Source organism: Paenibacillus sp. Y568 (genome assembly GCF_059445545.1).
This window is the reverse complement of record NZ_JCAIUM010000001.1, coordinates 57,672-519,044: the sequence shown is the minus strand read 5'-3', so window position 1 is coordinate 519,044 and position 461,373 is coordinate 57,672. Positions and strand designations below refer to the sequence as shown.

At 40.9% G+C, this 461,373-nt stretch carries 460 protein-coding genes, 4 tRNA genes, 2 pseudogenes, 4 riboswitches and 4 other annotated features (2 of these 474 running past the window's edge); of the genes and pseudogenes, 391 read left to right on the top strand and 75 right to left on the bottom strand.

Annotated features, from left to right (window positions below):
* Positions 1 to 51, bottom strand: partial view of a YhcN/YlaJ family sporulation lipoprotein gene (locus tag AC1D7X_RS02555; RefSeq protein WP_495474592.1) — the 5' end (the start) only. It extends 498 nt beyond the left edge of the window; the window shows 51 of its 549 coding nt (coding positions 1–51); it begins with the start codon at positions 49 to 51; its stop codon lies beyond the left edge, outside the window.
* Between the two features lie 116 nt (positions 52 to 167).
* On the opposite strand from AC1D7X_RS02555, the gene AC1D7X_RS02550 reads away from it, so the two are divergent.
* A complete protein-coding gene (locus AC1D7X_RS02550; RefSeq protein ID WP_495454208.1) occupies positions 168 to 1,499 on the top strand; it encodes a PhoH family protein in 1,332 nt (443 codons plus the stop codon).
* A gap of 278 nt (positions 1,500 to 1,777) precedes the next feature.
* Positions 1,778 to 3,058, top strand: a complete 1,281-nt coding sequence (locus AC1D7X_RS02545) for an extracellular solute-binding protein (RefSeq protein WP_495454209.1) — start codon at positions 1,778 to 1,780, stop codon at positions 3,056 to 3,058.
* Between the two features lie 2 nt (positions 3,059 to 3,060).
* Here the strand turns inward: AC1D7X_RS02545 and AC1D7X_RS02540 are convergent, their stop codons facing one another.
* Both AC1D7X_RS02540 and AC1D7X_RS02535 read right to left on the bottom strand, forming a co-directional pair.
* Positions 3,061 to 4,161, bottom strand: coding sequence for a coiled-coil domain-containing protein (locus AC1D7X_RS02540; protein ID WP_495454210.1), 1,101 nt, complete (start codon positions 4,159 to 4,161; stop codon positions 3,061 to 3,063).
* A gap of 173 nt (positions 4,162 to 4,334) precedes the next feature.
* On the bottom strand, positions 4,335 to 4,571 hold the full coding sequence (locus AC1D7X_RS02535) for a DUF2626 family protein (RefSeq protein ID WP_495454211.1): 237 nt from the start codon (positions 4,569 to 4,571) through the stop codon (positions 4,335 to 4,337).
* 337 nt (positions 4,572 to 4,908) lie between these two features.
* Here AC1D7X_RS02535 and AC1D7X_RS02530 point away from each other — a divergent pair, with 337 nt between their 5' ends.
* From AC1D7X_RS02530 to AC1D7X_RS02345, 38 genes are all read left to right on the top strand, one after another.
* Positions 4,909 to 5,559, top strand: a complete 651-nt coding sequence (locus tag AC1D7X_RS02530) for an RsfA family transcriptional regulator (protein ID WP_495454212.1) — start codon at positions 4,909 to 4,911, stop codon at positions 5,557 to 5,559.
* A gap of 132 nt (positions 5,560 to 5,691) precedes the next feature.
* A complete protein-coding gene (locus tag AC1D7X_RS02525; RefSeq protein ID WP_495474591.1) occupies positions 5,692 to 6,672 on the top strand; it encodes a ketopantoate reductase family protein in 981 nt (326 codons plus the stop codon).
* A 2-nt stretch (positions 6,673 to 6,674) separates the two neighbouring features.
* Complete coding sequence (locus AC1D7X_RS02520; RefSeq protein WP_495454214.1) at positions 6,675 to 7,061, top strand: DUF3397 domain-containing protein; 387 nt, start codon at positions 6,675 to 6,677, stop codon at positions 7,059 to 7,061.
* A gap of 158 nt (positions 7,062 to 7,219) precedes the next feature.
* Positions 7,220 to 8,893, top strand: a complete 1,674-nt coding sequence (locus AC1D7X_RS02515; RefSeq protein WP_495454215.1) for a peptide ABC transporter substrate-binding protein — start codon at positions 7,220 to 7,222, stop codon at positions 8,891 to 8,893.
* A 196-nt stretch (positions 8,894 to 9,089) separates the two neighbouring features.
* Positions 9,090 to 10,022: an ABC transporter permease gene (locus AC1D7X_RS02510; RefSeq protein ID WP_495454216.1), complete on the top strand. Its 933-nt coding sequence runs from the start codon at positions 9,090 to 9,092 to the stop codon at positions 10,020 to 10,022.
* 9 nt (positions 10,023 to 10,031) lie between these two features.
* On the top strand, positions 10,032 to 10,976 hold the full coding sequence (locus tag AC1D7X_RS02505; protein WP_495454718.1) for an ABC transporter permease: 945 nt from the start codon (positions 10,032 to 10,034) through the stop codon (positions 10,974 to 10,976).
* A gap of 11 nt (positions 10,977 to 10,987) precedes the next feature.
* Positions 10,988 to 11,983 (top strand): ABC transporter ATP-binding protein, encoded by a 996-nt coding sequence (locus AC1D7X_RS02500; RefSeq protein ID WP_495454217.1) that lies wholly within the window; start codon positions 10,988 to 10,990, stop codon positions 11,981 to 11,983.
* Positions 11,980 to 12,915: an ABC transporter ATP-binding protein gene (locus tag AC1D7X_RS02495; protein ID WP_495454218.1), complete on the top strand. Its 936-nt coding sequence runs from the start codon at positions 11,980 to 11,982 to the stop codon at positions 12,913 to 12,915. Before AC1D7X_RS02500 ends, AC1D7X_RS02495 begins: the two co-directional genes overlap by 4 nt.
* Before the next feature lie 174 nt (positions 12,916 to 13,089).
* Complete coding sequence (bshC, locus tag AC1D7X_RS02490) at positions 13,090 to 14,724, top strand: bacillithiol biosynthesis cysteine-adding enzyme BshC (RefSeq protein ID WP_495474590.1); 1,635 nt, start codon at positions 13,090 to 13,092, stop codon at positions 14,722 to 14,724.
* Between the two features lie 21 nt (positions 14,725 to 14,745).
* The gene (locus AC1D7X_RS02485) at positions 14,746 to 16,014 is read left to right on the top strand and encodes an adenosylhomocysteinase (protein ID WP_495474589.1); all 1,269 of its coding nucleotides are present in this window, start codon (positions 14,746 to 14,748) and stop codon (positions 16,012 to 16,014) included.
* 194 nt (positions 16,015 to 16,208) lie between these two features.
* The gene (mraZ, locus tag AC1D7X_RS02480) at positions 16,209 to 16,646 is read left to right on the top strand and encodes a division/cell wall cluster transcriptional repressor MraZ (protein WP_495454221.1); all 438 of its coding nucleotides are present in this window, start codon (positions 16,209 to 16,211) and stop codon (positions 16,644 to 16,646) included.
* Between the two features lie 20 nt (positions 16,647 to 16,666).
* Positions 16,667 to 17,617: a 16S rRNA (cytosine(1402)-N(4))-methyltransferase RsmH gene (gene rsmH / locus AC1D7X_RS02475; protein ID WP_495454222.1), complete on the top strand. Its 951-nt coding sequence runs from the start codon at positions 16,667 to 16,669 to the stop codon at positions 17,615 to 17,617.
* Positions 17,618 to 17,671: 54 nt separating this feature from the next.
* A complete protein-coding gene (locus AC1D7X_RS02470; protein WP_495454223.1) occupies positions 17,672 to 18,061 on the top strand; it encodes a hypothetical protein in 390 nt (129 codons plus the stop codon).
* A 49-nt stretch (positions 18,062 to 18,110) separates the two neighbouring features.
* The gene (locus tag AC1D7X_RS02465) at positions 18,111 to 20,351 is read left to right on the top strand and encodes a penicillin-binding transpeptidase domain-containing protein (protein ID WP_495474588.1); all 2,241 of its coding nucleotides are present in this window, start codon (positions 18,111 to 18,113) and stop codon (positions 20,349 to 20,351) included.
* A 99-nt stretch (positions 20,352 to 20,450) separates the two neighbouring features.
* On the top strand, positions 20,451 to 22,406 hold the full coding sequence (locus AC1D7X_RS02460; RefSeq protein ID WP_495474587.1) for a stage V sporulation protein D: 1,956 nt from the start codon (positions 20,451 to 20,453) through the stop codon (positions 22,404 to 22,406).
* A 54-nt stretch (positions 22,407 to 22,460) separates the two neighbouring features.
* A complete protein-coding gene (locus AC1D7X_RS02455) occupies positions 22,461 to 23,945 on the top strand; it encodes a UDP-N-acetylmuramoyl-L-alanyl-D-glutamate--2,6-diaminopimelate ligase (RefSeq protein ID WP_495474586.1) in 1,485 nt (494 codons plus the stop codon).
* Positions 23,946 to 23,947: 2 nt separating this feature from the next.
* A complete protein-coding gene (locus AC1D7X_RS02450; RefSeq protein WP_495474629.1) occupies positions 23,948 to 25,339 on the top strand; it encodes a UDP-N-acetylmuramoyl-tripeptide--D-alanyl-D-alanine ligase in 1,392 nt (463 codons plus the stop codon).
* Positions 25,340 to 25,367: 28 nt separating this feature from the next.
* Entirely contained in the window at positions 25,368 to 26,333 is a 966-nt protein-coding gene (mraY, locus tag AC1D7X_RS02445; protein ID WP_495454227.1) for a phospho-N-acetylmuramoyl-pentapeptide-transferase, read from the top strand.
* 2 nt (positions 26,334 to 26,335) lie between these two features.
* On the top strand, positions 26,336 to 27,757 hold the full coding sequence (murD, locus tag AC1D7X_RS02440) for a UDP-N-acetylmuramoyl-L-alanine--D-glutamate ligase (protein WP_495474585.1): 1,422 nt from the start codon (positions 26,336 to 26,338) through the stop codon (positions 27,755 to 27,757).
* 51 nt (positions 27,758 to 27,808) lie between these two features.
* Complete coding sequence (spoVE, locus tag AC1D7X_RS02435; RefSeq protein ID WP_495454229.1) at positions 27,809 to 28,906, top strand: stage V sporulation protein E; 1,098 nt, start codon at positions 27,809 to 27,811, stop codon at positions 28,904 to 28,906.
* Between the two features lie 5 nt (positions 28,907 to 28,911).
* Positions 28,912 to 30,021, top strand: coding sequence for an undecaprenyldiphospho-muramoylpentapeptide beta-N-acetylglucosaminyltransferase (gene murG / locus AC1D7X_RS02430; protein ID WP_495474584.1), 1,110 nt, complete (start codon positions 28,912 to 28,914; stop codon positions 30,019 to 30,021).
* Between the two features lie 159 nt (positions 30,022 to 30,180).
* Positions 30,181 to 31,086 carry a UDP-N-acetylmuramate dehydrogenase gene (gene murB / locus AC1D7X_RS02425; protein WP_495454231.1) on the top strand — a complete coding sequence of 302 codons (906 nt, stop codon included), beginning with the start codon at positions 30,181 to 30,183 and terminating at the stop codon, positions 31,084 to 31,086.
* A 16-nt stretch (positions 31,087 to 31,102) separates the two neighbouring features.
* Positions 31,103 to 32,386, top strand: a complete 1,284-nt coding sequence (gene murA, locus AC1D7X_RS02420; RefSeq protein ID WP_495454232.1) for a UDP-N-acetylglucosamine 1-carboxyvinyltransferase — start codon at positions 31,103 to 31,105, stop codon at positions 32,384 to 32,386.
* 59 nt (positions 32,387 to 32,445) lie between these two features.
* Positions 32,446 to 33,216, top strand: a complete 771-nt coding sequence (locus AC1D7X_RS02415) for a cell division protein FtsQ/DivIB (RefSeq protein ID WP_495474583.1) — start codon at positions 32,446 to 32,448, stop codon at positions 33,214 to 33,216.
* A 194-nt stretch (positions 33,217 to 33,410) separates the two neighbouring features.
* Positions 33,411 to 34,676, top strand: a complete 1,266-nt coding sequence (gene ftsA / locus AC1D7X_RS02410) for a cell division protein FtsA (RefSeq protein WP_495454234.1) — start codon at positions 33,411 to 33,413, stop codon at positions 34,674 to 34,676.
* 58 nt (positions 34,677 to 34,734) lie between these two features.
* Entirely contained in the window at positions 34,735 to 35,856 is a 1,122-nt protein-coding gene (ftsZ, locus tag AC1D7X_RS02405; protein ID WP_495474582.1) for a cell division protein FtsZ, read from the top strand.
* 279 nt (positions 35,857 to 36,135) lie between these two features.
* Positions 36,136 to 37,119, top strand: coding sequence for a sigma-E processing peptidase SpoIIGA (spoIIGA, locus tag AC1D7X_RS02400; protein ID WP_495454236.1), 984 nt, complete (start codon positions 36,136 to 36,138; stop codon positions 37,117 to 37,119).
* A gap of 150 nt (positions 37,120 to 37,269) precedes the next feature.
* Positions 37,270 to 37,992, top strand: coding sequence for an RNA polymerase sporulation sigma factor SigE (gene sigE / locus AC1D7X_RS02395; protein WP_495454237.1), 723 nt, complete (start codon positions 37,270 to 37,272; stop codon positions 37,990 to 37,992).
* Between the two features lie 103 nt (positions 37,993 to 38,095).
* Positions 38,096 to 38,878, top strand: a complete 783-nt coding sequence (sigG, locus tag AC1D7X_RS02390) for an RNA polymerase sporulation sigma factor SigG (RefSeq protein ID WP_495454238.1) — start codon at positions 38,096 to 38,098, stop codon at positions 38,876 to 38,878.
* 282 nt (positions 38,879 to 39,160) lie between these two features.
* Positions 39,161 to 39,490: a YlmC/YmxH family sporulation protein gene (locus AC1D7X_RS02385; protein WP_495454239.1), complete on the top strand. Its 330-nt coding sequence runs from the start codon at positions 39,161 to 39,163 to the stop codon at positions 39,488 to 39,490.
* Between the two features lie 53 nt (positions 39,491 to 39,543).
* The gene (gene pgeF / locus AC1D7X_RS02380; RefSeq protein ID WP_495454240.1) at positions 39,544 to 40,392 is read left to right on the top strand and encodes a peptidoglycan editing factor PgeF; all 849 of its coding nucleotides are present in this window, start codon (positions 39,544 to 39,546) and stop codon (positions 40,390 to 40,392) included.
* Between the two features lie 30 nt (positions 40,393 to 40,422).
* Entirely contained in the window at positions 40,423 to 41,094 is a 672-nt protein-coding gene (locus tag AC1D7X_RS02375; RefSeq protein WP_495454720.1) for a YggS family pyridoxal phosphate-dependent enzyme, read from the top strand.
* Positions 41,095 to 41,096: 2 nt separating this feature from the next.
* Positions 41,097 to 41,537, top strand: a complete 441-nt coding sequence (locus AC1D7X_RS02370; RefSeq protein WP_495454241.1) for a cell division protein SepF — start codon at positions 41,097 to 41,099, stop codon at positions 41,535 to 41,537.
* A 4-nt stretch (positions 41,538 to 41,541) separates the two neighbouring features.
* Complete coding sequence (locus tag AC1D7X_RS02365; RefSeq protein WP_495454721.1) at positions 41,542 to 41,814, top strand: YggT family protein; 273 nt, start codon at positions 41,542 to 41,544, stop codon at positions 41,812 to 41,814.
* Positions 41,815 to 41,822: 8 nt separating this feature from the next.
* The gene (locus tag AC1D7X_RS02360) at positions 41,823 to 42,605 is read left to right on the top strand and encodes a YlmH family RNA-binding protein (protein ID WP_495454242.1); all 783 of its coding nucleotides are present in this window, start codon (positions 41,823 to 41,825) and stop codon (positions 42,603 to 42,605) included.
* 96 nt (positions 42,606 to 42,701) lie between these two features.
* Entirely contained in the window at positions 42,702 to 43,187 is a 486-nt protein-coding gene (locus tag AC1D7X_RS02355) for a DivIVA domain-containing protein (protein WP_495454243.1), read from the top strand.
* 75 nt (positions 43,188 to 43,262) lie between these two features.
* Positions 43,263 to 43,532: a binding site (T-box leader), on the top strand.
* Positions 43,533 to 44,283: 751 nt separating this feature from the next.
* The gene (gene ileS / locus AC1D7X_RS02350; RefSeq protein WP_495454244.1) at positions 44,284 to 47,373 is read left to right on the top strand and encodes an isoleucine--tRNA ligase; all 3,090 of its coding nucleotides are present in this window, start codon (positions 44,284 to 44,286) and stop codon (positions 47,371 to 47,373) included.
* 153 nt (positions 47,374 to 47,526) lie between these two features.
* Positions 47,527 to 47,847: a DUF5665 domain-containing protein gene (locus AC1D7X_RS02345; RefSeq protein ID WP_495474581.1), complete on the top strand. Its 321-nt coding sequence runs from the start codon at positions 47,527 to 47,529 to the stop codon at positions 47,845 to 47,847.
* Between the two features lie 47 nt (positions 47,848 to 47,894).
* On the opposite strand, the gene AC1D7X_RS02340 is transcribed toward AC1D7X_RS02345, so the two are convergent.
* Positions 47,895 to 48,620, bottom strand: a complete 726-nt coding sequence (locus AC1D7X_RS02340) for a TraR/DksA C4-type zinc finger protein (protein ID WP_495474580.1) — start codon at positions 48,618 to 48,620, stop codon at positions 47,895 to 47,897.
* 247 nt (positions 48,621 to 48,867) lie between these two features.
* Here AC1D7X_RS02340 and lspA point away from each other — a divergent pair, with 247 nt between their 5' ends.
* The 14 genes from lspA to AC1D7X_RS02270 all read left to right on the top strand — a co-directional run bounded on the left by lspA (position 48,868) and on the right by AC1D7X_RS02270 (position 63,289).
* Positions 48,868 to 49,359 carry a signal peptidase II gene (gene lspA / locus AC1D7X_RS02335; RefSeq protein WP_495474579.1) on the top strand — a complete coding sequence of 164 codons (492 nt, stop codon included), beginning with the start codon at positions 48,868 to 48,870 and terminating at the stop codon, positions 49,357 to 49,359.
* A complete protein-coding gene (locus tag AC1D7X_RS02330; RefSeq protein ID WP_495454248.1) occupies positions 49,356 to 50,315 on the top strand; it encodes an RluA family pseudouridine synthase in 960 nt (319 codons plus the stop codon). The genes lspA and AC1D7X_RS02330 overlap by 4 nt, the downstream gene beginning before the upstream one ends.
* Positions 50,316 to 50,408: 93 nt before the next feature.
* Complete coding sequence (locus AC1D7X_RS02325; RefSeq protein WP_495454249.1) at positions 50,409 to 51,662, top strand: LL-diaminopimelate aminotransferase; 1,254 nt, start codon at positions 50,409 to 50,411, stop codon at positions 51,660 to 51,662.
* A 738-nt stretch (positions 51,663 to 52,400) separates the two neighbouring features.
* Positions 52,401 to 52,979 (top strand): bifunctional pyr operon transcriptional regulator/uracil phosphoribosyltransferase PyrR, encoded by a 579-nt coding sequence (pyrR, locus tag AC1D7X_RS02320; protein WP_495474628.1) that lies wholly within the window; start codon positions 52,401 to 52,403, stop codon positions 52,977 to 52,979.
* A 2-nt stretch (positions 52,980 to 52,981) separates the two neighbouring features.
* Positions 52,982 to 53,893: an aspartate carbamoyltransferase catalytic subunit gene (locus AC1D7X_RS02315; RefSeq protein WP_495474578.1), complete on the top strand. Its 912-nt coding sequence runs from the start codon at positions 52,982 to 52,984 to the stop codon at positions 53,891 to 53,893.
* A gap of 104 nt (positions 53,894 to 53,997) precedes the next feature.
* Positions 53,998 to 55,287 carry a dihydroorotase gene (pyrC, locus tag AC1D7X_RS02310; RefSeq protein ID WP_495474577.1) on the top strand — a complete coding sequence of 430 codons (1,290 nt, stop codon included), beginning with the start codon at positions 53,998 to 54,000 and terminating at the stop codon, positions 55,285 to 55,287.
* 86 nt (positions 55,288 to 55,373) lie between these two features.
* Positions 55,374 to 56,513 (top strand): glutamine-hydrolyzing carbamoyl-phosphate synthase small subunit, encoded by a 1,140-nt coding sequence (gene carA, locus AC1D7X_RS02305; RefSeq protein WP_495454252.1) that lies wholly within the window; start codon positions 55,374 to 55,376, stop codon positions 56,511 to 56,513.
* Positions 56,506 to 59,727, top strand: coding sequence for a carbamoyl-phosphate synthase large subunit (carB, locus tag AC1D7X_RS02300; protein WP_495474576.1), 3,222 nt, complete (start codon positions 56,506 to 56,508; stop codon positions 59,725 to 59,727). The genes carA and carB overlap by 8 nt, the downstream gene beginning before the upstream one ends.
* A 15-nt stretch (positions 59,728 to 59,742) precedes the next feature.
* The gene (gene pyrF, locus AC1D7X_RS02295; protein ID WP_495454254.1) at positions 59,743 to 60,483 is read left to right on the top strand and encodes an orotidine-5'-phosphate decarboxylase; all 741 of its coding nucleotides are present in this window, start codon (positions 59,743 to 59,745) and stop codon (positions 60,481 to 60,483) included.
* Entirely contained in the window at positions 60,476 to 61,117 is a 642-nt protein-coding gene (pyrE, locus tag AC1D7X_RS02290) for an orotate phosphoribosyltransferase (protein ID WP_495454255.1), read from the top strand. The genes pyrF and pyrE overlap by 8 nt, the downstream gene beginning before the upstream one ends.
* A gap of 168 nt (positions 61,118 to 61,285) precedes the next feature.
* On the top strand, positions 61,286 to 61,450 hold the full coding sequence (locus AC1D7X_RS02285) for a hypothetical protein (protein WP_495454256.1): 165 nt from the start codon (positions 61,286 to 61,288) through the stop codon (positions 61,448 to 61,450).
* A gap of 74 nt (positions 61,451 to 61,524) precedes the next feature.
* A tRNA-Met gene (locus AC1D7X_RS02280) sits at positions 61,525 to 61,598 on the top strand.
* A gap of 43 nt (positions 61,599 to 61,641) precedes the next feature.
* Positions 61,642 to 61,715, top strand: a tRNA-Ile gene (locus tag AC1D7X_RS02275).
* 116 nt (positions 61,716 to 61,831) lie between these two features.
* Entirely contained in the window at positions 61,832 to 63,289 is a 1,458-nt protein-coding gene (locus tag AC1D7X_RS02270; RefSeq protein ID WP_495454257.1) for a SulP family inorganic anion transporter, read from the top strand.
* Positions 63,290 to 63,450: 161 nt separating this feature from the next.
* Here the strand turns inward: AC1D7X_RS02270 and AC1D7X_RS02265 are convergent, their stop codons facing one another.
* Entirely contained in the window at positions 63,451 to 64,218 is a 768-nt protein-coding gene (locus AC1D7X_RS02265; protein WP_495474575.1) for a YybI family spore inner coat protein, read from the bottom strand.
* Positions 64,219 to 64,428: 210 nt separating this feature from the next.
* On the opposite strand from AC1D7X_RS02265, the gene AC1D7X_RS02260 reads away from it, so the two are divergent.
* The 8 genes from AC1D7X_RS02260 (at position 64,429) to AC1D7X_RS02225 (ending at position 72,258) form a co-directional block, all read left to right on the top strand.
* Complete coding sequence (locus tag AC1D7X_RS02260; protein ID WP_495474574.1) at positions 64,429 to 65,448, top strand: LacI family DNA-binding transcriptional regulator; 1,020 nt, start codon at positions 64,429 to 64,431, stop codon at positions 65,446 to 65,448.
* Between the two features lie 173 nt (positions 65,449 to 65,621).
* Positions 65,622 to 66,545, top strand: coding sequence for an ABC transporter permease (locus AC1D7X_RS02255; RefSeq protein WP_495474627.1), 924 nt, complete (start codon positions 65,622 to 65,624; stop codon positions 66,543 to 66,545).
* 15 nt (positions 66,546 to 66,560) lie between these two features.
* Positions 66,561 to 67,448 carry a carbohydrate ABC transporter permease gene (locus AC1D7X_RS02250; protein WP_495474573.1) on the top strand — a complete coding sequence of 296 codons (888 nt, stop codon included), beginning with the start codon at positions 66,561 to 66,563 and terminating at the stop codon, positions 67,446 to 67,448.
* 134 nt (positions 67,449 to 67,582) lie between these two features.
* Positions 67,583 to 69,223: a type 2 periplasmic-binding domain-containing protein gene (locus tag AC1D7X_RS02245; RefSeq protein WP_495474572.1), complete on the top strand. Its 1,641-nt coding sequence runs from the start codon at positions 67,583 to 67,585 to the stop codon at positions 69,221 to 69,223.
* A gap of 109 nt (positions 69,224 to 69,332) precedes the next feature.
* Positions 69,333 to 70,712, top strand: coding sequence for a glycoside hydrolase family 30 protein (locus AC1D7X_RS02240; RefSeq protein WP_495474571.1), 1,380 nt, complete (start codon positions 69,333 to 69,335; stop codon positions 70,710 to 70,712).
* Between the two features lie 275 nt (positions 70,713 to 70,987).
* A tRNA-Leu gene (locus tag AC1D7X_RS02235) sits at positions 70,988 to 71,073 on the top strand.
* Positions 71,074 to 71,255: 182 nt separating this feature from the next.
* Positions 71,256 to 71,642: a site-specific integrase gene (locus AC1D7X_RS02230; RefSeq protein WP_495474570.1), complete on the top strand. Its 387-nt coding sequence runs from the start codon at positions 71,256 to 71,258 to the stop codon at positions 71,640 to 71,642.
* Between the two features lie 454 nt (positions 71,643 to 72,096).
* Positions 72,097 to 72,258, top strand: a complete 162-nt coding sequence (locus tag AC1D7X_RS02225) for a hypothetical protein (protein WP_495474569.1) — start codon at positions 72,097 to 72,099, stop codon at positions 72,256 to 72,258.
* Here the strand turns inward: AC1D7X_RS02225 and AC1D7X_RS02220 are convergent.
* On the bottom strand, positions 72,249 to 73,394 hold the full coding sequence (locus AC1D7X_RS02220; protein ID WP_495474568.1) for a family 8 glycosyl hydrolase: 1,146 nt from the start codon (positions 73,392 to 73,394) through the stop codon (positions 72,249 to 72,251). The genes AC1D7X_RS02225 and AC1D7X_RS02220 overlap by 10 nt on opposite strands.
* 322 nt (positions 73,395 to 73,716) lie before the next feature.
* On the opposite strand from AC1D7X_RS02220, the gene AC1D7X_RS02215 reads away from it, so the two are divergent.
* From AC1D7X_RS02215 to AC1D7X_RS02200, 4 genes are all read left to right on the top strand, one after another.
* On the top strand, positions 73,717 to 75,144 hold the full coding sequence (locus tag AC1D7X_RS02215) for a family 43 glycosylhydrolase (protein WP_495474626.1): 1,428 nt from the start codon (positions 73,717 to 73,719) through the stop codon (positions 75,142 to 75,144).
* Between the two features lie 156 nt (positions 75,145 to 75,300).
* Entirely contained in the window at positions 75,301 to 77,553 is a 2,253-nt protein-coding gene (locus tag AC1D7X_RS02210; protein ID WP_495474567.1) for a glycoside hydrolase family 95 protein, read from the top strand.
* Positions 77,554 to 77,639: 86 nt separating this feature from the next.
* The gene (locus AC1D7X_RS02205) at positions 77,640 to 79,067 is read left to right on the top strand and encodes a glycoside hydrolase family 43 protein (RefSeq protein ID WP_495474566.1); all 1,428 of its coding nucleotides are present in this window, start codon (positions 77,640 to 77,642) and stop codon (positions 79,065 to 79,067) included.
* A gap of 58 nt (positions 79,068 to 79,125) precedes the next feature.
* Positions 79,126 to 80,598, top strand: coding sequence for a glycoside hydrolase family 43 protein (locus AC1D7X_RS02200; RefSeq protein ID WP_495454723.1), 1,473 nt, complete (start codon positions 79,126 to 79,128; stop codon positions 80,596 to 80,598).
* 141 nt (positions 80,599 to 80,739) lie between these two features.
* Here AC1D7X_RS02200 and AC1D7X_RS02195 read toward each other — a convergent pair whose 3' ends face one another.
* Positions 80,740 to 81,537 (bottom strand): AraC family transcriptional regulator, encoded by a 798-nt coding sequence (locus tag AC1D7X_RS02195; protein WP_495474565.1) that lies wholly within the window; start codon positions 81,535 to 81,537, stop codon positions 80,740 to 80,742.
* Positions 81,538 to 81,887: 350 nt separating this feature from the next.
* Here AC1D7X_RS02195 and AC1D7X_RS02190 point away from each other — a divergent pair, with 350 nt between their 5' ends.
* Entirely contained in the window at positions 81,888 to 83,402 is a 1,515-nt protein-coding gene (locus tag AC1D7X_RS02190; protein ID WP_495474564.1) for a carboxylesterase/lipase family protein, read from the top strand.
* Positions 83,403 to 83,435: 33 nt separating this feature from the next.
* Entirely contained in the window at positions 83,436 to 84,224 is a 789-nt protein-coding gene (locus AC1D7X_RS02185) for an alpha/beta hydrolase (RefSeq protein WP_495474563.1), read from the top strand.
* A 125-nt stretch (positions 84,225 to 84,349) separates the two neighbouring features.
* Here the strand turns inward: AC1D7X_RS02185 and AC1D7X_RS02180 are convergent, their stop codons facing one another.
* The 4 genes from AC1D7X_RS02180 to AC1D7X_RS02165 all read right to left on the bottom strand — a co-directional run bounded on the left by AC1D7X_RS02180 (position 84,350) and on the right by AC1D7X_RS02165 (position 88,806).
* Complete coding sequence (locus AC1D7X_RS02180) at positions 84,350 to 86,119, bottom strand: type 2 periplasmic-binding domain-containing protein (RefSeq protein WP_495474562.1); 1,770 nt, start codon at positions 86,117 to 86,119, stop codon at positions 84,350 to 84,352.
* A 41-nt stretch (positions 86,120 to 86,160) separates the two neighbouring features.
* Entirely contained in the window at positions 86,161 to 87,129 is a 969-nt protein-coding gene (locus AC1D7X_RS02175; RefSeq protein WP_495474561.1) for a carbohydrate ABC transporter permease, read from the bottom strand.
* Complete coding sequence (locus AC1D7X_RS02170; RefSeq protein WP_495474560.1) at positions 87,126 to 88,040, bottom strand: ABC transporter permease subunit; 915 nt, start codon at positions 88,038 to 88,040, stop codon at positions 87,126 to 87,128. Before AC1D7X_RS02170 ends, AC1D7X_RS02175 begins: the two co-directional genes overlap by 4 nt.
* A 409-nt stretch (positions 88,041 to 88,449) precedes the next feature.
* Positions 88,450 to 88,806: a winged helix-turn-helix transcriptional regulator gene (locus AC1D7X_RS02165; protein WP_495474559.1), complete on the bottom strand. Its 357-nt coding sequence runs from the start codon at positions 88,804 to 88,806 to the stop codon at positions 88,450 to 88,452.
* A 178-nt stretch (positions 88,807 to 88,984) separates the two neighbouring features.
* On the opposite strand from AC1D7X_RS02165, the gene nfsA reads away from it, so the two are divergent.
* From nfsA to AC1D7X_RS02150, 3 genes are all read left to right on the top strand, one after another.
* Complete coding sequence (nfsA, locus tag AC1D7X_RS02160) at positions 88,985 to 89,725, top strand: oxygen-insensitive NADPH nitroreductase (RefSeq protein WP_495474558.1); 741 nt, start codon at positions 88,985 to 88,987, stop codon at positions 89,723 to 89,725.
* Positions 89,726 to 89,809: 84 nt separating this feature from the next.
* Positions 89,810 to 90,235, top strand: a complete 426-nt coding sequence (locus AC1D7X_RS02155; protein WP_495474557.1) for a MarR family winged helix-turn-helix transcriptional regulator — start codon at positions 89,810 to 89,812, stop codon at positions 90,233 to 90,235.
* A 75-nt stretch (positions 90,236 to 90,310) separates the two neighbouring features.
* Positions 90,311 to 91,417, top strand: coding sequence for a Gfo/Idh/MocA family protein (locus AC1D7X_RS02150; RefSeq protein WP_495474556.1), 1,107 nt, complete (start codon positions 90,311 to 90,313; stop codon positions 91,415 to 91,417).
* A 90-nt stretch (positions 91,418 to 91,507) separates the two neighbouring features.
* Here the strand turns inward: AC1D7X_RS02150 and AC1D7X_RS02145 are convergent, their stop codons facing one another.
* A complete protein-coding gene (locus AC1D7X_RS02145) occupies positions 91,508 to 91,735 on the bottom strand; it encodes a hypothetical protein (RefSeq protein WP_495454272.1) in 228 nt (75 codons plus the stop codon).
* Positions 91,736 to 91,929: 194 nt separating this feature from the next.
* On the opposite strand from AC1D7X_RS02145, the gene AC1D7X_RS02140 reads away from it, so the two are divergent.
* The 3 genes from AC1D7X_RS02140 to AC1D7X_RS02130 all read left to right on the top strand — a co-directional run bounded on the left by AC1D7X_RS02140 (position 91,930) and on the right by AC1D7X_RS02130 (position 94,138).
* Positions 91,930 to 92,823: a hypothetical protein gene (locus tag AC1D7X_RS02140; RefSeq protein ID WP_495454273.1), complete on the top strand. Its 894-nt coding sequence runs from the start codon at positions 91,930 to 91,932 to the stop codon at positions 92,821 to 92,823.
* A 192-nt stretch (positions 92,824 to 93,015) separates the two neighbouring features.
* A complete protein-coding gene (gene ung / locus AC1D7X_RS02135; protein ID WP_495474555.1) occupies positions 93,016 to 93,684 on the top strand; it encodes a uracil-DNA glycosylase in 669 nt (222 codons plus the stop codon).
* 31 nt (positions 93,685 to 93,715) lie between these two features.
* Entirely contained in the window at positions 93,716 to 94,138 is a 423-nt protein-coding gene (locus AC1D7X_RS02130; RefSeq protein WP_495454275.1) for a hypothetical protein, read from the top strand.
* On the opposite strand, the gene AC1D7X_RS02125 is transcribed toward AC1D7X_RS02130, so the two are convergent.
* Entirely contained in the window at positions 94,139 to 95,221 is a 1,083-nt protein-coding gene (locus tag AC1D7X_RS02125; RefSeq protein ID WP_495474554.1) for an AI-2E family transporter, read from the bottom strand.
* A gap of 184 nt (positions 95,222 to 95,405) precedes the next feature.
* Here AC1D7X_RS02125 and AC1D7X_RS02120 point away from each other — a divergent pair, with 184 nt between their 5' ends.
* Both AC1D7X_RS02120 and AC1D7X_RS02115 read left to right on the top strand, forming a co-directional pair.
* Positions 95,406 to 95,558, top strand: a complete 153-nt coding sequence (locus AC1D7X_RS02120; protein WP_495454277.1) for a hypothetical protein — start codon at positions 95,406 to 95,408, stop codon at positions 95,556 to 95,558.
* Between the two features lie 533 nt (positions 95,559 to 96,091).
* The gene (locus AC1D7X_RS02115; RefSeq protein WP_495474553.1) at positions 96,092 to 97,666 is read left to right on the top strand and encodes an alpha-L-rhamnosidase-related protein; all 1,575 of its coding nucleotides are present in this window, start codon (positions 96,092 to 96,094) and stop codon (positions 97,664 to 97,666) included.
* A 60-nt stretch (positions 97,667 to 97,726) separates the two neighbouring features.
* Here AC1D7X_RS02115 and AC1D7X_RS02110 read toward each other — a convergent pair whose 3' ends face one another.
* Genes AC1D7X_RS02110 through AC1D7X_RS02100 form a run of 3 tightly spaced genes read right to left on the bottom strand, consistent with a single transcriptional unit; the run spans position 97,727 to position 102,095 of the window.
* The gene (locus tag AC1D7X_RS02110) at positions 97,727 to 98,719 is read right to left on the bottom strand and encodes an AraC family transcriptional regulator (protein WP_495474552.1); all 993 of its coding nucleotides are present in this window, start codon (positions 98,717 to 98,719) and stop codon (positions 97,727 to 97,729) included.
* A 3-nt stretch (positions 98,720 to 98,722) separates the two neighbouring features.
* Positions 98,723 to 100,279, bottom strand: coding sequence for a response regulator (locus AC1D7X_RS02105; protein ID WP_495454280.1), 1,557 nt, complete (start codon positions 100,277 to 100,279; stop codon positions 98,723 to 98,725).
* A gap of 22 nt (positions 100,280 to 100,301) precedes the next feature.
* Entirely contained in the window at positions 100,302 to 102,095 is a 1,794-nt protein-coding gene (locus AC1D7X_RS02100) for a sensor histidine kinase (RefSeq protein ID WP_495474551.1), read from the bottom strand.
* A 155-nt stretch (positions 102,096 to 102,250) separates the two neighbouring features.
* Between AC1D7X_RS02100 and AC1D7X_RS02095 the strand changes: the two genes are divergently transcribed.
* From AC1D7X_RS02095 to AC1D7X_RS02010, 18 genes are all read left to right on the top strand, one after another.
* Entirely contained in the window at positions 102,251 to 103,609 is a 1,359-nt protein-coding gene (locus tag AC1D7X_RS02095; RefSeq protein WP_495454282.1) for an ABC transporter substrate-binding protein, read from the top strand.
* Positions 103,610 to 103,711: 102 nt separating this feature from the next.
* Positions 103,712 to 104,578, top strand: a complete 867-nt coding sequence (locus AC1D7X_RS02090) for a carbohydrate ABC transporter permease (RefSeq protein WP_495474550.1) — start codon at positions 103,712 to 103,714, stop codon at positions 104,576 to 104,578.
* Positions 104,575 to 105,477: a carbohydrate ABC transporter permease gene (locus AC1D7X_RS02085; protein ID WP_495454284.1), complete on the top strand. Its 903-nt coding sequence runs from the start codon at positions 104,575 to 104,577 to the stop codon at positions 105,475 to 105,477. Before AC1D7X_RS02090 ends, AC1D7X_RS02085 begins: the two co-directional genes overlap by 4 nt.
* Before the next feature lie 254 nt (positions 105,478 to 105,731).
* On the top strand, positions 105,732 to 106,169 hold the full coding sequence (locus AC1D7X_RS02080) for a NucA/NucB deoxyribonuclease domain-containing protein (RefSeq protein ID WP_495454725.1): 438 nt from the start codon (positions 105,732 to 105,734) through the stop codon (positions 106,167 to 106,169).
* Between the two features lie 94 nt (positions 106,170 to 106,263).
* Complete coding sequence (locus tag AC1D7X_RS02075; protein WP_495454285.1) at positions 106,264 to 106,359, top strand: sporulation protein YjcZ; 96 nt, start codon at positions 106,264 to 106,266, stop codon at positions 106,357 to 106,359.
* Positions 106,360 to 106,575: 216 nt separating this feature from the next.
* Complete coding sequence (locus tag AC1D7X_RS02070; RefSeq protein ID WP_495454286.1) at positions 106,576 to 106,680, top strand: YjcZ family sporulation protein; 105 nt, start codon at positions 106,576 to 106,578, stop codon at positions 106,678 to 106,680.
* A 178-nt stretch (positions 106,681 to 106,858) separates the two neighbouring features.
* The gene (locus AC1D7X_RS02065) at positions 106,859 to 107,053 is read left to right on the top strand and encodes a YjcZ family sporulation protein (protein ID WP_495474549.1); all 195 of its coding nucleotides are present in this window, start codon (positions 106,859 to 106,861) and stop codon (positions 107,051 to 107,053) included.
* A 455-nt stretch (positions 107,054 to 107,508) separates the two neighbouring features.
* A complete protein-coding gene (locus AC1D7X_RS02060) occupies positions 107,509 to 108,420 on the top strand; it encodes a dihydrodipicolinate synthase family protein (protein ID WP_495474548.1) in 912 nt (303 codons plus the stop codon).
* A gap of 5 nt (positions 108,421 to 108,425) precedes the next feature.
* Positions 108,426 to 108,599 (top strand): SGNH/GDSL hydrolase family protein, encoded by a 174-nt coding sequence (locus AC1D7X_RS02055; protein ID WP_495454288.1) that lies wholly within the window; start codon positions 108,426 to 108,428, stop codon positions 108,597 to 108,599.
* The gene (locus AC1D7X_RS02050) at positions 108,545 to 108,664 is read left to right on the top strand and encodes a sugar ABC transporter permease (protein ID WP_495474625.1); all 120 of its coding nucleotides are present in this window, start codon (positions 108,545 to 108,547) and stop codon (positions 108,662 to 108,664) included. Before AC1D7X_RS02055 ends, AC1D7X_RS02050 begins: the two co-directional genes overlap by 55 nt.
* A gap of 29 nt (positions 108,665 to 108,693) precedes the next feature.
* Positions 108,694 to 109,383: an N-acetylmannosamine-6-phosphate 2-epimerase gene (locus AC1D7X_RS02045; RefSeq protein WP_495454728.1), complete on the top strand. Its 690-nt coding sequence runs from the start codon at positions 108,694 to 108,696 to the stop codon at positions 109,381 to 109,383.
* 50 nt (positions 109,384 to 109,433) lie between these two features.
* Complete coding sequence (locus tag AC1D7X_RS02040; RefSeq protein WP_495454289.1) at positions 109,434 to 110,312, top strand: ROK family protein; 879 nt, start codon at positions 109,434 to 109,436, stop codon at positions 110,310 to 110,312.
* A 28-nt stretch (positions 110,313 to 110,340) separates the two neighbouring features.
* Positions 110,341 to 111,195: a MurR/RpiR family transcriptional regulator gene (locus tag AC1D7X_RS02035; RefSeq protein WP_495474547.1), complete on the top strand. Its 855-nt coding sequence runs from the start codon at positions 110,341 to 110,343 to the stop codon at positions 111,193 to 111,195.
* 86 nt (positions 111,196 to 111,281) lie between these two features.
* Complete coding sequence (locus AC1D7X_RS02030) at positions 111,282 to 111,704, top strand: NanQ anomerase/TabA/YiaL family protein (RefSeq protein ID WP_495474546.1); 423 nt, start codon at positions 111,282 to 111,284, stop codon at positions 111,702 to 111,704.
* A 138-nt stretch (positions 111,705 to 111,842) separates the two neighbouring features.
* Complete coding sequence (locus AC1D7X_RS02025; protein WP_495474545.1) at positions 111,843 to 112,760, top strand: glycoside hydrolase family 25 protein; 918 nt, start codon at positions 111,843 to 111,845, stop codon at positions 112,758 to 112,760.
* Between the two features lie 221 nt (positions 112,761 to 112,981).
* On the top strand, positions 112,982 to 113,119 hold the full coding sequence (locus AC1D7X_RS02020) for a YjcZ family sporulation protein (RefSeq protein WP_495454293.1): 138 nt from the start codon (positions 112,982 to 112,984) through the stop codon (positions 113,117 to 113,119).
* A 139-nt stretch (positions 113,120 to 113,258) separates the two neighbouring features.
* Positions 113,259 to 113,669, top strand: a complete 411-nt coding sequence (locus AC1D7X_RS02015) for a GvpU-like protein (protein ID WP_495454294.1) — start codon at positions 113,259 to 113,261, stop codon at positions 113,667 to 113,669.
* Between the two features lie 314 nt (positions 113,670 to 113,983).
* Positions 113,984 to 114,406: a hypothetical protein gene (locus AC1D7X_RS02010; RefSeq protein ID WP_495474544.1), complete on the top strand. Its 423-nt coding sequence runs from the start codon at positions 113,984 to 113,986 to the stop codon at positions 114,404 to 114,406.
* A 121-nt stretch (positions 114,407 to 114,527) separates the two neighbouring features.
* Here AC1D7X_RS02010 and AC1D7X_RS02005 read toward each other — a convergent pair whose 3' ends face one another.
* Positions 114,528 to 114,827 carry a WGxxGxxG family protein gene (locus AC1D7X_RS02005; protein WP_495454296.1) on the bottom strand — a complete coding sequence of 100 codons (300 nt, stop codon included), beginning with the start codon at positions 114,825 to 114,827 and terminating at the stop codon, positions 114,528 to 114,530.
* 602 nt (positions 114,828 to 115,429) lie between these two features.
* Between AC1D7X_RS02005 and AC1D7X_RS02000 the strand changes: the two genes are divergently transcribed.
* Positions 115,430 to 115,921: a restriction endonuclease gene (locus tag AC1D7X_RS02000; protein ID WP_495474543.1), complete on the top strand. Its 492-nt coding sequence runs from the start codon at positions 115,430 to 115,432 to the stop codon at positions 115,919 to 115,921.
* 47 nt (positions 115,922 to 115,968) lie between these two features.
* Positions 115,969 to 116,274, top strand: coding sequence for a GNAT family N-acetyltransferase (locus AC1D7X_RS01995; RefSeq protein ID WP_495474542.1), 306 nt, complete (start codon positions 115,969 to 115,971; stop codon positions 116,272 to 116,274).
* 245 nt (positions 116,275 to 116,519) lie between these two features.
* Here AC1D7X_RS01995 and AC1D7X_RS01990 read toward each other — a convergent pair.
* A tRNA-Val gene (locus tag AC1D7X_RS01990) sits at positions 116,520 to 116,591 on the bottom strand.
* Positions 116,592 to 116,760: 169 nt separating this feature from the next.
* Between AC1D7X_RS01990 and AC1D7X_RS01985 the strand changes: the two genes are divergently transcribed.
* The 3 genes from AC1D7X_RS01985 to AC1D7X_RS01975 all read left to right on the top strand — a co-directional run bounded on the left by AC1D7X_RS01985 (position 116,761) and on the right by AC1D7X_RS01975 (position 118,088).
* Positions 116,761 to 116,955 (top strand): hypothetical protein, encoded by a 195-nt coding sequence (locus tag AC1D7X_RS01985; protein WP_495474541.1) that lies wholly within the window; start codon positions 116,761 to 116,763, stop codon positions 116,953 to 116,955.
* A 336-nt stretch (positions 116,956 to 117,291) separates the two neighbouring features.
* Entirely contained in the window at positions 117,292 to 117,735 is a 444-nt protein-coding gene (locus AC1D7X_RS01980) for a GNAT family N-acetyltransferase (protein WP_495454298.1), read from the top strand.
* A gap of 113 nt (positions 117,736 to 117,848) precedes the next feature.
* The gene (locus tag AC1D7X_RS01975; RefSeq protein ID WP_495454299.1) at positions 117,849 to 118,088 is read left to right on the top strand and encodes a DUF3892 domain-containing protein; all 240 of its coding nucleotides are present in this window, start codon (positions 117,849 to 117,851) and stop codon (positions 118,086 to 118,088) included.
* A 60-nt stretch (positions 118,089 to 118,148) separates the two neighbouring features.
* On the opposite strand, the gene AC1D7X_RS01970 is transcribed toward AC1D7X_RS01975, so the two are convergent.
* Positions 118,149 to 118,886, bottom strand: a complete 738-nt coding sequence (locus AC1D7X_RS01970; RefSeq protein WP_495474540.1) for an MBL fold metallo-hydrolase — start codon at positions 118,884 to 118,886, stop codon at positions 118,149 to 118,151.
* A 164-nt stretch (positions 118,887 to 119,050) separates the two neighbouring features.
* On the opposite strand from AC1D7X_RS01970, the gene AC1D7X_RS01965 reads away from it, so the two are divergent.
* The 3 genes from AC1D7X_RS01965 (at position 119,051) to AC1D7X_RS01955 (ending at position 120,367) form a co-directional block, all read left to right on the top strand.
* Positions 119,051 to 119,251 carry a hypothetical protein gene (locus tag AC1D7X_RS01965; RefSeq protein WP_495454301.1) on the top strand — a complete coding sequence of 67 codons (201 nt, stop codon included), beginning with the start codon at positions 119,051 to 119,053 and terminating at the stop codon, positions 119,249 to 119,251.
* A 135-nt stretch (positions 119,252 to 119,386) separates the two neighbouring features.
* Positions 119,387 to 119,941 (top strand): copper amine oxidase, encoded by a 555-nt coding sequence (locus AC1D7X_RS01960; protein ID WP_495454302.1) that lies wholly within the window; start codon positions 119,387 to 119,389, stop codon positions 119,939 to 119,941.
* A gap of 105 nt (positions 119,942 to 120,046) precedes the next feature.
* On the top strand, positions 120,047 to 120,367 hold the full coding sequence (locus AC1D7X_RS01955; protein ID WP_495454303.1) for a DUF1292 domain-containing protein: 321 nt from the start codon (positions 120,047 to 120,049) through the stop codon (positions 120,365 to 120,367).
* A gap of 67 nt (positions 120,368 to 120,434) precedes the next feature.
* Here the strand turns inward: AC1D7X_RS01955 and AC1D7X_RS01950 are convergent, their stop codons facing one another.
* Complete coding sequence (locus AC1D7X_RS01950; RefSeq protein WP_495454730.1) at positions 120,435 to 121,910, bottom strand: aminotransferase class I/II-fold pyridoxal phosphate-dependent enzyme; 1,476 nt, start codon at positions 121,908 to 121,910, stop codon at positions 120,435 to 120,437.
* Between the two features lie 178 nt (positions 121,911 to 122,088).
* On the opposite strand from AC1D7X_RS01950, the gene AC1D7X_RS01945 reads away from it, so the two are divergent.
* The 3 genes from AC1D7X_RS01945 (at position 122,089) to gnd (ending at position 125,816) form a co-directional block, all read left to right on the top strand.
* Positions 122,089 to 123,390, top strand: a complete 1,302-nt coding sequence (locus tag AC1D7X_RS01945) for an MFS transporter (protein ID WP_495454304.1) — start codon at positions 122,089 to 122,091, stop codon at positions 123,388 to 123,390.
* Between the two features lie 239 nt (positions 123,391 to 123,629).
* Positions 123,630 to 124,226: a YkzI domain-containing protein gene (locus AC1D7X_RS01940; RefSeq protein WP_495454305.1), complete on the top strand. Its 597-nt coding sequence runs from the start codon at positions 123,630 to 123,632 to the stop codon at positions 124,224 to 124,226.
* Positions 124,227 to 124,403: 177 nt separating this feature from the next.
* Positions 124,404 to 125,816 (top strand): NADP-dependent phosphogluconate dehydrogenase, encoded by a 1,413-nt coding sequence (gene gnd, locus AC1D7X_RS01935; RefSeq protein ID WP_495454306.1) that lies wholly within the window; start codon positions 124,404 to 124,406, stop codon positions 125,814 to 125,816.
* Between the two features lie 2 nt (positions 125,817 to 125,818).
* Here gnd and AC1D7X_RS01930 read toward each other — a convergent pair whose 3' ends face one another.
* Positions 125,819 to 126,151: a hypothetical protein gene (locus AC1D7X_RS01930; RefSeq protein WP_495454307.1), complete on the bottom strand. Its 333-nt coding sequence runs from the start codon at positions 126,149 to 126,151 to the stop codon at positions 125,819 to 125,821.
* Positions 126,152 to 126,331: 180 nt separating this feature from the next.
* On the opposite strand from AC1D7X_RS01930, the gene AC1D7X_RS01925 reads away from it, so the two are divergent.
* The 6 genes from AC1D7X_RS01925 (at position 126,332) to AC1D7X_RS01900 (ending at position 132,981) form a co-directional block, all read left to right on the top strand.
* Positions 126,332 to 126,844, top strand: coding sequence for a shikimate kinase (locus tag AC1D7X_RS01925; RefSeq protein ID WP_495454308.1), 513 nt, complete (start codon positions 126,332 to 126,334; stop codon positions 126,842 to 126,844).
* Positions 126,845 to 126,899: 55 nt separating this feature from the next.
* A complete protein-coding gene (aroA, locus tag AC1D7X_RS01920) occupies positions 126,900 to 128,195 on the top strand; it encodes a 3-phosphoshikimate 1-carboxyvinyltransferase (RefSeq protein WP_495454309.1) in 1,296 nt (431 codons plus the stop codon).
* Positions 128,196 to 128,228: 33 nt separating this feature from the next.
* Positions 128,229 to 128,657 (top strand): CoA-binding protein, encoded by a 429-nt coding sequence (locus tag AC1D7X_RS01915; protein WP_495454310.1) that lies wholly within the window; start codon positions 128,229 to 128,231, stop codon positions 128,655 to 128,657.
* 187 nt (positions 128,658 to 128,844) lie between these two features.
* The gene (locus AC1D7X_RS01910) at positions 128,845 to 130,731 is read left to right on the top strand and encodes a glucose PTS transporter subunit IIA (RefSeq protein WP_495454311.1); all 1,887 of its coding nucleotides are present in this window, start codon (positions 128,845 to 128,847) and stop codon (positions 130,729 to 130,731) included.
* On the top strand, positions 130,728 to 132,479 hold the full coding sequence (ptsP, locus tag AC1D7X_RS01905; protein ID WP_495454312.1) for a phosphoenolpyruvate--protein phosphotransferase: 1,752 nt from the start codon (positions 130,728 to 130,730) through the stop codon (positions 132,477 to 132,479). Before AC1D7X_RS01910 ends, ptsP begins: the two co-directional genes overlap by 4 nt.
* Positions 132,480 to 132,516: 37 nt before the next feature.
* Entirely contained in the window at positions 132,517 to 132,981 is a 465-nt protein-coding gene (locus AC1D7X_RS01900; RefSeq protein ID WP_495454313.1) for a 2-thiouracil desulfurase family protein, read from the top strand.
* Positions 132,982 to 133,105: 124 nt separating this feature from the next.
* Here AC1D7X_RS01900 and AC1D7X_RS01895 read toward each other — a convergent pair whose 3' ends face one another.
* The 3 genes from AC1D7X_RS01895 to AC1D7X_RS01885 all read right to left on the bottom strand — a co-directional run bounded on the left by AC1D7X_RS01895 (position 133,106) and on the right by AC1D7X_RS01885 (position 137,101).
* Entirely contained in the window at positions 133,106 to 133,720 is a 615-nt protein-coding gene (locus AC1D7X_RS01895; RefSeq protein WP_495454314.1) for an alpha-amylase family glycosyl hydrolase, read from the bottom strand.
* An 89-nt stretch (positions 133,721 to 133,809) separates the two neighbouring features.
* A complete protein-coding gene (locus AC1D7X_RS01890) occupies positions 133,810 to 136,173 on the bottom strand; it encodes a family 14 glycosylhydrolase (protein ID WP_495474624.1) in 2,364 nt (787 codons plus the stop codon).
* 403 nt (positions 136,174 to 136,576) lie between these two features.
* On the bottom strand, positions 136,577 to 137,101 hold the full coding sequence (locus AC1D7X_RS01885; protein WP_495454315.1) for a type 1 glutamine amidotransferase domain-containing protein: 525 nt from the start codon (positions 137,099 to 137,101) through the stop codon (positions 136,577 to 136,579).
* Between the two features lie 229 nt (positions 137,102 to 137,330).
* On the opposite strand from AC1D7X_RS01885, the gene AC1D7X_RS01880 reads away from it, so the two are divergent.
* The 4 genes from AC1D7X_RS01880 to AC1D7X_RS01865 all read left to right on the top strand — a co-directional run bounded on the left by AC1D7X_RS01880 (position 137,331) and on the right by AC1D7X_RS01865 (position 140,207).
* Positions 137,331 to 137,780, top strand: coding sequence for a hypothetical protein (locus AC1D7X_RS01880; RefSeq protein ID WP_495454316.1), 450 nt, complete (start codon positions 137,331 to 137,333; stop codon positions 137,778 to 137,780).
* Positions 137,781 to 137,867: 87 nt separating this feature from the next.
* Positions 137,868 to 138,206, top strand: a complete 339-nt coding sequence (gene ytxJ, locus AC1D7X_RS01875; RefSeq protein ID WP_495454317.1) for a bacillithiol system redox-active protein YtxJ — start codon at positions 137,868 to 137,870, stop codon at positions 138,204 to 138,206.
* A gap of 104 nt (positions 138,207 to 138,310) precedes the next feature.
* The gene (ccpA, locus tag AC1D7X_RS01870; protein WP_495454732.1) at positions 138,311 to 139,324 is read left to right on the top strand and encodes a catabolite control protein A; all 1,014 of its coding nucleotides are present in this window, start codon (positions 138,311 to 138,313) and stop codon (positions 139,322 to 139,324) included.
* A 190-nt stretch (positions 139,325 to 139,514) separates the two neighbouring features.
* Complete coding sequence (locus AC1D7X_RS01865) at positions 139,515 to 140,207, top strand: 5'-methylthioadenosine/adenosylhomocysteine nucleosidase (protein WP_495454733.1); 693 nt, start codon at positions 139,515 to 139,517, stop codon at positions 140,205 to 140,207.
* A gap of 102 nt (positions 140,208 to 140,309) precedes the next feature.
* Here the strand turns inward: AC1D7X_RS01865 and AC1D7X_RS01860 are convergent, their stop codons facing one another.
* Positions 140,310 to 140,942, bottom strand: coding sequence for a GNAT family N-acetyltransferase (locus AC1D7X_RS01860; RefSeq protein ID WP_495454318.1), 633 nt, complete (start codon positions 140,940 to 140,942; stop codon positions 140,310 to 140,312).
* A gap of 247 nt (positions 140,943 to 141,189) precedes the next feature.
* On the opposite strand from AC1D7X_RS01860, the gene acsA reads away from it, so the two are divergent.
* Positions 141,190 to 142,917 carry an acetate--CoA ligase gene (gene acsA, locus AC1D7X_RS01855; RefSeq protein WP_495454319.1) on the top strand — a complete coding sequence of 576 codons (1,728 nt, stop codon included), beginning with the start codon at positions 141,190 to 141,192 and terminating at the stop codon, positions 142,915 to 142,917.
* 253 nt (positions 142,918 to 143,170) lie between these two features.
* Here acsA and AC1D7X_RS01850 read toward each other — a convergent pair whose 3' ends face one another.
* The 3 genes from AC1D7X_RS01850 to rpsD all read right to left on the bottom strand — a co-directional run bounded on the left by AC1D7X_RS01850 (position 143,171) and on the right by rpsD (position 148,654).
* Entirely contained in the window at positions 143,171 to 146,275 is a 3,105-nt protein-coding gene (locus tag AC1D7X_RS01850) for a transglycosylase domain-containing protein (RefSeq protein WP_495474539.1), read from the bottom strand.
* Positions 146,276 to 146,509: 234 nt separating this feature from the next.
* Positions 146,510 to 147,748: an ISL3 family transposase gene (locus AC1D7X_RS01845; protein WP_495474538.1), complete on the bottom strand. Its 1,239-nt coding sequence runs from the start codon at positions 147,746 to 147,748 to the stop codon at positions 146,510 to 146,512.
* A gap of 306 nt (positions 147,749 to 148,054) precedes the next feature.
* Entirely contained in the window at positions 148,055 to 148,654 is a 600-nt protein-coding gene (gene rpsD, locus AC1D7X_RS01840) for a 30S ribosomal protein S4 (protein WP_495454321.1), read from the bottom strand.
* 475 nt (positions 148,655 to 149,129) lie between these two features.
* Between rpsD and AC1D7X_RS01835 the strand changes: the two genes are divergently transcribed.
* The 5 genes from AC1D7X_RS01835 (at position 149,130) to AC1D7X_RS01815 (ending at position 154,070) form a co-directional block, all read left to right on the top strand.
* Entirely contained in the window at positions 149,130 to 151,097 is a 1,968-nt protein-coding gene (locus tag AC1D7X_RS01835; RefSeq protein ID WP_495474537.1) for a sensor domain-containing diguanylate cyclase, read from the top strand.
* 156 nt (positions 151,098 to 151,253) lie between these two features.
* On the top strand, positions 151,254 to 152,078 hold the full coding sequence (locus AC1D7X_RS01830; RefSeq protein ID WP_495454323.1) for a hypothetical protein: 825 nt from the start codon (positions 151,254 to 151,256) through the stop codon (positions 152,076 to 152,078).
* Between the two features lie 119 nt (positions 152,079 to 152,197).
* Positions 152,198 to 153,313 (top strand): aminopeptidase, encoded by a 1,116-nt coding sequence (locus AC1D7X_RS01825; RefSeq protein WP_495454324.1) that lies wholly within the window; start codon positions 152,198 to 152,200, stop codon positions 153,311 to 153,313.
* 92 nt (positions 153,314 to 153,405) lie between these two features.
* A complete protein-coding gene (locus AC1D7X_RS01820) occupies positions 153,406 to 153,651 on the top strand; it encodes an HPr family phosphocarrier protein (protein WP_495454325.1) in 246 nt (81 codons plus the stop codon).
* Positions 153,652 to 153,782: 131 nt separating this feature from the next.
* Complete coding sequence (locus AC1D7X_RS01815; protein WP_495454326.1) at positions 153,783 to 154,070, top strand: Fpa/YlaN family protein; 288 nt, start codon at positions 153,783 to 153,785, stop codon at positions 154,068 to 154,070.
* Positions 154,071 to 154,180: 110 nt separating this feature from the next.
* On the opposite strand, the gene cax is transcribed toward AC1D7X_RS01815, so the two are convergent.
* Positions 154,181 to 155,251 carry a calcium/proton exchanger gene (gene cax, locus AC1D7X_RS01810; RefSeq protein ID WP_495474536.1) on the bottom strand — a complete coding sequence of 357 codons (1,071 nt, stop codon included), beginning with the start codon at positions 155,249 to 155,251 and terminating at the stop codon, positions 154,181 to 154,183.
* 316 nt (positions 155,252 to 155,567) lie between these two features.
* On the opposite strand from cax, the gene AC1D7X_RS01805 reads away from it, so the two are divergent.
* Complete coding sequence (locus AC1D7X_RS01805; RefSeq protein ID WP_495454328.1) at positions 155,568 to 155,936, top strand: Asp23/Gls24 family envelope stress response protein; 369 nt, start codon at positions 155,568 to 155,570, stop codon at positions 155,934 to 155,936.
* Positions 155,937 to 155,992: 56 nt separating this feature from the next.
* Here AC1D7X_RS01805 and ftsW read toward each other — a convergent pair whose 3' ends face one another.
* Positions 155,993 to 157,225 carry a putative lipid II flippase FtsW gene (gene ftsW / locus AC1D7X_RS01800; RefSeq protein ID WP_495474623.1) on the bottom strand — a complete coding sequence of 411 codons (1,233 nt, stop codon included), beginning with the start codon at positions 157,223 to 157,225 and terminating at the stop codon, positions 155,993 to 155,995.
* A gap of 15 nt (positions 157,226 to 157,240) precedes the next feature.
* Positions 157,241 to 157,588 carry a YugN family protein gene (locus AC1D7X_RS01795; protein WP_495454329.1) on the bottom strand — a complete coding sequence of 116 codons (348 nt, stop codon included), beginning with the start codon at positions 157,586 to 157,588 and terminating at the stop codon, positions 157,241 to 157,243.
* 341 nt (positions 157,589 to 157,929) lie between these two features.
* On the opposite strand from AC1D7X_RS01795, the gene AC1D7X_RS01790 reads away from it, so the two are divergent.
* From AC1D7X_RS01790 to AC1D7X_RS01755, 8 genes are all read left to right on the top strand, one after another.
* Positions 157,930 to 159,117: an amidohydrolase gene (locus AC1D7X_RS01790; protein ID WP_495454735.1), complete on the top strand. Its 1,188-nt coding sequence runs from the start codon at positions 157,930 to 157,932 to the stop codon at positions 159,115 to 159,117.
* A 341-nt stretch (positions 159,118 to 159,458) separates the two neighbouring features.
* Positions 159,459 to 161,120 carry a DNA repair helicase XPB gene (locus AC1D7X_RS01785; protein ID WP_495474535.1) on the top strand — a complete coding sequence of 554 codons (1,662 nt, stop codon included), beginning with the start codon at positions 159,459 to 159,461 and terminating at the stop codon, positions 161,118 to 161,120.
* Between the two features lie 59 nt (positions 161,121 to 161,179).
* On the top strand, positions 161,180 to 162,868 hold the full coding sequence (locus AC1D7X_RS01780; RefSeq protein ID WP_495474534.1) for a helicase-associated domain-containing protein: 1,689 nt from the start codon (positions 161,180 to 161,182) through the stop codon (positions 162,866 to 162,868).
* Between the two features lie 113 nt (positions 162,869 to 162,981).
* On the top strand, positions 162,982 to 163,416 hold the full coding sequence (locus AC1D7X_RS01775; protein ID WP_495474533.1) for a YlbF/YmcA family competence regulator: 435 nt from the start codon (positions 162,982 to 162,984) through the stop codon (positions 163,414 to 163,416).
* Positions 163,417 to 163,449: 33 nt separating this feature from the next.
* Positions 163,450 to 163,713 carry a YlbG family protein gene (locus AC1D7X_RS01770; protein WP_495454333.1) on the top strand — a complete coding sequence of 88 codons (264 nt, stop codon included), beginning with the start codon at positions 163,450 to 163,452 and terminating at the stop codon, positions 163,711 to 163,713.
* 235 nt (positions 163,714 to 163,948) lie between these two features.
* A complete protein-coding gene (locus AC1D7X_RS01765) occupies positions 163,949 to 164,386 on the top strand; it encodes a hypothetical protein (RefSeq protein ID WP_495454334.1) in 438 nt (145 codons plus the stop codon).
* 125 nt (positions 164,387 to 164,511) lie between these two features.
* On the top strand, positions 164,512 to 165,402 hold the full coding sequence (locus AC1D7X_RS01760; protein WP_495454335.1) for a selenium metabolism-associated LysR family transcriptional regulator: 891 nt from the start codon (positions 164,512 to 164,514) through the stop codon (positions 165,400 to 165,402).
* Between the two features lie 39 nt (positions 165,403 to 165,441).
* The gene (locus AC1D7X_RS01755) at positions 165,442 to 166,293 is read left to right on the top strand and encodes a PHP domain-containing protein (RefSeq protein ID WP_495474532.1); all 852 of its coding nucleotides are present in this window, start codon (positions 165,442 to 165,444) and stop codon (positions 166,291 to 166,293) included.
* A 178-nt stretch (positions 166,294 to 166,471) separates the two neighbouring features.
* On the opposite strand, the gene AC1D7X_RS01750 is transcribed toward AC1D7X_RS01755, so the two are convergent.
* Positions 166,472 to 168,238, bottom strand: a complete 1,767-nt coding sequence (locus AC1D7X_RS01750; protein WP_495474531.1) for an Rqc2 family fibronectin-binding protein — start codon at positions 168,236 to 168,238, stop codon at positions 166,472 to 166,474.
* Positions 168,239 to 168,464: 226 nt separating this feature from the next.
* On the opposite strand from AC1D7X_RS01750, the gene AC1D7X_RS01745 reads away from it, so the two are divergent.
* The 19 genes from AC1D7X_RS01745 to spoVM all read left to right on the top strand — a co-directional run bounded on the left by AC1D7X_RS01745 (position 168,465) and on the right by spoVM (position 189,583).
* Positions 168,465 to 171,263, top strand: coding sequence for a calcium-translocating P-type ATPase, SERCA-type (locus AC1D7X_RS01745; protein ID WP_495474530.1), 2,799 nt, complete (start codon positions 168,465 to 168,467; stop codon positions 171,261 to 171,263).
* Positions 171,264 to 171,341: 78 nt separating this feature from the next.
* Positions 171,342 to 172,178: a diaminopimelate epimerase gene (gene dapF, locus AC1D7X_RS01740; protein ID WP_495474529.1), complete on the top strand. Its 837-nt coding sequence runs from the start codon at positions 171,342 to 171,344 to the stop codon at positions 172,176 to 172,178.
* Between the two features lie 213 nt (positions 172,179 to 172,391).
* Complete coding sequence (locus tag AC1D7X_RS01735; RefSeq protein ID WP_495454340.1) at positions 172,392 to 174,266, top strand: bifunctional homocysteine S-methyltransferase/methylenetetrahydrofolate reductase; 1,875 nt, start codon at positions 172,392 to 172,394, stop codon at positions 174,264 to 174,266.
* Between the two features lie 35 nt (positions 174,267 to 174,301).
* A complete protein-coding gene (locus AC1D7X_RS01730; protein ID WP_495454341.1) occupies positions 174,302 to 175,195 on the top strand; it encodes a YicC/YloC family endoribonuclease in 894 nt (297 codons plus the stop codon).
* A 56-nt stretch (positions 175,196 to 175,251) separates the two neighbouring features.
* Entirely contained in the window at positions 175,252 to 175,512 is a 261-nt protein-coding gene (gene remA / locus AC1D7X_RS01725) for an extracellular matrix/biofilm regulator RemA (protein WP_006209218.1), read from the top strand.
* 13 nt (positions 175,513 to 175,525) lie between these two features.
* Positions 175,526 to 176,107: a guanylate kinase gene (gene gmk / locus AC1D7X_RS01720; protein WP_495454342.1), complete on the top strand. Its 582-nt coding sequence runs from the start codon at positions 175,526 to 175,528 to the stop codon at positions 176,105 to 176,107.
* Between the two features lie 45 nt (positions 176,108 to 176,152).
* Entirely contained in the window at positions 176,153 to 176,368 is a 216-nt protein-coding gene (rpoZ, locus tag AC1D7X_RS01715) for a DNA-directed RNA polymerase subunit omega (RefSeq protein ID WP_495454343.1), read from the top strand.
* Between the two features lie 189 nt (positions 176,369 to 176,557).
* Positions 176,558 to 177,790: a bifunctional phosphopantothenoylcysteine decarboxylase/phosphopantothenate--cysteine ligase CoaBC gene (coaBC, locus tag AC1D7X_RS01710; protein WP_495474528.1), complete on the top strand. Its 1,233-nt coding sequence runs from the start codon at positions 176,558 to 176,560 to the stop codon at positions 177,788 to 177,790.
* Complete coding sequence (gene priA, locus AC1D7X_RS01705) at positions 177,787 to 180,330, top strand: primosomal protein N' (protein ID WP_495454345.1); 2,544 nt, start codon at positions 177,787 to 177,789, stop codon at positions 180,328 to 180,330. The genes coaBC and priA overlap by 4 nt, the downstream gene beginning before the upstream one ends.
* Before the next feature lie 68 nt (positions 180,331 to 180,398).
* Positions 180,399 to 180,881, top strand: a complete 483-nt coding sequence (gene def, locus AC1D7X_RS01700; RefSeq protein WP_495454346.1) for a peptide deformylase — start codon at positions 180,399 to 180,401, stop codon at positions 180,879 to 180,881.
* Between the two features lie 7 nt (positions 180,882 to 180,888).
* Complete coding sequence (gene fmt, locus AC1D7X_RS01695) at positions 180,889 to 181,827, top strand: methionyl-tRNA formyltransferase (protein ID WP_495454347.1); 939 nt, start codon at positions 180,889 to 180,891, stop codon at positions 181,825 to 181,827.
* Positions 181,824 to 183,206: a 16S rRNA (cytosine(967)-C(5))-methyltransferase RsmB gene (gene rsmB / locus AC1D7X_RS01690; RefSeq protein ID WP_495454348.1), complete on the top strand. Its 1,383-nt coding sequence runs from the start codon at positions 181,824 to 181,826 to the stop codon at positions 183,204 to 183,206. The genes fmt and rsmB overlap by 4 nt, the downstream gene beginning before the upstream one ends.
* A 153-nt stretch (positions 183,207 to 183,359) precedes the next feature.
* On the top strand, positions 183,360 to 184,400 hold the full coding sequence (gene rlmN / locus AC1D7X_RS01685) for a dual-specificity RNA methyltransferase RlmN (RefSeq protein ID WP_495454349.1): 1,041 nt from the start codon (positions 183,360 to 183,362) through the stop codon (positions 184,398 to 184,400).
* Positions 184,401 to 184,407: 7 nt separating this feature from the next.
* Positions 184,408 to 185,184: a Stp1/IreP family PP2C-type Ser/Thr phosphatase gene (locus tag AC1D7X_RS01680; protein WP_495454350.1), complete on the top strand. Its 777-nt coding sequence runs from the start codon at positions 184,408 to 184,410 to the stop codon at positions 185,182 to 185,184.
* The gene (pknB, locus tag AC1D7X_RS01675; RefSeq protein ID WP_495454351.1) at positions 185,181 to 187,466 is read left to right on the top strand and encodes a Stk1 family PASTA domain-containing Ser/Thr kinase; all 2,286 of its coding nucleotides are present in this window, start codon (positions 185,181 to 185,183) and stop codon (positions 187,464 to 187,466) included. The genes AC1D7X_RS01680 and pknB overlap by 4 nt, the downstream gene beginning before the upstream one ends.
* Before the next feature lie 41 nt (positions 187,467 to 187,507).
* Positions 187,508 to 188,431, top strand: a complete 924-nt coding sequence (gene rsgA / locus AC1D7X_RS01670) for a ribosome small subunit-dependent GTPase A (protein ID WP_495454352.1) — start codon at positions 187,508 to 187,510, stop codon at positions 188,429 to 188,431.
* A gap of 5 nt (positions 188,432 to 188,436) precedes the next feature.
* Positions 188,437 to 189,099, top strand: a complete 663-nt coding sequence (gene rpe, locus AC1D7X_RS01665) for a ribulose-phosphate 3-epimerase (RefSeq protein ID WP_495454353.1) — start codon at positions 188,437 to 188,439, stop codon at positions 189,097 to 189,099.
* A 4-nt stretch (positions 189,100 to 189,103) separates the two neighbouring features.
* Positions 189,104 to 189,352 carry a hypothetical protein gene (locus tag AC1D7X_RS01660; protein WP_495454354.1) on the top strand — a complete coding sequence of 83 codons (249 nt, stop codon included), beginning with the start codon at positions 189,104 to 189,106 and terminating at the stop codon, positions 189,350 to 189,352.
* 150 nt (positions 189,353 to 189,502) lie between these two features.
* A complete protein-coding gene (gene spoVM / locus AC1D7X_RS01655; protein WP_068537489.1) occupies positions 189,503 to 189,583 on the top strand; it encodes a stage V sporulation protein SpoVM in 81 nt (26 codons plus the stop codon).
* A gap of 146 nt (positions 189,584 to 189,729) precedes the next feature.
* Here spoVM and rpmB read toward each other — a convergent pair whose 3' ends face one another.
* Positions 189,730 to 189,918: a 50S ribosomal protein L28 gene (gene rpmB, locus AC1D7X_RS01650; protein WP_495454355.1), complete on the bottom strand. Its 189-nt coding sequence runs from the start codon at positions 189,916 to 189,918 to the stop codon at positions 189,730 to 189,732.
* A 348-nt stretch (positions 189,919 to 190,266) separates the two neighbouring features.
* On the opposite strand from rpmB, the gene AC1D7X_RS01645 reads away from it, so the two are divergent.
* From AC1D7X_RS01645 to AC1D7X_RS01630, 4 genes are all read left to right on the top strand, one after another.
* Positions 190,267 to 192,045, top strand: coding sequence for a DAK2 domain-containing protein (locus tag AC1D7X_RS01645; protein ID WP_495454356.1), 1,779 nt, complete (start codon positions 190,267 to 190,269; stop codon positions 192,043 to 192,045).
* A 29-nt stretch (positions 192,046 to 192,074) separates the two neighbouring features.
* Positions 192,075 to 192,932: a DegV family protein gene (locus AC1D7X_RS01640; RefSeq protein WP_495474527.1), complete on the top strand. Its 858-nt coding sequence runs from the start codon at positions 192,075 to 192,077 to the stop codon at positions 192,930 to 192,932.
* Between the two features lie 21 nt (positions 192,933 to 192,953).
* Positions 192,954 to 195,005: an ATP-dependent DNA helicase RecG gene (gene recG, locus AC1D7X_RS01635; protein WP_495454736.1), complete on the top strand. Its 2,052-nt coding sequence runs from the start codon at positions 192,954 to 192,956 to the stop codon at positions 195,003 to 195,005.
* Between the two features lie 63 nt (positions 195,006 to 195,068).
* Entirely contained in the window at positions 195,069 to 195,356 is a 288-nt protein-coding gene (locus tag AC1D7X_RS01630; protein WP_495454358.1) for a stage VI sporulation protein F, read from the top strand.
* Positions 195,357 to 195,475: 119 nt separating this feature from the next.
* Here AC1D7X_RS01630 and AC1D7X_RS01625 read toward each other — a convergent pair whose 3' ends face one another.
* From AC1D7X_RS01625 to AC1D7X_RS01615, 3 genes are read right to left on the bottom strand one after another with little or no spacing between them, the layout of a single operon-like run.
* On the bottom strand, positions 195,476 to 195,976 hold the full coding sequence (locus tag AC1D7X_RS01625; protein ID WP_495454359.1) for a YhjD family protein: 501 nt from the start codon (positions 195,974 to 195,976) through the stop codon (positions 195,476 to 195,478).
* Positions 195,973 to 197,241, bottom strand: a complete 1,269-nt coding sequence (locus AC1D7X_RS01620; RefSeq protein ID WP_495474526.1) for a DNA polymerase IV — start codon at positions 197,239 to 197,241, stop codon at positions 195,973 to 195,975. The genes AC1D7X_RS01625 and AC1D7X_RS01620 overlap by 4 nt, the downstream gene beginning before the upstream one ends.
* 1 nt (position 197,242) lies before the next feature.
* Positions 197,243 to 197,611 (bottom strand): YhjD family protein, encoded by a 369-nt coding sequence (locus AC1D7X_RS01615; RefSeq protein WP_495454361.1) that lies wholly within the window; start codon positions 197,609 to 197,611, stop codon positions 197,243 to 197,245.
* Positions 197,612 to 197,895: 284 nt separating this feature from the next.
* Positions 197,896 to 197,994, top strand: a riboswitch (purine riboswitch).
* Between the two features lie 78 nt (positions 197,995 to 198,072).
* Here AC1D7X_RS01615 and guaC point away from each other — a divergent pair.
* From guaC to AC1D7X_RS01570, 9 genes are all read left to right on the top strand, one after another.
* Positions 198,073 to 199,056 (top strand): GMP reductase, encoded by a 984-nt coding sequence (guaC, locus tag AC1D7X_RS01610; protein ID WP_495454362.1) that lies wholly within the window; start codon positions 198,073 to 198,075, stop codon positions 199,054 to 199,056.
* A gap of 288 nt (positions 199,057 to 199,344) precedes the next feature.
* Complete coding sequence (locus AC1D7X_RS01605; RefSeq protein WP_495474525.1) at positions 199,345 to 201,117, top strand: sensor histidine kinase; 1,773 nt, start codon at positions 199,345 to 199,347, stop codon at positions 201,115 to 201,117.
* Positions 201,114 to 201,914 carry a response regulator transcription factor gene (locus tag AC1D7X_RS01600; protein WP_495454364.1) on the top strand — a complete coding sequence of 267 codons (801 nt, stop codon included), beginning with the start codon at positions 201,114 to 201,116 and terminating at the stop codon, positions 201,912 to 201,914. Before AC1D7X_RS01605 ends, AC1D7X_RS01600 begins: the two co-directional genes overlap by 4 nt.
* A 265-nt stretch (positions 201,915 to 202,179) precedes the next feature.
* Positions 202,180 to 203,592: an ABC transporter substrate-binding protein gene (locus AC1D7X_RS01595; RefSeq protein WP_495474524.1), complete on the top strand. Its 1,413-nt coding sequence runs from the start codon at positions 202,180 to 202,182 to the stop codon at positions 203,590 to 203,592.
* A gap of 61 nt (positions 203,593 to 203,653) precedes the next feature.
* Positions 203,654 to 204,637 (top strand): carbohydrate ABC transporter permease, encoded by a 984-nt coding sequence (locus AC1D7X_RS01590; RefSeq protein ID WP_495454366.1) that lies wholly within the window; start codon positions 203,654 to 203,656, stop codon positions 204,635 to 204,637.
* Positions 204,627 to 205,481: a carbohydrate ABC transporter permease gene (locus tag AC1D7X_RS01585; protein WP_495454367.1), complete on the top strand. Its 855-nt coding sequence runs from the start codon at positions 204,627 to 204,629 to the stop codon at positions 205,479 to 205,481. Before AC1D7X_RS01590 ends, AC1D7X_RS01585 begins: the two co-directional genes overlap by 11 nt.
* A 364-nt stretch (positions 205,482 to 205,845) precedes the next feature.
* A complete protein-coding gene (locus tag AC1D7X_RS01580; protein ID WP_495474523.1) occupies positions 205,846 to 206,406 on the top strand; it encodes a TetR/AcrR family transcriptional regulator in 561 nt (186 codons plus the stop codon).
* A gap of 32 nt (positions 206,407 to 206,438) precedes the next feature.
* Positions 206,439 to 206,963: a DUF2798 domain-containing protein gene (locus tag AC1D7X_RS01575; RefSeq protein WP_495474522.1), complete on the top strand. Its 525-nt coding sequence runs from the start codon at positions 206,439 to 206,441 to the stop codon at positions 206,961 to 206,963.
* 179 nt (positions 206,964 to 207,142) lie between these two features.
* A complete protein-coding gene (locus AC1D7X_RS01570) occupies positions 207,143 to 207,640 on the top strand; it encodes a Crp/Fnr family transcriptional regulator (protein WP_495454370.1) in 498 nt (165 codons plus the stop codon).
* A gap of 188 nt (positions 207,641 to 207,828) precedes the next feature.
* Here the strand turns inward: AC1D7X_RS01570 and hmpA are convergent, their stop codons facing one another.
* From hmpA to AC1D7X_RS01535, 7 genes are all read right to left on the bottom strand, one after another.
* Entirely contained in the window at positions 207,829 to 209,034 is a 1,206-nt protein-coding gene (hmpA, locus tag AC1D7X_RS01565) for an NO-inducible flavohemoprotein (RefSeq protein ID WP_495474521.1), read from the bottom strand.
* A gap of 229 nt (positions 209,035 to 209,263) precedes the next feature.
* Positions 209,264 to 210,238 (bottom strand): multicopper oxidase domain-containing protein, encoded by a 975-nt coding sequence (locus AC1D7X_RS01560; protein ID WP_495454372.1) that lies wholly within the window; start codon positions 210,236 to 210,238, stop codon positions 209,264 to 209,266.
* Positions 210,239 to 210,290: 52 nt separating this feature from the next.
* Positions 210,291 to 210,584: a metal-sulfur cluster assembly factor gene (locus tag AC1D7X_RS01555; RefSeq protein ID WP_495454373.1), complete on the bottom strand. Its 294-nt coding sequence runs from the start codon at positions 210,582 to 210,584 to the stop codon at positions 210,291 to 210,293.
* Positions 210,585 to 210,605: 21 nt separating this feature from the next.
* Positions 210,606 to 211,850 carry a hypothetical protein gene (locus AC1D7X_RS01550; protein WP_495474520.1) on the bottom strand — a complete coding sequence of 415 codons (1,245 nt, stop codon included), beginning with the start codon at positions 211,848 to 211,850 and terminating at the stop codon, positions 210,606 to 210,608.
* A 15-nt stretch (positions 211,851 to 211,865) separates the two neighbouring features.
* The gene (locus AC1D7X_RS01545) at positions 211,866 to 212,408 is read right to left on the bottom strand and encodes a DUF2249 domain-containing protein (RefSeq protein ID WP_495454375.1); all 543 of its coding nucleotides are present in this window, start codon (positions 212,406 to 212,408) and stop codon (positions 211,866 to 211,868) included.
* A 165-nt stretch (positions 212,409 to 212,573) separates the two neighbouring features.
* Entirely contained in the window at positions 212,574 to 212,906 is a 333-nt protein-coding gene (locus AC1D7X_RS01540; RefSeq protein WP_495454376.1) for a hypothetical protein, read from the bottom strand.
* Positions 212,907 to 212,918: 12 nt separating this feature from the next.
* Positions 212,919 to 213,152 carry a DUF2249 domain-containing protein gene (locus AC1D7X_RS01535; RefSeq protein WP_495454377.1) on the bottom strand — a complete coding sequence of 78 codons (234 nt, stop codon included), beginning with the start codon at positions 213,150 to 213,152 and terminating at the stop codon, positions 212,919 to 212,921.
* 166 nt (positions 213,153 to 213,318) lie between these two features.
* Here AC1D7X_RS01535 and AC1D7X_RS01530 point away from each other — a divergent pair, with 166 nt between their 5' ends.
* Positions 213,319 to 213,687 carry a cupredoxin domain-containing protein gene (locus AC1D7X_RS01530; protein WP_495454378.1) on the top strand — a complete coding sequence of 123 codons (369 nt, stop codon included), beginning with the start codon at positions 213,319 to 213,321 and terminating at the stop codon, positions 213,685 to 213,687.
* A gap of 375 nt (positions 213,688 to 214,062) precedes the next feature.
* Entirely contained in the window at positions 214,063 to 214,758 is a 696-nt protein-coding gene (locus AC1D7X_RS01525) for a YitT family protein (protein WP_495454379.1), read from the top strand.
* A 141-nt stretch (positions 214,759 to 214,899) separates the two neighbouring features.
* On the opposite strand, the gene AC1D7X_RS01520 is transcribed toward AC1D7X_RS01525, so the two are convergent.
* The 3 genes from AC1D7X_RS01520 to AC1D7X_RS01510 form a co-directional block, all read right to left on the bottom strand.
* The gene (locus tag AC1D7X_RS01520) at positions 214,900 to 215,073 is read right to left on the bottom strand and encodes a DUF2188 domain-containing protein (protein ID WP_495474519.1); all 174 of its coding nucleotides are present in this window, start codon (positions 215,071 to 215,073) and stop codon (positions 214,900 to 214,902) included.
* Between the two features lie 154 nt (positions 215,074 to 215,227).
* Positions 215,228 to 216,196 (bottom strand): peptide-methionine (S)-S-oxide reductase MsrA, encoded by a 969-nt coding sequence (msrA, locus tag AC1D7X_RS01515; protein ID WP_495474518.1) that lies wholly within the window; start codon positions 216,194 to 216,196, stop codon positions 215,228 to 215,230.
* 109 nt (positions 216,197 to 216,305) lie between these two features.
* A complete protein-coding gene (locus tag AC1D7X_RS01510; RefSeq protein WP_495474517.1) occupies positions 216,306 to 216,911 on the bottom strand; it encodes a TVP38/TMEM64 family protein in 606 nt (201 codons plus the stop codon).
* Between the two features lie 154 nt (positions 216,912 to 217,065).
* Here AC1D7X_RS01510 and yxiS point away from each other — a divergent pair, with 154 nt between their 5' ends.
* Entirely contained in the window at positions 217,066 to 217,383 is a 318-nt protein-coding gene (gene yxiS / locus AC1D7X_RS01505; RefSeq protein ID WP_495474516.1) for a protein YxiS, read from the top strand.
* A gap of 122 nt (positions 217,384 to 217,505) precedes the next feature.
* Here yxiS and AC1D7X_RS01500 read toward each other — a convergent pair whose 3' ends face one another.
* Positions 217,506 to 218,327 (bottom strand): helix-turn-helix transcriptional regulator, encoded by an 822-nt coding sequence (locus tag AC1D7X_RS01500; RefSeq protein WP_495474515.1) that lies wholly within the window; start codon positions 218,325 to 218,327, stop codon positions 217,506 to 217,508.
* A gap of 269 nt (positions 218,328 to 218,596) precedes the next feature.
* Here AC1D7X_RS01500 and AC1D7X_RS01495 point away from each other — a divergent pair.
* The 10 genes and pseudogenes from AC1D7X_RS01495 to AC1D7X_RS01450 all read left to right on the top strand — a co-directional run.
* Positions 218,597 to 219,538: pseudogene (locus AC1D7X_RS01495) on the top strand (Gfo/Idh/MocA family protein); the annotation flags it as partial.
* Between the two features lie 69 nt (positions 219,539 to 219,607).
* Positions 219,608 to 220,378, top strand: a complete 771-nt coding sequence (locus AC1D7X_RS01490; protein WP_495474514.1) for a sugar phosphate isomerase/epimerase family protein — start codon at positions 219,608 to 219,610, stop codon at positions 220,376 to 220,378.
* Positions 220,371 to 221,453 (top strand): Gfo/Idh/MocA family protein, encoded by a 1,083-nt coding sequence (locus AC1D7X_RS01485; RefSeq protein ID WP_495454387.1) that lies wholly within the window; start codon positions 220,371 to 220,373, stop codon positions 221,451 to 221,453. The genes AC1D7X_RS01490 and AC1D7X_RS01485 overlap by 8 nt, the downstream gene beginning before the upstream one ends.
* Positions 221,454 to 221,486: 33 nt before the next feature.
* Positions 221,487 to 222,455 (top strand): sugar phosphate isomerase/epimerase family protein, encoded by a 969-nt coding sequence (locus tag AC1D7X_RS01480; RefSeq protein ID WP_495454388.1) that lies wholly within the window; start codon positions 221,487 to 221,489, stop codon positions 222,453 to 222,455.
* 305 nt (positions 222,456 to 222,760) lie between these two features.
* A complete protein-coding gene (locus tag AC1D7X_RS01475; RefSeq protein ID WP_495454389.1) occupies positions 222,761 to 223,078 on the top strand; it encodes a winged helix-turn-helix transcriptional regulator in 318 nt (105 codons plus the stop codon).
* 168 nt (positions 223,079 to 223,246) lie between these two features.
* Positions 223,247 to 223,933 carry a hypothetical protein gene (locus AC1D7X_RS01470; RefSeq protein ID WP_495474513.1) on the top strand — a complete coding sequence of 229 codons (687 nt, stop codon included), beginning with the start codon at positions 223,247 to 223,249 and terminating at the stop codon, positions 223,931 to 223,933.
* 103 nt (positions 223,934 to 224,036) lie between these two features.
* A complete protein-coding gene (gene ric / locus AC1D7X_RS01465) occupies positions 224,037 to 224,753 on the top strand; it encodes an iron-sulfur cluster repair di-iron protein (protein ID WP_495454391.1) in 717 nt (238 codons plus the stop codon).
* Positions 224,754 to 225,137: 384 nt separating this feature from the next.
* The gene (gene nirB / locus AC1D7X_RS01460; RefSeq protein ID WP_495474512.1) at positions 225,138 to 227,579 is read left to right on the top strand and encodes a nitrite reductase large subunit NirB; all 2,442 of its coding nucleotides are present in this window, start codon (positions 225,138 to 225,140) and stop codon (positions 227,577 to 227,579) included.
* Between the two features lie 37 nt (positions 227,580 to 227,616).
* Positions 227,617 to 227,943 (top strand): nitrite reductase small subunit NirD, encoded by a 327-nt coding sequence (nirD, locus tag AC1D7X_RS01455; RefSeq protein WP_495454393.1) that lies wholly within the window; start codon positions 227,617 to 227,619, stop codon positions 227,941 to 227,943.
* A gap of 37 nt (positions 227,944 to 227,980) precedes the next feature.
* Positions 227,981 to 228,766 carry a formate/nitrite transporter family protein gene (locus AC1D7X_RS01450; RefSeq protein ID WP_495454737.1) on the top strand — a complete coding sequence of 262 codons (786 nt, stop codon included), beginning with the start codon at positions 227,981 to 227,983 and terminating at the stop codon, positions 228,764 to 228,766.
* Positions 228,767 to 228,955: 189 nt separating this feature from the next.
* Here the strand turns inward: AC1D7X_RS01450 and AC1D7X_RS01445 are convergent, their stop codons facing one another.
* A complete protein-coding gene (locus AC1D7X_RS01445) occupies positions 228,956 to 229,672 on the bottom strand; it encodes a Crp/Fnr family transcriptional regulator (protein ID WP_495454394.1) in 717 nt (238 codons plus the stop codon).
* 390 nt (positions 229,673 to 230,062) lie between these two features.
* On the opposite strand from AC1D7X_RS01445, the gene adhE reads away from it, so the two are divergent.
* The 10 genes from adhE (at position 230,063) to AC1D7X_RS01395 (ending at position 244,715) form a co-directional block, all read left to right on the top strand.
* A complete protein-coding gene (gene adhE / locus AC1D7X_RS01440; RefSeq protein WP_495454395.1) occupies positions 230,063 to 232,675 on the top strand; it encodes a bifunctional acetaldehyde-CoA/alcohol dehydrogenase in 2,613 nt (870 codons plus the stop codon).
* A gap of 270 nt (positions 232,676 to 232,945) precedes the next feature.
* Entirely contained in the window at positions 232,946 to 235,207 is a 2,262-nt protein-coding gene (gene pflB, locus AC1D7X_RS01435; RefSeq protein ID WP_495454396.1) for a formate C-acetyltransferase, read from the top strand.
* A 60-nt stretch (positions 235,208 to 235,267) separates the two neighbouring features.
* On the top strand, positions 235,268 to 236,008 hold the full coding sequence (pflA, locus tag AC1D7X_RS01430) for a pyruvate formate-lyase-activating protein (RefSeq protein ID WP_495454397.1): 741 nt from the start codon (positions 235,268 to 235,270) through the stop codon (positions 236,006 to 236,008).
* 277 nt (positions 236,009 to 236,285) lie between these two features.
* Positions 236,286 to 238,403 (top strand): copper amine oxidase N-terminal domain-containing protein, encoded by a 2,118-nt coding sequence (locus tag AC1D7X_RS01425; RefSeq protein WP_495474511.1) that lies wholly within the window; start codon positions 236,286 to 236,288, stop codon positions 238,401 to 238,403.
* A gap of 224 nt (positions 238,404 to 238,627) precedes the next feature.
* The gene (gene yidD / locus AC1D7X_RS01420) at positions 238,628 to 238,861 is read left to right on the top strand and encodes a membrane protein insertion efficiency factor YidD (RefSeq protein WP_495454738.1); all 234 of its coding nucleotides are present in this window, start codon (positions 238,628 to 238,630) and stop codon (positions 238,859 to 238,861) included.
* A gap of 84 nt (positions 238,862 to 238,945) precedes the next feature.
* Positions 238,946 to 239,213: a binding site (T-box leader), on the top strand.
* 75 nt (positions 239,214 to 239,288) lie between these two features.
* Entirely contained in the window at positions 239,289 to 241,256 is a 1,968-nt protein-coding gene (gene metG / locus AC1D7X_RS01415) for a methionine--tRNA ligase (protein ID WP_495474510.1), read from the top strand.
* A gap of 127 nt (positions 241,257 to 241,383) precedes the next feature.
* Positions 241,384 to 242,364, top strand: coding sequence for a metal ABC transporter solute-binding protein, Zn/Mn family (locus AC1D7X_RS01410; protein WP_495454739.1), 981 nt, complete (start codon positions 241,384 to 241,386; stop codon positions 242,362 to 242,364).
* A gap of 33 nt (positions 242,365 to 242,397) precedes the next feature.
* A complete protein-coding gene (locus AC1D7X_RS01405; protein ID WP_495454400.1) occupies positions 242,398 to 243,156 on the top strand; it encodes a metal ABC transporter ATP-binding protein in 759 nt (252 codons plus the stop codon).
* 27 nt (positions 243,157 to 243,183) lie between these two features.
* The gene (locus tag AC1D7X_RS01400; RefSeq protein ID WP_495454401.1) at positions 243,184 to 243,993 is read left to right on the top strand and encodes a metal ABC transporter permease; all 810 of its coding nucleotides are present in this window, start codon (positions 243,184 to 243,186) and stop codon (positions 243,991 to 243,993) included.
* Between the two features lie 11 nt (positions 243,994 to 244,004).
* Positions 244,005 to 244,715, top strand: a complete 711-nt coding sequence (locus AC1D7X_RS01395; protein WP_495474509.1) for a cytochrome c biogenesis CcdA family protein — start codon at positions 244,005 to 244,007, stop codon at positions 244,713 to 244,715.
* On the opposite strand, the gene splB is transcribed toward AC1D7X_RS01395, so the two are convergent.
* Positions 244,712 to 245,788 (bottom strand): spore photoproduct lyase, encoded by a 1,077-nt coding sequence (gene splB / locus AC1D7X_RS01390; protein WP_495474508.1) that lies wholly within the window; start codon positions 245,786 to 245,788, stop codon positions 244,712 to 244,714. The two genes, AC1D7X_RS01395 and splB, sit on opposite strands and share 4 nt — an antisense overlap.
* Before the next feature lie 235 nt (positions 245,789 to 246,023).
* Between splB and mntR the strand changes: the two genes are divergently transcribed.
* The 3 genes from mntR to AC1D7X_RS01375 all read left to right on the top strand — a co-directional run bounded on the left by mntR (position 246,024) and on the right by AC1D7X_RS01375 (position 249,129).
* Positions 246,024 to 246,449, top strand: coding sequence for a transcriptional regulator MntR (mntR, locus tag AC1D7X_RS01385; protein ID WP_495454404.1), 426 nt, complete (start codon positions 246,024 to 246,026; stop codon positions 246,447 to 246,449).
* An 88-nt stretch (positions 246,450 to 246,537) separates the two neighbouring features.
* Positions 246,538 to 248,127, top strand: a complete 1,590-nt coding sequence (locus tag AC1D7X_RS01380; protein ID WP_495474507.1) for a family 10 glycosylhydrolase — start codon at positions 246,538 to 246,540, stop codon at positions 248,125 to 248,127.
* Positions 248,128 to 248,208: 81 nt separating this feature from the next.
* On the top strand, positions 248,209 to 249,129 hold the full coding sequence (locus AC1D7X_RS01375) for a patatin-like phospholipase family protein (protein WP_495474506.1): 921 nt from the start codon (positions 248,209 to 248,211) through the stop codon (positions 249,127 to 249,129).
* Positions 249,130 to 249,213: 84 nt separating this feature from the next.
* On the opposite strand, the gene AC1D7X_RS01370 is transcribed toward AC1D7X_RS01375, so the two are convergent.
* Together AC1D7X_RS01370 and AC1D7X_RS01365 are read right to left on the bottom strand one after the other, a co-directional pair.
* Entirely contained in the window at positions 249,214 to 249,543 is a 330-nt protein-coding gene (locus tag AC1D7X_RS01370; protein WP_495454407.1) for a hypothetical protein, read from the bottom strand.
* A 7-nt stretch (positions 249,544 to 249,550) separates the two neighbouring features.
* Positions 249,551 to 250,543 (bottom strand): DUF1385 domain-containing protein, encoded by a 993-nt coding sequence (locus AC1D7X_RS01365; RefSeq protein ID WP_495454408.1) that lies wholly within the window; start codon positions 250,541 to 250,543, stop codon positions 249,551 to 249,553.
* A gap of 217 nt (positions 250,544 to 250,760) precedes the next feature.
* Between AC1D7X_RS01365 and AC1D7X_RS01360 the strand changes: the two genes are divergently transcribed.
* The 31 genes from AC1D7X_RS01360 (at position 250,761) to spo0A (ending at position 276,988) form a co-directional block, all read left to right on the top strand.
* On the top strand, positions 250,761 to 251,267 hold the full coding sequence (locus AC1D7X_RS01360; protein WP_495474505.1) for a YqhR family membrane protein: 507 nt from the start codon (positions 250,761 to 250,763) through the stop codon (positions 251,265 to 251,267).
* 81 nt (positions 251,268 to 251,348) lie between these two features.
* Positions 251,349 to 251,795 (top strand): type II 3-dehydroquinate dehydratase, encoded by a 447-nt coding sequence (aroQ, locus tag AC1D7X_RS01355; RefSeq protein ID WP_495454410.1) that lies wholly within the window; start codon positions 251,349 to 251,351, stop codon positions 251,793 to 251,795.
* Positions 251,796 to 251,834: 39 nt separating this feature from the next.
* Positions 251,835 to 252,911, top strand: coding sequence for a M24 family metallopeptidase (locus AC1D7X_RS01350; RefSeq protein ID WP_495474504.1), 1,077 nt, complete (start codon positions 251,835 to 251,837; stop codon positions 252,909 to 252,911).
* A 168-nt stretch (positions 252,912 to 253,079) separates the two neighbouring features.
* Complete coding sequence (gene efp / locus AC1D7X_RS01345; RefSeq protein WP_495454412.1) at positions 253,080 to 253,637, top strand: elongation factor P; 558 nt, start codon at positions 253,080 to 253,082, stop codon at positions 253,635 to 253,637.
* Between the two features lie 173 nt (positions 253,638 to 253,810).
* A complete protein-coding gene (locus AC1D7X_RS01340; protein WP_495474503.1) occupies positions 253,811 to 255,058 on the top strand; it encodes an aspartate kinase in 1,248 nt (415 codons plus the stop codon).
* Positions 255,059 to 255,239: 181 nt separating this feature from the next.
* A complete protein-coding gene (locus AC1D7X_RS01335) occupies positions 255,240 to 255,506 on the top strand; it encodes a YqhV family protein (RefSeq protein ID WP_495454740.1) in 267 nt (88 codons plus the stop codon).
* A gap of 160 nt (positions 255,507 to 255,666) precedes the next feature.
* The gene (spoIIIAA, locus tag AC1D7X_RS01330) at positions 255,667 to 256,665 is read left to right on the top strand and encodes a stage III sporulation protein AA (protein ID WP_495474502.1); all 999 of its coding nucleotides are present in this window, start codon (positions 255,667 to 255,669) and stop codon (positions 256,663 to 256,665) included.
* Positions 256,658 to 257,176, top strand: a complete 519-nt coding sequence (spoIIIAB, locus tag AC1D7X_RS01325; protein ID WP_495454415.1) for a stage III sporulation protein SpoIIIAB — start codon at positions 256,658 to 256,660, stop codon at positions 257,174 to 257,176. Before spoIIIAA ends, spoIIIAB begins: the two co-directional genes overlap by 8 nt.
* 13 nt (positions 257,177 to 257,189) lie before the next feature.
* Positions 257,190 to 257,393 carry a stage III sporulation protein AC gene (gene spoIIIAC / locus AC1D7X_RS01320; RefSeq protein WP_044876328.1) on the top strand — a complete coding sequence of 68 codons (204 nt, stop codon included), beginning with the start codon at positions 257,190 to 257,192 and terminating at the stop codon, positions 257,391 to 257,393.
* Positions 257,394 to 257,402: 9 nt separating this feature from the next.
* The gene (spoIIIAD, locus tag AC1D7X_RS01315) at positions 257,403 to 257,792 is read left to right on the top strand and encodes a stage III sporulation protein AD (protein ID WP_495454416.1); all 390 of its coding nucleotides are present in this window, start codon (positions 257,403 to 257,405) and stop codon (positions 257,790 to 257,792) included.
* Between the two features lie 17 nt (positions 257,793 to 257,809).
* Complete coding sequence (spoIIIAE, locus tag AC1D7X_RS01310; RefSeq protein ID WP_495454417.1) at positions 257,810 to 259,000, top strand: stage III sporulation protein AE; 1,191 nt, start codon at positions 257,810 to 257,812, stop codon at positions 258,998 to 259,000.
* A 15-nt stretch (positions 259,001 to 259,015) separates the two neighbouring features.
* The gene (gene spoIIIAF, locus AC1D7X_RS01305; protein ID WP_495474501.1) at positions 259,016 to 259,768 is read left to right on the top strand and encodes a stage III sporulation protein AF; all 753 of its coding nucleotides are present in this window, start codon (positions 259,016 to 259,018) and stop codon (positions 259,766 to 259,768) included.
* A 15-nt stretch (positions 259,769 to 259,783) separates the two neighbouring features.
* Positions 259,784 to 260,422, top strand: coding sequence for a stage III sporulation protein AG (gene spoIIIAG, locus AC1D7X_RS01300; RefSeq protein WP_495474500.1), 639 nt, complete (start codon positions 259,784 to 259,786; stop codon positions 260,420 to 260,422).
* Positions 260,423 to 260,463: 41 nt separating this feature from the next.
* Positions 260,464 to 261,225 (top strand): SpoIIIAH-like family protein, encoded by a 762-nt coding sequence (locus tag AC1D7X_RS01295; protein ID WP_495454420.1) that lies wholly within the window; start codon positions 260,464 to 260,466, stop codon positions 261,223 to 261,225.
* Between the two features lie 156 nt (positions 261,226 to 261,381).
* Entirely contained in the window at positions 261,382 to 261,879 is a 498-nt protein-coding gene (accB, locus tag AC1D7X_RS01290) for an acetyl-CoA carboxylase biotin carboxyl carrier protein (RefSeq protein WP_495454421.1), read from the top strand.
* A 116-nt stretch (positions 261,880 to 261,995) separates the two neighbouring features.
* Positions 261,996 to 263,339, top strand: a complete 1,344-nt coding sequence (accC, locus tag AC1D7X_RS01285) for an acetyl-CoA carboxylase biotin carboxylase subunit (protein ID WP_495454422.1) — start codon at positions 261,996 to 261,998, stop codon at positions 263,337 to 263,339.
* Between the two features lie 135 nt (positions 263,340 to 263,474).
* Positions 263,475 to 263,882, top strand: a complete 408-nt coding sequence (locus tag AC1D7X_RS01280) for an Asp23/Gls24 family envelope stress response protein (protein WP_495454423.1) — start codon at positions 263,475 to 263,477, stop codon at positions 263,880 to 263,882.
* A gap of 77 nt (positions 263,883 to 263,959) precedes the next feature.
* Positions 263,960 to 264,499, top strand: a complete 540-nt coding sequence (amaP, locus tag AC1D7X_RS01275) for an alkaline shock response membrane anchor protein AmaP (RefSeq protein WP_495454424.1) — start codon at positions 263,960 to 263,962, stop codon at positions 264,497 to 264,499.
* A gap of 14 nt (positions 264,500 to 264,513) precedes the next feature.
* Complete coding sequence (locus tag AC1D7X_RS01270; protein WP_495454425.1) at positions 264,514 to 264,747, top strand: DUF2273 domain-containing protein; 234 nt, start codon at positions 264,514 to 264,516, stop codon at positions 264,745 to 264,747.
* 232 nt (positions 264,748 to 264,979) lie between these two features.
* Complete coding sequence (gene nusB / locus AC1D7X_RS01265) at positions 264,980 to 265,432, top strand: transcription antitermination factor NusB (RefSeq protein ID WP_495454426.1); 453 nt, start codon at positions 264,980 to 264,982, stop codon at positions 265,430 to 265,432.
* 38 nt (positions 265,433 to 265,470) lie between these two features.
* On the top strand, positions 265,471 to 266,328 hold the full coding sequence (gene folD, locus AC1D7X_RS01260; protein ID WP_495454427.1) for a bifunctional methylenetetrahydrofolate dehydrogenase/methenyltetrahydrofolate cyclohydrolase FolD: 858 nt from the start codon (positions 265,471 to 265,473) through the stop codon (positions 266,326 to 266,328).
* Between the two features lie 11 nt (positions 266,329 to 266,339).
* Positions 266,340 to 267,710 carry an exodeoxyribonuclease VII large subunit gene (gene xseA, locus AC1D7X_RS01255; RefSeq protein WP_495474499.1) on the top strand — a complete coding sequence of 457 codons (1,371 nt, stop codon included), beginning with the start codon at positions 266,340 to 266,342 and terminating at the stop codon, positions 267,708 to 267,710.
* A complete protein-coding gene (gene xseB, locus AC1D7X_RS01250) occupies positions 267,694 to 267,954 on the top strand; it encodes an exodeoxyribonuclease VII small subunit (protein WP_495454429.1) in 261 nt (86 codons plus the stop codon). Before xseA ends, xseB begins: the two co-directional genes overlap by 17 nt.
* Positions 267,955 to 267,997: 43 nt before the next feature.
* Entirely contained in the window at positions 267,998 to 268,852 is an 855-nt protein-coding gene (locus tag AC1D7X_RS01245; RefSeq protein ID WP_495474622.1) for a polyprenyl synthetase family protein, read from the top strand.
* Positions 268,853 to 268,973: 121 nt separating this feature from the next.
* On the top strand, positions 268,974 to 270,866 hold the full coding sequence (gene dxs, locus AC1D7X_RS01240; protein ID WP_495454430.1) for a 1-deoxy-D-xylulose-5-phosphate synthase: 1,893 nt from the start codon (positions 268,974 to 268,976) through the stop codon (positions 270,864 to 270,866).
* Between the two features lie 28 nt (positions 270,867 to 270,894).
* Positions 270,895 to 271,737 carry a TlyA family RNA methyltransferase gene (locus AC1D7X_RS01235; RefSeq protein WP_495454431.1) on the top strand — a complete coding sequence of 281 codons (843 nt, stop codon included), beginning with the start codon at positions 270,895 to 270,897 and terminating at the stop codon, positions 271,735 to 271,737.
* An 81-nt stretch (positions 271,738 to 271,818) separates the two neighbouring features.
* Entirely contained in the window at positions 271,819 to 272,301 is a 483-nt protein-coding gene (locus AC1D7X_RS01230; RefSeq protein WP_495474498.1) for a hypothetical protein, read from the top strand.
* A 25-nt stretch (positions 272,302 to 272,326) separates the two neighbouring features.
* Positions 272,327 to 272,776, top strand: a complete 450-nt coding sequence (gene ahrC / locus AC1D7X_RS01225; protein ID WP_495454433.1) for a transcriptional regulator AhrC/ArgR — start codon at positions 272,327 to 272,329, stop codon at positions 272,774 to 272,776.
* A 31-nt stretch (positions 272,777 to 272,807) separates the two neighbouring features.
* Complete coding sequence (recN, locus tag AC1D7X_RS01220) at positions 272,808 to 274,532, top strand: DNA repair protein RecN (RefSeq protein WP_495454434.1); 1,725 nt, start codon at positions 272,808 to 272,810, stop codon at positions 274,530 to 274,532.
* 116 nt (positions 274,533 to 274,648) lie between these two features.
* On the top strand, positions 274,649 to 275,983 hold the full coding sequence (gene spoIVB, locus AC1D7X_RS01215) for a SpoIVB peptidase (RefSeq protein ID WP_495454435.1): 1,335 nt from the start codon (positions 274,649 to 274,651) through the stop codon (positions 275,981 to 275,983).
* 201 nt (positions 275,984 to 276,184) lie between these two features.
* Positions 276,185 to 276,988, top strand: a complete 804-nt coding sequence (gene spo0A, locus AC1D7X_RS01210) for a sporulation transcription factor Spo0A (protein WP_495474497.1) — start codon at positions 276,185 to 276,187, stop codon at positions 276,986 to 276,988.
* 403 nt (positions 276,989 to 277,391) lie between these two features.
* On the opposite strand, the gene AC1D7X_RS01205 is transcribed toward spo0A, so the two are convergent.
* Both AC1D7X_RS01205 and AC1D7X_RS01200 read right to left on the bottom strand, forming a co-directional pair.
* Positions 277,392 to 277,733: a hypothetical protein gene (locus AC1D7X_RS01205; RefSeq protein WP_495454438.1), complete on the bottom strand. Its 342-nt coding sequence runs from the start codon at positions 277,731 to 277,733 to the stop codon at positions 277,392 to 277,394.
* Positions 277,734 to 277,978: 245 nt separating this feature from the next.
* Positions 277,979 to 278,197 carry a hypothetical protein gene (locus AC1D7X_RS01200; protein ID WP_495454439.1) on the bottom strand — a complete coding sequence of 73 codons (219 nt, stop codon included), beginning with the start codon at positions 278,195 to 278,197 and terminating at the stop codon, positions 277,979 to 277,981.
* Between the two features lie 170 nt (positions 278,198 to 278,367).
* Here AC1D7X_RS01200 and AC1D7X_RS01195 point away from each other — a divergent pair, with 170 nt between their 5' ends.
* The 8 genes from AC1D7X_RS01195 (at position 278,368) to AC1D7X_RS01160 (ending at position 287,682) form a co-directional block, all read left to right on the top strand.
* The gene (locus AC1D7X_RS01195; protein WP_495474496.1) at positions 278,368 to 278,613 is read left to right on the top strand and encodes a hypothetical protein; all 246 of its coding nucleotides are present in this window, start codon (positions 278,368 to 278,370) and stop codon (positions 278,611 to 278,613) included.
* 75 nt (positions 278,614 to 278,688) lie between these two features.
* A riboswitch (guanidine-I (ykkC/yxkD leader) is annotated at positions 278,689 to 278,787 on the top strand.
* Between the two features lie 73 nt (positions 278,788 to 278,860).
* Entirely contained in the window at positions 278,861 to 279,202 is a 342-nt protein-coding gene (locus tag AC1D7X_RS01190; protein ID WP_495454441.1) for a DMT family transporter, read from the top strand.
* Positions 279,202 to 279,516, top strand: coding sequence for a DMT family transporter (locus AC1D7X_RS01185; protein ID WP_495454442.1), 315 nt, complete (start codon positions 279,202 to 279,204; stop codon positions 279,514 to 279,516). Before AC1D7X_RS01190 ends, AC1D7X_RS01185 begins: the two co-directional genes overlap by 1 nt.
* Before the next feature lie 151 nt (positions 279,517 to 279,667).
* Positions 279,668 to 281,101 (top strand): SWIM zinc finger family protein, encoded by a 1,434-nt coding sequence (locus AC1D7X_RS01180; RefSeq protein ID WP_495474495.1) that lies wholly within the window; start codon positions 279,668 to 279,670, stop codon positions 281,099 to 281,101.
* Positions 281,102 to 281,128: 27 nt separating this feature from the next.
* Positions 281,129 to 282,991 (top strand): HEAT repeat domain-containing protein, encoded by a 1,863-nt coding sequence (locus AC1D7X_RS01175; protein ID WP_495474494.1) that lies wholly within the window; start codon positions 281,129 to 281,131, stop codon positions 282,989 to 282,991.
* Between the two features lie 31 nt (positions 282,992 to 283,022).
* Positions 283,023 to 284,105 carry an ATP-binding protein gene (locus AC1D7X_RS01170; protein ID WP_495474621.1) on the top strand — a complete coding sequence of 361 codons (1,083 nt, stop codon included), beginning with the start codon at positions 283,023 to 283,025 and terminating at the stop codon, positions 284,103 to 284,105.
* Entirely contained in the window at positions 284,102 to 286,465 is a 2,364-nt protein-coding gene (locus AC1D7X_RS01165; RefSeq protein WP_495474493.1) for a DUF5682 family protein, read from the top strand. Before AC1D7X_RS01170 ends, AC1D7X_RS01165 begins: the two co-directional genes overlap by 4 nt.
* Before the next feature lie 2 nt (positions 286,466 to 286,467).
* Entirely contained in the window at positions 286,468 to 287,682 is a 1,215-nt protein-coding gene (locus AC1D7X_RS01160; RefSeq protein WP_495474492.1) for a VWA domain-containing protein, read from the top strand.
* Positions 287,683 to 287,839: 157 nt separating this feature from the next.
* Here AC1D7X_RS01160 and AC1D7X_RS01155 read toward each other — a convergent pair whose 3' ends face one another.
* Positions 287,840 to 288,064 carry a hypothetical protein gene (locus AC1D7X_RS01155; protein WP_495454446.1) on the bottom strand — a complete coding sequence of 75 codons (225 nt, stop codon included), beginning with the start codon at positions 288,062 to 288,064 and terminating at the stop codon, positions 287,840 to 287,842.
* Positions 288,065 to 288,308: 244 nt separating this feature from the next.
* Between AC1D7X_RS01155 and AC1D7X_RS01150 the strand changes: the two genes are divergently transcribed.
* The 3 genes from AC1D7X_RS01150 to AC1D7X_RS01140 all read left to right on the top strand — a co-directional run bounded on the left by AC1D7X_RS01150 (position 288,309) and on the right by AC1D7X_RS01140 (position 289,779).
* Positions 288,309 to 288,635, top strand: a complete 327-nt coding sequence (locus AC1D7X_RS01150) for a hypothetical protein (RefSeq protein WP_495454447.1) — start codon at positions 288,309 to 288,311, stop codon at positions 288,633 to 288,635.
* Between the two features lie 26 nt (positions 288,636 to 288,661).
* Positions 288,662 to 288,787: a hypothetical protein gene (locus AC1D7X_RS01145; protein ID WP_495454448.1), complete on the top strand. Its 126-nt coding sequence runs from the start codon at positions 288,662 to 288,664 to the stop codon at positions 288,785 to 288,787.
* 161 nt (positions 288,788 to 288,948) lie between these two features.
* Positions 288,949 to 289,779, top strand: coding sequence for a stalk domain-containing protein (locus AC1D7X_RS01140; RefSeq protein ID WP_495474491.1), 831 nt, complete (start codon positions 288,949 to 288,951; stop codon positions 289,777 to 289,779).
* Between the two features lie 20 nt (positions 289,780 to 289,799).
* Here the strand turns inward: AC1D7X_RS01140 and AC1D7X_RS01135 are convergent, their stop codons facing one another.
* Both AC1D7X_RS01135 and AC1D7X_RS01130 read right to left on the bottom strand, forming a co-directional pair.
* Entirely contained in the window at positions 289,800 to 290,531 is a 732-nt protein-coding gene (locus AC1D7X_RS01135) for a ZIP family metal transporter (RefSeq protein WP_495454450.1), read from the bottom strand.
* Positions 290,532 to 290,633: 102 nt separating this feature from the next.
* Positions 290,634 to 291,203 carry a thymidine kinase gene (locus tag AC1D7X_RS01130; RefSeq protein WP_495454451.1) on the bottom strand — a complete coding sequence of 190 codons (570 nt, stop codon included), beginning with the start codon at positions 291,201 to 291,203 and terminating at the stop codon, positions 290,634 to 290,636.
* Positions 291,204 to 291,324: 121 nt separating this feature from the next.
* Here AC1D7X_RS01130 and AC1D7X_RS01125 point away from each other — a divergent pair, with 121 nt between their 5' ends.
* Entirely contained in the window at positions 291,325 to 291,534 is a 210-nt protein-coding gene (locus tag AC1D7X_RS01125; RefSeq protein ID WP_495474490.1) for a hypothetical protein, read from the top strand.
* Between the two features lie 112 nt (positions 291,535 to 291,646).
* The gene (locus tag AC1D7X_RS01120; RefSeq protein ID WP_495474489.1) at positions 291,647 to 291,958 is read left to right on the top strand and encodes a hypothetical protein; all 312 of its coding nucleotides are present in this window, start codon (positions 291,647 to 291,649) and stop codon (positions 291,956 to 291,958) included.
* A gap of 73 nt (positions 291,959 to 292,031) precedes the next feature.
* Here AC1D7X_RS01120 and AC1D7X_RS01115 read toward each other — a convergent pair whose 3' ends face one another.
* On the bottom strand, positions 292,032 to 292,343 hold the full coding sequence (locus tag AC1D7X_RS01115) for a DUF2627 domain-containing protein (RefSeq protein ID WP_495454454.1): 312 nt from the start codon (positions 292,341 to 292,343) through the stop codon (positions 292,032 to 292,034).
* 200 nt (positions 292,344 to 292,543) lie between these two features.
* On the opposite strand from AC1D7X_RS01115, the gene lpdA reads away from it, so the two are divergent.
* From lpdA to lipB, 5 genes are all read left to right on the top strand, one after another.
* Complete coding sequence (gene lpdA, locus AC1D7X_RS01110; protein ID WP_495474488.1) at positions 292,544 to 293,965, top strand: dihydrolipoyl dehydrogenase; 1,422 nt, start codon at positions 292,544 to 292,546, stop codon at positions 293,963 to 293,965.
* Positions 293,966 to 294,134: 169 nt separating this feature from the next.
* Positions 294,135 to 295,169 carry a thiamine pyrophosphate-dependent dehydrogenase E1 component subunit alpha gene (locus AC1D7X_RS01105; RefSeq protein ID WP_495454456.1) on the top strand — a complete coding sequence of 345 codons (1,035 nt, stop codon included), beginning with the start codon at positions 294,135 to 294,137 and terminating at the stop codon, positions 295,167 to 295,169.
* Positions 295,160 to 296,146 carry an alpha-ketoacid dehydrogenase subunit beta gene (locus AC1D7X_RS01100; RefSeq protein WP_495454457.1) on the top strand — a complete coding sequence of 329 codons (987 nt, stop codon included), beginning with the start codon at positions 295,160 to 295,162 and terminating at the stop codon, positions 296,144 to 296,146. Before AC1D7X_RS01105 ends, AC1D7X_RS01100 begins: the two co-directional genes overlap by 10 nt.
* A gap of 20 nt (positions 296,147 to 296,166) precedes the next feature.
* Positions 296,167 to 297,531: a dihydrolipoamide acetyltransferase family protein gene (locus AC1D7X_RS01095; protein WP_495474487.1), complete on the top strand. Its 1,365-nt coding sequence runs from the start codon at positions 296,167 to 296,169 to the stop codon at positions 297,529 to 297,531.
* 54 nt (positions 297,532 to 297,585) lie between these two features.
* On the top strand, positions 297,586 to 298,290 hold the full coding sequence (lipB, locus tag AC1D7X_RS01090; protein ID WP_495474486.1) for a lipoyl(octanoyl) transferase LipB: 705 nt from the start codon (positions 297,586 to 297,588) through the stop codon (positions 298,288 to 298,290).
* A 3-nt stretch (positions 298,291 to 298,293) separates the two neighbouring features.
* Here lipB and prli42 read toward each other — a convergent pair whose 3' ends face one another.
* The gene (gene prli42, locus AC1D7X_RS01085; RefSeq protein ID WP_495454460.1) at positions 298,294 to 298,395 is read right to left on the bottom strand and encodes a stressosome-associated protein Prli42; all 102 of its coding nucleotides are present in this window, start codon (positions 298,393 to 298,395) and stop codon (positions 298,294 to 298,296) included.
* A gap of 97 nt (positions 298,396 to 298,492) precedes the next feature.
* Between prli42 and AC1D7X_RS01080 the strand changes: the two genes are divergently transcribed.
* On the top strand, positions 298,493 to 299,635 hold the full coding sequence (locus tag AC1D7X_RS01080; RefSeq protein ID WP_495474485.1) for a tripeptidase T: 1,143 nt from the start codon (positions 298,493 to 298,495) through the stop codon (positions 299,633 to 299,635).
* A 100-nt stretch (positions 299,636 to 299,735) separates the two neighbouring features.
* Here AC1D7X_RS01080 and AC1D7X_RS01075 read toward each other — a convergent pair whose 3' ends face one another.
* Together AC1D7X_RS01075 and mciZ are read right to left on the bottom strand one after the other, a co-directional pair.
* The gene (locus tag AC1D7X_RS01075) at positions 299,736 to 300,968 is read right to left on the bottom strand and encodes a tetratricopeptide repeat protein (protein ID WP_495474484.1); all 1,233 of its coding nucleotides are present in this window, start codon (positions 300,966 to 300,968) and stop codon (positions 299,736 to 299,738) included.
* Between the two features lie 113 nt (positions 300,969 to 301,081).
* Positions 301,082 to 301,216 (bottom strand): Z-ring formation inhibitor MciZ, encoded by a 135-nt coding sequence (mciZ, locus tag AC1D7X_RS01070; RefSeq protein ID WP_495474483.1) that lies wholly within the window; start codon positions 301,214 to 301,216, stop codon positions 301,082 to 301,084.
* A 95-nt stretch (positions 301,217 to 301,311) separates the two neighbouring features.
* Here mciZ and AC1D7X_RS01065 point away from each other — a divergent pair, with 95 nt between their 5' ends.
* The 22 genes from AC1D7X_RS01065 to AC1D7X_RS00960 all read left to right on the top strand — a co-directional run bounded on the left by AC1D7X_RS01065 (position 301,312) and on the right by AC1D7X_RS00960 (position 322,604).
* Positions 301,312 to 301,887 carry an NUDIX domain-containing protein gene (locus tag AC1D7X_RS01065; RefSeq protein WP_495474482.1) on the top strand — a complete coding sequence of 192 codons (576 nt, stop codon included), beginning with the start codon at positions 301,312 to 301,314 and terminating at the stop codon, positions 301,885 to 301,887.
* Positions 301,884 to 303,098 carry an endonuclease Q family protein gene (locus tag AC1D7X_RS01060; RefSeq protein WP_495474481.1) on the top strand — a complete coding sequence of 405 codons (1,215 nt, stop codon included), beginning with the start codon at positions 301,884 to 301,886 and terminating at the stop codon, positions 303,096 to 303,098. Before AC1D7X_RS01065 ends, AC1D7X_RS01060 begins: the two co-directional genes overlap by 4 nt.
* Before the next feature lie 71 nt (positions 303,099 to 303,169).
* Positions 303,170 to 303,820: a stage II sporulation protein M gene (spoIIM, locus tag AC1D7X_RS01055; RefSeq protein WP_495454466.1), complete on the top strand. Its 651-nt coding sequence runs from the start codon at positions 303,170 to 303,172 to the stop codon at positions 303,818 to 303,820.
* A gap of 81 nt (positions 303,821 to 303,901) precedes the next feature.
* Entirely contained in the window at positions 303,902 to 304,366 is a 465-nt protein-coding gene (gene fur / locus AC1D7X_RS01050; RefSeq protein ID WP_495454467.1) for a ferric iron uptake transcriptional regulator, read from the top strand.
* Between the two features lie 162 nt (positions 304,367 to 304,528).
* Positions 304,529 to 304,765 (top strand): DUF4227 family protein, encoded by a 237-nt coding sequence (locus AC1D7X_RS01045; protein ID WP_495474480.1) that lies wholly within the window; start codon positions 304,529 to 304,531, stop codon positions 304,763 to 304,765.
* A gap of 116 nt (positions 304,766 to 304,881) precedes the next feature.
* Entirely contained in the window at positions 304,882 to 305,796 is a 915-nt protein-coding gene (xerD, locus tag AC1D7X_RS01040; protein WP_495474479.1) for a site-specific tyrosine recombinase XerD, read from the top strand.
* Positions 305,797 to 305,862: 66 nt separating this feature from the next.
* Positions 305,863 to 307,053, top strand: coding sequence for a phosphopentomutase (deoB, locus tag AC1D7X_RS01035; RefSeq protein ID WP_495474478.1), 1,191 nt, complete (start codon positions 305,863 to 305,865; stop codon positions 307,051 to 307,053).
* A gap of 18 nt (positions 307,054 to 307,071) precedes the next feature.
* Positions 307,072 to 307,896: a purine-nucleoside phosphorylase gene (locus AC1D7X_RS01030; protein WP_495474477.1), complete on the top strand. Its 825-nt coding sequence runs from the start codon at positions 307,072 to 307,074 to the stop codon at positions 307,894 to 307,896.
* Between the two features lie 233 nt (positions 307,897 to 308,129).
* A complete protein-coding gene (locus AC1D7X_RS01025) occupies positions 308,130 to 309,299 on the top strand; it encodes a D-alanyl-D-alanine carboxypeptidase family protein (protein WP_495474620.1) in 1,170 nt (389 codons plus the stop codon).
* A 92-nt stretch (positions 309,300 to 309,391) separates the two neighbouring features.
* Entirely contained in the window at positions 309,392 to 309,745 is a 354-nt protein-coding gene (spoIIAA, locus tag AC1D7X_RS01020; protein WP_495454472.1) for an anti-sigma F factor antagonist, read from the top strand.
* Entirely contained in the window at positions 309,742 to 310,203 is a 462-nt protein-coding gene (gene spoIIAB / locus AC1D7X_RS01015; RefSeq protein ID WP_495474476.1) for an anti-sigma F factor, read from the top strand. The genes spoIIAA and spoIIAB overlap by 4 nt, the downstream gene beginning before the upstream one ends.
* A gap of 11 nt (positions 310,204 to 310,214) precedes the next feature.
* Positions 310,215 to 310,970: an RNA polymerase sporulation sigma factor SigF gene (gene sigF / locus AC1D7X_RS01010; protein ID WP_495454474.1), complete on the top strand. Its 756-nt coding sequence runs from the start codon at positions 310,215 to 310,217 to the stop codon at positions 310,968 to 310,970.
* 176 nt (positions 310,971 to 311,146) lie between these two features.
* Positions 311,147 to 311,311: riboswitch (cyclic di-AMP (ydaO/yuaA leader) on the top strand.
* A 125-nt stretch (positions 311,312 to 311,436) separates the two neighbouring features.
* A complete protein-coding gene (locus AC1D7X_RS01005) occupies positions 311,437 to 313,254 on the top strand; it encodes an APC family permease (protein ID WP_495454475.1) in 1,818 nt (605 codons plus the stop codon).
* Between the two features lie 208 nt (positions 313,255 to 313,462).
* On the top strand, positions 313,463 to 313,981 hold the full coding sequence (locus AC1D7X_RS01000) for an RNA polymerase sigma factor (RefSeq protein WP_495474475.1): 519 nt from the start codon (positions 313,463 to 313,465) through the stop codon (positions 313,979 to 313,981).
* Positions 313,965 to 315,614, top strand: coding sequence for a DUF4179 domain-containing protein (locus AC1D7X_RS00995; RefSeq protein ID WP_495474474.1), 1,650 nt, complete (start codon positions 313,965 to 313,967; stop codon positions 315,612 to 315,614). Before AC1D7X_RS01000 ends, AC1D7X_RS00995 begins: the two co-directional genes overlap by 17 nt.
* A 171-nt stretch (positions 315,615 to 315,785) precedes the next feature.
* Entirely contained in the window at positions 315,786 to 316,433 is a 648-nt protein-coding gene (locus tag AC1D7X_RS00990; protein ID WP_495474473.1) for a stage V sporulation protein AA, read from the top strand.
* Complete coding sequence (locus tag AC1D7X_RS00985; RefSeq protein ID WP_495474472.1) at positions 316,430 to 316,852, top strand: stage V sporulation protein AB; 423 nt, start codon at positions 316,430 to 316,432, stop codon at positions 316,850 to 316,852. The genes AC1D7X_RS00990 and AC1D7X_RS00985 overlap by 4 nt, the downstream gene beginning before the upstream one ends.
* 24 nt (positions 316,853 to 316,876) lie before the next feature.
* A complete protein-coding gene (locus tag AC1D7X_RS00980) occupies positions 316,877 to 318,481 on the top strand; it encodes a spore germination protein (protein ID WP_495474471.1) in 1,605 nt (534 codons plus the stop codon).
* Positions 318,482 to 318,602: 121 nt separating this feature from the next.
* Positions 318,603 to 319,934, top strand: coding sequence for a diaminopimelate decarboxylase (gene lysA, locus AC1D7X_RS00975; RefSeq protein ID WP_495474470.1), 1,332 nt, complete (start codon positions 318,603 to 318,605; stop codon positions 319,932 to 319,934).
* Between the two features lie 231 nt (positions 319,935 to 320,165).
* Positions 320,166 to 320,603, top strand: a complete 438-nt coding sequence (locus AC1D7X_RS00970) for a peptidylprolyl isomerase (RefSeq protein ID WP_495474469.1) — start codon at positions 320,166 to 320,168, stop codon at positions 320,601 to 320,603.
* A 74-nt stretch (positions 320,604 to 320,677) separates the two neighbouring features.
* Positions 320,678 to 321,565 carry a hypothetical protein gene (locus tag AC1D7X_RS00965; protein ID WP_495474468.1) on the top strand — a complete coding sequence of 296 codons (888 nt, stop codon included), beginning with the start codon at positions 320,678 to 320,680 and terminating at the stop codon, positions 321,563 to 321,565.
* The gene (locus tag AC1D7X_RS00960; RefSeq protein ID WP_495474467.1) at positions 321,525 to 322,604 is read left to right on the top strand and encodes a S1 family peptidase; all 1,080 of its coding nucleotides are present in this window, start codon (positions 321,525 to 321,527) and stop codon (positions 322,602 to 322,604) included. The genes AC1D7X_RS00965 and AC1D7X_RS00960 overlap by 41 nt, the downstream gene beginning before the upstream one ends.
* Here the strand turns inward: AC1D7X_RS00960 and AC1D7X_RS00955 are convergent.
* The gene (locus tag AC1D7X_RS00955) at positions 322,534 to 322,944 is read right to left on the bottom strand and encodes a hypothetical protein (RefSeq protein WP_495474466.1); all 411 of its coding nucleotides are present in this window, start codon (positions 322,942 to 322,944) and stop codon (positions 322,534 to 322,536) included. The genes AC1D7X_RS00960 and AC1D7X_RS00955 overlap by 71 nt on opposite strands.
* A gap of 203 nt (positions 322,945 to 323,147) precedes the next feature.
* Positions 323,148 to 323,402, bottom strand: a complete 255-nt coding sequence (locus AC1D7X_RS00950; protein WP_495474465.1) for a helix-turn-helix transcriptional regulator — start codon at positions 323,400 to 323,402, stop codon at positions 323,148 to 323,150.
* A gap of 144 nt (positions 323,403 to 323,546) precedes the next feature.
* Between AC1D7X_RS00950 and AC1D7X_RS00945 the strand changes: the two genes are divergently transcribed.
* The 22 genes from AC1D7X_RS00945 to glpK all read left to right on the top strand — a co-directional run bounded on the left by AC1D7X_RS00945 (position 323,547) and on the right by glpK (position 344,433).
* Complete coding sequence (locus tag AC1D7X_RS00945; protein ID WP_495474464.1) at positions 323,547 to 323,729, top strand: hypothetical protein; 183 nt, start codon at positions 323,547 to 323,549, stop codon at positions 323,727 to 323,729.
* A gap of 131 nt (positions 323,730 to 323,860) precedes the next feature.
* Positions 323,861 to 324,256 (top strand): phage holin family protein, encoded by a 396-nt coding sequence (locus tag AC1D7X_RS00940; RefSeq protein WP_495474463.1) that lies wholly within the window; start codon positions 323,861 to 323,863, stop codon positions 324,254 to 324,256.
* Between the two features lie 190 nt (positions 324,257 to 324,446).
* Positions 324,447 to 324,977 (top strand): N-acetylmuramoyl-L-alanine amidase, encoded by a 531-nt coding sequence (locus tag AC1D7X_RS00935; protein WP_495474462.1) that lies wholly within the window; start codon positions 324,447 to 324,449, stop codon positions 324,975 to 324,977.
* Positions 324,978 to 325,099: 122 nt separating this feature from the next.
* Positions 325,100 to 325,363, top strand: coding sequence for a hypothetical protein (locus AC1D7X_RS00930; protein ID WP_495474461.1), 264 nt, complete (start codon positions 325,100 to 325,102; stop codon positions 325,361 to 325,363).
* Positions 325,364 to 325,623: 260 nt separating this feature from the next.
* Positions 325,624 to 325,797, top strand: a riboswitch (FMN riboswitch).
* A 260-nt stretch (positions 325,798 to 326,057) separates the two neighbouring features.
* Positions 326,058 to 327,158 carry a bifunctional diaminohydroxyphosphoribosylaminopyrimidine deaminase/5-amino-6-(5-phosphoribosylamino)uracil reductase RibD gene (gene ribD, locus AC1D7X_RS00925; protein WP_495474460.1) on the top strand — a complete coding sequence of 367 codons (1,101 nt, stop codon included), beginning with the start codon at positions 326,058 to 326,060 and terminating at the stop codon, positions 327,156 to 327,158.
* Positions 327,159 to 327,182: 24 nt separating this feature from the next.
* A complete protein-coding gene (ribE, locus tag AC1D7X_RS00920; protein ID WP_495474459.1) occupies positions 327,183 to 327,848 on the top strand; it encodes a riboflavin synthase in 666 nt (221 codons plus the stop codon).
* Between the two features lie 152 nt (positions 327,849 to 328,000).
* A complete protein-coding gene (locus AC1D7X_RS00915; RefSeq protein WP_495474458.1) occupies positions 328,001 to 329,242 on the top strand; it encodes a bifunctional 3,4-dihydroxy-2-butanone-4-phosphate synthase/GTP cyclohydrolase II in 1,242 nt (413 codons plus the stop codon).
* A gap of 27 nt (positions 329,243 to 329,269) precedes the next feature.
* Positions 329,270 to 329,737 (top strand): 6,7-dimethyl-8-ribityllumazine synthase, encoded by a 468-nt coding sequence (gene ribH, locus AC1D7X_RS00910; protein WP_495454486.1) that lies wholly within the window; start codon positions 329,270 to 329,272, stop codon positions 329,735 to 329,737.
* Between the two features lie 69 nt (positions 329,738 to 329,806).
* Positions 329,807 to 330,604 (top strand): segregation and condensation protein A, encoded by a 798-nt coding sequence (locus AC1D7X_RS00905; protein ID WP_495474457.1) that lies wholly within the window; start codon positions 329,807 to 329,809, stop codon positions 330,602 to 330,604.
* Positions 330,573 to 331,178: an SMC-Scp complex subunit ScpB gene (gene scpB / locus AC1D7X_RS00900; protein ID WP_495454488.1), complete on the top strand. Its 606-nt coding sequence runs from the start codon at positions 330,573 to 330,575 to the stop codon at positions 331,176 to 331,178. Before AC1D7X_RS00905 ends, scpB begins: the two co-directional genes overlap by 32 nt.
* Before the next feature lie 144 nt (positions 331,179 to 331,322).
* On the top strand, positions 331,323 to 332,006 hold the full coding sequence (locus AC1D7X_RS00895) for a DUF2953 domain-containing protein (protein ID WP_495474456.1): 684 nt from the start codon (positions 331,323 to 331,325) through the stop codon (positions 332,004 to 332,006).
* 351 nt (positions 332,007 to 332,357) lie between these two features.
* Positions 332,358 to 332,840, top strand: a complete 483-nt coding sequence (gene ytfJ, locus AC1D7X_RS00890; RefSeq protein WP_495454490.1) for a GerW family sporulation protein — start codon at positions 332,358 to 332,360, stop codon at positions 332,838 to 332,840.
* A gap of 364 nt (positions 332,841 to 333,204) precedes the next feature.
* Positions 333,205 to 334,389, top strand: a complete 1,185-nt coding sequence (locus AC1D7X_RS00885) for a D-alanyl-D-alanine carboxypeptidase family protein (RefSeq protein WP_495474455.1) — start codon at positions 333,205 to 333,207, stop codon at positions 334,387 to 334,389.
* 109 nt (positions 334,390 to 334,498) lie between these two features.
* Positions 334,499 to 335,134: a nucleoside recognition domain-containing protein gene (locus AC1D7X_RS00880; RefSeq protein WP_495454492.1), complete on the top strand. Its 636-nt coding sequence runs from the start codon at positions 334,499 to 334,501 to the stop codon at positions 335,132 to 335,134.
* 6 nt (positions 335,135 to 335,140) lie between these two features.
* Entirely contained in the window at positions 335,141 to 335,674 is a 534-nt protein-coding gene (locus AC1D7X_RS00875) for a spore maturation protein (RefSeq protein ID WP_495454493.1), read from the top strand.
* Between the two features lie 441 nt (positions 335,675 to 336,115).
* Positions 336,116 to 336,856, top strand: coding sequence for a pseudouridine synthase (locus AC1D7X_RS00870; protein WP_495454494.1), 741 nt, complete (start codon positions 336,116 to 336,118; stop codon positions 336,854 to 336,856).
* A gap of 137 nt (positions 336,857 to 336,993) precedes the next feature.
* Positions 336,994 to 337,521, top strand: a complete 528-nt coding sequence (locus AC1D7X_RS00865) for a redoxin domain-containing protein (protein ID WP_495454495.1) — start codon at positions 336,994 to 336,996, stop codon at positions 337,519 to 337,521.
* Positions 337,518 to 339,209 carry a cytochrome c biogenesis protein ResB gene (gene resB, locus AC1D7X_RS00860; protein WP_495454496.1) on the top strand — a complete coding sequence of 564 codons (1,692 nt, stop codon included), beginning with the start codon at positions 337,518 to 337,520 and terminating at the stop codon, positions 339,207 to 339,209. The genes AC1D7X_RS00865 and resB overlap by 4 nt, the downstream gene beginning before the upstream one ends.
* Positions 339,206 to 340,462 carry a cytochrome c biogenesis protein CcsA gene (gene ccsA, locus AC1D7X_RS00855; RefSeq protein ID WP_495454497.1) on the top strand — a complete coding sequence of 419 codons (1,257 nt, stop codon included), beginning with the start codon at positions 339,206 to 339,208 and terminating at the stop codon, positions 340,460 to 340,462. The genes resB and ccsA overlap by 4 nt, the downstream gene beginning before the upstream one ends.
* A 179-nt stretch (positions 340,463 to 340,641) precedes the next feature.
* Positions 340,642 to 341,358 (top strand): response regulator transcription factor, encoded by a 717-nt coding sequence (locus tag AC1D7X_RS00850; RefSeq protein WP_495454498.1) that lies wholly within the window; start codon positions 340,642 to 340,644, stop codon positions 341,356 to 341,358.
* 1 nt (position 341,359) lies between these two features.
* The gene (locus tag AC1D7X_RS00845) at positions 341,360 to 342,796 is read left to right on the top strand and encodes an ATP-binding protein (protein WP_495474454.1); all 1,437 of its coding nucleotides are present in this window, start codon (positions 341,360 to 341,362) and stop codon (positions 342,794 to 342,796) included.
* Positions 342,797 to 342,927: 131 nt separating this feature from the next.
* Positions 342,928 to 344,433, top strand: a complete 1,506-nt coding sequence (gene glpK, locus AC1D7X_RS00840) for a glycerol kinase GlpK (RefSeq protein ID WP_495454500.1) — start codon at positions 342,928 to 342,930, stop codon at positions 344,431 to 344,433.
* Between the two features lie 61 nt (positions 344,434 to 344,494).
* Here glpK and serA read toward each other — a convergent pair whose 3' ends face one another.
* Positions 344,495 to 346,087 (bottom strand): phosphoglycerate dehydrogenase, encoded by a 1,593-nt coding sequence (gene serA, locus AC1D7X_RS00835; RefSeq protein WP_495454501.1) that lies wholly within the window; start codon positions 346,085 to 346,087, stop codon positions 344,495 to 344,497.
* A 198-nt stretch (positions 346,088 to 346,285) separates the two neighbouring features.
* Positions 346,286 to 346,514 (bottom strand) — a binding site (T-box leader).
* 146 nt (positions 346,515 to 346,660) lie between these two features.
* A complete protein-coding gene (locus AC1D7X_RS00830; RefSeq protein ID WP_495454502.1) occupies positions 346,661 to 347,578 on the bottom strand; it encodes a hypothetical protein in 918 nt (305 codons plus the stop codon).
* A 70-nt stretch (positions 347,579 to 347,648) separates the two neighbouring features.
* Between AC1D7X_RS00830 and AC1D7X_RS00825 the strand changes: the two genes are divergently transcribed.
* From AC1D7X_RS00825 to AC1D7X_RS00815, 3 genes are read left to right on the top strand one after another with little or no spacing between them, the layout of a single operon-like run.
* Positions 347,649 to 348,236 carry a CPBP family intramembrane glutamic endopeptidase gene (locus AC1D7X_RS00825; protein ID WP_495454745.1) on the top strand — a complete coding sequence of 196 codons (588 nt, stop codon included), beginning with the start codon at positions 347,649 to 347,651 and terminating at the stop codon, positions 348,234 to 348,236.
* Complete coding sequence (locus AC1D7X_RS00820) at positions 348,229 to 348,597, top strand: hypothetical protein (RefSeq protein ID WP_495454503.1); 369 nt, start codon at positions 348,229 to 348,231, stop codon at positions 348,595 to 348,597. Before AC1D7X_RS00825 ends, AC1D7X_RS00820 begins: the two co-directional genes overlap by 8 nt.
* Complete coding sequence (locus AC1D7X_RS00815; RefSeq protein WP_495454504.1) at positions 348,585 to 349,418, top strand: metallophosphoesterase; 834 nt, start codon at positions 348,585 to 348,587, stop codon at positions 349,416 to 349,418. Before AC1D7X_RS00820 ends, AC1D7X_RS00815 begins: the two co-directional genes overlap by 13 nt.
* A gap of 102 nt (positions 349,419 to 349,520) precedes the next feature.
* Here AC1D7X_RS00815 and AC1D7X_RS00810 read toward each other — a convergent pair whose 3' ends face one another.
* Entirely contained in the window at positions 349,521 to 350,417 is an 897-nt protein-coding gene (locus AC1D7X_RS00810; RefSeq protein WP_495454505.1) for a polysaccharide deacetylase family protein, read from the bottom strand.
* A 92-nt stretch (positions 350,418 to 350,509) separates the two neighbouring features.
* On the opposite strand from AC1D7X_RS00810, the gene AC1D7X_RS00805 reads away from it, so the two are divergent.
* The 69 genes and pseudogenes from AC1D7X_RS00805 (at position 350,510) to AC1D7X_RS00465 (ending at position 413,404) form a co-directional block, all read left to right on the top strand.
* Positions 350,510 to 350,869: a hypothetical protein gene (locus AC1D7X_RS00805; protein WP_495454506.1), complete on the top strand. Its 360-nt coding sequence runs from the start codon at positions 350,510 to 350,512 to the stop codon at positions 350,867 to 350,869.
* A 194-nt stretch (positions 350,870 to 351,063) separates the two neighbouring features.
* Complete coding sequence (locus AC1D7X_RS00800) at positions 351,064 to 351,678, top strand: genetic competence negative regulator (protein WP_495454507.1); 615 nt, start codon at positions 351,064 to 351,066, stop codon at positions 351,676 to 351,678.
* Positions 351,679 to 351,714: 36 nt separating this feature from the next.
* The gene (gene prsW, locus AC1D7X_RS00795) at positions 351,715 to 352,410 is read left to right on the top strand and encodes a glutamic-type intramembrane protease PrsW (protein WP_495454508.1); all 696 of its coding nucleotides are present in this window, start codon (positions 351,715 to 351,717) and stop codon (positions 352,408 to 352,410) included.
* Positions 352,411 to 352,771: 361 nt separating this feature from the next.
* Positions 352,772 to 354,124 carry a germination protein YpeB gene (gene ypeB, locus AC1D7X_RS00790; protein WP_495454509.1) on the top strand — a complete coding sequence of 451 codons (1,353 nt, stop codon included), beginning with the start codon at positions 352,772 to 352,774 and terminating at the stop codon, positions 354,122 to 354,124.
* Positions 354,125 to 354,275: 151 nt separating this feature from the next.
* Positions 354,276 to 354,926: a flagellar brake protein gene (locus AC1D7X_RS00785; RefSeq protein WP_495454510.1), complete on the top strand. Its 651-nt coding sequence runs from the start codon at positions 354,276 to 354,278 to the stop codon at positions 354,924 to 354,926.
* A gap of 72 nt (positions 354,927 to 354,998) precedes the next feature.
* Entirely contained in the window at positions 354,999 to 355,217 is a 219-nt protein-coding gene (locus AC1D7X_RS00780) for a hypothetical protein (RefSeq protein WP_495454511.1), read from the top strand.
* A gap of 110 nt (positions 355,218 to 355,327) precedes the next feature.
* Positions 355,328 to 356,035, top strand: a complete 708-nt coding sequence (gene cmk, locus AC1D7X_RS00775) for a (d)CMP kinase (protein WP_495454512.1) — start codon at positions 355,328 to 355,330, stop codon at positions 356,033 to 356,035.
* Positions 356,032 to 356,622, top strand: coding sequence for a lysophospholipid acyltransferase family protein (locus AC1D7X_RS00770; RefSeq protein WP_495454513.1), 591 nt, complete (start codon positions 356,032 to 356,034; stop codon positions 356,620 to 356,622). Before cmk ends, AC1D7X_RS00770 begins: the two co-directional genes overlap by 4 nt.
* Positions 356,623 to 356,718: 96 nt before the next feature.
* Positions 356,719 to 357,759: pseudogene (gene rpsA, locus AC1D7X_RS00765) on the top strand (30S ribosomal protein S1); the annotation flags it as partial.
* Positions 357,760 to 357,944: 185 nt separating this feature from the next.
* Positions 357,945 to 359,267 (top strand): ribosome biogenesis GTPase Der, encoded by a 1,323-nt coding sequence (der, locus tag AC1D7X_RS00760; protein ID WP_495454514.1) that lies wholly within the window; start codon positions 357,945 to 357,947, stop codon positions 359,265 to 359,267.
* 11 nt (positions 359,268 to 359,278) lie between these two features.
* Complete coding sequence (gene plsY, locus AC1D7X_RS00755) at positions 359,279 to 359,905, top strand: glycerol-3-phosphate 1-O-acyltransferase PlsY (RefSeq protein ID WP_495454515.1); 627 nt, start codon at positions 359,279 to 359,281, stop codon at positions 359,903 to 359,905.
* Positions 359,898 to 360,938: an NAD(P)H-dependent glycerol-3-phosphate dehydrogenase gene (locus AC1D7X_RS00750; protein ID WP_495454516.1), complete on the top strand. Its 1,041-nt coding sequence runs from the start codon at positions 359,898 to 359,900 to the stop codon at positions 360,936 to 360,938. The genes plsY and AC1D7X_RS00750 overlap by 8 nt, the downstream gene beginning before the upstream one ends.
* Before the next feature lie 69 nt (positions 360,939 to 361,007).
* Entirely contained in the window at positions 361,008 to 361,283 is a 276-nt protein-coding gene (locus AC1D7X_RS00745) for a stage VI sporulation protein F (RefSeq protein ID WP_495454517.1), read from the top strand.
* 158 nt (positions 361,284 to 361,441) lie between these two features.
* Positions 361,442 to 361,621 carry a DUF2768 family protein gene (locus AC1D7X_RS00740; protein WP_495474453.1) on the top strand — a complete coding sequence of 60 codons (180 nt, stop codon included), beginning with the start codon at positions 361,442 to 361,444 and terminating at the stop codon, positions 361,619 to 361,621.
* A 46-nt stretch (positions 361,622 to 361,667) separates the two neighbouring features.
* Positions 361,668 to 361,970, top strand: coding sequence for a 2Fe-2S iron-sulfur cluster-binding protein (locus AC1D7X_RS00735; RefSeq protein ID WP_495454519.1), 303 nt, complete (start codon positions 361,668 to 361,670; stop codon positions 361,968 to 361,970).
* Between the two features lie 52 nt (positions 361,971 to 362,022).
* Positions 362,023 to 362,637, top strand: coding sequence for a nucleotidyltransferase family protein (locus AC1D7X_RS00730; protein WP_495454520.1), 615 nt, complete (start codon positions 362,023 to 362,025; stop codon positions 362,635 to 362,637).
* 18 nt (positions 362,638 to 362,655) lie between these two features.
* Positions 362,656 to 363,015: a 2Fe-2S iron-sulfur cluster-binding protein gene (locus tag AC1D7X_RS00725; protein ID WP_495454521.1), complete on the top strand. Its 360-nt coding sequence runs from the start codon at positions 362,656 to 362,658 to the stop codon at positions 363,013 to 363,015.
* A 3-nt stretch (positions 363,016 to 363,018) separates the two neighbouring features.
* Positions 363,019 to 363,780 (top strand): YphF family lipoprotein, encoded by a 762-nt coding sequence (locus tag AC1D7X_RS00720; protein WP_495454522.1) that lies wholly within the window; start codon positions 363,019 to 363,021, stop codon positions 363,778 to 363,780.
* A 393-nt stretch (positions 363,781 to 364,173) separates the two neighbouring features.
* Positions 364,174 to 365,652 (top strand): stage IV sporulation protein A, encoded by a 1,479-nt coding sequence (spoIVA, locus tag AC1D7X_RS00715; RefSeq protein WP_495454523.1) that lies wholly within the window; start codon positions 364,174 to 364,176, stop codon positions 365,650 to 365,652.
* Positions 365,653 to 365,862: 210 nt separating this feature from the next.
* The gene (locus AC1D7X_RS00710) at positions 365,863 to 366,933 is read left to right on the top strand and encodes a sugar ABC transporter substrate-binding protein (protein WP_495454524.1); all 1,071 of its coding nucleotides are present in this window, start codon (positions 365,863 to 365,865) and stop codon (positions 366,931 to 366,933) included.
* 25 nt (positions 366,934 to 366,958) lie between these two features.
* Positions 366,959 to 368,482: a sugar ABC transporter ATP-binding protein gene (locus tag AC1D7X_RS00705; protein WP_495454525.1), complete on the top strand. Its 1,524-nt coding sequence runs from the start codon at positions 366,959 to 366,961 to the stop codon at positions 368,480 to 368,482.
* Complete coding sequence (locus AC1D7X_RS00700; protein ID WP_495454526.1) at positions 368,472 to 369,458, top strand: ABC transporter permease; 987 nt, start codon at positions 368,472 to 368,474, stop codon at positions 369,456 to 369,458. Before AC1D7X_RS00705 ends, AC1D7X_RS00700 begins: the two co-directional genes overlap by 11 nt.
* Positions 369,459 to 369,630: 172 nt before the next feature.
* Positions 369,631 to 369,903: an HU family DNA-binding protein gene (locus AC1D7X_RS00695; protein ID WP_044876428.1), complete on the top strand. Its 273-nt coding sequence runs from the start codon at positions 369,631 to 369,633 to the stop codon at positions 369,901 to 369,903.
* Positions 369,904 to 370,012: 109 nt separating this feature from the next.
* Positions 370,013 to 370,237, top strand: a complete 225-nt coding sequence (mtrB, locus tag AC1D7X_RS00690) for a trp RNA-binding attenuation protein MtrB (RefSeq protein ID WP_495454527.1) — start codon at positions 370,013 to 370,015, stop codon at positions 370,235 to 370,237.
* A 99-nt stretch (positions 370,238 to 370,336) separates the two neighbouring features.
* Positions 370,337 to 370,876: a hypothetical protein gene (locus tag AC1D7X_RS00685; RefSeq protein ID WP_495454528.1), complete on the top strand. Its 540-nt coding sequence runs from the start codon at positions 370,337 to 370,339 to the stop codon at positions 370,874 to 370,876.
* Positions 370,877 to 370,990: 114 nt separating this feature from the next.
* Positions 370,991 to 371,749, top strand: coding sequence for a heptaprenyl diphosphate synthase component 1 (locus AC1D7X_RS00680; RefSeq protein ID WP_495454529.1), 759 nt, complete (start codon positions 370,991 to 370,993; stop codon positions 371,747 to 371,749).
* Positions 371,750 to 371,798: 49 nt separating this feature from the next.
* Positions 371,799 to 372,530, top strand: a complete 732-nt coding sequence (locus AC1D7X_RS00675) for a demethylmenaquinone methyltransferase (RefSeq protein WP_495454746.1) — start codon at positions 371,799 to 371,801, stop codon at positions 372,528 to 372,530.
* The gene (locus AC1D7X_RS00670) at positions 372,523 to 373,395 is read left to right on the top strand and encodes a UbiA-like polyprenyltransferase (protein WP_495454530.1); all 873 of its coding nucleotides are present in this window, start codon (positions 372,523 to 372,525) and stop codon (positions 373,393 to 373,395) included. Before AC1D7X_RS00675 ends, AC1D7X_RS00670 begins: the two co-directional genes overlap by 8 nt.
* Positions 373,392 to 373,997 carry a UbiX family flavin prenyltransferase gene (locus AC1D7X_RS00665; protein ID WP_495474452.1) on the top strand — a complete coding sequence of 202 codons (606 nt, stop codon included), beginning with the start codon at positions 373,392 to 373,394 and terminating at the stop codon, positions 373,995 to 373,997. The genes AC1D7X_RS00670 and AC1D7X_RS00665 overlap by 4 nt, the downstream gene beginning before the upstream one ends.
* Before the next feature lie 2 nt (positions 373,998 to 373,999).
* Positions 374,000 to 374,866 (top strand): menaquinone biosynthetic enzyme MqnA/MqnD family protein, encoded by an 867-nt coding sequence (locus AC1D7X_RS00660; protein ID WP_495474451.1) that lies wholly within the window; start codon positions 374,000 to 374,002, stop codon positions 374,864 to 374,866.
* Positions 374,863 to 375,834 (top strand): polyprenyl synthetase family protein, encoded by a 972-nt coding sequence (locus AC1D7X_RS00655; protein ID WP_495454533.1) that lies wholly within the window; start codon positions 374,863 to 374,865, stop codon positions 375,832 to 375,834. Before AC1D7X_RS00660 ends, AC1D7X_RS00655 begins: the two co-directional genes overlap by 4 nt.
* Before the next feature lie 94 nt (positions 375,835 to 375,928).
* Positions 375,929 to 376,372 carry a nucleoside-diphosphate kinase gene (gene ndk, locus AC1D7X_RS00650; RefSeq protein ID WP_495454534.1) on the top strand — a complete coding sequence of 148 codons (444 nt, stop codon included), beginning with the start codon at positions 375,929 to 375,931 and terminating at the stop codon, positions 376,370 to 376,372.
* Positions 376,363 to 377,196 carry a CheR family methyltransferase gene (locus AC1D7X_RS00645; RefSeq protein WP_495474450.1) on the top strand — a complete coding sequence of 278 codons (834 nt, stop codon included), beginning with the start codon at positions 376,363 to 376,365 and terminating at the stop codon, positions 377,194 to 377,196. Before ndk ends, AC1D7X_RS00645 begins: the two co-directional genes overlap by 10 nt.
* Before the next feature lie 93 nt (positions 377,197 to 377,289).
* Entirely contained in the window at positions 377,290 to 377,454 is a 165-nt protein-coding gene (locus AC1D7X_RS00640; RefSeq protein ID WP_495454536.1) for a hypothetical protein, read from the top strand.
* 176 nt (positions 377,455 to 377,630) lie between these two features.
* Positions 377,631 to 378,800 (top strand): chorismate synthase, encoded by a 1,170-nt coding sequence (gene aroC / locus AC1D7X_RS00635; protein ID WP_495454537.1) that lies wholly within the window; start codon positions 377,631 to 377,633, stop codon positions 378,798 to 378,800.
* A 2-nt stretch (positions 378,801 to 378,802) separates the two neighbouring features.
* Positions 378,803 to 379,909 carry a 3-dehydroquinate synthase gene (gene aroB, locus AC1D7X_RS00630; RefSeq protein ID WP_495454747.1) on the top strand — a complete coding sequence of 369 codons (1,107 nt, stop codon included), beginning with the start codon at positions 378,803 to 378,805 and terminating at the stop codon, positions 379,907 to 379,909.
* Positions 379,902 to 380,276: a chorismate mutase gene (gene aroH / locus AC1D7X_RS00625; RefSeq protein ID WP_495454538.1), complete on the top strand. Its 375-nt coding sequence runs from the start codon at positions 379,902 to 379,904 to the stop codon at positions 380,274 to 380,276. Before aroB ends, aroH begins: the two co-directional genes overlap by 8 nt.
* Positions 380,277 to 380,656: 380 nt before the next feature.
* Complete coding sequence (gene trpE, locus AC1D7X_RS00620; RefSeq protein ID WP_495454539.1) at positions 380,657 to 382,210, top strand: anthranilate synthase component I; 1,554 nt, start codon at positions 380,657 to 380,659, stop codon at positions 382,208 to 382,210.
* A gap of 343 nt (positions 382,211 to 382,553) precedes the next feature.
* Positions 382,554 to 383,594: an anthranilate phosphoribosyltransferase gene (gene trpD, locus AC1D7X_RS00615; protein WP_495454748.1), complete on the top strand. Its 1,041-nt coding sequence runs from the start codon at positions 382,554 to 382,556 to the stop codon at positions 383,592 to 383,594.
* Positions 383,584 to 384,393, top strand: a complete 810-nt coding sequence (gene trpC, locus AC1D7X_RS00610; RefSeq protein ID WP_495454540.1) for an indole-3-glycerol phosphate synthase TrpC — start codon at positions 383,584 to 383,586, stop codon at positions 384,391 to 384,393. The genes trpD and trpC overlap by 11 nt, the downstream gene beginning before the upstream one ends.
* A 1-nt stretch (position 384,394) precedes the next feature.
* Positions 384,395 to 385,087, top strand: a complete 693-nt coding sequence (locus AC1D7X_RS00605) for a phosphoribosylanthranilate isomerase (RefSeq protein WP_495454541.1) — start codon at positions 384,395 to 384,397, stop codon at positions 385,085 to 385,087.
* Positions 385,084 to 386,286: a tryptophan synthase subunit beta gene (gene trpB / locus AC1D7X_RS00600; RefSeq protein WP_495454542.1), complete on the top strand. Its 1,203-nt coding sequence runs from the start codon at positions 385,084 to 385,086 to the stop codon at positions 386,284 to 386,286. The genes AC1D7X_RS00605 and trpB overlap by 4 nt, the downstream gene beginning before the upstream one ends.
* The gene (gene trpA / locus AC1D7X_RS00595; RefSeq protein ID WP_495454543.1) at positions 386,283 to 387,089 is read left to right on the top strand and encodes a tryptophan synthase subunit alpha; all 807 of its coding nucleotides are present in this window, start codon (positions 386,283 to 386,285) and stop codon (positions 387,087 to 387,089) included. Before trpB ends, trpA begins: the two co-directional genes overlap by 4 nt.
* A gap of 27 nt (positions 387,090 to 387,116) precedes the next feature.
* Entirely contained in the window at positions 387,117 to 388,214 is a 1,098-nt protein-coding gene (gene hisC, locus AC1D7X_RS00590; protein ID WP_495454544.1) for a histidinol-phosphate transaminase, read from the top strand.
* Positions 388,215 to 388,245: 31 nt separating this feature from the next.
* Positions 388,246 to 389,343 (top strand): prephenate dehydrogenase, encoded by a 1,098-nt coding sequence (locus AC1D7X_RS00585; RefSeq protein ID WP_495454545.1) that lies wholly within the window; start codon positions 388,246 to 388,248, stop codon positions 389,341 to 389,343.
* 366 nt (positions 389,344 to 389,709) lie between these two features.
* Positions 389,710 to 390,972 (top strand): sensor histidine kinase, encoded by a 1,263-nt coding sequence (locus tag AC1D7X_RS00580; RefSeq protein WP_495474449.1) that lies wholly within the window; start codon positions 389,710 to 389,712, stop codon positions 390,970 to 390,972.
* A complete protein-coding gene (locus AC1D7X_RS00575; protein ID WP_495454547.1) occupies positions 390,969 to 391,622 on the top strand; it encodes a response regulator in 654 nt (217 codons plus the stop codon). Before AC1D7X_RS00580 ends, AC1D7X_RS00575 begins: the two co-directional genes overlap by 4 nt.
* Positions 391,615 to 392,550: a hypothetical protein gene (locus tag AC1D7X_RS00570; RefSeq protein ID WP_495454548.1), complete on the top strand. Its 936-nt coding sequence runs from the start codon at positions 391,615 to 391,617 to the stop codon at positions 392,548 to 392,550. Before AC1D7X_RS00575 ends, AC1D7X_RS00570 begins: the two co-directional genes overlap by 8 nt.
* A 116-nt stretch (positions 392,551 to 392,666) precedes the next feature.
* Complete coding sequence (locus tag AC1D7X_RS00565) at positions 392,667 to 394,178, top strand: nitrate/nitrite transporter (RefSeq protein ID WP_495454549.1); 1,512 nt, start codon at positions 392,667 to 392,669, stop codon at positions 394,176 to 394,178.
* A 48-nt stretch (positions 394,179 to 394,226) separates the two neighbouring features.
* A complete protein-coding gene (locus tag AC1D7X_RS00560) occupies positions 394,227 to 395,495 on the top strand; it encodes a molybdopterin molybdotransferase MoeA (protein ID WP_495474448.1) in 1,269 nt (422 codons plus the stop codon).
* Between the two features lie 15 nt (positions 395,496 to 395,510).
* Positions 395,511 to 396,110, top strand: coding sequence for a molybdopterin-guanine dinucleotide biosynthesis protein B (mobB, locus tag AC1D7X_RS00555; RefSeq protein ID WP_495474447.1), 600 nt, complete (start codon positions 395,511 to 395,513; stop codon positions 396,108 to 396,110).
* A gap of 118 nt (positions 396,111 to 396,228) precedes the next feature.
* Entirely contained in the window at positions 396,229 to 399,909 is a 3,681-nt protein-coding gene (locus AC1D7X_RS00550; protein ID WP_495454552.1) for a nitrate reductase subunit alpha, read from the top strand.
* A complete protein-coding gene (narH, locus tag AC1D7X_RS00545) occupies positions 399,899 to 401,368 on the top strand; it encodes a nitrate reductase subunit beta (RefSeq protein WP_495454553.1) in 1,470 nt (489 codons plus the stop codon). The genes AC1D7X_RS00550 and narH overlap by 11 nt, the downstream gene beginning before the upstream one ends.
* Positions 401,369 to 401,468: 100 nt before the next feature.
* Positions 401,469 to 402,170, top strand: a complete 702-nt coding sequence (gene narJ, locus AC1D7X_RS00540) for a nitrate reductase molybdenum cofactor assembly chaperone (protein WP_495454554.1) — start codon at positions 401,469 to 401,471, stop codon at positions 402,168 to 402,170.
* Positions 402,167 to 402,847, top strand: coding sequence for a respiratory nitrate reductase subunit gamma (gene narI, locus AC1D7X_RS00535; RefSeq protein ID WP_495454555.1), 681 nt, complete (start codon positions 402,167 to 402,169; stop codon positions 402,845 to 402,847). The genes narJ and narI overlap by 4 nt, the downstream gene beginning before the upstream one ends.
* Before the next feature lie 87 nt (positions 402,848 to 402,934).
* Positions 402,935 to 403,942, top strand: a complete 1,008-nt coding sequence (moaA, locus tag AC1D7X_RS00530; RefSeq protein ID WP_495454556.1) for a GTP 3',8-cyclase MoaA — start codon at positions 402,935 to 402,937, stop codon at positions 403,940 to 403,942.
* 22 nt (positions 403,943 to 403,964) lie between these two features.
* A complete protein-coding gene (locus AC1D7X_RS00525; RefSeq protein ID WP_495474446.1) occupies positions 403,965 to 404,705 on the top strand; it encodes a YwiC-like family protein in 741 nt (246 codons plus the stop codon).
* Between the two features lie 273 nt (positions 404,706 to 404,978).
* Entirely contained in the window at positions 404,979 to 405,572 is a 594-nt protein-coding gene (locus AC1D7X_RS00520) for an RNA polymerase sigma factor (RefSeq protein ID WP_495454558.1), read from the top strand.
* Positions 405,569 to 406,171, top strand: coding sequence for an anti-sigma factor (locus tag AC1D7X_RS00515; protein ID WP_495454559.1), 603 nt, complete (start codon positions 405,569 to 405,571; stop codon positions 406,169 to 406,171). Before AC1D7X_RS00520 ends, AC1D7X_RS00515 begins: the two co-directional genes overlap by 4 nt.
* 45 nt (positions 406,172 to 406,216) lie before the next feature.
* The gene (locus AC1D7X_RS00510) at positions 406,217 to 406,810 is read left to right on the top strand and encodes a histidine phosphatase family protein (protein ID WP_495474445.1); all 594 of its coding nucleotides are present in this window, start codon (positions 406,217 to 406,219) and stop codon (positions 406,808 to 406,810) included.
* 205 nt (positions 406,811 to 407,015) lie between these two features.
* Positions 407,016 to 408,164, top strand: a complete 1,149-nt coding sequence (locus AC1D7X_RS00505) for a hypothetical protein (protein WP_495454561.1) — start codon at positions 407,016 to 407,018, stop codon at positions 408,162 to 408,164.
* A gap of 42 nt (positions 408,165 to 408,206) precedes the next feature.
* Positions 408,207 to 408,713 carry a gamma carbonic anhydrase family protein gene (locus AC1D7X_RS00500; RefSeq protein WP_495454562.1) on the top strand — a complete coding sequence of 169 codons (507 nt, stop codon included), beginning with the start codon at positions 408,207 to 408,209 and terminating at the stop codon, positions 408,711 to 408,713.
* 25 nt (positions 408,714 to 408,738) lie between these two features.
* The gene (locus tag AC1D7X_RS00495) at positions 408,739 to 408,918 is read left to right on the top strand and encodes an IDEAL domain-containing protein (RefSeq protein WP_495454563.1); all 180 of its coding nucleotides are present in this window, start codon (positions 408,739 to 408,741) and stop codon (positions 408,916 to 408,918) included.
* Between the two features lie 64 nt (positions 408,919 to 408,982).
* Entirely contained in the window at positions 408,983 to 409,432 is a 450-nt protein-coding gene (locus AC1D7X_RS00490) for a DUF2487 family protein (protein WP_495474444.1), read from the top strand.
* A 168-nt stretch (positions 409,433 to 409,600) separates the two neighbouring features.
* Complete coding sequence (locus AC1D7X_RS00485) at positions 409,601 to 410,146, top strand: QcrA and Rieske domain-containing protein (RefSeq protein WP_495454565.1); 546 nt, start codon at positions 409,601 to 409,603, stop codon at positions 410,144 to 410,146.
* Between the two features lie 15 nt (positions 410,147 to 410,161).
* On the top strand, positions 410,162 to 410,833 hold the full coding sequence (qcrB, locus tag AC1D7X_RS00480) for a menaquinol-cytochrome c reductase cytochrome b subunit (protein ID WP_495454566.1): 672 nt from the start codon (positions 410,162 to 410,164) through the stop codon (positions 410,831 to 410,833).
* 19 nt (positions 410,834 to 410,852) lie between these two features.
* Positions 410,853 to 411,725 (top strand): c-type cytochrome, encoded by an 873-nt coding sequence (locus tag AC1D7X_RS00475; RefSeq protein ID WP_495454567.1) that lies wholly within the window; start codon positions 410,853 to 410,855, stop codon positions 411,723 to 411,725.
* Between the two features lie 130 nt (positions 411,726 to 411,855).
* Entirely contained in the window at positions 411,856 to 412,494 is a 639-nt protein-coding gene (locus AC1D7X_RS00470; protein ID WP_495454568.1) for a DUF1405 domain-containing protein, read from the top strand.
* Between the two features lie 61 nt (positions 412,495 to 412,555).
* Positions 412,556 to 413,404: a sporulation protein YpjB gene (locus AC1D7X_RS00465; protein ID WP_495474443.1), complete on the top strand. Its 849-nt coding sequence runs from the start codon at positions 412,556 to 412,558 to the stop codon at positions 413,402 to 413,404.
* A gap of 57 nt (positions 413,405 to 413,461) precedes the next feature.
* Here the strand turns inward: AC1D7X_RS00465 and AC1D7X_RS00460 are convergent, their stop codons facing one another.
* Positions 413,462 to 414,331 carry a YitT family protein gene (locus tag AC1D7X_RS00460; RefSeq protein WP_495454570.1) on the bottom strand — a complete coding sequence of 290 codons (870 nt, stop codon included), beginning with the start codon at positions 414,329 to 414,331 and terminating at the stop codon, positions 413,462 to 413,464.
* 184 nt (positions 414,332 to 414,515) lie between these two features.
* Here AC1D7X_RS00460 and AC1D7X_RS00455 point away from each other — a divergent pair, with 184 nt between their 5' ends.
* The 22 genes from AC1D7X_RS00455 (at position 414,516) to AC1D7X_RS00350 (ending at position 436,272) form a co-directional block, all read left to right on the top strand.
* Positions 414,516 to 414,845 (top strand): nucleotide pyrophosphohydrolase, encoded by a 330-nt coding sequence (locus tag AC1D7X_RS00455; RefSeq protein WP_495454571.1) that lies wholly within the window; start codon positions 414,516 to 414,518, stop codon positions 414,843 to 414,845.
* 50 nt (positions 414,846 to 414,895) lie between these two features.
* A complete protein-coding gene (locus AC1D7X_RS00450) occupies positions 414,896 to 415,435 on the top strand; it encodes a tetratricopeptide repeat protein (RefSeq protein ID WP_495474442.1) in 540 nt (179 codons plus the stop codon).
* A 21-nt stretch (positions 415,436 to 415,456) separates the two neighbouring features.
* Positions 415,457 to 416,260 (top strand): 4-hydroxy-tetrahydrodipicolinate reductase, encoded by an 804-nt coding sequence (gene dapB, locus AC1D7X_RS00445; protein WP_495454573.1) that lies wholly within the window; start codon positions 415,457 to 415,459, stop codon positions 416,258 to 416,260.
* Positions 416,261 to 416,278: 18 nt separating this feature from the next.
* A complete protein-coding gene (locus tag AC1D7X_RS00440; protein ID WP_495454574.1) occupies positions 416,279 to 416,701 on the top strand; it encodes a methylglyoxal synthase in 423 nt (140 codons plus the stop codon).
* Positions 416,698 to 417,390 (top strand): bacillithiol biosynthesis deacetylase BshB1, encoded by a 693-nt coding sequence (bshB1, locus tag AC1D7X_RS00435; RefSeq protein ID WP_495474441.1) that lies wholly within the window; start codon positions 416,698 to 416,700, stop codon positions 417,388 to 417,390. The genes AC1D7X_RS00440 and bshB1 overlap by 4 nt, the downstream gene beginning before the upstream one ends.
* A 106-nt stretch (positions 417,391 to 417,496) precedes the next feature.
* Positions 417,497 to 418,669, top strand: a complete 1,173-nt coding sequence (gene bshA / locus AC1D7X_RS00430) for an N-acetyl-alpha-D-glucosaminyl L-malate synthase BshA (RefSeq protein ID WP_495454576.1) — start codon at positions 417,497 to 417,499, stop codon at positions 418,667 to 418,669.
* Between the two features lie 63 nt (positions 418,670 to 418,732).
* A complete protein-coding gene (locus AC1D7X_RS00425) occupies positions 418,733 to 420,016 on the top strand; it encodes a CCA tRNA nucleotidyltransferase (protein ID WP_495454577.1) in 1,284 nt (427 codons plus the stop codon).
* A complete protein-coding gene (locus AC1D7X_RS00420) occupies positions 420,009 to 420,980 on the top strand; it encodes a biotin--[acetyl-CoA-carboxylase] ligase (protein WP_495474440.1) in 972 nt (323 codons plus the stop codon). Before AC1D7X_RS00425 ends, AC1D7X_RS00420 begins: the two co-directional genes overlap by 8 nt.
* A 305-nt stretch (positions 420,981 to 421,285) precedes the next feature.
* Positions 421,286 to 422,155, top strand: a complete 870-nt coding sequence (gene panB, locus AC1D7X_RS00415) for a 3-methyl-2-oxobutanoate hydroxymethyltransferase (RefSeq protein WP_495454579.1) — start codon at positions 421,286 to 421,288, stop codon at positions 422,153 to 422,155.
* Positions 422,155 to 423,051, top strand: coding sequence for a pantoate--beta-alanine ligase (gene panC / locus AC1D7X_RS00410; RefSeq protein ID WP_495454749.1), 897 nt, complete (start codon positions 422,155 to 422,157; stop codon positions 423,049 to 423,051). Before panB ends, panC begins: the two co-directional genes overlap by 1 nt.
* The gene (gene panD / locus AC1D7X_RS00405; protein WP_495454580.1) at positions 423,044 to 423,427 is read left to right on the top strand and encodes an aspartate 1-decarboxylase; all 384 of its coding nucleotides are present in this window, start codon (positions 423,044 to 423,046) and stop codon (positions 423,425 to 423,427) included. The genes panC and panD overlap by 8 nt, the downstream gene beginning before the upstream one ends.
* Before the next feature lie 127 nt (positions 423,428 to 423,554).
* Positions 423,555 to 424,184, top strand: a complete 630-nt coding sequence (locus AC1D7X_RS00400; RefSeq protein ID WP_495454750.1) for a tetratricopeptide repeat protein — start codon at positions 423,555 to 423,557, stop codon at positions 424,182 to 424,184.
* 162 nt (positions 424,185 to 424,346) lie between these two features.
* Positions 424,347 to 427,205 carry an ATP-dependent DNA helicase DinG gene (dinG, locus tag AC1D7X_RS00395; protein WP_495474439.1) on the top strand — a complete coding sequence of 953 codons (2,859 nt, stop codon included), beginning with the start codon at positions 424,347 to 424,349 and terminating at the stop codon, positions 427,203 to 427,205.
* A 39-nt stretch (positions 427,206 to 427,244) separates the two neighbouring features.
* A complete protein-coding gene (locus tag AC1D7X_RS00390; protein WP_495454582.1) occupies positions 427,245 to 427,919 on the top strand; it encodes a redox-sensing transcriptional repressor Rex in 675 nt (224 codons plus the stop codon).
* Positions 427,882 to 429,195: an amidohydrolase gene (locus tag AC1D7X_RS00385; protein ID WP_495454583.1), complete on the top strand. Its 1,314-nt coding sequence runs from the start codon at positions 427,882 to 427,884 to the stop codon at positions 429,193 to 429,195. The genes AC1D7X_RS00390 and AC1D7X_RS00385 overlap by 38 nt, the downstream gene beginning before the upstream one ends.
* A 35-nt stretch (positions 429,196 to 429,230) precedes the next feature.
* Complete coding sequence (locus AC1D7X_RS00380) at positions 429,231 to 429,746, top strand: cell wall elongation regulator TseB-like domain-containing protein (RefSeq protein WP_495454584.1); 516 nt, start codon at positions 429,231 to 429,233, stop codon at positions 429,744 to 429,746.
* 233 nt (positions 429,747 to 429,979) lie between these two features.
* Positions 429,980 to 430,510, top strand: coding sequence for a hypothetical protein (locus tag AC1D7X_RS00375; RefSeq protein ID WP_495454585.1), 531 nt, complete (start codon positions 429,980 to 429,982; stop codon positions 430,508 to 430,510).
* Positions 430,503 to 432,005, top strand: coding sequence for an AAA family ATPase (locus tag AC1D7X_RS00370; RefSeq protein WP_495454586.1), 1,503 nt, complete (start codon positions 430,503 to 430,505; stop codon positions 432,003 to 432,005). Before AC1D7X_RS00375 ends, AC1D7X_RS00370 begins: the two co-directional genes overlap by 8 nt.
* Before the next feature lie 136 nt (positions 432,006 to 432,141).
* On the top strand, positions 432,142 to 433,014 hold the full coding sequence (locus tag AC1D7X_RS00365) for a 3-hydroxyacyl-CoA dehydrogenase family protein (RefSeq protein ID WP_495454587.1): 873 nt from the start codon (positions 432,142 to 432,144) through the stop codon (positions 433,012 to 433,014).
* Positions 433,011 to 434,216: an acetate/propionate family kinase gene (locus tag AC1D7X_RS00360; RefSeq protein ID WP_495454588.1), complete on the top strand. Its 1,206-nt coding sequence runs from the start codon at positions 433,011 to 433,013 to the stop codon at positions 434,214 to 434,216. The genes AC1D7X_RS00365 and AC1D7X_RS00360 overlap by 4 nt, the downstream gene beginning before the upstream one ends.
* Positions 434,217 to 434,257: 41 nt before the next feature.
* The gene (gene asnS, locus AC1D7X_RS00355) at positions 434,258 to 435,553 is read left to right on the top strand and encodes an asparagine--tRNA ligase (RefSeq protein ID WP_495474438.1); all 1,296 of its coding nucleotides are present in this window, start codon (positions 434,258 to 434,260) and stop codon (positions 435,551 to 435,553) included.
* A 17-nt stretch (positions 435,554 to 435,570) separates the two neighbouring features.
* A complete protein-coding gene (locus AC1D7X_RS00350; RefSeq protein WP_495474437.1) occupies positions 435,571 to 436,272 on the top strand; it encodes a DnaD domain-containing protein in 702 nt (233 codons plus the stop codon).
* Between the two features lie 187 nt (positions 436,273 to 436,459).
* Here the strand turns inward: AC1D7X_RS00350 and AC1D7X_RS00345 are convergent, their stop codons facing one another.
* Positions 436,460 to 437,260 carry an AAC(3) family N-acetyltransferase gene (locus AC1D7X_RS00345; RefSeq protein WP_495454591.1) on the bottom strand — a complete coding sequence of 267 codons (801 nt, stop codon included), beginning with the start codon at positions 437,258 to 437,260 and terminating at the stop codon, positions 436,460 to 436,462.
* Between the two features lie 333 nt (positions 437,261 to 437,593).
* Between AC1D7X_RS00345 and AC1D7X_RS00340 the strand changes: the two genes are divergently transcribed.
* The 10 genes from AC1D7X_RS00340 (at position 437,594) to AC1D7X_RS00295 (ending at position 447,076) form a co-directional block, all read left to right on the top strand.
* Positions 437,594 to 438,157: a DUF1697 domain-containing protein gene (locus AC1D7X_RS00340; protein ID WP_495454592.1), complete on the top strand. Its 564-nt coding sequence runs from the start codon at positions 437,594 to 437,596 to the stop codon at positions 438,155 to 438,157.
* 49 nt (positions 438,158 to 438,206) lie between these two features.
* Positions 438,207 to 438,469: a binding site (T-box leader), on the top strand.
* Between the two features lie 52 nt (positions 438,470 to 438,521).
* Positions 438,522 to 439,745, top strand: coding sequence for an MFS transporter (locus AC1D7X_RS00335; protein ID WP_495474619.1), 1,224 nt, complete (start codon positions 438,522 to 438,524; stop codon positions 439,743 to 439,745).
* An 89-nt stretch (positions 439,746 to 439,834) separates the two neighbouring features.
* The gene (locus AC1D7X_RS00330) at positions 439,835 to 440,224 is read left to right on the top strand and encodes a hypothetical protein (RefSeq protein ID WP_495474436.1); all 390 of its coding nucleotides are present in this window, start codon (positions 439,835 to 439,837) and stop codon (positions 440,222 to 440,224) included.
* Positions 440,225 to 440,442: 218 nt separating this feature from the next.
* Positions 440,443 to 441,027 carry an RNA polymerase sigma factor gene (locus tag AC1D7X_RS00325; protein ID WP_495474435.1) on the top strand — a complete coding sequence of 195 codons (585 nt, stop codon included), beginning with the start codon at positions 440,443 to 440,445 and terminating at the stop codon, positions 441,025 to 441,027.
* Positions 441,005 to 442,774 carry a DUF4179 domain-containing protein gene (locus AC1D7X_RS00320; RefSeq protein ID WP_495474434.1) on the top strand — a complete coding sequence of 590 codons (1,770 nt, stop codon included), beginning with the start codon at positions 441,005 to 441,007 and terminating at the stop codon, positions 442,772 to 442,774. The genes AC1D7X_RS00325 and AC1D7X_RS00320 overlap by 23 nt, the downstream gene beginning before the upstream one ends.
* A 207-nt stretch (positions 442,775 to 442,981) precedes the next feature.
* On the top strand, positions 442,982 to 443,905 hold the full coding sequence (locus AC1D7X_RS00315) for an EamA family transporter (RefSeq protein ID WP_495474433.1): 924 nt from the start codon (positions 442,982 to 442,984) through the stop codon (positions 443,903 to 443,905).
* Positions 443,906 to 444,052: 147 nt separating this feature from the next.
* The gene (deoD, locus tag AC1D7X_RS00310; RefSeq protein WP_495454597.1) at positions 444,053 to 444,760 is read left to right on the top strand and encodes a purine-nucleoside phosphorylase; all 708 of its coding nucleotides are present in this window, start codon (positions 444,053 to 444,055) and stop codon (positions 444,758 to 444,760) included.
* 158 nt (positions 444,761 to 444,918) lie between these two features.
* Positions 444,919 to 445,467, top strand: a complete 549-nt coding sequence (locus AC1D7X_RS00305; RefSeq protein WP_495474618.1) for an RNA polymerase sigma factor — start codon at positions 444,919 to 444,921, stop codon at positions 445,465 to 445,467.
* Positions 445,464 to 445,919: a hypothetical protein gene (locus AC1D7X_RS00300; protein WP_495474432.1), complete on the top strand. Its 456-nt coding sequence runs from the start codon at positions 445,464 to 445,466 to the stop codon at positions 445,917 to 445,919. The genes AC1D7X_RS00305 and AC1D7X_RS00300 overlap by 4 nt, the downstream gene beginning before the upstream one ends.
* Positions 445,920 to 445,942: 23 nt before the next feature.
* Positions 445,943 to 447,076: a hypothetical protein gene (locus AC1D7X_RS00295; RefSeq protein ID WP_495454599.1), complete on the top strand. Its 1,134-nt coding sequence runs from the start codon at positions 445,943 to 445,945 to the stop codon at positions 447,074 to 447,076.
* Positions 447,077 to 447,292: 216 nt separating this feature from the next.
* Here AC1D7X_RS00295 and mtnB read toward each other — a convergent pair whose 3' ends face one another.
* From mtnB to AC1D7X_RS00260, 7 genes are all read right to left on the bottom strand, one after another.
* The gene (mtnB, locus tag AC1D7X_RS00290) at positions 447,293 to 447,949 is read right to left on the bottom strand and encodes a methylthioribulose 1-phosphate dehydratase (protein ID WP_495474431.1); all 657 of its coding nucleotides are present in this window, start codon (positions 447,947 to 447,949) and stop codon (positions 447,293 to 447,295) included.
* The gene (locus AC1D7X_RS00285; protein WP_495474430.1) at positions 447,946 to 448,629 is read right to left on the bottom strand and encodes a 2-hydroxy-3-keto-5-methylthiopentenyl-1-phosphate phosphatase; all 684 of its coding nucleotides are present in this window, start codon (positions 448,627 to 448,629) and stop codon (positions 447,946 to 447,948) included. The genes mtnB and AC1D7X_RS00285 overlap by 4 nt, the downstream gene beginning before the upstream one ends.
* Complete coding sequence (locus AC1D7X_RS00280) at positions 448,629 to 449,840, bottom strand: 2,3-diketo-5-methylthiopentyl-1-phosphate enolase (RefSeq protein WP_495454602.1); 1,212 nt, start codon at positions 449,838 to 449,840, stop codon at positions 448,629 to 448,631. The genes AC1D7X_RS00285 and AC1D7X_RS00280 overlap by 1 nt, the downstream gene beginning before the upstream one ends.
* Positions 449,841 to 450,698: a pyrroline-5-carboxylate reductase gene (proC, locus tag AC1D7X_RS00275; RefSeq protein ID WP_495454603.1), complete on the bottom strand. Its 858-nt coding sequence runs from the start codon at positions 450,696 to 450,698 to the stop codon at positions 449,841 to 449,843.
* Positions 450,699 to 450,719: 21 nt separating this feature from the next.
* A complete protein-coding gene (locus tag AC1D7X_RS00270; protein ID WP_495474429.1) occupies positions 450,720 to 451,973 on the bottom strand; it encodes a glutamate-5-semialdehyde dehydrogenase in 1,254 nt (417 codons plus the stop codon).
* A 288-nt stretch (positions 451,974 to 452,261) separates the two neighbouring features.
* On the bottom strand, positions 452,262 to 453,365 hold the full coding sequence (gene proB / locus AC1D7X_RS00265) for a glutamate 5-kinase (protein WP_495474428.1): 1,104 nt from the start codon (positions 453,363 to 453,365) through the stop codon (positions 452,262 to 452,264).
* A 329-nt stretch (positions 453,366 to 453,694) separates the two neighbouring features.
* A complete protein-coding gene (locus AC1D7X_RS00260) occupies positions 453,695 to 454,906 on the bottom strand; it encodes a pyridoxal phosphate-dependent aminotransferase (protein WP_495454606.1) in 1,212 nt (403 codons plus the stop codon).
* A 153-nt stretch (positions 454,907 to 455,059) separates the two neighbouring features.
* On the opposite strand from AC1D7X_RS00260, the gene AC1D7X_RS00255 reads away from it, so the two are divergent.
* A complete protein-coding gene (locus tag AC1D7X_RS00255) occupies positions 455,060 to 455,878 on the top strand; it encodes a carbon-nitrogen family hydrolase (RefSeq protein WP_495454607.1) in 819 nt (272 codons plus the stop codon).
* Between the two features lie 16 nt (positions 455,879 to 455,894).
* Here the strand turns inward: AC1D7X_RS00255 and AC1D7X_RS00250 are convergent, their stop codons facing one another.
* Positions 455,895 to 456,806 carry a LysR family transcriptional regulator gene (locus AC1D7X_RS00250; protein ID WP_495454608.1) on the bottom strand — a complete coding sequence of 304 codons (912 nt, stop codon included), beginning with the start codon at positions 456,804 to 456,806 and terminating at the stop codon, positions 455,895 to 455,897.
* A 189-nt stretch (positions 456,807 to 456,995) separates the two neighbouring features.
* Between AC1D7X_RS00250 and leuC the strand changes: the two genes are divergently transcribed.
* The 4 genes from leuC to AC1D7X_RS00230 all read left to right on the top strand — a co-directional run.
* Entirely contained in the window at positions 456,996 to 458,417 is a 1,422-nt protein-coding gene (gene leuC, locus AC1D7X_RS00245; protein WP_495454609.1) for a 3-isopropylmalate dehydratase large subunit, read from the top strand.
* Positions 458,418 to 458,441: 24 nt separating this feature from the next.
* Positions 458,442 to 459,044 carry a 3-isopropylmalate dehydratase small subunit gene (gene leuD / locus AC1D7X_RS00240; protein WP_495474427.1) on the top strand — a complete coding sequence of 201 codons (603 nt, stop codon included), beginning with the start codon at positions 458,442 to 458,444 and terminating at the stop codon, positions 459,042 to 459,044.
* A 308-nt stretch (positions 459,045 to 459,352) separates the two neighbouring features.
* The gene (locus tag AC1D7X_RS00235) at positions 459,353 to 460,825 is read left to right on the top strand and encodes an N-acetylmuramoyl-L-alanine amidase family protein (protein ID WP_495474426.1); all 1,473 of its coding nucleotides are present in this window, start codon (positions 459,353 to 459,355) and stop codon (positions 460,823 to 460,825) included.
* Positions 460,826 to 460,858: 33 nt separating this feature from the next.
* Positions 460,859 to 461,373: the 5' portion of a GerMN domain-containing protein gene (locus AC1D7X_RS00230; protein WP_495454612.1), read on the top strand. The gene runs 37 nt beyond the window's last position; only the first 515 of its 552 coding nucleotides appear in the window; it begins with the start codon at positions 460,859 to 460,861; its stop codon lies off the right edge, out of view.

Sequence of the window (461,373 nt, the reverse complement as noted above, 5' to 3'; positions counted from 1 at the left end):
ACAACTTGTCAAGAGAGACATGGTTAACAGAAAGCATAGACATAATCGCATATGTCATCCGTCCTTTCACGGAATTAGTCATTGCTGAATCTTTAATACGTACCCTTATATTGTCCTGGACGGACAAATTTATGTATCCATAATAAATGCGCTTTGGAGGGGTTACGATGAAGGAGATTTACGTATTGGATACTAATGTGCTACTACACGATCCCAATTCAATCTTTACCTTTGATGAACACCAAGTCATTATTCCTGCTGTTGTTCTAGAAGAGATAGATTCCAAAAAGCGTAATGCAGATGAAATCGGACGAAATGCACGTACGGTGTCAAGGTTACTGGATGGACTAAGAGAGCATGGTCATTTGCACAGTGGTGTTAAACTTGAAAACGGTGGAAGTCTGAAGGTAGAACTTAATCATCGAAGTTTTCTTAAGGTACAAGAAATGTTTGGAGAAATAAATAATGACAATCGAATCCTTGCAGTTGCTCTTAACTATCACTTAGAGGAAGAACAGAATCCCGAACCTTCATCCGTTGTAATTGTAAGTAAGGATGTATTAGTTCGAATCAAGGCAGATGTTCTCGGACTAAATACGCAGGATTATCTTACGGATCGAACCGCAAGTCCAAGTGAGCTGTACACAGGATATTCTACGATTAAAGTCCATCCCTCCATTATTGATGAATTCTATACCTATCGTTTTCTACCCATCAATACGCTTCAGCTATCGTATCCTTTATATCCACATGAATTTGTCATTCTAAAAGATGAAATGGGTACAGGGAAATCAGCATTACTTAAAGTGAATGCTGATTCTACTCGACTTGAACCACTTTTTCTAAGCAATGAACCGGTATGGGGATTAAGTGCACGTAACGCTCAACAACGTATGGCTTTAGAATTGCTCTTAAATGATGATATTCCTTTAGTAACCATCACAGGAAAGGCGGGAACAGGCAAGACACTCGTTGCTCTAGCAGCTGGTCTTTCTAAGGTGGAGGATGAACATAAATATAAGAAACTACTCATTGCGCGTCCAGTTGTGCCCATGGGGAAAGATATCGGGTACCTTCCTGGCGAGAAGGAAGAGAAGTTGAGACCATGGATGCAGCCGATCTACGATAATTTAGAGTTTCTATTTGAGACGAAACGTTCAGGAGATATTGATAAAATCTTAATGGGCTTAGGTAGTATTCAAGTAGAGGCACTAACTTATATACGAGGAAGATCCATACCTGCACAATATATCATTATAGATGAAGCACAGAACCTATCTAGACATGAGGTAAAGACGATTGTTTCTCGCGCAGGTGAGGGAAGTAAAGTTATACTCATGGGCGATCCAGAACAGATAGATCATCCTTATCTAGATGCATCTAGTAACGGCTTGAGTTATATTGTGGAACGATTTAAGGAAGAACAGATTAGTGGTCACATTACGTTAGAAAAGGGTGAACGTTCCAAATTAGCCCAACTAGCAGCTGATTTATTATAAAGGTATTTCCCAAGAAATAATTGGGATATTTTGAACTTGTCACTGGGATGCGGTGCGATTCTAAGTAGAAATGTTCTGAATCAATAAAGGCGAATATCCATTCTATTTGAATGGGGTATTCGCCTTCGTCGTGTGCTTTCTATTTTCCGCTATAAGGATTCCGTTGGATGGTATATTAAATAATTTTCTAAATATTTCCTAAATAAAGGAAGGACAAACATACTACTTATTTGTTAGAATAGGTGCAACTGGGTAAGAGAGGAGATGGAAATCGACAAATGAAAAGGAAGAATTATTGGATACTATTTGCGATTCTACTTCTTTCCTTAACGAGTTTATCTCCAACCTCAGATTTTACTCAGACCAATTCAAAAAATAATAACACCAATACAACCAGTCTCCTGTCTGTGGATTCACCTAATCAAGACAAGAGCGATCAGATATTGAAAATCTCAGTACAGTTGAGTACGAACGAATTCAATAAACTTGAAATACTGAATAAACGTTTTATCCAAAAGACGGGTATACAAGTCGATCTTTCCAACAATCCTAGCGAAAGTGAATATGATGAGAGTTCTATTTCTAAATCTTTGGCTATGGGAGAAGGATCAGATGTTCTATTAATGGAGAGTGATTGGATTAAGGGATTAGCGACTAAAGGTTATTTATTACCCGTTGAATCGTATCTGAAAAGTTCCCCTGGAGGCAGTGTATTACGTTCGTTACTTCCCTTAGTAGAATGGAATGGATATCAATGGGGAATACCATTTGATATGAATCCTAATGTTTTGGTATGGCAACCCAAGGCTTTAGTTGAGATGGAGATAACGGATCCCCCAAGTACAGATGAAGCCTGGGATATTTTATTGAGTAAGCAATTGCAAAGAAAGGGAAAGACTCTACTTGCAATTGATTCGGACGAGCCTTACGCATTGGCTGCATTGATCGGTGGGATGGGGGGGGATATCTTACACCCAGAAGACCATTATTTGAAATGGATTGAACAGTCACTTCCACTTATGAAACTTGTGAATAGTAATAATAAGCAAGAAGTGTTACAGCTTGTCCAAAAAGGCGAAATACCATTGTATCTTACTGAATATTCAGAAACGACATCGTTGAGGAAGGATGGTCTATCGGTAACAATACCAGGTTACTTTTATAGCGAATCACCATCTTTTCTGCGTAGTAGATCATTTGGTGTATCTTCTCAATCTTTATTACCAGAGCAGTCCTCAGAATGGATTGCTTATATGACATCATATGATATTCAGCAGGAATGGTTATATGCTACATATCGTTTACCTTCTTTGAGTGCCATTTATGAAAATTATACAAATGAATCGTTAGACACTCAAATAAAATTAGACTTATTGAATAAGTTAAATAATGGGGATGTAGTGTATGAGCAATTGACAAACAAGGCGCGGACTGATTTGTCCATGCGAGTTAATCAACTGCTCACAGGTCAACTAACAGTTAACCAATTTAAGTTGGAAATAAAAAGTCTAGGCATCGAAATAGACAAATTAGATGAGGGTAATAGTTCTAAGAGTTAGAGTTACATAGACAACTCTAGTGTGACATGAAGAAGGTTCTTAGAAGTCTTTACATCCGTTGCTTTTACAAACGATATTAGTTTTTGTGGATAGAAACCAAGGTCAAATTCTTCTTCAAGAGCGCGACGGGTTGTATCAGGTAACTCAAGATTGTTAAATACTAATTTGGTTACATGAAACATAATTCCATTCTTAGGTTCGTTTACAATGCTATACTTGCCTTCTACTGTTATTGCTAGATTGCCACTTTGCCCTGAGGCAGAGATAAGATCCTCGTCAAAGCGAAAGGAAAATTCATTAAATAGTTCATCCTTAGAACGTAAGAATGTATTTAGTTGATCTTCTGTAATATCAATAGAATACTTTGAACCCTTGGCTCGGATGATCCCTTTAGTGTTCTGAACAAATTCAGGTAAGTCCTTCATTGCTGAAGCTAATGCTCTGAAATGGCGCTTCACTTCGTATAATCCCACGTTCTCCCAATATACAGAAAACTCATTCATCATTTGCTGCATAGCCTCTGGGTCGCTACTTGTTTCAAGACTTCCCTCTATGGATTCTTGAAGAACGATGACTCGTTCTCTTTGATTCATAAGATTACGTTTCATCTCCTCTAATTCATCAGCATTCCGGCTTATTTTCTGTTGTGTTGTTTGTATGTTTGCATACTCGGTTTGATATGTATTTAGAACATCTTGATCATGATTCATAATCAGTTCATAATAACCATAGATCGTCATGAACCCACTTATATTCTTGATGGAGAGAAGAGCCGAGTATAAGAAATCTCTTTCACCCATGTAATATGAACGAACAATCGCTCCAGCACGATCTTGCTTATCCTTTATTTGACTACGCTTTTGAATAAGCTCTATTTCTAATTGTTCCTGCTCTTGCTTCATGGCTGCTTGGCGTTTACTGATGCGCTCTATTTCAGAGTCGATTTCTACAATGGACAGACTCTTCTCAAGCAGTTGACGAGTTCCTTCGTCTAGGGGCACTGTAGGTTCTGCGAAGATCGTCTCGGTAGGACGGATTGAAGAAAAAAATAATAAGGATAATAACATGTACAAGATTGTGAAATGGTGTTTTGATCCCTTCAAGAGTGTTTCCCCTCCTTATGTCACTGGTAACTATATGTATATGTCATCTATTTTAGTTATTATAACTTGTATTTTAACAGAGTCTAGTATTCTTAGAAGTTAAAAACATCAAAAAACGACCTTTTGTCCTTTAGTTGGACTGAAAAGGTCGTTTCGTTTAACTAGGTTTAAAATTAGACTGGCATATCCATGACAAATACGGTCCAGTAACTGAATCCTGTAAATGTCACAATCATGTAGGCCCAAAAGAGAAGAATATACGTTCTCTCGGTAAATTTCAAATAGCCTAATATGACAAAGAAGGCGGTCTGTAGAAAAAATAACAAAGCCATTTCAGTTAAACCACCAGCAAAAGCCATAAGTCCGATTGCTAGTGTGAAAAAGCCCAGAACTCTAAACATACGTCCCATTGTTCATATCCCCTTCCCTATGTACACGCTAACAGTATATATGCTCTATTATAGCGGTTACGGAAATATGTGTAAATAATGAAAACGTAAATATTTTCAAATTTGTGACTAATGTTATAGAAATATATTATGTTCTTTTACGAATATTCTGAATGAATTCTGATTGCTTGTGTATGACAGTGCGATAAATTGGAAATACAAAATAGTATCAAATAGATTCTATGAACTCTATGAGAGGCATAGATATGAATTAAGCAGCTTTTATACCTCATTCATTTCCGGGTTACCCGGTTAAGAAGATGGTTATTTTAGGACGTTGTTAGGAGGGTTCGGTTGCATGACAGCCGTAAGACAGGATGCATGGAGTGTTGATGATGATCTTATTTTGGCAGAAGTAACATTGCGCCATATTCGCGATGGTGGTACACAGTTGTCAGCATTTGAAGAAGTCGGTGAAAAAATCGGAAGAACCTCTGCAGCATGTGGATTTCGCTGGAATAGTTGTGTTCGTAAAAAGTATGATGAAGCAATTAGTATTGCTAAAGCTCAACGTCAGAAACGAAGTTACTACAAGAAACAGCCTTCTGGAGTTGGACTACAGGTTGCAAGTTTAATGAAGGTCGAAGAGGATAGCAATTACTACAAGGTTGAAGGTATAAGTGAAGAAACATTGTCTATGGAGGCAGTAATACGCTTCTTAAGACAGTGGAAGGGAACCGTTCAGGAGAATAGCAGACAGTTAAAAATGCTTGAAAAGGAACTGCGTGAGAAGGATGAAGAAGTAGACCAGCTACGACTCATTAATGAAAGATTGTCTAAGCAAGTTAATGAGGTTCAAACGGACTACCGTGTTGTGAATGATGATTACAAGGCTTTGATTCAAATTATGGATCGTGCAAGACGATTAGCCTTTTTAAATGAAGAAGAGGAAGAAAGTAAGTCGAGATTCAAAATGGATGCGAACGGAAATCTAGAACGTATCGATTAGTATAAACAATTGTCATCAATAAACCCGTACAGAGCGTCTTCACTGCGCTGTGCGGGTTTATTTGTGGTCCATTACATAACGATTAGGATATAATAGATCGCAACGAGCACAACGTGAAATGAGGATGAACACATGATGACAATTGATATTATTGGTGGAGGTTCATTAGGACTACTCTATGGTGGAAAACTAGCATCTACCGGCATTAAGGTGCGCATATGGTGCCGAAGCCAAGAACAAGCTCTATGTATAAGGAATAACGGGCTAATTCTGACTAGCAATGAGGGAGAGAAAGCTGCACATATAACGTCCCATGTAGATGCCGACGTGATAGACAATTTCTTAGATACATGGAGGGAGAGTCCTGCCGATTGGATATTTCTTATGACAAAGCAAAAAGATGTGGAGAATATAGGTGTACACTTCCTTGCAAAATTGGACGGAGATAGAATGATCGATACCAAAGGAATGGTTTGTTTTCAAAATGGAACGGGACATATAAAGTTGTTACAATCATTATTACCTAAATGGCATATCTATTCAGCTATTACAACGGAAGGTGCAAGGAGATTATCTCATCATAAAGTATTTCACGCAGGTAGTGGTGTAACTACTATTGGTCTGAACTCACATGAGGATGTACTACAAAAGAAGAATGTAAGCGACAGTGGGAAAAATTTGGTAAATAAACTAAGAAAAGCAGGATTTGAGTGTGATTTGTCGAATGAAATAAATAAGCAGATTTATCGCAAATTATTAATAAATGCGATCATTAATCCTTTGACTGCTCTGTGGAGGGTCCAGAATGGAGAGTTATTGACAACCTCAACAAGAGTACAGATGATGAGGGACCTTTTCTTAGAAGCCATCACAATATATGAATCGTGTAGCATTTACCTCGAAAATTATATGTGGGAGCAAATTGTAAATGTATGTTTGAGTACTTCAGCTAATACATCATCTATGTTAAAGGACATCCTTGATGGTGTTCCAACGGAAGTGAAATGGATTAATGGAAGTATCGTAGCCATGGCGGAAGAGAATGGATTAACTGCTCAATACCATCGTTCCATGGTTCAGTTAATAGAAGGAATTAGTGCAAAGGAGGAGTGAAGGTGGACCTGCTACGTAATTCTTTTATCGTTTTTAGCATTCTCCCGTTTATTCCATTCGTAGTAGTATATTTTACGTATTGGAAGTGGAAAAATAATAAACGCAATGCCTTACTAATAGCAATGGATATTACGACTGTGTTTCTGATTGTATCTGTTTCCGCTTTATTTAATAATACATTTAATAATAAGTTTGGATTTTATTTAATTCTACTATTGTTATTAATTGCAGTAGGGATGATAGGAGGAGCGCAGAATCGGATTAAAGGAAAGGTAGATATCACCAGAATGGTTCGTGCTGTTTGGAGAATGGCGTTCGTAATTATGACATGTATCTATCTTTTATTTACATTTATCGGTTTATTTAGGTCTATATTGAATTCAATGTAATATAATATGACATATTTGATGTAAAATTCAGTAAAATATAATGATTTTTCTGAAAAAATCATCATTTCGAGGATTGTTTTGTGGATTTTTTTTAGCACTGGTTGTATAATCAATAACTATAATCATTAAACTAAATTATTTTTAGGGGGAAACACCAGATGAGAAAGAAACGTTGGCTAAGTATGCTAACTCTAATCTTACTTGTTAGTACTGTACTCGCAGCTTGCAGCAGTAACAACAATAAAGAAGAGGGCGCATCAAACACATCTACGGAAAAAGCACCGGTAGAAGCAAAAGATCAAGTACTTCATATTAACATGGCTTCAGAACCGCCGACTTTTGATCCTGGACAAGCTCAAGATAGTCAAGCTAACACAGCTCTTAAGTTGATGTATGAAGGACTAGTAAGAGTTGATGAGACAGGTAAAGAAGTTCCAGCTGCTGCAGAATCATGGGAGATCTCTCCAGATGGATTGCAATATATCTTTAAACTTCGTAAAGATGCAGTATGGAGTAATGGTGATCCTGTAACTGCCAAAGATTTCGTATTTGCTTGGCAACGTGTTCTTGATCCAGCTACAACCCCAGCTCCTCCATATGCTTATCAACTAGGTTACATCAAGAACGCAACAGCGTTCAATGCAAAAGAAATCACTGATTTCTCTCAAGTAGGCGTTAAAGCTACAGATGATTATACATTAGAAGTCACATTGAATGATCCTACACCTTATTTCTTAGGTCTGACTTCATTCTACACATTCTTCCCAGTTCATAATTCTGTGAAGGATAACGCAGCTTGGGCTACAGATGTTAAGTCTATGATTACAAATGGTGCTTACACATTGACTAATTGGACTACAGGACAAAAACTTGAATTCACTAAGAACGACAAGTATTGGGATAATGCAAGTATCAAATTAAGCAAAATTGAAGCATCTCTTGTAAACAGTGGTGCATCTGAATTATCAAGCTATAAGAGTGGACAACTCGATTACGCTGGTAAACCGAACGGTTCGATTCCTTCTGATTCTATTCCAAGTGTGAAGAAAGATTTGCCAAATGAATTCGCTGTAAAAGGTGTTGCGAGTACTTATTACTATGAATTTAACGTAACAGCTAAACCATTTGACAATGCTAAAATCCGTAAGGCGTTCGCAATGTCCATTAACCGTCAGGATGTTGTTGAGAAAGTAACGCTTGGAGGAGAACTTCCTGCATTTGGTTATGTACCACCGGGTATTAAAGGTAAAGAAGATGAGTTCCGTAACGAATTTAAAGATAATTATTTCGAAGAAAATATAGAAGAGGCTAAGAAATTACTTGCAGAAGGTATGGCTGAAGAAGGTTATACCACTCTTCCTGAAGTTACTTTGATTTATAACACAGATGAAAATCACAAGAAAATTGCTTTGGCAATTGCTGATATGTGGAAAAACAATCTTGGCGTAGAAGTTAAAACGGAAAGCCTTGAGTGGGGAGTTTTCTTAGAAACTCGTCAAAACTTGAACTATCAAGTAGCTCGTGCTGCTTGGTCAGCTGACTACAATGATCCAATGACCTTTATCGACATGTGGAAAACAGCTGGTGGTAACAATGATTCAGGATTCGCAAATGCATCCTATGATCAATTAGTTAATGATGCATTGAAATCACAAGATAACAGTGTGCGTATGGAAAAAATGTCAGCAGCAGAAAAAATTCTAATTCAAGATGAACAAGTTCTAATGCCGATTTACTATTACACCAACGTATCACTTACTAAAGAAAATGTTAAAGGAATTAATATCGATTACAGTGGTGCAATTGACTTTTCACGTGCTTACTTCGAGTAAGGTAAACATTTGAAGTTGAATAGTTAATTCGGGATGTATATATGGATTCCACATATACATCCCGAATTTTTTATGTAAATTTGATCATTCCAAGGATTTCAATTTTATGCAAATAAAGTGAATAGATTTATTCCTTGTTATATATTAAAATTACTTATTATTATATTATTTGGATTTTTATACGGAGGTGAATGGAATGGTTCGTTATGTTATCAATAAGTTTATGTATATGCTTCTCTCTCTACTAATATTGATATCCGCAACATTCGTTCTAATGCAAGCCATTCCGGGCGATCCTTTTCAGGCTGAGAAGAAGGTATCAGTCGAAATGAAGGCACGTCTGATGGAACAATACGGGTTGGACAAACCATTGTATCAACAGTACTTTAAGTACTTGGGTGATATTGTGACTGGCGATTTCGGAATATCCATGAAGAAGTTAAATCAGGATGTTACCAAAATTATCGGAGATACGTTCCAGGCATCATTGAAACTAGGAGCAGTAGCCATCGTCGTAGCGGTGATTATTGGAGTACTTCTAGGTATGCTTGCTGCATTATATCATCGAAAACTGATCGATAATGTGGCCATGATACTCGCTGTACTTGGGATGGCAGTACCGAGCTTTGTTCTAGCTTCGTTACTGCAGTATTACTTGGCTGAAAAGGCAGGTTGGTTTAACGTAATAGGTTTTGATAAACCGTTAGACTATGTCCTCCCTGTTATGGCACTTGCAGCGCAACCGATTGCATTTATTGCTCGCCTTACAAGATCGAGCATGCTTGAAGTTCTACATGCCGACTACATCAAGACAGCAAAGGCTAAGGGGCTGAACTGGTTTACAATCATGTTTAAGCATGTTATTCGTAACGGAATATTGCCTGTTGTGACTTATGTAGGTCCTATGACTGCTAATATTATTACAGGATCTGTTGTTATTGAACAAATCTTTGGTATTGGTGGAATAGGGAAAGTATTCGTTGAATCAATCACGAACCGTGACTATACGATGATCATGGGTGTAACTATTTTTTATGGTGTCATATTGATGTTAGCGAGATTTATAACAGACATCGCATACGTAATGATTGATCCACGCATTAAACTTAGCGGTGGAAAGGAGAGCTAACTGTTGGATATGAATAATACGAAAGTACCATCAGAAAATGTTGTATTGACGCCGGAAGATTTCCGTAAGATAGGTACCGATGAGAAACAGTCTGAAGTTATTCAACGTGAGAGCATTTCAGCAATGAGAGATGCTTGGCAACGACTGTGTCAGAATAAAATGGCGATGACAGCACTTAGTATTTTGTTTCTAATTGTTATCATGTCTATTATTGGCCCACATCTTACCGAATTTAACTACCGAACTAATGACTTGATTAATACCAACCAGCCTCCATCTTCTTTACATTGGTTCGGTACGGATGAATTAGGTCGAGATATGTTTGTACGTACATGGTCAGGTGCGAGAATCTCGCTTATTGTTGGCTTAGCAGCTGCCCTGATTGACCTTTTTATTGGTGTTATATACGGTGGTACTATGGGCTTCTTCGGAGGACGTATCGATGAAATTATGAATAAATTCTCCGAGATTCTATATTCAATTCCTTATATGCTCGTTACGATTCTATTGTTAGTTGTTCTTGAACCAAGTTTAGGAACTATAATTATAGCGTTGACGATTACAGGTTGGATTAATATGTCTTGGATTGTACGTGGTGAGATGATTCAGTTGAAGAATAGAGAATTCGTATTGGCTTCTCGCTCTATGGGTGCAAGTTCTCCACGTCTTATATTCCGTCATCTTCTTCCAAATGCGGTTGGACCCATTATTGTTACTTTGACTCTATCCGTACCGAGTGCTATTTTCTCAGAAGCTTTTTTAAGTTTCTTGGGTCTTGGTGTACAAGCACCTGTAGCTTCTCTAGGTTCGATGATTAATGATGCTCTTACAGGATGGATGTATTATCCTTGGCGCATGCTTTTCCCAGCTATTCTGATCAGTTTGATCATGCTTTGTTTTAATATTTTCGGTGATGGTCTACGCGATGCACTGGATCCAAAATTAAAGAAATAGGAGGTGGCACCATGGAACCGATTTTACAAGTAAAAGACTTACACGTATCCTTTCATGTAAAAGGCGGAGAAGTTCAGGCTGTTCGCGGCATGAACTTCGAGATTGGTGAGGGTGAGACGGTAGCAATCGTCGGAGAATCTGGTAGTGGTAAAAGCGTTACCGCTCAGACAATCATGCGCCTTATTCCTTCGCCGCCTTCACGTATTAAAAAGGGTGAAATCATCTTCAAAGGTGAGAACCTATTGAAGAAGTCTAATAAACAAATGGAAGCCATTCGTGGTAAAGATATAGGTATGATATTTCAGGATCCGATGTCTTCTCTGAACCCTACTATTAGAGTCGGTAAACAGATTACGGAAGTCATGATTAAGCATCAGAACATGTCCAAGAGTGAAGCTAAGATAAAAGGGATTGAAATGCTGAAACTCGTAGGTATTAAAAATGCTGAAGCACGTTTCAATCAGTACCCACATGAATTCTCAGGTGGTATGCGTCAGCGTGTCATGATTGCAATCGCATTAGCATGCCGTCCTTCACTTCTAATTGCTGATGAACCTACAACGGCTCTGGACGTTACCATTCAAGCACAAATTCTTGATGTTATGAAAGAAATTCAGGAACGTCTTGGAACATCGATTATTCTGATTACGCATGACCTTGGCGTAGTTGCCGGCATGTGTGACAAAGTTATCGTTATGTATGCAGGAGAAGTGGTAGAGACAGGAACTGTAATGGAAATATTTAAGAATCCTCAACATCCGTATACTAAGGGATTGTTACGTTCTATGCCAAGATTGGATCAGAAGAAAGGTGAACCATTGATTCCAATCATTGGAACGCCTCCAGATCTTATCAAGCCACCATTGGGCTGTCCGTTCTGTGCCCGTTGTGATGAAGCAATGAAGATCTGTGAAAGTGTTGACCCAGCAGCAACTGTATTTAGTGAGTCACACATGGCACGCTGTTGGAATTTGCATCCTATGGCTCGGGAGGGACAATCATCATGAGTCAACCTTTAATTCAAGTTAATGGCTTGAAAAAGTATTTTAATGTAGGCAAAGGCAGCGTGCTTAAAGCTGTTGATGATATCAATTTCTCTATTCGTCAAGGCGAAACGTTAGGTATGGTTGGAGAGTCTGGTTGTGGTAAGTCTACAGCAGGTCGTACGATTCTTCGATTATATGAACCTACAGCAGGTAGTGTTAACTTTGGTGGTACTGATATTTATAAACTTCCTCCTAATAAGATGAAGGCGATGCGTCGCGATATGCAGATGATATTTCAGGATCCATATGCTTCACTTAACCCTCGTTTTACGGTATCTGATATTATTGGAGAAGCATTCGATATCCATAAGTTAACGGATAGCCGTAAAGAGCGTAAGAAGAAGATCGAAGAACTACTTGATATGGTTGGTCTAAATCCAGATCATGCTACTCGATATCCACATGAATTCTCCGGAGGACAACGTCAGCGTATCGGAATCGCCCGTGCACTTGCAGTTGATCCGAAGTTTATTATATGTGATGAACCTATCTCGGCACTTGACGTTTCAATTCAGGCACAGATTGTAAATCTACTTAAAGATCTACAAGATCGTATGGGCTTAACCTATTTGTTTATAGCACATGATCTATCTATGGTTAAGCATATTAGTGATCGTGTAGCTGTAATGTATCTAGGAAAAATGGTTGAATTGGCTGACAGTGAAGAGCTGTATAGCAATCCTATTCACCCGTATACGAAGACATTATTGTCTGCTATTCCGATCCCTGATCCGGAGATTGAAGCTAATAAGAAACGTATTATTATGCCAGAAGATCATGACGGACCCATTCACTCTGCAAAAGGATCAAGCGAAAGTGGCAAATTTAACTTGGCTGATTCTAAATTGGTTGAAGTATCTAAGGGTCATTGGGTGGCAACACCTTACGCCTAATGATAGTAAGTTGTATATGATTAAGCCGCCGGCGAAACCGGCGGTCTTTTTTTATGATTAATAACTGGTTATGAACTTTCTTTGACTGATAACAGCATATTAGTTACAATCAAGAAAGAATTTAAGATATAATTCATGGACTTGTTTATAGTGTAAGAATAGGAGGCATACCCGATGAAAGTTGTTTCTGAGCCTCTACAAAGTGGCTCGACTCTGGCAGATGATTATATTCATCATTACGAAAAAGTACTTCCCTTATATGGAGAAGATTATCACTTCGATCAGACTTGGACGGATCGAGCACGGTGGTTAGATGATACAGAAGATGGACGGGTAAACCGCCATGCTCTGGTACAAATATTGAAAGAATATAATGAGAAGCATAATTCTCATGATGCAGTACATACGTCCCTATATATGTTGGAGAAACCCGGAACGCTAGTTGTAACGGGTGGACAACAAAGTGGATTGTTTGTTGGTTCTATGCTTCTTGTATACAAGGCAATTACAATTATTCAAGCCGCGAAAGACGCGGAGAAACGCTTGAATAGACCTGTAGTGCCTGTATTCTGGATAGCTGGTGAAGATCATGACTGGGATGAAGTCAATCATACTTACTTGCTCTCAGGGGATCCACAGCAGGTAAGTAAGCTAAAGATGAATAAATATGCGTCTGTACGTTCATCTGTTAGCTATACCGCTGTATCTTCTGATGAATGGGATAAAGTGATACGCTCGTTCTCAGATACGTTACCAGACAGCGATGTAAAGGCTGACATTCTAGCTCGAATTCAACAAGCGAGTCTTACATCTGATAATTTAAGTGATGCGTTTGCTAAATTATTAGGTGATATGTTTGGAAAGTATGGTCTAGTGTTATTGGATTCAGCAGATCGTAGATTACGTGCGTTAGAATCAACTGTTTTTGAATCTATGATTGAACATAATGATGATCTGGGTCGTGCTTATCGTGCTTCAGCTGATCAGATCACATCATTAGGTTATGAATTGCAGGCAGATGTTGCTGATGATGGTGCTAATTTATTTTATCTTCATGAAGGAAATAGACTTCTTTTAGTGAAACAAGACGGTAAGTTTATGGATCGTAAAGGTTTAGTATCATTCACGAAGGAACAACTGTTAGATATGTTGAAGACATATCCAGACAAATTCAGTAATAATGTATTGACTCGTCCAATTATGCAGGATTCTGTGTTACCAGTTCTTGCATGCGTACTTGGGCAAGGAGAACTGGCATATTGGGCGATTACACGTCAAGCTTTTGAAGTGTTGAATAAGAAAATGCCTATATTGTTACCTCGGATGTCTTTCACCCTTCTAGAAGGTACACAACAGAAATATATGGAGAAGTATGAACTTACATTTCAAGATGTACAGTATCGCTTGCAAGAGCGACGTGAGCAATGGTTATCGGAACAAGACACAATACAGATTGATCAATTGTTCATGGAGACACGGCAAGCTTTTGAACAGATGTATACGCCATTAATTGAACAACTTAGCACGCTTCAGACAGGCTTATATACTTTAGGTCAGAATAATAAAGCGAAAATCAATGAACAGATCTCTTTTCTAGAACAGAAAGCTAAGGATGCTCTAGAACTCCAACATGAGGCAACGCTACGTCAATGGGATCGAATAGGCACCTCACTTTTTCCAATGGGTAAACCACAGGAGAGAGTATTAAATGTATATCATTATTTTAATCGTTATGGGATGTTTTTGATTGAAGATTTATTAGAAGTTGCAAGTCATTATTCAGAGGAACATCGAATTATTCTAATGTAGTCAATTATAAGGAGGATCATTATGAATTCTAAATCTTTAGAGAACAGTATCGTTAGAGATATGCAACTAGCTCCCGAAGGGCACTTAAAAATTGATTGGGTAGAAGCACATATGCCTGTACTTAATCGAATCCGTTCGCAATTTGAGGCGGAGCAACCATTCAAAGGATTGAAAGTGGCTATTTCACTCCATTTAGAAGCCAAAACGGCCTATTTAGCAAAAGTCGTGCAGGCAGGTGGAGCAGAAGTAACGATTGCAGGAAGTAATCCACTGTCTACACAAGATGATGTATGTGCTGCATTGGTAGAAGACGGTGTAACGGTATTGGCGAAACACAATCCTGAGCCTGAGGAATATAAAGAAATGTTGATTCGCTTGCTAGAAACGAAGCCTGATCTTATCATTGATGACGGGGGCGACCTTGTAACGATTCTACATACGGAACGTCCTGATCTACTCGTTAACATTCGTGGGGGTGCTGAGGAGACAACGACTGGGATTATTCGCTTGAAGGCGATGGAGAAAGATCAGATATTGAAGTTACCTATGGTAGCTGTAAATGATGCGTATTGTAAACATTTATTCGATAACCGCTATGGTACAGGGCAATCGGTATTTGATGCCATTAATCGGACGACAAACTTGGTTGTAGCAGGTAAAACAGTCGTTGTTGTAGGTTATGGTTGGTGTGGTAAAGGGGTTGCAATGCGTGCAAAAGGATTAGGCGCAAAAGTGATTGTTACAGAGGTTAATGCGATTCGTGCTGTAGAAGCACATATGGATGGATTCCATGTGATGCCTATGGTCGAAGCAGCGAAGCTAGGAGACTTCTTCATAACCGTGACTGGTAACCGTGATGTTATTACAGGCGAGCATTATGATGTGATGAAGGATGGGGCTATTCTTGCGAATGCTGGACATTTCGATGTCGAAGTGAATAAACCTGAACTTCTTGTTCGCTCAAGCTCTGTTCGGACGGTTCGTCGTAATATTGAAGAATATCAATTTAAAGATGGTCGTAAAATGTATCTCATCGCTGAAGGCCGCCTAGTAAATCTAGGTGCAGGTGATGGACATCCTGCTGAAATTATGGATATGACATTCGCCTTGCAGGCCATGTCACTGAAGTATGTGAATGATAATTATGAGACATTAGGTAAGCAAGTTCTTAATGTTCCTTATGAGATCGATGAACAAGTGGCACGCTTTAAGCTTGAAAGTTTGGGTATTACATTGGATTCGTTAAGTGAAGAACAAGTGGCTTATTTAGATAGTTGGAACGTACACTAACGGTGAGATAGATAATTTAGTAAGCCTCCTCGAAATTTTCTGGGGGGGCTTTTTTTTGTTGTGTGGTTTCTTATAACAATAAAAAAACATGCGCATGAAAGAAGGACTTTGATTTCTAATGGCGAATCTAGTATTGTTAAGTGGTGGAAAGTGGTGCAAAGTGGGGGAAATAGGTTAAAGGAGTGAGTGGGACAATGTTTATGGGGGAGTATCAGCATAGCATTGATGATAAGGGCAGGATGATTATTCCCGCTAAATTCCGCGAACTTTTAGGAACCTCATTTGTTGTTACCCGTGGCTTAGATCATTGTCTCTTTGTTTATCCAATAGAAGAATGGGCAGTGTTAGAACAGAAGCTTAAATCGCTTCCTCTAATGAAATCTGATGCACGTGCTTTCACACGGTTTTTTTTCTCGGGTGCCACCGAATGCGAATGGGACAAACAGGGTAGGGTAAACTTACCGAGTAATCTAAGAGAATATGCTAAATTAGATAAAGAGTGTGTTGTACTTGGTGTATCAAACCGCATGGAAATTTGGAGTAAATCAATTTGGAATGAATATTACAATCAATCCGAAGAAGGATTTAATGACATTGCAGAGAAATTAGTCGATTTTAACTTTGATTTTTAAATAGTCTGGAGGGTTGCAGCTTGTTTCATCACATCACGGTATTAAAAGAAGAAGCGACAGAAGGGCTGCGCATCAAAAGAGACGGCATTTATGTCGACTGTACTTTAGGAGGCGCAGGACATAGCTCTCTGATCGCATCCAAACTTGGAGAATATGGCAGATTAATTGGATTAGATCAAGATGACTGGGCGCTTGAACATGCACAAGAGAAATTAGCTCCCTATAGTGATCGAATATCCTTAGTGAAAACAAACTTTCGTTATTTAGAAGAGGCTTTGAAGGAACTGGCTGTTCCGCAAAAAGATGGAATTCCGCAAGTCGATGGTATCTTATTCGACCTAGGTGTCTCATCACCGCAGTTTGACGAAGGAGAACGGGGATTTAGTTATAATCACGATGCCCCATTGGATATGCGGATGGATCAATCCGCTACACTAACAGCAGACACGATCATTAATACATGGACGGAAAAAGAAATTGCTAGGGTGTTATTCCAATATGGAGAAGAGAAGTTCTCACGCCGCATCGCTAAAATTATTGTTGAAAGACGTGAGAAACAACCCATTCAAACTACAGGGGAATTGGTTGAGATTATTAAAGAAGGTATTCCGGCTGCTGCACGAAGAACAGGCGGACATCCGGCGAAACGGAGCTTTCAAGCGTTGCGAATTGCAGTCAATGATGAACTTGGGGCTTTTGAAGAAGGATTACACCAAGCTGTACGTTGTTTAGCACCTGGAGGTCGAGTGTCTGTTATTACGTTCCATTCCTTGGAGGATCGTATTTGCAAACAAATATTAAGCAGTTATGTTGCGAAGTGTACGTGCCCACCAGATTTCCCAATGTGTGTATGCGGTGGTCATGGTCAGATCAAACTGGTGAATCGTAAACCAATGATTCCAAGTGAATTGGAACTAGAAGAGAACTCTCGCGCAAGATCAGCCAAACTGCGAATCGCGGAGAAATTATAAATTAATTGGATTCATATCAATCAAGCTGGGATGCTCTAGAAGGGATGTGAGAAAATGGCATATACGCGTGGCAATTTAGCAGTAAAACCAAAACCAGAAGAACGCGTTTCTCCTGGTTACCGCGAACAAACTAAAGTCGTTACACGTCGAACATTTATTCCTCTTAAGGAAAAGATGCTCTATTTGTTCACTGTGATCGTATGTGTTGCTATAGCAAGTCTTGTGCTTCAACGCTACGCACATATCTATGATCTCAATAAACAGAGCCAAAGGATGAATTCCCAGATAAAAGCAAACCAGTTGAAAATGGCCCAGTTAGAATTGAAGAAACAAACCCTTAAGGAAACTATTGTTGAAACGGCGCTTAAAGAGGGTTATGTTTTACCATCGGAGCAGAGTATCATACGTGTACCCCGTGTTGCAGGTTCTATAGATGGTGACTGACACCCGGAAACAGATACGGATCTTAAATAGTGGATGTGAGGGTTGACTAATGGTAAAAAGAATAAAACTACGTACACTGCTTATAGGAGGATGTATAACCCTCCTCTTTGCTATTTTAATAACTAAGATTTTCTTCATTCAAGTGGTGAATGGTGATTTCTGGCATGAATATGCCGTGGATCAATGGTCGAAAAAAGATACGATTATCGCTACAAGAGGTACAATTACGGATCGGAACGGTGATGCGCTAGCGATTGAAGCTCCGGCATACACCGTGACGGTAAATCCAAAAGTTATTCATGAGAACGGTAATGAAGACGAGGTAGTGGCAGGGTTAAATGAGATCCTGGGTAAGGATGAAGATGAGTTACTTGAAATAGTGACTGCTACGGATCCTGCTAAGGTTACGGAGAATAATAAGGAAGGTTACTGGTCCAGTCGAGAGGTCCGTACAGAAGGCTTAAAAATCGGTGAAGAAAAAAAAGTACAAGTGAATGCATTAATTAATGAAATAACAGATGAACTCAAGAAGAACAAGAGCAAAGTGGTCGATTCAGGTATTGCGTTGATTAAAGAACAAAAACGATATTATCCTAACAAAAATCTAGCAGCACATATTCTGGGTTATGTAGATCGTGATGGTAAGGCGATATCAGGTCTTGAATCCTATTATAACACTGATCTTAGTGGGATAAATGGATATATAAATTATCAAAGTGATGGGCAGTTAGATAAGCTACCAAATACAGAAGAGGTTTATCAGCCTGCGATCAATGGTAAAAATTTAAAGCTGACGATTGACGATACCATACAGTATTATATTGAAGTTGCTATGAAAGAGGCATATGCGAAATATAATCCAATCAGTATGACGGTTATTGCAGCGGATCCCAACACGATGGAAATTCTAGGGATGGCGAATTTGCCTACGTTCAATCCTAACTCCTATTGGAATGCTGATCCCGAAGATTTTAGAAATCATGCTATTAAATCCTTGTATGAGCCGGGATCTACATTTAAAATAGTTACATTGGCTGGTGCCGTTGAAGAGAAGCTTATCAAGCCGACAGATGTTTATCAATCCGGACAAATTCGAGTCAAGGGTACCAAAACAGTGCTCCATGATCAGCAACGTGCAGGCTGGGGCACTACTATCTCATATTTGGAGGGCGTTAAGCGTTCAAGTAACGTAGCCTTTGTTAAGATGGGTTTTGAAATGCTTGGTAAAGAACGTCTTCTTAACTATATTAATAATTTCGGTTTCGGTAGTAAAACAGGAATCGAGATGGCAGGTGAATCAACTTGGCCAATTAATTTGCCAGGTAATGTAGAAGTGGCAACGGCATCCTATGGTCATGGGGTCTTAGTTACACCTATTCAGCAGATCACAGCGATTTCTGCGATTGCTAACGGTGGCAAACTACTAGAGCCGCATATCATCAAAGAAATTCATAATCCAAATACAGGGAAAACAGATGTTACTAAACCAAAAGTGGTTCGCCAGGTGATATCCGCAGAAACGGCTAAGGAAACAGGAATGTATTTGGAACAGGTTGTTGCCGATCAAGAGATTGGAACTGGACGACATGCATATATTGATGGATATCGAGTAGCAGGTAAAACAGGAACTGCTGTTAAATCTATCAATGGTAAATATGATTATGATAAGTCTGTCGTTTCTTTCATTGGGTATGCGCCAGTGAACGATCCGAAAATTGCTGTCGTTGTCATTATGGATGAGCCGAACGATGCGAATGTAGGTGGGGGAGCAGCGGCTGCACCTGTATTCAAAAAGATTGTATCTCAATCACTTCAGTATATGAATGTTCCAAAAGTGATATCAGATGATGAAAAAAATGATAAACAAGATTCCAAGAAGACTAGTATTGCAGTTACACCTAGATCTAAAGCACCTGGAGTGGTAGGGAAGACGATTGAGGCAGCTAAAAATGAAATGCTTAATACGGGTATTGCCTACGTAACCTTAGGTAAAGGTAATAAAGTCATTCGTCAATACCCACCTAAAGGTACTATTATGAATTCTGGGCAAAGTATCTATCTTTTAACAGAAGAGAGTACTACGATGGGAATACCAGATCTGAAGGGTAAATCTCTAAGAGATGCATTACAGGTATTGACGTTGATGAAATTGGCCGTTAACGTAGAAGGTGAAGGGTATGTCACCGAACAAAAAGTAATAGAATCACAAGGCAAGCGTACAGTCCAATTAACTCTGAAGCCTCCGAATATTCTGGTGGATGATCCAGTTCAAGAAGATGAGAATAAGTAAATAGAGTAGAACAGATAGCTTGTTCTAAGCCCTAGTTATCCTGAATATTCATGATATAACACGTATCGTGAGATCAGGATTAACTAGGGAGGGTATGCGATGAGAGTTTCAAATGTGACGCTGAGACGGAGGCTACTATGGAGCTTGCTGCTCTTTTGCGTCCTATTTATTGCTTTAATGGGCAGACTTGCTTATGTACAACTTGGACAAGGTAAAGAGTTATCTGACAAAGCAGAGGATTTATGGAGAAGACAGCTTCCCTTTACGGCTAAAAGAGGAGAAATATTAGATCGTAATGGCACTGCGTTAGCTTACAATATTAGTTCACCGACCGTTTGGGCCATACCTGTTCAGGTAAAAGAACCTGAGAAGACAGCTGCGGCCTTGTCGCCTCTGATTGGAATGAGTCAGGAGAAGATTCTGGTGAAAATAACTAAAAAGAAATCCATGAATGTTAAATTGCAACCCGGTGGACGTAAAATCACGATGGAGCTCGCTCAGGATATTCGTGATTTAAAGTTGCCGGGTATCATTGTTGCAGAGGACAATAAGAGGTATTATCCTTATGGTGATTTAGCTGCACATATTCTTGGATTCACTGGGATTGATAATCAGGGGATAACGGGTATTGAACAGAAGTATGATGATAAGTTAAAAGGATTCGATGGAAACATATCTTATTTGTCCGATGCAGGTGGTAGGCTAATGCCGGGTTCTTCTGAGAAGTATTCCGAGCCAAAGGACGGTCTTAGTCTTGAACTTACCATTGATAAATCGATCCAATCGATTATGGAACGTGAGTTAGATCAAGCTATGGTTCAGACGCAAGCTAGAGGAGCCTGGTCTATTGCCATGAATCCCAAAACCGGTGAAATTCTTGCTATGGCAAGCCGACCCGGATATGAACCGGCACAGTATAAGGAGTATCCAGCGGAAGTGTATAACCGTAACCTTCCTATATGGATGACTTATGAACCCGGATCCACGTTTAAGATTATTACACTTGCTGCTGCTCTGGAGGAGAATGAAGTAGATTTGGAACATGACACTTTTTTTGATCCTGGATATGTTAAAGTAGGTGGAGCCACGTTAAGATGTTGGAAGAAGGGTGGCCACGGCAGCGAGACTTTTCTTGAAGTAGTAGAGAACTCATGTAACCCTGGTTTCGTAGCATTAGGTCAAAAGCTTGGTAAAGAGACACTATTTAAATATATTCGTAATTTCGGATTCGGTTCTAAGACGGGTATTGATTTGAATGGAGAAGAAAATGGAATACTATTTAAATTGTCTAACGTAGGGCCTGTTGAACTTGCTACTACAGCTTTTGGCCAAGGGGTCTCAGTTACTCCAATACAACAAGTAGCCGCAGTCTCGGCGGCGATAAATGGTGGCAATCTATACAAACCGTATGTATCAAAAGCTTGGATTAATTCTCAGACAAATACGATTGTAGAAGAAACACAACCAGAGCTAGTAAGACGGGTTATCTCAGAAGAAACATCTAAGAAGGTTAGAGAGGCACTCGAAAGTGTCGTAGCCAAAGGAACGGGCCGTCCGGCGTTTATTGATGGTTATCGTGTTGGTGGAAAGACAGGAACAGCACAAATTGTAGTGAACGGTCGTTATTCTGCTACCGAGCATATTGTATCATTTATAGGTTTTGCTCCTGCAGACGATCCTCAAATCGTCGTATACACCGCTGTTGATAACCCTAAAGGGATCCAATTCGGGGGTGTAGTTGCGGCTCCAATTGTACAAAATATACTAGAGGATTCCCTCCATTATATGAAAGTACCTGAACGCAAAGATCAGATCTCCAAAGAATATAAATATGGTGAGACAAAGATCGTCACCGTTCCGGACCTAGTGGGTGCTTCTGTTCAGGATTTATATGAGGAGCTTAATATGAACTTCATGCTCTCTAAATCAGGGAGTGGTACTACGGTTGTAAGTCAGGCTCCTAAACCTGGCAGCAGAGTGGAGCAAGGGTCAACTATTCGCATTTATATGGGTAGTGTGGATTCAGATCAGAACGTTGGAAATAAGGCACCTTAAGGTGCCTGACATTCGCCAAATATGACGATAATTGAAATAAGTGAGGGATTATTGATGAGACTTAATGAATTAGCTTCAACATTAACTATCAAACATATTGTTGGCAGCGGAGATATTACATTGTGTGGGATACAGACAGATTCGCGTAAGGTTAATGAAGGAGACTTGTTTATCTGTTTACCAGGTCACACGGTAGACGGTCATGATTATGCACAGCAAGCAACGGAACGAGGTGCTGTGGCACTTGTTGTAGAACGTCAATTGGATATTGATGTGCCACAAGTTATCGTTAAAGATTGTCGCTACGCTATGGCTGTACTTGCCGATTCTTTCTTTGGATCACCCAGTAAGCAAATGAAGGTTATTGGGATTACTGGAACGAATGGAAAAACAACAACAGCGTATCTAATCGAGAAAATTATGAATGATCATGGTGTGAAGACAGGATTGATTGGAACTATTCAGATGCGTTATGGGGGACGTATATTCCCTATGTCTGGTACTACTCCTGAAGCATTGGAATTACAGCGTTCGTTGCATGATATGGCAGCAAGTGGTACCCGTTGTTGCGTTATGGAAGTATCTTCTCATGCGTTGGAGCAAGGTCGTGTTAAAGGGACGGATTACCGCACAGCTATTTTTACGAACCTTACACAAGATCATTTGGATTATCATCATACGATGGAAGAGTATCGTGCTGCCAAAGGATTGCTCTTTTCTCGTATGGGGAACTCTTTTCAAAGTAATGGAGACAAACGAAAGTTTGCCGTGCTTAATGCAGATGATCCTGCATCGGAATATTTCAAAAACATTACATCGGCAGAAGTCATTACATATGGTCTAGAGGAAGGCGCGGATGTACGTGCGACTCAGATTTCAATTACGGCACAAGGTACCCAATTCCATGTTGACTCTTTTAAAGGAAGCACAGATATCAAACTGAGAATGGTTGGTAAATTTAACGTGTATAATGCTTTGGGTGCGATCACGGCTGCTCTATTAGAAGACGTTCCACTTGATGAAATCAAGCGTAGCCTTGAATCTTTAGCTGGTGTTGATGGTCGCGTTGAAGCTGTGGATGCAGGACAGCCGTTTGCTGTCATTGTTGATTATGCGCATACACCAGATGGACTTGAGAATGTGTTGAAGACGGTGAATGAGTTCGCGGTGGGTCGTGTATTAACTGTATTTGGTTGTGGCGGTGACCGTGATAAGACGAAGCGTCCAATCATGGGTAAAATAGCAGCGAAATATAGTGATGTTGTATTGGTTACTTCTGATAATCCACGGACAGAAGATCCTGAAGCTATTCTAAAAGATATCGAACAAGGACTTATGGAAGATCAAGTAGCCGTAGAAAAATATCAGTTGATCGTAGATCGAAGAATGGCTATTCAAAAGGCTATTGATATGGCAAGCCCTGAAGATGTAGTATTGATTGCGGGGAAAGGTCATGAGACCTATCAAAAAATTGGACACACGACTCATGATTTCGATGATCGTATCGTCGCAAAAGAAGCGATAAGGGGTATACAATAGTGATTAATAAAACATTGGGTGAAATAGCCGTCATGTGTGGCGGAACCCTCAGTCATGAACACGAGTATGATCATTCGATTCAGGGAGTGATCACAGACTCTCGCCATATTGCGGCGGGTTGTTTATTTGTGCCACTTGTGGGAGAACGATTTGATGGTCATACTTATGCAGCAAAGGCGTTGGAAATAGGGGCAGGTGCTACACTCTGGCAAAGGGATCGAGGAGAGTGCCCTAAAGGTAGGGTCATAGTGGTGAATGATACGCTAGAGGCTTTACAATTGCTAGCTAAAGCGTATTTAAAAGAAATAGGTTGTAAGGTTGTTGGTATTACAGGTAGTAACGGGAAAACAACAACGAAAGATATCGTGTCTGCCCTATTAGAGACGACTTACAAAGTGCATAAGACGGCGGGTAACTATAATAATCATATTGGTCTTCCGCTTACCATTCTGCAAATGGATACGGATGTAGACATCGTGGTATTAGAAATGGGTATGAGTGGCCGGGGTGAGATCGAGATCCTATCAGCCATAGGTCAACCAGATGTTGCGATCATCACGAATATTGGGGAATCGCATCTCTTACAGTTAGGATCTCGAAAAGAGATTGCCCGTGCGAAGGTAGAAATTATAAGTGGTATGAAGTCAGGTGGTTTACTTATTTATAATGGTGATGAGCCTCTTATCTCTGAAGCATTAGATGAATTATCTGATAGCAAACCAGAAGGCTTCCACACATTAACGTTTGGGTTGGATTCAACGAATGATGATTATCCAACAGGGATGATGTTTCATGGGAAAGGTATTATTTTCACATCCCACGTCCACAAGGAGTTAGGATTCGATTTACCTCTACTCGGTCGCCATAATGTGGTTAACTGTTTAGCGGGACTTACAGTTGCACGTTATTTCAATATAAGCGAGGACAAGATAAAAGATGGATTATCTCACTTGCAGTTAACGGGTATGCGTATTGAACAATTAGTCTCTACGCGTGGAATTACCGTACTTAATGATGCCTATAATGCTAGTCCGACATCAATGAAGGCAGCGATTGATGTGCTTCATAATGCGAAAGGGTATCGACGGAAAGTTGCAGTGCTCGGGGACATGCTAGAGCTTGGTCCACAAGAAAAAGAATATCATGCTGAAATTGGAAGCTACATGACTACGGATAAAGTAAATATGCTGTATACATACGGACCGTTGTCCTCATGTATAGCGGAGGCAGCAAAGGTCAATCTCACAGAGACTAACGTATTTGCATTTACAGATAAAGCTGCATTGATAACACATCTTGAAGAGCATATTCATCCTAAGGATATTGTACTTGTCAAAGGTTCACGTGGGATGAAGCTTGAAGAAGTTGTGAATGCTCTAATAGAGAAGTGCTAGCAGATCTGATGAACGGAGGGGTGAAACTATGGACATTCAATTATTATTACTAACAATCGGTGTATCCTTTATTCTGGCAGTCATTGCTGCACCTATACTCATTCCTTTGTTGCGTCGTATGAAATTTGGGCAGCAGATACGACAGGATGGGCCTGAGAGTCACTTGATGAAAGCTGGTACACCTACCATGGGTGGAGTTGTAATTTTATTAGCTTTTACATTATCTTATTTAAAATTTTCAGTTGTTAATACGGATTTCTATGTGTTGCTTATTGCAACGCTTGGATTCGGATTGATAGGTTTTCTTGATGATTATATTAAAATTGTCTTTAAGCGATCATTGGGGTTGACACCTCGTCAGAAGTTATTTGGACAATTGCTCTTCTCGGGTATCATATGTTACTTACTTTTTCAAAATGGGCACGATACATCCATTACTATACCTGGTACCTCATGGGGTTGGGACTGGGGCGGTTGGTTCTATTATCCATTCATTATTCTTATGCTTCTCGCTATCAGCAATGCTGTTAACTTTACGGATGGTTTAGATGGATTGTTATCCGGAGTGAGTGCCATCGCTTTCGGAGCTTTTGCTCTAGTAGCTATGCAAGCTACATCACTTCCAGCAGCTTTCTGTGCAGCAGCGATGATCGGTGCCGTGTTAGGCTTCTTAGTGTTTAATGCACATCCTGCTAAAGTATTCATGGGAGATACGGGTTCATTAGGTATCGGGGGAGCTATTGGTGCGATTGCTATCGTCACGAAAAGCGAGCTATTATTCCTTATCATTGGAGGCATATTTGTTATAGAGATGCTCTCTGTAGTTCTACAAATCGGATCTTTTAAACTAAGAGGTAAACGAATTTTCAAAATGAGTCCTATTCATCATCACTTTGAGCTTTCAGGTTGGTCGGAATGGCGGGTTGTTATTACATTTTGGGTTGTGGGACTCGTACTCGCAGGTCTCGGAATTTATATTAACAAGGGGTTGTAATCATGAATCATCCAGACACATACAGAGATAAGCAAGTTGTTGTACTTGGACTTGCAAAGAGTGGTGTGGAAGTTGCAAAAGTTCTTCATCGTATGGGGGCTATTGTAACCGTTAATGACAAAAAGGAGAAAGATCAGTGTCCCGAAGCTTCTGAATTAGACGCTTTGGGAATTTCTGTTATTTGCGGCGGACATCCACCGGATCTTATTCATCCTGGTATTGCCTTAGTTGTGAAGAACCCAGGTATCCCTTACTCTGTGCCACCTCTAGTTAAGGCTATGGAGCTTGAGATTGAGATTGTTACGGAAGTGGAAGTTGCTTATTATCTAAGTAAGGCACCGATCATTGGGATTACCGGTTCGAATGGTAAGACAACAACTACCACGTGGGTAGGTAACATTTTTCGTTCAGCAGGGTTGTCTCCAATCGTAGCAGGTAACATAGGTACACCACTTTGTACGGCTGTACAGAGTGCCTCTGAGGACGACTGGATGGTAGTTGAACTTAGTAGCTTTCAACTCAAAGGAACGAAAGAGTTCCGACCTCAGATCGCTTGTCTTCTAAATGTTGCTGAGACGCATTTAGATTATCATGGTGGCATGGAGGATTATGTCTCTTCAAAAGCTAATCTGTTCATAAACCAACATGAGGAAGATACCGCGATCCTCAATTGGGATGATCCAACGTGTCGCAGTCTTGTACCCCACATGAAGGGGAAGATATTACCTTTTTCTATTAGTGAAGAATTAGTAGAAGGTGTTTATGTTAGCCCTTCATTTATAGCAGATATCGAGGACTCGGTTGCGCGAACAGTTGTATATCGTGATGGAAATGGCATCATTCATGAGATCATCCCTGTAGAGGATATTGGTATTGCAGGACGTTTTAATGTCGGAAATGCACTTGCTGCTTGTGCAATTGCCATAACAGCAGGAGTTCCAATATCTCAACTAGCTACGCCACTTTCTACGTTCCGTGCTGTAGAGCATCGTCTGGAATATGTTAAGGAGATTGAGGGTGTCTCTTACTACAACAATTCCAAAGCAACAAACTCCAAAGCGACAACGATGGCACTTACCTCATTTAAGAACCCAATTGTATTAATAGCGGGTGGATTGGATCGTGGTTCCGACTACATGGAATTGCTAACCGTATTGGGAGAGAAAGTAAAAGCAGTTGTATTACTTGGAGAAACGAAAGAAAAAATAGCAAAAGTTGCCGAACTTGCTGGATTAAAGCTGATTTCACTCGTCGATACTGTTGAGGACTCCGCCTCGACATTGATTACGGCCGTGAAGGAAGCTGCTACATTTGCTGAGCCAGGTGACATTGTTCTATTGTCTCCAGCATGTGCAAGTTGGGATATGTTTACATCATATGAAGAACGCGGACGCATTTTTAAAGAGGCGGTGCATAATCTTTAAGTAGGGGGGATGTGGATAAGCCCCTACTTTCTCTTCAAGAGGTGGCCTTTCATGAATAAAACACGCCCAAGCCCAGATCTTTGGCTCCTATTATGTATTCTTGCTCTACTTACGATTGGCATTGTTATGGTTCAGAGCGCAGGTTCTGTACTTGGTTTCCATGATTATGGAGATTCCTATTATTTTGTTAAACGCCAAGCCATATTTGCTGGCTTAGGCCTCATGGCTATGTTTGTTACAGCCAACGTTGATTATCGATTTTGGTTAAAATATGCCAAGGTGTTTTTATTGATATGTTTTATCCTACTCATCGCTGTACTCATTCCTGGGATCGGTAATGTGCGAGGTGGCGCTCGAAGTTGGCTTGGTATTAGTTCATTTGGTATTCAACCATCCGAGTTCATGAAGCTTGGAATGATTCTATTTCTGGCGAAGTGGTTGAGTCAGGAGAATTTCAATATCACTTCATTCACCAAAGGTCTCCTTCCACCCCTTGGATTAATCGGGACTGCCTTTGCTCTTATTATGATGCAGCCGGACTTGGGGACAGGAACTGTTATGTTTGGAGCGTCACTCATGATCGTATTTACAGCTGGTGCCCGTATGAAACATCTTGGATTGCTTGGCCTTGTTGGTGTTATTGGATTTGCTGGACTTATTCTAGCAGCTCCATATCGTCTGAAACGGATCACGGCTTTTCTTGATCCATGGTCAGATCCTTTAGGAGCGGGATATCAGATTATACAATCCCTTTATGCTATCGGTCCAGGAGGACTTGGTGGCTTAGGCTTAGGCATGAGTCGTCAAAAGTATAGTTATGTACCAGAACCACAGACCGATTTTATCTTTTCTATTTTGGCGGAAGAGCTTGGATTTATTGGTGGAATGATTGTATTACTACTCTTTCTGATACTAGTATGGCGTGGAATGCGGATTGCGATAAACATATCGGATAGTTTTGGTAGTTTACTTGCTGTCGGTATTGTGGGCATGGTTGCTATTCAAGTCATCGTTAATATCGGTGTCGTTATCGGGATGATGCCTGTAACAGGGATTACGCTACCCTTGATCAGTTACGGTGGGTCATCATTGACACTCATGCTTACTGCACTAGGTATACTACTGAATATATCCAGGTTTGCGAGGTGACATGAATGCGAGTGGTTCTATCGGGTGGTGGAACGGGTGGACATATTTATCCTGCGGTTGCCATTGCAAGACAATGTGAAGAGGATGAACCCGGTTCTAAGTTCTTATATATTGGGGGGACTCGTGGTTTAGAGAGTAAGTTAATTCCACAAGAGAAAATTCCATTTAAATCTCTCGATATAACCGGTTTTCGTAGAGCGATATCTATGGATAATCTGAAGACTATGATTCGTTTTGTAAAAGGGGTACAGACCTCTAAGCGATATCTATTAGAGTTCAAACCGGATGTTGTAGTAGGAACAGGCGGATATGTGTGTGGTCCTGTGGTATACGCAGCTGCTAAATTAGGCATTCCATCCATCATCCATGAGCAGAATGCGATTCCCGGATTAACAAACTCATTTTTGAGCCGATATGTGAGCACAGTAGCGGTAAGTTTTGCCAATGTAGAAGCTTCATTTCCTAGGGCTAAACATGTGATCTATACGGGGAACCCAAGAGCTACAACCGTGCGCCACGCCAATAGAAATCGAGGCTTCGCTACGTTAGGAATACCGATGGAAAGTTCGGTTGTTTTAGTCGTAGGAGGAAGTAGGGGAGCAAAGGCAATTAATGATACGATGATTCAAATGTCCCCACTTTTGGATAAATTAAAACATATCCATTTTGTTTATGTTACGGGAGAACCTTATTTTGATCTAACGTTCGAACAGATTCGAAGTAAGTTAGGAAGTATCCCTAATCATCTACATATACTTCCTTATGTACATAATATGCCAGAAGTACTTGCTGCTACTTCTCTTATTGTGAATAGAGCAGGTGCCTCTTTTTTGGCAGAGATCAATTCTCTGGGCATTCCATCGATACTTATTCCTTCACCTAATGTCACCAACAACCATCAGGAGGCTAATGCAAGAATACTTGAGAAAGAAGGGGCATCTCTAGTCATTCTAGAGAAAGAATTGACTGGAGATATACTGTTTCAAAAGATTGAGAGTATTATGGGCAATTTGGATGTTCATAAACAGATGTCAGCATCCTCCCGTAAGTTGGGTAAACCAGATTCAGCTCAAGTCATAGTTGAGGAAATGCGACGTTTGGTTGGAGCTCCTTAAAAGACATTAGCGTTTGTCACACACCTAAGTAGCATGACATAAGATACCCTATAATCGTGATAATCGCCCAAGGACACGGCAAATCATACTATAGACCAAATGTTCTCCTGAATTCATTGAGAAATGTCATATTTGTTTAATGGTAAGGAGGAATTTATTTTGCTGCAATGGACTTCGCTATTATCGAACAATAATGTCGGGGAGATCTTTCTGAATGAACCCATGACAACACATACAACATGGAAAATCGGTGGACCTGCCGACGCCCTCATCGTTCCTGAAACGAGAGAACAATTGCAAAAACTTATTACTCTACTCCATCAGCATGACATTCCATGGATACAGATTGGACGCGGATCCAACATCCTCGTCTCAGACAAGGGTATTCGTGGAGTTGTTATTAAACTTGGTTCTGGGTTTGAGTATGCTGATTTTCAGGAGGAAACCGTAACTGCAGGAGGTGCTTGCTCATTTGTGAAGTTGGGCGTACTTTCAGGCAGACATGGATTAACGGGTCTAGAGTTTGCAGGAGGGATTCCTGGTTCTGTTGGTGGATCCGTATATATGAACGCCGGAGCCCATGGGTCTGATGTATCACGCATAATCAAGTCCGCTGAGATTGTACTGGACACAGGAGAATTGGTATCCTATTCTGCTGAAGAAATGGCTTTTGCTTATCGACACTCTGTTCTGCATCACCGCAAGGGAGTAGTAATAGAAGCTACATTCGGGCTTCATTATGAAGATCGGAGAGAGATTGCGGCCGCGTTAGCAACATTCAAAGATCGCCGTCGTCGTACTCAACCGTTGCAGATGCCCTGTGCAGGAAGTGTGTTCCGTAACCCAACAGGTGATCACGCCGCAAGGCTTATCGAAGCTTCGGGACTTAAGGGATACCGAGTTGGTGGAGCAGAGGTTTCATTGCAGCATGCCAATTTTATTGTGAATACCGGTCAAGCGACAGCAGAGGACGTGCTCACACTTATGCACGAAATTCAGAATAAAGTAAATTCTGATTATGGTATCTCTTTGGTACCAGAAGTGTTAATAGTAGGTGAGCGGTAAATTCGGAGGTGATACATTGGACAAATTGGTGATTGAGGGAGGCAAAGCCCTATCAGGAACCGTGCGTATCCATGGAGCCAAAAATGCCGCATTGCCAATTCTAGCTGCATGTTTGCTGGCTGAAGGTGAAGTTCATTTGCATAATGTCCCATGGCTCTTGGATATTGAAGTCATGATGAGCATCCTGAATCGGCTCGGATGCCAAACACGGCATGAGCAAGAAATGGTCATTGTGGATACGTCGACCGCCAATTCGTTTCATGTACCGGAAGACTTAATGAAACAGATGAGATCATCTATTTTTCTAATGGGGCCTTTGTTAGCTAGGTTTGGTGAAGTAACTTTTTATCAACCTGGAGGATGTGCGATCGGGGAACGAAAGATAGACCTTCATTTACATGGGTTAAGAGCATTGGGTGCAGAGATTGAGGAGAACGATCAACAGATTCTTTGTAAAGCACGCAAACTGGTTGGGGCAGACATCCATTTAGATTTTCCTAGTGTTGGTGCAACGGAGAACATTATGATGGCTGCGGTATTGGCGGAGGGAACGACCACAATTACGAATGCGGCTCGTGAACCTGAAATTCAGGATCTTCAGAACTTCTTGAACCAAATGGGAGCAGGTATTATTGGAGCTGGGACGGATACGATTACGATTCAAGGTGTGAAGAAGCTTAATCCATGCACCTACGAGATTATTCCAGATCGGATCGTAGCAGGAACAGTTATGATTGCGGCCGCTGCCACACGTGGCACTGTAACCTTAACGCATTGTAATCCTACCCATCTTACATCATTAATTCATGTCCTTAAGCGCGCTGGTGTTCAAATTGGTGTATGCAATGATATAATAAGCGTAAGCTGTATGGGTCGTCCTAAAGCAGTGGAACGAATTATTACTTCACCATACCCATCATTTCCAACAGATTTACAATCTCAGGTTATGGTACTGTTAACTTTATCAGATGGATTCAGTGTGATGAAGGAGACAGTATTTGAAGGAAGATTTAAACATGTGGATGAATTGACTGTAATGGGTGCAGATATTTCTATCGATCGTAATTATGCTTTTATACGTGGTGTTCAAAGATTGTATGGGGCAACGGTCGAAGCCACAGATTTGAGGGCAGGAGCCGCGTTAGTGATTGCCGGTTTGGCTGCCCAAGGTAAGACTATTGTGGAGCAGGTGCATCACATTGACCGGGGATATGATCATATTGAACGACTATTCCAGAAGCTTGGAGCAGATATTCAGAGACATTCTCCGGTATCCAAACAGTTAGATTTGGCCAACTAAGGTCCTACTTATCCCCTCTCTTAGAAGAGGGGATAAGAGGCATTTTATGGAGAGTTGATATGTCGAAGACTTCTATACCCGCTCTTAAAAGTAATAAACCCAGAAAAATAAAAACCAGTCGCAAAATTATTTTTATTCTGATGTTCATGTTTTTAGCCCTACTTGCTGTTCTTTATTTTAGATCGCCGATAAGTCGAGTCTCAGATATTCAATTTCAAGGCAATGTATTCACTACAAGTGAGCAGTTACTACAAGCAGGTGACTTAAAAGTAGGTGAGCAATTTTTCGGGGTTTCTGCATCGACTATCGGAAAGAAAATAATGGCTTTGAATTCAATTCAGAATGTTACAGTGGACAAGCAATTCCCAGGTGTCATTCAAATCCAGGTTCAAGAATATCCAACGGTTGCCTATGAGCTAGGAGAAGATGGGTCTCTCAAAGCCATTTTATCCAGTGGCGCTAAAGTTTCTGTGAATTCGAGTGGGGTTGCTGTTGAGAAACCGATATTAACGCAATGGGATTCTGAAGACCCTTTTAAATTAGAGCTTAGTCAAGTTCTGGGTGCTATACCGAATCAATTAACTTCAGATATTTCAGAAATTATGCCATCACCCACTGTGTCTTTCCCAGACCGCATTAAATTATATACACGATCGAGGTTTGAAGTGATTACGGCTGTATCCTTACTTAAGGATAAAGTAGAATACCTCAATCAAGTGATAGAGACGGAAGAACCTGGATTGATTACGATGCTTGAGGCCGATTCCTATGTTCCATTCGTATCCGTAAATAGCGAGACTGATAATGGGGATGGGACTACTAATAACTAAGGAAAAATGCTACAATTAATTTTATAGACAAGCCTGTTTCTTTCCTTTATTTATAATATTAATGAATAAATAGCTGACAATAGTTGGAATGCAAAAAAAATGTTGGAAAAAGAGGAAAAAAAGAAGTCATGTTGAATATGTAAAGAGCGTCTTTTCAAATCGCAATTCATTTTGAAAAACAGGAGGTGCCACAGTTGAGCAACAATGATATCATTGTTAGTTTGGACATCGGTACATCCAAAGTTCGTGCTATTATTGGGGAAGTAAATAATGGAACCTTTAATATTATTGGAGTTGGATCTGCCGACTCAGAAGGAATTCGCAAAGGTGCAATTGTAGATATTGATCAGACCGTACAATCAATCCGCAGCGCAGTGGATCATGCAGAACGTATGGTTGGTATTCAAATATCTGAAGTATATGTCGGTATATCAGGGAATCATATTGGACTTCAATCAAGTCACGGCGTCGTGGCTGTATCGAACGAGGATCGGGAAATTGGAGAAGAAGATATTGAACGTGTGCTTAAAGCTGCTGAAGTCGTTGCTTTGCCTCCAGATCGAGAGATTATTGATGTTGTAGCTAAGCAATACGTTGTAGACGGTCTTGAAGGAATTCAAGATCCACGAGGTATGATCGGCGTTCGTTTGGAAGTTGAGGCAATTATAATTACTGGGGCAAAACCGGCCATACACAATCTTTTACGTTGTGTAGAGAAATCTGGCTTAAAGATCAATGACTTAGTTCTAATGTCTTTGGGTTCGGGTCAAATGTCTTTATCTAAGGATGAAAAGACTATGGGTTCTGTACTTGTTGATATCGGTGCAGGAACAACAAGTATTGCTGTTTTTGAAGGTGGTACTATGGTTGCTACATCTACATTACCTATTGGTGGGGAATACGTTACCAATGATATTGCTTATGGGTTACGAACATTAACAGATCAAGCTGAAAAGGTGAAGTTGAAATACGGATGTGCTTTAGTGGATGATTCCGCTTCAGATGTTATTTTTAAAGTAACTCGAATTGGAAGCAACGTAGAAAAGGAATTCAGTCAACAAGATTTGGCTGCTATTGTTGAACCACGTATTCAAGAAATATTCCATCTCCTTCATCAAGAAGTGAAACGTCTAGGTTACAATGAACTCCCTGGTGGTTATATCTTAACAGGAGGCACTGTTTCTATGCCTGGTGTCCTTCAGGTTGCACAAGCTGAACTGGCCGCTTCTGTAAGAATTGCAGTACCCGATTATATTGGGGTGAGAGACCCAGGATTTACTAGTGGTGTGGGTGTGCTTCATAATGTGATACGTAGCTTTAAAGGGCGTAGTGTCACAACGACTAATAATAAAAAGCAACCAAACCGCAACAACAAAGTGAATCTCGCGTCTAATCAAAGTAAGTCTCAAAAAACCGGGCTAGTAGAGCGTGTGAAAAATATGTTCAGTGAATTTATATAAGGTGTTCATTTAAAAGTGAACGAGCCATCCATGCACAATGAGGGGGAGATGGAATAGTATGTTGGAATTTGATTTTGATATGGAGAGTTTAGCACAAATTAAAGTGATTGGCGTTGGTGGTGGAGGTAGTAACGCGGTCAATCGAATGATTGAGAATGGCGTTCAGGGCGTAGAATTTATTACGGTGAATACAGATGCGCAAGCTCTGCATATGGCGAAATCTGAACATAAGTTACAGATTGGTGATAAGTTAACGAGAGGTTTAGGCGCTGGCGCTAATCCAGAAGTTGGAAAGAAAGCCGCTGATGAATCTCGAGATTTGATCTCGAATACACTTAAGGGTGCAGATATGGTATTCGTCACAGCCGGAATGGGTGGTGGAACGGGTACAGGTGCTGCTCCTGTTATTGCTGAGATCGCAAGAGAGTGTGGAGCACTGACTGTAGGTGTTGTTACACGTCCATTTACTTTTGAAGGGCGGAAACGTTTCTCACAAGCAGAGCTTGGAATTGAGGCTCTTAAGGAGAAAGTCGATACACTGATTGTTATTCCTAACGATCGTCTATTGGAAATTGTTGATAAGAAAACACCGATGTTGGAAGCATTTAGAGAAGTTGATAATGTTCTTCGTCAAGCAGTACAAGGTATATCTGACCTTATTAAAGTACCGGGCCTAATTAACCTTGACTTTGCAGATGTGAAGACTATAATGACGGAGCGTGGATCAGCACTCATGGGTATCGGGATGGCTACGGGTGAGAATCGTGCAGCAGAGGCAGCACGTAAGGCTATTATGAGTCCATTACTCGAGACTTCCATCGAGGGTGCACGTGGCGTCATTATGAATATTACAGGCGGTTCTAATCTTTCATTGTATGAAGTGAATGAAGCTGCAGAAATTGTTACTTCTGCTTCAGATCCAGATGTGAATATGATCTTTGGTGCAATTATTGACGAGAATCTAAAAGATGATATCAAGGTTACTGTAATCGCTACTGGATTTGAGCATAAACAAGCAACGCCGCACGTTCAAATGCGTAAACCAGGAACACCAGAGACAGAGTCTGCCGAGAACCGTAATAACAACAACAACTTGCGTCCATTTGGTAATCAACCGAGTAGTGACCAACTGGATATTCCGACCTTTTTACGGAATAGAACACGCCAGAACAACGAATAATTTGTATGATTATTATTATTATTTTTGAAAGGTCCGTTTTCTTTATAGAAATCGGGCCTTTTTTGTGTGTTCTTCTAATCTACCTCGTTCAAATATGACGAAGCTTCTTCCATAAAATATCCTCTATCGACAAAAAAAATCTACGAATGCTTCCAGGTTTAGACAGACTTTGGAACGTAATCTTTCTATACTAAACACATCTCCCAAAATTAAAATGAAATAGCTTTGAAACCAACGGCTTATATACTCCTAGAATCAAAGCTCAGGCAGGTGAGAGTAGTGGTTGTGTATATCGATCTTATTTTTATTACTAATCTGCTTATTGATGGGACTCTCTTGTGGTTGACTGGCTGGATGCGTAAAATCAAAACGCCATGGTGGCGTATTTCTTTATCAGCCTTGTTAGGTGCCCTTTATGTCATCATGATGTTCGTACCAGAACTTACGTTCATGTATACCTTTCTCATAAAGTTTGGTCTTTCATTATTTATGTTGTGGATCGCTTTTGGATTTGGAAGTCTACAACACTATATGAGGAATATGGGCGCATTTTATATTATTAATTTTGCTGCAGCTGGTGGAATTATTGGCATTCATTATCTGTTGCAAAATTCAAGTGATATCTGGGACGGAATTTGGTATACGACATCTGGAGGGCTTTCTTTTGAACTGAAGATTGGGTTTTGGTTTATGGTTATCGCGTTTATAATCGTTATTTTCTGGTTTAAGATGGTCCAATCTTCAAAGCGTAAGTTAGATAACAGGCATGTATATTTAGCTGAAGTGAAAGTAAGTATTGGTGGTGAAATGGTAAGCTGTACAGGACTGTTAGATACGGGTAATCAATTGTGCGACCCTCTAACACGCATTCCGGTTATGGTGATGGAGGCCTCTTTATGGGCTGAATATTTGCCTGCTTCATGGAGAGATAAACTTGTTGAAGGAGAAGCGGACAAACTAATTATGGAGCTTGGTGAGGAAGGATCGACTTTTCCTTGGCAAGATCGGTTGAGATTGGTTCCATACCGAGGAGTGAATCGAGGCACAGCGTTTATGTTAGCTTTAAAACCGGATTCCGTTGAAATCTGTATGGATGACAGAATAAGTATCTCAACGAGAGTGCTGATTGGACTTGATGGAGGTACACTGTCTGCTGAGAATGCATATAGAGCTATCATTCATCCGGATATGATTGAGGAGGGGAGTTATACCTCAAATACAACGAAGACACCTATAGCATCGCCTCCCCCCCCTGTTAGCTAATATATTAGGTAATTTCAAGATGATGATTGTGAAACATAGTTTTTTTGAAAAACATGAAATTTATGTTCACGAAGATAAGTTCCTATGGAAACTAGTTATATGCTTACGAAGAAAGTTTTCTTACAGAAAACTCTTAGGAGGAAATCATTCATGTTAGTAAAATGGAAATTAGCGGTACAAATACAATATTATCGTGCACTCTTCTTATTTGGACTGAAAAGTGAGGAAATATACTACATAGGAGGAAGCGAGGCTCTACCTCCACCTCTAACGCGGGAAGAAGAGGAATATCTTCTTCAGAGGCTCTCAACGGGCGACGCAGCGATTCGAGCTATGCTCATTGAACGTAATTTGAGACTGGTTGTATATATTGCACGTAAGTTTGAGAATACAGGTATCAACATTGAAGATTTGGTATCTATTGGGGCTATTGGTCTGATCAAGGCTGTGAATACGTTCGATCCGGAGAAAAAAATAAAATTAGCTACGTATGCATCTCGATGTATTGAGAATGAAATTCTGATGTATTTGCGTCGAAACAATAAAATTCGAAGTGAGGTTTCATTTGATGAACCATTAAATATTGATTGGGATGGAAATGAACTATTACTGTCAGATGTACTAGGTACAGAGAATGATACGATTTATCGGAATATTGAAGAACAAGTTGACCGTAAATTATTGCATAAAGCTCTTGATAAATTGACTGAACGTGAGCGTACGATTATGGAACTTCGATTCGGACTACAGGATGGTGAGGAAAAGACACAAAAGGATGTTGCCGATATGTTAGGGATTTCACAATCCTATATTTCTCGATTGGAGAAGAGAATTATTAAACGGTTACGTAAGGAATTTAATAAAATGGTGTAAGTAGATAGATGAACAAAATCTATATTGATTAGTCAACTAGGAATAAAATGAGCCTCTAGGGAGATAATGTACATTAATGTTTCTCCTTGGGAGGTAAATCATCATGACCCGAAACAAAGTTGAAATCTGTGGGGTAGATACTGCAAAACTTCCGGTTCTAACGAATGTGGAAATGCGGGAATTGTTCCATAACTTACAACAAAATAACGAACGTTCAGCTAGGGAAAAGTTAGTAAATGGTAATTTGAGATTGGTACTAAGTGTGATTCAACGGTTTAATAATCGAGGGGAATTCGTCGACGATTTATTTCAGGTAGGTTGTATTGGGCTAATGAAGGCTATTGATAATTTTGATTTATCACAAAATGTAAAATTCTCAACGTATGCGGTACCCATGATTATTGGGGAAATTCGGAGGTATTTACGGGATAACAATCCAATAAGAGTATCACGATCTCTACGTGACATAGCATATAAAGCGCTTCAAGTCCGAGATTCCTTAACGAACCAAAATTGTAGGGAACCTACGATTTTTGAAATTTCTGCGGCACTTAATGTTCCAAAAGAAGATGTAGTTTTTGCGCTTGATGCAATTCAAGATCCTGTATCGTTATTTGAACCCATTTATCATGATGGTGGCGATCCGATATATGTCATGGATCAGATTAGTGACGATAAGAACAAAGATGTCTCATGGATTGAGGAAATTGCCTTAAGAGAAGCTATGCACAGATTAGGACAACGAGAAAAGATGATCCTTTCCAAGCGTTTTTTTGAAGGTAAAACTCAAATGGAAGTTGCAGAGGAGATTGGCATCTCACAGGCCCAAGTATCTAGGTTAGAAAAGTCAGCTATTCAGCAAATGCAAAAACATGTTAAATCATGACAAATAAATCCTTAATCGGATGATAAAAGTACATGAAGAGCGTTCCTAAGGGAGCGCTCTTTTTAAAAAGATAAGAAAGAAATGAATCCACTTCATAATCGCAATGCATCTTGATCGATTTATGTAATTATCAAATGAACCTTTATTCCTTATACTGCTGTTTCAACTTGTTCGAGATTACAATGGGAGATTATATTTGATGAGGGAATGCAATAAAAAAGACATTTTGCCAATTCTCTACATATATTAATCATATAACTTTATTTCTGAAGGTGTGAAGCTATGATTACAGAAAAACAAATGGTGGGGATGATGATGAAGATCTCCGATTTTCAAACTAAGGATGTTATTAATATTGTGGACGGTAAACGATTGGGGCAAATTAGTGATCTAGAGCTTGATTTACGGCAGGGACGGATTGAAGCGATCGTCGTACCGAACTATACCCGATTTATGGGCTTATTTGGTGGCCGTAGCGACCTAATTATTCCTTGGCATAATATTGTGAAAATAGGGTCTGACGTCGTATTGGTCAAGATGGAAGAAATCAAAGAAGCACCTCAAGATAAGGATATAGATCGAAGTGAACGAACGGATCGCCGACCTTATTAAAAGTTTATCAAAGGAAACTAGATATATGATACACTGGATCAGAGGTGAATGATATGGAACCATTCGTTATAAATAATAATCGTAAAGATATGAATCCAGCTTTATTTATGTTGGAACCGTGGAGAATATTCGATAAAATAAGTGTAGGGTTTACTGGTCGACATGGAGGAACTAGCCAAATACCGTATGACAGTTTAAACTGTGCATTCCATGTTGGTGATGATTCGATAGATGTAATAAATAATCGGAATAGCGTATTGAAGATGATAGGTTTTGCAGATCATGCATGGACATGTGGTGAACAAGTTCACAGTAATCATGTGGAGATCGTTCACATTGAAGATAAAGGACGAGGAAGTGTAGATCGATCATCTGCATTTCAGAATACGGATGGATTGCTCACAAATGTACCGGGCATACTATTGACTTCTTTTTATGCGGATTGTGTTCCTTTATATTTCTATGATCCTATTAAACAAGTGGTTGGGCTTGCACATGCGGGCTGGAAAGGAACGGTATCGAAGATAGCCTCAATGATGGTGGACAAGATGATACTAGAGTATGGAAGCAATGTGCATGATATCCGGACAGCTATAGCTCCTTCTATTGGCCCATGTTGTTATGAAGTGGATGATAAAGTGATGCTATCGGTTTACGATTTAGAAAAAGAAATCATGGGTAATAATAACCATCCTGTTTCTTGGTATCTGAATAAAGACGACGGAAAAAGTATGCTAAACTTGAAAGAAATGAATCGACAGATTATGATGAAAGCAGGAATATTGCCGACTCATATCGAATGTACAACATATTGTACAAGTTGCCATAATGATTTGTTCTTCTCTTATCGCAAAGATGGAGGAACGACAGGACGTATGGCTAGCTGGATCGGCATCAAGTGAGGGGCTTTTATTGTGACATTAAAAGATAGAATGAACGATGTAGAGAATCGCATAACAGATGCTTGCATAAGAAGTGGAAGATCACGAGAAGATGTACAAGTTGTTGCTGTTACCAAGTATGTCTCGTTGGAGATGACAGCTGAGGTAATCAATGAAGGACTCCTTCATCTTGGTGAGAATCGTTGGCAGAATGCTGAAGAGAAGTGGAATGCACTAGGTGAACAAGGAATTTGGCATTTCATAGGACATCTTCAGACCAATAAAGTAAAAGACGTCATTGATAAGTTTCAATATATCCACTCACTGGATCGTGTTTCTTTAGCTCAAGAGTTAGAGAAAAAGGCGAGCGCTTTGGATATAGAAGTACAGGTATTTGTTCAAGTTAATATTTCAGGAGAAGACACCAAATATGGTCTATCACCTGAGACAGTGGTTTCTTTTTTTGAAACGATAAAAGCATTCACTCATGTTAAGGTTATTGGGCTAATGACTATGGCTCCATTCGAGGGTCATCCAGAGGATACACGGCCAATATTTCAAGCCTTAAGAGAATTGAGAGATGACCTTAACCGTCAGTCCCTTACACGCGAACCTATCACAGAATTGTCAATGGGGATGTCGAATGATTTCGAAGTCGCGATTGAAGAAGGATCTACCTGGGTTCGTTTAGGATCTATTCTAGTAGGGAAAGAGGAGGGCTAAAGATGGGTGTTATGAATCGCTTTATGAACTTTATGGGTTTACAAGAAGAAGAAGAGGTAATAGAGCGTGAGCCTCTTGCTGATGAAGAGGGGTTCGCAACAACGAGTACAGAGCTACGTAAGAATTCAAGAAATAACGTTGTTAGCATTCACTCACAGAAAAATGTTAAAGTAGTATTATATGAGCCGCGTTCATATGATGAAGCTCAGGATATTGTCGATCATTTACGTTCTCACCGTACGGTTGTAATGAATTTACAACGTGTTCGTAATGATCAAGCGATGCGTATTATCGATTTTGTCAGTGGAACGGTGTATGCTTTAAGTGGAAGTATTTCAAAAGTTGGTGGTAACATATTTCTATGCACCCCAGATACGGTGGAAATCCAAGGAAATATTTCAGAGATTCTAGCTGAAGAGCTAGACTATAACAGAATGAGGTGAGCGAATTTTGACTGAGGTTAATAGTATTATCTCTATGCTTTTCGAGATTTACTTTTACATGATTGTTATTTATGTATTAATGTCATGGCTTCCTAACTTACGTGAGAATTTCATAGGTGAGTTATTAGCTAAATTAGTTGAACCATATTTGTCCGTGTTCCGCCGATTTATTCCGCCGATCATGGGTATGCTTGATATTTCGCCTATTATTGCGTTATTCGTACTACAATTTATCCAAAGTGGGTTGCGGTTTATCATCGACTCAATTTTCTTTTAGGTCTAATTATGCGATTAGATATACAGGATCATTTTCACCCAGATGAACGGGAATTTGTAGACAGGGCTTGGGAATGGGTTGTTAATGCTGGTGAATATCATGAGGTGAAGCTGACAGATTTCATGGATCCTAGGCAATCCTATATATTACAGACATTAGCTAATCGACATTCTGACGTACATATTCGTTTGAATGGCGGTTATGATGGAGCTGAACGATGCCGTGCAATCGTCGCTCCCGATTATCGTGATCTAGATGATGAAGATATGAGGATGGCAGTATTAAGTATTTACTCAGGAGATCAGAAATTTCTTGAACTTGATCATGGTGATTACATGGGTGCCATTCTGAATTTAGGAATTAAGCGAAGTAAGATCGGTGACATCCATGTATTGGATAATGGTTGCCATACGGTCGTAGGGGAAGATATTGCATCTTATCTTCATATGCAGCTTGATCAAGTGCACCGTATTCATGTACAGAGCGAGATTTTACCTCTAGAATTATTGCGGACAAGTAAAGTTACTCTGAATACTATTGATCTCACGGTCGCTTCGTTGCGTCTGGATGGGATTTGTGCCGATGTATATAGACTAAGCCGCAGTAAAATTATCGTACCCATCAAAGCTGGACGCTGTCGCGTGAATTGGAAAATAGAAGAGAATCCCTCTGCGAGTTTAAAAGAAGGAGATATCATTTCACTACAATCCTTTGGACGATTTAAGGTCTTAGAGGAAGGGGGAATGACGAAAAAAGGGCGGTACCGTGTAAAAATCGGAAAATTTATGTAAATATGGCAGGAAATCAATACTTCTTGTCGAATTGAGTTATCCAAGGTCTAATAATGGAATTCAATTTTTGAACTGAAAATTTCAGGAGGTGTAGCCATGCCGTTAACACCATTAGATATACATAACAAGGAATTTGCCCGCAGAATTCGCGGTTATGATGAAGATGAAGTGAATGAATTTTTGGATCAAGTCATTAAAGACTACGAGGGTGTCATTCGGGAGAACAAGGAATTACATAACCAAATATTCGCTCTTCAAGAGAGATTAGATCATTTCATTCATATTGAGGATTCTCTTTCTAAGACCATTATTGTAGCTCAAGAAGCTGCAGATGATGTAAAGAATAATGCTAAAAAAGAATCCCAATTGATTATTAAAGAAGCGGAAAAGAATGCGGATCGGATTGTTAATGAATCTTTATCCAAATCACGGAAGGTTTCGATGGAAGTCGAAGAATTGAAGAAGCAGGCATCTATTTATCGTACTCGCTTCAGGACGCTTGTTGAAGCTCAATTGGAATTACTTAGTATGGATGGATGGGAATCACTGGAGAGTCGCGAGGAAGCAAAGGAAGTTTATTAGGCTTCAGGCGGTTGACTTTTACTGAAAAAGAAGCTATAACTATAGTCATAATCTGATTTCACTTAAATGTATGAAATGAATTTGATGATGGGATAAGTACCATAAGGAACTGTTCTTCAGAGAGTTGGCATTATGCTGAAAGCCAACGTACAGACCTTTAGTGGAAGATCCTCCCGGAGAAGTGAAGCTGAAACGTCATTGACGCGTGTAAGCTAAGCCGGTCTGCCGAACGTTATATCGGCTCCATGCTTTAATATCAGCATGGACTTGAGATGTCGCTTATGAAGTGGTTTATTGATGAGCGGAAATTAGGGTGGTATCGCGAGCTGAAGCCTCGTCCCTTTGGGGATGAGGCTTTTTTTGTGTGTGCTGATCCCCCTAAATCCCCCTTAATAAGGGGGACCCCAGAGGGCCTGCCCTCTGGACACCTGAAAGTTTGGTGGAGAGAGTTAGTAGGCGGAGGGAAGTTACGCTATTCGTGGGAACGGTTCTTCCTCGACTCCCCTTCGGGATCATCTTCGGCCACCTTGCATGTGAAGGGTGCTGTGCCCGCTTCGCCCGGGCTGCACGAACGACGAACAATAGGTAGCGACGGCTCCTGAGTAACTTGTGAGTGAGTGGGATTCCCGCACCTCGACGCCCCTGCGGGTACGTCTTCGGGGTCTTCCACCCTGGCGGAGGAGTTACGCTGGTGCAGGTCAAGAGACGAACGAGTGGTAGCGACGCTCCTGAGTAACTTGTGAGTGAGTGGAAGTCCCGCACCTCGACGCCCCTGCGGGTACGTCTTCGGGGTCTTCCACCCTGATGGAGGAGTTACGCTGGTGCAGGTCAAGAGACGAATGAGGTGCCGCGACGAACGCCTGAGTTACAGTGTAAGAGGGTATGCTACGAACGAAGTAGAGCGTGCCTGATCCTTTGCGAATCGCAAAGGATCAGGAGAAAAAGCGAGGATACGCTCCCAATGAACAAAAAACAGCCGATGTATGTTTTACGACGAAATTTTGGGTGTCCAGAGGGCTAGCCCTTGGAATCCCCCTTAGCAAGGGGGACTTAGGGGGATGGACTCCCTGATATATTTTGAAAGGAATGATCATAGATGAACAGAGTAGACGTTAAAGAGAAAGCTCGTGCGAGAGAACTTCGCATTTTGAAGAAATGGAATGATGAGAATACATTCGCGAGATCGATGCAGAATCGGGAGGATAAGCCGAATTTTGTGTTTTATGAAGGCCCTCCAACTGCCAATGGTAAGCCACATATCGGTCACGTCCTGGGTCGTGTAATCAAGGATTTCGTGGGCCGTTACCAGACGATGAAAGGATATCGTGTTGTACGTAAGGCAGGTTGGGATACTCACGGTCTTCCAGTAGAGCTTGGGGTACAGAAGCAACTTGGTATCACGCATAAGCATGAGATCGAAGAGTACGGCGTTGAAGCTTTTATCAAGAAATGTAAAGAAAGTGTATTCGTATATGAACAGCAATGGCGCGATCTAACGGAAGCGATTGGATATTGGACAGATCTGGATGATCCATACATCACATTAGATAACAAATACATTGAGAGCGTGTGGAACATTCTTGCTACGGTACATGACAAGGATCTACTATATCGTGGTCATCGTGTAAGTCCATATTGTCCGGATTGCCAAACAACGCTTAGTTCGCATGAAGTGGCTCAAGGATATAAAGATGTTAAAGATCTAAGTGCTACGGCTAAGTTTAAGTTACATGATAGTGGTGAGTATGTACTTGCTTGGACAACTACACCTTGGACATTACCTGGACATGTAGCACTTGCAGTGAATCCAGATATGGAATATGCACGAGTGAAGCAGGAAGATGGCGTATACATCGTTGCTAAGAAATTAGTGGAAGATGTTATGAATGGTGAGCATGAGGTTATTGGTACGTTGAAAGGGTCCGATTTGGTAGGTAAAACTTATGATCCACCATTTAAGTACACACAATTAGAGAAATCTAATGTCATTTTGGGTGCAAAATTCGTAACGGATGCAAGTGGTACGGGGATCGTTCACTTAGCTCCAGCTCATGGTGAAGATGACTATAGAGTATGTAAAGAGAATGACATCAGTTTTGTGAATGTTGTGAATCTACAAGGATGTTACGTTGATGAAGTCACAGATTTAGCAGGACGTTTTGTTAAAGATTGTGATGTAGATATTATCAAAATGCTCTCGGAAAGTGGCATGTTATATAGCAAACAGAAATATGAACATAGTTATCCGTTCTGCTGGCGTTGTGATGCTCCGTTGCTTTATTATGCGATGGATAGTTGGTTTATCAAGACAACAGCCATCAAGGATCAATTGATCGCTAATAATAACAATGTGGAATGGTTCCCTGGGCATGTACGTGAAGGACGTTTTGGTAAATTCCTTGAGGATCTAGTGGATTGGAACATCAGTCGTGATCGTTATTGGGGTACGCCGTTAAATATCTGGGTATGTCAAGAGACGGGAGAACAGTTCGCACCACATAGTATTGCTGAGCTTAGAGAACGAGCTATCGGGGATGTTCCTGAGAACTTGGAATTGCATAAACCTTACGTAGATGATGTTAAGGTTCGTAGTTCATGTGGTAAATATGTTATGACTCGTACGCCTGAAGTGATCGATGTATGGTTTGATAGTGGTTCGATGCCTTTTGCTCAACATCATTATCCATTTGAGAACCAGGAGACGTTCGAGGCACAGTTCCCTGCGGATATGATCTGTGAAGGAATTGATCAGACGCGTGGATGGTTCTACAGTCTATTGGCTGTATCCACAATGCTGACTGGGAAAGCTCCATATAAAGCAGTTATGGCGACAGGACACGTTCTTGACGAGCAAGGGCAGAAGATGTCTAAGTCCAAAGGTAACGTTATTGATCCGTGGGAAGTCATTGATGAGTACGGAACGGATGCATTCCGTTGGGCACTGTTGTCTGATAGTGCACCGTGGAATAGTAAACGTTTCTCCAAAGGGATTGTAGGAGAAGCGAAATCCAAGATGGTTGATACATTGGTCAATACGCATGCATTCTTAACGCTGTATGCTGGAATTGATGGTTATAATCCGGCAGAGCATCCATTCCAGCCTTCGAATCACAAGCTTGATCGTTGGATTGTTTCGCGCTTGAATAGTGTGATCAAGACAGTTGATAAAGGCTTGGCTGTAAATGATTTCTTGAATGCTGCGAAAGCCATTGAAGATTTCATTGATGAACTTAGTAACTGGTATATCCGTCGTTCACGTGATCGGTTCTGGGGAAGTGGCCTTACTGCAGATAAACTAGATGCATACCGTACATTAACAGAAGTATTGATCACAACAGCGAAACTTATTGCGCCATTCACACCGATGTTAGCAGAAGATATTTATCTAAATCTTGGTGGTGGAGAAAGTGTTCATCTAGATGACTATCCACAGGCGAATGAATCTCTTATTGATGAGGAGTTAGAACAAGATATGGAGACTGCACGTCGCGTTGTAGAACTTGCACGTAACGTTCGTAATGAGACAGGTATTAAGACACGCCAGCCGTTGTCTGAATTGATTGTATCCATAGACCGTAATTTCGATCTACCTGGGTATGAGGATATTATTAAAGAAGAAATCAATGTGAAGAATATTCGAACACAGAACGATGATAGTGGATTAGTAAACTTCACATTGAAGCTTAACTTGAAGGTTGGCGGCAAGAAATATGGTAAGAATGTAGGCTTCCTTCAGAACTACTTCAAAGAAATGTCTTCGGAAGAAACACGTAAAGCCGTGGAAAGTGGCGTTCTTCATGTCACTTCACCTGAAGGAGAAGAGTTGAATATTACGGCAGACGAATTGCTAGTCGATAAGCATGCTAAGTCTGGGTTCGCATCAGCTTCAGGTTATGGGATTACGGTAGCACTTAATACCGAAATTACACCTGAACTAGAACAGGAAGGCTGGGTACGTGAAGTTGTTCGTGCAGTTCAAGACTATCGTAAAAAGCTCGATCTTCCGATTGAGAAGCGTGTAATCTTAACGCTACATGCTGACGATGAGTTGAAAGCAGCGATTACAGCATTTGATCATGTACTACGTGAGAATGTGTTAGTCAATGAAGTGTTGTACGGTTCTAAGGAATCGATGGAACAAGTTGAGATTGCTGGGAAGTCCGTAGGAATCCATATTGCAGATTAATACGACGACCTTTGGAACATAATAGAAATAACTAAAAAGAAACGAGCCTTAAGCCGAGAATCGGATGAACTAATCCGAACGGGTTAAGGCTCGTTTCTTCTTGAAATATAAGATCGTTATATTAGATCATGAGTTCCAAAAGGAGCGGAAGCTATGACGCAAGGAAGTAAAGATGCTACTTTATCGCAAGACAACGAAGATACTCATACGCTACTTTTAAAAATATCACAGCAACTAGAGCAGTCTCGCATTGCGGATTATACCCAATTATTACATCGGCCCTGGCGATTAATCTGGCTTAATATTTTGGCAGGAAGTGCACGCGGTGTAGGATTTGCCGTCGGTTTTACTTTTTTTGCGGCAACCATTATATATGTGTTACAAGGACTTGGAGCGCTGAACTTACCGATCATAGGAGATTACATTGCTGATATTGTACGTATCGTACAACGTCAACTGGAGCTAGGCTATTAATGTCTTAGAGGTACATTAATAATTAGCTTCAAGTTGATTGAATTGATCTACATAGAAGGGTCATCTTCAAGTGAATTAACGCCTTCACCCGCATCTAAATAGTCGCGATAATGACGATTACGTACAATTCCAATGGGATTCCCTTCAATATCTGCGGCGAGAAAACTTTCATAAGGTTCTACACAACCTTCTATTTCATCATCTGCTTCAATGGCCATTTCATCGTAATTCTCAATATTATTTCCTTCAGCCATAGCGGGTGAATTGGATGTACCCCATCGTTCTACAATTTGCCAAGTATCTTCTCCATCGAATCCATTCTGGTCATCCCGTTCATCCAAGCTGGTTCGACCAAAAGGAGGTGTGAGGAATTCCTCTTCTACAGGTCGATCATCAGAGACATGTTGCCGGGGAGAGTGTTCCTTACAAAAGATAGTTGCGGGAACGGCTTCTAGTCGATCATAGGAAATCTCTTGGTCACAGATGCTACAGCGACCATAAGTTCCGTTGTCAATCCGAGCCAAAGCAGTTTCGATTCTCTCCAATTGAAGATCATCATGCTCCAAAAGGGAGATATCCATTTCACGGTAATAAAGTTCAGTTGCAACGTCAGCAGGATGATTATCAATATTAGATAGTTCTCCGGTTGAGTCACGCATCGAATCTTCAAGACCATGGTGATCGTTCTCTTCGGTACGATTTGCAATGTCATTACGTTCATGTTCTAACTGTTGGCGTAAACCTTGAATTTGGGAAGGTGATAATTGCGTCATGTTGAGGCTCCTTTCTCTTACTTAGGGAGAAACATAATTTATCTTTAATCTCTTACTATAGAATGCGCTTATCTTCATGGTTTTACATAAGGGAAATGTTCTCGGCTTTGGCCCATTATGGACGGTTTTGGACAGCTTATGCTACAATGAACGAGTTATACTACTTTGTTATTTCGATTCACTAATTGCAAATGTTATAGTGAATGGTGAATTGGCAGAAATCATAAGATTGGAGTGACATGTTACTGTGATATACTACATAATCGCGTTTGTTGCTTTTCTGGTGGATCAAGGAACTAAATATTTGATTGCCAGCCGGATGGATATAGGAGAACAGATATCCGTCATTGGCAATTTTTTTCTGATAACATCACACCGCAACCGCGGCGCAGCTTTCGGAATTCTTGAAGATCAAAGGTGGTTCTTTATCGTTATTACGACTATTGTGGTAATCGCGATCATTTGGTACTTAAAGAAAGTGATGAAAACGAATAATAAATTGTTACCCGTAGCACTCAGTCTAGTACTTGGCGGGGCAGTCGGAAATTTTGTTGATCGTGTCATTTCCGGAGAAGTGGTGGATTTCCTACAATTTAATTTCGGTAGTTATGAATTCCCCATTTTCAATGTTGCTGATTCTTGCATAGTGATTGGTGTAGCACTTATTATTTTGGACTCATTGTTTGATATGAAACGAAATCCAGCTAATCCGAATACGGAAGGAAATGAAGAAACGTGAATGACATCAAGACCGGCGAAGACGAAAACTTTAATACAGATTTAGAAATACGTGAGTGGACAGTTGAAGAGAATTTCGCTAAAGAGCGAATTGATAAATATATAACTGAAGTCTGGGAAGAAGAAGTCTCCCGTTCGCAAGTTCAATTATGGATTACGGGTGAGCATGTTAAGGTTAACGGAAATACAGTTAAAGCAAATTACAAACTTGTTGTAGGAGATCTAGTTCAAGTTATTGTTCCTGAACCTGCTCTAGTGGAGCTTGTGGCAGAGGATATCCCTCTTGAGGTTGTTTATGAAGATCGAGATTTAATCGTAGTGAATAAGCCAAGGGGAATGGTCGTTCACCCAGCGCCAGGACATTCTTCTGGAACGTTAGTAAATGCTTTAATGTATCATTGCAAAGACCTATCTGGAATAAATGGAGAATTACGTCCTGGGATTGTACATCGTATTGATAAAGATACTTCAGGACTCATTATGGCAGCCAAAAATGATAAAGCACACGTTTCTCTTGCAGCACAATTAAAGGAACATAGTGTAACTCGTCGTTACATTGCCTTAGTGCATGGTAGTGTGAGTCACGATCAAGGAACGGTGGATGCTCCGATTGGTCGAGATACGGTTGACCGTAAAATGTATACCGTGAAGGAGAAGAACAGTAAGCATGCTGTAACCCATTTCACAGTGAAAGAACGACTAGGGGATTATACGTTGCTGGAACTTCAACTTGAGACAGGACGGACACATCAGATTCGTGTGCATATGAAGTTTATAGGTCATCCATTAGTAGGTGATCCAATCTATGGCCGTAACAAGGGCATTAAATTGAACGGGCAGGCGCTTCATGCAGCAGTATTAGGCTTCATACATCCATCAAGTGGAGAGTATTTGGAGTTCAAAGCAGGCATTCCAGAAGAATTGGAAGAATTACTTACAAGTCTTCGTAGCCGCTAAAAGTACAAATGATTGGAACATTAGTCCATGGCATAAAGCCATGGATTCCTTCATATTTAGGAGAGAATTTGCCCTAATTAGGAGATGAATGAAATGAGTATAAATGAATATCAAGAAACATATATTCAATTGAATTTTGCAGACCGGATTGGTGGAGCCAATTACGGTAAGGACACAGCTATATATAAATTTGAGAAGATTAAGCGTGCCAAGGCTGCTGCTCAGAAAGACTTCCCTGCCATCTCATTAATTGATATGGGTGTAGGAGAACCAGACGAAATGGCGGATGCTGGAATTGTGGCCAAGCTAGCTGAGGAAGCTGCTAAACCAGAGAATAGAGGATATGCGGATAATGGTATTCCTGAATTTAAGGAAGCCGCTGCGAAATACTTGAAAGAAGTATTCCGTGTAGATGGAATCGATCCAATCCATGATATTGTCCATTCGATCGGTTCTAAACCAGCTCTTGCAATGTTGCCATCATGCTTTATTAATCCAGGCGATATTACTATTATGACGGTACCTGGTTACCCAGTGCTTGGTACTCATACTAAATATTTGGGTGGGGAAGTATACACCGTTGAATTAAAGAAAGAGAATCAATTCTTACCTAACTTACATGATATTCCTGAAGACATTGCAAGTCGTGCTAAATTACTGTACTTAAACTACCCGAATAATCCGACAGGTGCTAGTGCGACAGTTGAATTCTTCGAACATGTAGTAGAGTGGGCTAAGAAATTTGATGTCGTTGTTGTTCATGACGCTCCTTATGCTGCCCTGACTTATGATGGTATGAAACCACTTAGCTTCTTGTCGATCCCAGGAGCTAAGGATGTAGGCATAGAACTACACTCATTGTCTAAATCATATAACATGACAGGATGGCGTATTGGATTTGTTGCGGGTAACCCATTGATTGTGAAAGCTTTCAGTGATGTGAAAGATAATAATGATTCGGGTCAGTTTATCGCAATCCAAAAGGCTGCAGCATACGCACTTGCTCGTCCAGAAATTACGGAAGATATTGCTCTTAAATATTCCCGCCGTCATGATTTATTAGTAGATGCTCTGAATGAATTGGGCTTCACAGCAGAGAAACCGAAGGGCTCCTTCTTCTTGTACGTAGAGGCTCCAAAAGGAGTGAAGGGTGGGCAACGATTCACTTCTGGGGAAGATTTCTCTCAATTCCTCATTCGCGAGAAATTGATTTCTACGGTTCCATGGGATGATGCAGGTCATTTTGTGCGGTTCTCAGTAACGTTTATTGCCAATGGTGAGGAACAAGAGAAGCTAGTTATTAGTGAAATTAAACGTCGGTTGAGTGACGTTGAATTTGAATTTTAAATAGTTGAAGGTACCTGGTGATGGCGAGGCCACTGAAAACTTTAGGTTTTATTCTTAAGTGAACATGTAAGATAAAATAGGCGACTTTTCGTTCGATTTATGAACGGAAGGTCGCCTTTTTAAGAATTAATACAATTATTATACAGCCAAACAGGACACCCTTCCTCGAAAATCGAGGAAGGGTGTCCTGAAATGGAGTTCTCATGGCCACATTATAGGAGCGTAGCGAAGGGGGAATTTGAAACTGTAGGAGCGATAGCGACCGCCTTTGTCTCCGGATTTCATCCGCTAACAGCGGTACCATTCAAGAAATATGGAGACAACAGCGGCCGAAAGTTTAAATATTCCTCGTAGCTACAACTGACTCCTTAGATGTATAGGTCTCAAATTCAGTAGGGACTTTTTCAGTGGCCTCGCCGATGGCAGGTGCCTTTTTGTTGTGCTGATAAAGACTGACCTCAGTTGACATCATGATAGGGTTCTGTCATAATCCTTGTAGATGAATAAGCACCTTTAATTCAGTCCCGTGAGACTGGCAAGGATACGTGAACCGAGGTTCACCGCATAGCACTCGTATGTTTTTTTGTGCGAGCTGTTATGAGGTGCCCTCTCATTCAATGAAATTGAATGACTAGTAAACTCCTTGCCACTGGGCAAGGAGTTTTTTATTATGTCACGGGAAATATATTATGTCACGGGAAATATAAAGGAATTCTATTAAAAAAGGGGCAATACATGATGATTAAAGAAGTGCACGTTATTATGGACGAGACAGCAATACGTAGAGCGTTAACGAGAATTGCACATGAAATTCTAGAGAAGAACAAAGGGATAGAAGATTGTATCCTGATTGGGATTAAAACACGAGGGATTTACCTAGCAAAAAGAATAGCAGAACGAATTCAGGAAATTGAAGGAACACCGATTATTTGTGGGGAGCTGGATGTGACATCATATCGTGATGATCGGTTAGAAGTACGTACCCACACGGCACAAGACGGAGAGATCGCTGTGAATCAATTAAAGAACAGCCTGGGAAATGTAAGTATTCATGATAAAAGGATCATATTGTTCGATGATGTTCTGTATACGGGTCGCACGATTCGTGCAGCTATGGATGCTTTGATGGATTGCGGACGACCTCGGATGATTCAGCTTGCGGTGCTAGCGGATCGTGGACATCGAGAATTACCCATACGACCTGACTATATAGGTAAGAACGTACCTACTTCGATTCTAGAAGAGATAGAAGTAGCTTTAACAGAGTTCGACGGGAAAGACGAGGTAACGATCCTACAGTACAGAGAGGAGAGATAGTCATGATGACAGCAACCAACCTCAAAGATCATAGTTTGCTTGGTCTAAAAGATTTAAGTCGTAATGAAATAGAATCGATTCTAGACCGCGCAGCATACTGGGAATCGCAACATGAGAAGGTTATTCCAGTACTGAGTTCACATTTTGTCGCTAATATGTTTTTTGAAAATAGTACGAGAACTAGATTCTCATTTGAAATGGCTGAGAAACGTTTAGGCGCACAGGTTCTGAATTTTGCAGCCGCGGCGTCTAGTGTGGAAAAGGGAGAGTCTATCTATGACACAGTGAGAACACTCGAATCGATGGGAATAGATGCAGGCGTCATTCGAATGAAACCGGATGGTGTACTCCAGAAGTTAGCAGAGACCGTTAAGGTTCCTTTGATTAATGCGGGCGATGGGAATAACGAGCATCCTACACAAGCATTACTTGATTTATATACGATGCGCAAAAAATTTGGTGAGCTAAAAGGTCTGAAGGTATCGATCATCGGAGATATTCGACATAGTCGCGTAGCACGTTCAAATCTATGGGCATTGCAGAAATTTGGAGCTCAAGTTAACTTTTGTGCACCTGAAAGTATGATGGCTCCAGAACTTGAATCGTATGCTCCATATGTCAATATGGATGAGGCGTTACAATCTGATGTCGTGATGATGTTGCGTGTACAGTTGGAACGTCATGCAACAGGAATACTGAAATCGGCTCAGGAGTACAGAGGACTGTATGGTCTGACAGAGGCAAGAGCAGCTAAACTATCCAAGGATACAATGATTATGCACCCAGCACCGGTGAATCGGAATGTTGAGATTGATGATGCTGTTGTAGAAAGTGCCCAATCCTTTATTTTTCCTCAAATGAGTAATGGAGTACCTATTAGAATGGCAGTCATGGAACGAGCCGTAAGACACTGAGTATGAATAAATAAGCACATTTTATTAATAAATATACACAAATATGAATTTTTATTATACAATAGATTGAAGCCAACGTGCTCAATCAACGAGCGGAGGTCATCATGTTAACTATTATCGCTAATGCGAGTGTTCTTGATAAGCAAGGGAATTTAGAGAAGAAACATGTTCTACTTGAGGACGGTACTATTAAATCTCTAATAGATGGTCATGTAGACCTGACTACAATTCAACATGAGGCCTCAGATATTGTCGACGCAAAAGGTAAGTTAGTTACACCAGGTTTTATTGATATGCATGTTCATTTACGTGAACCGGGCTTCGAACATAAGGAAACGATTGAAAGTGGAAGTCGTTCGGCGGCAAAAGGCGGATTTACAACCATTGCTTGTATGCCTAACACTAGACCTGTAACGGATCATCCGGATGTTATTAAGCTCATTCTTGAGAAAGCGAGCCAAGCAGGAATCGTGAAGGTTCTACCTTATGCGGCAATTACCAAGAATGAACTCGGACGTGAACTAACAGATTTCGCGGCATTGAAAGAAGCCGGAGCTATTGGATTCACCGATGATGGTGTAGGTGTACAGAATGCACAGATGATGAAGGATGCTATGAATATCGCAGCAGACCTTCAGATGCCAGTAATTGCACACTGTGAAGATAATTCACTAGTTGTTGGAGCGTGTGTCGCAGAAGGTGAATTCGCTAAGAAACATGGATTGAAAGGTATTCCCAATGAATCTGAAGCGATTCATGTCGGTCGTGACATTCTACTTGCAGAAGCCACAGGGGTTCACTATCATGTGTGCCACGTTAGTACAGAACAATCGGTACGTCTGATTCGTCAAGCGAAAGCGATTGGTATTCATGTGACTGCCGAAGTATGTCCGCATCACCTGGTACTCTCAGAACAAGATATACCTGGTCTGGATGCCAATTGGAAAATGAATCCTCCTCTACGTTCAAAGCGTGACGTAGAAGCTTGTATTGAAGGTTTACTGGATGGCACGCTTGATATCATCGTAACAGACCATGCTCCACATAGTGCTGAAGAGAAGGCCAAAGGGATGGAGCTAGCACCTTTTGGAATCGTGGGGTTCGAAACGGCCTTTCCACTGCTATACACAAAATTTGTGGAGACAGGATTGATGAGTCTATCGATGCTTGTACAGCGAATGACTGCGGATCCCGCGAAAGTATTCGGTCTGAAGTCGGGGAACCTTGAAGTGGGAAGCCCAGCAGATCTAACTATGATTGATCTAGAAGCTGAGAAGGAAGTGAATCCTGAGGAGTTCCTATCTAAGGGGCGTAATACGCCATTCACAGGTTGGAAGTTAAAAGGATGGCCAGTGATGACGTGGTTAGACGGAAACGTTGTATGGTCAGAGTAAGACTTAGAAGTACACAGTAACATGTAGAGAAATCATAAGAAACAACTATATAGAACATGAGCACATGACAGAGGGAGTGGGATGGAATGCAGGCGAGATTGTTATTGGAGAACGGTACCCTTTTTACAGGTATGGCATTTGGAGCTGAAGGTGAATCAACGGGTGAAGTTGTATTTAACACAGGAATTACAGGTTATCAAGAGGTATTGTCAGATCCATCTTACTGCGGGCAAATTGTAACGATGACTCACCCACTGATCGGTAATTACGGTATTACACGTGATGATTTCGAATCTGTCGCACCATTTATACACGGTTTTGTCGTGCGCCGTCATGAGCCTATTCCAAGTAACTGGCGTGCGGAGTACAGTCTTGACGATCTACTAAAAGAACACGGTATCTTAGGTATTAGTGAGATTGATACGCGCATGTTAACTCGCATCATTCGTCATCACGGTACGATGAGAGGGATCTTAACGACTTCGGCAGCTTCTGTAGAAGAGTTGCAAGAAAGATTGGGAAGTAGCGAAATTCTGAGAGATCAGGTGGCGCGCACCTCTACGAAGTACACGTATAATAGCCCGGGTTCGAAGGAACGGATCGTACTTGTAGATTTCGGAGCGAAGAGTGGAATTCTGCGTGAGCTTTCCAATCGTGGCTGTGATGTCGTGGTTGTACCACAAGACTCAACTGCTGAGCAAATTCGCCACTTACGTCCTGATGGCATTTTGTTATCTAATGGCCCTGGGGATCCAAAGGATGTTCCAGAAGCTGTAAATATGGTTTCGGAGTTACTAGGAGAGTATCCAATATTCGGCATTTGCCTCGGACATCAATTGTTCGCTTTAGCATGTGGTGCGGATACGGAGAAATTGAAATTTGGACACCGTGGTGGTAACCATCCTGTGAAAGAATTGGCAACGAATCGTTGCTATATTACATCTCAGAATCATGGGTACACCGTGAATGAAGACTCTATTTTACGAACCAATCTAGAAGTTACTCATATCAACAATAATGATAAGACAGTTGAAGGATTGAAACATAGTATCTACCCAGCATTCTCAGTACAGTACCATCCAGAAGCAGCACCTGGACCTCAGGATAGCAGCTATTTGTTCGACCAATTTCTGCAAATGATTGCGGATCACAAACTTAAATATCCTGCTAAACCGCGTCAAGCCGAATTAGCCGCAGCTGTGAAAGGAGCACTACAAAATGCCTAAAAATACAGAACTAAAGAAAATACTAGTTATTGGATCCGGTCCAATTGTTATCGGGCAAGCCGCTGAATTTGACTATGCAGGTACACAAGCATGTCAGGCGTTGAAAGAAGAAGGCATTGAGGTCATCCTCATTAATAGTAACCCTGCAACGATCATGACGGATACGAATATCGCAGATAAAGTATATATTGAACCCATCACTTTGGAGTTTGTTACACAAATTATTCGTCAGGAACGTCCAGATGGTTTACTCCCAACATTAGGCGGACAGACGGGTCTGAACATGGCGGTTGAGCTTGCTCGTGCAGGAATCCTAGAACAGGAAAATGTGAAGCTACTTGGAACGCAACTTGAATCTATCGAGAAAGCGGAAGATCGTGATCTCTTCAGAGATTTAATGCGTGAACTTGAGCAACCCGTTCCAGATAGCGACATTGTGACATCACTAGAAGAAGCACTCACATTCGCTAACGAAGTTGGGTACCCACTGATTGTACGTCCTGCTTATACGCTTGGAGGAACAGGCGGAGGAATCTGTGCAACAGAAGAGGAACTTCGTGAAACGGTCGTATCGGGCATTCGTTATAGTCCTATTGGACAGTGTCTTATTGAAAAGAGTATTGCTGGAATGAAGGAAGTTGAGTACGAAGTGATGCGTGATGCGAACGATAACTGTATCGTCGTGTGTAACATGGAGAACTTTGATCCTGTTGGTGTACATACAGGTGACAGTATTGTAGTTGCACCTAGCCAGACATTATCCGATCGTGAATATCAAATGCTAAGATCAGCTTCTCTCAAAATTATCCGTGCATTGAATATTGAGGGTGGTTGTAACGTGCAATATGCACTAGATCCACAAAGCTATCAATATTATGTCATCGAAGTAAATCCTCGTGTAAGTCGTTCATCAGCACTTGCTTCCAAAGCGACAGGTTATCCTATTGCCAAAATGGCTGCAAAAATTGCTATGGGTTATACCTTAGATGAAATTACGAATCCTGTGACAGGTCAAACTTATGCTTGTTTTGAACCTGCATTGGATTATATCGTGAGTAAAATTCCACGCTGGCCTTTTGATAAATTCATTCATGCTAATCGCAAGTTAGGAACACAAATGAAGGCAACGGGTGAAGTGATGGCTATCGGCCGTACCTTTGAAGAATCCATTCATAAAGCGATCCGTTCATTAGAGATTGGTGTTCACCGTTTCGAACTTAAAGGGGCAGTATTATTAAGTGAAGAGGTTCTGAATGAACGTCTTGAGAAACCAGATGATGAACGTATCTTCTTGATCGCTGAAGCTTTCCGTCGTGGGTATACACTACAACAAATCCAAGATCTTACCCAAGTTGACTGGTGGTTCCTAGACAAACTTGAAGGGATCATCAAGTTCGAGACTCGTATTCAAGAAGAAGTCATTCTTTCTTATGAGACGTTATATCAAGCGAAGAGACTAGGATTTACGGATAAATCCATTGCGGAGATTCGTAAACAGAACGTGTTAACAAAAGGCCATACAAACGAAGCAGAAGTGCGTGAATTCCGATTAGATCATAATCTTCGTCCTGTGTACAAAATGGTTGATACGTGTGCAGCAGAATTTGAAGCTATTACACCGTACTACTACTCCACTTATGAAACAGAGAATGAAGTTATCCAGACTACGAAGGAAAAGATTCTTGTCTTAGGCTCTGGTCCAATTCGTATTGGACAGGGTATTGAGTTCGACTATTCAACCGTGCACGCGGTCTGGGCAATACAGAAGGCAGGATATGAGGCCGTTATTATTAATAACAACCCAGAGACAGTATCTACTGACTTTAGCATATCAGATCGATTGTACTTCGAACCCCTATTCTTCGAGGATGTTATGAACGTTATTGAACAGGAGAAGCCAATTGGTGTTATCGTTCAATTCGGAGGCCAGACGGCTATTAACTTAGCAGGTCCTTTAAGTGCGCAAGGTGTTAATATACTGGGCACAAGTTTAGATAGCATTGATGAAGCGGAAGATCGTAAGAAGTTCGAAGCGCTACTATCTCGTCTAAACATTCCACAACCGAATGGTAAAACAGTGACTACTGTGGGTGAAGCCGTTGAGACTGCTACAAAAATTGGTTATCCGGTACTTGTGCGCCCATCCTACGTGTTAGGTGGACGTGCGATGGAAATTGTATATTCGGATGAAGAATTACTTAACTATATGGAATATGCTGTACAGATTAATCCGGAACATCCGGTACTGATTGATAGCTATATGCTTGGTAAAGAAGTGGAAGTGGATGCAATCTGTGATGGTGAAACAGTTATCATACCAGGAATTATGGAACATATTGAACGCGCTGGAGTTCACTCAGGAGATTCAATTGCGGTCTATCCACCACAACATCTAGCAGATCATCTGAAAGAGAAGATAGTGAATATCACTATTAAGGTTGCTAAAGAACTCAAGACAATTGGTCTGGTGAACATTCAGTTTGTTATCTACAAAGACGAAGTATATGTCATTGAAGTTAACCCGCGTTCATCACGTACGGTTCCATTCTTGAGTAAAGTAACGACAATCCCAATGGCAAACTTAGCTATGCAAGCCATTCTGGGTACGAAGTTGAAAGATCTTGGTTATCAAGAGGGACTATGGCCTGAGAGTAAGTATGTATCGGTTAAGGTACCTGTATTCTCCTTTGCTAAACTGCGTAGTGTCGATACAACGCTTGGACCAGAGATGAAATCGACGGGTGAAGTTATGGGTCGTGATCTTCAGTATGCTAAGGCACTGTTCAAAGGACTTATTGGAGCAGGGATGAAAATCCCATCTACAGGTGCAATTATTGCAACGGTCGCTGATAAAGATAAAGAGGAAGCAGTAGAGCTTCTAACTGGATTTAAGAGATTGGGTTATAAAATATATGCAACAGGGGGTACGGCAGACGCTCTGAATGAAGCGGGACTTGATGTAACAACCGTTCATAAGCTGAGTGAAGGAACACCAAATATCCTCGACCTTATTCGTAATGGAGAAGCACAGTTTGTATTCAACACCCTTACTAAAGGTAAAATGCCACAACGTGATGGATTCAGAATTCGTCGTGAAGCTGTAGAAAATGGCATTGTATGTATGACATCGCTCGATACCGTGAGAGCATTGCTAATTATGCTAGACACCATTAACTTCTCATCCCAAGCCATGCCAGCTTTTATTGAGCAATAAGGGGGCTTAAGGACGATGAATACAGAATATAAGAACATGGCAGGTCGTCTGATCGTGGCTCTGGATTATCCAGATGCCGCTCAGGCATCCGCCTTAGTGGAACAATTGCAAGAAATACCTTGTTATATGAAGATCGGGATGCAGCTCTTTTATGCTGCAGGCCCGGACTTTGTGCGCGAACTTAAGGGGAGGGGTTATTCCGTCTTCTTAGATTTGAAAATGCATGACATTCCAAATACCGTTAAGGGTGGTGCTGAGAGCATTACCCGTCTAGGTGTGGATATGTTTAATGTTCACGCTGCGGGTGGAACACAAATGATGCAGGCAGCTTATGAAGGTATGAATAACGCGTTAGCTAATGATAGTTCTTTAACAAAGCCTATTATCATCGCTGTTACACAGTTAACTAGTACAAGTCAGGCTGTGTTAAATGAGCAGATTGGTGTGGAAGGCAGTATTGAAGAGGTGGTAGTAAGATATGCGAAGCTAGCTGCATCTGCAGGTCTGGATGGGGTGGTGGCTTCCGCACAAGAGGTACCCTCGATTGGAGAAGCTTGTGGCAAAGATTTTATAACAGTTACACCAGGAATTCGTCCGGCAGGTAGTCATTTAGGAGATCAATCTAGAGTGTTAACACCAGGAGAAGCGATCCGACAGGGAAGTCATTACATTGTTGTAGGACGTCCGATAACTGGTGCTAGCAATCCTAGAGAAGCGGCAGAACAGATTATTGAGGAGATGATGAACCATGAGTAATTTGACAGAGATTCCATGTGCGATTGCTAATTATTTGTTGCAGATTGAAGCGGTAGCTTTAAGTCCGAAACAACCTTTCACATGGACATCAGGTATGAAATCACCAATTTACTGTGACAATCGTCTGACGATGTCCTATCCAGAAGTTCGTGAATACATCGCGGAATCGTTCGCAGCTGTTACTCGTGAGTCTTATCCAGATGCTGAAGTGATCGCTGGTACAGCAACGGCTGGGATTCCACATGCAGCTTGGGTAGCGCAGAAGTTAAACCTACCAATGGCATATATTCGTGATAAGGCTAAGGGACATGGTAAACAGAATCAGATCGAAGGATTGATCAAGCCAGGTCAGAAGGTAGTCGTTATTGAAGATTTAATCTCCACTGGAGGTAGTTCATTGAAAGCAGCATTAGCTGTTAAGGATGCAGGCGGTGTACCCTTGGCTGTTCTTGCGATATTTAGCTATCAGCTGGACAAGGCAGTTCATGCTTTTGCAGAGGCTGGCATTCCGCTTCAGAGCTTGTCTAACTATGGTGCTCTAATGGATGTTGCCCTTGAACAGGGGAAGATTGAAATAGAAGACTTACAATCACTGAAAGCATGGAGAGAAGACCCTTCATCCTTCGGAGTATAGATACAGAGAGAAATCCAATATCGTAAGACAAGATAAGGACTTGCCCAACTCATCTGAGGAGGACAAGTCCTTATTTTATGCCTTAGAAAATTTGCATGTTTCCAGACCTATTAGGTAATAATACCATCGACATCATATATAGTTCTTCATGAGAAAGAGGGAAGAGAAATGAAGTGGGTGTATTTCGGTAAACTCTATAGAAGCCAATTTCAAGCGGGTTGCCTTGCTAAAAGATTAGAACAGGACGGTTGGATTTATGGATATAATGATCCTCATTCCGTTGAGATTTTTCGTTCTCGTAAAGGGAGATATGGTGTTCGATTTATTCCTTAAATAAAAAAAGCTTGACGTGAGTGCCACAAGTGTTGTATATTATATCTTGTCGCTGTTGAAAAATATTTTACTGACGCGGGGTGGAGCAGCCCGGTAGCTCGTCGGGCTCATAACCCGAAGGCCGCAGGTTCAAATCCTGCCCCCGCAATTCATTAAACTGCCATTATCTAATGTGGTTTACATAATATTTAGGGCCCTTAGCTCAGTTGGTTAGAGCGGTCGGCTCATAACCGATTGGTCGGGGGTTCGAGTCCCTCAGGGCCCACTTCTAGAAACCTTGATTTCAAGGTTTTTTTATTTGTCCAAATTAGGATAGAAGGTTGATTATACATTCTTTTAGAAATTTTATTTTATAGAATTATAGATATTGGGGGAATCAGATTGAAAGGTTTGCAATTGAGCCATTCTACTTGGCTTGGTAATACTCGGAAGGATATATTATCGGGTATGACAGTTGCTCTGGCTCTTATTCCAGAATCGATCGCCTTCTCGATTATTGCAGGAGTGAGCCCCATGGTAGGTCTGTATGCTTCGTTCTGCATGGCTGTCGTTATTTCAATCGTGGGTGGTAGGCCTGCGATGATCTCGGCTGCTACGGGGGCTATGGCTCTGCTTATGGTCACTTTGGTGAAAGACCATGGTATTGAGTATTTGTTTGCTGCAACGATACTGACAGGGATTATACAATATTTGATGGGGATATTAAAAATAGGTCAATTGGTTAGCTTCGTACCCCATTCGGTCATGAATGGCTTCGTCAATGCATTAGCAATTCTCGTGTTTATAGCTCAATTAACGCAATTCAAAGGGCAAAGTTGGGTTATGTATGCACTAGTAGCTCTAACGCTAGCTATCATTTATATCGTTCCTTTATTCACGAAGGCTATTCCTTCAGCATTAGTTGCTATTGTTGTGGTATCTATTATTTCTATTAGTTTTGGATTGAATATTAATACGGTAGGCGATATGGGTACGATTACTAGCACGCTCCCATTTCTGCATATACCGCAAGTTTTATTTTCCATGGACACATTCCTTATTATTTTGCCATATTCTTTCTCCATGGCGGTCGTAGGAATCCTTGAATCACTACTAACGGCAACGATAATAGATGAGATGACTGAAACAGGCAGTGATAAGAATAAAGAAGTTCGTGGGCAAGGGATCGCCAATGCAGTTAATGGATTCTTCGGAGGCATGGCGGGTTGTGCCATGATTGGACAGTCGGTGATTAATGTTAAGTCGGGTGGTAGAAAACGATTGTCAACATTGGTTGCTGGTGTATTTCTATTGTTCCTTATCATTGTTCTGGGGCCCGTTGTTACGAAAATACCGATGGCTGCTCTTGTTGCCGTGATGTTCATGGTCTGCCTGGATACGTTTAAATGGGATTCAATTCGAGAGTTGAACCGGATTCCTCGTACAGATGCTTTGGTAATGATCGTGACCGTAGTCATTGTAGTATGGACTCATAATCTTTCTTATGGTGTCATCGCCGGGGTATTACTGAGTGCTTTATTCTTTGCTTGGAAGATAGGTAAGATTAGATTTGAAGAATCTGCTGTGCTAGATGGACATAAAGAATACAAGGTTAGAGGTCAGATGTTCTTTGGGACGATGACACACTTTGTGGGGCTGTTTCACTATAACGAAGACCCTGAACATATTACGATTGATTTTAGTCGATCACATGTATGGGATCAATCAGCTGTTGAAGCGATATCCAAAGTGATTGCGAAATATGAACAACTAGACAAGAAAGTCGAAATCGTGGGTCTGAATAAGGAAAGTCAGATCCTTATAGATAAAATGGGCTTGTCTATGACTAGCGGCCATTAATAGATAGAGAAGAAGAGGGACCTGATTAAATTCAGGTCCCTTAAAAAGTTCAAAAACAATTTGTAGTGATTCCGGATTCAGACATCATTCACACAATTTATTTCATCGATGCCTATTTTCGCATATAAAGATGATGTCATTCTATACGAGTCATTTATACTCTACGCTGACTGGGCAGGAGCACCGTTAATTGCAAACCACTGGCTTTGTAATGTCCATCCGTTGTTCTGCCATCTCAGGACATTCTGAATGTATCCGAATCGATCTGCATGATATAGTCCACTCACACCTTGGAATGCTAACAATTCATATACCCCATCACCGTCGAAGTCGACTGGATATAAGCCACTGAGGGGGTCTACCCATCCTTCTGTAGGGGACTTCAACGTTCCATCAGGGTTGTAGATGCCATCCAAGTAGTCTTTTCCACGAGAGGAGATATCAATGGTATATACTTGTTCTGCATTAGTGTTAGTAACTTGCAGTCGATAACCATCGAGATAAGTCACTTTATACTTCCAATAGTCGTTATATACATCGGAGTTGAATAGAAGTTGTGGTTTCCCTTGAGCAAAACTATACAGATAATCATACGTAATGGCACCTGAACCACCACTGTCTATGGTTAGAAGAATATCTGAGGTTCCATTGCCAGTAAAATCCCCTAGAAATAGACGTGGGTTGTACCCAGAGTTCTCGGTGGGTTTGATTCGATAAATGGTAGAGGTAGTACCATCCTTAATGTGAATAGATATATCACTTATATAAGGGCTGTTACTATCTAGCTTATAACCTGTTAGCCATATTTGGTCTACGACACGGTCGCCAGTTACATCTGCACTTGCATGATCGATAATAAGTTCCTTATTCGTTGTCTGCTCTAAGTTTCGGTTGTGAAATTGTGGTGTGTTATGCATGTATGCATTCATGAAATCTACTCCTTCAGATAGGTGTTTACCCATACTTTATGATTAGATAGGTAAAGACGTGATGCAATTAAATAATTTGATGAAATCATTGCGATTCTTGGAATTGTACAACATAAACAAAAAAAAGTTCGAAAAGATATTGTATTAAAAACGTTTTTATGTTATTTTTTAGTTCATGAAAACGTATTTATAGTGAAGGACTAACTAATTATGGGGAAAATAACGATTAAAGATGTGGCCAGAGAAGCAGGAGTCTCTATTTCTACGGTCTCTAACGCAATAAATGACGTAGATGTATTGAATCCGGTAACAAAATCACATGTGCTTAAGGTAGCGAAACAATTAAATTACGTCCCAAATCTGAACGGCAAGCAGTTAAGGTCTGGGAAAACTAAAATGTTAGGCTTTTTTACGACAAGTGTATCAGGTCCTTATTTTTATAAGCTGGTTGAATCCATGTCTCGTGTGTGTGATCGCTTAGGTTATGGACTGAATGTATTTATTACCAAAGATAAACAGGTCATTATGAGTAATATTCTTGGTCGACGTGTAGATGGTGCCATTATATACGAAGAGCTGAGAATAGATGAAGATGATATTAACAACATGAAGAAAGAAAAGATTAAGGCAGTCTTTCTGGATAGAGTGCTTCAGAACGAAACCATGGGGAGTGTGATTTTTGATTCCTATGTAGCTGGTTACGAGGCAACCAAATATTTAATTGGTCTGGGGCATAAGAAAATTGTCTATATATCAGGCGTGGATACGATGTTTGACAGTGTTCAACGGAAAAAAGGATACTTAGCTGCATTACGTCAGTATCAGCTTCCGTCGAATGAGGAATCTATTATGCAAGGTTATTTTGAGGAAGAGAGCACCTATAATGCTGTGAAATCCTTTATCCACTTACATCCTGATAAATTACCTGATGCTTTTTTAGCAGGGAATGACTTGAGTGCGATTGGATGTATTCAAGCTTTGAAAACGCATGGTTATGAAGTTCCATTGGACATTAGCGTTATGGGGTTTGACGATATTGATATTGCTCAGTATTTTTCACCGCCATTAACTACTGTGAGAAATCAGATTGCTAGGCAGGGTAGTCTAGCTATTAATCACCTCGTTCGGATGATTCAAAAAAAAGAACTAGGGGATGTCCAGAAATTGTCCTGTGAGCTTGTAGTGCGAGGTTCGAGTCATATAAAAATCGATCGCAATGATCATTATTAATTAATGTATATGATCATTTTCGAGATTTTTTATAATCTTGATAATTTAGGGAGGTTTTTTTCAAACAAAATAAAAACGTTTTTATATTTATTTTGCTTTCAGATGATGATGTTGGGGAGGAGAAGAAGAACTTGGATAAATTAGCCGTAGTACCTTTGAACGGAAAAAAACTTATGAAGCAAAGAATTAAAGAGTTCGTAGTTGATTATAAGAGACAATGGGAGATTCAGTCCATGGTCTTACCGGGAATTATTTTTATGATAATCTTTTGTTTCATTCCTATTTACGGACTGTCGATTGCTTTCAAAAGTTACACTGTAATTGATACGTTAGACTCCGCTCCTTGGGTTGGTTTGGATAATTTCAGAATTATTTTATCTGACAGATATTTTTGGGACGCTGTAGTGAATACCTTAGGAATTAGCTTTCTGAAATTAGGAATTGGATTTATTATTCCAATTATATTAGCAATCATGATTTACGAATTAAATGGAGGACGCTTCAAGAAATTTATACAAACAATTTCCTATTTACCACACTTTCTATCATGGATCGTGTTGGGTGGTATGTTGATTACTTGGTTCTCGACAACTGGATTGTTTAACGAACTTCTAATGAATCTAGGACTGATATCGAAGCCGCATAATATTCTGTTGGATGCAGGGAAATATTGGTGGATTGCAACATTGTCCGATATATGGAAAGAAGTTGGTTGGGGAACTATTTTATATCTAGCCATCATGTCCAAAATTGATCCTACATATTATGAAGCTGCAAAAATTGATGGAGCAAATCGACTCAGACAAATTTGGAATATTACCATCCCCAACATGAAGACGATTATCAGTTTAAATTTGATTCTGACTGTAAGCGGTTTATTGGGATCAAATCTAGATCAAACCTTGGTATTGATGAATTCTCAAAACAGGGTCAGAGCAGAGGTCATTAACTCCTACGTGTACCGTATGGGGATGACACAGGGTGACTTTTCTTATGCTACTGCCGTTGGCTTAGGAGTCTCGATTGTTTCTGTCATTCTGCTGGTTACTGCCAATAAAATATCCAATAAATTAAATGATAATCAATCAGTCCTATAGAAGGAGGCATTTTCCGTGAATCAAATGGTAGCTAAAAAAGATCTCGATAGTCGAATCTTTAATACCATAAATATCAGCTTGCTGTTTATCTTTACGGTAATTATTGTTGTTCCTTTATGGAATGTTATCATCTCCTCATTTAGCTCAGGAAAGTCACTGGCGGAAGGCGGATTTATATTTTGGCCTAAGGAGTTTTCTCTCGAAAATTACCGCGCAGTGTTTCAGGACGAGAGTATTTTGCAGTCATTCTTCATTTCGATTTCAAAAACCTTTATTGGAGTCCTTACCCATGTGTTTTTCTGCGCCATGGTTGGTTATGGTTTGAGCAAAAAATACATACGTGGACGAAAGCTATATGTTGCAATGGGAGTCATCACCATGTTTTTCTCAGGTGGAATGATTCCGACATATCTATTGATCAAGTCTTTGGGTCTACTAGATAGCTTTTGGGTTTATATTATTCCGGCCCTATACAGTTTTTATGATGTCGTTATTTTGATGAATTTCTTCAGAAATGTCCCGGATTCACTCGAAGAGTCAGCCAAAATAGATGGCGCAGGTGATTGGCGTGTATTTCTAAAGATATTCATACCACTTTCTATGCCGGCCATGGCCACAATCGCGTTATTTAACGGGGTGGGGCAATGGAATGATTTTATGACAACCAAACTATACATCACTGACCAAGCCCTCTATCCGTTACAGATGAAGTTGTATGAAATTATCGTACAATCTCAAACGCAATCTATGCAAAATATTGGGGGATCAGCAATTATAGAAACGACGACCAAAGGGGTTCAACTAGCAACAATTGTTATAACAACCTTGCCGATTGTTGTCATTTATCCAATACTTCAGAGGTACTTTATCTCAGGCATGATGCTGGGGGCGGTGAAAGAGTAGGCGTTAGTTACTGAGTGAACTCAGAAGTTTATATAGGTTTAGCGTTTATGAAAGCGTTCTAATTACTTTTGAAGTTAGTTGTAAGAAGTATTACAAGAAGAGAATGCTTACAAAACTTTTAGGGGGAAAATAAAATGAATAATTCATTTGGGGAAAAAGGGCTCAAACTTTGTACTGCGCTGATGGCCGCTGTATTGGTAATTTCGGGATGTAGTTCAGGTAGTGATTCAAAAACCACCAGTAAGGAAAATTTGAGCAGTGTTGAAGGCCGTTATACGGTAGACGCGGAGACTCCGGCTTGGAAGCTGGACAAAAAGGAAGAGACAACAGATCTCACATGGTACGTGAATGCGGATTGGTGGAACACCGATTTTGGTAAGGACCTCGTTACAAAGAAAATTAAAGAGGATTTGAACATAAATATTAAATTCATTAAAGGGGACGACACGAAACTTAATACCATATTTGCTGGTGGTGATATGCCGGATTTATTGACTATATTTGATTCCAACTCTTCCGTGGTGCAAAAAGCTGCTAATTGGGCGCTACCATTAAATGATCTTGCTGAGAAATATGATCCATATTTTAATAAGGTTGCAGCTAAAGATACGATGAACTGGTTCCAGTTAGCAGATGGAAAGACCTATGGATATCCTAACTATTCCAATACTCAAAGTGATTTTGATAGCGGAAATATTCCTGCTAAAACGGCATTTGTCATCCGGAAGGATGTGTACGAAGGAATAGGTAAACCCAAAATCGGAACGCCAGAAGAGTTCAAGAGTGCAATGGAGCAAATCAAGAAGCTGTTTCCCGATATGATTCCTTTTGGTTTTAACTCTATCGGTACAGGTACAGGTTCTTTGGGTGATGTTCTACAGGACTTTATTGGTGTGCCGATGGAAACGGAAAATGGCGAATTCTATAACCGTAATCTGGATGAGGATTATCTGACTTGGTTGAAAACGTTAAATGAAGTTTACAGAAATGGACAAATCAGTGATGACAGTTTTGCTGATGACGGTACGGCATTTGAGGAAAAACTTAAATCAGGTAAATATGCTACTATGATGCTCGATGGAACGCCACAACAAAGTGGGAATTTGCAAATTTACCTTGCTGAAAATCCTGGTAAGGAATATATAGCTATTGACGGACCTCAAAGTACAGTCGGAAATAAACCGACATTGAATCAGTCAGGTATCACGGGTTGGATGATCAGCTTCATTACAAAAGATAGCAAGGACCCTGCCAAAGCGATTCAACTTTATACTTATTTATTAAGTGAAGAAGGACAAAAGTTGATGAATTACGGAATTGAAGGAGAAACCTATAAAGTTAACGATAGTGGCATGATTGAACTGTTGCCAGCTATGAAAGATCTTCAATTAAATAATGCGGATAAATTTAAAAAGGATTACCGTATGGGAGAATTTATGTTCTTCGGGCATGACCGTGATAAAGCTTTGAGTGGTGATGCATTCGCGGATTCTATTAAACAAATGCAAGAATGGGGTAAAGGGAAGATGAAACCACACTTTATTCTAGAGAACATTAATCCAGCACAAGGAACGCCAGAAGCACGCAGTTTAACCGCAATTGATACGACTTGGAATACAACTTTAGTAAGTATGATTCGTGCCAAGGACGATGCAGGTTTTAATAATACATTAGCTGCATACAAATCATTTTTGGATAATAACAATTGGGATAAGATTATGAAAGTTCGTACTGAAAAAATGAAGCTTAATAAAGAAAAGTTAGGCCTGAAATAAGTAATCACATGGAAGGGGGCCCCCTTAGGGGCCCTTTTATACCACAAGTTTCTTACGCTGACTCGCTGTAAACAAATCATCTAAATATAGAAAAGTGGAGGGAAATAACATGCCTGAACTAATAATCTATCAGTCTAAGGGAGAAGGGGAATTGTTTGTAGAGCAATCTCTACAACAACTGACACCGATTGATTCCGATGCGGTGACTGTTGCAGTAACCATCGATGAAAGTCAAACTTACCAGGAGATGGATGGCTTTGGCGCATCCTTTACGGATTCGGCCGCTTATTTGATTAACCAAGTACTCGATAGTGAACAGAGAACGGAATTAATGAGCAAACTATTTGATCCACAAGATGGAATTGGTTTATCCGTATTAAGAAATCCAATGGGAGCATCGGATTATGCTAGAGATATTTATAGCTATGATGATGTGCTAGAAAAGGAGACCGATACGGAATTAACCCAGTTTACGATTTCCCATGATGAAGAGGATATTATTCCTTTATTACAACAGGCTTTGGAATTGAATCCTGAAATTAAGCTGATGGCTTCGCCTTGGAGTGCGCCAGGTTGGATGAAGACCAGCGGATCGATGATTGCAGGAGAATTAAAAAAAGAATACTATCAGGCTTATGCCAATTATTTTGTTCGATACATCCAAGCTTATGCAAGCCATGGGCTGCCTACTTATGCTATAACACCGCAAAATGAACCCCTTTTTGAACCAAAGCACTATCCAAGTATGTTAATGCTACCCGGTCCTCAAAGTGATTTTATTAAGAATTATTTAAAGCCTAATTTTATTAAATATAATATCAATACTAAAATTCTTTGCTATGACCATAACTGGGACCGTCCTGAGTATCCGCTATCGGTGCTAGAGAACGCGGAAGAAGAGGTAGATGGTGTTGCATGGCATTGGTATGGTGGAAATCCGACGGCACAAACGGAGGTTTATCAAGCATTTTTCAATAAGGAAGTTCATTTTACCGAGGGTTCAGGTGGAGAGTGGATTCCTCCTTTTGAACAGGCATTTTCCAATGTCATTAGAACTGGAATTGAAATTCTCAGAAATTATAGTAAATCCTATGTTTTATGGAATATGGCTTTAGATGAAAATAATGGGCCTACGGTGCCGGGCTTTGGCCAAAGTACTTGCCGAGGTATTGTGCAGATCAATCAGCAAACAAAGGAACTTACTTATACTTTAGACTATTATGCATTGGCGCATTTCAGTAAATTTATCCGTCCTAAAGCTGTACGTATTGACTCGACATCAAATCAAGATCTCATTCGTTCCGTTGCTTTTAGGAACACAGATCAATCGATCGCGGTAGTTCTGTTCAATGACGGTGAGAAAGCTGAGAATGTTGCTGTGAGTTTGCAGGGAGCAGAACTTTTAACTTTCCGCTTAGAGTCTAAAAGTGCCTTATCCATGAAGATAAATAATAACATAGCTGAGATTCCAACGAGGGTAGTAGAATAACATATGGAAAATTTCCTTTGCATATGGATTGATAATAGTAAATAACGAGAGGCAATTCTATTACTTCGCATAGTGCTACAAAGGCGTCTCCCTTGTTCTCAATACACACGATTTCAGTTTTTTTACGATTTTTCTCAAAAAAGACTTGACTCTGTATAGATACCTGCGTATAATAAATCAGGCAGGACTTCGGAACATCATTGTAACGCTAATATTTTTAGCGAAAGGTGTAAAGAGGTTGAACTGTATGAAACGTGGTATTACCGCGATATTATGCCGGGGTGGCGGAACAGGCAGACGCACAGGACTTAAAATCCTGCGGTAGGTGACTACCGTACGGGTTCGACCCCCGTCCTCGGCATCCGTAGAAAAAAACCGCGTCACGTCAACGTTTTATGAACGTTGGGTCCGACGGTGATCACGTTCGCAATCGTCGAAATTCGAACGTAAAAGTAACGAATCCTGCGGTGTTGAATTTTACGTGATTTAACGCATAGGACATACGCATGGCGCCTCACCGTTCGCGGAGGAGGCGTTTTTGTTTTGGCTAGAGTACGGAAAGTAGAAGGAACGAGCGGCATACGTGGAACATGGCCGGATGCACTTGACGAGTTTTTGGAGTATCGGAAGGCGAGCGGATTGAGTCCGCAAACATTAAGCGATTATGACCGTACCGTGCGGTTGTTTTTTAAACGATTTCCTCACGCATGGGATACGGAAACGCAACTCAAAGAGTCCGCGTATTCGCACTTATCGGATGACGTAATGCCGGCTACGTTTAATAATCGGCTTATCTACTTGCGGACATTTCTAAACTATTGCGATGAGCAGGATCGGCTTGTTACGAATCCCATCGCGAATATTAAAAGTAAGAAGACGGAGAGTCGTATTGTAGCGATCGAAATGGACATCCTACGGGGCGTTACTTAGCGCACCGGGCATCTGACGCGATATATGCAATACGCTCCGTAAGTAATGGACCTAATACAAACATTGTTTGGGGTAGCTTTTCGGTATCGGTCGCGCCAGTAATGCGTAAGTAACGGTTAACCTGCATAATACGAACGCAATCGCCTGATATACGTGTAATATAGGCGTCCTAATTGCGGACAGGTACAAACACTATGGGGCGCTGATATTGGCGTCTAAGGCATTAGTTTACGCGTTAATTCGGTAAGGAAGTAGCCGATCAAACGAACGTTCGTCTTGAAGACGTGGCGAAATTGTTGGGTCATGAATCTATCGAAACGACCCGTATCTATGTAAATGTCTTCTATGAGAGAATTAGCGAAGGCAGTCGATGAGTTCCATAATCCATTCAATATATTTATGACTGTTTTAAAGATATCAGATTATATGATGAATTTTATGGATGATTTTGGGGATGTTGAAGATGTTATTCTTAAAAGTGCTGAATGACAGTGTGGTTATGGGGCTGCTTATCGCTACCGGAAATCATACCAAACAGAAATCGCTCCTTAATGGATGGAAGATTAGGATTCCATTGATCCATATGGGGCGATTTCTTGTTTCTGTTTATGAATAAATACGGTAGTTTCCGCTTAGTGCTAGCATACTGAAGAAGTATAGGCAGTTGTCGTAATACCGGCGAACTCCTGTACGTAGCGGTGTATTCCAGAATAGCTCCACGAAATGTCCGGCATTTGGTCCATCGGCAGCGAGTGAGGCCATGGCCAATGTTGCCAGAAGGCCGACTGGATGCAAGGATGGCTCCACGAAAGGTTGGCCGTCAATGGTGTAGCGCCTGTAATCGTCGACTTCAATGTCCCGGAAAAAAGCCTGAATCCGGTTGGACTGATCCACCTGCCAAGGGTCGCAGTGGAACCATTGATAGTCCAGACCGATGTTGGCAGCAACGCGGTAAGAATCGCTGAAGAAGTGGCTGAAGTCTCCATGTGGCTGGGGTTCAGCAGGACTTCCGTCATAGTTAGCATATTCGGGGGAAAGACCTGTCACTGGATGGCAAGCCTTCTGTAAATAAGTTCTGCTTCTAACTGCGGCGTCTTTCCAGAAGGCCTTATCCTGTTCATCGGCCTGTAGAGCAAATAATTCATAGAAATGCGGCAGATGGTAGGAGGGATCGCTGAAAGGTGTTTCAGGGATGAATTTAATCAGCTTAGTTGCCGGGTCCCACATCGGATCGCCTTCTCCATCTTCCCCTTTATGCACACAGGCGCGGAGAATGATATTGGCTTGCTCGGAGTAGTTGAAGGGTTCGGTTCCATCACCCCAGCGCTTGGAGGCGAAGAACAGTGCCATTGCGAAAAATTCTTCTCCGTCCGGCGCCGGGCCGTGCGACAGTCGTGTTCCGTCCAATTTACAGTGCCAGGCAAAATAATCCTTGTAACGGCCTTCTGTATGTTGCATGTATACCTTAGCGAACTTCCAGAGTCGGTCAAACTCTTCCTTCTTGTCCATTTGAACAGCCATCATCATCCCGTAGGACATGCCCTCTGTCCGCACATCGGTGTTGCCGGTATCTACGATATATCCTTTATCGTCACCCATAGGATGATAGATTCGTACATCAGGCGCACCGTAAAACAATTCGTTCCAGGTGTCGTCAAGCCTTTGCCTGATCTCCTCTTTTGACATTCCATTCTCTTGGAACAGGTTCCTGTATTCTCCTGTATAAATTGAGCCTTCCTTAAATATATTCATAACAATCCTCCATTGGATAGGGTTTTGCCCAAAGTATAACATGACCGATGCTATAAAAATTAAAGCGTTTACCTTGAAAATTATAGGCGATTCGTGTGTGGTATTCTCGCTCCATAAGTCCTTTGCCGAACAACGCTACTAATCTAAGAATAGATCAATATTATGTGACTATATGTCATGGACTTAGGCTAAGTCGCTCCATATACTTTGAGGGTGATGTTCATACCTTGGGGAAATAATTATTTGCACCCCGATCATGGTAATTATTCCATCCAAGTGATTGTACAAGCATAAAATCATAAATGACAAAGGTGAAATTACGATGGTGAAAAAACAAGGATTAAATCCGTATCTCCCGTCTTGGGAATATATCCCTGACGGAGAACCATATGTTTTTGAAGGTAGAGTCTATGTGTATGGCTCACATGACCGTTTTAATGGACACGCTTTTTGTTTGAACGACTATGTATGCTGGTCGGCGCCGGAGGACAATCTGGCCGATTGGCGATGCGAAGGCGTGATCTACCGAACTACGGATGACCCGCTTAATCCTGAAGGTAGCATGTGCTTATATGCTCCCGACGTCACCGTGGGAACGGACGGGCGGTATTATCTCTATTATGTGCTCGATAAGATTCCCGTTGTTTCGGTGGCTGTCTGTGACAAGCCGGGGGGTAAGTATGAGTTCTACGGCTATGTAAGATATGCCGATGGAATACGATTGGGGGAAAAGGAAGGCGATGAGCCGCAGTTTGACCCCGGCGTACTGACTGAAGGAGAGAAGACCTACTTGTACACTGGATTTTGTGGATTTGGGGATAAATCCAGACACGGTGCTATGGCAATGGTACTTGGTCCGGATATGCTTACTATAATTGAAGAACCTGTATTTGTTGCACCGAGCCAGCCCTACAGTAAAGGGAGTGGCTTCGAAGACTATGAGTTCTTTGAGGCTCCTTCAATTCGCAAAAGGGGAGATACCTATTATCTGATCTATTCCTCCATCTCCATGCATGAACTGTGTTATGCAAGCAGCCAGCATCCGACCAAAGACTTCACATACCAGGGAGTCATTTTGAGCAATTGTGATCTTCATATCGATACGTACAAGCCGGCGGACCAGCCAATGTATTATGGCGGCAACAATCATGGCAGTATCGTGGAGATCAATGGAGAGTGGTACATTTTTTATCACCGGCACACCAATGGAACGGCCTTCTCTCGGCAAGGCTGTATCGAGCGAATCGAATTCCTTAAGGATGGCACCATTCCCCAGGTGGAGATCACGTCTTGCGGTTCGAACGGAGGACCACTCGAGGGTCAGGGAGAATATCCGGCATATCTGGCCTGCCATTTGTTCTGCAAACATCATGAAATGTATACAGGAGGATTCGGTCCTACCGGAGCATGGATGGATAGCCGGTTTCCGAAGATTACGCAGGACGGTAGGGATGGCGATGAGGAAACCAGCTATATTGCCAATATGACGGATTCGGCTACTGCGGGGTTTAAATATTTTGCATGTGAAGGAATCACTAGAGTCATAATCAAAGTGCGCGGATATTGCCAAGGTGCATTTGAAGTGAAAACATCGTGGAGTGGACCGACATTAGGGCGAATACCAGTAGAATTTACGAATGTTTGGAAGGAGTACAGTGCGGAAGTGGCTATTCCTGATGGCGTACAAGCATTGTATTTTACGTATACTGGCAACGGAAGCGCCAGTTTGGCCTCATTTACTTTGGAATAACCCGCCACGCGACATTTCCTAACGGAGTGTTTCAAGGATATGAACGGACGTTTCAAGAACTAGCTCGACTCGAGTTAGATTCTAAGATAATCAAGTTGCTAGTAGAGCTGGCTAACCACGATGCTATATGAGGCTGATTGAAGGAGCGTTGCAATCATGACAAGCGTGGAACACAAGCGGCGGTTATGGTACAGCCAACCGGCGCGGGAATGGAATGACGCATTGCCGATTGGGAACGGGCGGTTAGGTGCCATGATTTTTGGCGGTACAGCTGAGGAGAAGCTTCAGCTCAATGAGGATTCCGTATGGTACGGTGGCCCGCGTGACCGCAATAATGAAGATGCCCTGCCTCATTTGCCTGAGCTCCGCAGCATGATTCTGGAGGGACGGTTGCGGGAGGCGGAGGAGCTGGCAGCTATGTCAATGGCGGGACTGCCTGAAGCGCAGCGCCATTATCTGCCACTGGGCGAGCTGCTGCTATCGTTTGGCGGCCACGGGCAGCCTGCCGAAGATTATGTCAGAGAGTTGGACTTAGAACGTGGCGTGTCCCGGGTCAGCTACCGAATTGGTGAGGTCCGATATACCCGCGAGATGCTGGCAAGCTTTCCGGATCAGACCATTGTCATCCGGATTTCCTCCGACCATAAGAACGGGGTTTCCCTGAAGGCGCGATTTAACCGTCAAAACTGGAGATACATGGAGAAAACAGAGAAATGGCAGAATAATGGACTAGCGATGATTGGCAATTGCGGTGGTTATGGGGGTAGCACCTTTGCCGCCGTCTTGAAGGCAGTCACCGAAGATGGCACCTGCCGCACCGTCGGTGAGTATTTGCTTGTAGATGGGGCGGACTCGGTCACGTTACTGCTTGCCGCAGGGACCACATTCCACCATCCCGATCCGCAGCTTGATGCCAAGAGACGGCTGGTAGAGCTGAGCAAGGTTTCCTATGAAGAGCTGCTGGCTCGTCACATTGCAGATTATCGCGGATTGTACGGGCGGGTTACACTGACGCTGCCGGAGAATCCGCAGCATAGCGACTTGCCGACCGACGAGCGGCTGAAGCAGTTTCAGAGTGGGGAGGGGGACAACGGTCTACTAGCCACCTATTTCCAATATGGTCGCTACTTGCTTATCTCTTCTAGCCGCCCAGGCTCCTTACCCGCGAATCTGCAGGGCATTTGGAATGACAGTTTCACTCCGGCCTGGGATAGTAAATTCACCATTAATATCAATGTGCAAATGAACTATTGGCCAGCCGAAATCTGCAATCTGACCGAATGTCATGAACCACTATTCGATATGATCGAGCGGTTGCGGGAGCCGGGAAGGGCCACGGCTCGAGTCATGTATGGATGCGGAGGTTTTACGGCGCATCATAATACGGATATCTGGGCGGACACGGCCCCACAGGATACTTACTTGCCGGCTTCCTTCTGGCCCATGGGCGCCGCCTGGCTGTGCCTGCATCTCTGGGAGCATTACCGGTTCGGCCAGGACCGTTATTTCCTAGCCCAGGCATATGAGACGATGAAGGAGGCCGCCCGGTTCCTACTTGATTATATGATAGAAAACGAAGATGGTCGGCTGATTACCTGCCCCTCCGTTTCTCCTGAGAATACCTATAAGCTTCCAAATGGCGAGTCAGGTGTGCTTTGTGCCGGGGCTTCAATGGATTTTCAGATCATTGAAGCCTTGTTCTGGGCCTGCATTCGCAGCACGGAGATACTAGACAAAGACGAGGCGTTCCTCGAAGAACTCACCGCCGCTCTGGCGCGTATGCCAAAGACTCAAATCGGTAAATACGGTCAGATTCAGGAATGGATGGAGGATTATGAAGAAGTGGAGCCGGGACACCGCCACATTTCCCATCTGTTTGCACTGTACCCTGGTGATGCCATCACTGTTGAGCATACGCAGGAACTGGCTGAAGCTGCCCGGATGACATTGGAACGAAGACTAGCGAGTGGAGGCGGCCATACTGGCTGGAGCCGGGCCTGGATCATTAATTTTTGGGCCAGATTGAAGGATAAAGATAAGGCCTATGCGAACGTCTGCGCTCTACTCAAACATTCAACGCTCCCCAACCTGCTAGATAACCATCCACCATTCCAGATTGACGGAAACTTTGGCGGAACGGCGGGGATTGCAGAGATGTTACTCCAGAGTCACACTGAGGCAATCCAATTGCTCCCCGCGCTGCCGCAAAGCTGGAGTGAGGGAAGCGTCAAGGGCCTGCGGGCGAGGGGCGGGTATACCCTTGATTTCGCCTGGGCAGAGGGACTCGTCACAGAGGTAGTTGTGACTTGCGCGGTTTCCGGCCCGTGCCGACTGGAAGGGCCAGGCCTAAATATCGTGTCGTTCATAGGTGAAGCAGGGAGTTCCTATTCGTTTCCCTATAAGAACTAAATAAGAAGGAAAATAAATTTGTCGATTATATATTTAGTTGTCTAAATAATAATGAATCAAAGCTTAACCACAATGGAGGGAATCAAATGACATATTTACTGAATCAGGCTACAGGAAAGGTACCACCAAGAGGCAATCCGCTAGTTGCTCACAGATACGGAGCAGATCCTTATGCCCTGGTATTTGAAGACAGAGTCTATCTCTATATGACCAACGACGCGTTAGAATACGATGGAAATGGCACAGTGAAAGAGAACTCTTATAGCAGTATCAATACGATTACGGTCATTTCCTCTGCTGATCTGGTCAATTGGACCGATCACGGTGCGATAGCGGTGGCAGGACCAGAGGGGGCAGCTAAGTGGGCTACCCAATCATGGGCGCCTGCAGCGGTTCATAAATTGATCAATGGCAAGGACAAGTTCTTTCTGTACTTCGCCAATAATGCGAGCGGCATCGGCGTTCTGACGAGTGACACTCCAATGGGTCCATGGATTGATCCTATCGGGGAAGCACTGATTCTGCGCTCTACTCCGGGAGTCGAGGATGTAACCTGGTTGTTCGATCCAGCGGTCCTGGTCGATGACGACGGGAAGGGCTACATTTATTTCGGAGGCGGTGTCCCAGAAGGACAGTTTGCGGAGCCTGGCACAGCACGGGTCATGGAACTGGGGGATGATATGACCAGCGTAATGGGTATTGCTGAGGTTATTCCAGCTCCATTCATGTTCGAGGATGCGGGGATACATAAGCGGGAAGGAGCCTACTATTATACCTACTGCTCCAATTTCTATGATGGAGAACGTCCAGAGGGCAGTCCTCCTGCGGGAGAGATTGCGTATATGACGAGCGACAAACCGATGGGGCCCTGGACATATCACGGAACAATCCTGAAGAATCCGGGACATTTCTTCGGGGTATCCGGGAATAACCATCATGCGATTTTTCAATTTCATGACGACTGGTATATCGCCTATCACGCACAGACATTATCCAAGGCACAGGGGATAGCGAATGGCTATCGTTCGACGCATCTCAACCGCTTCTCCCATAATGAGGACGGCTCCATTCAGGATATTGAAGCGGATTACAAGGGGGTGCAACAGATCAAAACCTTGAACCCATATGAACGTATACAGGGTGCAACGATAGGATGGAGCGCGGGCGTGAAGACAGAATTCATGACTGTGGGGGGAGAACAGATTGTAACGGATATTAATAACGGCGACTGGATTGGGTTATCCAGAGTCGACTTCGGAAGCCAGGGAGCAGAAGTATTCAGTGCTTCGATCATGACACTTGAAGCTGGCGGCACCTTAGAGATTCACCTGGATGACCCGGCTGGCCTATTGGTTGGTAAGCTATCTGTTCCTGCACCGAACGTGTCTGAGGAATGGGTAGAGCTGAAGACAGAGATCAAGGGAGCGGCGGGAGTCCATGACCTCTATCTAGTATTTACAGGTAAGAGCGGGACAGACTTGTTCAAGCTGGCAGCTTGGCAATTTACGGAGTAGCATACCTAATCCCAAGGGGGCCAATATATTGTATACCAACACTATTACTAATCCTGTTATGTGGGCAGATGTCCCTGATGTCGATGTCATCCGGGTAGGGTCTATGTTCTATATGATTAGCACTAGCATGCATTCCATGCCGGGCTGTCCGATCATGAAATCGGTGAACCTAAATGACTGGGAAATTGTGAATTATGTCTATGATACGTTTGAGGATAACGAGGCCCACCGGTTACAAGATGGCAAAGGCATTTACGGCAAAGGTTCCTGGGCCGCATCCCTCCGCTATAAGGAGGGGTTCTACTATGTTTGCTTCTCATCTAATGACATGGACCAGTTCTATATTTACCGGACAGAGGATATCGAGCATGGGACATGGAAACGTTCAGTAATACCAGGGCTTCATCATGATCCAGGTCTACTGCTGGATGATGATAACCGCAACTACGTGATCTACGGGAACGGCGATATCAGGATTAAGGAGCTGACAAGGAATTTGACGGCAGTGAAGCCCGGCGGAACCGATCAACTGCTGATTGAAGGTGAACGGGAAGACATCGGGTTACGGATTGAAGGCTGTCATGCGTACAAGTTGAATGGCTATTACTATATATTCTTTATTGAATGGCCGAGAACTGGCCATGAGCGCAGACGTCAGCTATGCTACCGTTCGCGCGAGATCCTAGGTCCCTATGAGCGGAAAATAGTGTTGGACGATGATCTTGGCTACCGTAATAAAGGTGTCGCGCAAGGCGGCATTGTCGATACTCAAGGTGGTGATTGGTACGCGATGCTGTTCCAGGATCATGATGCGGTTGGACGGATTCCGTGCGTACTTCCTGTGAGATGGGAGAATGATTGGCCGGTCATCGGAGAGAACGGCAGAGCGCATCAAATCATAGCGACAAGGCTTCCTGCTGCGGAACCGAAACCGCTTGTTATCAGCGATGAGTTCGACTATGCAAGCAATCGGCTGGCGTTGAACTGGCAGTGGAACCATAATCCCGACAATGAGCTATGGTCTGTCACGGAGCGACCGGGATTTCTGCGACTGAGCACCGGGCAAATGACCGACAGCGTCCTGCTGGCTCGCAATACGCTGACACAGCGAACGGAGGGCCCAGCCTGTAGCGCGGAGACAGTGCTGGACCTCTCGGGCATGCGGTCCGGCGACAGGGCCGGAATGGTGGCGCTGCAAAACGGGTTTGGTTCTGTTGAGATAGCCGCTAAAGAGCAAGGCCGATTCTGCGTGAACATGTGTGCCAACGGAGGGGAGACGGTGGAGAGTGTAGAGTTTAACGGTGACCAGATCTACCTCAGGATTGATTTCAATTTTGAGGATAGCCTAGATCAAGCCAATTTCTCTTATTCGGAGAACGGAACGGCTTGGAATCCGATTGGCCAGACGCTAAATATGAAATATACACTGGATCATTTTATGGGATACCGGATTGGCTTGTTCAATTACGCGACCAAACAGTCTGGTGGCTATGTTGATTTCGATTATTTCCATTATCACAGACAGAACTAGGCTCGGGCGTGGAGAGATATATGTGCTTAACATTTTCCGGCGGAATATAGTCGAGTGTGAGAAATGGAGAGGAATAGCCCGGTTAATGAAGAGTAATGGGTAACGTAATCACTCGAGTCAAGTGGAGATGCTATTCCTCAATCATATTAATTGTTCTCCTAGGCTTTTTGGTTCTTTGGTGGTAAGCGTGTCCCGGTAAGCCCGAGGAGAATAGCCGGTAAGCTGTCGAAATTGCCTGCAGAAATGCTCCACATTCGCATAACCGCAGAGTGCCGAGATTTCGGCAATTTTGTGCTGGCCAAAACCAAGCCTTTCTTTAGCCAGCCGAATCCGGCAATGAATGACATCCTCCATGCAGGAAATACCAAAGGTTGATTTATATATGGTTTGTAAATAGCCAGCGCTTATGTGTAGATGCTCGGCCATGGATGAAACAGTCCAAGGATGGCCCGGGTTATTGTAAAGAGTCTTACGTAAGTCCAGAAGATTGTAATATTGTGGACTCAGCTTATCTTGGGACGCTTCACACAGCTTGTTGAATAAGATTCTGAATAGGTTGTCAATGGACAACTCCCGATAGTCGTTCTGAAAAGTGTTCTCCAGTGTCAAGAGTTGAAACAATTGGTGGCAATAGCCGGGATCGGGCAATGAGAATGGAATACCAACAGGCAAATTGTTTTCTGTAATGTAGGATTCGTCCGCATCAAAACGGATCCAGTCGTTAATGTACTTTTGGGAACAAGCGCGGTAATAAATATTGTGCTTAGGTGGATATAGAACAATAGAGTGAGCAGGAAACTCCTTCAAGTTCCCGTTAACATTAAATAACGCTGCTGTTTGTGTGAGCACCAGAAGCCAGGCATCAAATCCTTCGGGTATATTGTACACAAAATCTTCAGGGTGTGTAGCATCAAATTCGACATAGTGTATTTTAGGCATGGCTGCTCCTTTCTTCGGATACATCAATAATTGGGTAGGAAATATCATTGTTTAGAATTCAGTATTTCCCTATAATTTATACTGTATATTAATGCGATGTTGGAGGTGTTTCTGAATTCTAACATTGAAATGCACGTTTTTGTTTATTAGAATTTATCAATACGAAGTAAGGTTATTTGTTTTATAATACCACAACAAAACGATGATCGGAATGATATGCTTGGTTACCACGGGTGACATAGTGTACGCTCCGAAGCTAGCACACTTCATGCATTGGGCTTACAGCAAAGGTGGGCTTTTTTATATTAAAGAACCATTTATGTAAACGATTACAAACGGGAGGTAAGGATATGTTAAGAGTAGTCCAAGTTGAAAATGGTATCGTTCAAGGACTTCCAGCGGCTGATCCTCGTATTACCAGCTTCAAGGGAATTCCGTTTGCCGCCCCACCTGTGGGGGAGAACCGTTGGCGTGCTCCCCAGCCTGTGCAAGACTGGGAAGGGAAATTGACAGCATATGATTTTGCCCCTATTTCGATGCAGGTCCCGACCGTCATAGATGTGAATAATATATATACCCGCGAATGGTCGGTAGATCCGGATCTTCCAATGGATGAGGACTGTCTTTATCTGAATGTCTGGACACCGGCCGTAAGCGTTGATGAGAAGCTTCCCGTTTTTGTATGGTATTTTGGCGGAGGATTTCAGGTTGGTCATACGGCTGAAATGGAGTTTGACGGCGAACGCATTGCCCGCAGGGGGATTGTCGTAGTAACCGTAAATTACCGCCTGAACGCGTTTGGCTTTCTGAGCCATCCAGAGATTAGCGCGGAATCCCCCGATGCTCCCGCTAATTTCGGCCATTTGGATCAGCAAGCAGGTACACAGTGGGTGAAACGCAATATCGCTTCTTTTGGTGGGGATCCTGACCAGATCACGATAGGGGGACAGTCAGCTGGCGGCGGAAGTGTGCTGAGCCAATTGACCTCGCCGCAGAATGAAGGGTTGTTTCAGCGGGCAGTCATGATGAGCGGGATCTTTAATCCGTTGTATCCGAACAGTCCAGTACCTCCGCATAATCGTACACTGAAGGAGGCTGAAGATGAGGGGGAGTCCTTTTTTAAGTTTATGGGAGTTTCGACTTTGAGAGAGGCCCGCATGCTTGATGCCATATATATTCGCGATAAAATACTGGAATTCGGAAAATCCTGGGGAACGGTTATGGATCAGTTGTATTGTACAGGTAACCCTTATGACCTTTTTCTGAAGGGAGAGCACCATAAAGTACCGATCATGCTGGGAAATACCTCGTCTGAATTTTTCAGTGTTCCTGACGCCAGCAGCGTGGAGGAATTCAGAGGAAATGCTGTTGAATTGTTCGGAGAGGAAGCGGAAAAGTACCTTGAACTCTGTTCCGTTGATTCAGGAAATCTGGAGGAAATGATCGATAAAGCTTCCGTGAACAACATTGAATATGCGGTTCGTGTTGCCGTTAAGGCTAACAGCGATTCCGACAGCGGTGTTCCGATGTATTATTACACGTTTGATGCCGATATTCCGGGCTGGGATAATCCTGGAACCTTTCATTCGGTAGATCTGTGGTTTCATTTCGAGACATTGGCTAAATGCTGGCGCCCTTTTGTAGGGAAGCATTACGATCTTGCCCGTCAAATGTGCAATTATCTTGCCTATTTCATTGGCACAGGGAATCCGAACGGCAAAGATTCCACTGGCGAGAATATGCCTATATGGGAACCGTGTACGCCAGAAACGCCTTATGGCATGGTCTTTGCAGACAAAGCAACATTTGTGGAGGAGCCGCCGGGTGAGCTTATGCAATTTCTGGTTGAGCAATATTTCGAGTGAGGGCCTATTCATATAAGAAAGGAGTGAGCAGTATTGAACGAGAGCCAGCAGAAATATAAGATGCAAATGACACCATCTGAATATGACAAGGAGAGAGAGGTTATTGCCCGGGGGGAGATTCATACCATAGAGTATCCCTCCAGGACAATAGGCAACACCCGGAAGGTAAGGGTATATACGCCGCCAGGTTATTCGGATGGGCAGGAATACAGCGTGTTGTATCTGCTACATGGGATTGGCGGAGATGAGAATGAGTGGTATATTCACGGCAAACCTCAGATCATTCTGGATAATCTATATGCTGATCAGATGTTGAAGCCCATGATCGTTGTTCTTCCCAACGGTCGAGCGATGCTGAATGACCGAGCAGAAGGAGATTTTTTTGCCCCGGACAAAGTACAAGCATTCGAAACATTCGAGAGAGATTTGCTCCACGATCTTATCCCTTATATAGAAGAGAATTATTCGGTCCGGACAGACCGGGTGAACCGCGCCATTGCTGGATTATCCATGGGCGGAGGACAGTCCCTGAATATTGGTCTGAACAATCTGGACCACTTCGCTTGGATTGGGGCATTCTCGCCTGCTCCCAATACGAAGCTACCCGAGCTGTTGATCCCGGAACCGCAAGAGACCGCAGAACTGCTCAGTCTGCTCTGGCTATCGTGCGGTGATCTGGACAGCCTAAAGAATGTCAGTGACCGGACACATGCCTATTTGTCGCAGCATTCCGTACCGCATATCTGGGTAGAGGAAAACGGCGATCATGATTGGCCGGTCTGGAAGAACGGCTTATATCAGTTCTCCAAGCTCATTTTCTAGCTGCTCACAGGTAGCCTCATAAGACAAAAAGGGACGTTCCACACAGACCGGATCCGGCTGTTTAGAACGTCCCTTACTTTGATAATATCAGAATATACAATCGTTTGATGTAATCATTTATTTATTTATTTGCTTGCGACTGCATCAGCACGAAGTTTAACGATTTTTTGAGCTCTTTCTGTATCAACGGCAACGACATCATTCCAACCGAGACCGACCACATCACTCTTCAACTTGGTCCAGAGCTGATCGAATTCTGCTTGATCCTTGGCGAATACCATTTTCCAAGAAGTGTTCTTCACATAATCAGAGATCTGACTTCGTTTATTCTTAACTTCCGACGAATCCGACCCGAGACTTGTATTGATATTTGGCACGATATCGATCATATTGTTGATCTGGTAGTACTCTGTCGGGGTGGTTGCATTATAAGTTTTCTGCCATTCCTTAGTTAAAGTAGTCTTATTGGCCTCGATGGTTGAGGTCCAATAATTATTATTGTAGAATTCTCCTGTATCCGGATCTACTACAAAATCGCTCATAATCATAGAGTTGATCTTGCTCTGTCCGTCTTGATATCCTCCGCCTCCGTACTGATCAGGAACAGGGGTGTTTTCTTGAAAGGCAGTTTGGCCTACTTCAGTCAACTTTAACTTGCCATCTGCCGTTTTTTCATAATTGAAACCTTCAAATCCATTGGTATAGTAGCGTAGACCTTCGGGAGAGGCCAGCCAATCCATGAATTCAATAATTCTATCTGGATCTTTCGCTTTTGAGCCAACAGCAAAAACTCTACCGTCTCCGAAGTAGGCATCACTATTCTGAATAAGGTGGGTATCTGCGATCGGAACAGCCACATTGCCGTCCCCTTCATTACCTCTTGCAATGGTGTTATAGAAGCCTCTTTGCCATGAATACCATAAGAGCAGAACCTGTTTGTTGGTCAGCTTCTCTGAGACCTTATTCCAATCCTGGGATGGAGAGTCTGGGTCAACTAGCCCCATCTGATTGGCATCGTAATAGAACTTGAGAATTTTTTTGTACATGCTGTTGTCGTCAACGAGCGGAACGATATCGCCTTTTACATTCAGCTGAATGGTTGAGGTTCCATCCGGTTGCTCATATCCGTACCAGTTGCTTAACCAACGGACATTTTCCATGTTGCCTTTATCCCAGTCCTTCCATAGGGTAATCGGAACGATTGGTTTTCCGTCAGGTGTCTTGGGGTATTTCTCTTGCATCTGCTTCAGTGCATTCAGCAGTTCAGTCAGATTATTCAGCTTGGGAGAGCCAATCCCCTTGTAATAATCCCAAGGCATAATCGGACTAGAGTAAGGGATTTCTTCTGAGAAGGTTGTTGGCGAAGTGTCCGATGTAAAAGTCGGCAAGGCATAAATTTTACCGTCCGGATTTATACTTTCAAATGCAGCATTAAAGGGCTTGAAGTGATTATCCACGTATTTGGACAGGTACTCGGTATTTTTGATTTTGTCCGTTATATCCATAATCATACCCGCTGGAATCAATTCCTCCAACTGACTGTTTTCAATAATCAGAAGGTCTCCCAAATCTCCTGAGGCCGCTCTTGTCTTGTACAGCTGATCACCCGCAACCTGTGGAGACAGGACATTTAAGGTGATATTGAACTTATCTTTAATCAACTTTCCGTACCATCCAGTCTGCTCTCCCTGGTAATTTGCGGCGTTGTTGAACAAGGTAATGGTAAGAGGTTTGCTGTAATCGATTCCAGCAGCCGGATCGGATGAATCGGTTGATGTAACTGCGTCTTTGCTAGAATTGTTGTTGCTGCATCCGCTGAATACTGTCGTCCCCAGAAGAAGAGTAGTGCCAATGAGTATCATTGATTTTCTTGTCAGCTTACTGTATTTAGCCATGTACAGCCCCCTAGATCATTAATTTATCATAATAGTGCAAATTAACCTTTCACTGCACCAATCATAATTCCTTTGACAAAGAATCTTTGGAAAATCGGATAAATAAGTAAAATAGGTGCAACAACGATAATCGTAACTGTCATACGAATGGACGTGGTGGTTTGCTTGGTGGATAGAGTGGCCATGGCGGTTGACCCGGCATTTTGCAAATTGACCATGGTGGATAAGGAGCTGGCTTGATTGATGTAGTTATATAGAATAAACTGCAAACTGTACAATTTGCTATCTGTTACCAGCAACAACGTATCCTGAAAGGAGTTCCATTGGTTCACTGCCGAGAATATAGCGACTGTAGCCAATATTGGTTTACTGATGGGTAAAATAATTTTGAAAAAGATCGTTAGAATCCCGGCACCGTCAATGCTGGCCGCCTGCTGCAATTCCTTGGGCGTAGATTCCACAAACGTTTTTACAAGGATAATGAAGAATGGAGCTACAATTGAAGGTAGAATATATGCCAGGAAATTATTGGTCAGATGTAGGGATCTCATAGTTAAATACCATGGAATAATGCCGGCATTAAAAAACATTGTAAGTATGGTAAAACGGTACCAGAATTTTTTCCCCCACATATCCTCCTGTGAAAACATGAAGCCCAAAAAGGCGGACGCCCCAACAGTCAAAAGTGTACCAATTACCGTTCTTCCCATAGAAACGACAAATGCATCCCACAGTCCTGGTATTTTAAACACATCAATATAGTTCTGGAAATGGATCTGCTTCGGCCAGAATATAATTTCGCCTCTGGCACTGAGGTCGTTGGCGCTTATGGTATTGATAATGATCGAGTAAAAGGGATATACACAAATAAATGCAAAGAGAGAAAAAAGGAAATAGATCGTAACAGAAATTATTTTATCGGTTGTACTTGTCTGCATTTTAATTTTTTTGGGAATGCGGCTGTTATTTTTACTGACATTTGGCGCTAGTTCTGTTTGGTTGTCACTCATACGATGCCCTCTCCTCTTAACATTTTGGACAGCCCGTTTACGGAAAAGAGAAGAACAACACTTATCAGGCTCTTCAACATACTGATCGCGACGGAAACGGAATAGCTACCGCCCCCCATGGCGAGGTTGTATACATAGAGATCCAACACCTGTATGGTGTCTTTGTTGAATGCATTCTGGAAAACAAAATATTGCTCCAATCCATTGTTTAGAAAGCCTGCAATTTGAAGCATTAATAGTACAAAATAAGTCGGCAACATACTTGGTAAAACGACATGTCGGATGACCTGCATTCTTGTTGCACCATCTACATAAGCCGCTTCATATAGAGATTCATCAATTCCCATAATTGCCGCTATATACAAAATGGCTGCCCAACCTAATGATTTCCATGTTTCCCACATCCACATCGTAACCCAGACATCGTCTGATTTCTGAAGAAGGAGTATAGGAGAATCGATAAGCCCCATCTGGGTTAAAAAGCCGTTGAAAATACCTTCACTTGAGAACATGGTAAATGCCAGTGAATATACTAATACCCAACTAATAAAGTTCGGAAGAGTAGTTACGGTCTGAATAAATTTTCGAAAACGCACAGCTTTGATCTCCGTCAGGAAGATTGCAAAAATCATGGGAAGCCAGGAGAAAAGTAAACTCATTCCACTCAGGCCGAACGTGTTCTTGACGACTTGAAGAAGTTGGTTGACCTTAACCTCGTTTTCTACCAATGAACGAAACCATTTAAAACCGACAAATGGCGCTTGAGATAAAGGAATAGGCGGCATATAGTCAAAGAACGCATAAACCCATCCATAGAGTGGATAGTATGCAAAGACAGCAAGTAAAGCCATAAAGGGAGAGATATAAAGAAATTTTCTGATAGAATTGCTTCTCAAGCTGTGACTACGCATCTTGTCACTCCTTTTCGAATAATAGAAGCTTTCAGTAGGGTTGCTATTCTTCTTAAACATTTGGAGCTAATGCCGTCCCCCTTCCATTAAAAATGCAGTTCTCAGGATGGATTCATCCAACTTATTTTCCCAGATTTTACTTTGTTAGCGTTTACATATCTATGAAAATATAATAAATTATCGTTTTCTTACAAACAATGACCGATCCTCATCATTTATTGATCTATTGTTAGATGATACTGTAATGCAGTGAATGGACGCAGTAAACAGACGCAATAATTAACAACCGACACCAATGGCGAGTAAGTGGTCTCGGAATCATGACGAAGGTCTTGGAATCGGATGTTGGTGAATGCTTCTTATGTATTCTAGAAATTTCTGTGTAATATAGGGGGTTAACTCTCAAGCGTTAATCAGGCTTCTCCCCGTATTCTTTACCGAATTCCTCCATCTTCTTAAGGACAGGCAGTAGCTTAATCCCTTTCCCTGTTAGGGAATATTCGACTCGTGGCGGAACTTGCGGATACACATCGCGCTTAATAATTCCGTCATCCTCCAGTTCTTTGAGCTGCTTTGTGAGGGAGCCTTGCGATAAACCTCCTAAGAAATTTTTTATCTCGGTAAAACGGCGTTTTTCCCCTGACAAGTACCAGATGATGAAATATTTCCAGCGTCCTGAAAGTACATTTTGGGTAAAAGCTATTGCGTACATATCCCTTGTATCATTAATAAACTCTTTATCAAATCCTTCATTACAAACCCTCATGATATCGCTCCTAGTCTAAAGGTACAAATACATGTACTATGTACATTTAAATTGCCTACTTTGCAAATGAAACACATGACCTTATGATGGTGACAAGGCTTATAACAAATGCAAACATTGTTATATAATTAGCAAGCTAAGGATTATTGTAACATAACCTTAAGAGGAGACCAATTAAATGAATAATACGCTTGGATTGCTTCACAATCATACCTCCATTCGTTCTTATACCAATGAACCCCTGACAGAGGAACAACGCGATGCAATCTTTAATGCAGCAAATCAAACATCATCTTTCAGCCTTCTACAGGCCGTTTCTATCATTAGAATCACCGATCCAGACCTGCGTAAAAAGGTGATGCATCTCTGTGTCAATCAGCCTTATATTGAAGAAGCAGCTGAGTTTTGGATTTTCTGCTCTGATTTCAACCGGAATCATCAAATTGCCCCGGATGTTGATATTGATTATATTGAATTTCTTCTGATCGGTTCACTTGATGCTGGGCTGATGGCGCAAAATGCGTTAACCGCAGCAGAATCTATGGGACTTGGCGGCGTATTTATAGGTGGGGTTAAAGCTAATATTAACGAGTTATCAGAACTATTGAATTTACCCAAGTATGTGATTCCATTGGTGGGACTATGTATTGGTATTCCGTCTGGAGATAAGCCTGCACTGAAGCCACGCTTGCCTCAATCCATGGTATTATTTGAAAACCAGTATCAGCCACTCGATAAAGAGCAATTAACCGTCTATGATGAAGCCATGCTGAATTATTATGAAGGCCGTCCTGTTAAAGCTCCGTTCACCGTGAAAAAAGTAAAAGGATGGAGTGAGCATATCCAGGATCATCTCCAAAGAAGTATTCTCCCTGAAATGCTGGAGTATTTAAACAAACAAGGATACGCCAACAAATAAAAGACCCTTAAGAGATGTGGACACCTCCATTTCACGATGTTATAGTTAGTCCGCTAAATATACTTTACAAGTTGAGGGAAAAATATGAATGATAAGATTGATTGCGATATTCGTCAGTCGTTAGATCGAATTTCTTCCCAAATGCGGCGGGATTATAGTGAATCTCTAAGGGAACTTAATCTGTATGTTGGCCAGGAGAATTTGCTTTACCGGTTGTGGTTAGGCGATGGGATTACACAAATACAAATGTGCGAACATCTGAATTGCGAACCGCCTACGGTAACAAACATGGTTAAGTCACTGGAGCAAAACGGATTTATTTACCGAAAACGTGATGAAAAGGATGCAAGGGTAATGCGGATTTTTCTTACTGATAAAGGTAAAGATTTAGAGGATCCGGTTGATTTCAAATGGAGACAGGAGCAAGATAAATTACTAGATTCTATTTTACCGGAAGAACGCTTGCTTTTAAGAAGGCTTTTGAAGCAGATGGAGAGGAACTTATTCTAAGCTTTCTCTTGCGAATTTACTTAGCAGGCTAAATATATATAGATATCAAAATTCAAATATGGAGTTGGTTGTCACATGAGTAATAATAAAATACGTACAGGAATTATAGGCGGATCAGTTAATAACGGATGGGCAAGCGGTACACATATTCCAGCTATTGAGCACTTGAATGAGTTTGAGCTTACGGCAGTTGGGACAAGTAACCTGGAGAGTGCGAAGAAGAGTGCAGAAGCTTTTCGTGCAGAACACGGCTTTGATAACATAAAGGAATTGGCCGAGCATCCTGATGTGGACATGGTAGTCGTTAGTATTAATGTCAAGGAACATTATAATGCCGTTAAAGCCATTGTTCCTGCGGGAAAACCGATATATTGTGAATGGCCACTCGGATCAAATACGAATGAAGCACTTGAAATGCAGGAGTGGGTAGCATCCGGCCATTTACCCAATGCAATTGGATTACAGAGCAGACAAGCTCCAGCCATTAATTATGTGAAAGATTTATTGAAGGAAGGGTATGTTGGAAAAGTTTTGTCAGCTAATTTGAAAATATCTTTGGATGGAATGGGGGGAGTGGCTGACAAGGCCACTGCGTACTTATTTGATCGGAAGATAGGAGGGAATCTGCTCACTATTGTGGGCGGACATAATCTGGATGCATTTACCTATATGCTTGGAGACTTTACAGAACTTTCTGCTGTCACAGCACAACAGTTTCCCGAAGTCGAATTGGTAGATATCCATAAGTTCATTAAGAAGACGACCGATGATCAAATCTTGATTACAGGGAAATTGACGAACGGTGCAGCGGCCAGCGTTCATATTCAAGGTGGAGTGAAGCAGCAAACAGGGCTTATGCTAGAAATATTTGGAGACAAGGGAACAATCGTGTTGAGTGCACCAGCTTCGATTCAATTCGGATCCCATCAATTACGAGGAGCAGGAGCTATGGACCAAGAGTTACATGAATTAACAATTCCGGCTTCCTATTACTGGGTACCGGATTCCCTAATAAATGACTCGGGATTTGTTCTGAATATTGCGCAGGCTTACCATAATTTCGCCCGCAATATTAAGGAAGGAACATCCTTAACACCAAATTTTGCAGATGCAGTCAAACTTCATCAGTTACTTGATGCAGTGGAGCAAGCAGCACAAACCGGAGAACGGCAATATTTGTGAACGGGACCATCTACTAGAAACTTATAATGACTGAATTGTATCGCATGACTCTCATGAAATATGGAGAGTTATGCGTTTTTTTCATGTGCCCTATTCTGTCCGGAAATGGATGAGGTCACGCGAATAATACATCGTACTTCCGTCTTTTGCATCACGAATACGTATCCATTCAGGGCTATATTGTTCAACGTAACCGAGTCCAACACAACAATAGGTTGAATCTTCATTTTCATCCCATATGGACACTAGTGTTTGTGACAAAGCTGCGATAAAGAAATCCATGTCTGTAAATAATGAGCGTTTATTATTTGAGTTCATAGGTAAACGCTCCTTTATGTTTATCTTAATGTGGCATGTAACCTCTGCTAGTTCTACTATATCCTTTAGATCTCATTAGCGTTACACCATTCATCCTTCTAAAGTGATGCTTATGAAGAAAATTTCATATATTCCCACGGGAATCTAATCTATAATTAAAACAACGACCAGTATTAGGAAGGAGAAATTTAAACTTGAATGAGAAGATGAAGCAAACATATGAATATTTAAGCTTACCTGAAGACATCACACGAGAGGAATTGGACAGAAGGTTTAACTTACTTCTGAAGCGGCAACGCTCTAATTCTGCCGATAGTTCTTATGAAGAGGAATTTCAGGCGTACAAATTCATTCTTGATGAATTAGATCAACAAGAGATTATGGAAGCGGAAGATCAGAGGATGAAGAAATGGGGAAGACAAGCCAACGTTGCACGTAGAGTAGAGAATTTTTTTCGACTATACAAAATCCATACCGTGATTTCTATTATTGTTCTGATTGCATTGATCTTTGGTGGGAACGCTCTTTATAAATACAATCAGGAACAGAAGTATTTAGCTTCGCTACCTCCAGTAGATGCCAAGATTATGTTTGTAGGTAATTTTGCCTTGCAAGACCCCAAAGGGAAATATGACGATCTTAATAATGAAATCGTTAAGCAATTTCCAGAGTGGAAGAGAGTAGAGACAACGGTTATTAATCTTCCATCGACAGGAAATAGTGTGGAAACATTAGATATGACTTTAATGCAACGGGCCGTAGTCGAGCTGGCAGCTAATAAGCCTGACATGATTTTTATGGATGAAGCAACTCTATCATGGATCGGGCAGCAGGAAGGACTTCAGGATCTGAAGTCTATTATTTCAGAGGGACAACTTGCTTCGGATGATATAAGACTGAAACGTAAAAAGAACGAGGAGAGTGGACAAGAAATAGTTGCTGGTATAGACATAACGGACACAGCATTAGCTTCCAGTTTACCAGTCCAATCGCTTACGATGATAGCCGGTGTTGTGGCAGACGATGATGTAAAGGTAAAAGCGATGGCGTTTATCTTACACTCACTTAGTGGGACGGCTATCCAATAGATTGTTTGACTTATCTAGTCCTATTGATATAATAGCGAAAGGAACTATACACATGGGTAGCTGACTACCGTGCGGGTTAGATTTCCGTTACGGCAGCATGATTGAAGTATAGATGAGATAAGCTGGCTCCGGATATTGGAGTCGGCTTATTTTTGTAAGAAAAGACATGGTCATTAGAAAGGGTTGAAATAGATGTTCAGAAATGATTGGGATGAACAATTGCAAGATGAAATAGATAAACCTTATTTTCTTGAACTACAACAAAAGATAGCAAATGAATATGAGCATCATACCGTATTTCCTCCTAGGGAATGTGTATATGAGGCTCTTAAACTTACTTCATTCGGTGCGACGAAAGCTGTAATATTAGGTCAGGACCCCTACCACGGTGCAGGGCAAGCGCATGGTTTGAGCTTCTCTGTTATGCCGGATGTGCGCATTCCACCGTCTCTGAGAAATATATATAAGGAATTAAATGCAGACCTAGATTTAGATATCCCCAACCACGGATATTTAGAGCATTGGGCCAAAGAAGGTGTTCTTATGTTAAATACGGTTCTAACGGTACAGGAGGGAATGCCAGCTTCTCATCAAGGATTGGGCTGGGAAGTGTTTACAGACGCCATCATTCATAAGTTGAATGAACGTGACAATCCTATTGTTTTTATACTATGGGGAAGTCATGCGCAGAAGAAGAAGGCTTTTATCGATACGAGCAAACACCACATCGTTCAATCCAGTCACCCAAGCCCATTAGCGGCACATCGAGGATTTCTGGGTAGTAAGCCATTCTCACAAACGAATACATTTCTAGCGTCATCAGGAGCAGTTCCGATTGATTGGGTTATTCCCAATCTGTAAACGTCATTCGTGAGTAGGGAGATGGTTCAGGGTGAAGCACTGGATTGGGCGACAAGTGGTGATATATCTAGAGCAAAATAGTTATCTTCAAATCAAAGGTATATTACGAAAATGGGATTCTTCTGGATTCTGCATTGTAAAAGGATTGAATGAGAAAAAAATATACTTTCAAGAGATTAGTAAAATAGAATTGGCGAATGCCATTGATCCTTATCAAAAGGAACTAGAACGATCTTTGCTCCATTCTGTAGGTTATATGTTAACATCGGACATTCAATTTGATAATGCTATATATTTTAATTCATTCATTATGGTGTGGAATAAGGATCAGTTAATGACATATGGTACGAAGATAACAGCACATGACAAAGAATATGTGACCTTAATTGACGGGACAACGTTGAAGAAAGACCAGTTTCAATTCGTTGTTCGTTCTTTACGTAGTCAGCCTTAATTATTCAATAATGTCCTCGACTTTATCGGAAAGAAACAATCCGTAGATGTGAATGAGGATGATTTTGATAACCATATATGCGGGTATGGCAAGGATCACGCCCATAATTCCGAAAAATTCTGCACCAATTAACAATAAAATAACGGTCGTCAACGGATGGATATCAAGTTGTTTACCATAAATGACAGGTGATAATATATTGTCTTGTATTTGTTGAGCAATAATAATGATAACGACAGACCATATAGCAATCGAAGGTGAGACCGTTAGTGCAACGATAACCACAGGGATAGTAGCGATTAAAGCACCGACATATGGAATGAGATTTAGTACCGCAGAAATCAGAGACAGAAGTAGAGCATAAGGGAGATCGATAATTAAGAAACCGATATACATCATCACACCTAATATAAGATTCAGCAGTACACGTCCTACAATAAACTGACTTAAGGCTGTGTCAATTTCGGTTATGATCTCTCTGCCATCTTTCCGGTAACGGCGTGGAATGATATGCAGAAGGATAAAGGGGAGTTTAGCTCCTTCTTTTAGCATATAATACAGAATGATAGGAATCGTCGCTAGGATGATAACCACATTAGAGATCACACCTACGAAGTTAGAGATAGAATCCGTAATCCATGAAATCAGTTGATTTAGGTATTCTGTGAATCGAGAATAAAGCTCTGATTCAGATGGGATGATTTTGGAAAAGAAACGGTTCTGTTGTACTTGTTGTAGTTGCTTTTGCAGATCGGTTACTAAGTGTGGGGCGTTATCAACAAATGTTAGTACTTGATCGCGAAGTGTTGGCCACACAAGCATGGAGAAGAGAATTAATAATCCGGCAAAAGCTAGATATATGATAATGACAGATACGCTACGATTCAATTTTTGCTTCTGTAAATAATTAATAATGGGACGTAATAAGTAAAATAGAAAGCCCGATAGTGCAAATGGGACGAGCAATAACTTACAAACGTATAGTACGGGAAGTAAGATAAAGCTTAATTTAAATGCCATATAAATAATAAGCATGGTAGCAATAATACTTAAACACGTGCGGAAATATTTACTCTGATTCATGAAGACCCCTCCAACCTATGTATTGTATACAAGGCAAATGTTTGCGCCTACCTTTCTTTTTTAACCAATAGTCTGTTCTATGATTCATCTGATGTATTTATATTTATTAGTACGCGTGGTGGAGAATAGTTACCATGAACTTGGACAAGCTATATTTTAAAACAATTAATGAGGTGTCAAGATCATGAATATGAACACAGACGGCTATCACATAGCACCCTTGAACAAAGATGAACAAACGCTGAAAGCGATCCAAGAAGCTGAATCTCTTGTAACTGATCTCACGGGTAAAGAATTCATATTGATTGCCTATGAGAAAACGAATGACGTGCATTAAGATAGTTGTGTATACTATCAGCTAATTCATTATTAATTGTCCGATAAAATAAGACGACAGCGTATCAATCTTGATGATGATACGCTGTCGTCTTATTTTTTTAGAAGAAATTTATAGTCTATTGGATCTTTTTAATAATATTGATCTAATAGATTACTTCTATATTAAGTTCTTGAAGCCCATGTAACCATTTTTTTGATTTTATCTAGGAGATGATGGAAATCACTGATCATATGTGGGCATTTGATTGGGATGAACTAAACGGTGGAAATATCAGTTATCTGCTGGATGAGGAAGACGTGCGAAGTATATAGATATCGGACAGTCTCTGCGTCAAAGCAAGACCGACCAGCGACCTTGCTTCACATTTCACGAGCCATGTTGAACGTCTAAAAGTAGATCCGACTCAAATGTCAAATCTATAAGTAGCTGTAATAAGAGTAAGATATGCTGTATTCACTGTATATTCAAACAAGTTGGAATAAGGTTTACTAGAAGAGGAAAAGAAGCATGTCGAAGGAGGAACAACTAATATGACACAAGCTATACAGCGACAGGAAGCAGTAACCATTCATAAAAATGAGGCATTTTCCGCAGTTGCCGAGCAGTTGGAACCTCGGCTTATTTACAGGGAGTGTACCCCGAAGCAGATCGTGAACGTTATAAAAAAAGAAAAGGTGATACATGGGTGGCAGGCAGAAGCGAAGTGTAGCGCAGCAGACCTTTCAACCCTTTCATTCGGCAAAGGAGAAGAGGTTATTGTAGACTTCGGAGAACATCTGGTCGGGAATTTGGCGATTCGGATCGTTCCTGTGGGCAGCCCGCCGGATGCCCCGCTGCATTTGCAAGTCACACTGGGTGAAATGCCTGTAGAGATGGCGGAACCCTTCTCGGAATATAACGGATGGCTCAGCAGCTCCTGGTTGCAGGAGGAGCGGGTTCATCTGGATATACTTCCCGCCACCCTGAATCTGGAACGAAGATACAGCTTCCGGTATCTCAAGCTAAAGGTTCTTGATACCTCGCCAAAATACAAGGTATCTTTTCCTGAGATCAGCTGCACGGCGGTAACCTCGGCAGATCGCTCTACTCTGTCTGTGCTGACTCATTCAGACGTGGAACTGCAAGCGATAGATGAAGTGAGCATAAAAACGCTGGAGGAGTGCATGCAGGACGTGTTCGAAGACGGGCCCAAGCGGGATCGGAGACTATGGCTCGGAGATCTACGGCTGCAGGCGTTAGCCAATTATGAGACTTTCTCAGGCAACGATCTGGTGAAGCGCTGTCTGTATCTGTTCGCAGCCCATCCGGATGAGAGAGGCAGGATCACGGCCAATTTGTTCATGAAGCCACAGGTGACAGCGGACGATACGTATCTCTATGATTATTCACTCTTTTTTGTCTCTACACTTCATGATTATTTCTTGGCTACGGATGACCTGAACACACTTGAGGAGTTGTGGCCGTCTGCATACCGGCAGATTGAGCTTGCTCTAGAACGAATTGACGAACGTGGAATCGTAACCGATGACGAGAGCTGGTGGTCCTTTATTGATTGGCATCCCAACCTGAACAAGCAGGCTCCTTCCCAAGCCATCTTAATCTATAATATGAAGCGCGCACTGCATCTGGCAATTCTGCTCGGAGATGAGAGGAAGGATAAGCTGGAGGAGAGGATCGAAGAACTTACGCAAGCGACAAAAGAACATTTATTGGACTCCCAATCAGGCTTTTTCATCAGTGGTTGTAATAGACAGATATCATTTGCCTCACAAATCTGGGTGGTGCTGGCCGGAATTGTAGTGCCAGAGCGTGGAAAGGAGATTATGCTGAGGCTTATAGATGACAAGTCTGCGATTCCAATGTCCACACCCTATATGGTCCATCACTTTATTGAGGCGCTGATTCAGGTCGGCGAGAAGGAAACCGCCATCCGGGAGATTAAGAAGTATTGGGGACAAATGCTTAAGGATGGAGCCGATACGTTCTGGGAGCTATATGATCCAAACGATAAGAGCTTTTCACCTTATGGAAGCCATCTGATTAACAGCTACTGTCACGCCTGGAGCTGTACACCGACCTATCTGATCCGTAAATATGAGTTATAATACAGCATCCGTTACCGTACGAAGTAAAAACAACCTGAGTATCTGCATCCCTGCGATGTCTCAGGTTGTTTCATTTTGCTTGCGGTATAGTAGTGGAGTTAGTCCATAGCGCTCGGCGAACCTTTTGTAGAAGAAACTTAAACTTTCATACCCGCATTCTTCAGCAATCTCTCCGATCTGGCGGTCGCTATGGGCGAGCAGGAGAGCGGCATAAGTCATACGATGCTCCTGTACCAACTCACCAAAGGTCTTGCCGGTGCTTTTCTTTAAGAGATTGCTCAGATAATTCGGATTGAAATTAAAGTGCACAGCCAGATTCTTCAGAGAACAATTATGGAAATGGCGCTCCAAATATTGCAGAATTTCTAGCAGATCGGCACGTTTGGTTAATGGTAGCTCACTTAGGGTAGTATCCTGTTTGAGCACCCGCATAAGCTCAGTGAAGACGATGACCATATAGCCACTTATCATATCCGCAGAGAAATCACGCGGAGCGAAATACTCGCACATCATGCTAGCGAGAGTATGATGAAGGCTGTGGCAGTTTTCTGATCGGAAGATGAGGTAACGGTCGTGGACGGCTGACGGAGACTGGACATTGACCAGAAAATCGATTAATCTCCTGTCAATCCCCAAGCGTGTCAGAAATGCCGCGTTCAGTGTTTCCTTTCGCATAAGAATATTGATCAGGATGTCATCTTCATCTAGGATGGAAATTGAATGGGGGACATCCGTATCGAGTAAGCAGATCTGGCCTTGAGTTAGCTCGATGGTTGATCCGCCGATGGTCTGCCGGCAGCGGCCGGAGTACATGTAGTTGAGCTCAATAAATGAATGGGTATGATCTGGCATGGTCGCAAATCTGTGGTGCTTGCTGATATGATAATCGCCCTGGTTGAAAAAGTAGTGTTCTGGCAGACGTGGAACTCGTTCCCCTTGAGACGGAGTCATTTCTTGGCCGCCGTATTCTTCGATGTTGCGGCGGGTGAGCCGTTGCTTGGCTTCTATGGCATCATGGTGGCGGAGAAACAGTTCAAGTTCTGCATGATCCATAGGTCATGCCTCCTTTTCGGTTTCGCTCAATTTACGATACTCCTCCGGTGTGTATCCAGTCATTTTCTTGAACAGCCGAAAAAAGTATTTAGCGTTGTCGATTCCCAAATTTTTAGCTATCTTATAAATTTTATCATCACTGGAGCGCAGCAGTAGCTTTGCGCGTTCGATACGCTCTTTGTTGACATGATCAATCAGATTCTCGCCGGTCTTTTCTTTGAACAGAAAACTGAGGTAGCTAGGGCTGATATAGAACAGGCCCGACAGATGCTCGAGTGTGACCGGTGAAGCTATATTTTTGCGAATATATACCTTTACATTGTCGATGACATTAGGTGAAGAATAGACCGATTGCTCCTTCAGTAAGTCTGCGATGGAGGTGAGTACCGTTAAGAAGTACTGCTGGATTTCTTCAGCATCAAAGGAAATACCCAGTAGTGCTTCTAGACTTGAAGACGGATGCTGCCCGTTTTGGGTAGGGAAATAAGAAGAGATCAAATTTTTAACATCAGCGATGATATTCCGGCAATTCTCTTTGAGCTGATGAATCGTCGCCGCAGGTTGCCCTCGATAATAATCAAAATAATCAAGAACCCTTTTAGCCACTTTCTCGCTATGGCCCGATTCGATAAAAAAAAGTAGGTCTCGGTTGCCTTCCCACAATACTGGCTCAGCCTGATAACTTCCCGGATGGTAGAGAAAGTACTGTCCTTGGTCGGCGATGGCACGGCAGTTTAAAGCAGACATTGACTCCTCACGTGCCTGCTGTAGCTCCTTCACATCCCTCTTTACATTACTGATGCCGATGCAGGCCTGTGGTCCAGTGTCGAGGATTAACTTCCTAGCTTCGGAAGCAGCCAGTTCAAGTATTTCAGTGTCTTTAAGTGAAGTGTCATATAGCTGGAGAGAAAAAGCCAGTTTTCTGCTCTGCGGGTGGAGAAGGAACAGATGAGACCTCTCCAAGCTGGGTTCCTGATTCGCTAACTCCTTCGGATTATAGAGGGTTAGCAGGGCCATTTTGCTGGAAGTCATGAGACTACGCAGGGGAGCAGAACGGAAAGTAGGCGGATTATTAGCGGGATAGAAACCGGCAACGTATTGTAGTAATGCATGCATATCTCCAAGCAGACTGAGCTGTTCAGCTACTCTGGTGATACTTAGCGTCTCGGCTTTGGCGGACTGCTCACTTTCGATCGCGGTTAATGCTTTGGAAATTGCATCTCTAATCTCATCTTTACTAAACGGCTTCAGTAAATAGTGGACTACCCGGGCAGAGATGGCTTCCTGCATATATTCGAAGTCAGAGTAACCGCTGATGACGATGATCTTTTTATCCGGATATTGGTTTTGTAGCTGCCGTAGCAGTGATTTTCCGTCCATAACGGGCATCCGCATATCGGTGAAGATCAGGTGTGGGTCCTCCATGCGGACAATCTCTAGTGCATCCTCGCCGTTGTCCGCTTCTCCGCAGAAGATGAGCTCCTCAGTTACGCTACGGATCTTTTTCAGTAGACCCTGTCGGATCAATGGCTCATCGTCGATAATGATGAATTTGTACATGGTCCAGCACCTCATTTCTTCGTTATTTGGATGGGAGTGTCAAAGTGATAGTCGTGCCGACTGCAGGCTCGCTGGTAATCGCCAGCCCGAAATCAGAACCGTAATATAGGGCAATGCGGGAGTGTACATTCTTTATACCGATGCTCTGCCTGTTTCGATGACCAAGCCCCATGAACTCCGGCGGCTGATCCAGTAGTCCTTGAATTTCCTTCAGCCGTTCTCCGGAAATACCAATTCCGTCATCGTGGATTTCAAAGATAATCCTCCCAGTCTCCGGCTCCAGGAAGCCCTTTAATAGGAGCATGCCTTTGCCCTTTTTATTCTCTAAACCATGGTAAACGGCATTTTCCACTAAGGGCTGAAGGATTAACTTGAGAATTTTTGTTTCCAGCACGGCTTCCTCCATTTCTTTGACATAACGGATTTTACTGCCATAACGAATCTGCTGAATGGCCATGTAGTTGTCTACGTGTTGTAACTCGTCCCGGGCTAGCACCAATTCGCTATCGGTTTTGATGCTGTAACGGAACATATCCCCCAGTGATTTGGTCATCACAGCGATACTATTTACTTCCTCAATTTCGGCGATGCTGTTGATGGATTCAAGTGTATTGTAAAGAAAATGAGAATTGATCTGGGCTTCAAGCGCTTTCATTTGCGAGTCCATCGTCAGGATTTTGTTCTGGTAGCTTTCCCTGACAAAGGTATCGATGTCCTTCATCATTTTGTTGTATTCCGTATACAGGAAGCCGATTTCATCGAACCGATGAGGCTCAATCTCCGTGGTAATGAACTTTTGCGATTTATTTTTGCGCATTATTTTGGCTAGACGTGTAATGGGTTTGGTAATCCAGTTGGACAGTAGGACAGAGAGCAAAATAAAAATAACAGCGCAAGTAAAAGAAATATAAACGATTAGCTTCTGGGAGATACCATATTTCTCATACAGTTCGCTTAACGATATATTAGCGATGACTGTCCAGTGATAGACCGGCAGTCGCTGGATCACCGTCAAAGTGTCCCCATTGTAAAATTCAAGCTCATCACTCTGCATGGTTTCCGTTTTGCGAATTAGGTCTTCTGGCAGTCGGGTGTCGATGTTCTTACCAGTACTGTCATTGATAATGTTACCGTCATCATTCGCTAGGACAAAATAGCTCATATTGGGTACGGCATCCTTGTTCAGGTTCTTAAAAATATTCAGACTGCAGTCAAGCATGAATACGCCAAGAAACTCTTGTGTCTTCATATCGTAAAGTGCGCGGGAAAAGACAAGAGAAGGTTCAGAGTTAATAATATAAGGTTTTATTCCTGGTTCTCCGATATAGAGCTGGCCTTTGTTGCTAATGGTTTTCTTATACCAGTCATCCTGGAATGGGACGTAACCTACCTGAAGTTCTGCCGTGCTACCGTAGCTTATATTTTTGCCATCAGGAGAAAAAAGATAAATCCCGTTAATATAATCATAGCTGAGCAGCAAATTTTCGAAGATCAGCTTTACCTTGTTCTGTATAATAAAAATGTCGTAAGAATCGTTGGTGTCGGCCAGCTTCTTGAGTTCATCGCTTACTATACTGTATGCGGTTGCACTGGAGGACTGCTGCTGAATGGTGAGCGAGATTCGTTCAATATTACTAAAGATGTCTTCGATGCCCTGAACGGTATTATGTATGGTGTTGGAGGCAACAAGTGAGGTTTGCTGGTTGACCAGATTGGTATAGCTCTGGTAGGAGTTATACGTGACGATGACAATAGGAATGACGGAGACAAGGACGAGCGCCAGTAAAAGCTTAGTTTTGATACTGACAAATTTCATGCAACTTCCTCCAATGTAAACACATTCGTAAAATAGTGCACCCTAAATACAAAAGTAATTATACCGCTTACAATATTAAAATAACAATACAACAACTAACAGGATTTGGTTGCTGGGGGGAAATGAAGTTACAAGAAAATTGGGGGGGTTATTAAATGAAAAATAGGACAAAGAAACGGACAGGAACCATGCTGCTGGCTTTGATGCTTACACTTCTTGCTGGCTGTGGATCGGGAAACAATGGTAATGCTGTAGGTGACAATGGAAACGCTTCAAATACTCCGGAAGTTTCAGCAACTGCGGACACTGCGAAAAAGATAACGCTCACGATGATGGTATCCGGTACAAAAGCCCCGGATGGGCAGGATTTTGCACTCGATGTTATGCCTAAACTTGTCAAGGAAAAATTCCCTAACGTAACCCTGGAAACCTCAAAGCTTCCGGATGAGCAGTATTTCACTTCTATCCGCACCAAGCTTGCTTCAGGTCAAGGACCGGATATCTATTGGGTATTTCCAAGAAATGCTTCGCTCGGTGTTCTGGATATGGCCAAGGCTGGTTATGCGGCCGATCTATCAGACCTGACCTTCTGGGATAACATCAGCCAGGGGGCAAAAGATGATATGTCTTATGAGGGCAAACCTTATGGAATCGCAGGAGGACTGGATTATCTTGGGGTCTATTATAATCAGGACTTGTTCAAGCAGGTAGGCATTACGAAAATGCCAAAAGATTGGCCTTCGTTCCTGGAAGCCTGTCAGAAGCTGAAGGATGCAGGAATTACTCCGATCTCGTTGGCTGATAAGGACCCTTGGTTCTTGCAGTTTGGAATGTACCAAATCGCTGCAAATTTAGTTTATCCGGATGAAATGGACTTTGATAATAAACTCCAAGCGGGTGAAAAATCGCTGACAGATCCGAAATGGGTTGCTACCATCTCTAAAATGAAAGAATTATACGACAAAGGTTTTGTGGTTAAAAATTCATTGGGACTTGGAAGCGCTCAAGCTGCTCAACTGTTTGTAGATGGCAAAGCGGGAATGGTATTTGACGGAACATTCGATTATTCCACAATGACGGCCAAGGGTGCAGCCAACTTTACCCGCGGATTCTTCTCGCTGCCGGCAAATGAAGTAGGAGAGCCAACATATGTCTCAGCCGCAACCGCAGCAGGTTTTGCATTGAACGCGAAGTCTGAGAATCTGGATATCGCAAAGGAAGTTATGAATTATCTATTCGACGGTCAATCTGACTTGTTCAAGGCATGGACCGAAGCCAATAGCTCTATAAGTGTGTACAAAGGTGTAGTGCTGAATCATGATCTGTTCAAAGAAGTCAACGACTCCTATTTGAATAACGGAAAGTCCGTGTACTTCCCGAACCAGATGTGGCCAACTGGTGTTGCTGAAGAAATGGAAGCTAAATTCGCTGAAATTATCGGTGGACGTAAGACAACTCCAGAGCAAGTTACAGAAGCTATGGATGCGAAGTTTAAGGAACTGTGGAGAAACTAAATTTGACATAACTGATAATTGTTCCGCCAGCCTTGGAATTTAACAGCCGGGAGGCGGAACGATTTTGGACAGGAGGATAAGACAGAGGTGAAATCAAATGTAATGAAAAAAACGATGTACTTTTTCGCGGTCCCGGCGTTGCTCTTTTATTTGACCTTCTGGATTTTTCCAATCACTAAGCTGTTTCAGTACAGCATGACTGACTATAACGGGTATGCCCAAACCTTCAATTACATCGGCTTCGATAATTATAAGAATTTGTTTAGCGGAGGCACTCTGGGCAACTCGATCAGTAATACGCTCATTTATACCGTAGTCAGCGTAGTGGCAGGCAACTTGATCGGACTCAGTTTGGCGCTGTTGCTGAACATGAAGATTCGAGGCAAGGGCTTCTACCGCTCGATCTCCTACATACCCACCTTGTTCAGCGCAATAGTGGTCGGTTTCATCTGGAGCTATGTCTATATGCCTGACAGTGGAATGATTGCTACATTCTTGGATAAGCTCGGAATTCCAAACGGCAACTTAAACTTCTTGGGTAGCTATTCTACAGCGCTATATTCCATCATTTTTGTGGAAATCTGGAAAAATGTCGGTACAACCATGATTATCTTTCTGGCAGGGCTTCAGACCGTTCCAAATGATCTTTTGGAGGCCGGACGGATCGACGGTTGCGGCGGCTGGAAGTTGCTGCGGTTTGTGAAGCTTCCGCTACTCGCCACATCCATTACGATTAATACGACGCTGAGCCTAATTAACGGGCTGAAAGCCTTCGATTTCCCGTTCATTATGACCAATGGAGGTCCGGGAACTTCAACTAACACTCTGATTTATTCAATATACAAAATGGCATTTACAGAGCAAATGTTTGGAAAGGCCTCGGCACTTGGGATCATTTCATTTATGCTGATTATCGTTGTTACTGCTGTGTCTGTACTGCTGATGAATAGAAAAGAGGTGTCCGCATGAGCAATGGAACGGTAGTAGATAAGATGCTTCAGCCAGATCCTGCCTTGAACGCGCGGAAGTCTGTCAGACCCGGAGCTTTGCTCAAAAAGATACTGGTTCAGATGTTTGTCATCATTATTATGGTACTTAATCTAATTCCGTTGGTGATTGTGCTATCCACTTCGCTACGGTCTCCAGATAACAATACGAATCCGCTGAATTTGTTTAATGAGATTTCCTTCACCAGTTACCGTATAGCTTTTGAGCGGATGCATTTTGGTTCCGCCCTACTGAACAGCGTGGTGCTGACCGTGATTTCCGTGCTATTGGTGGTGATCTTCGCGGCCATGGCTTCCTATCCTATGGCCCGAATCAGAAGCAGATGGAGCCAGTTCTTGTATCTCTTCTTTCTGGCAGGCTTGGTTGTACCTGGACAGATGGTACTGATTCCAATCGTACAAATGATCAACAGTCTGGGTATTCCCAGCACGCAGTATACGCCGATCCTGATGTTCGTAACCTGTAGTTTACCGTTCTCGACATTCCTGTACACCGGCTTTATTCGCAGCGGTGTTCCAGAAGAGGTAGAGGAAGCAGCACATATTGATGGCGCGGGGCTGTTCCGTCGCTTCTGGACGGTGGTATTCCCGCTGTTGATTCCTGTTACCGTATCGGTTATCATCACACAGGGTATTTGGATATGGAACGATTATTTCTTCAACATGACCTTTATTTCCAAGTCTTCACAATCTCCGCTGCCACTGGCGATGCTAGGATTCATGGGCGACCAGCAGAACCCGACTCAATGGAACGTGCTGTTTGCAGCGTGCATGCTATGTGCAATGCCGCTGTTGATTGCCTTCTCCTTTCTACAGAAGTATTTCGTGGGAGGACTTACTGTGGGCTCGGTTAAGGGGTGAATAGCAAGTCTCAAATGTTAATTTGTATAATTAATTAAATCCTCGTAGAAAAGCTGCCGGTTGCTTTTCTATGGGGATTTTAACTTGCAGGCGCCGTTCAGCCTGAATATGGACTGATTACCCCTAAACAACGATTAAATCTAAGGATCAGCTAGACAATTCTATTCCCTTATGGCAAGATTACTCAAAATATGATATATTTCTACATTACCGAAATGGCTTTTAACATAGGGGGAGAATGTAGATTGAAGAAGATGAAACGATCCGTATTTAGCCTTGTATTCGCAGTAATAGTAGCACTAGGAGCATTCTATTTCGGCGATATCGATGTTTCAAACAAGACGGATCAAGTTGAGACTCGCACGGATGTTGATTACTCATTAGAGTTTCCTACAGACCGATATCCAGAGACGGCAGCACACATTGAAGAGGCTATCCGTACGGGGCATTCGGCCATTTGTACGATTGATCGTTCAGGTGCAGAAGCTAATCGTACTGAATCATTAAAGGGCATTCCAACGAAAAAGGGATATGACCGAGACGAGTGGCCGATGGCCATGTGTATGGAAGGCGGAGATGGTGCAGATATTGAATACATAACTCCAAAGGACAATAGAGGAGCAGGAAGTTGGGTAGGAAATCAGCTTGAGGAATACCCTGATGGAAGTCGAATAGAATTCATAATTCCATAATAAAGGGATCGATTTGATTATTTGCCGAAGTGCCCTTACCTTAACCGATTTTGAACATAAGCTGTTGTATCATCGGAAAAAGGAGGAATTGCAAATGGGAGGTTTTGCTGGAGGTATCGGAACATCAACAGCTGCAATTTTAGTATTGTTCATCTTGCTCGTAATTATTTCTAAAACATTCATTCTATAATGAATACATGTTTACAATGATTTAGTAAAACAGGCTGTCCGAATATCGGGCAGCCTGTTTGGTATTTAGATATGGAATGAATAGTATAGTGAAAATATGCACTTATAGACTAGTAAAAATTCCATAAAAATATGCTATTTTTATGCTAGAAAGCCCTGTCCTTATTCTGTTTTGTACATAAAATAGATTGTACCTTAAGAAAAGGAGGGATTACCCATGAGTGAAAATGCAGGATACGGTGGTGGAGTGTTCACTAGTACAGGCGCAATCTTGGTATTGTTTATCTTGTTGGTTATTATTACAAAAGCACTTTGGGTTTAATATAGTCGATCGTTGCCTTATATGTAGCTCTGCGAATGAATGCAGAGCTTTTTTTGTGCGAGAAAACGCCTGACAAAGACTGAAATCAATAAATTTATTATTTCTTTACCAGATAGCCCATCCCATTTTGCGGATTATACATAGACTACGGTGTACACAAATAAAGGAGGAATTAAACATGGGAGAAGTAAACGGATATGGTTGTGGATGTAATGGTGGAAATAACGTTGCAAATAATAATGTAGGACCTGTTGCTGGAGGATGTTGTCCACCTGTCGGAGGAATAGGCGGGTTAGGTTTAGGCGGATCTACAGGTGCCATTTTAGTATTGTTTATACTACTTGTAATTATTACTAAAGCACTTTGGGTGTAATGTAAGAATAAAACGTATATAAGAAAGGGCCCTGCCATATGAATGGCAGGGCCCTTTCTTACAATGTATTGAAACTTATAAATCTTAGCGACGGCGTCCAAAGAAACCGTAACCCCCGCCTCCAAGAATCAAGAGAATAATGATTATCCATAGTAGTGTACTCATCGTTATCAACTCCTTTACCGTTTCTGTTCCTGATAGGATATTACCCACTATTATTGCATTTGAATAATAATGTACCTTCCATGAAATGGAGCAAGCGCTTTAACTAAAGGTTAGTTAAAATAAAGTTAAGCGTTTACATAAAAACATTTTCATTGTATTATTACGTCAGGTGGAAATAATTTTTATTTTAATAAAAATAGAGAAAATAATTTACAAATTGATGAATCCATGATATTTTGTATGTATGAACTTCAAATGTAATAAATAATAACTTACTTGGGGGAAGAAACGTGACATTAGAAAAATTCCACGGAATATTACCTGCTTTTTACGCTTGCTATGATGAACAAGGAAACGTTTCAGAAAGTCGGACCAAGGATTTATGTAATTATTTGTTTGATAAAGGAGTTCAGGGTGTTTATGTAGGAGGTAGTTCTGGTGAGTGTATTTATCAGAACCTAGAAGAACGCAAAGCTGTGCTGAGTTACGTTGCCAATCAATTGAAGGGTAAAATGACCCTTATTGCTCATGTAGGAGCACCATCTACCAGAGATAGTATTGAATTAGCTAAACATGCGGCAGCGTTAGGGTATGATGCATTGTCTGCTATTCCACCTATTTATTTCAAATTGCCAGACAGTGCTGTATATAAATATTGGACGGACATTATGGAAGCAACACCGTTAGACTTTATTATCTATAATATTCCGCAACTAACTGGTTTTACGTTAACGCCAGCATTATTTGAGAAGTTGCTTGCTAATAAGAAAGTTATTGGAGTTAAGAATTCATCAATGCCAACAATGGATATTGAGCGTTTCAAGAAAGTCGGTGGAGATGATGTTATCGTCTTTAACGGTCCGGATGAACAGTTTGTCTCAGGAAGAATCATGGGAGCAGACGCTGGAATTGGCGGTACGTATGCCGTTATGCCAGAATTGTTCTTACAGGCGAATGAATTCGTGAAAGCTGGACAGTTCAATGAAGCTAGAGAAATTCAAAGTGATATTAATGATATTATCATTGCGCTGTGTTCGTTAAAGGGATCGATGTATGCAGGAATAAAAGAAGTCTTGAAAAGAAGAGGAGTCGACATTGGTATTGTAAGAGCACCACTTGAAGGAATGCACAGCGAAGATAGCGTTCAAATCGAAGCGGTTATGCAGTTGATTGATCAAGCTATCGCAAGATATTGTCGGTAATATCGATGAAGAAAACAATAGTATGTTTTGGAGACTCGAATACTTGGGGCTACAATGCTGAGAGTGATGGTAGGTTTGATGATACCGCGAGATGGACAAGTCTACTAGATGGAGAACTAGGGAAATCAACTTTGCTTATAAAATGGCTGGAGCAACCGTTGCTGCCATTCCAATGCTAGTGATCTTCTTGTTATTCCAACGTTTTATCACTAGTGGAATGACGGCCGGAGCAGTTAAAGAGTAAATCCAAAAAAAAGTTAGGGGTTGGTAATGATGAACACCGAAAACAATATGTTACAAAAGATAAAAGGTAAGCTCGTTGTTTCTTGTCAAGCCTTACCTGAAGAACCGTTGCATAGTCCATTTATTATGGGAAGAATGGCTTACGCTGCTTTCTTGGGAGGAGCTTCGGGAATTCGAGCGAATAGTGTAGAAGATATTAAGCAAATCAAGACAACAGTTGACCTACCAATCATAGGGATTATTAAAAGCGTGTATGAAGGCTCTGCAGTATTTATCACACCCACATTAAAAGAAGTAGATGAACTTTATTGTGAAGGTGTAGATATTATTGCTATGGATGCGACGGATCGAGTAAGACCAGATGGATCTACCATTTCTGAACTATTCCCACGAATACGTGAAACCTATAAAGATCAGCTATTTATGGCAGATTGCTCAACATACGAGGAAGCAGTCAAAGCTGTGGAGATGGGATTTGATTGTATAGGGACGACTTTAAGCGGATATACAGAAGCCACAAAAGGTAAATCCTTACCGGATTTCGAATTAGTAGAGAAACTTTGTAAGAACTTCTCTATTCCAATCGTAGCTGAGGGAGGAGTCTCTACTCCTGAAGAATTGAAGAAAATGTTCGATTTAGGCGTGTATACAGCTGTTGTCGGATCGGCGATTACAAGACCGATGGAGATCACGCAACGATTTATTAAGGCTATGCAATAATACATGTTCGGGCGCTTATCTCTGAACCATTGGGAAGGATCGAAGGGGATATGAAGATTGTAACCGCAGACATTGGAGGAACGAACACCAAGATATGCATTTGTGATGAACATGGGAACGTCGATCAATTTAAAGAATATGTGACGGAGAGCCATCTAGGTGGACCACATGTGATCCAAAGATTACTTGAAAACATTGCAGAATATGATGATTTCGATGCAATCGCAATTAGTACAGCAGGACAAGTGAATTCAGAAGAAGGATTTATCGTATTTGCTAACGAAAATATACCAATGTATACTGGCATGAAGGTTAGAGATATTGTTGCCAACAAATTTAATAAACCCGTTAAGGTAGAAAATGATGTGAATGCTGCCGCGTTAGGTGAGGCTACCTTTGGCGCAGCTCAGTCATTTAATAATTTCTTATGTTTGACATTTGGTACGGGCATCGGTGGAGCGATCGTGATTAATCGTCAGATCTATAAAGGAGCTAACGGCGTAGCGGCTGAATTTGGCCATATGTTCACACATCCTCTAACAGAGACTCGTGACGATGGAAGGAAGCCATTTTATGAAACGTATGCCTCAACAACCGCTTTAGTAAATATGGCTAAACAGGTAGATCCAGAATGTATAAACGGAAAAATATTGTTTGAAAAGTTAAACAAAGGTCATAAAGTGCTTGAACAAATTTTACATTCATGGGTTGATGAAGTATCTGCTGGCTTAGCTTCTTTCATTCATATCTTCAATCCATCCGCTATTATTGTAGGAGGCGGAGTGATGGAACAAGACGATCTAGTTCGTCTCGTCGAAGCAAGAACAAAGTCACTGATTATGGAAAGCTTCTCACATGTGAAAATTATTAAGGCATCTTTGGGGAATAAGGCAGGGGTATTAGGAGCAGCATCCTTATTCTTACGATAAATCTACGTTAATGAAGAGGTGGAGTATCTTGCGAACGATCAGTATTTTTTCTTCCATTCATTCGAAGTATAACAATTTAACGAATACGGAGAAAAAGGTAGCAGACTATGTTCTGGAAAACACAAAAAGTGTTGTTTACATGTCTATTACTGACCTCGCAGATGAATGTGGCGTAGGCGAATCGAGTATATTTCGATTCTGTAAATCATTGAGTTATAAAGGGTATCAGGAGTTTAAGATTGCATTGGCACATAGTATAGCGGTAGATAATGAAGTACCGCAATTAACGGACCAAATTCTAATGGATGATTCGATCGAAGAAGTGTCTTCTAAAGTGTTATCAACGAATATAAGCGCACTGAACGAGACTTATAATTTATTAGATGTTCTCAATATTAGTAAAGCCATCGACCATTTAATTGAAGCAGAACGGATATTATTCTTCGGTGTAGGTTCGTCATTAATAACGGCCTTAGAGGCGAAACTTAAGTTTATGCGTATTACGAACAAAACAGAATGTTCCATGGATTCACATCTTCAAATGATGTCGGCAGCATTGATGACCGAGCGTGATGTTGCTGTTATCATTTCATATTCTGGATCAACGAAGGATTCTATTGAAATTGCACGCAAAGCAAAAGAACGTGGCGCAACGATCATATCGATCACTAGATTTGTGAAGTCTCCACTAACCTCGTATTCAGACCTGACATTATTGTGCGGAGCTAATGAAGGTCCTTTACAAGGGGGTTCACTGTCTGCGAAGATTTCTCAGCTCTATTTGCTGGATATTTTATATGTAGAATATTTCAAAAGAACCAAAGAAGAATCTATTATGAACAAGGAAATTACAGCTGCGGCAGTGAGCGAGAAACTGCTGTAGGTTATTAACAATGATAGGAGATTAGAACATGATTGTAGGTCGTTAGCATCGTGGGCAGACCACAGCAAATGTGAGAATCCGGCTATTTGGAGGCCATCGAGGAAATTAAGAAGATTATACAAGCTACCCCTGCTGTAGGACGTGTTGAAATCCGAGGTAGCGAGATGTATGCTTCAGTTATGGAACTTGATGCCAAAATGTCGGAAGATCATCTTGCAGAGAAACACGAATCTTATATTGATGTCCATTATTTGATAGATGGTGAAGAAACCATTGGTTGGTCACCGCTACAAGAAGGAATTGAACCCGCTAAGCCATATGACAGCGAAGACGATTATGCATTATATACCCCGGTAACGGATGAAATTTTGCTGCCATTGAAGCCTGGAATGTTCGCTGTTTTCTTCCCGCATGATATTCATAGACCGGGTATGGGACAACAATCAACGAAAATAAACAAAATTGTCGTTAAAATTCATCTTGAATATTACAGCAACAAAATGAAATGAATGACTGATAGATATGTTTAGCTGAAGGTTGACCTTAGTATGATACTAAGGTCAGCCTTTTTAATGAGCATTTTAGACAAAAATACAGGCAATTCATATATTTCTATCATTTACTATAAAAAAGGAGAGTTGATATAAATGCAAGCACGTAATAGTAAGAACGCTCAAGGCATCGACGTGTCGCATCATCAGGGAACAATCGACTGGTCCAAGGTAGCAAAAGATGCAATTGACTTTGTATACATTAAGGCAACACAAAATTCAATGGATAGCATGTTTATCACTAATGTGAAAGGGGCTAATGCAGCGGGGTTATTGGTGGGTGCTTATCACTATTTAGATAAATCGGTTACTACGGCAGTTTTAGCGAAAGAAGCAGCCCAAACATTCTTCCAAGCGATTGTGAAGGCGGGCGGTATAGATGTGTTTCATCTCCCTCCAGCATTGGATTATGAAGAATCGAATGGCTTAACTAAAGCACAAATGAATGTGGTGGCTAAGGCATTTCTATCTGAGATCCAGACTCTAACGGGGATGAAGTCTATGGTATACACAGGTAACTCGTTCGCAGCTAATTTCGATGGCGAAGTTGGAGCCTATCCTTTATGGATTGCCCGGTATTCAACCGTCGTTCCTTGGAATGTTACAGCATGGCGTTCTTGGGACATTTGGCAGTATACTAGCGGTACTTCAGGTGGTACTCGTCCGAACGGTAGTAGATCCGTAGCTGGAATTTCAGGTAACGTTGATCTTAACGAGTACAAAGGAACACTAGCGGAATTAAAGGCTGCATATAACAAAGAAAGTGGAGGGGAAGAGATACCTGTGACAGAACCTAACATTAACATCGCTAGTCCGTGGGCAGCAGAGGATTGGGCAGAAGCGAAAGCAAATGGTTATTTTGATGGAACACGTCCTGGAGATGTTATAACTAGGGAGGAGACAGCTATTGTCATTAACCGACTAAGAAACAATTTTCTTAAATTAATAGCTGGAAATACTACGGAGATTGCAGATTTGAAAGCGCGATTAGAGGCCATTGAGAAGGAAAAATAATAGATTTAAAGCAAAGACACCTTGACAAGTGGAGCATCTGCTTGTCAAGGTGTCTTTACTAGTTCAAAGACTCACCTTTCTGAAACAACTCTGTGAAAATCCGAGTATTAACGATCCTCATTATAATCCTTAGAATATTTAAAATTTTATTATTATACCCAAACCTTTTATTATATTCTTACATATACTAGGATGTAGTCTAATATAAAGGAGGAATTACAATGAGCGAAGTTGAAAATGGGTATAGCAACGGTAATGGCAATGGTGGTGGAGTTAGTGGGTTTGGTGGTGCAGGCATAGGTGCTATATTAGTATTGTTCATTTTGCTCGTTATAATCTCCAAAGCTTTCTTATTATAAGATAAGATGTTTTCAATAAAACAGATAAAACAGACCTTACTTGATGTAAGGTCTGTTTTATTTCACGTTCATCCGATGAAATGCTGCATAGGAAATCTCCGTCCTGTGTCGAAGTAGGATATACATGGAGGTGATGTAGATGTTTGATGAAAGTGAGAATAGTCCAGAGGAAATTGATCCATTTCTGAAAGATGCCATATTAATATGGCTTGTAGAAAACTGTAACCAAACCAATGCACCATTGGGCCTTACTTTACTAGTAGGTGGGAGTATCGTAACTGGGACATTAATATCTGGTAAGAGTTACGTCGACGGAGTAGCTTCTGAATTAAATGAAGCAGGAGAATACGCTGTAGCTAAGTATTATCGTGAATTTGGAGAAGAAGTATATGAAGATTCGAGCCCCGAAGATGAACAGGTTATCCCGGAGATGATCCATTTAAAAGATGCACAGATATTAACGGGTTCTCTAGTCCGCAGTATTGGATGGTGGAGAGGTAAAATAAGTTCGATCGATGGACACTCTATAGGAGTATTGAAACATAATTAATAAGAAGAAGTCACTCGATATTGCTAGAAGCTCCGCGTAGACTCTTACTAGCGGAGCTTTTATCTATTTCTAACCTGATTATAATCTTGTTTTAAGGTTCAATCTCTACTATAAAGATACCCCTTATGAACAGTATATAAGTAAGGACCCTGCTAGTATCTCACTGGCAGGGCCTTTGTGCGTTTACGCCTTTCAAAGGTTATAAATAACAATATATTCAGTATAGTACATTAATACCATAGTGGTTTATGACCAAGCACTTACTTAAATTTAGCATAATATATGATATGTTAAAGAAGAAGGAGGTGTTTAGAATGGGTGTATTTATTGATGGAAGAACTTCTCAAAATGCTAGTTTTGGAAACTCAATTTTAGTTCCAATTCTGGTAATTAATGCTCCACAGCTTTTCGGTCAGATAGGTTTAGTAAGTGCCGGGGTTACTGGAACTGCCCGAGTCCAATTGAAAGGAACTGTTTCTGTTCAACTTCCCTTAGCCTTGGTTGGAGTAACAATCACAATTGTAAGAGGAACTTTACCAACGGATCCTGTTATTTATTCAGCAACATCAACCTTTAGTCTGAGCGTATTAGCTCCTCAGGTCATTACTTTTTCAGCTAATGATTTTAACCCGCCAATTACGCCGCAATTGACTTATACTGCATTTATATCTTCCAATTTGCTTGGTACAATTCGTGTGGGTCCAGAAAGTTTCGATGGTATTCTAATCTCTGATTAAAAAACCAAGATAGTCTTAACTTAACAGATTGTGAGTTTTACTCAAACAAAAGAATCCATCAGTTTATTTCTGATGGATTCTTTTGTTGTTATCCGATAAATTGGGTCGTGAGAAAATTTTTTTAATGAGTTTCTGGATTGCGGCGTCTTAGACCTACGAGGCCTACAAGACCAAGTAATCCAAGCCATCCCCAATCGGTTCCATTGTCATCGTTTGTAGCAGTAGCTCTGTAACTGTTAGTATTCATACCGTTCGTGTTCATGTCGTTCGTGTTCATATGGTTCGTGTTCATGTTGTCTGTATTCCTGTAGTTTGTGTTCATGTCGTTAGTATTCATGTTGTTGTTTGCTGCAGATGCAGGAAACACAAGAACCAAAGCAATACTCAATGTAGCTAAAAAAGACGCAAGGATTTTTTTCATTGAATGTTCCTCCTTCCGAAATTTATGACTTATTTGGTGAGGTGCATGTGCCAATATTATCTTTCCCATAACAAGTGTTACTATTCTCATAATTCTTTAACTGGTTGGGCTGAATGGAATTTCAATAACGAAAGAGGTGATGCATTTTTGTGGTGCTTTTCTTTTTATATTAAGTTAATAAAAGAAGAGACAAGACAGTACATACATTTACAAGGGATAGCCCGATGATCACAACGGTTAAATATTATCAGGACGACCAAGATCAACTGAAGTCATAAAATAAGCCACGACTAAAGAACAAGCGCCAATTAACAGCAAAACAATAACCAAAATAGTAACCAATGTTTTACCATTCATCAATTTAACCTCGGAAAGATTATACCAAATACAAAACCATAAAGGCAGATTGGGTTAGTCAATACCCGATGACACTTAGGCAAGAATAAATAGATGAGATCATGGAAGATGAGCTGCAGTTTTTTGCTTTTTCTTTTGCCCATATTGATTCTCTCGTAGGTCTAAAGTTCTGCGTCAAAAAGGGTGATTTACCCCTATATGGAGAATAGTGGGAATATACTCGGTCTTCAATGGAGGTTGTCCAATTGGCTGGGAGGAAAAGTGAAACAAAACAGGAAGAATTTACACAAGAGATCAGGGCCCTTCCATTGATAGGTTCGCTTGCGGGGACTTATATTTTAACTAAATCAGTTCAGGCTTCAGTCATTGTGTGCGTTCTTGTTATGGCTATTATCACCGCTATTCTTATCTTACGAAAAAAGAAGCATGAGGAACGCCTGAAAAAGTCAGGGATTGCTGAAATAGATAAGATGGAAGGGATCCAATTCGAGAACTATCTGGGACATTTGTTACGAGCTCAAGGATATAAAATCGAGGTAAGTAAGGCAACTGGAGATTACGGGGCAGATCTTCTCATACAGAAGGATGGCAAGAGGAGTGTTGTCCAAGCCAAGAGATATAGTAAAAACGTAGGGATCAAGGCTGTGCAAGAAGCGCAGGCTTCGATTGCTCATTATAAAGCTACGAAGCTTGGGTTGTATCGAAAGGTGATTATACGGCCGCAGCTTATGAATTAGCGAAATCAAACCGAGTTAACCTGATTTATCGTGAGGCTTTGATTGAGATGATATTAGCTATGAATTCATTACTTGGGCTTATGATGGAATATGATAACAATATCCAAAAAGAAAAAATTGATGGATTTAAGCAAAGTTTCAATTCAGAAAGAGCATTTTCAGTAATTGATGATAAAGAAAATTTAATAGGAAATTGTGAGTTTTATGATGTGAACGATGAAGGGGAAGAAATATTAGCAGTTGGAGTTCAAATGAAACCTTCAATGACAGGACAGGGTTACGGATCGAAATTTTTTAGAGAAATCATCGAACAAGGAAGGGTATTACTGAATTACAATCATATAATTTTATAAGTATGACTAAAGACTGGAAATAAAACTTAGCAGAGGAAATAGGGAACTTGCCCGCGCCGCGTAGTGGGTCTATATGTTCAGCAGCAAGGAAAGGTACTTTTTTCTCTTTACTGCTATTTAAATTATATTTAATTTCATACATATAAAGGGGCCTACTAGCGTGTAGGCCCCTTTTACTTCTATTAATGAATTCAATTAGAATGACAGAAATAGAAAAACCCCTGCTACGCAAGGGTTCTCAGTAATGATCTGTAATGGATTCGAACCATTGACCCCTACCCTGTCAAGATAGTGCTCTCCCGCTGAGCTAACAGATCGAAATAGTATGTAAATACAAGGATAATCATACCAGCAGGTGAGATGGGTGTCAATTCATTTTATAGATAGAATCGTTTGTTGTGGGGATGGGGTTGTGAGAATGTTAGGTTTAAAAAAAATTCAAAGAGCCCACAATAAGATTATATCAATCTATAAGGAAGTGGCACAATGCGGAATAAGATATATGGTCTAATAGTTGGAGGGTGTCTGTTTGTGTTACTTGCAGGTTGTTCTATAGAACGGGACGAATCCACGTTTCAATTAAAAAGGTTGGACACCTCTACTGCGCCTGTCATGCAGGATGTATATTCTAAGGATGTTGGCGAGCAGGTATATTCGACGACAGAGATCTCTCCACCCTAAAGAACGATACGACGAAGAAATGAGAAATGAAGATTTGAAATATCCCCTTGGATCAGTCTAAGGGGATTTCGTGTTTTTATATTATTAATGTTGTGACTATTCGTCTTCATCCCACTTACGGGAGTAACCCATTTTGGTAACAAAATAGAATGAGTAAATAAGGACGATCGACATAATGATAACGATTGCAATCGTAATTCCCATAAGAGATTTAGCTCCTTTTATAAGGGTATAGTAAATGTAGACATTATCCAAACTATACATCAAAAATTTTTTTTTGTATAATGATTCGATTAGAAGTTGAATAGATTGTGGACCGAAGGAGTGGGAAATGAAATGGCTGCAGAGATCATTCATGTTAACACGGAGGAACAGCTGCAGTATGGACTGGAAATTCGGAAAAAGGTATTTGTAGAGGAGCAACATGTCCCTCTAAGTCTTGAAATGGATGAATATGATACGATTAGTCCCAAGGTACATCATTTATTAATTTACGATAATGGGGAATATGTGGCTACGGGTAGAATTATTTATTACAATGAGAACACGGCCAAAATGCAACGTATTGCTGTCACGAAGGAGTATCGTACGAAGGGTTTCGGTAAAGTACTGTTGATGGCAATGGACAAGTTCGCGAAGGAACTTGGATTGCAATATGCGATACTTGATGCACAGTGTCAGGCAGAATCCTTTTATGCGAAGCAGGGATATGAAGTGATCTCGAAGGAACCTTTTGATGATGCGGGAATATTACATGTTCGTATGAAAAAGGAATTATAATCTAAACTCCAACTTGAACTATCTTGAAATGGATGCATTAAATTAGCATGTGCTGGGTAACCTACTCGAATGCCCTAAACTTCATTGGCAAATTAACTAAAGGAGCGATTGATATGGGAACCCCAGGACGTGAACAATTCGTTGCAGTACAGAAGAACGGTGATGGTGATCTAACAGCATTTCAGACATCATCTGGTCGAGTATTGGCCTATGAACAAGCACTTCAGGAAGTACAGGCAGGTGCGATTGCCGGTGTGAATGCTTTTAAAGGTAGAGATGGAGAAACCTATATTCGTGGAGACGCGGATGGAGATCCATCCAACAACTTGGATCAACTCCCTACATTTGAATGATGTAGACACCATCAGCAAGCCAGCTGTTCCCCCTACATGGGCGGTACAGCTGGCTTTTTATTATAAATGATAGATAAGATTCTGCTCTAAGAAGGTCATGTCACCGATCTCACTCAGATAGTCATCTTTCTCGTCCCCGTAATGCATCAGATAAGTATTCTTCTGAACTTCTAAGGGAAGAGTAAGGAGTTCTTCCAGAGTGGTATGAACTTCTCCAGGACCGCTTAATTGGCATTCATGAAAAATAGTTCGACACCCGCGCTCTTGAACAAGTTGGAGAAGTAATGTGGGATCAAACGTCATGTCAGAACTGTAAAACAAACTTTCATTAATGTATAGAGAATAACTTGCTTTCCCTGGTATATGTTCAGTAGGTATAAGTTCGATGGTAAGATGCTCCGATATGTGATAAGGCTTCAACGGCTGAAGAAGGCGAACCTCAAATATGTCTTCTAGTGAGGATATTTCCCCTGTCTGATATAACCCACCTTTGAGAGAGTGTTCCCACAACGTATGAGCAAGTTCTTCAGTTATATATATTATGGGTTTGCGTTTATAAGTAAATTTCATTTTGAAAGCAAGTTCCTCTAGTCCACCAACATGATCTGCATGGATATGAGTGATAAATACAGCATCAATGTCGTCAAAAGACATCCCCAAATGATGAAGAGCACGTGGAGCGGTTACGCCACAATCAATTAGAAGCGAAAATGAACCATCTGATATTAATGCATTGTTATTGTAATACAATTTGGAAAAGGCGCTTCCGGTTCCAAGCATTTGCAATTGTAAGTCCAAGATTAATTCCCTCCTGATGTTGTTGTTATATCTGTCATTAAATATATCATTGATTAGTGTCAAAATAACAGGAATCTAGTCTTCATTATATATTACTCAAGAGTTCCCAATGGACGAAATCCTCATACAATACGGTAAGTATATACATCCGTAAATGAGGTGACATGATGGTTAAAGCGAAAAGTAAACAAATCGTTCAACCTAAAAGTGAAAAGGTTAAAAAAGAAATGAAACTGGTGTTGTCGCATATCTGTGAGGTCTGTAAAACACCTTGTGCAGATGGAATACATTACAGAGAAAAAATGAGAATACCAGGTGCTGTAGGAAATGGCGTGCCTTGTATTCTGACAAAACCGAGTTCGTAACAAGATAAACCCTGCAGAATAATATTCTGCAGGGTTTATTTGGAATGAAACTCAATTTGACCGCAACTTGCGGTATAAATTGTCGTATATATTTAAGTCATCATGAATGGAATAGGTTGGAGGGGGAGTATAAATATGAGATGGAAGAAAATAGTTCTAAGCACACTTGTTTTATCCCTTATGGGGGGTTCTTTGATGTTTGCCGATTCAGTGAATGAGAAAGTTCGTTTATGGGTGAATGGGCAAGAAGTTCAAGGGGGTGGCTATATTATAGATGGTAAGACTTATGCACCGATTCGCTCTTTCGATGGTGTTGTGAATTGGAATTCTAACAATAATCAAGTCAAGTTTCTGAAGCCTAATGTGCATATCTTTCTATTTAAAGGGGATACGGTATTCGGTAACGTGAATAAAGGAAAGCTGAAATTTAACGTGTTCAGCCAAGTGGATAATCTAAAGGACTCTGTTGCCGCCGTTAAAGTAGCCATCATAGATCCTTCAGGGAATAAGAAGGATATCCAGACTCAAGAATTAGGTAAGGATCAGAAGGATAACTTTTGGTTCAGAACAAATGATTTTACATATGATTTCAAAACGGCAGGGAAATACACGATAGGATTCTACATTAAAGTGTCTAAGAATGCGGAATATGAAATGGTGTCCCAGAAAATTGTTACAGCTTTAGATTAATATAATAATATAATTGTATTGAAACTGCTAGGTTAAATTGACCTAAAAAGCCTTCCATGGTACGATACCAAAGTAGAAAAATTAAACCCGAAGTGAGGTAATAATATGAGCGATCACAAACATGAACATGGCGATGATTGCGGCTGCGGTCATGATCATGAACACGACGGTGAGCATGAAGAGTTTATCCTGACTTTGACGGATGAGCATGGCGTTGACGTGGAAATGGTTCTTGTAGAGACTTTTGATGTAGGTCAGAAGGTCTATGCTCTGTTACTTGAACGTGAGAATCCAGAAGCAGATGGTATCATTCTGCGTATGGAAGAAGAGAACGAAGAAATGGTTCTCTATAATATCGAAGATGAAGAAGAATGGAAGTCTGTTGAAGAAGTATATAACGTGCTTGTAGCAGCACAGCAGGAATAGATTTCATTTGGTATTCATAAAGAAGCTCTGTACCGTAAGGTACAGAGCTTCTTTTTATGAAATGAAATTAGAAAATGGCATTGGTCTCAACAATAACTTTAATATTGTGAATGTAGCGATCTTCGGGTCCTTTTACAGGTAATCCTACTTCCACATGATCAATAATGTAATCAATATTGTCCTGGGAGATGACTTCTCCAGGAAGAAGAATTGGAATTCCTGGTGGGTAGACATATATAAATTCGGCTATGATTCTTCCTGCGGATTCCCTAAATGGAATCACTTCCGTATCCCCATAGAATGCTTCTCTTGGTGTAAGAGATAGTTGAGGGATTTCCGGAATCTTAATAACTAATTCATGAGCTTGATTTACTAAGTAATAGGTATCAGATAAGGAACGTAAAGCCGTTAAAAGAATTTCGATAGAGTCCATTTCATCACCGGGTGTGACGAGACAAAGTATGTTATACATATCGCTTAATTCAACTTCTAGATTATAATGTTCTCTTAACCAATTCTCTGTCTCATATCCCGTGATTCCAAGATGACGAACATGAATGGTAAGCTTGGTCGGATCAATGTCATGCGTTGCTTCTCCACCAAGAATCTCTTCGCCAACACAGTAAAGTCCATTGATCTTATTGATTTCTTCACGTGCATATTGAGCGAGCTCAATGGCTTTCTGAGCTATTTCATGTCCATGTAGCGCAAGATTACGCCTTGAAGTATCTAACGATGCCAACAAAATGTAGGATGTCGAGGTTGTCGTCAACATACTGATGATAGTCTGTACACGTTGTGGATTCACAAATCCATTTTTTACATTAAGGTTAAGCACGGAACTCTGGGTCATCGAACCGCCTAATTTGTGTACACTTGTGGCAGCCATATCGGCACCAGCTTCCATAGCAGATATGGGAAGATCCTCATGGAAATGAATTAATACCCCATGAGCCTCATCTACAAGTACGGGAACATGACGGCTGTGAGCGAGTTCAACGATTTCCTTCAAGTCTGCGCATAAGCCAAAATAGGTTGGGTTAATCACGAGTACCGCTTTTGCATCAGGGTGACGATCAAGTGCTCTACGAACAGAAGTTGTTGTGATTCCGTGATCTATTCCTAGATTCTCATCGCGAGCGGGAGAGACAAATACAGGTTTCGCTCCTGCAAAAATGATGGCTGACATAATCGATTTATGTACATTTCGTGGAACGATGATCTTGTCACCCGGAGAACATATCGATAGAATCATCGTCATGATCGCACCGCTTGTCCCTTGTACACTAAAGTAAGTATAGTCAGATCCGAAAGCATTTGCAGCAAGGGCTTGAGCTTCTTCAATGACACCCGTAGGTTGATGTAAGTCATCAAGTGGGGCTATATTAATTAAGTCTATGGAAAGGGCATTATCCCCTATGAAATTTCGGAATTCTTGATCCGCACCTCGACCTTTTTTATGCCCAGGAATATGGAATTGTACGGGGTTGCTAGCAGCATGATTCTTCAGTGCTGTGAAAAGGGGGGTGTTATTATGGTCCATGGATAAAATCATCACAACCTTCCTGTATTAAAATACAAATTTGAGTATAGCAAATCAGGACGGGATTGCAAGCTTTTGATAAAGGGGTAAAATCCTTATGAAAATGGGTATTCTATAGTATAGATGGATAAAGAAGGATTGTTTAAGGAAGTTTTGCTTAGAAGAGGATGGGATAATCATGCCAATACATAATTCAGAAATGATAAAAGATTCATCCAAGCGCCAACTGAAATCCCCATTTTTTATTGAACTTATGATTATTATTTTTTTAGTAGAGTTTCTAAAAGGGTCACTACTCGTTGCACTCTTACCCATTTATATGAAGAATGCTCTTGGGTTAACGGCTTGGAGTGTGGGAATTGCTTTCTCATTGCAATATGTTGGGGATAACCTTTTTAGAAGTCCCTTTGGTTGGTTGGCTGAGCGGTTAGGTTACAAGAAGACCATGACAGGAGCGTTATTAATGACTGTGATTGCAGTCATCATTATTGCTTTCACTTCTGCACCCATCTGGCTTGCGGTTGCGTGTTTCATTCTAGGGGTAGGGACCTCACCACTGTGGCCTTGTGCGATGACTGGGGCAACAGAGATCTCAGGTCCCAATAATAGTAATGGTGCGGCAATCGGAGCTTTAGAAATGGCTTCATTGATGGGAATAGGTGCGGGTCCAATCGCGATGAACTTTCTCATGCAACGAACAGGGTCCAATTTTCATACGTCGTTTTTGGTGCTGATAGGTTCGGGGATCGTGCTTGTATTAGTCGCCTTACTCCTCCCAGGAAAGGTACCAAGCTTAACCCCCCACATACATGTTAAACATGTGCGCCATAAGAATGTATTTATGTTGATCGCTTCTAAATGGATCCAATTAATAAATAGTGTAAAGAAAACAATGTATGAAGTGAAACATACTTTAAAGGTTAGTTGGCTGGTCTATCCTGCACTATTCTTACAATCATTCGTCATTGGAATTTTAACTCCAGTGATCACGCTATATGTACAGAATGAGTTGGGATTCTCGCCGAATATGTTCAGTCTCTTATTAATAGCTGGAGGGGGAATTACTGTTATTGCGCTTATTCCTTGTGGTAAATTAATTGACCGTTACGGAACAGCTCCATTCTTACATGCTGGATTTCTACTAGCAGCGGTATCCATTTCCTTATTCTCGATGGTACATACCGTACCGCTTGTATTTGCATTTGTAGCACTTATAGGAATTAGTTATGCGTTTATATTACCAGGATGGAATACCTATGTTTCGCATTTAGTACCTAAGGGAGAACGTGGCGTTGTCTGGGGATTTTTCTTGACACTGCAAGGATCTGGCATGGTGGTAGGTCCGATTGTATCGGGAAGACTGTGGGACGTTATGGGACACGAAGCCCCATTCATAGCAAGTAGCATAGTGATGATGCTTTTGTTTTTTGTACATTTGTTATTAACGCGTAAAAAACAACGGAATTCTATAGCGGGATAAGATTTAGCAAAGACATTTTACATCGTGGTAAGCGTTATCTGAGGGGGATCAAGGGTTCTTGATTCCTTCTTTTTGCTTGTTCAGGTTTAACTAGAATTTATTAAGGGTAAAAATAGTCAATAAACCAAGTTACCGTTACATAGGATAAAGTATAAAATATATCAAGCAAATGATTACGTTGTGAACGTGGCATCATTCTAACACCATTTGTTGAAATATCCAGTATAGGAGGGAATGCCTTGAACAAGAGTGATGAAGTAGAGTACTGCAATCTGGAGCTTCGATTTAATCAGCGACATATTCAAGACTTAATCAAAGAGTTGATTCAAGAAGGTTATTCCCTTTATTGGAGTGAGAACGAAACACTCTTTATCATTTCAGTTAGAACCGGACGGAAATTAGTGAAATTAAGATTTATGAGAACTCGAAGTGGATATAAAATGGTTGGAGATTATATCATACGAGACGCTAAGCTTGCGGACTGGATGGAGAAATTAATTGAAGATACAAGAGGGCATGCGGTTGTTAAACGATTTAAAGACAGGCAAATCTTCGTTGAGAATATATTGTTCGGGGAAGTGATCCGATTGGTTGAAATATCAGGGTATCAACAACGGGTTCTATATCAGAAAGGAACTTATTTCAGCGAACAGGAAATGTCGAAGATGTTCTATTCGTTAGAAGGGGATTTACGCTTACAGTTACGTAGAATTGAAGTGGATGAAGAATTAGAGAAACTTTATGCGGCTATACAAGCCAACGACACCGAGGAGATCGAGCATTGTAAAGAACGACTTCGAGAATTATGTCGTGAACTCATGACACTTGAATGGTAAATACGTTAGTTGATTACAATAAGAGAAGCATTTGAGATGAACACCTCGATCATTTGCGAGGTGTTTTATCATGTTAGGAGTTGGGGCAGGGGTTCACTTCTGCGCTTAAACACGTTAATATATAGATTGAATAGAAACTATGTTTAAAAATAAATGGAGCAAAGGATGAAAAACCAAATGGCAAAACAACAAATAGGTGTCATTGGCCTTGCTGTAATGGGAAAAAACTTGGCCCTAAACATCGAGAGTAGAGGCTTTACAGTCTCAGTATATAATCGCTCTCCTGAGAAAACGCAGGACCTTTTGAAAGAAGCTGAAGGCAAGAATCTAACAGGTACTTTTTCTGTTGAAGAATTCGTGAAATCACTTGAAGTGCCTCGTAGAATTCTTATCATGGTACAAGCTGGTAAAGCTACCGATGCTACGATTGAACAGTTGTTACCTTATCTAGATCAAGGTGACATCATCATTGATGGAGGGAATGCTTACTTCCCTGATACAGTACGTCGTAGTAAAGAGCTTGAAGATAAAGGTTTCCGTTTCATTGGAGCGGGTGTCTCTGGTGGGGAAGAGGGAGCTTTGAAAGGCCCTTCAATCATGCCTGGTGGTCAAGAGAGCGCATATCAATTAGTGGAACCGATCTTAACAGCGATATCAGCTAAAGTTGACGGTGAAGCTTGTAGTACATATATTGGACCAGATGGTGCAGGACATTATGTCAAAATGGTGCATAACGGTATTGAGTATGGTGACATGCAACTCATTTGTGAAGCTTACCAGCTCTTGAAAGATGTGTTACATCTTGATGCTAAGGAATTACATGAAATATTCACGGAATGGAACAAAGGGGAACTTGACAGCTATTTGATTGAAATCACGGCTGATATTTTCTCGAAGATTGATTCCGAGACAGGTAAACCGATGGTTGATATTATTCTTGACTCTGCTGGACAAAAGGGTACAGGGAAATGGACAAGTCAAAGTTCCCTTGATCTAGGCGTGCCATTATCCATGATTACTGAATCTGTATTCTCACGTTTCTTGTCAGCTATGAAAGAAGAACGTGTTGAAGCGAGCAAAATCTTGAACGGACCTGCAACTAAACCATTCCAAGGGGATAAAGCTGAGTTCATCGAAAGTGTTCGCAAAGCGTTGTTCGCGAGTAAAATCGTGTCTTATGCCCAAGGGTTCGCACAACTACGTGTCGCATCTGATGAATATGGATGGGACTTGAAATATGGTAACCTTGCAAAGATCTGGCGTGGTGGATGTATCATTCGCTCCCGATTCTTACAGAACATCACAGATGCTTACCAGAACAATGCAGATTTGAAGAACTTGTTGCTTGATCCATTCTTCAAAGATATTATTGAGAATTACCAAGGCGCTTGGCGTCAAACGGTTGCTGCAGCAGTTGCTCAAGGTGTTCCAGTACCTGGATTCTCAAGTGCTCTTGCGTACTATGATAGTTACCGTACGGAAAGATTGCCTGCTAACTTACTTCAAGCACAACGTGATTACTTCGGCGCTCATACGTTCCAACGTCTGGACAAAGAAGGAAGCTTCCACTTCAACTGGATGCAAGAATAGAGTTAGTATTCTGTTTGCTTAGTATCCTTTTTTGCATTAGAGGTAGGAATCAATCCATGCATCGCTTCCATGATACTGAAACGTATATTATCTTGTTCTAGGTAACTTGGGTCGGGTCGTTTAAGAAGTAGCATACTGATTTCTCCAAAATATTGAAAATTTCGAAGTAAACGTGGCTTAGGGAGTTCCAGCAGTGCTGGATCACCTTGAGCCACTTTTTGTTGAACATAATGAAGAACCCAAATGATATCATCGCGGCACAACATATGGCGGACATCGCAGATTTCTTCAAGGCGTTTTAAGCTTGGAATCGAATGATTGTGAGATTGAGGCATGTGTGTAACGCTCCTTTGTAATCTATTGACTGTTCACTCTAGTATATGGAACTCTAGCAAAAATAGAATCTTCCGAAGGCGTATGATTGTCGAAACTTTTGGGGCTGTGTTATGATTGGAACTACGATTGAATAGGATATGTCTCAGACCGAGATAAAGGCATAACAGAGGGGTGAAACTTTGAGCCAACCACAACAGAATATAATCCTGATTGGGATGATGGGAACAGGCAAATCTACCGTAGGTAAATGGCTTGCGCAACATCTGGAATATAACTTGGTGGACCTAGATGCAGCTGTGGAAGCGCACGAGGATTGCAGTATCGCTTCTATATTTACCAATCAAGGGGAAGCATACTTTCGTAAAGCGGAGACAGCTATGTTAGAGAGGGTACTCTCAGATAGATGTCAGGTCATTGCTACAGGCGGCGGCGCTGTACTGAATCCAAAGAACTGTGAGTTGATGAGGGAAGGTGGCTGGGTTGTGGCTTTGACAGCTGAAGCGGAAGATATTGCTTCGCGAGTTCAAGGTGATGGACTTAGACCTTTATTAGCTGGAAATACAGAAGAGAGAATACGTACGATATTGGAAGAACGGAAAAATGCTTACCTTTTTGCGGATTACACAGTGAACACATCGTTATATTCTGTGGAACAAGTGAGCGAAATGATTTTAACACATTACCGCGTCTAAGCTTGTTACTAAGATTGACTATTTTAATTATATGAACATAAAGGAGTTATTAATAATGGATGTTATCGTTAATCCTACCCCAAGTTTAAAAGGGACTATAGGAGCTCTCTCATCGAAGAACTATACAACCCGTTACTTGCTTGTCGCTGCTCTGGCAGAAGGAACGAGCACCGTCTATTACCCAGCACATAGTGAAGATAGTGATGCTATGCGTCGTTGTATTCAAGATCTTGGTGCGACACTTATTGAAGATGAGGAAAAAGCCATTATTACAGGCTTTGGCAAACATCCAAGAGATGTTAAAGAATTAAATGTAGGGAATGCGGGTGCTGTTCTACGTTTCTTAATGGGGATTGCCTCGTTGTGTCCAGATGTTACTTTTGTGAATACATATCCAGATTCTTTAGGCAAAAGACCACATGATGATCTAATTGTAGCCTTATCTCACTTAGGGGTTGAGGTCGATCATAATGATGGACGATTACCAATCACTATCCGTGGAGGTAAGCCGACTGGAGGTAAAATCAAAGTATCAGGAGAGGTTAGTTCGCAATACTTAAGTGCGCTCCTATTCTTGACTCCTTTATTGGAACAAGACAGTGAAATTGAAGTCCTTGGCGATTTGAAGTCTAAGGTGGTTGTGGGTCAGACGCTTGAAGTTCTTGAACAGGCGGGTATTATCATTCATGCTCGTGAGGACTATATGGTATTCCATGTGCCAGGTAGACAAACTTATGAAGCGAAAGCCTACACTGTACAAGGGGATTATCCTGGTTCTGCGGCGGTATTAGCGGCAGCGGCTGTCATACAGTCTGATGTTACTATCGAACGTCTGTCAGCATCTAGTAAGCAGGGAGAACGCGCTATAATAGATGTATTGAAGATGATGGAGGTTCCTCTTACGCATGAGAACGATAATGTTCATGTGAAAGGTAACGGTACATTAAAAGCTATCGAATTTGATGGAGATGCAGCTACCGATGCGGTGCTTGCTATGGTGGCAGCAGCCGTCTTTGCGGAGGGTACTTCGAGGTTCTACAACGTAGAGAATTTAAGGTATAAAGAGTGTGATCGGATCACAGACTACTTAGCGGAGCTTCGTAAGGCAGGCGCTAACGTAGAAGAACGACAAGCAGAGATCATCGTTCATGGAAGACCTGAAGGTGTTGAAGGTGGTGTGGAGATTAATGCACACTATGATCACCGCGTGATTATGGCATTGAGTATCGTAGGACTGAGAGCTAAACAACCTATCCGAATTAAGGATGCTCACCATGTGGCCAAATCTTATCCACAGTATTTTGATCACATTCAGGCGCTTGGAGCACAAATTGAATGGGTACATTCTTAATATACCAATCTTTACAGAAAGGGAGGATGAAAGATGTCTTTTATTAATCCAACACAAGAACAGATCGGCCAAATACTGAAGAACGCAGGTAACATTGCGGTAGTGGGATTATCGGATAAGTCAGATCGTGTATCGTACATGGTTGCTTATACGATGCAGAAGAAAGGGTACCGGATAATTCCCGTTAACCCTGCTGCAAGCGGAACGGAAATACTAGGTGAAATGTGTTATGCATCGCTAAAAGACATACCCGATCCAATCGATATAGTAAATGTATTTCGTCGCAGTGAGTATTGTGCAGAAGTAGCCCGAGAAGCAGTAGCAATTGGAGCAAAATTACTATGGCTTCAGCAGGGGATTATTAGTGAAGAAGCTGCTGTCATTGCTGAAGAGAATGGTTTGATTGCTATTATGGATCGTTGTATTAAAGTTGAGGATGCTATTGCGAGCAAGAATACGTAAGTGAAATTAAATTGACCCTTCGGGGTCTTTTTTTACGCTAAACGTTTCTTCGCCGCTAAAGGACGGAAAGACCGTTTATACTTGTTTTGACAAAATGTCTATCAGGGCTTACGATCAATATACATAGGATCAAGCGTAAATGAGAAACCATTTGTAGTTGATCGTGTGGAGGAAGGGGAGTGTCACCTTGAATTGGTTGGGATCTTTACAGCAGCTCGGAAGAGCAGTCATGCTCCCTACGATGGTATTACCTGCTGCCGCTATATTGCTAAGCGTAGGTAGTCTGCCTTGGGCAGCTTGGGGACTTCCATCCATAGCTGAGGTTAGTACGTGGGCTGGTCAAGGTATTTTTTTCTTCTTGCCCTATTTATTTGCGGTCGGAGTAGCTTGGGGACTTGCCAATCAAGCAGGACCTGCTGGGCTTGCTGCATTATCGGCAATGTTCATCTATGAGCAAGTCATGAAACATTTAGGTGACGGCAGCATACAACCATCTACGTTAATCGGAATCATCTTCGGAATGATCGCAGGTGGATTATATAATCGATTTAAACATATCAAACTTCCAGAAGTATTTCAGTTTTTTGGAGGCTCTAGGTTTGTCTTGTTGATTATGGGGTTATTCTCAGCTGTATTCTCATGGTTGATGTTAGGCGTTGCTCCCTATTTGCAACGGGGTCTTGATGAACTCACACACATGGTTCTCCATTTGGGAGGATTCGGACTTTTCTTATACGGCATGTTATATCGTGTTCTTACTGCCTTTGGGTTGCACCATTTGTTGAATAATGTGTTTTGGTTCCAGGTTGGATCATTTACCACGTCAGATGGAAGTATCGTTCAAGGGGATTTACCACGATATTTCGCGGGTGACCCTACTGCAGGATCATTTATGGCAGGACTATTTCCCATCATGATGTTTGCCTTGCCTGGTATAGCATTGGCGATCATCCATGAAGCACGTGAGGATCTTAAACCCAAGATTAAAAAGACATTTTTAACAGCGGCGTTAGTCTGTTTCCTTACAGGTGTGTCTGAGCAAATTGAGTTCGCATTTTTGTTTGTTGCTCCATATATGTTTATCGCTCACGTGTTGTTATCTGGAATAGCGATGTGGATTACATATGCATTAGATATTCATCATGGATTTTCTTATTCTGCTGGGGTTATCGATTATGTACTGAATTTTCATCTGTCACATAATGCATGGATGCTTATTCCCATTGGAATTGTGTATGGAATTATCTATTATGTGTTGTTTCGATGGGCAATTCACAAATTCCATATTCCAACGCCAGGACGAGAAGAAGGATCAACATTGGAAGATTGGGCAGGAAGTATCCCCTATCAGGCTCCCCTCATATTGGAAGCACTTGGGGGTAAGGAGAATATTGTACAGTTAGAATCTTGTATTACGCGTCTTCGCCTAACGGTTAAGAATGATAGGCTTATAGATAGCAACGCTCTTAAGCTTCTTGGCTCTGCAGGGTTAATTAAGCTGGGTGGGGGCAATGTTCAGGTTGTCTTTGGCACTTATTCAGAATTAATTCGTGAAGAAGTTAATAAGCTGAGGCAGAGGGTGATGCCCCAGGTTCTATTCAGCGCCCCGGTGCATGGATCAATGTTGCCAATTGAAGAGGTACCAGATCATATTTTTGCTGCGAAGTTAGTTGGGGATGGTGTGGCTTTTATACCTGATAGAGATGAATTGGTCTCTCCGGTGTATGGAACGATTATTCATGTGTATCCGACGATGCATGCGATTGGTATATCGACACCAGAAGGTCTTGAGGTGCTACTTCATATAGGAATTGATACTTCTCAACTCAAGGGAGGACATTTCCAAGCTGCAGTTAAAGAAGGGGATACCGTAGTTCCAGGTCAGCTGCTTGTCAAATTTGATTTGGCATATATTCGTATGCATGCTGCATCACTGGCAACTCCAATGGTTATAACTAACCCAGAACGAGTGAAATCATGGAGCTTTGCTCCTTTTAAAGGTGTTAAGAAAGGGCAGGCATCCGTGATGTCTGTTGTATTACACGACAGGAACGTTGGAGGGTTTGAATCATGATACAAGGCATCGGAGCGGCAACAGGAGTCGCAATAGGTAAAGCATTCGTATTGCCTAGTTGGGAATGGGACTTACCTGAATCCAGATTGGAAACCATAGATCTTGCTAAAGAATTTGAACGATTATATGAGGGAATACGAACTTCTAAACATGAAATTGAGTTCATTAGAAATGAATTCAAAGAAGTGGTGGGCGAGGAAGAATCCAGTATCTTTGATGCCCATCTTGCCATATTGGAAGATCCCATTTTTATGAATGAAATACAAGGCATCATTGAACGTCAATACAAAGCGGCAGAAGTTGCTGTAAAAGAAGCTATAGATCATTTTGTAACGATGTTTGATCTGTTAGATGATGAATATATGAAAGAACGAGCTTTAGATATTAAGGATGTAGGTAATCGATTATTAAAGCATCTACTGGGTGCACCAGAGATTACACTTCCTGAGGATACGCAACCCTACATTTTGGTGGCTAAGGAACTATCCCCATCTCAGCTTGTTCATTTGAACCCATCTCACGTACTCGGAATTACGACTCTCATTGGTGGGAAGACATCTCATTCCGCTATCATGTCACGAGCACTTGGAATCCCACTTGTATGTGGTCTGGAGAACAATCTGAAAGTACCGATTCAGACGGGTGATATGCTTATTGTTGATGGTGATCAAGGACATGTGTACGTTCATCCGGATGAATCCATGATAGCTCATTATACAAGCATACGGACCAAACAGCTGCATAAGAAAGAACAACTCCAACTCTTAGCATCAGTAGATGCGGTGACTCAAGATGGGGTTCAAATGAATCTTTCCTCCAATATAAGCTCTGTCAAGGAAATGGATATGGCTTTAAAATATGGTGCCGTAGGGGTAGGACTTTTCCGAACAGAGTTCTTATATATGGATCGCGTGACGTTTCCTAGCGAGAATGAACAATTTGAGGTATATCGTCTTGTTGCAGAAAAAATGGCTGGTAATGGTTCAGTGGTCATCCGCACCTTGGACATCGGTGGGGACAAGCATTTAGATTACTTCTCTCTACCAGAAGAAGATAATCCTTTCCTTGGATATCGTGCAATACGGATTAGTCTAGATCGCAAGGAACTATTCAAGACTCAGTTGAGCGCAATATTACGAGCGAGTGATTATGGGCATGTGAAGATTATGTATCCGATGATTTCTTCTGTTGAAGAAGTACGTGGAGCTAATGAAATCCTACGTGAAGCGATGGCTGATTTAGATGACAGAGGGATCTCTTATAATCGAGATATCGAAGTTGGGATTATGATTGAAGTGCCTGCAGCAGTTGCGATCGCTGATTTGTTAGCAGAAGAAAGTGACTTCTTTAGTATTGGCACGAATGACCTCGTACAATATGTGCTTGCTGTGGATCGAATGAATGAACAAATTGCACATCTGTATCACCCGTATCATCCAGCTATCCTTCGTATGCTGAAATCAACGGTGGAAGCTGCAAGACATGCAGGTATCCCGGTTAGTGTGTGCGGTGAAATGGCTGGAGACGAGCGCTCTATTCCATTATGGATCGAGTTAGGCGTACGTGATCTCAGTATGTCACCGGAATCTTTGCTTCGAATTAAGCATCGCCTTCTAAATACATCTGCTGAGGAAGATAAGCGTATAGCGAAAGAATGTCTACAAATGCATACAAACACGGAGATTGAAAAATTATTAAATGACTACCATGATTCTCATAGAAGCAGTCGCTCTATTGCTGTAGACTAAGAATTCATTGATATAATTGGATCGTGAGGTGGCATCAATGATCGTGGTGAGTTCTTGTTTAGCAGGGTTAGAAGTGAGATATAACGGAACACATCGCCTAGACAGTAGAATTCAAGAGTTGGTGGACAACAATAAAGCTATCATGATATGCCCTGAATTGTTAGGAGGATTCACTACACCTAGGGAGCCAGCAGAGATCGTTGGAGGAGATGGCGAAGATGTCCTTCAGGGGAGTGCACAGGTCATCAATAGGTTAGGTAAAGATGTAACTGACATGTATGTTAAAGGGGCTTACGAAACGCTAAGGATTGCGCAGGAGATTCATGCAGAAGTAATTGTGCTTAAGGAGAATAGTCCCTCGTGCGGGAGTTCTATGATATATAATGGTGAATTTACAGGTGATAAGATCGTTGGAAATGGTGTAACGACGGCTTTGCTTATAAGGAATGGGTTAAGAGTCATCTCAGAAGAACAGTTAGCCGATATTCTTGATGACATCTAGAGCACGATTCTAAAATAAAAGAATGGATGGAGAATCAGACTTGTTCTGATGAATCTATCCATTCTTTTTAATGAGTAGGGTAATCATCCAAATCGGCGCTTATAACAAGGCATGATCAGGTATTTTATTTGGTAAAGATTTTGACCTCTTTAGGAGCTAAAGTAACCGTAATCGAGCCATTGTTAATTTGAACATGGTCCGACCCAAGTTGGTTTGTCAGGGTTAGTCCGTTAGAGAAGTTCTCGAAATTGCCAATCGTCCGAGTCTCGGTGTTCCATGAATTGTTAATGAGTACAATTGCTTCATCGCCATCTTTGGAACGTTGGAAGCTATAGAAGGCATTGTCAGCCCACTTTTCTTTTTGCGAACCATTCTGCAATGCGGGGTGACTATTACGCACGGCATTGATTTTAGTAATGTATTTGTAGAGTTCGTGATTAGCATTAGGTACTACGTCCTCACGGTTATAAGGGTCATCCCCGCCGCTATAGCCTAGTTCTGTACCTTGGTAGAGAATTGGGATTCCACGTGATGTAAGCATAAACCCTAGAGCAGCCTTCAGTTGTGGCCATTTGTCAGCCCCATTGCCTGGTTTGCCAGAGGCATCATTTAGGAAACGCTTCACATCATGATTATCAATAAATAATCCATTCATTCTTGAATCACGATACTTTGAATCTTGCGTGTAAAGATCTCTTATTTGAGTGGTTGAGGCGTCATGACCGAATACATTTTTCATGGTGTAATACATTGGGAAATCGAGAGAAGCATCTAGATAGTTGGAATAATCTCCAACTTTGCCGTATTTGCGGTTAATCCTGTGTTGGTTTAGCTGGTAGAAGTGGATGTTCCCACTTTGGCACCATCCCGCCAGATTTCATAGCCGGTACCCCCGACAGCATCCGAAGATGCTGTCCAGGATAAGGAAACGGATGAATCGGTTTTACTTGTAGAAGTGACATTGGTGGGAACGCTTGGAGCGGTCGTGTCAACAACAGTGCCTGCGGGAGGTCCTGTTACGATCGTACCCACTGAACCATTCGCACCAGGTGTGAAAGTGGATGTGCCAACGTTAAACAGATAGTTGTTTGAATTATTGTTGTCCCAAGTACCGCTACCGTTGTTAAAGACAGCTTCTAATTGGGAAGCAGATCCGATGTTGAGGGTGATTTTGGAATACCCACTTATTTCGGAATTTGCCATAGCTGTTCCTGGAGCAGTCGTCCACGTACCCCCAGCAGGGCGGTAATGGATATAAGGCGTAGCATATCCCTTTTTGTAATAGACCGTGACTGAATTGCCAGTGGATGCGGTATAAGTTGTTACGCTAAGTGCGGTGCTTGCAGCAGAGATGTTACTCGCCGCGTCGAAAGCTTTCACCGTGAAACTGTAAGCCGTATTTGCGGTTAATCCTGTGTTGGTATAGCTGGTAGAAGTGGATGTTCCCACTTTAGTACCATCCCGCCAGATTTCGTAGCCAGTTACCCCGACAGCATCTGTGGAAGCAGTCCAGCTCAAGGAAACCGATGTTTCTGTTTTACTTGTAGCCACTACATTGGTAGGTACGCTTGGAGCAATCGTATCAACAACAGTGCCTGCGGGAGGTCCTGTTACGATCGTACCCACTGAACCATTTGCACCAGGTGTGAAAGTGGATGTGCCAACGTTAAACAGATAGTTGTTTGAATTATTGTTGTCCCAAGTACCGCCACCATTGTTAAAGACCGCTTCTAATTGGGAAGCGGATCCGATGTTGAGGGTAATTTTGGAATACCCACTTATTTCGGAATTTGCCATAGCTGTTCCTGGAGCAGTCGTCCACGTACTCCCAACAGGGCGGTAATGGATATAAGGCGTAGCATATCCCTTTTTGTAATAGACCGTGACGGTATTTCCATCTGGTGGCAAGTCTGTGTTTTTCGTGTGACTAATGACATATTGTTTGAAACCAGCCATATCTCCAGTAGCCGATCCATTACTATTGACGACATTAGCAAGTCTCAGAAGTGTGAATCCATTATACTTCCATGTTGTTATTTTCTCTTGAATCTTTTGAAAGTTACCGGTAGGTAGAGCGTTCTCACCATTTAAGCGAACGCCTTTACTATTTGCTATGGAAGATACGGTATCTACTAGCGTGGAAGGTTTTGAATAAGCAGGTGCACTTCCATCATCATTCATTTCCAACGCGGTAAATGTTAAATCGAGATTATTGTCTTTAAACTTTTGAATAAGTGTGTTGTAATCATAGTAGCCCGCTGCATTCTCGGCACTGTGTGGGGCTGATGGATTGTTGTACTGCCAGTGGAGACCAGAGATCTTCGCTCCGATTGGAACGCCGAACACAGAATCGAAGTTGCTGTGAGCCGCTGTAGCAATTACGCCAAGATGGTTCTCAAGGACGCTTTGATTCCATTTAAGAAAGTCTTTTCCGTAAGTGGAATTGTAACCACCTGTTGAATAGAACGAGTCTCCATCACTTGGAGGGTTGATCTGGCTCAGATCCGTTAGGGATAGACTCCATACTGAGTTTACACCGCTTAACGAACCATATTTACTAATCATAGCTGTTCTAAACGCATTCTTCGCCGTGTCTGTGTATACTTGGAATTTACCACGAGAAGGATAACTCCAGCCTGCTGAATTGTAATAGGAAGGGTAGCGAAGTTCACCTGAAGGTCCAGCACTTAAGTAGATTTTGGGAATAAGAGCTTTGTAGCTAGTGAAGTTAGTAGCGAACGAGGCGTATAAATCATTGTATTGTTGCCCAATACCGCTCCAAAATGGTGAGATAGCTTCATTATTCACATAACCAGTCTCACTTTTGTATTTCATTTCATCTGCCGTACCTTTGTTCCAGAGCCAGGAAGGGATAGGGATATTACAGTCATCCCCGGGATTTCCACCACAAGTATGTGTTGACAGAATCGGAACCCATTTCAATCCAGATTCACTGACAACGTTTGCATAAGTCTTGTAGTAACTCCAATCAAATTGATTGTCACCTGTAGCTTCTACATCACCCCACCATACATCTGTTGTAAGTGCGTAGACACCGTTACTTTTTAGTGTGTTTAGTTGGTTCTTAAACGCATTCCAATCTGTAATCTTGGTGAGAGGTGCCATAACAGATGCTTTGAAGTCATTTGCTACAACTGCATTAACTGTACTTGAGTTACTTAATAAGCCCATAATCGTGGAAAAGAATAAGAAAAAACCTAAAGCAACAACACGAACCTTCCTCCATAATAGTTTACTTGAATTCAAATCTACCAATCCTCCTTTTTTAAATGAAAGCGATTACCGCATTTCTTAAAAAGGCCGTTCTCGTAGTAGACACGGTAACCCATTTGTACTGTGTTTCTTCTTGTGACTTGGAGACAAGTAAGCGGCGGGCGTTATGCCAGTTAACATGTAGAATTAAAACAGGGGATCAAACATTAATCATGAATGCAATCGTTTGCAAAATTATGTTATATTATTTTTACATATTTGACAATACTTGTTTTTTATAAAGTTAGAAAAATCCACCCCAATGTAATAGTAATATCTTGCGCTTTACAGTTACTTGGAGTGGATTATGGGATTGAGGTGGCTACTTACCTGCTAAAGCGTCACAAAAAGCTTTACCATAGGGAGGGAGATCGGGAGGTCTACGAGCAGAAATAATGTGTCCATCAACGACAACGGCTTCATCTTTCCAAATGGCACCGGCATTCTCCATATCATCACGGATGCCTGGAGTTGAAGTCACTTGTACGCCATTTAGAATACGTGCAGAGATCAATACCCAACCTGCATGACATATTTGTCCGATAGGTTTGCGATCCGCATCCATTTCTTTAATAAGTTCAATGACTTTGCTGTAGCGTCTTAATTTATCAGGAGCCCAGCCGCCTGGTACAAGAATACCGTCATAGTCTTGGCTATTCACTTCTTCAAAAGAGTAGTCGCTCTTGGCAGGAACACCATATTTACCGATATACGTCTGTCCTTTATCTTCTGCAACAAGATGCACTTCAGCGCCTTCTTCACGTAATCGATAGATTGGGTACCACAATTCTAAGTCTTCGAAGTCTTCGCTAACAAGGGCAATTACTTTTTTACCTAAAAGTCTCATTTTTGTATCACTCCTCTTTGGGTGTAATTAAGGATTTAACCTATGGATTACTCTATTCTAACAAAAAGGATGTCCACAACATAGTTCTGCACTCCACCTTTTGGTGAAAGCGGTAATTTAAACGTTCCACTTTTTTTGCAGGATTTAATCTACATAAGGTCGAATAGAATTTAGATCAACTTATTTATTATCTATTCAAGACATATTAGAAATATATGAGGTGTTAATAATGGATAGACAATGTAAGTGCGGTCAACAGATGAGACTAGAATTACGTACCATAGTAGCAGGCAATGTACATATTCTTCATGTACCTATGCGAACATGTGAAGGGTGCTCAAAGTACGATCTATTGCCACCTATAAAACCTGGTTTGACAGATTATATGAAAGACCTTGTGAAAGAGAAACGTAAAAGAAAGATATCCTTTACAGAGGTCAATGAGATATCAGAGGTTATTTTTGAGGTGCTCTCTCAAGAGGAGAGTGATTGTTCTATAGAGATAGAGAATGCAATCAAAGATGCCACCCATCATCGAATTAATCTATTGCTTGATTTATTTAAGCATGCTGAGAGCATCCAAGACAGAAGTTGGATTGAGAATCTTCGACATCGATTAGGTCAACTTTCAACCCTTTTAGTAGAATTTAATCGAGAAAAAGCTACTTCGTACAAATGATTAGCGGTTTTATGCGCTTTGTTGGCTTTTTGTGTCGTTTTTTGTTACGATAATGAAAGAATTATACGAGATTAGGAGGTATAACGAATGGCTACGATGACTAGACTGACTACTATTGATCAGTTAAATGCTGCATTGGAATCATCATATGACAAGCCTCTACTTCTTTTTAAACATAGCACTCGTTGTCCTATCAGTGCCAATGCATACCAACAAGTGATGTCCTATCTAGAGGATGAACCTAATGAGTCTGTTGAATACGGCATTATTTATGTCGTTGAAGATCGCCCAACATCTCTTGAGGCAGCTGCTCTGACTGGGCTCCAGCATGAATCTCCACAAGTTATGCTAGTAAAAGATAAAAAGCCAGTTTGGCATACATCTCATTCTTATATTACATCTAGTGCACTACAAGAGGAATTATAATCTTAATTATGAAGCGTTATCATTGCGCAAAGTAGTAAATTGTCGTAATATTGATTATATTGGGTTGAACGAATGAAAATTTATTTGTAATGGAGCGAAAGAATTTGACAGTAACCATTTACGATGTGGCGCGTGAGGCAGGCGTATCTATGGCTACGGTATCTAGGGTTGTCAATAACAACCCCAACGTTAAGCCACAGACCCGGAAGAAAGTATATGAGGCGATTGAACGTTTGGGATATCGTCCAAATGCGGTGGCGAGAGGTCTCGCCAGTAAGAAGACTACAACGGTTGGTGTTGTAATTCCTGATATTTCTAATTCTATTTTCGCAGAAATTGCTCGAGGCATAGAAGATATTGCGAATATGTATCATTACAATATTATTCTGTGTAATGCTGATAAGAAGAAAGAGAAGGAAATACGTGTTATTAACACCTTGTTGGAGAAACAAGTGGATGGATTGTTGTTCATGGGCGGAACGGTTACAGAAGAACATATACAAGCCTTCCAGACATCTGCAGTACCCGTTGTGCTCTGTGCAACGAGAGATGAACAAGGAAACTATCCTTCAGTTGATATTGACCATGAAGCGGCAGCTTTCGATGCAGTGAATACGTTGATTCGGCATGGTCACCGTGAGATTGGTATGATCAGTGGAACACTTCAGGATCCTGCGAATGGATATTCTCGTTTTCAAGGATACAAGAAAGCTTTAGAAAAAGCAGGAATAGATTATCGGGAAGATTGGGTCCGTATCGGTAATTATCGTTATGAGTCTGGTGTGGAGGCTATGAAATACTTTCTTGGTCTGAGAAAGAAGCCGACTGCAATTTTTGCTGCAACAGATGAAATGGCTATAGGTGCGATCCATAGCATTCAAGATGAAGGTCTAAAAGTTCCAGATGACTTCTCTATAATTAGTGTAGATAACATTCATTTGGCATCGATGGTGCGACCACAACTGACCACCGTAGCACAACCAATGTACGATTTGGGTGCTGTAGCGATGCGACTTTTGACCAAACTAATGAAGAAAGAGAATGTGGATAATCCGCGGGTTATTCTACCTCATGAAACCATTCTTCGTCTTTCCGTTAGTCATGTGAATGAAGAGTAACTTACTGAACAACATATCGATTTATTGAAAGCTCCGTTAAGGGGCTTTTTTTAAATAGTAAATAGTTATCCATTAGAAAGAATCATGTACATCTCGCTAAAAAGGAGAGTGCAAACGTTTCTTCTAGGATGCGATCCATTGATTTAGACTGATATAGCTGAGGGGGCTTGTAGAATTGATAACCAATGAAATGACGATAGGATTAATAGGTGCCATGGACGAAGAGATTGAGTTGTTACTAACTGGCATGGAGCAGAGTGAGGAAATAACAAGGGCCGGCATACGTTATGTTAAAGGATCCTTTCAAGGTAAATCTGTCGTTGTATGTAAGTCAGGTGTTGGCAAGGTTAATGCAGCTGTTACTACACAGATCATGATTGACCAGTTTAGAGTTTCTAAAGTGTTATTTACGGGTGTAGCAGGAGCTGTACATCCAGATCTGTCCATTGGTGATATCGTAATCTCTACAGAGTGTATTCAGCATGATTTCGATGTATCTGCTTTAGGTTTCTCTCGTGGTGTTATTCCTTACCAAGAGGTATCGGCCTTTCCGGCGAATAAAGATTTAATAGCTCTAGCTGAACAGGCTTGTCGTGAGGTTGCCGATGGAAATTACATACTAGGGAAAGTATTGTCTGGAGATCAATTTATTGCAAATCGAGATACAGTTGCCTGGCTACATAATGAAATGGAAGGTTCCTGTGTGGAGATGGAGGGAGCTTCGGTCGCACAAGTGTGCTATATGAACGATGTCCCTTTCGTCATTATTCGCTCGATGTCTGATAAAGCGGATGGATCCGCACATGTTAATTTTACTGAATTTACTATTGAAGCATCGAAACGTTCACATGCCATTTTAGAATTTATGATTAGTCGAATTTAATAGGAATCTTCCATTAGACTCGTTTTCCTCCTGATATGCGTCAGCTTTGCTAATGTATATGTCAGTAGGGAAATGAGCTTTTTTTATTTACTCTAGAAAAAATTAATACATAAACCGTTGTTGGAATCGGATATGATCAAATTGCTCTTTTGAAGATAGTGGAACATCCCTCCCGATTCGTACCATAAGACAATTAGCTGGATGAGAACATATCTCTGGATCATCGGTTGCATACCATTCCATCTCAACAATCTTCATAAGCCGTTCCATCATCTTGCGGTAATCCCATACGTTAAGGCCGCTCCCCTTTAGATCCCAATGCCAATAATATTCAGTAGTAAATACAATATATTGTTCCATTTGATTATCCTCAAAGGCTGTCTTTATCATCTGTTGTCCTAGACCTAATGAACGGTATTCATCGGCAACTTCAATTGCGCCTAGTTCTATTAAATCAGTCATATGTTCTTGAGACCATCGTTCTTGTTCATCAGGGTAATGGAAGGTCACATATCCAACAATAGTGAGCTCATCACGGGTAATAATAATTCTACCTTCTTCTAATCCTGCAATTTCAATCAATGCTTGATGTTGTTCTTGAGGTCGACGAAATGCATCAAGATCGGGATGAAGGGTTAATTGGGATAGGGTTTCAACAGAAACAGGACCTTCAACGATTAGAATCCGATCATGAAAGGGTAAAGGTTGGACATGGTAAAGTTTAGGATGGTTCATCGCGTAACTCCCCTTTTATTTCTACTTATAACAAATAAAAATTTAAATGAAAAGCAATGACAGAGATTTAATACCTATGCTATAATCATTCTGACATAATTTAGTCACAAATATAAGCATTTCCACTATGATTGTTATTATGACAGAAGTTTACTAGATAAGCGATTTCGAAAGTATAAAAATAGCGAATTTTGTAAGCGTTATCTTTTTTGTTCCTAAGAAGCTACTTATGGAGGGATAGATACAAATGGAAATCAATCATAATAATGAACTGTTACCGAGTGTGAACAGCATAACTAATATGGGTGACTACGAACAGGCTCGGAAGGAATTTAATTGGGAAGATGTTGAACGTCACTTTACATGGTATGAAACAGGTAAATGTAATATGGCATATGAAGTCATCGATCGTCACGTGGAAGAAGGAAAAGGAGACAAAGTAGCACTGATATACAGTGATGCGAATCGAGAAGAAACGTATACATTTCGACAATTAAGAGATCAATCGAACCAATTTGGTAATGTTCTTCGTAAATACGGAATTGGTAAAGGTGACCGTGTCTTCATATTTATGCCCCGTAGTCCAGAGTTATATATCTGTCTGCTTGGTATTCTTAAGGTAGGAGCGGTGGTAGGACCTTTATTCGAGGCCTTCATGGAAACTGCGGTGAAGGATCGCTTAGTGGACAGTAGTGCAATCGCGTTGGTCACAACTCCACAGTTATTGGGTAGAGTTACGAGAGGAGAATTACCTGACTTAGAGCATATCATTGTTATCGGAGAACCCGATAATCAGAATGATTCATTGATAAGCTATAGAGATGAAATGGAATCAGCATCGATTGCGTTAGAACTTCAATGGTTGGATCGTGAAGATGGTCTTATTATGCATTATACATCAGGATCAACAGGTAAACCGAAAGGCGTATATCATGTCCAGAATGCGATGATTCAACATTATTATTCGGCAAAGGTTGTACTAGATTTACGTGAGGATGACGTTTACTGGTGTACAGCTGATCCAGGTTGGGTCACAGGGACCTCCTATGGTATTTTTGCACCCTGGCTTCATGGTGTAACAAATGTCGTTAGGGGTGGACGATTCAGCCCACAAGATTGGTATGCAACCATTGATAAATATAAAGTTACCGTATGGTACAGTGCCCCGACCGCTTTTCGAATGCTTATGGGAGCAGGGGTGGATGTCACCTCCAAATATGAACTGAGTAGTCTTCGACACGTGCTCTCTGTCGGGGAACCTTTGAACCCGGAAGTCGTTCGTTGGGGAAATAAAACGTATGGGCAACGTATTCATGATACCTGGTGGATGACAGAAACAGGTGCACAAATGATATGTAATTATCCAGGGATGGCGATTAAACCAGGATCTATGGGACGTCCTCTGCCTGGAATTGAAGCGACCATCAAAGATGATAAAGGAAATACGGTACCACCCTATACGATGGGGAATTTAGCGATTAAGGCTCCATGGCCATCGATGATGAATCGCATATGGAATAACTCTGTTAAATATGAGGAATATTTTCGCGTTCCGGGATGGTATATCTCAGGCGATTCGGCTTACATGGATGACGAAGGTTACTTCTGGTTCCAAGGAAGAATTGATGATGTAATTAATTCATCCGGGGAGAGAATAGGTCCTTTTGAGGTGGAAAGTAAACTATTGGAGCATCCGGCTATAGTAGAAGCAGGTGTGATCGGTAAACCGGATGCGATACGAGGAGAGATTATCAAAGCTTTTATCTCATTACGCGAAGGATATGCTCCAACAGCCGAATTAAAGGAGGAGATCTATACCTTTGTTAAAGTGGGATTATCGGCTCACGCTGCACCAAGAGAAATTGAATTTAAGGATAAGCTACCTAAAACTCGTTCAGGTAAAATTATGCGTCGTGTGCTGAAGGCATGGGAGTTAGATCTTCCGACAGGCGATTTATCTACGATTGATGATTAAGTCTCAAGTATCGTTCGAACAATAGGAGGGGCTGTCCCATAAGTGAATTTATACTTTGGAGACAGCTCTTCTGATTTCGGATGCAGTTCCGTTAGCTAGCAGAGTTGATCCATAGCGGATATACAAAAGAAACCTCCCTAAAATGGTTAGTTGTACTTCCATTTTAGAGAGGTTTCTTTTCTGATTTTTTTAGATTGTAGATACTCTTCCCGCGTAAACAACGGTCCGTCCGCTCCCAGCGTTAACGTTGAACTTACTCAACAAGCATCTTCTTTTCGTAATAAGTGGAAGAGGACGATTCGGATTCTCCAATGCTATTGACAGCTGTTACACGATACCAACCTGTAGCCGAGTTGGTAACATAGAGAAAGCTAGATGATTGGCTCGAACCAATCTGTGAATAACTTCCATTCTGTTCTTTGCTGAAATAGATATTAAAGCGCTCCGTATCATTACTGCCGATGGCCCAATCCATCTGAATGCCATTCTCCACCGAATTAATTGTAGGCTGAGCAGGAGCTGTAGGCGTCGTCTGTGGGACTTCTCCGATAGGTTCATCAATTGGAGTGCCCTGATCGGTCTCATCGGGCGTATTCTCTTTACCAGGGGCTGTGATACCAACCTCTGGTTCAACAGGCGGTTGGTAGCTTCTGTTTCCGACAATTGCACTTGGTGCTGATTCTTTACCGGCTACATCGACTGCCGTAACGTAAAATTCATAATGACCACTCGCTGAAGCTTTACTTGTGAATACTTTAGGATCATCGCTGAGTAAAGAACTTCCATTCTTCACAAAACTACTGCCGTTCAGTGAACGATAAAGTCGATAACCTACAACATCCTGAGATCCGCTACGTCTAAAGCTAATTTTTACCGAACCATTGTTATTAGAGAATGTGACATCTTTGGGTGATGTAGGTGAATTACCATCATCTACTCTGGGATCGATTAGAGTTGGCATATCACTGGTTGCGTCTTTAGGTAAATAGAACGCAATGGATTCATGATCTTTCATCACAGTAAATGCAGCTTGTAGCTCTTTAATCAATTCTTGAATAGGATTCTCACGTTTAATGACGACTCTTTCCTTTAACATATCTTCCGGTGTAGTATCCTGAGGGATATAATTCACATTGTTGTAAGTAATATATTTAGCTTTTGCAATGCCATCATCGCTCTCTTTAGGAACATACTTAGCGTTAAATAAGTCAGTAACAAATTTGTTGGTTAGAGATGTTGGTAGTTTACCGCTATAGGCGGATACTGTTTTTGTTGTAAGTCCACTAGGCTTCTCGAACTTGGATGTAACAAAGAGTTCTGGTTTCTTCGCTATCATTTCATTCATGATGAGTGTCCATATGTTCTGAGCATTCTTTTTCTGGTCGCCTTCTAGTACATTTACAGACTCTTTGTAACCAACCCATACGCCAAGAGTTATATCTGGAGAATATCCCATAAACCATACGTCAGCGTAATTCTGCGTTGATCCTGTCTTACCTACGATGGGAACCTCTTTCCAATACTTATACTTGTTTTTGACGGTACTTCCGGTGCCTTCAGTAATAACAGTACGTAACATGTCAGTCATGAGGTATGCCGTTTGTTTAGAGAAGGCTGTCACTGGTTCTAGTTTATGTTGATAAACAATTGCACCATTAGAATCAGTTATTTTCTCAATCATATAAGCATCAAGAAATTGTCCATTGTTCGGAATTGAACTATAGGCATTCGTTAATTCTTCAACAGACACACCGTACTTTAATCCACCGAGTACACCTGTTTGTGCACCATAATCTTCTTTTTGTATGGTGGTAATTCCAAGTTTTTTAGTAAATTCCCATGCTTTATCGATACTTACGACATTATTAAATAATTTTAGAGCAATTGTATTTTTGGATTTATTGAGTGCATAACGAGCTGTAATAAGTCCTTCATAACCTCCTGATGAATTCTTGGGGATGTGAAATCCCTTTTGACCATCTTTTAAAATAATGGGAGCGTCATCTACGATACTAGCTGGTTGAATGAAACCCGATTCAAGCGCCGGTAGAAAGGCTGCAATCGGCTTCATGGCAGACCCTGGTTGGCGTACCATTTGAGTAGCATAGTTCATCTGCTCTTCGTAGAAATCGCGTCCTTCAATCATGCCTAAGATCGCACCCGTTTTGTTATCTAACATCATTGCAGCCGTTTGTTCCATCCCTTTAGTCTTGCTATCAGGATTGAAATTGTTATCGTTGTCAGCAATAGAGTGCATTGAATTGTATACACTTTTATTAATAGTCGTGTAGATTCGATATCCGCCGGTGGTCAGCTGTAATTTAGCTTCTTCAAGAAGCTCATTATTCGCTTTCACGGTTTGGTTGCTATTCCCAGAAGAAGCAGCCTTTAATGTCATAAGAATTTCTGCCGCTTTGCGCTCCGTTTCCATCATAAGGTAAGGGAAGGTAGAGTATGCCTTCTCTGTTTGAGGAGCTAGCGTTGACTTGATGTCGAATGCAAAGGCTTCATTGTATTCACCGTTTGTAATCTTCGCTTCTTCAAGCATACGACGTAATACTAATTTTTGTCGATCCATCGCACGTTTGAAAGCAGTAGGATTAAATTCACCTTTGCCGTTAAAGGCTGAGTATGTAGAGGGAAGCTGTGGTAACCCTGCTAAATAAGCAGCTTGAGCAATATTTAGTTTGTTTAGATCATTAATATTGAAGATACCTTTTGCAGCAGCTTTGATGCCGTACACATTATACCCATTTGCACCGGTGCCGAAAGGCACCTTATTTAGGTAGGCCCCTAATATTTGATCTTTAGTCAATATACGTTCGAGTCTTAAAGAGAGAAGCATTTCTTTGATTTTACGGTTGTCTGTTCGATCTAGATTGAGAAATACGCGTCTAGCGAGCTGTTGCGTGAGTGTACTTCCACCTGTTTGGATCGATTCGTTCAGAACTCTTTGCTTAACCGCACGAAGCGTACCGCTCATGTCAATGCCATTGTGTGTAGAGAAATTGTTATCCTCGATTGCGATAATGGCATCCTTCACAAGAGTGGGAATTTGATCAAATTCTACAGGCCGTCGATCTTCATCTGTTCGTAGTTGGCCGATCGGTGTACCATCACTGAAATAGGCAAAACCAGTAATTGAGTTTTGGTTCATTTTTTGCTCTATTGCAGCTCTTGTTCGTACGGGCTCGTCATGAACAATAGAAGAGACATACCCGATCCCAGCTCCTCCTACTAAGAGTATCCCCATGACAAGAAAGACAAAGAGCCAAAGTAGCGTAATTCCTAATATCCGTCCAAAGGATTTCTTTGAAGGGCGCTCTTGTTTAGGGTCCTTTTTATTTGTATCAACCATTCGTAATAGATCCTCCTTCTAACGGAACTATTATAGCATAAAATACGACATTTGAATCTCTTTATCCTTGCGGACCATTAATAATGATGAATTTTCACTTTTTTTTAACGTTGAGATGGTATAGATAAGTCGAGAAATATCGAATGATGGGGAGGTTAAGTATATGTAGTAAATTATATGTAGTAAATTATATGTAGTAAATTAGGCTCAACATCGTAATCAGTGCTTGATTATTTAGTTAAGCCGATTACGATTGCATTCTACTAAAATCCCGGTCTTATAACGGTCACGATTACGTGTGAAGTAATGCCTGCGTTGATAAGCCTTGATACGATTATGTCGACCTTCTACGGTTGCATTCGTCCATCGACAACGATGGTAATTGATGATCTCATTTTGCCAATTACGCATCGTTTTCAATCCGCTTTTAACAGCTTCGTGGTCGATCTTATCACCCTGTGCACACCAACGGTTGAATCCAAGTATTGCAACTTCGATATTCGGTGAATAGTTATACCAAGTCGTAAAATCTTCTTTCCATTCCCAGCAACTTCGCAGGAGCGGAGAGTAACCGAGCAATTCTTCCAGCGTTTTCTTACTTTCAGTAGATAGAGATTCCGCTTGGGGATTTAAGAGACGGTGGTGCGCTTTGAGCCATGCTTTTGCCCGTGGTGAAAGCTTGGTCTGTATCGTTTTACGAACCTCTTGTAGTGCTTCAATGACATAGCCGTGGACATGAAAGCGATCAGCGATTCGGATTGCTTTCGGAAAACATTCACTGATCCATGTGTGGTAGGCTTTAGCCAAATCCATCACCACCGCTTTTGGCGTAAGTAGCATGAAATCCGGATGGCACTTCGCATAAGCTCGTAAATCCGTTAGTTTTCGTCCAGGCAACAAATCAAGCATCATCTCTCCCTTAAGGTCATGAATGCCGGTATTGTAGGTATGTCCCTTTTTGATGGCGAAGTCATCGACGCCTAAAACCAAGCCGTTGCTTGCTTTCGCCTGTCCCCACGCCTGTTTGGAAAGACGTTCACTTTCCACAGGAACCGCCTCGTTGTGCATCCGTTGCACGGTACTGGCGGGTGCTTGCTGCATACGGGCGCTATGTGCTGCGGTTGAGCCAATGGCTTGCTCGGCAGCTCGTGCTCGAAAGAGGTTGCTGTATCGTCTTTTAGGCCCAACAAAGTCATACACCCAAACAAAACCGACATTACAATGCGAACACTGCATGCGGATGGTTGGAACCAAGAGGTATACGATCTTCTCAAACACTGAAAGGTGCCGTACGGTACGCATGTCATTGCTTCCTTTACGAGTGACGTATTCAGCGGAGCGACAAATTGGGCAGCATTGTTTTGGGGCTACCGGTGATGCTTCTATATGAATTTCATCTGCGTTCATCCGTATAATCTGTTGGATCTGTAGTTCTGGTATGTCGAGCATTTCATTGATATACTTAGTCTGCATCTGCTTATTCCTTTGTTGTTGGGTCGGACTTACAACATTACAGGATGAGCAGATGTTTTTCCATTTTCAACCTTGGATTATTTCGTCAAGCACTGGTTTTGGTTTTGAGCCGTAAATTATATGTAGTAAATTATATGTTATGTCATTAACCGATGAACTGAGGCTGAAGTATATGGAGTTTGTAATAAACATTAATCGGTAGTGATGAATTTGAGGGAGTGAAGAGGAGCTTACTAAATTCAAGATCTGATTAATTTATTGTATAAAAAAAGCTTGGAACAGGAGTTCCAAGCTTCGGTAAAGATCTTAACGGTTGTAGAATTCGACGATTTGTTTCTCATCGATATCTTGAGACAATTCAGCACGTTCAGGGAAACGAATGAATTTACCTTCTAAAGCAGTGTCATTGAATTCCAAGTAACCTTGAAGGTGTGTACGGTTCTCAAGAGCTTCTTTGATAGAAGAAAGACCACGACTTTTTTCACGAAGTCCGATAACATCGCCTGTATTCAACATGTAAGAAGCAATGTTTACTTTCTTACCGTTTACAGTGATATGACCATGTGATACCAATTGACGAGCACCTGCACGGGAATTCGCGAAACCTAGACGGTAAACCAAGTTGTCCAAACGGCTTTCTAGTAGGAACATGAAGTTCTCACCTGCGATACCTTGCATTTTTTGAGCTTTGTTAAATAGAGTTTTAAACTGTTTCTCACCCAAGCCGTACATGTGACGCAGTTTTTGTTTCTCAAGCAACTGCATACCGTAGTTGCTGATCTTTCTGCGTTGATTAGCGCCGTGTTGACCCGGAGGGAAAGGGCGTTTCAAATCTTTACCTGTACCACTTAGTGAGATGCCTAGACGGCGACTTAGTTTAAATTTAGGACCAGTGTAACGTGCCATTGTATAGTAGACTCCTTTATAATTGAAATTCTGTAGGGTTCTATTTGTGCCGTATTTTGTTTCGTGTGTGCTGCGGCTCATGGGCCCAAAGCACAACTGACATGAAAGTTCAGCCGCTGTCTTGTCAGTAACAAAGTACGTGAGGGTGACACAACGTTACGCCCAAATTCTCGAACAAAAAATCGCTTGTTCAACAACTAATTCTAAATGATAGAGAAGGTAAAAGTCAAGTCTCAGTGTATTCGAAAAAAGACTAAATTTGTCGATAGGGCTTTGGTCCCAAAAACATAGGACAAAAATATGAAATGTAGGTGCAAATATAGTGTGAAGAGAGTAGAATATGATTATTGTATATGTATTCTGTATTATTATGTCTAATCAAATTACTTTAGGGTTGGGTTGATCGTTATTACGAAATTTAATAGAGTGACATACAGATAACCCTTTCAAACTAGTGTAAAGGAGCAATATGCTTATGTCCGAAAATCAAAGTGACGTTTCAAAGCATGAGAGGTTACTCAGGGATAGTATTATAGAGGAAGACTCCTTGGAATCAGTTAATTTCTGGATGCGTAATTTGGACATTACGACATATGATTTGCCATATATCCATGTGCTTTTAGCGAAAAGTTTCTTGGATTGGCAGGAGATGTCATCTGCATTGCCTATGATGAAACATTCGTCGTGGACCATTTTACGATATGATGGTACTTGGGCAGCTGGAGATGTTTCCATATCGGACTATCTGAAACATGATGCTCCCCAGTTGTTGGAAGAATGTCTAAGTAATAAAACAAAGATTATGGATGAATACAAAGAGCAGCACTCCATCGGATTATTTCCTGTATTCACACGTGGATATCAAGAAATCTATGCCATTATGGTGTGTGTTCTTCCTAAATCAAGAATTGAAAACGGAGAAATGGAAATCATTACATCGATGTCGATTCTTTTTAACAGCTGCTTTTATAAAAGATTTGAATATGTATTTGTGGAAGATATGATGAGCGAACAAAAGAAGGCCAATGATGAAGCAGCTCGTACCGCAATCTTATATCAAATTGTAGAACGAATGCATGATCATATTGATGTTGACATGTTACTTACAGAAGTACTAGATAGTATTGCCTTTCTTTATCCTGGAGCCTCGCTACAATTGTTTATGTCACAAGATCATCATAGTGATAACCCACGTGTGAAACCACTCATTCTTCAAACATGGGAAGACGATGTAAGAGTTCGCACCTTCAGGGATGGTAAATTGACCATTCAAGAATCCAAATTTGAGAACGGTGACGACAAGCTGGAAATAGGATTTCCACTTGGAGGTACACAGGGCGTGTATGGTGTTTTCTATTTGCTTGCTGGGAAAGACTTTCTGAAGGAACTTGATTTACAGTTAGTGACAACCTTAGTCGATACTGCGGGGAACGCCTTTGAGAATGCAAAATTATATGAGCAATCCAAATTACTTATTCAAGAGTTGCGTTTGATCAATGAATTAACACAACGTGTAAATCAAAGTCTTCGGTTGTCCGAAATTTATAAATTTTCAAACGAAGAGTTATTAAATATTTTCAAAGCAGATTATTGTTGTATTCTTCAATATAATAAAGGGTTGGACGTATTAGAAGTCGTGTCCTGTAATGTGCCTTCTTTAGAAAAAGAAGTGTTTGATAAGGACTATGGTTTTGGTGGGTTGGTATATGGAAAAGGTGAACCTGTTATTTTATCTGATTATAGAGTGAACATGAGGATTCCTTCTATATTTATGGAACATACGGGTGCCGAATCATTGATTGCAACTCCACTTATTGTTAAAGGAGAAGTGATTGGAGCCATACTGCTAGTTCATCATAAGTTACATTTCTTCACCTATGAGAATTACCGGTTATTACAAACCTTATCCAATCATATTGGACTTTCTGTGAGCAACGCATTGCTACACGCTGAGGTAAAACGTATGGCAAATCGTGATGTATTAACAGATCTTTATGCTCGTCGTTACCTAGATGAAGTAATACATAGCAGGCAAATGCTTGATTTCTGCGGCTCGTTAATTGTGGTGGATATTGATCAATTTAAACAAGTAAATGATAAGCACGGACATCAACAAGGGGACAAAATTCTTAAACAGGTCAGTGGTATTATTAAAAGCTCTATCCGACAAACCGATCTTGCAGCACGCTGGGGTGGAGAGGAACTGGCTATATATTTACCACAACTTGGGGTAAGACAAGCAATTGTGGTTGCGGAAAGAATTCGTAAACGGGTTGAAGAAGAGACAGAACCTCTTGTGACTGTGTCCTGTGGCATATCAGAATGGATTTGGATGGATGAGTTAGTAAGTGTTGATGCTTTGTTCTACATGGCAGATATGGCGCTCTACCGAGCTAAGAATAATGGGCGTAACCAGATTCAAGTTGAAGATGGAAACGTATAACGAAGGTACCTTTTTTAAAAAGGTACTTTTTTTGTCTGCATACAGGCTAATGGAAACATTTATAATCCAGATGAGAATGGGAACGATATAGTATAACAAACATGTCATACCCTTAATAACAAAATATTGTGGAAATTCGTAGATGAGGAGCTAATCATGATGACATATCGTGGGCGGACATGGGGAATGTGTATCTCCATCGTAGGGCTATGCTGCATTTTATCTGGATGTAACTTCTTCTCAACCACTACCTCTCCAGAAGAACAGTTCCAAATCTCTGTAAGTGGATTAGCGGGAACGGAGGCACTTACTTTTATGGGGGAGGCTGCATTAAGAAGAAATGAACAACGGCAATTCGAACAACATTTTGCCTATGAAGGAAAACTAACTAATCATGACCAGCTGACTATGCAAAATATATTACCTGTTCAAAGTGCCAGCAAAAAGAATATGACCTCAGTTCAAGAAAAGGTAAATAAATCTGCAGATTTTCTTCATATGAATGGAGAGTGGGTTCATACATCAAGTACGACTGATCAAGCGGATCAGGTGCTTATCCGGTTTAATCCTCTAGATCAGTTAGAAGAGATCAGTGGCTACGGCAAGGTCATTACAGAGGAAAGAGGAGCTTCTCGAGGGACTAGAGTCCTTCGTATTGAACTGAAGCCAGAAGATGCTCTGAAGTGGCTGGACAAACAATTAAGTAGTGAAATGAATGCCCTAAGACAGGAATTAGTCGAGCAGAGAACATTATATTCTTCAAAAGTTCGCTCTGAACTTGATGGGATTTGGAAGAAAGGAGATGAGCAACTTCAGGCGATGTTGAAAGAGGCTAAAGTGGGTACAATTTATCATATGACTATAGATCGTACAAGTAATCTCCCAATCAGACTTACTTCCGAGAGTAACATGTCCTATTTGGATCAGGAAGGGATAGAGCAGATTGAATCCATAGTGAATGATGTTTCTTTTCAACTCTAATCTCTTTAGGAATCGTTCATCTACTGCTGACTTGACACTTTGATCATGATACAATGTTCTATGAATTAACCGTCGTTCAAAAAAAGATATGGATTGACATCGAGGAGGAGAAACAAGTTATGCATGATCCTAGAATTCAAAAACTTGCTAAAAATTTGGTTGGATATTCTGTGAATGTACAACCTGGTGAAAATGTACTAATTGAAATGATCGGTAGTGAACGCGATCTGATGAAAGCCATTATAGAAGAGGTAGCCAAAAAAGGCGGAAACTCTTTCGTTCAACTTACGGATAAATCAGTTCAGCGTACCATGTTTACTCATGCGACAAAGGAGCAAATGGAGACTTGGGCAGAGCTTGATTTGGAGCGTATGAAGAAAATGGATTGCTACATTGGTATTCGTGCAGGAGAGAATGTAAATGATCTGTCTGACGTACCTGAAGAAAAAATGAAATTATACAACTCTATCTATAATCACAAAGTACATAGTCAAGAGAGAGTTAACAATACGAAGTGGGTAGTTCTTCGTTACCCTAACGCAAGTATGGCTCAATTGGCTAACAAAAGTACGGAAGCCTTTGAAGACTTCTACTTTGACGTATGTAATCTTGATTATGGAAAAATGGACGCTGCTCAAGATCCACTTGCCGATCTAATGAGAAGAACGGATAAAGTCCGGATCTCAAGTCCAGGTACGGATCTTACGTTCTCTATTAAAGGAATTGGTGCTGAGAAATGTTCAGGAGAGAAGAACATTCCTGACGGCGAAGTATATAGTGCGCCTGTGCGTAACTCTGTAAATGGTACGATTAGTTACAATACACCAACTGTATACAATGGTATCTCTTTCGAGAATATTAAGTTTACCTTTAAAGATGGTAAAATTGTGGAAGCGACAAGCAACGATACAGCTCGCCTTAACGATATTTTAGATTCTGACGAAGGTGCACGTTACATTGGTGAATTTGCAATTGGCTTCAATCCATATATCCTTCATCCCATGAAAGATATTCTATTCGATGAGAAAATTGCAGGGAGTCTTCATTTCACCCCTGGTCAAGCTTATGATGTTACCGATAATGGAAACAACTCATCCATCCATTGGGACTTGGTATTGATTCAACGTCCTGATTATGGCGGTGGAGAGATTTATTTCGATGATGTTCTTATCCGTAAGGATGGATTATTTGTCATTCCGGAACTTCAAGGATTAAATCCAGATCAACTTAAATAACATAGAAATGACTTGCATCAGAAAGCGGATTCAAGGTATCATTAAATATGTAAAATAATAACGATAAATAATACAAGTTACGGAGGGATCCTATGTCCAGTAACAATGCAGCGGTTGTAGAAATTGCTCAAACAGCAGGTAAGTTCAGTTCTTCCATCGTACTTCAAGCAGACAACAAGTATATCGATGTAAAGAGTATTTTGGGCTTATTTACTACGCTTGTTAGCCATAAGGATTATGAATTACATGTTCATGGTCCAGATGCAGATGAAGCGAAGGCAGCTATGACAGAAGTATTTGCGAAACATGGTTTGCAAATTGAAGTCATCACTGACTAATAGGAGCGAAAGCACCTTTACTTGTATAAGTAAGGGTGCTTTTTTTTCGGGGTTCTTGTATTGACACGTATTTTCGACTAATATTAAGAATAGAATTAAAGCGGTGACTTTTGGACATAGGGGGAAGAGACATGACTTCGTCTGATTTACAGGACCATTTGAATCTCAAAGCGATTAATCTTCTACAAGAAGATGCAGATAAAATTCAAAAACTTATTGAAGTACAGATGGAGAACTTGGCAACGCGTTATTGCCCTCTCTATGAAGAAGTACTGGATACACAGATGTATGGTTTCTCAAAAGAAGTAGACTTTGCAATACGTATAGGTTTATTAGAGGAATTTGCGGGTAGACAGTTGGTTAGTCAGCTTGAGCGTAATTTGGCCATTCTATATGAAGCCTTAAACAACAAAGAGTAGCCTGTGGAACCACAGGCATACATAGAGTTAAATGCATGCCGAGTTTACGGACATGCATTTTTTTTGATTACGTACAAGTTTCACTTGAATCAATTATACGCTGAGACTTTTTAGACGAGAAAAAAAGATACGCCCAGAATAATATATACGGCTATGAGTAGAAGCCCTTCATACCAATTCGTTGATCCATCTTGGATAATAGATTTTGCAATGAACACGGCGACAGCAATAGCAACTAATTCGATAGAGGTGAACACAATATCCATTGTATCGCCCATGAAATAACTAATGAAGATAAGTACAGGAGCTACGAATAGAGCAATCTGTAGACTACTTCCCACAGCTATTTCAACAGAGGCACCGATCTTGTTCTTCATAGCTAGCATGATCGCAGCACTATGCTCGGCAGCATTCCCGATAATGGCTACTAAGAAAGCTCCAACAAATATCTCACTAAAGCCAAAACGTGCGGTTATGGAATCCAGTGTACCTACAAGCCATTCACTAACAAACGCAACCATAACGGTGGCTACGATAAGGTATATGACGGATTTGCGCTTAGACCAATGAGCTTCACGTTCATGAGGAAGCTCCTCTTGAGTTTCATCGGTGACGTCGGATAAATACTTTTTGTGTGTGATCATAGAGAACAGGAGCCAAGCGAGATAGGCCAAGATTAGAATGCCTGCTACAACTAGGCTTAGTATGGAAGTCTCCTTCTCTGTAATCACGTGTGTATTGAAGAAAACAGCGGGTATAAACAGAGCAATCACAGCTACAATCATGAGAGACCCGTTCAGTCCAGCGAGCGATACGTTGAAATTCTGTACTTTGAATTTTAGTCCGCCTGCAAAAAGACTTAGACCAAGAACTAAAAGAAGGTTACCAATGATCGAACCCGTTAGACTGGCTTTCACCATATCGTATAGACCTTCTTTAACAAGGAAGATCGCAATGATAAGTTCAGCCGCATTTCCGAAGGTTGCATTAAGAAACCCACCGAGTCTTTGACCTGCATAATGAGCAACATTTTCAGTAGCTTTCCCTAGAAATCCAGCAACGAATACAACCGCAATGGCGGAGAGTATGAATTGGAGTGTAGGATCCCATCCAGCATAATGACCCACTGCGCTCAAGACAAACATAATGATAAGTAGGGATGGATTCATCCATTTTTTCATTTCTAACACCTCAAAAGTTTATGTATTTTCAAATTCCTTTAAAATATACCCATTTAGTGGGGTGTTGTAAACATTTTTTGGAATATAAGAAAGTATAAGTTTCACTTGAATCAATTTCATAATCACCGATGCATCTAAATCGACTAGCGTAATTATGAATTTGATTCTTGATACTCTATTCCTTATATTTCCGCTGAAACGGGTGCCATCTTTGAATAAAAGATGGCAGTGTCGATTCAACTTGTAAATGACTATTTGCTTTTAGATCCTTTTGGATTTACAATAACGAATAATGAGGTATAAGGGGGGGATGGGCATGACGGAACAACTTCAACTGGAAATGGGAAATATACGGATTTCGAATGATGTCGTCTCGAAGATTGCCGGCATGGCAGCACTGGAGACACCAGGTATTGCTGCTATGTCTGGAGGACTGTCCGAAGGATGGGCTAAACGTCTTAGTGGGAAAAACGTACAAAAAGGGGTCACGGTAGAAGTAGGACAGCTAGAGGCTGCTATTGATTTACGAATTATCGTGCTCTATGAAACACCTATACATGAAGTATGTCGTATGTTGCAACAGAATGTACGTGAAGCTGTAGAGACGATGTCAGGTCTACATGTGGTCGAAGTCAATGTCAAAGTCGAAGGCGTTGCCTTTAAAGATGACGAGATTGGCATGTAGTTATCTTGTTCTCATGGGTATGGTTTTCTGACATGAAGTGATTACACACAAAAAGACTACCGGGATGCCCGGTAGTCTTTTTGTGATTTAATATATTCTTGTTTTATAGGTTTATTGCTCTCACGCGAAATACTCAACACAATACCCATACTTATTAACATGACCAGTGTAGATGATCCACCATAACTAATGAATGGTAGGGTGACACCTGTAAGTGGAATGGTCTGAGTAACCCCGCCGATATTAATAAATGCTTGAATAGATATGAGTCCCATGACTCCAATCCCTACCAACGTTCCGAAGGGGTCTGGACATCGCAGTGAAACTAGAATACCTCTCCAAATGAAATATAAATAGAACAAAAGGAAGAAGGCAGTACCGATGAATCCAAATTCCTCACCAATAACGGAAAAGATAAAGTCATTGTATGCGTTCGGAAGGTAATGGAGTTTCTGAATACTTTGACCAAATCCAGAACCTGTTGCTCCACCTTGTCCTATAGCCGTTAGAGATTGAATTAGATTATACCCCGTATCTTGGGGGTCTTTCCATGGGTCTAGAAAAACAGTAAAACGATCTTTCTTATAGTCTTTCTTATAGTTCTGATCAACAGAACTTGCAGTGTCGGAATGAGATAGAGTGTCAATGAGTGTGCTCACTCCGAGCACAAGACCGGCACCTAGAACAAATAGTCCGACAGATCCCATAATATGCTTCATGTTAGCCCCACCTGCATAGATGATAAGGCCACAGGTACCAACTAGAATCATGCAAGAACCTAAATCGGGTTGCAGCATGATTAGCCCTGCAACACCCCCTGCAATCATGATTACAGGAATGAACCCTTTCTTAAGGTTCCGTAATCGTTCACCTTTTTTGGTGATCAGAGCCGAAAGGTAAAGTATGGTTGCAAGCTTAGCAAACTCGGTAGGTTGGATGCTGAACGGTCCGAATTGGAACCAGCTCCTAGCTCCATTTCGCAAGTCTCCGAAATAAGGTACTAGAATCAGCATTAGAATTGTCACAATAAAAAAGGGAATAAAGAGTTTCTTGTACTTATTATAAGGAATATTCATGGTGATAAACATAAGGGAAATACCTAGAACAACAGATATGAACTGACGTTTCGTGAAGAAAAGAGCATCATAGTGATACGCCTCTTTGGAAACGGCAAGACTTGAGCTAGCACTGAAAACCATGAGGAGCCCAAATCCGACGAGTAGAAGTGTGAGGATAAGTAACTGGAAATCGGGCATCCCCTTCTTGGGCTGGGGCTTATTTTCCTTCATCATTGGATTACCACGTTATGCTTCAAGAGTTGCTTTGAACTGTTGCAATTTCTTATTAGCAATCGCTTGGATAGGCCCAGGAATAGGTGTTTCATAATCCAGTCCATGAGGAAATGTTCCTTTACCCATGTATACAGCTTCTACAGCAAGAATCGTATCCGGTTGCTCTAATTTGCCCTCGATTGCACGTGTGTTTATACGTACAAAGTACTCCTCCTGGTTGTTCTTATCTTCGATTTTATACTCATATGTAGCACGGTAATACTCCCATTGCCAACGGAAAAACCCTGATTTCTCTGCGGATTCATCCATATAAGCTAAGTCACACTTTAGCCCATCTAGTCCTGTATTCTCAATAATCATCGTTCATTCATCTCCTTATTCATCAACCTCTAAAGCTCTTTATTCATGATATTATGTTTCGGTAACTTGTGCAAGCAAGGATAGAGGTGAATACCCACTCTGAAGCTAATTCTGATACAATGGAACAAGAAAAGAAATAAGCGCTTTCGAGAGAGGAGAAGCATGAAGATGAATCAGGGAATTTACCATATCCTCATGCTCAGCTAGTAAATCGTAAGATACATAAGCTATAAAGATAGCGTATAAGCTCATGGACTATTGTTATGCCAACGGCAGGGGCTCATAGCTAAATTAGTGGATAAGGGCTTTAGATTAAATATATGGAATAGGAGCGGATGATGATGATTGAAGAAATGCTTCTAAATGAAATAGAAAATAAAATGATACAGTGGAGAAGATTTTTGCATCGTCATCCTGAATTGTCTTATCAAGAAAAGAATACATCTGAATTCGTAGCTACAACATTGCGCGAACTAGGTATTGACGTGCAGACGAACTTCGGGGGCGGTCACGGTGTGGTAGCAACCCTGAAAGGAGAACTCCCTGGAGGGAAAGTTGCGCTACGAGCAGATATGGATGCTCTGCCTATTCAAGATGAGAAGCAATGTGATTATGCTTCAGAAGTGAAAGACGTTATGCATGCTTGTGGCCATGATGGTCATACTTCCATATTGTTAGGTGTGGCATCCTATTTCAGTCAGCGTCGAAGTCAGGTTCGAGGGGACATTGTATTTATATTTCAGCCAGCAGAGGAAGTGTGTCCTGGGGGTGCTCAGGGTATGATTAAGGGTGGTGTATTGAATGGCGTGGACGTTATCTATGGCATTCATTTGTGGACTCCCCTACCATTAGGAGTAGTTGGGAGCGTTGCAGGTCCTTTTATGGCAGCGGCTGATGAATTCTTTATTGATATTATCGGGAAGGGTGGACACGGAGGAATTCCTCATGTGACCATCGATAGTATTGTTGCTGGTTCGGCGCTCGTGATGCAATTACAAAGTATTGTTAGTCGTTCGACAGATCCTCTTCTACCAGCGGTTGTAACTGTGGGGACCATCAAAGGGGGGACTGCACAGAATGTGATAGCAGAGAAATGTCAAATTTCTGGCACGGTTCGAACTTTCGATGAGAATACAAGAGACCTAATTCGGCAAAGAATTGAATCGATGACATCTCTAACGGCTCAAGCCTATGGTGCAGAAGCTTCTGTTGACTATGTAATGGGATATCCCCCACTTGTAAATGATGCTTATGAAGTGCAACGTTTCTTTGATGAAGCGGAGAAAATATTTACATCGGGTTGTGTCCAGACACTACCCAAGCTTATGCCGGCAGAGGATTTTGCTTATTATGTTCAAGAAATACCTGGGTGTTTTATGTTTGTAGGTGCAGGGAATCCGGATAAAGGAATGAACTATCCGCATCATCATCCTCTCTTTGACTTTGATGAAGAAGCTATGACGCATGGGGTTAAACTTTTTGTAGCCATGGTAGAATCATATTTGTCACAATCACAAGAAGGAAAATAAATGAATCAATCCTCTAATGTTGAAGTTTAGTGGTGTCGTATTGCATGATCCTCTCTGATTTGGGAAAAGATACTTCTCAAGAGAGGGATGTTCGATGGAACTCGATATCCATGCATGGAGTAAACGGTATCCTATTCTTTATCCTCATTGGATAACAAGAAGCCCATCTCTAGTACCTCTAGAGATGGGCTTCTTCTAAATATTAAGAAAGTATATTGATACTTTCTTATATTTCTGCTGAAATGGGTGCCGTCTTTGAAAAAGGACCGCATTGTCGTTTCTACTTGTATTGAAGCTATAGATCAATATTCGAATCAATGAATGATTAGGAGGAACTAGGGATGGATAACAGTAAACCAGGTATTGTACAGCGTGATCGTACAGTTCTGCTAGAATGCGGTCATCCCGCATTTGATGAAGCGCGTGAGCAACTTTCTTGTTATGCAGAATTAGTAAAGAGCCCTTCATCTTTTCATACATATCGCATTACGCCACTCTCTTTATGGAACGCTGCTGCTCTAGGATGGTCTGCAACGAAAGTTCTTGAAAGTCTTCAATCGATGTCGCGATGGGATGTACCCTTAGGATTGATACAGGACATTCGAGAACTCGTCTCCCGTTATGGCAAGCTCACCCTTGTAGCGGATCGGGATGTTCCATATCAACTTATTCTGAAGAGTACAGACTCACAAATGATAGATGAAATTATTGAACGGACGGGAATGCTTACCATGAGCATACGTCGAGTCTCTATGACGGAATTGGCCATACATGCAGCTCGGCGCGGATGGCTCAAACAAGAATTGACAAGACTAGGATATCCGATTCTTGATCTGGCTGGTTATGATGCTGGTCAAGCGTTATCATTTTCTTGGAAGAAAGATGGGAATGGACAGACATTTCAATTACGCGATTATCAGACGGATGCACTCCAAGCTTTTGAGGGCCTTACGGGTAGTGGAGGCAGTGGCGTAGTAGTTCTTCCCTGTGGAGCTGGTAAAACGGTCATTGGGATGGCTGTGATGGAGAGATTACAATGTGAGACATTAATCTTAACGTCCAACACAACGTCAGTGAGGCAGTGGATGGATGAGCTACAACAGAAGACAACATTACAATGTTCTGACATAGGTGAGTATTCTGGACAAAAGAAAGAGGTTAAACCTGTAACGGTGGCAACCTATCAGATTCTTACCCATCGACGCACAAAAGACAGCGAATTCGAACATATGAAGTTATTTAATGAACGACAATGGGGTCTCATTATATATGATGAGGTCCATTTGTTACCGGCTCCCGTATTTCGGGCTACGGCTGAAATTCAGGCGACACGTCGCTTGGGACTAACAGCTACATTGGTTCGTGAAGATGGGTGTGAGCAAGATGTGTTCTCCTTAGTAGGACCGAAACGGTATGATATGCCTTGGAGACATTTGGAGTCGCAGGGTTGGATTGCTAAGGTTGACTGTGTTGAGATCAGAGTACCAATGACTAATGAGATGAAGGATACTTATCACTGCGCGGAGGGGAGACACAAGTTTCGGATCGCAGCGGAGAATCCAGCTAAATTATCTGTCATTCAACGTATTGTACAGCAACATTCCCAGGCTGGTATTCTTATTATCGGCCAATACTTAGATCAATTGGAATGGATTGCTGACGCTATTCAAGCACCACTGATTACGGGGAAAATGTCGCAGCAGGAACGGATTTTTTTATATGATTCTTTTAGAAAAGGGAAGGTGAGAATTCTTGTAGTGTCCAAAGTGGCTAACTTCGCTGTAGATCTGCCCGATGCGTCCGTGGCGATTGAAGTGTCTGGGAGTTTTGGATCTCGCCAAGAAGAAGCACAAAGATTAGGTAGAATTCTACGTCCTAAAGCTACAGATAATAGCGCTTATTTTTATACGATTGTAACAAAAGACAGTAAAGAAGAGGATTTCGCCATTCAACGTCAGATGTTTCTCATTGAACAAGGGTACGAATATACCATTCAGACCTAGAGGTTAGCAGGCAGATTGAATCGTAACAGCTGATTAGGTAAGGGAGGAGGGTTCTTTCTATGAATATAGATCCTAATGAAAAGGTCGTTGGTACAAATTCATTACGTTCTAGGGAATTAGAAATACTGAGAAGAACTTATGCTTGTTTCGCTGGTCAATCTTTCGATGATGCAAGTTTCATGAAATTGCGAATGGAAGGATACACTGGGGCGGAGCATCTCCTAGCGTTTTTGATTCTTAGGGAAAAGGGATACATAAAAGCTGTTATGAACACATGGGGAGAGCGGTTATATTATATCCCAATGGACCATCTAGCGGTGCTTCACCACATGTTATACACACATCAACATATAGAAATGAACGAAGACGTGCTTCTCATGAAGGAGGCTAAACCTGGGCTAGCTCTAGATGTGTTCCACGCCTTGGTATTTATCGCAACTGAACAACTTCCACTTACCTCTAAAGGTACTGTACATAAGAAAAGTATCCAGAAGATCGCAGATAGAATAAATCTAGAGTGTGAGGATTTACAGGGGCTCACATTACAAGTATCTAATGATGAAAATGCCCCATTACATATTAACCTTATCTTAGATTTACTCCATGACTTGCAATTAGTTACGAGAGAACCAAGACAGATCGTTCTTCGAAAGAAGGTACTATATACTTGGATAAATAGGAATACGGCGCAAATGACCAACATTTTACTAAAAATAGTAATCGAGCGATATGCTTCAGAGGATTCAAAAATGCAACATTTATGGTGTTCCATCTGTCAACCACCATTTGTATCAGGACAGTGGGTTGAAATGGAACTTCTTTTAGAATGGATGGTTCAGCAACAGATGGTAGAACCTTCACAGCTATACGAAATGAGGACACGAGCTAATGCATGGCTATATGCTTTTGCAGGCTTTGGCTGGATGGACGTAGGGATGTTACCAGATCACCGTATTTGTTATCGATGGCGAATTTCTGCAGATGAAGTACGTGATGCCAGTGTTTTCGATAAGGGGAGTTTAACCATACTTCCTGATGTGAGGATAAGTAAATTCTATGTACAACCTGACTTCGATATTATTGTATTACCGGATGTTCCCTATCGATTACGGTGGAAACTCATGATGTTTACAGAAATCCATAAGAGTGATCGCACATCGATCTATCGACTCACAAAGGCCAGTATTCTGCAAGCAGTGAGAAAAGGGGGAGGAGTTAACGAGATGATCTCTTTCATGACGGAGCATGCTGAGATGGGAGTTCCGGAACATATATCATTGGCCATCAGACAATGGGCTAAGGATACGAATGAAGGAGAGTTATTGGATAGAGCATGTGTTGAGAATAAGTGGATAGTACAATACGAGAATGAAACAGATAATTATGAAATACAAAGTTTCTATAAAGATGATTATGGTAAGCAGGGAGTGGGAGTGGATGATGATCAACCATTACGTGAGACATTATTTCAAGGCATGGAACACATTCCGAAGATGTGGATTAAGGATTTCAGAAGTTACCATTTGTCGACAGGAATTCAATTAATGGAACAAGCTATCTTGTGGAAGACTAGTGTGAAGCTATCTCTGGAAGGAAACGAAGTAGACTTCATTCCGTTACATATTACAACCAATCCTTATGAGATATCAGGAGAATTATATAACGCTCACCTGCAGAAATATGAACGAACTCAAATGTCTCCAAGTGATTGGAATGAAATAAGATTGATTGTGCCTAATTTCACCTAATAAAACCATATGACACGAAATGGAAAACCCTTCATAAGATGTGTTTGATATGATATGATGAAATAGTCTACGAAGAAAGATAGTAGAATTTTTTATAGTAGAGGGTGAAGTTCATGAGCGTATCAGAATTACAAACAGTCGACATGGCACAAGTGTTGATGTACGCCTATGAATTAGGCGATTTGATTAATCAGTCTGTCGATGTGTCAGATTATCTATATTGGAAGAAGCAAGTTGATGCTAATGAGGGTATTCAGTCATTAGTGAAGAAATTAGCCGCTAAGAAGGAATTGTTTGATGAAACCCAGCGTTTTGGGCATTTTCATCCCGATTATCATGCGGCCAAAGATGCTGTACATGCGGTGGAAACAGAACTTGAGATGTTTGAGGAAGTTCGGAATTTCCATTGGGCAGAGAAAAGGCTCGATGATTTGCTCCATCAAATGTCTGAGACTATAGCATTCTCGGTATCGAATACCATCAAAGTTCCTAGTAATGATCCACAGCCCAAAGGTTGCGGAAGTGGTGGTTCATGTTCTTGCGGATAGAGTGGAAGTTGTAGAAAGAAAGGTGGAAAGAAGATGTTTGCAGAACGAACAGGTTATATTATTTGGGTAAATGATTTGAAAGCGGCTAGGAATCTTGAGAAATACGGAACAGTTCATTATATATCCAAAAAAATGCATTACGTCGTAATGTATGTCAATGCAGACCGTGCAGAGGAAGTTTCTAAGAACATTCGCCGGCTTTCCTATGTACGTAAGATTGAACGTTCATATCGTAACGAAATTCAGACTGAATATAGCAGTGATATCCCTGATAAAACAAGTTATTACGGTCTTTAGAATTACTTTAGAAGTGAGTTAATTATATTTCACCATCTCTTTTTTATCTATGACGATCATACGGCCCTGTGAAGGGCCGTTTTTTTAAATTTATACAGTTATATTATGATCGGATCTCATTTGTTGGAGAACAGTTGGAAACTAGCTTGTGAATCATAGGTATTTAATGTAATATGATAGGTATAAATACATAAATAAATAGACATAAAGACCTATATGGTGGAGAGTGATACGCATGCGCGACAAGGAGATGGAACGTTGGAGCACATATGAACCCTTTAATGTGGTTCTAGGTGATAAGCGGATAGCCGACATCGTCATCACTAGCCATGCGAGAATTCGATATATGGATCGGGTTCAAGGTGGAGAGACAGATTATGATAAGATAGCAACATGGATGTGGGAATGTCTAAAGCAAAATCGGATTACACCGTATTATCGTAATGAACAAGACGTTTATTTGATTGATGAAGATCTAGTCGTTGTGGCTGAGTTTACCGAACTTGAGAATGAAGTGGATCTCACGGGGAATCCTCTTCATAAGATGATTATTGTTACTTACTTAGGAAGAATGTCAGAGACGATCGAATTAAGAGATTTAAAAACATATTATTCTTGGTTGAGACATACGCGTAGGATGACTCTGATTAAGAATACCCGTAAACGTAAGTGAAACTAGAAATCTATTGATTTACGTGTAATTTTAGCATGCAGCTATGTGACTGCATGTTTTTTTTTGTGTGATTTCATATGTTCCGTTACAATTAAAATAGAATCACGAAGAGGGGGAGGTAAGTTATGAATTTTCACCAGCTTCATATATTCCATACCGTTGCTGAGCGTGGGAGCTTCTCCTCCGCCGCACAAGTGCTTCATATGACACAACCAGCTGTAACTATGCAGGTGCAAGTGTTAGAGGAGTATTACGGGACAAAACTACTTAATCGATCTACCAAAAAAATTGAATTATCCGAAGCAGGAAAGGCGCTGTTTCCTTATGCACAAAAAAGTATTGAGATTGCTAGGGAGACAGATGTGGCCATGTCTTCCTTTGCTCATATGTTACAGGGAAGACTACAGCTTGGAGCTAGTTTAACTATAGGTGAATATGTGTTACCAAGGTTACTAGGACCTTTCGGTCAGCAATACCCTCAAATCAATATCATGATGAAAGTGATGAATACGACACAACTAATCGAGGAAATATGTAAACATCAACTTAGTTTTGGACTTATTGAAGCGCCGATTCAACATCCGGATATGGTAATCGATGCTGTCATGCAAGATGAGTTAAAATTGATTGTTCCTGCTGGGCATCCCCTGTCTACAAGAGATGCAGTGAATTTGGAAGAAGTATTGCAATACCCTTTTGTGTTACGTGAACAGGGATCTGGGACACGTCAAGTGATGGAAGATCAATTACTTCAGCAGGGTTATAATCCAGATCACATTCAGACAGTGATGGAGTTGGGAAGTACCGGAGCTGTGAAGTCTGCTGTTGAAGCGGGACTAGGTATTACCATGTTGTCCCCTTCATCGGTGAAACACGAGACAGCTCTAGGGTTGGTCAAGATTATTGATATTCATCATGTAGAGTTTAAACGGAAATTTTATGCTATACATTTGAAGTCAACCCTGCTGCCTATTTCGGCAGTGACCTTTCTTTCCTTTTTAAGACAACAACAATAAAATCGATCAGACCATAACGATAATGAAGGAGAGGTTAAGATGTACCAAATGCAAGGACGCTGCGATCTTCACACGCATACACAAGCTTCTGATGGGATGCAAGCCCCTAAGGTTAATGTTCAGTTAGCTAAAGAGAAAGGTCTTGCTGCTCTAGCTATTACTGATCATGATACTGTAGCTGGAATTGAAGAAGCCCTGGCAGCAGGCAAACAATACAATATAGTTGTCGTGCCAGGTGTTGAGATCAGCACCCGTGCTGGGGGGAAAGATATTCATGTGCTCGGATATTACGTGGATTACAAAAATGACCAGTTTCTCTCTCGTCTTGGAGAACTGCGTGAGACACGGCAGCTACGCAATGGGAAAATTATAGGTAAACTTCAGGAGTTAGGAATCACTATTACCTTAGATGAAGTTGTTCAAGGGTTAGGTCGTCCGTTACTCCCTGATGAGAGTATTGGGCGTCCACATATAGCTGATGTATTAGTTAATAAGGGTTATGCATTGAATATGCGGGATGCCTTCGATCAATATCTAGCAGAAGGAGCTCAAGCCTTTGTATCGGAACCGCGTATAAGTCCTGAAGATGCTTGTCGTTGGATTAGGGAAGCAGGGGGCACACCTGTACTAGCTCATCCAGGGTTATATAAAGATGATATTCTCGTTCGTGACATGATTGAGAGCGCTCATCCTGCTGGGATTGAAGTCTATCATTCTGATCATGGGGAAGAGGAAGAGTTACGCTATCAGGCAATGGCAGAGGAATATGACCTTATCGTTACAGGTGGTTCGGATTTCCACGGTGCAAGACAAGGTGTCGTATTTCATGGTGATATCGGAAGCGTTACGGTTCCGGTAGATGTATTGGAGCAATTGAAGGGGAAAGACTGAGAATTGCACATTTGCGGATTAACTGTTGTACGGTTAAGGAGTTAGATGAATAGGATTCAATCTGGTATAACTAAAAGAAGGGCCTGACGGAATAGCTCTCTGTCAGGTCCTTCTTTTGGTTCGAATGTCTCGCAGCTGTAATGATACATTCTTCATCTACTTGATTAACTCTTCGTTATTAATTCTTAATGATACTTGCCAATTGCTTAATACGTCGTTCATCAGGGGTTACGAATAGGGTCTTCTGATGGTCATAGATGACAAAACCAGGTTTCGATCCACTTGGTTTACGTACATGACGGATTAACGTCGTATCGACAGGTACACTACTTGATTCTTTGGCTTGGCTGTAATAGGCCGCTAACTGAGCAGCTTCCTCAAGAGTAGCTTCCCCGAACTCTTCGCTACGAATGACAACGTGTGAGCCTGGGATATCTTTCGTGTGCAGCCAAGTGTCATTTGGACCAGCTAAACGATTCGTAACATACTCGTTTTGCAGATTGTTTTTACCCACGTAAATATCGATTCCTTCTGAAGAAGTAAATACATGCAACGTAGGGCGATCTGTTTTCTTTTTGACTTTTTTCTTCTTATTCTTCTTACTTCGATCTCGCAAATATTGCTGCTGAACCAATTCCTCACGAATTTCTTCAATGTCGTTCATGGAAGCATGGGCGAGTTGTTGCAATAATTCATCCATGTATCGAATTTCTTCGCGAGTCTTCTGCAACTGTTCATCGATGATAACGAGACTGTTTTTATATTTATTATATTTTTTGAAATATCGTTGTGCATTATCAGAAGGGCTTAATAGCGGATCAAGTGGGACCGTAATCGTCGCCTGTTCTTCATCATAGAAATTAATTAACTGAGCGGATGAGTCCCCTTTATTGATCGTGTGAAGGGATGCAAAGATAAGTTCACCCCAGATCCGATATTGATCGGCATCCCCAGCTTCGAGTAAGTCTTCGTTTAGATGATCAAGCTTTTTAATATTCTTGGTTCGCTCATTGGTGAGAAACCGAAGTAGGTCACTTACCTTCTGCTTAACCGTATCCCGTTCGGCTTTATCTCCGTAGAACTCCTCCATACATTCGCTGATGGTATTGTAAGGGGTAACCTCACCATCTACCATCATAAGAGGGATAGCAGAGAATACTAACTTCCCTTTAGCATTAGTCCCGATGACAGGATGATAATCGTGGAGCCTTACAGATTCCATGACCTGGGAAAAGGCCTCCCATAGAATCAGAGGATCCATTCCTTCTACCGCTGTCGCTACATCAAGCTTTTGACGTGCGCGAAATACGATCTCTTGTGCAATTAATGGACTAATCCCACTGAAAGAAGCGACAATCCAAGAGATAGGTTCTTGATCTGTTTCTTTTTCATTAAAAGTTTGCGTGAATGTCTCTTGATCGATTTCAAGAGGATTCAGCTTATTTTGTTCTGGGGGTTCTGTATAAGCGACACCTGGCATGACAATGCGGAAACTGCTTATCGCAGGCGTGACATGGTGGATCCCATCTAAGATCATCCCGGTCGAAGCATCCATCAGAATAATATTACTGTGACGACCCATCAACTCAATAATTATTTTCTTCAAGGATACATCCCCAAGCTCGTCCCGTTGACGAATAGAGATGTGTATCACTCGCTCCATCCCTACTTGTTGAATATCTTCGATCGTGCCACTCTCACAGTGTTTACGCATCAACATACAAAACATAGGTGCTTCTGTGGGGTTCAGAAAGCTCTTTGATGTGACTTGTACGCGAGGATAAGTCGGATTGACCGAGAGTAATAATTTAGAATTCCCTTCTCTAGAACGCAGAGTGAAAAGAATATCGCGGTTATTTGGTTGATATATTTTGTTAATGCGGGCACCTTTATATACTTGTAGTTCTTGTACAATAGCCCTTGTTACGATCCCATCTAATGCCATAATCTATATCTCCCATCTATCATGAATAAGCATGATTCCATCATTTGAGTTGTGCTTGTTGTATCTCGTTTAATATGGTCTTTCTCTATGATGCCATAGTTCGGACAAAAACTTAAGGGGCTAGTCTGTGATATTTTAACCCCTGTCCGAATATTATTACGTTATAACAGGTGGAAAAGCTGTTGCTCCACCGAAACTGCAGATAGACCGGGAGGGAACGGATAGCATGGAATTGAAAAAATGGCATCAGATGGATGCGGAAGAACTGCAGCATGTGATGGGTGTTCAACCGCAACAAGGCCTCACGGAAGAGGAAGTGAAACAAGCCAGGGAGAAGAATGGCTTGAATGAGTTGACCGAAGGAAAACGTATCTCCCCTATTATTCTCTTTTTGAACCAATTCAAAGATTTCATGGTTGTTGTATTAATGGGGGCAACCCTAATATCTGGGCTATTAGGTGAATATTTAGACGCTATAACGATTATTGCTATTATTCTTTTAAATGGTGTACTGGGATTTGTTCAAGAATTTCGTGCAGAGCGTTCGCTTCGTGCACTCAAACAGTTATCTGCACCAAGCGCCAAAGTATTACGAGGAGGCAAATTAGACGTTATATCAACGCGCCTCTTAGTACCTGGGGATGTTGTTTTATTAGAAAGTGGCGATCGAGTTCCAGCCGATGTGCGTTGGATTGAGACAAGCAGCTGTAGTATTGAGGAATCTGCACTGACGGGGGAATCCTTACCCGTTACGAAACATTGCCAAGTCATAAGTGAAGAAGACGTACCGCTCGGCGATCAGAAAAATATTGGGTTCATGGGTACAATGATGACTCGTGGTACGGCCAAGGGGATTGTTGTACGTACGGGGATGAACACGGAAATGGGTAAAATCGCTGATCTGATCCAGAATACCGAATCCATGGAAACGCCTTTACAACATCGATTAGAACAGCTTGGTAAAATTCTGATTATTCTATCTTTGGCATTGACCATTATGGTCGTGGCTGCAGGTATTTTACACGGACAGCCCCCTATGGGGATGTTGCTAGCTGGAGTCAGTTTGGCCGTTGCTGCTATTCCTGAAGGATTACCTGCTATCGTTACAGTGGCGTTGGCACTTGGTGTACAACGGATGATTAAACGTAAAGCGATCGTTCGTAAATTACCTTCTGTTGAGACCCTTGGGTGTGCATCTGTGATCTGCTCGGATAAGACAGGAACGTTAACTCAGAATAAGATGACTGTTACGTCCGTATGGGTAGGCGGTAGATCTTTGGAGGTTACAGGGGACGGTTACGCTCCGATTGGACAAATTCTAGAAGGAAAACGTCCTGTAGACATTAAAAATGATCAAAGCCTGCGTAGATTACTTCAGATCAGTGCGTTGTGCAATAACTCTGAGATTGTAGAGAACGTTTCTGAAGAGACACGTGGGAAGAAGAAGTTGAAAGAGGAGAGCGGAACTTCATCTTCATGGGATTTAAAGGGAGACCCTACAGAAGGGGCGCTTGTAACTCTTTCATCCAAAATGGGAATGTCTCCACATTCGCTAGGAAGTATGTATACACGTGAGAAAGAGTTCCCTTTCGATTCGGAACGAAAGCTTATGTCTGTTATTGTGAATCATCAGGGAGGAAGACTCCTATACACCAAGGGAGCACCTGATGTGTTACTGAACCAATGTTCTTACATCCTGTGGGGAGGAAAGGTTATTCCATTCACAGGGATGATGCGTAAGCAAGTGTTGACTGCAAATGAAGAAATGGCTTCTGGTGCACTACGAGTGCTAGGTACGGCGTATCGGGAATTACGTCCGCAAGAAAAAGTAGCCAGCGAATCAGAAGCTGAATCACAACTCATCTTCGTCGGACTTGCTGGGATGATTGATCCACCAAGACGTGAAGTGAGAGACTCCATAGCAACATGTCGCCGCGCTGGGATTAAGACGGTAATGATTACAGGTGACCATGGCACGACAGCGGAAGCTATCGCTCAACAACTGGGCATTCTGCCTAGGGGTGGAATCGCTGTATCTGGACAGGAATTGTCACGATTAAGTGATGATGAACTGGATGCGAAGGTAGACCATATCTATGTCTATGCACGAGTATCTCCAGAACATAAGCTTCGCATCGTTAAGTCGTTACAGCGTAAAGGTCATGTGGTAGCTATGACGGGGGATGGAGTGAACGATGCTCCTGCGATCAAAGCAGCTGATATCGGTATTGCCATGGGTATAACGGGAACCGATGTAACTAAGGAAGCATCATCTTTAATTCTGAGTGATGATAATTTCTCTACGATTGTAGCTGCGATTGAAGAAGGGCGTAACATTTATGAGAATATCCGTAAATTTATTCGCTATCTATTGGCTTCAAATGTGGGGGAAATTTTAACGATGTTCTTTGCAATGATGCTTGCTCTTCCACTACCGCTTTTACCGATACAAATCCTTTGGGTCAATCTTGTTACGGATGGGTTACCCGCTATGGCTTTAGGTGTTGACCAACCCGAGAAAGATTTGATGGAGCATAAACCGCGGGGTGCTAAAGAGAATATATTTGCTCGACGTCTTGGATGGAAAATTATTAGCCGTGGATTTCTAATCGGGATATGTACGTTAGCTGCATTTTGGCTTACATTACGTGTCGCTCCAGATCAACCTGGACAGTTATTAAAGGCACAATCGGTTGCATTTGCCACATTAGTCATGGCCCAATTATTTCATGTATTCGATTGCCGTAGTTCACGTTCCGTGTTCCATCGTAATCCGTTCCAGAATAAATATTTGGTTCTGGCTGTTCTATCTTCGATTCTTCTTATGTTGGGTGTGTTCTATATTGAACCCCTTCAACCTATATTCAAAACCGTTCCACTTGGATTGCGTGAATGGGCCATTACACTAGTGGCAGCAGGTATTCCGACGTTCTTGATGGGGGCTGGTAGTGTCTGGGGAGGAAGAAAAAATAGAAGTGGTGGGGCACAACGCGTCGTGGCAAAAAGTACAAAGATTTCAGCATAAAATCAATAGATTCGCTCTACGATTGTAGGGTATGCTATTTTACAGTAGTTGTAGATGCTGTAGAGGAGCGAAATAGAAATGGAATTTACAAAAATGCACGGATTAGGGAATGACTTTATAGTTGTCTATGGGGAGCAGGAGCTTCCGCAGAATGCGGGGGAGTTAGCTGTTAATTTATGTAATAGATTCTTCGGTATTGGTGCTGACGGACTTGTATATATACTGCCTTCAGAGATTGCGAATTTTCGGATGCGTATTATGAATTCAGATGGGTCTGAAGCAGAGCAGTGTGGAAATGCGATTCGTTGTGTGGCGAAGTATGTGTATGATCACGGGTATGTTACGGATGATCGGATTACGATTGAAACGTTAGGAGCGGGAGCTCAACATGTACACCTTCAAGTGAAGGATGGAAATGTAGAGAAAGTAACCGTAGATATGGGTGAACCTATGCTTGATGGTATTCAAATTCCAACAACACTTATGGCTAATCCAATCGTGAATCATCCGCTTGAGGTAGATGGTCAACAGTTTCATTTTACAGCGGTATCTATGGGGAACCCACACTGTGTGATTTACGTGGATGACGCGGTATCGTTTGATCTGGCGAAATGGGGTCCACCGCTTGAGGTACATCCATACTTCCCTAAAAAGGTTAATGTAGAATTCGCGACTGTACATGATCGTGGACATGTGGATATGCGTGTATGGGAACGTGGCGCAGGTCCAACATTAGCTTGTGGAACAGGAGCCTGTGCTACGCTTGTCTCATCCGTATTGAATGGAATGACTGATCGCTCTGCAGTGATTAGCCTTAAGGGTGGCGACTTGTTCATTGAATGGAACGAAGATGACAACCATGTGTATATGACAGGACCAGCATCTGTAGTGTATACAGGAAAGATAGACGTGTAAGAGACGAGACACTATGCCAGGTGTTATCATATATTAATTTTAGCTTGTAGCCCGGAGTATCGAGAGATATTAGGCTACAAGCTTTTCTATTCTCTCATTATGTAGGAAGAAGCGGGCGCGTTTTTACTAAATTATTTTTCTGATTTTACCTTATCTTTACTAGTAATCTGTGATACATTAATACGAAACTGTGAACAGGGATGGAGGGAAATCATGAAACCGGATTTGCGACAAGCATGGGAGAATAATGTACTGATCGGGGACGGAGCGATGGGTACTTTTTTATATCAAATGGGTTTTTCTGTAGGCATTTCTTATGAAGAATTAAATCTGACTGCTCCAGAGGTCATTATGGATGTTCACCGTCGATATGTGGACGTAGGTTCTCAGGTGTTGGAGTCCAATACCTTCTCTGCCAACTATGATAAATTGTCTAAGTATGGATTGGAATCGAAGGTAGATGAGATTAACCGAGCAGGCGTGAGGATTGCCAGAAATGCAGCAGGTCCAAATGGATATGTGCTGGGTGCTGTGGGTTCTATTCGTGGCGGGAAGCGTACCAACGTTTCCACAAAGGAGTTGAAGACTCATTTTGAGCAACAAATATCTTCTCTTCTTACAGAAGGCGTGGACGGTATATTGTTAGAGACGTTCTATGATGTTGAAGAGTTAATGATTGCACTATCCCGCGTACGTAAAGTTAGTGATCTACCTGTATTATGCCAGTTCGCTGTAGAAGATGTCGCACGAACTTTGGATGGATATACGATGCCAGAAGCATTACATATTTTACGGCAAGAAGGTGCTGATGTGATTGGCTTCAATTGCCGTTCAGGTCCAAACGGGTTGCTACGAGCTGTTGAAAGCCTGGAGGGGCATTTAACGATACCCGTCTCTGTATTTCCAAATGCAGGGGTTGCAGATTATGTTGATGGTGAAATTCGGTATACGGCAACACCGGAGTATTTTGGTCAAATGGCTGTGCGATTTGCAGATTTGGGTGCTCGACTTATTGGGGGATGTTGCGGAACAACTCCTGAACATATTAAAGAGATGTCACGTGCACTAACCAATTATATTCCCAAGCCTATTCCGAAAACTCCCGTGTTAGAGCAGCCGGTGCCACATATAATACATGAGCACATCACTGATGATGGAGACGATGATCGTGAACCAACGATTGTTGATCTTGTTAAGAAACGGCATACGGTTATAGTAGAGCTAGATCCTCCACGTGATCTGGATATTAATAAATTTATGCTTGGAGCAAAGGCGTTGAAGGAAGCGGGTTGTGATGCACTCACATTGGCAGATAATTCCCTTGCAGTGACCCGGATGAGTAACATGGCTTTAGGTTACTTAATACAAGATCAGACAGGAATGCGACCGTTAATTCATATTGCGTGTAGAGATCGTAACTTGATTGGTACACAATCGCACTTAATGGGATTTGATGCTCTTGGCATCGACCATGTTCTTGCGGTTACAGGAGACCCTGCTAAATTTGGGGATTTGCCGGGATCAAGTTCTGTCTATGATTTAACTTCTTTCGAAATTATACGAATGATCAAACAGCTGAATGATGGTATAGCCTTCTCCGGAAAACCATTGAAGCAGAAAGCTAACTTCGTGGTAGGGGCAGCTTTTAATCCAAATGTGAAGTATCTGGATAAAGCAGTACAACGGTTAGAGAAGAAAATTGCTGCTGGCGCAGATTATATTATGACGCAACCTGTGTATGATCCCAAGTTAATAAGATCTATGAAGGAAGCTACAGCACACTTGGATATTCCAATTTTCCTTGGTATTATGCCGCTTGCAAGTGGTCGGAATGCCGAATACTTGCATAACGAGGTACCAGGTATTCAACTATCTGAAGAAGTTCGTTCACGCATGAGTGGTCTTGAAGGAGAAGAGGGTAGAGCGATGGGAGTTACCATTGCGAAAGAATTGATAGATGAGGCTATGAAATACTTTAATGGAATCTACATTATGACTCCTTTTATGTTTTATGGGATGAGTGTTGAATTGATGGAGTATGTGTGGCAGAAGTCTGGTCGAGAGCAGACCCCCTTGTTTCGTTCATAATTATCAATTACAATAGGTTAATGGATGTGGTGCCGATGTCATTCAGTATGACCGGATACGGTCAATCTACCCTGCAATATGGGGGATATAAGGTCGAAATAGAGATCAAATCCGTGAATCATCGTTATTGTGAAGTTGTACTCAGAATGCCTCGGGAATGGACGTGCTTCGAGGATGTTCTGAAGAAGACGGTACAGCAGTACGTGAAACGCGGACGGATTGATATTTACATGAATAAAGAGGCGGAATTAGAAAATGCAGCATTCGCTACATTAAATCATTCCGCCGTAAAGGCGTATTTGCAAGCTGTTGATGATCTTCATACCCAATATGGTCTAGAAGGTCAGTTAACAGTGAAGGATATACTCGCTCTTCCTGATGTTCTGCTCTCCCCTGATGGTTCGTCTTCTGCTGAAGAGGATATAGAGGCATGGGGTGAAGTTCTTCAGGAAGGACTTCGGAAGGCTCTTGATAGCTTGAAGGCCATGCGCTGCAAAGAAGGGCTTCATTTAGCACAGGATATTGATCAACGATTGCAGCATTTACAGATTCTACATGATGAGATGGTAGTTCTTGCACCCCATGTGGTGGAGGAACATCGAGCTAAGCTCAGACAAAGACTTTCTGAACTGAAGGATCATTCATTGGGTTTAGATGAATATAAGTTCGGAATGGAAATTGCTCTTTATGCGGATCGTTCCAATATTGACGAAGAATTAATTCGACTGCAAAGTCATCTTAAGCAGTGCAAGGAATTACTTCTTGCGGACGAAAGTATCGGTCGAAAGTTAGATTTTCTTATTCAAGAAATGAACAGGGAAGTCAACACGATCGGATCAAAAGCTAATCATTTACCTCTGGTAAACCGTGTTGTTGAGATGAAAGCGGAACTAGAGAAAATTCGAGAACAAGTAGCGAATATTGAATAAGCATCATGCATTTACGGACAGAGTTGTGTCAAATGTATAGGGGGAAGAACTGAGATATGGCAATCAAACTCATTAACATCGGCTTCGGGAACATTGTATCAGCTAACCGTATTATTTCAATCGTTAGCCCGGAATCTGCGCCCATTAAACGGATTATCCAGGAAGCGAGAGACCGGCATATGCTGATCGATGCAACCTACGGACGCCGGACGAGAGCTGTCATTATTACAGACAGTGATCATGTCATATTATCAGCGGTACAACCGGAGACGGTTGCTCATCGTCTATCCAGCAAAGATGATGATAATGACGAATAAGATGGAGAGTAATATGTCTAAAGGATTATTAATTGTGTTATCTGGTCCTTCTGGGGTCGGAAAAGGTACTGTATGTAACGCGTTAAGAGGTAAGATGGATAATTTAGTATATTCCGTGTCTGCAACGACACGTTCTCCTCGCCTTGGTGAAGAGAACGGAGTGAATTATTTCTTTAAGTCTCATGATGAGTTTCAATTCATGATGCAGAATGATCAACTTTTAGAATATGCTGAATATGTTGGTAACTATTATGGAACACCCCGTGATTTCGTTGAAAGAACCCTCGAGAGTGGTAAAGATATCATACTGGAGATTGAAGTGCAGGGTGCGCTTGAAGTGAAAGAGAAGTTTCCAGAAGGCATATTTATTTTCCTTCTTCCGCCGTCGTTGGATGAGTTGAAGGATCGTATATGTGGTCGAGGAACGGAGAGTCAGGCTACAATTGATCATAGACTTTCGGTTGCGGTTGATGAGATCGGTTTAATGGGACACTATGACTATGCTGTAATGAACGATGAGATTGATGCAGCATGCAAACGAATAGAATCTATTGTTATTGCCGAACATTGTAAGGTTAGAAGTAGTCGATGTTAAGTCTATTTCTATTGAACTTCATAATAAAAGAAGAGGTGTCCTATCATGTTATATCCTTCCATTGATGAAATGATGAACAAAGTTGACAGTAAGTATTCGTTGGTTGTAGCTTCGTCCCGTCGTGCAAGACAATTGCGTGAAGGTGGCAAAACAACGATTAAAGATCCTAAATCCAATAAAAATGTTGGCATTGCACTGGAAGAAATATATGCTGATCTAATCGTTATTGAACCAGGAACTGCGGAAGAGAACAACAAGTAATTTCATTTATATTAGCAAGTTTACGTATGGTTACTGTAATGACAGTATGTAGTCTTGTTACCCAACAACCGTAAGGTTGTTGTTTTTTTTCAAATTTCTTATATGTTCAAAAGAAACGGGTACCGTCCTTATTATAGGGTGGCAAGCCGTTTCTTCTTATGTATTCTAGATAAAAAGGTGGGGGTATTCATGTTAAACGGTAAAAAAATAGTGCTTGGCGTTACCGGTGGAATTGCGGCCTATAAAGCAGCTGCGCTGTGCAGTAAACTTGTGCAAAAAGGTGCAGATGTACATGTTATTATGACAAGTTCAGCACAACAATTCATAACGGAACTCACATTGCAGTCGCTATCTAAAAACCCGGTGTACAGTGATACTTTTGACGAACGTGAACCTTCGGTCGTTTCCCATATTAATTTGGCGGATCTAGCGGATCTGGTGATTGTGGCTCCTGCTACGGCTAATACGATAGCTAAAATGGCCCATGGACTCGCTGATGATATGTTATCGACCACTCTATTAGCTACAATGGCTCCTATTATGGTGGCACCCGCTATGAATGTGCATATGTACCAGCATCCTGCTGTCGTTGAGAACATGAGAATTCTTGCTTCGCGAGGCGTATCTTTCATAGAACCAGGAGAAGGTTTATTAGCTTGCGGTTATGTTGGCAAAGGACGTATGGAAGAGCCTGAGAGTATCGTAAAAGTAATAGAGCAATTTTTCGCTGATAAATCGGCTGACGAATCGATAGATAAACCTAAACCATTAAAAGGTAAGAAGATCATCGTTACCGCAGGTGGAACCATTGAGCGAATTGACCCTGTTCGTTACATTACGAATGATTCTTCAGGGAAAATGGGAATAGCGATTGCTAAAGTAGCTCGTGATATGGGAGCAGAAGTATACCTTGTGGTAGGACACATTGATGTGGTACCCCCAACGGATATACATGTGATCCCCGTTCAGTCTGCCCAAGATATGTATGACGCGATTCTAGCATTGTGGGAAGAGTGTGATGTGGTCATCAAAGCTGCAGCAGTGGCGGATTACCGTCCGCGAATGACAGCGAATCAGAAGCTGAAGAAGCAAGGTGATGTGATGACACTTGATCTAGTGAAAACGGTCGATATTCTGGAGCAGTTAGGCCAATTAAAGACTTCACAGTTTCTAATAGGGTTTGCAGCTGAGACTAATGATGTGGAAGTTTATTCACGTGAAAAGCTAATTCGAAAAAATTGCGATCTGATGGTAGCTAACGATGTTACTACAGAAGGGGCAGGGTTTCGATCCGATACAAACATTGTGCAAATTATCGATAGAAATGGCCTTGTGGAACAATTGCCAATGCTCTCTAAAGAAGAAGTTGCACATCGATTACTGACGATTATGGCAGAACGATTAAGTGGTGTTCACTCTTGACACAAATAGCCAAGGTCGTAGTCGATGTTCCTGCTCGGGGAACCGATCGTCCGTTCGACTACTTAATTCCAGAGTCCATGCGAGATTGGGTAGAAGTGGGAAGCCGAGTCGGCGTACCCTTTGGTCATCGAACAGTTCAAGGATTCGTAGTATCGCTAGATCCACAATCACAGACGTCTAATTTCAAAATGAAACCGATCCAGGAAGTACTAGATATTATTCCTCCTCTATCACTAGACCTTGTTGAGTTAGCTCATTGGATGAGTCAGGAGTACGCTTGTCGTTACATTACCGCATTACAGGTTATGGTACCTACTGCATTAAAAGGAAAAGCAGAACGTCATATTTCTTTGAACGATTCGGAGGTTTCCGAACAGGAGAAGGATAAATATAGCGATACACTTTTCCCCGAGACGTCACTCGTAAATAAGGAAGAGCAGGAAATTATATCTTTCATCAAGCAAAAACGTGAAGTAACGACGCAACAATTAAGTCGGGCTTTTCCAGAATGTGCTGTTATATTGAAATCTCTACTACAGCGAGGTATTTTGCAGGAGAATCAGTCTATTAAGGATAAGATGCAGAAGAAAACGCTGAAAGGCATTCATTTGGCTGTTAGTATTGAAGATGCTCACCATATTATTAATCAATTTCCAGCAAAGGCTATGCGTCAGAAGGAAGTACTTCAATTTATTGTGGACTCAAAGGACTTTCTACCCGTCGCTATGAAGACGATTATGTCTGCTCTTCAAGTGTCATCAGGAACAGTAAAAAGTCTAGCTGACAAAGGGTATGTGACTATCGAAGATTATGAAGTACTAAGAGATCCCTATAAGGGTCGTCACTTCAAACCAACGACACCACTAACATTGACGGAAGAACAACGACGCGCTTATGATCAGATTATAGAGCCTTTGAATTCTTATAAGCATGGTGTATTTCTTCTTCATGGGGTAACAGGGAGTGGGAAGACGGAGGTCTATTTACAAAGTATTCAACGTTGTTTGGAGCAAAAGAGACAGGCTATTGTTCTCGTTCCTGAGATATCGTTGACACCTCAAATGGTGGAACGGTTTAAAGGGCGTTTCGGTGATCTCGTTGCGGTGATGCATAGTCGATTATCTGGCGGAGAACGTTACGATGAATGGCGTAAAATCCGTGAAGGAAAGGCTTCGGTCGTGGTAGGTGCTCGTTCCGCAGTCTTTGCTCCATTTGATAACTTGGGTTTAATCATTATGGATGAAGAGCATGAAACGTCTTATAAGCAAGAGGAGAGTCCGAAATATCATGCCAGAAATGTCGCTGTACGTCGTGCGCAACAGTCTGGAGCTGTCGTTATTTTAGGTTCTGCAACACCTTCCTTGGAGACTTATCATGCAGCTAAATCCCAAGCGAATTCAGATTTCTCACCATGGCTACTTGAAATGCCAACACGTGCATTAGGGAATGAATTACCTGCTGTACAAGTTGTTGATATGAGAGAAGAATTACGTGCAGGTAATCGTTCCATGTTCAGTCGGTCTTTACATGAAGCTATTCTTTCGAGGTTAGAAAAGAAAGAGCAGATGGTATTACTACTGAATCGACGTGGATACTCCACGTTTGTCATGTGCCGTGGATGTGGTTATGTGGCTGGATGTCCTGAATGTGATATTTCACTGACGTTTCATCAGAAGTCGAATAATTTACGTTGCCATTACTGTGGATATGCAGAACCTGTTCCTGAAGTGTGCCCAGAGTGTGGTAGCGAGCATATTCGTTATTTTGGTACCGGAACACAGCGTGTGGAAGAAGAATTAGCGAAGCTGTTTCCTGGAATTCGAGTCATTCGGATGGATGTGGATACGACAACTGAAAAAGGCTCCCATGAGAAACTCCTGAAGCAGTTCGGAGATCGACAAGCAGATGTACTTCTAGGTACTCAAATGGTTGCAAAAGGATTAGACTTTCCTGATGTAACCCTTGTTGGGGTGATCACGGCTGATTCAGCGCTGAATTTACCTGACTTTCGTGCTGCCGAGAAAACATTCCAGCTCTTAACCCAGGTAGCGGGTCGCGCCGGTCGACATCAATTGCCTGGTGAGGTGTTAATTCAGTCATATACCCCTGAGCACTATTCTATTATCCATGCCAGTGGGCATGATTATTCCTCTTTTGTCAGAGAAGAATTCAATCATCGTCGTGTTCTTCATTACCCACCGTATTGTCGATTAATATTGGTGACGATGTCGCATGAACAGCTTCCGCTTCTTGTTAGGATGGCTGAGAATATGGCTTCTACCCTCCAAGGAAAAGCTAGACAACGAGGATGGTTCGGTAATCTCGATCAATTAACAGCCGATGCGCTAGATGTACTGGGACCTGTCGCTTCACCGATTCCAAGGATTAAAAATAGATACAGATTCCAATGTATGATAAAATGGCGTGGGGACATCGATGCAATTGGGCTTGTCTTAGAAGCTGCGGAACAGATTGAAGATTCGCTCCACGATAAGATATTTCAGATTAGTATAGATATAGATCCCCAAATGTTAATGTGAGTAACATATAATAAGATAAAAACGTATAATTATACATTAGACTTTTGTTGAGGAAGGTGTTTGTTAAAATGGCAATTCGCATCATTGTTATGGAGCCTGATGAAGTACTTCACCAGGTGGCGAAAGAAGTTAAGAAGATTACACCAAATGTTCAGAAATTATTGAATGATATGGCTGATACGATGTACGATGCTGAAGGTGTAGGTCTTGCCGCACCTCAAGTTGGTATATTGAAGCGATTAATTGTAGTAGATGTAGGGGACGAGAAAGGACTCATCAAGTTGATCAATCCTGAGATTGTATCATCTGAAGGAGAACAGTTTGGTCCAGAAGGCTGTCTGAGTATTCCAGGGATTAATGGTGATGTAAGACGAGCTGAGACTGTTACAATAAAGGGTCTTGATCCAGATGGTAAGGAAGTAACGATAACAGGAAGCGGGCTTCTAGCGCGATGCTTCTTGCACGAAATAGATCATTTGAATGGTGTTATCTTTACTGATATCGCAGAGAAAGTATATGAACAAATTCCAGAACGGCTTGGAAAGGAATGACGGCTTCATGAATATCGTATTTATGGGAACACCGGCATTTGCAGTTCCAAGCTTGCGAATGTTGCTTGAGAATGGGTACAACGTTGTCGCAGTTGTGACTCAGCCTGATCGCCCACAGGGACGTAAACGAGTTCTTACTCCAACACCTGTGAAGGAAGTTGCTCTTGAATATGGGTTGCCTGTATTACAACCGCAACGTATGCGTAATCCTGAAGCCGTTGCAGAGCTCGCAACCTACCAACCCGATCTGATTGTGACAGCAGCTTATGGACAGATTCTACCCAAAGGGGTGCTAGATCTACCATCTCGTGGATGTGTGAATATTCACGGTTCTCTGCTGCCTAAGTATAGAGGGGGAGCACCTATTCAACGTTCAATTATGAATGGCGAATCGGTGACGGGTATTACGCTTATGTATATGGCTGAAGGATTAGATACGGGTGACATGATTGCACAAGTAGAAATCGCTATTGAAGAAGAGGATAATTCGGGAACGATATTTGAGAAACTCAGTCACGTAGGAGCAACTTTGCTTCAAAGAGAACTTCCTAATCTTCTCGAAGGAGAAGTGACTAGAATTCCACAGAACGATGAAGAAGCAACCTATTCTCCTAACCTCAAACGTGAGGATGAGCAAATAGATTGGAATCGTAGCTCTCGTGACATTTTTAATCAAGTTCGAGGATTAGTTCCATTCTCTGGAGCTTTTACAATGTGGGATGGTGAAGTGTTTAAAGTATGGGCAGCTCGTCCATCTTCTGAATCCACATCACATGAGTTAAAAGTTCCTGGTACTGTTCTTCAATTGAGTGAACATGGCATAGAAGTCAAGACAGGCGACGGGTCGGTATGGCTTACTAAAGTGCAGCCAAGTGGGAAGAAAGTGTTGGAAGTCGATGCGTTCATTCGCGGAACCAGCATGGTTGAAGGAACGGTGCTTACATGAGTAATAGTCGTAAACCGCCTAAAGGTCATATTCTTACAGCTCGTGAATTAGCGATGGATGTCCTGACTCGGGTGGAACAAGAAGGGGCATATAGTAATCTACAGCTCAATGCTGGATTACAGAGAGCTTCGCTTATTCGAGAAGATGCTGCACTAGCAACGGAATTGGTGTACGGTACGATAGCGCGCCTAAACACGTTGGATTATTTCTTGAGACGTTATGTCAGTAAAGGGATGGACAAGCTTCAGCCTTGGGTACGAAGTTTATTACGAATGAGTTTATACCAATTGATGTACTTGGATCGCATTCCTCCTCACGCTGTAGTGAATGAAGCCGTTAATATTGCTAAGATTCGTGGACATCAAGGGATATCAGGCATGGTTAATGGTGTGTTACGCAGTGTTCTGCGGGGTAAAGATGAATTAATCTTGCCCGAAGGTCTGACACCTCTGGAGAGAATATCGTTAGAACAGTCACATCCAAGGTGGTTGGTAAAACGTTGGATCAAACAATATGGGGAACAGACAGCAGAAGCGATCTGTGCTGCGAACAATGAACCTCCGTCTATTAGTGTTCGTGTAAACACTACGATGATTAGTCGCGAGAAGTTATTGAAGGATATGGCAGAGCAAGGAATTGAAGCTATTCCTTCTCCGTTAACGTCAGAAGGGATACTCGTTAAAAGTGGAGGGAATATGGCCTTCACAGACTGGTATCGTGATGGACTCTTATCTGTTCAAGATGAGAGCTCTATGTTAGTTGCTGAAGCAGTTGGACCAACATCTGGAATGAAGATATTGGACTGCTGTGCCGCACCAGGTGGTAAAACAGTGCATATGGCTGAGTTAATGAAAGATGACGGATTAATTATTGCTAATGACCAATATCCACATAAAGAGAAGCTAATTCGTGAACAGGCAGACCGCCTTGGCCTGGCATCGATCGAGACAACCGTTGGGGATGCATTGGAGTTAAATAAGAAATATCCGGAAGCTTCCTTCGATCGCATATTGTTGGACGCCCCTTGTTCAGGACTCGGCGTTATTCGTCGAAAACCTGATTTGAAATGGACTAAAACGGTATCAGACATCGATGATATTGCAAACTTACAATATGAACTATTAGAGAAAATCTCTCCACTTTTGAAAGTGGGAGGGATTTTAGTATATAGCACATGTACGATTGAACCACAGGAGAATGAAGAGTTGATTCAACGCTTCTTGGATAATCATCCTGAGTTTGGCCATCCGAAGGAAGAACCTTCTGTATGGGCTGAATTACAGAAGGTGACAGGATCCCAGGGTCAAGGTATACAAATATTACCTCAACACTTTAGAAGTGACGGGTTCTTTATTACTCGAATGCAACGAAATTTCTAAATTGTTAAGGTTTAACTTGGCTTTTAGCTTCATTTAACCCGCTAGACTCAAGGTTTAGCGGGTTTTCTCTTTTATTGTTGCTTTTATTTGTGTTAAAATAGGAAGAATGAGAAACGATATGCATATGAATAAAACTAAGCAGGTGGGAAAATAATGAAACCGTTTATATATGATTACAACTTAGACGATCTACAAGCGTGGGCTAAAGAGAACGGTGAACCCGCTTTTCGTGCGGGTCAAATCTTTGATTGGGTATATGTCAAAAGAGTTAGCAATTTTCAAGAAATGAGCAATTTGTCTAAAGAGTTACGCCAGAAGCTGGAAGATCAATTCCAATTCGTAACCCTTTCTGAAATCACAAAGTTCGAGTCTAAAGATGGAACAGTGAAGTTTTTATTCGCACTAAATGATGATCATGCCATCGAGACGGTTGTTATGAAGCATAATTACGGTAACAGTGTCTGTGTAACGACGCAAGTCGGTTGCCGCGTTGGTTGTACCTTCTGTGCTTCAACATTAGGTGGACTGAAACGGGATTTAACAGCTGGTGAAATCGTGGCTCAAGTCGTCCAAGCTCAAAAAATATTGGATGCTAAAAATGAACGCGTCAGCAGTATTGTTATTATGGGTACGGGTGAACCCTTCGAGAATTATGATGCTACGATGAAATTTCTGCGGATCATGATTCATGAGAAAGGGTTAAATATTGGCCAACGCCACATTACTGTATCTACAAGTGGGATTGTTCCGAATATATACAAATTTGCTGATGAGAACACACAGATTAATCTGGCGATCTCTATTCACGCGCCGAATGATAAGTTGCGTTCTAAGCTAATGCCTGTAAATCGACGTTTTCCTTTTGATGACGTCATGGAGTCTTTAAGATATTATCAAGCTAAGACAGGTCGCAGAATATCTTTCGAGTATGCCTTAATCGGGGGCGTTAATGATCAACCTGAACATGCTCAAGAACTCGCAGAGGTTCTCAAAGATATGTTATGCCATGTTAACTTGATACCAGTCAACCATGTCCCTGAACGTAAATATGTACGCACATCACGTAGTGACATTTTTCAATTTCAACGAATTCTTGCGGAGAATGGAGTAAATGTAACCATTCGTCGTGAACAGGGCCACGATATCGCGGCCGCCTGTGGACAGCTACGGGCCAAGCATATGGAGTTGAGGTGAGATAACTTTGATCGATTATATTCAAGTTAGCCATATCGGACGCGTTCGTTCGGTAAATGAAGATTCTGTGAGAGTATGTTATACGGATTCTGGTTATACGCTTGGTATTGTTGCCGATGGTATGGGTGGACACAAAGCGGGAGATACGGCAAGCCAACTTGCAGTGGAGACGATATTTACAGATTTATCTGCTCTAGAGAAGGGAATGTCATCTGAAGGATTACGTGCAGCTCTTAGTGATGCTATTCTACATGCAAACGATATCGTATATCGTGAAGCGGCTAATAATGAACAGTATCGTAATATGGGTACTACGGTTGTTGTCTTATTGATGGATGGAACCTCGGGTTGGATAGGACATATTGGGGATAGTCGTGCTTATAAAGTGACTGAAGAGAAAGCTATTCAACTGACAGAAGATCATACCCTAGTAAATGAACTATATAAAAGTGGACAGATTACCCAGTCCGAATTGGAAACTCATCCTAGACGCAATGTGCTCACCAAGGCATTAGGAACGGATCCAGAAGTTATAGTTGATTTCGATCCGGTTACACTTGCACAGGAGGAAGTATTGCTTCTATGTAGTGATGGTCTTAGTAATATGGTGAAGTGTCAACATTTGGGCCAAATTGCTGGAATGCAAGAATTAACGCTTGCGGAACGAGCAGATCGGCTACTACAACTAGCGCTTTTGGCTGGTGGCGATGATAATATTACTGTCGCTTTGTTTGAACTTAATAATGAAGTTGTAGTGGCAAGTATAAAGGAGTGGGATTCATGATCGGACACGAATTGGGTGGTCGTTATGAGATTATAGAACGAATCGGTGGAGGTGGCATGGCACTCGTATATAAAGCCCATGATATTCTGTTGGGTCGAAACGTTGCGATTAAAGTATTACGCCAACAGTTCGTACACGATGAAGAGTTTATTCGGCGCTTCCGCCGAGAGGCACAATCAGCGGCATCTCTATCGCATCCAAACGTTGTAAGCATTTATGATGTAGGACAGGAAGATGAAATTCACTATATCGTGATGGAATATATTGAAGGATATAATCTAAACGAGATCATTAAGGAACGAGCACCTTTACAGGTGGAAGAGGCTGTAAGAATTGCTTCACAGATTTGTGATGCACTCGACCACGCACATCACAATCAGATCATTCACAGAGATATTAAACCTCATAATATTCTTATTGGTCGGAATGGTCGTGTAAAGGTAACTGATTTTGGGATTGCTCGTGCGGTAACCTCAACAACGATTACTCAGACAGGTTCGGTCATTGGATCCGTCCATTATTTTTCTCCTGAACATGCTAAGGGCGTTAGTACAGGGGAAAAGTCGGATTTGTATTCGCTTGGTATTGTACTATACCAAATGCTAACCGCGAAGCTACCCTTTTTGGGAGAAAGCCCAATTAGCGTAGCTTTAAAACATTTGCAAGAGGATTTTGATGATCCAAGAGATACGAATCCTCTTATTCCTCAAAGTGTAGAGAATGTTATTTTGAGGTCTATGCGTAAGAACCCACAGGAACGTTACCAATCGGCTAAAGAGATGTTACAAGATCTAGAGACTTGTCTTCTTCCTGAGAGACGTAATGAACCTAGAATCCAGTTTGCTGATGCCGATGCAGATCAGACACGAGCTATGCCTGCAATTAAGGCCGTATCTAAGGGAGCTGTGTCTAGTAAACGGAACAACAAGGCGCTCTTTGATGAAGAAGATGAGGACGAGAAGCCAGTGAATGGTAAACAACCTACCAAAAGGTGGGTAAAGCCTACCCTTTGGATATCATTAACGTTGTTTATATTAATTTGTATGGTTGGTGTCATCTGGTATGTAAAGGCAATGTTAGTCGTACAAGATGTAAAGATTCCGAATGTTATTACGAAACAAGAAGATGTTGCTGTCAAAGAATTAACTGCACTTGGACTTGTTATTGAAGACCCTATAATTCGCACTTATAAAGAAGGTTTTGATGAAGGTGTAGTGTTTGATCAGAGTAAGAAAGAGGGAGCAATGGTTAAAGAAGGTGCCTCTATTCAGCTTTCGGTTAGTATAAAGAAGCCTCTGCCTATAATGCCTGAACTTAAGGGTAAAACCTTTGATGAGGCATCTGATTTATTGATAAACAAAGGAATAATAAAAGGAAATATTACTAAGAAGGACGAGTACAGTGATCAACCCTCTGGCATGGTTATTGGGCAAGATCTAGAAGCTGGTTCCGAATTTGATGCATCGACGGTTGAGATTGTTCTAACGGTCAGCCAAGGCGAGGAATCGTTTATGATGCCTGATTTGGTTAACAAGACACAGAAGGAAGCCGAAAGTATAATAAAACAAGCTGGATTAAAACTGGGTAAGGTCGAGGAATCTTCTAGTTTTATTTATGAAAAAGGCGAAGTAATTAAACAATTCCCTTTTGATCCTAATACTCCTGTATCAGTGGGTTCAGAGGTTAGTATTACGGTTAGTACTGGTTATCCTCCAGAAGCATTGAATTACACATTTAATGTACCTGTAGCACCTGTAGAAGATGGGAAGAGCAGTAAGATCCGTATAGAATATTCGGATGCACGGAATGAAGATGGAGAGAAAAAGGATTGGGGAACAAAGACCATTAAGTCTACTCAAGTCTTCTCGATTGATCTCGTTCTAGCTCCAAATAAGAATGCTTATGTAACGATCTTCCGGGATGGAGAACTCTTTGATACGTATCCTATCTCTTATAGTGATGCTAAGAATGGTTCAGTACCAGAGGTCGTTATTCCTCAGACTGATCCCGTGTTGCCAACCGATGAGACTGATGTAGAACCGCAACCTGATCCTAATGCAGATCTTAATGCAGATCCTAATACAGATCCTAATGTAGATCCTAATGTAGATTCTAATGTAGATCCTAATGTAGATCCTAATGTAGATCCCAATGCTGACCCGGGAGATGGAGAAGTTGTGGATCCAACAGCCATGAACTCTCCGGGTAAGAATAAAGGCAAACATAAATCAGATAACATAAATAATAGCAATGATATTAAAGTGACGTCGGGAAAACCTTGAATTAACGTATAAACATCCCTGGAAAGTGAGGCCATTCAAGAATGCCAGATGGTGTAATCGTAAAAGCGCTGAGCGGATATTATTACGTTAAGCCGATATTAAACGGTAAGGCGGTAACTACTGAAGGGCAGCGAGCGATTCAATGTAGAGCTCGTGGCGTATTTAGAAATAAGGGAATCACTCCTTTGGTAGGAGATCATGTCGTGTATTCTTTATCAGATCATGATGAAGGTACTGTGAATGAAATCTTGCCACGTCATTCTGAATTGATTCGCCCTCCGGTAGCCAATGTTCAGTTTGCAGTATTATTATTTTCTTTACGTGAGCCAGACTTGAACTTACCGCTCCTGGATAAATTCCTTGTGCATATTGAGCACTCAGGACTTAATACGTTAATATGTCTTACGAAACAGGATTTGTTAGATGATGAAGAGGTTGATAAGGATGATCCTACTCATTATGTACAAGAGCTCTACGAACGGATTGGTTATGAGGTTATTGTAACGAGCACTCGTTCTGGTAGAGGACAAGAACAATTGCGTGAGCGTCTTGCTGGACACATTTGTGTATTCTCTGGGCAATCAGGAGTGGGCAAATCATCTTTAATCAATGCATTAATGCCAGGTCTTAATTTAGAAACGAACCAGATCAGCATGAAGCTGGGCAGAGGTAAACATACGACCCGACATGTGGAACTCATTGAACTTGATAATGGAGCATTTGTGGCAGATACACCAGGGTTTAGTCAGCTTGACTTCTTGGAAATGGAAGTCGGGGATTTGTCCGCTTGTTTCAGAGAATTTGAATCGTATTCAATGAATTGTAAGTTTAGGGGATGTAGTCATCTTCACGAACCTGGTTGTAAAGTGATCGAAGCTAAAGATAAAGGTGAGATAGCACAGATACGCTATGACAGCTACGTTCAGTTCTATGCTGAAATGAAAGACAAAAAGCGGAGGTATTGACAGAAATGATCAAAATTGCGCCATCTATATTGTCAGCTGATTTTGCCAAGTTAGGAATGGAGATTGCCGAAGTTGAAGCGGGGGGAGCAGATTGGATTCACGTGGATGTCATGGATGGGCATTTTGTTCCGAACATTACATTAGGGGCACCAATTGTGAACTCTATTCAGCACTATACAACACTCCCACTTGATGTGCATTTAATGATCGAACAACCTGAACGGTATATTGCCGACTTTGCGAAGGCTGGCGCCAAGGTTATTACCGTACATGCTGAAGCTTGTACACATTTGCATCGTGTAGTACATATGATTAAAGAATTAGGAGTACAAGCTGGGGTTGCTATTAATCCTGGAACTCCTACTTCGGTATTACAAGAAGTGTTACCAGATCTTGATCTAGTACTCATTATGACTGTGAACCCTGGGTTTGGGGGCCAGTCCTTTATCCCTCGCACACTCCACAAAATACGTCAGGTTCGCCAAGCTCTCAATGAAGCTTCGTTATTTGATGTTCATATAGAGGTCGATGGTGGAGTGACTGTGGATACGGCTCCACAAGTTGTAGAAGCAGGGGCAGATGTATTGGTAGCAGGTAGTGCTGTGTTTGGTCAAAGCAACAGAGCTTTAGCGATTTCTCAGATCAGAGGTAGTATAGGGGGAAAGTAATCGTATGACTTTCAAACAAGCTCTATGGCTTACATTCGCAAGTATGGGGGCGGGGATGCTACTTGGGACGTTCTCAGTGCTGAAGACCCCTCTCAATGCTCTTACATCACTTTTAGCAGTCGTTATAACGATTTATTTCTTCCGTCATTTTGAGCAAAAGGGCATGAGAATTGGTTATATTGTTTTGACAGTACTCTATTTCGTCCTTTTTATATTTATGGTTTCGGTATATAAGTTCAATTTAACCCTTTAGTCTCGATTAGTATGAGTCATAGGGCATGCTGTCCCTGCATAAATATGGTTACATGAGCAGAATTCTCATGTAGCCTTTTTTGTTGTCAGTCACAGTGAAGGCTCAGTGGATGAATATCGGAAGGCATGAGAATGATGGGGAGGGTGAGACATGAAATTTTATACATTCAAGTTACCAAGGTTTTTGGGAGGGTTTGTCAAAGCCATTCTGAACACATTTCACAAGAATTGATCGTTATCGTTCTCAGTCAGGCATGCCGTCCAATGGAAAAAACCTCTGACCGCGGCTTAGGATAGAATCACTGTACACACGGTCTGAGGCATGAAAAAAGCACCTGATGAAAACAAGGTGCTTTTTGCTTATATGCTATGGAGATATTAGGCGCGAGTGACTTTACCTGACTTCAAAGCACGAGTACTAACGTAGACACGTTTTACTTTACCGTCCACCAAAATGCGAACTTTCTGGACGTTAACGCCCCAACTCCGACGGTTGCGGTTGTTGGCGTGAGATACATGGTTACCAGTGCCTGGTTTCTTACCTGTAATATAACATTTGCGAGACATAGATTACACCTCCTTGTTCCAATACACCTGCATAAAACAATACTTATATATAATATCACAGCAAAAATTGCTTCGTCAACTATCCTAAAAACATTTATTTCTTTTGGTAGTTATAGTACAATATTATATAGTCAATATTGTATGCATAAATTCGATTGAATTGAGCTACCGTAGCAGTTTTTTTCTACGATGATAACATAGAGTCCGAGGGGTGGACATAACCAAAAAAATCTACTTAATTTTAAATGTGAAATGTTAGAAAGTAATTGGATGTAAAAGTAGTATGATGAAATATAAATAAAAAATGCCATTTGTTTTTGTAATGAAGGTAGGAAGGGGATTTCTCACTTGAGTAAGCGTTCTTTGAATGGAACAGATTTTACCGCGATGGTATTGCTCGGAGCGGAACAATTACAGCAACATGCAGAACATGTCAATTCCCTTAATGTATTTCCGGTGCCAGATGGAGATACGGGAACAAACATGAATTTGACAATGACTGCTGGTGTTACTGAATTGAAGAAGAATAATTCGGATTCTATTGGACATAGCGCAGGGGTATTATCTAAAGGTCTCTTAATGGGGGCACGTGGTAATTCAGGCGTTATTCTCTCTCAATTATTCCGTGGGTTTGGACGTTATGCAGCTCCTTATCAAGAACTGAATACGCAACAATTCGCTGCAGCATTGCAGGTAGGGGTTGAGACGGCGTACAAGGCCGTTGTTAAGCCTGTTGAGGGGACAATCCTCACAGTAGCTAAGGAAGCGGCTAAACATGCTGTACACTTCTCTAGACGTACTAGTGACATCGTTGAATTGATGGAGCAGGTGCTTTTGCAAGCCAAAGAAACATTATCTCAGACACCTGAACTATTACCTGTACTTAAGCAGGTAGGAGTAGTAGATTCTGGCGGACAAGGTCTTGTATATATTTATGAAGGTTTCCTACAACATTTAAAGTATGGAACTGCTCTAAGAACAGAAGAGGCATTCTCTTCAATAAAAGCTCCGGAAGTGAATAAGGTTCCCGTCGTTCAAGCCGTTAAGATGGGCTTAGATATTCCGATGAGTGCACAATCACGTTTGGAGACGGAAGATATTGAATTTCTATATGACATGGAATTCTTCATTAACCGTCAAATTGCAGATACAGAAGTTAGTGTTTTTGATGAAGAGCATTTTCGGAAAGCGTTGTCAATTAATGGAGATTCCATTATTGTTATTCCTGATGAAGAAATTATTAAAGTTCATGTACATTCCAAGACACCAGGTGAAGTTCTGAACTTGGCTTTGAAATATGGGGAAATAACGCAAATTCATATCCTGAATATGCGTGAACAGCATCGCGATTTGCTGTCTTCAGGATTGGATGTTTCACCAATGCCAGAAATTTTTGCTGCAATTCCAGTGAAAGAAGAGGCTCCCATTCCAGTAGCTGTGGAACCTCCTGCTGATGAAATGGCACCGTTTGGTTTCATTGCCGTGTCTTCTGGACAAGGTATTTCAGATATTTTCACTAGCTTGGGTGTAGATGCTGTTCTCTTTGGTGGACAAACTATGAATCCAAGTACAGAAGATTTCGTGAATGCCATTGCAACGATCTCTGCTCAACACATCTATATCTTGCCAAACAACTCTAATATCGTACTGGCTGCTCAGCAAGCGCGTGAGTTGTTAGAAGGAGAACGAAGTGTTACGGTTATTCCAAGTAAGAGCATACCTCAAGGGATGGCTGCCGCTTTTGCCTTCTTAGAAGAGGAAAGTGTAGATGTCAATACGGAGAACATGTTAGCTGCTATTGCGCATGTGAAATCGGGTCAAGTTACGTATGCGATTCGAGATACGGTTATTGATGAGTTAGAGATTAAGGCTGGTCAATTTATTGGTATACAGAATTCAAAAATTGTAGCGGCTAATGAAGATTTGCTAACCACTTGTCAGAGTCTTCTCTCCCAAATGTTAGTGAATAATGATGAGATTGTGACTGTGCTAGCAGGTGAAGAAGCTAACCCCGAAATGACAGCACAAATGGGTGCATGGATACACGAAATGTATCCTAAAGCTGAAGTGGAGATTCATGAGGGTGGACAGCCTATTTATTACTATCTGTTTTCAGTAGAGTCCTAAAAATTCATTGTGTAAGAGGGGGAATTTCTTTGACACATACCGTTATTGTTACGGATAGTACGTCTGATATTCCAGAAGAATTAGCTAAGAAACATGGGATTCATGTTGTTCCATTACGATTGCAATTTGGAGAGGAATCGCTACTAGACGGAGTAGAGATATCCGCGAAGGAATTTTATGAAAGGTTGGTTCAGGCTGAGAAGTTACCTACAACATCTCAGCCTTCTCCAGCGGATTATGTCCGGACGTATGAGCAAATTTTACAAGACCATCCAGATGCATCTATTCTTTCTATTCATATTTCTTCAGGGTTAAGCGGAACTTATCAATCCGCACTGATCGCTAAATCGATGATGGAGGAGAATGTAGATATTACCGTCGTTGATTCTCTTTCAGCTTCATACGGTTTCGGTGTACTTGTTGTACATGCAGCGCGTCTTGCTAGCCAAGGTATGGCAGTAGAAGATATTGTCGTAGCCGTAGAAGAACTACGTAAAGAACGTAAGTTATATTTCCTTGTAGATACATTAGAATACTTGCAAAAAGGTGGAAGAATCGGTAAAGCAGCAGCTTTATTTGGGACGTTACTTAACATTAAGCCCATTCTTTCTATTGACCAAGAAGGCATTATATATCCCGTTGAGAAGGTGAGAGGTCGTAAAAAGGCCATTGCTCGAATGATCGAACTCTTCCAACAGGATCTAGGAAACATTCAAAAAATAAATGTGGCAGTGGGTCATACGGCAAATCTTGCTTCGGCTGAGTCCTTTTTAGAAGAACTTTCAGGCCATTACCAGGTAGAGGAAGTCGTATTCCATAACATTGGTTCTGTTATAGGAAGTCATGTGGGAGTAGGGACGATCGGCGTATATATATGGCCCGCTTGAATTGAGGTATAGAACATGAATATGAGCCTTCATTTGGATCAGATTTCAGTTAAACAGGTTCGTGGCGTGAGTGCCCTTAAAGAGGGGGAGCTTCACGCCTTTGGCATCTTTACGGTTAAAGATTTGTTGGAGTATTATCCCTATCGTTATGAAGACTATCGTCTTCGTTCTTTAAGTGCAGTTCAGAGTGGAGATAAAATCACCGTACAGGCTAAAGTAATGGGGATACCTGTGCTGCAACGTTATGGTACCAAATCACGCTTGAGCTGCAAGATGATGGCTGAAGATCTGATGTTTACTGCGACATGGTTTAACCGTCACTTCTTACGTGATCAATTGACAGCTGGTCGCGAGATTGTATTGAATGGCAAATGGGAACAAAGACGAATGCAATTAACGGTATCTGATTCGGAGTTCCCAGATCAAGGGGTAAAGCGGAGTGGTTCGCTACAACCGGTCTATTCTGTAGGAGCTAAGATTACACAGACGTGGATTCGTAAAATCATAGGACAAGCATTAGAACAATATGGCGATATGATTCCAGAGATTCTTCCTCAGGAGATTCTGCAGAAGTATCACTTCTTACCGCGTAAAAAGGCAATCTTAATGATCCATCAGCCTGAGGACACGAAGGAAGGACAACAAGGCCGGCAACGGATGGTGTACGAGGAGTTATTCTTATTTCAGTTGAAGATGCAAGCTTTCCGAGCTTTGACGAGAGGTCGGATGGACGGCGTAGTACATACTATGGAGAATGCTGTGGTGCGCGAGTTTGTTAGGAGTCTACCTTTTGAACTGACTGATGCTCAGAAGAAAGTGGAACTTGAAATATTGCGTGATATGCGAGCGACGTATTGTATGAACCGATTGCTTCAAGGGGATGTTGGATCTGGGAAAACAATCATTGCAGCCATTGCTCTATACTCTACAGTGCGTTCGGGATTTCAAGGTGCGCTGATGGTACCTACCGAGATACTAGCCGAGCAACACTTGCGATCATTAGTCCGATTGTTCGAACCTTTTGGAATTTCAGTCGGCTTATTGACAGGTAGTGTAACGGGACGTAAGCGTAAGGATCTGTTAGCATCACTACAAATGGGAATGGTTGATGTGGTCGTTGGAACGCATGCTTTGATACAAGATGAAGTATTCTTCCGTAACCTAGGGTTAGTTGTTACGGATGAGCAACATCGTTTTGGAGTGAATCAGCGTAGTGTGTTACGACGTAAAGGCTACAACCCGGATGTATTGACCATGACGGCGACACCCATCCCACGTACACTAGCTATTACGGCCTTTGGTGATATGGATGTCTCTACCCTTACAGAACGCCCTAAGGGACGTATACCCATCACTACGTACTGGGTGAAGCATAGCCTGATGGATAGAGTGCTTGGACTTATTGCGCGTGAAGTGGATCAAGGTCGCCAAGCGTATCTGATCTGTCCGTTGATTGAGGAATCAGAGAAGTTGGACGTGCAGAATGTAATTGATCTTCATATTCAGATGCAACAGGCTTTTCCTACTTATCGTGTGGGGTTGTTACATGGACGAATGTCACCCGCAGAGAAGGAAGAAGTTATGCAGGCCTTCAACCGAAATGAAGTCAATCTACTTGTATCGACAACGGTGGTTGAAGTAGGAGTCGACGTTCCTAACGCCACGCTTATGATTATTATGGATGCTGACCGATTCGGGCTGTCTCAGTTGCATCAGTTACGTGGGCGTGTGGGACGGGGACAGCATGCATCCTTTTGTGTCTTAATTGCTGATCCCAAATCAGAAGTAGGACAAGAACGGATGAGAGTCATGACGGAGACCGATGATGGATTCGAAGTATCTCGCCGTGATCTTGATTTACGTGGACCGGGAGACTTCTTCGGCACGAAGCAGAGTGGACTACCCGATTTCCGACTAGCCGATATGGTAAGTGACTTTGGTGTATTGGAACAAGCACGGGATGATGTAGCTACATTGGTGGGAGATGCTTCTTTTTGGACATCAACCTCTTATGAAGCACTTCGGCACTATCTACAACGAGAAGAGGTTTTCCAAGAAAATCTGATTGATTAGACACATTAGACAAGCCTACCGTCATATACTGAGAAAGGTTGAATTGACGGGAGGTGCCAATCTTTGGGTTATCAGCAGTATGGAATCAGCCCACAGTTAGTAGAGCGGATTAAACTTAAAATGAAGAATCCAACGACAAAAGAGCGTGTCAAAGACCTAATTGATGGTGTCACTAAGCAGGATTTACAGAGTGGTCCTAAGGTACAGAAGTTAGTGAAAACAACAGCGAGCCTTGTAAAGGAGAAGCTCACTCCTGCTGAAGAAGAACAAATTGTCCGCTTTATCATGAGTCAACGTATTGATCCCAATAATACGTTCCATCTTATTAAGCTGTGGAGCATGTTTCGGTAGTTCAATAGTACTTAGATCGTTGAAGAACCCTCGTGGATACCAAACCCGAGAGGGTTCTTTTTTTAATATTAGACTCCCATACAGCTACGCGGCATCACTGAGCATAAGTTACGCTTGAATCAATGTGACATGGCGGTCTCTTTCATATCTGTAGCTAGCTTTCTCACATAACGTCCAATTCTAACGCTGACCTCAGCTCGCATATAGTCTTTAGTCATCGTAAATCGATCCTCTAATCCGCGACAAGTATAGCGATAGGTGAGTTCGGAATCATTCTTGGTGTCTTCAAATATGCGAATATTTCGTTCGAATAGATTCTTTTTAGATTGTTGCATATCCTTTCGGATATGGTTGGCTAGTACTTTGGCCGCTGTGGAGTACAATAACTTAAGCATTTGAGGGGAGATTTCTACTTCAAGGATTTTTTTCTCAATAATGTGGAGTGTGACAGGAAGAAGGACGTATTCACGCATCATCTCCATTTCCTTTTTTGTAAGGGGTTCTTTAGATTGGGGAGTAGTGTCATTCTGAATGGACATGGCTAACGATTGTTCTTTATGTTGAGGAAGCATCATACGACTGGATTCCCATAATCCGTTGCCTTCTAGTTTTTTACTCATTTATAATGACCTCCAATTTTATGACTTCTTTCAAATGCCTGGCCTGAAGCTGTTAGTGATGAGGCTCTTATAATAGCTGCACTGCCATAACGATCTTTTATCGTATCGGTCACTTTATCTAAGGCGCGTAACTTGATCTGGTCTTCAAATAGAGTCAATTGATATTCCTGGTCAGATGCAAAGTTACTAAGGGTAATCCCAATGCGACGAACAGGAAGTGTATTCCAATACTGATAAAAGAGTGTTTTGGCAGCTTCGTAGACGACGTTCGTGTTATTGGTTGGATCAAGCATCTTCATTTGCCGAGAGAATCCTGTAGGATCTTCATAAGGGCTACACGTGCAACTTACTGAAATGACGGAACCCATATAGCCTTTACGTCGACAATCGCGACAGACTTCTTCTGTGAGTTCTAGAAGTATCGTATTCACATCATCCGATTCGGCATAGTCTGTAGGTAAAGTAATCATATGACCGACTGATTTGGGTGCTGTATTAAAAGTACCGGGTGTCACAGGGGAGTCATCTAGACCATTAGCCGTTCGCCACATGACCTCGGCATGAATATCACTTTGTTTGCCGAAGCGCGCTCGAAATCTCTCTTTTAAGCGGGGTAAAGGTGTTCTTGCAATATCCCCAATGGTATGCATTCCGAGACGTAAGAAGTGGGAAGTCATGCGAGATCCAACTCCGAACATTTTGTTTATAGGCTGTGACCATAATAACGTTTCAATGTCTGATTTAGGTAAGGTGAAAATGCCACTCTCGTTCTTTTTTGCCCATATGTCAGTTGCGATTTTGGACAGTATTTTGTTAGAGCTAATGCCTACCCGTATGTTCACCCCCGTTTGTTTAAGAACCTTCTGTTGTAACGATTGGGCTATTCTGACAGGATCCCCGAAGATACCTAGACTTCCGGTGACATCCAGAAACTGCTCATCGATAGAGAATATCTCTACGAGGTCGGTATACTCCTTATAAATTTGAGTGATCATAAGTGAAACATCGATATAATGCTGCATCCGTGGACGCATGACGACAAGATCAGGGCACTTGTTCAGGGCTTCACCTAATCGTTCTGCTGTCGTGACTCCGAAGCTCTTGGCTATAGGACAGGCAGCTAGAATAATACCTGAGCGACGCGCGGGATCACCGGCTACAGCCACAGGTCTGTTCTTGTATTGAGGATGTTCGACTTTCTCTACACTAGCGTAGAAACTTTGGCAATCTGCCAGGAAAATAACCCGTTCACGTTGATCGCTCATATTAACCGCCTCCACGTAAACTCATAAGCATGGTGAATACTTCTGCTTTTATTAGACTTCTCAACATATTGAAATGATGGATATAACCACGAACTTTATATTCAACCTCAATGCCGAGTGTATTCATGTCTGTATTCAAGATGCTAATATGTCGCTGTTTCATTTGGTTCCTAAGGTTCTGTAATCGAGGGTAGATGGATTGCTCAACATCTCTCAGATGACAGATAACATAGTTATATACAATTTTGTCTTTATAGATCGTTAAATGGTCAATATCCCTTGCTAACATATCGAGCAATACAGGGAGCAGGGTATATTCCTTGATAATTTGAATATCTTCTTCTGTTTCTATACTTGGATTAACATGCATATTTCAACACCACCACAATGGGAACGTATATTCTTGTTTTATTATACACCGAACATGAGTTCGTTATGCAAGTGTATTTTTTGGAAGTGAGTTAATCTGAATCTAAAGAGTGTATCGGCTGAAAAAACGGAAAATATATATTGATTTCATTTAGCCCTCCCATTTTATGAAAAAGGGATTTTTTTGATGATATTGTTCAAATTCATTTTAATTATCGATCTAAACCCGAATAATAAACATTTACTTGTAATAAAAGTTCGTTTATAATCAAACTTGTGTTTAAAAATTAATTATTTAACAGCATTCGTATATTCTTAGAATATGGTCTAAGAGTCTCTACTAGGAGCCTAATAATCCTAACTACGAATGGGTGAGATTACTCTACCCATTTATAGTTAGGATCCTTTTTTTTGTTGCTTTAGCCAAAATGACTAATAATCTTTCTTTAAGGAGTGTATATCATGGAAAAAGTATTTGATTATGAAGATATTCAGTTAATACCTGCTAAATGTGTGGTTAACAGCCGTTCTGAGTGTGATACAACTGTGACATTAGGAGGCCATCAATTTAAACTTCCTGTTGTGCCAGCCAATATGCAAACAATCATTGATGAAAAGATAGCCCTTTATCTTGCTGCAAATAAGTATTTTTATATTATGCATCGTTTTGAGCCAGAAAAGCGGCTGTCATTTGTAGAGGATATGCAGGCAAAAGGTTTCTACGCTTCAATTAGTGTTGGAGTGAAAGAAGAAGAATATCAATTCATTGAAGAGCTTGTAAAGGCAGGGCTTACACCTGAATTCATAACGATCGACATTGCACATGGTCATTCAAATGCTGTCATTAATATGATTCAGCATATTAAAAAAAACCTACCGAAGAGCTTTGTCATTGCTGGTAATGTGGGTACTCCTGAATCTGTGCGGGAACTTGAGAATGCCGGTGCTGATGCGACAAAAGTTGGGATTGGACCAGGTAAAGTATGTATCACAAAAATTAAAACAGGATTCGGGACTGGAGGCTGGCAGTTGGCAGCACTTCGTGGGTGTGCAAAGGCAGCAAGTAAACCGATTATTGCTGATGGTGGAATACGAACACACGGTGATATAGCCAAATCAATCCGTTTCGGTGCATCGATGGTCATGATTGGCTCTCTTTTTGCCGGACATGAAGAATCACCAGGCGAAACTATCGAAAAAGATGGAAAGTTTGTTAAAGAATATTTTGGCTCTGCTTCTGAATATCAAAAAGGTGAAAAGAAGAACGTAGAAGGTAAGAAAATGTACGTTGAGCATAAAGGCTCCTTACAGGATACGCTAACTGAAATGGAACAAGATCTTCAATCTTCTATTTCGTATGCTGGTGGAACTACTGTAGACTCCATTCGTCACGTAGATTATGTTATTGTCAAAAACTCTATTTTTAATGGTGATAAAGTATATTAAAGCCGTATTTAAAGAAATATTCTCATCAATTATGAAAATCGGAGCTCTTTCCATTTAGGAAAGAGTTTTTCTCAATATATGGAGCGTAAAAAAAGTTGCGATTGATCTATCTGTAATTGTAGTAGTGCACGGATTGGTGGTCAGGCATTGTTCTACAATTCTCTTAGCGGATAATTAATAAACATGTTATATTATGACAGAAAGGGTTGTAAGCCCTTACTTATTCAGATACGAGTGAGATTATTCTATGATCTCATGACGTGGAGAGGAAGAGGCTATGTGCGGCGAATGCTATTGTGGTTAAAGTTAAATAAGCTGCGGAATCAAATGTTGCTTGGTTTTCTTGCTGTTATGCTCATCATTCTGACATTTGTCGGGGGGATAACATTTCATTCAGTCTCGACGATGCTCAAGAACAACGCGGAGAAGCATATTCAGCAAACTGCGGTTCAGGCCAACGGCCGCCTGGAAGGTATTCTCGAACAGATCAATTCTCTGACGACGTTAGTATCGACCAATGATTATATCCAGCAACTGCTTTTACGTGATATAGAGGGTCAGAGCGCGACCTTTACGGAACGGCAGGCGTTGCCAACCATTATTAATCTAGTCCAAATGTATACCGACGGCATCAAGTCTGTGGAGCTGTACAAGAAGGACGGGGCAAGGTTATACCCTCTTGACGGCAGCAACCTGAGAGATAAGGTGCCTGAGGCTTGGATTAAGCAGGCAACGGAGAATAAAGGTGGGCTCATATGGTTCGGCATCGATCCGTTGGATACCACATCGGTTTTGGCGATTCGACAAATCAGCATCATTGATCGAAATTTCGCGACAGGTGGGTATTTGCTCATCCGTACAGACCGCAACAAGTTCGCTCTGAAAGGCTCGTTGTCTGGAGAGGGGGAGACGGAAGCGGAGACGGAAACGGTCTTGCTCATAGGTTCCGACGGTAAGCTCATCACGTCCAATGATGACAGCATTTCGCAAAAGACAGCGGCCGTACTGGTGGAGGGGGCTAACCATCAGGTCGCTACCATCGATAAGAACTCTTTTATCGTCGTCAAACAACGTTCTTCTGTCACTGGATGGACGCTACTCATCTTAACGCCAGTTAACGTTATCACCCAAGGTATACCGGTCTTGCGGATGACTATGGTCGTATCAGCTATCATGGGTTCTTTGCTGTTCGCCTTGCTCTCCTTTTTCTTGTCTACCCTCATCACACGGCCTGTGTTCAAGTTGATCAAAGCCATGAGAGAGACCCGTCTCGGCATTCTGAAACCCATCGAGAACATGTCGTTCACCATGGAAATTCAGGAACTGAATTATTCCTATAACCAAATGGTCGATAACATCAACGAGCTGATTCAGTTAGTTTATGAGAAAGAGGTAGCCCGGAGCCATACGGAGCTAAAGGCACTTCAAGCTCAAATTAATCCGCATTTTTTGTTTAATTCTCTGGATGTTCTACACTGGTCGCTATTGGAAAAGGATGAAGTCCAACTGGCAGGATATGTTGTGGCCATGTCTGATTTATTCCGATATACCATTACGGGGTCAAGTAAAGAGGGATGGGTGAAGCTTCGCGACGAATTGGAGCATGTGAGTCGATATTTATCCATCATGAAGATGCGATTTGGAGACCGCTTGGAATGGGAAATCGAGGCTCCGCCCGAATTTACAGATGTTGAGTTACCTCGACTATTGCTGCAACCGCTCGTGGAGAATGCTATTTTGCATGGAGTCGAGAGTAAGATTGAACCCGGCTTGGTCAAGGTGACGGTCACTCGTGAAGGGGAACGGATCATTATTATGGTGGAAGACGACGGTGGGGGAATGGACGAGGAAAAGCTACGTTCCCTATTAGAAGAGCTAGACAGCGGGAAGGTGTCCTCTTCTAAAGATTCTGGTCTCGGACTCGCCAATGTGAAGAAGAGGCTTCAACTATTTTTCTCGGGAAAGAACGAGCAGCGTGCGGTAATGGCTATTGATAGCTGGAAGGGCCAAGGCACTCGGATAAGCATCCAAATTCCTGTCCAAGGAGGTAGAGAGTTATGAGGAGTCGAACGATTCTTATTGTTGACGATGAACCGCGTTCGAGAGAAGGAATGAAGAAAATACTTGGGGTATGGGCAGCAGGTCAATATGAGATCCTTACGGCCAGTAATGGGTTAGCTGCTATGCAAATTCTGGAGGAGACTCCCGTGGAACTCATGATAACGGACATCCGCATGCCTGAAATCAGCGGGCTTGCTCTAGTTACCCAGATGAGGGAGAAGAGAATTCAGCGTCAGCCATCCGTTATTATTATCTCTGGACATGCCCTGTTCGAGTATGCTCAGCAAGCGCTTCAATTGTCTGTAGTGGACTATCTGCTCAAGCCGGCCAGCCCGGAGAAGCTGATCGAATCTGTGGAGAATGCCCTGAAAGCAGGAGAAGAACGGGAACACATCGTCTTCATGCAGAAGATGGCAGATCCGCAATTGATGGCCGTAAGGGACGAAGAAGCCGCACTAAGTGATCCGATTCGCCAAGCGATGGACTATATAGAAATGCACATAATGGAACCAATCAGTCTGCAGGAAATCGCCGGGCATGTACATCTCAATGGGAGTTATTTCAGCGCACTTTTCAAAGAGCAGTGTCAGATGAATTTCAGCGAATACGTCGCCCGTAGAAAACTACAGAAAGCGAAGGAAATGTTGCTGAAAACAAATCTGCCCATAGCAGAAATTGCAAGTCGCACCGGTTATCAGGCCGTCAAATATTTTAACAAACTATTTAAGGAGTACGAAGGAATGAGTCCGGGGCGGTACCGATCGATGAGAAACGGAATTGAAGGCCTGATTCAGTAATGATTCGTAGGATATTATCCTAGATACGAAAGTAAATACTGCGACCGACAAGTTCCCGCAAATGTTCACTAATCTATTAGATAAATGGAGACGATGCCAAGGAAGAAAACCTTTGGTGTCTTTTTTTATGCTTTTCACGGAACGAAATCAAAAAATAGTGGAAGTTTCCCCAAAGATAGGTTCCTTATATCCAAAGGAGCTTGGGATTATAATTGTGTATGCGGTTACAAAAAGCCGAAGAAACAATAAAAAGGGGAGGCAAAGTATGAAAAGTATGAAGCGTGTTTTAGTAGGGGTCTCTACATTGCTCGTAATGTCATCTGCGCTTGCAGCATGTGGCGGAAACTCAAATTCAAGCTCAAACTCAGCTAGCCCAAGCACAAGTCCAGCAACAACAACCAATGCAACTGAGACTCCAGCAAAAGGGAATGGCGAGAAAGTGACCGTCAATCTTTGGAGTTTCACGGACGAGATTCCGAACATGACTAAAAAGTATATGGAAACCCATCCTGACGCAAACGTAGAGTTCAAAACTACGGTTGTCGCAACTACCGATGGAGCTTATCAACCTGCGCTTGACCAGGCTCTGGCTGCTGGTGGGAAAGATGCTCCGGATATTTTTGCAGCTGAAGCGGCATTCGTGCTCAAGTATACACAAGGCGATGCATCCAACTTTTCCGCCAACTATGCGGATCTAGGTCTTGACGATCAAATGGTTAAGGATGCTGGCATTGCTCAGTACTCTGTTGATATTGGTAGCAAAGACGGCCAACTGAAAGGCCTCGGTTATCAAGCAACGGGCGGAGCCTTTATCTATCGCCGCTCGCTCGCCAAAGAAGTGTTTGGAACAGATGATCCAGCTGCCATCAAGACTGAAATCGGTCCAGGCTGGGATAAATTCTACGATGCAGCTGCGAAGCTGAAAACTAAAGGATATGGCATGGTTTCTGGAGATGGCGATATCTGGCACGCGATCGAGAATAGTTCTGAGAAAGGCTGGATTGTTGATGGAAAACTTCATATTGATCCGAAGCGCGAAGAGTTCCTTGATCTCTCCAAGAAGCTGAAAGACAATGGCTTCCACAACGATACAACAGACTGGTCGGAAGCTTGGTTCGCTGATATGTCCGGTAGTGGGTCCCAACCGACCTTTGGTTTCTTCGGTCCTGCTTGGCTCATTAACTATACAATGAGTGAACAAGTAAAAGATACAAATGGTGACTGGGCAGTTACTGAGCCACCTACAGGCTTCTTCTGGGGAGGCACTTGGTTGCTTGCCAACCAAGAAGTAACCAAGGATGATGCCAAGAAACAAGCTGTTGCGGACTTTATCAAGTGGGTAACACTCGATACATCCGAAACCGGCCTCCAGTATTACTGGGCTAACGGAACGATGAAAGACGGCGAACAAGGCACGAAGGACAGCGTTGCTTCCTCCGTTGTCATGGATAAGTCTAACGGCGAAGTTCCATTGCTTGGTGGACAGAACATGTTCGACGTGTTTGTTCCGGCTAACGCTAATGCTTCAGGCAAGAACTTGACCCAGTTCGACGAAACAATAAATAAACTCTGGCGTGATCAAGTACGCGAATATACTGCAGGCAACAAGGATCGTGCTAAAGCGATCGAAACCTTCAAGCAGCAAGTCAAAGATCAACTTGACATCGACAGCGAATAAAAAGAAATCGAAGGGGCGGGAAGTTATCCCGCCCCTTCATATCAACTAAAGGGGTGAGAGTATGCGCCGCAAAGGTGTGAACTACTCTAAATACGGCTATATCTTTACATTTCCGTTTGTTTTGGCATTTGTTATTTTCTCGCTATATCCTATTTTATACACCGCATTCATCGGGTTCACTGATTTAAAGGGATTAATACCAAAACCAATACATATTTTGGATAACCCTTTTCAAAACTTCAAAGATCTGCTCTTTGATAACGTCTCATTCAGGAAGTCCCTAATTAACACCGGGTTGCTCTGGTTTGCCAACTTCGTTCCCCAGATCCTTCTAGCACTCTTACTCACCGCATGGTTCACGAACCAGCGTCTTAAAATAAAGGGACAGGGTATGTTCAAGGTTCTACTCTATATGCCTAATATTATTACAGCAGGTACAATTGCCGTGCTTTTCAGCACTCTGTTTGCCTATCCGATGGGTCCAATAAACAGTTTCGTTGAAATGATGGGATGGTCCGACGCTCCGATTTTCTTCCTTCAGGATAAGACGACAGCACGGGGCATTGTAGCGTTCATCCAGTTCTGGATGTGGTACGGTAATACCATGGTCATTCTTATCGCAGGCGTTATGGGTATAAATCCTGCACTCTTCGAGTCTGCGTCGATTGACGGCGCTAACGGATTTCAAACCTTCTTCCGTATCACATTGCCAAGTCTTCGGACGATTTTGTTATTTACGCTGATTACATCGATGGTCGGTGGTTTGACCATGTTTGATATTCCGCAGCTCTTCCTTGCAGGCGGACCAGATGACTCCACGCTTACCACGTCCATGTTCATTTATGGGCAAGCCTTTAAGGGAAGCTATTTATATAATCGTGCTGCAGCGGCGAGTATGATCATGTTCGTGATTTCAGCGATTTTATCTGCACTCGTATTCTATTTAATGCGTGACCGTGACGCGGCAAAAATGAAAAAAATAGAAAAAATGCATAGAAAATCAGCGAAAAAAGGACAAGAGGGGGGCGTAACACATGAGCAATAATCACAAAACCGGAACCGTCACCCGTAAAATAAACAAGACGGTTATTTATATCGTCTGTATCTCTTTGGCGGTAATTAGTATCCTCCCGTTTTGGGTCATGTTTGTGAACGCCACTCGCTCTACAGCAGAAATTCAAAGCGGTATTTCATTGCTTCCTTCGACACACTTTATGAGCAACCTGCGGGTGCTGCTTGACAAGAGTTTCGATCCCATTCAAGGGTTTATGAATTCATTTATTATCTCTGCTTCAGCAACCCTCTTAACGGTCTATTTCTCGTCCTTAGCAGCTTATGGACTTGTGACTTATAGCTGGAAGTTGCGTGGGCCATTCTTTACCTTTATTTTGTGCGTGATGATGATTCCTTCCCAAGCAAGTGCAATTGGATTCTATCAATTCATGTATAAAATTCATTGGACAAACAGCTTTCTTCCACTGATTCTCCCTGCGATTGCAGCGCCAGCGGTCGTGTTCTTTATGCGGCAATACCTGCTAGCCACGCTGTCGATAGAGATCGTGGAAGCAGCACGCGTAGACGGGTCCGGTGAGTTCAAAACCTTTAACCGGATTATCCTGCCGCTCATGGTGCCGGCAGTGGCGACGCAGGCTATTTTTGCCTTTGTAGCCAATTGGAACAACCTGTTCATGCCGCTGATTCTACTGACACAGAAGGAAAAGTATACAATGCCAATCATGGTTAGCTTGCTTCGAGGTGATATTTATAAGACGGAGTTCGGCTCAATCTATATGGGTCTGGCTTTGACGGCTTTACCGCTGTTTGTGGTTTACTTCCTGTTATCTCGGTATATCATCGCGGGCGTAGCGCTCGGAGGCGTCAAAGAATAACCCCCTCAAGCAGGGTTCGATGCCGAGGATGGGAATCTATAACACCTAAATAAATGAGGCGTCTTGTAAACACAAGGCGCCTCATTTATTTTAGGTGGAATTCAGAACTCGCATGTATTGGAGCACAGGTAAATATTTCATCTCATATAGTGACACACTCTCTTTGTAGCTTCGGAATAATACTTGATTATCGTGCAGTTAGAGTGAGATCTGGAGAGTCCTAAGAGGAAGTTTTAAAGGGGGGATATTTGTCTAAAATGTGAAAACAACTACGATTAGTTAAGTAAAAAAGTTTGACCTACTAAATAAATTTATGATATATTTACATACCTACTGGTCGGTATGGAGGAGGTACACTACGGAAATGGATACAAAGTCGCTAATTATCGACATCTCAACATCTCTTTTTCAGCAAAAAGGATATTTGGGTGTAGGATTAAACGAAATTTTAAAAGCATGTAACCTTTCAAAAGGTTCGCTTTATCACCACTTTCCAAATGGGAAAGAAGAATTACTTATCGCTTGTCTTCATTCATTGAACGACACAATAACAACGGATATGAAGGAAATATTCCAACACCATTCATCTACTTTACATGCTACGCAAGCGATGATTGAGAAATTGATCGATCAATATGATCGAAATGGGATGATTACGGGGTATACGTTTAGTAGTATCGTTAGTGAGATAGGATCACTAAGTGAACCTGTTAGAACGGCATGTGAACTCTCATTCACAAAGATGGAAGAGATTTATTCGAACAAGTTAGTTACAGATGGTTTTTCGAAAGAAACAGCACACTCCGTTGCGCTAATGATGACAGCCTCTATTGAAGGTGGTATTATGCTTTGTTTAACTAAAAAAACAAGTGAACCGCTAAAAATAGTTTCACAGGTATTACCAAGCTTATTGAAGGAATTTTAGTAAACTATATAAGAATTGAAAGGAAGAAAAACATGGAACAGGAAACAAGATTACCAAGAAACGGCAAAGAGGGAGCGCTGTATGGTCTGATCATTTGTGCCTTAACTGCTTTGTTTATGTCATCACTAGGTACCATTCTAGGTGCAGGGAAATTTGATGGAGAAGTTGCCCTATCGATTCTGAAGATATATCCGATTATGATCGTTATTGCGATGCTTCTTGAAGCGGTAGTTATAGGTCGTATTGCAGAGAAATTAGCTGCGAAATTTACTGCACCAACAGATAGCTTTAATGCAAAGATATTATTCCGTATCTTATTCACGGTAATTGGTATGTCAGCGTGCATGACATTTATCGGAGGGGTCATAGGTAACGGCGGTCTTAGTTCCGAGACATTTAGTAACTGGTTAACGAATTGGCCAAGAAATTTCTTGATTGTACTTGCAGCTGAGAGTTTAGTGATTCAACCGATTGCAAGATTTGCGATGGTCAAATTACATGCTAAGCAAGATGAAAAAAATAATGCCGCAATGATGGTAGAGAAAAACGTTGCTTAATCAAAGAATATTAATGATAAAATAATATAAAAATGATAAATGAGCCCTTTAGAGGGCTTTTTATTTTGATTCATATTGATGAAATATAGACAACTTATTTATGAAAATGAAGGCTAAAGGAAGGTTGTCCTCATTTCTGCTATAATAAAATTAATGTGGTTAAAACAGGGGGGAAGGAAATGATTCTACATAAGGGCGAAATTTTGTTCCGTCAGGGGGATAGTGGTGAATATTTATACCATATCAAACGTGGGCTATTTAAGGTGACGCGGTTACACGAGAACGGAAATATGGTGCTGTTTAATATTTTGTATTCGGGCGAAACGGTTCCTCATCACTCTCTTATTACGGCTAAGGAAGCGCATGGTACAGCAATAGCGTTGATGGACAGTGAGGTTGAAGTCATCCTTGCGAAGGATTGGTATCGCCAATTGTTGGAGGATCCTGCGAAACCTATGGAAGTGGCTCTGTTGCTACAGGCGAAATTGCGCTTTATGCAACAACGAGTAGATCATCTGACTGCGGGTAACCCTGCAGATCGACTGGAACTACTTAGCGAATGGCTACATGATTATTCTCATGGGGTAGATGTAACCGAACTGCTAACACAAGAGGAGATCGGTCAGTTGATTGGTGTTCGTAGAGAAACGGTAAATCGCTTGTTGCGATTAAAGTAATCATGCTACTAGCAAATAAGGGTCTATTCCTTAGGGTGTTATCGACCCTGTGGAATAGACCTTTGTGAATTTATCGAAATTAAATTATTTAAATAAAAAAGAGGATAATATGCTCATATAATGAACATATTATCCTCTTTTTAGTAAGGCTAAGATATCGTTATAGTTTACGAATCAATGTATGATTTCTACACTTCTAAGCTACCAGCGGGACCGAAAAATTCAAAATGGATTCTTTCTTGAGGTACGTTCCATTCCAATAGCGCTTTATATATAGCACGCATAAAAGGAGTAGGTCCACAGAAATAAAAGTCTGCGTTAGGATCTGCGACTTCTTGAAGCCAAGCTAGATCCATGTAACCCAATTTATCGAACGTATCGTTTTCTTCAGGTAATTCATAACACACATAGGATGTCAGATGAGAATGGGACTGACTCAATTCCTCTACTGTTCCCTTCATGGCATGTAATTTTCCATTAATGGCAGCGTGGATATAGGTTACCTTGCGTTCAGGCTGCTCCGTAGCTAATGTCTCAAGCATACTTATCATTGGTGTCAACCCAACACCACCACTAATAAGAACTACCGGAATATTCGTACTTTGATCCAGCGTGAATTCTCCAGCTGGGGCGCTCACTTCTATTACAGAACCGACATGAACGGCCTCGTGTAAATAATTAGATACGACACCTGCTGGTTTATCAGTCGCTGCATCTTCACGTTTAACGGTGATGCGGTAATAAGGTTGTCCAGGCGCGGCCGATAGACTGTAATGGCGAATGTGTGTGTATTCCTCACCTTCAGGTTTAACACGTACGGTAATATACTGACCAGGCAAATATGCTGAAATAGCGCCTTGATCCTGAGGAGAAAGGTAGAAAGAAGTAATAAGCTCAGTTTCTTTAATTTTTTGGCTTACAACAAAGTTTCTGAATCCACTCCAACCTCCAGGTGCTTCAGCAGCTTCACGATACTTAGCTACTTCAACACCGATAAATGCATCGGCAATCACACCATAGGCTTTAGCCCAAGCATCCATAATTTCTGGAGTCGCTGCATCGCCAAGTACTTGCTGAATGGCAGCTAATAGCGTCTCACCAACAATAGGATAATGTTCAGGTAATACACCTAATGCACGGTGTTTCTCCGCAATCTGTTTTACTACGGGTAGGATGTTCTCTAACTGATCGATATTGGCTGCCGCAGCAAGTACAGCGTTAGCCAGGGCAGTCTGCTGTTTACCTTGACGTTGGTTAGCGTGATTGAATATGTTCAATAGTTCAGGATGGTTCTCAAATAACATTCCGTAAAAGGCAGTTGTGATGGTCTTGCCATGTACCTGTAATACCGGAACGGTTGATTTTATTATCTCAATAGTTTGTTGATCTAACATATACAACGACCTCTTTCCTGCGATAAAATATTTGCTACTAATTAAGCATATAGAAGGGCAGAGAAAGAAAGTGTGTTTCTAGTCACATGAAAAGTTGATAAAATGTGAACGAAACAAATTTTGCAATGACATTGCTCACAATACGACAAAAAGGTACGAAATATTATGAAAAATTGTAAATCCCTGTTGCACTTGTTGGATAATCAATCCTAGATTGAAAATGCCAAAGTCAATGTGACATCGTTGGTTCACCTGTATCTAATCCATCTTCAGTGACTCTGAGAACAGCGCTTGCCCCTTTGGTGGCATCGTTGAATTGATGCGTTACAATAGGATAATCTCCGGCTTCGTTTACAATGAACTCTACAATCGCACCTCCACTCGCTGGGAGTAAGACTGTTTGTAGACCATACATTATATTTCTCGGATTGCCATCGATATATACACGATCCATAATGGTTCCCACGATATGAAAGGAAGATACTTTATTGGGACCTACATTATTAACATATAATCGAACTCTGTCTCCAACTTTTGCTAACAGAGGATGTTCCTTTAACGTAAAGTCATCTCCATTAAATACGACATACTCAGGATCTCCATCTAAAAAAGCATTGAAATCATGTTCTGCATACCACTCACTTTGAACAATAGTATACTCTCGATCAACTTCATGATCCGTTGGATATCCATCTCGGGGTTCAACGATAATAGAACCATACATTCCATTGGCTATATGTTCTAACACGGGGTCCGTCCCACAATGGTACATGAACACACCGGGCATGTTAGCTGAGTAAGTAAAGGAGCCATGTTCAAGTGGCATAATATCCACAAAATTCTTACTAGGAGACGTCTGAACCGCATGAAAGTCCATTGAGTGTGGCATGTCAGGGTCCATATTATTTAATGTGAAGTTGAGAGTATCTCCTTCTTTCACTCGAATGATAGGACCAGGCACCGTACCGTTAAACGTCCAGGCATTATAGAAAACACCTGAAGAAATTTCGACATTTGTGACTTGCGCAGTCATATTGATTTTAACAACATTTCCATCTCGCACGATGATAGGCTCAACTGGAGGCTGATTCAGTGTTTCTAAAACAGGTTCCTCTTCGATGATAGGGATAGGATTTACGTAGAAACCAGATAAAATAATAGTAAAGCCGATCAAAACAATGATGTATAACTTCCAGTTGAACATGGTAAACAGCCTCCAATTTGAGATAACCATCGCTATTTATAGGGAAATGAAGCTATGACATATATCCGAGATGTTCTTTCGCCTCATCTGACATGAGGCTTGGTGACCAAGCGGGTTCCCACACAACGTCGACTTCGACCGATCGAACATCAGGCAAGGTTTGGAGTGCTCGGGTTACGCCACCAACGATCATATCGTGCATTGGACAACCTGGCGTGGTGAGTGTCATCACTACAGACACATGTCCTTCTACGAATTGTAGATCGTAAATAAGTCCAAGGTCGACAATATTTACTCCTAGTTCTGGATCATATACTTCCTTAAGACATTCTGTAATAGATTCCATATCAAATCCTCCTAAATTAATCTATTTCGTAAATACCTTAGCAATCAGACTTATATAAATGAGTGAACTTAGAGCAAGAACACTTCCTCCAATGGATGTGATCCATGTTTGATTCCAACTTAGGCCTACCAGGAGTATGAACAATGAGCTCACGATTACGATTAATCCAATATGAACATGGCGATCATTGATTAGATCGGACATGGTAGGTATCTTTTTTTTGCCTATTAAAGGACCATACTTTTGTGTCCACCATAGAAAAGGGACAATTTTAGATAAATAAGACAGCAACGTTAGTCCGACCCATCCCCATAAGTACAACCACCCAAGGATAACGATCATTCGGGATTGATGCATCATGTCAGGAATGAAAGGGAAGAGAATAACGATAACGACTCCGATTAGTGTTACAGTATGGGCCAGTGATAGAGACCATTTCATACCTGTTCCGGGATTAGGTTTGTGCCGATGTTGAACAATTTGAGATAGATGAACGGAGTAAGCAACCATGCCTAGTACGATCAATAATGAACTAGACCATGTTAGCCATCCAGGGCCATTGAATAAAAAGGATAGTGCGCCCACAAGTACACCTGCATTCCATAACGCAATGACAACTTTTTGTAGTAACTCCGGATGTCCATGAGATAGATAGAACATAGGAAACATTTTATAACTGAAACCTGTGATAAGCAGACCGAACCAGCCGAAGGCTGCGAAACAGATGTGAGCTCCAAGTAATTGCTCGTGAAAGTCTCCCCACTGATCGAAATAGAAGTTTAACCCCATGAGCATACCTGAGGTTCCTGTAAGTACAAGATAGGTGACAGAACAGGCGACGCTAATGGTGATGGTATTCCACTTTTTAGCACGGACAAGAGTTACGCCAATATTAACAGCAAATAGTAAAATGCCGATGAATGCGAGAGTGGCGAATCCTGCAATCCACATCACCTGCATCGTTTGGAATCCAATGAGTAACCCTGCGGTTCCGATTGTAAAAAAGAAATAATGAACATAGCCCAATTTTTTGCTAAATAAGCTATGGTTCTGCAGTACGACAGGAATGAGCTGATACACAGCACCCATCGCAATCATGGTTGCCCAACCAAGAACGAGCAGATGAACACGGGTCCATCCGATAGGATACCTAGGTCCATCACTAAATACCGTTAGCCACGTTGCCAAATCAAATAAGGAAAAGATCTGAAATAACACAAAACTGATTAGACCTGTAATGATGAATAGAAATGGCAGGCGGAACATAGAGTAAACACCACCTTACTTTTTGTGAATATGAATGATTGCTGACCCGTCGAGCTGCTCTTCGATGTTGTAGTCGTAGCCCAAAGTATTGAGTTCTTCGATAAGGAATACAGGAACCCGATCATTATGAATAACAACTTCGTCCCCGAGAGAAGCTTCTTCAAGTTTTTTTAAAGTTCGTATCATAGGTTGTGGAGGCTCTAATCCGCGGTTATCCAACTTATGGGTCTGAGAAAGAGATTGGGCGGCTGGGCATTCCTCTTCAGGTTGAAAGTCCTCCACACCTAGGTATTCACTTAATGTATCTACCTTGAAGTCGCTGCTCTTATGCAAGAATGTAATGACCCAGTGATCAGACTCTAGCTTCTCAATCTTATGGTTATACCCTTTAGTTTTCATTAATCCAAAGAGAGGAGTCGGTTTAAAGGGGGCGTGTAGAACAAAGATATCTTCCTTGTTTAGTGTTTTTACGGTATCCATGATGAGCTTGAAGGGCTCGATTTTCTTCTTCAAATACGGACGAACATCCAGCTCAACCGTCTGTCCTGTGCGATCCATGTTAACCACTCCTAAAAGTTTTTATAGCGTTACTACTTGAACGAACTTCGTAAAAACTAGCATCGGAAGCATGTACTTAAGTTTTTATAGCGTTACTACTTGAACGAACTTCGTAAAAACTAGCATCGGAAGCATGTACTTAAGTTTTTATATTGTTACATATTTTTAAATTTCGGGTGGTTGCAGTTGTTTGGCCACATCGTACAAAGCCGCCATCCCACCGTACAATGCATAGAAGAAAGAATCCGGAGCATCCAGTGAGAATGAGTTGTATTGTTTAGGGTCAATGTCTAGCATGAATTCGAATAAAGCGGCACTATCATAAGCGTAGAAACAGAAGTAGGTATATTCAAAAACAGGCATTTTCTCATAAATGGTTACAATATCAGAAGCATATAGGGAAAGATCCCTAGATGCCTCCGTTACCATGATAATTGCATCTTCTAAGCTGACTTTAATTTTTATTGTTTGGGGATCTACGATTGTAATTTCAGCCACATCTACCCACTCCTATAATTTGCTGATTTTGACGCGGAACATGTCTGGTCCTTGTTCGATATATTCCCAAGTGAAAGCACCTGGGTGCATAGATTCGAACTGGAAACGTAGAGGGATTGGATCATGATCGTTTACTAATAACATGGCCTCTGTTGGTTGGAGATCATTGAACGTTTGAAAGATAACTTTGTGCTTTAATTGCGGTGGGTATTCGGTAGCGTTGACGGTGACGGTAATATTGTTCATTTTGAATTCCTCCTGAGAATCATTATCGTTACAAATCCTATTATAGAAGAAAAGGTGACTCGCATCGTGATTATAATCACAATGCTGGGAATGAGATTGATCTACGATTTATTTATAGATGATTAAGGTTTGCAAGGGATAAATAAATATGACGGAGGATTCTTTTATGAAGAAGTGGATAAAGATTACTGTTCTCCTAAGCATTATTCTTGTGCTCTTTACAGCATGTGGGAAAGAAGTGAAGGAAGAATCAGAAAAGGGATCTGGTGGAGATACCAAGGAATTCACAATTACGGCTACGTCATTTGAATTCGATGTGAAAGAAATCAAAGTAAATCAAGGAGATACAGTCAAAATAACATTAAAAAATAAGAAAGGATATCATGGGATCAAATTGAAGGGATATAACAAACAAGTACGTCCGAATCATTCCATTTCATTTGTAGCGAACAAAAAAGGCGAATTCGAATATAAGTGTGCTGCTCATTGCGGTGCGGGTCACAATCAAATGGTAGGGAAGCTAATTGTGGAATAAACGATGTTATCTGAAGGCACATGGCTATTATCCTAAACACGGGAATGGAAAAGGCAATATAGAATTATTTTTTTCTGAATTAGCTGTTTAGGAATGCCCTAAATGGTGGTATAATCATTTCAGAACAAATCTAACAAGAGAAAGGATCAGGATACCATGTGTCCCCGAAGGAACATTCCCCAAAGGACGATCTGGAAACGTTATGATCACTCATACACTTAGCTTTTCTCGTAGAGACCCGTCGGATAATTCATGACAAACCTCTGCGAAAGAAGGAAACTAAGTATGCGAAGGACCGTGTCCTCCACCAAGTTTTCTCCCCGTAGAGGGTTGTCTCATTTATGACCAACAATCTACGAAGAAGAGGGAACTTGTATGAGGAAAAGAGAACAACTGCTTTCAACGTTGCAACATACGGCTATACTATTACTTGGAACACTTATTTTGGCTTTTACGTATTATCACATTAACTTTCAGAATCATTTAACAGAGGGTGGATTTGTTGGCTTAGCTCTATTGGGCAAATACGTTTTAGGCCTGCCACCTGCACTAAGCGTACTCGCATTGGATATTCCTGTGATGTTACTTTCGTTATTTCTCAATGGACGTAAATTTCTTGTGAATACGATGATCGCGACTACATCCTTTTCAATCTTTTACGCGTTAGTTGAGCGTTACTCTGTTATGGTTATTGATCTGCATCAGAATTTGTTCATTGCCGCACTCTTGTCAGGATTATTGACGGGATTTGCTACCGGTATTATATTACGTGTTGGTGGCGCAAGTGGTGGGGATGACATATTGTCTCTTCTTATCAGTCGTTGGACTGGTATAAAAGTTGGCACAGTGTTTTTTTTGTTTGATGCGATTGTATTATTATTCTCCCTCTTCTATATGCCTTTAAGAGAGACGTTGTATACCATTCTAGCTGTTAGTATTGCTGGAAGAATGATCACGTTGACTGTGGCTTATGGTACGAAGAAGACTAAGACTAGCCCGGCGTTACCTAAAGGGATTACACCTCAATCTGGTAAGTCGAAGACTGCACAGGTTATGCAAAGTGCGCATTAATGATGTGGGACGATGGAAAGCCCTCTATTACCATAATATAAGTAGTTCTAGGACAGTCTTGTCCGAGCCAAAATAAAAACCACTAAGTTCGTTATTGAACTAGTGGTTTTTTTGGTATCTAGAGGCCTTGGTATCCAGAGGTTATTTAGGATGGTTAGCATCCCATTTCTCCGCCTGTGAGGTTGCTATTGCTATGGCACGCCCTTCTTCGGAACCATCTTCCAATAAGGCATTAGCTATTTCTATAGCTTTGTCTCTGATTCGAGGTTCTAGATTTTTCATAGAAGGTGGGTAATCATTTTTAGTCCAAGGCATAATCATTCCTCCAATAATTAAAAATTACAGCTTTATTCTGTATTACCCCGTCCATGTTTAATCAAACGATTCGTCATAACTATTGAATAATGTTATAAACATGAAGAAAGGTAGCTCCTTTTGAGAAAGAAGCTACCTTTTGATCGTTAGTATATTACTCAAACAAGGTACGGTACTCAGCATACCCTTCTTCTTCTAACTTCTCGATCGGAATAAAACGAAGCGCTGCAGAGTTAATACAGTAACGTAATCCGCTAGGCCCGGGTCCATCGTTGAATACATGCCCTAGATGAGAGTCGCCTTCTTTACTACGAACCTCGGTACGAACCATAAAGTGGCTGGAGTCTACCCTTTCTCGAACGGTATATTCACGAAGAGGACGAGTGAAACTTGGCCAACCGCAACCAGAGTCGTATTTATCAAGTGAACTGAACAAAGCCTCGCCAGAGACGATATCGACATAAATTCCTTCTCCATGATGATCCCAGAATTCGTTGTTGAAAGCGGGTTCTGTACCATTTTGCTGTGTAACGGCATATTGGATCGGGGTTAGATGTTGTTTAAGTTCATCTTTGTTCACGGGTGTTGACCAGTGGGTATCAAGATAATCTTCACGTCCCGAACCTTTACGGTAGCGCTTATAATGTCCAGGATTCTTCTTATGGTATCCTTGGTGATATTCTTCAGCCTCATAGAAAGGGCCTGCGGGCAGAATTGGAGTTACGATTGGTTGGTCAAAACGTTGACTCTGCTCTAAAGCTTGTTTAGATTGTTCCGCTAGTTCACGTTGCTCTTCGGTATGATAAAAGATAGCAGTTCCGTAGGAACTTCCTCTATCGTGGAATTGTCCACCGGCATCGGTAGGATCAATCTGTTGCCAGTATAGTTCAAGCAACTTGTCATATGGGAACACGCTAGGATCGTAAGTTATTTGGACTGCTTCTACATGTCCTGTTGTATGTGTGCATACTTCTTCATATGTTGGATTCTCTGTATGTCCACCTGTATATCCGGAGACGACTCTTATAATGCCGGGAAGTTCCTCGAACGGACTTACCATGCACCAGAAGCATCCACCAGCAAAAGTAGCCTTTTCATTAGTTGTTGATTGAGAGTTGCTCATGAAATCACTCCTTTTCTTTGACTGTAAATGATATAAGTCACTTCTATTATAATTCATTTGCTTTCCATAACCAAGAACTCAACCTAGTGACTACTTGGTTTGCTAAGGGTTATGCTTTGTTCTTTTGTTTGTACACAAGGAGTATTATGCCGATCAAGGATAGATATCCTAGTATTAGGATAATGGACATGTAGGGTTTAGTTATTAGGTTACCGCCCAAATAAGCATATAATATAATGCCTGGAATTTTCCCGAGACCTGAGGCGAAGGTGTATGTCCACAAAGAAATAGATGCGACACCCGCAAATACATTCACCATCATCTGTGGAACGATAGGTAATATTCGTGCAATGACAATAGCCATAAAAGGATGGGTCTCTGTCATCCGAGTGAAGGATTGGATAGAACGTCTTTTGTCCAAATAACGTCTTCCTTGCTCGCGAAAAGCATATCTTACAATGCCATATGCAATGACTGCAGCGAGAGTAGTACCAGACCAAGCGATAAGAGATGCCCATAGGGTACCATAAGCATATCCCAGCACAGCGATGATCACTTTGTATGGAATGATCGGGAAGAGGGCTAACAATGTCGCCATGAGAATCAGAGTGGTTAGTGAGTCATTATTGTTCATCCAGTCCCAAATGGTGGATTTATACATAAATGCTACACCTAATATGAGCACATAGGCTAACGGTAGCAATAGTTTCTTCATAAGAAGTCCTTTCTGTGAAAAGGTTTCATTGTGTATCATACCAATTTGGTGTAATAAAATGATAGTCCCTTCTGATAAAGTCTTCTTAAATACAATGGTTTGCTATAATATAGAAAGTATACGGTTTTATATTGGTTTAGAAAGGTTGAGAAACATGGAAGAGGACTACGATAGAACTGCAGCACTATCTTTGGAAGAACAAATTAAGAATAGCTATCGCGAAGACGAGGATATGATGATATTGGTTTTTGCCCAATGGTGTATTAACCACAGTATTGATCCAGAGGAACTATACAGCGAAGCGTATCCGCATCAACCACATAATGAACGATTGTTAAAAGTACTAGAACTTACCGTATCCAAGGAAGAGGCAGGAGATATTCCAGACGATACGTTGTTAGGCGTGCTCTCGCTTTTCGGAAATCATGATCTAGCCTTTGTTGTTACGGAAGCTGTAAGTCGAAGACCCTAAGGCATACTAATACTGATACTCAAAGATTCATAATTATTTACTTATATGAACATCTAAACAAGTGGAACCTATGCAGAGATGGGATGAACCACTTGTTTATTTGTTCCATAGGTACATTGTAATTATTTCAATTGATCGCGATTAGCAATACGAAATTGCTTAGGAGACATGTTGAATCGTGCTCTGAACACCCGATGGAAATAAGTGTAGTTTGCGAATCCTGAAGTTTCCGCTACATTCTCAAGAGACATTGGGCTGAATATGATCCGCTCTCGTGCCATGTCTAGTTTTACGTCAAGGGTATATTGCATGATGGTAGTACCGAACGTTTCCTTAAATAAGTGAACAGCACGGGAGACACTAATGCCGACATGCGTCGCGACATCGTCTAACTTGAACATATGGGAAGCGTTCTCTTCAATATAGTGTTTGATTTGATATGCTAAATAAGTCTTGTGTGTAGTCGTTGGCTGTTCTTTCAATTGACGATCTACTTCTAGGCATAGAATTCTCATATAGTACCCTGAAATTTCTGGATAGGGATTCTCCATACGACGTTGCTCAAGTACAATCTGCCGAATTAAGCTCAAAAACCCCTCATTAAGAGGTAAATGCATACGTGTAGGCCGAACTTGAGAGTTCCACCATTTATCTATCCATTGGCCTCCAAAGAAAATATGGTAATCTCCACTTTCGATCGTTAATTCGCCAATTGAATTGATTTCATTATCAATTTTTAATTCGTAAGGTTCAGATGGGGAGTAAAGAAGTAGATCACCTGTCTCGATCATACCTAACTTTCCATCATATCGAGCGCGACAACGTCCATCGGTTTGAAAGCGCATCAAGTAGTTGTTTACGCCGTCTAATTGTGAAGTGTAGAAAGGTTTCCTATGAAAGGAGAATCCTGCTGCGTACACTTGACATGAATCTTCGGGAATCATTCTTCTGTTCTCCTTTTATATCTGACGAATAGTCAGGACATCTGCATTAAATGGTTTGGTCTAGTATTTATATAAAAATAATGACCAGATTGTTCATGTTTTAAGCATATTATTCATTTTAATATAAACGAATTCAGAATACCATGTAACTAGATAGATTGAGCTAGAGTTTCACATCCTCACAAGGAGAGAGTGCGGCCTCATAATATAGTTGAATTTATATAGGTGACATGGCTTCACTGGGTTTGTTTCAAAGGAGTGACATATAGCTATACACTGTAGAAGAGATGTTAGCTCATCCTGATATCGAATTCATTGTTAATTTGACTCTTCCAGCTACACATGCCGAGATTGATATAGCTGTGTTAGAAGCAGGCAAACATGTGTACGGAGAGAAGCCATTTGCGACTACTTTGGAAGATGGCAAACGAGTGTTGAATCTCTCTAAGGAGAAAGGCTTACGTGTTGGGTCAGCTCCAGATACATTTCTAGGATCAGGGATTCAGACAGCCAAACAAGCTATCGATGATGGACTTATTGGCAAGCCGATTGCTGCAACATGTTTCTTGATGGGAAGAGGTCCGGAAGGGTGGCATCCGTCTCCAGAGTTCTTTTACGCACCTAGTGGAGGGCCATTGCTTGATATGGGACCCTATTATTTAACAGCATTAGTGGATATGCTTGGTCCAATTCATCGTGTCAGCGCTTCAGCGGGTGCACAAATTCTTAATCGAGTGATAGGGTCTGGCCCTAAAAGTGGAATGCCAATTCCAGTTCAAACACCAACACACTATTCAGGAACGCTCGATTTCGTGAGTGGTGCGATGGTCACTATGATTATGAGTTTTGATATACCAGGTGGATCTGATCTACCTTGGATGGAGATATACGGTACAGAAGGTACGCTAGTTGTACCTGATCCTAACTTTTTTGATGGTGATGTGAAATTACGTCGTAGAGGTGAAGAGCAGTGGGAATGGCTTACACCTGTATTTGCGAGTGAACACAACGAACGAGGACTTGGTGTTTGTGAGATGATTGAATCCATTCGTGCAGGACGTGACCACCGAGCGAATGGAAGATTAGGATATCATGTACTTGAAGCCATGTACGCGTTCCAGAAATCTTCCTTAGAAGGAAGACACATTAGTCTGGAGAGCACTTACCAGTACGGACACGTGCCAGAATTGGCATCTGAATCAGTGTATTAATTCCTTTATATAATACATCCAGAATACTAAAACCATATTAACCAATTCCAAACAGAGGTGGAGTAGTCAATGTTACAATTAGGATTACAACTGTATACAGTCCGCGAACAAATGGAGCAAGATTTCGAAGGAACACTGAAAAAGGTAGCCGAATTAGGTTACAAAGGTGTAGAATTTCATGACTTTTTTGGACATAGTAGTACTGAAGTGAAGAAATTGTTGGATGAGAATGGTCTTGTCGCTATCGGTACACACACGCAATATGTCAGTATGTTAGAAGATTTAGACTCTATTATTACGTACAATAAAGAAATTGGTAATAAATATATTATTGTTCCTTTTTTGTCTGAAGAACAACGCAAATGGGATGAAGTTTTTGCCAATCTGAAAGTGCTTGGTGAAAAGTGTAAAGAACAAGATATGGTACTTATGTATCATAACCATGATTTTGAATTCACTGAATCTTATCGCGATGGCCAGACCGTATTTGATGCAATGTATGAAGAAGTACCTGCATCATTACTCCAAGTTGAAATGGATACATGTTGGGTACACTTTGCAGGGTACGAACCTGTTGAATATATTCATAAGTATGCGGGTCGGTTACCGATTGTACACTGGAAAGATGTAACAAGACAAGAGGATGGATCGGCACAGACCGTTTCATTTGGTGAAGGCGAAGTGGATTTGGCGGCTGTTGCTGCAGCTGCTAATGAAGTAGGAGCAGAGTGGATTGTTGTAGAACAAGATGTTTGTCAGAATCCACCATTTGATAGTATTGCTACAAGTATGAAATGGGTAAAAAATTATGCGAAAAACGGGGGACCTATAAATGTCTAAGCTTCTAAGAATTGGGATCATTGGTTGTGGAGGTATTGCAAAAGGGAAACATATGCCGAGCCTTGCAAAACAATCTACGGGAGAAATGGTTGCTTTTTGTGATATCGTACAAGAACGCGCTGAAGAAGCTGCTAAGAAATATGGTGTTGAAGGTGCTAAAGTCTATACAGATTTCCGTGAATTGCTTAAAGATGAAAGTATAGATGTTATTCACGTATGTACACCTAATGACTCTCACTCTGTAATTACCGTTGCTTCTTTAGAAGCAGGCAAACACGTCATGTGTGAGAAACCAATGGCCAAAACAACAGCTCAAGCTAAAGAAATGCTTGAAGCTGCGAAACGTACAGGAAAAAAACTTACGATCGGATATCAAAATAGATTCCGTGATGATAGCCAATACTTAAAACAAATGTGTGACAATGGTGACCTAGGTGACGTGTATTATGGTAAGGCTCTAGCAACTCGTCGTCGCGCAGTTCCTACTTGGGGCGTGTTCCTAGATGAAGAAAAGCAAGGTGGAGGGCCTTTGATCGATATCGGTACTCATGCACTAGATTTAACATTATGGTTAATGGATAACTATAAGCCGAAAAGTGTTATGGGTTCAACGTTCCATAAGCTTGGACATCGTGAGAATGCAGCGAATGCCTTTGGTCCTTGGAATCCGGAAGAATTCAAGGTAGAAGATTCCGCATTCGGGTTCATTACGATGCAGAACGGAGCTACCATTGTTCTTGAAGCTAGTTGGGCTCTGAATGTACTTGATTTCGCTGAAGCACAGACTATACTTGCAGGTACAGAAGGCGGAGCAGATATGAAAGATGGTTTGCGTATCAATGGTGAGAATTTGAGCCGTTTGTACGAGACTAAGGTTGATTTAGGTGCTGGAGGAGTTGCTTTCTACTCGGGAGAAACAGAAGGTGATGCAGATCGTGAAGCGAGATTATGGTTGCAGGCGGTTATTGATGATACAGAACCTGTCGTTAAGCCAGAGCAGGCGTTGGTCGTAACCGAAATTCTAGAAGCTATCTATGAGTCTGCTAAGACAGGTAAAGCTGTTTATTTTGAATAAAACAATGAGAAGAGCAAATAAGGAGGGGTTACGATGAAATTAGGCGTATTCATGGTGCTATTTGGTGGTCGTAAGCTAGAGGAAGCGTTAGATTATGTAGCTTCTAAAGGTCTTAAGGCGGTTGAGATTGGAAGTGGAGGGAACCCAGGTAAAGCACATTGCACACCAGAGGATCTTCTAAACAATGAGACAGAACTTAAGAATTTTAAAAAAGCAGTAGAATCACGCGGACTTACAATCAGCGCACTTAGCTGTCATGGTAATCCACTGCATCCACAGAAGCACTTAGCCAAAGCGGATCATGATGATTTCGTGAATTCGGTGCTACTTGCTGAGAGACTTGAAGTACCTGTGGTAAATACGTTCTCAGGATGTCCGGGTGACCATGAGGATGCTAAGTATCCGAACTGGCCTGTCGCTCCTTGGCCGAACGATTTCCAAGAAGTATTGAAGTGGCAATGGGAGAATAAAGTTATTCCTTATTGGACCGAACAAGCGAAGTTTGCAAAAGACCATCATATCAAGATAGGGCTTGAACTTCATGGAGGATTCTCTGTACATACACCTGCTACATTGCTTCGTCTACGTGAAGCAGCCGGTGAGACCATCGGTGCTAACTTAGACCCGAGTCATATGTGGTGGCAAGGTATTGATCCGGTGCAGGCTATCCACATTCTAGGTCGCGAAGGAGCCATTCATCATTTCCATGCTAAAGATACCGTAATCGATCCGATTAATGTAAATAGATACGGTCTTACTGATATGCAATCCTATGAGAGAATGCTCGATCGTGCTTGGCAGTTCCGTAGTGTAGGCTATGGTCATGATCTTAAGACTTGGGCAGATATCATTAGTGCTCTTCGTCTAGTAGGCTATGATTATGTCGTAAGTATTGAACATGAAGATGGATTGATGTCTGTTGAAGAAGGTTTCTCCAAAGCTGTACAGAATCTTCAACAAGTTCTAATTGAAGAGCCACTTGGCGACATGTGGTGGGTATAGAAGGAGTTAGTGTACGAACTGAAATAGATAATGGGACGGTTACCGAGAGGTAGCCGTCCTTTTTTGAATAGTAGAAAGTATAAGCTTCGCTTGATATTCCCGTTTCAATATGTAGATAAAATGAATTCAACGTGACAAAAGTTAGGTTTAGATGTTACGAATTATGGTATAGTATTTCAATCGAATGTATTAAAATGTCCAGAAATGTGGTAAAATGAAATATACTAACTAATCGAAAGCTTTGATACAGTTATTCATTTGACTTGAAGTTATTAGGTCTTTCAATATAATGAGGTGAGGGTTTCATGGAATTTGATCAAATGCATTTGTGTCCACGATTTGAAACAGCTTTTTCTTTTTTGGGCAAACGATGGAATGGATTAATTATTCAGACCTTAATGAGTGGCCCGAAGAGATTTAAAGATATATCTAGTATAATCCCTACCATGAGCGATAAGATGTTGTCAGAACGTATGAAAGACTTAGAATCTGAGGGGATTGTGGTACGCCACGTTTACCCGGAGACTCCAGTACGCATTGAGTATGAATTAACGGAAAAAGGTAAAGGACTTCGCCCTGTTATGGAACAAATCCAATCATGGGCTGAGAATTGGGTAGAATGAGTCTAACTTAGAATTTGGATATCTACCCTATCCCTATTGTTAACCCCCATTTTTCTTTATTGAAATGAGGGTTTTTTGCTCTAAATGTCTAATATTCATCACCTATATGCGGGATTTGTAGTATAATTGGAAAAAAATGATTGAATACGTATTGAAGGAGGAGATAGATTGGGAAAAAATGTACCCACCCAAGAAGTCGTATATGGTAAAGAGGACATTGCTGAACTTGAAAACGCCTCGATAAAAGTGCAATATGTCTACGATAAGGCACTAGAGTTGCTTGGTCGGTATTTGCCTCAGTTGGTGTGTACTGACCCACCTTCAACTCATTCTACTGTTACTCATAGGATAACAAATCACAATCAAGAGGGTGTATTTCAGAAATGGATTCAAGGTCCAAAGGGTTGGAAATGCATCGGTTATGAGTGGCAGACAAAGATAGATGGGAATAAGGAACAAAGAAGCCTACCTAATGCCAAATTGCAAAGTATGATTCTACAAATGATGATATGGTCCCAATTTGAAAAAATCATTTTGCTGCATCCCTTTTTGGGGCAAGATGCCTTTTATAATAGTGAAGAACTAGAGACGATCTCTTCGTATTTTGTACCTACCTATATGAGTGTTAATCCTCTTATTGAACTTGGCAAACCTTATAAGAAGCATAAGACCAAGCTCCCGATCTACCAAGAATTAATCCCAGCTCCCTCTTTACTGATCCAAACAGAAGGAACTCCTTTGAAGGGTACTTGGATGACAGGGGTATACATTAACCGTTCCAACTTTCAAGGCATTGGTCCATATCTTAAAAATAGTAATGGATGCAGAACCTTTATGGAAGCTTCTATCAACTAATTTGAAAGTAATATGATTCTTGTGAGTACAATCACAATCCTCCTTCTCTCCTAGGTGTAGCCTAAAAAGGTAAGAAAGAAAGCAACCCTAGGAGGAATTCATAATGTCAACTAAACCCCTTTTCAGTAGTGATAACATAGTAAGTGATATTGTTATACAATTTCCGAAAGCCAGCGATTATTTCCGGGATCACAAAATTGACTTCTGTTGTGGTGGCAAACGGCCACTAATCGAAGCGGTTGAGGAGAAAGGCTTGGATATTAATCAAGTATTAGAGGAGTTACGCAATCTTGCAGACAACCATGCCGGCTTAAATGAAGATCATGAAGGAGCTAACTATTTTACTGAAATGAGTTCAGAAGCTTTAATTCATTATATTGTAAGTAAACATCACGATTATTTACGCGAGGAACTTCCTGCTATATATAAGAATGTGGCGAGAGTTAATCGAGTTCATGGTGATCATGATCTTCATTTGGCACAATTATACGTTCTGTTCACACAGCTAAAGGATGAATTGCTTGAACATACATCTAATGAAGAAGAGCAAATCTTTCCTAAGATGGTTGCCCTAGATCAATCACTTGATGGATCTGCTAACCAAGAGCTTAACAATGCTATTGGGACATTGGAGGAGGAGCATGACAAAGCAGGTGATATTCTAAAAGAGATCAGAGAAATCACGAATGATTTCACACCTCCGATCCATGCTTGCACTACGTATCGTTTAACGTACGAAAGACTTGCTGAACTTGAACGAATGACATATGAACATGTGCATTTAGAGAACAATATATTGTTTCCGCGTTTTCAAGCCTGATACTGTGGTAATTCCTTATCATGCGACGGGTTCAGTCCTGAGATAGTAGGAATGCAATCCTCCTAAGGGAATGGAATTTGGTTGGAATTGGTTTTTAAGCTGTGCTGAACTCTGCTATGTTACCATTTACTAGTCCAAACATAACAGGTAGGAATTCAGCATAGCTTATAAGCGTATTCAAAATATATTTGCAAATATTAACCTTGTGACAAACGGATATGTCGAAACAGCAAGGTCATTTATCATGGAATATGTTCACATGTATTTTAAATTGTGAACATATTTGTGATATTATTCACAATTCATGTGAATGAAATCACAACCAGTGTTCATTCCCATGTTATAATATTTTTATAAGCAAGGCAGAGAGGGAGGCAATCGAACATGGTATCATCTAAAAGAGAAAAATTAATCGTTATTGGTAATGGTATGGCTGGCATAAGTACAGTTGAACAAATTCTAAAATTAAGTGATTCATTTGATATTACGGTATTTGGTAGTGAACCACATCCTAACTATAACCGTATAATGCTCTCCTACGTTCTAGAGGGTAGCAAAACGGTTGACGATATCGTTCTGAACGATTGGAATTGGTACAAGGACAATAACATTACATTGCATACGACGACAACAGTGACACATATTGATACAACAAATAAACAGATAACAACTGATAAGGGTATGACGGAAAGTTACGACAAACTTATCATTGCTACAGGTTCTAATCCGTTCATTCTACCTATTCCTGGCAGCGACAAAGAGGGCGTAGTAGGCTTCCGAGATATTAGTGACTGTAACCAAATGCTTGAAGCTGCTAAGAAATATAAAAAAGCTGCGGTTATTGGTGGGGGGCTGTTAGGGTTAGAAGCAGCCAAAGGACTTGTGAATTTGGGAATGGATGTAACTGTCGTTCATCTTATGGAAGATATTATGGAGCGTCAACTAGATCACAGCGCTTCTTCGATGTTACAAGCGGAATTGGAACGTCAAGGCATTAAATTCGCTATGGGAAAACAAACTTCTGAACTTATTGGGGAAGATCGAGTAAGTGGGTTGCGTTTCAGCGACGGTAGTATTTTGGATGCAGAACTTGTGGTTATGGCTGTAGGTATTAAACCGAACATAGCTCTTGCCAAAGCTAGTAACATGGAAGTAGGACGAGGTATTATTGTAGATGATTACATGCTTACTTCATGTGATGGTGTATATTCTGTTGGTGAGTGTACAGAGCATAGAGGAATATGTTATGGGCTTGTAGCACCATTATTTGAACAAGGAAATGTATTGGCTAAGCATATTTGCGGAGTAGATACGAATCCATATGAGGGTTCTATCGTGGCAACTAAGCTAAAGATCTCTGGTGTCGACGTATTCTCAGCAGGAGAGTTTGTTGAAGAGCCCAAACATACGGTGATCTCTGCTAAAGACGAGTGGAAAAGAACATATAAGAAAGTCCTTCTATGTGATAACGTCATTGTGGGAGCAGTATTATTCGGGGATGTAACGGAGTCTTCCAATCTACAAAAATTGATTAAACAACAGTCTGAAATGACAGATGAAATTTACAGCACGATTATGGGAACAGGATGTTGTGGTGGTGGCGCTAATAAACAGTCATCGGTAGAGACTATGGCTGACGATGAAATTGTTTGTGGATGTAATGGTGTAACTAAAAAAACAATTGTTGATGTTATAACGGATCAGGGTCTAACAACAGTAGATGAGATTAAAGCTTGTACTGGTGCAACCCGATCATGTGGTGGCTGTAAACCAGTCGTTGAGCAAATATTGCAGTATGTTCTTGGAGATGGATTCAAGACAGCAGCCAAACAAGGAATTTGTGGTTGTACGACTCTCGATAGAGATGAAGTTGTAGCACAGATTACCGCTAAAGGGTTATCTACAACGCGTGAAGTAATGAATGTACTGGGTTGGAGTAATCAAGAAGGATGCTCTAAGTGCCGTCCCGCAATTAATTATTATCTAGGGATGTTGAACCCTGAGACTCATGAAGATGAGAAAGAATCACGCTTTGTGAATGAGCGTATGAATGCAAATATCCAAAAGGATGGTACGTATACCGTTGTTCCACGGATGTACGGCGGCGTAACAACACCAGAGGAACTCAAGAAGATTGCTGATGTTTCCTTAAAATATGATGTTAAGGTAGTAAAAGTGACAGGTGGACAACGCTTGGATCTAATTGGGGTTAAGAAAGAAGACTTGCCTAGCGTATGGGAAGAACTTGATATGCCTTCAGGCTATGCTTATGCCAAGTCACTACGTACGGTGAAGACATGTGTAGGTTCTCAATTCTGCCGATTCGGAACACAGGATTCTATGGCTATGGGTGCTCTGTTAGAACGTAAATTCGAGAGACTCGATTTACCTGCTAAATTTAAATACGCTGTGAATGGTTGTCCGCGGAACTGTGCGGAATCGTGTACGAAAGATATCGGTATCGTCGGAAATGATGGAGGATGGGAAATCTTTGTCGGTGGTAATGGAGGTATCAAACCTCGTATTGCGGATAGCTTCTGTAAAGTTAAGAGTGATGAAGAATTAATTGAAATTTGTGGAGCAATTATGCAATATTATCGTGAAACTGGCAACTACTTGGAGAGAACATCAGAGTGGGTAGAACGGGTAGGACTTGCACAGATTCAGTCAGCGGTATTGGATAATCTTGATAACCGTAAAGAGCTCGTTAAACGAATTGAACTTGCACTACAACAAGTAGAAGAACCATGGGCAAAAATGCTTCATGATGAAAAAACACGTAAAGCTTTGTATGAAAACCAAAAATCAATAATTTCTGTACAATAACACACATGAGCTTTTGAAAGAAATGGAGATGGATCAAATGGAAATGACAACACAATATTATTCTGTTGGTTCGCTAGATGAGTGTTTAGTACAGGTAGGTCGAGTTGTTATTATTGAAGGTCAGGAGATTGCTATATTCCGGACTTCGGATGGGAACATTTACGCATTGGCAAATAAATCTCCACATCCTAAGGGCGGACCATTAGCGGAAGGAATTATATCGGGTCATTATATATATGACCCTTTGTATGACTGGAAGATTGACCTAACGACTGGAGCTGTGCAAGCTCCAGACTCTGGGCAAGTTGTGACCTATCCTGTTATTGTAAATAATAGAGATATTCAAATTGGATTTTATAAGTAACTACTATAGACATTAGATATACCAGGAGGTGGTCCACATATATACACAAAGTGTAGAGACCATGGTGGAGACAGCGGTTAAGAAAAAAGAAAAGATGAATGAAAGTTTAGTTCGTTATATAATAGCTGCTGCATTAGCTGGCGCCTATGTGGGAATAGGGATTATCCTTATTTTCTCATTAGGTGCCCCACTAGCTGCAATAAAGTCTCCATTCCAATCACTCATTATGGGAGGCTCGTTCGGAATTGCACTGACTTTGGTCATCTTTGCGGGTTCAGAGTTATTTACTGGGAATAATATGCTCTTTACGATGAGTACATTAGCAGGGAAGACAACGGTGAAGGATACCCTTAAGAACTGGAGCATCGTATTTATAGGTAATTTACTAGGTGCTTTGGTACTTTGTTTATTGGTTTTAGGAGCCGGCCTATTTAAAGATATCCCTGCGGAACACCTTATTTTTACAGCTGTAGCTAAAAAGATGAATCTCCCCGTCATGGAGTTATTTTTCCGAGGAATTCTTTGTAACTGGCTAGTATGTCTAGCTATCTGGATGTCGATGCGAGCAAAAGAGGAAGTCGCTAAATTAATTCTCATCTGGTGGTGTCTATTTGCCTTTATCGCAAGTGGTTATGAGCATAGCGTGGCTAATATGACGTTATTGAGTATAGCTACTTTATTACCGAATCATCCTGAAACAATATCTATAGCTGGATGGTTACATAATATGATCCCGGTTACTTTAGGAAATATTGTTGGTGGTGGACTGTTCGTGGGCATGGCTTATTGGTTCATTTCACCTGTTCGGAATAAAAAGAAATAATATTATTAAGCAAGTGGTCTAATTATATTAGATATCACAAAAACGACAGTCGAAGGGAGTCTTAATTGCTCCGTATCGGTTGTCGTTTTTGTTATGATGGTTATCTATCTGAAGTGTTCTTATGAAGAAAGAAAGTCCTTACTCCACAAGAGGTTTCTTGTAGAGGAAGGACTTTCTTTAACATGAGAACTAAATCCGGCAAATTTCGTCTGGACATAGCTCACAGTGGCAAATTTCTTGAAGCATAGAAAGATTCTTAATAACAATCATGCCGCTGTCATATTCGATCGCATCTTTTTTACGCAGATCGCTTAGCATCCGATTGACACTCTCACGAGTGGCACCAATCATATTGGAAAGATCGGTATGGGTAATTTTCTTGTTGATAATAACATTATCCCCTTGTTCTTCTCCGTAAGTGTTACCAAGTCGGATAAGGGTAGAGCAGAGAGCTCCTGGTTTACCGTATAGCATTAAATCACGGAATTTCGTTTGTGTTAAACGATGATGAATCCCCATCCACTTCATGAAATCAATAGCGAATTCACAATGCTGACAGATTAGTATTTCTAAATCTTTATGTTCAATAACACCGATCTCACTCTCTTCAAGTACTTCAGCGTTAAAGCTGTGTTTGGTGCTAAAGAATGGATCAGCCTGACCTACCATATCGCCTGCTTGATACATATATAGGATAAGTTCTTTACCTTCGTCAGTAGATTTAGTTAATTTGATGCGGCCACGTTTAATGTAATAGAGCTTATCCGAGAAATCACCTTCCCAGAAAAGATGAGATCCTTCAGGAACGATGCGGTCTTTCATACTAACTAATAGACGATTAAAATTCGATTCGGAAAAGCAGCTCGTATTTCCATGGGCTTCGATAACATTAAGATGTTCTTTCATATTCGTTATCCCCTTGTCTTTAATTTTCAGTAAATTTTAAACTAATTATACCGTTAAAAATCACATTTGTGGGAGTATTAAAGCATTAAAAAGTGGCGAATTTAAAAACTTTGTGATAAATTTCACTTTTTGAAGCTTATTTTATGATGAAACATAGAAGAGATGCCTGATTTATCTAGGCTTAAATTGTTTAAATAGTAGAAGGAACAAATAAAAACCAATAAATACATAAAGATGAATAATAAGTTATAAATATAAATGTAAGCGTTTTTGAAAACAAATCAAATAAAAATTAAAGATTGTGAAAGTTTTCACTATGAATCATTCGACAGTTATGTTATGATGAATTCAAGAAATAGATAAACAAATTTTTCAGGGGAGCTGAGAGAAATGGCAGTTAAAAATGAAGTAGTCCAAGATAAGAAACAAGGAACAGAGGAATACATTCAGTCCTTGATTGACAAAGCTAATGTCGCTCAAGCAGCATTCATGGAAATGGATCAAGAACAGATTGATAAAATTGTTCAGGCTATGGCTATTGCGGGTTCAGACCAACATATGTATCTTGCAAAATTAGCAGTGGAAGAAACAGGTAGAGGTGTTTATGAAGACAAGATCATTAAGAATATGTTCGCAACAGAATATGTTTACCACGGAATAAAGAATGAAAAAACAGTGGGCGTTATCGAAGATAATGCATATGAAAGTTTCCAAAAAATTGCTGAGCCAGTCGGAACGATCATGGGTATCACTCCTGTAACTAATCCAACTTCAACAACGATGTTTAAAGCTCTCATCTCTATTAAGACTCGTAACCCAATTATCTTTGGTTTTCATCCATCCGCTCAAAAGTGTAGTAGTGAAGCAGCAAGAATCCTTGTAGAAGCTGCAGTGAAAGCCGGAGCTCCTGCTAACTGTATTCAATGGATTGAAGAACCTACAATGGACAAAACAAACATCCTAATGAATCATCCTGGTGTTTCAATGATCTTAGCAACCGGTGGTTCAGCAATGGTTAAAGCAGCTTATAGTTGCGGTAAGCCAGCACTTGGTGTAGGACCTGGTAATGTTCCTTGCTTTATCGAAAAGAGTGCTGATATCGATCAAGCGGTAACGGATCTTATTCTTTCTAAATCATTCGATAATGGTATGATTTGTGCTTCTGAACAGGCTGTTATAATAGAAGAACCTATTTTCGATCAAGTGAAGAAAAAGATGATCGCTAATAATTGTTACTTTTTAAATAAAGAAGAAGTTGTGAAGTTAACTGCAGGTGCAATGATCACAGAGAAATGTGCTGTTAACCCAGTAATTGTTGGTCAATCTGCAGTGAAGATTGCTGAAATGTCTGGCATTCAAGTTCCAGCTGGAACGAAGATTCTGGTTGCTGAAATTGAAGGTGTGGGTACTAAGTATCCATTGTCTGCTGAAAAATTAAGTCCAGTACTTGCTTGCTATAAAGTGAAGAATGCTGAACAAGGAATTGCACGTGCAGCTGAAATCGTTGAATTTGGCGGCATGGGACATTCATCTGTTATTCATTCTAATAATGAAGAAGTTATTATGAAGTTCTCGGCTCGCTTGCAAACATGCCGGATCCTAGTCAACTCACCTTCGACACATGGAGCAATTGGTGATCTTTATAATACAAATTTAGCATCATTGACATTAGGTTGTGGATCTTACGGTAAAAACTCGGTTTCATCTAACGTAGGAGCACTTAATTTGATCAATGTGAAAAGGGTGGCTCGTCGTACTGTGAATATGCAATGGTTCAAAATTCCGAACAAGGTCTATTTTGAAAAAGGTTCAACTCAGTATCTTGCCCAAATGCCTGATATCACTCGTGTAGCTATTATCACTGACCCTATGATGGTAAAACTAGGCTATGTTGAGAAAGTTGAACACTACCTTCGTCAACGTCGAGTTCCTGTTGCTATTGAAGTGTTCTCAGAAGTAGAACCAGATCCATCTACAGATACAGTAAGTCGTGGTACAGCTATGATGAATAGATTTAATCCTGACTGTATTATTGCACTTGGTGGTGGTTCACCGATGGATGCTGCCAAAGCAATGTGGTTATTTTATGAATACCCAGATGCTGATTTCAACGGTTTGAAACAAAAATTCTTGGATATTCGCAAACGTATATATAAATATCCATCACTAGGCAAAAAAGCGAAGTTTGTAGCTATCCCAACAACATCAGGTACGGGTTCTGAAGTTACATCTTTTGCAGTTATCACAGATAAGAATAATGGACATACGAAATATCCTTTAGCAGATTATGAGTTAACTCCAGATGTTGCTATCGTAGATCCTGAGTTTGTTTACTCTCTACCTCGCGTTGCTGTAGCAGATACAGGTATGGATGTACTAACACATGCGATTGAAGCTTATGTATCCGTTATGGCTAACGATTATACGGATGGTCTTGCGATCAAAGCGATCCAATTGGTATTTCAATATCTTGAGAAGTCAGCATTGGAAGGCGACAAATTGGCTCGTGAGAAAATGCATAACGCATCGACGATTGCAGGGATGGCCTTCGCTAACGCGTTCTTAGGAATTAACCACAGCTTAGCTCATAAGTGGGGTGGTAAATACCACACAGCACATGGTCGTACGAATGCAATTCTATTGCCTCACGTTATTCGTTACAATGCGAAAAAACCAACGAAGTTCGCTTCGTTCCCTAAATATTCACACTTTGTAGCTGACGAACGTTATGCTGAAATTGCTCGTATCCTAGGATTACCTGCACGCACAACAGAAGAAGGCGTAAATAGCTTAATTAATGCAATCCGTAAAATGAATAAAACATTGGGAATCGAAGAATCATTCCAACAACTAGGATTCGATCCTAAGGAATTCGAATCAGGTGTTGACTACTTAGCAGATCGTGCATTCGAAGACCAATGTACAACAGCGAACCCTAAACTACCATTAGTAACTGAACTTGCAGATGTATATAGAGATGCATTCTACGGTAGATTTGAATAAGAGGAACCTGCTCTAAACCAACGTGACAAATATCACCTCCAAAGTGATATTTGTCACAGTTATTTTCCAAGATTTGAAGTATAATTGGTTATGGATAGAGTTCCTAGGGTAATAGTAGATACAGGGATTTCGTTTCATGTGGCAACGACGCGATAATAAATGTGAAAAAAGTTACAATGTCGAATTTATTCTAGGATCCAAGAGATTTGAGATAACCTTCAAGCTCACTTCTCTAAATAAAATAAAAATATATAGATGGAGGGATTTTAAATGTCGGTTACAGAAAAAGAAATGAAAGAAGTACAGTCTGGTTGGAGAGAGTTCAAGAAAGGTAAATGGTCTAAGAAGGTTAATGTTAATGACTTTATTATCAACAACATTACTCCTTACCTAGGCGATGAAGCTTTCCTAGTTGGTCCTACACAGAACACAACCGATTTATGGAAAATCGTATCAGACTTAACGAAGCAAGAAAGAGATAACGGTGGCGTGTTAGATGTAGATGTTAATACACCTGCTACAATTGTTTCTCATAATCCAGGATATCTAGATAAAGACAAAGAACAAATTGTGGGTGTGCAAACAGATGCACCTTTTAAACGTTCCATTCAACCACAAGGCGGCATTCGGATGATGATTGACGCTTGTGAAGCATATGGATTTAAATTATCCGAAGATGTTATTAAAACATTTACTGATATTCGTAAAACGCATAACCAAGGTGTTTTTGATGCCTATACTTCAGACATGAGAGCTGCTCGTAAAGCGGGTATTATTACAGGACTACCTGATGCATACGGTCGTGGTCGTATCATTGGTGATTATCGTCGTGTAGCACTCTATGGTATTAACTTCCTAATTAAAGATAAGAAGAACGAATTGAATGAAATGGAAGTAGATGTTATTGACGAAGATGTTATTCGCCTTCGTGAAGAACTTTCAGAACAAATTCGTGCTCTAGCTGAACTTAAGAAAATGGCTGATATGCATGGCTTCGATATTTCTGAACCTGCGAAAACAGCTAAAGAAGCATTCCAATGGGTATATTTTGGTTACCTAGCTGCAATTAAAGAACAAAATGGTGCTGCGATGTCCCTTGGACGCGTATCTTCATTCCTTGACATATATGTACAACGTGATATAGCTGAAGGTACTTTGACAGAAGAACAAGCACAAGAAATGGTCGATCATTTCGTTATGAAATTGCGTATGGTTAAATTCCTACGTACACCTGACTATAATGAATTGTTTAGTGGAGATCCTACATGGGTTACAGAATCCATCGGAGGTATGTCCGTTAATGGTCAGACTCGCGTAACAAAGAGTAGCTTCCGTTTCCTTCATACGCTATATAACCTTGGAGCAGCTCCTGAACCTAACTTAACTGTATTGTGGTCAGAGCAACTTCCAGAAGCATTCAAGAAATATTGTTCGAAAGTATCAATTGAGACTAGTGCAATTCAGTATGAGAATGACGATCTTATGCGTCCAATCTACGGTGATGATTATGGCATAGCTTGTTGTGTATCTGCTATGAAAATTGGTAAACAAATGCAATTCTTTGGTGCTCGTGCCAACCTTGCTAAATGTTTGTTGTATGCAATCAATGGTGGGGTAGATGAGAAATCAGGAGCACAAGTTGGACCAGAATACCCAGCTGTTACAGGGGAAGTTCTGAACTACGATGAAGTGCTGAAACGTTTCAAACCTATGATGAAATGGTTGTCTAAACTTTATATGAACTCTTTGAACGTCATCCATTACATGCATGATAAATATGCTTATGAAAGAATTGAAATGGCTCTACATGACCGTGATATTCTTCGGACTATGGCTTGCGGAATTGCCGGTCTATCTGTAGCAGCTGACTCACTTAGTGCAATTAAATATGCTACTGTTAAACCGATTCGTAACGAACAAGGAATCGCTGTTGACTTTATCATTGAAGGTGAATATCCTTGTTATGGTAACAATGATGATCGCGTAGATAACATTGCTATTGAATTGGTTGAAACATTCATGGGAATGATCCGTCAGAATAAAGCGTATCGTAATGCGTTACCTACACAATCTATCTTGACGATTACTTCTAACGTCGTATATGGTAAGAAAACAGGTACTACACCTGATGGACGTAAAGCAGGCGAGCCGTTTGCACCAGGGGCTAACCCAATGCACGGACGTGACAAGAAGGGTGCTTTGGCTTCATTAAGTTCTGTTGCTAAACTTCCATATGAAGATAGCTTGGATGGAATTTCTAATACATTCTCAATCGTACCTAAAGCATTGGGTAAAGAAGAAGAAACTCGTAAATCTAATCTTGTTTCCATGATGGATGGATACTTTGGTAGTGGTGCTCATCATCTTAATGTCAACGTCTTTAATCGTGAACAGTTGATTGATGCGATGGAACATCCAGAAGAATATCCACAGTTGACGATTCGTGTATCTGGATATGCAGTTAACTTCATTAAATTATCTCGTGAACAACAATTGGATGTTATCAATCGTACATTCCATGGTTCGATGTAACGGAAACGGGTAAATATTACTATACTTTTAAGACAGCGGATGCGGAAAGGGTGACTTCATATGATTAAAGGACATGTACACTCTATGGAGACCTTCGGAACAGTAGATGGACCAGGAATCCGCTTTGTCCTATTCATGCAGGGTTGCCTAATGCGGTGCCAATACTGTCATAATCCCGATACATGGGGACTGAATGAGGGCAAAGAAATGACAGTAGAAGATGTACTGTCAGAGATTGAGCCATATATTAACTATTATCGTTCTTCAGGAGGCGGACTTACGGTTTCAGGAGGCGAGCCTAGTTTACAAGCTCGATTTGTTGCGGAACTATTTAAGGAAGTCAAGAGTCGCTGGAATCTTCATACCACATTAGATAGCAACGGCTTCAATGATGCAGATAAAATTAGAGATCTATTGGATGTTACAGACTTGGTATTGTTAGATATCAAACACATTGATGATGAGAAACATATTAAACTAACTGCGAAGAGTAATGAACGAACGCTAAAAACGGCAGAATGGTTATCAGAACACGGTCACAAGATGTGGATCCGACATGTATATGTACCAGGTATTCATAACGAAGAAGAAGATCTTGTCCGGTTAGGTCAGTTTATTGGCACCTTACAAGGTGTAGAGAAATTTGAGATTTTACCTTATCATCAGATGGGTATCTACAAATGGAAAGAGCTTGGAATTGATTATCCACTAGAGGGTGTTTCATCTCCTTCCGAAGAAGAAGTACAGCGAGCCTATCGACTTATTGAAGAGGGACGCAAGCAATCTATTATAGTTAAATAATTTTAATGGGCTGTCTCAGATGTAGGCTAATCTACTGATGAGGCAGTCCATTTTTCATTCAATATAATAGTGGTTCCCCCAAAAATTAGTGGTTCAAGGTGTTTAATCCTTGAGCAGCTATTTCATTGGGAAAAATTGTATTGGATAACAACCCAAAATTTAATCATTATTTATAAGAGGGGGTTTTTTTTCTGGAGAAGCAACTTTTTATGTTTATTTGCGTCTATTAACTGTAAGATAAGAGAGTTGAGAAATTAGGAGATAGAGGAGCTTACGAATGAATTTTAAGAAAATAACAGTGTTAGCTTTATTGGCAGTATTTACATTATCTCAGACCGCATGGATGAATACAGCAAGTGCAGATAATTCTGAAGCAGTAGAAACGAATGCGACAGAAACGAATGCGGTAGTAACGAGTCCGGTTGTAACGGAAGATGTGTACGGAAGTAGTGGCAACGAGATCATCACACCGATTGTGGATGAAACTGATATACCTACAGAATCCATTAAATCAAGTGATTTGATTTTGATGATGAACAGTAACAAAATGTATCAGAACGGTAAGTTATATACAGCGAGTCAACCTATGATGGTGAAACAAGGTGTTTCCTATGTGGCGGTTCGCTCAATGGTTGATCGTGTGGGCCTAAAACTTACATATGATGCTAAGACTAAAGAAACTATTATTATAAGTGGTAGCAATGAATTACGCTTCAAGCTCAACAGTAATAAATATACAGTCAATGGTGTACCGAAAGTGATGAAGGGAGCATCTTTCCAGCAGAATAATATATTTATGGTTCCTGTGACATCGATTACACAAGCCCTTAACATTCCATATACCTATGATGCTGTACAAAAAAGAGTAGTACTTAATCTTTCTACTAAACCAGTTGCTTCATTTACGGTTCCACAGAAAGAGATCGTTGCAGGAGAAACAACAGTTACTTATCAAACGTATTCTTATTCCCCAACGGGTCTACCCGTTATTGAAGAACGATGGGAAGGGAATCAAGAGATATTCCAAGAGGCTGGATCACACGTAGTAACGTATTCTGTTCTTGATAGCAGTGGCAATTGGAGTGATCCCTATTCGTTAACGATTGAAGTGAAGGCGCCAAACTTGCCGCCAGTAGCTGTGTTCACTACAGATAAGCAAGAATATAAAATGGGTGAATTAGTTACCATTACAGATCTAAGTACAGATGATGAGAATAACATTGTGAAACGCGAGTGGATGAATAATCAACTAGCATTTTTTAAACCAGGTCCAGTGACAATTCAACTGAAAGTAACGGATGGTCGAGGGGCAGTGGATATTGTTGAAAAAATGATTACGATTACTGGAGAAACATTGTACAATGAAACGGACTTCAATAAGTTATTTGCACCTATCGGTAGCCAATACAGATTCGATGGTTCTTTAGTTCCGGGTATGGCTCAAGTTCCATATAGTATGACTTCAGAACCTAGTATGCTAATACGCAGTAATAGCCCAGAAACAGTCTATTCTGAAGGTGTGGTTTATCGTGAGACTGCTGTAGGTTCCGCTCGTTTTATGGTCCATCATGTAAATGCATTAGATAAAGATGTAAGAATGTATGTAATTGCTACCAATAAGAATACAGAATCTGTGAACATCAATATTCAGGACTCTGGATTTGCGGGACCCAATATATATGCAACTTTAGTAGGTAAGTTGTCTGTAGAACGTTACTTCCAATCAATGCAGAACTATTCCGATAGAGAGGACGTTTCACTTGCCCCAGGTGAGAGTAAGGTTATCTTTAACGAATTGAACGAGTTGAAGATGAAGCCTACACAGGTTATTTCTTTATTGGCAGATGTGTTTAATAATTTACCTGTAGAATATACAGTTATTATGATTGATGCTAACCAAGATGCTCTTACAAGTCTTCCGTATCTACAAGATATAGGAAGAGATGGTGTTCACAATCGTGGAACGTATCCTGATGCGACACGTCTGATTGAATATAATGAAGTTGTGGGTACATCACCTCAGCGGATCTCTTTGGGTGATAACAGAGGAGATGCTAATCTTATCGGTGTAGATGGTATGACAGGTCTACCTGAATCCAATCTTGGTAATTTCGGAGTGATGTATAAGATTAGTATGAATCGTGTCGCTGCTAATACACTCATCACGTTTAATCCGCGTGGAGGAGAATATTCTGGTATGGTCCTAGTGAATGGTGAGATTGTAGCTGTACCTGATGGAAGTGGTATTGCCGGTTCTCTCTCTACACCAAATGATACAAGTGTAATTTACCGCACAGGTAATTATGAACAAAAGGTTGAGATTTGGTTCACAGCAGCACCAGGTAGTAACTTACCTGTAAACTTTATTTTTACACCAATGCCTGAACGTAAATAAAGCACTTATACATTCATATTTTTCTAAATAGAGAATCTCACGAATATGTGAGGTTCTTTTTTATTGTTTAAGAAATCGGTGCATAATTGACGAAGTTGTCATTCTGTTGCATTATTAATAGTAGGAATCCTGAATAAGCAATTGTTGTGCTTCATGTAACACTAGGAGGATGGCGTAATGCTATCCACTGAACGGATAATTAAATGGATGAATGGTGAATTGTGATGAGGAAATTACCACGTATGGTAATGAAAGGACCAATTATATTTTATCGTAAAGTCATTTCACCATTAACACCACCAACTTGCCGATTCTATCCTACCTGCTCTGCCTATGCCCTTGAAGCTATAGAGGTCCATGGTGCCGCTAAGGGGACTTGGCTTGCTGTAAGAAGAATAGCTAAATGTCAACCCTTCCATGCCGGAGGAGTCGATCTAGTGCCTCCACGAAAGGAATGACTAGGGATCAGGATGTTATCAAGAGTGGGTAATCGGTTGACTTGACAAATAGCTACGGTCTTAAGTATATTAAACAATATATGTTGATTTCCGAGGAACGGATGAGTATGAGAATATCGTTTAGTACAGAGAGCCGGGGTAGCTGTAAACCGGTCTAATGGATATCTCAGAATATGGTCCGGGAGGAATTGTTTTCGAGCTTGAAGGAAACCTACGGGTTATTCTTCGTAAGGGGACAACGTGTGCCAGCGTTAATGGACAGTTCTGGTTTATTAGGAACTGATGGAGCCTTTCACCTGTGAGGGTGTAAGGAATTTGGGTGGTAACACGTGAGATAACTCTCGTCCCATATTGGGATGGGAGTTTTTTGTGTTTTTTGGTCAATAAGATCAGACGCTCTAACTATAATGTGAAAGGATGATGACAAATGACTGAGAAGAAAACATTTTATTTAACAACTCCGATATATTATCCAAGTGACAAGCTACATATCGGGCATGCGTATACAACAGTAGCGGGGGATGCATTGGTTCGATATAAGAAGCTTCGTGGGTACGATGTTCGCTATTTGACGGGAACAGATGAACACGGACAGAAGATTGAACGTAAAGCGGCAGAAGCAGGCAAGACACCTCAACAATTTGTTGACGATATCGTAGCTGGAATCAAGGAATTATGGGGGACGCTAGATATCTCCAATGATGATTTCATTCGTACAACAGAAGAACGACATAAAAAGGTCGTACAGGATGTATTTGAACGTTTACTACAACAAGGTGATATTTACAAAGGTGAATATGAAGGTTGGTACTGTACACCTGATGAATCCTTTTTCTTAGAACGTCAACTTGTAAATGGAAATTGTCCTGACTGTGGCAGACCTGTAGAACGCGTGAAAGAAGAGAGTTATTTCTTCCGGATGAGTAAGTATGTTGATCGTCTATTGAAGCATTACGAAGATCATCCTGACTTTATTCAGCCTGTGTCTCGTAAGAATGAGATGATCAACAACTTCATTAAGCCAGGTCTTGAAGATTTGGCTGTGTCTCGTACGACGTATGAATGGGGAATTAAAGTTAAAAGTGATCCTAAACATGTCATCTATGTATGGATTGATGCACTGCTCAACTACATTACAGCTCTAGGATATGGCTCAGATAATACGGAATTATTCGACAAGTATTGGCCAGCGGATGTTCACTTAATGAGTAAAGAGATTGTACGGTTCCATACGATTTATTGGCCGATTATGTTGATGGCATTAGATTTACCGTTGCCTACGAAAGTATTTGCACATGGATGGTTACTAATGAAAGATGGTAAAATGTCCAAATCGAAAGGGAATGTCGTAGATCCTGTCACGTTGATTAGTCGCTATGGGTTGGACTCTCTTCGTTACTACTTACTTCGTGAAGTACCCTTTGGTGCAGACGGAACATTCACTCCTGAGAGCTTCGTAGAACGTGTGAATTCGGATCTGGCCAATGATCTAGGGAATTTGTTGAATCGTACAGTGGCTATGGTAGATAAATATTTCGACGGAATTGTTCCAGCATATCAAGCTGGAGTAACACCATATGACCAAGCAGTGGAAGAAGCTGCAGTAGCAACTTATCAAAAAGTGGAAGAATCTATGGAAAACATGGAGTTCTCGGTTGCCTTGACTGTCATTGGACAATTCGTAAGTCGTTGTAACAAATATATTGATGAGACTCAACCTTGGGTTCTTGCCAAAGATGAATCTAAAGTCAATGAACTTGCGTCAGTCATGACACATCTTGTTGAAAGCCTACGGATTGCATCGATTCTCTTACAACCTTTCTTAACTCAAGCTCCTCTTAAAATATGGGAGCAACTAGGCTTACAACAAGGAGAGCTTACGGCTTGGGATAGTGGTAAGACATTCGGATTATTTCCTAGCGGAACGAAGTTAGTGAAGGGGGACCCAATATTCCCTCGTCTCGATGTGGAGCAAGAAGTTGCTTATATTGCTGAGGCAATGTCAGGTGGAGTGAAAGCGGCAGAAGCAGCTGTTCAACAAGCAAGCGATCAAGAACCTATCGAACATTGTGAAGAAATTGGGATAGAAGATTTTGCTAAAGTTGAGCTTCGTGTCGCTCAGGTCATTTCAGCAGAACCAGTTAAGAAGGCTGATAAGTTACTAAAACTTCAATTGGATCTAGGATTTGAGCAACGACAGGTAGTTTCAGGTATTGCTAAATTTTACACTCCTGAGGAATTAGTAGGACGTAAAGTGATATGTGTTATAAATTTGAAACCCGTGAAGTTGCGTGGCGAATTATCACAAGGGATGATACTTGCTGCTTCTCATGGAGACCAATTAACATTAGCGACTGTTCCAGACAATATGCCTAATGGTGCTATTGTGAAATAAAACGGCTGCTTCTAGAATACACGAACGGTATCCTCTAATGAGGATACCGTTTTATTTGGGAAAGCTTTGGTTGACAATTGAATCGCGCCTATTCTATAATTCAATGGTAATCATTACGATTAAACAAATGGAGTTGAATAGTAACTTGAAGAAAATGAACTATAGAATGACACCCTTCATTGTAGGTTTGATCTTAATTTTGATGATAACCGGTTGTGGTAAAACATCAAATGGAGGCATGGAGGAAGGCAAAGTAAATGTGGTGACCACATTCTACCCTATCTATGAATTTGCTCAATTCATTGGTGGAGATAATGCCCATGTGGTAAATCTTCTTCCGGTTGGTGTAGAGCCTCATGATTGGACGCCGAGAAGTCAAGAAATTGTAAATACGTCGAAGGCTCAGTTATTTATGTATAATGGTGCCGGATTAGAAGGATGGGCTCCTGGCTTCTTAAAGGCTCTTGATAAAGATAGTGAAGTTAAAGCTGTGGAAGTAAGTAAAGGTGTGAACCTCATTGAATCCGATACTGATCATGAACATGAGGGTGAAGAAGCTAGTACGAAGACAGATTCTGACCAACATCATATTGATCCACATACTTGGGTAAGCCCTAAATCAGCCATTATAATGGCTGAGAATATCAAGAATAGCTTCATCGAGGTTGATCCAACCCATCAAAGTCAGTATGAACAAAGATCTCAAGATTTAAATGATAAATTGGTGGAATTGGATTCTAAATTTGAATCGGAGCTTGCGAAGATGCCCAATAAAGAAATTGTCGTCTCTCATCAAGCTTTTGGTTACTTAACACGTGATTATGGTCTTACTCAGCATTCTATTATGGGGTTATCTCCTGATGCAGAGCCGCGTGCACAGGACCTGATTGAGTTAGCGAAGCTTGTAAAAGAAGAGGGTATTAAATATATCTTTTTTGAAGAATTGGTCTCAGATCGATTAGCGAAGACGTTAGCTGGTGAAGCTAAGATAAAGACGATGGTTCTTAATCCCATTGAGGGCTTGACCAAGGAACAGGAAAAGAACAAAGACAATTACTTTACTTTAATGGAGAAAAATTTACAAAATTTAAAGTTAGCCTTAGAATAAAGGTATAATTTAATTTAGAAGGGCGGAGTACTTATGCAGTCACTGGCGGCCCAAGATTGTCATCAGCATATTATTGAAATTGATAACGTATCTTTCTCATATAGAAATCAGAAAGTATTATCAGACGTCAATTTTGTCGTGAAAGAACGCGATTTTGTTGGCATCATTGGATCTAATGGAGCCGGCAAGTCAACCTTAATGAAAATGATTGTGGGTTTACTGCCTACGGAAAAAGGAAGTATCAATCTATTCGGTCAACCCATTGAAAAGTTTAAAGATTGGGAGAGAATTGGTTACGTTCCTCAAAAAAATAATTTCAATCCGCTCTTTCCAGCAACGGTACGTGAAGTAGTCCTCTCGGGAATGTACAATAATAAATCACTCTTTCGCCGAGTGAGTCGTGCCATGCACCAACAGTGTGATGATGCATTAGAAGTAATGCGTATTCAAGATATTGCGAGTAAACGTGTAGGAGAACTCTCTGGGGGACAACAGCAACGTGTATTTCTAGCTCGTGCTCTCATAAACCATCCTGACTTACTTGTGTTGGATGAGCCTACCGTAGGGATCGATGCTCAGACACAAGCCAGTTTTTTTGAACTTATTACTCATATGCATGCACACCATGATATGACTTTTTTAATGGTATCACATGATCTGGATATGATTGAAGGGTACTTAGGTACAACACCTAAACATAAGAATGGTAATATTAATTTTTTTGTTAGACATTCTCATGACTTACAAAATTGTAATGAACGTAATTTAGAACATTCATTATCTTTTACTTGATGGAATTAGATTAAGGAGACGTTATTATTGCCATTCGAAATATTGTTAAGTGATTTTTTTCAACGAGCGCTTGTCGGGGGAATACTTATTGGAATTACCGCTCCTCTTATTGGCGTATTTCTTGTTCTACGTAGGCTGTCCATGATCGGAGATACTATTGCCCATGTCACGATTGCTGGGGTAGCGCTAGGGTTTCTTATTAATGTATATCCATTAGGAGCAGGCTTGGTGTTTGCCATACTTGCATCATTCGCGATTGAGAAGTTGCGAAAAGCCTATAAAAGCTATGCAGAGCTATCCATTGCGATTATTATGTCTGGTGGCGTGGCCTTAGCCTCGCTCTTTTTTACGCTAGGAATGGGGTACAATACAGATGTGATGAGCTATTTGTTCGGTAGCATCTATACATTGGACACAACGGATTTGTATGTTGTAGGTGGCGTTACTGTGATTGTGGTACTTGTAGTAACCTTTTTCTTCAAAGAGTTCTTTCTACTAAGTTTCGAAGAAGATGCTGCGAGTGTAAGTGGATTACCTGTTAAGTTGCTGAACATGCTAATTACTCTTCTTACTGCGTTGGTGGTTAGTACGGCTATCAAAATTGTAGGGGCTTTACTGGTATCGGCTTTATTAACTATTCCAGTGGCAATTAGTTTACTACTTGCACGTAGTTTTAAGACTTCTGTTATATTGTCTGTTGTCTTTGCGGAAACAGCGGTTGTTATTGGATTGATGGTGGCTGGAATATGGAATCTAGCTCCGGGGGCGACGATCGTACTATTGTTGATAGCGATGTTAATTATAACGATGATCGGAAAAAAGGGTCTACCTAATTAGGAGGTGTGAGCTTGGAAATTAATATAACCCTAGCCCTTATGGCAGGATTAGCTTCATTTATTTCACCATGTTGCCTACCTCTTTATCCTTCTTATATCTCTTATATTACAGGGATGTCAGTGCATCAACTGAAGACCGAACAGAACAAAAAAGAGGTCCGATTCCGGACTCTCACACATACATTAGCCTTTATTCTTGGGTTCTCATGTGTATTTTATTCCCTTGGATTAGGGGCCGGCTTTTTTGGTCAATTCTTCTCCGATTATAGAGGGCTCATCAGACAATTATCAGCGGTTTTGATCATTCTAATGGGCCTTTTTTTATTAGGTATTTTCCAACCGAAGTTTTTGTTAAAAGAACGTAAAATGGATTTGAAATTTAAGCCAGCAGGTTACATAGGTTCTTTCATATTCGGTATAGGCTTCTCCGCAGGATGGTCTCCTTGTGTAGGACCGATACTTGCAGCAATTATTGCAATGGCTGTAAGTGAACCAGGAACATGGTTAGCTTTAATTACTGCGTATACCGTGGGGTTTGCAATTCCATTTTTTATTCTTGCTTTTTTTATAGGCTCAACGAAATGGATCCTGAAATATTCAAATGCCATGATGAAGATTGGTGGGGCATTGATGTTATTAATGGGAATTCTGTTATTTACAGACCAGATGTTTCGAATTACCATTTGGCTTCAACAAATCACGCCTGAATGGTTAAAATTCTAAGTGAAATATTCGATTTTTGCTTTTGGGAAATACTCAAATATGCGTTCTGTAATGAACTCCCTTAGGGCATGTTGCTGTTCGTCAGGATATACATACTTATATTGTCCCCATTTACCCCATTTTGATTTGCGTTTTTCGATATCCATTTCAAGTTTGGATTTGGGATAACGTTGTTCGATAATTGTTTTAGCTGTCTTGGTGAAACGATGTTGGATCAATTCAAAGGTTAGATCTTCGGTTGCGTCTTTAGGAAGTGTTTCTCCAAGTCGTTTTAATAAATCGGCATAGCCTTCTTGCCAACCTTCATACCATATAATGGGGGCAATAATGAAGCCTAACGGATATCCAGCATGTGCAATTTTACCTGCGGCTTCAATTCGTTCATGGAAGTGCGATGTGGCTGGTTCGAATTGACGAATAACATAATCAGAATTAATACTAAACCGAATGCGTGTATGCCCGTTATGACGTAATGGAAGCAATGAATCGACATGATGAAACTTGGTCACAAATCGAAGCCGGCCTAATTCTTCATCAGCCATAAACGTAATTAATTCGGCGAGAGACCCCGTAATATGCTCGAGACCAACAGGATCCGATGTACAAGCAGCTTCGAATCGGGTGATTTCAGGAGCTCTTTCGTCTATATATTGTTTAGCAGCCGTGAGAATATCATTAGTATTGACATAAACTCGAATATAGGGTTTCGCACCAAGTGTTGTTTGTAAATAACAATAATGGCAATGCCCCATACATCCTGTAGATATAGGAATAGCATATTCAGCAGAAGGTTTAGACTGATCAAATTTAAGTGTTTTGCGGATACCTACGACAAGTGTTCGTTTTGCATTTTTATATTTCTGTGTATCGTTGTCTCCAGGGAAATTCGTGATACGATTGTGTGATGTTGTCATCCGATAAGGAATATTCTGCTCCTTAACCCACTTCATGATGGCCTCACCTTTTGGATAATTCAGCGAATCTGGTTCAAAATAAACAAGGTCTGGTATAAATGGCTTTGTTGGTTGAGGAACTTTCACTTTCTTTGGACGTTCCTTTAATCCAGATCCCATAAATCATTCCTCCTTTATTGTAAAGGATAGTCTATGTCAAAGTTAATCGTTATAAACGAGTAAATATTAGGCTCCGAGTTGTCAACCTTCAATAGGACTTGCCAAGTGTCTTGCGAAACATGTATCATTACATAAGCAGGGTAATCGGAGTAAGAAATTTGTTATTAGAGATGGATTGTCAAGCTAGGTACGATAACTAGACTTAATAATCTGTGAAGAGAAAAGAGGGAAGAAGATGCCAACGCCAAGTATGGAGGATTACTTAGAGCGCATCTATAAGCTGATCGATGAGAAAGGTTATGCGCGTGTTTCGGATATTGCCGAAGGATTAGAGGTGCATCCTTCATCCGTAACCAAGATGATTCAAAAATTAGACAAAGATGAATATCTCATTTACGAGAAATATCGTGGCCTTATTCTAACAACAAAAGGGAAAAAAATAGGAAAGCGTCTTGTAGATCGTCATCAACTCTTGGAACAGTTTTTAACACTTATCGGCGTTCAACATGAAAATATATATAAAGATGTTGAGGGTATTGAACACCACTTAAGTTGGGACTCCATAACACAGATTGAGACGCTCGTAGAATATTTTCGTCGGGACGAAAAGCGTCTTCAAGAATTACGTGATATTCACACGGAATTGGTTAGTGATTCGTAAACATCGCATCTGTACCTCAATCAGCGACAGGTGCTTTTTTTATTGTGTTTTGTCATAAGTTGTCATCTATGAATGGAGGGAAATAGAAATGAAGTTTAGTAGATGGATCACCATGGCTCTTATCCTTATTCTTATGTTACCGATAACAAGCCTTACAGCTCAAGCGAAGACAACCAAAAGTATAAGCATTATGTTAGATGGGGTTGAACTCACAAGTGACACACCTCCTTATGTGTTGCCCAAAGTGAATGTAACCCTAGTTCCTTTGCGTGTTATTAGTGAAGGATTGGGAGCATCTGTTGCATGGTCACAGAGCAATAAGACGGTCATTATCGAGAGTAATGCCGCAACAATTAAACTGATGAGTGGTAATACAACAGCAGAAGTGAATGGTTCCACAGTATCACTAGATGCTTCTGTACAAACTAAGAATAATCGTATCATGGTACCTCTGCGTTTCGTGGGAGAGTCACTAGGATTACAGGTGAATTGGAATCAGACACAGCAGACTGTAACACTACTTAGTGGTACGACAGTGCCAGGTAACATACCTGATCAAGGTACAGATAACGAAACAGATCAATCTTTGCTTCGAGGAGCATGGATTTCTACTATCTACAATCTAGATTGGCCTTCAACAGCATCCTATGGAAAAGTTGAGAAACAAAAAGTAGAGTATAGCCAATTACTAGATCGTTTGCAGGCTATCGGATTGAATGCAGTATTCGTTCAAGTACGTCCATCGGGTGATGCGTTATATCCTTCCACATTAGTTCCATGGTCGAAAACACTAACAGGAACTCAAGGTAAAGATCCGGGATATGACCCTCTTCAATATATGATAGATGAGGCACATGAAAGAGGAATGGTATTCCATGCTTGGTTTAATCCATTTCGAGCGAACACAGATACAGTAACAACCAAATTAGCAAGTAATCATGTAGCAATAGAACATCCGGATTGGATTGTAAATACTGGGAGCCAGCTAATTATTAACCCGGGCATTCCAGCTGCACGTGAGCATGTGATCGACGCGATCATGGAAGTTGTAACGAATTATAATATTGATGGTGTTCATCTCGATGACTATTTTTACCCAACAGGGGTTACGTTTAAGGATGACAGCACATACAAAACCTATAATTCCAAGAAAATATTGACGAGGGATAATTGGCGTCGTGATAATGTGAATCAATTTATACAACAACTAGATGGAGAGATTCATGGTGCTAAACCAGAGGTTTCATTTGGAGTGAGTCCATTTGGAGTGTGGCGTAATAAGGCTTCAGATATTACGGGCTCAGACACCAAAGCAGGGATTACTTCTTACGATAACTATTATGCGGATGTACGGACTTGGATTGAGAATGGATGGGTTGACTATGTAGCTCCTCAAATTTATTGGAGCCTTTCTAATTCCAATGTGAAGTATGACACTTTGGTGGATTGGTGGTCTGATGAAGTGAAAGGAACAGATGTAGATCTTTATATTGGTCATGCACCCTATAAACTCGGTTCCCCAGAGATTGGGTGGCAGAGCGCACAAGAAATAATAGATCAATTGAAATACAATGCTATTCAACCTACTGTGGGAGGTAGTATCTTTTTCAGTGCAAAAGATATATTAAAGAATCCACTTGGTTTAATTCCGGCATTGACCTCTTATTATAATCAGTAAATGAAAAGATAATTGCATTAGTCATGAAAGATCCCCTGTACTCATAGATAAGAATATGATGAGTAGACGGGGGATTTGTTTATGCTAATGAATGCTGTGTTTGAGGGAGGCGGGGTAAAGGGGATCTCCCTTGTTGGTGCTGTGAAGTCTGCCGAGCAGGCAGGGGTATCCCTTCATAGGCTGGCTGGAACATCTTCTGGTGCCATCGTAGCATCGTTATTGGCTGCAGGGTTTAATGCGGATGAAATGAAACAGATCATCCACGAGACACCTTTTGTATCGTTTCTAAGGAGGTCTCCCATCTTTAATACCAAATTTGTAGGTCCTCCACTGCGAGTAATGTTGAAAAAGGGATTGTACTCAGGAGAAGCCCTAGAACAATGGATGCGACGTATTTTATTAGAAAAGAATATATCGACGTTCTCAGATCTTCCGCCTGGGAAATTACAGATCGTTGCTTCAGATATCAGCAATGGTAAGGTATTAATCTTACCTGATGGGCTAAGGAAATTTGGGATTAATCCGGATAAGTTTGAGGTAGCTAAGGCCGTGAGAATGAGCACAAGTATTCCTTATTTCTTCGATCCGGTTATGCTTAGACAAACGGGACTTGCTGCTAAAGGGAAGTCGTTCGCAGAACAATTTGTCTATATCGTAGATGGAGCTGTACTAAGCAATTTTCCATTGTGGTTGTTTAATAATGAAAAATCGAGAAGTACAGGTTTACCCATTCCTACGATTGGATTCCAGATGGTTGGAAAGCAAGAGGGAGTCCCTCATCATATTCGAGGACCGTTTAGTATGTTGCAAGCGTTATTTATGACGATATTGTCTGCCCATGATGAAAGATATATTGAGAAGGACACAAGCTTTCGAACTATTAAAATTCCAACACTAGGCGTGAGTACTACACATTTTCGAATTACGAATGAAGAGAGTACCGCGTTGTTCAACTCTGGATTTGAGGCGGGGAAGCTTTTCTTTGGTACTTGGAAAAATTGAGCTTGGTTGAGAAATAGAAAGAAGGTAATATTTAGCATCCTTTAGGGGTGTTAAATATTACCTTCTTTTGTTATTCATTTTCGATTAATGATATTTAGGCATTTTATCATCATCTTTACCTTTTTTGCCTTCGATAACTTGAAAAGGATAATTTTTATTCTTTTTGGAAGATGAACTCGTGGGACCTTTTTTGATTCCAGCAACCTTATCCATAGTCTTTCGAGATGGGATAACTTTGGTTTTTTGTTTCATACGTCCAGGCTGATAAAATTTGAATAGTAGAAATACGACAACGAACACAAGGACGGGTATAAACAGACTTTGTAGTAAAATGAAGCCATTCAAGACATCGTTTAATAAACCTAAAACGGCTAATATGATTATTGCCCAAGTGAAAATAAATTGTCTCTTCATCGTATCCTCATCCTTTCACAGCATCTAAAACTCCATTTCTGAGGGATGAATCAACCTTGGAGTTCTCAAGTTCTACGTCTAGTTCTCTCATCCGGTTAAAGGAAGCGATGGATACTTCAACATGTTCGTCTAGTGGTTCTCTCGTTGTTAGCAACTGTAACCAGAGTCCAGGGTATCCTAGATAACGTAAGACTGGAGTTTCTCTCAAAGCATTCGTTAGCTTCAGAAACTCAAAGGAAACCGCCATTACAACAGGTAATAGAATAATGCGTTGTACAACTCGATCCAGCATGTTATCCCAAGGTACTAATGAATATATGATAACACCCAATATAACCGTTAACATCATAAAGCTACTACCACAGCGATAATGAAGACGACTATGTTTCTGAACGTTTGCAACCGTTAATTCTTCTCCTGCTTCATAGGTCGTAATGACTTTGTGTTCTGCACCATGATACTGGAACAATCGTTTAACAACTGGTGTTAAGGTGATCGCCCACAAGTACACAAGGAGAAGTGTTATTTTGATTACACCTTCTATTAAGTTATGGAGAATGTAGTTCTTAAACATGTCTCCAAATATGAAGCTTTCAAGGAATACGGGTACGAGTGTGAAGATCAGTTTACTTACAACAAATGATAAAACACCAACTGCTGCAACACCAATCATCATCGAAAGACTTAGGCCAGAGTCTTCCTTCTTCTTCTGTTGGGCACGTTCTTCAGGTTCTATCTCATCATCCGCATAAGCATCAGCTGAGTAGTTCAGATGCTTGGAACCCTTTGCACTGGAATCTATAAGACTGACAATGCCACGAATTAGCGGGATCTTACGGAGTTTCTTTACCCATGACTTATCTTCACGTGGCACTTCTAAAAATGTTATTTCGTTGTTTTTACGTCTTACAGCAGTAACGTTGATGTTCTTTCCGCCAAACATAACTCCTTCAATGACGGCCTGACCACCATAGCTGACAGACTTAGATTCTTGAGGCAATCATTTCACCTTCCCTAAGATGGTATATTTTTGTGTTTCTTCAACTCTATTGTATCGAATTTTCTCTTCAATATCTAGTTCACCTTAACATAAGGGAGATACAATTATTTTTCAGTGACGTGTTCATGCAACAAATGTGGTTTACTAACTATCGAATTGAACATACTAGGCATAGAATAATTTAGGATACGAACATGAAAATGAGGAGGAATAGCTTTTGCATCAACAAATGAATCAGCATCAACAATCACAACAAACCTATACCAATGTCTTTACATTTGCGTTGGAACTTGGTTTTTTTGCGGGTCTAATTTGGGGAGTTATCCATTGGATATTCTATATATTGAAATTTACGCAGGTCTTTCCAGCTTATTTAGCAGAACCTTTTTTTAAACATGTCTTTCTGAAAACTGGCGCAGGTCACCTTGTGGGATTATTGTTCTTTATCGTATTCTCGATTCTGGTATCTCTGATCTATGCTGTTCTTTGTCGAAAATTGAATGGACCTTGGCCAGGAATCATTTATGGTATTCTGTGGTGGATTGTGATCTTCATCGTAGTAGGTCCGTTGTTAGATATGATAAAGCCGTTATCGGAGTTGTCTGTAACAACCATTATTAGTGAATTTTGCTTGTTTCTATTGTGGGGATTGTTTATTGGATATACGATTACGATGGAATTTACGGACGAAAGAAAGAGAGAACCTGTAAAAGTAAAGGGTTGATCTCGAAATAGCTTCTCAAAAATACATTCCCTATGGTAAAATAGCAGATGGTTATTTGATTATGAGGGTGGGAATATCAATATGAATACCATATGGGTGATCAATGGACCGAACCTCAATCTTTTGGGGGTAAGAGAACCAGGAATTTATGGGTCACAAAACTTACAATCTATTGAAGACAATATTCGGAAGCAAGCAAGTATTCTGGGTGTTGATATTTCTTTCTATCAATCTAATCATGAGGGTGTCATGATTGACTGGATTCATGATGCAATGGAGAAAGCAGATGGAATTATTCTTAATCCAGGAGCTCTGACTCATTACAGCTATGCGATACGCGATGCGATTAGTTCTGTACGCATTCCAGTGGTAGAGGTACACTTATCCAATATTCATTCTAGGGAGCCTTTTCGACATACGTCCGTGATTGCTCCAGTTGCCATCGGGCAAATTGCCGGTTTCGGTGCATTAAGCTATGAACTTGGTTTACATGCACTGGTACGTCATTTGGAAGATCAGGGGCAGTAGCGTCGCTCTCCTTGAAGTATTAGAAAGGGAGATAACATAATGGAAAATTTACGGGTACTTAAGTTACGTGAGGGTATGCAAGAGAAGAATGTGGAAGCTATTTTTATCACTAGTCCAATTAATCGTCGTTATTTAACGGGATTCACTGGATCCTCAGGGTATGTATTAGTGACCATGACTAATGCATATTTGCTAACAGATTTTCGTTATATGACACAGGCGCCACAACAAGCAAAAGGCTTCACAGTTGTGGAACATGGCACTCGAGTGATGGATAATGTGAAGGAACTGCTTATAAGCAGTAAGATTAACCAGCTTGGTTTCGAACAGGATGATGTGTCTTATAGCGCATATACTACCTATAAGGAACAGTTGGTACCCGAGATTGAACTTATCCCTGTAAAGGGTCTAGTAGAACAATTGCGTATATTTAAGGATGAGGAAGAAATAAAGGTTATGCAACGTGCAGCCGATCTCGCTGACGAAACATTCAATTATATTTTGAATGTAGTGAAGCCGGGTATGACGGAACGTGAAGTCGATCTTGCGATGGAATTCTATATGCGTAATCATGGAGCTACATCGTCTTCATTTGATACTATTGTTGCTTCTGGAGAACGCTCTTCCATGCCTCATGGTGTTGCGAGTGAACGTGTTATTCAAGGAAATGAATTCATTACTTTTGACTTTGGTGCTTTACTTGATGGGTATTGCTCCGATTTAACACGTACGATTGCCCTAGGTAATCCTCAACCTGTATTGAAAGAAATTTATGATATTGTACTGGAAGCGCAACTCCATACACTGGCGAACATTAAAGCAGGTATGACGGGTCGTGAAGCTGATGCGCTTGCACGTGATATTATTACAAAATACGGATACGGAGAACAATTCGGTCATAGTACTGGCCATGGATTGGGTATGGAAGTACATGAATCCCCACGTTTATCTAAGTTAAGTGATGATATTCTGCAACCAGGTATGGTTGTTACGGTTGAACCTGGTATTTATTTGCCGGGGATCGGTGGAGTTCGTATTGAGGATGATATTCTCATTACAGAGACGGGTATTGTTATATTGACGCATTGCAGCAAAGATTACACGGTGTTGAACTAGTAACACTAATAAAAAACTTAAGGTTATGCTTTCGAAGCGAGTTTTTTATCGAAGTATTTTCAAAAAGTAACGCTAATAAAAAACTTAAGATTATGCTTACGATGCGAGTTTTTTATCGAAGAATAATCAAGAAGTAACGCTTATAAAAAACTTTAGGAGGAAATATTTATGATATCAGTAAATGATTTTAAAACAGGGTTAACAGTTGAGGTTGAGGGTGATATCTTTACAGTTATTGATTTCCAACACGTTAAACCAGGTAAAGGTGCGGCATTTGTCCGTTCTAAATTGAAAAACTTGCGCAATGGTAACACAGTTGAGCGTACTTTCCGTGCTGGTGAAACAATTGGACGTGCTATTATCGAGAACCGTCCTGTACAATATTTGTATGCTAGTGGTCAAGAACATGCGTTCATGGATAATGAAACATATGACCAATTTACGTTGACAAGTGATCAACTTAAATGGGAATTGAACTTCATTAGAGAAAACATGAATGTTAACATTATTAGTTACAAAGGAGAAATTCTAGGTATTAATTTGCCTCACAGCGTTGAGTTGAAAGTGACAGAGACTGAACCTGGAGTTAAAGGTAACACGGCTCAAGGTGCTACGAAGAATGCAACTCTTGAAACGGGTCTTGTTGTTCAAGTTCCTCTATTTATTAACGAGGAAGATGTATTGTTGATTGATACTCGTGATGGTAAATACATTTCACGCGCTTAATTTAATTGCATATAATTGGTAATATGTCCTATATTGTCCTTCACCGCTCGTTGCGGGGAAGGACTTTTGTTGAAATTAGCTAAAAAACATTGACGATGCTCGCTTTCGTATTATACTGGTTTAAAGCACAACAGAAAGATAGATGTTCAAAATGAGTGGGGAGTGAATCTAAGTTGTCACTGTACGTCATGAAATTCGGAGGCAGTTCCGTTGGTAATACGGAGCGAATGCAGCGCGTAGCAAGACGAATCGTTGAGAAACAAGATGAGGGTCATCAGTGTGTGGTCGTAGTCTCTGCAATGGGAGATACCACAGATGAATTAATCGACCAGGCTAAGCTTTTGAATCCAGATCCACCAGCTCGGGAAATGGATATGTTAATGACAACTGGAGAGCAGATGTCGATGGCTCTGTTATGTATGGCTGTTAACCAACTGGGTAGAGAGGCTATTTCCTTTACAGGGTGGCAAGCGGGATTCCGCACAGAACCTGTACATGGTAAAGCACGTATTATGGATATCATCCCAGATCGGATCCAAGCAGCACTGAATCAAGGCAAAATTATTGTTGTGGCTGGATTCCAAGGGATGACGGAAGATGGCGAGATCACGACATTCGGTCGTGGGGGTTCTGATACAACAGCTGTAGCATTGGCTGCCGCAATTAAAGCGGATGTATGTGAAATATATACCGATGTAGATGGTATTTACTCAACAGATCCTCGTATTGTAAAATGTGCAACGAAGCTTGCGGAAATATCTTATGATGAAATGCTGGAACTTGCTAGTCTTGGAGCAGCAGTCCTTCATCCTCGTGCGGTAGAATATGCGAAATTATATAATGTCCGTCTAGTGGTACGGTCTAGTTTTAATAATAATGAAGGTACGGTTGTGAAGGAGGAAGCTAGTATGGAACAGGGAGTTGTCGTAAGCGGGATTGCTTTTGATAAAAATGTCGCACGTATCAGTATTTTGGGCGTATCCGATACGCCAGGAGTTCTTGCACAGGTATTTGGTGCATTGGCACAAGAAGGTATTAATGTTGATATTATTGTACAAAGTGGTGTGAAAAATGGCGAAGCCGATTTCTCATTTACGGTATCAGAATGTAATCGTGCACTAAACGTCATCGAAAATCTTAAAGACGATCTTCCATACCGTGAAGTTACTTCTGAAGACCACTTAGTGAAGGTATCGATTGTTGGTGCCGGCATGATTAGTCATCCAGGTGTAGCCGCCCAAATGTTCGATGTAATCTCTAAACAAGGCGTAAGTATTAAGATGGTTAGTACATCCGAAATCAAAACATCATGTGTCATTGATGGTAGTAACTTAGAGAATGTAATTAAAGCACTTCATACGGCATACCATTTAGATGCGGATCAGCAGGTTTTTATTGGGGGTCCCCAGGATCGTCGTTAAAGCATCAACTGAAATGACAAGTTCATATTATTTATAATAGAGAATGGAATAGAAAAAAGACTCGAATATATTTCGGGTCTTTTTTTTGTTGTCTAAAAAAGGATTCTTCCAAAATTCACATCTAAAAAGAGAGATTCATGCATATCCTAAATAATAGTAGTGAAATAAAAGGAGGTCATTGATCTTGGATAAGTTCGTAGTCAGTATGGCTACGCTGAGGCTTCTATCAGGAAGTATTGAGATCGCTGCAGCTTTGTTCATGCTCAAAGTGGGACAAGTAGACAAGGCGCTGACGATCAACACAGCATTAGCTTTTGTAGGACCAACTGTGTTAGTTGTTACAACTTCCATTGGTTTGTTAGGAATGGCTGATAAATTATCATGGGGTAAGATGATTTGGATTTTGCTAGGGGTATCGTGTCTCTTAATTGGTATTTTGAAAAAATGATAGATTTATGGTCATAAAAATGGAGTACAGGCATACATATGAGGTAAGAAAACAATGAGAAGACTCTATCGACCACATACGACAAAGTGAACGATACACAAGTTTAACTACATGCTTACGAAGTGATTTTTGTTTCACAAAAATTTAGGGGGTAGCATTCATGAAAATGAGTTGGTTGGAGCTATTTCCTGAACCGATCAAATCGCTCCTTGAACAATTGCCTTCCTCCATATTAGATCGATTGGAAGAGATTCGAATTCGAGAAGGAAGACCTCTTGAAATTAATGCCTCTGGAGAGCATCATTTCCTCACACCCGGTGGAAAATTGACGCACCGTGTTGAGGAATCGTACAAGCCGGCAAGAGAGGACACTCATCGCCTCTTAGACAGGATTAGTAATCATTCTCTATATACATTAGAAGAAGAGCTACGTAGAGGCTTTATTACGATCCCTGGAGGTCATCGCATCGGCTTAGCTGGAAGGACGGTCCTTAGTGGTGGGAAAGTTGAACACTTACGCGATATAAGTGGATTTAACGTTCGAATCGCTAAAGAAATTCTTGGAGCAGCAGATGCCATACTACCTCATTTACTAGATAAGAAAGAGAAGAGAATGAAGCATACGCTGATTATTTCTCCTCCGCAGCAAGGGAAGACGACACTAATACGAGATATGGCTAGGCAAATAAGTAGCGGTATTTATGGGCATTCCCAAGTAAAGTGTTCAGGAATGAAAGTTGGAATAATCGATGAAAGATCTGAAATTGCCGGAAGTATACGTGGAGTGCCAAGCTTCGATGTTGGCCCGAGAACGGATGTCATGGATGGTTGTCCTAAAGCCGAAGGCATGATGATGATGATTCGATCGATGTCTCCTGAAGTTTTGTTGGTAGATGAGATCGGTCGTCCAGAAGATACAGACGCCATCACAGAAGCACTGCATGCGGGTATAAGCGTGATTGCGACAGCTCATGGATTCTCAGTGGATGAACTCTCACAACGCCCAGCTATGGCTAGCCTGGTGGAGAATCAGTTGTTTGAGGTATACGTCATTCTCCATCGGACAGCTGGTAAACTAACCTATCGCATACTCGATCGACAGCAACGCTCCATACAACTCTCATTACCGATCCAAAAGGGAGTTGATGTCTATGGTTAAACTGCTAGGGATGCTGATTATTGTATTGTCAGGAACGTTAGCCGGCTTCAATAAAGCAAGGCAATTCGAAAGTAGACCTAAACAGATTCGCGAACTCATTCTAGTGATGCAACGATTAGAGACAGAAATATCTTATGGATTTACGCCACTGCCAGAGGCACTAAGCAAACTGGGATCGCAGATGCGTGAACCGTTGAAATCTTTTTTTATAAGTGCCGCAGATAATATGAACCCACCCCAAGGGATGACGGCGCAAGAGAGTATACAACGAGCATTATCCTTACATTGGAAACGTACCTCGATGAAATCAGCTGAGAAAGACGTCCTTCACCAATTGAGCTTCACATTAGGCACAAGTGATCGTCAGGATCAGATTAAACATATTGCATTAGCTACACAGCAGCTAAAACATGAAGAGCTTTCAGCAAGAGAGGATCTAGATAAGTACGGCAAATTAAGTAAAAATCTGGGGCTTCTAGTGGGAATACTGATCGTCATTTTGATCTTTTAGAGAGGTGCAGGAAATGAACATTGACGTGAACGCCATCTTTCAGATTGCGGGGATCGGGATCATCATTGCCATGATTCACACGGTACTTAAACAGATGGGAAAAGAGGATATGGCTCATTGGGTGACGCTCATCGGTTTTGTCGTGGTGCTGTTTATGGTTGTTCGAATGCTCGACACCCTGCTGCAAGAGATCAAATCCATTTTTCTGTTCCAGTAGGAGTCTATCATGGAAATCATTCAAGTCGTTGGATTGGGACTCATTTCTACAATTCTAATTCTAATTATTAAAGAGCAGAAACCGCTGTTTGCTTTTCTAATAGCAGCTTCTACAAGTATTCTAATCTTTCTTTTCCTAATTGGGAAAATGAGTGCAGTTATTACTGAATTAGAACGAATGGCAGAATCAGCAGGTGTTCAGATGATTTATTTGAAGACCATTCTCAAAATTATCGGTATTGCTTATATTGCCGAGTTCGGGTCCCAAATAGTAAGGGATGCTGGCCAGGATAGCATTGCGACCAAGATCGAATTAGCAGGTAAGGTGTTGATTATGGTGCTTGCTATCCCGATCATTGGCATCATCATCGAAACCGTCATGAAGCTTCTGCCAGCCTAAGAAAGTAGGATATTACCATGTTAGGACGACATCGTTATCCAGACGTGAAATATAAATATATATTTATTATCCTCCTAATGTTGATATGGGGAGGCAGTGTTTATGCAGACGCTCCAGCTAACCAACTTATACAACAACAAGCCAGTAATTTACCTACCGATGAGGTGGAGAATTATTGGGATAAGCTGATGAAAGATTACGGTGGATTCTTTCCGGATCAGAAGACACCTTCCTTTATGGATATGTTACTTCCAGGTGGAGAAGGACTTGGAATCAAGAATGTGATGAGTGGGCTAACCTCGTTCTTCTGGCATGAAGTACTCTACAATGGCAAACTCTTAGTAACTATTGTGATGTTAAGTATCTTGAGTCTAATTCTAGAGACACTACAGACAGCATTTGAACGCAATAATGTTAGTAAAGTTGCTTATTCTTTATGCTACATGATCGTTATGGTTATAGCGATTAATAGCTTTTCGGTTGCTATTGGCTATGCCAAAGGGGCAATCGATAGCATGATTGATTTCATGATGGCGATGGTACCCCTCCTATTCTCACTCTTAGCATCTATGGGTAATATCGTCACGGTATCCGTCACGCATCCATTGATTGTCTTTATGATTCATACAGTTGGAGTAATTGTTCGTACTACGGTGTTCCCACTCCTATTCTTCTCGGCCGTATTACACATTGTAAGCTCGTTGTCAGAAAAATATAAACTAACACAAATGGCTAATTTGTTGCAAAAAATCAGTGTGGGTCTACTTGGAATACTACTAACTGTCTTTCTTGGAGTCATTTCAGTTCAAGGAATTACAAGTTCTGTGACCGACGGAGTGACGATTCGTACAGCCAAATATATTTCTGGTAGCTTCATTCCTGTCGTTGGAAAGATGTTCGCAGATGCGACAGATACGGTCATATCTGCTTCATTATTAGTGAAAAATTCGATCGGTCTAGCGGGCGTAATCATTATTTTGTTCCTCTGTGCTTTTCCGGCTATCAAAATATTAACACTTGCACTCATTTATCATGTCGCAGCAGCAGTAATGCAACCACTAGGAGATACACCCATTGTTTCTTGCTTGCAGACGATTGGTAAAAGTATGATCTACGCTTTTGCTGCGATGGCTGTTGTAGGGTTGATGTTCTTCCTAGCCATAACCATTCTACTGATGGCTGGTAATGTAACGGTCATGATGAGGTGACGAAGGAGGCTTTCTATGAGCTGGTTAAACGAATGGATGAGGGAAGTAATTATGGTAGTGCTACTGGCTACTTTTGTAGATCTCATTCTACCCAGTCGTTCGATGGAACGTTATGTCAAGCTGGTACTAAGCCTCCTTATTCTTCTCACATTATTACAACCTATAATTAAACTCTTTACGGATAGGCCTGAAATGAAGTTAAGTGAAGCTTTTCAAACCCAAGACATGAACTCAGCCAATTTCACGAATGGTAAAGAAACGACGTTGCAACAAATTTTGTCGAAAGCAGAGGAATTGAAACATCAGCAATTAAATCAGAGTCTTCAGTGGGCTGGAGAAGAAGTTGCAAGACAAATGAAGCAACAAATTCAAGAGCAGACTGGGACTCGAATTCAAGAAGTTCAGGTTCAGTTAAGTCTTCTTCCTGCTACAAATGAGTATGAACAAGCAACACCGTCCATTGCATCCGTTGAGGTTGTGTTACAGGAAGAACCACAGGATCTTCAAGAACAATGGGATAGCGATGGCAATCCTTCACAACAAATAGCTATAACTCCAATCGCTCCTGTACAGGTTGAAGTAAAAGTAGAGCCAGTGGAGACCAAAGGTAAATCATCAGAAGATAGTAACTCGGATAAAAGTTCCAACGCAACGCTGGCTTCCAACGACGAAAAAACAGCAGACATCGTAAAGTTACTTAGTAAACAGTGGAATATACATTCTGAGCAAATCCAGATTATTGGAAATGCGGAAGACAGCAAAATGTAAAGGGGGTGACTGAAATTGGGGAACTGGTTTAAGAGATTAGAGCAGTGGATTGGTGGAGGAAATGGTGGGGCCAAAAAAATATCTGTCTTTCGTTGGCTCATTATTCTTGGGCTAGTGGGAGTAGCCATTGTGTTATTTAGTTCCTTTGTCAATGTGAAGAAAGTTGATAATGAGAATATAGGAAGAGAGCCACCAACGAATACTCCAACCCAGGAAACTTTCCAAAACACATCCGCTCAACCAGATACATTCGGCAGTATTGAAGAGGTGTTTGAGAACAATATTAAAGGGATTTTGGAGAAAATAGTGGGTGTAGGCACGGTTGATGTGTTGGTTACAGTAGACTCAACAGAAGAAATAGTCATCCAACGAAACGTTAAAGATTCCCAACAAAACTCAGAAGAAAGCGATGCTAACGGAGGTAAACGGACTACGACTCAATACACCCGTGATGGTGAAATCGTAACCTATGATTCATCAGGTAGTGAGACACCGATCATAACGAAAAAGGTCAAACCTCAAATTCGAGGCGTACTAATTGTAGCCAAAGGGGCAGAGAATCAGGTGGTTCGAAACCTTGTGATAGATGCAATAGCTAAAGGTTTAAATGTACCAAGTTATAGAATTTCAGTTGTTCCACGCAAACAGGAATAATATTCCACTATTTTATGAGAATACGAAGGAGGAAATTAGGAATGAATAATAAAAGACAAACCATTTGGTTAGTGTCCATGTTGAGTTTGATGGTCGTACTTTCGGCATATTACCTTTTTACAGAGGATTCAGGTACCTCTAAAATTCCTGTAGCAGATAGTCAGCAGGTTGTTGATCAAAAGACAGGTGACAATAATGAGGCTATTGTGTCAGAAGTGAAAGTGGATGGCGAGACGACAGATCTTACAGCTACAGCAGATACAACCGATACGAAGAATACTGCAAAAGAAACGGATACAACTACTGTAGTTACCGACACAGCAACAAAGGACACAGATAAGACGGGATCAGCTACAGATAAGTCGAGCGAGACTGCACAAGCTGAAACAACGCCATCAACTGAACCTAAAAATGATGAAGAGATTCTTAAAGAAGTCGCATCCCAAGCTACTTCCGGTAGAAGTATTCTTGATACGTATCAATTGGAGCGCAAAGAAAGTAGCATGAAGAAAGAAAATGATTTGTATGTGAAATTAAATGAGACGAACACACCTGAAGAAGTGGCGAAAGCCAATGATGATTTGAGAAGTTTAGATGAGAAAGAATCCAAAATCACTGGAATTGAAGAAGAACTTACTAATCAATTTGATGAGGTCGTTGTAAAAGAGGAAAATGATAAGTATAAAGTACTTGTTCTTAGTGAAAAACTTGATGTGAAGCAAGCCGTTTCTATAGTAGAACTTGTCATGAAGGAGCTTAATGTATCTCAAGATAAAGTAAGCGTACAATACGTAGCACCATGATAAACGCTATTTTACGTCATTATTAGACATAGGTGGAAAGAGTCCAGGGGAGTCTGGACTCTTTCCATTTCTGACGGTTGTGATATAATACATATCGGTATGTGTATGCATATCAGTATGTAAAGCGGTTCTGAAAGTTGAAGGAGTGAATTGACAATGTTTAAGTTGAGTGAGATTAAGGAATTGATCAAGTTAGTAGACCAATCAACTGTTCAAGAGTTGGAAATTGAAATGGAGGGCACTCGCGTATCCATTCGTAAACCTGGGAAACCGGAAGTTGCACAATTCCAACAATCTATCCCACAAGCATATCCAATGGCACCATTACAGGTTCAACCAGTGCTGCAATCGACAAATCAGGGGTCTGATCTAGGTTCGACGACTAATCAGTCGGCATCTGCGGATTCATCATCATTACATAAAATTGTTTCCCCTATGGTGGGGACTTTCTACAGATCGGCTTCTCCTGATGACGCTCCATTTGTAAGTAGTGGAGATAAAATAGACTCGAAGTCGACGGTGTGTATCATAGAAGCTATGAAGTTAATGAATGAATTGGAAGCGGAAGTTAAGGGGCAGATTGTAGAAGTACTAGTTGAGAACGGGCAACTGGTAGATTACGGTCAACCTTTATTCTTGGTGCGACCTGAGTAAGACAATGAATACAACATCAAGAAGCTTACGAAGAGAGTTTTCCTGCGGAAAACTTTGAGTTAATGCTTACGAAGAGAGTTTTCCTGCGGAAAACTTTGAGGAGGATGATACCAGCAATGAAATTTCACAAAGTGCTCATTGCGAACCGAGGAGAAATCGCGGTTCGTATTATCCGGGCCTGTCGAGAACTTGACATATCAACCGTAGCAGTCTATTCAGAGGCAGATAAGGAATCCTTACATGTTCGTCTAGCCGATGAAGCATATTGTATTGGACCCACATTATCCAAAGATAGCTACCTGAATGTTACTAATATTATGAGTGTCGCCACACTAACGGGGTGTGATGCGATTCACCCAGGGTATGGATTTTTAGCTGAGAATGCAGATTTCGCTGAAATCTGTGAATCATGCAACATTACTTTTATCGGCCCTTCTGCAGATGCGATTACAAGAATGGGTGATAAAGCTGTTGCTAAATTGACTATGATAGAGGCAGGTGTGCCTGTAATACCTGGTTCTGATGGTCTTATTGATAGTCTTGAAGAAGCTATTATTCTCGGCCGCGATATTGGATATCCACTCATTATCAAAGCAACCGCTGGTGGTGGAGGTAAAGGGATTCGTATTGCGGACGATGAAGAGTCATTAATTAAACAAATAACTGCAGCGCAACAGGAAGCTCAGAAGGCTTTTGGCAATGCAGGTGTATATTTAGAGAAATATCTAACAGGAATGAAACACGTTGAAATCCAGATTATTGCTGACAATTATGGTCATGTGGTTCATTTGGGAGAACGTGATTGTTCCGTACAACGACGTAGACAAAAGTTGATAGAAGAAGCACCGTGTCCTGTACTTTCTTCGGAAATTCGGGAGCGTATGGGTGAAGCAGCTATACGTGCAGCCAAATCAGTGAATTACTCCGGAGCGGGAACACTTGAATTTCTGCTTGGATCTGACGGTCAATTCTATTTCATGGAGATGAATACACGTATTCAGGTAGAACATCCAGTAACGGAATTAGTGACAGGTGTAGATCTCATTAAGGAAATGATTTCAGTAGCTGAGGGCCATTCCCTATCCTTTACCCAAGAAGATATTGTTATAAACGGATGGGCGATTGAATGCCGTATTAATGCAGAAGATCCAGCTAGAAACTTTATGCCTGCACCTGGTAAAATTGTCTTTTATCTACCTCCTGGGGGACCTGGGGTACGGGTCGATAGTGCAGCTTACCAAGGTTACACAATTCCACCGTATTATGATTCTATGATTGCTAAGTTGATTGTATGGGCTCCAACACGGGCTGAGGCGATTGCCAAAATGAAACGTGCGTTATCAGAATTTGCGGTAGAGGGAATTCATACAACGATCCCTTTTCATCAAAAACTACTGAAACATCCTACGTTCATCGAAGGTGATTTCGACATCATGTTCTTAGAAGAAAATGAGATCTAAATTCATGAACCTTTGTTTGTCTTAATGAATCCTAAATGATATAGTATGAATAACAAAATTTACATGCCTAGTTAGTGTATGTAGACAATTATCAAGTATTGAAAAGAACTTACTGAAGGGTGTGAACAGATCACTATGAGTACATTACCGACTGAATATGAACGTACGGATATCGGTGAGATTCAGATTGCTCCTGAAGTTATTGAAGTTATTGCTGGTTTAGCTACAGTTGAAATTAAAGGTGTAGCAGGAATGAGCGGTGGATTCGCAGGTGGAATTGCGGAACTTCTTGGCCGAAAGAATCAATCTAAAGGGGTAAAAGTTGAGGTGGGACAACGCGAAGCAGCTATTGATGTATCTGTCATTGTAGAATATGGCTATCGTCTACCGGAAGTGGCTACTCAAATTCAAAGCAATGTTAAACGTTCGATTGAGAACATGACAGGTCTGACTGTCATTGAAGTAAACGTACACATTCACGATGTTATTTTTAAACAAGTGGATAAGAACGAAGACGTTGATTTCAGCCAACGTGTTAAATAATAGACTACGATAGGCATTCAAACCCCCGACAGTATATGTCGAGGGTTTACTATAATTTAAGGAGGTTGGGTTGTTTCGTGGCTAAAATCCTTGATAGATTCTTGCTATTTATATATAGCTTGAGTATCGCAATTCTCTCTGTAGCTGCCATCCTCCACCTAAGTGGTGTATTACCTTCTAACTGGATTGATGACTCAGATGATCGTATATTCGTCACTGCCATTATTGTGATGTCGATATTATTACTTCTTAGTCTTCGGTTCTTCTACATCTCTATTCGTAGGGATCGGAACAGCATACCATCTATTGATCAGCGAACAGAGTTTGGAGATATTCAAATTTCGGTAGAAACCATTGAGAACTTATGTCTCAAGGCAGCGACTAAAGTTCGGGGAACAAGAGACTTGAAGGCACGTGTTAAAGTGGATCAAGCAGGGATTAACATTGAAATTCGTGCTGTTGTAGACGGTGATTCATCTATCCCTAGTTTATCATCTGATATACAGAAACAAGTTCACGATTATCTGCAAGAAACGACAGGGATCCCGGTATCTGATGTATCGGTCTTTATTGCGAACGTTGCGCAGTCACCAAGCTTTAAGAGTAGAGTGGAATAGAGGTGGATTTCCCGATGCTTTGGAAAGAGATGTGGGAGAGTCACAGAGGTCGCATTGTCGGTAGTATAGCAGGGGTTTTATTTGGTATAATATATTTGATTTCGGGTTTTTGGGATATGTTGTTCTTTGCATTGGTTGTGTTCATTGGGTACACCTTCGGTAAAAGAAAAGATTTGCATCAAGGTTTCTTGATTCCTATGAGAGAAGCTATGCAATGGTTATCGGAACGTTGGCGCCCTTTTAAATGAACCCTGTGATATGCTTTCTCCGGGAAAAGAGCTGCAGCTTCACCAGGCCCAATTTTTGGAGGAAGTTTTCCGGGGTTTTTTTTGTGAATATTAAGAAAGTATAAGTTTCACGTTATACTTTGTTAATATTTCACGAAGAAGCACATGTATGGCCTGAAAATGACAACATGGTTAGGTTCTGTTATGAGATAAATGAACGCAATACAAGATAATTCAGGAGGAACGGATAATTATGAAAAGACGTGTAGCGAGAGAAATCGTGGTACAAAGCTTGTATCAAATGGAAATGAACTTAGTTGAAAGTGAAGAAGCTATATCAATCCTATTAGAGGAAGCTTCTGAAGAGAATGAGACAGAAAGAGTTATCAAAGATGAACTCAAGTTAAAGGAATACGTTCTTGAACTTGTGAATGGGACATGGAACAATAAAGTAGCTATCGATGAATTGTTAGGTCATTATCTCGTTGGGTGGCAAATTAGTCGCTTATCCCGTGTGGATCGTCAAGTATTACGCCTAGCAACTTATGAAATGGTATATCAAGAAGACGTACCGGCAAAAGTTGTTGTCAATGAAGCCATTGATCTTGCAAAACATTTCGGTACAGAAGATTCAGGTAAATTCGTAAATGGAGTTCTTGGAAAAATGATTGGTGATTTAGATGAATTGAAAGAAAAGCGCTCATAAAATTCTTTGTAAATTATACAACATAAGGGGAGAGTATGATGACAGCAACGATTATAAGCGGTAAACAAGTATCGGGTGAAATCCGTGGTTTCTTAGCAGAAGAGGTACAGGAACTTGCAAGTAAAGGCGTTGTTCCAGGACTTGCTGTCGTATTGGTAGGGGAAGATCCTGCCTCTCAAGTCTATGTTCGGAATAAAGAGAAGGCTTGTCATGATCTAGGTTATTATTCTGAAGTACATCGTTTATCGGAGATGACTACACAAGAAGAGTTGTTAACATTAGTGGAGAAGCTTAATCTTCAAGATAATATTAATGGAATACTTGTACAACTCCCTCTTCCGGGGCATATTGAAGAGAAAGCTGTCATTAATGCAATCTCTGTGGAGAAAGACGTGGATGGTTTCCATCCAGTCAACGTAGGTAATCTGGTGATCGGCGATGATAGCCTCCTTCCTTGTACACCAGCGGGTGTTATTGAACTCATCAAGCGTGCTGGAATTGAAATGTCAGGCAAACATGCCGTGGTTATTGGTAGAAGTAACATTGTTGGCAAGCCGGTATCATTGTTACTTCAAAGAGAAAATGCAACCGTGACGATGTGTCACTCTCGTACAGCTAACATGGCTGAGATTGCGAGACAAGGGGATATCCTAGTGGTAGCCATTGGACGAGCTAATTTTATAGATGCGAGTTATGTGAAGCCTGGAGCAGTTGTTATTGATGTTGGTATGAATAGACTGGCTAATGGTAAACTAGCGGGTGACGTTGATTTTGAAAGTGTTAAAGAAGTGTCAGGACCGATTACGCCCGTTCCAGGAGGCGTTGGTCCAATGACGATTACTATGCTGATGCAGAATACGTTGATTGCCACCAAACGGCATCACGGATTGTCATAAAGGGGCTTCTTATGGACCAGCAGAATGTCTTATCCATTAAAGATCTGAACAAATACATCCGAATGAAGCTGGATTCGGATTCATTATTGTCTGATGTATGGATTCGTGGGGAAATTTCTAATTTTACTCACCATTCCAGTGGACATATGTATTTCACATTAAAAGATGAGAGTAGCCGTATTCGGGCTATTATGTTCGGATCTCACAATCAAAAATTACCTTTCATCCCGAAGGAAGGTTCGCGGGTTATCGCTAGAGGAAATGTTACTGTCTATGAACGTGATGGACAGTACCAATTCTATGCGACTCATATGCAACCTGATGGGATAGGTAGTTTGTATCTAGCATTTGAACAACTGAAGAAAAAGTTGGAGACAGAAGGGTTATTTGCATCTGATCGAAAAAGGATAACACCTACTTATCCTAAGACCATCGGTGTTATTACATCTCCTACGGGCGCAGCTGTTAGAGATATTATTATTACGTTGAAGCGGCGTTATCCTCAAGCGAATATTGTCCTATATCCAGTGCTGGTGCAGGGTAAAGGTGCTGCACCTTCTATTGTAAAAGCAATTGAAGCGTTGAATAGCATGGGAGAAGCTGATGTAATCATTGTTGGCAGAGGCGGGGGCTCATTAGAAGAACTATGGGCTTTCAATGAGGAAATGGTTGCAAGGGCTATTTTCAAATCCTCGATTCCTATTATCTCAGCTGTTGGCCATGAGACTGATTTCACGATTGCAGATTTCGTAGCAGATCTTAGAGCAGCAACCCCTACGGCAGCAGCGGAGCTAGCCGTGCCCCAAATAGAGGAAATTAAGGCGACTCTTCAGCTTAGAGAGCGTCAGTTACGCCATGCATTGAAGCAACGAGTGCAACAGGGACGTGAGCGTCTTGCTGCGTTACAACGTTCACCTGTTTTGGTTCATCCACGTAGAACATTACAAGAACACACAGAGCGTCTTGATCGGCTTCAGCAACAACTTACACGATCGATTCGTTCTGGTGTCAAACTTAACAAAGAACAAAAATCTCGCATACACCATAGCCTGTTACGATTTAATCCAACAGAGCAAGTATCCTCTGCTAAAAAGAACAGAGAGAAAAGTCAGCGCCAGCTTAACCAAGCGATGATCTCTATTTTAAAGGGGCACCAGACACAGCTAGGTTCTGCAATCAGGCAGTTGGATGCTCTTAGTCCATTGAAAGTTATGTCTAGGGGTTATAGTCTCGTTTATGACGAACAGGAAAAACGCTTAATTAAATCAATAAGTGATGTTCAGCTTGGTGATTTGGTGAAAATAAGAGTTAATGATGGTCAATTCGATTGTCAGGTTTGGGCAATGAAGGAGGATGAGCAAAGTCATGGCGAAGGTCACTGAGCTTAATTTTGAACAAGCAATGAGCCAATTGGAAGAGATTGTTGACGAGCTTGAGCATGGGGATGTTCCTTTGGAGAAGGCGATAGAATTATTTCAAAAAGGAATGGGTCTCTCCCAGTTATGTAGTCAGAAGTTGGAACAGGTAGAGCGTAAAATTGAAATGATTGTGGAGGAAGATGGCGAGCTTCGTAAAAAACCATTTGGTTCTTCACTCGATTCAGAAAGTGGTGAATCTCTTGAATAATCAACCTCCATTAAAAGATTACATTGATGATATAGCAGATTTGATGACAACATCCTTGTTGGATATTTTCCCTTCCACCTGGGATGTGCCTTCAAATTTAAAGGAATCCATGACATATTCCCTTCTTGCAGGTGGTAAACGTTTACGGCCACTCTTGGTCATTACAGCTTGTGAAGCACTCGGAGGGCAACGTGAAGCTGCGATAGAAGCAGCCTGTTCGGTCGAAATGGTTCATACGTATTCACTGATCCATGACGATCTTCCAGCAATGGACAATGATGATTATCGCCGTGGTAAGTTGACGAATCATAAGGTATACGGTGAAGCTATGGCCATTCTTGCAGGGGATGGGCTACTTACACATGCTTTTTTTAATTTAGCGCAGATTTCACGTAAACATGGTATACCTACCGATCGTGTGCTCGCTATCGTGGAAGATCTGGCTGAAATGGCGGGACCTAGAGGAATGGTTGGCGGACAAGTTGCGGATATGGAAGGCGAGCAGGGACTTACGGGTCTTGCCCAACTGGAATATATACATACCCACAAGACCAGCGATCTCATTATATTCTCTCTTATTGCAGGTGGACGAATTGCTGGCACGGACGAAGCTAAGATTACAGCACTTCGTACATTTGGTCATCATCTTGGACTTGCTTTCCAGATTCAAGATGACATCCTTGATCTCATTGGAGATGAGGCTAAACTTGGCAAGAAGACGCAAAGTGACGTCAAACAAGATAAAGTAACGTATCCCTATTTTATTGGCCTTGAAGAATCGAAGATGGAAGTGGCAAGGCTGACTGAGAAAGCTAAGAATACGATTATCGAGGCAGGATTTCCTTATCCTGAACGTCTTTTAGAGATTGCCGATTATTTGGTTAACCGAGATCATTAAAAATAGTGAGTTTTATTAGTAAGGTTCATTTGTGATATAATGAGCGGAAAGATTCCCAAGTACGTAACATTAACAAATCCTATAGAAGAAAAGTGGGGAGATTTAAGTGAAGCTTCCACAAATGAATGAGCCTCAACAATTGAAAAAACTATCCGTTGACGAACTGGCTTCTCTAGCGACTGAAATTCGTCAGTTTCTGATTGAGAAATTGTCTGTAACGGGAGGGCATTTAGCATCGAATTTGGGAGTGGTTGAACTTACACTTGCCCTACACTACTGTTACAATAGCCCAACAGATAAATTTATATTTGATGTAGGTCATCAAGCTTATGTTCATAAAATCCTGACAGGTCGTATGGATCGATTCGATACTTTACGTAAATATAATGGTTTGTGTGGATTCGTTAAGAGAGCAGAAAGTGAACATGATGTCTGGGAAGCTGGACATAGTAGCACCTCTTTATCTGCGGCGATGGGAATGGCTCTTGCCAGAGATCTTAAAGGCGAAGATAACAAGGTTGTTGCTGTCATTGGAGATGGTGCCTTAACGGGTGGTATGGCATTTGAAGCACTGAATCATATTGGTCATGAACAGAAGAAGTTGATGGTCGTTCTTAATGACAATGAGATGTCCATCGCTCCCAATGTAGGGGCTATGCACAATTACTTACTTAAGTTACGTTCAGATCGTCACTATTTACGAGCAAAAGATGAAGTTGAAGGTATGCTCAAAAAAATCCCAGCTATTGGTGGTAAGCTCGCCAAGACAGTTGAGAAATTAAAGGATAGCCTTAAATATATGGTTGTACCAGGCATTCTTTTTGAGGAATTAGGCTTTACTTATCTTGGTCCAGTAGATGGACATGACTTGGAGAAACTAATCGATGCATTTCATCAAGCGGATAATGTAGACGGCCCTGTGTTTGTTCATATCCTTACAACAAAGGGTAAAGGCTACACACCAGCGGAAGCGGATTCCTATAAATGGCATGGTATTAGCCCATATAAGATTGAATCAGGTCAAGTGTTGAAATCAGTAGGAAATCCAATGTATACAGATGTGTTTGCACAAACATTAATTGAGCTTGGAGAACGTGATTCAAGAGTTGTAGCTGTCACACCAGCAATGCCAGGAGGATCCGGACTAATTCCATTTGGTAAGAGATTTCCAGATCGTATGATTGATGTGGGGATTGCTGAACAACATGCTGCAACAATGTGTGCTGCATTAGCGATGGAAGGTATGAAGCCTGTATTTGCAGTGTACTCTACCTTTATGCAACGGGCATATGATCAGATTGTTCACGATATTTGCCGTCATAACGCCAACGTCATGTTTGCGATTGATCGTGCTGGATATGTGGGAGCAGATGGAGAAACACATCAAGGGGTATACGACATTGCCTTTATGCGCCATATTCCAAATATGGTATTAATGATGCCTAAAGATGAAAATGAGCTCCGTCATATGATGTTGACAGCGTTAGAATATAATGAGGGTCCTATTGCTTATCGTTATCCGCGTATAAACGGTCTTGGTGTGGATCTGGATGAAACGTTAGTACCTATTCCAATTGGGACATGGGAAACGGTTCGTGAAGGCGAGGGTTATGCAGTCCTTGCTGTTGGACCTATGGTTCAAATTGCTCTTGAAGCTGCAGAACAGCTGAAACGTGAAGGTATACAACTGCAAGTTGTAAATGCACGCTTCCTTAAGCCTGTGGATGGAGATATGCTACGGTCTCTTGCGCTTTCAAAAAAGAATATGATCGTATTAGAAGAAGCAAGTGAAGCGGGTAGCTTAGGCAGCGCTGTTCTTGAGTTCTATGCAAGTGAACACATATTTGATACGAAGGTATCTATTATGGGTGTTCCCGATCGATTTATTGAACATGGAAGTATTAAGGAACAACGCGAAGAAACAAACTTAACGGTTAATGCAGTATGTGAGGAGATTCATAAACTCATGGCTCTTCAACCTTTCGAATATGGTAAAAGAGGCTTTACGTCTTAAGACGTAAAAGACAGAATCAGGTGAATATATGGAAAAAGAGCGTATCGATGTTCTTCTTGTAGAGCAAGGGTTATATGATAGTCGTGAAAAGGCGAAGGCAGCGATTATGGCTGGACTTGTTTTTGCTGCAGAAGAACGAATTGAGAAACCAGGAATGAAAGTTCCAAGAGATGCTGAGATTAGAGTTAAAGGTGCCGTTCATCCTTATGTAAGCCGCGGGGGGCTGAAGTTAAAGAAGGCCCTCGACAGTTTTGGAATTGATCTTCAAGATGCGGTAATGCTGGATATTGGTTCTTCAACAGGCGGGTTTACAGACTGCGCATTAAAGCATGGAGCTAAATACGTATATGCCATTGATGTGGGAACCAATCAATTAGATTGGTCTCTTCGAAGCGATGATCGGGTATGCGTTATGGAAAAGACTAACTTTCGATATATGACACCCGATGATTTAAAAGGGGACATTCCGAATTTCGCAAGCATAGATGTCTCATTCATATCACTACGAATCATATTACCACCTCTAATGGCATTATTAAGTCAGCCCGCAAACATTGTGGCTTTGATTAAGCCGCAGTTCGAAGCAGGTCGAGATAAAGTAGGTAAGTCAGGTGTAATTCGTGATTCTGCAGTGCATCGTGAAGTACTAGAGACGGTTCTTACGTTTGCTGAAGAATTAGGCTATCGTCTTCAAGGATTAACTTTTTCTCCTATTACGGGTGGAGAAGGTAATATTGAATTTCTAGCTCATTGGAAGCTAGAGTCTTCTGATCGTGAGGGACTTCTATTGGATAACTTAAGGATGAACAATCTCATCGATGACGTGATCAAAGAAGCAACCCATACGTTTAAAGGGAACTCATCTAAGTAGATGGGTTTCTTTGGTGTAGCCATTTCACTTGAAAAAGGGTTTTTTTAAAGGGTTCACGAATACATCTACGAGGTGATTCGGATGGCGGGACGCGGTGATTTATTCATAATGGCTATAATGGGCATTCTTCTTGTTATAGGTATTTTTTCTCTTATAAAGAAGTGGTTACAGAACCCAGTGATCGGTCGCAGCTTGAATATTCCATTTAGTGATTACATACCTGATCATCCAGCCGTAGATTTGTTGCAAAGTAATGGGTTTGAAGTAGTGGGTGGACGAATTAAGATCCCCCTTTATTTCGAAGTCGATCGAGAAGATTATTATAGTAGGTTATTTATTGATTATGTAGCGACAGATGATGAAGGTGCGATATATCTGGTCAAGACTGCACGGAAGCGGATGCCACAAGAATGGACAGGTAGTTCACTTCGAGATCGTCTATTACCCTATTTCTTACTTTATCCTGATTGTGCAGGAGTATTGTATGTTGATGTGAGTGAACGAGAAATAAGACATATTTACTTCGAATGGGATGAAGAAGAATGGAATGGACATGATGGATAATTATTAACAGTCATAGGAGGCTTTTATGAAAGGACAGCGACACATTAGGATTCGTGATATTATCACGCATCGTGATATTGAAACACAGGATGAATTGGTGGAAGCTTTAAGGGAATCGGGATTTCAAGTTACACAAGCAACCGTATCTCGAGACATTAAAGAATTATTTCTGATTAAAGTACCGACGGATGATGGAAGATATAAATATTCAATTCCGACGGATCAACGATACAATCCAATTCAAAAATTAAAACGAGCACTTGTTGACAACTATGTTCAAATTGATCATACGGGTAACCTTGTGGTTATGAAGTGTCTTCCAGGAACAGCGAATTCTGTGGCCGTCCTGCTGGACAATATGGAATGGAATCAGATTCTGGGTACGATTTGTGGTGACGATACCATTCTAATGATCTGTCGAACAGAAGAAGATAGTCAGTATGTTATTAAGCAAATTCTAGGGTTCATTTCTTAATCTCAGTAAAGAGCCAAAGGTGGGATTATTCATGTTGGTTACGTTATCCATTCGAAATTTAGCCGTAATTGAAGCAATTGACGTTCATTTTTATCCGGGATTTCATGTACTTACTGGGGAGACAGGAGCAGGTAAGTCCATTATTATTGATGCACTAGGTTTGTTGTCAGGTGCTAGAGGCTCTGCTGACCTTATTCGGTATGGATGTGATAAAGCGGAAATTGAGGCTTTATTTGAGCTACAAGAGGGCCATCCAGTGTGGGACATCCTAAGTAAGAACGGTATAGCAGGCGAACATGATGAGCATTTAGTCATTCGTCGTGAAATCACGACTCAAGGGAAAAGTACTTCTCGAATCAATGGCCAACTTGTGAATCTTACGATGCTACGTGAAGTAGGTGAGCAACTGGTAAATATTCATGGCCAACATGAGCATCAGAATTTGCTACGTCCAGAAAAACATTTATATCTTCTAGATACATATGGTGAACACGTGATTGGCCCTTTGAAGCAAAGTTATCAAAGTAAATATTCAGATTTCATTAAAGTAGAGAAGGAACTTCGGGAACTACAGAATTCTAGCCAAAAAGCGTATCAAATGTTGGATTTGTATCGCTTTCAATTGGAGGAAATTGCGACTGCGCAATTAAAACCGGGAGAAGATGAATGGTTATCCAATGAAAGGGTCAAGCTATCCCATAGTGAGAAAATGATGGATGCTGTCACAGGAGCTTATGAGATCCTTAATGGACACAATGGTGTAGCTTCTATTAGCAACGCCATATCGCAGTTAAAAGATGTCATAAATTATGATGAAGATGGTCTTAAGCCTTTACTTGAGCAGTTACAGTCAGCATTTTTTCAACTTGAAGATTCAGCCTTTCAATTAAGGGATTATCGTGAGAACATTGAATTTAATCCTGAACGGTTAGAAGAGGTTGAACAACGTCTGGATTCAATTATTACGCTTCGTCGTAAATATGGCGATAGTGTAGAACAAATTCTTGATTATTACGAGAATATTAAGCAAGAAACGGATTTGTTGGAACATAAAGATGAACGTATAGAAAGTCTTATTCAGATGCGCGATGGCATGCTTGAGAGTGTACTCCGCACAGCCTATGAATTAAGTCAGGCTAGACGACAATGTTCTGTTGAATTGGCAACCCAAGTTGAAAGTGAGCTTAAAGATCTTCAAATGGAACGAACATCCCTCGAAGTTAAACTGGATCTGCTTGAGGATCCACGTGGGTATGAAGTAGAAGGCCACAAGGTGCGATTAACGAAGCAGGGAATGGATAATGTGGAATTTATGATCTCTCCAAATCCGGGAGAACCATTAAGACCCCTTGGCAAAATTGCTTCAGGTGGAGAACTTTCAAGAATTATGCTTGCGATGAAGAGTATATTTGCTCGTCATGATCGCATTCCAGTCCTTATATTTGATGAAGTTGATACAGGTGTCAGCGGTAGAGCTGCTCAATCCATAGCAGAAAAATTATTTAAATTATCTGGGACGTGCCAAGTGTTCTCCATCACTCATTTGCCGCAAGTTGCTTGTATGGCAGATCATCAATATTTGATCGAAAAGAATATTTCGGATGGAAGAACAATGACACAAGTAGAGAATCTGTCTGATCATGGACGGATTGAAGAACTTGCCCGCATGTTGGGTGGAGTTGAAATTACGGAAAAAACCCGACATCATGCCCAAGAGATGCTGAACTTGGCTGAAGCGAGAAAAGCTGTCAGATGAGGGGACGGAGTAATGATTGACAGTAATAAAAGCCTGAGGGCGGGGTTATCTTAAAGGTACGCAATTGGCGACCACCTTTCGTCAAGCGAAAGAAGCAAAAGGGAGTGTGACAGCCATTGAACTCCAATCTCAGGAAGAAATTACTAGGTGTATTAACTGCCTTCTTTCTGTGTTTCCTTGGTACAAGTGAAACCGTTCAGAGTTATGCAGCATTACCCAATGACGTAAGACTTTTTACCGGTGATTCATCCATGCTTCAACTGGCAGTTCCCGTTAACGCTCAGGTATCCGTGGACCGACCCGATGTTCTGCAATTGAACGGATCGGTACGTCCAACGTTACAAGTGTCTCCGGGCCATCCTTTACAGCTTAGCTCAAAACAAATTGGCAATGCACGTCTTACCCTGAAATTATTCGGAACGATTCCTATTAAAACGGTACGAATTCAGGTTGTTCCAGGATTAAAAGTAATACCTGGTGGTCAGACCATTGGTGTCAAGGTGAAATCAGCCGGTATTTTGGTAGTAGGGCATCATTTAGTTAATGTCAGTAAAGACAATCGAGTATCCCCTGGTGAGAATGCTGGTATTCAGTTGGGTGATTTAATGACACATATGGATGGTGTTCCCCTAACGGATATTAGTAAAGTGGCTAACATGGTTGATGAAGCTGGGTTGAAAAAGAAAAATCTTGAAATTTCCTTTAAAAGAGGAGATAAAACGTTAACAACGAAGTTAACACCTGCCTACGACGAGGAAGATAAAGCTTGGCGCCTTGGTCTATATATTCGTGATTCTGCTGCGGGTGTAGGAACGCTAACCTTCTATGCTCCCGATCAGGGCGTGTATGGTGCACTTGGACATGTTATTACAGATATGAATACACAGACCCCTATCGTCGTTGGAAGTGGCGAAATTGTACAATCTAATGTAACCTCCATTTCCAAAAGCCAAGATGGGGAACCTGGTGAGAAAAGAGCTCATTTCCTGAAAGAAAGCCACATTTTAGGTAGTATTGTAAGCAATACGCATTTCGGCATTTTTGGTAAAATGACGCAGAACCCCGAGCATAGTCTATATAAAGAACCCATTCCTGTTGCATTTGCTGAAGAAGTAAAAGAGGGTCCTGCAGAAATATTGACGGTAGTTGATGGCCAGCAAGTAGAACGTTTCAAAGTAGATATTGTTCATGTTGCACGTCAAGATGCACCTGCTACAAAAGGTCTCGTATTAAAGATCACGGATCCGAAGCTGATTAGTAAAACTGGTGGTATTGTTCAAGGTATGAGTGGAAGTCCTATCGTCCAGAATGGCAAGCTTATTGGTGCTGTTACCCATGTCTTTGTGAATGATCCTAAATCAGGTTATGGCTGTTTCATCGAATGGATGCTTCAAGATTCGGGTGTTATGCAAAAAAATAAAAATCAACAAACAGATCTTAAGGCGAGTTAGCCTTAGGGTTTTTTTGTCATAAATGAGCGAATGAGGTCTATATGTGTAATAAATATTTAATTATAAATCAAGTCAATAAAAAAATAAACAAAAATAATATTCGACAGGAGGAATTGGAATTTGGATGTCGAAAGTTATGTTAAGAGAGGATAAAGATCACAGCTTGCCAATTATCCAACAGAAACTAAGGAGGAACCAACAGTGCAGAAAATTGAAATAATGTTAGCGGATGATAACAGAGAATTTACAAATTTGCTTGCCGAATACATATCGGAGCAAGAGGACATGGTTGTTACCGGAATCGCCTATAATGGTGAGGAAGTGCTTAATATGATCAATGAATCTCGAAAAGCACCAGACGTTCTCATCTTGGATATCATCATGCCGCATCTGGATGGCCTTGGGGTACTTGAACGCCTGCGTGAGATGAATATCTCTCCACAACCAAAGATAGTTATGCTGATAGCATTCGGCCAAGAGAACATCACTCAAAGAGCTGTACAGCTAGGAGCATCGTATTACATTTTGAAACCATTCGATATGGAAGTTCTTGCGAACCGTGTTCGCCAATTGGTGGGTCAACAGAATGTGAATTCGCCAAGCATGTCGATGTCTAACAACAAATCTAATGTACTTCCTTTAGGAAAAGGAAAAAATTTAGATGCAAACATTACATCCATCATTCATGAAATCGGCGTTCCTGCACATATTAAAGGATATCAATATTTACGGGAAGCCATCACCATGGTGTATAACAACATAGAAATTTTGGGAGCCATTACAAAAACTCTTTACCCGGCTATTGCTGAGAAGTTCAAAACAACACCATCACGCGTAGAACGTGCCATTCGTCATGCCATTGAAGTAGCTTGGACACGCGGCAACATCGACTCTATCAGTCACCTGTTCGGCTACACGATCAATATTAGCAAGTCTAAGCCAACGAACTCAGAATTCATCGCGATGGTAGCGGATAAGCTTAGAATTGAGCACAAGGTGTCTTAAGAGTATATTACGTTTGACTTAGTGGTGTATTTAATCATAAGACGGAAGGATGAATTTATGCAAAACCCCCATCAGGGTTAGTAAAGATAAGTGGGACGTTTGTCCGTTGAATAGCGGATGAGCGTCTTATTCATTTAACAAATGTATCTGAGTAAATACTACAATTAGCATCCACTGAACGTGCAAAAATACCCCTCACCTTAATTGGTTGGCAGGGCTTTTTTATTCTCTTCTGCACTTTTAGCTTTTTCGTATGCCTCATCCTTGCCCTCACTTTTTCCTTAATAAGTCATTTCAAACATCGCTTCAATCCATTCCAGCTGAGTCAGATTACATCATCATGACGGGATTTTAAGATCATGCATTAGCTCTTCTATGCATTCATCCTTTATGTAAATCCTTCTTAGTTCTTCCATTTCATTTTATAGTCAGGTGCTGAATCCAGCGAAGTTTTACTAACTAATGTTTTACGTGGAGTTAGTGGTGCGTCCACACGTGTTTTATGTATAAGTTCCACTAACATAGCATTGTTGAATTTTAAATATTTGAGCATTGATGCGAAGGCAAAAAACAATAACCCTGAGATAGTTCCACTGATCCACCATGTCAAAGCGAGTATAAAGTGGAATTCTTCATTACCCTTAATCAAATTAGCTACTGGATTGCCTTGCATTCCATACATAATCCCTAAAATTATCCCACCAAGAATAGATATGATACCAAGAGCATTGAGGATCTTAGTCAAGAATAACCCCTCCATAAATAGATTTGGCTTTAGTTTATCAGAATTAGGTAAATGTTGCCATATAAAATTATTATAACCAAAATTCATTCTATATGACATCGTACCCATTTTTCGTAAGATTGAAATATTCACTTAATCCTGTTAATTAAAGTGATTTCTATAGGACAATTAAACAAATACCGCTAATTATTGGGTTTGAGATAAAAAAACCAATAATTAGCAGTATTCTTCTTGACGCTACCCACTCATTTTTTAAGAAAGAGCTTCTGTACTCCTGTGATGAGTAAATATATGGCGAATAATGTGATGAGTGTAACAGCCCATGCATAATCTTGGACAATAAATGTGAGAGAGGATAAGACAATGAATAGGAGGATGCGAATGATACCTTCACGTTTAGTACGTGATTGGAGTGGATTAGATTTTTTTTGATTATTTTGCTTTTTATTAGATTGCTTAGACATGTTATAACCCCTTTAAGATATCGTTGACTGTAGACAATAGGATACCTTATGGCGTGGGGAAAAGAAAGGCGATGACACTTATGAGTATAATCATGTAAGTTATAGAGACTTTTCTTGACTTCTAGTTTTTTGATTCTATAATTTTATTACGACTACTAGGAGGAACAAATATGTCTAAGACTTATTCACGTACGTATATTGAGAATGTGAAGATTGAGATCATGAATAGATTGGGATTAAAGAAGGTGTTTTTTAAGGAACAGATCGGTGAAAGTTTAATTTATGAAGCGTTGGGTTTTGATCGAGGGACTGAGCATCGATTTTGTGTTAGACCCAAAACGGGAACTATTGATGAATTTATATCTGGTAAATGGATGAAAGTACGCAATTTTATTATTAAAAGTGGCAATTATTAATTCTGGTATTTTATGTAAATATTTTAATCTTGAATAAAATTTATAAGTGTGTATAATTCAAAGGAATTATATATTTAAAATGTTTTCTAGGGTTCCGCATCCATGTGGTTGGTCTGGACCGAGAGAAGACTCACAGCGAGAGCTGTGTCACGGAAGGATAAAAGCCTGGGAGAAACTGTTTAACAGTTATCTCCTAGGCTTTTTTTTGTTATTCAAGGAAGTAAATAAAACTGGAGGTGTTTTAGTAATGAATACAACCTGGATTAAAGTATTTGTTGCCGCTTTTTTCGAAGTCTTTTGGGTGATTGGCTTGAAACATGCATATGACTTTTGGACTTGGACAGGGACGGTTATGTCAATCATCATTAGCTTTTATTTTATGATCATAGCTGGACGAAAACTTCCTGTTGGGACGGTATATGCCGTTTTTGTTGGGATGGGTACTGCCGGAACAGTCATTTCCGAAGTCATATTCTTTGGTGAATCTTTTCAGGTGGTCAAAGCATTTTGGATTGTACTCTTATTATCAGGGGTCATTGGTTTGAAATTAGTTACAAAAGATCAAGACCAAGAAGGGGATGGGTCATAATGGCGTGGATATCTTTAATCTTAGCGGGGTTATTTGAAATGTCTGGTGTTGCTATGATTAGCAAATTTCATAAGGAGCGTAACTGGCGATCATTCAGTGGGTTACTACTCGGATTCGGCGCAAGTTTTCTATTTCTAGCATATGCCATGCAAACCCTACCGATGGGGACAACGTATGCCATTTGGACAGGAATTGGAGCGTCTGGTGGAGCAATATTAGGAATGCTGCTTTATGGTGAATCAAAAGATTGGAGAAGAATTGTTTTGATAGGTATAGTTCTCATTTCCGCCATAGGATTAAAGCTCGTCTCGTGATAGTGTATTAGGATCTACCTTAAAACGAGAATGTTTGTTCCTAATTAGGAATTTAGAAGGTATTTACCATGCCAAATCCTAGGTGTTATTATAGAATGGCGGTAGGCTTTATGACAATCAGTATGTTTAGCTTGGAAGTAGGAGGAATGACATGATAGAAATAACGGAGTCTTGGATAGATTCGCTTGCGCCTAATAGCGCAGCCATTAAGAATGGGCATGATCTGGTAAGAAAGGGAAAATTCCTGCAACTACATCAATCACAGAACAAGGAGGTGCTGTTTGGGACATGTGCGGGTAGCGGGAAAACGCCTTATTTACCTTCTGCTGACTTCGCCATACCTGACAAACCTGTCATGCGATGTACCTGTCCGAGCCGACAGATTCCCTGTAAGCATGTGCTGGGCCTGTTGTATGCTCATGTTGAAGGAACAGTCTTTACAGTAGCGGACGTGCCGGAGGACCTTGCTGCTAAGCGTGATAAAGCAGAGAAAAGAGAAGAGAAAAAGGCAAAGGAAGCAGTGGAAGGGACCTCTTCTAAGCCGAAGAAAGTGAATAAATCTGCATTGAAGAAGAAAATTATATCACAGTTAGAAGGATTGGATGTGCTCGAAAAGCTGACAGATACGCTAATCCGCCGTGGTCTAGGAACGATGGATGCGAAAGATTTGAAAGTGATTCAGGATCACATCAAGCAGATGGGAAGCTATTATTTAGCAGGTGCGCAGACACAATTACGCAGGCTATATCTGCTATTGGCTGCGAAAGAAAATATCGAAGATACATACACGTATGCCTCTGAACAATTAGCCATTATTCATGCTTTTATCAAGAAGGGCCGGATTCATTTGAATAATAAGTTGGAAGATCCTGATCATACGCTTGATCATGAGACAACAATTGAGGAATGGCTTGGGCATGCCTGGCAGCTGACGGACTTGAAGGAAGCAGGGCTTGTAAGCGGGCAAACGGAGTTAATCCAGCTCTCCTTCCTCAGCTATGATGAGCAGGCTCGCCAAGAATATGTAGACAGTGGTTATTGGATCCAGATGGATAGTGGTGAGATCCACCGCACCGTCCACTACCGTCCTTATAAAGCCGCGAAGCTGATGCGCGAGGAGGACAGCTTTTTCGATGTTGCAGAAATCCCGATATTGTATCGCTATCCCGGAGAAATGAACTGTCGTGTGCGTTTTGAAGAGATGAGAGCAAGACCGGTATCAGAGTATGATATGTCACGTATTCGTGAATTTGTAGCACCTTCCTATGCTGAGGCCATTAAAAAAGTGAAAAATCAGATTAAAAATCCACTCAGCGATCCGAATCCGGTGATGTTATTATACGTGCGTGAAGTATGTCAAAACGAAGAAGGGCAATATGCCATTCGCGATGAGTCCGGACAAATGCTTGGATTACATGATCACTATACGGAGCCAACGGTGTCGCTCTTAAGATATATGTCAGATGAGGTACTGCATAATGTAGCTATGCTTGTGATGTTTGAACATCAACTAGACAGCGGACGCTTACTCGCACAGCCGCTCAGCATCATTACCAATCAGGAAATCATTCGATTACTATACTAGATGTTTTGATTCAGAGGAGGAAAGGACATGAGTACCGCACTTCTGCAAGAGCTAAACGAGGAACTCAGACGTATTTATATCGCAGGAAGCGAGCTGGCTACGGGTGATTTTCGTTTGAAACGAATCCTCCCCCAATTTCAACAGTTAGGGGAGCGCGCACCGGTTATTAAAAAATTGGGTGAAGGGATTCAGGCGCTGATCGAACCTGATTCGAAGCGCACGGCGGAATCTGCCAGACAACTTCAGGATTTGAACGTATTACTTCTCTCTGTGCTGCACACTCAAGGCACGACGTCATTGGATGGAGAGCTGACGGCAATAAGAAACCAACCAATCCACTTACATGCCCGCTTGTCTTATCGGAAGTTATCGGCTGTTAGAGCCGCCTTAACGACAAGAGGCGGTGGACGCTATGAGATTATAAAAGAAGCTTATCAAGAAGGAGTGTTTCAGGATCTCCGGCTACTTCCGCTTGCTATAGAGGCGTTGAATGATCCTTATGTAGAGATCGCAGAGTTTGCGATGACGGATATTTTGCCTTCCTATGGTGCAGAGATTGTACCTTATTTGCAACAAGCCTTTGATCCGGCAGGGGGCAAGGTAGAGTCGCGGAAGCTGAAGGTGATCGCGAAGAATGGCGGTGTGGAAGTACTTGAAGTGATCTTCGAATCGGCGTCTTCGGGTTCAGATGAAGTACGTACGACAGCGATACGTCTGTTAGCTGGTCATGATACGTACGAGAAGGCCGTGCTTGATTGGAGCCGTGACAAGAAAAAGGGGATACGAGAGGCAGCTTATGATGCCCTGTCTGCTAGTGATTGGGAGAGCGCAATCGATCGTCTTTATGAAGCATCCACTGGGAAAGACTGTGAGCTCGTCAATCCAGCCTTGGCTCGAAGCCATTCGGTTGTACTCACCGAGCATCTGGTCCACGATTTCGCTAGGGAGCTTCAATCGCTTCATGAAGTAAGTAATGATAAAAATAGGACTGAGGACATTTGGACGAAGGTAAAACGATATTTATGGGCACTCCACCATAAAGAAATCCCAGCGCTTGAAGTGTTATACCGTGGGGTCTTAGAGCAGTATGAACTGTATATGTATACTTTAGGCTGGACATTCCTCGTCAATGAAGCAACGTTGTATATGAAAAAAGTAGACTCCGAAGAAGCCCGTCAGCTTCTGATAGATAATGTAGAGCAAGATTTAAAACGAACGGTAAACAGCAGTTCTTATGCTAATGAAGTGTTCAGTAAAGCACAATCTATATTGGCACCAAATCGAGTGTATGAAGAGTATGTGAGTTTACTACTTGAAGGATTCGAAGCTACTCCAGTTAGCCGAGTTGCGAAACGGCGAAAACGGCTTCTGGAAACGATCGAAGATCTCGTCATTTTCCGTAAATATAGGGTCTATGAACAAATATGGGCTTACAACGAAGAGAATTCGTATACCTATCATGTCGAAATGTTGCCACAAATCTCGATGTCGAATGCCTGGGATGTCCGATGGTTGCAACACTTTGTTGAGCAGGATGTACTTGCGTTGGTATGCGCCTTTGCTCGACCAGGGGATGAACAAGTGGTGAATTACTTGCTTGGCAAGCTTCAGACCTCTCCAGAGTTTCGCAATCGGTATGCTAATCTGACGGTTATGGGACTTGTGCGTGCAGAGACGAGAGACTACGTACTTCATGAAGCTCTCATGCAAGCCATGGAAGACGAACGTAATATCGATTGCCACGAAATAGAGCCTTTCCTTTTCGAACAGCTGTGTCAACTTCCTGTAAGTTTCGCTGAACGCATTCAAGCCGTACTTCCTAAATTTCTACACAGAGCCGAAGAACAGCTTCATTATATCCTGAACAACATGCAGTCTATTCATTCATAAAGGAGTGGTACAAGTGAGCACTGAACAAGCTATGCAGGATGTAATGCGTCAACCATCGGAGCTACTTTATCATGAAGAACTGAAAGCGTTAATTCGTGAAGATAAAGGTAAGGTTCCAGCAGGATGGCAGATGTCACCTCAATCCGTTCTGAAATTTATCGTAGGTGGAATAGCGGGTAAACAAGTTATCTCTCCGAAATATATCGGTAATCAACGACTTATCGAGATGGCAATTGCAACGCTTGTCACGGATCGGGCTTTGTTACTGATCGGGGAGCCTGGGACAGCAAAATCTTGGCTTTCTGAGAACCTTACTGCAGCCATTTACGGTAATTCCGGTCTGGTCGTGCAGGGAACTGCAGGCACAACGGAAGAACAAGTCCGTTATTCTTGGAACTATGCTATGTTGTTGGCTCAAGGGCCTACACCGGAAGCAATTGTGCAAAGTCCGATTATGCGTGCGATGGAAGCCGGAGGTATTGCCCGATTTGAGGAAATCTCGCGCTGTGCTTCAGAAGTGCAGGATGCTTTAATATCTATTTTATCGGAAAAGACGATATCGGTACCTGAGCTTGGTAAGGAAATGAATGCGCGCAAGGGATTTTCAATCATTGCTACAGCCAATACAAGGGACCGTGGGGTTAATGAGATGTCCACAGCACTGAAACGACGATTCAACATTATCGTCTTGCCAGCACCAGCAGATCTGGAAATGGAAATTGAAATTGTGAAAAAACGTGTTGCAGAAATCGCATCATCCTACGATTTACAGGCAGCCGTACCCGCAGATGAGGCACTTCAGAAGGTCGTTACGATCTTTAGGGAGTTGCGAAGTGGCATGACGCTCGACAAGAAAGAGAAGATCAAATCACCAGCCGGTGTAATTTCGACGGCAGAAGCTATTTCGCTACTAACGAATAGTATGGCACTTGCTGCGAGCTTCGGTAATGGAGAAATGACAGATGAAGATTTGGCAGCAGGATTGCAAGGGGCGATTGTAAAAGATGACGACAAGGATCGGCTCGTATGGAAAGAATACCTAGACAATATTATGAAAAAACGTGGGGCTAGTTGGCGAGGGCTGTACACAGCCTGTAAGGAGATTAATTCGTGAATGGCGTAAGCGGAGATGGCGTACATATATTTGGTGTGCGGCACCTGTCCCCGGCCGGGGCCAAGCATGTCATAGACTATCTATCGCATATCCAACCTACGGCAGTACTTATCGAGGGTCCTTCTGACGCAACGCCGGAAATAATCCATTTAACCAGTGGTACAACGAAGCCACCCGTTGCCATTCTCGCTTTTACAGAGGAACTGCCCGTGCGAACGGTGCTTTGGCCATTTGCGGTGTACTCACCAGAGTATCAAGCAATGCTGTGGGCGCGCAAGCAGGGAGCTTATTGTGCTTTTATCGACCTACCTTCTTCTTCCACCGTCTGTTTGCAGGATGTACGTGGCGCAACATTGGATGTGGATGAGAAAGTTGAGGACAGTGAAGAAAAACGTGAAAAGGAATCTGTAGATGTTGAAGATGTAAAAGAGGTCGATTACACTAGAGAATCCGTATATGATCGTATTGTACAGCTTTCTGGAGAGTCTGATTATGATGCTTACTGGGAACGAAACTTTGAACATAATTTGAATGTAGATGCCTACCGCGAAGCAATCCTCGCTTTTTCCAATCATATGCGTGAGTTGACTGAAGAGAAAGAGCGAAGTGAGGAAAGACTGGAATACGCGTACAATACTGTACGGGAGTCCTATATGCGTCGGCAAATTGTGGACACCATTGCAGCAGGACATGAACCGGGTAACATTGTCGTGATCTGCGGTGCGTATCATGCATCTGCATTAACTGATCTTTCCAGATGGATGAATGATGAAGAAATACGATGTTTACCATCGCGCAAAACTAAACTGACGCTTATGCCCTATTCGTACTATAAGTTGTCCTCTCTTTCGGGGTATGGGGCTGGCAACATCGCCCCCCATTATTTTGAAATGATGTGGAATCGGATGGTTAATGGTACGCTAAGTGACCTTCCACATCACTATTTATCAAGTATTGCAAGCGATATGAGAAACAGCGGAACATACCGCTCTACAGCTGAGATCATCGAAGCGGTTCGTCTGGCTGAGTCTTTGACAGCATTGCATGGAGGTAGCGCACCAACACTTCAAGATCTGCGTGATGCAGCGAAGACGTTGCTCGGGCGAGGAGAATTGTCACCTGTGGCGGAGTCACTTGCACGCACGGATATCGGAACCGCTATGGGGGAACTGGCGGAAGGCATAAGTCAGACTCCCATTCAGGATGACATGAACCGGCAGTTGAAAAGACTGAAGCTGGACAAATATAAGTCTACGATCGCGAACGATCTAGTACTAGACTTGCGTGAGAATCGAAGAGTTTCATCAGAAGAAGCCGCATATCTAGATTTGAATCGTTCGTTTTTGTTTCATCGCTTGAAGTTACTCGGTATTCACTTTGTGAAGGAAAAATCGAAGTCCTTAGAACAGGCAATATGGGCGGAACATTGGGTAGTACAGTGGTCACCCGAGGTGGAGATTCAAGTGGTTGAATCGACGTTACTTGGCGAAACAGTAGAGGTAGCTACAGGTTATGTGCTACACCAACGTTTGGAAAGCTGTAATACTATGGATGAAGCCTCTGTACTGATCCGTACCGCCTATGAGTGTGGGCTGATCCATCAGATGGAAGCAGGAAGGAAGGCGCTTCAGCGTCTTTCGGTAGAGAGTCAGGATGTTGTTCGAATTGCAGCTGCAGGTAGAGAGTTATCCGGGTTGATCCGTTATGGGGGTGTTCGCCTGATAGATACGGCCCCTTTGGTACCACTTTTGCAACAACTGTTTATGCGTGGTTGTCTTTTCTTATACGACGCCAGTCAATGCAACGATGAAGTGTCGGATTCTATGATTATGGCGATGAATGAAATGAATAATATTTCGGGCGAACATAGTGAAGAAGTAGATGAATCATTGTGGATTCAGGAACTTACTCGTCTGTCCGATCGGGATGATTGTCATCCACGCCTGTCTGGCCTCGCTTGTGCGATTTTGTTAGAGAGAAATGCTATATCTGCTCAACAATGTGCGCAAGAAGTATCGCGTCGGCTATCTCCTGGTATACCAGCTGACTTGGGTGCCGGATGGTTTGAAGGCTTAGCTATGCGCAACCGTTATGCTCTCTTGTCTCGAATGAGTCTCTGGGAACAATTAAACGTATATATCACCTCACTTAAGGATGAAGAGTTTGTGCGTGCTCTCGTGTTTTTACGACGAGCCTTCAGTTTCTTTAGTCCCAAAGAGAAGAGTATGATTGCTGAGCTTCTCGGAGAATTATGGGGCGTTAACAGCGAGCAAACTGCGGAGATACTGATGGATGACTTGAAGGAGGAAGAAATTAAAATGCTAGATGATTTGAACGAATTTGATTTTGAGGACTTTTGACGATGGTAAGTTCTGTAGATCGTCGTATGTTGTCCCGTTGGAGACTTATTCTAGGTCAGGATGCGGAAGATCAACTGTCTGAATTTGGTCAAGTTGAGCAGATGGTATTATCGGATGAAGAACTAATCATGGATCGTGCCCTGGCAGCTATCTATGATCAGACCAATCAAGTTAGCGATATAGGTGGTGCTCCATTTTCGAGCTCTAGAGGAGCGGGGAAGGGACAATCTGCACCACGGTTAGCGCAGTGGCTCGGAGATGTACGTAGCCTTTTCCCCGAGGATGTAGTGTCTGTGATCCAGAACGATGCGATGGAGCGTAAGGGTTGGAAACAACTGTTGTTAGAACCTGAAGTATTAGCTAGTATTAAACCAGATATTCAGCTTGTAGGCACCTTATTGTCATTGAAGGGGCAAATACCTGAACAAACCAAAGAAACGGCCCGTATGCTTGTAAAGTCTGTCGTAGATGAGCTGATCAAGCGAATGGAACAAAATATTCAAAGGGCAGTGACTGGAGCACTAAACCGAAGACAACATACACCACTCTCTTCATTAAGCGGCATTGATTGGAAGCGGACGATTCAACGCAACCTGAAAAACTATGATGTCAGCTTGCAGAGGATCATTCCTGAGAGATTTTATTTCTATGACCGAGCAAGGAAGAACAAAGAGTGGACTGTCATCATCGATATCGATCAGAGTGGTTCTATGGCAGAATCAGTGATTTGGGCATCGATCATTGGGTCCATTTTTGCAAGTATTCCGGCACTGGAGACCCGTGTCGTTGTATTTGATACAGAAGTCGTTGATTTGACTGAGCAATGTGCCAATGATCCCGTGGATATGCTTTTCGGCATTCAGCTTGGTGGTGGAACTGATATTCATAAATCAGTAGCCTATTGTGAGCAATTTATAGAGGAACCGAAAAAAACACTGTTTATCCTTATTTCGGATCTCTATGAAGGTGGCAACCAGTCGAAGCTCATTCGGCGTATGCGGGAGATGAAGGAGTCCGGTGTCAAAACGCTTTGTTTGCTAGCCTTGTCGGATGAAGGAAAACCATTTTATGATGAACAGGTTGCGAAGGCTTTCTCCCGTGACGGTACTCCAACCTTTGCTTGTACCCCAGCACTTCTTCCTCAGCTAGTAGAGGGAGCATTGAAGGGGCAGGATTTGACGGATCTTTCCATAAGACTAGGAACCAAAGGAATTTAAGAGCGACATTAAGTTTGATTTTAAGCATAACCTATAAATACCACTTCTTTTTGGATTATTCGTAACCCCCAAAAGAAGTGGTATTTGGTATACCTAACTTCATGGAAAAAATGACTGCTGACAAATATCAGAAGCCATTGTGGACAGTAATTGCTTGTTATATTAATGCAATGGCTAATAAAGTGAATAAACTTAAGGTCAATATTTGATTGCCTGGGTAATAAAAGGCAGATGTGTGTACTTTATTTCTAGGAGAGTCCGTTCTCAAATAAACATTTTGGCTATCTACGCCGGTTACTACTCCTTCATGCGTGTATCCATTTGTCGTAAGAATACGCACTCTACGATTCATACAACTCAAACAGTTATAATATGCCTCCACTGTTGTCAGCCTCCTTTCATGTCATAGGTCATTTTATGAGTTATATGACTAGCTTGTGTCGGCTAAGTTACCTGTGGCGTAGTGAAGATATGAATGAAATCGAATATTGTAATCTTAAATAGGGCGATGTTTAAGGAGCTTTAGAGTAACGGGGAACATTGTTGGTGAATAGATTATTAAATAAGGATTATTGTCAGTGTTGTGCATACTTTGAAAATACAATATAGGGTGGGAGGAAGAATGAATGACTCCCGTGGGGAAAAATAAAAAACAGCAAAATAATTCATCCAAAAAAAATAAAACATCGAACTCGACGGTCTTGGACTCATTGCAGGGACATAACTTAGAATTTATTGTGGCTGCGTTACTTGTAACAGGGAAATTAAGAGTCGATGCAGTTCAAATATTTAGAGAAGCAACCATGATTGTGAGTTTAGTAGGTCAATATAATACGTTGAAAAAAATGAATAACACGAATAACGCCAATATGAATAATTTAATTGATTTCATTAACAATAATGCCAACTTAACTGTAGCTGAGCTTGTTCAGGCCATGGGTGGAAATACTTGATGACCACAAGGAAAGAGGTAAAGTCAATGAGTGATCAGAATTTTGATGGTACTTTTTTCGCCGAGAGTGTAGTTGTTATTATATTGGTTGTGTTATTTGTTTTTGGTTCTTCAGATATTGAAGGGCTAAGTGCTACACCAACAAGAGATTAGCATATTTTATATGTAAAGTATGGATAAGCACCTCGCTAAGGGTGTTTTTTTCTTGAATAGAGACAAAATAAAAAAGTTACAATCTTTTTTCTGGAAACTTTGCTAAAATGAGCATACGATAAGATATATTAAATCCCTACACCATGAAAGGTGGATTGACATTGAAATCTAAGAAGTGGGTCATTGTGACCACGGCTGCTTGTGTATTACTTGGAACTTCTGTCATAGCTTTCGCATCGAATCCAATTAAATTAATTATAAATGGAAATGAACAAGTAACAGAAACACCACCACAAATTATAAATGGACGAGTTATGGTACCTTTAACGACCATTACAGAAGCGTTCAATAAAATAGGTTCTTATAACGCGAATTCAAAAGAAGTTGAAATCAAGGATTACGAAAAAAAGGTCATTTCTGAATTAGATCATATTGTAATCACTGGAAAGGAAGGGGAGAGTGGGGATTATGAAGAATTAGAAATCACTACTGATCAATTCAGTAGAGCCTTAGAAGGGTACACTGTAACGAACCCAAACTATGTTCCAGAGATTCATACGGTTGATTTGAACGGAGATGGAAATAAGGAAATTGCGATTATTTTAACTAAAGGATATGGAACAGGAGTCTACATAAGCGAACTTCACTTAATTAATGGTGATTCAGGCTCGAATATTCCTGTCGAGGATGCGATCATTGCTATCAAAAAACAGTTCACAGGAAATGTGACAAGTAAAGGCATTGAATTGGTTGTAAATGGTCATCAGACCTTGACTACGAATGATAAGTTGAGCACAGAGAGGGAGCACTGGTTCAAAGAGCCTGTAATCGGTAATATTATTCATTATTATGTTGAAGACAATATCATAAAGGCTTCTGCGGCTGTACAAGTTTCTCCAGGTGATTTCATTGGGGAGTTAGAGATTGAATATAGGGTTAAGAATGGAGTCTATATAGCAGGGGAGGCTATCTTCTCTCAAGACGAAGAATAGCCTTATGACTGAAGGATAATTTAACTGAACATGTAACTGATATAGACCATTGCAAGTAAACCTATGATGAATGAGTATGTGGAGGGTCTCTCATAACCGTGACCATGACTCTCAGGAATGAGTTCCTTATACACGATAAACATCATCGCACCAGCAGCGAAAGCCAGACCGTAGCCTATTAAAGATTCGATGTAACTTGCGGTGAAGTAACCTACAATCGCCGCAATGACTTCCATAAAACCAGTGAGTGCAACGAGTAGAAAGGCATTGAGTTTTGTAAGGTTAGAATTCATTAAGAATACTGCCAAGATCAATCCTTCGGGCATATTCTGAGCACCAATTGAGATGGCAACCATGGGACCCAAACTCTCGTTGTCACTTGCAAAGCTAAACCCGGTACTAAGACCTTCTGGAATGTTATGTATGAATAGAGCGATAATGACGAGTAGCGATTTGGAATCAAACGTACTAATACCAGAGTCATTCTCAACATCAATATGAGGTATATTCTTCTCAATTAAGTCAAGAACAACAATACCTAACAACAATCCAATGGTTAGAGCTACAATGCCAGATTCATTGACAGCTTGTGGCATCAATCCAAAGGTGGAAGCGGATACCATGATGCCTGCGGTAAAGGCGATTAGGATATCCTTCCACTTTTCAGATAGGTTCTTGACAAAGAATAAAGGAACGGCTCCCAAAACGGTAGCCATTGCCGAAATAAAACTTCCAATAATAGCTGCTTCCATAAGAACACTCCTTATATATGATGGATTGTTAAGTTATCTCGCTGTTAGTTGTACAATCCGTTATATTCAAATAATGGATACAGAAGCGGTTTGTTTTGTGATCTATAACGGTGGGTTGGCATGGCACTTACGGCATACGGGATAATAGGTTTCATTACCACCAATCTGGATTTGTTGTCCTGTATAGATAGGTTTGCCGTTTTCTACACGCAATGTCATGGTAGCCTTACGTTCACAGAACCAACAGATGGTTTTCAACTCTTCAATTTTGTCCGCGTAAATCAGCATGTATTTACTTCCCTCGAACAGGTTGTTTTGAAAGTCATTTTTAAGACCAAATGCCATGACGGGAACATGAAGTTCGTCCACAATTTGGACTAGTTGAAGGATCCCTTTTTCAGTCATGAACTGACATTCATCGATGAGTACACATGATGGTTTCGGTTGATGCTCTTGTACGATTCGAAAAAGATTAGTATCCTCATAGATAGGGATTGCTTCTTTACGTAAACCAATTCTTGAGGAAACGTAACCTACTTCGTCCCTGTCATCGATCGCTGATGTGAAGATTAATACGTGTTTGTTCTGTTCTTCATAGTTATGGGCGACTTTAAGAATTTCAATGGATTTACCACTATTCATAGCCCCATATTTAAAAAATAACTGTGCCAACCTTACCTCTTCCTTTCAACTTGCCTCTAAGTATGATGTGAGGAATTTTTGATTTCCTGTACATTTATTTATATTAACAAAACTAGAAACACATAAACAGTACTTTTAAAGGAGAAAAAATATGGAATCGATTGAACAATACAAACAACGAATTGCAGATTTAGAAAGAACAGGGTCAGTTGATTCAGAAACCCACAAACTTGTGAAGGATCTTGTGGAGGATTTAGATAAGTGTATTCAGTTGAATCTCTCACTAAGAAAGACCATTTTGAAATCCAATTCTAAGGAATCAAGGATGTCGACAAAGCTTCGTGACGCTTTATACGAATAAAAGTTTATATCTTTATGTATGCATAAATGGGCCTAACCATCACACCAATTCAGACTTCTTGATATATGTTATAGGAAGGAGAGTTGGATAGCTTCTGTTGAAGGGTGGGGTGATGGTGAGTCTTTCTTCCAATAAAAAGCGACGACGGAGAAAAAGAGTTCAAATTTCTAACAAGGGGCAAAGTACGAATGGCTCTACCCCAAATTTAACTCCACAACAAATTTCTCTTATTGGTGCCCTTCTGGCTGGCTTCTTTAATATAGATTCTGTGATCTACACTCGTGATAATATATTACAAGTATTACTGACAACAGATAAGCTAACGGAGTTACCTATATTGGGTCCACCAACGAATGCTAATAAGTCGCAAGCAGATATTCAGGATACGATTAATATCATTGCGAGTGATCAAGGAACCTTTTGAAATCTGGAAATAGAAAAAAAGACTCCGTTAGCGTTAAACAAACGGGGTCTCTTTGGGTTGATTCATTCCACCCTCACATTTTCGATTGAGTAGGAGCTTTGGGTGGAGTCGGTTTCCTTTTTTCTTTGAAGCGAGGACCGACATAATTACGTTTCCGATCTCGAGTGAGAATCCAACCTCCCAGAAAAGCCATACCAGCAACAAAGAGGACAAGTCCTCCTCCAAAATGAAGCCATTGGAAGGATGGATCCGCTACAGACGCATCACCATGTATGGAGAGATAATCGAATAGGCTATCTTTCATCATTAGAAATCCTGTCATAGCCATCAAACCTGGAATAACCAATATTAGAATGGCGATGAAGCGGGTAATGAGTAATTTCATGGTTAAATCCTTCCTATTTCTTGGAATATTTATCTCCTTGTATAATACCGTTTTCATGGAAGGATGTCTATTTGAATAAAAGGCTAAACTTTGTAATATGAATGAAAAAGAGTAGAATATAAGAGAGTGACGGAATGTCAATCTAAGCAAGATGATTGTGACATTCCATTAGGTGAAAACCAAATAGGTGGAGGATATATATGACTATTACATGTGATATTGCAATACTCGGCGGAGGTACCGGTGGTTATGTGGCTGCAATTCGTGCCGCGCAGTTAGGTAAAGATGTCGTGATTATTGAAGAGGACAAGCTTGGTGGGACATGTCTCCATCGAGGCTGTATTCCAAGCAAATCTTTATTACGTAGTGCGGAGGTATTTGCGGAGATTAAAGAAAGCGACAGCTATGGTATTGAAACAAGTGGAGCCAAAGTGGTCTTCCCTAAAGTGCAACAGAGAAAGACGGATATTGTAGAACAATTGCATCAAGGCGTTCAATATTTAATGCGTAAAAATAAAATTAAAGTGCTACACGGCAAAGGGCGTGTGACTGGACCTTCTATATTCTCACCTAAGAGTGGGGCAGTAGCTGTGGAATTAGCAAACGGTGAAATGGAGACTATAGTACCAACACATTTAATTATTGCAACAGGTTCCCGTCCTCGGATACTGGCAGGTCTTGAACCAGATGGTGTTCATATTCTGAGTAGCGATGAGGCACTATTAATGGAGCAGCTACCTAAATCTATAGTTATTATCGGTGGTGGAGCCATTGGAGTGGAATGGGCCTCTATGCTGAATGATTTTGGAGTCGAGGTTACGATCGTAGAAACGGCCAATCAACTACTTCCACAAGAAGATGAGGAAGTCTCCAAAGAGCTAACACGAATCTTTAATCGTCGTGGCATTACGGTAATGACAGGTAGTAAAGTGCTAGCGGATACATACCAGGTGAGTGGTGGAGTAGTTACAATCAATGTAGAACAAGGGGGTAGCACCCATAGTCTAACCGCTGAGAAGTTGCTTGTATCGATTGGACGGCAAGCCAATGTAGAGAACATTGGTATTGAAAATACGGACGTGCGTACTGAAAAAGGATATATTGCGGTTAATAAGTACTTACAGACTGGTGAAGCACACATCTATGCTATAGGAGATGTGATCGGTGGCGTTCAATTGGCCCATGCAGCAAGCCATGAAGGAATTGCAGCTGTGAATCACATGACTGGAGAAACAGTACATCCGTATGAATCACAACTTATACCGCGTTGTGTATATACGCGTCCTGAGGTAGCGAGTGTTGGCTATACGGAGAAGGAATCCAAGGCATTAGGATTGGAAGTTAAAGTTGGGAAGTTCCCTTTCCAAGCGATTGGAAAAGCATTAGTGCATGGAAACAAAGAAGGTTTCGTCAAAGTGATAGCTGACCGCAAGACAAATGATATTCTAGGGGTACAGATGATTGGCGTTCATGTAACGGATTTAATTAGCGAAGCTGCATTGGCACAAGTACTGAATGCAACACCTTGGGAAGTGAGTCAGACTATCCATCCACATCCTACTTTGTCTGAAGTGCTTGGAGAAGCTATGCTTGCAGTCGATGGAAATGCAATCGGAATGTAAGGTTGAATGGGATTTGTAATCTATAAGTTTAAAATTCTTATGTGAAATGTAATCAAACCGCCTTTTCTTTTTAGGGGTAAAAGGATTATAATAGGTTTAGCCTAGTCTTAGTACCTGGTTTTAAGATCAGATATGAGGATTTAGCTCTATGAACAAGGAGGTACCTACCATGAATGATAAAGAAAATGTTAAAGGGAATAATCAGCATGAGCAACTTGGACTGAGTGATGGTCAAGTGATTGACATGTACAGATATATGCTACTAGCACGCAAATTTGATGAACGTAATTTATTGTTACAACGAGCAGGGAAAATTAATTTCCACGTTTCAGGTGTAGGGCAAGAAACAGCTCAGGTTGCAGCAGCGTTTGCTCTAGATCGCGAGAAGGATTATTTCCTTCCGTATTATAGAGACTACGGTTTTGTACTAGCTGTAGGAATGACTCCTAGAGAATTGATGTTATCTGCCTTCGCAAAAGCAGAAGATCCTAATAGTGGTGGGCGTCAAATGCCAGGTCACTTTGGTAGCAAAAAATTACGAATTGTTACGGGATCTAGTCCGGTGACGACTCAAGTTCCTCATGCCGTTGGTTTTGCACTTGCTGCAAAAATGAAGAAAAAAGACTTTGTTTCTTTTGTTACTTTTGGCGAGGGATCAAGCAATCAAGGGGACTTCCACGAAGGTTGTAACTTTGCTGGGGTACATAAGTTGCCAGTGATCATTATGTGTGAGAACAATCAGTATGCGATTTCTGTTCCTATCCACAAGCAAATTAGTGGGAAAATTAGTGATCGTGCGCTGGGATATGGATTCCCTGGAATTCGTGTGGATGGTAACGACGCGTTAGAAGTGTACCGTGTAGTTAAAGAAGCAAGAGAACGCGCAATTCGTGGGGAAGGTCCAACGCTTATAGAAGCGATGATGTATCGACTCTCACCACATTCTACATCGGATAATGATCTTGCGTATCGTACACAGGAAGAAATCGATGAGAACTGGAAGAAAGATGGCGTAGCTCGGATGAAATCCTATTTAATAAATCTTGGTATTTGGGATGATGCTAAAGATGCAGATCTAGTGGATCAGTTAAATATGGAGATTAAAGAAGCTACGGAATATGCTGATCGGGCACCGTTCCCGAAACCAGAGGACACGCTTCTGCATGTCTATGCCATGTCTGAGGAGGATAAGTCATGCCAGTAATGGAATATATTGATGCGATTCGTCTTGCCATTAAGGAAGAGATGGAACGCGATGAGAACGTATTTGTACTTGGGGAAGACGTGGGAGTTAAGGGCGGCGTATTTACGACGACCAAAGGATTGTTGGATCAGTTCGGTGAAGAGCGCGTGATGGATACGCCGTTGGCTGAATCAGCTATCGCGGGTGTAGCTATTGGAGCTGCAATGTATGGGATGAAGCCTATTGCTGAGATGCAATACTCAGATTTCATGCTACCCGCAACGAATCAAATTATTAGTGAAGCGGCCAAAATCCGTTATCGTTCAAATAATGACTGGAATTGTCCGATTGTCGTTCGCGCACCTATTGGCGGAGGAATCTTCGGAGGGTTGTACCACTCTCAGTGTCCAGAATCGATATTCTTCGGCACACCGGGTCTAAAAATTGTTGCACCTTATTCTGCATATGATGCCAAAGGTTTATTAAAAGCAGCTATTCGTGACCCAGATCCGGTACTCTTTTTCGAGAACAAGAAATGTTATAAACTCATTAAAGAAGACGTTCCATTAGATGATTATATTGTACCGCTCGGCGAAGCTAATCTGTTGCGCGAGGGCGAAGATATCACGGTTATCGGGTACAGTATGCCACTTCATTTCTGCATGCAGGCTGCTGAAGAGCTGGAGAAAGAATCAGGGATTACTGCACATGTCCTAGATTTGCGTACATTACAGCCACTAGATAGAGACGCTATCATTGCTGCAGTCCGTAAAACAGGTAAAGTCCTTATTGTTCATGAAGATAACAAGACAGGCGGTATTGGTGCCGAAGTATCTGCCATTATCTCAGAAGAGTGTTTGTATGATCTTGATGCACCGATTATGAGATTGTGTAGCCCAGATGTACCAGCGATGCCAATTAGCCCTCCTATGGAGAAATTCTACATGCTTAGCAAGGATAAAGTGAAAGAAGCCATGATCCAATTGGCGAACTACTAGGAAGCTTAGGAGTGAAGAATATGTCTGAACAATTAACCGATGTGTTTATGCCACAGCTCGCCGAATCGCTTGTCTCTGCAACGATTGGCAAATGGCTTAAACAACCTGGAGATAGAATTGAACAGTATGAACCGATCTGTGAAGTGATTACAGATAAGGTGAATGCTGAAATTCCATCCACATTGGATGGTGTAATGGGAGAACTTATAGCTGAAGAGGGTCAAGTTATTGCTGTTGGGGAGGTTATTTGTAGAATCGCTGTTGCTTCTACGAATAATTCGGCGCACGTGAATGTAGTAGCGAATACAACTACACATGAAGCTTCAGCAACTGCATCTACTGATCAATCTATGCGTAGTCGATATTCACCAGCTGTTCAAACTTTAGCAGCGGAGCACCACTTGAATCTTAATGATATTAAAGGAACAGGTATGGGTGGAAGAATCACTCGAAAAGATGTTCTAGCACATGTAGAGCAAGGATCTTCAGGACAAGGTAATTCATCATCCGTTATCTCCTCGCAGGATACGGGAGGAGCATCACCCTTCGATGGATTAAATCATATTAACCCTGCTGTGACTCCTTCTCAGTATGTGGAGAATACTGCGCCAGCTTCTCGGAATTCAGGACTCCATTTGAATGCAACTCCACCCATTCCAAACAATGTGATTGAAGGACAATCAGGAAGAACGGAGACACTTATTGATATCACGCCGATTCGCAATACTATTGCCACACGTATGCGACAAAGTGTATCTGAAATCCCTCATGCTTGGACAATGATTGAAGTGGATGTAACGAATTTAGTCTTGTTACGAAATAAGCTCAAGGACGAGTTTAAGCGTAATGAAGGTTTTAATTTAACGTATTTAGCCTTTCTTTTGAAAGCTGTTGTTAATGCAATAAAAGATTACCCAATCATGAACTCTGTATGGGCAGTAGACAAAATTATTGTCAAACGTGACATTAACATCTCTTTGGCTGTAGGAACGGAAGATACGGTAATGACGCCTGTTATTCAAAGAGCAGATCAGAAGAATATTGCGGGTCTTGCTAGAGAAATTGAAGAGCTTGCAACTAAGACTAGACAAGGGAAATTAAAGTTGGATGATATGCAGGGTGGTACGTTTACAGTAAACAATACAGGGTCCTTTGGTTCCGTGTTATCGTATCCGATTATAAATTATCCACAAGCGGCTATTCTCACATTCGAATCGATTGTTAAAAGACCGGTTGTTATTAACGATATGATCGCCGTTCGTTCAATGGCTAATTTATGCTTATCGTTAGATCATCGAATTCTGGATGGTGTGATCTGTGGTCGCTTTCTCCAACGTGTAAAAGAAAACTTGGAAGGCTACACCTTGGATACGAAGTTGTATTAGAACCACAATGTGAAACAAATAGGTTAACTTCGTTTCTTTTACGGAAGGGTGAGGATGGATTTGCGCAAAATGCTTGATATTTCGTATACCCCATTTATGGACTATGGTGAAGCTTGGGATCTACAAAAAGAAATCGTTCGTCGTATAGATCTTGGAGAGCAAGAGGAAAGTCTCTTGCTTCTGCAACACCCACCTACGTATACCATGGGATCACAAAAACATCCAGAACATCTTCTTCTCAGTGAAGATCAGTTAAAGGAACGTGGAATTGCTTTGTTTCAAATTGATAGAGGTGGAGATATTACTTATCATGGTCCAGGGCAACTGGTAGGATATCCCCTACTTTTATTAAATGGACAGGGGTTAGACTTACATGGATATTTACGCAATCTAGAACAAGTCATTATTGATTATCTGCATCTTTATGGTGTTGTTGGAAGCCGGAAACCGAAATATACAGGTGTGTGGGTAGGTGAAGACAAGATTTGTGCGATCGGTGTGAAGTTTAATAAGTGTCGCCACCATCGAGGTTTTGTAACAAGTCATGGATTCGCTTTTAATATAACTTCTGGTATTCAGAATGAAGGATTTCTAGGAATTGTTCCATGTGGGATTAATGAATTCGGTGTGACATCACTTGAGGATTGCACCGGGGAATCATTTGATATCATGCAAGTTGCTAATGAGATCGCCCCAATATTTACTTCCATATTTGATTATGAAGGGTACGTATCGGATACATTAAGTGAAGCCCGCTGATTTCTAGCGGGCAAGGAAAGGTTCAACGACCATGAGTAAAGTAGAGCCAAGCATGGCGATGAGCATAAGATAAATGAAAACACGAAATACTTTTTTTCGTTGCATGATGAAACTCCTTTAATTTAGGTTGATTTAGAAGTCATAGACTAGGTCTATTACTATTCACTTATTGTAACGTATCTACGAGAGAGAGGGAAGTCCAATGACATTACAAGAGCGTATTGTGCAGGAATTTATAGAATTGGTACAGGTAGACAGCGAAACTATGCATGAAGAGGAAATATGTGTTGTACTCAAGAAAAAGTTCACTGAACTTGGATTGAATGTTGTGGAAGATGATAGTAAAGAGCGGACGGGTCATGGAGCGGGGAACCTAATTATTACTTGGGAAGCAGATCAACTTATCGATGCTCCGCATATCTTTTTCACATGCCATATGGATACTGTTACACCTGGTGTTGGCATTAAACCGTCACTTGGTGAAGATGGATGGATCACAAGTGACGGAACGACAATTCTAGGTGCAGATGACAAGGCTGGGATTGCAGCTATTCTAGAGGCTATTCGTGTCATTCAGGAACAGAAGATACCTCACGGACAGATTCAATTTATCATTACTGCTGGTGAGGAATCAGGACTTCGTGGAGCAAGAGCATTTGATCCTACGCTTATGGATGCAGAATACGGTTATGCCATAGATTCTAATGGTGAGATCGGTGCAATTGCTGTTGCGGCACCTACACAAGCTAAAATTACGATGACAATCATTGGCAAATCAGCGCATGCTGGTGTCAATCCCGAAGATGGAATCAGCGCCATTCAAGTGGCTTCGAAAGCCATTTCACGTATGAATCTGGGTCGCATTGACCATGAGACAACTGCTAATATTGGTAAATTCTTTGGCGGTGGACCAACAAATGTCGTATGTGATCGCGTTCAATTAGATGCTGAAGCCCGTAGTATTGTTCAAGACAAAGTAGATAAACAGATTGCACAGATGAGAGAAGCGCTTGAGACTACAGTTCGTGAATATAATGCAGAGTGCGAATTCCGTAGTGAAATTGTATATCCTGCGTTTAATTTCAATGAGAACGATGCTGTCGTTAAGCTCGCTCAGCGTGCAATCGCTAATCTGGGGTTATCGAGTAGAACATTCCATTCCGGTGGAGGAAGCGATGCTAATATATTTAATGGGTTCGGCATTCCTACCGTTAACCTGGCTCTTGGATATGAGAACATTCATACAACGAAAGAACGGATTAGAGCAGCAGATATGCTAAAAGCTTCCGAAATGGTCGTAGCGATCATTCAAGAATCTGGTAAAGAGATAGCTAAGAAGGGGTAATACTTTTCTTTATGATATGAATTGATAAAATCCTGACCATCAGACTGCGATCTGATGGTCAGGATTTTTTAGTGTGTCTTTTAGTTTCTAAGTCTACTCTTTAGTATGACTTGAACTTGAATTGAGGGAAGTAGATCGGCCCACCCAATGCATCTGCTGCAATACGTCGCTCTTGTGCATGGTTCCACACGGTATGCCAATGGGTATCCTGAATAAGATGCAGGGATTGGTGAACATTATGTATATATTGGTCTAAAAGCTTAGCAGAGTCCCCTTCTTCTAAAAGATGATCATTTCTATCTATTAACGATTTTAGTGATTTAGTTAAATAGCATGATGCTGTTGCGAATTGTGCATTAGTATAGCTAGGATCATTCATATACAGTTGTTCGAAATATTCAGCAGCCGATTGAAATTGACCTTCATCATACATCATTTCACCAATCATAAAGCATATATGATGATTGCTAGTTCCCTTCGGATCCATAGGAAGTTGGGGTAAAGTAGAGAGAAGATCCAGAGCTTTACGACGATAGCCCTCGGTATATAATACGTGGATCAACTGCTTCAACTCATCTTCAGAGGGATCAACCAGAATAGTCGAACATACATCGGGCTGACTGTGGCAAATAGCTAACTTAGCCATATCTAAGCGTTCTGAGCGTGTGAAATTAAAGGATGAGCCATCGTGAGCTAACCACCGGCAGAGATTACAAAGGGTCTCAACAGAAGAGGCGAACGGTCCGATATCTATTTCAATATGGTGGAGTTCTTCCAGTCTCTCCAACAAACGAAAAGCTTCTAAGAATTCACCTGTATGAAGACAGCATTGAATATATTGAATGTATTCGATCTTATGTAATGAGTTGCGGATGGAAGAGTAAAGATTAGAAGCTTCCTTATAGCATCCTAAAAGGAATAAAGCATCGGCTAGCAACTTAGAATTAAGCTTGTTCTTGGAGCACTTCTTATATAGAATGGAAGCTATTTCGTGGTCTTGTTTGCCCATCGAATGAAGCAGATCACCCCATTCAACTAACCCTTCCAACTTAAATTTACCAGATTTTAGACATTGCTGAAATGCGAGAACGGCTTCGGTTTTATTTCCTACTACTTTGTTAATCTTGCCATATTCTAGCCATACTAAGGACTTGTCGAAACCATCGGTAGAAAATACCCCTTTGAACTCATGGGTGCTTTGTAATGCCTTTTTTAAGCTGTCTAAAGCTTCAGTATGTAGACCTCGTGATTTATACCACATACCTATCTTGAATTGAAGTGATGGGGGAAAAGGGTCACTTAATAGATATTCATTCAATTCATTTATAGTCATTACAAACACCTCCACTTATTTCTATAACGCTATAATATACTATTTGTTTGGAGGAGGAGTAAATAATTTATTATAAAAGTATGAATATTGAACATAATAGCAATGAATTGAAGTTATTTTGTCTTTTCCAGCAGTTCTTTAACCGTAATGTGTGAACCCCATTGCTTCTGCCATTGTTGGAGCATGATTCTGATCTGCCATGCTTGTCCCACCATGTGAAATGAATTCGTTGATCGATAGCTTTTCATAGGTTTTCCTTCTTTCAAATGAAGTTTGGTATAATAAACACCATATGTATCAGCTTGTCCTTTCATGCTTATTTATATAATTAGGAGGTTTCATTTTGAAAGATAATAGTCTGAACCGATCATCTGCATTGGATGAAGTAACGATATCAACGAAGCCAATATTTGAAGGCAAAATAATAACTTTACAAGTGGATACCGTGCGTTTGCCAGACGGGAAAACAGCAACACGGGAAGTGGTTCGACACCCTGGAGCTGTTGCAGTCCTTGCATTACATAATGGAAAGATGTTGGTTGTTGACCAATTCCGTCAACCTATGGGCCGGTGTGAAGTGGAGATTCCAGCAGGGAAACTTGAACCTGGTGAAGATCCGATGGAAGCTGCAACTCGTGAATTAGAGGAAGAAACGGGGTATCGTTGTGGGGATATTAAGCTGCTACAATCGTTCTACACATCCCCTGGATTTGCTGATGAGATTATCCATTTGTATGTGACGCAAGATTTGGAGATAGGTGAGATGTCTCCAGATGAGGATGAATTTCTTGAGTTATCCGAAATCACGCTTGAAGAAGCGTACCTTTATATCAAAGAAGGACGGATTAGTGATGCCAAGACCATCATGGCCGTCTATGCTTGGCATCTATTTACGCTCACAGGGGAATTTGGGTCATGACTGTGAAGTCGTTAATAACCCAAGACTCCCTCCAAGATTATTATGCTGATTTACATATTCATATTGGTAGGGCGACCAATGGGCAAGCTGTCAAGATTACAGGAAGTAGGAATCTCACGTTTGCTAATATCGCTAAAGAGGCAGCTGAGCGTAAAGGAATAGAACTTATAGGGATCATTGATTGTCATTCCCCATCCGTACAGAGCGATATTCTATCTTGTCTGTATTCTGGAGAAATGAATGAGATTGACGGTGGTGGGATTGAATATCAAGGAACGACCATCTTGCTAGGTTGTGAGATTGAATTCAATGAACCTGGTAAGGGAGCAGCACATCTATTAACGTATTTCCCTAATTTGTCTGTAATGCAGCAATTTAGTGCGTGGATGAGCCATCATATGACGAATATTAACTTGAGTACACAACGGATTTATGTACCTGTACGTGAACTACAAGAAGAGGTAGTTCAACGTGGTGGGATTGTTATTCCAGCACATGTATTTACACCGCATAAGGGGATTTACGGGAATGTAACCGACAGAATGGCTGACGTATTGGATCTGGATTTAATAAGTGGTATTGAGCTTGGATTAAGTGCAGATTCTACGATGGCAGGTTTGCTCAGTGAGTTGGATAACGTTACTTTTCTAAGTAATTCAGACGCGCATTCCCTTGGCAAAATAGGACGAGAATATAATCGGATTCGTATGGCAACTCCTTCATTTGATGAGTTTCGGAAAGCTTTGAAGAGAGAAGATGGACGACAAGTGATCGCTAATTATGGATTGAATCCCCGTCTAGGTAAGTATCATCGGACGTTCTGTAATGCTTGTCACAGCATCATTGAAGAGGATGTACCCACTACGAATAACCATTTATGTCCCTATTGTGGAGTGGCCAAAATTGTACAAGGCGTGATGGAACGTATCCATACCATTTCGGATCGGGACACAGCTCATATCCCAGAACATCGTCCACCCTATCATTTTCAAATTCCATTAGAATTCATACCTGGCCTCGGCAAAGCCAAGATGGCTTCGTTACTTCGAGTTTTTGGAACGGAAATGAACATTCTTCACCAAGCAAATGAACAATCGATTGCTGAAGTAGTAGGAATGGACATGGCGAAGCACATCATTATGGCACGGAATGGTGAGCTGAATCTTACATCTGGTGGCGGAGGAACATACGGTAAAGTGAATCCGATCTAAGGACAAGTCATAGTTTGGATGAGTCTCTCATAACCTATAAGTATGTGATAGGAAGGGAGACTCTTTTAAAAATGCAATCGATACGTCATTCCTTTAAAGACCAGACTATGCTTTTTATTTTTGTAGCTGTATTGTTCCTCGTTGGAGTCATATTTGGGGCTCTGATGGTTAATGCACTTTCTTTAGAGCAACAACAGGATCTGGCAAGATATTTGGGTAATTATTTTGTGACTTTGGACCAAGGTAGTACTGGAACTGAACAGGCTACTTATTGGAATATTGCTATGTTGCATTTGAAGTGGGTAGGATTAATCTGGATTTGTGGGCTATCGGTTATTGGTCTACCAGGTATATTAATTCTTGATTTCTTAAAGGGAGTTCTCATAGGATTCACTGTTGGTTATTTAGTAGGACAGTTCTCATGGAAAGGACTTCTATTTGCGTTAGTATCCGTTGCCCCTCATAATTTATTTGTTATTCCTGTATTAGTACTTTGTAGCGTGGCTGCCATTAGCTTTTCCCTTCATATTATTAAAAATAGAGTTATGATGCATCGTCATGGGAATATAACACGTCCTTTTGTTAATTATGTTATGTTGACTGTGGTGATGGGTGCACTTATGTTGGGGATTTCATCGTTTGAAACATGGGTAACGCCAGCGATGATGCGCTGGGTGACACCTATGCTAGTTAATCCAACGACACTCTCCTTTTTATATTAGAAATGCGTTTGACTTTATGAATAATCTCACCCTATAATGAAGGAAGTGATTAATTAGGCAGTATTTCCTAGGGGGGAGAGTATGCAGGCTCGGATCGATAAAATCAAACAACAATTACAATCCCAGGGCTATAAGCTGACACCCCAGCGGGAAGCCACCGTCAGAATTCTATTAGAGAATGAAGAAGACCACCTCAGTGCAGAAGATGTCTTTATGCTAGTGAAAGAAATAGCACCTGAGATTGGATTAGCTACAGTGTACCGTACACTTGAACTATTGAGTGAACTTCATGTTGTGGAGAAGATCAATTTCGGTGACGGTGTAGCTCGATATGACTTGCGGACAGACACGGCGAAACATCATCATCACCATCTTATTTGTGTCCAGTGTGGACGTATGGATGAAATTCGTGAAGATTGGCTTGGTCCGTTGGAGGAACGTTTAGACAGGGAATATAATTTCACTGTGTCGGATCATAGACTTGATTTCCATGGTATTTGTAGTCGCTGCAACGAGAAAAACACGGGTAACAACAAGGAATCTTAACGTATACATTCGTAATGAATAGATGAATAGTGTAACCAAGCTCTCGCCAGCATAAGATTTGTTTGGAGGGAGCTTTTTGCTGTATACTGAAGTTCATGAATCTAAGTGCTTGTCATAATACCTACGGCTCTCTCATATCTTCAAGGTAAGAGGAGGGATTCTATGGTTATTTCTTTGCGTAAATGCCTTGCATTTTTAAGATCTGTCATTGTTTTTATAGCATTAACTTATTTATTGTACAATCTTTTAGGTATTTTTGGAGAATGGATCACGCCTGTGGATCATTACAAAATTCCTAAAGGGTATGCTGTTAAAGCTTTTGGGGATGTTGGTGGACAGACGAGTGTGGATACCAGTATGGGTGAACGCCTCCGTTTTTATTACTGGTACGGTGAATAAAGATGCTAAATCACAAAGAAGGATTTTATATGATTTTGTCGAATTAACAGATATAATTTATTTAAGGCATAGTGAAATGAAGCTTCCTATATGCCTACAAAGGAGTGCAATGATCGATGAAGAACTATCTGGCACCCTTTATTCGCTATATGGATGAAGAAAAAGGACTGTCTCTGAATACGTTAGAGAGCTATGAACGAGATTTGACACAGTTTCTGGAATTTGTCGATAGTCGTGGAATTACTTCTCTACAAGAGATCAATCGAAGCCACATCCTTCTTTTTTTGGGAGCTGTGAAACAACAAGGTCGTGCTGCTGCGACGGTCACACGTAAGACGGTCTCTATTCGCTCTTTTTTTCAATATTTAGTAAGAGAATCTTTAGTGGGACAAGATCCTTCCCTACAAATGGAAACCCCTAAGATTGTGAAGACACCACCCAACGTACTCACTGTTGAAGAGGTAGAGTTATTACTATCAGCGCCAGATACTACAACCTATCAAGGATTGAGAGACAAGGCGATGTTAGAGCTACTGTATGCGACAGGAATGAAGGTCTCTGAAATCGTATCCCTGGATACAGAACATGTTCATACAGATCTTAGATACTTACATTGTATGGGTACTTCACGTAAGGAAAGAATTCTTCCTATGAATAGAGTGTCTGCGGACTGCTTGGATATGTATTTGAAAGAAAGTCGGGACAAGCTTGCGAAGGGAAATAAGGAAGAGACTGCGCTGTTTCTGAACAGTCTAGGAAGCCGTCTGACACGACAAGGGTTCTGGAAGATGTTGAAGAAACACGCCAAAGAAACAGGAATACACATGGATATTACGCCATATACATTACGCCATTCTTTTGCTACTCATTTGCTGGATAATGGTGCAGATCTTAGATCCGTACAGGAAATGCTAGGGCATTCTGATATTTCAACGACGCAAGTATATAGTTCTTTGATTAAGAAGAATCTGAAAGAACAATATGATGATCATCATCCTCGCTCTATGAGACATCCAGGGATGTTAGAATGATATGTGAAATCAATAAAAGGGTGTTTCGGAGAGACAAGGGATACAAGAAGAAGGAGTGACAATGACATGAATAACGCTAACATGAAGCCTTTTAAAAGAGTCTGTTTCATCGTATTAGACAGTGTAGGTATTGGTGAGGCACCAGATGCTGCAGAATTCGGGGATCTTGGTTCGCATACGTTAGGACATATTTTAGATAGAGTGGATATCAAGCTACCCCATTTACAACAGATGGGTCTAGGAAATATAGCCTCTATTCCGCCTTTGAATTCTGTTGAGAAACCAACGGCCTATTATGGAAAAATGCAGGAAGTCTCGGTTGGTAAGGATACCATGACAGGTCATTGGGAGCTTATGGGTCTAAAGATTAACGTCCCTTTTAATACATATCCCGATGGATTTCCAGAGGAATTAATTAACAAATTTGAAGAAGAAACAGGTCGTAAGGTCATTGGGAACAAACCTGCTTCTGGTACAGATATTCTTGTGGAGTATGGGGAAGAGCAGATGAAGACAGGGGCTTGGATTATCTATACATCTGCAGACAGTGTATTTCAGATTGCTGCGCATGAAGATATCATACCTTTAGACGAACTATATGAAGCTTGTAAAATTGCCCGGAAATTAACGATGGCACCAGAGTTCTCAGTAGGTAGAGTTATTGCTCGTCCTTATGTGGGGGAACCTGGAAAATTTGTTCGTACGCCGAATCGCCATGATTATGCTGTGAAGCCTCCAGAAGCAACGGTAATGAATGCTGTACAAGCTACAGGTAAGGACGTTATTTCCGTAGGGAAGATACATGATATTTTTACAGGTGAAGGTATAACGGAATCCTATCCAACCAAAAGTAATGAACATGGGATTCAAGTGACCATTGACCAATTATCTAACGATTTCAATGGCTTCTTATTTGTTAATCTAGTTGATTTCGATTCCTTGTATGGACATCGTCGTGACCCTGAGGGGTATGGACATGCCCTTGAAGTATTTGATCAAGCACTACCAGAATTGATCTCACAATTAACGGAAGATGATCTATTGATTATTTCTGCAGACCACGGGAATGACCCTATTCATAGTGGAACAGATCACACTCGGGAGTACGTACCTTTGTTAGTCTATAGTCCTCGTCTGAAGGACACATCAAGTCTAGGTATTCGCGGAACCTTCTCCGATGTAGGTGCAACAATAGCAGATAATTTTGGAGCACAAGCTCCTAAGTATGGTACAAGTTTTTTACATGAATTAATATAAAATAGGGAGTGTTGATGAATGAGTAATATTAATCAAGCAACGATTCAAGAGGCTGCACAATATATTTCTAGTAAAAGTAGTATTAAACCTGAGATTGGACTTATTCTAGGTTCTGGGCTTGGCGTGTTGGCAAATCTGATTGAGGATGGCGTATCAATTCCTTATCAGGATATCCCACACTTTCCAGTGTCTACTGTAGAGGGACATGAAGGGGAGCTGTTATTAGGAACGATTAAAGGTCGTCCGGTAGTCATGATGAAGGGTCGGTTCCATATGTATGAAGGTTATGGACCAGAAGTTACTGCTTTTCCTGTACGAGTGATGAAAGAGTTAGGTGTGAAGAGTCTACTCGTAACGAATGCAGCTGGTGGAGTGAACACAGAGTTCGAACCTGGGGATTTGATGATTATATCTGATCATTTGAATATGCAGGGTACGAATCCACTAATTGGACCAAATGATGCGGCACTTGGCGTACGTTTCCCGGATATGTCTGAAGCTTATAGTCTTCGTCTACGCACAATAGCTAAGAAAACAGCGAAGGCAAGAGGTTTCAAAGTGAAGAAAGGTGTCTATGCTGGACTTCTAGGTCCTACTTATGAGACACCCGCAGAAATTGTTATGTTACGTGTACTAGGTGCTGATGCAGTAGGGATGTCTACCGTGTCTGAGGTTATCGTTGCACGTCATTCTGGAATGGAAGTACTAGGAATCTCTTGCATTAGCAACATGGCAGCAGGTATTCTTGGTCAACCGTTATCTCATGATGAAGTCATGGAGACTACCGAACGTGTACGTGAGAAGTTTCTAGGATTAGTATTGGACATTATTCCACAAATGTAATTCATAGGGCCCTCCTATGAGAGTTTTTTGCGAAACTAAATGGTTAAAATATCAATCCACAGGAATATTTCCTGTGGATTTCTGCTTCTTTAAAATATTTCATATCAAAATAGGATGTGAATGGAATATTTTACTCTTAACCTGACGACACTGAATGGAAGGTACGTTATTACAACGATATATAAGTCTTGTAATTACTAATCTCACGTCAGGAGGGGACTAATTTGAAAAAAATGTTACTGATCGTTACAACCGTGTTATGTCTCGTATCACTTAGTTTTCCAGCGTATGGGTATGCAGCTGAAGAAAAGAAGGCGATTGAACCAGATCTTGCTGCGAGCGCTATGTCAGCTGTACTTATGGATGCGGACACCGGTACGATTATTTATGAAAAGAATAGTCATGATAAGCTTCCACCTGCTAGTATCACGAAAATCATGACGATGTTACTAACACTAGAGGCGTTGGATTCAGGAAAGCTTAAACTAACAGACAAAGTTCGTACTAGCGAGTATGCCGCTTCCATGGGCGGGTCGCAAATATTTCTTGAACCTGGTGAGGAGATGTCTGTAGATGAGATGCTTAAGGGCATAGCTATGGCATCTGGTAACGATGCATCCGTAGCCATGGCGGAACATATTGCAGGCTCAGAAGAAGCCTTTGTAGGTATGATGAATAATCGCGCTGCAGAGCTTGGTCTAAAAGATACTCATTTCGCCAATTGTAATGGGCTTCCAGCAGAGAACCACTATTCATCAGCTTATGATATTGCGGTCATTAGCCGTGAGCTACTGAAACATAAAGATGTCACTAAATATACGGGTGCTTACCAGGACTACTTACGTAAAGATTCAAAGAGTCCATTCTGGTTAGTAAATACGAATAAACTAGTGAGATTCTATACGGGAGCAGATGGATTGAAGACGGGTTATACGTCAGAAGCTAAGTTCTGCTTAGCCGCCACCGCTGTACGTGGAGATCTAAGAGCTATATCTGTTGTGTTGGGTGAACCTAATACGAAGACGCGGAATAGCGAAGTATCTAAGATGTTCGATTACATGTTCTCTCAATATACGAAACATACCATCTATAAACAGGGTGATGTCATTGGAAAAGTGGAGATTAACAAAGGAAAGAGTAAAGAGCTGCAACTTGTTGCAGGTCAACAATATAGTGTTCTGATGAAGAAAGTCGGAAACACCTCAAATATTAAACATGAACTACAGATTGAACCTGAATTAAGAGCTCCGATTGAGCAAGGTCAGGTACTTGGAAATCTCGTGGTATATCAAGGAGATCAGGTCATTAAGAAGTTTGAATTAAAGGCTCCAACGAAAGTTGATAAAGCTGGTTGGTGGACGATGTTCAAGCGTACGACAGCAAAATTATTTTTTGTAGATTGATAGCAGTTTTCTTCTAGTTTTGTCGTGATGCAGGAATATGATTTTCACTTCTAGAACTCTTTGTTTATGACAGGGAGGAGAGTGAGGAAAATATGAATCTTCAAATGGAAATGGAACATCACCGTCAAGTACTCATCGTCCGTTTCACAGGAGAACTTGATCATCATACTGCAGATCATGTTCGTATGAAGCTAGATGAAGCGATTCATAGTAAGCAGACCGATCATATTGTTCTAAGTCTGAAAGATCTGCAGTTTATGGATAGTTCAGGTATAGGCGTTATTCTTGGAAGGTATAAGTTGATTAAGAGCAAGGGTGGCAAGATGGCTGTATGTGATGTCACTCCACCCGTGTATCGTTTGCTGGAGATGTCGGGAATGTTCAAGATTATGCCTATCTATGAAAGCGAGAGCCATGCGCTCTCAAGTCTGGAGGTTGTGTCATGAGTGAAGAACAGACTCTAGCTCATAATTTCATGACGTTGCAGTTTGCTGCCAAGTCGGAGAATGAATCATTTGCTCGAGTTACCGTCGCCGCATTTATATCACAACTTGATCCTACAATGGACGAGCTTAGTGATTTGAAGACAGTCGTATCGGAAGCAGTAACCAACTGTATCATTCATGGATATGATTCTGATGCTACAGGAATCGTGACCATTACAGCTGAGATCAAAGGGGACACAGTGACAATAACGGTGGAAGATCGTGGACAAGGCATAGAAGATCTAGATCTTGCTAAGCAACCACTATATACTTCTAAGCCTGAGTTAGAAAGATCAGGAATGGGATTTACCATTATGGAGAATTTCATGGATGAATTTGAAGTCTCTAGTGAATCCGGATTTGGCACGTCGATTAGGATGAAGAAGAGGATTGAATCCAAGAAAGCTTTATATAATTAGGGGTTGGACGTATGGATGCTGATGTTAAGAAAGCTTCGCAAACCTACTTGGAAGATTCGGAAGTCAAACGCCTTATTGCACTTAGTCAATCGGGGGATAATGTTGCCCGGGATACACTGGTGAACTGTAACATTCGTCTCGTCTGGTCGGTAGTACAGCGGTTTATGAACCGCGGATATGAGCCGGAGGACTTATTTCAAATTGGGTGTATCGGACTTTTGAAATCCGTTGATAAATTTGATCTGAGTTATGACGTTAAATTCTCTACCTATGCCGTTCCTATGATTATTGGAGAAATCCAACGTTTCTTACGTGATGACGGAACTATTAAAGTGAGCCGTTCTCTGAAAGAAATGGCGAATAAGGTTCGTAAAAAGAAGGACGAGCTCTCAAAGGTATTAAATCGACTGCCGACGATTAAAGAAGTAGCAGACGATCTTGGAGTTACACCAGAAGAAGTTGTATTTGCACAGGAAGCTAACAAGCCTCCAACTTCAATTCATGAGACTGTCTACGAGAATGATGGAGATCCCATTACCTTAATGGATCAGATTGCAGATGAATCTCAAGATAAATGGTTTGATAAACTGGCACTTAATGAGGCAATAGAGGGACTATCTGAACGAGAGAAGCTCATCGTCTACCTACGTTATTATCGAGATCAGACACAGTCTGAGGTCGCTGGTAGACTGGGAATCTCCCAAGTGCAGGTATCTCGATTGGAGAAGAAGATCCTTCAGCTCATCCGTGACCAGATTGCTCAATAGCCAACCATGTAATGATCAAGAAACCTGAGATAGTTGTCTCAGGTTTTTTTGATTTTTATTGAAAAAAATAAGAAAAGAAATATTTCGAAATAATTCACAAAAATTTCATTGGTTTTCATATGATTTCATATATACAGTTTGGTTCGAGCGGATTATAATTAGCTCTCGTAATAGGATTTGTTCGAGCGCTGAATTTTCTGAAAAGGAAAAGCGGGGGAACCAAAACATTGGAAATATACCAATGGGGTGAATCGTAATCAGACTAAAATAAGTTTGATATGTAGGGCTATTCCACAGTCCGAATCCGACAGCTAACCTCGTAAGCTTTGGTGGGTTTGATCATACTTTTAACTTTACGGAATTCTTCTGTAAGGGTATTATGTGTGTACAAAAACCGCAAAGCTAACCTTCCCTAAAGTAGCGTACAACATAGATGTTACAAGTTGCTTATGAAGGGGTCTTTAAGATGGTTAGCAAGGTTAAACGTGTCCTGATCGGACGTCCCATGAAATCAAATGAACTTGATCATGAGAAATTAAGTAAATTTAAAGCACTAGCTGTTCTGTCATCAGATGCTTTGTCATCCGTTGCTTATGGTACGGAACAGATTCTAATCGTACTAATGGTAGCTGGTTTCTCCGCTGCTTGGTACTCCATTCCAATTTCATTAGCTGTACTAGGACTTTTAGCTATTCTTATTTTTTCTTACAGACAGACCATATTTGCTTACCCTATGGGTGGAGGAGCATATATTGTCGCAAAAGAAAACTTGGGTGTTCCTATGGGACTCATGGCAGGTGGATCATTACTTGTCGACTATATTCTTACCGTAGCAGTAAGTGCATCGGCTGGAACGGATGCCCTTACATCAGCGTTTCCATATCTTCATGATTATAGCGTCGTTATTGCTATTTCGGTCATATTAATTCTAACGCTTATAAATTTACGAGGTGTTACAGAGGCAGCTTCATTTATAGCTTTTCCCGTATACTTGTTTGTCATTTCGATATTTGTTCTAATAATTTCTGGTGTGATTAAGTATGCAACAGGCAATGTTCATGCTGCGATTCCGGAACTAGGTTCGGCGGTATCTAATATAAGTTTATTTATACTTTTAAAAGCCTTCAGTTCAGGGTGTTCGGCACTAACCGGGGTCGAAGCGGTATCCAATGCCATTCCGAATTTCAAACAACCCGCTGAGAAGAATGCAGCTAAGACGTTGGTAATGATGGGCGTTATTCTGGCAGCGATGTTTACCGGAATAAGTCTGTTGGCGTACTGGTATGGTATAACCCCTGATCTTAAAGCGACAGTTGTATCGCAGATTTCACAATCCGTATTTGGTCGTGGTGTTCTGTATTACGGAATACAAGGGATTACAGCAGTCATTCTCTTCCTTGCTGCGAATACGGCATATTCTGCGTTTCCACTACTCTCATTTATGTTAGCTAAGGACAAGTTCATGCCTCATATGTTTATGGTTCGTGGGGATCGTCTGGGGTTCTCAAATGGGATTATTATTCTTGGCGTTATGGCTTCTGTACTTGTAGCGGCTTTCCATGGTGATACAGGAAGTTTGATTCCGTTATATGCGGTTGGCGTATTTATTCCGTTTACACTTTCTCAACTGGGGATGATGATTCATTGGCTTAAAAAGAAGCCCTCTGGATGGATACATCGCTTTATTGTAAATACGGTGGGTATGATTACAACGTTATCGATCACGCTTATTTTTATTTTCACCAAATTCTCGCATATATGGATGGTGTTCATATTCCTACCGTTAGTTATGCTTCTCTTCAAACGAATCCATCGGCATTATATGAATATAGCAGATCAACTACGTATTCGGCTTGATGTGGATAAACCGGTTATCAAAGGTAGCACATTTTTGGTTCCCGTCTCTGGCGTTACGCGTGTCGTACTTAATTCTATCAGTTATGCGCGTTCTTTATCGGACAATGTCGTTGCAGTATATATTGGCTTCGATGAAGAAGAGATTCACAAGATGGAACAGAAATGGGCCGAATGGAATCCAGGTGTACGGTTAATTGTTCTGCGTTCACGGTATAGAAGTGTGATTAAACCCCTTCTTCGGTTTATAGAAACAGTTGAATGGAAAACAGCGGCAACCGATCATATTACAATTGTGATTCCGCAGTTTATTACCAAGCATTGGTGGCAAAATATTTTACACAATCAATCAAGTTTGCTGATTCGTACTTTTTTGGTTAATCAGAAGGATATTGTGATTACAACAGTCCCGTATCATTTAAATAAATAGATTCATTTACAGGAGGTTGTCCCATTGGCTATTGACCTAGCTAGGGGCACCTCCTTTTTGCATATCTACTAATATATTGGCTGCACAAAAATGAGGGCAAGAAGTTGCTCATAGACAGCCTAATAACGATTTGTAATGTATAATGAACGATTATTGGTTGTTAAACGTCATATAGTCGAGAAGATTATGAGGGAGGTGTATTTCGGAAATGAACGACCGCGAACTATTCGAGACATACAAGGAACTGGTATACAGTCTCTGTTATTACATGATGCATAACCGTTCAGATGCTGAGGACATGTGTCAGGAGGTATTTGTCAAAGCGATACTAACGGACAGATCGCAAGTAAGAGAGATCAAACCGTGGCTGTTGAGGATCGCCTCTAATGAGTGTAGTAGTGTACTCAGAAGACGCAAGAATGGCTGGGCTAAAGAATTGAGTGCGTATTTACGCTCACGTCCCTTCTTATCCAATCCAGTAGAAGAGAGTTATGATCAACGAGAAACCAAAGTGGAGTTCTATAAGTTATACAGCATGCTCCCTAATAAGGTACGGATGGTATTTACGCTACGTTATGTGAACGAATTGACGGTGCCGGAGATTTCTGCCGTAATTAACGTTCCTGAAGGTACAGTGAAGTCTAGATTGAATCGGGGTCTGAAGCTTTTACAAAGCATAACTGCTGCCCAAGTAAAGGAGATGATTGGAAATGGATCGAAGACATGAATGCGAAGTAGATGTAAACTCACAACCGAATTATGATACGATGTGGACCGCAATTGAACAGGAAGTGTCCAAGCGGAAATCAGTGATGGAGCAGAACTCTACATATCGCAGAAAAAAGTTCGTGCCTGCAACCATCGTTATCCTTTGTTTTATGGTTATTGCCGTTCCTGCCTTCGCAGGTGTATCGTTGAATTGGGATAGCCTCATCGGTGGGAAAGACGTAACTACTGCTCTAAATAACGGTTTTGGCCAGCGATATGACCTAAGTGTATCCAACGAGGGTGTTACGATGAGCCTTAATGGTGTTGTAACTGACGGAGAGAAGATGAAAATGATTGTTTCACTTGACTCTGAAGAGGGTTCTACCCTTTATGATGCAGTTGTTTTGGAAAGAACCTCTATTATCGATGAATCAGGGACAAGTGAGAAAGTCAGCGGTTATCTAAAATATGATAAAACAAGTGGAAAACTCCTTGGTATTTATGAAACCAAGGATGAACTCCAAACAAATAAGAAAAAGTATACACTTGAGGCGGAGAATCTTGTCTTTTATAAATTTAAAGAAGTTCTTCTGAAATCAAGCCATCAAGTGGGGGATGTTATTTCTACCGGAACTAAGCAATACCCCAACATTCAGATTCAATCGGTAACAGAGTCCAAGAACCAACTGATGGTTCGCTACAAGGTTTCAGCGTCAACGCTAGATGGGAGCAAGGGGGATCCGCACTTGGTTATTAAGACGAAAAATAACGGGAATATTCAAGGCATGGTAACCCAACTCCCTCACGAAGGATCAGATTTACTCATCGAGCAGATTTTCAAACTGACTGAAGAAGAATGGGAAACGGCAGATCTTCATTTCAATTATATTGAGGAAGCTAAGCGGGTTGATAGTACCTGGAATTTTGATTTTACAGTAGATGGTAAAAAGGCAAGCGAAGCGATTTATTCACGAAAACTGCAATCAAGCGTCGTATTGCAACAAAAGGCAGGAATCACGTTGGAAAAACTCACCATTACGCCGCTAAAAATTATTGTTAATATTCAGCAAGACATATCGCTGGAGCGTGAGAAAGAAGAAGGATCAGTATTCTATAAATCAGTTCAACTAGCTATAGGTAAAAAAGAGATAAAAGGAGAGTTTGACTTGATTAGGGTTGATCCGAAAAAGAGTATAGACCCGAAGAGGTATCCATATGTGTATCAATTCGAATCACCCGAATGGTATAAAGACTGGTCTCCAGTACCGATGAAGCTAGTCTTGAAAGATGCTGTAGTTACGAAACGAGATAAGACCACAAATTGGATCACGCTCAGTAAACCGAGTAAGAAGAAGCAGTCCGCTGGTTTAAAACTAGAGGGTTTTGAGATCCGGTTTACTTACCATATGGATGGTAAAGATCTAATTGTCCAATCAGAATCTGATTCATCCCAATTTAAGGGCATCGACCAAAGCATGATGCGTGTTGACGGCAATGAGGTCTATCCGGATTCGGCCGTGAGAGGAATGGTAACTACTAGCACAAGAATAGATCGTTACAAAATAGATGCGATGGAGGGAATACTTGAGTTGAATCCGGGGTTTTATAAATACAGTGATCCAAGCTTGGACATGGTAGTAAACCTAGATTAGGTTTGATAACCATAATGTTTAAATACAAGGAGCACGCCAATTATGGTGTGCTCTTTGGTTTGTTAAGACGAAGTTGATTATAAAGAATGCACAATCCCAATTCATCTTGACTAAAAATCGCAGTTATTTACCATACTAACGATAATTTAGCAGATATAGGAGTGATTTGTGATGACGCAGAATTCCGCTCCCACGGTCTATCTTCAACTGAAAAAGCGTGTCCAGATCCCACGGGGTAAGATGATAAGACTTGGAGATATTGCTCATATTCTGTGTGAGCCAGAATGGGAAAAGGTACTATCTACTTTAGAATTAGTTCTTCCTCTTTCAAAGGATGGAAACATGCTTGTGATGGATTTAATGCAAATCATACCTCAAATAAAGAAGGTTATCCCAAATGTATTTATTGAATCCATCGGATTACAACATGTCATTGTTGAAATTGTACAGAACCCTAGAAAGCCATCGATTCCGCTGTTCATTCTTGTATGGCTATTATTGTTTTTTGGCTCCGCACTTACGATTATGAATTTTCATGCGGACGTGAATATGATGGAAGTCCAGATTAGGGTTGTTGAGATGGTAACGGGTGAACGCGATGAACATCCGTATCTTTTTCAAACCGCATATTCACTAGGGATAGGGTTCGGAATGACGGTATTTTTCAATCATTTGTTTAAGAAAAAATGGAATGAGGAACCTACTCCACTAGAAGTTGAAATGTTTCTTTATCAGGAGAATATTGATCAATTTGTCGTGGCTGAAGAGTACAAGAAAGTTAGAACGATAGAGCAGAAGCAGGATGAAGGCCCATCATGATCATCATGACTTGGTTTATAGAAATATTGTTAGGGATCGCAGGTGGCATAGCAGTTGGTAGTGGAGTTATTGCGTTTATTCTGGTTCTAGATATTGTTCCTAGACTTGCGCAATTAACATTGTCCTATAACAGAGTTCATTGGTATGAAGGTGCTTTAATCGTAGGTTCTTTAGTTGGAACAGTAAGTGATTTCTGGAACTGGAAAGGGTCATTTAATCCGTTAGTGGGTCTGATTATAGGCTCGTTCTTTGGTGTATTTATAGGACTTCTTGCAGCAGCATTAACAGAAGTATTAAATGTATTACCTATTCTTGCTAAACGTCTCCACATGAAGAACTACTTGTTAGGTTTGTTAATGGCGATGATTGTTGGGAAAGTAGCAGGTTCACTTTTTGATTGGTATGTGTTCAGGAGATAGATATCGTAGAAGGAGTGAGTTCATATGCCCAAAGAAGAATCGGAAAACAATAATAAGGAGAACGAGAAGAAGGGGAATCCGGAGGAAAAACAACTTCAGCACAAACGAGAGCAAGAGGAATCGGATTCAATTGAAGAATCCATTATCTATTGGCAGGATGATGATGTATTCTCGGGTGATCTAAAACAAGTTCAAAAGGTGTTAAATGAGGTCATGGGGTTAGGCTCTTCATTTGACGTTGTATTTCGTGAAATGACCTTTGGTGGGATTGAATCAGGAATACTATTTATAAATGGTTTTACAGACAGTGATATTATGACAGAGATTCTCATGAGATTGACTTTTATTGAACAAGGTGAAGTTCGTGCAGATGCCATGAAGTCTTTCTTTGATAAATACATACCTCACGTTCAAGTGGAAAAAATAGAGAAGTTAAGTCAAGTTATTAATAAGGTGCTTACAGGGATGAGTGCATTTTTCATTGATGGGGATAGCACTGTGATCTTGGTAGATACACGCACGTATCCCTCGCGTAACACTGATGAACCATCCATCGAACGTGTGGTTAGGGGAGCAAGAGATGGATTCACAGAGTCGATGCTGACGAACGTATCATTGGTACGACGTCGTATCAGAGACCCAGGACTGAAATACGAGGTTGTTCAAGTGGGTCGAAGAACACGCACGGATGTATGTATTGCATATATTGATGATATCGTGGATAAAGTTCAAGTCGATTCCATACGGGAGAAGATCAAAGCCGTTAAGATTGATGGAATACCCCTTGGGGATAAACAACTAGAGGAAGCCATTATTAATAAAGGATGGAACCCTTATCCGTTAGTGAGATACTCAGAACGCCCAGATGTTGTAGCATCACATATACTGGAAGGTAGAGTTGTTGTGTTCGTGGATACCTCACCAAGTGTAATGATTATGCCGACCACCTTTTTTGATTTGTGCCAGCATGCCGAAGAGAATCGACAGACACCTTTTATCGGTACATATTTACGCTGGGTAAGGTTTCTCGGGATTTTCTTCTCGATGTTCTTACTACCACTATGGATGCTTCTTGTGCTGAACCCTGAATTGAAACCAGCAGCTTTGGAGTTTATTGGTCCCCATGACACAGCCAAAATACCTTTGATTGCCCAGTTTATCATGGTGGAATTTGGTGTGGATTTACTCCGACTTGCAGCTGTTCATACCCCCACTTCCATTGCATCGGCAATGGGATTGATCGCAGCGATCCTCGTAGGGGATATCGCAGTCAAAACAGGGCTTTTCGTAAATGAAGTAGTGCTCTATATGGCTGTTGCTGCGATTGGGATGTTTGCTACACCGAGCTATGAATTAGGACTCGCGAATCGAATTGTACGGATCGTTTTACTTGTTGCAGTGGCTATTTTCCAAGTTCCAGGATTTGTGATTGGTACGACGTTACTAGTTATTCTATTGACGCTTCACCGATCATATAACTCCTCATATCTGTGGCCATTTATACCTTTTAATGCAAAGGCAATGGCTGAAGTCATATTCCGTATGCCGGTATTGGCTAATAAAAAACGCCCTTCCTTCAACAAACCTAGGGATAATACACGCATGCCAGCAGATCAAGGAGACGAATGATCAGCGCAGATTAACACAAATGATCTGCATATTAATCCATTACTATTATTTCAGGAGTTTGATATACTGATGAAAATTCAGATGGAATGTTTAATTCCATAATAAGTGGAGGACTGCTGAAATGTTTTTACATGGTACTAGTAAAATAAATGCGAGTGGACACTTAGAAATTGGGGGCTGCGATGTCGTTAATTTGAAAAAGGAATACGGCACACCACTCTATATTGTCGATGAACAGTTGGTTCGAGATCGTTGTAAGGAGTATATTGAAGCATTTAAATCTTCAGGTCTTCAATTTCAGGTGGCTTACGCTAGTAAAGCTTTTTGTGTGATGGCTATGTGCGCGGTTGTAGAGCAAGAGGGAATGTCTTTAGACGTCGTTTCCGAAGGTGAATTGTACACAGCACTTCAAGCAGATTTTCCAGCGGAACGCATTCATTTCCATGGCAACAACAAAACACCAGAAGAGATCGAAATGGCGATTGATGCAGGGATTGGTTGTTTTGTAGTAGATAATCTGGTTGAGTTGTACTTGTTGCAGGCCATTGCCTCTGAGAAGAATGAGCGTGTTAAAGTTCTACTTCGTGTTACTCCAGGTGTCGAAGCTCACACCCATGAATATATTTCTACCGGACAGACCGACTCTAAATTTGGTTTTGACATAGGAAATGGTTCAGCATTTGAAGGTGTAGAGGTGGCTTCCAAACAATCAAACATCGAATTACTTGGTGTTCATTCCCATATTGGATCACAAATTTTTGAAGTGGAAGGCTTTCAAATGGCTGTTCAGAAAATAGCTGAATTTGCCAATGAAGTGAAGAAACAAATGAGTGTTGAATTTAAAGTGGTTAATCTAGGCGGGGGATTTGGGATCCGTTACGTCAATGGAGATACACCTCTACAAGTATCTCAATACGTCAAAGCCATTACAGATTCAGTTAAAGAGTATTTCACAGGGATCTACAGTCAGTTACCTGAGATATGGGTAGAACCGGGACGTAGCATTGTAGGGGACGCTGGAACAACGCTATATACGATTGGTACTCAGAAGAATATTCCAGGGGTGCGTAAATATGTTGCAGTCGATGGAGGGATGACAGATAATCCTCGTCCAGCATTGTATCAATCCCAATATGATGCAGTACTTGCTAATCGGGCAAATGACGAAGAGGTAGAGCTTGTCTCGATTGCAGGTAAATGTTGCGAAAGTGGCGACATGCTGATCTGGGATGTCAAACTTCCTGAGGTGAAGAGTGGCGATTTATTAGCGGTAGCTTGTACAGGAGCATACAATTACTCTATGGCAAGTAACTATAATCGGATCCGTCGTCCAGGTGTTGTATTCGTAAAAGAGGGTCAAAGTGATCTCGTAGTGAAACGTGAAAGTTTCCAAGACTTGATTGGGAATGATCTTGTTCCTGAACGAATTCGTAAGCAAGCCGTCTTGAGATAAAACATATTCTTGATACGCTATTCCTTATATTTCCACTGAACGGTGCCGTCTTTGAAAAAGGACGGCTTTGAAGTGTCTACTTGTTGAATTCTGTTTTTATTTTGCTTTAAGGTATAGATTCATAGTAAACTATAGGATGTCTGTAATAGGACAGAGTACCTTCAAGCAATGATTTAATTAGTCTAGCGTTTAACTTGAACCACAAAATATTTTTAAGGAGATGGAAATGTAATGAAAAAAGGAACAATTGAATTAGAAAACGGTGGCGTAGTAGCAATTGATTTTCTAACAGAAGAAGCTCCAAACACAGTAGCTAACTTTGAAAAATTGGCTAACAGTGGATTTTATAACGGGTTAAGTTTTCACCGTGTTATCCCTAACTTTGTAGCACAGGGTGGCTGCCCAACTGGAAACGGTACTGGCGGTCCTGGATATACAATCAAATGTGAAGCTGCAAATAATACAACTAAACATGCAAGAGGCGTATTATCTATGGCTCACGCAGGTAAAGATACGGGTGGAAGCCAATTCTTCATCGTGTACGCTCCACAACCACACTTAGATGGCGTTCATACTGTCTTTGGTGCAGTAACAAGTGGTATGGAACTTGTTGATAGCATCAAACCTAACGACAAGATGAAAGAAGTAAAAGTTTGGGACGAAGCGTAAAAATTAATTTCAAATAAGTGGCTAAATCTCTTAGGAGATTAGCCACTTATTTTTGTAAGTAAGTGGTGATCCCAATGTTATATGAGAAAATACAACCTGAATACATCGTATACCGTATCATCCCACACCACACAGCACTCAATTCCTCTTCCCGCAACTTCCAACGATCCCTATATGAATTATTTAGTGTCCGCTATCGTCCAATACGTGAAGGTATGAGAGTTGTCATCAAGCCTTCACCAGACTTCTGGTGGATTACCTCACTAGCTCATGATCTAATCGAATACTATTGTGCCATGCCTATAGAGTTTGCTGATTCCTTTAAGACTAAATTTAGAAATCATGAACAGTGGAGAAAATCTACATTAGAAATCGCAGATGATTTTGAAATGACATTTGAAGATAACACTGATTTATACGCTCTAAAATACCAACGTCATGACATGTTCTCATTAGACTTTCGTTATAACGAACAGAATACACCTGTTAGAGATTTATTAGGGGTAACAAATGAACTGTCAGAGGGAGAACGAATTGATCTATATATCAGGACTGAAACTATAGGGAGACAGAAATGGAAGAAGCTTAGTGATTACTCATGGGAAAAATGGGATAAGGGAAGTATTGCTTATCGCCCTTCGTTTGATCCATTACGTCTAATGCGTCATTTAGCTGAAGGAGCGTCCTATGTATTCTTTGAAGCCAAGTCATTAATTGATGATTTAATGATTGGGATAGAGCGAACTTTCTATCATGGAGCAACTCCAAAAACTAAACAAGAACGTCCCAAACTGCCTAATCCTGATCGTGCTCAGTTACTTGTTAATGGTGACTTATCGGTCATGACAAAGAATAAACGTAATTTACCTGTGTTCAAGACATCTATACGTTACGCTGTGACATCAGAGGATATGGTTAAACGTGAAATGCTTGCTCGATGTAGGTTTTTCAGTAGAGAATGAAAAAGCAAATCAAATTAGGAAAGCTATCGAAGTGCTTGTCCCATCAGAATATTTAGAGATTAAGAAGGTAGATTTCTCAGAGGCTGAACTAGTCAGTGCGTATGAGTCAGTGATAAATGAAAGTAAACAACTTGGAGTTCCTTTTGAAACGGTAGCTGTGAGAATTAAAGAAAATGTAGTAGAAGTACAAGTTGCAGATGATGCAAAAGCAAGCCAGCTACTAAAAGTAAACTCATTAAAAACGCAAGGTCCTGATATTTTCAAAGTAGTGACTGGTAAGTCGAATGAAAGATTGGATGCGAGAACCACTACGCTCAATACGATGGCTGGTGGCTTACTTATCGCTAATACCGCTACAAATTCCACACAATCAATAGGCTATTGTACAATAGGAACTTTAGCAACGAAAAATAGTGAGCGGTTTATCATAACAGCAGCACACTGTCTGGAAGGATGGACGAGCAATAACGTCTACCAAGGTGGAGAACTGGTTGGAACTGAGCATTTTTCTTATAATGGAAACTATGCCGATATTGGTGTTATTAAAGTATCATCCAACAAAAAAATTTCCAATTACGTTTATAAATATTCTTGGACGGATAGCAGCATAACCTCTTATCAAACTAGCACAAGTTCACTCTCTGTCGGAGATAATATATGTTTGTCTGGCTCAACTAGTGGCTTCAACTGTGGATCGGTTACAGCAAAAAACATTACTTCTGTCGGAGATAGTGGATACATGGAAGCTGATGTGGTTTCGCTAGGTGGTGATAGCGGAGGAACTTGGTGGTATAATGGAGTGCTGATTGGCATTCACAGATCAGGTGATAGCGCCTCGGTTGGAATATTCTCCCATATATCAAATGCAAAAGCTTACAGTGGGGAATGGATACCGTATACATCCAATACTCATTGTAATAAAACAGCAAGAATAAAAGCGATTCCATTGGGTCACTTTTATTCTTGCACTAGTAAATTATTTCTACTTCTTTGGCAATCGAAGTCGGGGGCTGAGTGTCCAGATGTTCATTTTCGGTGACAAAACGAATTTTTGATCCGACTTTTAAAGAGTCAAAATCAAATTCATCTGCGGAAATGTTCTTAACATCTAGCCAGCGTAAATCATATTTATTAGCTCTTAGAATGTCCTCAGCTGTTTGACCAACGATGTTTTCTAATTTTGACAGTAACTCAGGATTCTTTATGTCTAATGCAAGCAAAAATTTCTTTCGTCCTTTCAAATCTTGTTTTGCAAGAACGATAGCTTCAGACGTAAGGAGTGAGCCTGTATGCTGTTTTGAATTGTTAAATTCTTTACCGGTACCGCTGCAACCAGTGATTGCAAAAATGGAAATCAAGAACGACAATATATATTTCAATGTGTTACCCCCTATCCTAATAATATCTATAAGACGGATAAATTGTAGTAAAGGTTGCAAACCCACCCGCAAAGCCTAAAGCGAATCGCCTTTTTAGATTGAAAAGTATAGGCTGCTTCGAATTGAGTCAATTTGAAACATGAGAATAATAATTTGCTACAAAAAAGCCCTGAGAGTAATTATCTCAAGGCTTTTTTTGTTGGTTATTCATCTTCTCTTTTTTTAACACTTAATTGAATAACTTCTTTATCTGGAATTTCTTCAACGATGAACAAATCTTCAATTGAGATGTTTAATGCACGAGCTATTGTAAAGAGTGTAGTACTTTTATGTTGAACACTTTTATCAAAACTGTTTATGGCTCTTTGATTTACTCCAGATTCTTTAGAGAAAGCCAATTGACTCGTATAACCTTTTTCTTTCAATACTTCATCGAGTCTTGGTGTTACTTTTAGCATGTAATAACCCCCTTAAAAGTATTATAACAAATTATAATCAAAAAATATACTAAATACTAGTTGCAAAACATTAAACACTAATGTATACTGTAATTATCAGGTAAGGAACAACAAAGGAAACAAACCAAAGGGAGACGATACATAATGACAAAATACCTCACCGTGAAGCAATCGATGGAATCATTACTAAGCACATTGTCTAAAACTTACCCAAGCAAAAAGTTTACAGCAAGTTACTCCAGTTACATCAACCTTAATATCTTCGATACATCTGAGAGTGAAATGAAGCAAATCCAAAACTATGCCAACTCACTAGACCTTGCATGATAACTGAAGCGCAATATGAACTGATCACAGATGTTGAATATGTAGCATAAACACAGCACCCATTGAGGTGTTTTTATTTTGCCCTCGGAGCCGATCTGAGGAATTTATTTTATTAGATTGGAGGTATAGAATTGGAAAATGTATATAAATTTATATTTGCAGCAGTAGCTTCAACAACTACATATGCGTTTGGAGGTATGACCCCAATGTTACATTTTATGTTCATATGTATGGCTGTTGATTATGTATCTGGTTGTGCAGCTAGTATATATGAAGGAAAAGGATTAAGTAGTTCAGTTGGATTTAAGGGGCTAAGCAAGAAATGCTTTATGATTCTAAGTCTTTGGGTTGCTCATCATGCTGATATTGCAATAGGAACAGACTGGATTTTGATCGGTTCAATTTGGTTTTGGATAGCAAACGAGATGGTCAGTCTTGCTGAAAACTATACTCGAATGGATCTACCGTTCCCTGATCAATTGAAGAAGGTCATAGCAATTATCAAGGATAAAGGAGATAAGAAATGACATACGATATCAAATTTGTTGGAAATACATACACAAACTCAAGTAGTAGAGATAGGCATGTTCCTTCATTAATAGTAGATCATATTTCTTCAGGTTCATGGTCAAGTTTATTGTCTTGGTTTACATCATCAGGGAATAAAGTTTCTTCATCTAACTATGGGTTAGTAAACAAGGTGAGATTGCTTGTTTTGTGCCAATCGATCGTATGGCATGGGCAAATGGGATTAAGGCTGAGGATATCGCCAAGCATAATACACCTATCGTTAAGTCTAATAAAGGAATCAATCCTAACAAGTATTCAGTCTCTATTGAGCATGAAGGAACAGATGGTAATCTGACTGAAGCACAATTTCAAGCTACTGTGTGGTTGCATCGATATATCCAAGATGAGATTAAGCGAAAATGGAACTATCAAATGAAGCTCGACAAATATGACGTGATTGGACATTTTCAAGTCGATCCAATTAGGAAACCATTATGTCCGGGCAAACTCTTTCCATGGGATCGATTGTATGAAGAGTTGGGGAGAAAGGATGAGGTTAAATTGGGGCTAGGACTAGAATTAACAAGTAGCCAATGGTTGATGGCTAAGGATGCCATACAGGGATGGTATGTTAAAAAGCTGATCACAGATAAGAGTTGGATTGAGAAGGCAGAGAAGAGAACATTGACAGTCAGAGAGATAAGTTGGCTTAATCTGATTGTTTTAGCTAGGAAGTAAGTACATATATAGTAGTTATAAAACAGGCTCATGCAGATAATGCATGGGCTATTTTTTTCTGAAGATTTAATAAGCAAGAAAATACATACTAAAAAACTTTAATGGAGGCGTTAGATATACATATGGAAGCGGTAGCTAATGAAGAGAATGAAACGTTGATCAATGAGAAGAGCATCATCAAAGAAAAAAAGGACTATCCTATTATGTTGGATCCTATCCATGTTCAAGAAATTTTAAGAATAAGCAGAAAAAAGGCATATGACTTTTTAAGCGAAGTTGAGACTAGAGTTGTATTGAAAAGAAAACCAGAGTTTCACATAAAAAGAGTTGGCAGGTTGCTCAAAATACCAAAAGATTCATTCTTTGATTGGATTAAAGGCAGATAGTAAACAGGAAGTTGTTAATACCCAATTATCTTGCTTTTATTTTTGTCTAATGTTATCATCTCCGTATCAATGAATTATGGATTTAAAGGCATTTCACCCTAACTTCAAAAATCGGTAGGATATTGGTAGGATGAAATGGAAATTAGGTTGTATTAGGTATAATTAGACTTTATAACGTATGTATTTTCACTTAATTGTAACCCTATATCTATAGCCTTTTTACCACGTAATTGTATTGAAAATAACTAAATAGCATGTGTTATCTACTTCGGGGTTGGGTGAAATTCCCTACCGACGGTGATGTCTGATCGTTAGAGTATATTTATATACTCGGTTAGACTTAGTCCGTGACCTGTACGCTTGTGAATGGTGCGTATGGCTGACCTGGTGTAATTCCGGGACCGACAGTAAAGTCTGGATGGGAGAAGGAGAGCAGCTTACGTATATCACTTCAAGTGGTTACGTGACAGTTCAAAGATAAAATACAGCAGGTTGTGACAATATTCACAATAGTTCCACAAGCAAATTTTCTGTGCATTTGCTGGGGTCTATTTGGGTAATTGTTCATAGACTTTGTATTTGTGTATTCTATTTGACTCTCACAATTCCAACCCCTTATCAGATGAATCTATATCATCCGGTAAGGGGTTTTCTGTTATGTATATTTTCAAGGAAAGTTGAGGTGAATTAGAAAGTGGAAGTGATGAATGATGCGTTCTATATGTCGCTAGCGATCGATATGGCAGAACGTGCGCAAGGGCAGACACATATTAATCCAGTCGTTGGTTGTGTGGTTGTTAAGGATGGCAACTTGGTTGGATTGGGAACTCATTTAGAGCGAGGGACACCGCATGCTGAAGTTCATGCTTTAAATATGGCTGGTGATAAGGCAGCAGGAAGCACTGTCTATGTTACCTTGGAACCTTGCAGTCATTATGGAACCACACCACCTTGTAGTGAACGTCTCATCAAAGAGCGGGTTAAACGAGTTGTAGTAGCATGCACAGATCCTAATGCCCAAGTAGCGGGTAAAGGCGTTACGATGTTGCGTGAACATGGAATTGAGGTAGAAGTCGGATTACTTCAAGAAAGAGCTCTGAAATTAAATGAGAAATTCATTAAGTATATTACGACCGGTATTCCATTCGTCACCTTAAAGACTGCCAGTACATTGGATGGCAGAATCGCTACTAAAACAGGAGATAGTAAATGGATTTCGAATGAGATGGCCCGTGAGCAGGTGCATACATTACGTCATCGTCATCAAGGGATCATGGTCGGAATAGAGACAGTTCTGATGGATAATCCACACCTAACCACTAGATTATCGGTAGACGGACTTCATCCAATTCGTATTATTGTGGATTCCAAACTGCGTATCACCTTAGAATCCAACGTAGTTCAAGACGGATTAGCCCAATCCATTATATTAACGACTGAAAAGATGGATGTTCAAAAAGCAGAACAACTAAAACAAGCTGGTGTGAACGTAATTGTGTGTGGAGATGGCCCGCGTGTGAATCTCACCCTAGCTATGGAGAAATTAGGTGCGATGCAAATAGGTTCCATTCTTCTTGAGGGCGGTGGGAATTTAAATGGTGCAATGGTAGAGGCGAGACTCATTGATCGAATCGTGATCTACCTAGCGCCGAAGATTGTTGGGGGAACCGGAGCTCCGAGTAGTTTCTCTTTTGATGGAAGCGAAAAGATGGATGATGCTGTTAGATTAGATTCGTTAGAAGTTGAAAAGTTGGGAGATAATCTGTGTATTAGTGGCATTCCTGTATGGTCTTAATTCACGAGAAGGGCGGTGATATTTATGTTTACAGGGTTAGTCGAGGAGATAGGTACATTGCGAGCGCTAACTCGAAATGGAGAAGCCATGGTTCTTCACATTGCTGCATCAACTATTATGAGTGACTTGAAGATTGGAGATAGTATCTCTGTAAATGGCGTGTGTCTGACAGCCACCTTATTAGATGCTCACTCCTTTGCGGCAGATGTTATGCCAGAAACTTTTCGCAAGTCGAATCTGAAGGATCTTCAAATGGGAAGTAAGGTAAACCTGGAGCGCGCAATGATTGCTAACGGACGTTTTGGCGGACACATGGTGCAAGGACATGTAGATGGAGTGGGTAAGATCAACCATGTTACTAGAAATCAAAATGCGGTTGTGTATGAGATAACACCTGAGAATCAGAACGTGTTTAAATATATTATCCACAAAGGCTCAATTACACTTGATGGCATAAGCCTGACAGTAGTTAATGTACAAGAGAGTAAATTTCAAGTATCCGTCATACCACATACATTAGCCCAAACCGTCCTTTATTCAAAAAAAGCTGGAGATACCGTGAACATTGAATGTGATGTACTTGGTAAATACGTGGAGCACTTACTTAACTATGGCTCATCTAGACAGTCAAATGAGGAGAAATCCTCAGGAATTAATATGGAGTATCTAGCAAAGAACGGATTTGCGTGATATTCGATAGCTGTAGCTAATGCTTCGGAAGTACGTATTGACGAAGTGAATCTACGAAGTACAGCTCCAAAACTAAGCATATGCTTCCGAAGTAAGTTTTGATGAAGTGATGACTGCAAGTAATGCTCCAAAACTTTTAGGAGGAAACGATCATGGAGAACGAAATCATTTTTGATCCTATTGAAGAAGCCATATATGATCTGATGCGTGGTAAGGTAATTATCGTCGTTGATGACGAGGATCGTGAGAATGAAGGGGATTTCATAGCTTTGGCAGAAAAGGCAAGTCCAGAAGTTATTAACTTTATGATTAGTCAAGGGCGTGGATTGGTATGTCTACCTATCACTCAAGAGCGTGCAGATGAACTAGATCTGAGACCGATGGTTGCACATAATACAGATAACCACGGGACCGCTTTTACAGTATCGATTGATCATAAAGACACAACAACGGGTATTTCTGCTTATGAACGTTCCTTAACAATCAAGGCCATCATGGACCCGAAGGCAACTGCTAGTGACTTTCGTAGACCGGGACATATGTTCCCGCTGATTGCTAAGAAAGGTGGTATCCTTCGTAGGGCAGGTCATACAGAGGCAGCGGTAGATTTGGCGCGGATGTGTGGTTCTTATCCAGCAGCGGTTATCTGTGAGATCATTAAGGAAGACGGAACGATGGCTCGCTTACCCGATCTATTCGAAATTTCTCGGAAGCAGGAATTGAAATTAATTAGTATTAAAGATTTAATTCATTACCGTAATGAAAAAGAAAGATTAATTAAACGGGAAGTCTCCGTTCGTATGCCAACAGACTTTGGCGAGTTTCAAGCGATCGCTTATACGAATGAAGTGGATGATAAAGAGCATCTTGCCTTAGTAAAAGGAGAGATTGACCCTGAAAAACCATTGCTTGTACGCGTACACTCTGAGTGTCTGACAGGAGATGTATTTCACTCTCACCGTTGTGATTGCGGTCCACAATTTGCTGCCGCACTTCGTCAGATTGATGCAGCAGGAAGTGGCATTCTACTGTATATGCGGCAAGAAGGACGCGGTATTGGTCTTATTAATAAATTGAAAGCTTATAAGTTACAAGAAGAAGGTCTAGATACCGTAGATGCGAATTTAAAACTGGGGTTTGCAGCAGATTTACGAGACTATGGTATAGGGGCACAAATTCTAAAAGATCTAGGTGTAGGGCAAATCAGGCTTCTTACAAATAACCCGCGCAAGATTAAGGGTCTGGAAGGTTATGGATTAGAAGTTGTTGAGCGGGTACCTATTCAAATGAAAGAGAATGAGGATAATACGCGTTATTTGCATACCAAACAAGTGAAACTGGGCCATTTAATGGAGTTTGACGATATTGAACAGAACGAAGATCCTAATAAATAATGGAAAATGAGAGGAAGATGATTTAATATGACACACTATTTTGAAGGTAATTTAGTATCCGAAGGTTTGAAATACGGGATAGTTGTTGGACGGTTCAATGAATTTATTACGAGTAAACTACTTGGTGGTGCACTGGATGCGCTGAAACGTCATGGTGTACAAGAGGATGAGGTCGATGTAGCTTGGGTTCCTGGAGCGTTTGAAATCCCTCTGATTGCTCAAAAAATGGCCGAAAGTGGTAAGTACGATGCAGTAATCACATTAGGCACGGTTATCCGAGGATCAACGTCCCATTATGATTATGTATGTAATGAAGTAGCTAAAGGGGTAGCAGCAATTAACCTAAAAAGTGGAATCCCTACGATATTTGGAATCGTTACGACGGAGAATATTGAGCAGGCCATAGAACGTGCTGGAACGAAGGCAGGTAATAAAGGATACGATTCAGCTATTTCAGCAATTGAGATGGCAAACTTGACGAAACTGTTTAAATAGTGCTTATTTAATGTAGTACCCTTTAATCGGGTACTACATTTTTTATTTTTGCTGGCGGGAGGATTTACCGTGTCTGAACCTGTACAATATAAGCTGGAAACATTTGAAGGACCGCTGGATCTACTTCTACATCTCATTGATAAAGCGGAAATTAACATCCAGGATATCCCCGTCACTGAGATTACAGAACAGTATATGGTTTATTTGCAGAATATGCAGGAACTCGAACTGGAAGTTACGAGCGAATTTCTTGTGATGGCAGCTACTTTATTATCTATTAAGAGCAAGCTGTTGCTTCCCAAACCACCGATCATTGAAATGGAAGATTTCGATTTCTATGAAGATGATGATTATGATCCACGGGCGGATTTGGTGCAGAAGCTCATAGAATATCGTAAGTACAAAGGGATTGCTCAGCATCTCCATGAACGTGAGTGGGAACGAAGTCTTATTTTCTCAAAAGAGCCAGAGGATTTAGCTTCATGGATGCCTACCATTTCGGAGAACCCTGTTCAAGGTCTACATGCAGCAGATCTGGTTGCAGCTTTCCAGAAAGCATTACGCAAAGTAGTCAAACGTAATGCATATGCACGAATTCAGAGGGATGAAATATCTGTTAAAGATCGTATTAGGGATGTTGTGGAAGCTCTGCAACGTGGAGGTAAAGGCGGGAAATTGCTATTCTCAAAGTTATTACATGAGGATATGGTTCGCCATGAGATTGTGGTGACCTTTCTAGCTATTCTCGAGCTCATGAAGATGAAGCAAATATTGTGTTATCAGGAAAGACTATTCGATGACATCGTCATGGAATGGAGAGGAGAAGAAGAATTACATGGAATACCCGATGTTGAAATCGATTATTGAAGGACTGCTGTTTCTAGCAGGTGATGAAGGATTAAGTGTGAAGCAGATTGCTGAGATTGTGGAACAACGTAACGAGTTAGTTAGTGACGCACTGGAAGAAATGAAGGAAGACTTCGTGAAAGAACAGCGTGGACTTCAGATTATACAGATTGCAGGTAGCTACCAGTTGGCTACGCACCAAGACCATGCTATTTATTTCGAACGATTGGCATACTCTCCATCTCGGGCATCATTATCACAGGCTGCGCTTGAGACACTTGCCATTGTGGCATATCGCCAACCTATCACCCGTGTAGAGATTGAAGAAATACGCGGAGTGAAGTCGGAACGCGCCATTCATACCCTGGTAAATAAAGATCTTATTGAAGAGAAAGGTCGTGCAGAAGCGATTGGCCGACCGATCCTGTATGGTACAACGAAGCCATTCTTAGATTATTTTGGTCTGGCAGGTATCAAAGATTTACCTGAACCTTCTCTTTTTGAAAATAAGGACAACCTAGAGGAAGAGACTCAAATGCTATTTGATCGCCTTGATGGACGTCAGCTAACATTTGATGATGTGAAAGATTCATAATGGCTATCATTCATTCAAAAACCGTCATTTCAATAAGAAATGACGGTTTTTTTATTGTCTTTATCTGATTTGCCGAATTTTTTCCAAGTAGAATTGCCATACTAGTTATAGAGGTTCATTTTAAACAAGCATGGGGGTTTACATGTGTGGATTTTTATAATCATTGTCTTTGTACTCGTGTTGCTTGTTACTGCGGTTCTTCTCTCAAAGATTCATATGGATATATGGCTGAGTAAGCAAGGGAAGAACGACGAAGTGGTATTCAAAATTAGAATGTTATATGGTTTGATCCGTTTCCATTATGAGTTACCTATGATGAAATTTGAGAATATGAAGAAAGGAATAATGATTAAAGTTGAAAAACGAAAAAACGTGGGATCGACGAAAAAAGCGGAAGATACTGAAACACATGTGAATAAACGTAAAATCGACATCTGGATGCGAGAGATTCAGGAAATTCTTGAAGCGACGGAATCATTTAAAATATGGCTGAAACGTACGTTATCTCGACTGTCTATTGTAAAGCTTACATGGTCTACGGCCTTTTGCGTAGGGGATGCTGCTAGTACAGGTGTAGTTACGGGACTGATATGGAGTACTAAGACATTCATTGTTGGATGGTTATCATATCAGGTACAGATGAAGAATTATCCCCAATTACTTGTCGTTCCTGTGTTTGATGATCGTCCTCAATTCTCAACGGAGATGTCTTGTACAGCACATATCTCTTGCGGATATGCCATCTATGCAGGAATGGTTCTGATGGTGCGGGTGCTTAAAATAAAAGGTGGCTTGAAGAGTTGGAAGAAGATTATGTCTAAAAAGTAATGGAGAACATGCATGCTTTAATTTTCTGAAGTGTCATATAAAAATCAATATTTTTAAATGAGGCAAAGCCATCCTTTTCACAATTGATTTGTGTAAAACGATGGTTTATTTTTATGAAATCCAAAATTTAATTTACGATAAACGGAAATAATTGATAAATATTTTACCCCAAATACGCTCTTCAATTTAGAAGTGTCAATATAATTCATGAGTTTAAAAAGGATTCTCCTATGGAGAGTCCTTTTAATTTTGCCCTTTAATTCGATCAGTACATACTCCTCCTTCTTAGTGCGCATAATACAAAAAGCGAAGGGAAGTCCTTATCAATATCGCATGAAGGAGGAAATAACAATGTCAGACCATCCCATTCAAGGGTTGATGCAGACGGCAATGGAGAACATTAAAGGAATGGTGGATGTGAACACGATCGTTGGTGATCCTGTTCAGACACCTGATGGTAGTGTGATTCTGCCTATAAGTAAAGTGGCTTTTGGGTTTGCTGCTGGTGGAAGTGATTTTCGTGTGGAAGGCTCTACGAAGACATCGGGGACGAATGATCAACAAGAAAAGAAGAATCCTCCATTTGGAGGAGGTACAGGTGGAGGGGTATCCATCCGTCCAATTGCATTTCTTGTTGTTGGTAAAGATGGCGTATACATCTTACCACTCGACTGTCAGACACATATTTATGAGAAAATGATTGATACGGTACCGTATGTGATGGAGAAGATCCAAGAGATGTTCCAGAAGAAAAATCCTAACCAACAAAATAAAGCGAATTATTCTTCTACAACTTCACCCACTGGGGAAAAATCAGATAACATTGTGTTTTAAAGATGATTACGCCCCTTCCGCTGGATAACGGAAGGGGTTTTTCATTTCTATACATTCTGTACCTGAAGATGAGATTTCCACCAACTGGAATTTCTCCATCTAATTTGGTCTTTAGAAAACGATTTGCTCATAACAGGTTAATTTAACAGGATAATTTCCTGCTATACATGTATTACGGGGATATATCAACTATTTAACAGTAGTTTGTCCTGCTAACTGAAATTAGTAACTGCCAGCAGTTCCATCCCTATCAAGGACTAGCCGTGTTTCCGGTATGTTCTTTGCCAATGAAAGGACATACCTGTTTATAGCCAAGCATATACTTGTACTAGACCCCAAGAATTTCGCCGGAGGAAAGATAAACATGAACATGAAGAATAAATTGAAGATCGTTCTATGGATATGTTTATGTCTATCCATTAGTTCTGCCATACCAACTCATGCAAGATCCACTCACCATGGTGTAGCTACACATGCTCAAGCTGCTTCATTAATGGATGTTACGTCGGGCCGTATACTCTACTCTAACCATGGTGATGATGAGCTTCGAATTGCTAGTCTGACCAAAATTATGACCGCGATCGTGGCCATTGAATATGGACCGATGAACAAACCGGTTAAGGTAAGTAAAAATGCTTATGCCAAAGAAGGTTCATCGATTTACTTAAAGCTCGGAGAACAAATGAGTCTAGAGAATATGCTGTATGGGCTTATGTTGCGCTCAGGGAATGATGCAGCAACAGCTATTGCAGAGCATGTTGGAGGGTCTGAAGAAGGATTCGTCTATTTAATGAATGCTAAAGCTAATGAATTAGGGCTCAAACATACTCATTTTATGAATCCTCATGGGTTGGATGCGGATGGACATTATTCTTCTGCAAACGACTTAGCTACGATGACTACCTATGCAATGCATAATCCGACTTTTAAGGAAATTGTCAAGACACCTACGAAGAAAGTCCCCAATCCTAATGAAGCCTGGGATTACAAATGGGATAACAAAAATAAAATGCTGCGTTTCTATGATGGAGCAGACGGTGTGAAGACAGGTTATACGAAAAAGGCCTTTCGATGTCTAGTGAGTTCAGCAACAAGAAATGGACAACAACTTGTAAGTGTTACGATTAATGATGGGGATGACTGGAATGATCATGGCAAAATGTTGGACTATGGATTTGCGTATTATCCGCTTGTTTCCCTGATTGAACGTGGACAAAAGGTTGAAGGACATGACCTAGTTACTAGTCAGGCATTTGCTTATCCTTTAGCCGAAGGAGAACAAAGTGCAATTACCAACCGGCTAATTCTAATGACACCAAGAAATGTAAATCAAGATAAAAGCCCGGATACTTCTTTTGGATTAAAAGGTAGGATCGAGATTCTACATGAGGGTAAACTCGTCGGTAAAGTTCCTGTGTATTCTCCAGGAAGTCTTCTTCCTGAGCACGCCATACCGAACAAGGAAACTATAGAGCAAGATGACTATACACAACCGAATTCTAAGATGACTATTATTGAACGACTAATAAATAAATTGCTAATGGTGTAAACGGAATTGCTAATGCTGTAACCGGAATGGTTAAGGAACAAGGAATGATAGACATGATTTTGAATTGATTGAAATTGATTATGAAACAACGGTGTGGGAGGTCATGGGGATGATCAATGTAATTTGGCTTGCGTTACTTGTAATTGGGTTTGTATTTGCAGCTATTTCAGGAAATATTGAGTCAGTGACAACAGCAGCATTTGATGGTGCTAAGACAGGAGTGACTGTTTGTTTTGGACTCATCAGCGTACTTGTTTTCTGGATGGGAATGATGCGCATTGCAGAAGACTCAGGTCTCTTGAGAAAAATTGCTAAGGTATTAAGCCCAGTTGTTAGGTTCTTATTCCCTGATGTACCTCGTGATCATCCTGCTATCGGTTATATTCTATCCAATATGAGTGCTAACCTCCTTGGTTTAGGAAATGCGGCGACACCCATGGGAATCAAAGCGATGCAGGAGTTGCAAACCCTTAATCCCGATAAAGAGGTTGCAAGTCCAGCGATGTGTACGCTCCTTGCTCTAAATACAGCAAGCATTACTTTAATTCCAACGACGCTTATCGCAATTCGGATCAATTACAATTCTGCGAGTCCGACGGAAATCGTAGGTACTACATTGGTTGCCACATTCATTGCAACAGTAGCTGCAATCTTGGCAGATCGTTGGTGTAGAAGATGGAATCTTCATAGAGATCATAAGCCACCTGCTAAAAGCATCTCATCAAAGCCTAGCATGAAAGGATGATTCTCTGTGTATGCACTCATTAATCTCATTTCTACTTGGGCAATACCCATTATCATTGTCTTTATTCCCTTATTTGCCTTCACTAAAAAGGTACCTGTCTACGAATCTTTCATTGATGGTGCTAAAGATGGCTTCTCGACAGCCGTTCAGATTATTCCACATCTCGTGGGGATGATGGTTGCCATTAGTGTATTTAGAGCATCAGGTGCTCTTGATTTCTTTGTCGGTTGGACAGGTTCTTTCCTTCAATCGTTAGGTGTTCCCAGTGAGATTCTCCCGTTAGGGCTACTGCGGCCGTTAACTGGAACAGGGTCTCTGGCTTTTGCGACAGATCTTATTCGAGTCTATGGACCTGATTCCATGATTGGAAGAATGGCTTCTACGATACAAGGTAGTACAGACACTACGCTCTATGTTCTTACCGTCTATATGGGCGCTGTTGGGATCCGAAATGGGCGTTATGCCCTGAAGGTGGGCTTATTCTCAGATGTGGTTGGTTTTGTTGCCGCAATTGCGGTTTGTTTAATTTTCTTTGGCTGACTAAGAAGATTGCCTATACCAACCGTATGTATCTTTCATATTCTATACAAGCCAAGCTGCCCAAGGATGAGGTGAGTATATGTTATATGAAGGGTTTATAATTCATCACTCTGCGTGCTCCTCGATTAATGGAAAAGGATATGATTTCTGGATTAGTTTAGATTCCTCCATTATTTCCGCCCCCGTACTAACTGATCCTGAATATATTCATATTTGTCTCGAAGGCCATTTTAATCGCGCATATGATCTAATGTCACTCCGGTCGAAACAACAACTTTTTACCGCTAGTAAGTTAATTATGGAGCTCTCTAGACGGTACGATATCTCTCCCCTATACCTCCACCCACATTCCCAGGTTTGTCCAGGTTCACATTTTCCGTGGAATGAGCTTGTGATTTATCCTGCTGATGGGTATCATTAGTCTGAGGTGAATTAACGATAATGGAAAGATTACAGAAAATATTAGCTCAAGCTGGGATTGCATCCAGACGCAAATGCGAGGATTTGATCGTAGCAGGTAAAGTGGAAGTTAACGGGGAGGTCGTAACTACCCTAGGAACAAAGGCGGACCCCGACCAAGATATCATTACGGTAAGTGGTAGACCTATTAGTAACGAAAAGAAGGTATATCTCGTAATGAACAAACCTAAAGGGGTAATTACAAGTGCTTCAGACCCTGAAGGTCGTAAGATTGTATCCGATTATTTAAGAGGTATTAAAGAAAGAGTATATCCCGTGGGTAGACTTGATTACGACACGGAAGGTTTACTTCTTCTCACCAATGACGGAGAGTTCGCTAATCTTCTTACGCATCCCAAACACCATGTGCCAAAAACATATATGGCAACAGTGAAAGGGGTGCCTCACGGTTCCGACTTAGACAAGCTGAAGGCAGGAATCATGCTTGATGACGGAATGACCTCTCCAGCAGAAGTGGAGTATAAAGATATCGATACAGCCAAAAATGAAGCTACAATCTCCATTACCATACATGAGGGACGTAATCGTCAGGTTCGTAGAATGTTTGAAGCGATTTCTCATCCTGTTATTAAGTTGAAGAGAATCTCTTTCGGTGATCTTTTATTGCAGAACCTAAAACGTGGATTATTCCGTCATTTAACGAAAGATGAGATTGAAGATTTGATTAAATTAGCTAAATCTCCCAAATTACCCAAAAAGTAACTGTAAAGGTCACATAAATTTCAAAAACTACCGAAATATTTATGGCAATATTAGTTATAATTGTTCATAGGATGTTCACACTGTGTGAATTAAATGTGAATTCATTATGACATATGTCATAGAGGGAGGCTTTGAAATTGGGTAAATCCAGAAAAAAAGTCCAGATTGTTATTTTGTTGCTCATTGTCTTATTAGGAGGGTATGCCATTATCTCTAACGTGTATGGATCAGGAGGAAAGCCTGTGGTTGGAGATAAGACGCCCTCCTTTAATCTTTTAGGATTGGATGGGGAGGTTCATAACCTTAGCGAATATAAGGGCAAAGCTATGGTTATTAATTTCTGGGGTACTTGGTGTAAACCTTGTGTCAAAGAAATGCCGGCACTTCAACAACAATCGGAGAAGTGGAAGGACAAAGGTGTGGTTGTGATCGGTATTAATGCGGGTGAAGATGTCATGTCTGTCGAGAATTTCGCGAAACAGGCCAATATTAACTTTCAAATCCTGCTAGATCCCAACAAAGAAGCTGTACAACAATATGGTATATCACCGTTGCCGACGACCTTGTTCGTAGCACCCAATGGGAAGATCAAAGAGATTCATTTGGGAGAACTTGATCTAGGGACGTTGGATTACGAAATTGAACAGTTGGTGACAACCAAATGATCCAAGATTTATTAGCTTTTCAAAATACGAAATGTGAATGTGGTCATCAGAACCCTGTGGGAACGGTGCTATGTGAAGCTTGTGGTAACCCATTAAGTAAAGAAGATCAAGAATCTAAAGAATTATTAGAAATGAGATATGACGGGATGGCCCGTCGTTCACAACGAAGTACCCCAAATGTAATTGACCGTATATGGAACTTTTTTAGTTCAGTAAAGATTGCTGTGTACATGATTATTCTTACCTTGCTGGGTTCAATGTTGGGGACGATCTTTCCTCAAGAAAGTACATTCTTAAATATTGATGCTGCAAGCTATTATCCTGAGACTTATGGGACAGCAGGTTCAATTTATTACAAGCTAGGATTGTCACATACCTATGAATCTTGGTGGTTTGTCTTATTACTCGTGATGATTGGAGCTTCGCTTATTATTTGTAGTCTAGATCGGGTATTGCCTTTATATAAAGCACTCTCGAAAAGAAAGATTCGCAAACATATGCAGTTCCTGACTCGTCAGAAAGTCGTATATCAGACACAACTAGTCGATGATGAAGAAGAATGGATCAAGACAATAGTGGCTCCGCTTAAGAAAAAGGGGTACCGTGTACATACGGATGGAAGTGCATTACTTGCAGAAAAATATCGTTTTAGTCGCTGGGGTCCATATGTTATTCATATTGGATTAATCATTTTCTTACTTGCAGTACTTGCACGGGGGTTGCCAGGTTTAAATATGGATCAACATTTGTCCTTTCCTGAAGGGGAAGCTAAGCCTATTCCTGATACTTCTTATTATCTAAAGAATGATAAGTTTACCGTAGAGTACTATACAGAAGATGATATGCCAGAGGAATTCAAGGGAAAAGGGAAAATACTCCCCAAGCTTTTCCGTACGGAAGCAACACTTTATGAATGTACTGAGAATTGTGATGATCCTTCAAAGGAACCTAAGCTTACTGAAGTATACCGTCATCCGATCGAGGTAAATAAGCCATTAAATTATAAAGGACTTAAAGCATATCAATTCGATTTCGATACAACGCCTATATTGAGATCAGTTACACCTTCACTAGTAGACAAGAATACGGGTAAAGATTATGGCCAATTCAAGCTGGATATTCGTAATCCTGAGCGAACGTATAAAGTAGGAAATTACACCCTGAATCTAGTAGAGAAATATATGGATTTTGGATTGAATGATCAAGGTGAGCCTGTTTCTATATCACCGAATCCAAACGCACCTTCCTTTTTATTTTTATTAAAGGGCCCAAATCTACCTGAAGCGGGTGTACAATACTTTTATTTCCCTAAACAAGTGGATAAAGAGCGTTTTCAGCAGGACGTGATTAATGAGAAACTAGCTGGCGATAATGATTGGTTTGAGTTGGATGTTCAGGGGATGGAACGTGTTGACTTCTCTATGTCTACGAGTTATCTAAATATTCGAATCGATAAAGTCATGCCATTCATATGGGTTGGGGCGGCCATTGTTATGCTCGGTCTTATTCTAGGATTCTATTGGCAACATCGCCGGATATGGATACGTATTGATGATGGAAGTTTAACTCTAGCTGCTCACACCAACAAAAATTGGTTCGGGATCCGAAAGGAAATCGTAGTAATATTACAAAAAGTGAATATGGAAGTGGATGAAAAGTCCCTAGATAACGGAGGAAATCAAGTATGAATTTAATGGATTTCAGTAGTATGTTTTTTACGATCGCCTTCTTGGTCTACTGTGTAGCCTTCATCTTGTATGGAGTAGCTATTATGGGACGTATTTGGAGAAATCGTGATCCCGATCAACATATGAAGCGATGGGGAAGTATATCATTCTTCCTATCCTCTCTAGGCTTGATCTCTCATTTAATCTATTTCTTCACGCGTTGGATTAGTTCTGGACATATTCCCGTTAGTAATATGTTTGAGTTCATGAGTAGTTTGTCCATGATGATTATGATCGCATTCACAGTGGTATATCTCATTTATAAAAAGACACTATTAGGACTATTCGCAGTTCCTATCGTAATTATTATTATGGCTTATGCGGCAGTGTTTCCTCAAGAAGCACAACCCTTGATACCATCACTTCAATCATGGTGGTTACAAGTTCATGTGACTATGGCAGCATTAGGTGAATCATTCTTTGCTATTGGTTTTGCAGCAGGATTTATGTATCTCCTTCGATCTGTTGATTTCAGCAGTAAAGACAAGAGAGAACGTCGTCAACAGCGAGGAGTAGAGTTCGTATTCATAACAATCGTTGTGCTCCTTGGATTTATTATCTCTGTCTTTGCCTTCCGTATAGATGGATATCAATCCGTATTCACACAGGAACAGATGGTTAGTGATACGGATACAACGATGAAAACTTCTAAAGTGGAGTATAATTTGCCACCTATTGTAGCACCGTATCAAAGTGAGGTAGAAAGCTTTCAACCTTTCCTTGGGATGAAAGAACCTTTATTCGAGGCTCCATCGTGGATGACAGGTATTAATGCAGGAAGAAAACTGAATACTATTATTTGGTCGCTATTAGCGGGACTCATTCTTTATGCTATTATTCGTCTTATTATACGCAAACCTATTGGTAAGGCTGTACATCCTTTATTAAAAGGGTTAGATGCTGATGATCTTGATGAGATTACGTATCGATCCATTGCAATTGGATTCCCAATATTCACTTTAGGCGCACTTATTTTTGCCATGATGTGGGCTCAGATCGCTTGGGGGCGTTTCTGGGGTTGGGATCCTAAAGAAGTCTGGGCTCTTATTACGTGGTTATTCTATAGTGCCTATTTGCATTTAAGATTGTCGCGTGGATGGCAAGGGAAGAAATCGGCATGGCTTGCGGTACTAGGCTTTGTTATTGTTATGTTTACGCTTGTTGGGGTTAATTTAATCATAGCTGGTCTACATTCCTATGCGGGAACTGAATAAGTTTGAATTCGTTTTTTTAGGTATTTGGCTATCCGTTTCACATTTGATGTTGAATGTTGAAACGGATTTTCGCTATAATTGATATTTAGGAGAGAATCTTGGGTAATACATAGACTATCTATCCGAGAATCGGACTTTCACCATGGGTCCTACGTAGGATAATTAAGGGGTTGTTGACGATGTCAGAGGAATTAAATCGGATATTGGTCGTGGATGATGAGGAACGCATTCGACGATTATTAAAAATGTATTTGGAAAAAGAAGGATACCAAATTGATGAAGCTGAAGATGGAGAAACAGCTCTTCAGAAAGCGATATCAAATGATTATGGTCTAGTGATTCTGGACCTTATGCTTCCTGGTATAGATGGTGTTGAAGTCTGCACGCGTCTGAGACAAGTGAAATCGACTCCTGTCCTCATGCTTACAGCTAAAGGGGAAGAAATTAACCGAGTGCAAGGTTTTGAAGTTGGAGCAGATGATTATGTCGTTAAACCTTTTAGTCCGCGAGAAGTTATTTATCGGGTGAAGGCGATTTTACGGAGATCTTCGACGACTGCGTACTTATCTAAGGATGGTAATTCTAGTAATGATATTGTGTTCCCTCATTTGGTTATTGAACATGATGCACACCGTGTGACCGCTAGTGGTGAGGAAGTTGGACTAACACCGAAGGAATATGAGTTATTACATTATTTGGCAGTATCGCCAGATAAGGTTTTCTCGAGAGAGGAACTCTTAAAGGATGTTTGGAATTATGAGTTTTTCGGAGATTTACGTACCGTGGATACCCATGTGAAACGTTTGCGTGAGAAATTAAATAAAGTATCACCAGAGTCAGCGACGATGATTACTACCGTATGGGGCGTGGGTTACAAGTTAGAGGTCTCGAAATAACGTGAATTTCTGGAAAACACTTGTCGGTAAAATATGGCTAACTATTATTTGTCTGGTCGCTGTTGTATTGATTACTCTGGGATTATTCTTGTTGCCTTATATTGACACGAATTTCGCGAATTCTGGCGCCATCAAACGTCTATTTACTTACACATCCATTATTGGATTCTCAATGACAACTTTCTTCGGATTATTCCTCCTATCTAGGATCACGCAACCGATGCAGAAGTTAATTCATGCGGCAGATGCGATTCGCAAAGGGGAATACGGAACCCGGTTATCGGTTGTGACTAGTGATGAAATTGGCGCGTTAGCAAACACTTTCAATCATATGGCTGCAGAACTCGAAGATAACATTCGTAATTTGAATCAGGAGAAAGAACATTTAGCAAGTGTACTTCGAAGTATGAGTGATGCGGTAATCACCTTTGATAATGAGGGTAAAGTCATTCTTACCAATCCACCGGGTCATCGTGTTCTTGAATTATGGCAGAGTATTGATTGGAATTTCGAATCGACGGAAACTCGGGGAAAACGTATATCAGAAGTACCAGAACCTTTAGATGATCTATTTAATATGACTATCAATGGAAGTGGAGATTCTAGTACCTCAGTGCATGTGAAGCAAGATGTATGGTCTGTGATTATGACACCTCTATATTCGGAGAATGATATTCGTGGAGCTGTAGCGGTTATGCGCGACGTGACGGAGGAAGTGCGCTTAGAGAAGATGCGTACGGATTTCGTTGCCAATGTGTCACATGAGATTAGAACGCCACTCTCGATGATGCAGGGTTATAGCGAAGCTTTGTTAGATGGCATGGCTACTTCACCTGAAGAAAGTAAAGAATTGATTCAAGTTATTCATGACGAATCTCTCCGAATGGGTAGGCTTGTGAAAGACTTGTTAGTTCTAGCTCGTATGGAAGCAGGACATTCGGACATGGTCATGGGGTACGTTAATATTCATGAGTTACTTGAACGGATCTATCGTAAATTTTTCGTCCGTTCTAAGGATTGTGATCTACAGCTCCATTATGAGAAACGTTCAGATGAATTGATCATTCAGTCTGGGGATGAAGACCAGTTAGAACAAGTGATGACGAATTTACTCGACAATGCTTTCCGCCATACGCCAACAGGCAAAAATATATATATTATAGCTGAATTTGTTCAGGGGGATCAACATAATTCATTTATTCAAATCGAAGTGAAAGATGAAGGTGTCGGAGTTCCAAAGGAAGATGTACCTTTTATCTTTGAACGATTCTATAAGGCAGACAAGGCTCGTGTTCGAGGTGAATCTGCGGGTACTGGGCTTGGGCTCGCTATCGTTATGAGTATTGTTGAGGCACATCATGGGACTGTCAAAGTTACAAGTGAAGTGGGGGAGGGTACCACTTTCACGATACGACTTCCTGTCGAAAATCAGAAATAATGATATAGAATCAAAAAACACCTCTATTGGAGGTTTTTTTTGTAGAAGAAGAAAGATTAATCTTGTTCGTCGTGGAACAAATGAAGAAGATATATAAATGTGAATGGAAGTAATAGGAGGCTTGATATTTCATGAGCAATGACTATATATTAGCCCTTGATCAAGGGACAACAAGTTCAAGGGCTATCGTATATGATGATCAAGCTCGTCCAGTAGCGCGAGCTCAGAGGGCAATCAAACAAAGTTATCCAGAGCCTGGCTGGGTGGAACATGATGGGGAAGAAATTTGGATGTCACAACTTGAGGCAGTCCATGAAGCCTTGACCCAAGGCCAAATTAATGCGGAACATATCCGTTCTATAGGTATTACTAATCAAAGAGAAACTGTGTTAGTCTGGGATCGAATCAGCGGTAAACCTATCCATCCAGCCATAGTCTGGCAGGATCGACGAACAGCATCTCTTTGTGAGGATTTGAAAGAACGTGGGCTTACAGAATTAATAACAACGAAAACGGGACTTGTCATTGATGCTTATTTCTCCGCTACCAAAATTTCTTGGATTCTGGATCATGTGGAGGGTGCTAGAGAGAAGGCAGAAAAAGGTCAGTTGATTACCGGAACGATGGATACTTGGATGATATGGAAGCTTACAAGTGGTCAGGTGCATGCTACTGATGTAACGAATGCATCTAGAACGATGTTATTTAATCTAGATACCAGAACTTGGGACGACGATTTATTATCTGAATTACGTATTCCCAGATCCATTCTTCCGACGATATGTATGTCGGGTCACTTTTATGGTATGACAGACCCTAAATGGTTAAATGGTGTTTCGATTCCAATACATTCGGTCCTAGGTGATCAGCAAGCAGCTTTATTCGGACATACCTGTTTAGAGGCGGGAAGTGCCAAGAATACTTATGGAACAGGTTGTTTCATTCTAATGAACACCGGTAGTGAGCGGGTAACGTCCTCCCATGGATTGCTGACAACCGTTGCATGGGGTATAGAAGATGAGATGTATTATGCTCTGGAAGGTAGTGTCTTCGTGGCAGGAGCTGCCGTACAATGGCTTGAAGAAGGCCTAGGATGGATTAGTGAACCAGCTCAATCAGAATTAATGGCTACTGAGGTATCCTCAAGCGATGGCGTTGTCGTGGTTCCAGCTTTTACTGGATTAGGGGCACCTTATTGGGATATGTATGCTCGTGGGGCTATATTTGGGCTGACACGAGGAACAACATCTAATCATATTGTACGAGCTACCATAGAGTCATTGGCTTATCAGTCTCGTGATGTCATTAATGCGATGGAGAAGGACGCCGGGATGCCTCTACGAGAGCTTCGTGTAGATGGTGGTGCAGTCTCTAATAATTTGTTGATGCAATTCCAAGCAGACATTCTTGGAGTAGAGGTGACACGAACAGAGAATGGAGAAACAACATCACTTGGAGCGGCGCTCTTAGCAGGATTAGTTAGTGGGTTATGGAGTAAGGAGGAATTGAAACAGTTTAATTCCGCAGAGAGAACATTTCAACCGTTAATGGCTGATGAAAAAAAGGAAAAATTATATCACATTTGGCAGGATGCAGTTAAACGAACCATGGGTTGGGAACAACACCATTTCGATTAATATATTAATAAAGGCGTCGATCCATGGATCAACGCCTTTATTTGATAGATTAGAGATTTTATTAATTTAGAATAATTTCTTGAGCTGTATTAATTTCTTGTAGAGCTACAAGCTGAATTAAGACATCTTTAGGTACTGCTTTATCTACGGTTAATATCATAAGGGCAGAGCCACCAACAAGTGTACGTCCAACTTGCATCGATGCAATATTGACTTCATTCTTACCAAGTAAAGTACCTACAAGTCCAATGATACCTGGTTTATCGTTGTGAGAGATCAAGATTTGATGTCCTTCTGGAGCAATATCAACTGGGAACTTATCAAGTAATACGATACGTTCACCATATCCCTGAAGTAGTGTACCAGCTACAAGGCGATCTTGATCAGTTTGTGTTTTGAGCGTAACAGAAATGAGGTTCGTGAACCCTTTTGTTCTTGCAGCCTTAGATACCACAACGTTGATATCACGGGATTTAGCAAGATGAGAACAGTTCACGATATTTACATCATTTCCTAAGTGATAAGATAACACACCTTTTATGATATAACGTGTAAGTGGTAACGTATCAACATCAGACAGATCTCCTGCATAGTCAATATGAATTTCGCTTACAGCTTGTGTCGTAATTTGTGCTGCGAAACTACCTAGGTTCTCGCCGAGAGAGAAGTAAGGTTGAAGTTTCTTCATAACACTAGCGGATACCGGTGGAATATTAACAGCGTTCTTGAAAGGCTCATTACGTAATATATGCAATATTTCTTCCGATACATCAATAGCAACATTCTCTTGAGCCTCAATTGTAGATGCACCTAAGTGAGGTGTAACGATAATTTGAGGATGGCTTAAGAATGGATGATCACTTTGTGGTGGTTCATGTTCAAAGACGTCGAAGGCTGCACCTGCTACAATACCTTGATCAATAGCTTCCACTAATGCCATTTCATCAATAACACCACCACGGGCACAGTTGATGATCCGCATTCCTTTTTTCATAACTTCGAACTGTGGACGTGAAATCATATTGCGTGTTTCAGGTGTTAAAGGTGTGTGTACAGTCATGAAATCCGCATTAAGAATAATATCGTTAACAGAAGCTAGTGTCACTTCCATTTTCTCTGCACGTTCTGCTGTCAAGAATGGATCGTACGCAAGAATATTCATACCAAAAGCTTTTGCACGCTTAGCTACTTCACTACCAATACGGCCCATACCGAGTACACCTAATGTTTTGTTGCGAAGCTCTACACCGATAAAGGTTTTACGATCCCATGTTCCACCGATTGTCTTGGCATACGCTTGTGGAATATGACGAGCTAATGCCATCATCATTGCAAAGGTATGCTCACAAGTTGTGATTGTGTTTCCATCAGGTGCATTAATAACGACCACACCGCGTTTCGTCGCAGCTTCTAAATCGATATTATCTACACCAACGCCTGCACGTCCTACAGCTTTCAGATTCTTGCCCGCAGTCAAGATCCGCTCGGTTACGCGAGTCTGGCTACGAACTAACAAACCGTCGTATTCTCCGATGATTGCTACTAATTCATCTTCACTAAGACCTGTTTGTTTCACAACGGTTACGTCTTCTGCGTCCATTAATTGCTGAATTCCTAAATCACTGATTGGATCCGATACCAACACTTTAAACATGGTTTCTTTCCCCCTTAATAATCAATAGCTATTATATTTAGTCATATGTCTATAGGTCGACATATGACCGTAAAACCAGTATTCGTCAATGCAACGCGTTGTCGCAACAAAGACTGAAATTGTAAAAAAGTAGCCACTTTAAAGGTATGATGGTGAAAGAGTAACAAAAAAACTTCCAATCCGCATACTACTTGCGTAGTAAGGGACGAAAGTTATCGTGGTACCACCCTAATTCACTGCCATCATATCAGCAGCCTCAAATGATCATCATTATGATCATATCTGTTAACGGAGATTATCCGATTGCACCTACTTACGTTCAATGCAATACCTCAGGAATGCTTAGACAAATATTAGACATCGGTTTACACCAGCCACCGACTCTCTGTAGACTATAGATCTGTCTGTTTTCCGTCATCGACTTATTCGTACTTAATTTTTCATAATGTATCATGGTCACGTAAGAGATGTCAATAGCATTAAATACAAATTATAATCGTGTAGCCATGTGAACTTGAATTTCGTCTTATAATTCGCTATGATTCTTTATACTGATAAGGGCTTGAGGACTGCTCACTCATAAAAGAACGGTAACTGAGGAAGAAGTTCCTCACTGTAATATTTATTTTTCCATTTCTTGAAATCATTTTCTTTAACTGCATCTGTTGTGCTCAGTAGATGAATGACATCATTTACAGAATGAAGATTCATAGATTTCACATTTCCAGATTTAATTAAATTATCGATTCTGGCAGTCATATCCTGAGGATCATATGCTCTGAAGATTGAGTCCTTTGTCAAAATGGTTGACACTGCGGCATTCTTGATAATTAAAGAATAACTTCTCCATGAAGCGAAGGAAATATCCTTAGTGAAGTCATACGTAAGAGATATCGAAGGATTAACCTTAGAACTCCAGTTTACCATGGAACAATAATATTTTTTTTGAGCTGTAAGTCCATAATTGATACCATTCTTGTATAATTTATTATTTCTGAACTCTTTCATTAATTGTTCACCACTATTTAAATTCGAGGACGAAGAGATCTTATCTGCTGCATCACCAAGAAGGCGTATGCTACTAAGAAGTTCTGTCTGTGATTCCTGTAGTAGTGGAGATGTAGAATACATGGTAGTGTTAGATATTGCACTATATTTGTCTTCTGCAAGTTGACTTAATTGCTTCAGTAATTTACTTGTCTGAGCAGCATTTTCAGTTTGATTGATCGTATCGGTCTTAGCGACCCATTCTGATTTAAATTCTCTGTAAGGTAAAAATACGGTATGATAGAAGTTAACTAAATCTTGTTGTTGATACGAATCAATGAACTCAGGATCGGAAGGTTTAGTTTTTAAGTAATCATATTTATCTTCCATCTTATCTGCACCGACTTTTACACCTGAGAAGAATGCGGCTGTTGATATGATGATGACGAAAATTAAGGTTAAACTGAAATACAATTCAATGCGAGAGGAACCTTTTTTCTTCATTATTATTATCTCCTTCAAAATTCATATAAAACTAAACTAGAACAGGTTGGACACGATGAAAAAAATTAAATTGAAAATTCCAAAGATAAAAATTAAACAGGTGTCTGCAGATCAATTAAATAGCCGTCTACTACTTCTCAATCTATATTTCACACAAGCCCTTACATTGGTTATCGGCATTATATGGGTTTTATTTCAGAAGAGAAATCCATTCGAACTCTTTTCTTTAGATAATACCGACAATTTTGTGGCTTGGGGTCTTGGTTTAGCGGGAACAATGCTTATTGTTGATTTCATAGTAACTAGAATTATGCCAGAGGATGCAATGGACGACGGTGGTATAAATCACATGTTGTTCAGTGATCGCCCGGTATGGCACATTGTCTGTATAGCTGCTATGGTCGCCGTGTGTGAAGAATTATTATTTCGAGGAGCTATTCAATACGCTGTAGGACCTTATTGGACGAGTATTATATTTGCCGTTATTCATATTCGCTATTTAAAACATTGGATTCCTACGGGTTGGGTTTTTCTCAGTAGTTACGGTCTAGGGTTTATCTATCTCCACACAGGAAGCCTATGGGCTCCAATCTTGTGCCATTTTGTTATAGATTTGGTATCAGGATTAATGATTCGTTTCGGAGGGAAACATGAGTAGCGGATTAAGTAGAGTAGAATCGCATAAAAGACGTCGGTTAGAGGAGAAAAAGAAGCCACCACTATTGCGCAAAGATTTAAGTGAAGAAAAAGATATCAATGGCTCAGAACATCCTGTGTCTTCCCAAAAGATGGATCCCTTGAGAAGAAGCGTGGTAAAAGATAAAGAGGATAAAGAGAGGGACATTGAAAGCGATCAAGTACCTCTAAGATCTAATACATACTCATCCTTAAATGTTAAATTTAGCAAAATCTTTTTAAATACATTAATTAGGTTATTCATTATACTAACTGGAGCTTTAGTATGGTGGGGAATAGAAGGGGCTCCTCCTTGGAAGGAGATCTGGCGATGGATGCACTAATATGGGCCTCGTTATTCGTGAGTGTGGTAGGGTTAACTGTTATTCTGAGGATGATGAATGAAGGGCTATGTAGAAGGATATTGCCTATTGAATTGGTGCTGGATCGTCTTCCGAGCTCATTTGATGGTAGTAAGATTCTATTGATTACTGATATTCACAGAAGAAGACTACCTAAACGTCTCATCATGTCACAAGTAGATAAAGTCGACTGGGTGTTTCTTGCAGGAGATATCATGGAGAAGAACGTTCCCATCAAACGAGTGAAAAGTAACATGAGTCTTTTAAGGTTAGTAGCTCCTGTATTTGCTGTGCATGGTAACCACGATTACAAGGCAAATACGGCCTCACTTGATCATATACTTGAACAATGCGACGTAAGATTGCTGATGAACAGTAATGTTAAGTTATATAAAAATGGAGCTCATGTATGGTTAACGGGTATGGATTACCCACCCCTCCGCAAAAGGTCTTATCCATCTTTACCGAAACTGCCTGCACATGAAATGGAGACTTGCCGAATGGTCTTAGTTCATGATCCTGCGTGGATTAATCGATACTCCGTTAAACCGGCAGACCTTATCTTAGCAGGGCATACACATGGGGGTCAGATCATTCTACCTCTCGTGGGACCCGTCTATTTAGATAAGGAGTATCGGAATATGGCGAGTGGATTGTTCCAATGGAAACAGTCGAATGCTCTTATTAAAAAAGCAACTATGTTTGTGAGTCGTGGCTTCGGATATCGCCATTTACCTTTGAGATTGCGTTGTCCGGCAGAGATGCATCTTATTACATTACGCTCAAGTAATGCTGGTTGTTAAAGGTGATAAGTAACATAAAAAGGAATTATTCAATGAAGTTCATTAATGAATGAAACTTCGAAGAATAATTCCTTTTTTTCATGTCGAATGAGTATCGCGTTTCTAACGCATTTCCAATTCAATACTTCTCGGATCTACGAAAGTGTATCCTCTTCCTTCAAGTTCGACTAATAATGTTTCTAGAGCTTCAACCGTCCAAGGTAATTCGTGCATTAGAATGTTGCTTCCTGAATGGAGTTGGTCGGTTACGTTCTTGATGATCTTGGTTGTTTTATTAGCGTCTGATTCCTTCATTTCCCAGTCCAAAGATCCGTTTGACCAAGTCATGTACAACAGGCCATTCTCTTTGGCAACTTTCTTGCCAACATCCCCACCAGCACCATGGGGTGGACGGAAGAATACAGGAACTTCACCAGTGATATCTTTTACCGCTTTTTGAACATCTTCAATTTGTTTCTTCACTTCAGTTTCGGACTCGGATTTGAGTACGATATGATCCCAGCTATGATTGCCGATTATTTGTTCACGGTCATGAATAAGTTTGAGTAGATCTGGATTTTCTTTTACTTTATACCCATTCACGAAGAAAATAGCCTTCGCATGATGCTTGTCCAGAGTATCAATTAAACTATTAATCATATCTGCTTCTTTTGGGCCGTCATCAAAGGTAAGTAGAACGACCTTCTTAGGTGTACCTTCATCGTTTGGAATGATGTCATAATTTTTGTTCATGTGGTACTTCAATTCGATGGGTGTTTCTTGTGGAGATGCATCTGATGTGGGTTGGTTGTTTTCTTCTTCTATTGCCGCAGGTTCATTCGACGATTCAACTTTTGGTTGGTTCGCCGCTGGATTAGATGAAGTTATACCTCCTTCTTGGGATTGCTGTTGAACTTGATTTGTGTCTGAATTTGAATCGGAGTTCTTTGTCGTCGAATTTCCGCAGGCGCTCAGTAACAAAGCACAAATCAGGAATAGTGTTGTTGTTTGTTTTGTCATAATTCCATCTCACTTTCCTGTAATTTACCGTATGAGTACTTAAATAATTGCAAATACTAGCGATGATTCTATCATAAAAGGAGGTTATACGTGTGAATATTTCGTCACTTTTAACCGGAATTGTGATTGGTGCAGCAGCTACCAATATGATGTCCAAAAACAGTCGGAATGGTTCTATGAGTCAGGTTGCAGACAAAGCTAAAGATAAGATGATGGATTTTGCAGGATTCGGTATGAATATGAATGGGGATCTTGATAGTGAAAGTCCCACGATGGGCTCCACACAACATTCATCTCATGAATCAAACGGATCATCAGGAAGTCAAACGCAGACCCATTCGAAGGAATCCAGTATGAGCATGTTAAAGGATTTTATCAAGCAGAATCCAGATGTTAAACATGAAGTGGATATGATTCTAAAAGAAACAAATACGGTAATACCTGGTTTTTAAACTTAAATGCCTACATTAGAATCATTTATCAGGCAAGTTTGTCTGATTTAAATGATTCTTTTTTTGTCTTTATTATTTCGTGCATTTATGGATAGAAAATGATACGATACTTACATAAGAACCATTTTTAGCACATTTAAAATGAGACATCATAAGTTGTAATATCTCATTGCTTGCAAAGGAGGATCCCTGTCATGAAAATAGAACGTTTAAGTCCAGATAAGATACGGATTTTCCTTACGTTTGATGATTTAAGCGAGCGTGGCATCCAAAAGGAAGACATGTGGCAAGAAATACCGAAAGTGCATGACCTGTTTACTGATATGATGGATCAAGCCTATAATGAAGTTGGTTTCGATGCAACAGGTCCTTTGGCTGTCGAAGTTTTTGCCTTACCTGCTCAGGGTATGGTCGTCATCGTAACTAGAGGGAAATACGATTCACATCAATACGCCAGTATGGGTGAAGATGAAATTCCAGAGGAAGTTTATGAAATGGAAGTTACGCTTGAACAAAGTGATTCCATTGTATATGCTTTCAACGATTTTGAGGTGCTAATTGAAGCGGCTCACGTACTTCGAGGAAATATTACAGAGGCTGGAAAGCTGTATAACTATAAAGACAAGTGGGTTCTATATCTGGATCCAGAAGATTTAGACGAGGTTAAGCATCCTTCTCTAATAGCTGTTCTAGCGGAGTTTGGAGAGTCTATTTCGACAACTGAGGCAGTTCTTGAGGAATATGGGAAGGTCATAATCCCAGTAGATGCAGTCCAAGTTATATGTCATCATTTCGCTCGTCAGGTGTAACTACACATATTTTAGATTTGAGACGGGGGAGTAATGGTGCTATTGTTTTCAGTAATTGCGTCTGCAGTGGCGCCAGGAATTGCTCTGCTAACGTTTTTTTATCTAAAAGATAAATATGATGCAGAACCCATCCATATGGTCATTCGAATATTCCTGCTCGGACTTCTGATTGTCATTCCAGTTATCTTCATACAGCGGGGGATGACATTGGGACTGGGTGATTCACCTTTTGTTCAGTCATTTTTTATTTCATCTGGTGTTGAGGAATTGTTGAAATGGATTGTTCTTTATTACATTATTTATAATCATGTAGAATTTGATGAGCCATATGATGGTATTGTATATGCGGTAACTGTCTCTTTGGGCTTTGCAACCGTAGAGAATCTCATGTACGCTTGGTATAGTCAGGCTTCAATTGGAACCATGTTTATTAGAGCTTTGCTCCCTGTTTCAGGTCATGCTTTGTTTGGGGTCATTATGGGCTATTATTTTGGACGTGCTCGTTTCTCGAACGGGATGCATACCAAGAGCTACCTTTTATTATCATTTGTGATTCCTTGGCTCTTTCATGGTACGTATGATCTTATATTAACAATGGTTACGGATTACTGGGTATGGCTCATTATTCCACTGATGGTTATTTTATGGTATGGGGGAATGGGAAAAGTAACTCGAGCGAATAGTCGCTCACCTTTTCGTTTTCTTAAAAGAGAAGAAAAGATTAATACCTAAATTTGTTGGACACACTTTATCTAATGAAATGATGGAAGAGATTTTACGTCATTCTAAGATGGAGGTGTCCTTTTTTGCGTGTAAAAGTAAAAATCGTATGCCAACAATGTGGTGAACATTTTGTATTGGCTGGCCGGAAGGAATCGGGGAAAATTGAGACTGGTTTTAAGCGTTGTATATGTGACAACGATCAAAACTTTGAAATAGAAGAACAATTATATTAGGTATGAAGCGAAATGAAGTCCAATTGTCTTCGAATGGATAAGTAGTTCATAAAAGAAAGAGTAACCATCATGCATAAGACGTCTTCCTTCTTGTCACACTAACGGCAAGGATTACAAGAAAGGAGACTTGGAGACATATGTATAAGCGATTAAGTGCAGTGTTATTTCCAGTCATGACGCTATTGTTGATTGGGGCTATTGTGTGGGGGTATCAAGAGAACATGGAAAAGAATGCGATCCTCATCAAGGCAGAAAATCAATATCAACGAGCGTTTCATGATTTGTCTTTTCATATGGATAAACTACATGGTGAAATAGGAAATACATTAGCTGTAAACTCTGATTCACGCTCCATGCATCGTAAAGGTCTAGTTAATGTGTGGCGGATGACAAGTGAAGCACAGAATGAAATAAACCAACTGCCGCTAACGATGCTTCCCTTTAACAAAACAGAAGAATTTTTATCTAAAATATCTAAATTAGCATATCAAACATCGATACGCGATCTAGATAAAGAACCCTTGAGTGATAAGGAATTTAAAACACTACAGGTACTCTATAAAGATTCAGGACAGATTTCAAAGGATTTGCAGGGAGTGCAGGATAAAGTTATTAATAGCCGCTTACGTTGGATGGACGTAGAGACTGCATTAGCAAATCAATCAACAATGACTGAGAATAGCATTATTGATGGATTTAAGACGGTGGACAAAATTGTTGGAGAGTATCCTGAAATTGATTGGGGTCCTTCAGTGGCATCCATTAACGACAAACGATCCGTTAAAAAGCTAGATGGTGTACCTGTAACGAAAGAGGATATTCATCGCAAAGCCATTAAATTTGCTGATCTTGGGTCCAACGCACAAGTTCAAATTACCGAGAACGGTAAAGGAACAGAGTGGGCATCCTATACAGCTAAAGTGAAGAAAAATAAAAGCGCTGCTGCCATAGCTATGGATTTCACGCAAAAAGGTGGAATTCTAATCTCCTACACGGACGAACGAACCATTGGGGATAAAAAAGTGAATATGGATCAGGCCAGACAAAAAGCAGACCAGTTCCTCGAAAATAAAGGTTATAGCAACATGACTGCGGTTATGGCTGATGAGTATGGCAACATGGGTACACTCACTTATGTCTACAAACAGGATGAAGTTCTCGTATATCCTGAGAAAATGACTGTACGTGTAGGTTTAGACAATGGTGAGGTAACAGGTTTTCAATCTAGTGATTACGTATATGAGCATCAGGATCAAAGACCTATTCCCAAAGCCAAGCTTAGTCTAAACGAAGCTAGAAAAAAATTAAATAAAACGTTCGAAGAGGATTATAACCGGAAGGCGCTGATTGAAGACGACCTTTCCAATGAAGTGTTGTGCTATGAGTTTGGTGGGAAGATCAATGGTGGCAATTACCGAATCTATATTAGTGCTGAAGATGGTTCAGAAGTAACTGTAGAAGAGATAAAGACACCGATTAAGTCCAAATAAACGGCTTACAGTAAATAGAATGGCATTTGGGGGGTTCTATCCTTCAAATGTCATTTTGTTTTTATTTTTTTTGAAAAAAATGACTTTAATATCAATGTTAGCATGCTATAATTACAAACGAATGATAATCTAACGACGGCGGTGAAAAGTCTTGTACCCTAATGTAAATGATGTTTTATTTATGAACGTAGACTCAGCTGACGAAGAAGAAGCAAGTATTCTTTATAAGTCTAGAATGACAGACATGGATGAAGTATCCATACTCATTGAGGTTCCAATGGAAGAACAATCAGGTCGATTGAAGAAATTACATTTAGGCGATGAATTATATGTGCATTATGTGGACAAGAGTGGTGTTAAATATTTCAATACATATGTCATGGGATTTAAGGAAGATGTTATTCGCATGGTTAAGGTTAGAAGACCTGAGCAAGTGACGGTTACTAAAATTCAAAGAAGAACATTTCTACGTGTTTTTGCAGATTTAGAAGTAGCAGTTAAAAAGAATGATTCGTCACGATTTATTACTCGTACAGAAGATATAAGTGGCGGTGGGTTGTCATTTTTTTCAGAGTCTAAGTTTAATCTTAAAGAAGGTGATGTATTATCTTGCTGGGTATTAGTTAATTACAAGAATGGTTCAGTAGAACATGTTCCAGTCATTGCAGAAGTCGTGAGAATCAAAGAACAAGAAATTAATCGTAATATTGCGATGTTGCAATTTGTTGACATTACAGCAACAGAACGGCAGAAAATAATTAAGTTTTGTTTTGAACGTCAATTGGATTTTCGTAATCGATAATTGTTTGAACATATATGAATGTTTTATCTCCATAATAGGAACACTAACGGAAAAATTTAGGGAGATTTGAAAATGGAAGAAGATCAAAAGCATAGTCATTACTACGTTTTACTTTTCGAGAATTTGTTTCAATCGAGTACAAAAGTGATCAAATATATTTTCTGGATTCTACTCTGTATGTTGATCTGTTTTCAAATCTGCGTTCATATTCCACAGTTACGAACACACGTATCATTTGTGTATAATCATGACGGTGTTCCTATGGTAGAACAGGATGTGAAAGATTGGTAATAAAATTTATGCTGTTCCTTTTGCATGAATTTCTTATATGTGGTATAATTCTTACGTCGCAGGCAATGCCTGCTTTTTTCTTGAGTTGATGTTATGGGAGGAATACCCCATTGGTTAGGCAAGAGGCAGAATCGAATGACAGAATTAACATTGCAATTGATGGTCCTGCTGGGGCAGGAAAGAGTACAGTTGCACGTTTGGTAGCAAATGAATTGTCATACGTCTATGTTGATACGGGTGCTATGTATAGAGCCGTCACATGGTATATGATGAAACATGAGGTAGGACCAGAACTTCCAGATGGAGTACTCCAACACACATGTAACATGGTTCTTGAGTTAATTCCAGGAACCGAAGGACAGAAAGTCTATGTTAATGGTGAAGATGTTACACCGTACATTCGTTCAACACAAGTGAATAGTATGGTGTCCCGATATGCGCAAATCGAGGGGCTGCGTACTCATTTAGTACATTTACAGCGGCAAATGGCTTTGCGTAAAGGCGTCGTAATGGATGGACGAGATATCGGAACAACGGTGCTTCCTGATGCTGAAGTTAAGGTTTTCTTGACGGCTAGCGTGAAGGAACGAGCTCTTCGTCGATTTAGTGAACTGAGTGATGCAGACAATATTTCACTAGAACAACTTGAGAAGGACATTGCAAAGCGAGATGCTTTGGATGAACAAAGAGAAATTTCACCTCTTCGTTGTGCTGAGGATGCTACTGTTCTCGACTCTACGAATATGAATATCCATCAAGTAGTGAACACGATTGTTTCTTTTTGCAGAAGTCAGAGGGATGGAGAGAAAATACGATGATTTATGTTTTTTGCAGAGGACTACTACGATTCATATTTTCTATTCTTTATCGGTTAGAGTCCGTGGGTAAGGAACATGTTCCTAGTGAAGGCGGAGTATTACTTTGCGCAAATCACATTAGTGTGATGGATCCTATAACGATAGGAATTAAGTTGAAAAGACAAGTGAAATATATGGCCAAGGCGGAATTGTTTGATATTCCAGGGTTTGGTTGGTTGCTTCGACAATTAGGGGCTTTCCCGGTTAAACGTGGTGGGGTCAGTAAAGAGTCGATTCGTATGTCTATCAACATTTTACGTGGTGGGGAACTGATGGGTATTTTCCCAGAAGGGACTCGTAACTCTACAACAGGAGTTGCTAAAAAAGGAGCAGCAAGTTTTGCACTTCGCTCTCAAGCTACGGTTATTCCTGCCGCTATTATTGGGGAGTACAAACTTTTTCGAAAAATGAAGGTCATATATGGTGCACCTGTAGACTTAACTGAGTTTATGGGAGAGGGTTCAGGCGATCAGCTTGAAGCTGCAACAGAAGTCATTATGTCTCGTATTTATGAAATGCAAAAGACAGGAAAGTCATCTATGAGTTAATCTATGCATGAAGGTTGATCTTTTATGGAAAGATACTACAGCATAATGTGTTTTGAACACTGCTTTAGCAGGTTTAAATAAATGGGGTTTTGAATTGAGGAGGGTATTGATATGTCGGAAGAAATTAAGAATGAAGAAGTGGTAGAAGTATCAAACCAAGATGAATTGGAACAAGCCATATTGAAAAGTGGTGCAGACGATATCAAGAAAGCATGGGATAACTTGGAGAAGAATCTTGAAAGCCAAGAAATCATTGAAGTTATCGTTTCTGATGTGGTTAAGGGTGGTTTAGTAGCAGACGTAGGCGTACGTGGATTTATCCCTGCTTCTATGGTTGAACGCCACTTCGTTGAAGATTTCAGCGAATATAAAGGTCGTACATTGCGCGTGAAAGTGAAAGAACTTGATCGTGAGAACAATAAAGTAATCTTGTCTGCGAAAGATGTTCTTGAAGAAGAATTTGAAGCTAAGAAACTTGAAATCATGGGTAACCTTAAAGAAGGTCAAGTGATTGAAGGTACAGTTCAACGTCTTACTCAATTTGGTGCATTTGTAGATATCGGTGGCGTGGATGGTCTAGTTCACGTATCTGAAATCGCATGGAGCCGCGTTGAGAAACCTTCTGATGTTGTATCTGAAGGCGAACAAGTTAAAGTTAAGGTACTAAAGGTTGATTCTGAAAAAGGTAAAATCAGCCTTAGTATTAAAGCTACTCAACCAGGACCTTGGGAAAGTGCAGCAAGCCAATTCAACATTGGTGATGTTGTGACTGGAGAAGTTAAACGTCTTGTAGCATTTGGTGCATTTGTGGAGCTTGCTCCTGGTGTTGAAGGTTTGGTTCATATTTCCCAAATTTCACACAATCATATCGCTACACCACAAGAAGTACTACAAGAAGGTCAACAAGTGCAAGTGAAGATTCTGGACCTAAACCCAGATGAAAGACGTGTTAGCCTAAGTATTAAAGAAACGGAAGAAGCTCCTGCTCAAGAACAAAGATCTGACAAACCAAGAGCGCCTAGATCTTCAAGAGAGCCTAAAGTTGAATTTAATAACCCTAACGTATCACTTTCAAATGAGGGATTAAGTTTTACACTTGGCGATTTATTCGGCGATAAGCTTGATAAATTTAAATGATCGGGATCTGATGTTTTAGGAAATCGGCGAACCCTCCCGTGGGTTCGCCGATATTTTTTTATCAATGGATAAACTAGGTAGTCTGGTGTAATCCTTCTAAAGAAATGAAGGGTTCCTGAAACGTTAGCCAAGTTTGATGTTTTTTGCTATGATGATAATCGTAAGAGTTGACAGGAGGAATGTATATGGCAAGACCCGTAGTTGCGATCGTGGGCAGACCTAATGTAGGTAAATCAACGATATTTAACCGGTTAATTGGTGATCGTATGGCTATTGTAGAAGACAAGCCTGGGATTACGCGTGACCGGATATATGGTATCTCAGATTGGAATGGTAAAAGTTTCAGTGTTATTGACACTGGAGGTATAGAAATAAACGGTGATGATATGATGTTGAAATCAATCCGTATGCAAGCTGAACTTGCAATAGAAGAAGCAGATGTTATCGTATTTATGTGCGATGCTAAGACAGGTGTGACGTTGGCAGATGAGGAAGTTGCTCAAATGTTATTCCGTTCGGGTAAACCCATTGTTGTAGCCGTTAACAAAGTAGATAATATCAAAAAAATAGAAGACACTTACGAATTCTACAGCCTTGGTTTCGGTGATCCTATTGGGATTTCTGGAAGTCATGGTACGGGTATTGGTGATTTACTTGATGCGATCGTCAATAATTTACCTGAACTTGTAGAAGAAGAATATGATGCTGATGTCATTAAGGTAGCATTAATTGGCCGACCGAACGTTGGGAAGTCATCATTAGTTAATGCTATTTTAGGAGAAGAACGTGTCATTGTAAGTGATGTGCCAGGTACGACTCGCGATGCGATTGATACGCCATTTGAACGTGATGGACAACGTTATGTTATTATCGATACCGCTGGTATGCGTAAACGTGGAAAAGTGTATGAAAATACAGAGAAATACAGCGTAATGAGAGCCATGAGAGCTATTGAACGAGCTGACGTTGTGCTTGTGGTTGTTAATATAGAAGAGGGTATCATTGATCAGGACAAGCATATTGCTGGTTATGCATATGAAGCCGGTAAAGCATCGGTCTTTGTCGTGAATAAATGGGATGTCGTTGAAAAAGACGATAAGACTATGAAGAACTTCGAAACGAAGATCAGAGATCACTTCTTGTTTATGACATACGCTCCAATTGTCTTCTTATCAGCGAAGACAAAACAGCGCCTTCAAAAATTACTACCTGTCGTACAACATGTGGCACATCAACACGCGTTACGTGTTCAAACACACGTATTAAATGACGTAGTATCGGATGCAGTAGCTTCAAATGCGCCTCCGACAGATAAAGGACGCAGACTACGTATTAACTATGCAACTCAAGTGGCAACCAAACCGCCAACATTCGTTATTTTTGCGAATGATCCTGAGTTAATGCATTTCTCTTATGAACGTTATCTAGAGAACAAAATACGTGGAGCATTTAATTTTGAAGGAACACCAATCCGGATATTCACGCGACGTAAGTCCGATGAAAGTTAGGTGAAGAAGGTTTGTTATTGCAAATTGTTTCACTCATCATTAGTTATCTAATAGGCTCCATTAGCTTTAGTATGCTCTTGGCTAAAATGCTTAAAGGAATTGATATTCGTCAATATGGTAGTGGAAATGCAGGGGCAACCAATACTTTACGTATATTGGGAAAAGGACCGGCAATACTGGTTCTTATTCTCGATGTACTAAAAGGAATCATCGCAATATGGATTGGAAAATGGCTCGGAGGAGACGGGGCATGGATTCCAGCATTGTGCGGGATTGCTGCAATCATCGGTCATAACTGGCCCATTTATTTTCACTTTCGTGGAGGTAAGGGTGTGGCAACGACGATCGGAGTTATGGTCACTTTAAGCTTCCTACCTGCTCTATATGCTGGAATAATCGCAATATTATCTATTGTGATTACTAGATATGTTTCGTTAGGTTCTTTGATTTTTGTGGCACTTACTCCTGTTTTCCTATTAGTGTTGGGTGGTTATTCATGGCCTGTTTTCTGGAGTAGTATCGTCATAGCTTTATTCGTTTTCTGGAGACACAGAAGTAATATCGTGAAGATCGTTCAACATCGAGAGAATAAAATTGGCTCAGGGGGATCCAGCAAAGGAGGAAAACGCGTTGTCTAACAAAGTTTCCGTACTTGTCGCAGGAAGCTGGGGGACCGCACTAGCTAGCGTGTTGGCTGCAAATGACCTAGATGTTTCGATATGGAGTCATAACGCTGAACAGGTCAATGAAATTAACGAATTTCATACGAACAGTCGATACTTACCCGGTGTAACCCTTGCATCCAATATTCGAGCGACTTCTAGTATGAAAGAAGCAGTAGAAGATTCTAATGCAGTAGTCGTTGTTGCTCCTTCATCTGCTATGAGAGAAGTCACTCGAGAACTTAAGAAGTATTGGAAGAAAGATATGTTGTGTATTCATGCTACTAAGGGGTTTGAGACAGACACGTTACATCGGATGTCGACAGTCATTGCCGAAGAGCTTAACTGTGATGAAGGTGACATTGTTGTCTTATCTGGTCCTAGTCATGCTGAAGAAGTTATTCGTCTCTGTCCAACTACGGTTGTAGTGGCCTCATTGAATAAAGAAAAGGCTGAAGCTGCACAGGAATTATTTCGGAATTCCTACTTTCGTGTATATACGAATCGGGACATGATTGGTGTGGAGCTTGCAGGTGCGCTTAAGAATATTATTGCTCTTGGTGCTGGTATGTCAGATGGATTAGGATTTGGGGATAATGCGAAAGCTGCTCTCTTAACGAGAGGTCTTGCCGAAATTTCTCGAATTGGTGTGGAACTAGGAGCTAATCCTCTTACGTTCTCCGGACTTGCAGGGATAGGTGATCTTGTTGTAACCGCAACAAGTCAGCACAGTCGTAATTGGCGTGCAGGGTCATTAATAGGTAAGGGTAACAAGCTGAATGAAGTTCTAGAGTCGATGGGGATGGTTGTGGAAGGGATTCGCACTACCCAGGCTGCTCATAAACTTTCTATTAAGCATGGTGTGCAAATGCCTATAACAGACCAGATCTATCAGGTGCTTTTCAAAGAAGGAGACACACGTACTGCGGTGGAAAACCTTATGGGTCGTGATCCAAAGACGGAAATGGAGAACATGCGGTTGGAGACTTGGGAGCAGTGGCATACTTAAGTAACAATCACCTTTTACGGCCTATCCTCATATGATGATGTGAGGATATTGCCGGAGGAGGGATAACATTTGAGCAAGAATATACCCAAGGATGCACTAAATGCAATCAACAAAAAGACGGGTAAAAACATTACTGAAAGTGCAGTTAAGAAACTTGCAAGTACTGTCAAACCAACGACTATGCAGAATGAGGATCAGCTCCGTCAATTGATCAAGCAAGTCTCAGCGATGGCGAATGTACCTGTTAGTGAAAGTACTATAAGGGATATCGTAAGTGCTGTTAAAAAAAGTGGCATGAATTCCCAAAGTATGGAAACCTTAATGCAAATGATGATCAAGAAATAATAGTTAGTAATGAAATGATATGAGTATTTTATTATAGGGACAGAACATTGTTGGAGCCTTGGGCTACAACAATGTTTTGCCCTATTTTTGCGAATAAGGAGAAGTTTCATGTTATAATAACGGAATATGACCTTAGAGAGAATGGAGCGTTATATTCAATGGATCCGATGACTAAAATGTGGGTATCCCTGATCGCCATGTTAATTATGGGATGTTCTGTTTTTCTAATTACGCTTGCCCGTAGTAAAACAAAGGGTTTGTTAAAAGGATTACTATCTCTTATCGCTTTTGTATTTATGTTGGTTGGCTTTCTGGGTGGGGTAGTCTCCTTGATGTAATGTAAATAATATAGTGAACTTTTACACTGGATTGGGGAGATTTACGATGGGATCATCTGTACAACTTATGGGTAGAACAGTTACTAAAAGTGTTGAACCGAAATTAGGAGTATCTCTTCTGCAACATGCTCTTCATCATGATATTGATTGGCAGCATTTATGTACTCGTGGTACTTGTGCACGTTGTCGTTGTTTTATTGAAGAAGGAATGGAGCACTTGGAGGAGCCGACTCAAGCAGAACATGATCGTCTGGATCCAGAGGAAATGGAAGAAGGGTTTCGTCTAGGTTGTCAAGCTGTTGTGAAAAGCGATGGCAACATTATAGCTCGAAATAAAACCTATTTCTAAAAGTGCGTGTTCAACAAATGAAGGTCTTATATGAACAAGGGAAGTGACATCAATGCATCAACTCATCATCGGAATGCAAAATGCGCTACAAACAGCTGCAAAATGCTTGAATTCAACCGATCAACACTGGTTAGTCGGGGGAAGTTGTAGCTTGTTACTGCAGGGCGTGGAAGTCCTTAGTCCGCGGGATATTGATTTGTATGCTGATATGAACTCGGTAATGATATTACATACAGCCTTAGAGCAATGGTCTACAGATAAACAAGAACTAAATAAAAGTGGTCTATATTCATCGATTCTGAGTCATTATGAGTTGAATGGAGCACAGATCGAGTTAGTAGGCGATTTCAGAGTCAGCGCGAAAGGATCACAATATAGGGTTGAAGTGGATGAAAGGCTCCACCTAGTGGCACCTAAGATCGAAATTGAGGGTGTACCTATGACTCTGACGCCTCTTAGTCATGAATTGTTGTTCAATCTGCTCAGAGAACGTGTAGATCGGTATGAAGCCATCGCTTTAGTGATAAGACAGAATCCGGAAGCTCATTTACCATTATTAGAACAGTTATTGAAGAATAATAAGTTTGAAGATAACCATATCCAACAAATATCTTCGCTATTGGATGCACCAAGCTTAAGCCAGTATATGGCTAACCATCGTAATTGAGCATAGGAGACGACTGCTATGGATTATACGATAACATTTAAGCCATCAGGTAAACATATTAAGGTTAGACAGGGAACTAGCGTACTTCAGGCTGCACGGAGCGCTTCGGAACATATTCCAACTCGGTGTGGAGGCAAAGCGGGTTGTTTGATGTGTAAAATTGACGTGAGTAGCGAACATGTACAAGCTCTATCACCCATTGGAGATATAGAGAGACGCAAGTTAGGATCATTAGTCGACAAGGGCGTTCGTCTATCATGTCAAGCGACCATACAGGGTGATGTAGAGGTTAACATCCCGGAAGATCGGTTGAAAGCTGCCATTCGCAAACAGCTTGAGGCTGCAAAAAATAAAGATCTCGATGATGAGTTATGGTAAAGGATGATGTTGGTGATAAAGCCGGAAGTACAATATATACGTAACAATCGTTTCAGAATAGGTTTCTTATTGTTCATGATGATGCTACTCATGTTGGTAACGACAGGTTGTTTGTACCCTGAAGAGAACAAAGCTAGCAGAGTTTCTTATCGGGAGAGTGTCAATCGAATTCAAATGGCGGTGGATGATTACCAAAAGGAAAATGGAATCTTACCCATTCTAAATGCCGATCAAGCTACACCCCAATATGAGAAATTTAGAGTGGATTTAGAGAAGTTGAAGAATTTAGGGTATATGGATGAGATCCCGAGCACCGCCTTTGAAATGGGAGGGAGCGGTTACTTTCTTATTCAGAATGAAGAAACCGATCCAACGGTTAAGGTAATGGACCTGGTGACCGTCCAAAAAGCGAACGATGTACAACAAGCTGTGGATAAGTACAAGCGTGCACATGCTAATGAACAACCTATGGGTGTTGAATTATACCCTAACATGTTTACGGTTGATTTAAAAAAAGCTGGAGTACCCTCTATCAAACTTTCAAGTGTATATTCTGATGAGGAAGTAAGTTTTATTATGGATCCCAAGGGACAGGTCTATGTCGACTATGCTTATGATATCATGCAAGCTATTGATCAAGGGGATCAGAAGCCGCAAGACCATGAAGATTTGAGAGCTTATCTTCTGACTAATTCGTATTATGTCCCAGTTAAATCTCTGCCTTATACATGGGTGAATGGCGCGCCTGTGGTAGTACAGCCTTAGAATTTGAAATCACTAGCCGGTCAAGGATACTACCTTGATCGGCTATTTGTGTTATAGAAAGATAAGTTTATCTACACAAAAGGGGCATAACCTAAAGGTTCAACGCATATAACTGATTTGGATAGAGAAGTGAGTCTAAATATTGTTGTCCATATTTATTAAATACCGGTCATATTGTTTTGTTAAGGTACATATTATGATACTAGTCCAAATGCCCGAACGAGTAACGCCGCTTTGCCGTTCTGACTCAATTCGTAACACTTTCGGCGGCGGACTACTAACGACATGAAAAGGCTGCTCATCCGTTGCAATGGTTGAGGCCTCAGATGGAACACGAAGCGGATGCTCTTAAAAGCATTTTTCCTTCGGAGTAATATGAGGAGGGGATCTCTCTTGGAAAAGGTGGATATTTTTAAGGATATTGCCGAGCGAACAGGTGGTGATATATACCTGGGTGTCGTCGGTGCGGTTCGCACAGGAAAATCAACATTCATCAAACGATTTATGGAAACAATTGTTCTCCCGAACATCTCTAGTGAAGCAGATCGAGTTCGGGCAGTAGATGAACTTCCACAGAGTGCTGCAGGAAAAACAATTATGACAACAGAACCCAAGTTTGTGCCAAACAACGCGGTCCAAATTAATGTGGCCGAAGGGTTGGAAGTGAATGTACGTCTTGTGGATTGTGTAGGATATGCTGTAGAGGGTGCCAAAGGTTACGAAGATGAGAATGGTCCACGGATGATCTCCACACCGTGGTTCGAAGAACCGATTCCATTTCAGGAAGCGGCTGAGATCGGAACAAGAAAAGTAATTCAGGAGCACTCCACATTGGGTGTCGTCGTAACAACAGATGGTTCCATTGCGGAGATTTCAAGAAGTTCATATGTTGAGGCTGAGGAACGGGTCATTGCAGAACTGAAAGAGGTAGGTAAACCTTTCGTACTTGTCATTAACTCAACTCGCCCTCGCAGTGAAGAAGTACTTCAATTACGTAGTGAACTTGCAGTGAAATATGACATTCCAGTCATGTCATTAAGTGCTGCTACGATGACTGAAGATGATGTAACAGGCGTTCTACGTGAAGTTCTGTATGAATTCCCAGTTCATGAAGTGAATGTGAATCTTCCAAGCTGGGTTATGGTATTGAACGAGAAGCATTGGTTGCGTAATAATTACGAGAATTCAGTTCGCGATACCGTGAAGGATATTCGTAGATTACGAGATGTGGATCGCGTGGTATCTCAGTTTATGGATTATGAATTCATTGACAGAGCTGCCCTTAGTGGAATGAACATGGGTCAAGGTGTTGCTGAGATTGACTTATTCGCACCAGATGAGATGTATGATCAGATTCTAATGGAAGTTGTAGGTGTGGAGATCCGAGGTAAGGATCATTTACTGCAACTGATGCAAGAATTCTCTCATGCGAAGCGTGAATATGATCGATTTGCAGAAGCCTTGGAAATGGTCAAGACGACGGGGTACGGAATCGCAGCGCCTTCGCTTGCCGAAATGACGCTTGATGAACCGGAATTGATTCGTCAAGGATCTAGGTTTGGTGTTCGATTGAAAGCGACTGCACCTTCGATCCATATGATCCGTGTGGATGTTGAATCGGAATTCTCGCCAATCATAGGGACGGAGAAGCAAAGTGAAGAACTTGTCCGCTACCTCATTCAAGATTTCGAGAATGACCCGATAAAGATCTGGGATTCAGACATCTTCGGACGCTCGCTCCACTCCATTGTCCGCGAGGGTATCCAAGGTAAGATTGCTATGATGCCAGATAATGCACGATATAAACTCCAAGAAACGTTGGGCAGAATTATTAATGAGGGATCTGGTGGATTAATTGCCATCATACTCTAATTAAAACAATCACTAGCTAATAAGAACCATAAGCAGGGATGAACTCCCTGTTTATGGTTTTTTTGTCTTGAAATACTTATAAAAATTCATTTTTATGTATATTTTTAGATTAATTATATAAAACCAATTTACATACTAGGGATTAAGATTTATATTAGATAAATAAAATCTATATCAAATATCACACAGATCTGAAGGGAGAAACCAATCATGGTATTCAAATGGAGAAAGAAACAACTATTACTACTCACATTACTCATCGTTATTGCAATGTTTACAAGTGCATGCAGCACTAACTCAGCATCCTCAGGTGATACAAATGGGAACACGTCAGATAAGCCTTTAAATGGTAAACGGATTGCACTTATTATGGAATTTAATACGGGAACTTTCTCTCAGCAATATGTACAGGGCGTAACAGAAGAAGTTGAGAAGTTTGGCGGAAAATTAACCAAGTTTGTAGCCAATAATGACAAAGCCAAAATGGCTTCTTTACTTGACTCCGCTGTTACTCAAAGATTCGATGCAATCTTAACGGATCATGGAGACTCGGATATTCTTCAAGCAGGTATTAAGAAGGCCGTTGCACAGAATATACCTGTTATTGTATTTGATGCTGATGTTGAAGAGCCAGGTGTAACAGTACTTTCACAGGACGATCAACAAATGGCACAACTCACATTAGATCAATTGAAAAAGGATATAGGAGGCAAAGGCAATATCGTTAAGGTATGGGTTGCTGGGTTCGCTCCTATGGAACGTCGCCAAATCTCATATGCTAAATTCCTCACAGACAATCCGGATATTAAAGAAATTACTGCCTTCGGAAATGCACAGAACCCTGCACTTGATACTCAGACACAGATGGAAGCCATCTTGAAGCAATATCCCAAAGGCGAGATATCTGCCGTGTGGACTGCATGGGACGAGTTCGCCAAAGGTGCTTCTCGTGCGATACAACAAGCTGGGCGTACGGAAATTAAGGTATACGGGATTGATATGAGTGACGAAGACCTTCAAATGATACAGGATCCTAATAATCCTTGGATTGCATCTGCTGCAGTAGATCCGAAGGATATTGGGCGAATCCAAGTGAGATATGCTTATCAGAAACTACATGGTGACAAGACGGAGGATGACGTTGTACTAAGTCCTGTGTATGTATCGAAGGAACTATTACCTAAAGAGCAAATCTCAACGACGGAGCTATCCAAGTACGTTAAGGAATGGGGAAATAGTCAACAAGGCGTTCAAGACTGGATGAATGAATATAGCAAATAACATAAGATAGGTTAGGAGTGACACTATGGCAGCATCACCGTTTCTTCTCGAAATGAAGGGTATCAACAAGAACTTCACAGGTGTACCGGCGCTGCAATCCGTTGATTTTATAGTAAGCGGTGGACAAATCCATGGACTCCTAGGGGCGAATGGGGCTGGGAAAAGCACACTAATGAAAATACTATCTGGGGCGTTACTTCCTGACCATGGGAAGATTATGGGGAATGGTGTAGCCTTTCAGTGGGGATCTCCAGCTGAAGCCAAAGCGAGTGGTATTCATTGTGTATACCAAGAGGTAGATGCAGCACTTGTTCCACAGCTTAGTGTCGCTGAGAATGTTATGCTAGATACTTTATCCTCACGAGAATCAAATGTTTGGCTCAGACCGAACCAAATGGCGGCTAAGTCAGAAGAAGTACTACTGCGGCTTGGTGTGGAGATTAACGTACAGCAGAAAGTAAGCGATCTAAGTCTAGCTGAGAAGCAAATGGTTCTATTAGCACGCATCTTGGCTCAAGATGCTAAACTGATCATCTTCGATGAGCCAACTGCACCGCTTAGTAATAGTGAAAGCGAAGCCTTTTTTCGTATTTTACATGCTCTAAAAGAGAGTGGTGTTGCATGTGTTTTCATTACACATCGGTTACCAGAAGTATTCTCCCATTGTGATGTTGTAACCGTCATGCGAGATGGTTGTAACGTGTTTACAGGTCCAACATCGAAGACGGATACAGTTGCCATAATTCAGCATATGCTCGGCAGAACATTTACCGAGGAATTTCCAAAAGTGGAGGCTCCTATTGGAGACATTATGCTAGAGGCCACAGGCCTTCGTAAAGGTACCAAAGTACGTTCAGTTAACTTAAATGTTCGGAGTGGAGAAATTGTCGTTGTCGTTGGATTAGTAGGAGCAGGCAAGACGGAAACGTCTCGTCTATTAACGGGTGCAGACACTTTGGAAGCAGGAGATATTCGTATTCGTGGGAAGTCAATAACAATGAAGGAACCTGCAGATGCGATCCATTCAGGCATCGTCTCAATCCCAGAGGAACGGCGAAAAGAAGGTATATTTATACATGAATCCGTTGATCACAATCTAAGCTTACCCATCTTAAATAAGCTCAGTAACTTGGGTTTTATATCAAGAAAATCAGAAAAAAGTGTTGCAGGTCGTGTCATCGATAAGCTTGGAATCAAAACTTCTTCTGGAAAACAACTTGTACAATATTTAAGCGGAGGAAACCAACAGAAGATAGCCATTGGAAAATGGTTAGAAAGTGATGCCAGCTTATTTATATTCGATGAACCGACCAAAGGGGTAGACATCGGAGCTAAAAGCGATATTTTTCGAATCATTGGAAATTTAGCTGCTCAGGGAAAAGGAATTCTATACTTCACATGTGAGTTAGCAGAGGGAATAGGGATTGGTGACCGGATTTCCGTAATGTGTGATGGCGAAATCATTAAAGAATTCAAGCGTGGTGAAGCTACGCCTGAGAAGCTTTTATATTATGCCAGTGGTGGCCGGGAGGAAGAACATGAAAGATAAATTAATGAATTTACTGTTTCGTTATGGTGCGGTTGTGGTAATTATCGGCGTGATTGTATTTTTCTCTGTCAGACTGCCTTACTTCTTCACATACGGAAATCTGGCTGACATATTAGGTTCTATAACGATCGTGACGTTTGTCGCCGTAGGAGTGACCCTTTCGCTTATAGTCGACGGGTTCGATCTATCGGTAGGGTCAACGGTATCGATTACAACGGTTGTATCAGCATCTCTTATGATTTGGTATGAGCAACCGCTAGTTGTCGTTATTGTTGTATCATTACTGGTAGGCGCAATCATAGGCTTGCTAAATGCGCTACTCATTGTTAAGCTAAGAATCCCAGATCTACTGGCAACATTAGCAGTGATGTACATAGTCAGTGGGGTTCACAAGACCTACACCGAAGGTTACACCATATATAATCATATGGAATTTCCAGATGGTTCAAAAGCGCCAGGAGAAATGAGTTCCGCTTTTCTATGGATAGGACAGGGAAAAGTATTAGGAATACCCTTTTCGGCTATTTTGTTGTTGGTCACTGTCGTTCTAGTTCATATATTTTTAACTAGAACAAAATATGGTAGACAAATGTATGTGACGGGTGGAAATGCAGAAGCAGCTCGCTTATCTGGTATTAGAGTGAAGAAAGTTAGAACATTAGCTTACGTAGCTTCAGGATTATTTGCATCGATCGGTGGTATTCTTTATGCTTCTCGGGTCGGATCTGGTCAGATTGATGCCGGTTCACCTTTGTTAATGGAAGCTGTTGCCGCTGTTTTTGTAGGATTCTCCGTGCTGGGAGCGGGTAAACCTAATGTCATTGGGACGTTTATCGGATCCGTTCTCATTGGTGTACTTGTCAATGGATTAACGATGATGAATTTGCAATATTTTACACATGATATTGTAAAAGGTATCGTTTTAGTTCTAGCTTTGGCGGTCACATTTTACGTTTTAAACCGATCAAAGACCTAAAACGCTTGATATTCTGAGTGTGCTGTATTAGTATAAATTTGTTCCGCGCTCGTTTTTCTAGGTTGAAAAGGGCGAAACTGTCTGTAAAAAGCTATTATTAAGTATATTTTGCGACAAAACGGAAACAAAGAATAACAATCGATCTCATTTCTGGCTGGGGAGGTGAAATGAAATGAATAAATCGGAACTGATTTCCCAAGTAGCTGAAACATCGGAATTGTCCAAGAAGGACGCTACAAAAGCTGTAGACGCTGTATTTGAAGCAATTTCTGGTGCACTACAAAGTGGTGATAAAGTGCAACTTGTAGGATTTGGTAACTTTGAAGTTCGTGAACGTTCTGCTCGTAAAGGACGCAATCCACAAACGGGTGAAGAAATCGAAATCGCTGCAAGCAAAATACCTGCATTCAAACCAGGTAAAGCGCTTAAAGACGGAATTAAATAAGACTTTCACAAAATCCATAGAACAAGATTACATTTATAAAAGAGAGGTCGTGACGTTTGTTCACGGCCTTTTCTTTTCTATAATGAGATAGATTAGGAGGATACACCTCATGGAAACAACTAGAGATGAAGACTATATCGTCATCAAAGCAAAAGAGAATGGTGTGCAGGTGATTGGTCTTACTCGTGGGCAGGATACGAAGTTTCACCACACGGAGAAGTTAGACAAAGGTGAAGTGCTTATTGCCCAATTCACAAGTCATACCTCTGCTGTAAAGATCCGTGGGAAAGCAGAAGTGCTAACAAAACATGGAAAAGTAGAGAGCGAGAGTTAAAATGCAGGCATAGCCTGCTTTTTTTAATTGTACAATGAGGTATGGACTCTATTTGTGTTGAACACATGTAAAGTCAAAAAGGTGAAGGAGGCTTACAGTATGAATCGATGGGTTCTTATGGGATGCACTACGATACTATGTATAGCTATCATATTGTTTCTGCCGAAATTATTCTCACTTCAGACCTCATATGCGCAATTAAAGGGTAACGTAACCGTATTTAATCCTCATGGAACGATCATGCTCGGTGATGATAATCTGGTAGATGTCTTGAGCACACTACCCTTAACACTTCCGATCAGCCAAGTGGAATGGAAAGAAACGACGTTATCTTTGGATTTAAAAGTCGTGAATTCAGATACTTCCATTTCAGATATTTATGAGAACATAGCTGAAGCTATTGATTTCAGTTTCGAAGGTACTCCGAATGTGAATCGATTGATGCTGAGACTTGTTGCAGAAGATCGTTGGGTAAATACGCATCATTTATTGTTAGCTGTTGATGTTAGCCGAGAACAGTGGAGTAAGTTGTGGACCAACGAACTACGAAATAATGGGGCTGCGCCTCTTCCAGACCCATTGAAGCAAACTTTCCATGTAACTGAAACAAAACTTTGGCTGAATCAGTTTGATAAGTGAAGTTTGTGTGAAAAAGTTAGTACAACCACAGTGCGTGGTGAATTAACATGTGATATAATAGTCAAGATTGTGAACAATAATAACGTGTCAAAGTTATCAGCTCGGAGGCTAACGATGAAATCTTACCGCATACCCCAACTTGCAAGTGGCTATATCGAGTATGACATGATTGAACAATACACGGAATTGCCAACGTTTCCGAATGCCCGTGTCCATTTATTATATATATTCTTAAATAAGGGTAGCCGTATATCGTTTGATCAGGCTGAGCTCTACGCTCTTGTCACTTCTTTAATACAGATTGGGCTTGATACACATGAGACGATTGATACCGAACAAGGGAATCAGGCAGAGAATCTTATGCGTTCGCGCCAACTAAAAGTACTAGCTGGTGATTATTACAGTAGTATATTCTATCAATTGTTGTCCGATGTAGGACAGATTGAGGTTATCACATTATTGAGTAAAGCGATATGTGATTTAAATATGATGAAGATGAACCTTTACATTTCTATGCAAAGTTCAATGCTGTCATCAGAACAATATTTGGTGCAAAAGGTGCAGCTGAGTATGCAGCTGTTTCTTTCTTTTACCCCCTTATTAGAAGACTCTGTAAGGGGTCTATGGAATTTTTTCCTTCATGAAATTTCGCTTTGTGAGACGATTGTGCAAGAACTAAGTCATAACCAAGGAACTAGTCCTCTTCATTCTACCGAATACATGATGAATAGTCTTCGTGAATCCGTTGATCATGTTCAACATAAACTTCATAACTTGGAAGGCGATATGCGATTCTTTGAAGAAATAGGACAAGTCATAGAACCATTTGTACGTTTATTAAATTCTTCTGGAACTGTGTTAAGAGAGGGATAGGGTGATAGGCATGGAAAAGAACACCTCAGAGCCATACAACAATGACAAGATGAATACCATGGGTAAAGAAAAGCCTAAGGAACAGTTCGTACAATCTGTCTTTGAGAGTATTGCTACGAAATATGACCTTATGAATGATATTCTTAGCTTTCGTAGGCATAAAGCATGGCGTAAATTTACGATGGCCAAAATGAACATGAGTCCAGGAGAAAATGCTCTGGATTTATGTTGTGGTACTTGTGACTGGACTCTCAGTATGGCTGATGCTAGTGGAACGGGAAAGATTGTTGGTCTTGATTTCAGTCCGGGAATGCTTGAGGTTGGACGGAAGAAGATTAAGAGTCATCAAAAGGAGGATCTCATTACGCTAATTGAGGGCAACGCCATGAGCCTTCCATTTGATGATCATTCTTTTGATTATGTGACCATAGGATTCGGGCTACGTAATGTTCCAGATCTTGTACAGGTGCTTCATGAAATGGAACGAGTCGTGAAGCCTGGTGGCATGGTTGTATGTCTAGAGTTGTCTAAGCCAACTTGGCAACCATTTAAAGGGATCTATTATTTTTATTTTCAAAAGATATTACCTAGTCTTGGTAAATTGTTTGCTTCACGGTATGAACAGTACAAATGGTTACCGGATTCACTTGCAATATTCCCAGGAAGAGATGAGCTAGCGGGGATATTTCGGCAGATTGGGCTGCAACAGGTTGAAGCCTATCCCTTAACGGGAGGGATTGCAGCATTACATATTGGGATTAAGGAGAACATAGATGTTTAAGAAAATTGGTATTTTTTTAGAAATGATAAAAATTGAGCACACCTTGTTTACACTTCCTTTTGCATTTATGGGGGCATTACTTGGGTCAGTTTCGGTTAATGGTGTACTTCCCTCGTGGGCGCAAATCGGTTGGATTGTAATGGCACTATTTGGGGCTCGAAGTGCAGCGTTCGGATTAAACCGCATGATTGATCAAGTGATTGATAAGAAGAACCCTCGTACTGCGAATCGGGCCATTCCAGCTGGATTGTTGAAGAATCTTGAGGTCATCGCGTTTACGATCATCTCGTTCATCCTTTTATTCTGGGCAGCCTTTGAGTTAACGCCGCTCGCAGTAAAATTGTTACCAATCGCAGTCTTTATGCTTGTCATTTATTCTTATACCAAACGATTTACATGGCTTTGTCATTTAATTCTTGGTATGACTACATCACTAGCAGCTCTTGGAGGCTGGGTGGCAGTAACGAACAGCGTTGATTTAAGTGCAATGATATTTTATATCACACTTTCATTTTGGACAGCAGGTTTTGATATTATTTATGCGATTCAAGATATGGAATTTGATAAAAAAGAGGGACTTTATTCGATCCCAGCACGTTTCGGAATTCATACATCCTTAATGATTGCCCGTGTCTTTCACATCATTACAGCGATTGGATTTATCGCTCTTTATTTTACTACTACACTAAGCTGGTGGTATTTCGCAGGAATGATCATTTCATACGGTATTTTGTTCTATGAACATTTCATTCTTTCTCCTAATGATATGAGTAAGTTGCAAGTGGCTTTCTTTACGATGAATAGTGTCCTAAGTATTATTGTATTCGTCTTTACTCTCGTTGACTTGGTGGTGCAAACCGCTTGAATAGATTAGACAAGAAACACAGTTGGGTAGTCGGCATTACGGGAGCTAGTGGTTCCATATATGGCACTAGACTCATTGAAACGTTATTGATGGCTAATATTGATGTACATATTGTTATTTCGAATGCGGGTTGGCGTGTGCTCCATGAGGAACTAGGTTGGAATAGTACCGATCGGGAGGCTATTCTGAAGGAGAAATTTGACGGGCGACCGGGATCGTGGATATATCACCCTGTTGGTGATATAGGAGCCTCGATTGCCAGTGGTTCCTTTCAGGTGGAAGGAATGGTGATTGTTCCTTGTTCAATGGGGACCTTATCATCCGTTGCCAATGGAGCCTCCAACAATTTAATGACTCGTGCAGCAGACGTTATGCTAAAAGAAGGACGTCCTTTAGTATTGGTACCTCGTGAAACACCATTACACGCTATTCATTTGGAGAATATGTTGAAGCTTTCTAGACTTGGTGTGAAAATAATTCCGGCTATGCCGGCTTTTTATTTCCAACCCCAAAGTATGGATGATCTCATAAACTTCGTTGTGGGTAAAGTACTCGACTCGGTTCGAATCGACCATCAATTATTTAAGAGATGGGAGGGATGATAATGCGCGTGAAAGGCAACAATAAGACGATAATTGGAAAAATAAAATATACGAATGCATGGCCTATTTTTTATTATTTTGACCCAGATTCATTGAGTGAGCCTGTTGATATGATTACCGAGGTCCCTTCGTTTCTAAATCAAGGTATGAACGATGGTAGCATTGAGGTGGGAGCATTATCTTCGTTTGCATATGGGTTGTTATCTAACAAGCTACTTCTGCTACCTAATCTATCTGTTAGTGCAGATGGACCGGTTCAATCCATTCTACTATTCTCTCGCAAGCCTATTGAAGAACTGATCAATAGCACCATTGCGGTAACAAATACATCTGCAACATCGGTTAATTTATTGAAAATATTGATGAAAAAAGCGTTGCATGGCAATCCGACGTATCTTACGTTAGAACCAGATCTTACAACGATGTTGGAAGTCGCGGATGCGGCTCTATTAATTGGGGACAATGCTATTAAGGCTTCATGGGAAGATCACGGGTTATATGTGACTGATTTAAGTGAGTGGTGGAAACAGTGGACAGGATATAGCATGACTTTTGCGGTGTGGGCAGTGCATCAAGATGCTGCAGAGAATAAACCTGAGATCATTCAGGAAATCGTTCAAGCATGGCAAGCAAGTAAAAGTCGTAGCTTATCTGATTTAGCTCCCATCGTGGATGACGCGATGACGGCTTTTGGTGGAACGCAGGAGTATTGGTACCAATACTTTCAGAACCTATGTTATGACTATGGTGAAAGACAAAGCCAAGGATTAGAACTATATTTCTGTTATGCATATGAACTTGGACTTATTCAACACGAAGTGCACATGGACATGTGGGAAGAGAATACGCGAATACGGGTGAAAGAATGAAGAGATTAGACATGTTCGGATTGTTAAAAAAGGATATGGATTACATAGAACAGGAGCTATCTCGAAGTATTAGTGGGGATGATCTACTTAACGAGACATCACTACATCTCCTTAAGGCGGGGGGCAAGAGGCTTCGCCCGGTCTTCGTGTTAATGGGAGGTAAATTCGGCGAGTATGATCTAGAGAAGCTTATGCGTGTGGCCGTTCCACTTGAACTTATTCATATGGCTTCTCTTGTTCATGATGATGTCATTGATGATGCGGATACTCGTCGTGGTCAACTCACGGTTAAATCGAAATGGGATAACAAAATTGCAATGTATACCGGTGACTTCATCTATGCGAAGGCATTGGAAATTGTGACGCAACTTCCCAATCCAGAGATTCATCAGATCCTCTCTAAAGCGATGGTTGAGATGTCGATTGGAGAAATGGAACAAATCCGTGATTTCTTTAATACGGGGCAGAGTGTTAGACGGTACATGCTTCGCATTCGTCGTAAGACTGCGTTGTTGATCGCTGTAAGCTGCCAGCTTGGAGCTGTTGCGGTAGATGCGGATCCTACATTTAGTCGCCAATTATATCGTTATGGTTATAACGTGGGGATGGCTTTTCAAATACAGGATGATTTACTTGACCTTTGTGGTACAGAGAAGCAGATTGGCAAACCACCAGGAAGCGATATCCGTCAAGGGAATATCACATTACCCGTTATTTATGCTCTTCAGGATGAGGCTATTCGTGAGCCTTTGCTTGAGGAACTCAATCTAATCCATCAAATGAATGGACAGTGTGATGTATCACGAGCTATTTCTTTGGTAAAGAAAAGTTCGGGGATAAGTAGATCAGAGAAACTAGCAACCTGTTATATTAACAAGGCATTAGATGCTTTGAATGAACTTCCAGATTACAAAACAAAACGTCATTTGAAGGATATTGCTCACTTTGTAACGAGACGGTCATATTAAGTATTAACCCTATTCGTAGTTTTCTGTTACACTACAAATATTGGTAAGGAAATACTTGCATATGATTGATTCATTAGAAATGGAGAGTGAGCACATGGAACGCACTTTTTTGATGGTTAAACCTGATGGTGTGCAACGCGGATTAATTGGTCGTATTATTTCTCGTCTAGAAGAAAAAGGTTTTAAATTGGTAGGTTGTAAATTAGTTCAAGTGACTGAGAAACAAGCTGAATTTCACTATGCAGAACATGAGGGTAAGGATTTCTATTCAAACCTAGTGAACTTCATCACTTCAGGACCGGTTGTGGCGATGGTATGGGAAGGTGACGATATTATATCGTTATCTCGCATAGTTATCGGTAAGACAAATGTGAAAGAAGCACAACCAGGTACGATTCGAGGAGATTTCGCTGCACATACACCTAATAATTTGATTCATGGATCGGATTCACCAGAGAGCAGTAAGAGAGAGATTTCTAACTTTTTTACAGAGCATGAGCTTGTGAATTATGATAAAAGCATTTCGTCATGGATATAAAAACGATGGGGATGCCCGTGAATGTGAGGGAAGAAAGTGTCATTATTGATACTGATTATATTCAATTTATTGAATCCATCAAAAAAGAGACCGGAATTGATCTCTCCCAATATAAAGAGGGACAGATGAAGCGTCGTTTGACGACGCTCCGGGTGAAGAATGGTTACGATACCTTTGACTTATTCTTCAAAGCCATGATGCAGAATAAGAACTTATTCTACGAATTCTTAGATCGTATGACGATCAATGTGTCGGAGTTCTGGCGGAACCCGAACCGCTGGGAAGTATTAAGAGATAACGTGATATCGGAGCTTCTTTCTAGTAATAAGGGGCGTCTCAAAGTGTGGAGTGCTGCTTGCTCAACGGGTGAAGAACCCTACACATTAGCCATGATTCTTGCAGATAAGGGAATATTATCGAATACATCACTTATAGCTACAGATATTGATAGCGGTGCATTGGAAGAGGCTCAGCAGGGCCACTATTTAGAACGTTCATTGAAGGACGTCCCGAAAGACGTAGCTGCAAGACACTTCAATTCTGATGGTCTATTGTATAAGATCAATGACTCTCTGAAGAAGGCTGTGCAATTCAAAAAGCAGAATCTATTATTGGATTCCTTCGATGGATCCTTTGATCTTATTGTATGTCGCAACGTTATGATTTACTTTACAGAAGAGGCTAAGTCGAACTTATATCACAAATTTGCAAATAGTCTTCGTCCGGGTGGATATTTATTTGTTGGGAGTACGGAACAGATCTTTACACCTGGGCAGTATGGGCTTGAACCAACGGAAACATTTTTCTATCGAAAAAAGATATAGGCTTATTATTTCGAAAAATGTATATTATGCTCTCCTCTTTGCGATACTACTATTCATAGAACAGGATGAAATAAGTGGAGGGAATAGGATAGTATGGATAAACGAAAAGTGATTACAGCCTATCAACGTGGGTTCATTACCATTCAAGAATGTGGGCAGATTCTTGGGTTGGAGCAGGTACAACTCAATCGATTGATGGGTGATTTTTTGATAGATCGTTCAGGTATTGAACCAAAGATTCAACCGATTAATAGTTAAATAATCTTCGTCTCGTAAGCGCCGAATCCTGTGTATATGAGGATCTGCGCTTTTTTTAAGTGATAGGTATATGGGGATAACCTTTCTTGTCAAAGTGCATGACCTATACTATAATAAGCAAAGATATTATCGGATTTTAGCCATTCACAGTACGAAAGTATAAGGGGGAAAGCAACATGAGTTTACGCTATTTAACTGCAGGGGAGACTCACGGTCCCCAGCTCACAGCAATTATTGAAGGTTTACCTAGTCAATTAACTTTAGATTTCGAAGAACTTAACTTTCAACTACATCGTCGTCAAAAAGGGTATGGTCGCGGACGTCGTATGCAAATTGAGAAGGATACAGCTCAAATCGTAGGTGGCGTTCGACATGGATATACGACAGGGGCTCCTGTCGCATTGGTTGTAGCTAACAATGATTGGACACATTGGCGGAATATTATGAATATTGAGCCTATTGAAGGAACAGACGAAGAGAAGCGCCGTGTACATCGCCCTCGTCCTGGACATGCAGATCTCAATGGTGGACTAAAGTATAATCATAAAGATTTACGTAACGTACTCGAACGATCTAGCGCAAGAGAGACAACGGTGCGTGTGGCATGTGGTGCGATAGCTCGCCAATTTCTTGCGGAATTCGGCATTAAAGTTGCTGGACAAGTGATTCGTATTGGTGAAATAGAAGCCCCTCCACATAACTTATCGATAGATGAGCTAATTGAAAAGACGGAAGCTTCTTCTGTCCGGGTAGTGGATGCCGAAACAGAGAAAAAGATGGAAGCCTACATTGATCAGATTAAAGAAGATGGAGATTCCATCGGTGGGATTGTCGAATGTATTGTTGAAGGTGTGCCAATAGGTCTTGGTAGTTATGTACAATACGATCGTAAGCTAGATGCACGTATTGCACAGGGTGTTATGTCTATCAATGCATTTAAAGGTGTGGAGATCGGAATTGGATTCGAAGCAGGGATTCTGAGAGGTTCACAAGTACATGACGAGATTATGTACAACGAGGAACAAGGATATTACCGCGCAAGTAATCGATTAGGCGGATTTGAAGGTGGCATGACCAATGGTATGCCTGTCGTGGTTCGCGGCGTAATGAAGCCTATTCCAACACTGTATAAACCATTACAAAGTGTTGATATTGACACGAAGGAAGCCTTTACTGCTCAAGTTGAGCGTTCCGATGCATGTGCTGTACCGGCAGCTAGTGTCGTAATGGAACATGTTGTTGCATGGGAAATTGCAAATGCCTTCTTGGAGAAATTCGGTGGAGATTCCATGGACGAGATTAAGGCCAACTATAACAATTATCTTGCTCAATTGGAGAGATATTAATGATAAGAACCGTGAATGTGGATCTAGGTGAACGTTCGTATCCTATCTATATCGGATCTGGTCTACTAAGTCATATTGGTCAATATTTCAAGAATCATGGAATATCTTCCAATAGCCCATTAATGATTGTGACGGATGAGAATATAGCTCCTAACTATTTAAATAGGGTAGAGAAGCTTTTATTAGATTCTGATTATAAAGTTGTCTCCAAAATAGTCAAAGCCGGAGAAACATCCAAGTCGTTATCTGTTCTTGAAGAAGTTATGACGACTGCCATTGAAGGTGGCCTCGATCGTAATTCAACAGTGATTGCCCTTGGTGGTGGCGTAGTTGGCGATTTAGCAGGGTTTGTTGCAGCTACATATATGAGAGGAGTCAAGTTCGTTCAGATTCCAACAACGATTCTAGCACATGATAGTAGTGTGGGCGGTAAGGTTGCTGTGAATCATCCACTCGCAAAGAATATGATAGGAGCATTTCATCAACCTGAGATGGTTCTCTATGATCTTGATACATTACAGACGTTACCACCACGAGATGTATCCGCAGGTTTATCTGAAATGGTAAAACATGGTCTAATCCGTGATGGTGATTTCGCAAGATGGTGCCGAGACCATGCTTCTGAATTGTTAGCACTTGACCCTGAAGCTTTGGGTTATGGATTAGAACGTGGTTGCTCGATTAAAGCGGATGTCGTATCCCGTGATGAACGAGAAAATGACTTACGAGCTATCCTTAATCTGGGTCATACGATCGGGCATGCGATTGAAGCTGTGGCAGGCTATGGTGAATACTTACATGGTGAAGCTATTGCAATCGGAATGGCAGGATCCGCACGCTTGGCTGTTCGACTAGGACGGGATCCACATATTTATGATGAAACTGTGAGCATGCTGCTATCCTTAGGGCTGCCCATTACGATGTCATCCCATTTATCAACCGATGATATTATGAATGCCATGAAACACGACAAGAAATTTAGAGAGGGTCATATGCTCTTTATCATACCGGAGTCGATTGGATCTGTAAGTATTGTGAAGGATATACCTGAACAACTTGTGCGTGAAACGATCGATCAACTTAGAGAAGGAGGAGGATCTCATGTATAATCGCGGAATTCGTGGTGCTACTAGTGTTACCAAGAATGACGAACAGGAAATATTACAAGAGACGATCACATTACTCAAAGAAATAATCATTCGTAATGAGATTGAACCCGAAGATATTTGTAGCGTATGGATCACGATGACATCGGATCTAGACGCCACTTTTCCTGCTAGAGCCATTCGTCAATTAGAAGGTTGGGACTTAGTTCCTCTTATGTGCTCGGTAGAAATACCCGTTCAGGGTAGTTTACCTCAATGTATTCGATTCATGATTCAGGTGAATACGGAGAAGAGCCAACGTGAAATGAAACATGTATACTTGAATGATGCACGTAAGTTAAGACCTGATCTTTCTGCTCCATCCAAGTAGGTCATAATTACGCTAATTTAGATGCATCGGCGATTATGAAATGGACGATTCAAGTGAAACTTAATCTTAACCTTATGTATAGTTGAACTCATTCATTTATTCCATGGGTTGTCAAAAGCAAGCATCATCATGTATAGTTAATTCAGTTGAGTAGAGCCTAGTTGAGTTGAGATGAGTATAGTTGAGCAGAGTCCATAAGCATTTATATTCGGTAAGAGAATCATATTGATTCTTGAACCTATTCCTTAGCGTTAGCTATTTCTGGGGAGAGGTTCTTGGATTGAAGTGGTTAATTACCGGACTCTTTCATATACTTCATGACCGATAGACCTCTACTTTTGTAGAGGTCTTTTGTGTATTTTAATCTGGGAGGGATGGTCATGATGACCCCTAATGTTGAACAAATCATTAAACTTTCAAGTCAATATAATCTGATACCCGTAGTAAAACGTCTCTTGTCAGATATGGAGACTCCTATCCGTGTTTTTCAGAGATATGCGAAGCAAGATCATGCTTTTCTTCTGGAAAGTGTTGAGGGTGGGATTCAATGGGCTAGATATTCATTTATTGGTACAGATCCATTTCTAATGATATCAGGTAAACAAGGACGAATTGTTCTTAAAAAAAATGGTGTGGAAGAAATAATGAAGGGTAAGCCGGTAGAGGAACTGAAAGCATTGTTACGTACTTACCGTAGCCCCAAGTTAGAAGATATGCCTCCTTTTACAGGTGGAGCTATTGGGTTCTTTGGGTATGATCTGCTTCAATATTATGAGAATTTACCTGCACATGCTGTAGATGATCTTCATATGGATGATATTCGATTTATGTTCTGCGACTCCATTATTGTGTTCGATCACGTAAAGCAACAAATTCTGTTAGTAGGCAATGTGCATGTTAAGGATGGAGATACAGATTCAGATATTGCACAAACATACGAAGCTGTGAGTCGTAAGTTAGAAGACATCGCGGAACAATTACAAGAACAAGGTCCACGAGAAAATGTGAATCGCCATAGTATCCCTCAAGATGTGGAACTAGGGGACATTAAGTCCAACATGACCAAAGAACAATACATTTCGAACGTAGAGCAAGCTAAGGAATATATTCGAGCTGGTGACATTTTTCAAGTCGTACTATCCCAGCGTTTTCATATAGAAACCGAAGTATCCCCACTACATGTATATCGTGTTCTAAGAACACTAAATCCTTCACCTTATATGTATTATCTGAAAATGGATGAAGAGATCATCGTTGGAACGTCACCTGAAGCACTAGTGAAGGTGGATGGAGACCGTGTAGAGACTCGGCCTATTGCCGGCACAAGACCTCGTGGGAATAGTGAAAGCGAAGATCGTGCCTTAACGGAGGAGTTAATGCACGATGAGAAGGAACGTGCGGAGCATCTAATGCTAGTTGATCTTGGCCGTAATGATCTAGGCAGAGTATCTAAATTCGGTACTGTTACATGCGATACATTTATGGAAATTGAGAAGTACTCCCATGTGATGCATATGGTCTCCAATGTTTCGGGGCAGTTGCATGAAGATAAAGATTTCTTTGATGCGTTCCTATCCTGTTTACCTGCAGGGACGGTATCAGGAGCGCCTAAGCTGAGAGCCATGGAGATCATAGCGGAGCTTGAGAAAGAAGCACGAGGTGCCTATGCGGGAGCTATAGGATACTTAGGATTTACTGGCAATATGGATTCCTGTATTACAATACGCACATTGATCTTTCGTAAAGGGAAAGCATACATCCAAGCAGGTGCAGGCATTGTATGGGACTCCGTGCCAGAGAAGGAATATGAAGAGACGGTTAATAAAGCAAAAGCGTTATTAAAAGCCATTCGGACAGCGGAGTTAATGTTCCCCCCTACGAAGAAGGATATCGATACGATAAATCAAGATTATTTATATGAATATACACCATAAGATAGTGTTCAAAAAGTCAGATTTTCAGCACCAAGAGTATGCTTACGATGCTGCGTTTTTTCAAAACGCTTTAGAAGATTGGATGAAGATAGGGAGTGAGGAGCGGAGCGTAGGCAGTACCTACGTGAGCACCGGAAGGACCGGCTGAATTCAATATTTGATGTCGAATAAGCTTCTTGGTATACTTCGTGATCAAAATATGATTTTTTGAACAACCTCTAGAAGTGTTCGAGTATACGATAGGGGTTCAGGGAGCTGAACCTGTCAAATGAATATAATGGAGATGAGCATAGTGGAGAATAGTATAGAACAGTTGAGTGTGGTTGGTAATCCATCCGTTCATGTGGATCATACAGATATGATTCAATCAAGTCTAACTAAATTGATCATGGGTAATGATCTTGCACGTATAGAAGCACGTCAAGTTATGCAGAGTATCATGGATGGAGAAGCGACACAGGCACAGATAGGCGGCTTATTGACTGCATTACGTATGAAAGGCGAGACGGTTGAAGAAATCACAGGGTTTGCTGAAGCGATGCGGGGTTCGGGGAACCGAATGTTGACGGAAAGTGCCCATTTACTCGACACGTGTGGGACGGGTGGATCAGGAATTCACAAATTCAATATATCAACAACCTCCGCCATTATTTCGTCATCCGTTTCTGTGCGGGTAGCGAAACATGGCAATCGTTCAGCATCTGGACGTGCAGGAAGTGCGGATGTATTGGAAGCACTAGGTGTTAACATCAATATATCGGCGGAACAAGCAAGACGGTGTTTGGATGAGATTGGGATTTGCTTCTTATTCGCACAAATCTATCATCCTTCTATGCGACATGCGGCCGCTCCTCGTAAAGAGCTGGGTGTACGAACGGTATTCAATATGTTAGGCCCACTGACCAATCCTGCTGGTGCTGACCGTCAGCTACTGGGCATCTATGATCGCAGCATGACGGAAACCATTGCACAAGTTCTGAACGAACTGGGACTGAAGCGTGCCTTGGTTGTCTCAAGCTTAGATGGATTGGATGAGATTAGTATCTCAGCGCCCACACAAGTGTCTGAATTACGTGGAGGTAAAGTAACTACTTATGATATTAACCCTCATGATTTAGGTCTTGATGTTCATCCTCTAGAAAAGGTGTTGGGTGGCGATGCAGCTGAGAATGCTCGAATTATTCACTCCGTTCTTCAAGGGGAGAAGAGTCCGTATCGAGATGTTGTATTAGCTAATGCTGGAGCATGTATATATGTATCTGGACTGTCCGAGAGTATCTATGAAGGTGTACAGCTTGCTTCAAAGGCTATAGATAATGGAAGTGCCTATGCTAAATTAAATCAATTGATTCAAATGACAGGAGAAGAGTCCTATGTATCTTGATAAAATAGTAGCCACCAAAGTCAAAGAGGTGGAAGAACTTGCGAAGAACTTTGATTTCTCACGAACGGAACGAGTCATTGCTAACCTGCCACCAACTAGAGGATTTCTAAGAGCTGTATCAACAGATCGCCATCGAGATATGGGTCTCATTGCAGAGGTCAAGAAGGCTTCTCCATCGAAAGGATTAATTCGACCGGATTTCGATCCTGTGGAGATTGCTTTAGCCTATGAACGGGCTGGTGCAGATTGTTTATCTGTGCTTACAGACGTGGAATATTTTCAAGGAAGCGGTGAATATCTAAGAGCTGTCCAAGCTGCGGTAAGGATACCTCTACTGCGCAAAGATTTCATTATTGATGAACGTCAAATCTATGAAGCACGCCTGTTGGGGGCAGATGCAGTTCTACTTATCGCTAGCATATTAGAGCCTTCCCAAATATCTTCATTCATCAAGACAGCTTCTTCGATCGGACTAGATGCTTTAATTGAAGTCCATAACGCAGAAGAGTTAGAGAATGTATTACATTTAGATCAGGCATCATTGATAGGGATTAACAATCGTAATTTACATACGTTTGAAACATCTCTAGAAACGACTGCTAAACTGATTCAAATGATTCCTAGTGAAATAACGATCATCAGCGAGAGTGGTATTGCGGGATCCGATGATATGGATTTCCTCAAGCGTTCAGGAGCGGATGGCGTCCTCATAGGTGAATATTTCATGAGACAACAAGATGTTGGTGTAGCTGTTACAGAACTAATGGGATCTCTTCCTGAAGGGGAAGGAAGGTTATAAAATGGATAAAACATTCGTAAAAATATGTGGACTTCAGGACGTTGAAGTGCTAAAATCTATGTTACACTTACCGGTAGATTATATCGGATTCGTATTTGCTACTAGTCGCCGACAAGTTACGATGGAAGATGCATCGGTACTCTTGCAACAGCTTCAGCATTGGGAGAATGTGACACATCCTGAGAGTGTAGGTGTCTTCGTGAATCCTGAGATGGCGTATCTCTCTAAAGTGATGGAACGTTCACCCTTAGATGTGATTCAATTGCACGGACAAGAAGATGCTAAGTTCTGTCATGACGTCAAACGTCAATTTGGTGTTAAAGTGTTTAAAGCTCTTTCAATAAACTCAAATGGTCATGTAGCCGATCATGGTTCGGACTCTACGAAGCATCCATTGCTTCCAAAAGATTATGTCGGTGTTATTGATGCAATGTTACTGGATACGTTCGACCCTGTTTATGGGGGTGGTTCAGGGCGTACCTTTGCATGGGATCACATTCCGTATTATCAGGAAGAGAGTCGTAAACTAAATATCCCTCTTTTTATAGCTGGTGGTCTTGAACCTTCAAATGTTAGTGAGTTAATTACGAAATATCATCCATATGGGGTAGATGTTTCTAGTGGCGTAGAAAGTAATGGTTTGAAAGATATAGATAAAGTAATAGCTTTTGTTGAAAGGGTGAAACAGATATGACACAAACACAAATGCCAGATCAGAACGGTCGCTTCGGTCCATTCGGTGGACGCTTCGTACCCGAAACATTAATGAATGCACTCATAGAATTAGAACATTCCTATAAACAACATGCAGCAGATCCAAGTTTCCAAGCGGAAATAGACTATTTGTTGAAGCAATATTCTGGACGTGAGACACCCCTTTATTATGCGGAACGTTTAAGCAAACATTTGGGTGAAGCTAAAATTTACTTAAAGCGTGAGGATCTAAATCATACGGGTGCTCACAAAATTAATAATGCGATCGCGCAAGGTATTCTTGCTAAACGAATGGGAAAGAAGAAAGTAATTGCTGAGACTGGTGCGGGCCAACATGGTGTCGCAACAGCTACGGTAGCTGCACTTCTTGGAATGGAATGTAAGGTGTTCATGGGGGAAGATGATACGAAACGTCAAGCTCTGAATGTCTTCCGAATGAAGTTACTCGGTGCGGAAGTCATTCCGGTTACTTCGGGGTCTCGTACACTGAAGGATGCAGGAAATGAAGCACTCCGTTATTGGGTTAGTAATGTAGATGATACATTCTATATCTTAGGTTCTGCAGTTGGACCACATCCGTATCCGATGATGGTTCGGAATTTCCAGAGAGTGATCGGAGACGAGACGAGACGTCAGATTCTTGAGAGTGAAGGTCGCCTTCCGAATATTCTTGTTGCACCCGTTGGTGGGGGGAGTAATGCGATTGGGATGTTCTATCCTTTCATAGAAGATAAAGAAGTTGCAATGGTTGGAGTCGAAGCGGCAGGAAAAGGTGTGGACACACAATTCCATGCAGCTACGATGACTAAGGGAACACATGGAGTGTTCCAGGGGTCAATGAGTTATCTTTTGCAGGATCAGCACGGTCAAGTACAGGAAGCACACTCTATATCAGCTGGACTGGATTACCCAGGGGTTGGGCCAGAACACTCTTATCTGAAAGATATTGAACGTGTTAAGTATGTTCCAATTACAGATCAGGAGGCGCTTGATGCACTACAGTTGCTCTGTCAGACTGAAGGAATCATCCCAGCGCTTGAATCCGCTCATGCTGTTGCAGAAGTTATTAAGATAGCTCCTAGGTTAACGAAGGATGATATTGTGGTTATTTGTTTATCTGGACGAGGAGACAAAGATGTCGAATCTATCATGGCATATACAGGGGGGAATCAGTCATGAATTTGATGGATCAGACATTTGAAGTGTTGAGAAGCCAGAATCGCACGGCACTGATTCCTTTTTTGACCGTAGGAGATCCTGATGTTGCGACAACCGTAGAGATCATACTACAATTAGAGGCAGCGGGTGCTGATATTCTAGAACTAGGAGTACCGTATTCCGATCCTCTAGCGGATGGACCTGTTATTCAACGGGCATCTCAACGGTCATTGAAACATGGTGTGACCATTCGTACATGTATGGAGACGGCTGTAAAAGCTCGTGAATCAGGTGTGAAGATGCCATTTATCCTTTTTACTTATTTCAATCCTGTGTTGCAGATGGGTCTAGACCTTTTCTTCAACGAAGTAAAAAATCATGAAATCAGCGGATTGATTATCCCGGACCTTCCAGTGGAAGAATCGGGTGATATATGTCGTCGTGCGGATGAAGCTGGAGTAAGTCTAATTCCATTGGTAGCACCTACTTCAAATGAACGAATTGAGAAAATAGTTAGTAATGCTAGTGGCTTTGTATACTGCGTGTCTTCCTTAGGCGTGACAGGGGAACGTTCCTCGTTCCACCAGGGGGTAGAACAATTTATTCAAACTGTTAAGAAGTATACAAATCTTCCGGTTGCCGTTGGGTTTGGGATCTCTACGCATGAACAGGTAGCTCACTTCTCTCAAATATGTGATGGAGTTGTCGTGGGAAGTGCGATCGTACGTGAGATTGAATCTGTGATTCCTTTATTGAACGACGTTAATACTAGACAAGAGGGACTACTACAAATACGTGAGTTTGTAACACAATTAAAAGGATAATGTAATAGAAAGTGAGTGGATATGATTATGAAACCTAAATCCCATATTGTTAACCTTCCAGTATATCAACCGGGTAAACCAACAGAAGAAGTGAAGAAGGAATTTGGATTAACGGAAGTCATTAAGCTGGCTTCGAATGAGAATCCATACGGTTCATCACCTCGTATTAAAGATGCAGTTTTATCTGAACTTGAGAATATTAGTATTTATCCAGATGGTAGTGCAGCAAATTTAACGACAGCATTAAGTAATCATCTGGGTGTAAATGCGGATCAGATCATTTTTGGGTGTGGATCAGATGAGATTATTGCATTGATTACTCGAGCCTTTTTTGTGCAAGGTGATGAGACGATCATGGCTGACCAGACCTTCTCTGTATATAAGAGTAATGCAGACATTGAAGGAGCAACTAGTATTGAAGTTCCACTTAAGGATGGCGTACATGATCTAGAGGCCATGTTGGCCGCTGTAAATGAGCGTACCAAGATTATGTGGGTATGTAATCCGAATAATCCGACGGGAACCATCGTTTCGGACCGTGCATTAACAACCTTTTTGGATGAAGTTCCATCAGAAGTGTTAGTTGTACTTGATGAGGCATATTGTGAATTCGTTACGGATTTATCTTACTCAGACGGTATAAAATTTCTGAATAAATACCCTAATGTCATCGTTCTTCGAACGTTCTCCAAAATATATGGTTTAGCTTCTATGCGTATCGGTTATGGCGTAGGAAGTGCTGAAGTGATCAAATTAATCAATCAAGTTCGGGAGCCCTTTAATACGTCACGAATTGCTCAAGTTGCTGCCATAGCTGCATTAGAAGATCAGGGGTTTGTTGATCAATGTCGTAGCTTAAATGCTCAAGGAATTATGTATTTGCAAGGCGAATTTGATCGCTTAGGACTGTCCTATTTACCTGCACATGGCAATTTCATTATGGTCGATGTACGTAAGCCATCTAGTGAAATATTTCAAGCGTTACTACGAAAAGGGGTTATCATTCGTGCTGGACATCAGCGGTACCCAAGCTATATCAGAGTGACAGTAGGGACCCAAGAACAAAATAACATTTTCATTCATGCATTAGAGGAAGTGCTCCAAGACATCCCAACTCAAGTGTAAATAATAAATCTAAGAATAGAAATGAGATATCATGAACACAACAAAAATAGCTATCTTTGGAGTAGGTTTAATTGGAGGTTCGCTAGCACTTTGTTTTAAAGATAAGCCAGGGATTACGGTGGTGGGCCATGCTCACCGCCCTGACTTAATAGACACATACATGACCAGAGAAGTAGTGGATCATGCTACACTTTCAATCGAAGAAGCATCATGTGATGCTGATTTTATTTTTCTTTGCGTACCTGTAGGTAAATTAGAAGAATATTTAGAGAAATTGAGTGTTCTACCTTTGAAGAAGGGTTGTATCATTACAGATGTGGGAAGTACCAAGGCAAGTATATCTGAAGCAGCGGAGTCATTGGAACTGCAAGATGTATACTTCATTGGTGGACATCCTATGGCTGGATCTGAACGTTCAGGTGTCGAAGCGGCTTCTGTACTCCTATTCGAGAATGCTTACTATGTGTTATGCCCTTCTTCACATGTTCCAAAGGACGCGTGCGACTCTTTAGAACGTCTATTATCCTATACTCGTGCTCAAGTTGTGAAAGTGGAACCAAGGCTTCACGACGAGATTGTAGGTGCTATTAGTCATTTACCTCATGTTATCGCTGTAGCATTGGTTAACCAGATCTGTGGATATAATGAATCCAATACGTTATACCGAAGATTAGCTGCAGGAGGCTTTAGAGACATCACTAGAATTGCTTCTAGTGATCCCGTCATATGGAGAGACATACTATTGAACAACAACGATGTCATGTTGCGCTTACTTCAAGATTGGAACATGGGTATTTCCTCTTTCATAGACATGCTAAGTAATCATGATGGGCAAGGGATTGAAGAGGCCTTTCAGAAAGCTAATGCTTTCCGTAACGAACTGCCTGAAGGGCGCAAAGGAATGATTGTTCCTTTATTTGATCTGTATTTGAATGTACCGGATCATCCCGGGATTATTGGTAAAATAGCAACAGAGTTAGGCTCAGAACAGATTAATCTTAGCAATATTCAAATTATTGAGAGCAGAGAAGATGTCCCAGGTGTGATGCGGCTTTCATTCCGTCAAGAAGAGGATATGGAGCGTGCAAGAGCATTACTCCATGAGTTGAATTATACCGTCTTCATGTGATATTAAAGTGATTACATTAACTTTTAAAACAATTATTGACAAATGTAAACGTATACATTACAATGAACTTACAGTATGGTTTCTCTCCACTCCTATCCAATATCTTCTGCTCTGTCTTGAGCAGAGACCACTTTGAAAAAAGTGGTCTTTTTTTTGTCTATTTTTTGATAATCAATTTGAGAAGTCCTCCACGCTCTGGTGAATACGAGTCAAGATAGCTTATATTTATACTTCTTACATTAAGGGTTGTTTTAGGCTCGGGATTGTAATAAAATTTCACATTGTATGTGGTCTAGTGGTAGGCTAATAATATACAGGTGTATTGAACCGCGTACGTTCTCGGAAGAAAAGGAAGGGAGTAATTACATGTTATCGACTCGGAGGTCACTCGGAATAGCAAAATTTATGCTTAGGAATGGAATGTTAACGATTATCACGACCTTTTTAATTGTATTCTCACTTCGAATAATGCTTGGGGATAGTGAAAGCAATTGGCAATATTTTATCACAACGTTTTTCTTTGTTCTTGTGATCACGACTGTCTTTTTCTTTATCATTTATTCGCAAGGGCGTAGACTCAGATCAGAGCAAGAACAACTTGCCAATGTATTTCAGCACATTTCAGATGGGGTTCTTGTGCTTGATAACGCTATGAATATTAAACGTATTAATCCTGCTGCAAGACAAATGTTGAAACTGGATGAGGATGAAGTGTCCATCAGTTTCTGTAACATGTGTTCCAATTATCCAGGACTGAATAAGTTATGTTCCTACCAAAACTGTTTTATTGGTGATTCCACACAACAGCCAATAGAACTGCAGATTATCACGCCAAAGGGTGGTGCTAAATCGATCAATGCGAGCGTATCGCATTATGTAGACTCGATGCATGGACCTTTAAGTATATTACGCATTCATGAAGTTGACGGGACACGTCTGGAAGAGCAACATCAAATTGCGAAGATGATTACGCACTCCATTCTGCAAGCACAAGAGAATGAGCGGAAGCTTATATCACGAGAGTTACACGATGGGATCGGCCAATCGCTTTATAGCATATTAATTCATTCGGAGTTACTGAAGATGGATGATGCTCTGCAAAGTATGCAGGAAGATAAACTAGATACTTTGCAAGAAGCCATACGGAACACGATAGAGGATATTCGTGATTTATCCGCAGAATTGCGGCCGTCAGCACTGGATGATATCGGATTGATTGCAGCGCTACGAAAATACTTTCGAAGTTATGGTCAGAAGTTTGGTATTCAAGTTCATTTTAAAGTGGAAGAAGAAGGTGGGCGAATGCCTGCCGCTATAGAAACAGCTCTTTACCGGATTGTTCAAGAAGCGCTAACGAATGCGGCTAAGTATTCACAAACAGATGTCATTGATGTTCAATTGAAGCATTCTACAACTTCCGCAGAGCTACAAGTAAAGGATTACGGTCGAGGTTTTGTCATCACTTCTGAGCTGAGACAAGGGGTTGGATTATACAGTATGGAAGAGAGAGTCAAAATATTAGGAGGTTCATTTGACATTCAATCCGTGCCGGATAAAGGTACAACGATTCAAGTGCAAATATTTATTGATGATGGACATGGTTCGACAGTAGAGGAGGACTTAACGTGAAAGTGAAGGTTTTTATTGTAGATGATCATGCCGTTGTGCGTAGTGGTCTACGTGCCGTACTTGATGCGCAAACGAACATCACTGTCATTGGTGAAGCGGCAGATGGAGCATCTTGTATTAAGCAGGCGTTGGAGCTGAAACCGGATCTTGTGCTAATGGATCTGAGTTTTCCGAACGGTCGAGATGGGTTGTATACGACGAAAGAGCTCTTACAATCTATGCCGGAGGTTAAGGTTATTATCCTAACGATGCATGATGATGAGCAGTATCTATTTCGTGCACTTAAAGCTGGAGCATCAGGCTATATATTGAAATCGGCACCCATGTCTGAGCTTGTTCTGGCCATTGAGCAGGTTCATCAAGGGCTTGTTTATTTGCATCCATCAGCGACTAAAAAGGTCATTCAAGGCTATTTACATGGACAGACCAAAGAAACGAAGGATGTATTTGAGACTCTCACAGAACGTGAAAGAGAAATCCTTAGCTTAGTAGCCAAAGGTTATACCAATAAGGAAGTGGCTGAATTATTATTAATTAGCGTCAAAACAGTGGAGAACCACAAAGCAAATATGATGGATAAATTACAATTAAATAACCGCCGAGAGCTAATGAAGTTAGCGTACAGAAGGGGGTTGCTAGATTTTGACTGAAAGTGTGACAAGGCGGAAAAAGATGCAAATCGAGCTGGAGCAACTTAAGGAAGAACTAGGACTCGATTTCGTAGCTGTAGCGTTGGCGGATGGCCAATATCGCGATATTTACTGGCGGTTTGCTCTCGGAGCAAATTCAGAACGATACAAAAAAATTGCGGTTCGGATGGGAAAAGGAATGGCTGGAAAGGTACTTCAAGGTTTCACTCCTTATGTTGTTACTGAATTCCCAGAGGATGTGCAGGAAGATGTATTAGAATATCCTATATTTCTTGTGGAATCTTTGAAATCGGGGATGGGTGTAACGATCAAAAGCCCCTTACCTACGGATATGCAATCCAATGGAGTGCTTCTCGTTGGGCAACGTAGTAAACGGGAGTTTCAGGAGAACGATATTGATCGTGTGCAATTATGTGCAAGTGTACTTGCTGAATTATATGATCTATATCCTTTAGAGTTAACGGATTCGGAGGACTTAGAGATGTCACATTGGACGCAGAAATATACTCCGAGTGTCTCCCAGGACATCGTATCTATAACGGAGAAGGAAGCTGGACCCATTGTTAAGCTACTACATGAAGCTCAAGCGGTTGGCATTTCTTGTGAACTATTAGATCAGAGAATAACACGATTGAGCGATGAACGGCAGGAAGAGATTACGGCAATTCTAACTCTTTTGGTGAAAGAATATACAACATCTAAAGAGGGTGCTCAGTTGGTTATTGGTCAAGACGAATTAGGGCATACATTAATCGAATGTGAGGGTTACCTTCTGTACCCTTCGTCACAAGAGCTATTTCTACCTGTAATGACCGAGCTTAAATCGCTTAAATGTGATCTAGAAATCGTGATTGAAAAGGAGAAACAATCTGTACGTTTAACTATGCCAACTCGTTTGCTACTTGATGAAATGAACTGGAATCACTAGAAAGCATGAATTGGGGAATTTCCTTGGATGAAATGAGGGAATTCCCTCTTTGTTTCGTAACAGACTCCTAGGATAATGAAAAGTAATTAAGTTCATTATATTTCGGAGGCGTATCTATGAAACCATCTAAAGCAATACTACCTCTTCAAACATTGAGCCTTGTACTTGGTTTTGCTGTTTGGGGAATCTTATCATCGTTAATTGTATTTATTAAGGACGGCATTCTATTAACACCAAGCCAACTATCTTTAGTTACGGCAGTGCCGATTGTGCTTGGATCCATTTTACGTGTTCCATTTGGTTACTGGACGAATAGGTTCGGTGCACGATGGATGTTTTTGATCAGTTTTATAGTGTTGTTAGCTCCAGTCTTCTATATTAGTAAAGCAACGAGTTTTGCGGATCTCATTATCGGTGGACTATTTCTTGGAGTTGCAGGTGCAACATTCTCTGTGGGTGTAACCTCTCTTCCGAAATATTATCCACAAGAGAAACACGGATTTGTTAATGGGATTTATGGATTAGGAAATATCGGATCGGCAGTAAGCACCTTTTTCGCTCCTGTAATGGCAAATCAGTTTGGATGGCGGACAACGGTACAATTTTACCTGATTTTATTGATCTTTTTTGCACTAGCTAACTTTTTTGTGGGAGATAAGAAAGAAAAAAAATCGACAGTTCCTCTGATGGAGCAATTTAAGGCAATATATCGAAATGAGAAGTTGTGGCTCATATGCCTCTTTTATTTTATTACATTTGGTTCGTTTGTAGCATTCACGATATTTCTACCGAACTTCCTTGTTCAACACTTTGGCATTAGCAAAGTAGATGCTGGACTACGTACAGCGGTATTCGTCGTATTGGCAACAATTATGCGTCCAGTTGGGGGTATACTTGGCGATAAGTTCAATCCATTTAAAATATTGATTTATGTATTCTCTGGATTAACTATCGGTGGTATTCTGCTCGCATTCTCACCATCCATTATGTTGTATACTGTTGGCTGTTTACTTATTGGATTGTGTGCAGGAATAGGGAATGGTACCATATTTAAATTAGTTCCGCTCTATTTCTCGAAGCAAGCAGGTATTGCGAATGGGCTTATCTCTGCTCTTGGGGGTCTGGGAGGGTTCTTCCCACCTCTAATGTTGACATTATTGTTTGGAATCACAGGTCATTATGCGATTGGGTTCATGGCATTGGCGATGGTCGCATTATGTAGCTTGCTTCTTGTTCTTTATTTATACTGGCAGGATAAAGTGAAATTAGCAGAACAAATTATTCAGAGTACTTCTCAGGCGATTCTAGTAACGAATAAAAAGGGAATAATTATTAATGTGAACCCTGCGTATACTGCAGTTACTGGCTATACAGCAGAAATGGCGATTGGACAGAAGTCTGGGTTTCTTAAATCAGGCCGTCATGACAAAGCTTTCTATGAGTCGATGTGGAAGCAGTTGAAAGAAAATAATGCTTGGAGCGGGGAAATCTGGAATAAAAAGAAAAACGGAGAGATCTTCTTACAACATATCAGCATTAATGCCGTACAAAGTGATGTTGGAGAAACGAGTTATTATGTAGGGGTCTTCACTGAAGTTGAACCATCCTCTCAGAGATTTCCTAAATAAGATGTCCCTTGAGATGCTCAAGAATTGGACAAAAGGATGAATATCAAAATGAATGGAAGAAAAGACCAACACAATTTCATGAGAAAAGCGATCAGTGTTCAGGAAGCGACACAAACGGTGCTAGACACCGTTCGCCTTATGGATAAAGAAGAAGTTACGATCATGCAAAGTATTGGCAGATATTTGGCTGCGGAGGTTGTTGCTCCACAGCCATTCCCACATTTCCGCCGTGCAGGCATGGACGGATATGCGGTTGTAAGTGCCGATACTTCGAGTGCCACGATTAAAGGACCTATTACATTAAAAGTGGTGGATAACATTCCAGCTGGGACAGTATCAGCAAAGATACTTCGAAGCGGAGAATGTATGAGAATTATGACTGGTGGAGCTGTCCCGGATGGGGCAGACGCTGTCATTAAATACGAGATGACTGAAGAAGATAGTATAGATAGAGACTTCGATCATATAGAGACATGCCTAGTCAAGGGTGCTGTAACTCCCGGAGAGAATGTTTCTCCTATCGGTATTGAAATTGGCGAAGGTGAAATGGTACTTCATTCGGGTGTTCGTATTGGCCAAGGCGAGATTGCACTGCTTGCGATGATGGGTGTAGCTTCTGTTCAGGTATATCGACAGCCTAGAATTGCTGTTCTAACTACAGGATCTGAGTTATTAGATGTTGATGCACCGCTTGAGCCAGGAAGGATTCGCAATAGCAATGGTTACATGGTTGCTGCTGCGATTATGGATTATGGGGGTATTCCCTTTATGATAGGGCGAATACAGGATGACGCTGAATTAGCTAAAAATACTGTAATCGATGCTTTATCGACATACGATGCTGTTGTGACTACTGGCGGCGTATCCGTGGGGGATCATGACATTATTTATGATGTGACTCAAGCATGGGATGGCGATCTGTTGTTTAACAAAGTATTGATGCGTCCTGGTAGTCCAACAACTTATGGCTTGTGGCATGGTAAAGCTCTCTTTGCACTTTCCGGTAATCCAGCAGCATGTTATGTGGGATGTAGGTTGTTTCTTCGTCCAGCCATCCGTGGCATGATGGGAGCTGAGCTTGTTCCAGAACGGCGTATGTCAGCAACATTAACTGTCGATTATCTGAAATCTGATCGTTCTACGCGTTTCGTTCGTGGTATTGTATCCAGTAAGGAAGGGCGGCTTGAAGCAGCGCCTGTGGGTCGTGATATGTCTAGTATTACGGTTTCCCTTCGTGATGCGAATTGTCTAATCTGTCTTCCAGGTTCGCCGAATGGATATCAAGCGGGCAGCCTTGTAGAAGTCATTTTGTTATAAAGGAGGGATATCCTAATGCCCGTGAATTCCAATGAAAGTGGTACCTACTCACACTTACCTGTTTTACAAATCGTTGGTTTTAAAAATAGTGGTAAAACCACGCTAGCTTGTAAAGCTATCGCTGAGTTGTCGGCTCGTGGCTTAAGAGTCGGATCAGCGAAACATGATGCACACCGATTTCAGTTAGACGAACCGGGTACGGATAGTAGTAAGCACCTGACTCACGGGTCTGTGGAAACCGTTCTGACATCCAATACAGCTACACGCTGGATGCGCCAAAATCCAACCACACTTTGCGAAATTTCTAGCATGTTGAACGGAAGAGTAGACATCATCATTGCAGAAGGTTTTAAAAATGCGTCATATCCCAAAATTGCACTTATTCGTGAATCAGACCAAATGGAGGCCTTAATTCAAGAGACCTCTGATGTTCGTCTATGGATAAGTTGGTTGAATCCTGAGAAACTCTCGACAAATAAAGCTTATACCCAGCAGCTTATTGCTGTCCCCATCATTTCTATACATGACGAGGAAGTTGTAATGAACAGCATCCAATCCCTCGTCCTATCTTTATTCCCCTCAAACACAAAATTCATAAAAAATCTGTCGATTTAGGTGAAAGATGATTCAAAACTAGGGAAAGCCCTTGAACGAATGAGGGTTTTCCCCACTCTTTTGTGCCAGCAGTATAGTCTACAATTAAAAGTAGAAAAAGGCGCAAGGAGATGAACGCATGAAGAAGAATAATCCTCTATTGCAAAAACTAACATTTTTCCGCAAAAAAGAAAAAAATGCGGAAGGATGGAGCGAAGTATCAACTGCTGATCGTTCTTGGGAAGATATGTACCGTAACCGGTGGCAGCATGATAAGGTTGTTCGCTCAACGCATGGAGTTAACTGTACAGGATCATGTAGTTGGAAAATTTTTGTTAAAAATGGCATCGTTACTTGGGAAACGCAACAAACAGACTATCCGACAACTGGACCGGATATGCCAGAGTTTGAACCACGTGGATGTCCTCGTGGAGCAAGCTTCTCTTGGTATCTCTATAGTCCACTTCGGGTGAAATATCCATATATTCGTGGGAAACTGCTTCAGTTGTGGCAGGAAGCTTGTCAACAATATGCTGATCCAGTCCAAGCATGGGCCTCTATTGTTGAAGATGATGAGAAGAAATTAATATATAAATCTGCCCGAGGCAAGGGTGGTATGGTCCGTGCATCCTGGGATCAGGTCAATGAAATTATTTGTGCATCATTACTATATACGATAAAAAAATATGGTCCAGACCGTGTGTTTGGATTCTCACCAATTCCGGCAATGTCCATGATTAGCTATGCTGCTGGATCGAGATTTCTTTCGTTACTCGGCTCGCCACTACTTAGTTTCTATGACTGGTACGCTGACCTTCCGCCAGCTTCACCTCAAATTTGGGGAGATCAGACGGATGTTCCTGAAAGTAGTGACTGGTACAACTCAAGCTACTTGCTTGTATGGGGATCTAACCTTCCTATGACAAGAACGCCAGATGCACATTTCATGACAGAAGCTCGATATCGCGGAACGAAAGTCGTATCCATTAGCCCAGATTATGCTGAGTTCGTGAAATTCGCTGATAAATGGCTACAATCGAAGCAAGGCACAGATGGAGCGCTTGCCATGGCGATGGGCCATGTTATTTTAAATGAATTTTATGTTCAGAATCGCACGGAGTATTTCGAGAATTACTCTAAGAAATATACTGACTTTCCATTTCTTCTTCTATTGGAAGAGAAGGATGGAGTCTGCACAGCAGATCGTTTCCTAACAGCGAAAGATCTAGGGATTGAAACAAATAATCCTGAATGGAAGACAGTTCTTATTGATGAACATACAGGGGAACTTCATATCCCTAATGGCACGATTGGATCACGTTGGGGTGAAGATGGTAAATGGAATCTGAATCCGGTGGATACGATTACGGGTGACGACATTAGTCCACAGCTTGGCCTAGGTCAATATGCAAATGGTAATTTAGACATCAGCTTGCCGTATTTTGACGATGACGGTAAAACGGTTATATCTCGCAGCATTCCTTATAAAACAGTTGAGGCTGCTGATGGCACAACTTATCGTGTTACTTCTGTATTTGATTTGATGCTTGCACAGTATGGGGTTGATCCTACAGGTGCTGGTAGCTATGACGATGCAGACACTGCATATACACCAGCTTGGCAAGAAGCCATTACGGGTGTTGATCGAGCTTCAATTATTCAAATTGCTCGTGAATTTGCTACAAATGCTGTAGATAGCAAAGGACGTTCGATGATTATTGTCGGTGCAGGAATTAATCACTGGTACAATTCGGACACGATTTACCGTAGCATTCTGAACTTGGTTCTTATGACAGGATGTCAAGGTGTTAATGGTGGTGGTTGGGCGCATTACGTAGGACAAGAGAAACTACGTCCAGCTGAAGGATGGGCTACAGTAGCCTTTGCAAGAGATTGGACGATGCCTGCTCGACAAATGAACGGAACTTCGTTCTTCTATTTCGCGACAAATCAATGGCGGTTCGAATCGAATCCGGTAGAGGACCATACATCAGCGCTTGTGGATAAGACACGTTATGCACATCCTGCGGACTATAACGTATTGGCATCCAGACTTGGTTGGTTACCATCCTATCCACAGTTCGATGAGAATTCAATCGATCTAGTGAGTCAAGCCAATGCTAATGGTGCTAGTACACCAGAAGCTGTGTCACAATATGTGGCTCAACAATTGAAGGATCGTAAAATGAAGTTTGCTATGGAAGATCCAGATGCAGCAGTCAATCATCCGAAGGTGATGTTTGTATGGCGTGCGAATCTGATCTCAAGTTCTGGTAAAGGACATGAGTATTTCTTGAAGTATTTACTAGGAGCGCACAACGGCTTGCTAAATGATGATACAAATACCATCCGTCCGGAGGAAATAACTTGGAGAGATGAAGCGGCAGAGGGCAAGCTTGACTTGATGGTCAACATAGACTTCCGTATGTCAGGTACGGCTGTATATTCCGATATCGTTCTTCCAGCGGCTACATGGTATGAGAAGAGTGATCTCTCATCAACAGACATGCATCCATTTATCCATCCATTTAATCCAGCGGTTCCGCCACTCTGGGAATCACGTTCAGACTGGGAAACGTTCAAGTCGATTGCCAAGACTTTCTCGAAAATGGCGGAAGGGCAATTTGATGGACCTGTACAAGATCTCGTATCCGTACCTTTAATGCATGATACTCCGGAAGAGTTAGCACAACCATTTGGTAAAGTGCGCGATTGGAGTAAGGGAGAGATCGAAGCTATACCTGGTAAGACAATGCCGAAATTTATTATCGTAGAGCGTGATTATGCTCAAGTCTATAAGAAGATGACTTCACTTGGACCACTGGTGAAAGAAAAACCTTATGGTATTAAAGGGATGAATTGGTCAGCTGATGATGAATATGAACTACTGAAGAAAGTGAATGGCGTAGTTGATGAGCCAGGTGTAGGCGAAGGTTGTCCTAAGCTAGACACGGATATTCATATGGCAGAAACGATCATGACCTTATCTTCAACAAGTAACGGAAAAATGGCGGTCAAAGCCTGGGAATCTCTTGAGAAGAAGACAGATTTGAAGCTCAAGGATTTGGCACAAGATCGTGAAGATGAACGATTTACTTTTGAACAAATTACAGCACAACCGAAGACGGTTATTACTTCACCTGCTTTCAGTGGAACGGAACAGCATGGACGCAGATATTCACCATTTACTACGAATATTGAACGAATGATTCCGTTTAGAACATTGACGGGACGACAACATTTCTTCGTCGATCATGAAATGTTAACAGAATTCGGTGAGAATATGGCGATATTCAAACCAACGTTGAAACATTCACCTTTCCATACAAATAATGACCGTCCAGATGTTAAAGGGAAAGAAATTGTATTGAATTTCATGACGCCACATAGTAAATGGTCCATTCACAGTATGTATTATGATTCTTTACCAATGCTCACATTGTTCCGTGGAGGACCAACCATCTGGATGAATAAAGACGATGCAGCGGAAACAGATATTAAAGATAACGACTGGATTGAATGTTTCAATCAGAATGGTGCGGTTGTCGCTCGTGCCGTTGTCACACATAAGATGCCGCGTGGAATGTGCTATATGTACCATGCACAAGATCGCACGATCAACGTTCCTGCAACAGATGTAACTACTACTCGTGGTGGAACTCATAATAGTCCGACGAAAATCCATGTGAAGCCAACACATATGATTGGTGGATATGCACAATTAAGCTATGGCTTCAACTATTATGGTCCGACAGGGAACCAACGTGATTTGAATGTTGTTATACGTAAACTTTCGGAGGTGAATTGGCTTGAAGATTAAAGCACAGATTGGAATGGTAATGAACCTAGATAAATGTATCGGGTGCCATACGTGTTCTGTTACGTGTAAGAACACTTGGACAAACCGTAAAGGTGCCGAATACATGTGGTTCAATAACGTAGAGACCAAGCCAGGGATCGGATATCCGAAACAGTGGGAGAACCAAGAGAAATATAAAGGCGGATGGGTGCTCAAGAAAGGTAAGCTTGAGCTCCGTTCAGGATCTCGTGCGAATCGCTTGACTAATATTTTTCATAATCCAGATCAACCGACCATCGATGATTATTACGAGCCGTGGGACTATGAATATGAAAAATTAAACCCAACGAAAGAAACGAAGCATCAACCTGTAGCGCGCCCGAAATCGCAAATTACGGGTGAACATATGGAAATTAAATGGGGTCCGAACTGGGAGGATGATCTGGCAGGCGTCCATGAAACTGGATTGCTTGATCCAGACATGGCAGGTATTGAAGAATCCGTTCGAATGGAGTTCGAACAAGTATTCATGATGTATCTTCCTCGTATCTGTGAACACTGCATTAATCCATCTTGCGTGTCCAGTTGCCCTTCTGGTGCGATGTATAAACGTGAAGAAGACGGGATTGTTCTTGTAGATCAGAATGCTTGTCGTTCATGGAGATTCTGTGTTTCCAGCTGTCCGTACAAAAAGGTGTATTTCAACTGGCAAACAAATAAAGCGGAGAAATGTACCCTTTGTTTCCCACGAATTGAACAAGGTCTACCAACCATTTGTTCTGAAACATGTGTTGGGCGTATTCGTTACCTTGGCGTGATGTTCTATGATGCGGATCGTGTCGAAGAAGCTGCTTCTGTGGAAGATGAACAGAAGCTCTATGAAGCACAGCTTGATATTTTCCTAGATCCAAATGATCCAGAAGTTATCGCTGCAGCACGTGAAGCAGGCATTCCTGAAGATTGGATCGATTCGGCACAACGTTCACCTATCTATAAGATGGCGGTAGACTGGAAAATAGCACTTCCGCTTCACCCAGAATATCGGACGATGCCGATGGTATGGTATGTTCCACCACTAAGCCCAATTACGAATATCGTTGAAGGGAAAGGCGCGATGGCTACACCTGACGATATATTCCCAGCGATCGACGACATGCGTATTCCTGTACAGTATCTTGCAAATCTGTTGTCGGCGGGAGATACCGAGGTTATCAAGACTGTTCTTAAGAAGATGGCGGTTATGCGCTCGCATATGCGCTCACGTAATTTGAATAAAGAACCTAATCTTGAATTACTAGAACAGTTCGGCATGACGGAGAAGGAAGTTGAAGAAATGTATCGCTTGTTAGCGATTGCTAAATATGATGATCGTTTTGTTATTCCATCTGCACATCGTGAGGAATTCGCCGATTTGTATACCGAACAAGGAGCATGCGGATTCTCGAATATGATGGGTGGTCCAGGACCTTGTGGAGGTTAATCCAGGAAAAAAATTAACTTTAGGTATATGCTTCCAAAGCTAGTTTTGTACGAAGTAATACAAGAAGTTTTAACTACAAAACTTTTAGGAGTGATAACAAATGCAAGAAATGACGCTCCGTTCGAGTTGGATGTTATTCTCATTTCTATTGCAGTATCCAGATTCTGAATGGCAAGAAGTAGCGGATGAGATGTTCGTCAATTGGTGTCAACTCATTGAGGACGAGAAGGAAGAAGAAGTAGAACAACTTAAAAAACTCGCTAGCGATTGTATTGCTGAATTCGTGGGAATGGACTCTGAATCGATCACGCAGAATTATGTGAGAACCTTCGATTTCAGTAAAAAGTCAAATTTATATTTGACCTATGGGCAATTGGGTGAAGAACGTGAACGCGGGCCTGCTTTGCTCAAACTGAAACAAATCTACGAAGAAGAAGATATGCTACTTGCTAGTGAAGAATTGCCTGATTATTTGCCACTAGTGCTTGAATATGTAGCTGTTGCTGAGGAGAACCGAGGAGAGTCTCTCCTCCTTTCCTTCCAAAGTGCATTGGAAAAGGTAAGAGATGCACTTATCGATTCGGAAAGTCCGTATAGACATGTACTGGTTGCTATCCTGACATTGTTAGAGCAATCACCTGTCAAGGAAGGATCCTTTCATTTCGAAACTTCTTTTGGATACGTAGGTCAAGATGGTGGTTCAGGAGGCTGCGGTCCAATGTGGGCAGCTGCAGGTTACGGTGGAGGTTCACCTTGTGCGAATCAAATGAGTAATCAAGTGAAGAGGGGGCCGTTGGAATGACATCGGGTAGCCAGTTTCTATGGGTGATATATCCTTACCTCATTGTTATCATTTTCCTTCTTGGATTATATTATCGTTATCAAACGGATCAATTTGGTTGGACGGCCAAATCTAGTGAGATTCTAGAGAAAAAAATGCTGCGCTGGGGCAGCATTTCATTTCATATCGGCATTATGTTTGTATTGTTTGGTCATATTGGAGGGCTTCTAGTACCTAAGTCTTGGCTTGAAGCCGTTGGAGTTACTGATCACCTCTACCATCTTGCGGCAATTTCAATGGGTAGTGTGGCGGGCATTCTAACTTTGATAGGGTGTTTGATTCTTGTATATCGTCGAATAATGAATCCGCGTATCCGTAAAACGAGTAGTTTCGGGGATATGTTATCCATCATACTACTTACACTCATCGTCGTGATCGGCATGTCAGCAACCTTATTTAATGCGACAGGTAGTACTGACTTTGATTACCGCGAGACGATTTCACCATGGATTCGAGGCGTATTAACTTTCACACCAGACGGCTCGTTAATGAATGATGTTCCGTTTATCTTTAAAATCCATGTGATGTTGGGTCTTGCTCTGTTTGCAGTTTTTCCGTTCACTAGACTTGTACACATGCTAAGTATGCCAATCAAATATATAAAAAGAAGTTATGTATTATATCGTAAGCGTAAATAAAAAGGTGAATGTCAGACAAATGCATTGAAAGCTCGAACGAGAGTGATTACACCGATATAGGAACGTTTCGAAAGGGAGAATGACATCATGACACATAATATTTTAAGCGATAAATTCGGGCGACAACACAACTATCTGCGTATATCGGTTACAGACCATTGTAATTTACGTTGTATATACTGTATGCCGGAAGAAGGTATGGAATTCGAGCCTACGGAACACCTATTAAGTGATGAGGAAATTACTAACGTGGTCAGAGTATTGGCCGATATGGGAGTGAGTAAGATCCGATTAACCGGTGGTGAACCTCTCGTTCGCAAAGGGCTTGATGTTCTAATCTCTATGATCTCTCAAATTCCAGGGATTGAAGATATTGCACTTACCACCAATGGTTTATTTCTTGCTTCGCGGGCAGAACGCTTGAAGAAAGCGGGGTTAACCCGCGTTAATATAAGTTTGGATTCTCTAAAACCAGATCGTTATAAAATGATTACCCGTGGGGGAGATGTCACGAAAGTACTGGCGGGTATTGACGCCTGTATGAAGGCCGGACTGTCCCCCATTAAATTGAATGTTGTCCTCATGAAGGGGATCAATGATGATGAAATTGCTGATTTCCTTGCTCTTTCATATGAGCGTAATATAAATGTTCGTTTTATCGAATATATGCCAATTGGACATCATGATTCGCAGTGGAAAAGCTTATATTTACCGTTACAACATGTATTTGATGTGTGTGCTGAGAAAGGCTTGTCTTTCGCACCTATGTCAACCTTAGAAGGTAATGGACCTTCGGCAAATTATCAACTTGAAGGTGCTAAAGGGAGTTTTGGACTTATACACCCAATTAGTAATCATTTCTGTGAGTCCTGTAACCGTCTTCGACTAACAGCAGATGGCTATATTAAACCTTGTCTTGCTTGGTCTGAACAATTTCAGGTTCGTGGAGTGATCGGTAATGATGAGGCTGTTCGTCAAATGTTTCTTGAGGCACTAGGCACTAAACCAGAAAGTCATGAAATGTCCAAACATTTGCTAGGAGAACACACTACACATACCCCAACAGCCCGTAGAATGTCGCAAATAGGAGGATAAAATTGGAGGGAGTTAGCTTATTATGAAGAAGAATATCGTAATTCCTCATGAACATGGTGGATGGGCTATGGTTAGTATTCCATTCCTATTCGGAATCGTTGCAGGAACACCACAATGGATGCACTTGCTTCTTTTTCTGGCGTGGTTTTTTTTGTATTTGGCATCTTATCCATTTCTTAAAGCTGTAAAACGGAGTAAAGATCGTAAACACTTCATCCAATGGGGTACCCTGTATGGGTGTATTGCTCTTGGTTGTGTCATTATGCCACTGTATCAGAATCCTTCTTTATTTTATTTTGCGATTCCCCTTATTCTACTCTTGATTATTAACATATGGCATGCTAAACGTAAATCAGAAAGAGAATTTATAAATGATTTGTGTGCCATTCTTATCTTTTCACTTGGAGGTGCAGCCGCTTATTTAATCGGGAACGGAGACTGGGACCGAACGATGGCAATGGTTGTAATCTTTAACTTTATGTATTTTATGGGTACGGTATTTTTTGTGAAAACAGTATTTCGTAAAAGAGGAAATAAACGTTGGCTGACAGCAGCTTATATTTACCATGTGCTTCTGTTAATTTTACCGGGGATCTTAGGATATCCATGGATGACGTTATCATATATTTTTGCAGCCGCTAGAACATTCATCTATGGCGGTAAGCAATTGCGTCCAATGAAAGTCGGAATTATTGAGATTATTGGCTCGATCTTATTTTTACTGATATCTTTGATAGTTATAGAATATTTAAAGAGCTGGTAGCGTATGAAGACCTACGAGTAGAGAAGAGAACCACCAATATATAAAATGACATAAGATAGAATCTAGCAATCTACCTGACTATCATTCGAGTTTATGTTACAATGAACAGGTAACTTTGTTGAATTGTTGGGGAATTTGCCAGTACATAGAGTGTTATGCGAAAAAGTATATTTCATAATCGTGAAATAATAATTGTTATCATACGAATCCCGCTCCTAATTCAGTTGAATGGAGAGCGAGGAACAAATGGTTTGCGAGGAGGTCGCACTTAATATGACGGACTCCCAGATGGTTCGACAGATAAAAGAGGGCGATGTCGAACTTTATTCTGAATTAATGCGTCGATATCAGCGTAAAATACTAGCATTTGTATATCATATGCTTAAGAGCTCTAATATGGAGCTTATGGCGGAAGATTTATGTTCAGAGACTTTTTACAAAGCATATCGCAGCCTGAATACATTCAGGGAAGTAGATGCTTCTTTCTCTACATGGCTTTACACGATCGCCAGAAATACGGTTCTTAGTGAACTTCGGAAACATCGTAGTGGTAATATACCTCTAGAAGAAAGTGGTATCATCCCTGTTGCACCTCTCGAAGTAGCGCCAGAGCAAACGATTCTGCGCAATGAGAAGGTCAATATGGTAAGGGTAGCTATCAATAATTTGCCGGAGAAACAGCGATCTGCACTGATCTTACGGGAATATGATCAGCTTGATTATCAGGAAATAGCGAATATATTAGGGCAAAGTGTGAGTTCTGTGAAATCACTTTTATTTCGTGCGCGTTCTAGTGTGAAATTACAACTTGAGCCTTACTACTACGATCACATTAATGATGAATATGAAGGGATGACTAGCAGATGAAGTGCTGTGAGGCTCAGGAGTTATTCGGGTTAATGTGGGGTCTCCCCATTGATGACCCGAAGAGGCTAGTGTTAGAGCAACATATAGCAACCTGTAGCGAATGTTCAGCTGAATTTCAGTTTTGGGAAGAGAGTCAATGGTTTATTCAGGAACTAGATGATGAATTCACTGAGATGCAGGCAGAATCTATAAATCGTCAAGTGATGGATAGAATTTATAATGAGTCACCATGGTTAATACAGGATAAAAGCAAACCATTTGCAGTATCGGGAACGACAAGGCGGAAAATATCGCTGTGGATTACTGCATGCCTAATGGTGTTCTGTATTAGTTTTTTCTTTTTTATTATGATGGATCGATCGGCATCTAAGACAGAGCCTGTACCTTCGAATGGCATTTTACCAACAGGTATTGCAGGGAAACCTTCTATATTGCCACAAAACGGAACGTATATCATTCCTGAGTTAAATAGCGGTATTATTGAGCCACTTGTTGTTAGTATGGGACCGACACATCCTCTGTATTGGATGGTATTCTCTATACTGAGTGTAGCTCTAGCACTATTTTCACTGAAAAGGTTAAGCCGCATTCGTCGTTGATGAGGTTATGACTACCTTTACTTACTGGAATGGAGGATAAAGAAGATGAAGATAGGTCTGATTCGTCATGGTGTTACAGATTGGAATATGATTGGCAGAATTCAAGGACAAAGTGATATTCCATTAAATGATAATGGTCGAGGGCAAGCCAGAGCGTTAGGTGAACGATTACGAGATGAACCCTTGATATGGGATTATGTAATCAGTAGTGGTCTCTCACGCGCGGAGGAGACAGCATCTATTATTGCCTCGATAGTATCTATTCCGTTATTGGAACCGGATGCTCGGCTTTTAGAACGTTCCTTCGGGCAAGTGGAGGGACTATCTGCTGAAGAACGAGAGAAGAACTGGGGCAAAGAATGGGATCTGTTAGATGTAGGGCAAGAGAAGAAGGAAGCAATTCAAACACGAGGTCTTGCATTTATGGAGGATGTAGGGATTAAATATCCGGATAAGAACATTCTTGTAGTAAGTCATGGTGCGTTTCTAGCTGAGTTATATTCTGCCATGTTTGATGACCGCTGTACAGAACGGATTGGGAATTTGTCACTAACGATCCTTGAGAAAAAGGAAACGGAGTGGACACCTCTATTATACAACTGCACACGTCATTTACTTGAGAAACAACAGAAGTCCTAATGAGTAGGGCTTTTTTTTATGGGCATAAGTAATGTAACAATACCATCTAAGAACTTAGAAATTAGAATATAGGAGGTTTAGAATTAGAATAAAACGTCAACTATGTAATAAAAAATGATGTTTCTTTAGTACACCTAGAATACTAGAATGTATCAAATTGCTAAAACAGACCCATAATGTTACTAAAACGGCGAGGCGATCAACGATGAATCTAGCGGATATGCTCACGTTTGCTGACATTGGTCAGTTGACTACAATTGCAAGCCACTATCAATGCGAGTGCAAGCGTAATTCTAAACACGAGTTAATTCAGAGCATTTTGGTGACTTTGAATCGTAGTGAGTTTATTGGTCAACAAATTCGTTGTCTATCCGTGGATGATTTGCGGTTTCTTAACGCCATCTTATTTGACAGTCGAAGCTACTTCAATGTTGAAGAATTAATCGCCATTATCAGGCAGACGTCATTTCAAAACGTTGAGGAAGAAAGAATCAAAGATCAACCCAAAACTCAGAGTTCTCGTGAAGTGATTGCGCGTTTCAAAAAAAGTGGTTGGCTATTTAATGGGATGACACAGCATACGAGATACTTGTTTCAGATCCCCCAGGATTTAAAGGAAAGGTTCCGCAAGGAGCTGGGTAGTTATTTGAAGAGTACGGTAATCTACACAGAAGAGCCTACAATCTACCGAGAAGAGCAAGGATTACTGGTTGAAGATCTGTTAATATTTCTCCGATATATTCACCAGCAAGAGATAGAATTGAATCAAGAAGGTACGATGTATCGAAGAAATCAGCAACAGATAATGGACATGTTTCATATTACAGAACCACTGCTTTCGAAGGGGGGATGGCGGTTCGGTTATGGTAGAACTTTTCATACGTATCCGAGCAGACTAGCTTTAATTTATGATTATGCATTTCATATGAATTATATTGAAGAGATGGGTCATAGACTTAAGGTAACCCCCATGGGTATGGAAAGATTGGGGCAAGGGAAACACGAAGGTCTGGTGCAGATATTTCGTTATTGGTTAAGGATGTATAAACAACCCATACCGAACATATCGTCTCTTGTCTTTTGGATTGGACATTGTGCTCGTGAGTGGATAACTCTTTCTTCATTGCATGAGGCTCTAGGGTGGCTAATCAAACCTTATTATTACGATACCTCACAAACCATTATGGAGCAGCGAGTTCTTCAAATGATGATGCACCTTGGACTTGTTCGCATAGGGGGCACTGAAGAAGAGGGACCTGTTATCAAGATGACCTTATGGGGTAATAAAATGGTAGAAAATTGTACTCTTCATGCGAAAGATGACGAAGTGGATCTATGGATTGACAAGGTGTAATCCACTTGGTACAATCACTCCCAAGTTAAGGAGTGATGAGAGATGTTGATCCCCTATGGTGGTAAGTTACCTAAGTTACATACGTCCGTCTTTGTAGGTGAAGGTGCTAAGATTATTGGTGAAGTTGAAATAGGTGAAGATTCTAGTATATGGTTTAACGCTGTACTTCGTGGGGATATGGCTCCCATTATTATTGGAAGTCGCTGTAACATCCAAGACGGTACTGTAGGACATGTAAATACTTCACAACCCCTTATTCTAGCTAATGATGTTTCTGTTGGACATGCCGCTATTATCCACGGGTGCAATATAGGTAAAGGCACATTAATTGGAATGGGGGCTATAGTTCTCAACGGAGCAGACATTGGTGAATATGCTTTAATAGGTGCGGGTTCAGTCGTGACTGAGAACACAATCATTCCACCCTATACCCTTTCCTTGGGAACACCTGCTAAAGTGGTGCGCGAACTAACGGAGACAGATTTACAACGAATGGCGCTCACAATGACTAATTATGTAACCAAAGCAAAGGAGTATAGGATCTCTTAACCATTCGTTTGGAGGTGCATCCAATTTGGATAATGTGAAAGTTACTTATGAAGTCATGTTGGGATTAGCTGCTGAAATGGTCTGGGACGAATGCATACGTAAACACCGCTGTGAAGAGCTTTATAGAGAAATTGATAAGGCATTAGCAACAGGTGATAAAATGGCGTTTACGGAGCTTACAGATGAACTTAAATCCTTAGAATGAAGAAATGCATCTTTGCATTTCTTCTTTTTTAGTTTAAATTTAATGTTAAGAAGAAATAGAAAGGATGACAATGATGAAGTTCAGCGAAATATCTAGAGCATCATGGCCAGAACTACAACCCTATTTAGATACTTGTATTATTCCTTTCACAGGCCTCTCTGGCTTAGAATCCCCGGTTGAAGTTACGGAATCGTTGGAGAAACTGCGAGATTTTTTAGATATTGTTGAAACACGTTATCAAGGGAGGATTGTAACTTACCCTGCTTTTCATTATGGGAAACAAGAAGATTATAAGTTTTTAAATGAAATATGTCACAATGTTAAAAAAAGTGGGTTTAAGTATGTTATCATAATGACAACGGTTTCATTTGAATCATCATGTGAACATTGTGATTTAATTTTATCGCAACAGCACATGGAGAAGTCACGTAAGGGCGCTGAGAACATGCTATCATCTATCATACAAGAAGAGATTGAGAGTCTTTGGGGATTTAATGCCATACATCAAATGTGACAAATTTCCGACAATTTAATTATACAAATCTTTCTTGTTGACATGAAAATGAACATGAATTCTTGACGGTCTTAAGAGGCTAATATATTATTAATATGTCCTGGAAAATTGTGTGATTAATATCATTGAAAATGTGAAGAAATGGGTTTGAAGAGGGGGTTGAATCACATGGAAAACAACCAAAATGAGCAACATGAAGAAGAACACCTACCCAATAGTCGTAAAGAAATGTCCCGTCGACAATTTCTAACGTATACGTTGGGAGGAGCAACTGCTTATATGGCCGCTGGTGCAGTCTTACCAATGGTGCGATTTGCAGTCGACCCTATTTTGCATAAGAAAACGGATGGCGATTACGTAAAGGTAGTAGAAGTGAGTAAGATTACCAATGAACCCCAAGAATTTAAGTTCGAACTTAAGCAACAAGATGGATGGTATCCAAGTACAGCTAACTTAATTGCATGGATACGGAAGGACGAAACAGGCAATATGTATGCGTTGTCTCCCATCTGTAAGCATTTGGGATGTACTGTTGGATGGAATAACAATAAAAGTTTCCCAGATGAGTATCATTGTCCTTGCCATGGGGCTAGGTATACGAATGTTGGTAAGAACTTAGCGGTTTCTCCTAAACCACTCGATACTTACAAGCTTAAGATCGATAATGGTTGGGTCTACTTAGGAAGTACAGAACCAAATACGGAAGTGAAATAGGAGGCGATATTTCGGATGTTTAAGAATGTCTATAACTGGATTGACGAACGCCTCGATATCACGCCGATATGGAGAGACGTCGCGGATCATGAGGTTCCGGAACATGTAAATCCGGCGCATCATTTCTCTGCATTTGTTTATTGCTTCGGTGGACTGACATTTTTCATTACCGTCATTCAAATTTTATCAGGTATGTTTCTAACCATGTATTATGTACCAGACATTATGAATGCTTATAACAGCGTAGAGTATTTACAGACACAAGTAGCGTTTGGTCAAATTGTTCGTGGCATGCACCATTGGGGTGCAAGTTTAGTAATTGTAATGATGTTTCTACATACGATGCGTGTTTTCTTCACGGGTTCATACAAAGCCCCACGTGAAATGAACTGGGTTGTAGGGATGCTTATCTTCTTCGTAATGTTGGGATTAGGTTTAACAGGATATTTATTACCATGGGATAATAAGGCCTATTTCGCCACAAAGGTTACGATGGAAATTGCAAATTCAGTTCCTTATTTAGGTCCTGTGTTGAAGGAGTTAATGCAAGGCGGAACGATTGTTGGCGCTCAGACGTTAACACGATTCTTTGCACTACATGTATTCTTCCTCCCGGCTGTACTGTTAACTCTGTTGGTTGGACATTTCATCATGATCCGCAGACAGGGGATCTCCGGTCCACTATAAATAGAAGGGAGGGTTATGGATGGCACACAGCAAAGATTCGAAAGAGAAAGTTGTATTTGTTGGTGATTCGCGTGTTAAGAAGGCTAATGGTTTTATTGTGCCCCCAGATTACACTGCTTATCCAGGTAAATCAGAAGCTTTCATCCCTAACTTCTTATTAAAAGAATGGATGGTTGGGGTTGTTGTTCTAGTAGGATTCTTAGTGTTAACGATTGCTGAACCTGCTCCTCTGGGTTATCCAGCAAATCCAAGTGCAACTATAATTCCGATGCCAGACTGGTATTTCTTATTCTTGTATGAATATTTGAAATTACCCTATGCCTCAGGAGATTACGTAGCGTTAGGAGTCATTGGTGTAACCGGTGTAGCCTTCGGTGCTTTACTGCTCGCTCCATTCCTTGATACAGGGAAGGAACGTCGTTTCTATCGCAGACCGATTGCATCATCACTCATGTTACTTGCGATTGTAGCTATCGTATACTTGACCAACACTGCTTGGACTCACTATACACATGAACTAGCAGAAACAGGTCAGGTTCCAGAGCATATCCAGCGTGAAGAAGAAGCAGAAGAGAAACGTGCTAAAGGTCTTCCTACTTCTAATGCCATTGTCACAAAAGAAGTGGCAATCGTTGAGAAAGAAGATCCAGCAATGGAATCATACAAAAAGGCAGGGTGTATTACTTGTCATGCTGCGGATATGAAGGGTGCAGGTGGTCCGTCATTACGTGGAATCGGTGATGTGCATGATAAAGATGCGATCTTAACCATTATTAAAGAAGGTTATAATGGTAAGATGCAACCGCAATACGATAACGCTATTGCTGCGGGACTTACCGATTCAGACGTAGATCATCTTGCAGAGTGGCTTGCGAAACAAAAAGCAGAATAGTAGGATGTAATAAGATGAAACCTGATCGTATTAAACGATCAGGTTTTTTTGGGAAATTTGAAGAAGGTTAATTCGAACTTGAATGCGCTTAATTTGTTGGTAGTGCGTTACTATTAAGGAGGAACAATGGGTGTCGATTTCTTATTTATGGAGCCGGTCATTTCTAGGTCATCGTAAATTTTTATGGCTCTTATTTTTGTGTAATTTGGTTGGAACGGTATATGGATACATATGGTATGGAAGTCAAATGGAATATACGCTAGACAATTATGCTCCTTGGCTGATTGTGTTTGTTCCAGATAGTCCGACTGCAAGTTTGTTTTTCACTATAGGGATCGGATGTATATTATACACTCCTCGCTCCATATGGGGGACTCACATCCGTCATATTATTGAGGCACTTGCCGTAGTCACTTCGGTGAAGTATGGTCTATGGGCAAGCAGTATGATATTTGCTGGTCAATATCAAGGAGACCTTCTTCAATGGACAGATTGGATGTTAGTAGTATCGCATACAGCCATGGTCATAGAGGCTTTGTTATATGTACGCTTCTTCGGGTTTAAGTCTGGTGCGTTAATGGTAGCTGCTGCTTGGACGTTCCTAAATGATATAATTGATTATTCTTATGGAATATACCCTTGGCTTCCAAGAGTGTTATACGATGATGTCATTATCGTTCAATATTTCACCCTTTTACTTACATTCTTTAGCGTTGCTGTAGCCTGGGCTACATTAAAATTTGTTAGACATGATGTACAGAGATATTAATAATATCGATTGTTCTATAAGCATCCCTCTTGCCATACATATACGGTAGGAGGGATGTCCTATGTCTCGCGCAACGCTATTTCATCGGCTACTATCGATACTCTTGGTCATGATTATCGTCTTTATCGCAGATTATGGTGTGATATGGGCTGATGGATCGTCTTCACTGCCCTCTAAGCAAGCTGAACAGCTAAGTATGGCTGTGGAGACCCTATATCGTGATGTTGTAGATGGAAATATCATCAAAGTTCGAACGGAAACAGAACAAATTGAGAAATTGTTCACATCATCATCATTTCAAGGATTAACTGAGATTGAAGGTATTCATGCCCTGGCGGAATGTATTGTAGAAGTTAAAGTAGCGACAGCTCAAGCTTCACTACAGCCAGAGTTATGGTTACAAGCGACAGCCAAACTGCGCTTAGCTGCAAATAGTCTAAGTAATAAACAACAACCTTTATGGCATCAATATTATAAAGTTGTTCGTGAGGATCTAAGGATCATGCAGGACCAATTGAACTCGAATCATAAACAAGGGTTGAAAGATGCTTATGATAGTCTTCAAGCGCATTATGAATTGATCCGTCCTGCTGTTGTTATTCAGAAGAAACCTTTTGAGGTACATATGATTGATTCATGGATATCTTATGCTGGAGGGTTAATTACATCAAACACTTCCAAGTCGGAAGCCATACGGAATATGATTACCCAAGGTGAAGAGCATTTTAATGTGCTGTTTGGTAAAAAGAAGGACGAACCCGCTTTCGCGCCGCAAATTGAATTTAATTCTGCACAGAAAGGCGTATGGATGGGTGCATTATTCATCTTGTCCATTCTAACGTATGTGGGTTATCGTAAATATCGCGGGGCACAACATAACATGAAACCCTTTCCTCCATCCAAAACCTAAAGAGAGTCGCTTCAAGGCTGTTACTCGTGCCTTTGAAGCGACTCTCTTGTGGATTATTTATTCTTCTCTAAATCCTTCGCCATGTACATCGCGGACATCATTGATAATAATAAATGCTCTAGGATCTACCGATTTAACAATCATGGTTAAACGTCGTATTTCTTGCCTGGAGACGATGCAATAGACCATATATTTGGCTTGTTTAGAGTACGCACCTATAGCCGGAATTAACGTTACACCGCGATCCATCTCTTTCGTAATTAAGTCTGCCATCTCAGGTGCATGATCACTTATAATCGTGAAGGCTTTTGCAGCGTAAGCACCTTCTTGAATGAAATCTATGACTTTAGACGCTATAAATACGGCAACTAGAGTATACAAGATTTTCTCTTTAGGAATGAAGAGTAAAGATGCACCAATGATGATCACATCTAAAGCTAAAATAACCTGTCCCATACTCCAACCAAATTTTTTGTTACATATCCTTGCCACGATGTCAGATCCTCCAGTAGTACCCCCGAAACGGAATACAATACCAAGACCTGCCCCCAATGTAACTCCTGCATAAAGAGATGCCAGAATGTAATCGTATTGTGTTACAAATGGAGAGATCAATCCCATATGAATTAACTTTTCGAAGAACCATAGAAAAAATGTTAAAGAAAAGATGCCAAGCCCAGTATAAACCATCTGCTTCTTACCTAATGCCAGCCATCCTATTATAAATAAAGGAATATTAAGGATAAGTGTTGATAATGAAGGAGGGATATCGAAAGCATATTTAAGCAAGATAGTAACCCCTGTGATTCCACCCTCCATTAACTGGTTAGGTATAATGAAGTACAGAAGACCAAAGGCATAAATGGCCGTACCCACAATAATCGGGATGATCATTTTAAGACGTGAAATGATATTTGTTGATTTCATAGATCCCTCACCTATTCAGAAGTAGGAAAAACTTAGATTTTTTTGTCATTTATAGTATACCTGTTTCATAATGATTTAAAAATATTTGTTTCAAAATAGCTTTAATATGACATTTAGAGTAAAATGAATATCGAGAAAAATCCAATATGGCTAGAAGTATTTACTAAAGGGGATTAGTTCAAATATGGAGAAATCTTTAGCTGAAATGCAGCGTGAAGTGGACCGTTATATATCACAATTTAAAGAGGGATATTTCAGTCCATTATCCATGTTAGCGCGAATGTCGGAAGAAGTTGGCGAATTAGCGCGTGAGGTAAACCATCAATTTGGTGAGAAACCTAAGAAGCCCAGTGAAGAAGATAATTCAATTGAGTTAGAGCTCGGAGATATCCTTTTCATAACGATGTGCTTTGCCAATTCGCTTGATATTGATCTGAGCAAAGCTCATGATTCTGTCATGCATAAATTTAATACTCGTGATGCTAATCGTTGGACATTAAAGAACACCGATTAGTTTTTCTATACATATGCTATACAAAACCTATTTAAAGGTGTGAATAGCATATGAAATCGGAGGAATTTGTTCAACAAGCGTATCATTGTATTTTGCAGAACGACTTTATGGAAGCTATCCGTCTTTTTGAAGAAGCTATTGTTTTAAATCCGGACGATGCTGAGATTCATTATAAATGTTCGATTACCTATGCACGTAATAACCGTATTGATAAAGGAATAGAACATGCAGAAAGAGCTCTTGCACTCGAGCCGGATAAGGTCATATATAAGTATTATTTACAACATCTTAAAGCGATGAATCTGGTACGTGAGTCAAAGAAACAAATGGATCAGATGAATAGCACTTCTGTTGTAAATCTGTATCAAGTGGTTTTCTTATTAAAGGAAGCCATCGAATTAGACCCGTTAAATGGTGAAGCGTATGTATGGTTAGCTTTAACATACAGTGAGCTAAATGAACACGCGGCAGCCATTTCAACACTAAAAGAAGGTCTATTTCTAATGCCAGCGGATCAAGGACTGGATAAACTGTTAGATCAACTGAAGAAAAGATTTAGAAAGTATATAAACGATTCATTAACAGAGTGAGAAAGTGAGGGGTTTAAAAGAATGGCAGATCCGATAAGAGTAGCGGTCGTAGGTGCTGGAGGCCGCATGGGTAGAGAAGTAGTCAAGTTAGTTTTGGAGGATCAGGAACTTGAGTTAGTTACAGCAGTAGATCGTTCTGCAGGTGAAGTGGATGCTGGTAGCCTTGTTGGACTACCGGCATGTGGGGTTACGATTACTTCGGATATTGAGCTTGCTTTTGTAGAACATAAGCCTGATGTCATGGTTGATTTCACAACGCCACAATCTGCATATACGAATACGCTATTGGCGATTAAACATGGGGTTCGTCCTGTGATTGGAACGACGGGATTTACACCAGAACAGATTAAGGAACTGGACAAGCTATGCCAAGAGAAAGAAATTGGTGGTCTCATAGCTCCTAATTTCTCAATTGGGGCTATACTAATGATGAAGTTTGCAGCCCAAGCAAGTAAATACTTCCCGCATCTGGAGATTATCGAGTATCATGGGGATCAAAAGTTAGATGCACCCTCAGGAACAGCTATTAAAACGGCAGAAATGATTGTTGAGAATCGTAAGGAGCTTCGCCAAGGTAATCCTAGTGAAGAAGAAACGATTGAAGGAGCACGTGGTGGCTATTATAATGGATTCAGAATTCATAGCGTACGGTTACCCGGCGTATTTGCTCAGCAAGAAGTGATATTCGGAGGATTTGGTCAAAGTCTCAAGATTCGTCATGATTCATATGAGCGAGCTGGCTATATGCCAGGTGTAAAAGTAGGGATTCAAAAAGTAATGGAGTACACCGGACTAGTATACGGATTCGACCAATTCATTGATTAACTAGGAGAGATATAAACCATGAAAATTGCATTTATTGCTCATGATCGTAAAAAAGACGAGATGGTTAACTTTGTAATCGCCTATGAACATGTGTTTGAAGGCCAGGAGTTGTTCTCAACAGGAACTACTGGGCAGCGAATTATGGAAAATACGAATTTGAAAATTCATCGTTTCATGTCAGGTCCACTAGGTGGCGATCAACAGATTGGAGCACTCGTCGCTGAAAATGAGATGGATCTTATTATATTCTTGAGAGATCCGCTTATGGCACAACCACATGAGCCAGATATTAATGCTCTATTACGTCTGTGTGATGTTCAAGGGATTCCTCTTGCAACGAATATTGCAACTGCTGAAATTTTGGTTAAGGCATTAAACCGCGGTGATTTTGCATGGCGGGAACTCGTACATAAGTACAAACCAACTAGTGATGACCTATGACACAACAACTAGACATCCTTGTATTTGGTGCACATGCAGATGATGCAGAGATTGGAATGGCAGGTACGATTTATAAACATGTGGAAGCAGGTTACCGTGTAGGGATTTGTGATCTGACTTTTGCAGAAATGTCTTCAAATGGAACAGTGGAGATTCGCAAACAGGAAGCGGAAGAAGCGGGTAAGGTATTGAAGTTGGTTACACGGAGTAACCTTGGGCTTCCTGACCGTGGGTTGTACATGACCCCTGAGAATGTGAAGGCCGTTACAGAAGAAATACGTCGGCATGCGCCTCGAATGATATTTGCCCCTTATTGGGAAGATAGACATCCGGATCATGTTGCGTGTAGTAAATTAGTAGAAGAAGCTGTGTTTAATGCAAAACTTCGGCGGTATATGCCAGACAGTCCTTATGTAAACGTAGATCAATTGTATTTCTATTTCATTAATGATCTAGGAAAAGCTGATCTTATTGTGGATGTTTCAGAGCAATATGACATGAAGGAGAAGGCACTGTCTTGTTATCGGTCTCAGTTTGAGAAATCGGCCACGGAAGCTGTGTCTACACCGCTTAATCAAGGTTATATTGAACGGGTGAAATCACGAGATCGATTGGTAGGTCAACGTAGACTTGTACCTTTTGCTGAAGGATTTGCAGTCAAGAGCCCATTTCTGGTTGAACATTTCTAACATAAATCAATGATGAACATATCCGTTAAGGATATCAATTTTATATTCGTCTCCTACCATGCATAATATAGGTAAGTGAGTGTAAGAAGGAAAGGGGGCGGTCGTTATGTTTAAACCATTAAAAATTGGAATAACCTGCTATCCATCTCTTGGTGGATCAGGGGTAGTTGCGACAGAACTCGGTAAAATATTAGCTGAGAAGGGCCATCAGGTGCATTTTATTTCTCACAGTATTCCATTCCGACTAGGTACGACTTTTCAGAAAAATATATATTATCATGAAGTGGAAGTTAGCGACTATTATGTATTTCGTTATCCTCCTTATGATTTATCTTTAGCAACTAAGATGGCACAAGTGGCTAAGATGCAGCAACTTGATATTCTCCATGTACATTACGCAGTACCACATGCCGTATGTGCATTTCTTGCAAAACAAATGGTAGGGGAACGATTGAAAGTTGTAACAACGCTCCATGGAACGGATATCACGGTATTAGCACAGGATGAATCGCTTAAGGATCTTATTCGATTAGCTATTAATGAGAGTGATGCTGTAACTGCCGTATCGAACGATCTTATTAAGGAGACTAGAGATGTCTTGGATATTAGCCGTGACATTGATTTGACATATAATTTTGTGGATAAACGAGTGTACTATCCTCGCGATACGACTTCATTACGTGAAGATTTTGCAAATCCAGATGAGAAAATCCTTATGCATATATCGAACTTCCGTCCCGTTAAACGGGTATCAGATGTGGTGGACATTTTTGATAAGGTAAATAAAGTAGTTCCTTCCAAATTGCTATTTGTCGGAGAAGGACCAGATCTGCCCAAAATTCAATGTAAAATTAATGAACTAGGACTCGGTGATAAGGTTCATTTTCTAGGTAAGCAAGACGAAATTGCACATGTCATATCCTTAGCAGATGTCCTACTTCTCCCATCAGCCAAAGAAAGCTTTGGACTGGTAGCATTAGAAGCAATGGCTTGTGGTGTACCAACAGTAGGGTCTGAAGCGGGTGGAATCCCTGAACTTGTTATTCATGGCGAAACAGGGTTCTTAGCTCCTATAGGTGACACGGATCAAATGGCAGATTATACGATTCAGCTATTAACAGATCCAGCATTGTCTGAAAGATTTATAAAGGCGTCTTTAAAACGTGCACGTGAAAGTTTCTGCGATGAATTGATTACGAGACAATATGAAGAGATTTATTACCGTGTATTAGGGCAAGAAGTTCCTTTTGCAGATGAGATGAATAAGGTGTTCAGGTAATAAGTAAGTCGTGAAATAGATGATTATGTATGGTTGGTTGTCAAAATTGTGGGGGCGTTATAAGTGATAAAGTGGGATCATGCAGAAGTGGGTATGGCGGAGCAGAGTGAACACCTTCTAAGGGTTCTGTTGGAACATGGATTTGAAGCCTATTGGGTTGGAGGTTGTGTTCGAGATGAATTGATTGGCCGTCCTGTTCATGATATGGATATGACAACCTCAGCTCTCCCAGAAGAAGTGATCGCTTTATTCGCTCATACCATTCCCACAGGAATGCAGCATGGGACAATAACGGTTATGTTACAAGGGTATGCTTTTGAAGTTACAACCTATCGAACAGAAAGTACATATGAGAATCATCGCCGACCCGACGAAGTTACTTTTGTGAAAGAACTATCGGAGGATCTTAAGCGGCGTGATTTCACGATGAACGCCATAGCGAGAGCTGTGGATGGGTCATATATTGATCCTTTCGGGGGTCAAGAAGATATGAAGAAGCGCATCATTCGATGCGTAGGTGAACCTCTTGAACGATTTGACGAGGATGCGTTACGTATGGTTCGTTGTGTACGATTCGCGTCCGTATTCGAATACTCCATCGCTAAGGAAACTTGGAGAGGATTATTATCTCATCGTAGTAAGCTTGAATATGTTGCGATGGAACGTATACGGGTTGAGATGGAGAAAATGATGAGTGGGAAGAATCCTCTTAGAGGGCTCGAACTCCTTCGTCGTAGTCGTCTGTTGGAATACGCCAAAGTTCCTGTATTAAGTCAGCGATTTAATCGTGATATCGTTATGGGTCTTCATGCATTATCACTTGAACCATCCGGTGTGAAGTGGGCATTACTTCTCTATGCCGGTGGCTTTACATCGATTGAAGCAGGGGAAGTCTTGCGTAAATGGACGTTCAGCAATCAAGAGAAGGATGAAATTTGTAATGTGCTTCAATTGGATGAACAAGTGAAACTTCTTGCTGACAATCAGAACATTGGAACAATCGGTGAAGAATTACGAATATCTTGGATTCGTTTAGTTCTTCGTTATGGTAAGTCTACAGCTAAGAACTGGCTTCAACTTCAAGGCGTTCTTCCAGAGCAACAAAGAATCATACCTGTAGAGTGGTTGAACCTCTTCGCTACATGGAAAGAGCAGATGAAAGTACATCACCTTAAAGAATTGGGCATAACAGGTAGAGAAGTAATACAGGTTAGCCATCTTCCTGCAGGCCCTTGGCTCGGAGAGCTTTTACAACAATTATTACTAACGGTAGCAGCGGGTTCTATACAGAATGATAAAGATTCTTTAATAGAGGAAATAAAGCGGGTGAACAACAAACGTGGCTGAAGAAACCTTATTGAGTATTTTACTTGAGAATTCCAATGATTTCATATCTGGTGAAGAAATGAGTCGCAGATTATCGATTAGCCGCACAGCCGTGTGGAAGCAAATTAATAAGCTCCGAATTCTTGGATATGAATTTGAAGCAGTTTCGAATAAAGGATACCGTATTCTTGCGAGACCAGATTTCCTTGATAAGGTAACTTTGACAAATGCACTGAACACGAAGGTAATGGGTTCGAATCTAGAAATCATAATGAGTACTGGATCTACACAAGAAGAAGCTCGACAAAGAGCTGAATTAGATGCACCTGAGGGTACGCTTATTATTGCTGAAGAACAAACAGGTGGTAAGGGAAGAATGGGCCGAAAGTGGTTCTCTCCAAGTGGTAAAGGGATTTGGATGAGCCTAATTCTTCGACCACAGCAGGCGATAGAATATACTTCTCAGCTCACGCTTCTTACGGGTGTTGCTGTTTGTAGAGCTATTAGGAAGACGACAACGCTACAAGTTGGCATTAAATGGCCCAATGATATTTTGCTGAACCATCGTAAGATCAGTGGTATTTTGCTGGAATCTATCATAGAAGACAAAGTTGTTCGGTATTGTATTGTTGGAATAGGAATTAGTGTGAATGTAGATTCGGAAGATTATCCGGAAGAATTAAGAGATACAGCAACATCGTTAAAAATTGCAAATGGAGCTTCAGTGGATCGTACGATGTTGATTGCTGCTGTTCTAGAAGAATTTGAAATGTTGTACAAGTTATATGATGAGGAAGGCTTCGTTCCAATTGCATCTTTATGGGAAGCACTGTCCGTGACAATCAACCAAGAGGTTATTATTAATACGGTACATGGGCTAAGAGAAGGTGTTGCTATGGGATTAGATCCGAGTGGAGCACTACTTGTAGATATAGGGATGGGGAACATCGTCCCCGTAGTCTCTGGAGATGTCAAACTTAAATAGTGAAAGTTGATACCTTATTTGTTATACTGGTTTTGAGGCGGTACCGATCACGAATCGAACTGCACTTAAGCTAGAAGATTAGATTGAATAGAACTACATCTGTTACATGAATAATATGTAGTGGGTGACGTTGGATTCTGCTCTGAGCCGAAAGGACCGAGACAGAAGGGACGATCGAAAGTGACTCTTTTTTGACTATCGGACCTTTTTAGTGCACATGCTAAAAGGTTTTTTTGTTGTGTTAAATACCAAAGGGTTTTCTAACACAACAGGCCGTTTTTAAGAAGAGAAAGGGGCACATTTATATGCCAAGGAAATCCGCATTAAACATTGTGAAAATGAAAAAAATGAAAGTAGAAGGTACGCCTTTAACCATGGTTACGGCATACGATTATCCTTCTGCGAAATTAACTGAAGAAGCGGAAGTAGATCTCATTCTTGTTGGAGACTCGCTAGGTAATGTGGTCCTAGGGTATAACAGTACAATACCTGTGACATTGGACGACATAGTCTATCACACACGAGCGGTAGCAAGAGGGGCTGAGCATACGTTTATCGTAGCAGACATGCCTTTTATGACGTATCACGGAAGTCTGGATGAGACGTTACGAGGTGTCAGAAGACTGATGCAAGAAGGTTATGCACAAGCCGTCAAGATGGAAGGTGGCATCGAAATTTGTGCTACCGTAGAAGCTGTCGTTAAATCGGGTGTTCCTGTGCTTGGGCATATTGGTTTAACCCCACAATCTGTGAACCAGATTGGTGGATATCGAATTCAAGGGAAAGATCCTGTAGATGCTCAAAGATTGATGAATGAAGCCAAAGCATTAGAAGCTGCGGGTGCATTTGGGATTGTTCTTGAATTGGTAACGGAACAGGTTGCTGAAGCTATCTCCAAAGAATTATCCATTCCGACCATCGGTATTGGTGCAGGGCGATACTGTGATGGACAAGTGCTTGTATTCCATGATGTTTTTCAATATGCATCTCCTTATATAAATAAACGTTTTGTCAAAACATATGGCGATATAGGATCCGTCATCCGTGAAGGGTTAGTCAACTATGTGAAAGATGTGAGAGAACGCTCTTTTCCGTCCGAAGAACATGTGTTTATAGCTGAGGATCACGTGCTGGAGTCTCTTTATGGGAACAGTGCCGCAAAGGTGGAGAAATGATGAAGACCATTCGAAATATAACAGAACTCCGTCAAGAGTTGAACCAATTTAGAGCACAAAGTAATTGGAATGGCACGGTTGGATTAGTTCCTACCATGGGTTTTCTTCATGAAGGTCATGCTAGCTTAATAAGTCGTGCTCGTGATGTAAACAACTTGGTTGTTCTAAGTATTTTTGTGAATCCCATTCAATTTGGACCTGGTGAAGATTATGAGACTTATCCTCGTAATGAAGAGAAAGATGTAACCTTAGCTGAAAGTAAAGGAGTGGATATCGTATTTATTCCCACTGTGGAAGAAATGTATCCCACGCCGACCAAGACAACCATTAGAGTGAGTGAAGTAACACAGTTATTGTGCGGAGCATCTCGTCCAGGGCACTTCGATGGTGTGACTACCGTTGTGAGTAAGTTGTTTCACATTGTACAACCGGATCAAGCCTACTTCGGTTTAAAAGATGCACAACAAGTCGCTGTACTTCAACAGATGGTTCATGATTTAAATATGAATATTGACATTGTTCCTTGTCCTATCGTTCGTGAAGCAGATGGATTGGCACTCAGTTCAAGAAATGTTTATCTAAGCTCAGAAGAACGTAAACAGGCTTTGGTGCTCTCTCGCTCTTTACATGTTGTTATGGATGCATTGAATGATGAAATGGCTGTTAAGACCTCTGTGGTTCGTGAGAAGCTCGTGAATTTAATTGGTGCTTCACCGATGGCTGTTATTGATTATGTTGAGGTGCTAACCTTTCCAGAATTAAATCGTGTGAACGAAGATATTCTGCTGACTGATATCACAGGGCAAATTATCATGGCTGTGGCTGTGAAGTTTGGAAAGACGCGACTTATAGACAATATGTTATTCACTCCAAAGGAGGTATTATCTCTTGTATAGACATATCATGAAGTCCAAGATCCACCGTGCAACGGTCACGGAAGCTAATTTAAATTATGTAGGTAGTATTACCATAGATGAAGATTTAATGGAGTCAGCAGATTTATTTGAGAATGAGAAAGTACAGATTGTAAATAATAACAACGGAGCTCGTCTAGAAACGTATGTGATTCCTGGTCCACGTGGAACTGGCGTTATTTGTCTTAACGGCGCAGCAGCTCGATTAGTTCAACCTGGAGATTCAGTTATTATTATTTCATATGCGATGATTTCTCAAGAGGAACTTGCTTCTCACAAACCTACGGTAGTATTTGTAGATGAGAAGAATCAACCGATTGAGTTAATGGATAAAGAAGTACATGCAACGATTCGCTAATAATTAGGTAAGAGTTCTCAACATATTATGTAATGTATGGGATGGCGCATGAAAAGGACCACTTCAACAAAAAATGAAAGCAGGAAGACGCACTGATTTCATTATGGTTAAGGGTGGGATGCAGGCCATGTTTCAACATGTATTCGCTGAAATGAACCACATGTTAGGGGAAATTGTCAAGCATTACCCAACCGCGCAAGAGTCCCAAAAGCAGCTATTGATTCAAAGATGGAATATGCTTAAGGCCATGAGCGATGGGATAATTGAGGAGTGGTTAGCCTTTGAAGACAAAATGAGTACGTTCCGAGAACATACGGTGCTTCCACCTGTATTTCCTTTAGGGGACACCCCTGAGATGGGAATGGATTCTTTTGTTAGAGGACAGGGTTATTATAAGTTACTGATGTATCGTCAATCTATACAGCAATTTTCTCAGATCGTCTACGATTATCCAGACAGTTTACTTGCTCGGATGTATATTGCGATGGCTCACCTTCATTTGGAGGAAACGACAGAAGCTTTAGAACATTTCCAATGGATTCTTCCACTGGCGGAGCATAAGAAGTTGAAAGCTATGATCTACAATGCATTAGGCTGTATTCAAGCTAAACTTGCGGATACGGGGAAAGCCCAGGAATATTTCACATTAGCCTTACAAAATGATCCGAGCTTACCTGATCCACTTATTAATCTGCAAGTTTGCAATCAAAATCGCGGTCAACTCCAGTATGGAAGTCAGCTCATTTCATTAATTTAGTATTGACTCAAATTAAGGCGATGCCCGTACTTGCGAAAGCGACGGAGTATCGCCTTTTCTTCCGTCCTTTAAAAATGATGGCTTAGCTGGGTCTACTTGATGAATAAATTCTGATCTTCTGTTATGCTGTTAGAGAGACTGGATTGAAGGGAATATTTAAACATGAAATTTGCCGTACTGGACTTTGAAACAACAGGCAACCAGTCCGCCGATGAAATTATTCAAGTTGGACTTGCCATAATCGAAGAAGATCAATCGATATCCCGTGTTTACGGGTCTTATGTTAATCCAGGGATTCCAATCCCGCCATTTATTTCTAATTTAACAGGTATAACCAATAGTGATGTTGAGAACGCTCCTTCTTTAGAAGAGATGATGATGGAGTTAGTTCCCATGCTTGATGATGTGGTATTAGTCGGGCATAATGTTTCGTTTGATTTTAATTTTTTGCAAAATGCACTTGATCGATGTGGTTATTTACCATACAACGGTCGTATACTGGACACGATAGATTTCCTGAAAATCTGTTTCCCATCGTTAACCACTTACCAATTAGGTCTGGTATCTACACAATTTGGTATTCAGCACGATCGACCCCATCAGGCCGACAGTGATGCATTAGCAACAGCGCATGTATTATTGAAATGTCTGGATGAATTGATTAGTTTACCATTGATTACACTTCAAAGGTTGAGTGAGTTATTTGGTGATGAGGATAGTGATTTAGCTTGGTATTTCGATGGTCTATGTCGTGAGAAGGAAAGTGAACCCGCACAGGACCTTGAGAGTCATACCTTTTACCGACAATTGGCTCTAGCCGTAGAAGATTGGATCGATATCTCAACACCGCGTAATGATGCAGATGATAATCCTCTGAAATCCATGGATTTCCCGCAATTCCTTGAGAATATTGAAGAACGGCTTCGAGAAATTATGCCACAATATGAGCCGCGTGAATCACAGAGCATGATGTTTGGTGAAGTGATGAATGCACTTGCGAATGATAAGCATCTTCTAATTGAAGCAGGGACGGGCACTGGGAAATCGTTAGGATACTTAATTCCTGCCATTTATCAGAGTGTGAAAAATGAGCAGAAAGTCATGGTAAGTACACACACCATTAACCTTCAGGAACAATTGAGGGAACGAGATATTCCATTACTGACTCAGGTCGTTCCTTTTCCATTTAAAGCGGCTATTTTCAAAGGGAGACAGCATTATTTGTGTTTGAGAAAATTTGAACATAAAATAAACAAGAGAGACTTCGCTAATCCTAAAGAAGATGTAATCTTAGCCGCACAGATGATTGTATGGTTAGCACAGACGGAGAACGGTGATGATGAAGAACTGAATCTTGGAGGGCGTGGCGGAGATTTCTGGGAAACCGTCTCTAGTGACTCTGATTCATGTCTTGGCCGTGCCTGCCCTTGGTTCCGTAAATGTTATTATCATCGTGCTAAGCATGAAGCGGGAATTGCTGATGTGGTTATTACGAACCACTCTAAGTTATTTACGGATGTTAAAGCTGGACATCAATTATTACCTGCTTATGAGCACTTAGTTATTGATGAAGCACATCATTTAGAAGACGTGGCAGGTAAGCATTTAGGTCTTCATATGAAATATTTCACCGTCGTCCATACACTTACAAGACTGTATAAAGATAATCGTAATGGACAATTTCCAGCGTTAATTCAACAACTTCGTTCTTCACATGATGAAAAGGCTTCGGATTGGATAACTTCCATCGATATATTGAGTGGCGAATTAATTGAAGTGAAGGAGCACTGGGACCGACTGAATGATATGTTGTTTGCTCTTCTTCCCGAGCGAAGTGATGCAGCTCCTGGTGAGACTGGACAATTCGTGCTTCGATTGCAACCTACAAAGAAACCAAAGGATTGGGAACTCTTGTCTGCAATTGAGAATCAAATATACGTAACGCTTGGAGAGGTCATTCGTAAATCGGAGAGAATGTTGAACGACATTAAAGAACTAGACGATTTCAACTCAGATAGTCTGATAACGGACATAAGCGGTCTGATTAAGGATTTATCGAGTGAACGCGAAGATCTTCACATGTTCATGGCGCTTAACGATTTAGGCAATGTTTACTGGATGGAGGCTAATGGACATTTCCGTAGCAAATCTCTACAATTGTATGCCGTGCCTGTCGATGTAAGCAAGCAGTTGAAGGAAGTGTTCTTCGATAAAAAGAAGAGTATTATTCTAACTTCAGCAACGTTATCTATCGAGAAATCCTTTCAGTATATGATTGAAAATCTAGGCTTACAAGAAGCATCAGATCAAGGTCGACTTGTAACAGTTCAGCTACCTTCGCCTTTTCGATATCGTGATCAGGCATTGCTCGTGATTCCACGTGACTTTCCAAGTGTTAAGGGAAGTGTAGGAGATGCTCTTTTTGTAGAGACGCTGGTGAAGTCGTTAGCTGACACAGCTATAGCTACGCATGGACGTATGTTAGTGTTATTCACATCCTATCGCATGCTTCGTCAAGTTTATGAACCATTACGTAATGAACTGTCTTCAAGTGATATAACGATACTCGGCCAAGGTGTTGATACTGGAAGTCGAAGCAAGTTGATTCGTCGTTTTCAAGACAGTAGTGCATCGGTACTGTTAGGAACAAGTAGCTTCTGGGAAGGTGTCGATATTCCCGGTGAAGCACTGACTTGTTTGGCCATTGTTCGACTACCATTTCAGCCACCGAACCATCCTTTGGTTGAAGCAAAGAGTGAACTTCTTAAGCAACAAAAGAAAAATCCATTCATGAAACTGTCGGTTCCGCAAGCGGTCATTCGGTTCAAACAAGGATTTGGTCGGTTAGTGCGTACTGCGAATGATAGGGGGATTGTAATCGTATATGATACGCGAGTAATCGAATCATATTACGGCAAACATTTCCTGTATTCATTACCTGGTCCTAAGATGGAGCATATGCCGACCAATCAAATGGTTCCACGGATTTCGGAGTGGTTAAGTGAAAGGGATCCTTCTTGAAGAAGGATCCTAAAGAGTTAATAATTAGGGGGAGCAAGAATGAAATCTGAAAAAATTTCAGAAGCTGTTGTACGCAGATTACCTGTATATCTGCGTTATCTTTCAGATCTTCAGAGACGTGAAGTAGCCACTGTCTCTTCACAGGAGTTAGGTCAAAAACTCGATTTGAATCCTGCACAAATTCGTAAAGATCTCGCTTATTTTGGAGACTTCGGACGTAAAGGTATAGGATATGACGTGGCCTATTTGATTGAGAAGATTGGTCATATCCTGAATCTCGATCAACAAATCAATGTGGTTCTAATAGGTGCAGGTAATCTTGGTCATGCTTTATCCAATTACAATGCTTATCTAAAGGAAAATTTAAAGATTATCGCTGTTTTTGATTCGTATGCTCCCAAGGTAGGTTCCGTTATTAATACGTTAAAGGTCCAACCTATGGAGGATCTAGTGGATACCATTAAGCAACAAAATATAAGAATAGGTATTATTACGGTTCCAGAAACAGAAGCACAGCATGTTGCAGATAAGTTAATAGAAGCTGGGATTAAGGCGATTTTGAATTTTGCACCTGTTGTGTTGAAAGCTCCAGCGGATGTTCGTATTCATGCAGCTGATTTCACAACGGATATGCTTAGTCTTGCTTATTATTTGGATAATGGAAAGGAAGAATCACATGACAGTGAACAATCAAACACAGAAATGGATCATTAAGAATGGTACGTTTGCTGTTCTGAATAATGAACAATCCGTTGTAAAGGGCTATATGCTTATTGAAGATGACCTTATAACGTATATTGGCGAGGACAAACCAGCTGATTCTGATCATATCCCCGTCGTTGATGGTACGCATCTTCTATTTTTACCTGGACTTGTGAATACACATGGACATGCGGCGATGTCATTACTAAGAGGTTATGGTGATGATTTAGCTCTCCAAGTGTGGTTGCAGGAAAAAATGTGGCCAATGGAGGAGAAGTTTACCTCAAAAGATGTTTATTGGGGATCATCGCTCTCTGTATTGGAAATGTTAAAAGGTGGAACAACTACTTTTCTAGACATGTATGATCATATGGATCAAGTCGCTAAAGTAGTGCAAGAATCGGGTATTCGTGCGGTACTAACAAGAGGTGTTATTGGGTTCTGTTCAGAAGAAATGCAACAACATAAACTTCAAGAAGCGATTGCCTTTGCAAAAGATTGGAACGGTCAAGCAGAAGGACGTATTACTACGATGATGTCCCCGCACGCGCCTTACACATGTCCTCCATCCTTTTTTGAGAAGTTTGTACAGGCAGCGCATGATCTAGATCTTCCGATGCATACACACATGTCTGAGACGCTGAGTGAAGTGGCACAGAATGTGACTGATTATGGTCTTAGACCTGTTCAACATTTAGAGAAACTCGGCATGTTCACACGTCCATCTCTTGTCGCTCATGGTGTACATTTGACAGATGAAGAAATTGACATATTAGCTGCCCATCAAGTGGGCGTGTCACATAACCCAGGAAGCAACTTGAAGCTAGCAAGTGGTATTGCACGGGTCACAGATCTATTGAAGGCAGGCGTAACTGTATCCTTAGGAACAGATGGTCCAGCGAGCAATAACAATTTAGATATGTTTGAAGAAATGCGTCTAGCAGCGCTTATTCACAAAGGTATTTCAGGAGATCCAACAGCAATTCCTGCTGCTGAAGCACTTCGAATGGGTACTAGTTATGGAGCCAAATCTCTATTTCTAGAAAACATAGGTAGATTGGCACCAGGTATGAAAGCAGACTTTATCGCATTAAATACCGATCAGGCTCATTTCCTACCACATACAGACTTCATCTCACATTCCATTTACTCTGCAAGTAGTAAAGATGTAGAGCATGTGTGGGTTAACGGCAAACAAGTTGTAAAGAATGGGGCTTGTCTTACTATGGATGAAGAGCGGATTCATCGTGAAGCTCAGTCATCTTTTGAAGGCTTATTAAACCGCTAAGATGATAGGCTATTCCTGATGAAAGGAAGTTCAGGTTGAAGAAGAACAAGAAGAGATGGATTTTACTAGGAATTGCAATCTGTGTGGTTGTATTGTTTGGACTCTATCGTTATTACATATATGTTATGAAGGACCAATGGAGCCAGGAAGACATCGCTATTACAGCAGCAAAGAAACAAACCGAATTAGTGAAAGTCACAAAAACGGACAAATCGGTGTGGGATAATGTAGTCTGGGTCATCGAAGGTAAAAATAAGGATGATCAAGCTCTTATCGTGTGGGTTCCATTCACAGATGAGTACAACGTAGACGAAACATCTGGGTCTGTGCATAGCGAATTTATAAAGGATGGATTATCTGAAAGACAGATTACTGCTATTATTCAGAGTGATCTTCCAAACATTGATGAGATTCGTTTACAGCTCGGGTTGTTTCATGGGACCCCTGTGTGGCAACTCTTTTACAAAGAGAAAGATCATTACTACTATCGATTCTATAGATTCAGTGATGGAACACAATTAGGAGAACAATATACATTACCCAATCGATAAAAATGACGATTCACCAAATAAAAGCTGACGAAATTATTCTATAAAGAATGATTCTTTCGTCAGTTTTTTTTGAATATTCACATAGAATTTTAAATATATCCATAATTTTTCGACGAAATAGTATATTCAATGTGATATACTAATTTGTGTACTAGCGGTATACGTAATTGTATATCAATTCAATTAAATCATAAGTAATTTAGACATCTATGGATATTGAAGGAGGCTGTTATATGAAGTTAAGAGTAATGCCAATTGCATTGACAGTTGTTATCGCAAGTTCGCTTTTGTTTGGCGGATGGTTTGTTCATAAACAAGTTACTCTTCAGAGTCCTCTACAAAAAATAGTGACAGATTATGACGGAGTGAATAATGCTCAATTAGATATTACCCGCGATGAGGTCGTAGTGAAACTAGATATTAAACCAGGAACTCGGTTACCAGGATTAGTTCATGAATTAATGACTGAAGGCAAATCTATCGTTGGTAAACGGTCACTTCAATTGGATGTTGTTGATCACTCGACGGAAACCATCGATGATTTCTGGGATCAGGCTATGTTCCCAGTGGCAGAGGCGATGGAGAATAAACGTTATACAGAGATTGTAGATAAATTGAAGGAAATGGAAAAAAGTTCGCCCGTGAAAGTGACAACTGAAATGGATGATACGAATGTATATATTAATTTAACTGAGGGAGAAGCAAGTAAATTCATCATTTTACCTCGTGATCCAGCAGTTCTGGGGGTGTGGAGTAATGCCTAAATTGTTGAAAGAAATAGTGATAGGTTTCGTACCCGTACTTCTTGTTTTTCTTGTATTTATCGGAGTGAATATTATTCCAATACTACTCGCAGTAGGAATTGTGGCAGGAGTTCTATTGTTGTCTAATGTTAAGGGTGGACTTGCTGTAGGTGCTGCAGGTGATCGTAAGCGTAAGAAAAAAGGACCAGATAAGCTCACTTTTAATGAAATTGGAGGTCAGGAACATCCCAAAGAGGAATTGATGGAAGCCCTCAACTTTCTTATTAGACATGAAGAAATTCAGAAATTTGGGATTCGTCCTCTGAAGGGAATTCTACTTACGGGACCTCCGGGAACAGGTAAGACCTTGCTTGCAAAAGCGGCTAGTCATTATACAGACTCCGTGTTTGTTGCAGCAGCAGGAAGTGAGTTTGTCGAAATGTATGTTGGTGTGGGTGCTGGAAGAATTCGTGATTTATTCCGTGATGCACGTAATCGTGCAACCAAGGAGAATAAGACCAGTGCCGTAATATTTATTGATGAGATCGATGTTATAGGAGGTAAGCGTGAGGGTGGACAACAGCGCGAGTATGACCAGACACTTAATCAATTATTAACAGAAATGGATGGCATATATAATTCCGACACTCCAAGAATACTTCTTATCGCAGCTACCAATCGTAAGGAAATGTTGGATAGTGCTCTTCTTCGTCCAGGTCGATTCGATCGGCATATACAAGTGGACCTGCCGGATAAGAAAGGGCGTAAACATATATTGGAAATTCATGCAAAGAACAAGCCTATACATGCAGAAGCTAGTATGGATAAAATTGCTGAAGAATCTTATGGATTCTCTGGTGCTCAACTTGAGAGTGTTATGAATGAAGCTGCGATTTATATGATGAGAGAGAGTAAAGTTGAGATCGAACAACGTCATATGTCGATGGCTATTGATAAAGTTATGATGGGTGAGAAAACGGATCGAGAGTCGACTCAGGAAGAGAAAAAGAGAGTCGCTATTCATGAATTAGGACATGCGATCATGGCTGAAATCGTTCGTCCAGGAAGCGTTAGTCAAGTGGCACTTAGTCCACGTGGTCAAGCTCTTGGATATGTTCGTCATAATCCACAAGAAGAACAATACCTCTATACCAAGACATTTCTAGAAGAGCAAATTATGATTGCCCTTGGTGGAGCTGCTTCGGAAGAAATGTACTATGGAGGTCGAAGCACAGGATCTAGTAATGACTTTGAGCAGGCCCTAAATATTGTACAAACAATGATGAAGTCTGGACTCACATCTTTAGGCATTATAAGTATGGAAATGGTAACGAAAGCTGAGTTAATGAAGGAGAATAATGCCATTTTAGAACAGCTTATGGAACGTACAAAAAGTACACTGGAACAGCATCGCAATATCTTTGATCAATCCCTAAATATCTTGCTTTTAGAGGAAAATCTTTCCGGCGAGCAATTTCGATGTCTATTTCGTGAAACTTCACTTTTACCAGCATAAATTATGATGCTGGTTATTTTTTTTTACTTTTGTTCCGTGCTAAGATATTATTATATGTTGGAGTGAGAATAATGTATTTTTCTAATGAAGGGTACAATATTGATTATCAGACACAGAAAGGGAGTTGGCATACCGTATGTTATTCAAGAAAATTGGTGTCATCGGCGGTGGCACGATGGGACAAGGAATCGCTGAAATGCTTGCTGCAAAGGGCATTGATGTATTATTAGTTGAGAAATCTGAAGAAAAATTAGATTATTCTTATAATATGATTGAATTGAATCTCGACAAACAGCTTGAAAAATGGGGGATCACACAAGCGGAGAAGAAGCTTATTCTTAGCAGAATCGAGAAAGTGGTTCATTTCGCTGAGCTAGGTACCTGTGATATGGTCATTGAGACTATTTCTGAAGATATTGAAGCAAAAAAACAAGTATTCGCTCAATTGGATCAAGTATGTCCTAATAATATAATTCTTGCCAGTAACACATCAACACTAAGTTTAACGGAACTTGCAAGTTCTACGATATATCCTGAACGTGTCATTGGAATGCATTTCATTCACCCGGTTGGAAAAGTAGATCTAGTTGAAATCATCCGTGGATTGAAAACCTCAGATATCACATTCTTGGAAACGAAGAAATTTGTAGAAGAAGTGGTGGATAAAAAGGGTATCATGATTTATGAATCTCCTGGATTCGTAACGTCACGATTAATCTGTTTGCTAATTAACGAAGCACTTCATACCCTTCAAGAAGGCGTTGCTTCTGCTGAAGATATCGATGATGCGATGCGTATTGGATATCAATTCCAGAATGGTCCTTTAGAAATGGCAGACCGTTTCGGACTTGATTCTGTACTTGCAGCTCTTGAAAGAATGTTCCGTGAATTTGGTGAATTGAAATATCGTCCTTCCACCATCCTTAAGAAGATGGTTCGTGCAGGGCATCTAGGTGTTAAAACAGGCGAAGGATTCTTCAAGTATGACAAGGATGGTGACCGGGTATGAAAGTATTAGTAATTAACTCAGGAAGTTCTTCTTTGAAATATCAATTGTATGATATGACAAACGAATCTGTACTGGCTAAAGGTCTTGTAGAACGAATTGGAATGGATTCCTCCATTCTGACTCATAAACCTACTGGAGGTCAGGAAATAACGGAAGTTAAAGAGATTTTGGAACATAATACGGCTATTCGTAAAGTATTATCTATGTTAACCGATCCAGAACATGGCGTAATTAAGTCCATCGATGAGATTCAAGCTGTTGGTCATCGCGTGGTTCATGGAGGCGAATCCTTTAAAGCATCTGCCCTTGTTGATGGCCCTGCGAAATCGGAGATTCGTCGTTTGTTCGACCTAGCACCACTTCACAATCCAGCAGCAATGATGGGGATTAATGCAGCAGAAATTAATATGCCAGGTATCCCTCAAGTTGTTGCATTCGATACTGCTTTCCATCAAGCTATGCCTGAGAAGGCATATTTGTATGCTATTCCTAAAGTTTTTTACAATAAGTACAAAGTTCGTCGCTATGGTGCGCACGGAACATCGCATGAATATGTTAGTCAGGTTGCAGCTGAATTCTTGGGTCAGCCTATAGAGGATTTGAAGATTATTACTTGTCATATCGGTAACGGAGGAAGTTTAACTGCCGTTGCAGGTGGTAAATCAATCGATACTTCAATGGGTATGACACCTCTAGAAGGTTTGATGATGGGAACACGCAGTGGTGACCTTGATCCTGCGATTGTACCATTTGTTATGAATAAGGAAGATTTGACTGTGAATGAAGTGAACTCCATGCTTAATAAGCATAGTGGACTTCTAGCGATATCTGGAATAAGCAGTGACATGAGAGAAATTACAGACGGTATGGCAGAAGGCGATCCGAATTGCACACTGGCATTTGAAATGTATGAATACCGTTTGCGTAAATATATTGGTTCTTATGCTGCAGCTATGAATGGTGTCGATGTGATCGTATTTACAGCTGGTATTGGTGAGAACTCTATTGTTGTTCGTGAGAAAGTATGCGAGAATTTAACTTACCTTGGCGTGGAGGTTGATGATGCACTGAATGCTATTCGTTCTGGTGAACCACGATTGATCTCGACAAATAATTCCAAAGTAAAAGTGATGGTTATTCCAACCAATGAAGAATTGGTTATTGCGCGTGATACGTATCGCATTGTTAACGAAATAGAATAGCTTTCTGTTTTAGGATCAGTTAATAAGGGAGAGATTAAGGCATGTCCACTAAAAGTGTGATTCGTGAAGTGAATCAGTATGTTGGCGAAACAGTAACGATTGGAAGCTGGATCAACAACAAACGCTCAAGCGGAAAAATTCAGTTTTTGCAATTACGTGACGGTACCGGATATATTCAAGGTGTTGTGGTGAAAAGCGAGGTTTCAGAAGAAGTATGGGACGCTGCTAAGAGCTTAACACAGGAAAGTTCCCTGTATGTCACAGGCATTATTCGTGAAGAACCACGAAGTGCGTCAGGTTACGAAATGACAGTAACAGGAATCGAAGTGATACATATCACTGAGAACTATCCCATTACGCCTAAAGAACATGGTGTAGATTTCTTGATGGATCATCGTCATTTATGGCTACGGTCCAACAAACAACGTGCAATTCTTGTTATCCGTGCAGAGATTATTCGTGCGGTTCGTGCGTTCTTTGACACCAATGGATTTACTTTGGTAGATCCGCCCATTCTTACTCCAACAACTGCAGAAGGAACAACGAACTTGTTCCACACGAAATATTTTGATGAGGATGCATACTTAACACAAAGTGGTCAGTTGTACATGGAAGCTGCTGCGATGGCTTTAGGTAAAGTGTATTCCTTCGGACCAACGTTCCGTGCTGAGAAATCCAAAACACGTCGTCATCTGATTGAATTCTGGATGATTGAGCCAGAGATGGCTTTTACAGATCATGAAGAAAGCTTACGTGTACAAGAGAACTTTATTAGTTATGTTGTACAATCTGTCCTTAAGAATTGTCGTACTGAGTTAGAAACGGTAGGTCGGGATATTTCCAAATTGGAACAAATTCAAGCACCTTTCCCACGTATTACTTACGATGAGGCTATTGAATTTCTACATGGCAAAGGTTTCGATATTCCTTGGGGTGATGACTTCGGTGCTCCTCATGAGACGGCTATCGCTGAGAGCTACGACAAACCCGTATTTATTACACACTATCCTGCAGGGATCAAATCATTCTACATGAAACCTGATCCAACACGTCCTGAAGTTGTTTTGTGTGCGGATATGATTGCCCCTGAAGGTTACGGGGAGATTATCGGTGGGTCTCAACGTATTGATGACCAAGCATTGTTAGAAGAGCGTTTTAAAGAACACTCTTTATCCTTAGAGACATATCAATGGTACATGGATTTACGTAAATATGGTTCCGTTCCCCATTCTGGATTCGGTCTTGGATTGGAACGTACTGTAGCCTGGATTTGCGGTCTTGATCATGTCCGTGAGACGATTGCCTTCCCACGTACGTTATATCGTCTTTATCCTTAAGTTAAGAGGTGAAGCTCATGGATATTACAGGATGGAGAACATGGGCAGAGGGAGCTTCATCGGGAATGGGATCAGGAGTAGCTATCATTCCTTACGCATTGTTCCGGTACTATCGTAGATTGAAGCTGAGTGACAATGAATGCTTATTGTTAATGCACTTGATGTCTTTTAAACAGGTGGAACATAAAGAGTTCCCTACGTTAGAAGATATGCAGGAACTCGCAGGAGGAACGACAGCATCCATATCCCTTACTCTACAGAAGCTGATGAAAGATGGATTTCTCAGTATTGACGAAGAGTTCGATGAAGATAGTGGTATTCAATATGAACGTTATAATGTATCAGGCTTATATGATAAGTTAAGCATTTGTATGGCGAATGATGCTAAGAATAAGGCTAAACAAGCTGTTATTCAACGTAACACAGCCATATCTGATGCAGGCGAACCCGAAGCTGAACGTAATATGTTTACCATCTTCGAGAAAGAATTTGGACGGCCACTATCTCCGATGGAATGTGAGACGATATCGGGATGGTTGGATCAAGACAAGTATCCAGACGAACTGATTCTCATGGCTTTGAAAGAGGCTGTGTTTGCTGGAAAGGTTCATTTCCGTTATATCGACCGCATCTTATTGGAATGGAGCCGCAATCGTGTTAAGAATGTGAATGACGCGAAAGCATATACGCAGAAATTCCGAAGTAACGGTAGAAGTTAATAACTAGATTGAAGATGGTCCCCTTGTGATAAGGGGGCCTTTTTTGTGGATTAGGAATTGATGTTACCACCTTGTATCTTATATATTCGCAGAAATGGGCGGGGTTGTCCCAAATGTCAAACATGGGTAGGGTACCTATCATTACAATTAAAAAATCTACTTTTGGGACAGCCCGTTTCAGATTCATCTAGTTCCTATGCTTTTCCATCCACTTAACAGTCCAATCAATCAAGGGTCTTTGTTTCATGAATCGAACATCAGCATTCCCTACTCTATAAACCTCGTTATTATTCTCTTTATCATATTCATGACCTAATCTAATGAAATCCTCATCATCGACGGCTTGCGTTGCATACGTTACCCATTGTCTTTTTCCATCGATCATGATCGCGCTACTTTCATCTGTAAATCGTTTAGTAGGAAAGTTTGCTCTGGTCTCAGCTAAATGAAGTGAGGTATTTTTATCATAATCGACACCGATTAATAGCACATATCCATCTAATGTATATAATTTATCTACAGGGGAGTCGATACCAAAAATATTACTGAGATCATGATCAGAGGTTATATATTGTGCATGTTTGCCTACGGCAGTGATCGATCTTGCCGGGTGACTTGATCGGGTTGATCCAGGCCACTTTCTAAACATTTCTGCGACAACGCCCATATTAATAGCTGGTGTGACATCTTTATCATATGCTGGCCAGTTTTCGCGAATGATAGGCCACCATTCTTTGGGTTCTTCCCAATGAACGCCCGTGGATGGATCGAGGTTCTTCCATGTCTGTGATGGCATCATTAGGGTTCCTTCGTCTCCCACAATTTCAAGAAGCGCTCTTATTAATGTTTCAGCACCGCCTACAACAAATCCGAGACTCTTTAAAGAAGTATGTACAATTAGGGTCTGACCTTCTGCTACACCACATTTTCTAAATTGTTTGATTAGATCTTCCTTTGTTAAGATGACCCTTGTCTCGTTTGACGTCATTTGTTTAACCTCCATTCAATTAAAATAACAAAAACAACCCTACGTAGTAACGGGGGTTGTGTCCGGTATCGCCAGAGTAACATTGCCCTTATGTTGTTTTTACAGGAATATTATAACAGGTATTATACTTGGTATATATAGCTATATGGATATCGTATGCCAACAAGTTACTCTTTATGAGTATAGGTGCAGCACGGATCCACCGTTAAATAATACGTTTACATTTGACAGTCGTGTATAATATTATTGGAAGAAATAATTGGAAGTTCAGAACGATATGAATATCTCAAACAGGATCTTTTTGAAAAATAGAAGAACAGGAGTGGGTGTATAATGACTACATATATTGCGTTCTTGCGAGGGATCAACGTAGGTGGAAAGAATATGATCAAAATGGCTTTGTTAAAACAAATGTTTGAAACGATGGGTTTTCTACATGTGCAAACCTACATTCAAAGTGGAAATGTTGTGTTTAAGTCGGACGAGTTGGAAGCTACGCTTCTTGGGCGAATCGAGAATGAAATTGAAACGGTTTTTGGATTCACAGTCCCTGTTATGTTAAGAACAGCTGCGGAGTTGGAATGGATTCTTCAGAATTGTCCGTTCTCAGAGAAGCGCATCGCAGAAGCTGAGGTGTCATCCGTAGGAGAATGTCTCTATGTGGCGATGTTGGCAGAAATACCTGTTCAAGAAGCACAGGATCGAATGAACATCTACGCAAGTCAGAATGACGAGTACAGTATTAAAGGTCGGGAAATGTACCTGTTATTTCATCATAGTGTAAGGAACTCTAAACTTGCAAACAATCTACATAAGCTGGATACACCTTCGACGGTACGTAATTGGAAAACACTCAATAAGCTGTTCGCGATAGCACAATCCATAGAGAATGATTGAAATATAAATTTACTGATTTTGGATTCTATGCTATGATAATTCAAATATTTCAAATGCGATGAAGAGAAGAGTAGATAAATAGATGATTTCACAGAGAACTCCGATAGCTGAGAAGGAGTAAATCATGATTTATCGAAACAAGTCTATGAGCATCATATCGGAACCTGATTCATAGGGGATGGTGTGACAGGAGCTCCTGTTATAGAGCTAGAGTATAAGCATCGTTGGGATGCCGTACTTGAAGAGGTTAATATGGTAACATATTAGCGAATCTGGGGTGGTACCACGCGAATTTCAAATCTCGTCCTCAAGACTAAGTCTTGAGGGTGGGATTTTTTTGATTAACTATTGGAAGTATGCCTCCATGTTATTGTTTGGGATAGGCATTTCGAATGTGGGATCGTGGATTTACTTTATTGCACTTAATTTAATGGTATTGGATATGACTCAATCACCGTTCGCTGTAACGGTACTTTATATGTTGAAACCTTTGGCTACTGTATTTACGAATCTTTGGGCGGGTAGCTTAATTGATCGATTAAATAAACGAAACCTTATGGTTTTCCTAGATATCATACGAGCTATATTTATAGCCTTGTTGCCTTTGTACACTTCTATAGGCTACATATATATACTTGTTCTATTAATAAACATGGCAGGTTCTATGTTTGGACCCACATCGATGACTTACATAACACAACTTATTCCAACAGAACAAAGACCACGGTTTAATTCACTTAATAGTTTAATAAGTTCAGGTGCCTTTTTAATTGGTCCAGCAATCGCGGGACTTCTAGTTCTAATGGGTTCACCTTTATTCGCTATTTATATTAATGCTATTGCCTTATTCGTCTCTGGAATCATTACATTACTAATGCCTAATCTAAATAAACAAACAACGAACACGAACTTTGGAACAACCACAGAGCAACATCTGTCCTTATCGGTATTAAAAAAAGACTGGATCGTCGTTTTGCAATTTTATCGGCGTAACCTATATATCATGGTAATCTGTTTCTTGTTTGGAAGTGTATTTGTCGTCATGGCATCCGCCGTGGACTCACTTGAAGCTTCATTTGCAACGATCGTTCTCCACTTGTCTGAGGGTGAATATGGGGTTCTTGTCAGCATAGCGGGGGTAGGTATTATTGTTGGTTCCTTGTTGAACACTCTGATTGTTAAAAAAGTATCATGCTCGAAGATGATTGGTATTGGCACACTAGGAGTATGTTTTGGGTATGCTATTTATGCTTTCTCCAGTTCATTTGTAAGTGCATCTGTTGGATTTTTCATCTTGGCATTCTGTCTTGCTTTTGTAAATACAGGATTTGCGACCATGTATCAAAACAATATTCCAGTGGACGTTATGGGTAGAGTAGGTAGTCTTAACGACTTTATTCAAGCTATATTCATTATGATGACAACCTTTGTACTTGGTGGTGCTACGGAATTTATATCCCTTCAAGTTGTCGTGATCATCGGGGTCTTGGTGATGGTGTTACTTGGAATGACATTATGTGCAGTTGTCTTACTTCCATCGAAGAATGATTATTATCTAGCACAGCCTCACTTACAAGAAAATATATAGTATTGAATATTGGAATGTTCGAACTTTGAATTCCTTTTAGACGTCTATTATTAGGGAGTTTGAGTCTCAGATAATAAGGGGGGATTACAATGGCGAAAATGATGAAGGTAATTTTTATGATTATTATCGTAAGTTTACAGGCAGGGTGTAGTGCGGAGTTAAAGGGGAACGAGAATCAGCATGTGGACGGAACAACGAAAACATTAGAAGTAGTTAATGAATATCATAAGAGCATTCCTTATAAAGAACTTATATACACAAAATATTCTTCGCAGTTTACTTGGGGGTGGAGTAGTGCTGAAGATTTACAAGATGAACTATTAGATCAGTATGAAACGTATAAAAATTCAGTGCCGGGTGGATTTATTGTAAAAGAAACACCAACAGAGTACTTTATTTGTGTAAGTATAGGAGAAAGAGAATCGGTAAGGCAGGGCGGATTGAAGGATATGAATTCAATCAGCTTGTTCGGTATTTAGTATCGACAGATACAACGGATAATGACTTTATTAGACTAATAGATAACATTAGTGGAAAAGCGGGTGCTTAGGCAGCTGTCTTTTTTTGTTCATCCGCTAATCTTTTTCGTACAGATCTGAACCTAACGATAAGCTATCAAAAAAATATTTATCTCCCAAGTGAGAGTTTAACAAATAAATCTCGTCTATATAGTATAGAACTCCTAGGAGGCTTGCCAGTGGAAGATCGAATACATGAGAATGATGATGAAAAACGATGGATAAGCCGTGTGTTGTCAGGACATAAAGAGGAATATGCCTTTTTGGTAGAACATTACAAAAATAAAATATATGGCCTACTCCGCGGAATGGGAGCTGACCACCAGGATGCTCAGGACCTAACTCAGGAGACCTTTATTAAGGCATATCGTAAACTGGCTTCCCATGATCCGAGTAAAAGTTTTGCGGCATGGTTGTATACTATTGCGACGAATCTACTGAAAGATTTACGGAAAAGGACTCATCACATAGGCTGGATAGTAGAACCTTTACTAGAGCCTTTATCAGCCGATGATCCTGAAGAGATTCTATTGCAGGTTGAGCACCGAATGGAGATACAGGTTCTGATGAGGCGACTGCCGACGAATTATCGAGTAGCGTTGTTACTCAGATATACGAATGATCTGAGCTATGAAGAAATGAGCGAAGTGTTGGACGTACCCCTTAGCAAAATCCAAAATGACCTTTATAGAGCGAAATTAAGTTTGAAAAAGATGCTAACTGCAGAGGAGGTGAGGACTGATGCAATGCTTAACCAGCGATGAAATGGAAGAATACATAATGAATTCACCTTTATCGAACAAACAACAAATGGACTCACATATTGCTACCTGTCTTCGATGCCTTTCTCTTTATCATAAACAGCTCAAAGAGCAAGAAGTTTGGTTTTTAGAGTTGTATGAGGAAGTCTTACCTGATTCATTTACTACCGATTTAATGGTATTAATTGAAGGAGAAGAGATAGAGTTTGAAGAAGATATTATCTCGAATGTATTAATGAGAGCAACGGACCAAAAGGGTAGACAGGATAGTATATTAGATACTTCATATTTAGAGAAGACTGATGGACCTAGCATGCCTGAAGTCGTCATAGAAACTGTATCTGATAACGAAATAGTGCCTTCAGTTAGAAAAGGCCTGTTCAAGCGAAGAGGTATTGGCTTATGGAAGCTAACGGTTGGAGTGGCCGCGCTATTGATTATCATGAGCTCCATGCTTATGTATTCCGTACCTACGCTAGCGGAGAAGCTTCGTTCCCTATTTGGGCAAGATTCTGGTGTTGACATTGGGTTATTACGAGCGCAAGAGTTTGGGTTAGTCGAATATCCGAATATTACCGTGAAAGATAAGGGTTATACTATCATAATCAATGAGGCAGTAGCAGACCCTACTCGTGTGATCATTGCACTACAATTATTCGGTCCTGATGGCAAACATGATCGAAATCGCTTAGAGTTTTCTCGTGCAAATAACATTATTATAAAAGATGAACAAGGGGAAATCGTCGGGGAAATGTATGATATGGGTGTCACTAACAATTTTTATTATATGGTTGCTTTCTTCGCGGAACCCATTCAAACCGACCGTATTAGCATTGAAGGTCGTATTTCGCAATTAGGCAGTAAAATGAGAAATATTCAATATTCCCAAGGAGAATGGAACTTTGACTTTTCCATCGATTTGAAGGAAGCGAACAAGAAAACGACCGTTACGCCATTACAGGGAAGTTATACCACACCGGATGGAATGACAGTTAGCTTGAAGAGACTGACTCGGATGGTTCAAGGTGTTCGATTAGAGCTTGATACTGAACTTAGTGAGGAGGCGTTAATTCGTTCTCAAGGAGAATTATGGAAGAAACAAGGCTTAAAGTTTCATTTTGAGGATATGAAAGGTAATGAAATTCACAGTGTCAATACGAGAGTGGGTCAATATATGGACAGCTTGATGGCGGAGTCCCATCTCCCTGGTGAGAAACCAGGATTGATGCATTGGAGCTATACGTTTAAATATTTACCGCAAGATAAGCCTTATACATTCGTATTCGACGGTTACTCCGTCGCGGAGTCTGATGATTCATCAGTTCAGTTCGAACCTTCCAAGCTTAAAGATCATCCGGTACCTTTTTATTATGATGGTGATAAGATGATGTTGGAAGATTTTACGGTGGAAGCCCCACCGAATACAAATGGAGAAGTGTCGGAGGGAGCGATACATCTAAGTGGTAAGCTGTGGAACGAATCTAGATACGATCAATGGACATTAAAAGTTCCCAATGATAGAGAGTATAATATCACTATGCGAGGCAGTTCGACAACGGAAGCATCCGGGTGGAAAGAGGGATATATTATACTTGGAGGCAGTTCGGTCGACGGACTCTTCGAGTTCCGCGCACCAGGCATGACTATGATCCCAGAGCGAATTGAACTGATTCGTACAGTCGTTGATCGACTGTATACGAACGTAGATTGGTCAGTGCCAATGAAAGAAGATAGCAACAGCGGTAAATGAATTGTATTAAATTCTTCAACTTATATTGACAGAGTTTAAATTTTGAATTATAATCTGTAAAGATTACGTAATGCTTTCACAACTTGCTTTTACAAACTCAGTATTTTTGAGAGACGAAATTTTTAAAAGGGAAACCTTTTTTTCGGTCGTCATCTGTCCATAAGGACAGGTGGCGATTTTTATTTTTTTATAGAAGGAGTGTCAATTTTGAACTTGTTTAAGTATTCTATTTTCGCGATATTGGGAGCAATATCGTATGGTACATTGTCAACGATGATTAAGTTAGGATATAAGGAAGGTTTTTCTTCAGGAGAATTAGTTGGCAGTCAATACACCCTTGGCTGGATCATGATTGCTGCTCTTTATTTGTTCTCATTTAACTACAAGATTTCATGGAAAAACGCTGGGCAGCTAGTGATTACGGGTGCAATGACCGCATTAGTGGGCATAACCTATTCAGTCTCTGTATCTGAATTGCCTGCTTCTATAGCGGTTGTGTTCTTTTTCCAATTTACTTGGATCGGTGTTGTTATTGAAAGTTTAATGACTAGAACATGGCCAAGTAAAAGTAAGTTAGTAGCTATCCTATTATTGCTCATAGGTTCATTGTGTGCAGGAGCTATCTTTGAGCAACCATTAGCATCACTAAGTATCAAAGGCGTTTTATTTGGATTACTTGCTGCCTTTTTCTATGCGTTATATATGGTACTTTCATCTAAAGTTGCTACCAAAGAGGCGGCTCCCAAAAGGTTATTCTTTATTGGGACTGGAGCGCTTCTAACCGTATCATTTACAACAAATCCTATACACATCGTTACCCAACTTACCGAGACGAATCTATGGAGATATGGACTGCTACTTGGGGTGTTAGGTGTGGTTTTACCGTTCTTATTATTCGCCATAAGTATGCCAAAATTAGGAGCAGGGTTAGGAACAATTTTGTGTGCGGCTGAATTACCATCAGCTATGATCGTTTCTGTCATCTTTTTAGGCGAATTGGTTACACCAATACAATGGACTGGTATGATCTTGATTGTACTAGGAATCATTTCTCCAGAAATAATGAGAAGAATATCGTTCAAACATCAAATAGAAGATACGTTGGCGCCTCCTAATAGACAGGCCTCATAATAGACGCCATGGATAAGTAAGTGATAACGTCAAAGATTACAAATTATGATATGATAGTCTTGGGTATGATTTTCTGAGATCAATTGGGGGAATTAGAGCCATTTACTATAAAAAAGCTAAACAAATTAACCTTCGGGGGGAAAACGAATGAGTACTCACATTGCAGCAAAACCTGGCGAGATTGCCGAAACAATACTTTTACCAGGAGATCCGCTTCGCGCGAAATTTATTGCTGAAACATACTTACAGGATGTCATCTGTTATAACGAAGTAAGAGGCATGCTTGGATTCACGGGTACTTATAAGGGGCAACGTATTTCCGTTCAAGGAACGGGTATGGGGATTCCTTCAACTAGCATTTATGTAAATGAATTAATCTCTGAATATGGCGTTAAGAACTTAATGCGTGTAGGAACTTGTGGAAGTATGCAGAAGGATGTTCATGTCCGGGATGTTATTCTTGCGCAGGCTGCATGTACGGATTCTAGTGTGAATCATCACAATTTTGGTGGATATAATTTCTCACCTATTGCGAACTTTAACTTACTAAAAACGGCTTATGATCTAGGAGTAACAAAGGGACTTAACCTACATGTTGGTAATGTGTTTAGTTCTGATATTTTCTACCGTGATGATAAATCGGTTGTTGAGAAATTTATGCAATACGGTGTTATGGCTGTGGAAATGGAAACAACGGCTATATACACATTAGCAGCGAAGTTTGGTGTGAATGCCCTAACGATTCTCACAGTAAGTGATCACTTATTGACTGGGGAAGAGACTACTTCTGAAGAACGTCAATCTACCTTTAATGATATGATGGAAGTGGCATTGGAAACAGCAATCACATTGTAATAATGTGTGCAGTGCGCACCATGGATTAACATGATAGATATAGAGACTGGACGAGGAAATTCTTGTTCAGTCTTTTTTTTTGGAATATTTTTTTTGAAAAGAAATGCAGGGGTAATGATAAAATGAACGTCTAAGAGTAGGGGAAGGAGAGGAGAACTATTGACGAGGACAAAATCATAGAAGATATTCTTCAAGGGGACTCGACTGCATTTCGTTTCATTGTAGATCAATATAGTAAACATATATTCCATACGACATACTCGGTATTGCGCGATGTGAAAGATGCAGAAGATGTTGCCCAAGAGACCTTTATCCAAATCTATAAGTCTCTTTCTCAATATCGATCCCAAGGATTTAAATCCTGGATTACTCGAATAGCAACGAATAAGGCGATTGATTTGAAACGAAAGAAAACTCGGCGAGGTGAGGATACGATATATCCCCTGTTCGATATGGAGCTAGTACCTTCGGACGAAGAGGATCCCTTATCCCACACAATTCGTAAGGAAAAGAAAGAACTTTTCAAGAGAAAGCTACAAACGATTCCGGATAATCATAAGGTAGTACTTACGGCATTTTATTTAGATGAGAAGAACTACGAACAAATCGCTCATGAGCTAGATGTGAAACCGAAAACGGTAGAATCTAAATTGTATCGGGCAAGAGAGTGGATTCGGAAGAAATGGAAGGAGGAAGATTGGAAATGAATGATTTGGATTTGAGTGAGGACGACAAACGAAGACTAGCCCAACACTATATTGACGGTATATGTACGCTAGAACAAGAACAGTCTTGGGAATCTCTACTACTTGAAGATACTGAAGCAATGGATATACATATTCAACTCCTATCTTCCACGGAACTGCGTATGCCGGATATAGCGAATGCAATGCAATTTACCGATGAGGTCATGAATAGAATTCCTGAACATCTCTATGAGAAAGAAGACAGCTATCAACAGCGACGACGCTGGTTCGAACATCCCATTTTTCATTATACCGTGGCTGCTTGTATAACTTTACTGTTCTTGACAACCGGGTTATTCGATAAGCTCGTGGCTGGAGATTTAAATCATGTTATTGCTACCGAACAGACAACGTCTTACAGTGATCAGATGATGGATATTACAGTGTCTTGGCTTGACCAATTGAAACGATAATGGATGGAGAGGATGGATCTAAAATGCAGAATGAACGAAATGGATTTTTTGCTTTTATTTTAAATGTATTCCCTGGGTTAGGGCACTATTTCTTAGGACGAAAGGGAAGAGGGTTTCTTTATCCTATATTGTTTTTCGGAAGTATAGGTGTGAGCGCTCTGCTGGCATTAGCAAGTAGTGAGGAATTCTTTATAGGTGTTGGAGTCGTTAGCGGGTTGTTCTTCTGGTGTTTAAGCATGCTTGATTTAATCATATACATTTTAAAAGCACCATCTCCAACTCCGACTCATTTGCGCAATGAACTTGGTCATGCCGTGGATGAACACGGACAGTTAGTGAGTGAACCACGTACTCAGAATGAGCACAGCGAGCGATTTTATACGATCCTGCTATCATTTGTCCCAGGGCTTGGTCATCTTCAACTGGGGTTGATGCAACGCGGATTATCTTTCTTGGTCGCTTTCTTTGGACTAGCAACGATTATGGTGTTTGTTACGGGAATTACAAATCAATCCGTATTCTTGTTATTTCTGGGTGTGCTCCCAATTATCTGGCTATATTGTATGTTCGATGTCGTACAACAACTCAATCGGAAGCAAGCAGGTGAGCTGTTAGTGGACCGTACATTATTTGAGGAATTTGAAGAAGGTCGTGAAGAAGGGAAACGCAGTAAAATATTAGTGACGTTATTGTCTGCCTTCCCAGGTGCGGGGCATATGTATCTTGGGCTTCAAAAAAGAGGGTTACAACTGATGGTATTGTTTCTGGGTTCCATCTATATTCTTGATATTCTCAGACTGTCACTATTCTTGTTCCTCATACCTGTGATTTGGTTCTATAGTTTCTTTGATGGCTTACAACAGGCCTCTCGCTATGGTAAAGAACCATTAGTGGATCGTCCATTAGTCGAAGGAATAGATAATCACCGAGGGTTAGTAGGGATAGCATTGCTTTTCATAGGGTTGTATTATCTAAGCACACAATTCATTATTCCTGAATTGGATACAAGGTTTCCTGAATTTCAGCTTGACTATCGATTCCGTACCTATATTCAAACCATCATTGTCTCATTATTATTTATCGGTGGTGGACTGAAGATAGTACTAGGAAATAAGAACATGAACAAGAAAGCAGAAAAAATTCGACCTCGTCGTTAATGGTTAGGATACAAAGGCATGGACGTAACCATTGCTACTAGGGGGCTAAGGCGGGATTCCCATTCACACCATTGAAATCGTGGTTCCCAGCTCTAATCCGTCAGTTGGTTCGGACTACAGCATAATCTAAATCTGATCGAATAGAAGCAAAAAACATCCCAACTCTCTCAATCATACGAGGGAGTGGGATGTTTTGTATTGATGATAAAAGAAGGGCTATTTCTTAGCTACGTTATGGAGAAGTAAACTATGATATAAATATTCGAAAATAAATTCAAAGGCTTCCAAGTGTTTCTTCGCTTCAGAAGCATTCTTACCCCAGGCGTAAATTCCGTGATTCTGTAACAATATCCCTGGAATTGCAGGGTTCAGTGCACCTGGTACCTCTGTGGCAATGGCTGGAATATCAGCATAATTAGGAAGAACAGGAATCGCAATTTCAGCATCCTCATTCCAGATATTAAAAGCTTTAATAAGTTCAATTCCTTTAGCTCTAACTAGCCCTGATTGACCAAGCCATTCACTAATGAGGTTATTATATACGGTATGTACATGGAAGACAGCGCCGCACCCAGTCATTTTATAAATTTCACAGTGAATCAAAGTCTCTGCACTGGGCTTAAGATTCGTTGTTTCGCACGCTTGACCGTTCTGGTCCACAAATAAAAAATCCTGTGGTGTATTCTGTGATTTGTCTTTGCCACTCGAAGTTACAGCAAAATGAAATTGATCCTCTTGAAATTCGCCTACGCGAATCGATAAATTCCCACTCGTACCTGGAAACCAATTCCGTTCGGCAAATAGACTCTTAACTGTTCGTAGCTCATCTAAAGCCTGCTGTTTTTCTTCTAACGTAATATTTAGAAAACTCATCTTCGTAACACTCCTTGCTCTTGTTTCTGTCGTAGATCATTCAAGATATCATGAAATGTCTCATATGGGACATGTGCTACACCAAGTTCTTCACACTTCGTAGTAAGCCAAGAACGGGAATAGACAAGATCGGCAATCTTAGCGCCTTCGAAATCGGTTAGACTATCACCAATCAGGATACGGTAATAAGAATCCTCTGGATAACGCCTCATAACGGTTGTTTTACACATTCCACACCCATTCTCACAAGGAGGTTGACAAGGATTAGGCCAAGTGATCTTGATATGCTCCCCTGTGAAATCAGCACGATTGCAATAGATATGGTCCTCAGGAATACCAAATGGTTTCAAAAGAGGATCGATAAAGAAATCCATGCCCCCGCTAGTGACATTAAATCCAATGTCGGATTGATCGAGATAATTTAACAAGTCTTGAAATCCTTCTCGTATACCTGCATAGCTTAGAACGAAATCAACAATGTTCTCTTTCAAGTCTGAAGGCATAAGCGCGAACATAGCTCCTACACCTTCGCGTAAAGATATTCGCTGGTTAATTGTATCATCCATAATAGGTTCATAACCTTCAGGTTTGAAGTGCTTCATAATTGCAACAATGTTATCTGTAATCGTGATGGTCCCGTCGAAATCGCAAAAGATAACGATTTTTTTATGTGATGTCATTACTTTCCTCCCCAAGTATTTAATGCCGTTTGTAGTTCAGGAAAGGCATGAGCATAGTCGGCTAAAGGAATATCATGCATCGCTGCATCAATGGCTTGAACGAAAGCACGACCACCTGCAGATGTACCCATGGGATGTCCGTGAATACCTCCACCTGCATTAACTACAACATCTGTTCCGAAGTCCTTCATAATTAAAGGCACAAGACCAGGATGAATACCAGCGGATGGGACAGGCATGCTTGTCTTTATTTTCAAATCATTACTTATAAGTTCATCTCGAATAGCTAAATTCTCATTTCTTGGCATGGTGACTGATCCGTATGGCGAAGGGAATAACACCAGATCCGCACCTGCTAAACGCATTAACTGTCCTAGGAGAACGGAGGCAGATATGCCATAATGTGCCGAAGGGTAGTATGCACCTGCTAATGCAGGATGTGCAGCAATGGGAACGTTAATATCAGGATCACTGCTAAGCTCATGAAGGACATCATAGCCATAGGATAGGACATTGAACAGAAGTGCATTGGCTCCTGCATCAATGGCTCTTAGAGCCTGTTGTTTCAAGTTAGAAGTGCGCCCAGTCAAATTCGTTGCGTACAGAAGTTTTTTACCTGTTTCTTTACTGGCTTCTTCGGCAGCCCGTGCACAAATCTCAACACGTTTCTCGATAGGTGTGAGTTCATTCTCGAATAAAATCTCATCATCCTTAATCAGATCAACGCCACCCAGCGCCTGGAGAATGAATTGCTCACGTAGTTCTTCTAGATTAAGACCTATGACAGATTTAAATATACTCATAAGAAGGGGACGTTTATAGACATCCAGTTGTTGTCGAATGCCATCGATCCCGAACTTAGGTCCTGGAAAAGCAGACTGGAATGATTCTGAGAAGCCAAGTTTGATTAATTTGATTCTTCCATCCATAGAAATCTTTCCAAATACAGTGACAAGAAGTGCTGGAATGTCTCGGCTGAAATTCACATCAGGATAGGCGATAGTGATATCCGCGTACCGATCTACACCGATCAAATCTTCAACCACATGGACATGTAGAACTTGTCCGAGGTGCTTTTGCATGGCTTCTCGTTTCGCTTGAGGCAGTTCTGTCCAACTACCAACGGTTAACCCGACAGCGATGGATTCAGCTTTCTTGTGGAAATCTGCCTTAGGATCGTACAATCTATAGGTAGCTGTGCAAAAACTCATTTAAATTCCCTCCTCTAGTGCAACGCCCATTTCACGTGATCGTTCACTACAGCGATTGACAGCAGCGATGACATCTTCGAAAAAATCTCCATCGTCAAGTGTGCGAATGGCAGCTTGAGTAGAGCCATTCGGAGAAGTTACCTTCGCTCTAAGAGCGCTAGGTTCTTCACCCGTTTGTTGTGCCATTCTAGCAGCACCAAGCACCGTTTGAATGGTCAACGCTCTACACTGTTCTTCCGACAGACCTCCACGAATACCAGCCGCAATCATCGCTTCCATCATATAGTAGATATAAGCAGGACCACTACCTGAGATTCCAGTTAATAAATCCATGTTCTTCTCTTCAATAATCGTGATCGTGCCGACAGCTTCAAATAATGTCATGACCGTTCGACGTTGCTCTTCCGTCATTTCTTTAGAGTAAGATATACCCGTGGCACCCAGACCGATTGAACTTGATGTATTTGGCATCGTACGCGCGATGGGTTGTTTGCGATCTAATAGTCGTTGCATCGTTTTAATCGACAAACCTGCGATGACGGAAACAATTAACTGATCTTCTTTAAGGAGAGGACCTAACTCTTTAAGAACAGCCCCCGCATCCTTAGGCTTCATAGCTAGAACGATAACAGAAGAATTCTGTAGAATTCCTGTTCTGGCGGAATCGTCATTACTCGTTTTCACTTGATATCGATTATGCAATTCTTCAAGACGTTCGGAATTACTACGGTTAAGCATGAAGATATCGGAAGGTCGAACGACAGACCGTGCAATGAGTCCACGAACAATGGCTTCAGCCATTGATCCTGCTCCATAAAAGGTAATACCATTCTGAAATACATGTTGTTGTTGGCTCATGATTTAATCCTCCTGTTGGTGTTACCGACGAATTTGTCCGTTACCATAGATTCTGTATTTAGTGGATGTAAGTGAAGGCAGTCCCATAGGACCACGCGCGTGTAGCTTTTGAGTACTAATTCCTATTTCTGCCCCAAATCCGAATTCGAAACCATCCGTGAAACGAGTAGATGCGTTATGGTAGACCGCAGCAGCGTCCACTTCTTGAATGAAGGTTGCAGCGTGTTCCTTATCTTCCGTTACGATACATTCTGAATGTTGCGTACCATGTTTTGCTATATGATCTAAAGCCTCTTGCAGGGTGTGGACTATTTTAATATTCAGAATAGAATCATTATACTCAGTAGAATAGTCTTCTTCGGAAGCTTGAATAGCCCAAGGTATGTAAGTAAGTGTCTCCTCACATCCGCGTATTTCTACGTTGGATTCCTTGAATTGTTCAGCAAGAAGCGCAAGATGACCGGCAGCAAAATCTTGATGTACAATAAGGGTCTCCATCGAATTGCAAACAGAAGGACGCTGAACTTTGGCATTCAGGCTAATATTTGAAGCCATAGTAGGATCTGCTGAAGCATCAATGTACGTATGGCATACGCCAGCTCCCGTTTCTATGACAGGTACAGTAGCATTTTCTACGACATTCTGGATAAGGGATCGACCACCTCGTGGAATGACAACGTCAAGCAATCCTTTCAGCTTCAACATTTCATCGACAGACGCACGATTCGGATCTTCGATGATTTGTAAGGCATCAACGGGGATAGCTGAAGCAGCAAGCGCGCGCTGTAACACTTCAATGATTTGACGGTTCGACGAGATTGCGGAAGAACCACCACGAAGGACAACCGCATTCCCAGTCTTTAGGCACAGACCAGCCGCATCAACGGTTACATTCGGACGAGCTTCATATATGATACCGATAACACCTAGAGGAACGCGGACTTTATCAATCATTAATCCGTTTGGACGATCTAACGCTTCTAGTAAATCACCGATGGGATCTGGAAGAGCAATAATCTGCTCTAATCCTTCAGCCATCGCGTTAATCCGTTCTGGATTCAGTGCCAAACGATCGAGTAGGGAAGGAGCAGTACCCTGCTGACGTCCGCGCTCAAGATCTTCAAGATTCGCTTTCAGAATAAGCTCTTGTTCTTGTCTAAGTGCTTGAGCCATCAACCGCAACGCCTCATTCTTCTGCTGAGTATCGAGCCTATTTAACACAGTAGCAGCAGCCTTAGCGCGTGTTGCTTTTTCTCTCACTTCACTATTGTTCATTGGGATAACCTCCTAAATTTTTTTGGAGTGCCACTTTCAGATGATCTACGCAAAAAAATCACATCGGAAGCATGGTGTTATTTTTTTGAGATCTCTATGTTTGTTCTAATACCCTACGCAAAAATCTCACGTTGTAGCCTTGCGAAGGGGACGGAATTGTTCTGGAGAAGCGTAGCGTTCGCCTTTGCCCTCGAATTTTATCGCTAACAGCGATATATTCAAAAAAATTTGGGGGCACCAGCGATCGTAAGAACAATCCGACACCGTAGCGGTCTTCCAAATGAGCCCCTATTTCAATGTAATCCACTCGTCCCGATGAACAACCTCCAACCGATGAATATTATCAATTTTCTGAAATACATCTGAACTCGACATCCCACATACTAGCCGCAATTGATCAACATCATAATTAATGACGCCTCTTCCGATCACGGATGCTTCCGAATTAAGTACTTCCACAACATCGCCTGCATGGAAATGACCATCTACTTGTTTAACGCCTACGGGAAGGAGGCTATGCCCTCCATGAATTAAAGCTTCTTCTGCGCCTGCATCTACAGTGATGGAACCAAGCGGTGTGGACATGAAGCCAAGCCATTGTTTCTTCATGGATAATGAGGATAGTTTGGTATCGAAATAGGTTCCCCGTCCAATTCCATCTACAGCACTTTGAAGATCACCATGTTGAGATACTTTCCCTACGAATACAGGGACACCACCTCGAGTTGCAATTTTAGCTGCATCTACTTTGGATCTCATTCCCCCTGTACCGAGCGAGGATCCAGCCCCACCAGCGATAGCATAGATCTCATCCGTTATTTCAGTCACATGACTGAAACGTACGGCATCTGGATGGTGCCGGGGATCTCCAGTATATAGACCGTCCATATCTGTGAGAATCAAGAGATGACGCGCTTTAACCAGATTGGCGACAAGAGCGGATAACGTATCGTTATCACCGAATTTCAGTTCATCGACAGAGACCGTATCATTTTCATTAAAAATAGGGATGACACCCTGTTTCAACAATTCCTCAACGGTCATTCCGGCATTATTCATGCGTTTACGACTGCAGAAGTCGGTCCGTGTGAGCAATAATTGTGCGGTGACAATACCATGCGCAGCGAAGGCTTGCTGATAAGCTTGCATTAAAAGGGCCTGACCAACCGCAGCTGCAGCTTGTTTCTCATGTAATAGTCGTGGTCGAGCATCATATCCAATTTCACGGAATCCTGCTGCAACCGCACCTGATGTAACCAACAATACTTCGTGACCGCAAGCTCTTAGGGAAGCCATTTCTCTTGCGATAAATATAATAGCTTCACGGTTCAAAGCTCCTTCATTAGAGGTAAGGGAGCTACTTCCGATCTTGACGACAATACGCGATGACACAACATTCACTTCCTCATAAAAAGTCATATTTACAACAAAAAAACCTTCATCCTTGACGAGCAAAGGACGAAAGTTATAGCTTCCGCGGTACCACCTTTATTGATGACTGAATCATCCAACTTAATAACCTTGTAACAGAAGGTACTGTCCTGCAAGCAGGCCGCTCAGGGGTAGGTTCAGATAGGATTCACGGTAAACTCTCTCAGCCAAGGAATTTACTCTCTACAAGCGTGAATAGCCTTACTTAATAGTCCCGTCAACACGTTTTCAAGTATAAGGTTAGTTTTATTTTCAACTAGGATACCATGTAAATGGTGGCTTTGCAAAGATTAAGAAAAGATGCCTAGTTTACCGATTCTCGCGGCTGCTTCTCGTAGTCGATCCTCCGAGCTAAGCAATCCAATGCGTACGTAACCTTCTCCACAGTTACCAAATCCAATGCCTGGAGCGACAGCAACTTTGGCTTCCTTAAGAAGAAGGTCTGAGAAAGAAACAGACGAATACCCATCAGGAACGGGTAGCCAACTGAAGAAGGATCCACTAGGTCTATCTGTATGCCAACCGATACGATCTAGTGCACTATGTAGCGCATTGCGTCTTGATTCATAACGATCTACTAACTCGTGAACACAATCCTGTGAAGAAGTAAGTGCGACCGCAGCTGCCGATTGGATGCCACCAAATAAACTGACATACATATGATCTTGAAGAGAATTCATGTGCGAGATCACTTCGGCATTACCTAAAGCGAAACCTACACGCCAACCAGCCATATTATAGGTTTTGGAGAGGGTATATAGTTCAATCCCGACTTCCTTAGCACCTGGTGCTTGGAGAAAACTGACTGGACGTTGTCCATCAAACCCAATAGCTCCATAGGCAAAATCGCTGGCCACGATAATTTTATTCTTTCTTGCGAATTCTACGGTATTCTCATAGAAAGAAAGTGGAGCTGTTGCAGCCGTTGGGTTGTTAGGATAATTCAAGAACATAAGTTTAGCACGCGCTTTGTCTTGTTCACTAATGTGATTGTAATCAGGTAAGAAGTTGTTGTTTTTGAGTAGAGGCATGAAAGACATTTCAGCCCGTGCAAGCGCCACACCTGACCAATAATCTGGATAACCAGGGTCTGGCACAAGACAGAGATCACCGGGATTAAGGAGAACTTGTGGCAATTCTACAAGTCCTGTTTTACCCCCAAAGAGGATAGCGACTTCTTTCTCAGGATCAAGAACAACACCGTAATCTTCGAGATATCGTTTAGCAATAGCCTCTTTTAGAAAGGAATAACCTGAAAAAGGAGAATACTTATGATACAACGGATTAGCAGCTGCACGCTGTAACTCTTTTACGATATGATCTGGCGTCGGCGTATCTGGATTACCTTGACCTAGATTGATGACATCATGGCCTTCCGCAATTTCACGGTTCACTTTTTGAACTAGATTAGCAAAAAATTGACTAGGGAGTTCTTTAATAACATCGGCCGGTTCGATGTGAAAGGCTGAAATGTTGCGCTGGCTAATGGGTTGCGTGGTCATCCTTAATCACACTACTCTCATGTAAATATAGTAAATTTAATTTATCATCATTTAACCGAGCTGTATAGGGTGAATTAAAAGTAAGCAAGTATTGCGTGGGTGTGCTGGTCAATATAAGATGTTATATATCACAGCGGAAATAGAGGAGATTCTATGACAAAAATAGAGAATGATGACCGTTTACGAATAGCATTGATTCAAACGACTATACAATTAGGGGACCCTGAAGCGAATGAGAAACATATCCATTCCTTAATGGAGAAGGCTATGACACAGATCCCGAAGCCTGATCTTATCATGTTGCCTGAAATGTGGAATACAGGGTATGCATTGGAACGAATCCAAGATATAGCTGATAAGCAAGGTGAACATAGCAAGGGATGGTTACAATCATTTGCCAAGCAACATGAAGTATTTGTAATTGGGGGTTCAATAGCTGAAAGTAATGAGGATCAGATCACGAATTCAATGTATGTATTTGGTAGACAAGGTGAAGAGATCGCCAAATATTCAAAAATTCACTTATTTTGCTTAATGAATGAAGAGAAATACTTAGTTCCAGGACAGGAGTTAGTTACTTTTCCTGTGAATGATAACTTTAAAGCAGGCGTGTCCATTTGTTATGATATCCGTTTTCCTGAGATGGCACGGAGTCTAGCATTAAATGGTGCGAAAGTACTTTTTGTTCCCGCTGAATGGCCCCATCCCCGATTGCATCACTGGCGTACATTACTCATGGCGCGGGCCATTGAGAATCAGATGTATGTCATCGCATGTAATACAGTAGGGGACAATGGGGAGGTTTCATTCTTCGGTCATTCCATGATTATTGATCCATGGGGTGAGATTATAGTGGAAGGTGGAGAATGGGAAGAGATCGTTACAGGGGAAATCTCATTATCGCTTGTTGATGAGGTGCGTAGTCGTATTCCCATCTTTAACGATCGCCGGCCTGACATTTACTTTAAGTAGTCTAAACTTACTAAACTTATAGATCCGCCATTGAGGTTTTGAAAGTCTCTATAAAAGCCTCAGCGGCTTTGGAGAGATAACGACCCTTTCTATAAGCGACGACAAGCGTTCGGTAAGGTACAGGATCAGCCAATGGTAAATAGATAGGGACGAACTCTGATCTAGGTGCACGAGCGATATAGCGTGGGACGAGCGTCACACCCATGCCAGCTGCAACCAAAGATTGAATGGTCTCCATATTGTTACTTTCGAATACGACATGAGGTTCGAACCCTGCTTGCTGACAAAGTTCAATGGTCATTTTTCGAAAACCTTGACCTTTCTTAAGTATAATGAAGGGTTCTCCTTTGAGCTCTTCTAGTTGAACCGGTACTGGCATGTTATTGGCTGTAGCTCTTAGAGCAAGTGGATGATTTGTTGGTACAGCGAGATCAATCAATTCTTCTCCTATAATCTCATAGGCTAGAGAAGGTTCTACAAGAGGGAGAGAGAGCAGGCTTAGATCTGTTTTTCCAAGCGCGGTTAACTTCTCTAGATTCATTGATGAATCTTCTAGTAGGGTTATTTCTATATTCGGAAAAGATCGTTTGAATGTTGGGAGCACATAAGGAAGGAGATGAGAACCTGTAATCGGCATACTTCCTACGACAACCTTTCCACCACGAAGTTGTGAGATGTCGGACATCTCCTGACGTAATAACTCTACTTCATCGATGATTTTCTGTGCTTTTTCCATGAAGGCTTCTCCAGCATGGGTTAGTTCTACACTACTTGTATTTCTTTGAAAAAGAAGCACACCGATTTCCTTCTCAAGCTTGGATAACTGCTGACTGAGTGAAGGCTGAGCAATATGTAACTTTTCTGCAGCTCGGGAGAAATTACGTTCAGCAGCGATCTGTAGGGCATATTGTAATTGTCTTAGTTCCATGAAATCATCATCCTCTAATATTTGTGAGTTACTTCTTTTTTATTTTAACATCTTATAGCTCAAACCTATAGCATTTATAGATATTATATCTTGGAACAATTAAGACAACGGTGATATCATTGATTCATTCAAGAGATGCCTTCTGTTGGCAAATCTTCCAAAGTTCGAATTTAAGATGGGGTGAATATGATGAGTAAAAAGACAATGTTTGAGAAAATTTGGAATAATCACGTCATTCATCAGGAAGAGGGCAAGCCGAGTATCCTATATATCGATTTGCACCTCGTTCATGAAGTGACATCTCCACAGGCATTTGAAGGACTTCGACTAAGTGGACGCAAGGTGCGTCGACCAGAGTTAACTTTCGCAACCATGGATCACAACGTACCAACGAAAGATCGTTTCAACATTAAAGATCCAATCTCCAAACAACAAATCGATACACTATCACAGAACTGTCGTGATTTCGGTGTGACATTGTTCGACTTGAATACGGTAGAGCAAGGGGTAGTTCACGTAATGGGCCCTGAGCTGGGTCTTACGAATCCAGGGAAAACAATTGTGTGTGGGGATAGCCATACTTCAACTCACGGAGCTTTTGGAGCTTTAGCTTTTGGTATTGGTACAAGTGAAGTTGAACACGTACTAGCAACTCAATGTTTACAACAATCCAAAGCGAAGACCATGGAAATTCGTTTTGTTGGAAAAAGAAATCCAGGAGTTACAGCAAAAGATATGATTCTTGGTGTTATTGCTAAATATGGTACAGATTTCGCTACAGGTTATGTTATTGAATATACAGGTGAATCTATTGCATCATTGACAATGGAAGAGCGTATGACTGTATGTAATATGTCCATTGAGGGTGGGGCTAGAGCAGGAATGATCGCTCCGGACCAGACGACATTTGACTATTTGCGTGGACGTCAGCATGTACCTCAAGGAGCGGATTTTGATATTGCTGTTGAGACATGGAAACAACTGCGTACAGATGAAGGTGCTGAATTCGACCTTGTGTTGGAATTCGATGTCGATACACTGATTCCACAAGTGACTTGGGGAACAAGTCCTGGAATGGGAACCGATATTACTTCGAAGGTGCCTGTACCTGCTGAATTACCTACAGAAAATGAACGTAAAGCTGCTGAGGCAGCACTTGAATATATGGATCTTAAACCAGGAACTCCAATGACGGAGATTGAGATTGATTATGTATTTATTGGTTCTTGTACGAATGGGCGGATTGAAGATTTACGCGCAGCAGCTGCTGTAGCGAAAGGTCATAGTGTAGACAATAGAGTTACAGCCATCGTCGTACCAGGATCTGGGAAAGTTAAAATCCAAGCTGAAGAAGAAGGACTTGATAAAATCTTTACTGAAGCGGGATTTGAATGGCGTGAAGCAGGCTGTAGTATGTGTCTTGCAATGAATCCAGATGTTCTTGAACCAGGACAACGCTGTGCTTCTACATCTAATCGAAACTTTGAAGGTCGTCAAGGTCGTGGTGGACGTACACATCTAGTATCACCTGCTATGGCAGCAGCGGCTGCTGTTAAAGGTAGATTCGTAGATATTCGCGAGTGGAACTTCAAAACGGAAATAGCGAACTAAAAGAGAAGAGAGGAGCTAATCATTATGGAAGCATTCACTAAATTAACAGGGATTGTAGGCCCGGTAGATCGTGTCAACGTTGATACAGATGCTATTATTCCAAAACAATTTTTAAAAAGAATAGAACGGACGGGGTTTGGTCAGTTTTTATTTTATGAATGGCGTTTTGATCAGGAAGGAAACGATATTGACAGTTTTGAACTGAATAAACCTCGTTACAGCGGTGCGTCTGTACTCATATCGAGAGCTAATTTTGGATGTGGATCCTCACGTGAGCATGCACCATGGGCGATTTTGGATTATGGTTTTAAATGTGTCATTGCGCCTTCTTTTGCAGATATCTTCTATAATAACTGTTTCAAGAATAGTATCTTGCCGATAAAGTTGTCTGAAGAGCAAGTGGAAGATTTATTCCAACGTACAGCAACTCATGATGGATATCAATTGAATGTGGATCTTGAGAATCAGACGCTAACAGATGAGTATGGTCTGCACATTGATTTCAACATCGATGAGCACCGTCGTCAGTTCCTATTGCAGGGTCTTGATGATATTGGTCTAACGTTGCAACATGAAGCTGAGATCACAGCGTTTGAGCAAAAACGTGCTAATCTCGCATTAGCATAATCGTTTAAATAAATTAGTATCTTAACAAGCTTCTGTTCCCATTGAGGGCGCAGAGGCTTGTTTTTGTTGTTTCGTAATTGACCAGAATGACATCATATATTAATTGTCATTCATTGATACCAATATTCTACAAAGGATGACAACAAATGAACGAGTTCATGATAATGTCGTAATAGTTAAAATATTCAAGGGAAAAAATGTAACTAAAGGAGGATTTGCCTATACATAGGTAGAATATTGTTAGCATTGAGCAAATCGGGTTGAGAAATAACTACTAGATTAAAACAAAAAATGTACAATTGAGGTGTATGATGAAGAAATTTAGCTTATTTATTTTGTTATGTGTGTTCTTTATTATCAGTTTTCCAAATGAAGGTAACGCAGCAACGGTTCAGTCAAAGATCATTCTTGATGGTAAGGAAATTAGTATGCCTTCTAATGTCCAAGTTCAAGTCATGAATGAGAATGTTATGATTCCGATTCGTGTAGTTGTTGAGAATCTGAAGTTTAAGGTGGATTGGGACCAAAAGTCTCAAGGTGTCAAGATCCAACAAGATGCAAAGATAATATTCCTAACGGTTAATAAGCAAGAAGCAACAGTGGAAGGGAAACAAGTCATATTAAATGTTGCTCCTCAAGTTCAGAATGAGACTGTTGTAGTTCCTATTCGATTCGTAAGTGAACAAATGGGACTTGTCGTGAGTTGGGACAATGTAGATAAGACGGTTTATCTGACGAGTGGCAATAAAGAGTCTTTCCACGATGAACAAGTAGGTACAGGATCTCCAAGTACACAAGATCACTTACAACCTTCAGGAGATTCAGATGTAAGTACAGGTGAAGGTTCATCATTAAACCATGTTAGTGGAATGAATTTTGTCAATAATCAGCTTATTATATCTTTAGACGGAGAAGTTAAGCCTGCAGTTTCAACATTAAAGAATCCTGATCGAATTGTGGTGGATCTACCAAATACCACATTCGTGGATTCCTTTGGGACCGTGCAACCTTTGGATCCGGGATTGAAAGGTAAATTGGAAGTTGGTGAGAATCCTAATGTGTCGGAAGTAAGTTATTCATTGATTCCAAGTGATCCTTACGCAGTTTGCGTTGTTATTTCACTAAATAATGCTAATGCGTTTCAACTAAATTATGATTTGGATTCTAATATGATAGTTATTGATTTGAACGTTACAGAAGACAATAAGACAGTCACTGTTCCACCTGTTGTTAATTCGGGACATAAGGTTGTTGTCATTGATCCAGGTCATGGAGGGAAAGATCCAGGAGCGCTAAGTGTCACGAAAAAGCACGAGAAGGACTTTAACTTAGCAGTAGGTCTGAAAGTGCAAGCGCTTCTTCTTAAGGAATCGAATATAGATGTAGTGATGACGCGTGATAGTGACACTTATCCTACTCTTTCTGAACGGACGAAATTGGCAAATGAATTAAATGCTGATGTGTTTGTATCCATTCATGGTAATAGTAACCCTTCATCGAAACCAGGTGGAACAGAAACATATTATTACGAACGAATTAGTAGTAAAGATCTAGCAAATATCATACACAAATATTTAGTCCAAGCAACAGGTCTAAGTGATCGTGGTGTTAAGAATAATAGTTTACATGTGATTAGAGAAACTAATATGCCTGCCGTTCTTGTGGAAATTGGATTCCTAAGTAATAGCACGGATGAGCAGGTTATATTCTCTGAAGAAAAACAAAATCTAGTTGCACAGGCTATTGTTGCTGGAGTTAAAGAATATTTGGGTAATAAATAAAGAGAAGAGAATTTTCTGAAGGATGTGGTCATAGTGGATAAAAAGGTAGGATGTACCCTTATATTGTCGCTTATGATGTTTATAGGTGTAGGGTGTGGACAGAAGCCATTGAGCGATTCAGGTGCGCAAACGGTTCTGGGTTCAACGAATAACCAAGAAGTATCAGCGACGGCAAGTAATGATAAGGTTAAGGAAGAAAGCCAAAAAATCCAGGTGTATTTTACAGATCCACAAGCGATGGAACTAAAAAAGGCTGAAGATGAGATTCAATTCGCAAATAACATTGAGAAATATCAAAAGGCATTCAAAGCTTTACAAAATGATAGTAATCCTGAGCTCATTTCCTTATGGAGTAAAATGGAGTTAAAAACTATCTCGTTTAATGCAGGGATGGTAATGTTGGATATCCATATGCCAGATGAGGCAAGATTGGGAGCGGGTGGTGAACAATTTGCTTTAGAATCATTAAAAAATACGTTATTTCAATTTGATGAAGTGAAAAGTATTGAACTACTCGTAGATGGTGAATCTATTGAGACTTTAATGGG

Coding starts and splice junctions, on each gene's coding strand:
- AC1D7X_RS00485 (WP_495454565.1), top strand. CDS start 409,601: ATGGAAAACAACCAAAATGAGCAACATGAAGAAGAACACCTACCCAAT.
- AC1D7X_RS01555 (WP_495454373.1), bottom strand. CDS start 210,584: ATGGAATCTATTACAGAATGTCTTAAGGAAGTATATGATCCAGAACTA.
- mtrB (WP_495454527.1), top strand. CDS start 370,013: ATGGAAACAACTAGAGATGAAGACTATATCGTCATCAAAGCAAAAGAG.
- AC1D7X_RS00385 (WP_495454583.1), top strand. CDS start 427,882: ATGACAGTGAACAATCAAACACAGAAATGGATCATTAAGAATGGTACG.
- AC1D7X_RS01760 (WP_495454335.1), top strand. CDS start 164,512: ATGAATTTTCACCAGCTTCATATATTCCATACCGTTGCTGAGCGTGGG.
- AC1D7X_RS02370 (WP_495454241.1), top strand. CDS start 41,097: ATGGGTGTTATGAATCGCTTTATGAACTTTATGGGTTTACAAGAAGAA.
- AC1D7X_RS00830 (WP_495454502.1), bottom strand. CDS start 347,578: ATGAAGAAAAAAGGTTCCTCTCGCATTGAATTGTATTTCAGTTTAACC.
- AC1D7X_RS01880 (WP_495454316.1), top strand. CDS start 137,331: ATGGATAGACAATGTAAGTGCGGTCAACAGATGAGACTAGAATTACGT.
- AC1D7X_RS01530 (WP_495454378.1), top strand. CDS start 213,319: ATGAAGAAGTGGATAAAGATTACTGTTCTCCTAAGCATTATTCTTGTG.
- AC1D7X_RS01270 (WP_495454425.1), top strand. CDS start 264,514: ATGCTTTGGAAAGAGATGTGGGAGAGTCACAGAGGTCGCATTGTCGGT.
- scpB (WP_495454488.1), top strand. CDS start 330,573: ATGGAATACCCGATGTTGAAATCGATTATTGAAGGACTGCTGTTTCTA.
- AC1D7X_RS01370 (WP_495454407.1), bottom strand. CDS start 249,543: ATGAAGAGACAATTTATTTTCACTTGGGCAATAATCATATTAGCCGTT.
- AC1D7X_RS01995 (WP_495474542.1), top strand. CDS start 115,969: ATGATATTAGCTATGAATTCATTACTTGGGCTTATGATGGAATATGAT.
- trpE (WP_495454539.1), top strand. CDS start 380,657: ATGATGACCCCTAATGTTGAACAAATCATTAAACTTTCAAGTCAATAT.
- ptsP (WP_495454312.1), top strand. CDS start 130,728: ATGATACAAGGCATCGGAGCGGCAACAGGAGTCGCAATAGGTAAAGCA.
- AC1D7X_RS02385 (WP_495454239.1), top strand. CDS start 39,161: ATGATTACAGAAAAACAAATGGTGGGGATGATGATGAAGATCTCCGAT.
- AC1D7X_RS00450 (WP_495474442.1), top strand. CDS start 414,896: ATGAAATCGGAGGAATTTGTTCAACAAGCGTATCATTGTATTTTGCAG.
- AC1D7X_RS01350 (WP_495474504.1), top strand. CDS start 251,835: ATGGAAAATTTACGGGTACTTAAGTTACGTGAGGGTATGCAAGAGAAG.
- AC1D7X_RS01080 (WP_495474485.1), top strand. CDS start 298,493: ATGACATTACAAGAGCGTATTGTGCAGGAATTTATAGAATTGGTACAG.
- AC1D7X_RS01480 (WP_495454388.1), top strand. CDS start 221,487: ATGAAATTAGGCGTATTCATGGTGCTATTTGGTGGTCGTAAGCTAGAG.
- AC1D7X_RS01590 (WP_495454366.1), top strand. CDS start 203,654: ATGCGCCGCAAAGGTGTGAACTACTCTAAATACGGCTATATCTTTACA.
- AC1D7X_RS02005 (WP_495454296.1), bottom strand. CDS start 114,827: ATGAAAAAAATCCTTGCGTCTTTTTTAGCTACATTGAGTATTGCTTTG.
- AC1D7X_RS01815 (WP_495454326.1), top strand. CDS start 153,783: ATGACTTCGTCTGATTTACAGGACCATTTGAATCTCAAAGCGATTAAT.
- AC1D7X_RS02170 (WP_495474560.1), bottom strand. CDS start 88,040: ATGCGTAGTCACAGCTTGAGAAGCAATTCTATCAGAAAATTTCTTTAT.
- ileS (WP_495454244.1), top strand. CDS start 44,284: ATGAACAGAGTAGACGTTAAAGAGAAAGCTCGTGCGAGAGAACTTCGC.
- AC1D7X_RS00800 (WP_495454507.1), top strand. CDS start 351,064: ATGAAAATAGAACGTTTAAGTCCAGATAAGATACGGATTTTCCTTACG.
- AC1D7X_RS01500 (WP_495474515.1), bottom strand. CDS start 218,327: ATGATTCCCGAAGATTCATGTCAAGTGTACGCAGCAGGATTCTCCTTT.
- AC1D7X_RS01755 (WP_495474532.1), top strand. CDS start 165,442: ATGTACCAAATGCAAGGACGCTGCGATCTTCACACGCATACACAAGCT.
- pflA (WP_495454397.1), top strand. CDS start 235,268: ATGATTAAAGGACATGTACACTCTATGGAGACCTTCGGAACAGTAGAT.
- AC1D7X_RS01950 (WP_495454730.1), bottom strand. CDS start 121,910: ATGGACCATAATAACACCCCCCTTTTCACAGCACTGAAGAATCATGCT.
- AC1D7X_RS02355 (WP_495454243.1), top strand. CDS start 42,702: ATGCCGTTAACACCATTAGATATACATAACAAGGAATTTGCCCGCAGA.
- nirB (WP_495474512.1), top strand. CDS start 225,138: ATGGTATCATCTAAAAGAGAAAAATTAATCGTTATTGGTAATGGTATG.
- AC1D7X_RS02535 (WP_495454211.1), bottom strand. CDS start 4,571: ATGGGACGTATGTTTAGAGTTCTGGGCTTTTTCACACTAGCAATCGGA.
- trpB (WP_495454542.1), top strand. CDS start 385,084: ATGACACAAACACAAATGCCAGATCAGAACGGTCGCTTCGGTCCATTC.
- splB (WP_495474508.1), bottom strand. CDS start 245,788: ATGGGATCTGGATTAAAGGAACGTCCAAAGAAAGTGAAAGTTCCTCAA.
- AC1D7X_RS00400 (WP_495454750.1), top strand. CDS start 423,555: ATGTTTCAACATGTATTCGCTGAAATGAACCACATGTTAGGGGAAATT.
- AC1D7X_RS01945 (WP_495454304.1), top strand. CDS start 122,089: ATGCCAATACATAATTCAGAAATGATAAAAGATTCATCCAAGCGCCAA.
- hisC (WP_495454544.1), top strand. CDS start 387,117: ATGAAACCTAAATCCCATATTGTTAACCTTCCAGTATATCAACCGGGT.
- rpe (WP_495454353.1), top strand. CDS start 188,437: ATGATCAAAATTGCGCCATCTATATTGTCAGCTGATTTTGCCAAGTTA.
- yxiS (WP_495474516.1), top strand. CDS start 217,066: ATGGAAGAGGACTACGATAGAACTGCAGCACTATCTTTGGAAGAACAA.
- AC1D7X_RS00365 (WP_495454587.1), top strand. CDS start 432,142: ATGTTATTCAAGAAAATTGGTGTCATCGGCGGTGGCACGATGGGACAA.
- AC1D7X_RS01965 (WP_495454301.1), top strand. CDS start 119,051: ATGATGGTTAAAGCGAAAAGTAAACAAATCGTTCAACCTAAAAGTGAA.
- AC1D7X_RS02175 (WP_495474561.1), bottom strand. CDS start 87,129: ATGAGTGACAACCAAACAGAACTAGCGCCAAATGTCAGTAAAAATAAC.
- ypeB (WP_495454509.1), top strand. CDS start 352,772: ATGTATAAGCGATTAAGTGCAGTGTTATTTCCAGTCATGACGCTATTG.
- AC1D7X_RS00520 (WP_495454558.1), top strand. CDS start 404,979: ATGACGGACTCCCAGATGGTTCGACAGATAAAAGAGGGCGATGTCGAA.
- AC1D7X_RS00675 (WP_495454746.1), top strand. CDS start 371,799: ATGAATACCATGGGTAAAGAAAAGCCTAAGGAACAGTTCGTACAATCT.
- AC1D7X_RS01585 (WP_495454367.1), top strand. CDS start 204,627: ATGAGCAATAATCACAAAACCGGAACCGTCACCCGTAAAATAAACAAG.
- AC1D7X_RS00565 (WP_495454549.1), top strand. CDS start 392,667: ATGAAACCATCTAAAGCAATACTACCTCTTCAAACATTGAGCCTTGTA.
- AC1D7X_RS00270 (WP_495474429.1), bottom strand. CDS start 451,973: ATGAACAATAGTGAAGTGAGAGAAAAAGCAACACGCGCTAAGGCTGCT.
- trpC (WP_495454540.1), top strand. CDS start 383,584: ATGTATCTTGATAAAATAGTAGCCACCAAAGTCAAAGAGGTGGAAGAA.
- AC1D7X_RS02225 (WP_495474569.1), top strand. CDS start 72,097: ATGTTGAAGATGTTATTCTTAAAAGTGCTGAATGACAGTGTGGTTATG.
- AC1D7X_RS01115 (WP_495454454.1), bottom strand. CDS start 292,343: ATGAAATTACTCATTACCCGCTTCATCGCCATTCTAATATTGGTTATT.
- AC1D7X_RS01745 (WP_495474530.1), top strand. CDS start 168,465: ATGGAATTGAAAAAATGGCATCAGATGGATGCGGAAGAACTGCAGCAT.
- AC1D7X_RS02070 (WP_495454286.1), top strand. CDS start 106,576: ATGAGTGAAAATGCAGGATACGGTGGTGGAGTGTTCACTAGTACAGGC.
- AC1D7X_RS00460 (WP_495454570.1), bottom strand. CDS start 414,331: ATGAAATCAACAAATATCATTTCACGTCTTAAAATGATCATCCCGATT.
- fur (WP_495454467.1), top strand. CDS start 303,902: ATGCAGGCTCGGATCGATAAAATCAAACAACAATTACAATCCCAGGGC.
- AC1D7X_RS01045 (WP_495474480.1), top strand. CDS start 304,529: ATGGTTATTTCTTTGCGTAAATGCCTTGCATTTTTAAGATCTGTCATT.
- AC1D7X_RS01025 (WP_495474620.1), top strand. CDS start 308,130: ATGTTACTGATCGTTACAACCGTGTTATGTCTCGTATCACTTAGTTTT.
- AC1D7X_RS00700 (WP_495454526.1), top strand. CDS start 368,472: ATGAAAGATAAATTAATGAATTTACTGTTTCGTTATGGTGCGGTTGTG.
- AC1D7X_RS02180 (WP_495474562.1), bottom strand. CDS start 86,119: ATGGCTAAATACAGTAAGCTGACAAGAAAATCAATGATACTCATTGGC.
- AC1D7X_RS02125 (WP_495474554.1), bottom strand. CDS start 95,221: ATGAATCAGAGTAAATATTTCCGCACGTGTTTAAGTATTATTGCTACC.
- AC1D7X_RS02375 (WP_495454720.1), top strand. CDS start 40,423: ATGAACGATGTAGAGAATCGCATAACAGATGCTTGCATAAGAAGTGGA.
- AC1D7X_RS01185 (WP_495454442.1), top strand. CDS start 279,202: ATGGCGTGGATATCTTTAATCTTAGCGGGGTTATTTGAAATGTCTGGT.
- sigG (WP_495454238.1), top strand. CDS start 38,096: ATGACCCGAAACAAAGTTGAAATCTGTGGGGTAGATACTGCAAAACTT.
- AC1D7X_RS02165 (WP_495474559.1), bottom strand. CDS start 88,806: ATGAGGGTTTGTAATGAAGGATTTGATAAAGAGTTTATTAATGATACA.
- AC1D7X_RS00550 (WP_495454552.1), top strand. CDS start 396,229: ATGAAGAAGAATAATCCTCTATTGCAAAAACTAACATTTTTCCGCAAA.
- AC1D7X_RS00930 (WP_495474461.1), top strand. CDS start 325,100: ATGGAAGCGGTAGCTAATGAAGAGAATGAAACGTTGATCAATGAGAAG.
- AC1D7X_RS00500 (WP_495454562.1), top strand. CDS start 408,207: ATGTTGATCCCCTATGGTGGTAAGTTACCTAAGTTACATACGTCCGTC.
- AC1D7X_RS00350 (WP_495474437.1), top strand. CDS start 435,571: ATGGATATTACAGGATGGAGAACATGGGCAGAGGGAGCTTCATCGGGA.
- AC1D7X_RS00580 (WP_495474449.1), top strand. CDS start 389,710: ATGTTATCGACTCGGAGGTCACTCGGAATAGCAAAATTTATGCTTAGG.
- spoIIAA (WP_495454472.1), top strand. CDS start 309,392: ATGAATCTTCAAATGGAAATGGAACATCACCGTCAAGTACTCATCGTC.
- AC1D7X_RS00705 (WP_495454525.1), top strand. CDS start 366,959: ATGGCAGCATCACCGTTTCTTCTCGAAATGAAGGGTATCAACAAGAAC.
- AC1D7X_RS01175 (WP_495474494.1), top strand. CDS start 281,129: ATGAGTACCGCACTTCTGCAAGAGCTAAACGAGGAACTCAGACGTATT.
- AC1D7X_RS02025 (WP_495474545.1), top strand. CDS start 111,843: ATGCAAGCACGTAATAGTAAGAACGCTCAAGGCATCGACGTGTCGCAT.
- gnd (WP_495454306.1), top strand. CDS start 124,404: ATGGCAAAACAACAAATAGGTGTCATTGGCCTTGCTGTAATGGGAAAA.
- AC1D7X_RS00475 (WP_495454567.1), top strand. CDS start 410,853: ATGGCACACAGCAAAGATTCGAAAGAGAAAGTTGTATTTGTTGGTGAT.
- dapB (WP_495454573.1), top strand. CDS start 415,457: ATGGCAGATCCGATAAGAGTAGCGGTCGTAGGTGCTGGAGGCCGCATG.
- AC1D7X_RS02100 (WP_495474551.1), bottom strand. CDS start 102,095: ATGAAATTTGTCAGTATCAAAACTAAGCTTTTACTGGCGCTCGTCCTT.
- AC1D7X_RS01380 (WP_495474507.1), top strand. CDS start 246,538: ATGAAGTTTAGTAGATGGATCACCATGGCTCTTATCCTTATTCTTATG.
- AC1D7X_RS02315 (WP_495474578.1), top strand. CDS start 52,982: ATGATGACAGCAACCAACCTCAAAGATCATAGTTTGCTTGGTCTAAAA.
- AC1D7X_RS01525 (WP_495454379.1), top strand. CDS start 214,063: ATGAGGAAAAGAGAACAACTGCTTTCAACGTTGCAACATACGGCTATA.
- AC1D7X_RS02220 (WP_495474568.1), bottom strand. CDS start 73,394: ATGAATATATTTAAGGAAGGCTCAATTTATACAGGAGAATACAGGAAC.
- AC1D7X_RS01895 (WP_495454314.1), bottom strand. CDS start 133,720: ATGAAAAATGTATTCGGTCATGACGCCTCAACCACTCAAATAAGAGAT.
- folD (WP_495454427.1), top strand. CDS start 265,471: ATGACAGCAACGATTATAAGCGGTAAACAAGTATCGGGTGAAATCCGT.
- AC1D7X_RS00950 (WP_495474465.1), bottom strand. CDS start 323,402: ATGCTAAAAGTAACACCAAGACTCGATGAAGTATTGAAAGAAAAAGGT.
- AC1D7X_RS00295 (WP_495454599.1), top strand. CDS start 445,943: ATGCAGAATGAACGAAATGGATTTTTTGCTTTTATTTTAAATGTATTC.
- AC1D7X_RS00505 (WP_495454561.1), top strand. CDS start 407,016: ATGAATCTAGCGGATATGCTCACGTTTGCTGACATTGGTCAGTTGACT.
- glpK (WP_495454500.1), top strand. CDS start 342,928: ATGAGCAATGACTATATATTAGCCCTTGATCAAGGGACAACAAGTTCA.
- spoIIM (WP_495454466.1), top strand. CDS start 303,170: ATGCAATCGATACGTCATTCCTTTAAAGACCAGACTATGCTTTTTATT.
- AC1D7X_RS00370 (WP_495454586.1), top strand. CDS start 430,503: ATGCCTAAATTGTTGAAAGAAATAGTGATAGGTTTCGTACCCGTACTT.
- dapF (WP_495474529.1), top strand. CDS start 171,342: ATGGAATTTACAAAAATGCACGGATTAGGGAATGACTTTATAGTTGTC.
- mraZ (WP_495454221.1), top strand. CDS start 16,209: ATGTTTATGGGGGAGTATCAGCATAGCATTGATGATAAGGGCAGGATG.
- bshB1 (WP_495474441.1), top strand. CDS start 416,698: ATGACACAACAACTAGACATCCTTGTATTTGGTGCACATGCAGATGAT.
- qcrB (WP_495454566.1), top strand. CDS start 410,162: ATGTTTAAGAATGTCTATAACTGGATTGACGAACGCCTCGATATCACG.
- AC1D7X_RS02485 (WP_495474589.1), top strand. CDS start 14,746: ATGAATTCTAAATCTTTAGAGAACAGTATCGTTAGAGATATGCAACTA.
- recN (WP_495454434.1), top strand. CDS start 272,808: ATGTTGGTTACGTTATCCATTCGAAATTTAGCCGTAATTGAAGCAATT.
- AC1D7X_RS02240 (WP_495474571.1), top strand. CDS start 69,333: ATGCCTGAACTAATAATCTATCAGTCTAAGGGAGAAGGGGAATTGTTT.
- AC1D7X_RS02115 (WP_495474553.1), top strand. CDS start 96,092: ATGACACAAGCTATACAGCGACAGGAAGCAGTAACCATTCATAAAAAT.
- AC1D7X_RS01955 (WP_495454303.1), top strand. CDS start 120,047: ATGAGCGATCACAAACATGAACATGGCGATGATTGCGGCTGCGGTCAT.
- ric (WP_495454391.1), top strand. CDS start 224,037: ATGTCAACTAAACCCCTTTTCAGTAGTGATAACATAGTAAGTGATATT.
- AC1D7X_RS01890 (WP_495474624.1), bottom strand. CDS start 136,173: ATGGGCTTATTAAGTAACTCAAGTACAGTTAATGCAGTTGTAGCAAAT.
- AC1D7X_RS02075 (WP_495454285.1), top strand. CDS start 106,264: ATGGGAGGTTTTGCTGGAGGTATCGGAACATCAACAGCTGCAATTTTA.
- AC1D7X_RS01575 (WP_495474522.1), top strand. CDS start 206,439: ATGGAACAGGAAACAAGATTACCAAGAAACGGCAAAGAGGGAGCGCTG.
- pflB (WP_495454396.1), top strand. CDS start 232,946: ATGTCGGTTACAGAAAAAGAAATGAAAGAAGTACAGTCTGGTTGGAGA.
- AC1D7X_RS01825 (WP_495454324.1), top strand. CDS start 152,198: ATGCATGATCCTAGAATTCAAAAACTTGCTAAAAATTTGGTTGGATAT.
- AC1D7X_RS01030 (WP_495474477.1), top strand. CDS start 307,072: ATGAGTAATATTAATCAAGCAACGATTCAAGAGGCTGCACAATATATT.
- rlmN (WP_495454349.1), top strand. CDS start 183,360: ATGAAACCGTTTATATATGATTACAACTTAGACGATCTACAAGCGTGG.
- spoIIAB (WP_495474476.1), top strand. CDS start 309,742: ATGAGTGAAGAACAGACTCTAGCTCATAATTTCATGACGTTGCAGTTT.
- gmk (WP_495454342.1), top strand. CDS start 175,526: ATGTCTAAAGGATTATTAATTGTGTTATCTGGTCCTTCTGGGGTCGGA.
- AC1D7X_RS01200 (WP_495454439.1), bottom strand. CDS start 278,197: ATGTCTAAGCAATCTAATAAAAAGCAAAATAATCAAAAAAAATCTAAT.
- AC1D7X_RS02285 (WP_495454256.1), top strand. CDS start 61,286: ATGAAGTGGGTGTATTTCGGTAAACTCTATAGAAGCCAATTTCAAGCG.
- AC1D7X_RS00280 (WP_495454602.1), bottom strand. CDS start 449,840: ATGAGTTTTTGCACAGCTACCTATAGATTGTACGATCCTAAGGCAGAT.
- AC1D7X_RS00695 (WP_044876428.1), top strand. CDS start 369,631: ATGAATAAATCGGAACTGATTTCCCAAGTAGCTGAAACATCGGAATTG.
- AC1D7X_RS02090 (WP_495474550.1), top strand. CDS start 103,712: ATGAAAAAAACGATGTACTTTTTCGCGGTCCCGGCGTTGCTCTTTTAT.
- AC1D7X_RS01000 (WP_495474475.1), top strand. CDS start 313,463: ATGAACGACCGCGAACTATTCGAGACATACAAGGAACTGGTATACAGT.
- AC1D7X_RS00320 (WP_495474434.1), top strand. CDS start 441,005: ATGCAATGCTTAACCAGCGATGAAATGGAAGAATACATAATGAATTCA.
- AC1D7X_RS02545 (WP_495454209.1), top strand. CDS start 1,778: ATGAAAAGGAAGAATTATTGGATACTATTTGCGATTCTACTTCTTTCC.
- AC1D7X_RS02500 (WP_495454217.1), top strand. CDS start 10,988: ATGGAACCGATTTTACAAGTAAAAGACTTACACGTATCCTTTCATGTA.
- AC1D7X_RS01195 (WP_495474496.1), top strand. CDS start 278,368: ATGTCTAAGACTTATTCACGTACGTATATTGAGAATGTGAAGATTGAG.
- accB (WP_495454421.1), top strand. CDS start 261,382: ATGTTTAAGTTGAGTGAGATTAAGGAATTGATCAAGTTAGTAGACCAA.
- AC1D7X_RS01735 (WP_495454340.1), top strand. CDS start 172,392: ATGAAACCGGATTTGCGACAAGCATGGGAGAATAATGTACTGATCGGG.
- AC1D7X_RS00640 (WP_495454536.1), top strand. CDS start 377,290: ATGGATAAACGAAAAGTGATTACAGCCTATCAACGTGGGTTCATTACC.
- guaC (WP_495454362.1), top strand. CDS start 198,073: ATGGAAAAAGTATTTGATTATGAAGATATTCAGTTAATACCTGCTAAA.
- narJ (WP_495454554.1), top strand. CDS start 401,469: ATGCAAGAAATGACGCTCCGTTCGAGTTGGATGTTATTCTCATTTCTA.
- AC1D7X_RS02080 (WP_495454725.1), top strand. CDS start 105,732: ATGAAACGATCCGTATTTAGCCTTGTATTCGCAGTAATAGTAGCACTA.
- AC1D7X_RS02155 (WP_495474557.1), top strand. CDS start 89,810: ATGAATGATAAGATTGATTGCGATATTCGTCAGTCGTTAGATCGAATT.
- AC1D7X_RS02105 (WP_495454280.1), bottom strand. CDS start 100,279: ATGTACAAATTCATCATTATCGACGATGAGCCATTGATCCGACAGGGT.
- AC1D7X_RS00300 (WP_495474432.1), top strand. CDS start 445,464: ATGAATGATTTGGATTTGAGTGAGGACGACAAACGAAGACTAGCCCAA.
- AC1D7X_RS00740 (WP_495474453.1), top strand. CDS start 361,442: ATGGATCCGATGACTAAAATGTGGGTATCCCTGATCGCCATGTTAATT.
- AC1D7X_RS02045 (WP_495454728.1), top strand. CDS start 108,694: ATGAACACCGAAAACAATATGTTACAAAAGATAAAAGGTAAGCTCGTT.
- AC1D7X_RS01930 (WP_495454307.1), bottom strand. CDS start 126,151: ATGCCTCAATCTCACAATCATTCGATTCCAAGCTTAAAACGCCTTGAA.
- xerD (WP_495474479.1), top strand. CDS start 304,882: ATGAAGAACTATCTGGCACCCTTTATTCGCTATATGGATGAAGAAAAA.
- AC1D7X_RS00660 (WP_495474451.1), top strand. CDS start 374,000: ATGCGCGTGAAAGGCAACAATAAGACGATAATTGGAAAAATAAAATAT.
- AC1D7X_RS01830 (WP_495454323.1), top strand. CDS start 151,254: ATGATGACATATCGTGGGCGGACATGGGGAATGTGTATCTCCATCGTA.
- AC1D7X_RS00995 (WP_495474474.1), top strand. CDS start 313,965: ATGGATCGAAGACATGAATGCGAAGTAGATGTAAACTCACAACCGAAT.
- aroQ (WP_495454410.1), top strand. CDS start 251,349: ATGAATACCATATGGGTGATCAATGGACCGAACCTCAATCTTTTGGGG.
- leuD (WP_495474427.1), top strand. CDS start 458,442: ATGGAAGCATTCACTAAATTAACAGGGATTGTAGGCCCGGTAGATCGT.
- AC1D7X_RS00980 (WP_495474471.1), top strand. CDS start 316,877: ATGCCCAAAGAAGAATCGGAAAACAATAATAAGGAGAACGAGAAGAAG.
- AC1D7X_RS00965 (WP_495474468.1), top strand. CDS start 320,678: ATGTTATATGAGAAAATACAACCTGAATACATCGTATACCGTATCATC.
- pgeF (WP_495454240.1), top strand. CDS start 39,544: ATGGAACCATTCGTTATAAATAATAATCGTAAAGATATGAATCCAGCT.
- ftsZ (WP_495474582.1), top strand. CDS start 34,735: ATGTTGGAATTTGATTTTGATATGGAGAGTTTAGCACAAATTAAAGTG.
- AC1D7X_RS00820 (WP_495454503.1), top strand. CDS start 348,229: ATGAGTAGCGGATTAAGTAGAGTAGAATCGCATAAAAGACGTCGGTTA.
- AC1D7X_RS01560 (WP_495454372.1), bottom strand. CDS start 210,238: ATGTTCAACTGGAAGTTATACATCATTGTTTTGATCGGCTTTACTATT.
- AC1D7X_RS00525 (WP_495474446.1), top strand. CDS start 403,965: ATGAAGAAGAATATCGTAATTCCTCATGAACATGGTGGATGGGCTATG.
- lysA (WP_495474470.1), top strand. CDS start 318,603: ATGTTTTTACATGGTACTAGTAAAATAAATGCGAGTGGACACTTAGAA.
- AC1D7X_RS01180 (WP_495474495.1), top strand. CDS start 279,668: ATGATAGAAATAACGGAGTCTTGGATAGATTCGCTTGCGCCTAATAGC.
- carA (WP_495454252.1), top strand. CDS start 55,374: ATGCAGGCGAGATTGTTATTGGAGAACGGTACCCTTTTTACAGGTATG.
- AC1D7X_RS02470 (WP_495454223.1), top strand. CDS start 17,672: ATGGCATATACGCGTGGCAATTTAGCAGTAAAACCAAAACCAGAAGAA.
- AC1D7X_RS00970 (WP_495474469.1), top strand. CDS start 320,166: ATGAAAAAAGGAACAATTGAATTAGAAAACGGTGGCGTAGTAGCAATT.
- AC1D7X_RS02360 (WP_495454242.1), top strand. CDS start 41,823: ATGCGATTAGATATACAGGATCATTTTCACCCAGATGAACGGGAATTT.
- ribE (WP_495474459.1), top strand. CDS start 327,183: ATGTTTACAGGGTTAGTCGAGGAGATAGGTACATTGCGAGCGCTAACT.
- AC1D7X_RS01820 (WP_495454325.1), top strand. CDS start 153,406: ATGTCCAGTAACAATGCAGCGGTTGTAGAAATTGCTCAAACAGCAGGT.
- AC1D7X_RS02530 (WP_495454212.1), top strand. CDS start 4,909: ATGACAGCCGTAAGACAGGATGCATGGAGTGTTGATGATGATCTTATT.
- deoD (WP_495454597.1), top strand. CDS start 444,053: ATGAGTACTCACATTGCAGCAAAACCTGGCGAGATTGCCGAAACAATA.
- AC1D7X_RS02145 (WP_495454272.1), bottom strand. CDS start 91,735: ATGAACTCAAATAATAAACGCTCATTATTTACAGACATGGATTTCTTT.
- ccsA (WP_495454497.1), top strand. CDS start 339,206: ATGAATTTAATGGATTTCAGTAGTATGTTTTTTACGATCGCCTTCTTG.
- AC1D7X_RS02505 (WP_495454718.1), top strand. CDS start 10,032: ATGAATAATACGAAAGTACCATCAGAAAATGTTGTATTGACGCCGGAA.
- rpsD (WP_495454321.1), bottom strand. CDS start 148,654: ATGGCACGTTACACTGGTCCTAAATTTAAACTAAGTCGCCGTCTAGGC.
- AC1D7X_RS01600 (WP_495454364.1), top strand. CDS start 201,114: ATGAGGAGTCGAACGATTCTTATTGTTGACGATGAACCGCGTTCGAGA.
- moaA (WP_495454556.1), top strand. CDS start 402,935: ATGACACATAATATTTTAAGCGATAAATTCGGGCGACAACACAACTAT.
- carB (WP_495474576.1), top strand. CDS start 56,506: ATGCCTAAAAATACAGAACTAAAGAAAATACTAGTTATTGGATCCGGT.
- xseA (WP_495474499.1), top strand. CDS start 266,340: ATGGACCAGCAGAATGTCTTATCCATTAAAGATCTGAACAAATACATC.
- AC1D7X_RS00725 (WP_495454521.1), top strand. CDS start 362,656: ATGGATTATACGATAACATTTAAGCCATCAGGTAAACATATTAAGGTT.
- AC1D7X_RS00885 (WP_495474455.1), top strand. CDS start 333,205: ATGAACATGAAGAATAAATTGAAGATCGTTCTATGGATATGTTTATGT.
- AC1D7X_RS01660 (WP_495454354.1), top strand. CDS start 189,104: ATGACTTTCAAACAAGCTCTATGGCTTACATTCGCAAGTATGGGGGCG.
- AC1D7X_RS00770 (WP_495454513.1), top strand. CDS start 356,032: ATGATTTATGTTTTTTGCAGAGGACTACTACGATTCATATTTTCTATT.
- AC1D7X_RS00260 (WP_495454606.1), bottom strand. CDS start 454,906: ATGACCACGCAACCCATTAGCCAGCGCAACATTTCAGCCTTTCACATC.
- AC1D7X_RS01150 (WP_495454447.1), top strand. CDS start 288,309: ATGACTCCCGTGGGGAAAAATAAAAAACAGCAAAATAATTCATCCAAA.
- AC1D7X_RS02200 (WP_495454723.1), top strand. CDS start 79,126: ATGTGGGCAGATGTCCCTGATGTCGATGTCATCCGGGTAGGGTCTATG.
- AC1D7X_RS02215 (WP_495474626.1), top strand. CDS start 73,717: ATGGTGAAAAAACAAGGATTAAATCCGTATCTCCCGTCTTGGGAATAT.
- rpmB (WP_495454355.1), bottom strand. CDS start 189,918: ATGTCTCGCAAATGTTATATTACAGGTAAGAAACCAGGCACTGGTAAC.
- msrA (WP_495474518.1), bottom strand. CDS start 216,196: ATGAGCAACTCTCAATCAACAACTAATGAAAAGGCTACTTTTGCTGGT.
- xseB (WP_495454429.1), top strand. CDS start 267,694: ATGGCGAAGGTCACTGAGCTTAATTTTGAACAAGCAATGAGCCAATTG.
- ytxJ (WP_495454317.1), top strand. CDS start 137,868: ATGGCTACGATGACTAGACTGACTACTATTGATCAGTTAAATGCTGCA.
- AC1D7X_RS01095 (WP_495474487.1), top strand. CDS start 296,167: ATGTCTGAACAATTAACCGATGTGTTTATGCCACAGCTCGCCGAATCG.
- AC1D7X_RS00990 (WP_495474473.1), top strand. CDS start 315,786: ATGACGCAGAATTCCGCTCCCACGGTCTATCTTCAACTGAAAAAGCGT.
- fmt (WP_495454347.1), top strand. CDS start 180,889: ATGAATATCGTATTTATGGGAACACCGGCATTTGCAGTTCCAAGCTTG.
- AC1D7X_RS02415 (WP_495474583.1), top strand. CDS start 32,446: ATGTCGAAGACTTCTATACCCGCTCTTAAAAGTAATAAACCCAGAAAA.
- panB (WP_495454579.1), top strand. CDS start 421,286: ATGCCAAGGAAATCCGCATTAAACATTGTGAAAATGAAAAAAATGAAA.
- AC1D7X_RS00720 (WP_495454522.1), top strand. CDS start 363,019: ATGATGTTGGTGATAAAGCCGGAAGTACAATATATACGTAACAATCGT.
- mtnB (WP_495474431.1), bottom strand. CDS start 447,949: ATGAGTTTTCTAAATATTACGTTAGAAGAAAAACAGCAGGCTTTAGAT.
- mntR (WP_495454404.1), top strand. CDS start 246,024: ATGCCAACGCCAAGTATGGAGGATTACTTAGAGCGCATCTATAAGCTG.
- spoIIIAB (WP_495454415.1), top strand. CDS start 256,658: ATGGTTAAACTGCTAGGGATGCTGATTATTGTATTGTCAGGAACGTTA.
- pyrE (WP_495454255.1), top strand. CDS start 60,476: ATGAGTAATTTGACAGAGATTCCATGTGCGATTGCTAATTATTTGTTG.
- AC1D7X_RS00670 (WP_495454530.1), top strand. CDS start 372,523: ATGTTTAAGAAAATTGGTATTTTTTTAGAAATGATAAAAATTGAGCAC.
- coaBC (WP_495474528.1), top strand. CDS start 176,558: ATGTTAAACGGTAAAAAAATAGTGCTTGGCGTTACCGGTGGAATTGCG.
- AC1D7X_RS02190 (WP_495474564.1), top strand. CDS start 81,888: ATGTTAAGAGTAGTCCAAGTTGAAAATGGTATCGTTCAAGGACTTCCA.
- acsA (WP_495454319.1), top strand. CDS start 141,190: ATGGAAATCAATCATAATAATGAACTGTTACCGAGTGTGAACAGCATA.
- ahrC (WP_495454433.1), top strand. CDS start 272,327: ATGAAAGGACAGCGACACATTAGGATTCGTGATATTATCACGCATCGT.
- AC1D7X_RS01425 (WP_495474511.1), top strand. CDS start 236,286: ATGAATTTTAAGAAAATAACAGTGTTAGCTTTATTGGCAGTATTTACA.
- AC1D7X_RS01805 (WP_495454328.1), top strand. CDS start 155,568: ATGACGGAACAACTTCAACTGGAAATGGGAAATATACGGATTTCGAAT.
- AC1D7X_RS00455 (WP_495454571.1), top strand. CDS start 414,516: ATGGAGAAATCTTTAGCTGAAATGCAGCGTGAAGTGGACCGTTATATA.
- AC1D7X_RS01885 (WP_495454315.1), bottom strand. CDS start 137,101: ATGAGACTTTTAGGTAAAAAAGTAATTGCCCTTGTTAGCGAAGACTTC.
- AC1D7X_RS02150 (WP_495474556.1), top strand. CDS start 90,311: ATGAGTAATAATAAAATACGTACAGGAATTATAGGCGGATCAGTTAAT.
- AC1D7X_RS01510 (WP_495474517.1), bottom strand. CDS start 216,911: ATGAAGAAACTATTGCTACCGTTAGCCTATGTGCTCATATTAGGTGTA.
- spoIIIAF (WP_495474501.1), top strand. CDS start 259,016: ATGAGCTGGTTAAACGAATGGATGAGGGAAGTAATTATGGTAGTGCTA.
- prli42 (WP_495454460.1), bottom strand. CDS start 298,395: ATGCAACGAAAAAAAGTATTTCGTGTTTTCATTTATCTTATGCTCATC.
- AC1D7X_RS01785 (WP_495474535.1), top strand. CDS start 159,459: ATGGATAACAGTAAACCAGGTATTGTACAGCGTGATCGTACAGTTCTG.
- sigE (WP_495454237.1), top strand. CDS start 37,270: ATGTTAGTAAAATGGAAATTAGCGGTACAAATACAATATTATCGTGCA.
- spoIIIAC (WP_044876328.1), top strand. CDS start 257,190: ATGAACATTGACGTGAACGCCATCTTTCAGATTGCGGGGATCGGGATC.
- AC1D7X_RS01145 (WP_495454448.1), top strand. CDS start 288,662: ATGAGTGATCAGAATTTTGATGGTACTTTTTTCGCCGAGAGTGTAGTT.
- AC1D7X_RS00870 (WP_495454494.1), top strand. CDS start 336,116: ATGGAAAGATTACAGAAAATATTAGCTCAAGCTGGGATTGCATCCAGA.
- spoVM (WP_068537489.1), top strand. CDS start 189,503: ATGAAATTTTATACATTCAAGTTACCAAGGTTTTTGGGAGGGTTTGTC.
- AC1D7X_RS01975 (WP_495454299.1), top strand. CDS start 117,849: ATGGGAACCCCAGGACGTGAACAATTCGTTGCAGTACAGAAGAACGGT.
- lpdA (WP_495474488.1), top strand. CDS start 292,544: ATGACTATTACATGTGATATTGCAATACTCGGCGGAGGTACCGGTGGT.
- AC1D7X_RS02455 (WP_495474586.1), top strand. CDS start 22,461: ATGAGACTTAATGAATTAGCTTCAACATTAACTATCAAACATATTGTT.
- AC1D7X_RS01595 (WP_495474524.1), top strand. CDS start 202,180: ATGAAAAGTATGAAGCGTGTTTTAGTAGGGGTCTCTACATTGCTCGTA.
- AC1D7X_RS00735 (WP_495454519.1), top strand. CDS start 361,668: ATGGGATCATCTGTACAACTTATGGGTAGAACAGTTACTAAAAGTGTT.
- AC1D7X_RS00235 (WP_495474426.1), top strand. CDS start 459,353: ATGATGAAGAAATTTAGCTTATTTATTTTGTTATGTGTGTTCTTTATT.
- yidD (WP_495454738.1), top strand. CDS start 238,628: ATGAGGAAATTACCACGTATGGTAATGAAAGGACCAATTATATTTTAT.
- AC1D7X_RS00655 (WP_495454533.1), top strand. CDS start 374,863: ATGAAGAGATTAGACATGTTCGGATTGTTAAAAAAGGATATGGATTAC.
- bshA (WP_495454576.1), top strand. CDS start 417,497: ATGTTTAAACCATTAAAAATTGGAATAACCTGCTATCCATCTCTTGGT.
- AC1D7X_RS01865 (WP_495454733.1), top strand. CDS start 139,515: ATGACGATAGGATTAATAGGTGCCATGGACGAAGAGATTGAGTTGTTA.
- AC1D7X_RS00605 (WP_495454541.1), top strand. CDS start 384,395: ATGGATAAAACATTCGTAAAAATATGTGGACTTCAGGACGTTGAAGTG.
- AC1D7X_RS00360 (WP_495454588.1), top strand. CDS start 433,011: ATGAAAGTATTAGTAATTAACTCAGGAAGTTCTTCTTTGAAATATCAA.
- ftsW (WP_495474623.1), bottom strand. CDS start 157,225: ATGAAGGAAAATAAGCCCCAGCCCAAGAAGGGGATGCCCGATTTCCAG.
- metG (WP_495474510.1), top strand. CDS start 239,289: ATGACTGAGAAGAAAACATTTTATTTAACAACTCCGATATATTATCCA.
- der (WP_495454514.1), top strand. CDS start 357,945: ATGGCAAGACCCGTAGTTGCGATCGTGGGCAGACCTAATGTAGGTAAA.
- AC1D7X_RS01230 (WP_495474498.1), top strand. CDS start 271,819: ATGGCGGGACGCGGTGATTTATTCATAATGGCTATAATGGGCATTCTT.
- AC1D7X_RS02550 (WP_495454208.1), top strand. CDS start 168: ATGAAGGAGATTTACGTATTGGATACTAATGTGCTACTACACGATCCC.
- AC1D7X_RS01410 (WP_495454739.1), top strand. CDS start 241,384: ATGGAGTTGAATAGTAACTTGAAGAAAATGAACTATAGAATGACACCC.
- AC1D7X_RS00390 (WP_495454582.1), top strand. CDS start 427,245: ATGAAATCTGAAAAAATTTCAGAAGCTGTTGTACGCAGATTACCTGTA.
- AC1D7X_RS01105 (WP_495454456.1), top strand. CDS start 294,135: ATGAATGATAAAGAAAATGTTAAAGGGAATAATCAGCATGAGCAACTT.
- asnS (WP_495474438.1), top strand. CDS start 434,258: ATGTCCACTAAAAGTGTGATTCGTGAAGTGAATCAGTATGTTGGCGAA.
- AC1D7X_RS02205 (WP_495474566.1), top strand. CDS start 77,640: ATGACATATTTACTGAATCAGGCTACAGGAAAGGTACCACCAAGAGGC.
- deoB (WP_495474478.1), top strand. CDS start 305,863: ATGAATAACGCTAACATGAAGCCTTTTAAAAGAGTCTGTTTCATCGTA.
- AC1D7X_RS01570 (WP_495454370.1), top strand. CDS start 207,143: ATGATTCTACATAAGGGCGAAATTTTGTTCCGTCAGGGGGATAGTGGT.
- AC1D7X_RS02345 (WP_495474581.1), top strand. CDS start 47,527: ATGACGCAAGGAAGTAAAGATGCTACTTTATCGCAAGACAACGAAGAT.
- AC1D7X_RS02210 (WP_495474567.1), top strand. CDS start 75,301: ATGACAAGCGTGGAACACAAGCGGCGGTTATGGTACAGCCAACCGGCG.
- AC1D7X_RS00510 (WP_495474445.1), top strand. CDS start 406,217: ATGAAGATAGGTCTGATTCGTCATGGTGTTACAGATTGGAATATGATT.
- AC1D7X_RS01750 (WP_495474531.1), bottom strand. CDS start 168,238: ATGGCATTAGATGGGATCGTAACAAGGGCTATTGTACAAGAACTACAA.
- pyrR (WP_495474628.1), top strand. CDS start 52,401: ATGATTAAAGAAGTGCACGTTATTATGGACGAGACAGCAATACGTAGA.
- AC1D7X_RS02010 (WP_495474544.1), top strand. CDS start 113,984: ATGGGTGTATTTATTGATGGAAGAACTTCTCAAAATGCTAGTTTTGGA.
- rpoZ (WP_495454343.1), top strand. CDS start 176,153: ATGTTATATCCTTCCATTGATGAAATGATGAACAAAGTTGACAGTAAG.
- AC1D7X_RS01445 (WP_495454394.1), bottom strand. CDS start 229,672: ATGAAAGAACATCTTAATGTTATCGAAGCCCATGGAAATACGAGCTGC.
- AC1D7X_RS00810 (WP_495454505.1), bottom strand. CDS start 350,417: ATGACAAAACAAACAACAACACTATTCCTGATTTGTGCTTTGTTACTG.
- AC1D7X_RS00335 (WP_495474619.1), top strand. CDS start 438,522: ATGTTATTGTTTGGGATAGGCATTTCGAATGTGGGATCGTGGATTTAC.
- AC1D7X_RS01770 (WP_495454333.1), top strand. CDS start 163,450: ATGTTTGCAGAACGAACAGGTTATATTATTTGGGTAAATGATTTGAAA.
- AC1D7X_RS01280 (WP_495454423.1), top strand. CDS start 263,475: ATGAGTACATTACCGACTGAATATGAACGTACGGATATCGGTGAGATT.
- AC1D7X_RS01790 (WP_495454735.1), top strand. CDS start 157,930: ATGATTGAAGAAATGCTTCTAAATGAAATAGAAAATAAAATGATACAG.
- AC1D7X_RS01520 (WP_495474519.1), bottom strand. CDS start 215,073: ATGCCTTGGACTAAAAATGATTACCCACCTTCTATGAAAAATCTAGAA.
- spoIIIAE (WP_495454417.1), top strand. CDS start 257,810: ATGTTAGGACGACATCGTTATCCAGACGTGAAATATAAATATATATTT.
- AC1D7X_RS02085 (WP_495454284.1), top strand. CDS start 104,575: ATGAGCAATGGAACGGTAGTAGATAAGATGCTTCAGCCAGATCCTGCC.
- nusB (WP_495454426.1), top strand. CDS start 264,980: ATGAAAAGACGTGTAGCGAGAGAAATCGTGGTACAAAGCTTGTATCAA.
- mraY (WP_495454227.1), top strand. CDS start 25,368: ATGGACATTCAATTATTATTACTAACAATCGGTGTATCCTTTATTCTG.
- AC1D7X_RS01490 (WP_495474514.1), top strand. CDS start 219,608: ATGTTACAATTAGGATTACAACTGTATACAGTCCGCGAACAAATGGAG.
- hmpA (WP_495474521.1), bottom strand. CDS start 209,034: ATGTTAGATCAACAAACTATTGAGATAATAAAATCAACCGTTCCGGTA.
- AC1D7X_RS02525 (WP_495474591.1), top strand. CDS start 5,692: ATGATGACAATTGATATTATTGGTGGAGGTTCATTAGGACTACTCTAT.
- AC1D7X_RS01295 (WP_495454420.1), top strand. CDS start 260,464: ATGAATAATAAAAGACAAACCATTTGGTTAGTGTCCATGTTGAGTTTG.
- AC1D7X_RS01160 (WP_495474492.1), top strand. CDS start 286,468: ATGGTAAGTTCTGTAGATCGTCGTATGTTGTCCCGTTGGAGACTTATT.
- ribH (WP_495454486.1), top strand. CDS start 329,270: ATGACACACTATTTTGAAGGTAATTTAGTATCCGAAGGTTTGAAATAC.
- AC1D7X_RS00730 (WP_495454520.1), top strand. CDS start 362,023: ATGCATCAACTCATCATCGGAATGCAAAATGCGCTACAAACAGCTGCA.
- remA (WP_006209218.1), top strand. CDS start 175,252: ATGGCAATCAAACTCATTAACATCGGCTTCGGGAACATTGTATCAGCT.
- AC1D7X_RS01375 (WP_495474506.1), top strand. CDS start 248,209: ATGCTAATGAATGCTGTGTTTGAGGGAGGCGGGGTAAAGGGGATCTCC.
- AC1D7X_RS02245 (WP_495474572.1), top strand. CDS start 67,583: ATGAATAATTCATTTGGGGAAAAAGGGCTCAAACTTTGTACTGCGCTG.
- AC1D7X_RS01625 (WP_495454359.1), bottom strand. CDS start 195,976: ATGAGTAAAAAACTAGAAGGCAACGGATTATGGGAATCCAGTCGTATG.
- AC1D7X_RS01960 (WP_495454302.1), top strand. CDS start 119,387: ATGAGATGGAAGAAAATAGTTCTAAGCACACTTGTTTTATCCCTTATG.
- AC1D7X_RS00340 (WP_495454592.1), top strand. CDS start 437,594: ATGACTACATATATTGCGTTCTTGCGAGGGATCAACGTAGGTGGAAAG.
- murD (WP_495474585.1), top strand. CDS start 26,336: ATGAATCATCCAGACACATACAGAGATAAGCAAGTTGTTGTACTTGGA.
- AC1D7X_RS00440 (WP_495454574.1), top strand. CDS start 416,279: ATGAAAATTGCATTTATTGCTCATGATCGTAAAAAAGACGAGATGGTT.
- pknB (WP_495454351.1), top strand. CDS start 185,181: ATGATCGGACACGAATTGGGTGGTCGTTATGAGATTATAGAACGAATC.
- pyrC (WP_495474577.1), top strand. CDS start 53,998: ATGTTAACTATTATCGCTAATGCGAGTGTTCTTGATAAGCAAGGGAAT.
- adhE (WP_495454395.1), top strand. CDS start 230,063: ATGGCAGTTAAAAATGAAGTAGTCCAAGATAAGAAACAAGGAACAGAG.
- AC1D7X_RS01795 (WP_495454329.1), bottom strand. CDS start 157,588: ATGATTATTGAGAATACAGGACTAGATGGGCTAAAGTGTGACTTAGCT.
- AC1D7X_RS02065 (WP_495474549.1), top strand. CDS start 106,859: ATGGGAGAAGTAAACGGATATGGTTGTGGATGTAATGGTGGAAATAAC.
- AC1D7X_RS00945 (WP_495474464.1), top strand. CDS start 323,547: ATGACAAAATACCTCACCGTGAAGCAATCGATGGAATCATTACTAAGC.
- AC1D7X_RS00330 (WP_495474436.1), top strand. CDS start 439,835: ATGGCGAAAATGATGAAGGTAATTTTTATGATTATTATCGTAAGTTTA.
- AC1D7X_RS00680 (WP_495454529.1), top strand. CDS start 370,991: ATGAAATCTTACCGCATACCCCAACTTGCAAGTGGCTATATCGAGTAT.
- AC1D7X_RS01550 (WP_495474520.1), bottom strand. CDS start 211,850: ATGTTCCGCCTGCCATTTCTATTCATCATTACAGGTCTAATCAGTTTT.
- murG (WP_495474584.1), top strand. CDS start 28,912: ATGCGAGTGGTTCTATCGGGTGGTGGAACGGGTGGACATATTTATCCT.
- AC1D7X_RS00255 (WP_495454607.1), top strand. CDS start 455,060: ATGACAAAAATAGAGAATGATGACCGTTTACGAATAGCATTGATTCAA.
- rsmB (WP_495454348.1), top strand. CDS start 181,824: ATGAGTAATAGTCGTAAACCGCCTAAAGGTCATATTCTTACAGCTCGT.
- narI (WP_495454555.1), top strand. CDS start 402,167: ATGACATCGGGTAGCCAGTTTCTATGGGTGATATATCCTTACCTCATT.
- AC1D7X_RS00780 (WP_495454511.1), top strand. CDS start 354,999: ATGGAAGAAGATCAAAAGCATAGTCATTACTACGTTTTACTTTTCGAG.
- AC1D7X_RS02255 (WP_495474627.1), top strand. CDS start 65,622: ATGAAGCAAAGAATTAAAGAGTTCGTAGTTGATTATAAGAGACAATGG.
- AC1D7X_RS01100 (WP_495454457.1), top strand. CDS start 295,160: ATGCCAGTAATGGAATATATTGATGCGATTCGTCTTGCCATTAAGGAA.
- AC1D7X_RS01135 (WP_495454450.1), bottom strand. CDS start 290,531: ATGGAAGCAGCTATTATTGGAAGTTTTATTTCGGCAATGGCTACCGTT.
- AC1D7X_RS00685 (WP_495454528.1), top strand. CDS start 370,337: ATGAATCGATGGGTTCTTATGGGATGCACTACGATACTATGTATAGCT.
- AC1D7X_RS01915 (WP_495454310.1), top strand. CDS start 128,229: ATGTCTTTTATTAATCCAACACAAGAACAGATCGGCCAAATACTGAAG.
- AC1D7X_RS00850 (WP_495454498.1), top strand. CDS start 340,642: ATGTCAGAGGAATTAAATCGGATATTGGTCGTGGATGATGAGGAACGC.
- AC1D7X_RS02020 (WP_495454293.1), top strand. CDS start 112,982: ATGAGCGAAGTTGAAAATGGGTATAGCAACGGTAATGGCAATGGTGGT.
- AC1D7X_RS02495 (WP_495454218.1), top strand. CDS start 11,980: ATGAGTCAACCTTTAATTCAAGTTAATGGCTTGAAAAAGTATTTTAAT.
- ytfJ (WP_495454490.1), top strand. CDS start 332,358: ATGTCAGACCATCCCATTCAAGGGTTGATGCAGACGGCAATGGAGAAC.
- AC1D7X_RS02195 (WP_495474565.1), bottom strand. CDS start 81,537: ATGCCTAAAATACACTATGTCGAATTTGATGCTACACACCCTGAAGAT.
- resB (WP_495454496.1), top strand. CDS start 337,518: ATGATCCAAGATTTATTAGCTTTTCAAAATACGAAATGTGAATGTGGT.
- AC1D7X_RS01860 (WP_495454318.1), bottom strand. CDS start 140,942: ATGAACCATCCTAAACTTTACCATGTCCAACCTTTACCCTTTCATGAT.
- mobB (WP_495474447.1), top strand. CDS start 395,511: ATGCCCGTGAATTCCAATGAAAGTGGTACCTACTCACACTTACCTGTT.
- AC1D7X_RS01485 (WP_495454387.1), top strand. CDS start 220,371: ATGTCTAAGCTTCTAAGAATTGGGATCATTGGTTGTGGAGGTATTGCA.
- AC1D7X_RS01765 (WP_495454334.1), top strand. CDS start 163,949: ATGCGCGACAAGGAGATGGAACGTTGGAGCACATATGAACCCTTTAAT.
- AC1D7X_RS00375 (WP_495454585.1), top strand. CDS start 429,980: ATGAAGTTAAGAGTAATGCCAATTGCATTGACAGTTGTTATCGCAAGT.
- bshC (WP_495474590.1), top strand. CDS start 13,090: ATGAAAGTTGTTTCTGAGCCTCTACAAAGTGGCTCGACTCTGGCAGAT.
- AC1D7X_RS00560 (WP_495474448.1), top strand. CDS start 394,227: ATGAATGGAAGAAAAGACCAACACAATTTCATGAGAAAAGCGATCAGT.
- AC1D7X_RS02325 (WP_495454249.1), top strand. CDS start 50,409: ATGAGTATAAATGAATATCAAGAAACATATATTCAATTGAATTTTGCA.
- AC1D7X_RS02095 (WP_495454282.1), top strand. CDS start 102,251: ATGAAAAATAGGACAAAGAAACGGACAGGAACCATGCTGCTGGCTTTG.
- dxs (WP_495454430.1), top strand. CDS start 268,974: ATGAATGAGCCTCAACAATTGAAAAAACTATCCGTTGACGAACTGGCT.
- AC1D7X_RS01580 (WP_495474523.1), top strand. CDS start 205,846: ATGGATACAAAGTCGCTAATTATCGACATCTCAACATCTCTTTTTCAG.
- AC1D7X_RS01475 (WP_495454389.1), top strand. CDS start 222,761: ATGGAATTTGATCAAATGCATTTGTGTCCACGATTTGAAACAGCTTTT.
- mciZ (WP_495474483.1), bottom strand. CDS start 301,216: ATGAAAAGCTATCGATCAACGAATTCATTTCACATGGTGGGACAAGCA.
- AC1D7X_RS00250 (WP_495454608.1), bottom strand. CDS start 456,806: ATGGAACTAAGACAATTACAATATGCCCTACAGATCGCTGCTGAACGT.
- rsgA (WP_495454352.1), top strand. CDS start 187,508: ATGCCAGATGGTGTAATCGTAAAAGCGCTGAGCGGATATTATTACGTT.
- AC1D7X_RS01605 (WP_495474525.1), top strand. CDS start 199,345: ATGCTATTGTGGTTAAAGTTAAATAAGCTGCGGAATCAAATGTTGCTT.
- ndk (WP_495454534.1), top strand. CDS start 375,929: ATGGAACGCACTTTTTTGATGGTTAAACCTGATGGTGTGCAACGCGGA.
- AC1D7X_RS01780 (WP_495474534.1), top strand. CDS start 161,180: ATGAATATAGATCCTAATGAAAAGGTCGTTGGTACAAATTCATTACGT.
- pyrF (WP_495454254.1), top strand. CDS start 59,743: ATGAATACAGAATATAAGAACATGGCAGGTCGTCTGATCGTGGCTCTG.
- AC1D7X_RS00490 (WP_495474444.1), top strand. CDS start 408,983: ATGACAATGATGAAGTTCAGCGAAATATCTAGAGCATCATGGCCAGAA.
- AC1D7X_RS02460 (WP_495474587.1), top strand. CDS start 20,451: ATGAGAGTTTCAAATGTGACGCTGAGACGGAGGCTACTATGGAGCTTG.
- ung (WP_495474555.1), top strand. CDS start 93,016: ATGTTCAGAAATGATTGGGATGAACAATTGCAAGATGAAATAGATAAA.
- AC1D7X_RS01620 (WP_495474526.1), bottom strand. CDS start 197,241: ATGAGCGATCAACGTGAACGGGTTATTTTCCTGGCAGATTGCCAAAGT.
- AC1D7X_RS01985 (WP_495474541.1), top strand. CDS start 116,761: ATGCGGAATAAGATATATGGTCTAATAGTTGGAGGGTGTCTGTTTGTG.
- AC1D7X_RS01190 (WP_495454441.1), top strand. CDS start 278,861: ATGAATACAACCTGGATTAAAGTATTTGTTGCCGCTTTTTTCGAAGTC.
- proC (WP_495454603.1), bottom strand. CDS start 450,698: ATGAGCCAACAACAACATGTATTTCAGAATGGTATTACCTTTTATGGA.
- def (WP_495454346.1), top strand. CDS start 180,399: ATGGCAATTCGCATCATTGTTATGGAGCCTGATGAAGTACTTCACCAG.
- AC1D7X_RS01980 (WP_495454298.1), top strand. CDS start 117,292: ATGGCTGCAGAGATCATTCATGTTAACACGGAGGAACAGCTGCAGTAT.
- aroA (WP_495454309.1), top strand. CDS start 126,900: ATGGATGTTATCGTTAATCCTACCCCAAGTTTAAAAGGGACTATAGGA.
- AC1D7X_RS01615 (WP_495454361.1), bottom strand. CDS start 197,611: ATGCATGTTAATCCAAGTATAGAAACAGAAGAAGATATTCAAATTATC.
- panC (WP_495454749.1), top strand. CDS start 422,155: ATGAAGACCATTCGAAATATAACAGAACTCCGTCAAGAGTTGAACCAA.
- AC1D7X_RS00710 (WP_495454524.1), top strand. CDS start 365,863: ATGGTATTCAAATGGAGAAAGAAACAACTATTACTACTCACATTACTC.
- lipB (WP_495474486.1), top strand. CDS start 297,586: ATGGATTTGCGCAAAATGCTTGATATTTCGTATACCCCATTTATGGAC.
- AC1D7X_RS01060 (WP_495474481.1), top strand. CDS start 301,884: ATGACTGTGAAGTCGTTAATAACCCAAGACTCCCTCCAAGATTATTAT.
- accC (WP_495454422.1), top strand. CDS start 261,996: ATGAAATTTCACAAAGTGCTCATTGCGAACCGAGGAGAAATCGCGGTT.
- AC1D7X_RS01235 (WP_495454431.1), top strand. CDS start 270,895: ATGGAAAAAGAGCGTATCGATGTTCTTCTTGTAGAGCAAGGGTTATAT.
- AC1D7X_RS00515 (WP_495454559.1), top strand. CDS start 405,569: ATGAAGTGCTGTGAGGCTCAGGAGTTATTCGGGTTAATGTGGGGTCTC.
- AC1D7X_RS01120 (WP_495474489.1), top strand. CDS start 291,647: ATGGTGAGTCTTTCTTCCAATAAAAAGCGACGACGGAGAAAAAGAGTT.
- AC1D7X_RS02265 (WP_495474575.1), bottom strand. CDS start 64,218: ATGAATGCATACATGCATAACACACCACAATTTCACAACCGAAACTTA.
- AC1D7X_RS00815 (WP_495454504.1), top strand. CDS start 348,585: ATGGATGCACTAATATGGGCCTCGTTATTCGTGAGTGTGGTAGGGTTA.
- AC1D7X_RS01075 (WP_495474484.1), bottom strand. CDS start 300,968: ATGACTATAAATGAATTGAATGAATATCTATTAAGTGACCCTTTTCCC.
- AC1D7X_RS02340 (WP_495474580.1), bottom strand. CDS start 48,620: ATGACGCAATTATCACCTTCCCAAATTCAAGGTTTACGCCAACAGTTA.
- AC1D7X_RS01545 (WP_495454375.1), bottom strand. CDS start 212,408: ATGGATCGCACAGGACAGACGGTTGAGCTGGATGTTCGTCCGTATTTG.
- AC1D7X_RS00465 (WP_495474443.1), top strand. CDS start 412,556: ATGTCTCGCGCAACGCTATTTCATCGGCTACTATCGATACTCTTGGTC.
- trpA (WP_495454543.1), top strand. CDS start 386,283: ATGAATTTGATGGATCAGACATTTGAAGTGTTGAGAAGCCAGAATCGC.
- AC1D7X_RS02260 (WP_495474574.1), top strand. CDS start 64,429: ATGGGGAAAATAACGATTAAAGATGTGGCCAGAGAAGCAGGAGTCTCT.
- nirD (WP_495454393.1), top strand. CDS start 227,617: ATGGAAATGACAACACAATATTATTCTGTTGGTTCGCTAGATGAGTGT.
- AC1D7X_RS01900 (WP_495454313.1), top strand. CDS start 132,517: ATGATCGTGGTGAGTTCTTGTTTAGCAGGGTTAGAAGTGAGATATAAC.
- AC1D7X_RS01405 (WP_495454400.1), top strand. CDS start 242,398: ATGCAGTCACTGGCGGCCCAAGATTGTCATCAGCATATTATTGAAATT.
- cax (WP_495474536.1), bottom strand. CDS start 155,251: ATGAAAAAATGGATGAATCCATCCCTACTTATCATTATGTTTGTCTTG.
- AC1D7X_RS01535 (WP_495454377.1), bottom strand. CDS start 213,152: ATGAACAATATTACCGTCACCGTCAACGCTACCGAATACCCACCGCAA.
- nfsA (WP_495474558.1), top strand. CDS start 88,985: ATGAATAATACGCTTGGATTGCTTCACAATCATACCTCCATTCGTTCT.
- AC1D7X_RS01170 (WP_495474621.1), top strand. CDS start 283,023: ATGCAGGATGTAATGCGTCAACCATCGGAGCTACTTTATCATGAAGAA.
- AC1D7X_RS00880 (WP_495454492.1), top strand. CDS start 334,499: ATGATCAATGTAATTTGGCTTGCGTTACTTGTAATTGGGTTTGTATTT.
- AC1D7X_RS02110 (WP_495474552.1), bottom strand. CDS start 98,719: ATGGATCATGCAGAACTTGAACTGTTTCTCCGCCACCATGATGCCATA.
- AC1D7X_RS02040 (WP_495454289.1), top strand. CDS start 109,434: ATGAAGATTGTAACCGCAGACATTGGAGGAACGAACACCAAGATATGC.
- AC1D7X_RS01775 (WP_495474533.1), top strand. CDS start 162,982: ATGAGCGTATCAGAATTACAAACAGTCGACATGGCACAAGTGTTGATG.
- spoVE (WP_495454229.1), top strand. CDS start 27,809: ATGAATAAAACACGCCCAAGCCCAGATCTTTGGCTCCTATTATGTATT.
- AC1D7X_RS02015 (WP_495454294.1), top strand. CDS start 113,259: ATGTTTGATGAAAGTGAGAATAGTCCAGAGGAAATTGATCCATTTCTG.
- AC1D7X_RS02515 (WP_495454215.1), top strand. CDS start 7,220: ATGAGAAAGAAACGTTGGCTAAGTATGCTAACTCTAATCTTACTTGTT.
- AC1D7X_RS00585 (WP_495454545.1), top strand. CDS start 388,246: ATGAACACAACAAAAATAGCTATCTTTGGAGTAGGTTTAATTGGAGGT.
- AC1D7X_RS02510 (WP_495454216.1), top strand. CDS start 9,090: ATGGTTCGTTATGTTATCAATAAGTTTATGTATATGCTTCTCTCTCTA.
- recG (WP_495454736.1), top strand. CDS start 192,954: ATGAGCCTTCATTTGGATCAGATTTCAGTTAAACAGGTTCGTGGCGTG.
- leuC (WP_495454609.1), top strand. CDS start 456,996: ATGAGTAAAAAGACAATGTTTGAGAAAATTTGGAATAATCACGTCATT.
- dinG (WP_495474439.1), top strand. CDS start 424,347: ATGAAATTTGCCGTACTGGACTTTGAAACAACAGGCAACCAGTCCGCC.
- AC1D7X_RS00345 (WP_495454591.1), bottom strand. CDS start 437,260: ATGACGTCAAACGAGACAAGGGTCATCTTAACAAAGGAAGATCTAATC.
- sigF (WP_495454474.1), top strand. CDS start 310,215: ATGGATGCTGATGTTAAGAAAGCTTCGCAAACCTACTTGGAAGATTCG.
- AC1D7X_RS01005 (WP_495454475.1), top strand. CDS start 311,437: ATGGTTAGCAAGGTTAAACGTGTCCTGATCGGACGTCCCATGAAATCA.
- AC1D7X_RS01245 (WP_495474622.1), top strand. CDS start 267,998: ATGACAACATCCTTGTTGGATATTTTCCCTTCCACCTGGGATGTGCCT.
- AC1D7X_RS00645 (WP_495474450.1), top strand. CDS start 376,363: ATGGATATAAAAACGATGGGGATGCCCGTGAATGTGAGGGAAGAAAGT.
- AC1D7X_RS01850 (WP_495474539.1), bottom strand. CDS start 146,275: ATGGTTGATACAAATAAAAAGGACCCTAAACAAGAGCGCCCTTCAAAG.
- AC1D7X_RS02120 (WP_495454277.1), top strand. CDS start 95,406: ATGAATATGAACACAGACGGCTATCACATAGCACCCTTGAACAAAGAT.
- AC1D7X_RS00985 (WP_495474472.1), top strand. CDS start 316,430: ATGATCATCATGACTTGGTTTATAGAAATATTGTTAGGGATCGCAGGT.
- aroC (WP_495454537.1), top strand. CDS start 377,631: ATGAGTTTACGCTATTTAACTGCAGGGGAGACTCACGGTCCCCAGCTC.
- AC1D7X_RS02465 (WP_495474588.1), top strand. CDS start 18,111: ATGGTAAAAAGAATAAAACTACGTACACTGCTTATAGGAGGATGTATA.
- AC1D7X_RS00285 (WP_495474430.1), bottom strand. CDS start 448,629: ATGACATCACATAAAAAAATCGTTATCTTTTGCGATTTCGACGGGACC.
- spoIIIAD (WP_495454416.1), top strand. CDS start 257,403: ATGGAAATCATTCAAGTCGTTGGATTGGGACTCATTTCTACAATTCTA.
- serA (WP_495454501.1), bottom strand. CDS start 346,087: ATGTTTAAAGTGTTGGTATCGGATCCAATCAGTGATTTAGGAATTCAG.
- AC1D7X_RS00915 (WP_495474458.1), top strand. CDS start 328,001: ATGGAGAACGAAATCATTTTTGATCCTATTGAAGAAGCCATATATGAT.
- efp (WP_495454412.1), top strand. CDS start 253,080: ATGATATCAGTAAATGATTTTAAAACAGGGTTAACAGTTGAGGTTGAG.
- AC1D7X_RS01845 (WP_495474538.1), bottom strand. CDS start 147,748: ATGCAGACTAAGTATATCAATGAAATGCTCGACATACCAGAACTACAG.
- AC1D7X_RS01125 (WP_495474490.1), top strand. CDS start 291,325: ATGGAATCGATTGAACAATACAAACAACGAATTGCAGATTTAGAAAGA.
- AC1D7X_RS01835 (WP_495474537.1), top strand. CDS start 149,130: ATGTCCGAAAATCAAAGTGACGTTTCAAAGCATGAGAGGTTACTCAGG.
- AC1D7X_RS01730 (WP_495454341.1), top strand. CDS start 174,302: ATGTCATTCAGTATGACCGGATACGGTCAATCTACCCTGCAATATGGG.
- AC1D7X_RS02055 (WP_495454288.1), top strand. CDS start 108,426: ATGAAGAAAACAATAGTATGTTTTGGAGACTCGAATACTTGGGGCTAC.
- spoIIIAA (WP_495474502.1), top strand. CDS start 255,667: ATGAAAATGAGTTGGTTGGAGCTATTTCCTGAACCGATCAAATCGCTC.
- aroH (WP_495454538.1), top strand. CDS start 379,902: ATGTATAATCGCGGAATTCGTGGTGCTACTAGTGTTACCAAGAATGAC.